Source organism: Bacillus sp. FSL R5-0397, assembly GCF_038593395.1.
In the GTDB taxonomy this organism is placed as follows: Bacteria; Bacillota; Bacilli; order Bacillales; family Bacillaceae; genus Bacillus; species Bacillus altitudinis.
Window position 1 is genome coordinate 3,212,518 of sequence record NZ_CP151992.1, and the last position, 461,373, is coordinate 3,673,890.

Annotated in this window: 453 protein-coding genes, 4 tRNA genes, 2 pseudogenes, 4 riboswitches and 1 other annotated feature (2 of these 464 cut by a window edge); of the genes and pseudogenes, 154 read left to right on the top strand and 305 right to left on the bottom strand. The window is 41.6% G+C overall.

The window, feature by feature from the left end; translation table 11 throughout:
• The 3 genes in view from NSQ70_RS16490 to NSQ70_RS16500 are tightly spaced (at most 3 nt apart) and all read left to right on the top strand, a layout consistent with a single transcriptional unit that may run on beyond the window.
• Positions 1-934 carry the 3' portion of a spore germination protein gene (locus NSQ70_RS16490; protein WP_024719277.1) on the top strand. The gene continues 533 nt to the left of window position 1, outside the view, so the window shows 934 of its 1,467 coding nt (coding positions 534-1,467); its start codon lies off the left edge, out of view; the stop codon is at positions 932-934.
• 3 nt (positions 935-937) lie between these two features.
• On the top strand, positions 938-2,038 hold the full coding sequence (locus NSQ70_RS16495) for a GerAB/ArcD/ProY family transporter (protein ID WP_024719278.1): 1,101 nt from the start codon (positions 938-940) through the stop codon (positions 2,036-2,038).
• Positions 2,035-3,180, top strand: coding sequence for a Ger(x)C family spore germination protein (locus NSQ70_RS16500; protein WP_024719279.1), 1,146 nt, complete (start codon positions 2,035-2,037; stop codon positions 3,178-3,180). Before NSQ70_RS16495 ends, NSQ70_RS16500 begins: the two co-directional genes overlap by 4 nt.
• A 204-nt stretch (positions 3,181-3,384) precedes the next feature.
• Here NSQ70_RS16500 and NSQ70_RS16505 read toward each other — a convergent pair whose 3' ends face one another.
• The gene (locus NSQ70_RS16505; RefSeq protein WP_138279082.1) at positions 3,385-4,782 is read right to left on the bottom strand and encodes a bifunctional glycosyltransferase family 2 protein/class I SAM-dependent methyltransferase; all 1,398 of its coding nucleotides are present in this window, start codon (positions 4,780-4,782) and stop codon (positions 3,385-3,387) included.
• Positions 4,783-5,077: 295 nt separating this feature from the next.
• Positions 5,078-6,442 (bottom strand): sugar porter family MFS transporter, encoded by a 1,365-nt coding sequence (locus tag NSQ70_RS16510; protein ID WP_281201195.1) that lies wholly within the window; start codon positions 6,440-6,442, stop codon positions 5,078-5,080.
• A 270-nt stretch (positions 6,443-6,712) separates the two neighbouring features.
• Between NSQ70_RS16510 and NSQ70_RS16515 the strand changes: the two genes are divergently transcribed.
• A complete protein-coding gene (locus tag NSQ70_RS16515; protein ID WP_017360001.1) occupies positions 6,713-7,678 on the top strand; it encodes an LCP family protein in 966 nt (321 codons plus the stop codon).
• Positions 7,679-8,026: 348 nt separating this feature from the next.
• Positions 8,027-8,908, top strand: coding sequence for a Cof-type HAD-IIB family hydrolase (locus NSQ70_RS16520; RefSeq protein WP_193751541.1), 882 nt, complete (start codon positions 8,027-8,029; stop codon positions 8,906-8,908).
• Between the two features lie 56 nt (positions 8,909-8,964).
• Here NSQ70_RS16520 and NSQ70_RS16525 read toward each other — a convergent pair whose 3' ends face one another.
• From NSQ70_RS16525 to pgsB, 5 genes are all read right to left on the bottom strand, one after another.
• The gene (locus NSQ70_RS16525) at positions 8,965-10,188 is read right to left on the bottom strand and encodes a C40 family peptidase (RefSeq protein ID WP_144679115.1); all 1,224 of its coding nucleotides are present in this window, start codon (positions 10,186-10,188) and stop codon (positions 8,965-8,967) included.
• A 106-nt stretch (positions 10,189-10,294) separates the two neighbouring features.
• Positions 10,295-10,465, bottom strand: coding sequence for a hypothetical protein (locus NSQ70_RS16530; protein WP_008343253.1), 171 nt, complete (start codon positions 10,463-10,465; stop codon positions 10,295-10,297).
• On the bottom strand, positions 10,462-11,628 hold the full coding sequence (locus tag NSQ70_RS16535) for a CapA family protein (protein ID WP_024718710.1): 1,167 nt from the start codon (positions 11,626-11,628) through the stop codon (positions 10,462-10,464). Before NSQ70_RS16535 ends, NSQ70_RS16530 begins: the two co-directional genes overlap by 4 nt.
• Before the next feature lie 18 nt (positions 11,629-11,646).
• Positions 11,647-12,096 (bottom strand): poly-gamma-glutamate biosynthesis protein PgsC, encoded by a 450-nt coding sequence (gene pgsC, locus NSQ70_RS16540; RefSeq protein ID WP_007497520.1) that lies wholly within the window; start codon positions 12,094-12,096, stop codon positions 11,647-11,649.
• 15 nt (positions 12,097-12,111) lie between these two features.
• Entirely contained in the window at positions 12,112-13,293 is a 1,182-nt protein-coding gene (gene pgsB, locus NSQ70_RS16545; protein ID WP_007497522.1) for a poly-gamma-glutamate synthase PgsB, read from the bottom strand.
• Positions 13,294-14,040: 747 nt separating this feature from the next.
• Here pgsB and NSQ70_RS16550 point away from each other — a divergent pair.
• The 9 genes from NSQ70_RS16550 to rbsB all read left to right on the top strand — a co-directional run bounded on the left by NSQ70_RS16550 (position 14,041) and on the right by rbsB (position 23,492).
• Positions 14,041-15,522 carry a spore germination protein gene (locus NSQ70_RS16550; RefSeq protein WP_138279083.1) on the top strand — a complete coding sequence of 494 codons (1,482 nt, stop codon included), beginning with the start codon at positions 14,041-14,043 and terminating at the stop codon, positions 15,520-15,522.
• Entirely contained in the window at positions 15,512-16,609 is a 1,098-nt protein-coding gene (locus NSQ70_RS16555; protein ID WP_041091439.1) for a GerAB/ArcD/ProY family transporter, read from the top strand. Before NSQ70_RS16550 ends, NSQ70_RS16555 begins: the two co-directional genes overlap by 11 nt.
• Positions 16,599-17,741 carry a Ger(x)C family spore germination protein gene (locus NSQ70_RS16560; RefSeq protein ID WP_268372875.1) on the top strand — a complete coding sequence of 381 codons (1,143 nt, stop codon included), beginning with the start codon at positions 16,599-16,601 and terminating at the stop codon, positions 17,739-17,741. The genes NSQ70_RS16555 and NSQ70_RS16560 overlap by 11 nt, the downstream gene beginning before the upstream one ends.
• A 117-nt stretch (positions 17,742-17,858) precedes the next feature.
• On the top strand, positions 17,859-18,845 hold the full coding sequence (locus NSQ70_RS16565) for a LacI family DNA-binding transcriptional regulator (protein WP_268372874.1): 987 nt from the start codon (positions 17,859-17,861) through the stop codon (positions 18,843-18,845).
• Complete coding sequence (gene rbsK / locus NSQ70_RS16570) at positions 18,842-19,720, top strand: ribokinase (protein ID WP_268372873.1); 879 nt, start codon at positions 18,842-18,844, stop codon at positions 19,718-19,720. Before NSQ70_RS16565 ends, rbsK begins: the two co-directional genes overlap by 4 nt.
• Complete coding sequence (rbsD, locus tag NSQ70_RS16575; RefSeq protein ID WP_017360008.1) at positions 19,717-20,109, top strand: D-ribose pyranase; 393 nt, start codon at positions 19,717-19,719, stop codon at positions 20,107-20,109. Before rbsK ends, rbsD begins: the two co-directional genes overlap by 4 nt.
• A 15-nt stretch (positions 20,110-20,124) precedes the next feature.
• Complete coding sequence (locus NSQ70_RS16580) at positions 20,125-21,606, top strand: sugar ABC transporter ATP-binding protein (RefSeq protein WP_079920193.1); 1,482 nt, start codon at positions 20,125-20,127, stop codon at positions 21,604-21,606.
• A gap of 1 nt (position 21,607) precedes the next feature.
• Positions 21,608-22,561: a ribose ABC transporter permease RbsC gene (rbsC, locus tag NSQ70_RS16585; RefSeq protein WP_007497532.1), complete on the top strand. Its 954-nt coding sequence runs from the start codon at positions 21,608-21,610 to the stop codon at positions 22,559-22,561.
• A gap of 13 nt (positions 22,562-22,574) precedes the next feature.
• The gene (gene rbsB, locus NSQ70_RS16590) at positions 22,575-23,492 is read left to right on the top strand and encodes a ribose ABC transporter substrate-binding protein RbsB (protein WP_017368181.1); all 918 of its coding nucleotides are present in this window, start codon (positions 22,575-22,577) and stop codon (positions 23,490-23,492) included.
• 233 nt (positions 23,493-23,725) lie between these two features.
• Here the strand turns inward: rbsB and NSQ70_RS16595 are convergent, their stop codons facing one another.
• On the bottom strand, positions 23,726-24,343 hold the full coding sequence (locus tag NSQ70_RS16595) for a flavin reductase family protein (protein WP_196760518.1): 618 nt from the start codon (positions 24,341-24,343) through the stop codon (positions 23,726-23,728).
• A gap of 59 nt (positions 24,344-24,402) precedes the next feature.
• Positions 24,403-25,290: an acetoin biosynthesis transcriptional regulator AlsR gene (gene alsR / locus NSQ70_RS16600; RefSeq protein ID WP_061420422.1), complete on the bottom strand. Its 888-nt coding sequence runs from the start codon at positions 25,288-25,290 to the stop codon at positions 24,403-24,405.
• 150 nt (positions 25,291-25,440) lie between these two features.
• Between alsR and alsS the strand changes: the two genes are divergently transcribed.
• From alsS to NSQ70_RS16625, 5 genes are all read left to right on the top strand, one after another.
• The gene (alsS, locus tag NSQ70_RS16605) at positions 25,441-27,141 is read left to right on the top strand and encodes an acetolactate synthase AlsS (protein ID WP_061420426.1); all 1,701 of its coding nucleotides are present in this window, start codon (positions 25,441-25,443) and stop codon (positions 27,139-27,141) included.
• A gap of 53 nt (positions 27,142-27,194) precedes the next feature.
• A complete protein-coding gene (gene budA, locus NSQ70_RS16610; RefSeq protein WP_024718720.1) occupies positions 27,195-27,947 on the top strand; it encodes an acetolactate decarboxylase in 753 nt (250 codons plus the stop codon).
• Between the two features lie 153 nt (positions 27,948-28,100).
• On the top strand, positions 28,101-28,577 hold the full coding sequence (locus tag NSQ70_RS16615; RefSeq protein ID WP_017360010.1) for an Lrp/AsnC family transcriptional regulator: 477 nt from the start codon (positions 28,101-28,103) through the stop codon (positions 28,575-28,577).
• Between the two features lie 37 nt (positions 28,578-28,614).
• Positions 28,615-29,175, top strand: a complete 561-nt coding sequence (locus tag NSQ70_RS16620) for a chromate transporter (protein ID WP_034647433.1) — start codon at positions 28,615-28,617, stop codon at positions 29,173-29,175.
• Entirely contained in the window at positions 29,175-29,708 is a 534-nt protein-coding gene (locus tag NSQ70_RS16625; protein ID WP_342502284.1) for a chromate transporter, read from the top strand. Before NSQ70_RS16620 ends, NSQ70_RS16625 begins: the two co-directional genes overlap by 1 nt.
• A 40-nt stretch (positions 29,709-29,748) precedes the next feature.
• On the opposite strand, the gene NSQ70_RS16630 is transcribed toward NSQ70_RS16625, so the two are convergent.
• Positions 29,749-31,068, bottom strand: a complete 1,320-nt coding sequence (locus NSQ70_RS16630) for a UDP-glucose/GDP-mannose dehydrogenase family protein (protein ID WP_024718724.1) — start codon at positions 31,066-31,068, stop codon at positions 29,749-29,751.
• Positions 31,069-31,182: 114 nt separating this feature from the next.
• A complete protein-coding gene (locus tag NSQ70_RS16635) occupies positions 31,183-31,326 on the bottom strand; it encodes a hypothetical protein (RefSeq protein ID WP_003214884.1) in 144 nt (47 codons plus the stop codon).
• A 186-nt stretch (positions 31,327-31,512) separates the two neighbouring features.
• On the opposite strand from NSQ70_RS16635, the gene NSQ70_RS16640 reads away from it, so the two are divergent.
• Positions 31,513-33,120: an SWIM zinc finger family protein gene (locus tag NSQ70_RS16640; RefSeq protein ID WP_281201190.1), complete on the top strand. Its 1,608-nt coding sequence runs from the start codon at positions 31,513-31,515 to the stop codon at positions 33,118-33,120.
• Entirely contained in the window at positions 33,107-35,884 is a 2,778-nt protein-coding gene (locus NSQ70_RS16645) for a DEAD/DEAH box helicase (RefSeq protein ID WP_342502285.1), read from the top strand. Before NSQ70_RS16640 ends, NSQ70_RS16645 begins: the two co-directional genes overlap by 14 nt.
• Before the next feature lie 72 nt (positions 35,885-35,956).
• Here NSQ70_RS16645 and NSQ70_RS16650 read toward each other — a convergent pair whose 3' ends face one another.
• The 3 genes from NSQ70_RS16650 to NSQ70_RS16660 all read right to left on the bottom strand — a co-directional run bounded on the left by NSQ70_RS16650 (position 35,957) and on the right by NSQ70_RS16660 (position 38,507).
• Positions 35,957-36,745 carry an STAS domain-containing protein gene (locus NSQ70_RS16650; protein WP_017360015.1) on the bottom strand — a complete coding sequence of 263 codons (789 nt, stop codon included), beginning with the start codon at positions 36,743-36,745 and terminating at the stop codon, positions 35,957-35,959.
• Between the two features lie 153 nt (positions 36,746-36,898).
• Complete coding sequence (locus NSQ70_RS16655) at positions 36,899-37,759, bottom strand: Cof-type HAD-IIB family hydrolase (protein ID WP_208970838.1); 861 nt, start codon at positions 37,757-37,759, stop codon at positions 36,899-36,901.
• A gap of 391 nt (positions 37,760-38,150) precedes the next feature.
• Positions 38,151-38,507: a hypothetical protein gene (locus NSQ70_RS16660; protein ID WP_008343305.1), complete on the bottom strand. Its 357-nt coding sequence runs from the start codon at positions 38,505-38,507 to the stop codon at positions 38,151-38,153.
• Positions 38,508-38,624: 117 nt separating this feature from the next.
• On the opposite strand from NSQ70_RS16660, the gene NSQ70_RS16665 reads away from it, so the two are divergent.
• Positions 38,625-39,035 carry a YwpF-like family protein gene (locus tag NSQ70_RS16665; RefSeq protein ID WP_003215215.1) on the top strand — a complete coding sequence of 137 codons (411 nt, stop codon included), beginning with the start codon at positions 38,625-38,627 and terminating at the stop codon, positions 39,033-39,035.
• Positions 39,036-39,062: 27 nt separating this feature from the next.
• On the opposite strand, the gene mscL is transcribed toward NSQ70_RS16665, so the two are convergent.
• Positions 39,063-39,458, bottom strand: coding sequence for a large conductance mechanosensitive channel protein MscL (gene mscL / locus NSQ70_RS16670; protein WP_007497563.1), 396 nt, complete (start codon positions 39,456-39,458; stop codon positions 39,063-39,065).
• A 126-nt stretch (positions 39,459-39,584) separates the two neighbouring features.
• A complete protein-coding gene (gene fabZ, locus NSQ70_RS16675) occupies positions 39,585-40,019 on the bottom strand; it encodes a 3-hydroxyacyl-ACP dehydratase FabZ (RefSeq protein WP_024718731.1) in 435 nt (144 codons plus the stop codon).
• A 219-nt stretch (positions 40,020-40,238) separates the two neighbouring features.
• On the opposite strand from fabZ, the gene NSQ70_RS16680 reads away from it, so the two are divergent.
• Positions 40,239-41,294, top strand: coding sequence for a tetratricopeptide repeat protein (locus NSQ70_RS16680; protein ID WP_045033942.1), 1,056 nt, complete (start codon positions 40,239-40,241; stop codon positions 41,292-41,294).
• 14 nt (positions 41,295-41,308) lie between these two features.
• Here the strand turns inward: NSQ70_RS16680 and NSQ70_RS16685 are convergent, their stop codons facing one another.
• The 4 genes from NSQ70_RS16685 to spoIIID all read right to left on the bottom strand — a co-directional run bounded on the left by NSQ70_RS16685 (position 41,309) and on the right by spoIIID (position 44,596).
• The gene (locus NSQ70_RS16685) at positions 41,309-42,127 is read right to left on the bottom strand and encodes a flagellar hook-basal body protein (RefSeq protein WP_007497568.1); all 819 of its coding nucleotides are present in this window, start codon (positions 42,125-42,127) and stop codon (positions 41,309-41,311) included.
• Positions 42,128-42,156: 29 nt separating this feature from the next.
• A complete protein-coding gene (locus NSQ70_RS16690; protein WP_017360018.1) occupies positions 42,157-42,996 on the bottom strand; it encodes a flagellar hook-basal body protein in 840 nt (279 codons plus the stop codon).
• Between the two features lie 134 nt (positions 42,997-43,130).
• A complete protein-coding gene (gene mbl / locus NSQ70_RS16695) occupies positions 43,131-44,132 on the bottom strand; it encodes a cell shape-determining protein Mbl (RefSeq protein ID WP_012011515.1) in 1,002 nt (333 codons plus the stop codon).
• 185 nt (positions 44,133-44,317) lie between these two features.
• Positions 44,318-44,596, bottom strand: coding sequence for a sporulation transcriptional regulator SpoIIID (spoIIID, locus tag NSQ70_RS16700; protein WP_008343327.1), 279 nt, complete (start codon positions 44,594-44,596; stop codon positions 44,318-44,320).
• Positions 44,597-44,943: 347 nt separating this feature from the next.
• On the opposite strand from spoIIID, the gene NSQ70_RS16705 reads away from it, so the two are divergent.
• From NSQ70_RS16705 to NSQ70_RS16715, 3 genes are all read left to right on the top strand, one after another.
• Entirely contained in the window at positions 44,944-45,357 is a 414-nt protein-coding gene (locus NSQ70_RS16705) for a MarR family transcriptional regulator (protein WP_216099246.1), read from the top strand.
• A 15-nt stretch (positions 45,358-45,372) separates the two neighbouring features.
• Positions 45,373-46,560: an MFS transporter gene (locus NSQ70_RS16710; RefSeq protein WP_024718734.1), complete on the top strand. Its 1,188-nt coding sequence runs from the start codon at positions 45,373-45,375 to the stop codon at positions 46,558-46,560.
• Positions 46,561-46,669: 109 nt separating this feature from the next.
• Positions 46,670-47,269, top strand: coding sequence for an undecaprenyl-diphosphatase (locus NSQ70_RS16715; RefSeq protein ID WP_047945727.1), 600 nt, complete (start codon positions 46,670-46,672; stop codon positions 47,267-47,269).
• 33 nt (positions 47,270-47,302) lie between these two features.
• Here NSQ70_RS16715 and NSQ70_RS16720 read toward each other — a convergent pair whose 3' ends face one another.
• Positions 47,303-48,694, bottom strand: a complete 1,392-nt coding sequence (locus NSQ70_RS16720) for an MFS transporter (protein WP_035389771.1) — start codon at positions 48,692-48,694, stop codon at positions 47,303-47,305.
• 218 nt (positions 48,695-48,912) lie between these two features.
• Here NSQ70_RS16720 and NSQ70_RS16725 point away from each other — a divergent pair.
• From NSQ70_RS16725 to NSQ70_RS16745, 5 genes and pseudogenes are all read left to right on the top strand, one after another.
• Positions 48,913-49,752, top strand: a pseudogene (locus NSQ70_RS16725) (transporter substrate-binding domain-containing protein); the annotation flags it as partial.
• A gap of 40 nt (positions 49,753-49,792) precedes the next feature.
• Complete coding sequence (locus tag NSQ70_RS16730) at positions 49,793-50,470, top strand: amino acid ABC transporter permease (RefSeq protein WP_268372866.1); 678 nt, start codon at positions 49,793-49,795, stop codon at positions 50,468-50,470.
• A 10-nt stretch (positions 50,471-50,480) separates the two neighbouring features.
• Complete coding sequence (locus NSQ70_RS16735; protein ID WP_045033939.1) at positions 50,481-51,221, top strand: amino acid ABC transporter ATP-binding protein; 741 nt, start codon at positions 50,481-50,483, stop codon at positions 51,219-51,221.
• 193 nt (positions 51,222-51,414) lie between these two features.
• Positions 51,415-52,623 (top strand): ammonium transporter, encoded by a 1,209-nt coding sequence (locus tag NSQ70_RS16740; RefSeq protein WP_041091425.1) that lies wholly within the window; start codon positions 51,415-51,417, stop codon positions 52,621-52,623.
• 18 nt (positions 52,624-52,641) lie between these two features.
• Positions 52,642-52,989 carry a P-II family nitrogen regulator gene (locus tag NSQ70_RS16745; protein WP_007497589.1) on the top strand — a complete coding sequence of 116 codons (348 nt, stop codon included), beginning with the start codon at positions 52,642-52,644 and terminating at the stop codon, positions 52,987-52,989.
• Positions 52,990-53,075: 86 nt separating this feature from the next.
• Here NSQ70_RS16745 and NSQ70_RS16750 read toward each other — a convergent pair whose 3' ends face one another.
• Positions 53,076-53,972 (bottom strand): peptidoglycan DD-metalloendopeptidase family protein, encoded by an 897-nt coding sequence (locus NSQ70_RS16750; protein ID WP_342502286.1) that lies wholly within the window; start codon positions 53,970-53,972, stop codon positions 53,076-53,078.
• A 127-nt stretch (positions 53,973-54,099) separates the two neighbouring features.
• On the opposite strand from NSQ70_RS16750, the gene NSQ70_RS16755 reads away from it, so the two are divergent.
• Positions 54,100-54,597 (top strand): GNAT family N-acetyltransferase, encoded by a 498-nt coding sequence (locus NSQ70_RS16755; protein ID WP_008343345.1) that lies wholly within the window; start codon positions 54,100-54,102, stop codon positions 54,595-54,597.
• A 234-nt stretch (positions 54,598-54,831) separates the two neighbouring features.
• On the opposite strand, the gene NSQ70_RS16760 is transcribed toward NSQ70_RS16755, so the two are convergent.
• The 3 genes from NSQ70_RS16760 to NSQ70_RS16770 are packed head-to-tail and all read right to left on the bottom strand — an operon-like array spanning position 54,832 to position 57,729.
• Positions 54,832-55,362 carry a thioredoxin fold domain-containing protein gene (locus NSQ70_RS16760; RefSeq protein ID WP_047945737.1) on the bottom strand — a complete coding sequence of 177 codons (531 nt, stop codon included), beginning with the start codon at positions 55,360-55,362 and terminating at the stop codon, positions 54,832-54,834.
• Complete coding sequence (locus NSQ70_RS16765; protein WP_335350553.1) at positions 55,359-55,928, bottom strand: MauE/DoxX family redox-associated membrane protein; 570 nt, start codon at positions 55,926-55,928, stop codon at positions 55,359-55,361. Before NSQ70_RS16765 ends, NSQ70_RS16760 begins: the two co-directional genes overlap by 4 nt.
• Before the next feature lies 1 nt (position 55,929).
• The gene (locus tag NSQ70_RS16770; protein WP_335350552.1) at positions 55,930-57,729 is read right to left on the bottom strand and encodes an ABC transporter ATP-binding protein; all 1,800 of its coding nucleotides are present in this window, start codon (positions 57,727-57,729) and stop codon (positions 55,930-55,932) included.
• 98 nt (positions 57,730-57,827) lie between these two features.
• Here NSQ70_RS16770 and NSQ70_RS16775 point away from each other — a divergent pair, with 98 nt between their 5' ends.
• Entirely contained in the window at positions 57,828-58,337 is a 510-nt protein-coding gene (locus NSQ70_RS16775) for a thiol:disulfide interchange protein (protein ID WP_335350551.1), read from the top strand.
• 48 nt (positions 58,338-58,385) lie between these two features.
• Here NSQ70_RS16775 and NSQ70_RS16780 read toward each other — a convergent pair whose 3' ends face one another.
• Both NSQ70_RS16780 and NSQ70_RS16785 read right to left on the bottom strand, forming a co-directional pair.
• Positions 58,386-58,784 (bottom strand): hypothetical protein, encoded by a 399-nt coding sequence (locus NSQ70_RS16780; RefSeq protein ID WP_039165303.1) that lies wholly within the window; start codon positions 58,782-58,784, stop codon positions 58,386-58,388.
• Positions 58,785-58,817: 33 nt separating this feature from the next.
• Positions 58,818-59,012, bottom strand: coding sequence for a hypothetical protein (locus NSQ70_RS16785; protein WP_072367358.1), 195 nt, complete (start codon positions 59,010-59,012; stop codon positions 58,818-58,820).
• A 288-nt stretch (positions 59,013-59,300) separates the two neighbouring features.
• Between NSQ70_RS16785 and NSQ70_RS16790 the strand changes: the two genes are divergently transcribed.
• The 4 genes from NSQ70_RS16790 (at position 59,301) to rpsN (ending at position 61,576) form a co-directional block, all read left to right on the top strand.
• Positions 59,301-59,723, top strand: a complete 423-nt coding sequence (locus NSQ70_RS16790; RefSeq protein ID WP_007497598.1) for a DUF5362 family protein — start codon at positions 59,301-59,303, stop codon at positions 59,721-59,723.
• Positions 59,724-59,863: 140 nt separating this feature from the next.
• Entirely contained in the window at positions 59,864-60,013 is a 150-nt protein-coding gene (gene rpmG / locus NSQ70_RS16795; protein WP_003214771.1) for a 50S ribosomal protein L33, read from the top strand.
• A gap of 80 nt (positions 60,014-60,093) precedes the next feature.
• Positions 60,094-61,290, top strand: coding sequence for a GTP-binding protein (locus NSQ70_RS16800; protein ID WP_041091417.1), 1,197 nt, complete (start codon positions 60,094-60,096; stop codon positions 61,288-61,290).
• Positions 61,291-61,306: 16 nt separating this feature from the next.
• Positions 61,307-61,576 (top strand): 30S ribosomal protein S14, encoded by a 270-nt coding sequence (gene rpsN, locus NSQ70_RS16805; RefSeq protein WP_268361061.1) that lies wholly within the window; start codon positions 61,307-61,309, stop codon positions 61,574-61,576.
• 254 nt (positions 61,577-61,830) lie between these two features.
• On the opposite strand, the gene moaA is transcribed toward rpsN, so the two are convergent.
• Both moaA and fdhD read right to left on the bottom strand, forming a co-directional pair.
• A complete protein-coding gene (moaA, locus tag NSQ70_RS16810; RefSeq protein ID WP_268381904.1) occupies positions 61,831-62,838 on the bottom strand; it encodes a GTP 3',8-cyclase MoaA in 1,008 nt (335 codons plus the stop codon).
• Between the two features lie 10 nt (positions 62,839-62,848).
• Positions 62,849-63,637, bottom strand: a complete 789-nt coding sequence (fdhD, locus tag NSQ70_RS16815) for a formate dehydrogenase accessory sulfurtransferase FdhD (protein ID WP_024718748.1) — start codon at positions 63,635-63,637, stop codon at positions 62,849-62,851.
• Between the two features lie 134 nt (positions 63,638-63,771).
• Here fdhD and NSQ70_RS16820 point away from each other — a divergent pair, with 134 nt between their 5' ends.
• On the top strand, positions 63,772-65,037 hold the full coding sequence (locus tag NSQ70_RS16820; protein WP_342502287.1) for an OFA family MFS transporter: 1,266 nt from the start codon (positions 63,772-63,774) through the stop codon (positions 65,035-65,037).
• An 82-nt stretch (positions 65,038-65,119) separates the two neighbouring features.
• Positions 65,120-67,468, top strand: coding sequence for an FdhF/YdeP family oxidoreductase (locus tag NSQ70_RS16825; RefSeq protein WP_342502288.1), 2,349 nt, complete (start codon positions 65,120-65,122; stop codon positions 67,466-67,468).
• Between the two features lie 51 nt (positions 67,469-67,519).
• On the opposite strand, the gene NSQ70_RS16830 is transcribed toward NSQ70_RS16825, so the two are convergent.
• The 6 genes from NSQ70_RS16830 to NSQ70_RS16855 form a co-directional block, all read right to left on the bottom strand.
• Positions 67,520-68,194: a VWA domain-containing protein gene (locus tag NSQ70_RS16830; RefSeq protein WP_024718751.1), complete on the bottom strand. Its 675-nt coding sequence runs from the start codon at positions 68,192-68,194 to the stop codon at positions 67,520-67,522.
• 81 nt (positions 68,195-68,275) lie between these two features.
• Positions 68,276-68,974 (bottom strand): VWA domain-containing protein, encoded by a 699-nt coding sequence (locus tag NSQ70_RS16835; RefSeq protein WP_008343379.1) that lies wholly within the window; start codon positions 68,972-68,974, stop codon positions 68,276-68,278.
• Between the two features lie 325 nt (positions 68,975-69,299).
• Positions 69,300-70,322 (bottom strand): stage II sporulation protein D, encoded by a 1,023-nt coding sequence (gene spoIID / locus NSQ70_RS16840; RefSeq protein ID WP_008343381.1) that lies wholly within the window; start codon positions 70,320-70,322, stop codon positions 69,300-69,302.
• Between the two features lie 257 nt (positions 70,323-70,579).
• Entirely contained in the window at positions 70,580-71,887 is a 1,308-nt protein-coding gene (murA, locus tag NSQ70_RS16845) for a UDP-N-acetylglucosamine 1-carboxyvinyltransferase (protein ID WP_007497616.1), read from the bottom strand.
• A 32-nt stretch (positions 71,888-71,919) separates the two neighbouring features.
• Complete coding sequence (locus NSQ70_RS16850; RefSeq protein WP_008343385.1) at positions 71,920-72,654, bottom strand: YwmB family TATA-box binding protein; 735 nt, start codon at positions 72,652-72,654, stop codon at positions 71,920-71,922.
• 128 nt (positions 72,655-72,782) lie between these two features.
• The gene (locus NSQ70_RS16855; protein ID WP_025208130.1) at positions 72,783-73,013 is read right to left on the bottom strand and encodes a DUF1146 family protein; all 231 of its coding nucleotides are present in this window, start codon (positions 73,011-73,013) and stop codon (positions 72,783-72,785) included.
• A gap of 170 nt (positions 73,014-73,183) precedes the next feature.
• On the opposite strand from NSQ70_RS16855, the gene NSQ70_RS16860 reads away from it, so the two are divergent.
• A complete protein-coding gene (locus NSQ70_RS16860; RefSeq protein WP_045033929.1) occupies positions 73,184-73,660 on the top strand; it encodes a hypothetical protein in 477 nt (158 codons plus the stop codon).
• 42 nt (positions 73,661-73,702) lie between these two features.
• Here the strand turns inward: NSQ70_RS16860 and NSQ70_RS16865 are convergent, their stop codons facing one another.
• From NSQ70_RS16865 to prfA, 21 genes are all read right to left on the bottom strand, one after another.
• Positions 73,703-74,098 (bottom strand): F0F1 ATP synthase subunit epsilon, encoded by a 396-nt coding sequence (locus NSQ70_RS16865; RefSeq protein ID WP_008343393.1) that lies wholly within the window; start codon positions 74,096-74,098, stop codon positions 73,703-73,705.
• Positions 74,099-74,122: 24 nt separating this feature from the next.
• Complete coding sequence (gene atpD, locus NSQ70_RS16870) at positions 74,123-75,544, bottom strand: F0F1 ATP synthase subunit beta (protein WP_008343395.1); 1,422 nt, start codon at positions 75,542-75,544, stop codon at positions 74,123-74,125.
• 24 nt (positions 75,545-75,568) lie between these two features.
• A complete protein-coding gene (locus tag NSQ70_RS16875; protein ID WP_007497628.1) occupies positions 75,569-76,435 on the bottom strand; it encodes a F0F1 ATP synthase subunit gamma in 867 nt (288 codons plus the stop codon).
• Between the two features lie 88 nt (positions 76,436-76,523).
• Entirely contained in the window at positions 76,524-78,032 is a 1,509-nt protein-coding gene (gene atpA, locus NSQ70_RS16880; RefSeq protein ID WP_008343398.1) for a F0F1 ATP synthase subunit alpha, read from the bottom strand.
• Between the two features lie 16 nt (positions 78,033-78,048).
• Positions 78,049-78,594, bottom strand: a complete 546-nt coding sequence (locus NSQ70_RS16885) for a F0F1 ATP synthase subunit delta (protein WP_007497632.1) — start codon at positions 78,592-78,594, stop codon at positions 78,049-78,051.
• Positions 78,591-79,103, bottom strand: a complete 513-nt coding sequence (gene atpF, locus NSQ70_RS16890) for a F0F1 ATP synthase subunit B (protein WP_007497634.1) — start codon at positions 79,101-79,103, stop codon at positions 78,591-78,593. Before atpF ends, NSQ70_RS16885 begins: the two co-directional genes overlap by 4 nt.
• A 120-nt stretch (positions 79,104-79,223) precedes the next feature.
• Positions 79,224-79,436, bottom strand: a complete 213-nt coding sequence (atpE, locus tag NSQ70_RS16895; RefSeq protein ID WP_003214968.1) for a F0F1 ATP synthase subunit C — start codon at positions 79,434-79,436, stop codon at positions 79,224-79,226.
• Positions 79,437-79,484: 48 nt separating this feature from the next.
• On the bottom strand, positions 79,485-80,219 hold the full coding sequence (atpB, locus tag NSQ70_RS16900; protein ID WP_007497637.1) for a F0F1 ATP synthase subunit A: 735 nt from the start codon (positions 80,217-80,219) through the stop codon (positions 79,485-79,487).
• A gap of 7 nt (positions 80,220-80,226) precedes the next feature.
• Positions 80,227-80,610, bottom strand: coding sequence for an ATP synthase subunit I (locus NSQ70_RS16905; protein ID WP_007497639.1), 384 nt, complete (start codon positions 80,608-80,610; stop codon positions 80,227-80,229).
• Between the two features lie 498 nt (positions 80,611-81,108).
• A complete protein-coding gene (upp, locus tag NSQ70_RS16910) occupies positions 81,109-81,738 on the bottom strand; it encodes a uracil phosphoribosyltransferase (RefSeq protein ID WP_003214553.1) in 630 nt (209 codons plus the stop codon).
• 147 nt (positions 81,739-81,885) lie between these two features.
• Positions 81,886-83,133: a serine hydroxymethyltransferase gene (gene glyA / locus NSQ70_RS16915; protein ID WP_024718755.1), complete on the bottom strand. Its 1,248-nt coding sequence runs from the start codon at positions 83,131-83,133 to the stop codon at positions 81,886-81,888.
• 177 nt (positions 83,134-83,310) lie between these two features.
• Complete coding sequence (locus tag NSQ70_RS16920) at positions 83,311-83,850, bottom strand: TIGR01440 family protein (protein WP_135009591.1); 540 nt, start codon at positions 83,848-83,850, stop codon at positions 83,311-83,313.
• A gap of 12 nt (positions 83,851-83,862) precedes the next feature.
• Positions 83,863-84,312 (bottom strand): ribose 5-phosphate isomerase B, encoded by a 450-nt coding sequence (rpiB, locus tag NSQ70_RS16925; RefSeq protein ID WP_025208132.1) that lies wholly within the window; start codon positions 84,310-84,312, stop codon positions 83,863-83,865.
• Positions 84,313-84,453: 141 nt separating this feature from the next.
• On the bottom strand, positions 84,454-84,912 hold the full coding sequence (locus NSQ70_RS16930; protein WP_017360042.1) for a low molecular weight protein arginine phosphatase: 459 nt from the start codon (positions 84,910-84,912) through the stop codon (positions 84,454-84,456).
• 63 nt (positions 84,913-84,975) lie between these two features.
• Positions 84,976-85,530, bottom strand: a complete 555-nt coding sequence (locus NSQ70_RS16935) for a manganese efflux pump MntP family protein (RefSeq protein WP_025208133.1) — start codon at positions 85,528-85,530, stop codon at positions 84,976-84,978.
• Positions 85,531-85,590: 60 nt separating this feature from the next.
• A complete protein-coding gene (locus NSQ70_RS16940) occupies positions 85,591-86,643 on the bottom strand; it encodes an L-threonylcarbamoyladenylate synthase (RefSeq protein ID WP_081105462.1) in 1,053 nt (350 codons plus the stop codon).
• Between the two features lie 161 nt (positions 86,644-86,804).
• The gene (locus NSQ70_RS16945; protein WP_136944606.1) at positions 86,805-87,248 is read right to left on the bottom strand and encodes a general stress acyl- n-acyltransferase; all 444 of its coding nucleotides are present in this window, start codon (positions 87,246-87,248) and stop codon (positions 86,805-86,807) included.
• Between the two features lie 63 nt (positions 87,249-87,311).
• Entirely contained in the window at positions 87,312-87,962 is a 651-nt protein-coding gene (gene spoIIR, locus NSQ70_RS16950; protein WP_017360045.1) for a stage II sporulation protein R, read from the bottom strand.
• A gap of 163 nt (positions 87,963-88,125) precedes the next feature.
• Positions 88,126-88,605, bottom strand: coding sequence for a hypothetical protein (locus tag NSQ70_RS16955; RefSeq protein WP_017360046.1), 480 nt, complete (start codon positions 88,603-88,605; stop codon positions 88,126-88,128).
• A gap of 137 nt (positions 88,606-88,742) precedes the next feature.
• Positions 88,743-89,630, bottom strand: a complete 888-nt coding sequence (gene prmC / locus NSQ70_RS16960; protein WP_342462059.1) for a peptide chain release factor N(5)-glutamine methyltransferase — start codon at positions 89,628-89,630, stop codon at positions 88,743-88,745.
• On the bottom strand, positions 89,620-90,687 hold the full coding sequence (prfA, locus tag NSQ70_RS16965) for a peptide chain release factor 1 (protein ID WP_008343422.1): 1,068 nt from the start codon (positions 90,685-90,687) through the stop codon (positions 89,620-89,622). Before prfA ends, prmC begins: the two co-directional genes overlap by 11 nt.
• A gap of 210 nt (positions 90,688-90,897) precedes the next feature.
• On the opposite strand from prfA, the gene racA reads away from it, so the two are divergent.
• Positions 90,898-91,449, top strand: a complete 552-nt coding sequence (gene racA, locus NSQ70_RS16970) for a chromosome-anchoring protein RacA (RefSeq protein ID WP_342502289.1) — start codon at positions 90,898-90,900, stop codon at positions 91,447-91,449.
• Positions 91,450-91,483: 34 nt separating this feature from the next.
• Here racA and NSQ70_RS16975 read toward each other — a convergent pair whose 3' ends face one another.
• The 10 genes from NSQ70_RS16975 to NSQ70_RS17020 all read right to left on the bottom strand — a co-directional run bounded on the left by NSQ70_RS16975 (position 91,484) and on the right by NSQ70_RS17020 (position 101,875).
• Positions 91,484-92,440, bottom strand: a complete 957-nt coding sequence (locus tag NSQ70_RS16975; protein WP_007497662.1) for an AEC family transporter — start codon at positions 92,438-92,440, stop codon at positions 91,484-91,486.
• A 91-nt stretch (positions 92,441-92,531) separates the two neighbouring features.
• Positions 92,532-94,232 carry an oxaloacetate-decarboxylating malate dehydrogenase gene (gene malS / locus NSQ70_RS16980; RefSeq protein ID WP_342502290.1) on the bottom strand — a complete coding sequence of 567 codons (1,701 nt, stop codon included), beginning with the start codon at positions 94,230-94,232 and terminating at the stop codon, positions 92,532-92,534.
• 279 nt (positions 94,233-94,511) lie between these two features.
• The gene (locus NSQ70_RS16985) at positions 94,512-95,114 is read right to left on the bottom strand and encodes a thymidine kinase (RefSeq protein ID WP_007497666.1); all 603 of its coding nucleotides are present in this window, start codon (positions 95,112-95,114) and stop codon (positions 94,512-94,514) included.
• 87 nt (positions 95,115-95,201) lie between these two features.
• A complete protein-coding gene (gene rpmE, locus NSQ70_RS16990) occupies positions 95,202-95,402 on the bottom strand; it encodes a 50S ribosomal protein L31 (RefSeq protein WP_003215407.1) in 201 nt (66 codons plus the stop codon).
• Between the two features lie 130 nt (positions 95,403-95,532).
• A complete protein-coding gene (rho, locus tag NSQ70_RS16995; RefSeq protein WP_007497667.1) occupies positions 95,533-96,816 on the bottom strand; it encodes a transcription termination factor Rho in 1,284 nt (427 codons plus the stop codon).
• 364 nt (positions 96,817-97,180) lie between these two features.
• The gene (gene glpX, locus NSQ70_RS17000) at positions 97,181-98,146 is read right to left on the bottom strand and encodes a class II fructose-bisphosphatase (RefSeq protein ID WP_212359682.1); all 966 of its coding nucleotides are present in this window, start codon (positions 98,144-98,146) and stop codon (positions 97,181-97,183) included.
• 32 nt (positions 98,147-98,178) lie between these two features.
• A complete protein-coding gene (locus NSQ70_RS17005; RefSeq protein WP_007497673.1) occupies positions 98,179-99,468 on the bottom strand; it encodes a UDP-N-acetylglucosamine 1-carboxyvinyltransferase in 1,290 nt (429 codons plus the stop codon).
• A gap of 246 nt (positions 99,469-99,714) precedes the next feature.
• Positions 99,715-100,353 (bottom strand): fructose-6-phosphate aldolase, encoded by a 639-nt coding sequence (gene fsa / locus NSQ70_RS17010; protein WP_003215343.1) that lies wholly within the window; start codon positions 100,351-100,353, stop codon positions 99,715-99,717.
• Between the two features lie 111 nt (positions 100,354-100,464).
• Complete coding sequence (locus tag NSQ70_RS17015) at positions 100,465-101,322, bottom strand: class II fructose-bisphosphate aldolase (protein WP_007497678.1); 858 nt, start codon at positions 101,320-101,322, stop codon at positions 100,465-100,467.
• A 178-nt stretch (positions 101,323-101,500) separates the two neighbouring features.
• On the bottom strand, positions 101,501-101,875 hold the full coding sequence (locus tag NSQ70_RS17020; RefSeq protein WP_003214681.1) for a response regulator: 375 nt from the start codon (positions 101,873-101,875) through the stop codon (positions 101,501-101,503).
• 180 nt (positions 101,876-102,055) lie between these two features.
• Between NSQ70_RS17020 and NSQ70_RS17025 the strand changes: the two genes are divergently transcribed.
• Positions 102,056-102,586, top strand: coding sequence for a DUF2529 domain-containing protein (locus tag NSQ70_RS17025; RefSeq protein WP_008343445.1), 531 nt, complete (start codon positions 102,056-102,058; stop codon positions 102,584-102,586).
• A 41-nt stretch (positions 102,587-102,627) separates the two neighbouring features.
• Here NSQ70_RS17025 and pyrG read toward each other — a convergent pair whose 3' ends face one another.
• A complete protein-coding gene (gene pyrG, locus NSQ70_RS17030; RefSeq protein WP_146270888.1) occupies positions 102,628-104,235 on the bottom strand; it encodes a CTP synthase (glutamine hydrolyzing) in 1,608 nt (535 codons plus the stop codon).
• Positions 104,236-104,473: 238 nt separating this feature from the next.
• Positions 104,474-105,010, bottom strand: coding sequence for a DNA-directed RNA polymerase subunit delta (rpoE, locus tag NSQ70_RS17035; RefSeq protein WP_017360054.1), 537 nt, complete (start codon positions 105,008-105,010; stop codon positions 104,474-104,476).
• A gap of 371 nt (positions 105,011-105,381) precedes the next feature.
• On the opposite strand from rpoE, the gene NSQ70_RS17040 reads away from it, so the two are divergent.
• A complete protein-coding gene (locus NSQ70_RS17040; RefSeq protein ID WP_024718764.1) occupies positions 105,382-105,861 on the top strand; it encodes a hypothetical protein in 480 nt (159 codons plus the stop codon).
• Positions 105,862-105,874: 13 nt separating this feature from the next.
• Here NSQ70_RS17040 and NSQ70_RS17045 read toward each other — a convergent pair whose 3' ends face one another.
• The 6 genes from NSQ70_RS17045 to NSQ70_RS17070 all read right to left on the bottom strand — a co-directional run bounded on the left by NSQ70_RS17045 (position 105,875) and on the right by NSQ70_RS17070 (position 112,760).
• Positions 105,875-106,072 carry a hypothetical protein gene (locus NSQ70_RS17045; RefSeq protein WP_034647437.1) on the bottom strand — a complete coding sequence of 66 codons (198 nt, stop codon included), beginning with the start codon at positions 106,070-106,072 and terminating at the stop codon, positions 105,875-105,877.
• A 131-nt stretch (positions 106,073-106,203) separates the two neighbouring features.
• A complete protein-coding gene (locus NSQ70_RS17050; RefSeq protein WP_050826686.1) occupies positions 106,204-107,346 on the bottom strand; it encodes an acyl-CoA dehydrogenase in 1,143 nt (380 codons plus the stop codon).
• A gap of 16 nt (positions 107,347-107,362) precedes the next feature.
• Positions 107,363-108,475, bottom strand: a complete 1,113-nt coding sequence (locus NSQ70_RS17055) for an acyl-CoA dehydrogenase family protein (protein ID WP_342502291.1) — start codon at positions 108,473-108,475, stop codon at positions 107,363-107,365.
• Between the two features lie 11 nt (positions 108,476-108,486).
• Positions 108,487-109,350, bottom strand: coding sequence for a 3-hydroxybutyryl-CoA dehydrogenase (locus tag NSQ70_RS17060; RefSeq protein WP_342502292.1), 864 nt, complete (start codon positions 109,348-109,350; stop codon positions 108,487-108,489).
• 19 nt (positions 109,351-109,369) lie between these two features.
• Entirely contained in the window at positions 109,370-110,545 is a 1,176-nt protein-coding gene (locus NSQ70_RS17065) for an acetyl-CoA C-acetyltransferase (protein ID WP_342502293.1), read from the bottom strand.
• Between the two features lie 103 nt (positions 110,546-110,648).
• The gene (locus tag NSQ70_RS17070; protein WP_024718768.1) at positions 110,649-112,760 is read right to left on the bottom strand and encodes a heterodisulfide reductase-related iron-sulfur binding cluster; all 2,112 of its coding nucleotides are present in this window, start codon (positions 112,758-112,760) and stop codon (positions 110,649-110,651) included.
• A gap of 143 nt (positions 112,761-112,903) precedes the next feature.
• Between NSQ70_RS17070 and cls (NSQ70_RS17075) the strand changes: the two genes are divergently transcribed.
• From cls (NSQ70_RS17075) to NSQ70_RS17085, 3 genes are all read left to right on the top strand, one after another.
• On the top strand, positions 112,904-114,100 hold the full coding sequence (cls, locus tag NSQ70_RS17075) for a cardiolipin synthase (RefSeq protein ID WP_342502294.1): 1,197 nt from the start codon (positions 112,904-112,906) through the stop codon (positions 114,098-114,100).
• A 12-nt stretch (positions 114,101-114,112) separates the two neighbouring features.
• A complete protein-coding gene (uvsE, locus tag NSQ70_RS17080; RefSeq protein WP_342502295.1) occupies positions 114,113-115,075 on the top strand; it encodes a UV DNA damage repair endonuclease UvsE in 963 nt (320 codons plus the stop codon).
• A 73-nt stretch (positions 115,076-115,148) separates the two neighbouring features.
• Positions 115,149-115,403, top strand: a complete 255-nt coding sequence (locus NSQ70_RS17085; RefSeq protein WP_008343494.1) for a hypothetical protein — start codon at positions 115,149-115,151, stop codon at positions 115,401-115,403.
• Positions 115,404-115,614: 211 nt separating this feature from the next.
• Here NSQ70_RS17085 and NSQ70_RS17090 read toward each other — a convergent pair whose 3' ends face one another.
• From NSQ70_RS17090 to cls (NSQ70_RS17100), 3 genes are all read right to left on the bottom strand, one after another.
• Positions 115,615-116,613, bottom strand: coding sequence for a S66 peptidase family protein (locus NSQ70_RS17090; RefSeq protein ID WP_268357034.1), 999 nt, complete (start codon positions 116,611-116,613; stop codon positions 115,615-115,617).
• Positions 116,614-116,822: 209 nt separating this feature from the next.
• Positions 116,823-118,538 (bottom strand): ABC transporter ATP-binding protein, encoded by a 1,716-nt coding sequence (locus tag NSQ70_RS17095; protein WP_041091393.1) that lies wholly within the window; start codon positions 118,536-118,538, stop codon positions 116,823-116,825.
• Between the two features lie 105 nt (positions 118,539-118,643).
• A complete protein-coding gene (cls, locus tag NSQ70_RS17100; protein WP_025208143.1) occupies positions 118,644-120,146 on the bottom strand; it encodes a cardiolipin synthase in 1,503 nt (500 codons plus the stop codon).
• A 151-nt stretch (positions 120,147-120,297) separates the two neighbouring features.
• Between cls (NSQ70_RS17100) and NSQ70_RS17105 the strand changes: the two genes are divergently transcribed.
• A complete protein-coding gene (locus NSQ70_RS17105; RefSeq protein WP_342502296.1) occupies positions 120,298-121,266 on the top strand; it encodes a S66 peptidase family protein in 969 nt (322 codons plus the stop codon).
• 639 nt (positions 121,267-121,905) lie between these two features.
• Here the strand turns inward: NSQ70_RS17105 and argS are convergent.
• From argS to speE, 5 genes are all read right to left on the bottom strand, one after another.
• Positions 121,906-123,579, bottom strand: a complete 1,674-nt coding sequence (argS, locus tag NSQ70_RS17110) for an arginine--tRNA ligase (RefSeq protein ID WP_008343507.1) — start codon at positions 123,577-123,579, stop codon at positions 121,906-121,908.
• Entirely contained in the window at positions 123,576-123,998 is a 423-nt protein-coding gene (locus tag NSQ70_RS17115) for a DUF1934 family protein (protein ID WP_008343509.1), read from the bottom strand. Before NSQ70_RS17115 ends, argS begins: the two co-directional genes overlap by 4 nt.
• A 124-nt stretch (positions 123,999-124,122) precedes the next feature.
• Complete coding sequence (locus tag NSQ70_RS17120) at positions 124,123-124,470, bottom strand: hypothetical protein (protein WP_342502297.1); 348 nt, start codon at positions 124,468-124,470, stop codon at positions 124,123-124,125.
• A 76-nt stretch (positions 124,471-124,546) separates the two neighbouring features.
• The gene (gene speB, locus NSQ70_RS17125) at positions 124,547-125,419 is read right to left on the bottom strand and encodes an agmatinase (RefSeq protein WP_342502298.1); all 873 of its coding nucleotides are present in this window, start codon (positions 125,417-125,419) and stop codon (positions 124,547-124,549) included.
• Between the two features lie 69 nt (positions 125,420-125,488).
• Positions 125,489-126,319 carry a spermidine synthase gene (speE, locus tag NSQ70_RS17130; protein ID WP_058337041.1) on the bottom strand — a complete coding sequence of 277 codons (831 nt, stop codon included), beginning with the start codon at positions 126,317-126,319 and terminating at the stop codon, positions 125,489-125,491.
• Between the two features lie 226 nt (positions 126,320-126,545).
• Here speE and NSQ70_RS17135 point away from each other — a divergent pair, with 226 nt between their 5' ends.
• Entirely contained in the window at positions 126,546-128,615 is a 2,070-nt protein-coding gene (locus NSQ70_RS17135; protein ID WP_342502299.1) for a transglycosylase domain-containing protein, read from the top strand.
• Between the two features lie 125 nt (positions 128,616-128,740).
• Here the strand turns inward: NSQ70_RS17135 and NSQ70_RS17140 are convergent, their stop codons facing one another.
• Positions 128,741-129,259, bottom strand: a complete 519-nt coding sequence (locus tag NSQ70_RS17140; protein WP_007497712.1) for a YwhD family protein — start codon at positions 129,257-129,259, stop codon at positions 128,741-128,743.
• A gap of 12 nt (positions 129,260-129,271) precedes the next feature.
• Complete coding sequence (locus NSQ70_RS17145; protein WP_034738184.1) at positions 129,272-129,934, bottom strand: site-2 protease family protein; 663 nt, start codon at positions 129,932-129,934, stop codon at positions 129,272-129,274.
• Positions 129,935-130,041: 107 nt separating this feature from the next.
• Here NSQ70_RS17145 and NSQ70_RS17150 point away from each other — a divergent pair, with 107 nt between their 5' ends.
• Entirely contained in the window at positions 130,042-130,227 is a 186-nt protein-coding gene (locus NSQ70_RS17150; protein WP_342502300.1) for a 2-hydroxymuconate tautomerase, read from the top strand.
• Positions 130,228-130,279: 52 nt separating this feature from the next.
• Here the strand turns inward: NSQ70_RS17150 and NSQ70_RS17155 are convergent, their stop codons facing one another.
• Positions 130,280-131,092, bottom strand: coding sequence for a zinc-dependent metalloprotease (locus NSQ70_RS17155; protein WP_039165240.1), 813 nt, complete (start codon positions 131,090-131,092; stop codon positions 130,280-130,282).
• Positions 131,093-131,466: 374 nt separating this feature from the next.
• Here NSQ70_RS17155 and NSQ70_RS17160 point away from each other — a divergent pair, with 374 nt between their 5' ends.
• Entirely contained in the window at positions 131,467-132,795 is a 1,329-nt protein-coding gene (locus NSQ70_RS17160) for an LLM class flavin-dependent oxidoreductase (protein WP_144679086.1), read from the top strand.
• Between the two features lie 39 nt (positions 132,796-132,834).
• Here NSQ70_RS17160 and NSQ70_RS17165 read toward each other — a convergent pair whose 3' ends face one another.
• Positions 132,835-133,719, bottom strand: coding sequence for a LysR family transcriptional regulator (locus NSQ70_RS17165; protein WP_008343536.1), 885 nt, complete (start codon positions 133,717-133,719; stop codon positions 132,835-132,837).
• Positions 133,720-133,869: 150 nt separating this feature from the next.
• Between NSQ70_RS17165 and ssuE the strand changes: the two genes are divergently transcribed.
• From ssuE to NSQ70_RS17205, 8 genes are read left to right on the top strand one after another with little or no spacing between them, the layout of a single operon-like run.
• The gene (gene ssuE, locus NSQ70_RS17170) at positions 133,870-134,421 is read left to right on the top strand and encodes an NADPH-dependent FMN reductase (protein WP_144667661.1); all 552 of its coding nucleotides are present in this window, start codon (positions 133,870-133,872) and stop codon (positions 134,419-134,421) included.
• Positions 134,405-135,430, top strand: a complete 1,026-nt coding sequence (locus NSQ70_RS17175; RefSeq protein ID WP_039165233.1) for an LLM class flavin-dependent oxidoreductase — start codon at positions 134,405-134,407, stop codon at positions 135,428-135,430. The genes ssuE and NSQ70_RS17175 overlap by 17 nt, the downstream gene beginning before the upstream one ends.
• A complete protein-coding gene (locus NSQ70_RS17180) occupies positions 135,430-135,684 on the top strand; it encodes a glutaredoxin family protein (protein ID WP_144667658.1) in 255 nt (84 codons plus the stop codon). Before NSQ70_RS17175 ends, NSQ70_RS17180 begins: the two co-directional genes overlap by 1 nt.
• 34 nt (positions 135,685-135,718) lie before the next feature.
• Positions 135,719-136,282: a GNAT family N-acetyltransferase gene (locus tag NSQ70_RS17185; protein WP_008343543.1), complete on the top strand. Its 564-nt coding sequence runs from the start codon at positions 135,719-135,721 to the stop codon at positions 136,280-136,282.
• 13 nt (positions 136,283-136,295) lie between these two features.
• Positions 136,296-137,057 carry an amino acid ABC transporter permease gene (locus tag NSQ70_RS17190; RefSeq protein ID WP_008343545.1) on the top strand — a complete coding sequence of 254 codons (762 nt, stop codon included), beginning with the start codon at positions 136,296-136,298 and terminating at the stop codon, positions 137,055-137,057.
• Between the two features lie 17 nt (positions 137,058-137,074).
• Complete coding sequence (locus NSQ70_RS17195; protein ID WP_058337045.1) at positions 137,075-137,917, top strand: transporter substrate-binding domain-containing protein; 843 nt, start codon at positions 137,075-137,077, stop codon at positions 137,915-137,917.
• Positions 137,918-137,933: 16 nt separating this feature from the next.
• Positions 137,934-138,644, top strand: coding sequence for an ABC transporter permease subunit (locus NSQ70_RS17200; RefSeq protein WP_135009577.1), 711 nt, complete (start codon positions 137,934-137,936; stop codon positions 138,642-138,644).
• Positions 138,641-139,384, top strand: coding sequence for an amino acid ABC transporter ATP-binding protein (locus NSQ70_RS17205; RefSeq protein WP_159160051.1), 744 nt, complete (start codon positions 138,641-138,643; stop codon positions 139,382-139,384). Before NSQ70_RS17200 ends, NSQ70_RS17205 begins: the two co-directional genes overlap by 4 nt.
• Before the next feature lie 104 nt (positions 139,385-139,488).
• Here the strand turns inward: NSQ70_RS17205 and NSQ70_RS17210 are convergent, their stop codons facing one another.
• The 3 genes from NSQ70_RS17210 to NSQ70_RS17220 form a co-directional block, all read right to left on the bottom strand.
• Positions 139,489-139,989 (bottom strand): YwgA family protein, encoded by a 501-nt coding sequence (locus NSQ70_RS17210; RefSeq protein ID WP_024719448.1) that lies wholly within the window; start codon positions 139,987-139,989, stop codon positions 139,489-139,491.
• 30 nt (positions 139,990-140,019) lie between these two features.
• Entirely contained in the window at positions 140,020-141,321 is a 1,302-nt protein-coding gene (locus NSQ70_RS17215) for an HD domain-containing protein (RefSeq protein WP_007497716.1), read from the bottom strand.
• A gap of 170 nt (positions 141,322-141,491) precedes the next feature.
• On the bottom strand, positions 141,492-141,713 hold the full coding sequence (locus tag NSQ70_RS17220) for a DUF1450 domain-containing protein (protein ID WP_003215259.1): 222 nt from the start codon (positions 141,711-141,713) through the stop codon (positions 141,492-141,494).
• Positions 141,714-141,955: 242 nt separating this feature from the next.
• On the opposite strand from NSQ70_RS17220, the gene NSQ70_RS17225 reads away from it, so the two are divergent.
• Positions 141,956-142,756 (top strand): RsfA family transcriptional regulator, encoded by an 801-nt coding sequence (locus NSQ70_RS17225; RefSeq protein ID WP_039165221.1) that lies wholly within the window; start codon positions 141,956-141,958, stop codon positions 142,754-142,756.
• Positions 142,757-142,791: 35 nt separating this feature from the next.
• Here the strand turns inward: NSQ70_RS17225 and NSQ70_RS17230 are convergent, their stop codons facing one another.
• The 15 genes from NSQ70_RS17230 to pta form a co-directional block, all read right to left on the bottom strand.
• On the bottom strand, positions 142,792-143,025 hold the full coding sequence (locus NSQ70_RS17230) for a DUF5970 family protein (RefSeq protein ID WP_035702387.1): 234 nt from the start codon (positions 143,023-143,025) through the stop codon (positions 142,792-142,794).
• Positions 143,022-145,205, bottom strand: a complete 2,184-nt coding sequence (locus NSQ70_RS17235; protein ID WP_342502301.1) for a glycosyltransferase — start codon at positions 145,203-145,205, stop codon at positions 143,022-143,024. Before NSQ70_RS17235 ends, NSQ70_RS17230 begins: the two co-directional genes overlap by 4 nt.
• Before the next feature lie 191 nt (positions 145,206-145,396).
• Entirely contained in the window at positions 145,397-145,882 is a 486-nt protein-coding gene (locus tag NSQ70_RS17240) for a tetratricopeptide repeat protein (protein ID WP_251185111.1), read from the bottom strand.
• Between the two features lie 35 nt (positions 145,883-145,917).
• On the bottom strand, positions 145,918-146,763 hold the full coding sequence (locus tag NSQ70_RS17245) for a lipoate--protein ligase family protein (protein WP_058337049.1): 846 nt from the start codon (positions 146,761-146,763) through the stop codon (positions 145,918-145,920).
• Between the two features lie 236 nt (positions 146,764-146,999).
• Positions 147,000-147,395 (bottom strand): SMI1/KNR4 family protein, encoded by a 396-nt coding sequence (locus NSQ70_RS17250; RefSeq protein WP_159160054.1) that lies wholly within the window; start codon positions 147,393-147,395, stop codon positions 147,000-147,002.
• A 168-nt stretch (positions 147,396-147,563) separates the two neighbouring features.
• The gene (locus NSQ70_RS17255) at positions 147,564-148,004 is read right to left on the bottom strand and encodes an SMI1/KNR4 family protein (protein ID WP_056704175.1); all 441 of its coding nucleotides are present in this window, start codon (positions 148,002-148,004) and stop codon (positions 147,564-147,566) included.
• Positions 148,004-149,791, bottom strand: coding sequence for a T7SS effector LXG polymorphic toxin (locus NSQ70_RS17260; RefSeq protein ID WP_342502302.1), 1,788 nt, complete (start codon positions 149,789-149,791; stop codon positions 148,004-148,006). Before NSQ70_RS17260 ends, NSQ70_RS17255 begins: the two co-directional genes overlap by 1 nt.
• Positions 149,792-149,802: 11 nt before the next feature.
• Positions 149,803-150,081 carry a YwqI/YxiC family protein gene (locus NSQ70_RS17265; RefSeq protein WP_008343583.1) on the bottom strand — a complete coding sequence of 93 codons (279 nt, stop codon included), beginning with the start codon at positions 150,079-150,081 and terminating at the stop codon, positions 149,803-149,805.
• A gap of 4 nt (positions 150,082-150,085) precedes the next feature.
• Positions 150,086-150,484 (bottom strand): DUF5082 family protein, encoded by a 399-nt coding sequence (locus NSQ70_RS17270; RefSeq protein ID WP_041507929.1) that lies wholly within the window; start codon positions 150,482-150,484, stop codon positions 150,086-150,088.
• Positions 150,485-150,654: 170 nt separating this feature from the next.
• Positions 150,655-150,921, bottom strand: coding sequence for a hypothetical protein (locus NSQ70_RS17275; protein WP_008343586.1), 267 nt, complete (start codon positions 150,919-150,921; stop codon positions 150,655-150,657).
• Between the two features lie 13 nt (positions 150,922-150,934).
• Positions 150,935-152,269, bottom strand: coding sequence for a TRAP transporter large permease subunit (locus tag NSQ70_RS17280; RefSeq protein WP_041507930.1), 1,335 nt, complete (start codon positions 152,267-152,269; stop codon positions 150,935-150,937).
• A 43-nt stretch (positions 152,270-152,312) separates the two neighbouring features.
• A complete protein-coding gene (locus NSQ70_RS17285; RefSeq protein WP_301232156.1) occupies positions 152,313-153,191 on the bottom strand; it encodes a prephenate dehydrogenase/arogenate dehydrogenase family protein in 879 nt (292 codons plus the stop codon).
• A gap of 11 nt (positions 153,192-153,202) precedes the next feature.
• On the bottom strand, positions 153,203-153,874 hold the full coding sequence (locus NSQ70_RS17290; protein ID WP_268430415.1) for an RraA family protein: 672 nt from the start codon (positions 153,872-153,874) through the stop codon (positions 153,203-153,205).
• 140 nt (positions 153,875-154,014) lie between these two features.
• Positions 154,015-154,866 (bottom strand): MurR/RpiR family transcriptional regulator, encoded by an 852-nt coding sequence (locus tag NSQ70_RS17295; protein ID WP_243172961.1) that lies wholly within the window; start codon positions 154,864-154,866, stop codon positions 154,015-154,017.
• Between the two features lie 136 nt (positions 154,867-155,002).
• Positions 155,003-155,974 (bottom strand): phosphate acetyltransferase, encoded by a 972-nt coding sequence (pta, locus tag NSQ70_RS17300; protein ID WP_008343597.1) that lies wholly within the window; start codon positions 155,972-155,974, stop codon positions 155,003-155,005.
• Positions 155,975-156,213: 239 nt separating this feature from the next.
• On the opposite strand from pta, the gene hemQ reads away from it, so the two are divergent.
• Both hemQ and NSQ70_RS17310 read left to right on the top strand, forming a co-directional pair.
• The gene (gene hemQ / locus NSQ70_RS17305; protein WP_047945784.1) at positions 156,214-156,984 is read left to right on the top strand and encodes a hydrogen peroxide-dependent heme synthase; all 771 of its coding nucleotides are present in this window, start codon (positions 156,214-156,216) and stop codon (positions 156,982-156,984) included.
• 67 nt (positions 156,985-157,051) lie between these two features.
• Positions 157,052-158,212 (top strand): MFS transporter, encoded by a 1,161-nt coding sequence (locus tag NSQ70_RS17310; RefSeq protein ID WP_116306411.1) that lies wholly within the window; start codon positions 157,052-157,054, stop codon positions 158,210-158,212.
• A 15-nt stretch (positions 158,213-158,227) separates the two neighbouring features.
• On the opposite strand, the gene NSQ70_RS17315 is transcribed toward NSQ70_RS17310, so the two are convergent.
• On the bottom strand, positions 158,228-158,707 hold the full coding sequence (locus NSQ70_RS17315) for an Lrp/AsnC family transcriptional regulator (protein WP_056408380.1): 480 nt from the start codon (positions 158,705-158,707) through the stop codon (positions 158,228-158,230).
• 145 nt (positions 158,708-158,852) lie between these two features.
• On the opposite strand from NSQ70_RS17315, the gene NSQ70_RS17320 reads away from it, so the two are divergent.
• The 6 genes from NSQ70_RS17320 to NSQ70_RS17345 all read left to right on the top strand — a co-directional run bounded on the left by NSQ70_RS17320 (position 158,853) and on the right by NSQ70_RS17345 (position 164,955).
• Positions 158,853-160,085, top strand: a complete 1,233-nt coding sequence (locus NSQ70_RS17320; RefSeq protein ID WP_342502303.1) for an MFS transporter — start codon at positions 158,853-158,855, stop codon at positions 160,083-160,085.
• Positions 160,086-160,234: 149 nt separating this feature from the next.
• Entirely contained in the window at positions 160,235-160,840 is a 606-nt protein-coding gene (locus NSQ70_RS17325) for a bacilysin biosynthesis protein BacA (RefSeq protein WP_024719463.1), read from the top strand.
• Between the two features lies 1 nt (position 160,841).
• Positions 160,842-161,549 carry a cupin domain-containing protein gene (locus tag NSQ70_RS17330; RefSeq protein ID WP_017368257.1) on the top strand — a complete coding sequence of 236 codons (708 nt, stop codon included), beginning with the start codon at positions 160,842-160,844 and terminating at the stop codon, positions 161,547-161,549.
• Positions 161,546-162,307 (top strand): SDR family NAD(P)-dependent oxidoreductase, encoded by a 762-nt coding sequence (locus NSQ70_RS17335; RefSeq protein WP_116306415.1) that lies wholly within the window; start codon positions 161,546-161,548, stop codon positions 162,305-162,307. Before NSQ70_RS17330 ends, NSQ70_RS17335 begins: the two co-directional genes overlap by 4 nt.
• 15 nt (positions 162,308-162,322) lie before the next feature.
• Positions 162,323-163,744 (top strand): ATP-grasp domain-containing protein, encoded by a 1,422-nt coding sequence (locus NSQ70_RS17340; RefSeq protein ID WP_342502304.1) that lies wholly within the window; start codon positions 162,323-162,325, stop codon positions 163,742-163,744.
• Positions 163,745-163,758: 14 nt separating this feature from the next.
• On the top strand, positions 163,759-164,955 hold the full coding sequence (locus tag NSQ70_RS17345) for an aminotransferase class I/II-fold pyridoxal phosphate-dependent enzyme (RefSeq protein ID WP_342502305.1): 1,197 nt from the start codon (positions 163,759-163,761) through the stop codon (positions 164,953-164,955).
• A 15-nt stretch (positions 164,956-164,970) separates the two neighbouring features.
• Here the strand turns inward: NSQ70_RS17345 and NSQ70_RS17350 are convergent, their stop codons facing one another.
• From NSQ70_RS17350 to NSQ70_RS17405, 12 genes are all read right to left on the bottom strand, one after another.
• Positions 164,971-165,762 carry an SDR family oxidoreductase gene (locus NSQ70_RS17350; RefSeq protein WP_342502306.1) on the bottom strand — a complete coding sequence of 264 codons (792 nt, stop codon included), beginning with the start codon at positions 165,760-165,762 and terminating at the stop codon, positions 164,971-164,973.
• A gap of 92 nt (positions 165,763-165,854) precedes the next feature.
• Positions 165,855-166,310, bottom strand: a complete 456-nt coding sequence (locus NSQ70_RS17355) for a dTDP-4-dehydrorhamnose 3,5-epimerase family protein (protein WP_024719468.1) — start codon at positions 166,308-166,310, stop codon at positions 165,855-165,857.
• Positions 166,303-167,157, bottom strand: coding sequence for a dTDP-4-dehydrorhamnose reductase (gene rfbD / locus NSQ70_RS17360; RefSeq protein WP_335364611.1), 855 nt, complete (start codon positions 167,155-167,157; stop codon positions 166,303-166,305). Before rfbD ends, NSQ70_RS17355 begins: the two co-directional genes overlap by 8 nt.
• 3 nt (positions 167,158-167,160) lie before the next feature.
• Positions 167,161-168,126 (bottom strand): dTDP-glucose 4,6-dehydratase, encoded by a 966-nt coding sequence (gene rfbB, locus NSQ70_RS17365; RefSeq protein WP_342502307.1) that lies wholly within the window; start codon positions 168,124-168,126, stop codon positions 167,161-167,163.
• Positions 168,123-168,863, bottom strand: coding sequence for a sugar phosphate nucleotidyltransferase (locus NSQ70_RS17370; RefSeq protein ID WP_079919333.1), 741 nt, complete (start codon positions 168,861-168,863; stop codon positions 168,123-168,125). Before NSQ70_RS17370 ends, rfbB begins: the two co-directional genes overlap by 4 nt.
• A gap of 2 nt (positions 168,864-168,865) precedes the next feature.
• Positions 168,866-169,894, bottom strand: coding sequence for a glycosyltransferase (locus NSQ70_RS17375; RefSeq protein ID WP_041507941.1), 1,029 nt, complete (start codon positions 169,892-169,894; stop codon positions 168,866-168,868).
• Positions 169,891-170,631, bottom strand: coding sequence for a glycosyltransferase family protein (locus NSQ70_RS17380; protein WP_039165189.1), 741 nt, complete (start codon positions 170,629-170,631; stop codon positions 169,891-169,893). The genes NSQ70_RS17375 and NSQ70_RS17380 overlap by 4 nt, the downstream gene beginning before the upstream one ends.
• Positions 170,621-171,745: an N-acetylneuraminate synthase family protein gene (locus NSQ70_RS17385; protein ID WP_178897427.1), complete on the bottom strand. Its 1,125-nt coding sequence runs from the start codon at positions 171,743-171,745 to the stop codon at positions 170,621-170,623. The genes NSQ70_RS17380 and NSQ70_RS17385 overlap by 11 nt, the downstream gene beginning before the upstream one ends.
• 1 nt (position 171,746) lies before the next feature.
• Positions 171,747-172,622, bottom strand: coding sequence for a GNAT family N-acetyltransferase (locus tag NSQ70_RS17390; RefSeq protein WP_135009559.1), 876 nt, complete (start codon positions 172,620-172,622; stop codon positions 171,747-171,749).
• Positions 172,619-173,797 (bottom strand): DegT/DnrJ/EryC1/StrS family aminotransferase, encoded by a 1,179-nt coding sequence (locus NSQ70_RS17395; RefSeq protein ID WP_135009558.1) that lies wholly within the window; start codon positions 173,795-173,797, stop codon positions 172,619-172,621. Before NSQ70_RS17395 ends, NSQ70_RS17390 begins: the two co-directional genes overlap by 4 nt.
• 21 nt (positions 173,798-173,818) lie before the next feature.
• Complete coding sequence (locus NSQ70_RS17400) at positions 173,819-175,228, bottom strand: CDP-glycerol glycerophosphotransferase family protein (RefSeq protein ID WP_251210555.1); 1,410 nt, start codon at positions 175,226-175,228, stop codon at positions 173,819-173,821.
• Between the two features lie 6 nt (positions 175,229-175,234).
• A complete protein-coding gene (locus NSQ70_RS17405) occupies positions 175,235-176,005 on the bottom strand; it encodes a glycosyltransferase family 2 protein (RefSeq protein WP_041508123.1) in 771 nt (256 codons plus the stop codon).
• 175 nt (positions 176,006-176,180) lie between these two features.
• Between NSQ70_RS17405 and NSQ70_RS17410 the strand changes: the two genes are divergently transcribed.
• From NSQ70_RS17410 to NSQ70_RS17420, 3 genes are all read left to right on the top strand, one after another.
• On the top strand, positions 176,181-176,855 hold the full coding sequence (locus NSQ70_RS17410) for a YIP1 family protein (protein WP_073413058.1): 675 nt from the start codon (positions 176,181-176,183) through the stop codon (positions 176,853-176,855).
• Positions 176,856-177,276: 421 nt separating this feature from the next.
• The gene (gerQ, locus tag NSQ70_RS17415) at positions 177,277-177,819 is read left to right on the top strand and encodes a spore coat protein GerQ (RefSeq protein WP_007497781.1); all 543 of its coding nucleotides are present in this window, start codon (positions 177,277-177,279) and stop codon (positions 177,817-177,819) included.
• A gap of 131 nt (positions 177,820-177,950) precedes the next feature.
• Positions 177,951-178,568, top strand: coding sequence for a cupin domain-containing protein (locus tag NSQ70_RS17420; protein WP_019743221.1), 618 nt, complete (start codon positions 177,951-177,953; stop codon positions 178,566-178,568).
• Between the two features lie 41 nt (positions 178,569-178,609).
• Here NSQ70_RS17420 and NSQ70_RS17425 read toward each other — a convergent pair whose 3' ends face one another.
• The 3 genes from NSQ70_RS17425 to NSQ70_RS17435 all read right to left on the bottom strand — a co-directional run bounded on the left by NSQ70_RS17425 (position 178,610) and on the right by NSQ70_RS17435 (position 180,725).
• The gene (locus tag NSQ70_RS17425; protein WP_003215282.1) at positions 178,610-178,981 is read right to left on the bottom strand and encodes a DUF423 domain-containing protein; all 372 of its coding nucleotides are present in this window, start codon (positions 178,979-178,981) and stop codon (positions 178,610-178,612) included.
• 67 nt (positions 178,982-179,048) lie between these two features.
• Positions 179,049-180,359: a purine/pyrimidine permease gene (locus NSQ70_RS17430; RefSeq protein WP_342502308.1), complete on the bottom strand. Its 1,311-nt coding sequence runs from the start codon at positions 180,357-180,359 to the stop codon at positions 179,049-179,051.
• Between the two features lie 33 nt (positions 180,360-180,392).
• Entirely contained in the window at positions 180,393-180,725 is a 333-nt protein-coding gene (locus NSQ70_RS17435; RefSeq protein ID WP_008343634.1) for a YwdI family protein, read from the bottom strand.
• 172 nt (positions 180,726-180,897) lie between these two features.
• Here NSQ70_RS17435 and NSQ70_RS17440 point away from each other — a divergent pair, with 172 nt between their 5' ends.
• A complete protein-coding gene (locus NSQ70_RS17440) occupies positions 180,898-182,256 on the top strand; it encodes an aldehyde dehydrogenase (protein ID WP_041507948.1) in 1,359 nt (452 codons plus the stop codon).
• A 26-nt stretch (positions 182,257-182,282) separates the two neighbouring features.
• Here the strand turns inward: NSQ70_RS17440 and NSQ70_RS17445 are convergent, their stop codons facing one another.
• Positions 182,283-182,969 carry a uracil-DNA glycosylase gene (locus NSQ70_RS17445; protein ID WP_017360124.1) on the bottom strand — a complete coding sequence of 229 codons (687 nt, stop codon included), beginning with the start codon at positions 182,967-182,969 and terminating at the stop codon, positions 182,283-182,285.
• Positions 182,966-183,793, bottom strand: coding sequence for a glycosyltransferase family 2 protein (locus tag NSQ70_RS17450; RefSeq protein ID WP_041507949.1), 828 nt, complete (start codon positions 183,791-183,793; stop codon positions 182,966-182,968). Before NSQ70_RS17450 ends, NSQ70_RS17445 begins: the two co-directional genes overlap by 4 nt.
• Before the next feature lie 127 nt (positions 183,794-183,920).
• Here NSQ70_RS17450 and NSQ70_RS17455 point away from each other — a divergent pair, with 127 nt between their 5' ends.
• From NSQ70_RS17455 to NSQ70_RS17465, 3 genes are all read left to right on the top strand, one after another.
• Complete coding sequence (locus NSQ70_RS17455; RefSeq protein WP_008343646.1) at positions 183,921-184,226, top strand: general stress protein; 306 nt, start codon at positions 183,921-183,923, stop codon at positions 184,224-184,226.
• A gap of 126 nt (positions 184,227-184,352) precedes the next feature.
• Positions 184,353-185,162, top strand: coding sequence for a bifunctional hydroxymethylpyrimidine kinase/phosphomethylpyrimidine kinase (locus NSQ70_RS17460; RefSeq protein WP_008343648.1), 810 nt, complete (start codon positions 184,353-184,355; stop codon positions 185,160-185,162).
• An 866-nt stretch (positions 185,163-186,028) separates the two neighbouring features.
• The gene (locus tag NSQ70_RS17465) at positions 186,029-186,883 is read left to right on the top strand and encodes an Rgg/GadR/MutR family transcriptional regulator (RefSeq protein WP_285528699.1); all 855 of its coding nucleotides are present in this window, start codon (positions 186,029-186,031) and stop codon (positions 186,881-186,883) included.
• A gap of 379 nt (positions 186,884-187,262) precedes the next feature.
• On the opposite strand, the gene NSQ70_RS17470 is transcribed toward NSQ70_RS17465, so the two are convergent.
• The 8 genes from NSQ70_RS17470 to NSQ70_RS17505 all read right to left on the bottom strand — a co-directional run bounded on the left by NSQ70_RS17470 (position 187,263) and on the right by NSQ70_RS17505 (position 194,706).
• Positions 187,263-187,517 carry a hypothetical protein gene (locus NSQ70_RS17470; RefSeq protein WP_008359596.1) on the bottom strand — a complete coding sequence of 85 codons (255 nt, stop codon included), beginning with the start codon at positions 187,515-187,517 and terminating at the stop codon, positions 187,263-187,265.
• 380 nt (positions 187,518-187,897) lie between these two features.
• Entirely contained in the window at positions 187,898-188,023 is a 126-nt protein-coding gene (locus NSQ70_RS17475) for a DUF2651 family protein (RefSeq protein ID WP_235701652.1), read from the bottom strand.
• Between the two features lie 45 nt (positions 188,024-188,068).
• On the bottom strand, positions 188,069-189,184 hold the full coding sequence (locus NSQ70_RS17480) for a hypothetical protein (RefSeq protein WP_268363142.1): 1,116 nt from the start codon (positions 189,182-189,184) through the stop codon (positions 188,069-188,071).
• Between the two features lie 65 nt (positions 189,185-189,249).
• Positions 189,250-190,065 (bottom strand): YiiX/YebB-like N1pC/P60 family cysteine hydrolase, encoded by an 816-nt coding sequence (locus NSQ70_RS17485; RefSeq protein ID WP_096882013.1) that lies wholly within the window; start codon positions 190,063-190,065, stop codon positions 189,250-189,252.
• A gap of 356 nt (positions 190,066-190,421) precedes the next feature.
• Entirely contained in the window at positions 190,422-191,879 is a 1,458-nt protein-coding gene (locus tag NSQ70_RS17490; RefSeq protein WP_342502309.1) for a sucrose-6-phosphate hydrolase, read from the bottom strand.
• Positions 191,880-191,898: 19 nt separating this feature from the next.
• The gene (locus tag NSQ70_RS17495; protein ID WP_007497804.1) at positions 191,899-193,287 is read right to left on the bottom strand and encodes a sucrose-specific PTS transporter subunit IIBC; all 1,389 of its coding nucleotides are present in this window, start codon (positions 193,285-193,287) and stop codon (positions 191,899-191,901) included.
• A 255-nt stretch (positions 193,288-193,542) separates the two neighbouring features.
• A complete protein-coding gene (locus NSQ70_RS17500; RefSeq protein ID WP_076821319.1) occupies positions 193,543-194,376 on the bottom strand; it encodes a PRD domain-containing protein in 834 nt (277 codons plus the stop codon).
• A 51-nt stretch (positions 194,377-194,427) separates the two neighbouring features.
• Complete coding sequence (locus NSQ70_RS17505; RefSeq protein ID WP_342502310.1) at positions 194,428-194,706, bottom strand: hypothetical protein; 279 nt, start codon at positions 194,704-194,706, stop codon at positions 194,428-194,430.
• 501 nt (positions 194,707-195,207) lie between these two features.
• Here NSQ70_RS17505 and NSQ70_RS17510 point away from each other — a divergent pair.
• Positions 195,208-197,631, top strand: coding sequence for a S8 family serine peptidase (locus NSQ70_RS17510; RefSeq protein WP_251210563.1), 2,424 nt, complete (start codon positions 195,208-195,210; stop codon positions 197,629-197,631).
• A gap of 81 nt (positions 197,632-197,712) precedes the next feature.
• Positions 197,713-197,940 (top strand): hypothetical protein, encoded by a 228-nt coding sequence (locus NSQ70_RS17515; protein ID WP_048002998.1) that lies wholly within the window; start codon positions 197,713-197,715, stop codon positions 197,938-197,940.
• Positions 197,941-197,951: 11 nt separating this feature from the next.
• Here the strand turns inward: NSQ70_RS17515 and NSQ70_RS17520 are convergent, their stop codons facing one another.
• The 3 genes from NSQ70_RS17520 to NSQ70_RS17530 form a co-directional block, all read right to left on the bottom strand.
• Positions 197,952-198,956 carry an LLM class flavin-dependent oxidoreductase gene (locus NSQ70_RS17520; RefSeq protein WP_342502598.1) on the bottom strand — a complete coding sequence of 335 codons (1,005 nt, stop codon included), beginning with the start codon at positions 198,954-198,956 and terminating at the stop codon, positions 197,952-197,954.
• 54 nt (positions 198,957-199,010) lie between these two features.
• Entirely contained in the window at positions 199,011-199,760 is a 750-nt protein-coding gene (nfsA, locus tag NSQ70_RS17525) for an oxygen-insensitive NADPH nitroreductase (protein ID WP_047945824.1), read from the bottom strand.
• A 110-nt stretch (positions 199,761-199,870) separates the two neighbouring features.
• Positions 199,871-201,082, bottom strand: a complete 1,212-nt coding sequence (locus NSQ70_RS17530; RefSeq protein WP_008345489.1) for an FtsW/RodA/SpoVE family cell cycle protein — start codon at positions 201,080-201,082, stop codon at positions 199,871-199,873.
• A 475-nt stretch (positions 201,083-201,557) separates the two neighbouring features.
• On the opposite strand from NSQ70_RS17530, the gene NSQ70_RS17535 reads away from it, so the two are divergent.
• Entirely contained in the window at positions 201,558-201,821 is a 264-nt protein-coding gene (locus tag NSQ70_RS17535) for a spore morphogenesis/germination protein YwcE (protein WP_008345491.1), read from the top strand.
• A gap of 77 nt (positions 201,822-201,898) precedes the next feature.
• On the opposite strand, the gene qoxD is transcribed toward NSQ70_RS17535, so the two are convergent.
• The 8 genes from qoxD to NSQ70_RS17575 form a co-directional block, all read right to left on the bottom strand.
• Positions 201,899-202,279, bottom strand: a complete 381-nt coding sequence (gene qoxD, locus NSQ70_RS17540) for a cytochrome aa3 quinol oxidase subunit IV (RefSeq protein WP_007497818.1) — start codon at positions 202,277-202,279, stop codon at positions 201,899-201,901.
• A gap of 1 nt (position 202,280) precedes the next feature.
• Entirely contained in the window at positions 202,281-202,898 is a 618-nt protein-coding gene (gene qoxC, locus NSQ70_RS17545; protein WP_007497820.1) for a cytochrome aa3 quinol oxidase subunit III, read from the bottom strand.
• Positions 202,898-204,856, bottom strand: a complete 1,959-nt coding sequence (qoxB, locus tag NSQ70_RS17550) for a cytochrome aa3 quinol oxidase subunit I (protein WP_007497822.1) — start codon at positions 204,854-204,856, stop codon at positions 202,898-202,900. The genes qoxC and qoxB overlap by 1 nt, the downstream gene beginning before the upstream one ends.
• Before the next feature lie 27 nt (positions 204,857-204,883).
• Positions 204,884-205,840 carry a cytochrome aa3 quinol oxidase subunit II gene (qoxA, locus tag NSQ70_RS17555; protein ID WP_089374137.1) on the bottom strand — a complete coding sequence of 319 codons (957 nt, stop codon included), beginning with the start codon at positions 205,838-205,840 and terminating at the stop codon, positions 204,884-204,886.
• Positions 205,841-206,353: 513 nt separating this feature from the next.
• Positions 206,354-207,436, bottom strand: coding sequence for a M24 family metallopeptidase (locus NSQ70_RS17560; protein ID WP_326112184.1), 1,083 nt, complete (start codon positions 207,434-207,436; stop codon positions 206,354-206,356).
• A 7-nt stretch (positions 207,437-207,443) separates the two neighbouring features.
• Positions 207,444-208,964, bottom strand: a complete 1,521-nt coding sequence (gene galT, locus NSQ70_RS17565; protein WP_342502311.1) for a UDP-glucose--hexose-1-phosphate uridylyltransferase — start codon at positions 208,962-208,964, stop codon at positions 207,444-207,446.
• Positions 208,965-208,995: 31 nt separating this feature from the next.
• The gene (galE, locus tag NSQ70_RS17570; protein ID WP_326241755.1) at positions 208,996-209,988 is read right to left on the bottom strand and encodes a UDP-glucose 4-epimerase GalE; all 993 of its coding nucleotides are present in this window, start codon (positions 209,986-209,988) and stop codon (positions 208,996-208,998) included.
• Positions 209,988-211,172, bottom strand: a complete 1,185-nt coding sequence (locus NSQ70_RS17575) for a galactokinase (RefSeq protein ID WP_342502312.1) — start codon at positions 211,170-211,172, stop codon at positions 209,988-209,990. The genes galE and NSQ70_RS17575 overlap by 1 nt, the downstream gene beginning before the upstream one ends.
• Positions 211,173-211,347: 175 nt before the next feature.
• Here NSQ70_RS17575 and NSQ70_RS17580 point away from each other — a divergent pair, with 175 nt between their 5' ends.
• Complete coding sequence (locus tag NSQ70_RS17580; RefSeq protein ID WP_041507958.1) at positions 211,348-212,193, top strand: AraC family transcriptional regulator; 846 nt, start codon at positions 211,348-211,350, stop codon at positions 212,191-212,193.
• A 34-nt stretch (positions 212,194-212,227) separates the two neighbouring features.
• Here NSQ70_RS17580 and NSQ70_RS17585 read toward each other — a convergent pair whose 3' ends face one another.
• Together NSQ70_RS17585 and NSQ70_RS17590 are read right to left on the bottom strand one after the other, a co-directional pair.
• Positions 212,228-212,485, bottom strand: a complete 258-nt coding sequence (locus NSQ70_RS17585) for a hypothetical protein (RefSeq protein WP_008345502.1) — start codon at positions 212,483-212,485, stop codon at positions 212,228-212,230.
• 26 nt (positions 212,486-212,511) lie between these two features.
• On the bottom strand, positions 212,512-212,895 hold the full coding sequence (locus NSQ70_RS17590; protein ID WP_024719496.1) for a GtrA family protein: 384 nt from the start codon (positions 212,893-212,895) through the stop codon (positions 212,512-212,514).
• A gap of 458 nt (positions 212,896-213,353) precedes the next feature.
• Here NSQ70_RS17590 and NSQ70_RS17595 point away from each other — a divergent pair, with 458 nt between their 5' ends.
• The 3 genes from NSQ70_RS17595 (at position 213,354) to NSQ70_RS17605 (ending at position 215,142) form a co-directional block, all read left to right on the top strand.
• Complete coding sequence (locus NSQ70_RS17595; RefSeq protein WP_008345506.1) at positions 213,354-213,494, top strand: anti-repressor SinI family protein; 141 nt, start codon at positions 213,354-213,356, stop codon at positions 213,492-213,494.
• A 297-nt stretch (positions 213,495-213,791) separates the two neighbouring features.
• On the top strand, positions 213,792-214,481 hold the full coding sequence (locus tag NSQ70_RS17600) for a class I SAM-dependent methyltransferase (RefSeq protein ID WP_024719497.1): 690 nt from the start codon (positions 213,792-213,794) through the stop codon (positions 214,479-214,481).
• Entirely contained in the window at positions 214,474-215,142 is a 669-nt protein-coding gene (locus NSQ70_RS17605; protein ID WP_045033819.1) for a glycosyltransferase family protein, read from the top strand. Before NSQ70_RS17600 ends, NSQ70_RS17605 begins: the two co-directional genes overlap by 8 nt.
• A 339-nt stretch (positions 215,143-215,481) precedes the next feature.
• On the opposite strand, the gene NSQ70_RS17610 is transcribed toward NSQ70_RS17605, so the two are convergent.
• Positions 215,482-215,766 (bottom strand): hypothetical protein, encoded by a 285-nt coding sequence (locus NSQ70_RS17610; RefSeq protein WP_041091528.1) that lies wholly within the window; start codon positions 215,764-215,766, stop codon positions 215,482-215,484.
• Positions 215,756-216,883: an aspartate phosphatase gene (locus tag NSQ70_RS17615; RefSeq protein WP_268381981.1), complete on the bottom strand. Its 1,128-nt coding sequence runs from the start codon at positions 216,881-216,883 to the stop codon at positions 215,756-215,758. Before NSQ70_RS17615 ends, NSQ70_RS17610 begins: the two co-directional genes overlap by 11 nt.
• A 727-nt stretch (positions 216,884-217,610) precedes the next feature.
• On the opposite strand from NSQ70_RS17615, the gene NSQ70_RS17620 reads away from it, so the two are divergent.
• The 4 genes from NSQ70_RS17620 (at position 217,611) to NSQ70_RS17635 (ending at position 221,101) form a co-directional block, all read left to right on the top strand.
• On the top strand, positions 217,611-218,282 hold the full coding sequence (locus NSQ70_RS17620; RefSeq protein ID WP_178929751.1) for a hypothetical protein: 672 nt from the start codon (positions 217,611-217,613) through the stop codon (positions 218,280-218,282).
• Positions 218,283-218,617: 335 nt separating this feature from the next.
• A complete protein-coding gene (locus NSQ70_RS17625) occupies positions 218,618-218,932 on the top strand; it encodes a DUF485 domain-containing protein (RefSeq protein ID WP_135009546.1) in 315 nt (104 codons plus the stop codon).
• Positions 218,929-220,467, top strand: a complete 1,539-nt coding sequence (locus NSQ70_RS17630) for a cation acetate symporter (protein ID WP_007497838.1) — start codon at positions 218,929-218,931, stop codon at positions 220,465-220,467. Before NSQ70_RS17625 ends, NSQ70_RS17630 begins: the two co-directional genes overlap by 4 nt.
• Before the next feature lie 295 nt (positions 220,468-220,762).
• Complete coding sequence (locus tag NSQ70_RS17635; protein WP_017360152.1) at positions 220,763-221,101, top strand: DUF4288 domain-containing protein; 339 nt, start codon at positions 220,763-220,765, stop codon at positions 221,099-221,101.
• A 744-nt stretch (positions 221,102-221,845) separates the two neighbouring features.
• Here NSQ70_RS17635 and NSQ70_RS17640 read toward each other — a convergent pair.
• The 4 genes from NSQ70_RS17640 to NSQ70_RS17655 form a co-directional block, all read right to left on the bottom strand.
• Positions 221,846-222,220, bottom strand: coding sequence for a nuclear transport factor 2 family protein (locus NSQ70_RS17640; RefSeq protein WP_008345523.1), 375 nt, complete (start codon positions 222,218-222,220; stop codon positions 221,846-221,848).
• Positions 222,221-222,328: 108 nt separating this feature from the next.
• The gene (gene thiE, locus NSQ70_RS17645; protein WP_342502313.1) at positions 222,329-223,018 is read right to left on the bottom strand and encodes a thiamine phosphate synthase; all 690 of its coding nucleotides are present in this window, start codon (positions 223,016-223,018) and stop codon (positions 222,329-222,331) included.
• Entirely contained in the window at positions 223,005-223,829 is an 825-nt protein-coding gene (gene thiM / locus NSQ70_RS17650; protein ID WP_342502314.1) for a hydroxyethylthiazole kinase, read from the bottom strand. Before thiM ends, thiE begins: the two co-directional genes overlap by 14 nt.
• A 17-nt stretch (positions 223,830-223,846) precedes the next feature.
• Positions 223,847-224,734: a LysR family transcriptional regulator gene (locus NSQ70_RS17655; protein WP_008345526.1), complete on the bottom strand. Its 888-nt coding sequence runs from the start codon at positions 224,732-224,734 to the stop codon at positions 223,847-223,849.
• A gap of 165 nt (positions 224,735-224,899) precedes the next feature.
• Here NSQ70_RS17655 and NSQ70_RS17660 point away from each other — a divergent pair, with 165 nt between their 5' ends.
• Both NSQ70_RS17660 and NSQ70_RS17665 read left to right on the top strand, forming a co-directional pair.
• The gene (locus NSQ70_RS17660) at positions 224,900-225,283 is read left to right on the top strand and encodes a CidA/LrgA family holin-like protein (RefSeq protein WP_008345527.1); all 384 of its coding nucleotides are present in this window, start codon (positions 224,900-224,902) and stop codon (positions 225,281-225,283) included.
• Positions 225,277-225,957: a CidB/LrgB family autolysis modulator gene (locus NSQ70_RS17665; RefSeq protein ID WP_007497850.1), complete on the top strand. Its 681-nt coding sequence runs from the start codon at positions 225,277-225,279 to the stop codon at positions 225,955-225,957. Before NSQ70_RS17660 ends, NSQ70_RS17665 begins: the two co-directional genes overlap by 7 nt.
• A 37-nt stretch (positions 225,958-225,994) precedes the next feature.
• On the opposite strand, the gene NSQ70_RS17670 is transcribed toward NSQ70_RS17665, so the two are convergent.
• A complete protein-coding gene (locus tag NSQ70_RS17670) occupies positions 225,995-227,176 on the bottom strand; it encodes a class I SAM-dependent rRNA methyltransferase (RefSeq protein ID WP_342502315.1) in 1,182 nt (393 codons plus the stop codon).
• Between the two features lie 117 nt (positions 227,177-227,293).
• On the opposite strand from NSQ70_RS17670, the gene NSQ70_RS17675 reads away from it, so the two are divergent.
• Positions 227,294-227,677 carry a VOC family protein gene (locus NSQ70_RS17675; RefSeq protein ID WP_008345541.1) on the top strand — a complete coding sequence of 128 codons (384 nt, stop codon included), beginning with the start codon at positions 227,294-227,296 and terminating at the stop codon, positions 227,675-227,677.
• Between the two features lie 86 nt (positions 227,678-227,763).
• Here NSQ70_RS17675 and NSQ70_RS17680 read toward each other — a convergent pair whose 3' ends face one another.
• The 3 genes from NSQ70_RS17680 to NSQ70_RS17690 form a co-directional block, all read right to left on the bottom strand.
• Positions 227,764-228,492, bottom strand: a complete 729-nt coding sequence (locus tag NSQ70_RS17680; RefSeq protein ID WP_007497858.1) for an amino acid ABC transporter ATP-binding protein — start codon at positions 228,490-228,492, stop codon at positions 227,764-227,766.
• The gene (locus NSQ70_RS17685) at positions 228,489-229,133 is read right to left on the bottom strand and encodes an amino acid ABC transporter permease (protein ID WP_024719504.1); all 645 of its coding nucleotides are present in this window, start codon (positions 229,131-229,133) and stop codon (positions 228,489-228,491) included. The genes NSQ70_RS17680 and NSQ70_RS17685 overlap by 4 nt, the downstream gene beginning before the upstream one ends.
• A 70-nt stretch (positions 229,134-229,203) precedes the next feature.
• A complete protein-coding gene (locus NSQ70_RS17690; protein ID WP_007497862.1) occupies positions 229,204-229,968 on the bottom strand; it encodes a transporter substrate-binding domain-containing protein in 765 nt (254 codons plus the stop codon).
• Positions 229,969-230,497: 529 nt separating this feature from the next.
• Between NSQ70_RS17690 and NSQ70_RS17695 the strand changes: the two genes are divergently transcribed.
• Both NSQ70_RS17695 and NSQ70_RS17700 read left to right on the top strand, forming a co-directional pair.
• Entirely contained in the window at positions 230,498-231,583 is a 1,086-nt protein-coding gene (locus NSQ70_RS17695) for a tetratricopeptide repeat protein (protein WP_039165127.1), read from the top strand.
• Between the two features lie 19 nt (positions 231,584-231,602).
• Complete coding sequence (locus NSQ70_RS17700) at positions 231,603-231,752, top strand: hypothetical protein (RefSeq protein ID WP_017368302.1); 150 nt, start codon at positions 231,603-231,605, stop codon at positions 231,750-231,752.
• A 50-nt stretch (positions 231,753-231,802) separates the two neighbouring features.
• Here NSQ70_RS17700 and NSQ70_RS17705 read toward each other — a convergent pair whose 3' ends face one another.
• The 5 genes from NSQ70_RS17705 to NSQ70_RS17725 all read right to left on the bottom strand — a co-directional run bounded on the left by NSQ70_RS17705 (position 231,803) and on the right by NSQ70_RS17725 (position 238,053).
• The gene (locus tag NSQ70_RS17705; RefSeq protein ID WP_007497867.1) at positions 231,803-232,435 is read right to left on the bottom strand and encodes a GTP pyrophosphokinase family protein; all 633 of its coding nucleotides are present in this window, start codon (positions 232,433-232,435) and stop codon (positions 231,803-231,805) included.
• A 93-nt stretch (positions 232,436-232,528) separates the two neighbouring features.
• Positions 232,529-233,542: an ABC transporter permease gene (locus NSQ70_RS17710; RefSeq protein ID WP_017368303.1), complete on the bottom strand. Its 1,014-nt coding sequence runs from the start codon at positions 233,540-233,542 to the stop codon at positions 232,529-232,531.
• Positions 233,539-235,035 carry a sugar ABC transporter ATP-binding protein gene (locus NSQ70_RS17715; RefSeq protein ID WP_342502316.1) on the bottom strand — a complete coding sequence of 499 codons (1,497 nt, stop codon included), beginning with the start codon at positions 235,033-235,035 and terminating at the stop codon, positions 233,539-233,541. The genes NSQ70_RS17710 and NSQ70_RS17715 overlap by 4 nt, the downstream gene beginning before the upstream one ends.
• A 72-nt stretch (positions 235,036-235,107) precedes the next feature.
• Positions 235,108-236,226, bottom strand: coding sequence for a sugar ABC transporter substrate-binding protein (locus NSQ70_RS17720; RefSeq protein ID WP_342502317.1), 1,119 nt, complete (start codon positions 236,224-236,226; stop codon positions 235,108-235,110).
• 172 nt (positions 236,227-236,398) lie between these two features.
• Positions 236,399-236,508, bottom strand: a riboswitch (SAM riboswitch).
• A 117-nt stretch (positions 236,509-236,625) separates the two neighbouring features.
• A complete protein-coding gene (locus NSQ70_RS17725; protein ID WP_342502318.1) occupies positions 236,626-238,053 on the bottom strand; it encodes a right-handed parallel beta-helix repeat-containing protein in 1,428 nt (475 codons plus the stop codon).
• Positions 238,054-238,412: 359 nt separating this feature from the next.
• On the opposite strand from NSQ70_RS17725, the gene NSQ70_RS17730 reads away from it, so the two are divergent.
• Positions 238,413-239,504: a branched-chain amino acid aminotransferase gene (locus tag NSQ70_RS17730; protein WP_008345553.1), complete on the top strand. Its 1,092-nt coding sequence runs from the start codon at positions 238,413-238,415 to the stop codon at positions 239,502-239,504.
• Positions 239,505-239,828: 324 nt separating this feature from the next.
• On the opposite strand, the gene NSQ70_RS17735 is transcribed toward NSQ70_RS17730, so the two are convergent.
• The 13 genes from NSQ70_RS17735 to sigY form a co-directional block, all read right to left on the bottom strand.
• Positions 239,829-240,227: a hypothetical protein gene (locus NSQ70_RS17735; RefSeq protein ID WP_024719510.1), complete on the bottom strand. Its 399-nt coding sequence runs from the start codon at positions 240,225-240,227 to the stop codon at positions 239,829-239,831.
• A gap of 117 nt (positions 240,228-240,344) precedes the next feature.
• Positions 240,345-241,673 (bottom strand): 6-phospho-beta-glucosidase, encoded by a 1,329-nt coding sequence (locus NSQ70_RS17740; protein WP_007497885.1) that lies wholly within the window; start codon positions 241,671-241,673, stop codon positions 240,345-240,347.
• Positions 241,670-241,996, bottom strand: a complete 327-nt coding sequence (locus tag NSQ70_RS17745; protein ID WP_008345561.1) for a PTS lactose/cellobiose transporter subunit IIA — start codon at positions 241,994-241,996, stop codon at positions 241,670-241,672. Before NSQ70_RS17745 ends, NSQ70_RS17740 begins: the two co-directional genes overlap by 4 nt.
• Positions 241,997-242,022: 26 nt before the next feature.
• Positions 242,023-243,372: a PTS cellobiose transporter subunit IIC gene (gene celB / locus NSQ70_RS17750; protein WP_007497888.1), complete on the bottom strand. Its 1,350-nt coding sequence runs from the start codon at positions 243,370-243,372 to the stop codon at positions 242,023-242,025.
• A gap of 14 nt (positions 243,373-243,386) precedes the next feature.
• Positions 243,387-243,692, bottom strand: coding sequence for a PTS sugar transporter subunit IIB (locus NSQ70_RS17755; protein WP_007497889.1), 306 nt, complete (start codon positions 243,690-243,692; stop codon positions 243,387-243,389).
• A gap of 121 nt (positions 243,693-243,813) precedes the next feature.
• The gene (locus NSQ70_RS17760) at positions 243,814-245,757 is read right to left on the bottom strand and encodes a BglG family transcription antiterminator (RefSeq protein WP_113766878.1); all 1,944 of its coding nucleotides are present in this window, start codon (positions 245,755-245,757) and stop codon (positions 243,814-243,816) included.
• A gap of 242 nt (positions 245,758-245,999) precedes the next feature.
• Positions 246,000-246,614, bottom strand: a complete 615-nt coding sequence (locus NSQ70_RS17765; protein ID WP_327855498.1) for a class F sortase — start codon at positions 246,612-246,614, stop codon at positions 246,000-246,002.
• A gap of 69 nt (positions 246,615-246,683) precedes the next feature.
• The gene (locus NSQ70_RS17770) at positions 246,684-248,066 is read right to left on the bottom strand and encodes a copper amine oxidase (protein ID WP_342502319.1); all 1,383 of its coding nucleotides are present in this window, start codon (positions 248,064-248,066) and stop codon (positions 246,684-246,686) included.
• A 111-nt stretch (positions 248,067-248,177) separates the two neighbouring features.
• Positions 248,178-248,291: a hypothetical protein gene (locus NSQ70_RS17775; RefSeq protein ID WP_008345567.1), complete on the bottom strand. Its 114-nt coding sequence runs from the start codon at positions 248,289-248,291 to the stop codon at positions 248,178-248,180.
• An 83-nt stretch (positions 248,292-248,374) separates the two neighbouring features.
• On the bottom strand, positions 248,375-249,745 hold the full coding sequence (gdhA, locus tag NSQ70_RS17780; protein ID WP_342502320.1) for an NADP-specific glutamate dehydrogenase: 1,371 nt from the start codon (positions 249,743-249,745) through the stop codon (positions 248,375-248,377).
• Positions 249,746-250,053: 308 nt separating this feature from the next.
• Entirely contained in the window at positions 250,054-250,266 is a 213-nt protein-coding gene (locus tag NSQ70_RS17785) for a hypothetical protein (protein ID WP_008345569.1), read from the bottom strand.
• Complete coding sequence (locus NSQ70_RS17790; RefSeq protein WP_035389913.1) at positions 250,263-250,574, bottom strand: YxlC family protein; 312 nt, start codon at positions 250,572-250,574, stop codon at positions 250,263-250,265. Before NSQ70_RS17790 ends, NSQ70_RS17785 begins: the two co-directional genes overlap by 4 nt.
• The gene (gene sigY, locus NSQ70_RS17795; protein ID WP_047946583.1) at positions 250,574-251,104 is read right to left on the bottom strand and encodes an RNA polymerase sigma factor SigY; all 531 of its coding nucleotides are present in this window, start codon (positions 251,102-251,104) and stop codon (positions 250,574-250,576) included. The genes NSQ70_RS17790 and sigY overlap by 1 nt, the downstream gene beginning before the upstream one ends.
• Before the next feature lie 489 nt (positions 251,105-251,593).
• Here sigY and NSQ70_RS17800 point away from each other — a divergent pair, with 489 nt between their 5' ends.
• A complete protein-coding gene (locus NSQ70_RS17800; RefSeq protein ID WP_034647690.1) occupies positions 251,594-252,625 on the top strand; it encodes a pectate lyase in 1,032 nt (343 codons plus the stop codon).
• Between the two features lie 57 nt (positions 252,626-252,682).
• Here NSQ70_RS17800 and cydC read toward each other — a convergent pair whose 3' ends face one another.
• From cydC to NSQ70_RS17875, 15 genes are all read right to left on the bottom strand, one after another.
• Positions 252,683-254,419, bottom strand: a complete 1,737-nt coding sequence (gene cydC / locus NSQ70_RS17805) for a thiol reductant ABC exporter subunit CydC (protein ID WP_342502321.1) — start codon at positions 254,417-254,419, stop codon at positions 252,683-252,685.
• Positions 254,409-256,145: a thiol reductant ABC exporter subunit CydD gene (cydD, locus tag NSQ70_RS17810; protein ID WP_342502322.1), complete on the bottom strand. Its 1,737-nt coding sequence runs from the start codon at positions 256,143-256,145 to the stop codon at positions 254,409-254,411. Before cydD ends, cydC begins: the two co-directional genes overlap by 11 nt.
• Positions 256,145-257,161 (bottom strand): cytochrome d ubiquinol oxidase subunit II, encoded by a 1,017-nt coding sequence (gene cydB, locus NSQ70_RS17815; RefSeq protein WP_024719518.1) that lies wholly within the window; start codon positions 257,159-257,161, stop codon positions 256,145-256,147. Before cydB ends, cydD begins: the two co-directional genes overlap by 1 nt.
• On the bottom strand, positions 257,148-258,563 hold the full coding sequence (locus tag NSQ70_RS17820) for a cytochrome ubiquinol oxidase subunit I (protein WP_342502323.1): 1,416 nt from the start codon (positions 258,561-258,563) through the stop codon (positions 257,148-257,150). Before NSQ70_RS17820 ends, cydB begins: the two co-directional genes overlap by 14 nt.
• 329 nt (positions 258,564-258,892) lie before the next feature.
• Positions 258,893-260,014, bottom strand: a complete 1,122-nt coding sequence (gene isdG / locus NSQ70_RS17825) for a heme oxygenase (protein ID WP_282900743.1) — start codon at positions 260,012-260,014, stop codon at positions 258,893-258,895.
• 1 nt (position 260,015) lies between these two features.
• A complete protein-coding gene (locus NSQ70_RS17830) occupies positions 260,016-261,029 on the bottom strand; it encodes an iron ABC transporter permease (protein WP_047946578.1) in 1,014 nt (337 codons plus the stop codon).
• Complete coding sequence (locus NSQ70_RS17835) at positions 261,026-261,964, bottom strand: ABC transporter substrate-binding protein (protein ID WP_057078875.1); 939 nt, start codon at positions 261,962-261,964, stop codon at positions 261,026-261,028. Before NSQ70_RS17835 ends, NSQ70_RS17830 begins: the two co-directional genes overlap by 4 nt.
• A gap of 18 nt (positions 261,965-261,982) precedes the next feature.
• Complete coding sequence (gene srtB / locus NSQ70_RS17840; protein ID WP_008345589.1) at positions 261,983-262,732, bottom strand: class B sortase; 750 nt, start codon at positions 262,730-262,732, stop codon at positions 261,983-261,985.
• A gap of 26 nt (positions 262,733-262,758) precedes the next feature.
• Positions 262,759-263,529 carry an ABC transporter ATP-binding protein gene (locus tag NSQ70_RS17845; RefSeq protein ID WP_285528774.1) on the bottom strand — a complete coding sequence of 257 codons (771 nt, stop codon included), beginning with the start codon at positions 263,527-263,529 and terminating at the stop codon, positions 262,759-262,761.
• Complete coding sequence (locus NSQ70_RS17850) at positions 263,516-264,502, bottom strand: iron ABC transporter permease (protein ID WP_007497915.1); 987 nt, start codon at positions 264,500-264,502, stop codon at positions 263,516-263,518. The genes NSQ70_RS17845 and NSQ70_RS17850 overlap by 14 nt, the downstream gene beginning before the upstream one ends.
• Positions 264,503-264,535: 33 nt before the next feature.
• A complete protein-coding gene (gene isdE, locus NSQ70_RS17855; protein ID WP_045033776.1) occupies positions 264,536-265,423 on the bottom strand; it encodes a heme ABC transporter substrate-binding protein IsdE in 888 nt (295 codons plus the stop codon).
• Positions 265,424-265,500: 77 nt separating this feature from the next.
• Positions 265,501-267,309 (bottom strand): NEAT domain-containing protein, encoded by a 1,809-nt coding sequence (locus NSQ70_RS17860; protein ID WP_342502324.1) that lies wholly within the window; start codon positions 267,307-267,309, stop codon positions 265,501-265,503.
• Between the two features lie 19 nt (positions 267,310-267,328).
• Complete coding sequence (gene isdC, locus NSQ70_RS17865; RefSeq protein WP_110487238.1) at positions 267,329-267,985, bottom strand: heme uptake protein IsdC; 657 nt, start codon at positions 267,983-267,985, stop codon at positions 267,329-267,331.
• A 20-nt stretch (positions 267,986-268,005) separates the two neighbouring features.
• Complete coding sequence (locus tag NSQ70_RS17870) at positions 268,006-268,464, bottom strand: NEAT domain-containing protein (RefSeq protein ID WP_007497924.1); 459 nt, start codon at positions 268,462-268,464, stop codon at positions 268,006-268,008.
• A 370-nt stretch (positions 268,465-268,834) separates the two neighbouring features.
• Positions 268,835-269,167, bottom strand: coding sequence for a helix-turn-helix domain-containing protein (locus tag NSQ70_RS17875; protein WP_007497926.1), 333 nt, complete (start codon positions 269,165-269,167; stop codon positions 268,835-268,837).
• 178 nt (positions 269,168-269,345) lie between these two features.
• Here NSQ70_RS17875 and NSQ70_RS17880 point away from each other — a divergent pair, with 178 nt between their 5' ends.
• Genes NSQ70_RS17880 through ribD form a run of 3 tightly spaced genes read left to right on the top strand, consistent with a single transcriptional unit; the run spans position 269,346 to position 272,056 of the window.
• A complete protein-coding gene (locus NSQ70_RS17880) occupies positions 269,346-270,239 on the top strand; it encodes a VOC family protein (protein WP_096882044.1) in 894 nt (297 codons plus the stop codon).
• Positions 270,217-270,978, top strand: a complete 762-nt coding sequence (locus tag NSQ70_RS17885) for a GTP cyclohydrolase II (RefSeq protein WP_008345606.1) — start codon at positions 270,217-270,219, stop codon at positions 270,976-270,978. The genes NSQ70_RS17880 and NSQ70_RS17885 overlap by 23 nt, the downstream gene beginning before the upstream one ends.
• Positions 270,965-272,056, top strand: coding sequence for a bifunctional diaminohydroxyphosphoribosylaminopyrimidine deaminase/5-amino-6-(5-phosphoribosylamino)uracil reductase RibD (ribD, locus tag NSQ70_RS17890; RefSeq protein ID WP_268361254.1), 1,092 nt, complete (start codon positions 270,965-270,967; stop codon positions 272,054-272,056). The genes NSQ70_RS17885 and ribD overlap by 14 nt, the downstream gene beginning before the upstream one ends.
• Positions 272,057-272,125: 69 nt before the next feature.
• Here ribD and NSQ70_RS17895 read toward each other — a convergent pair whose 3' ends face one another.
• The 8 genes from NSQ70_RS17895 to NSQ70_RS17930 all read right to left on the bottom strand — a co-directional run bounded on the left by NSQ70_RS17895 (position 272,126) and on the right by NSQ70_RS17930 (position 280,135).
• Positions 272,126-272,491, bottom strand: a complete 366-nt coding sequence (locus NSQ70_RS17895; protein ID WP_024719529.1) for a VOC family protein — start codon at positions 272,489-272,491, stop codon at positions 272,126-272,128.
• A gap of 170 nt (positions 272,492-272,661) precedes the next feature.
• Positions 272,662-273,516 (bottom strand): polysaccharide deacetylase family protein, encoded by an 855-nt coding sequence (locus NSQ70_RS17900; RefSeq protein ID WP_178897457.1) that lies wholly within the window; start codon positions 273,514-273,516, stop codon positions 272,662-272,664.
• 65 nt (positions 273,517-273,581) lie between these two features.
• Entirely contained in the window at positions 273,582-273,911 is a 330-nt protein-coding gene (locus NSQ70_RS17905; RefSeq protein WP_008345614.1) for a PTS lactose/cellobiose transporter subunit IIA, read from the bottom strand.
• Between the two features lie 19 nt (positions 273,912-273,930).
• Positions 273,931-274,254 (bottom strand): PTS sugar transporter subunit IIB, encoded by a 324-nt coding sequence (locus tag NSQ70_RS17910; protein WP_342502325.1) that lies wholly within the window; start codon positions 274,252-274,254, stop codon positions 273,931-273,933.
• A 12-nt stretch (positions 274,255-274,266) separates the two neighbouring features.
• Positions 274,267-275,700 (bottom strand): glycoside hydrolase family 1 protein, encoded by a 1,434-nt coding sequence (locus NSQ70_RS17915; protein WP_039165072.1) that lies wholly within the window; start codon positions 275,698-275,700, stop codon positions 274,267-274,269.
• Positions 275,697-276,761, bottom strand: a complete 1,065-nt coding sequence (gene uxuA, locus NSQ70_RS17920; RefSeq protein ID WP_039165070.1) for a mannonate dehydratase — start codon at positions 276,759-276,761, stop codon at positions 275,697-275,699. The genes NSQ70_RS17915 and uxuA overlap by 4 nt, the downstream gene beginning before the upstream one ends.
• Positions 276,762-276,776: 15 nt before the next feature.
• The gene (locus tag NSQ70_RS17925) at positions 276,777-278,087 is read right to left on the bottom strand and encodes a PTS transporter subunit EIIC (protein ID WP_024719533.1); all 1,311 of its coding nucleotides are present in this window, start codon (positions 278,085-278,087) and stop codon (positions 276,777-276,779) included.
• 89 nt (positions 278,088-278,176) lie between these two features.
• Complete coding sequence (locus NSQ70_RS17930; RefSeq protein ID WP_282746111.1) at positions 278,177-280,135, bottom strand: BglG family transcription antiterminator; 1,959 nt, start codon at positions 280,133-280,135, stop codon at positions 278,177-278,179.
• Between the two features lie 137 nt (positions 280,136-280,272).
• Between NSQ70_RS17930 and NSQ70_RS17935 the strand changes: the two genes are divergently transcribed.
• Entirely contained in the window at positions 280,273-280,470 is a 198-nt protein-coding gene (locus tag NSQ70_RS17935; RefSeq protein WP_039165063.1) for a hypothetical protein, read from the top strand.
• Positions 280,471-280,516: 46 nt separating this feature from the next.
• Here the strand turns inward: NSQ70_RS17935 and NSQ70_RS17940 are convergent, their stop codons facing one another.
• From NSQ70_RS17940 to NSQ70_RS17965, 6 genes are all read right to left on the bottom strand, one after another.
• Positions 280,517-280,942, bottom strand: a complete 426-nt coding sequence (locus NSQ70_RS17940) for a DUF5082 family protein (RefSeq protein ID WP_024719536.1) — start codon at positions 280,940-280,942, stop codon at positions 280,517-280,519.
• A gap of 284 nt (positions 280,943-281,226) precedes the next feature.
• The gene (locus NSQ70_RS17945; RefSeq protein ID WP_039165060.1) at positions 281,227-281,493 is read right to left on the bottom strand and encodes a YwqI/YxiC family protein; all 267 of its coding nucleotides are present in this window, start codon (positions 281,491-281,493) and stop codon (positions 281,227-281,229) included.
• Between the two features lie 37 nt (positions 281,494-281,530).
• Positions 281,531-281,956 carry a DUF5082 family protein gene (locus NSQ70_RS17950; RefSeq protein ID WP_008345637.1) on the bottom strand — a complete coding sequence of 142 codons (426 nt, stop codon included), beginning with the start codon at positions 281,954-281,956 and terminating at the stop codon, positions 281,531-281,533.
• Between the two features lie 295 nt (positions 281,957-282,251).
• The gene (nhaC, locus tag NSQ70_RS17955) at positions 282,252-283,658 is read right to left on the bottom strand and encodes a Na+/H+ antiporter NhaC (protein ID WP_041507995.1); all 1,407 of its coding nucleotides are present in this window, start codon (positions 283,656-283,658) and stop codon (positions 282,252-282,254) included.
• A gap of 143 nt (positions 283,659-283,801) precedes the next feature.
• Positions 283,802-285,223, bottom strand: coding sequence for an aspartate ammonia-lyase (gene aspA, locus NSQ70_RS17960; protein WP_045033751.1), 1,422 nt, complete (start codon positions 285,221-285,223; stop codon positions 283,802-283,804).
• Between the two features lie 28 nt (positions 285,224-285,251).
• The gene (locus tag NSQ70_RS17965) at positions 285,252-286,241 is read right to left on the bottom strand and encodes an asparaginase (protein WP_017358664.1); all 990 of its coding nucleotides are present in this window, start codon (positions 286,239-286,241) and stop codon (positions 285,252-285,254) included.
• A 206-nt stretch (positions 286,242-286,447) separates the two neighbouring features.
• Between NSQ70_RS17965 and NSQ70_RS17970 the strand changes: the two genes are divergently transcribed.
• A complete protein-coding gene (locus NSQ70_RS17970) occupies positions 286,448-286,795 on the top strand; it encodes a helix-turn-helix transcriptional regulator (RefSeq protein ID WP_017368336.1) in 348 nt (115 codons plus the stop codon).
• Between the two features lie 51 nt (positions 286,796-286,846).
• Here NSQ70_RS17970 and NSQ70_RS17975 read toward each other — a convergent pair whose 3' ends face one another.
• The 5 genes from NSQ70_RS17975 to NSQ70_RS17995 all read right to left on the bottom strand — a co-directional run bounded on the left by NSQ70_RS17975 (position 286,847) and on the right by NSQ70_RS17995 (position 290,243).
• Positions 286,847-287,302, bottom strand: a complete 456-nt coding sequence (locus tag NSQ70_RS17975) for a helix-turn-helix transcriptional regulator (protein ID WP_008345651.1) — start codon at positions 287,300-287,302, stop codon at positions 286,847-286,849.
• A gap of 96 nt (positions 287,303-287,398) precedes the next feature.
• The gene (locus NSQ70_RS17980) at positions 287,399-287,926 is read right to left on the bottom strand and encodes a YfjD family protein (protein ID WP_056704059.1); all 528 of its coding nucleotides are present in this window, start codon (positions 287,924-287,926) and stop codon (positions 287,399-287,401) included.
• Between the two features lie 21 nt (positions 287,927-287,947).
• A complete protein-coding gene (locus tag NSQ70_RS17985; protein WP_173408408.1) occupies positions 287,948-288,706 on the bottom strand; it encodes a hypothetical protein in 759 nt (252 codons plus the stop codon).
• A 12-nt stretch (positions 288,707-288,718) separates the two neighbouring features.
• Complete coding sequence (locus NSQ70_RS17990; RefSeq protein ID WP_342502326.1) at positions 288,719-289,915, bottom strand: glycine zipper domain-containing protein; 1,197 nt, start codon at positions 289,913-289,915, stop codon at positions 288,719-288,721.
• 4 nt (positions 289,916-289,919) lie between these two features.
• Entirely contained in the window at positions 289,920-290,243 is a 324-nt protein-coding gene (locus NSQ70_RS17995; protein WP_342502327.1) for a WXG100 family type VII secretion target, read from the bottom strand.
• 226 nt (positions 290,244-290,469) lie between these two features.
• On the opposite strand from NSQ70_RS17995, the gene pepT reads away from it, so the two are divergent.
• Entirely contained in the window at positions 290,470-291,702 is a 1,233-nt protein-coding gene (pepT, locus tag NSQ70_RS18000) for a peptidase T (RefSeq protein WP_008345662.1), read from the top strand.
• Between the two features lie 288 nt (positions 291,703-291,990).
• Positions 291,991-292,170 (top strand): hypothetical protein, encoded by a 180-nt coding sequence (locus NSQ70_RS18005; protein ID WP_008345664.1) that lies wholly within the window; start codon positions 291,991-291,993, stop codon positions 292,168-292,170.
• 79 nt (positions 292,171-292,249) lie between these two features.
• Here NSQ70_RS18005 and NSQ70_RS18010 read toward each other — a convergent pair whose 3' ends face one another.
• Complete coding sequence (locus NSQ70_RS18010) at positions 292,250-292,927, bottom strand: DUF3298 and DUF4163 domain-containing protein (protein WP_024719231.1); 678 nt, start codon at positions 292,925-292,927, stop codon at positions 292,250-292,252.
• Between the two features lie 161 nt (positions 292,928-293,088).
• On the opposite strand from NSQ70_RS18010, the gene NSQ70_RS18015 reads away from it, so the two are divergent.
• The 5 genes from NSQ70_RS18015 to NSQ70_RS18035 all read left to right on the top strand — a co-directional run bounded on the left by NSQ70_RS18015 (position 293,089) and on the right by NSQ70_RS18035 (position 299,241).
• A complete protein-coding gene (locus NSQ70_RS18015; protein WP_024719230.1) occupies positions 293,089-293,946 on the top strand; it encodes a MurR/RpiR family transcriptional regulator in 858 nt (285 codons plus the stop codon).
• 200 nt (positions 293,947-294,146) lie between these two features.
• Positions 294,147-295,040, top strand: a complete 894-nt coding sequence (gene garR / locus NSQ70_RS18020) for a 2-hydroxy-3-oxopropionate reductase (RefSeq protein ID WP_327872006.1) — start codon at positions 294,147-294,149, stop codon at positions 295,038-295,040.
• A 6-nt stretch (positions 295,041-295,046) separates the two neighbouring features.
• On the top strand, positions 295,047-296,468 hold the full coding sequence (locus NSQ70_RS18025; RefSeq protein WP_342502328.1) for a four-carbon acid sugar kinase family protein: 1,422 nt from the start codon (positions 295,047-295,049) through the stop codon (positions 296,466-296,468).
• Between the two features lie 50 nt (positions 296,469-296,518).
• A complete protein-coding gene (locus tag NSQ70_RS18030) occupies positions 296,519-297,838 on the top strand; it encodes a gluconate:H+ symporter (RefSeq protein WP_008345676.1) in 1,320 nt (439 codons plus the stop codon).
• Positions 297,839-297,919: 81 nt separating this feature from the next.
• Positions 297,920-298,032: riboswitch (SAM riboswitch) on the top strand.
• A gap of 87 nt (positions 298,033-298,119) precedes the next feature.
• On the top strand, positions 298,120-299,241 hold the full coding sequence (locus NSQ70_RS18035; protein WP_342502329.1) for a 5-methyltetrahydropteroyltriglutamate--homocysteine S-methyltransferase: 1,122 nt from the start codon (positions 298,120-298,122) through the stop codon (positions 299,239-299,241).
• A gap of 151 nt (positions 299,242-299,392) precedes the next feature.
• Here the strand turns inward: NSQ70_RS18035 and NSQ70_RS18040 are convergent, their stop codons facing one another.
• Together NSQ70_RS18040 and NSQ70_RS18045 are read right to left on the bottom strand one after the other, a co-directional pair.
• A complete protein-coding gene (locus tag NSQ70_RS18040; protein ID WP_342502330.1) occupies positions 299,393-299,758 on the bottom strand; it encodes a hypothetical protein in 366 nt (121 codons plus the stop codon).
• Between the two features lie 48 nt (positions 299,759-299,806).
• On the bottom strand, positions 299,807-300,004 hold the full coding sequence (locus NSQ70_RS18045; RefSeq protein ID WP_342502331.1) for a cupin domain-containing protein: 198 nt from the start codon (positions 300,002-300,004) through the stop codon (positions 299,807-299,809).
• Positions 300,005-300,685: 681 nt separating this feature from the next.
• On the opposite strand from NSQ70_RS18045, the gene NSQ70_RS18050 reads away from it, so the two are divergent.
• From NSQ70_RS18050 to NSQ70_RS18060, 3 genes are all read left to right on the top strand, one after another.
• Positions 300,686-300,862, top strand: a complete 177-nt coding sequence (locus NSQ70_RS18050) for a PqqD family protein (protein WP_017358652.1) — start codon at positions 300,686-300,688, stop codon at positions 300,860-300,862.
• Entirely contained in the window at positions 300,859-301,848 is a 990-nt protein-coding gene (locus NSQ70_RS18055; protein ID WP_017358651.1) for a GNAT family N-acetyltransferase, read from the top strand. Before NSQ70_RS18050 ends, NSQ70_RS18055 begins: the two co-directional genes overlap by 4 nt.
• A gap of 115 nt (positions 301,849-301,963) precedes the next feature.
• Positions 301,964-302,218 carry a hypothetical protein gene (locus tag NSQ70_RS18060; RefSeq protein WP_203143849.1) on the top strand — a complete coding sequence of 85 codons (255 nt, stop codon included), beginning with the start codon at positions 301,964-301,966 and terminating at the stop codon, positions 302,216-302,218.
• A 212-nt stretch (positions 302,219-302,430) separates the two neighbouring features.
• Here NSQ70_RS18060 and NSQ70_RS18065 read toward each other — a convergent pair whose 3' ends face one another.
• The 11 genes from NSQ70_RS18065 to NSQ70_RS18115 all read right to left on the bottom strand — a co-directional run bounded on the left by NSQ70_RS18065 (position 302,431) and on the right by NSQ70_RS18115 (position 314,841).
• On the bottom strand, positions 302,431-303,849 hold the full coding sequence (locus NSQ70_RS18065) for a glycoside hydrolase family 1 protein (RefSeq protein WP_272754552.1): 1,419 nt from the start codon (positions 303,847-303,849) through the stop codon (positions 302,431-302,433).
• Entirely contained in the window at positions 303,821-305,728 is a 1,908-nt protein-coding gene (locus NSQ70_RS18070; RefSeq protein ID WP_342502332.1) for a beta-glucoside-specific PTS transporter subunit IIABC, read from the bottom strand. Before NSQ70_RS18070 ends, NSQ70_RS18065 begins: the two co-directional genes overlap by 29 nt.
• Before the next feature lie 325 nt (positions 305,729-306,053).
• Positions 306,054-306,887: a PRD domain-containing protein gene (locus NSQ70_RS18075; RefSeq protein WP_017368351.1), complete on the bottom strand. Its 834-nt coding sequence runs from the start codon at positions 306,885-306,887 to the stop codon at positions 306,054-306,056.
• A 225-nt stretch (positions 306,888-307,112) separates the two neighbouring features.
• A complete protein-coding gene (locus NSQ70_RS18080) occupies positions 307,113-307,928 on the bottom strand; it encodes a YwqG family protein (protein WP_265154548.1) in 816 nt (271 codons plus the stop codon).
• Positions 307,929-308,101: 173 nt separating this feature from the next.
• Positions 308,102-308,941: a methyl-accepting chemotaxis protein gene (locus NSQ70_RS18085; protein WP_116306502.1), complete on the bottom strand. Its 840-nt coding sequence runs from the start codon at positions 308,939-308,941 to the stop codon at positions 308,102-308,104.
• Positions 308,942-309,090: 149 nt separating this feature from the next.
• Positions 309,091-309,825 (bottom strand): energy-coupling factor transporter transmembrane component T, encoded by a 735-nt coding sequence (locus tag NSQ70_RS18090; protein WP_024719222.1) that lies wholly within the window; start codon positions 309,823-309,825, stop codon positions 309,091-309,093.
• On the bottom strand, positions 309,815-311,413 hold the full coding sequence (locus tag NSQ70_RS18095; protein ID WP_342502333.1) for an energy-coupling factor transporter ATPase: 1,599 nt from the start codon (positions 311,411-311,413) through the stop codon (positions 309,815-309,817). Before NSQ70_RS18095 ends, NSQ70_RS18090 begins: the two co-directional genes overlap by 11 nt.
• Positions 311,388-311,987 carry an ECF transporter S component gene (locus tag NSQ70_RS18100; RefSeq protein ID WP_019743666.1) on the bottom strand — a complete coding sequence of 200 codons (600 nt, stop codon included), beginning with the start codon at positions 311,985-311,987 and terminating at the stop codon, positions 311,388-311,390. The genes NSQ70_RS18095 and NSQ70_RS18100 overlap by 26 nt, the downstream gene beginning before the upstream one ends.
• Complete coding sequence (tenA, locus tag NSQ70_RS18105) at positions 311,984-312,670, bottom strand: thiaminase II (RefSeq protein WP_017358641.1); 687 nt, start codon at positions 312,668-312,670, stop codon at positions 311,984-311,986. The genes NSQ70_RS18100 and tenA overlap by 4 nt, the downstream gene beginning before the upstream one ends.
• A gap of 86 nt (positions 312,671-312,756) precedes the next feature.
• Positions 312,757-312,860: riboswitch (TPP riboswitch) on the bottom strand.
• Positions 312,861-312,916: 56 nt separating this feature from the next.
• Complete coding sequence (locus tag NSQ70_RS18110) at positions 312,917-314,044, bottom strand: hypothetical protein (RefSeq protein ID WP_144667485.1); 1,128 nt, start codon at positions 314,042-314,044, stop codon at positions 312,917-312,919.
• Between the two features lie 140 nt (positions 314,045-314,184).
• The gene (locus tag NSQ70_RS18115; RefSeq protein WP_017358640.1) at positions 314,185-314,841 is read right to left on the bottom strand and encodes a type 1 glutamine amidotransferase domain-containing protein; all 657 of its coding nucleotides are present in this window, start codon (positions 314,839-314,841) and stop codon (positions 314,185-314,187) included.
• A gap of 224 nt (positions 314,842-315,065) precedes the next feature.
• Between NSQ70_RS18115 and NSQ70_RS18120 the strand changes: the two are divergent.
• Positions 315,066-315,260, top strand: a pseudogene (locus tag NSQ70_RS18120) (hypothetical protein); the annotation flags it as partial.
• Between the two features lie 143 nt (positions 315,261-315,403).
• On the opposite strand, the gene NSQ70_RS18125 reads toward NSQ70_RS18120, so the two are convergent.
• The 11 genes from NSQ70_RS18125 to NSQ70_RS18175 all read right to left on the bottom strand — a co-directional run bounded on the left by NSQ70_RS18125 (position 315,404) and on the right by NSQ70_RS18175 (position 325,891).
• Positions 315,404-315,775: a DUF1304 domain-containing protein gene (locus tag NSQ70_RS18125; RefSeq protein ID WP_007498006.1), complete on the bottom strand. Its 372-nt coding sequence runs from the start codon at positions 315,773-315,775 to the stop codon at positions 315,404-315,406.
• Positions 315,772-316,035 (bottom strand): ORF6C domain-containing protein, encoded by a 264-nt coding sequence (locus NSQ70_RS18130; protein ID WP_008345710.1) that lies wholly within the window; start codon positions 316,033-316,035, stop codon positions 315,772-315,774. Before NSQ70_RS18130 ends, NSQ70_RS18125 begins: the two co-directional genes overlap by 4 nt.
• A gap of 207 nt (positions 316,036-316,242) precedes the next feature.
• Positions 316,243-318,624, bottom strand: a complete 2,382-nt coding sequence (locus NSQ70_RS18135; RefSeq protein WP_335350492.1) for an immune inhibitor A domain-containing protein — start codon at positions 318,622-318,624, stop codon at positions 316,243-316,245.
• Between the two features lie 189 nt (positions 318,625-318,813).
• Positions 318,814-319,107 (bottom strand): putative quinol monooxygenase, encoded by a 294-nt coding sequence (locus NSQ70_RS18140; RefSeq protein WP_008345714.1) that lies wholly within the window; start codon positions 319,105-319,107, stop codon positions 318,814-318,816.
• Positions 319,108-319,132: 25 nt separating this feature from the next.
• On the bottom strand, positions 319,133-319,771 hold the full coding sequence (locus NSQ70_RS18145) for a nitroreductase family protein (protein ID WP_335350491.1): 639 nt from the start codon (positions 319,769-319,771) through the stop codon (positions 319,133-319,135).
• A gap of 13 nt (positions 319,772-319,784) precedes the next feature.
• Entirely contained in the window at positions 319,785-320,228 is a 444-nt protein-coding gene (locus NSQ70_RS18150) for a MarR family transcriptional regulator (protein ID WP_045033720.1), read from the bottom strand.
• 351 nt (positions 320,229-320,579) lie between these two features.
• Complete coding sequence (locus tag NSQ70_RS18155) at positions 320,580-321,881, bottom strand: pyrimidine-nucleoside phosphorylase (RefSeq protein ID WP_039164991.1); 1,302 nt, start codon at positions 321,879-321,881, stop codon at positions 320,580-320,582.
• Between the two features lie 24 nt (positions 321,882-321,905).
• Positions 321,906-323,087, bottom strand: coding sequence for a NupC/NupG family nucleoside CNT transporter (locus NSQ70_RS18160; protein WP_017358632.1), 1,182 nt, complete (start codon positions 323,085-323,087; stop codon positions 321,906-321,908).
• A gap of 167 nt (positions 323,088-323,254) precedes the next feature.
• Positions 323,255-323,926: a deoxyribose-phosphate aldolase gene (gene deoC / locus NSQ70_RS18165; RefSeq protein ID WP_007498018.1), complete on the bottom strand. Its 672-nt coding sequence runs from the start codon at positions 323,924-323,926 to the stop codon at positions 323,255-323,257.
• Positions 323,927-324,010: 84 nt separating this feature from the next.
• Positions 324,011-324,955, bottom strand: a complete 945-nt coding sequence (locus NSQ70_RS18170) for a sugar-binding transcriptional regulator (protein ID WP_047947036.1) — start codon at positions 324,953-324,955, stop codon at positions 324,011-324,013.
• A gap of 60 nt (positions 324,956-325,015) precedes the next feature.
• Positions 325,016-325,891: an aldose 1-epimerase family protein gene (locus NSQ70_RS18175; protein ID WP_342502334.1), complete on the bottom strand. Its 876-nt coding sequence runs from the start codon at positions 325,889-325,891 to the stop codon at positions 325,016-325,018.
• Between the two features lie 239 nt (positions 325,892-326,130).
• Here NSQ70_RS18175 and NSQ70_RS18180 point away from each other — a divergent pair, with 239 nt between their 5' ends.
• Positions 326,131-327,954, top strand: a complete 1,824-nt coding sequence (locus NSQ70_RS18180) for an acyltransferase family protein (RefSeq protein ID WP_342502335.1) — start codon at positions 326,131-326,133, stop codon at positions 327,952-327,954.
• A gap of 95 nt (positions 327,955-328,049) precedes the next feature.
• Here NSQ70_RS18180 and NSQ70_RS18185 read toward each other — a convergent pair whose 3' ends face one another.
• The 3 genes from NSQ70_RS18185 to NSQ70_RS18195 all read right to left on the bottom strand — a co-directional run bounded on the left by NSQ70_RS18185 (position 328,050) and on the right by NSQ70_RS18195 (position 331,342).
• On the bottom strand, positions 328,050-329,321 hold the full coding sequence (locus NSQ70_RS18185) for an MFS transporter (RefSeq protein WP_342502336.1): 1,272 nt from the start codon (positions 329,319-329,321) through the stop codon (positions 328,050-328,052).
• A gap of 219 nt (positions 329,322-329,540) precedes the next feature.
• The gene (locus NSQ70_RS18190) at positions 329,541-330,638 is read right to left on the bottom strand and encodes a saccharopine dehydrogenase NADP-binding domain-containing protein (protein WP_178929719.1); all 1,098 of its coding nucleotides are present in this window, start codon (positions 330,636-330,638) and stop codon (positions 329,541-329,543) included.
• Positions 330,635-331,342: a class I SAM-dependent methyltransferase gene (locus tag NSQ70_RS18195; protein ID WP_327862297.1), complete on the bottom strand. Its 708-nt coding sequence runs from the start codon at positions 331,340-331,342 to the stop codon at positions 330,635-330,637. Before NSQ70_RS18195 ends, NSQ70_RS18190 begins: the two co-directional genes overlap by 4 nt.
• A gap of 125 nt (positions 331,343-331,467) precedes the next feature.
• On the opposite strand from NSQ70_RS18195, the gene NSQ70_RS18200 reads away from it, so the two are divergent.
• Positions 331,468-332,475 carry a LuxR C-terminal-related transcriptional regulator gene (locus NSQ70_RS18200; protein ID WP_024719209.1) on the top strand — a complete coding sequence of 336 codons (1,008 nt, stop codon included), beginning with the start codon at positions 331,468-331,470 and terminating at the stop codon, positions 332,473-332,475.
• A 35-nt stretch (positions 332,476-332,510) separates the two neighbouring features.
• Here the strand turns inward: NSQ70_RS18200 and yidA are convergent, their stop codons facing one another.
• Positions 332,511-333,323 carry a sugar-phosphatase gene (gene yidA, locus NSQ70_RS18205; RefSeq protein WP_008345739.1) on the bottom strand — a complete coding sequence of 271 codons (813 nt, stop codon included), beginning with the start codon at positions 333,321-333,323 and terminating at the stop codon, positions 332,511-332,513.
• Positions 333,324-333,634: 311 nt separating this feature from the next.
• On the opposite strand from yidA, the gene NSQ70_RS18210 reads away from it, so the two are divergent.
• Both NSQ70_RS18210 and NSQ70_RS18215 read left to right on the top strand, forming a co-directional pair.
• Positions 333,635-333,994 carry a MerR family transcriptional regulator gene (locus NSQ70_RS18210; protein WP_007498034.1) on the top strand — a complete coding sequence of 120 codons (360 nt, stop codon included), beginning with the start codon at positions 333,635-333,637 and terminating at the stop codon, positions 333,992-333,994.
• A gap of 144 nt (positions 333,995-334,138) precedes the next feature.
• On the top strand, positions 334,139-335,122 hold the full coding sequence (locus tag NSQ70_RS18215) for a Gfo/Idh/MocA family oxidoreductase (RefSeq protein WP_046344808.1): 984 nt from the start codon (positions 334,139-334,141) through the stop codon (positions 335,120-335,122).
• Between the two features lie 41 nt (positions 335,123-335,163).
• Here NSQ70_RS18215 and NSQ70_RS18220 read toward each other — a convergent pair whose 3' ends face one another.
• Positions 335,164-336,678 carry a PAS domain-containing protein gene (locus tag NSQ70_RS18220; protein ID WP_342502337.1) on the bottom strand — a complete coding sequence of 505 codons (1,515 nt, stop codon included), beginning with the start codon at positions 336,676-336,678 and terminating at the stop codon, positions 335,164-335,166.
• A gap of 318 nt (positions 336,679-336,996) precedes the next feature.
• On the opposite strand from NSQ70_RS18220, the gene NSQ70_RS18225 reads away from it, so the two are divergent.
• Positions 336,997-338,334 (top strand): amino acid permease, encoded by a 1,338-nt coding sequence (locus NSQ70_RS18225; RefSeq protein WP_041092624.1) that lies wholly within the window; start codon positions 336,997-336,999, stop codon positions 338,332-338,334.
• 219 nt (positions 338,335-338,553) lie between these two features.
• Here the strand turns inward: NSQ70_RS18225 and NSQ70_RS18230 are convergent, their stop codons facing one another.
• The 9 genes from NSQ70_RS18230 to NSQ70_RS18270 all read right to left on the bottom strand — a co-directional run bounded on the left by NSQ70_RS18230 (position 338,554) and on the right by NSQ70_RS18270 (position 346,959).
• Positions 338,554-339,657 carry a DNA alkylation repair protein gene (locus NSQ70_RS18230; RefSeq protein WP_342502338.1) on the bottom strand — a complete coding sequence of 368 codons (1,104 nt, stop codon included), beginning with the start codon at positions 339,655-339,657 and terminating at the stop codon, positions 338,554-338,556.
• Between the two features lie 105 nt (positions 339,658-339,762).
• Complete coding sequence (locus tag NSQ70_RS18235) at positions 339,763-341,091, bottom strand: GntP family permease (protein WP_039164961.1); 1,329 nt, start codon at positions 341,089-341,091, stop codon at positions 339,763-339,765.
• Positions 341,092-341,115: 24 nt separating this feature from the next.
• On the bottom strand, positions 341,116-342,660 hold the full coding sequence (gene gntK, locus NSQ70_RS18240) for a gluconokinase (RefSeq protein ID WP_024720429.1): 1,545 nt from the start codon (positions 342,658-342,660) through the stop codon (positions 341,116-341,118).
• Positions 342,661-342,845: 185 nt separating this feature from the next.
• Entirely contained in the window at positions 342,846-343,679 is an 834-nt protein-coding gene (locus NSQ70_RS18245) for a MurR/RpiR family transcriptional regulator (RefSeq protein WP_178896488.1), read from the bottom strand.
• A 116-nt stretch (positions 343,680-343,795) separates the two neighbouring features.
• A complete protein-coding gene (locus tag NSQ70_RS18250) occupies positions 343,796-344,731 on the bottom strand; it encodes a nucleoside hydrolase (protein WP_050826769.1) in 936 nt (311 codons plus the stop codon).
• 93 nt (positions 344,732-344,824) lie between these two features.
• On the bottom strand, positions 344,825-345,307 hold the full coding sequence (locus NSQ70_RS18255; RefSeq protein WP_045033679.1) for a DUF1433 domain-containing protein: 483 nt from the start codon (positions 345,305-345,307) through the stop codon (positions 344,825-344,827).
• 44 nt (positions 345,308-345,351) lie between these two features.
• Complete coding sequence (locus NSQ70_RS18260) at positions 345,352-345,831, bottom strand: DUF1433 domain-containing protein (RefSeq protein WP_024720433.1); 480 nt, start codon at positions 345,829-345,831, stop codon at positions 345,352-345,354.
• An 81-nt stretch (positions 345,832-345,912) separates the two neighbouring features.
• Entirely contained in the window at positions 345,913-346,395 is a 483-nt protein-coding gene (locus NSQ70_RS18265) for a DUF1433 domain-containing protein (protein ID WP_025208257.1), read from the bottom strand.
• A gap of 63 nt (positions 346,396-346,458) precedes the next feature.
• Positions 346,459-346,959: a DUF1433 domain-containing protein gene (locus NSQ70_RS18270; RefSeq protein WP_041092634.1), complete on the bottom strand. Its 501-nt coding sequence runs from the start codon at positions 346,957-346,959 to the stop codon at positions 346,459-346,461.
• A 115-nt stretch (positions 346,960-347,074) separates the two neighbouring features.
• Here NSQ70_RS18270 and NSQ70_RS18275 point away from each other — a divergent pair, with 115 nt between their 5' ends.
• The 3 genes from NSQ70_RS18275 (at position 347,075) to NSQ70_RS18285 (ending at position 350,741) form a co-directional block, all read left to right on the top strand.
• Positions 347,075-348,559 (top strand): lipase, encoded by a 1,485-nt coding sequence (locus tag NSQ70_RS18275; protein WP_341043060.1) that lies wholly within the window; start codon positions 347,075-347,077, stop codon positions 348,557-348,559.
• A gap of 12 nt (positions 348,560-348,571) precedes the next feature.
• Positions 348,572-348,982 (top strand): hypothetical protein, encoded by a 411-nt coding sequence (locus tag NSQ70_RS18280; RefSeq protein ID WP_024720438.1) that lies wholly within the window; start codon positions 348,572-348,574, stop codon positions 348,980-348,982.
• Positions 348,983-349,064: 82 nt separating this feature from the next.
• A complete protein-coding gene (locus NSQ70_RS18285; protein WP_342502339.1) occupies positions 349,065-350,741 on the top strand; it encodes a hypothetical protein in 1,677 nt (558 codons plus the stop codon).
• Positions 350,742-350,756: 15 nt separating this feature from the next.
• On the opposite strand, the gene NSQ70_RS18290 is transcribed toward NSQ70_RS18285, so the two are convergent.
• Positions 350,757-351,656, bottom strand: coding sequence for a LysR family transcriptional regulator (locus NSQ70_RS18290; protein ID WP_024720440.1), 900 nt, complete (start codon positions 351,654-351,656; stop codon positions 350,757-350,759).
• Between the two features lie 171 nt (positions 351,657-351,827).
• On the opposite strand from NSQ70_RS18290, the gene NSQ70_RS18295 reads away from it, so the two are divergent.
• The 7 genes from NSQ70_RS18295 (at position 351,828) to NSQ70_RS18325 (ending at position 361,422) form a co-directional block, all read left to right on the top strand.
• Complete coding sequence (locus NSQ70_RS18295) at positions 351,828-352,823, top strand: LacI family DNA-binding transcriptional regulator (RefSeq protein WP_342502340.1); 996 nt, start codon at positions 351,828-351,830, stop codon at positions 352,821-352,823.
• A gap of 172 nt (positions 352,824-352,995) precedes the next feature.
• Positions 352,996-354,261 (top strand): extracellular solute-binding protein, encoded by a 1,266-nt coding sequence (locus tag NSQ70_RS18300; RefSeq protein ID WP_050826774.1) that lies wholly within the window; start codon positions 352,996-352,998, stop codon positions 354,259-354,261.
• A 145-nt stretch (positions 354,262-354,406) separates the two neighbouring features.
• Positions 354,407-355,645 carry a sugar ABC transporter permease gene (locus NSQ70_RS18305; RefSeq protein WP_045033662.1) on the top strand — a complete coding sequence of 413 codons (1,239 nt, stop codon included), beginning with the start codon at positions 354,407-354,409 and terminating at the stop codon, positions 355,643-355,645.
• 1 nt (position 355,646) lies between these two features.
• The gene (locus NSQ70_RS18310; RefSeq protein ID WP_007497274.1) at positions 355,647-356,489 is read left to right on the top strand and encodes a sugar ABC transporter permease; all 843 of its coding nucleotides are present in this window, start codon (positions 355,647-355,649) and stop codon (positions 356,487-356,489) included.
• An 11-nt stretch (positions 356,490-356,500) separates the two neighbouring features.
• Positions 356,501-357,709: a glycosyl hydrolase 53 family protein gene (locus NSQ70_RS18315; RefSeq protein WP_342502341.1), complete on the top strand. Its 1,209-nt coding sequence runs from the start codon at positions 356,501-356,503 to the stop codon at positions 357,707-357,709.
• A 23-nt stretch (positions 357,710-357,732) separates the two neighbouring features.
• Positions 357,733-359,799 (top strand): beta-galactosidase, encoded by a 2,067-nt coding sequence (locus NSQ70_RS18320; RefSeq protein WP_342502342.1) that lies wholly within the window; start codon positions 357,733-357,735, stop codon positions 359,797-359,799.
• A gap of 294 nt (positions 359,800-360,093) precedes the next feature.
• Positions 360,094-361,422: a citrate:proton symporter gene (locus tag NSQ70_RS18325; protein ID WP_024720446.1), complete on the top strand. Its 1,329-nt coding sequence runs from the start codon at positions 360,094-360,096 to the stop codon at positions 361,420-361,422.
• Between the two features lie 44 nt (positions 361,423-361,466).
• On the opposite strand, the gene NSQ70_RS18330 is transcribed toward NSQ70_RS18325, so the two are convergent.
• From NSQ70_RS18330 to NSQ70_RS18360, 7 genes are all read right to left on the bottom strand, one after another.
• Positions 361,467-361,895 (bottom strand): DUF4064 domain-containing protein, encoded by a 429-nt coding sequence (locus NSQ70_RS18330; protein ID WP_024720447.1) that lies wholly within the window; start codon positions 361,893-361,895, stop codon positions 361,467-361,469.
• 26 nt (positions 361,896-361,921) lie between these two features.
• Positions 361,922-362,872, bottom strand: coding sequence for an ABC transporter permease (locus NSQ70_RS18335; protein WP_047946708.1), 951 nt, complete (start codon positions 362,870-362,872; stop codon positions 361,922-361,924).
• A complete protein-coding gene (locus NSQ70_RS18340; RefSeq protein WP_008347360.1) occupies positions 362,869-363,798 on the bottom strand; it encodes an ABC transporter ATP-binding protein in 930 nt (309 codons plus the stop codon). Before NSQ70_RS18340 ends, NSQ70_RS18335 begins: the two co-directional genes overlap by 4 nt.
• A gap of 329 nt (positions 363,799-364,127) precedes the next feature.
• Positions 364,128-364,466, bottom strand: a complete 339-nt coding sequence (locus NSQ70_RS18345; RefSeq protein WP_039962846.1) for a zinc ribbon domain-containing protein YjdM — start codon at positions 364,464-364,466, stop codon at positions 364,128-364,130.
• A 93-nt stretch (positions 364,467-364,559) separates the two neighbouring features.
• Complete coding sequence (locus NSQ70_RS18350; protein ID WP_342502343.1) at positions 364,560-365,699, bottom strand: glycerate kinase; 1,140 nt, start codon at positions 365,697-365,699, stop codon at positions 364,560-364,562.
• A gap of 29 nt (positions 365,700-365,728) precedes the next feature.
• A complete protein-coding gene (locus NSQ70_RS18355) occupies positions 365,729-367,000 on the bottom strand; it encodes a GntP family permease (RefSeq protein WP_056703976.1) in 1,272 nt (423 codons plus the stop codon).
• 117 nt (positions 367,001-367,117) lie between these two features.
• The gene (locus NSQ70_RS18360) at positions 367,118-368,230 is read right to left on the bottom strand and encodes a sugar diacid recognition domain-containing protein (protein ID WP_058337137.1); all 1,113 of its coding nucleotides are present in this window, start codon (positions 368,228-368,230) and stop codon (positions 367,118-367,120) included.
• A gap of 160 nt (positions 368,231-368,390) precedes the next feature.
• Here NSQ70_RS18360 and NSQ70_RS18365 point away from each other — a divergent pair, with 160 nt between their 5' ends.
• The 5 genes from NSQ70_RS18365 (at position 368,391) to NSQ70_RS18385 (ending at position 375,300) form a co-directional block, all read left to right on the top strand.
• Entirely contained in the window at positions 368,391-369,041 is a 651-nt protein-coding gene (locus tag NSQ70_RS18365; RefSeq protein WP_008347371.1) for a TetR/AcrR family transcriptional regulator, read from the top strand.
• A 69-nt stretch (positions 369,042-369,110) separates the two neighbouring features.
• Positions 369,111-370,364, top strand: coding sequence for an MFS transporter (locus NSQ70_RS18370; protein ID WP_251210615.1), 1,254 nt, complete (start codon positions 369,111-369,113; stop codon positions 370,362-370,364).
• Positions 370,361-372,688 carry an ABC transporter permease gene (locus NSQ70_RS18375; RefSeq protein WP_342502344.1) on the top strand — a complete coding sequence of 776 codons (2,328 nt, stop codon included), beginning with the start codon at positions 370,361-370,363 and terminating at the stop codon, positions 372,686-372,688. The genes NSQ70_RS18370 and NSQ70_RS18375 overlap by 4 nt, the downstream gene beginning before the upstream one ends.
• Positions 372,689-372,701: 13 nt before the next feature.
• Positions 372,702-373,463: an ABC transporter ATP-binding protein gene (locus NSQ70_RS18380; protein WP_025208278.1), complete on the top strand. Its 762-nt coding sequence runs from the start codon at positions 372,702-372,704 to the stop codon at positions 373,461-373,463.
• A 658-nt stretch (positions 373,464-374,121) separates the two neighbouring features.
• Entirely contained in the window at positions 374,122-375,300 is a 1,179-nt protein-coding gene (locus NSQ70_RS18385) for an aspartate phosphatase (protein ID WP_024720457.1), read from the top strand.
• 93 nt (positions 375,301-375,393) lie between these two features.
• Here the strand turns inward: NSQ70_RS18385 and NSQ70_RS18390 are convergent, their stop codons facing one another.
• The 5 genes from NSQ70_RS18390 to NSQ70_RS18410 form a co-directional block, all read right to left on the bottom strand.
• The gene (locus tag NSQ70_RS18390) at positions 375,394-376,242 is read right to left on the bottom strand and encodes a PRD domain-containing protein (RefSeq protein ID WP_008347382.1); all 849 of its coding nucleotides are present in this window, start codon (positions 376,240-376,242) and stop codon (positions 375,394-375,396) included.
• Between the two features lie 31 nt (positions 376,243-376,273).
• Positions 376,274-377,740, bottom strand: a complete 1,467-nt coding sequence (locus NSQ70_RS18395) for a glycoside hydrolase family 1 protein (protein ID WP_342502345.1) — start codon at positions 377,738-377,740, stop codon at positions 376,274-376,276.
• Between the two features lie 4 nt (positions 377,741-377,744).
• A complete protein-coding gene (locus NSQ70_RS18400) occupies positions 377,745-379,604 on the bottom strand; it encodes a beta-glucoside-specific PTS transporter subunit IIABC (protein WP_039164904.1) in 1,860 nt (619 codons plus the stop codon).
• A 344-nt stretch (positions 379,605-379,948) separates the two neighbouring features.
• Positions 379,949-380,827 carry a hypothetical protein gene (locus NSQ70_RS18405; protein WP_056703957.1) on the bottom strand — a complete coding sequence of 293 codons (879 nt, stop codon included), beginning with the start codon at positions 380,825-380,827 and terminating at the stop codon, positions 379,949-379,951.
• 101 nt (positions 380,828-380,928) lie between these two features.
• A complete protein-coding gene (locus tag NSQ70_RS18410; RefSeq protein WP_047946699.1) occupies positions 380,929-381,822 on the bottom strand; it encodes a hypothetical protein in 894 nt (297 codons plus the stop codon).
• A gap of 182 nt (positions 381,823-382,004) precedes the next feature.
• Here NSQ70_RS18410 and NSQ70_RS18415 point away from each other — a divergent pair, with 182 nt between their 5' ends.
• On the top strand, positions 382,005-382,556 hold the full coding sequence (locus NSQ70_RS18415; protein WP_008347390.1) for a PadR family transcriptional regulator: 552 nt from the start codon (positions 382,005-382,007) through the stop codon (positions 382,554-382,556).
• 4 nt (positions 382,557-382,560) lie between these two features.
• Positions 382,561-383,049, top strand: coding sequence for a DUF4188 domain-containing protein (locus NSQ70_RS18420; protein ID WP_125589239.1), 489 nt, complete (start codon positions 382,561-382,563; stop codon positions 383,047-383,049).
• 10 nt (positions 383,050-383,059) lie between these two features.
• Here NSQ70_RS18420 and NSQ70_RS18425 read toward each other — a convergent pair whose 3' ends face one another.
• Entirely contained in the window at positions 383,060-383,683 is a 624-nt protein-coding gene (locus NSQ70_RS18425; RefSeq protein ID WP_342502346.1) for a CoA pyrophosphatase, read from the bottom strand.
• A 170-nt stretch (positions 383,684-383,853) separates the two neighbouring features.
• Here NSQ70_RS18425 and NSQ70_RS18430 point away from each other — a divergent pair, with 170 nt between their 5' ends.
• Entirely contained in the window at positions 383,854-384,060 is a 207-nt protein-coding gene (locus NSQ70_RS18430) for a helix-turn-helix transcriptional regulator (RefSeq protein ID WP_008347396.1), read from the top strand.
• Positions 384,057-384,737: a DUF3169 family protein gene (locus NSQ70_RS18435; RefSeq protein WP_327855462.1), complete on the top strand. Its 681-nt coding sequence runs from the start codon at positions 384,057-384,059 to the stop codon at positions 384,735-384,737. The genes NSQ70_RS18430 and NSQ70_RS18435 overlap by 4 nt, the downstream gene beginning before the upstream one ends.
• Before the next feature lie 47 nt (positions 384,738-384,784).
• Here the strand turns inward: NSQ70_RS18435 and NSQ70_RS18440 are convergent, their stop codons facing one another.
• A complete protein-coding gene (locus NSQ70_RS18440; protein ID WP_024720465.1) occupies positions 384,785-386,131 on the bottom strand; it encodes an amino acid permease in 1,347 nt (448 codons plus the stop codon).
• Positions 386,132-386,293: 162 nt separating this feature from the next.
• Positions 386,294-386,373: riboswitch (glycine riboswitch) on the bottom strand.
• A gap of 276 nt (positions 386,374-386,649) precedes the next feature.
• Between NSQ70_RS18440 and NSQ70_RS18445 the strand changes: the two genes are divergently transcribed.
• From NSQ70_RS18445 to NSQ70_RS18455, 3 genes are all read left to right on the top strand, one after another.
• Positions 386,650-387,666 (top strand): LacI family DNA-binding transcriptional regulator, encoded by a 1,017-nt coding sequence (locus tag NSQ70_RS18445; protein WP_007497313.1) that lies wholly within the window; start codon positions 386,650-386,652, stop codon positions 387,664-387,666.
• Positions 387,667-388,519: 853 nt separating this feature from the next.
• A complete protein-coding gene (locus tag NSQ70_RS18450) occupies positions 388,520-389,701 on the top strand; it encodes an MFS transporter (protein WP_024720467.1) in 1,182 nt (393 codons plus the stop codon).
• A gap of 18 nt (positions 389,702-389,719) precedes the next feature.
• On the top strand, positions 389,720-390,622 hold the full coding sequence (locus NSQ70_RS18455) for a shikimate 5-dehydrogenase (protein WP_008344408.1): 903 nt from the start codon (positions 389,720-389,722) through the stop codon (positions 390,620-390,622).
• Positions 390,623-390,669: 47 nt separating this feature from the next.
• Here NSQ70_RS18455 and NSQ70_RS18460 read toward each other — a convergent pair whose 3' ends face one another.
• The 6 genes from NSQ70_RS18460 to NSQ70_RS18485 all read right to left on the bottom strand — a co-directional run bounded on the left by NSQ70_RS18460 (position 390,670) and on the right by NSQ70_RS18485 (position 397,695).
• Positions 390,670-391,863, bottom strand: a complete 1,194-nt coding sequence (locus NSQ70_RS18460; RefSeq protein WP_024720468.1) for an MFS transporter — start codon at positions 391,861-391,863, stop codon at positions 390,670-390,672.
• Positions 391,864-392,642: 779 nt separating this feature from the next.
• Positions 392,643-393,308: a hypothetical protein gene (locus tag NSQ70_RS18465; RefSeq protein WP_045033623.1), complete on the bottom strand. Its 666-nt coding sequence runs from the start codon at positions 393,306-393,308 to the stop codon at positions 392,643-392,645.
• Between the two features lie 21 nt (positions 393,309-393,329).
• Positions 393,330-393,869: a DUF2247 family protein gene (locus tag NSQ70_RS18470; protein WP_045033621.1), complete on the bottom strand. Its 540-nt coding sequence runs from the start codon at positions 393,867-393,869 to the stop codon at positions 393,330-393,332.
• A gap of 330 nt (positions 393,870-394,199) precedes the next feature.
• Entirely contained in the window at positions 394,200-394,529 is a 330-nt protein-coding gene (locus tag NSQ70_RS18475) for a hypothetical protein (protein WP_045033619.1), read from the bottom strand.
• A gap of 10 nt (positions 394,530-394,539) precedes the next feature.
• Positions 394,540-396,258 carry a T7SS effector LXG polymorphic toxin gene (locus tag NSQ70_RS18480; RefSeq protein WP_272949430.1) on the bottom strand — a complete coding sequence of 573 codons (1,719 nt, stop codon included), beginning with the start codon at positions 396,256-396,258 and terminating at the stop codon, positions 394,540-394,542.
• Positions 396,259-396,459: 201 nt separating this feature from the next.
• A complete protein-coding gene (locus tag NSQ70_RS18485) occupies positions 396,460-397,695 on the bottom strand; it encodes a TerD family protein (RefSeq protein ID WP_138279203.1) in 1,236 nt (411 codons plus the stop codon).
• 160 nt (positions 397,696-397,855) lie between these two features.
• Here NSQ70_RS18485 and NSQ70_RS18490 point away from each other — a divergent pair, with 160 nt between their 5' ends.
• Positions 397,856-398,017 (top strand): hypothetical protein, encoded by a 162-nt coding sequence (locus tag NSQ70_RS18490; RefSeq protein ID WP_025208294.1) that lies wholly within the window; start codon positions 397,856-397,858, stop codon positions 398,015-398,017.
• Positions 398,018-398,068: 51 nt separating this feature from the next.
• Here NSQ70_RS18490 and bglA read toward each other — a convergent pair whose 3' ends face one another.
• Together bglA and NSQ70_RS18500 are read right to left on the bottom strand one after the other, a co-directional pair.
• Entirely contained in the window at positions 398,069-399,508 is a 1,440-nt protein-coding gene (gene bglA / locus NSQ70_RS18495) for a 6-phospho-beta-glucosidase BglA (protein ID WP_100218328.1), read from the bottom strand.
• 9 nt (positions 399,509-399,517) lie between these two features.
• A complete protein-coding gene (locus tag NSQ70_RS18500; RefSeq protein ID WP_268430231.1) occupies positions 399,518-401,416 on the bottom strand; it encodes a beta-glucoside-specific PTS transporter subunit IIABC in 1,899 nt (632 codons plus the stop codon).
• A 154-nt stretch (positions 401,417-401,570) separates the two neighbouring features.
• Between NSQ70_RS18500 and NSQ70_RS18505 the strand changes: the two genes are divergently transcribed.
• Positions 401,571-402,281 (top strand): GntR family transcriptional regulator, encoded by a 711-nt coding sequence (locus NSQ70_RS18505; RefSeq protein WP_017368418.1) that lies wholly within the window; start codon positions 401,571-401,573, stop codon positions 402,279-402,281.
• 38 nt (positions 402,282-402,319) lie between these two features.
• Here the strand turns inward: NSQ70_RS18505 and NSQ70_RS18510 are convergent, their stop codons facing one another.
• Positions 402,320-402,883 carry an Imm64 family immunity protein gene (locus tag NSQ70_RS18510; protein WP_056703902.1) on the bottom strand — a complete coding sequence of 188 codons (564 nt, stop codon included), beginning with the start codon at positions 402,881-402,883 and terminating at the stop codon, positions 402,320-402,322.
• A 320-nt stretch (positions 402,884-403,203) separates the two neighbouring features.
• Between NSQ70_RS18510 and NSQ70_RS18515 the strand changes: the two genes are divergently transcribed.
• Entirely contained in the window at positions 403,204-404,100 is an 897-nt protein-coding gene (locus NSQ70_RS18515; protein WP_268430232.1) for a PhzF family phenazine biosynthesis protein, read from the top strand.
• A gap of 39 nt (positions 404,101-404,139) precedes the next feature.
• Here the strand turns inward: NSQ70_RS18515 and NSQ70_RS18520 are convergent, their stop codons facing one another.
• The 6 genes from NSQ70_RS18520 to NSQ70_RS18545 all read right to left on the bottom strand — a co-directional run bounded on the left by NSQ70_RS18520 (position 404,140) and on the right by NSQ70_RS18545 (position 407,140).
• Positions 404,140-404,586: a LysR family transcriptional regulator substrate-binding protein gene (locus tag NSQ70_RS18520; RefSeq protein WP_342502347.1), complete on the bottom strand. Its 447-nt coding sequence runs from the start codon at positions 404,584-404,586 to the stop codon at positions 404,140-404,142.
• Positions 404,565-404,984 (bottom strand): LysR family transcriptional regulator, encoded by a 420-nt coding sequence (locus NSQ70_RS18525; protein ID WP_342502348.1) that lies wholly within the window; start codon positions 404,982-404,984, stop codon positions 404,565-404,567. Before NSQ70_RS18525 ends, NSQ70_RS18520 begins: the two co-directional genes overlap by 22 nt.
• 13 nt (positions 404,985-404,997) lie before the next feature.
• Entirely contained in the window at positions 404,998-405,504 is a 507-nt protein-coding gene (locus NSQ70_RS18530) for a hypothetical protein (RefSeq protein ID WP_142153380.1), read from the bottom strand.
• A 17-nt stretch (positions 405,505-405,521) separates the two neighbouring features.
• Complete coding sequence (locus NSQ70_RS18535; protein ID WP_159145274.1) at positions 405,522-406,031, bottom strand: LURP-one-related family protein; 510 nt, start codon at positions 406,029-406,031, stop codon at positions 405,522-405,524.
• A gap of 105 nt (positions 406,032-406,136) precedes the next feature.
• On the bottom strand, positions 406,137-406,478 hold the full coding sequence (locus NSQ70_RS18540; protein ID WP_342502349.1) for a darcynin family protein: 342 nt from the start codon (positions 406,476-406,478) through the stop codon (positions 406,137-406,139).
• 71 nt (positions 406,479-406,549) lie between these two features.
• On the bottom strand, positions 406,550-407,140 hold the full coding sequence (locus NSQ70_RS18545) for a Crp/Fnr family transcriptional regulator (protein ID WP_178929691.1): 591 nt from the start codon (positions 407,138-407,140) through the stop codon (positions 406,550-406,552).
• A 99-nt stretch (positions 407,141-407,239) separates the two neighbouring features.
• Between NSQ70_RS18545 and NSQ70_RS18550 the strand changes: the two genes are divergently transcribed.
• Both NSQ70_RS18550 and NSQ70_RS18555 read left to right on the top strand, forming a co-directional pair.
• Complete coding sequence (locus NSQ70_RS18550) at positions 407,240-407,488, top strand: hypothetical protein (protein WP_058336403.1); 249 nt, start codon at positions 407,240-407,242, stop codon at positions 407,486-407,488.
• 14 nt (positions 407,489-407,502) lie between these two features.
• Positions 407,503-407,745 carry a hypothetical protein gene (locus NSQ70_RS18555; protein ID WP_342502350.1) on the top strand — a complete coding sequence of 81 codons (243 nt, stop codon included), beginning with the start codon at positions 407,503-407,505 and terminating at the stop codon, positions 407,743-407,745.
• 54 nt (positions 407,746-407,799) lie between these two features.
• Here the strand turns inward: NSQ70_RS18555 and NSQ70_RS18560 are convergent, their stop codons facing one another.
• The 13 genes from NSQ70_RS18560 to NSQ70_RS18620 all read right to left on the bottom strand — a co-directional run bounded on the left by NSQ70_RS18560 (position 407,800) and on the right by NSQ70_RS18620 (position 424,754).
• Complete coding sequence (locus NSQ70_RS18560; protein WP_342502351.1) at positions 407,800-409,173, bottom strand: ATP-binding protein; 1,374 nt, start codon at positions 409,171-409,173, stop codon at positions 407,800-407,802.
• Positions 409,170-409,841: a response regulator transcription factor gene (locus NSQ70_RS18565; protein WP_039164830.1), complete on the bottom strand. Its 672-nt coding sequence runs from the start codon at positions 409,839-409,841 to the stop codon at positions 409,170-409,172. The genes NSQ70_RS18560 and NSQ70_RS18565 overlap by 4 nt, the downstream gene beginning before the upstream one ends.
• Positions 409,842-411,956 (bottom strand): MMPL family transporter, encoded by a 2,115-nt coding sequence (locus NSQ70_RS18570; protein ID WP_342502352.1) that lies wholly within the window; start codon positions 411,954-411,956, stop codon positions 409,842-409,844. It lies immediately after the preceding gene.
• Between the two features lie 106 nt (positions 411,957-412,062).
• Complete coding sequence (locus NSQ70_RS18575) at positions 412,063-412,929, bottom strand: MBL fold metallo-hydrolase (protein ID WP_047947092.1); 867 nt, start codon at positions 412,927-412,929, stop codon at positions 412,063-412,065.
• Between the two features lie 59 nt (positions 412,930-412,988).
• Complete coding sequence (locus NSQ70_RS18580; RefSeq protein WP_047947091.1) at positions 412,989-414,818, bottom strand: hypothetical protein; 1,830 nt, start codon at positions 414,816-414,818, stop codon at positions 412,989-412,991.
• Between the two features lie 138 nt (positions 414,819-414,956).
• Positions 414,957-416,840 carry a nuclease-related domain-containing DEAD/DEAH box helicase gene (locus NSQ70_RS18585; RefSeq protein WP_144668273.1) on the bottom strand — a complete coding sequence of 628 codons (1,884 nt, stop codon included), beginning with the start codon at positions 416,838-416,840 and terminating at the stop codon, positions 414,957-414,959.
• Between the two features lie 598 nt (positions 416,841-417,438).
• Positions 417,439-419,208, bottom strand: coding sequence for a DUF262 domain-containing HNH endonuclease family protein (locus tag NSQ70_RS18590; RefSeq protein ID WP_342502353.1), 1,770 nt, complete (start codon positions 419,206-419,208; stop codon positions 417,439-417,441).
• Between the two features lie 665 nt (positions 419,209-419,873).
• Positions 419,874-420,353 carry a 23S rRNA (pseudouridine(1915)-N(3))-methyltransferase RlmH gene (rlmH, locus tag NSQ70_RS18595; protein WP_017359968.1) on the bottom strand — a complete coding sequence of 160 codons (480 nt, stop codon included), beginning with the start codon at positions 420,351-420,353 and terminating at the stop codon, positions 419,874-419,876.
• A gap of 80 nt (positions 420,354-420,433) precedes the next feature.
• Positions 420,434-420,604, bottom strand: a complete 171-nt coding sequence (locus tag NSQ70_RS18600; RefSeq protein WP_008360116.1) for a CxxH/CxxC protein — start codon at positions 420,602-420,604, stop codon at positions 420,434-420,436.
• 164 nt (positions 420,605-420,768) lie between these two features.
• Positions 420,769-421,596: an energy-coupling factor transporter transmembrane component T gene (locus NSQ70_RS18605; protein WP_024718473.1), complete on the bottom strand. Its 828-nt coding sequence runs from the start codon at positions 421,594-421,596 to the stop codon at positions 420,769-420,771.
• Positions 421,587-423,302 (bottom strand): ABC transporter ATP-binding protein, encoded by a 1,716-nt coding sequence (locus tag NSQ70_RS18610; protein WP_342502354.1) that lies wholly within the window; start codon positions 423,300-423,302, stop codon positions 421,587-421,589. The genes NSQ70_RS18605 and NSQ70_RS18610 overlap by 10 nt, the downstream gene beginning before the upstream one ends.
• Before the next feature lie 19 nt (positions 423,303-423,321).
• On the bottom strand, positions 423,322-423,879 hold the full coding sequence (locus NSQ70_RS18615; RefSeq protein WP_024718471.1) for an ECF-type riboflavin transporter substrate-binding protein: 558 nt from the start codon (positions 423,877-423,879) through the stop codon (positions 423,322-423,324).
• Positions 423,880-423,893: 14 nt separating this feature from the next.
• Positions 423,894-424,754 carry an S-adenosyl-l-methionine hydroxide adenosyltransferase family protein gene (locus NSQ70_RS18620; protein WP_007497378.1) on the bottom strand — a complete coding sequence of 287 codons (861 nt, stop codon included), beginning with the start codon at positions 424,752-424,754 and terminating at the stop codon, positions 423,894-423,896.
• Positions 424,755-424,866: 112 nt separating this feature from the next.
• Positions 424,867-425,137 (bottom strand) — a binding site (T-box leader).
• Positions 425,138-425,329: 192 nt separating this feature from the next.
• Between NSQ70_RS18620 and NSQ70_RS18625 the strand changes: the two genes are divergently transcribed.
• Both NSQ70_RS18625 and NSQ70_RS18630 read left to right on the top strand, forming a co-directional pair.
• Positions 425,330-426,019 carry an ABC transporter permease subunit gene (locus tag NSQ70_RS18625; protein WP_008347476.1) on the top strand — a complete coding sequence of 230 codons (690 nt, stop codon included), beginning with the start codon at positions 425,330-425,332 and terminating at the stop codon, positions 426,017-426,019.
• Positions 426,020-426,901: an ABC transporter ATP-binding protein gene (locus NSQ70_RS18630; RefSeq protein ID WP_008347478.1), complete on the top strand. Its 882-nt coding sequence runs from the start codon at positions 426,020-426,022 to the stop codon at positions 426,899-426,901. It abuts the gene before it with no gap.
• Between the two features lie 39 nt (positions 426,902-426,940).
• Here NSQ70_RS18630 and NSQ70_RS18635 read toward each other — a convergent pair whose 3' ends face one another.
• The 11 genes from NSQ70_RS18635 to NSQ70_RS18685 form a co-directional block, all read right to left on the bottom strand.
• A complete protein-coding gene (locus NSQ70_RS18635; protein ID WP_017368440.1) occupies positions 426,941-427,405 on the bottom strand; it encodes a GNAT family N-acetyltransferase in 465 nt (154 codons plus the stop codon).
• A gap of 68 nt (positions 427,406-427,473) precedes the next feature.
• Positions 427,474-428,661, bottom strand: coding sequence for a S1C family serine protease (locus NSQ70_RS18640; protein ID WP_035704177.1), 1,188 nt, complete (start codon positions 428,659-428,661; stop codon positions 427,474-427,476).
• Between the two features lie 81 nt (positions 428,662-428,742).
• Complete coding sequence (locus tag NSQ70_RS18645; RefSeq protein ID WP_007497388.1) at positions 428,743-429,537, bottom strand: MBL fold metallo-hydrolase; 795 nt, start codon at positions 429,535-429,537, stop codon at positions 428,743-428,745.
• Between the two features lie 6 nt (positions 429,538-429,543).
• Positions 429,544-430,407: a two-component system regulatory protein YycI gene (gene yycI / locus NSQ70_RS18650; protein WP_024718467.1), complete on the bottom strand. Its 864-nt coding sequence runs from the start codon at positions 430,405-430,407 to the stop codon at positions 429,544-429,546.
• On the bottom strand, positions 430,394-431,773 hold the full coding sequence (gene yycH / locus NSQ70_RS18655) for a two-component system activity regulator YycH (RefSeq protein WP_024718466.1): 1,380 nt from the start codon (positions 431,771-431,773) through the stop codon (positions 430,394-430,396). Before yycH ends, yycI begins: the two co-directional genes overlap by 14 nt.
• The gene (walK, locus tag NSQ70_RS18660; protein WP_007497390.1) at positions 431,763-433,601 is read right to left on the bottom strand and encodes a cell wall metabolism sensor histidine kinase WalK; all 1,839 of its coding nucleotides are present in this window, start codon (positions 433,599-433,601) and stop codon (positions 431,763-431,765) included. The genes yycH and walK overlap by 11 nt, the downstream gene beginning before the upstream one ends.
• Before the next feature lie 7 nt (positions 433,602-433,608).
• Positions 433,609-434,316: a response regulator YycF gene (gene yycF / locus NSQ70_RS18665; RefSeq protein WP_017359978.1), complete on the bottom strand. Its 708-nt coding sequence runs from the start codon at positions 434,314-434,316 to the stop codon at positions 433,609-433,611.
• A gap of 347 nt (positions 434,317-434,663) precedes the next feature.
• Positions 434,664-434,736 (bottom strand) — tRNA-Phe (locus tag NSQ70_RS18670).
• A gap of 26 nt (positions 434,737-434,762) precedes the next feature.
• Positions 434,763-434,839 (bottom strand) — tRNA-Asp (locus NSQ70_RS18675).
• Between the two features lie 81 nt (positions 434,840-434,920).
• A tRNA-Glu gene (locus NSQ70_RS18680) sits at positions 434,921-434,992 on the bottom strand.
• A 6-nt stretch (positions 434,993-434,998) separates the two neighbouring features.
• Positions 434,999-435,074, bottom strand: a tRNA-Lys gene (locus NSQ70_RS18685).
• A 332-nt stretch (positions 435,075-435,406) separates the two neighbouring features.
• Between NSQ70_RS18685 and NSQ70_RS18690 the strand changes: the two genes are divergently transcribed.
• Positions 435,407-435,931, top strand: coding sequence for a peroxiredoxin family protein (locus NSQ70_RS18690; protein WP_007497396.1), 525 nt, complete (start codon positions 435,407-435,409; stop codon positions 435,929-435,931).
• A gap of 30 nt (positions 435,932-435,961) precedes the next feature.
• On the opposite strand, the gene NSQ70_RS18695 is transcribed toward NSQ70_RS18690, so the two are convergent.
• The 4 genes from NSQ70_RS18695 to NSQ70_RS18710 form a co-directional block, all read right to left on the bottom strand.
• On the bottom strand, positions 435,962-436,171 hold the full coding sequence (locus NSQ70_RS18695; protein WP_024718463.1) for a hypothetical protein: 210 nt from the start codon (positions 436,169-436,171) through the stop codon (positions 435,962-435,964).
• Between the two features lie 15 nt (positions 436,172-436,186).
• Complete coding sequence (locus tag NSQ70_RS18700) at positions 436,187-437,320, bottom strand: DUF418 domain-containing protein (protein WP_342502355.1); 1,134 nt, start codon at positions 437,318-437,320, stop codon at positions 436,187-436,189.
• 133 nt (positions 437,321-437,453) lie between these two features.
• Entirely contained in the window at positions 437,454-438,749 is a 1,296-nt protein-coding gene (locus NSQ70_RS18705; RefSeq protein ID WP_007497400.1) for an adenylosuccinate synthase, read from the bottom strand.
• A 216-nt stretch (positions 438,750-438,965) separates the two neighbouring features.
• Entirely contained in the window at positions 438,966-439,547 is a 582-nt protein-coding gene (locus NSQ70_RS18710; protein WP_282746253.1) for a TetR/AcrR family transcriptional regulator, read from the bottom strand.
• Positions 439,548-439,684: 137 nt separating this feature from the next.
• On the opposite strand from NSQ70_RS18710, the gene NSQ70_RS18715 reads away from it, so the two are divergent.
• On the top strand, positions 439,685-440,890 hold the full coding sequence (locus tag NSQ70_RS18715; protein ID WP_342502356.1) for a cytochrome P450: 1,206 nt from the start codon (positions 439,685-439,687) through the stop codon (positions 440,888-440,890).
• Between the two features lie 235 nt (positions 440,891-441,125).
• Here NSQ70_RS18715 and NSQ70_RS18720 read toward each other — a convergent pair whose 3' ends face one another.
• The 3 genes from NSQ70_RS18720 to NSQ70_RS18730 all read right to left on the bottom strand — a co-directional run bounded on the left by NSQ70_RS18720 (position 441,126) and on the right by NSQ70_RS18730 (position 444,277).
• Positions 441,126-441,539 carry a VOC family protein gene (locus NSQ70_RS18720; protein WP_024718459.1) on the bottom strand — a complete coding sequence of 138 codons (414 nt, stop codon included), beginning with the start codon at positions 441,537-441,539 and terminating at the stop codon, positions 441,126-441,128.
• A gap of 131 nt (positions 441,540-441,670) precedes the next feature.
• The gene (dnaB, locus tag NSQ70_RS18725; RefSeq protein WP_003214779.1) at positions 441,671-443,035 is read right to left on the bottom strand and encodes a replicative DNA helicase; all 1,365 of its coding nucleotides are present in this window, start codon (positions 443,033-443,035) and stop codon (positions 441,671-441,673) included.
• 285 nt (positions 443,036-443,320) lie between these two features.
• Positions 443,321-444,277, bottom strand: coding sequence for a DUF4885 family protein (locus tag NSQ70_RS18730; protein WP_135009470.1), 957 nt, complete (start codon positions 444,275-444,277; stop codon positions 443,321-443,323).
• A gap of 109 nt (positions 444,278-444,386) precedes the next feature.
• Between NSQ70_RS18730 and NSQ70_RS18735 the strand changes: the two genes are divergently transcribed.
• The 10 genes from NSQ70_RS18735 to NSQ70_RS18780 all read left to right on the top strand — a co-directional run.
• Complete coding sequence (locus NSQ70_RS18735) at positions 444,387-445,244, top strand: hypothetical protein (RefSeq protein ID WP_024718457.1); 858 nt, start codon at positions 444,387-444,389, stop codon at positions 445,242-445,244.
• Positions 445,245-445,980: 736 nt separating this feature from the next.
• Positions 445,981-446,862 (top strand): alpha/beta hydrolase-fold protein, encoded by an 882-nt coding sequence (locus NSQ70_RS18740; RefSeq protein WP_047946690.1) that lies wholly within the window; start codon positions 445,981-445,983, stop codon positions 446,860-446,862.
• Positions 446,863-446,869: 7 nt separating this feature from the next.
• A complete protein-coding gene (locus NSQ70_RS18745) occupies positions 446,870-447,655 on the top strand; it encodes a 2,3-dihydro-2,3-dihydroxybenzoate dehydrogenase (RefSeq protein WP_047946689.1) in 786 nt (261 codons plus the stop codon).
• A 26-nt stretch (positions 447,656-447,681) separates the two neighbouring features.
• Positions 447,682-448,863 carry an isochorismate synthase DhbC gene (gene dhbC, locus NSQ70_RS18750; RefSeq protein ID WP_135009468.1) on the top strand — a complete coding sequence of 394 codons (1,182 nt, stop codon included), beginning with the start codon at positions 447,682-447,684 and terminating at the stop codon, positions 448,861-448,863.
• Between the two features lie 25 nt (positions 448,864-448,888).
• Complete coding sequence (locus NSQ70_RS18755; RefSeq protein ID WP_113767269.1) at positions 448,889-450,508, top strand: (2,3-dihydroxybenzoyl)adenylate synthase; 1,620 nt, start codon at positions 448,889-448,891, stop codon at positions 450,506-450,508.
• Positions 450,509-450,526: 18 nt separating this feature from the next.
• On the top strand, positions 450,527-451,435 hold the full coding sequence (locus NSQ70_RS18760; RefSeq protein ID WP_039169005.1) for an isochorismatase family protein: 909 nt from the start codon (positions 450,527-450,529) through the stop codon (positions 451,433-451,435).
• 15 nt (positions 451,436-451,450) lie between these two features.
• Entirely contained in the window at positions 451,451-458,599 is a 7,149-nt protein-coding gene (locus tag NSQ70_RS18765) for a non-ribosomal peptide synthetase (RefSeq protein WP_327861878.1), read from the top strand.
• A gap of 20 nt (positions 458,600-458,619) precedes the next feature.
• On the top strand, positions 458,620-458,847 hold the full coding sequence (locus NSQ70_RS18770) for an MbtH family protein (RefSeq protein WP_024718451.1): 228 nt from the start codon (positions 458,620-458,622) through the stop codon (positions 458,845-458,847).
• A 123-nt stretch (positions 458,848-458,970) separates the two neighbouring features.
• Positions 458,971-460,596, top strand: coding sequence for a helix-turn-helix domain-containing protein (locus NSQ70_RS18775; RefSeq protein ID WP_047946685.1), 1,626 nt, complete (start codon positions 458,971-458,973; stop codon positions 460,594-460,596).
• Positions 460,597-460,694: 98 nt separating this feature from the next.
• Positions 460,695-461,373 carry the 5' portion of an iron-hydroxamate ABC transporter substrate-binding protein gene (locus NSQ70_RS18780; protein ID WP_035704087.1) on the top strand. The gene runs 287 nt beyond the window's last position, so the window shows 679 of its 966 coding nt (coding positions 1-679); it begins with the start codon at positions 460,695-460,697; its stop codon lies off the right edge, out of view.

Consider the following 461,373-nt stretch of genomic DNA (forward strand, 5'->3'; position numbering starts at 1 on the left):
ATCTGCTGCTCTTGTGTATGTTCGTGATATCGCAGACCCCAAACTAGTAGATGATGTCTTCTCTCGTATGAAGCAAATCAAAATGGATGATATTCCTGAGAGCGGCTACATAGAACAGCTGATTGAAGACAGTCATATCTCTATTTTCCCGCAGATTCAAAATACAGAACGTCCTGATCGGGTGATTGCCTCTGTGTTAGAAGGAAAGGTGTCTATTTTGCTCGATGGGACGCCGTTTGCCCTCATTATGCCGATGACTCTCACTGCCTTGATGCAATCACCGGAGGATTATTATCAAAGATGGACAAGTGCGACTCTTTTGCGTTTGCTCCGTTATATTGCCGTGCTTTTGACGATCTTTTTACCAGGACTCTATATCGCCCTTGTTTCCTATCATCCTGGTTTATTACCAACACGAATGGCACTTACCATCGCAGGCAGCCGGCAAAATGTGCCCTTTCCTCCTGTAGTGGAAGCCATTTTGATGTCGTTTACGATTGAACTGCTGCGGGAAGCTGGACTTCGTCTTCCTAGGGCGATCGGGCAGACGATTGGACTGATTGGCGGCGTCATTATTGGACAGGCGGCTGTCCAAGCCAATATCGTCAGTGCCTTAATGGTCATTATTGTGTCTCTGACGGCACTAGCCGATTTCACTGCTCCATCATATGATTTCAGCTTCCCCTTACGCATTCTGCGGTTTATGGCCATCTTCAGTTCAGCCATGTTTGGATTATACGGCCTCATCATGTGTTATTTATTTGTACTTTGTCACTTGATGCAGCTAAAGACCTTTGGTTTTGACTATTTCACACCTGTTTTGTCTTCACCGTTTTCAGATTTAAAAGATACGTACGTTCGTTTACCAATAGGGCTATTTAAATCGAGACCGAAAACAGCCAAGACAAAAAATCTCAAAAGACAAGGAGAGTAAACGATGTACAGAGCTGAGAAGCTATCATTGTTACAAGTCACCATTCTGTGCAGTTCTACAATGATAGGCGCTGGAATTTTAACCATTCCTCGCAGTTCTGCCAATTCAGGATTCCCTGATGGCTGGATCATTGTATTAATACAGGGAGTCATCTTTGCTTTCGTTGCTTTTTTGCTAGGTTGGATTGCGGAGAAGAATGCACCGGATACCATTTTTGAATCGAATACAAAAGGAGCCGGTGCATTCTTTGGCACGATCTTTAACCTAATGCTGATCGGTTATTTACTAGCCATTGTGGGCTTTGAGGCGCGTGTACTGGGGGAAGTGGTTCAGTTTTTCCTGCTGCAATCGACCCCTATGACGGTGATTGTGATGATTTTTTTACTTGTGGCCACCTATCATTTAAAAAGCGGAATTTTTCCGGTAGTGAAAATGGTGACATATATTTATCCGATGACCATGATCATTTACATTGGGCTCATGCTGTTTAGTTTGAAAATATTTGATTTTGATTACCTACGCCCAGTGATGGCGCACGGGTTTAAAGATTTTAGTAATTTGTTCTCTCAAACATTTATTCAATTTACAGGCTTTGAAGTCATTTTGTTTGTCGTACCGCTTATCTATAAAGACAAATGGTCAAAAGCGAAATGGGCCGCAGCGATCGGTGTAGGGATCACCACACTTATTTACTCCCTCACGCTCTTTATTGTGATTGGTTCCATGACGGTTGGAGAAACGAAATCACTCACCTGGCCCACTGTCTCACTCATTCAAGCGCTAGAACTAGAAGGGGTCTTCATTGAACGCTTTGATATTTTCTTACTGACGATCTGGACGTGCCAGCAGTTTATTTGTATGCTTGGCTTTTTCCAATTTGCTATTAAAGGCTGTCAAACGGTTTTTAAGACAACCAATTTAACGAGACTGCTATGGTTGCTGTTTTTGCTGACCTCAGCTCTCTCTCTTTTTCCGAGAAATATCAATGAAGTCTTTTACTACTCGACTTTACTCGGCTATGCATTATTCGCTGTGTTAGCGATTCCTTTTTTAACAGCTGTTCTGCTCATGATACGTAAAAAATGGGGAGGTCGATCTGCATGAAAGGACGGCGTTTATGGCTCACCTTTCTGTCTTGCTGTCTTTTGCTTTTATCGACAGGCTGCTGGGACTTAAAGGATATTGAGAAATTATCGTTTGTGCGCGGTGTTGGCATTGACGAGGAAGATGATAACGGAGTCAAACTCACCTATCAAAACCTTGTCCCTAAAATGGGCGGTACACAAGAAGCAGATTCCCCTGGCTATGTGAATGTCGTCTCAAAGGGGAAAAATGTACTGGAAGCAGTCAGCAATGTCGCTTTGAAGGACCCGCCGATTTACAGTGATCACCTCAAAATCTTTTTGTTTGGCAAAAACCAAGCCGAGCATCATGATATTCAAGGAACACTCAACCACTTTATACGAGATGATGAGGTTCGAAGAAGCAGCTACCTCTTAGTGTCACGCCATGAGGCATCAAAAATCATCAATCAAAAATTAAAATCACAACAAAAGGTGCCAGTCGAGCATATTTTTGAAACATCAAAAAACCGGAGCTTTAACGGAAAGATTTTACTGCCAACACGTATTGGCCGAGCGTCGGATTACTTTCAGATGGGTACAAGCTTTCTTGTCCAAAGTGTGGATGTCGTAAACGGAGAACTCACCTATGATGGTGCAGGCATTATCCATGGAAAAACACGAAAGCTGATAGGGTTCATTCCAGCAAAAGATGTCCAATCTTTAAACTGGGTCATGAATCGCATCTCAGGCGGAGTCGTACCCGCCACCTACAAAGGCTTTCCGATTACGTATGAAATCAAGAAAGCAAAATCCAAGATTGAACCCTATCTGAAGAACGGAAAGATTTCCTTTAACATTAGTGTACAAACAAACGGGAAACTATCAGAAGATCAATATCCCCCTGAAAACTCATACGATGAGCAATACATCAAACGATTTGAGCGCATTTTTGAACGCAAAATCAAAGAGCGCATTCAAAAAGCTGTCCACCACATGCAAAAAGAAGTTGGCGTTGACCCGATCCTTTTAAATCGGCAGGTGCGCATCAAGTATCCAGACTTTTGGGATCAGCACCGCAATGAATGGGATACACTATTTCAAGAAGTAGACATTGCATATGACGTCAAAGTGAGCATTTTGAACTTTGGTGCAGAAGGCGCAACGAAAAGCTTTAAATGGTAGCACAAAAGGCGGTCATCCGCCTTAGATGGTTGACAAAGGGCTAAAATGAACTTTGTTTTAGCCCTTTGTCTTCTTTTCAGCGTGATAGAAAACCTTTGCAGTCTAGGAAGGACGAGTACCGGAGCGGAGCGAATGAAGGATTCGCGAGCACCGGCGCGCAGGACTGACAAAGAATGCGAGGGTTTGCCTACACGCTGAGGCGGATTACCCGGAGGGGGAACCGCCTTTTTTACGTGCAACGATCAAAAGCTGATAGAGCGTCACTTGATCAGATAATGCTTTTGTTTGAAATCCAAGTGACTCTCCTACTCTCGCCACTTCGTCAAAAAACAATTGAACGTTTTGATCAATTGGCACATTGATTGGCTGTTCAATCACGCGATGAAATAAATGGTCTGGAAAGAGCGCCCGCATTGTGTTTGGTGTGAAAAATCTCATATGTGTTCGATCTAAAATCCCCACATCTTGATACGTAAAATCACCTGCCATTAAAGGCAGCAGTACTTCCGCATGCATCATATTAGGTAAGCAGCAAATGATCACGCCACTTGGTTTTAAAGACGCATGCGCATGAGCTATCAACTGCCATGGGTCTGACACATGCTCTAACACATCAGAAAAGATCACAGCATCAAAAAAAGCTTCTTTCTCTGACCAAGGATACGCCTCCGCTTTTGTCTCAATCACTTCTTTGTAATACGCCTTTGCCATCTCTGCTTTTAATGCATCCGCCTCTACTCCGTACATGTCAACGGACTGCCGGTTGATCAGTTCAAGTCCTGTCGCCCCAGCACCACAGCCAACATCCAGCACACATCCGGCATCCTCAGGGAGCAGTGTTGCAAAATATGGATGGGGCGTTATCAGATTTAAATCAATGCCCCATTTATCTAAAAAACGAAGCCTGTTCTCCGCAAACAATGTAGAGATGTTCGTTTCTTCATTGGCATTGAAGGTAGCATGACCGTGATGATGCACAAAAGAATCATGGACGATTTGCAGCTGGTATCCCTTCAGCAACGAACGCAGACAAAGGTCATCATCCTCAAATGATCCATATACAAATCGCTCATCAAATAACCCTACATCCTCGATCAGCTCTCTTTTGACCAGCAGACAAAAACCAACAAGTCTATGCACATATGTTCTTTGACCTTTTCTCGAAGCCGTATATGCCTTCGCAAAGGCAGGAAGCTCCTTCACATCTGTGTAAGATGGCTGAACGAGCTGAGGACCACTCACATAATTGGAGACAGGGCCTACCATGCCAATACGATCTGATGCAAAAAGGGCTTCTCTTAAAGGCAAAAGCCAGTTTTCGGTCACAATCGTGTCGTTATTTAAAAAAAGAAGACTATCTCCTGTTGCTTTTTTCGCCCCTTGGTTACAGCCCTTGGCAAAGCCTTGATTCTTCTCGTTGTCAATCAACACGACATCTTCCAGTTGTCTCACATATTCCTTTGTTCCGTCTGATGAAGCATTATCCACGATAATGAGTTCATATTCATCACGCCGAGTATGCTTCTTGATACTGTCGATACATTTTTTCGTTAGGTGCAATTCATTGTACGTCAGCATCACAATGCTCGTTTTTCCTTTCATCTCATTTCCACCTTTCGCCCGCCTGTTCCATATGTATGTCATAGGCAGCACGTTCAGAAGATGAGTGATTGTCCTTTCTTGATTAAACGTTTGTTTAACAAAGGGCTAAAATGAACTTGATTTTAGCCCTTTGTCTTCTTTTCAGCGTGATAGAAAACCTTTGCAGCCCTAGGAAGGACGAGTACTGGCGCGGAGCGAATTTGACATTCGTGAGCACCAGCACGCAGGACTGCGGGCGAATGCGAGGGTTTGTCTACACGCTGAGACCAGCTGCCTCATGCAGCTGGTCTTTTTTTCATACCGTTTCCCCTTCGTCATTCACGACGGCACGGTTTCTCTTTTTTAAATCTTCTTCAATCTCTTCAAGACTTTTCCCTTTCGTTTCTGTGACTAAATATTTCACAAATAAGAAGGCACCTATGCCAATGGCTGCATAAATAAGGAAAAGGTTACTGATGCCAATTGCACTTAACAAGGTTGGGAATGTGAGCGAGATGATCAAATTCCCTGTATGCAGTAGGAAGGTCGATACCCCCGTACCAATTCCCCGGACATGTACCGGGAACAGCTCCGGCAGCATCACCCATACGACCGGGCCCCAGCTGACAGCAAAAATGACGATGAAAAGTCCTAAACATATAATCGTTGTCCACCCTGCAGCTGTTGATCCCTCGAAAAAACGATTGACCACTGCTAGAACAATCAAACTAAGAACCATCCCTACATTTCCAAATAGGAGTAACGCTTTCCGCCCGACACGATCAATGATTTTAATCGCAACAAACGTCATGACAACATTGACTGCACCAATTCCTACAGTTCCTAAAATGGCTGCTGAATCGCCAAAGCCGACACTTGTGAATGTTTTTGGTGCATAATAAATGATTGTATTTGTCCCAATAAACTGCTGTAAAAAGGCTAAACCGACACCAGCAATTAAAGCGGGGCGCACCCATGGTTCGAGTAATTCCTTAAGACCGCCTTTTTCTTCACTTTCTGCTTTTTGAATATCCGCAATTTCGTCTTCAACTTCCTGCTTATTTTGTCTAAGTTTTGACAATATTTCTTTCGCCCGGTCCGCCTGTCCTTGGACAAACAGCCAGCGAGGACTTTCTGGCATAAACAAAATACCACATAACAAGAGAGCAGAAGGAACAACGGCAATTCCAAGCATCAGACGCCATGCCTCTGCATCTGCTAAAACGTAGTTCACAATATAGGCAAGAAGAATACCAAATGTGATCATGAGTTGGTTTAATGAGGAAAGTGCCCCTCTTGAATCCTTTGGCGCAAGTTCAGATAAATATAATGGAACAATCGTCGTCGAGCATCCGACAGCAAGTCCTAGCACGATTCGGAATAAGACCATGACCTCCGTATTCGGTGCAAGGGCTGTTCCAAATCCGCCGATAATAAATAAAATGGCTGCGGCGATTATCGCTTTTTTCCGTCCGAATTGATCTGTCAGTTTTCCAGAAAGAGAAGACCCGAGCATCGCCCCAATTAAAATCGAGCTGACCACAAGTCCCTCTGTAAATGCATTTAAACCTAAATCCTCTTTCATAAATAAGATAGCGCCAGAAATGACACCTGTATCGTAACCATATAAGGCGCCGCCAAGTGCGCCGAAGAAATAAAGCCACCCATTCCGATTTTTCATGATCATAACCCCTCTTTTATCTATGTAATGACTAGATGTTTCTCTATGAAAAATCATTTTCCTCACTTCCTGTCATTTCAAACATTTCGATGTTTTATGACAAATATATTTCATTTGCGTATCATTGAAACTTTTTTAGATAAGGAAACGTCAATTAAGCGTTAGTGAAAAAAATGTCGCACTATATCCCGTTTTAAGGTATATTTGTTTTAGTTTGTAAGCAGGAAGAAGGACATCTTTACTATAAAATCATAGCGAGGGTTTAAATATATGGATCAAACAAGAAGTAAACGCAAAGGCAAAAAGCGTTTAAAACCATGGGTGAAAGTCACTCTTTTTATTTTTGGTATTCTTTTACTGACAACCGCTTCTGTCACCGGCTATGCCTACTATAAAGTGACATCGGCTGCGAAAAAAGCACAAGTCTCTCTAGACCGCGGTGCACAATCTGTCAAACGGATTGAAGCATTTGATCCTGGGAAAGACAGCTTTTCTGTCTTGCTGCTTGGCATTGACAGCAGACCAGGCGAAACCGTCAAACAAGCACGAAGCGATGCAATGGTATTAGCGACAGTAAATCGTACGAATAAAACCGTGAAATTATTAAGTATTCCAAGGGACTCATATGTTAATATTCCAGGTCATGGTTATGACAAAATCACACATGCACACGCATTTGGTGATGCAGACCTCACGGTGAGTACAGTTGAGAATTTACTAGATATCCCTGTCGACTTTGTGATTGAAAGTAATTTCAAAGCATTTAAGGAAATTGTGAACGAATTGAATGGTGTTTCCGTTAACATTAAAGATGAATATGTTGTGAAACAGATTCTTAAAGATACAAAGGGCAAAGTTCAGCTGCAAACGGGTACTCACACACTAGATGGTAATCAAGCTCTCGCTTATGTGAGAACAAGAAAAGCAGACAGTGATCTCATGCGCGGACAGCGTCAAATGGAAGTTTTAAAAGCCATTTTCGATAAATCAAAATCAGTAACGTCTATTCCGTCTTATGACAATATCATAGATACTCTAGGTGATAACGTCTCAACTAACCTATCAATGAAAGAACTAGTCGGTCTTTTCCCACTACTCACTTCATTGAAATCTGTTGATACGATTCAACTAAAAGGATCTGATTACCAGCCTAATGGCGTTTATTATTACCAATTGGATCAAAACCAACTGAACGAAGTCAAAACGGAATTGAAGAAACAGCTTGAATTATCATAAAAACAGAAAGCGTCCTTTTGGGCGCTTTTTATGTGTTGAAAAAGGTGTTTGCCCTTTTTCTTCTTTTAAGCGTGATAGAAAACCTTTGCAGTCTAGGAAAGACGAGCACCGGAGCAGAGCGAATTTGACATTCGTGAGCTCCGGAGCGCAGGACTGACAAAGAATGCGAGGGTTTGTCTACACGCTAAAAGCGTCCTTTTGGGCGCTTTTTCTTATATCCTTGATCAATTGACCATTTTTGTTTAGCCTTAAAGAGAGGAATCCACGATCCGACTCTTTCATGAGAATGAAGGAAATCGTACATACTTTGAAGAGGCTATTGCATGAATGAAGGAGGATATAACAGCAATGAAAAAAATGATTGCGATTGATTTAGACGGTACACTCTTAAATACGAAAAGTGAAATATCCGCTCAAAACCGGCAAGCATTGATTCGTGCGAAGGAAGCTGGATATATTGTGACCATTTGTACAGGGCGCGCGACTTTTGATGTAAAAGAGCTTCTTGGGGATTTAGACATTCCCATTATTGCGGCAAATGGAGGAACTGTCCATACAGAAGGGTACAAGCTCTTCAGCAGAATCACCCTTGATCAAGAAGCTGGAAGACGTGCTGCAAAGGAATTAGTGGAACGGAACATTTATTTCGAGGTCTATACAGACGATGCCCTCCTTTCCCCATTTGATGGAAAAGAAAAGCTCAAAGCTGAATTTGATATGATCAAAAGCGCCAATCCTCATGAGGATGTAGCTGATTTATGGGAAGGGGCGATGACTCAATTTAAACAGTTTGGCATCAAACCTGTCGATGACATCCGTCAAATTTTCGAGTCGAATGAACCAACTTATAAATTACTATGCTTCTCCTTTGATATGAATAAGCTGCAAGAAGCACGAGATCTTCTTTCTAAGATGCCTGAGCTCTCCTTGACCTCATCTGGAGAACATATCATTGAGGTACTGCCAAAAGAGTCAGGTAAAGGACATGCCCTCAAAAAACTTGCAGCCCATTATGGCGTAGACTCATCCGATATTTATGCGATCGGTGATAGCCCCAATGATCTATCCATGTTCGATGAAGCAGGACACAGGATAGCGATGGGGAATGCGGTGGATGTCATTAAAGAAAAAAGCACCTATATCACAAAAGGCAATCATGAAGATGGCGTCGCCTATTTTATTGATCTGCTTTTGCAGAATCAATTTCAAGAAAAAAAGACGCTTGTCTGATCAGCGCCTAGTGAGAAGTCAAGAAGTCCGATCCGAGCATTGATCGGGCTTTTTCTTTATTTTTTGATTCTAACGGCCGTCTCATATTTATCCTTCCAATACGTACTTGTTTTCATATTGGTAATGACAACGCCATTTGAAACCGTCACATGAATGACTTGATTGGAACCAGCATAAATGGCTGGCATCAACGAAGTCCCTTTAAAAAAGACAAGATCTCCTGGCTTTAGTTCCGATCGTTTCACAGGTGTGCCTGCTTTAACTTGTCCCGGCGCATAGCGAGGCATCTCAATTCCAAGCACTTCTTGATAGATATACTGCGTGAATCCTGCTGTATCAAAGCCTTGCTTTGGGCTCGCACCACCTTTTACATAAGGTACTTCTCCAATATACGTAGCGGCTTTTGATACGACTGGGTCTTCTTTCGCTAGTTTCAACTCAGTTAATCGTTTCGCACCTGTCCATTTCTCACGCCAATACGATTCAGACAAATAAGAAATCGTCACACTTTCCGAACGGCTCGCATGAATAAAGCGGTCTCCTCCGATGTACATTCCTACATGTGAAATTCCTTTTTTATACGTGTTGCTAAAAAAAACAAAGTCTCCAGGCCGAATATCGTCTCGTGCTACTTTCTCTCCAACCATCCATTGCTGCTCAGCACTTCTTGGTAAATAAATCCCAAGTGATTTTTCAAACAAATATTGTAAAAAACCTGAACAATCGAATCCTACTTTTGGATCTGATGCCCCGAATACATAAGGGATTCCTAAATATTTCATCGCATCTTTCACCAGTTGATCATCCGACATCTCTTGGGAGACAGGCAGCCGTTTGACCGCATAGAACCGATCGGTCCAATATTTACTTTTGCTGACATCTGTTTTCACCACCCCTTGACTGAGTGTGATGTGGATCACTTGATCATTTCCAGCGTACAAAGCAACATGTGTCGGGATGTCTTTTGTTTCTTCAAGACTGCGAAAATAGACAAGGTCTCCGGGCTTCGCTTTTCCCCATGATACGTTTTCACCGATTTGGTATTGATCGATCACCTTTCGCGGCAAATCAAATGCACCTGTTGTTTTGTATACATATTGTATAAAGCCAGACGCATCAAAGCCCGTTTTCGGATCGATTCCTCCTTTATGATAAGGCGTACCTATCAGCGTTTCCGCTTGTTTTAAAGGAGTTGTTGTTTGAGCAGACACCTCTGTTTGAGACATAAACATGAGTCCTACAATGGCACATCCTCCAAGCAGTATTCCTTTCCATTTCATCCTCTCTTCCTCCTTTCTTTTATAGTTTCGACATGACCCCTTTCATTTTACACCTTTTTCCGTCAAAAAAGAGCACGCCTCGCGTGCTCTTTTCATCATCATTTCTTTATTTACTCGCTTCCGCTTTTGACTGCTTTTGCTGTTCAATTTTCTGCATTTCAACCGAGATCTTTTGTTTCTCATGATCTGTGAGGCTGTCACTAAATTTAAAAGCAGACATAAAGACAAAGACTAAAATTAACGCAACAAACGGCCAGCTTGCTTTAAGGAATTTCATTTTTTATCCTTCCCCTCGTTTTCTTTTAATGTTTGAACTTTATCAGAATGATCGACTTCAAAGAAAATATGTCCGTCTTTTTCTTTCCAATCCGCATTCGTGCCATTTGTCAGCATACGGATAATCGATTTTGATTCAAGAGATCCTGCTTTGACTGGAGCAGGTGTCGCTTCTTTGATGTACATTGGAACCACTTCAAATGTCGCTTTTCCATCTTCATTCAGATGATACTGAACAATGGCAGAATCACGTGTTCTTGACCAGCCTTGGTCAAAAATAAAGTTCCCCAAGCTATAGAAAATCGCTGTTCCGTTATAGACTTCCATCGGCTCAAGAACGTGCGGGTGTGCACCGATAATGATATCAGCACCAGCCTTTGACATCGCTCTTGCCAGCTCTCTTTGTCTGTCGTTTACTTCATTGTTATATTCCTGTCCCCAGTGCGCATGAACAACAACGATATCTGCCTTTTCAGCAGCTTGTGAAATCATCGGAATAAAGATAGATGGATCAGCTGGCAGAATACCTGCCTTGCGATTTGTTGCTTTAAAATCTTTTCCATATACATCTGTAAAACCAAGGGTAGCGATTTTAACGCCATTCACTTCTTTGTATGAAATGTTCTGCTTCGCATCTTTGACGTTGCGCCCTGCCCCTGTATAATCCATGTCAGCTTTTTCAAAGGCATCAATCGTGTTATTTAAGCCTTTTTCACCGTAGTCTGCTGCATGGTTATTCGCAAAGTTTAGTACAGAGAAATTCAAATCCTTTAACGCTTGTACAGAATCTTCATCTGTTTTCAAATGAATATTCTTTTGTGCTGCCTGTTCCTTATCTGAAGCCACTGGATGCTCAAAATTCCCAGTTACATAATCTGATACATCAAAATACGGCTTCGCATAGCGGAACAGGTGCTGCTTTCCATAGCGGTCTGTGACTTTCTCTACATTTCTTCCAAACATAATATCTCCGACAAACGAAGCGGTCAGGATGTTTTCTGGATTCTTTTCTACAGTTGGTACTTGTGCTTTCCCGATAAATGTAAATAGAAATGTACAAGCAATGACAATCGGTAAAGCAATCAGTACGTGTTTATTCGTCTTTTTCTTTTGGTTCTTTGTGATTTTCAGCAGCTTTTCCTGAAAGCTCAATTTTTTATTCATCATTGGACACACCTTATCTTAAAATAGATAGTAAACATACATGATGGCAAATGTTGCACCACTTAGAAGTAATGTGCTTCCAAGGGTAATCGTAAGACCTTGCTTTTGAATCGTATTCGCAATCAATCCAGGCACGATGATTCCGATTCCGCGGAATTCTGCTATTTCAAACGGAACCACTGGATAGAAGAAATCAAATATGAGCTTTAGGGCAATTCCTGTAATCAGCATCGCCGCAAACTTTCTGCGTCCGTACAAAATCATAAATTTCGATAGACCAAAACGAACGATCACATATGTCAGCAAGCTGACAGATAAAACAACTAAAATGAAGACTGGCTGGTTAAAGACGAGCGCCAGATAACCTGGAACAACCAACCCAGCTGGTACGATTCCTGTTTTTTCTGCAAAGATTAAACTGAGTAGAACACCTAAAATTAACGAGATATAAAGATCTGATCCGAACATTTTCTATATTTCCTCCTAGCTGACAAGCTGCTTAATTTTGTATTCTTGAATTTTTTCGATTAAAGGTTCAGCGGCGCCGTGAATATTGCCGACTCCATAAACCACTCGATTATGAAGCTTTTTCTCAAGCATGTTCATAATTTGTTCTGTAGATTGATATTCAAGGTTGTGTAAGTGGTCAGCCGGAATTTTTCCATCCTCAAATGCCTTCACAATTGGATCTGTCGTTTCACCAATTAAGACAAGATCACTTGCTTCAATATAAGGAAGTACATCCTCCGCAAACTGGATCGTTCTATCTACGCGATCCGCACGACAGTTCATGATAATAATCGGTTCATCTGTTGGATACCCAATTTCCTTCACACGCTTCCAAATGTTCAATGTAGATGCTGCGTCATTAGCCGCAAATCCATTTACAAAATGTCCAGGTGTTTTTGCGTCCATTAATGGAAGAATTCTCATCGCTCCTGGATCAGGCGGCGCATTTAACATGCCTCTGAATGCCGTATCTTCATCAATTCCCAATGCTTGTGCGACACCAAGTGCAAGTGAAGCATTATCCGGGAACACCATGTACTCGAATTTCCGTAAATACTCATCGGTAATCTTGGAATTATCTGCAACAATCACTTCAGTATTGCGTTTTTTCGCAATCTCTTTAAAGAAATCTGTATATTCACTATCCGTAATAACCAAGTGCCCATTGTAAGGAATTGTCGCTGTAAAGGCTTCAGCTATTTCATCAAGAGTTGGCCCCATCACATCCATATGATCTTCAAGAACGTTTACGATCACGCCAATATTCGCTTGAAGCAGCTCTTCCTGAAAGATAATTTGGTAATCTGGATTCACCGCCATACATTCACTGACGATGGCATTTGCTCCTCTTTCAACGGTTTCTCTCATAACTTCTTTCTGCTCTCCGATATTTGGTCCTTGCGGTTTCCTTTTAATCGGTTTTTCTTCTGGCGTATCCCAATAAATCATTCTTGCATCCGTTCCTGTTGTTTTGCCGACAGTTTTATAACCTGCCTCCATTAAGATACCGGTTGTCAATCTTGTAACGGTAGACTTTCCGCGTATACCATTAATATTGACGCGTACCGGCAGGGCATCGATATTTTTCTGATGACGCTTCTTTTCAATAAAGCCAATCCCTAACATGATGACACAGGCTATAACGATTAACCACATCGCTTATCTACATCTCCTTTTTTTATGAGTGTGATATGTAAATTCAATCAACAGTATATAGGTTCAGCATAAAATCACAATCGGTATTATGTAACATAATCTTTCACTTCCTCGTATGCCAAATTCCTCTAATCAGAAGGCGTATTTGCCTATCTCACGCTCAAATGAAAAGGCCAAAAGACGGACAAAATGACGACTGAATTTCTGCTTCAAACAAGAGAAAGCGTTACCATCAAACAGTGAAAAATCTTTTGTCCTTTTCTCCCTAAATTTTTCGACAATTATTAAGATGTATTTTGAATCAATGTTTTAAAGCCCTCTCATCTCTACGAAATCAGTCATATCAGCGCTTTAAATGAATAGTGCGTGTTTTAGAATATTTTATATTTTTAAATGAACAGGTTAGAAAGTCATCCTCATTGGTCAGAACGCTATGTGTTGACCTATGACAAAGGTCACCTCTCAAAAAATCAAGTCATCTGCTTATTTTCAGGTCACAAAAAATTGGGATAAGATGTCAAAGATTAATCATTTTGTTATAGCCTCTTTTTACGATATTCACTCCTTATGACCTAAACAATGAAACATTATTCATTTCTTTTTATCAAGATTCATCATTTCTTAACATTTTTAATGTGATTTTAGTTGAAAGTTGTCGGTGCGTGTCATGCTTTCCCCAAAGATGACGCATAAAATCATCTTCTCGGCTTACACTATGGTTAAAAAATCTGTGAGAGGAGGCTAAAGATGCCAAACACGAATGAGCAAACACGCTTACACTTTTTGTCAGGCGGTTTTGAGGAAAAGATTCGGATTCTGAAAAAAGCATTTCAGCAAAGCGCTGATTTTGAATACCGGGAATTAATGGTGAATGAAACGAAATCAGTGCTGTTTTATATTAAAACAAGAGTTGAAGAAAGCAAATTAAACGACTTCATTATCGGCAACTTGCTCGGTCCTCCTGGAGAGCAGAATTATACAAAATCACTTAGTACACTCGAAACAGGAGACTTGACGCTGATTGTCGACAGCATTATTGCAGGAAGCATTGCTTTCCTTGATGAAAAATCCTCACAGATCAAAATATTTGCCGTTGGACAGCCGCCGCTGCGTTCCATTTCTGAACCTTCTTCTGAAAGTATTATTGCAGGCGCACATGATGGGTTTGTTGAGAGTTTAGATACCAATTTATATTTGCTGCGTTCACACTTAAATGATCGAAAACTTGCAATCCAGTATCATAAGGTCGGTACAAAATCTGAAACAAAGGTTGCGACGGTTTATATTTCTGATATTGCCAATCAAGAAAAGATAGATGAGGTTAACAAACGAATTTCTTCTATTAAAGTAGACACGCTGCTTAGCCCCGGTTCTATTGTAGAGGCGATTGAGGATGATTCATATTCCATCTTCCCGCAGCTCATTGATACAGAACGACCTGACAAAGTGAGATCCGCCATTCTTGAGGGGAGAATTGTTGTACTGATGGATGGCAGTCCAATGGCTATCATTCTGCCTATTACATTCTTTAGCTTCTTTCAATCACCAGATGACTACAATAGTCGCTGGATTCCAGCTACGTTTATTCGTATTCTTCGTTATATTGCCTGTATCATCGCTGTGATTTTACCTTCTTTTTATATTGCAGTCATCGGCTTTCATTATGAGGTAGTCCCGGATGAATTAGCGATTACGATGAAAAATTCCATTATCGGCATTCCTTTTCCGCCTTTAATAGAAGCTATGCTGATGGAGATTACAATTGAGCTCATACGCGAAGCTGGGGTGCGTCTGCCAAAACCAATTGGACAGACCATTGGGATCGTAGGCGGTTTGGTCATTGGAGATGCGGTAGTAAAAGCTGGGCTCATTTCCAATGTTCTTATCGTTGTGGTCGCCGTGACCGCTGTTGCTTCCTTTGTTCTTCCTTCGTTTGAAATGACGTCTACCATCAGGATGCTGCGTTTTCCGCTCATGTTCATGGCATCGATGTTTGGGTTTATTGGCATTTCATTCGGCCTGTCGATCGCCCTGATGAATTTATGCCGCCTTGAATCACTAGGTGTCCCGTATTTATCTCCAGTAGCTCCATTTAACTGGCAGGACTTAAAAGACACTGTGATTCGGTTACCGATGTGGATGTATAAAAAGCGCCCTGTTTACTTAAATCCAAAAAAGAAAGAGCAAATTGAAAATTTGAGAGGATGGAAAAATCAAGATGAAAAATAAAATATCTCCATCTCAAGCTGTCTTTTTTATCATTCAATCTCAAATTGGTGTCGGTATTTTAGCTCTGCCTCATTTGCTTATGAAAGATATGGGGCATGATGGATGGATGGCTATCATTTTGGCCTGTTTTTTTATCCAAATCATCAATACCATTTTTATATATATCATTCACAAATATCCTGAGACATCATTTTTCGAAGCATTAATTCAGGTTTTTGGAAAATGGTTTGGGCGAATCTTAGTAGCTCTTTATACAGTTTATTTCGCCTCAGTCTGTATTGTCGTTCTATCTATTTTCACGAGAATTCTTGGCATTTGGGTGCTCCCACTCACACCAAATTGGGTCATAAATCTATTACTGATGATCTCCATCATTTACATTGCAAAGGAGCAGATTACAGCCATCGTCAGGTTTAACTTCATTCTAACGCCCTTTTTGCTTATGCTGTCTCTCTTAATGCTCTATTCATTAAAAGGAACCAATATCGACTATCTCATGCCTTTTTTTCAAGTGGACATTTCTCAAGTTTCACTCGGATTGAAGGATGTTGTACTATCTATGAATGGATTTGAGATGATTCTGATCATCTCTCCACTGATGAAAGGCACCATTAAAGCGCGATACAAGGTCATGACCATTGCCAATATATGCACGACACTTTACTACCTATTTATCACAGTGATTTGTTTTATGTTCTTCAGCCCGATTGAGCTCAATATCATTCCAAATCCTGTTCTTTATCTGTTAAAAACCATTTCGTTCGGTGTGATTGAGCGGACAGATTTAATTTTTCTTAGTTTCTGGGTATTTGTCATTTTAGCCACACTCAGTAACTATCTCTACTTCTGTGCAAATGGCGTAGCAAGTATTCTCAAGAAAAAAGACCACAAAAAATACGTCTTTTATTTTGCCATTTTGATTTATGCGGCTAGCTGTTACCTTGCAACCGATAATTTTAGAATTCAGCGTTTTAATGATTTTACCACCATCGCTCAATATTCATTTATTTACACACTCCCTATCTTTATGGCCATTATCATCTTTATCAAACATCGCAAAGGGAAGGTGAAATCACATGCGTCATAAGTACATACTGACGTTGCTCATGTGTGTTTCTCTCATATTCATGCCTGGCTGCTGGGATCAAAATTTATTAAAGAACATCTCTCTTGTGTTAACCTCCGCTGTTGATCAAGGAGAGGATGACAATGCCAAGTACTCGATTACTTATCGAAAGGTGCAGCAGTCTCAAAGTATGGAGCAAGGAAATACAGGCAGCTTTTTAACCACTCTTCTCACAACGGAAGCACCTACTTTAAGGAAAGCAAGAACCAACTTCAGCCGGATTGTGGATCAAAAAATAGACATGTCGAAAATGCGGGTGATGCTGATCGGTGATGAATTTGCCCAAAATCGTCTTCTGCCCTACTTAGATATGTTTTATCGTGATCCGAAAAGCCCCCTCCTCGCAAATCTCGCCGTTGTTCAAGGAGGGACCTGTGAAGAAGTGATTAACTCGCTGCTGAAGGAAAAGCTCATTGTGAGTGACTATTTAAATAACTTGATCACAACCGCATCACGCTCATCCCAAGTAGCACCTAAAAACATTCAAAGTATTCGATCTAAAATGCTCCAAACTGGAGAGGACTTCACATTGCCCTTAATCCATTTTGATCAATCGAAGAAATTAATCAGTGTAAAAGGGGTTGCTCTATTTGATAATGAGAAGAAGAAAGGCGAGTTGTACGGTCAAGATGCGATCTTACTCACCGTCATGGACGGAAAAATGGGCAAGTATGCCAACTTCACAAAAAAAGTGCGAAGCGACATGAAGTCAAAAGAAAACAATTACATTACGATTCAAGTCACTGATGTTAAGAGAGACATCGAGATTCTAAATCCTGATCATCGAAACTTAACATACTCACTCAAATATGAATTCGCAACCTCTGTCCTTGAGTACCCAAAAGATAATCTAGATACAGACAAAAAAATTGAAATGCTTAACAAAAGACTTTCAACCATCTTGACAAAAGAAGCAGAAAAAGTTGTGGCTGCCCTGCAAGATGCGAATTCCGATGTGCTAAGCCTCGGCAGAAAATACAGAGTCAGACATTATGATGAGTATATGAAAATGAATTGGGTCACCGATTATCCAAAAGTGAAGATCATCCCAAAAATCAAAGTGAACATTACCCAAACGGGCATTATTAGTTAAGAAAAGGAAGACGTCCTCTTTCTTTTCTTTTTTTATTTTTTTAAGATTGTTTTTTCAATGCTTTCATGATAATCTATCTGTGTAAACGGTTACATATCAAAGAAGGGAGGCACTCCATTGGCTACAATTAAAGATGTTGCAAAAGCTGCTAAAGTGTCTGTTGCAACTGTTTCACGCGTGCTCAATGATACTGGATACGTCCATATTGATACGAAAACCCGTGTGACACAAGCGATGCAGGAGCTAAACTACTTCCCCAATGAAGTGGCACGATCCCTTTTTAAAAGAGAATCTAGATTAGTTGGTCTCATCTTACCTGATATCACAAACCCCTTCTTCCCTCAGCTGGCTAGAGGCGTTGAGGATGAGATTCATGCACACGGTTTTCGCTTATTATTCGGAAACAGTGATGAAGATCGGGAGAAGGAAATGGCCTATTTACAAACCTTTAAGCAAAACCAGGTGGTCGGTGTCATCGCTGTCACAAACGAACCTGAATCGGATTTGTACAATGATGATGAACTGCCTGTTGTCTTCTTAGATCGTACCGTTCCAAATGCACCTTCTGTGTTTGCAGATGCTACGGCAGGTGGGAAAATGGCTGCAATGGAATTAATCAAACGCGGCAGTCAGCAGATCACATTGCTAAAAGGGCCCGCTCATCTTCAAACGGCGCGGCAAAGATTCAAAGGCGCACTTGATGTTCTGACTGAAGAAGGTGCTAACTTTCATGTGATGTCTAACGCTTCTTTTTCTTTTCAGGAAGCCCGAAAAAGCGCCAAGGCTCTTTTCAAGCTGTACCCTGAAACAGATGGCATCATTGCCAGCAATGACATCGTCGCAGCAGCCGTCGTACACGAAGCGCTTCGTATTGGAAAAGCCATTCCAGAAGACGTCCAAATCATTGGATTTGATGATATTCCGCAAAGCGAACTGCTCTTCCCTTCTTTATCAACGATCCGGCAGCCTGCCTATGATATGGGGAAAGAAGCCGCAAAGCTGATCATTAAAGCCATTCAAAAACAGCCAATAGATCAAGCAGTTATTCAAATGCCCGTCTCTTTTATTGAACGAGAGACCACAAGAAAGGTGGATTCACAATGAGTCAAATAGTTGTCGTAGGAAGTTGTTCCATGGATCTAGTTGTCACATCGAATAAGCGTCCCAATGCAGGAGAAACCGTCCTAGGCGAATCATTTAAAACGGTTCCTGGGGGAAAAGGAGCCAATCAAGCAGTAGCAAGCGCAAGGCTCGGTGCAGATGTATATATGATCGGCCGAGTTGGTGATGACGCGTATGGTCAGGACATTATGAGCAATTTGCAAGCACAAGGTGTTCGCACCACCTATATGAAACCGGTTACCGAAATGGAAAGCGGAACAGCTCATATCATTTTAGCTGAAGGGGATAACAGCATTGTTGTCGTCAAAGGAGCAAACAATGAGGTAACACCTCATTATGTAAAAGGTGCTCTTTCTTCTATTGAAAATATCGGAATCGTCCTCATTCAGCAGGAAATTCCTGAAGAAACAGTCGAAGCCGTCTGCGCCATTTGCAGCGAAAAAGGGATTCCAGTCATCTTAAATCCCGCACCAGCTCGCAAAGTCTCTCAGCAAATATTAGATCAAGCTGCCTATATCACGCCAAACGAACACGAAGCAGCTCTTATGTTTGATGGACTCACCATAGCAGAAGCTTTGCGCCAATATCCAAACAAATTACTCATTACAGAAGGAAAAAATGGGGTTCGTTACTTTGATGGATCAAAAGAAGTGTTGGTACCGGGCTATCCTGTGAAAGCTGTCGACACTACAGGGGCTGGCGATACCTTTAACGGCGCTCTGGCTGTAGCACTAACAGAAGGAAAGTCCCTATACGACGCACTTGCCTTTGCCAACTTAGCCGCATCTATCTCAGTCACAAAATTTGGTGCCCAAGGCGGCATGCCAGCAAGAGAAGAATTGGAGAATAAGAAATGAAGAAAAATGGTATTTTAAATAGTCATATCGCCAAGGTGCTTGCTGACCTTGGTCATACAGATACGATTGTCATTGCAGACTGCGGCCTGCCCATTCCAGAAGGCCCGGTCAAAATCGACCTTGCATTATCCATCGGCACACCATCCTTTCAGGAGGTTACTTCCCTTCTTCTTGAGGAAATGGCCGTTGAACACATCACGATCGCCAGTGAAATCAAAGAAGCCAATGAGAGAGATCATTTATTTCTAAAGAAAGCGTTCTCACATCCGTTAGATGAAGTCGATCACGAGACATTTAAAGACATGACCAAGCAGGCAAAAGCAGTGATTCGAACGGGTGAAGCCACCCCATACGCAAACTGCATTCTTCATGCCGGTGTCATCTTTTAAAAGGAGGAGCCACTTATGAACATTGAAATGCATAACATCCATAAGGCCTTTGGAAAAAACACCGTTCTCGCCGGGGTCTCCTTTGACCTCGTCACAGGTGAAGTCCATGCACTAATGGGTGAAAACGGGGCAGGAAAATCAACGTTAATGAATCTGCTGACTGGACTCTATTCCCTGGATCAAGGAACGATTCAAATCGACGGAAAAGAAACCGCTTTCAAAAATCCGAAAGAAGCCGAGCAGAACGGGATTGCCTTCATTCATCAGGAGCTGAATATATGGCCTGATATGACGGTACTCGAGAATTTATTTATCGGGAAAGAAATCTATACAACACTTGGTCTCCTAGACACCAAGAAAATGAAAACCCTCGCCCAAGCGCAGCTCGACCGATTGTCTGTCAACCTATCGCTCGATCAAGAGGCAGGAAGCTGTTCTGTCGGACAAAAGCAGATGATTGAGATTGCGAAAGCGTTAATGACCGATGCAAAGGTCATCATTATGGATGAACCAACAGCTGCTCTCACAGATCGTGAGATTGAAAAGCTATTTCAGGTCATTGAATCACTCAAAAAAGAAGGCGTTTCCATCGTTTACATTTCTCACCGTATGGAAGAAATCTTCGCCATTTGTGACCGGATTACGATCATGCGTGACGGAAAAACGGTCGATACGAAAGCGATACCGGACACGAATTTCCATGAAGTCGTCAAAAAAATGGTCGGCCGCGAATTAACCGATCGTTACCCTGAACGCACACCTTCTACTGGTGATATCGTCCTAGAAGTGAAGCAAGCAACGAGGAAAGGCCGCTTTCAAGATGTCAGTTTTTCCGTCAAAGCTGGAGAAATTGTCGGTGTTGCAGGCTTAATGGGTGCTGGCCGGACGGAAATGATGCGGTCGCTCTTTGGACTCGATCCCCTGGATCAAGGGGAAATTTGGGTTCATGGGAAAAAAGCTGTCATTAAAAAACCAAGTGATGCAGTCAAACTTGGCATCGGTTTTATCACGGAGGATCGTAAAGATGAAGGACTGATGCTTGATGCATCCATCCGGGAAAACATCGGCTTGCCTAACTTAGACAGCTTCTCTCCAAAGGGGCTGATCGATAAGAAAAACGAGCAGGACTTTGTTGACCTGCTTATCAAACGACTCACGATCAAAACCGCTTCATCTGAAATTTCTGCACGCAGCCTGTCCGGTGGAAATCAGCAAAAGGTCGTCATCGCCAAATGGATCGGCATTCAGCCGAAGGTGCTGATTTTAGATGAACCGACAAGAGGTGTCGACGTCGGGGCGAAACGAGAAATTTATCAGCTCATGAACGAGCTGACGGATCGAGGCGTTGCGATTTTGATGGTCTCCTCTGAGCTCCCAGAAGTTCTTGGGATGAGCGATCGAGTGCTTGTCATCCATGAAGGAACCATCAGCGGCGAATTAAGTAAAACAGAAGCTACACAAGAACGAATTATGACACTAGCTACAGGAGGGAAGTAACATGAAACCACTTACTTCAAATGGACGATTTGACAACATCATGCAAAAGCTTGGGCCATTCTTAGGACTCATCATCCTTGTTGCCATTGTTTCTATTTTAAATCCGGCCTTTTTAGAACCATTAAACATTTTAAACTTACTCAGACAAATCTCCATTAACGCCCTCATTGCCTTTGGCATGACGTTTGTTATTTTAACCGGAGGAATTGATTTGTCTGTCGGTGCCATTCTAGCGCTGTCTAGTGCTCTGACTGCCGGCTTTATTGTATCTGGTTTGGACCCGATTCTTGCCATCATTGTTGGATGTATCATCGGTGCCATCCTTGGAATGATCAACGGTCTTTTAATCACAAAAGGAAAAATGGCTCCTTTTATCGCAACACTTGCGACGATGACGATTTTCAGAGGATTGACGCTTGTTTATACAGACGGAAACCCAATTACAGGGCTTGGCTCTAACTATGCATTTCAGCTATTTGGCCGTGGATATTTCTTAGGCATTCCTGTTCCAGCGATCACCATGCTTCTCACCTTTATCGTTCTTTGGGTCTTGCTTCATAAAACACCTTTTGGCAGAAGAACGTATGCCATTGGCGGAAATGAAAAAGCAGCCCTCATCTCAGGTATTAAAGTACCACGCGTCAAAATCATGATTTACTCATTAGCCGGCTTTATGTCTGCTTTAGCAGGTGCGATCTTAACATCTCGTCTCAACTCAGCCCAGCCAACAGCTGGTACGTCGTATGAACTTGATGCAATTGCTGCCGTTGTACTTGGCGGGACAAGCCTATCCGGCGGAAGAGGGCGAATTGTCGGCACACTCATCGGGGTACTCATTATCGGGGTCTTGAACAATGGTATGAACTTACTTGGTGTTTCATCATTCTATCAGTCTGTTGTGAAAGGGATTGTCATCTTAATTGCAGTCCTACTCGACAGAAAGAAATCTGCTTAAGGAGGCAGCTGCTATGAAAAAATATGTAATCCTGATCGTGACTCTCTCATTATTCATGCTTTCTGCCTGCTCGCTTGAACCGCCAGAGTGGGCCAAATCAACAAAGGATGGCAAGAAAAAAGACATAAAAATCGGACTGTCGATCTCGACTTTAAATAACCCATTCTTCGTTTCTCTTAAAAACGGCGTGACAAAAGAAGCGAAAAAGCTTGGCATTGAAGTTGTCATTGCCGATGCACAAAATGATTCAGCCAAACAAACGAGTGATGTAGAAGATTTAATTCAACAAGGGGTCGATGCATTACTCATTAACCCAGCCGATTCCTCAGCTATATCAACGGCTGTCGAATCTGCAAATGCTTCAGACATACCGGTCATCACATTAGACCGCTCGGCAGAAAGCGGAAAGGTTGAAGCGCTTGTTGCTTCTGATAACATCAAAGGCGGCGAAATGGCAGCTAACTTTATTATCGACAAAGTCGGTAAAGGAGCAAAAGTGGCTGAACTGGAAGGTGTACCAGGTGCTTCTGCGACACGTGAACGAGGAAAAGGTTTCCATCAAATCGCAGACAAAAAGTTAGATGTCACAGCAAAACAAGCCGCTGACTTCGACCGGACAAAAGGGCTCAACGTGATGGAAAACCTTCTTCAAGGAAACCCAGACATCAAAGCCGTTTTTGCCCACAATGATGAAATGGCGCTTGGCGCACTAGAGGCCATCCAAAGCTCTGGAAAAGACATTCTTGTCGTCGGTTTCGACGGTAATGAAGATGCACTCAACTCGATCAAAGCAGGAAAACTATCTGCAACAGTCGCGCAGCAGCCAGAGCTGATCGGTCAACTGGCAGTCGGCGCTGCTGACGATGTATTAAAAGGGAAAAAGGTAGAGAAAAATATCGCCGCTCCATTGAAACTAGAACAAAAGAAATAAACACTAAACCCCCGATAGCCTCGGGGGTTTTAGATTGTAGACAAAGGCTGAAATGAACTTTATTTTAGCCCTTTGTCTTCTTTTCAGCGTGATAGAAAACCTTTGCAGTCTAGGAAGGACGAGCACCGGAGCAGAGCGAATTGATATTCGTGAGCACCGAAGCGCAGGACTGACAAAGAATGCGAGGGTTTGTCTACACGCTGGACCACCGATAGCCTCGGGGGTTTTAGATGTTATTCCGGCCTCTTCAGTACAAATGGCGTGCCTAAATGGGCATAATCATTCCCCGCTAAACGTGCAACTGGCTTTAATTCATTCGTAAAAATATATCCTTTTTCCGCATCATAGACGGATTCATCTAAATGCGCACACACCACCCGGCCAATGATATGATCGACTGTGATCTCCCCTTCATCATTTTGAAAGGTCAGATGTTTTTCCAGCTGACATTCAAAGCGAATGCGTGCTTCCTTGATTCCTGGCACTGACACCACGCTGCTCTTCACTTGATGAAGACCGGTACGAGTCAGCTCACTCTCTTCCTCTGGCAAAGTAGCAGCTGTTTCATTAATATCTTCAATCATCGCTTCATCACTCACATGGACAACAAATTCTTCCCTGTCGATGATATGTTTTGCTGTATCTTTCATCTCTCCTTGACGACGTCCAATAGAAACAGCGATCAGCGGAGGATGGCCGCTGATGACATTAAAGAAACTAAATGGTGCAGCATTGACGACATCTTCTTTAGAAAGGCTTGTAATAAATGCAATGGGTCTTGGAACGACGGAACCAGATAATACTTTATATGCTTCTTTTCGTGACAACTGATCCATTTGTAATGTAATCACTTCAGACATGCCTCCTCTTGTATGTAACGACATCATACCATACCCCGTTCTCTCTTCCCTTATTCCGGCTCAGTGCGATGGAGAATATGATGGACAAGATGAAACAATGCCGGATTATGATTTTCTCGTCTATAAGAAATGGTCCATTCCGCGAGTAGCTGCTCACCTTCAATTGACCGATACACCACATCTAAATTAAATAAACGCCGGGCCGATGTTGGAATGATAGCAATTCCGATTCCCGCTGTGACAAGCCCAATGACCATTTGATATTCTGCTGCTTCCTGCACGATATTGGGTGAAAATCCGTACTTTTCACAAAGTAGGACAAAATGCTGATAAAGGGACGGCCATGATTCCTTTGATAAAGAAATAATCGGCTCATCACGAATATCTTCAATCGTGACCGCTTCTTTTTCCGCCAGCGGATGGTTTTTCGGAATCGCAAAAATACATTCACTTTGCTTCATTAAACGACTGACCAATTCTTCTTGCGGTGATGTAGGATGCAAAAAACCAATATCAATCTCACCATTCAAAAGCGCCTCAAGCTGCTGCGGGACAGAGAGCTGTTGCAGCTCAATACTGACAGAAGGGTACCGCTCTCTGAATTCACGGACAACTGGCGGCAGAATATCATATGTCGCTGTACCAACGAAACCGATGATAATCTTCCCAAGCTCCCCTCTTGCCGTATGCCGAGCATGATCAACGGCTTTATCAAGCTGATGCAGCACCCCCCGGACCTCATGTAAAAAAACCTTTCCAGCAGCTGTTAACTCCACCACCCGTTTAGACCGGTGAAACAAAGGAAATCCCAATTCTTCCTCAAACTGCTTAATTTGCTGACTAAGTGGAGGCTGTGTCATGTTCAATCGTGCGGCCGCTCTGCCGAAATGCAGCTCCTCCGCGACTGTGACAAAATACTGCAAATGTCTCAGTTCCATCCTTTCACTCCTCAAACACTTATTCGTGAAACATATTAAAACTACGTTAAACATATATTGGAAAATTTATTTTGTGAAATGTATAGTAAATCATATCATGAAAATATATTTTCATAAAAAATTTTACTTGCCGAAAGGAGTGCGGGGTAAATGAATTCTCAAACACAACCCCTAACAAAACGAGGAGCAGAGTTGATTGTCGATACGCTCATTGCCCAAGGTGTGACCCATGTTTTTGCGATTCCAGGTGCAAAAATTGATGCAGTATTTGATGTATTAAAAGACAGAGGTCCAGAGCTTGTGCTATGCAGACACGAACAAAATGCGGCATTCATGGCAGCAGCTGTCGGTCGTTTAACTGGCAAACCAGGCGTTTGTCTCGTTACATCAGGTCCTGGCGCATCCAATTTAGCGACAGGTCTATTAACAGCCAATACAGAAGGTGACCCTGTTGTTGCAATCGCTGGAAACGTCATCCGTGCGGATCGGCTCAAACGAACACATCAATCACTCGACAATGCGGCATTATTCAAACCAGTGACAAAATATAGCGTTGAAGTACAAGACGTAAACAATATACCAGAAGCATTAACAAATGCTTTTCGCGCGGCACAAAGAGGTCAAGCTGGGGCAGCATTTATCAGCTTTCCACAAGATGTCGTGACCGAACACACCACACAAACACCAGTGTCTGCTCACCCTTCTCCAGAACTAGGTCCTGCACCGGATGCTCTCATCAGTTCGGCCATCGCCAAAATTCAAAATGCGCACTTACCTGTTGCAATTGTGGGAATGAAAGCTAGCCGTCCAGCTGCGGCAAATGCGACAAGAACATTATTAAAAACACTTGGTATCCCATTTGTCGAAACGTACCAAGGAGCAGGTGTTCTCTCAAGAGAGCTTGAGCCTCAATATGTGGGCAGAATCGGTTTATTCCGTAATCAGCCAGGCGACCTTCTCATTGAGAAAGCGGATGTGATTTTAACTATTGGCTTTGATCCAATCGAATACGATCCGAAGCATTGGAATTTGAAACCGCAGCAGCGTCAAATCATCCATGTGGATGACATGCAGGCAGATATTGACCATTTCTATGAACCGACGCTTGAGCTTGTGGGCAATATATCTGAAACGGTGCAACATCTAGCCCACGACAGCGTTCCACTTTCATTATGCAAAAAGAACGTAGATCTCGTCACAGAATTACAAGAGCTGTTAAGTGATATCGAAAAAACACCAGAAAGAGAAAGTCATTTATCACACCCGCTGGATGTCATTCATACGTTGAGACGTATCATCCCAGATGACATGAAAGTGACATGTGATATCGGATCGCACGCCATTTGGATGTCTCGCCACTTCCGTGTTTATGAACCGAACACGTTCCTAGTGAGTAACGGAATGCAAACACTTGGTGTGGCATTACCATGGGCGATTGCAGCCTCCATATTGAATCCAGATGAAAAGATCATTTCAGTCTCAGGTGATGGTGGTTTTCTCTTCTCCGCCATGGAATTAGAAACAGCCGTGCGTATGAAAACAAATCTCGTTCATCTCGTTTGGAACGACAGCACATACGATATGGTGGCATTCCAGCAGGAAATGAAGTATGACCGTACGTCTTGTGTTGAGTTCGGTCAGATCGACTTAGTGAAATATGCAGAAAGCTTTGGAGCAACTGGATTACGTGTCAACTCACCTGAAGAGCTTTCAACTGTCCTTCAAAAGGGTATAAACATAGAAGGACCCGTTATTATTGATATTCCGATAGACTATCAAGACAACCCAGACCTCGCCAGTCAAAAATGGCCAGAAGTCTTTCGTGAAAAACACACAACGAACGTCAGATAAGACTTCGATACATTACGTTAAAGGAGTGAGCGGATATGGGTATGATGCACCCAATGAATCAACAAAATAACACAATACCGCAGGACAAAAAGCAAGAGGTCTATCAAGTATCAACCATGACCTCCTTGCTGGAAGCCGTATACGATGGAGATTTCTCCCTATCACATATTCCCGAGCATGGTGATTTTGGCATTGGCACATTCAATCAATTAGATGGGGAACTAATCGGCTTTGATGGCGCTTTTTATCGACTGCGCTCTGATGGAACAGCCACACCAGTAACCGATCAAGATTATTCACCATTCTGCTCTCTAGCATTTTTTGAAACGGACATCGTTCATCGAATTGATGCACCGATGACGTCCAAAGAGCTAGAGGAAGAAATCGACCGAATCTTACCGAGCAAGAATGTCTTTTATGCGATCCGCATCGATGGGTCATTCAAAAAGGTTCAAACCCGTACGGTTGAAAAACAGGAAAAACCTTACGTTCCGATGGTGGAAGCAGTCAAGTCACAGCCTATTTTCGATTTTGAAAATATTCGCGGAACGATTGCAGGCTTCCGTACACCACAGTACGCACATGGCATTGCGGTAAGTGGATATCATCTCCACTTTATTGATGATGATCGAAGCGTAGGCGGGCATGTATTTGATTACACTGTGGATCAAGTGACCATCCGAATTTCCCAAAAACGTCACATGAATTTACACCTTCCAAATACGCAGGAGTTCTTCCAAGCAGACATTGATCGTGCTGACCTTGCACAGCAAATTGCTAGTGCGGAAAGCAGCCCAGAAAAATAAAATGAAAACACCCCGGTGATGTCGGGGTGTTTTTTTATGCAAAAAGATATGTTATTTTCTTTTATTATTTCATTTCGTTACTCAATTAAAAATCAAACATTCTATTCGTAATAAAATATGATAGAATATCAACAGAAGAAAGGTGGTTATACGATGGCACATGAATATCGCATTCCAAACTTAACATTAGATGAAAGAGATAAACAAATTCTTTCCTTATTACACGAGGACGGGCGTATGTCCTATACAGATTTAGGGAAACAAGTCGGCCTTTCCCGTGTTGCTGTACAAGCCCGTATTCAACAGCTCATTGAAGCAGGTGTCATTGAACGATTCACCGCTGTCATTAATCCAGCAAAGATCGGCATTCATGTCTCTGTCTTTTTTAACGTAGAGGTTGAGCCGAAATGTTTAGAAACAGTCGCCCTTCAGCTTGAGCAGGAAACAGCCGTCACAAGCCTTTATCATATGACAGGACCAAGCAAGCTGCATATGCATGGCATTTTTCAAAATGAACAGGAAATGGAGACGTTCCTGACAAAGAAGCTGTACCCGCTTGAAGGCGTCGTCAGTGTTGACTGTCAAATGCTCATTAAACGATACAAAAGCCGAATGGGCATGAAATTGTAGATAGGAGTTGAACCACTTGCAATCATATCTTGAACTCATGATCGCCATGGTGCGAACCGGTATTCTGGGATTTGGCGGAGGACCTTCTGTGATCCCGCTCATTCGCCATGAAGCGGTCGTCAAATACAAATGGATCAATGATGACGAATTTGGAGAAACACTCGCCATCGCCAACGCATTGCCAGGACCGATTGCTACGAAAATGTCGGCATACCTCGGCTATCGATTAAAAGGTGTATCTGGCGCCATTGTTGCAACAGCTGCACATATTTTACCGACATGTCTCGCTATGGTGGCACTTGTTACACTTGTCAGCGTCTTAAGCTCTTCAGTCATCATTCAAAATATGATCGGTGCTGTGACACCAGTAATTGCCGTTCTGTTAGGAATGATGGCATATGAATTTGGACAAAAAGCGTTGAAGGGCTTCGGCATGATCTTCGGAATCGTCCTATTCCTTTTGGCATTTGTCGGTCTTCAAGTACTCTCGATTCATCCAGGAATCATTGTCATCATCTTTTTATGTTATGGTGCCTTTCATTTCAAACTGAAAGATCGCTGGACTCGAACAAATAAAGAGAAAGGAGTGTCTTCGTGATGCTGATTCTCTTTTTATTCTGGGCATTCTTCTTATCCAATCTGTTAGGGTATGGCGGAGGACCTGCCTCCATTCCGCTCAATTATGAAGAAATCGTCAATCATTTTCATTGGATGACGAACGAAGGGTTCTCCAATATGCTCGCATTAGCCAACGCACTTCCAGGCCCAATCGCTACGAAAATTGCGGCTTATGTAGGCTATGATGTCATGGGATGGCCAGGCTTTATCATTGCACTGCTTGCGACGGTCCTGCCGTCTGCGATCGGATTGATCTTACTGCTAAAACTCATTGACCGTTTTCGCCAATCTTCTGTCGTCAAAGGCATGACCCTATCTGTGCAGCCTGTCATTGCGATGATGATGCTTTTATTAACATGGGAAATTGGCGGAGATGCCGCGAAAGCCATTGGCTGGACACAATCACTTGCCATTGCCGCCATTTCATTTTTCTTTATGACCAAATTCAAATTGCACCCTGCCTTTCTGATTGTGGCTGCATTTTTATATGGCGGATTCATTCTTCCGCATTAACGCAAAAACCGATAACACATGAAGTTATCGGTTTTTCTCATTACATATAAATAGGAGAGACAGGCCTGCGCCCAATAGAATGATACTCGACACCAGCTACTTCTGCCGCTTCAAGCGTATGACAATTCCGGCCATCAAAGATGATCGGCTGCCTCATGAAATCTTTATAAGCTGAAAGTGGAAAGGACTGAATATCCGCCCACTCAGTTAATATACAGACCGCATCAGCATCCTTGATCGCCTCTTCAATCGTTTGAGCAAAAAGGACTTGATCAGGCAGTTCTTGAGCTGCATTGCGAGCGGCAGCAGGATCATAGGCTACAATCTCCGCTCCTAATTGATGGAGCTGATGAGCGATCGGGATTGACGGCGCCTCTCTCATATCATCTGTATTCGGCTTAAAGGAAAGGCCAAGAAGAGCCATTCTCTTCCCTTCCAAGTTTTCTCCCATCCGTTCCTTCACACTTCGAATAAAACTTGCTCGCTGCTCATTGTTGACTTTGATGACAGCCTTCAATAGCTCAAAATCATGGGACACATGCCCTGCAATTTGGACAAGGGCATTTGTATCCTTCGGAAAACAGGAACCTCCGTAACCAATGCCTGCCCTAAGAAACGAAGCACCAATCCGCTGATCGAGTCCCATCCCCTCTGCAACTCTCTCAACATCAGCTCCCGTTTTTCCACAAATCGAAGCAATTTCATTCATGAAGCTGATTTTTGTGGCAAGAAATGCATTTGATGCGTATTTGATCATCTCTGCGCTTTTCCGATCTGTTCTCACGAATGGAATGTGGAAATCCGCATACATAGACTCTAGCTGATCTAATCCGTTCTTTGTTTCGGCTCCAATCACCAGCCGATCCGCCCGCAGCGTATCTGAGATGGCAGACCCTTCTCGTAAAAATTCTGGATTCGATGCGATAGATAATGGCTCCTTACGACCTAACACGTGATGAATCAAATGATCAATTTGATCGCCCGTTCCGACAGGCACTGTACTTTTCACGACAAGCACTGCGCCTGGCTTTGCTTGTAAGCCCATCTCCTTTGCCGCTTGAAAGACATACTGCAAATCAGCTTGACCGTCTGCCTGCTGCGGGGTACCGACAGCAATCATTAACACGTCAGCCTGCGAATAGGCTGACGCTCCATTAATATGAAAACGAATGCGTCCTTGCTCCATATTCCGTTTGAGCAGTTCTTTTAATCCCGGCTCGTACATCGGAGGATTCCCTTGCTTCAGCTGCATGACCTTCCGCCGGTCAATATCCATACATGTCACATCATGTCCCGCTTCTGCTAAACACACCCCTGTGACAAGCCCTACATACCCACAGCCTGCAATCGCAATCTTCATGACACATCAGCTCCCCATACTCCTTATGCTTGTAATGTCATCGTATGCCGGGAATTTTCGTTCCATTCATAAAAGCATACAAAAACCCCCTGCTGAGAGAGCAGGGGGCTACTTTTATGAAACAAGGCCATTTCGAATATGAGCAATCAGATTTTCAAGCATTTCTTTTGTTGTGACATCATTGGAATTTTCACCAATATCATGAGCGTACATCAAAATCTTTAAAAACTCTTCTTGATTTAAACCCTTATTATCCATGTCTGTATCCTTTCGATTCCACTAATTTCATTATTATATGCTGTATGGTTGGTTTATGCAATACTCTATTACATCATTCGACAGCTTTTGAAATTTATGACCATTTTCATGAAAAACTTTTTTATAAATCACCATTGAGCTATAATAAAAGAATTGGAATCTTTTACTTGGTTAGGAGCGGATCAAATGCTTCAGCACAACATCAACGAAGAAGAAATCAAACAAACAGCCGAACAGATCAAAGAACTTCTTCCTGCAACAGATGAAAACAAGCAACTCATCAAAAAAGCATTGATTACTTATAGACAGGACAGCGTATATCGGCTCAAGCAAGAGTCTGATACCGAATGGTCAGCTTATGTACATGATGTCGTGGCAGCAAGAGTCCACCTTCATGTGCTGTTTCCAGTGAGAAGCAGCTGCTCATGTCCAGCTGATGGACTATGTAAACACATCCTCGCTGTCTTCTTTTCGCTATACGCTCAAGTAGAGAGTGTGACCGGCTTTACAGAAAATTGGTCAGAGAAGGATGAATTACAGCGCAGCAAAGAACTCATTCGTCAGCACTTCCAAGTGAAGCGCCCAGATGAACAATCACTTCAGAGCTGGCTGAATTTTTTCCAGGAGGAATTTCACCTCTGGCTGAAACGGACACCGAAGCACCAGCAAACGCCACAGCATTTGTATTACGGCTATTTATCGATCCTAAAAAAACACGCGCCCACTTCACCTGAATTCAAGAGTTTGTATGCGATTCATACGTCCATCGATGTGTGGTTAAGGCTCCATGAGCTAATCGATCTCGGCCGTCTTGATGCCGAAAAAGACTTTTATTCGATGAATCCATATGTAGAACAGCTCATGAACACCATTTTTGATTCAGTGGATCATTTGAGGACATACGCCCTTTCCTTTTCCCTCGATCCGTTTCTTGAAAACACACCAACTGCCGTTCGGACACTTCTTCAAATCAGCGGACCTTTCCAACATGAACGAGTTGCGGTCTTTATGGAAATGTGGGGAACTATATTAAATAGAGGGAAATGGGTCAAAAAAGAAACAGAATTACTCAAGAGCGCCCAACAGCAGGAGCAAACGGTTGAGCGCACCATTGGGCTGATGCATATGGATTATTTGCTAAAAGAAGACGAAAGACTCTTCCAGCAATTAAAATTGCTCAATGCAAATATGCTGCCGAACGTGCTCAATTGGCTAAAGGATCTCACAAATCGCAAGGACTGGAAGCGTCTCAAACTTTGGTATCAAGAGATCACATATGTATTAGAAGAATATTGCCAGCTTGACCTATCTTATAGAGAACTGCGTGGAGCCGTCAGCGATTTCTTCTTTTATTTAGACGCGTACTTTAAACAGACGAAAGATCATTTCTTGTATGAACGCTATCTCCAAATCTGTATGCCTTATGCATTTACTGAATATAGTCAGCTCTTATATGCACAAGAACGCTATGCAGAATGGATTGAAATACACAGCCTCGTTGGTTTCTCCATCAGTGAATTGGAGAAAGAACTGATCAAACAGATTGCAAAGGAAGAGCCTGAAGCACTCATTCCATCATACCACCGGGAAATCTCACTGCTTCTCGATCAAAAGAATCGAAGTGCTTACCGGGAATCTGTGAAAATGCTCAAAAAACTGCGTACGCTTTATCATAAAACGAAAAAAAACGCGGTGTGGGAAAGATATGTACAGCAGCTGCAAGATTCAACAAAACGGCTGCGTGCGTTCCAAGAGGAAATGAAGAAAGGAAAATTAATTGATGACACGCCATAAACAAATTGTCATTCATGCAGAACAAACCGAAGATTTCTCTTTCACCATTTCAGCGCAAGCAGAGGACGGACAGCCTGTACCGCTAAATGAAATGAAGAGGCAGCTTTTCCAATGGCACGAATCATCTTTTTACGGAACATTCTTAGAAGATGTGAGCTTTATTGGCACACCTGCCTTCCTGTTAAGTCCTTGGATGACCGTTGAATTGCTAGGGAAAAATTCATTCAATACTTTCAGCCATGTGACGTTAACGGATGAAACAGAGCCGCTTATGAAAACAGCCTCAACCATTTACGAATTCATCGAGGATGAAGATTTTGTCCCAGATTTCGAGGCATGGACAAAAGGCATGCTTCGCTTTAAAGACAAAGAAGGCCTGTTAGATGGCTACACAGCTGATTGGTTCTCCTTTGCCGTACAGGATTACATTCAATATGATGATGCCTTGCAGCACAAATGGAACCGAATGACTGCTCAATCGCCTGCTCTTTCCTCCTTCCAGGGACATTTTTTAGATGAACAGGATTTCTTGGAAACGATCGGCTGGATCGATGATGAGACGCCTTTCACTGTCGGCTTGCGTTTAAATGAGCCTGATTTCGACGGGGATGATTGGAAAATTGAATTGTTTTTGCGTGATAAGAAAAACAGTGATCTGCATTTCTTTGAAGGCATCCGTTCTTTAAAAAAATCATGGCGTCCGTTTCAAGAAAAAATCACCAGAGAGCTGGAGCGGTTCGGTCAGATTGTCCCTTGGCTCTTATTTACATCTGGTACCACCCTCATGTCAGAAGAAGAAGCGTGGCTCTTCCTATCTGAAGCGAGTGAAACACTTGTGAACATGGGGATTGAGATCCTGCTCCCATCATGGTGGCAGATCGTCAAAGAAAGCACCATGATGCTAAAAGCACGGATTTCCTCCACACCACGAGGCGAATCGCACGTTGGAATGGATGCCCTTATGGACTTTAATTGGCGCTTTGCCACAAACGGTATTGAGCTGACAGAAGATGAGTTCAACGAGCTTGTTCAAAGTAAACGTCGTCTTGTCAACATTCGTGGACAATGGATTAAAATCGACCCGACCTTTATCCAGCAAATGAAGAAATGGATGGAGCGCGCTGAGAACGAAGGACTTCATATGTCGGATATTTTATCACGTGAACTCGCAGACCAAGAGGCCTCCTCTGAGTCGATTCCTGAGCTGCTAGACAGTTCGGCCTTTGCCCATATTCAATTTGAACTTTCGTCTCAACTACGAGGACTTGTTCATCAGTTAAATGATACACAAGAGCTGCCATCCTATGAGATGAGTGAGTCCTTTAAGGGCACACTGCGCCCGTATCAGCAGCACGGTGTCAACTGGCTTCTGTTCTTAAGGTCTCATGGATTCGGGGCTTGTTTAGCAGATGATATGGGGCTTGGAAAAACGATTCAAATGATCGCTTATTTCACCTATTTGAAGGAGCATCAACAAGACGCCGCTCCATCTCTCATCATTGCACCGACTTCCGTATTAGGGAACTGGCAAAGAGAGCTTGAAACATTCGCACCACATTTGAATGTCGCTCTGCATTATGGACCGTCACGTCCACAAGGTGAGAACTTTACAAAAGCGTACGAATCAACAGATATCGTCCTCACTTCGTATGGTCTCTCACATTCTGACCGTGATGAATTAACAGCAGCCAAATGGAATACCATTTGCTTAGACGAAGCCCAGAACATTAAAAATGCCCATACGAAACAATCGAGAGCCATTAGGCAATTAAAAGGACAACATCACATTGCCCTCAGCGGGACACCGATGGAGAACCGCTTGACAGAGCTTTGGTCTATTTTCGACTTCGTGAACAAAGGATATCTCGGCAGCCTGACCAGTTTTCATAAAAAGTTCGTCCTTCCGATTGAAAAAGACCGTGAAGAAAAAAGAATCCAACAGCTGCAGCAGCTGATCAAGCCATTCTTATTAAGACGAACAAAACAAGATGAAGAAGTCGCACTCAATCTGCCAGAGAAACTAGAAGAAAAAGAATTCATCCCGCTATCTGCAGAGCAGGCATCTTTATATGAACAGCTGGTCAAAGATACATTTGAACATATGGCCTCATTAACAGGGATGCAGCGGAAAGCCATCATTTTAAGTATGCTTGGCAGACTCAAACAAATTTGCGATCACCCTGCTCTTTATTTAAAAGAGAGCGGAACAGATGTGAAATTGTTGAAGCGTTCATTAAAAATGGATAAATTAGCAGAGCTGTTAAAAGCCATACACGAACAAGGAGAAAGCTGTCTCATTTTTACGCAGTATATTGAAATGGGCAACATGATCAAACAGCTCGCCGAAAAGATGTTTGGAGAACCAGTTCAATTTTTAAATGGGAGCTTATCAAAACATGATCGGGACAAAATGGTGGAACGTTTCCAGAAAAAAGAGTTCAACATCTTAATTCTTTCTTTAAAAGCAGGAGGAACCGGACTAAACTTAACCGCCGCCAATCATGTCATTCACTACGATAGATGGTGGAATCCTGCTGTAGAAAACCAAGCAACAGACCGTGCTTACCGCATCGGGCAAAAGCGGTTTGTTCACGTCCATAAGATGATCACAACCGGCACGATAGAGGAAAAAATTGATCAAATGCTCGAAACAAAACAAACGTTAAATGATCAAATTATCCAAAGTGAAAGCTGGATTACAGAGCTGTCAACGAATGAACTAGAAGATTTATTCACGTTAAGTGCAGCCGCTCAATCATCGTAATGACAGCAAAAAGAGGACTTTTCTCAAACTTGATGAAAAGTCCTCTTTTTTTAATCTCATATAAAGGAATGCTTAAATTTGCAGCTTTTTCAATGCAGATTTCACATTCATATACGTATTCAACTCACGGAAGTCCTCTCTCATTTCTCCCATTTTCATCGCAAGATTTGGTTTAATACCTGTCACGATCAGTTCTGTGCCAGTCATTAAAATCAAATCGTTCAGCTTAAAGATCGCATCCGCCACAAATGAATCCACCTCTAATAAACCAGACAGATCCACAATGAAGTAATCGTCTTTGGATTGAGAGATATAAGTGGAGACCGTTGAGATGATTTTATCAAATCTTGGCGCTGTTAACGTACCAATGATCGGCAGTACAGAAATACCATCCTTCACCGGAACAATCGGGACAGAAATATTCAATACTTCATCAATGGATTGCTCAAGAAGCTCTTGCTGTTCCTTCTCTTTCGTAACATCTTTTTGCAGACCAACGAAATAAAGGCGTTTCCCTTCATTTTCATCAATCCATAGAGGCGCCACACTTAATTCGTTCCAAAACATTTGTCCGGATTTTTTATAGTTTTTCAACTGTACAGTGACAGCCTCTTTGTTTTCAATGGCTGCCCTAATTTGTTTGAGAGCAATCTGTTCAGTTTCATCTCCTTGAAGGAAACGACAGTTCTTTCCTAATACTTCGGTTTCTTGATAGCCTGTCATATCTAAAAAGCCCTTGTTCACATATATTAAAGGATTATCAGGTAAAGACGGGTCCGTCACCGTCAGGCCAACCTGAGTATAGTCTAAGGCTTCCTTGATTAAATGCAGATTGTCGGACTTATAAGATTCCAGCGCCATTCGTTTACTCTCCTTAACTTCCTTACAAGCGGGTTATATTCATAATTAAATTATATGATGTTCCATAGCAGGTGTAAATAGAAGTAGTTCTGAATTCCTCTTTTGTAGAATGCGCTTCATCCTATGTCATTTATACAAATACATACGATTCAATTATTTCAAAAGATGTTGAATCATATGTGCCACACCATGTTCATCATTTGTTAACGTGACGTGATCAGCTAATTCTTTTATATCCTTTCTCGCATTCCCCATTGCAATTCCAACCCCAGCTGCCCGAATCATCGATTCATCATTTAAACTGTCTCCTACAGCCGCTGTTTGGCTTAATGGAATACCGAGCTTTTCTGCCAGCCTGGTTAACGCCTGCCCTTTCGACGCTTCCTTTGCACCAATTTCAAAGTTATGATCAGCCGAACTAACCAATGTTAATTCAGAATCATGTCCAAACGCATCCCATCCGGCTTTCAATCTGTCTTGAAAAAATGAGAAACCTAAGATGTTATAAAATGAAAGCTTCTGATCCTCACGAAACAATTCTTGATATGTATCAATATAAGCAAAACCTGACTGGCTGTATTGAACTTCAGCCGCTTGCTCAAGAACACGCTGATCCGTTTCTGGATTTGCACTCTTTAAGCGGTCCATTTCTATCGCCAGAAGCTCTCTGCCGCGGTTTGGTGTGTAAATGGCTTCATTCGTAAACACTTCATAATAATAATCACGCTCCTCTAGCCATGATAAGATGTGTTTTGCTTTTTCTTCTTCTAGAACAGCCGAATGATATACCTGACCTTCTGGATCATGAATCACAGCTCCATTTGCACTGATGACCCACGTATTCATCCCAAGCTGATCAAAAATAGATTTCACATCAAAATACGCTCTTCCTGTTGAAACGACAACCTCAATCCCGCTCGCTGCTGCTTCCTTTAACGCCTGCTCGTTTTCCTGACTCACTTTGTGCTCACTGTTCAATAAAGTTCCGTCTAAATCCGTTGCGATTAATTGAATGTTTGTCATCGGTCTCTCCTTTTTTGCCTTCATTTTCAGTTGACCTTCCGTTTATCAAATCCATCATCATTATGAAATGAGTATCCACTATTTGCAAGGGATGATCGGCTTATCAATGAATATAAGAGTACCCGGTCACGCTACATGACCGGATACGCATAAGGGGATTCACAGGGGACACATGACTGATACAAAGAAACCTTGGTTCTACTATTACGCAGTGAATATGTGTACAAGACAAAGTCTATCAGCTATAGCTAGAGGGGGGCCACGAGATGCTAGACCTTTGCCTTTTGCCTCCTTTCCTTTTAGCTAACCCTAGTCTACTGAGGAATAGCACAAGAGACAAAAAACGAAAATGACAAAATCGTTCTTCAAATTCTTTATTTCCTCAATCATTTTTACTTTTTACCGCTTGCGTATAAAACATCATCTTATTTTGTTTGACGAAATACTTATTTTTCATAAATTGATAAAAAACATCTGAATGAATCCAATTACTAGAAGGCATGTGAATATAGTCAGACCCGTCCCACGCAAACCAATAAAAACAAAGCCTTCCATCATGAATTGACAATTGAAATTCGAAACAGTCCATTTGATCGTCTGTCACATATTGAAAAGTGAGGGACTCCCCTTCTTCCATATACACGTCACAAAATGAGAGAATGTCTCCCCATGTATAGACCCTCACATTGCTTTCCTTTTCCTCACCAATATGTATGTTTCGAAGTTGATAGGACTCCATAAAACATCTCCTTTCACTTATATGCAGCTAGTTCTGAGTAGGCAGCGGTTTCATTTATACAGATGTTGTATGCTATAATGATACTTACGAATAATGAACGCTTGTGAGGTGATAAATATGAAAACCTTTAGGCTGATTGATTTAAAAATCGAACTTGATCCAAAGCAAGATAAAATGTCCAGCATTCCCCTTCGTGACGGCTTAATCATTAATAAAGAAGATGGCGAAAATCACTGGATGATCGAGGCACTGATTCCAAAGAAGCATAGACAAGTGTTTGAGGTGCTCTTCCAGCAGCATACAGAAGTAAAGATTCTCGTGACGATTACAAAAGAAAACAACCGCCCTGTTCATCTATCGGTCCAAGTCAAAAACATCGTTGCCTTAGAAGAAAACATATCTGTATTACTCGACGGTAAAATGATCACAAATCGTTACAGAACTGAAACCGAAGAAGTATTAAAAGACCTCGTCAAAGAGGGGCTATCAGGAGAAAAACTGCTGGATGCTTTTAAACAGAACACATAAAAAAGAGCGGGATGAGCCGCTCTTTTTCTATTGCACATCTTTCGATTGGCTTTGATTTTTCAATAAATCTCTAATTTCGGTTAACAACACTTCCGTTTGATCTGGCGTTTCAACCACTTCCTCTTCCTCTACCTTTTTCCGTTTTAATTTATTTAAATAACGAATAAAGATAAAAATGGAAAAGGAGATAATCAAGAAGTCGACCACTGTTTGAATGAAACTTCCATACAAAATTTGAGCAGAACCGATTTTAATAGACAATCCACTAAAATCATGCCCCCCAACAATAATACCAACAAGCGGCATAATTAAATCATTCACAAGAGAAGTGACAATTTTGCCAAATGCTCCCCCGATGATGACACCGACAGCAAGGTCAATCACATTCCCCTTGACGGCAAACTCTCTAAATTCTTTCAGCATTCTTTATCACCTTCATCTTTTTTTGTCTAATATGACGTTTTTTTGTCAAAAAAGCAAGTCCTCATCCGCTCTGGCTGAATGTTTCCATATAAAAAACGGTTCATACAAGATGAACCGTCAGACACATTACGATACTTTCGGACCGATAGAAAATGTCAGTTCTGCTTCACATGCCACTTCGCCATCTACTGTTGCAACTGCTTTTCCTTTGGCAACTGGACCACGAAGACGTGTGATTTCAACCTCTAAACGTAGCTGATCGCCTGGCTTGACCTGTCTTTTGAATCGGCAGCTGTCAATCCCTGCAAACAAACCAATTTTCCCTTTGTTCTCTTCTTTACCTAACATGATAACCCCAAAAACTTGAGCAAGCGCTTCTACAATAAGCACACCCGGCATGACGGGGTATCCTGGGAAATGGCCATTAAAAAATTCTTCATTTACTGTGACATTTTTGATTCCAACCGCTCTTTTCTCACCATCAACTTCTAAAATACGGTCAACCAATAAAAATGGATAACGGTGTGGAATAATGTCTTGAATTTGCTGAGCATCAAGCATGTCTTGATCTCTCCTTCTTTTCTATATCGCTAATCTTCATTTGATTCCTATTGAAGTATATTATGAATGCAGTCATTTTTCAATGTTCAGCCAACATTTATGGTAAAAAATAGAATCTATCATTACCTATTGTGATGAAATATAATCCACTCTACACTCATCGTTTTTTCACAAATATGGTAATATATATTACATCATTGATTGAATAAGAGGGTAAAAATGAATTTTATAAGCGATAAATCCATTAAAAAACTTCTCCATTCGTGGTATACAATGCTAAAACATCGACATTTTTCGAAGGCTGAAGAGATCAAAACGTCCTTAACCAAATATAAACGTAGATTGTCAAAGAAACAGGAGCTTCATTTACATTATCAGCTTATGCTTTTTCGGCACCAGCTCTGGATGAACCAAACAGAAGACTTAGAAAAACTGAAGCATGAACTCATGCTCCACAAAGATCAAATGAATGATCAACTGCAATATTATTTTTACTTTTTTCTCGGTTTATACGAATCTTTAAAGAGCGATCAAAACGATGCCATTCATTATCTTGAAAAAGCAGAAGAAAAACTGCCCCTGCTAGACGATGAGCTAGAGGAAGCGGAGTTTCATTTCCGTACAAGTGGTGTTTATTATAACAACCGCTATTCACTGTTATCCATTCGACATGTTGAAAAAGCCATGGATATCTTTGCAAAGCACGGGGATATCCACAGCATTTATCGGTGCAAAATTGTGCTCGCACTTAACTTTAGTGATCAAAAAAAATATGAAGAAGCAGAAGCTATTTTGATTGAAATTATCGAATACGTGAAAATGATTGATGACCAAGAACTGCTTGGTATCGTGTATTATGACGCTGGTTTTATCAAGTCGAGACAGAATCGTCATAAGGAAGCACTAGAATACTTTAAAAAAGCGCTTCGGCTCCCAGCATACCGGAAATCTGCCCACTCCTATGTATCGTGTCTCTATGAAACTGTGCGTTCCTGCTTTAAAGAGAATTTAACTGATGAAGGAATGAAGTATATTCAAAAAGGGCTAAAAGAAGCCGTTGATGCCCAATTTGATCTATTAAGAATCAAGTTCCAAATTTTATTCCTTCTCTACAGCCAAACGCCCAAGGCAGATGAACAGATTGCTACACTCGTCACATGTCTTGAACGAAAAGAAGCCTGGATTGATCTTGAAGATCTGCTTGCAGATGTCTCAGATTTTTATAAAAAAAAGGGCGACTTTGAGCGAGCCGCCTTTTTTATCATGAGAGGCTGACATCCGCCTGCTCATTATCGAATGGTATTAATGAGTCCTAGCATTTGATCGCCCATCGTAATGGTTCTTGAGTTCATCTGATACGAACGCTGTGTTGTCATGAGGTCTGTTAATTCTTTAGACATGTCTACATTCGACGTTTCAAGTGCACCTTGCTGAAGTTGAATGGCCTGACGGTTTGCGCCATTCAGTGCCGTTAAAGCGCCTTGATAGTTGCCGTCGACTGAGAACAAATTTTCTCCTTCAGAGATGAGTGCTGAAGAATTATTCACTTGAACAACCCCAAGGTTCACCTGCTGATTCGGTTGATTGCCTCGAGAGATAGCTGTAAGCCGGCCATTTTTATCGATAGAAATATCACGGAAATTTGCATTTAAGACAATCTCATTCCCGTTTTCGTCAAGAATCGGATGGCCTTCGCTTGTCACCAGCTGGACTTGATTCCGATTATTTCCTGGCTGTAAATAAAGAGAGCCATCTCTTGTATACCGGATGTTACCGCCAGCATTGACCTGCAAATACTGAGATGGCGCACCAAATGCAACATCAAGGTCACGGCCTGTTTCTTTAATAGACCCTTGCAATGAGTTAATGGATGCATTGACCATCGTTCCAGTTCCAAGCCTTAAACCAGCAGGTGTCAGACGACTGTTTGCCACCTGCTCATTTTTTTCATCTACCTGATTAAACTGTTGTCTGACCAGCTCTGAAAAACGGGTATTTTTCGCGCGATACCCTGTTGTTTCACTGTTTGCAATGTTATTACTAATGATATCAAGCTGCTTTTGCACCTCGTTCATTGACACAGCTGCATTGATCATCGTTCTAAGCATGAGAATCCTCCTCTCTCTTCATTTCTTCATTAATACACTCTTCCGATTTCGTTTACTGCTTTTTCTAAACTTTTATCATATGCCTGAACCACTTTTTGGTTTGTTTCAAATGCGCGGTAGGCTGTTGTCATTTCTGTATATGATTTCGTCACATCAACGTTCGACAGCTCTGATACACCTTGGCTTAATGTATAGGACATTTGACCATTATTGACCGCACTTGGAAGAGGCTGATTATCAGCTGTACGGTATAAATCATTTCCTTCACGCGCAAGGTTTCTTGTATCCATTGCAACACGTACATCAATTTGTCCAAGATTTTGTCCGTTTTCACTCACGGTTCCATCTGCGTTCACTTTGAAATTCTCACTTTGAACGGTAATCGGCTGACCCGTCACGGAAAGAAGGGCACGTCCATTGATCGTCAACTGATTTTGATCATTCAATGTAATGGAACTGCTTTTCGTATAACGAACGCCTTCTGGTGTATTCACAGCATAAAAAAGCGCTGACTTTTGATTTGTCTCCGGGTTGATGGGTACATTATTTTCTACTAATGCGATATCCGTTGTTTGATCCGTTGTTTTTAATGTTCCTTGTGTAAATTGAGGAATCAATTCCTGCATGTATGTTCCCGTATTAATTCCGCCAATCGCCGTTTGCTGAGGGATACTAAAGCCTTTGCCTGAAGATGTTTGGAAACGTCCTGATTCCATTCGGCTTAGCAGCATTTCTGGAAATGCGCGCATGGCCCCTTCATCTGCTTTATAGCCTGGAGTATTCGCATTTGCGATATTATTTGAAAGCATTTCTGTCCGCCGCTCTTGAGCGATCATGGCAGATGTTGCGGTGTATAGTCCTTTTAACACGTGCTCACCTCATTCAAATTCTTTCACATGACCTAAAATCATCAGTACACAATCTTCTATGAAATATATCGGCATATTGGCAGGCTTCTTTAATAAAAATCCCCCATTCTTTCTAAAAAGAATGAGGGAAATCATTAGCTGAGTTTACGCTTTGGCAGCTTGTCCATATTATCAAGCATCACGCCAGTACCAACTGCTACACAATCCATTGGATTTTCTGCAACGAAAACTGGTACTTTCAGCTCTTCTGCAAGCAATTGATCAAGCCCGTTTAGAAGCGCTCCGCCACCAGTAATGATGACGCCGCGGTCAATGATATCAGCTGATAATTCAGGTGGTGTTCTTTCGAGAACTTGTTTCGCAGCCTGAACAATGGCAGATACAGATTCACGTAATGCTTCTTCTACTTCTTTGCTTGTGACGGTAATCGTTCTTGGTAATCCTGTCACCATGTCTCGTCCACGAATCGATATCTCTTCGTGACGTGCGTCTGGGAATACCGTTGCAACTTGGATCTTAATGTCCTCTGCAGTTCGCTCACCGATCAACAGCTTGTACTCTTTTTTAATGTAGTTTAGAATTTCCAAGTCAAATTTGTCTCCAGCCATTTTAATAGAAGAGGCGGTTACAATGTCACCCATTGAGATGACAGCGATATCTGTCGTTCCGCCTCCAATATCTACGACCATGTTTCCACTTGGCTGAAAAATATCCATACCAGCACCAATAGCTGCTACTTTTGGCTCTTCTTCAAGAAATACATGCTTCCCGCCGCTTTTTTCAGCAGCTTCTTTGATCGCCTTCTGCTCAACAGATGTAATGTTTGTTGGGCAGCAGATGAGCATACGCGGCTTAGAGAATAGCCCTTTCACATTTAATGAGTTAATAAAATGCTTGAGCATCGCTTCAGTTACTTCAAAATCAGCAATTACGCCATCTTTTAATGGACGAATCGCAACAATATTCCCAGGCGTACGTCCAACCATACGTCTCGCTTCTTCTCCAACAGCTAATACTTTCCCGCTGTTTTTATCAAGAGCGACAACAGATGGTTCATTTAACACAATTCCTTTTCCTTTGACATGAATCAGTACATTTGCAGTACCAAGATCAATTCCAATATCCCTAGCAAACATCTATATATATCCTCCTTGAAAATCTGTTTCCATAGCAAATACCACATTCTGCCCTAATTATATATTCTATCATAATTTGCAGAAAAAAAGATATTTCTTTACAAAAGTCTTTACAAAATTTGTGGTTAGAAACTACCGATAAGAGGAAGATATATATATCATGTTTATGAACAAAGAACTAAAGCTTACTGTTTTACAGGCTCACCTTCTAAAATTTCTTCTTTTTTATACTTTAACTTTGTGGCTTCTCCCCCTCGCAGGTGGCGGATTGATTTATGATAATCCAGTATCTCCTTCACTTCGTTAGCCAGATCTGGATTAATTTCTGGCAGTCTTTCTGTTAGATCCTTGTGTACAGTACTTTTAGAGACTCCAAATTCTTTCGCAATTACACGAACGGTTTTCTTTGTCTCCACGATATACTTTCCTATCTTGATTGTTCGCTCTTTGATGTAATCGTGCACACCACTCGACCTCCCTAAAATGGATGTGAGAAGTGTGAAATGAGATCCGTATCAATATTATCCATTTTCAGCGGCGCTTGTTCGTCTTAATTTCTCATCCATTAGGTAGTAAATGCCAAACACGATCCCTCACCTCAAACACTCTCTTTGTCAGGTTTGTAACAGTGTATTAGCATTGCATAGGGAATATGCTAAAAATGAAGATGGGACAAGGGATTTATCAGAAAAGACAAAACAAAAAATCATTTCGAGTGGCGAAAATTTTCACTTTACAAGCATCGGTGTAACACGTAAAATAGGAAAGGTGATTTTATTTACCTAGATAAATAATGAATAAAGGTGAGCCTATGGATACGTTAAACAGAGAGTGTTTACATCAAATACATCAAAGCGCGCGGCTGCTGTCTAAAAAAGCGAACGAAGCGCTTGCTGCTTATGACTTGTACATGTCCCAGTGGACTGTACTTTTTTGTTTGGATACATTCGGTCCTAAAACGCAAAAAGACATTTGGACCTATTTGAACGTCGAAGCACCGACGATTACAAGAACCGTGACGCGTCTAGAAGCAAACGGCTGGGTGAAACGAGTCCAAGGAAAAGACAAACGTGAGAATCTCATCGTCATGACAGACGATGCAAAAGCAAAGTTTCAAAAAATCAAACAGACGATGGAACAATTTGAAGAAGAATGTCTTTCAAATTTTACCTACGAAGAAAAACAACTCCTCCATACACTTTTACACAAATTATCAACTGAATAGGAAGTGACTTACACCATGAACGAACGCATTTGGACAAAAGACTTTATCATGATTGTCCTGGTGAATTTATTTACATTCACCTCTTTTTATGCCCTTTTGACACTACTCCCCATTTACACAATGGATGAATTAAATGGAACAGAATCACAGGGTGGCCTCCTTGTGACGGTCTTCTTATTATCAGCAATTGTGACAAGACCATTTTCAGGGGCCATTATTGAGAAATTCGGCAAGAAACGCATGGCGATTTTTTCTTCAACAGCTTTTGCCCTGCTCACTTATTTATACATTCCAATTGATCAATTCCAAACACTTCTCATGCTGCGTTTCGTGCAAGGAATCTTCTTCAGCATTTTGACAACCGTAGCAAGTGCCATTGCAGCTGATATGATTCCGAAACATAAACGAGGAGAGGGTCTTGGATACTTTGTCATGTCAATGAACCTCGCTGTGGTTATCGGTCCGTTTATCGCACTGAATCAAGTCGGAAAAGTAGGATTCCATTCTTTATTTCTTCTCTTTTCGATCATCGTCTCTATCGGTGCAGCTTTCACGATGCTGATTAGACAGCCAGAGCCTGAAAACGGCGGAAGTGTCATCTTTCGATTCACTTTTTCTCATCTGTTTGAAAAAGGTGCTTTAAAAACGGCAGCAGTTGGAATCATCATCTCCTTCTGTTACTCGCCGATCATTTCATTTATTTCAGTGTATGCCAATTCACTTCACCTGATGGGTGCAAGCAGTTATTTCTTCATTGTTTTTGCAGCTGCAATGCTTGGATCACGTCCATTTACAGGCAGACTGTTTGACCGAGTCGGGCCTCATATTGTGATCTATCCATCGATTGCTCTCTTTGCGATTGGTTTATGGATGCTGACCGCTACACAAACAGCCACCATGCTTCTTTTATCCGGCGCTGTCATCGGTCTTGGCTACGGCTCTTTGGTGCCATGTTTACAAACACTTGCGATACAGCACTCACCAGCACACCGTACAGGCTACGCCACAGCAACTTTCTTTACCCTATATGATACGGGGATTGCCGCTGGATCATTTGTCTTCGGACTGCTTGTCAGCTTCACAGATTTTTCAAATGTATATCTCATTGCTGGCGTTGTCGTGTTACTTAGCATGGGCGTTTTTTATTGGAGCGAACGAAAACCGCAAGAAGCAAAAGCACAAAAGGTTTCCCTATCAGAATAGGATACTGTTTTAAACTTCACTGAAAACATGCTAAAATATAGGATATTTCAAATGAACAGATAGGTCTTTTGAAAAATAGTTGGCGTTAAGCGAAAGTATAGGTGATGTTTTGAATTACGAATTGTTTAAAGTCATACACGGGATGGCTCATCATTCTGAGTTTTTAGATCAGGCCATGATTTTCATTACGAAAAAGGCCATTCTCGTATATGCCCTCGTCTTATTGATTTGCTGGTTTTTAGGTAATCACAAATTTAAGAAGCATGTCTTCTTTTCTGGTGTAACAGGCATCGTGGCACTCATCGTCAATTTTGCCATTACGCTGTTTTATTATGAAGAGCGGCCGTTTGTGGCGCACAAAGTCGACACACTCATCCCGCACTCAGCAGACGCTTCCTTCCCAAGTGACCACACAACAGGTGCACTGGCTCTTTCACTAGCCATTCGATCCCGTAATAAAAAACTCGGCAATATTTTGCTTGTTTTTGGATTACTGACAGGGTTCTCCCGCATCTGGGTCGGTCATCATTATCCATTTGATGTATTAGGCAGCTTGATCGTATCGATTGTGGTTGTCTTTATCATGAATAAATTATGGAAGTTCTTTGACTCTCCAATTGACCGTATCGTGACATTTTACGAGAACATTGTGGGCAAAATTTTCAGAAGGAAGCAAAAGGACCAAGGAACAGACCTGTCCAACTCTTAAGCGGCTTGCGATAAAGTATGGAAGACCTCTCTTCTACTTTATCCCAGCCGCTTTTTTCATTGTTTGTTTTCCTCTGACCATACTCGAAAAATAAAGGCTGACGCTAATGCCGACAAGAGAAATCATGATCAATGTCCAGCCTAATTGTTCAAAATGAGAACCTGCAATTTCCTCACCAAACAGCATGCCAAGCACGGCAGATGATAGAATGGAACCAAGGTACCTGCATGTTTGAAAAAGCCCAGAGGTCGTGCCAATCATTTGTTGAGGGCTCGCTTTTAACATCGCAGCTTGAAGCGCAACATTTCCAATCCCGTAACTGAGTCCAAGCAAAGCAAGAACCAGTCCTTTCCCCCAGAATGGCGCAGGTATAAAAAAGAAAGTCATTGCGGAAGCACCGGCCAGCATCAGCACAGCACTTGCCAAAACAGGATGCCGTTCATCGCCGCGATCTACCCACTTGCCAGTCAGCGGCGATACCATTATGCTCACGCCAGACATGCAAAGCATAAAGAGACCTGTCATCTCCACACGCCAGCCCAATTCATCCTGAAAATAACTTGGCAAGCCAAAAAAGAGACAATAGAAGAAAATATTCAAAATGATAAATTGCACATACACAAGCGAAAGCCGTTTCTCCTGCCTGAACATCCGAATTTGGATAAATGGCTCATCCACCTGATATTCCCACCATATAAAAGCACCCGCACTCACAAGACAGAGAATGCCCTGTACATACTGAATACCATCAGATAGTGATAATAAAAAAGAAAGCAAAAGGACAATACAAACTGTAAATAGAAACATCCCTGGCAAATCAAGCTTTCGGACAGTGTCTCCGATACGCAATTTTTTCTTCTTCTCCTTAGGAAACAAGGAAAGGCCTAGAAAAAAACTGATCAATATGAATGGCAGATTCACTAAAAAGATCGCCGGCCAGCTGCCGATCGTCATCAAAAACCCGCCAAGTGTCGGCCCGAGTGCTGTCATCGCTGAAGCAAAGATGGACAATACCGCTAAAGCAGAAGCTTGTCGTTCCTTCACATGATCCCGAATCAGTCCAACACCTGAAGGATAGATCGCACTGCTTCCAATCGCCTGTAGAAGCCGGATCACAATCAGCACCGCAAAAGTCGGGGCAAACGGCGCACAAATGGCTGAGACTGCCACTAGAACTAGTCCAAATAAAAATAAGGTTCTCCGGCTCATCACATGATCTCCAATTCGTCCACTCACCGGCTGCGTGACCGCGCTGGCCAAATAAAACGTTGAAATGAGCCAAGATACCGTCGTAAACGACAAACCGAACTCATGCTGAATTTGATGCAAGGCTAAAGAAATCATTGAGGAATTCAATGGATTTAACATCGTTCCAAAAGCAATCGCCGTTAAAAAGACTTTTCGGTTGTTTTTCCATTTGATCATACACCCGCCCCCTTCTTTTGACATACACGTTCTTTGTCTATCTCCTCGTTATTATGAGATTCATTTCCCTTTTTTACCCTGATCAATTCAAGTTCTCTCTCCGAAAAGCAAGACATACATTTTAAAAAGGGCAAGTGTTGGAAAATCGCATATAAAATTGAGAATATGAGGAACAAATGGTAAGATGCTACACATATTGAAAAGCCTACTTTCTCCTTATACGGAGAACGGCTGAAAAGGAGGAGAAGCTTATTATTAAAAAAAGACGGTTTTGGGTCCCAGCCCTTTTCTCGGTTGCAGTATTACTTCTGTCTTCGTGTGGTTCAAATGAAACAAATGGGAACGGAGATAAACGTAATTCTACAGCGAAAGGGTCGCCGATTTTGGAGGATGGGAAATTTATTTTTGCAGCATCAGGTGAATTCCACCCATTCAGTTACATGGATGGAAACCAGATGTCCGGCTTTGATATTGATGTCGGCAATGCGATTAGTGACAAGATGGGCCTAGAGCCTGTACAGAAAAAATATAAATTCGCAGGCATCGTCGAAGGCGTCAAAGCAGGTAAATTTGATGCGGCCGTTGCAAGTCATACCATCAACGAGGAACGAAAAAAACACGTCCTTTTTTCTCAACCGTATTACTACTCCGGTCCGCAAATCTTCACAAGACCCGGCGCAGACATTCACAGTGCAGATGACTTAAAAAACAAAGAAATCGCTGTCTCTAAAGGTTCGTCTTATGCGGATATTGCCAAAGAACATAGCGGTCAGGAACCGAAATATTACGACAGTGATGTTGTCGCTTTAGAAGCACTAGCCAATGGCAAACACGATGCGGTCGTCACTGATTTTGCCACAGGGGCAGAAGCCATGAAGAAAAAACTAAAAATTGAAGCACAAGAAAGACTCGGGCAAAGTGAGCAAGCAATTGCTGTCTCTAAAGACAATAAAGAGCTCATAAAAGAAATCAACGATGCGATTGATGCACTCAAAAAAGACGGAACATTAAGACAAATTAGCGAAAAGTATTTTGACGAAGATATTACCGTCAAACAAACCACGATTGTGCGCCTTTCTCTAGGCGCACTTTCTTCAAATGGAGATGATTGTTTTGCCTACCTTTTCACATTTTTTTCAAACGCTGATTGATTCTAGAGGGGTTTTCTTAGAAGGAATGCTGCTCACCTTACAACTCACTGTCATCAGTATTTTCATCGGCATGTTCATCGGGCTTTTCTTTGCCTTACTAAAAATATCCCGCGTGGCCGTTTTCGGTTATATCGCAAATGCCTATATCTTCCTTGTACGCGGGACACCACTCATTGTGCAGATTTTCATCCTGTATTTTGGGCTTACAGAATTAAATATACCCGACTTTTGGGCAGCCTCTATTGCGCTTGCCTTCCATAACGGTGCCTATATAGCAGAAATATTCAGAGGGGCGATTCAATCAATCGATCAAGGTCAAAAAGAAGCAGGACGTTCTCTTGGCATGGGGCGATTTCTAACCATGAGACGTATCATTCTCCCGCAAGCGATGCGGCGCGCCCTCCCCCCTCTCGGCAATCAGTTTATTATCGGCTTAAAAGACTCTTCACTTGCCGCCTTCATCAGCGTCAATGAACTCTTTAACATAGCCACCACTCAAGGCTCCAACAGTTTTGACAACATGACGTACTTACTTGTCGTGGCTGTCTATTACTTAGTTCTTGTCCTGCTGTTAACATTCGCTGTGCAAACCGTTGAGAAGAAACTATCAGTCAGTGATCATTAGGAGGAGAAGCATGACAGAATCAAAAGAGATCATTCGTGTTGAAAAACTGAATAAACACTTTGGAGAGCTGCATGTCTTAAAAGATATCGACCTCACTGTATATGAAAATGATGTCGTCGTCTTAATTGGTGCAAGCGGCTCTGGGAAAAGCACCTTGCTCCGTTGTATGAATTTTTTAGAAATAAAAAATGACGGTCAGATCATCATTGATGGCAGTCCCGTTCATCCAAAACGAGATCAATTAAACGAAATGAGGCAGAAAATAGGCATGGTGTTTCAGCATTTTAATCTCTTCCCGCACAAAACCGTGCTTGAAAACATCATCGAAGCACCGGTTATGGTGAAAAAAACAAAGAAAGCACAAGCGATAACTGAAGCCAATGTCTTATTAGAGAAAGTCGGACTAGCGGATAAAGCAAAAGTGTACCCTTCAAAGCTATCAGGAGGTCAAAAACAGCGCGTTGCCATCGCACGAGCTCTCGCCATGAAGCCCGATGTCATGTTATTTGACGAGCCCACTTCTGCGCTGGACCCAGAGCTTGTAGGCGAAGTGCTGCAAACCATGAAAAGTCTTGCCAAAGAAGGCATGACAATGGTCATCGTCACTCATGAAATGGGCTTTGCAAAAGAAGTAGCTGACCGAGTTGTTTATATGCATGAAGGACGAATTGTCGAACAAGGTACCCCATCAGAATTATTTGATTCCCCTCAAGAGGAGCGAACCAAATTGTTTCTCAGTTCGATTTTATAGGTCAAACGTCCTTTATTTTTCGTCGTTCATACACGTTTATTCTCATTTTTTACGAACTTTTCATCCATTTATATTGATAATGACCAAAAAACCATGTTAGATAAACTTACATGAATATGTTATATATGACTTTTCTCTCTATAATGAAGAATTAAGAAATCTATTAATTCTGAATGATTCGGGGGAATGCAGCATGCAAATGGGTGATACAGTATTTATGTTCTTCTGCACACTACTCGTGTGGTTAATGACACCGGGTTTAGCCTTATTCTACGGAGGACTTGTGAGAAGTAAAAACGTGTTAAGTACGACGATGCACAGCTTAACCTCACTAGCCATTGTCTCTATCGTCTGGATCGTATTTGGCTATTCACTGGCCTTTGCGCCAGGCAATGCATGGATCGGAGGCTTTGACTGGGTTGGACTAAAAGGCGTTGGCTTTGAACCTGGTTCATATAGTGATACGATTCCACATTCATTGTTCATGATGTTCCAAATGACCTTTGCTGTCCTCACAACAGCCATTATCTCTGGTGCCTTCGCTGAACGTATTCGTTACTCAGCGGTGGTCGTGTTTACACTCCTTTGGGTCACATTTGTATACGCTCCAGTCGCACACTGGGTATGGGGTGGCGGCTGGATTGGCGAAATGGGTGCACTTGACTTCGCCGGTGGAAACGTCGTCCACATATCATCCGGTGTGGCTGGTCTAGTCGTAGCCATTGTTCTCGGGAAGCGAAAAGAAGCGGCAAGTTCTTCTCCGCATAACTTGATCTACACACTTCTTGGCGGAGCTGTGATTTGGTTTGGCTGGTTTGGGTTTAACGTAGGAAGTGCCCTCACATTAGACAGTGTCGCCATGTATGCCTTCATTAACACCAATACAGCAGCTGCTGCAGGAATCATCGGCTGGCTGTTAGTCGAATGGATGATCAACAAAAAACCAACGATGCTAGGTGCAATCTCTGGAGCCATTGCAGGCCTAGTAGCGATTACACCTGCCGCAGGTTTTGTCACACCATTTGCTTCGATTATCATCGGAATCATCGGCGGAATCGTTTGTTTCTGGGGCGTCTATTCACTTAAAGCCAAGTTCGGCTATGATGATGCACTGGATGCATTCGGTCTGCACGGAATCGGCGGTACGTGGGGAGGCATTGCTACAGGCCTTTTCGCCACTACATCTGTCAATGATGGCGGAGCCAACGGCTTATTTTACGGCGATCCAAGCTTACTTTGGAAACAAGTTGTCGCCATCGTGGCCACATACGTCTTTGTTGCAGTTGTCACATACGTGATCATCAAAGTCGTCAACATCTTCTTCAAGATTCGCGCAACTGAAGAAGAAGAATCAGTCGGTCTTGATTTAACGATGCACGGCGAAAAAGCATATCAAGATTAAAGAAAAAGGGGTGTCTCTATGAGCAAAATGTATAAAGTGGAGATTGTCACACGTCCAGCTAATTTTGAAACATTAAAGGTGGAGCTTGGAAAGATTGGTGTCACCTCGATTACCTTTTCCAATGTGCACGGCTGCGGACTACAAAAGGGACATACGGAACTATACCGTGGCGTCAAAAAGGAAAGCAATGTGTACGAACGTTTAAAGATTGAAATCGTCTTAAGCAAAGTACCTGTTGAACAGGTCGTGGAAACGGCTCAAAAGGTACTTCGTACAGGAGAACCAGGGGATGGGAAGATTTTTATATATGAGATAGAAAATACAATCAACATTCGGACAGGTGAAGAAGGACCTGCCGCCTTATAGCATCCCTCCGCCATATGGCGGAGGTTTTTTTTAAAAACAGAAAAAAACCTCTGTGCATTTATCTACACAGAGGATCTGACATGACATTAAGATTGTTTTGTTTCTTCTGACTGACTGCGGTTTTTAGAGGAATCAGAAGACTTTTCTTGATCAGAGGATTTCCCCTTCTCATCAGACTTATCTTCAGATTTTTCTTCAGCCGGCTCTTTTGCCTTATCGTCAGCAGCAGGTTCCTTCATTTTTTCATCAACCTTTGGCTGAGCAGGTTCTTTTGCTTCTTCCGTCACTTCTTGCGCTGCTTTTTCAATGGAAGAAACAGGCTTATCAATGAAGCTAAGTGGATTAAGCGCTAAACCTTCCATACGAATTTCAAAGTGAACATGGTTGCCGCTTTCAGCACCATATAGATTCTTACCAGAAGCACCGATGACATCATTCTGCTTTACTTCATCGCCTTCTTTTACACTCACTTGAGACAACGATTGATACACAGTAGACAATCCATCTTCATGTTCAATTTCAACAACGTGACCGAGAACTGGATCTTTTTTCGCCTGAACGACTGTTCCACTAAGAGCAGCTGTGACATCAAACACTTTGCCATCTTTATCTGCAAGATCAATACCTTTGCTTAAGGTATAGGTGTTATTATAGTTTACAAGTGCTGCTTCTTTTTCTTTTTGATCAGCATCTGCTTCATAGAACTTTTTCACGACAGAAACATTCTCAGAATTCTGGACCGGCATAGCGACATTTTCAATTGGCTTTCCAACTTCAACGGCATCATCACGTTGTTCTTGTCCTGTTTGATTTCCATCAGATAGTTGGTCTTTCACATCTTTCGATACAGCTTGATACCAAAGAACGGCTGTTAACACGACCGCTGCGCTGACCAAGTAAATAGCAGGGAATACCCAGCGCTTACGGAAAAATTGCTGAACTTTTGTGATTTTGGAAGTACGTTTCTTTTCTTCCTCTCTCATTTTTCATCACCTCAGCAACATTCTGAACACTTTTCAAAAAATATATACACACGAAATCATTTTTCTTTTTATTTTGCGCAATCGCATCAATAATATGTATGATGAATGAAAAAAGATGGGGGTACATATGGTGAAAACTTTCAACCGCATGGCAACAGAAGATGACCTCAAAGAGATCGTCGATATCTACAATTCTACGATTGCTTCAAGAGAAGTAACGGCCGATACAGAACCTGTTACAGTAGAAGACCGCCGTCAGTGGTTTTTGAATCATTCAGAGAAACGTCCTCTCTATGTGAAAACAGATGAGGAAGGAAATATCTACGGCTGGCTCAGTTTTGAAACGTTTTACGGCAGACCTGCATACAACGGTACTGTTGAAATGAGTATTTATTTGAACCAAAACTATCGAGGAAAAGGTTTAGGGTCATTGTTCTTACAAGAGGCGCTTGAATTGGCACCCTCATTAGGCATCCGAACGTTACTTGCCTTTATTTTCGGCCACAACGAAGCCAGCATCAAATTATTTAAGAAGCACGGCTTTGAGACTTGGGGACATTTGCCACGCATCGCAGAAATGGACGGAAATCGGTACGACTTAGATATTTTAGGAAAAGAATTATAAACTGAGCGTCTCTTGAAGAAAGAGACGCTTTAGATTGTTGACAAAGGGCTAAAATGAACTTGATTTTAGCCCTTTGTCTTCTTTTCAGCGTGATAGAAAACCTTTGCAGTCTAGGAAGGACGAGTACTGGCGCGGAGCGAATTTCACATTCGTGAGCATCAGCACGCAGGACTGACAAAGAATGCGAGGGTTTGTCTACACGCTGGAGCGTCTCTTGAAGAAAGAGACGCTTTTTTATGAAGCATGCACCAACTGCTCAAATTGTTTCGCATTTTGAAGCGATTTTCTTTTCAGAATGATACCATGTTCATCAATCAGAAGCGCTTGCGGAACAACTGTTACTCCATACAACTCCATAATTTGTGATGAGCGCATATAAACAGCTTGCTCCGGCAGCAATTGAAGAAGCGAGGCATCCTCGGCTTGTTCATCTCCATTAATAACAATCACATGAGCATCATCATGTGAAGTTTGAGGCTGTACATCAGACAAAATACTTTTACAAGTCATGCAAGTAGAATTCACAAATAACAGCATCACAGCTCGCCCATTTTGCAAATACTCCTTCAAGATCACCTTTTCACCTACATGTGAATAACTGCGAAATAACGGAGCCGGGTCACCAATATCCGCTTCCTTCAATTCAATTCCATCAAGGGACTTTATTTTATTCATAAATCTCCCGATAAAACGGGCAAGCAAAAACACGACAGCCAGCTGGGCAATGACAATTAATAACACAATGATTAATAAAATATCTGTCATTTCATTTTATCTCCTTCTATAATTGATCCATCTGCAATCTGGAATGAGTCGATCCACTTTCGCTTCAATAGCACAATTTCTTGGCTGACCGCTATGATCAAACAGACAGCCGCTGCAATGAGAAAACAAATCATTTTCAACCGCAATGAAATCATTTCAACACCAGGATGTACATAAAATAACCCAGCCACAAGAGTAAGCATCAGCAGATTGCGAATCACAATCCCCCAATGCAGGCGATCGTTTTCCAGTAATCCTCCACAACCGCACGAAATATCACGATGCCCCCTAATTAAATTGAACGTAACCGCTCCAGTATAAATACATAACAGGGCTGTAAGGCCAATTGCAGGCAGGATAGACATGTTCCATATAAACAAATGAATCGTACAAACCAACTCAATCGACAAAAACACATAAAACATGGGTGCCGCGAAAGAAGGCGGCAGCAGCCGATAAGCATTGATCTGCTGAACATGTGCCTTCTGTTTCCTTGCTTTATCCAGCCATGCACCTGCAAAAATGATTCCTAGTAAATAGACGCCTATGAAATAAAAGACACTCACCTTACACCATCTCCTTTTGTTGAAATAGTTGAGATTGTGCCTCGTAAAGCCTTCTGTACTCTCCGTGCAACGCCATCAGTTCATCATGGTTGCCCTCTTCAATAAAAGCACCATCTTTCATGACGATGATACGGTCTGCTAAGCGGGCCGCTCCCATACGATGTGTAATAAACAAAACCCCTTGATCCTGCGTATGATCGAATAACTTTCGAATGAGCGAGATCTCCGACAGCGGATCGAGAGCAGAGGTCGGTTCATCTAAAATAATAAAATCACTTTCTCTAAAGAAGGTTCTCGCCATCGCAAGCTTTTGCCATTGTCCGCCAGACAATTCATGTCCCTCTTCAAAAAAGCGCCCTAGCTGCGCATCATATGTGTCTTCCATTTGATTAATTCTTTTCTCTATACCTGCTTGGCGGGCGGCTGAAATCAACCGCTCTTCCTCTTCTATATCATCAATACGGCCAAACCCTATGTTTTCTCTCACAGTGAATTCGTACTTCATAAAATCTTGAAAAAGAACAGCCATTCTCGCATGATAGGTCTTTTTATGGATGGTGGAAATATCCTCTCCATTGACTTTGTGCATATTCTGTTGATCTGGATCATATAAGCCGGTTAAACATTTGATTAAAGTGGTTTTACCGGACCCATTATCTCCTACTAATGCAATTCGTTCACCTTTATTCATATGAAAATGAATATGCTCAATCGCTGGTTTTTTCATATTCGGATAAGTAAAAGAGAGATTGTCTAATGTAATGGACTGGATATGCTCAATTCCCTGAAGCGACGCTGCCTTTTCCGTCTGTTCATGCATTTCCTCTTCTCTCTTTTGAAAAGCTCTCATTTCATCAATATATAGGCTTGTTTCATATAAACTAGAACATTCCCTCGTTAAATCTTGAAACCCACTTTGAATGTTTTGTACAGCTTGCAGCACTGCAACAAACGTACCCGCTGCTAATTTTTTTTGAAAAATAAGAAAGACAATCAATAAACCACAGCACACATAGGCCAATGTCATAAGCAACCCGCCTGCCATCTCCCAGCGCACTTGGCGTTTCAGCAAATTATATTTTTCATCTGCACTTTTAATGTAGTGACCTCTCCACTTTTGAAGAAGATAATTCCCTATTCCATATAAACGAACTTCCTTTAGAGAATCTCGCTGCGCGACGAGATCAGATACATACATTTCTCTTCGATCATTAGCCGTTAACAAACGATTTAATCGATAACGTGCGCCTCCAAAGAAAAGTTCAATCCATAATACAGGCAAGGTAAACAAGAACAATATGACCGCTAAGCCCCAATGAATACCGATCATATAAATAAGAAGTGATACAACAGTAATCAACGCGCTCATCATTGTAAAAATACTTCTCACCATACTGAGAACATGCTGATGACTGTTCATCACACGTTGACTTTCATTGTAAAAGGACGGGTGCTCAAACGTAATAAACGGCAGTCTTATCGCTTTTTGAAGCAATTCACCTTTCAAATGCAGACCAATCAGATTTGTTGCTTTCTGTTGACTAAGCTGAAGAATGAATTGAAGCCCATATCCTAAAATCACAATGACCATTTGCAGTCCAAATAACCACAAAACCTTTTGGATGTCACCTGAAGACGTCATAAATAAAATAATTTCATTAATCAAAGTTTGAATAATCCAGACACTAGCCAAAGGCATAAAACCAACGATCACTTGAATGAACAAAGTTAAAAGAAGATAAGAACGACTTTTTTTCCAAGTATAGGAGATTGCATATAAACAATGGTTCACTGTACTCATGAGATGCTCCACCTTACACCATTTAGTATAATTGACATATTTTTGATATTTGTAATATGATAGCTTTGCGTAACTTCACTTTGAGAGGACGATATACGATGAATTCAATTTTTCTTATACAGCTCGCTCTTATGATTTGCAGTCTTCTATTAACGGCTGGAATTATCATCTATTTAAAACAACAGATGCAGCTTATCATCTTACCTATAGAACACGTGGGGCAGAAACTTGCGCATCCACTTCTCGATCAGCCATCACCCATTCACATGAATGATCTGCTGCAAACAAATCGTACACAACAATTACTGATCTTCACTGACTCAGCATGTCCGCACTGCATTCCATCACTCGAACAATTCCTAGAAACAAAAAAGCAGCGTAAACTAAACGTTTCATTGAGTATTTTGTTGAAAAACGGGCAAAAAAAAGACCAAGAATTATATCGTGATAACGAAACAAACTTGCGAATTATTCCGGTAAATGAACAATTGATAAACGCATTCCAAATTCAGGAGTTTCCGTTCTACATCATGGTAGAAGACAATGATACCATCTCATATGCAGCACCTTTTCCAGACGGTCTTTATTCAAGACTAGCTGCAAACTAAAGATAAATGAGGCATGTGAAGAGCATCAAACACATGCCTCATTTTTTATTATTGTGAATTTGGCTGAACATCCTTCCCTTTTTCCTCTGCAGCGATATCATTAGCTTCGCTTGAAGCGGATGTTTGTTCCTCAGCTTGTTCAAACTCACTGCGAGCTTCATTTGAAATGTCAACTTGATCACCGTGCTGATTCACAGTAACAGAAGAAGACCCCTCTTTTTGAACCTCTTTCTCTAGTTCCTTTAATTTAGAAACATGAAGCTCTAAATCTTTTCCTTGCTGAACTAAAGTCAGTTGTTGAAATAACGCCTTTCTCTCTTCTGGAGAATGGTCGCCTTGAACAATTTGCGCTGCTTGAGTCAAAAAAGAATTTGATGTATGGCCTGCTTGACGCTTATTTGACGTCTGCATAGCATTTGTTACTAATGAAATTGGAGTTATGCTCATGCGTTCACACCCTAATAAATAAGATACTTAGATTTAGCAGCCACATTTAACGCGTTCTTGGCTAGTACAAATCTCACCTGTGTCACGATCCACATAGTAACGGAAAGTTCCAACGCCTTGAAGGAAACAAGTTGGTGCTGATTGGCAAGAAGTGACCAATCTTTGCAAAATACATCTAGCAGCTGCAGGTTGAACATTGGTCATTTTGTTTAAAATTCGATCTAACATATGAATTCCACCTTCCAATTTTTATGGTAATACAATACAATAATAACCAATTGATAGACAACTAACAACATATTTTGATAATTTTTCTAATTATTTTAAACTATTTTTCTTATTTATTACAAAATTTGCATGTTTAAATCATAGTAATTGTTACTTTTTTCTTATTCAAAAATAATTTATTTATCCATAAAAAGTAAATAAAAGATAGAAAAAAGGTCAATTCACTCTTCCTAAAGTACTACTTGCTCAAGTATGATATAGAGTGAATACATAAAGGAGTGAACACAATTGCAACAAACTGAGAAAATCATTCAATCTCTTCATTCAATAACAAAGTGGGGAAAGGTTGGGAGCATCTTTCTCTATATTTCAGGTGGTCTATCCATCCTCAGTGGGTTTTGGCTTGTTCTTCCTGCTGCCATTGGCGTTTTTCTGATTATGATGGGAATACATGTCCAAAAATCCGTGAAAGCAGCTGAACAATTGATTCAAGCGCCTGATACTTCTTACGAAGAATTATTGGAACAATATGCTAAGATGATGAAAATGCAAACACTGTTTGCGATTTCAAGTATTGCCGCCGTTATTCTCTCATTCATCGCTATCGTTTTGATGTTTATACTAGGCGGGCTAGCCTTTCTCCAAGAACTCCCTACTGATGTCCAACAGTACGAAGATTATTACGAAGAAGAACTTGGTGACTTTTATTAATGAAAAGGGGTATCAATGAAATACGATACCCCTTTTTTATTTGAGTTGGCATAGACTTGATACTAAACTTGACAATCAGCCTTTATCATTTTAAAATACAAATCGTAATCATTACGAAATAAAGGAGGATTATATCAATTATGCGCGTGAAAATCACCTTAGCCTGTACTGAAACAGGTGACAGAAACTATATCACTACAAAAAATAAACGAACGAACCCAGACCGATTGGAGTTAAAAAAATATTCTCCACGATTAAAGAAATACACCCTTCATCGGGAAACAAAATAATTTTTAAGATTTAAATCGTAATCATTACTATATAAGTGAGGCGGCATACAAAATGAGCATGTTCAAAAGGACTAAATCAAATGGATAAAAGAATACCTGTCACAGTTCTAAGCGGCTTTTTAGGAGCTGGAAAAACCACGATATTAAATCATGTTCTTCAAAATCGTAAAGGCCTAAAAGTAGCTGTTATTGTCAATGACATGAGTGAAATAAACATTGATGCGGAATTAGTTAAGCAAGGCGGCGAACTCTCTCGATCAGATGAGAAACTGGTTGAACTATCTAATGGTTGTATTTGTTGCACATTGAGAGAAGATTTATTAATTGAAGTAGAACGCCTTTGTAAGGCTGGGAATATCGATTATATTGTCATTGAATCTACAGGTATTAGTGAACCAATTCCTGTCGCTCAAACTTTCTCTTACATTGATGAAGAAATGGGCATAGACTTGACACGTTTTTGCAGATTAGACACGATGGTAACGGTGGTAGATGCAAACCGTTTCTGGACAGATTTCCAGTCAGGAGAAAGTTTATTGGATCGTAAAGAAGCAGTTTCAGATGATGATGAACGAGAGATTTCCGATTTACTTATTGATCAAATTGAATTTTGTGATGTGCTCATTATCAACAAATGTGATCTTGTATCAGCATCAGAACTAGATCGGCTTGAGCACGTGTTAACCAAACTTCAACCAGAAGCAGCCATTATTAGAACCTCTAAAGGTAACGTACAACCTAGTGATATTTTGAATACTGGTTTATTCGATTTTGAAAAATCTAGTGCTTCTGCGGGCTGGATCAAAGAAATTAATGCTGGACACTCTCAGCATACGCCTGAAACAGAAGAATACCAAATCTCATCTTTTGTTTATGAAAGAAGGCTCCCTTTTCATACTGGCAGACTGAATGCATGGTTAGATCAAATGCCAGAGCAAATCGTTCGAGCGAAAGGATTTACATGGCTAGCGACACATCATGATTTAACCATTTTAATTTCACAAGCTGGAAAATCTGTGGCAATTGAACCAATCGCATACTGGATTGCTGCCTTGCCTGAGCAAGAACGATCACGGATCTTAAATCAGGAACCAGACATTCTAGATGAGTGGGATGCAGAGTTTGGTGATCGACATACAAAACTTGTCTTTATCGGTGTAGATTTACCTAAAGCAGATATTATTCGTACACTAGATCAATGCTTACTTACACCTGAAGAATTTGATCAAGATTGGACAACGTTTGAAGACCCCTTTCAATGGAACATACACACTTAAACCAGGAGGGTTTTAAATGGCAAAGAAATCAAAAATAGCAAAAGAAAAAAAGCGGCAGCAGCTCGTTTTGAAATATGCACAATTAAGGAAAGAGCTAAAAGAAAAAGGTGACTATGAAGCTTTGCAGAAACTACCTAGAGACTTTTCACCCACTCGCTTAAAAAACCGCTGTGAATTAACTGGCCGTCCTAGAGGTTACTTGAGAAAATTTAAAATGTCTCGAATTGCTTTTCGTGAGCTTGCCTATAAAGGACAGATTCCAGGAGTAAAAAAATCGAGTTGGTAAAGATTGATTTGATCTTAGCATAGTTCCTGTCAATGTAAAGCAGGACAAAATGAATAAAAATCTCTTTTTCATCCTTACTCTGTCAATTTTGAGGTACAAAATAACATTTTAAAAAACAGCAGAATCTCTGCTGTTTTTTTATGGGGCCGAGCCTTATAGGAAATATTATCCTGATGTTAAAAGAAGATTTTCAACAGTGATTATAGCATTTTCTCTTCTTTTCAAAAATCGATGATCATGATACTTTGTTGTCATTACCCGCCGATGTAGGACATCTCAACTTTTTTCTGATCTTTCTTTTGCTCTCTCTCAGCTGAATATTGATCCTGTCTGTTTGACCAAAGTTCCTTCAATATGTTCACTAGATATTCATCATTTTCTGAATTACGGATGAATTGTCTCAGATCAAAGCCCGATGATGCAAAAAGACAGGTGAATAATTCGCCACGTGCAGATAGTCTAGCTCTATTACACGATCCACAAAAAGCATCTGAAACGGAAGAAATAATGCCAATCTCTCCTGACCCATCCTCATAAAAATAACGATTGGCTACTTCCCCTTGATATCGAGGGGGTTCTGGTTTGATAGGGTATTTTGAATGAATTAGCTCCATAATCTCTTTTTTCGTCAATACATGTTTGAGATTCCATTTGTTCGTATTGCCAACATCCATGAATTCAATAAATCGTAGAATGTGTCCTTCTTTTTTAAAATAGGCTGCCATTGGTAAGATATCTTGATCATTCACACCTTTTTGGACAACCATATTGATCTTAATAGCAAGTCCAGCTTTTTTTGCAGCCTCTATCCCATCAAATACTTTTTGGATGGAAATGTGTCTTCCATTCATCTGCTTAAAACGATCTGGATTTAAAGAATCTAAACTAATGGTGACTCTATTCAGACCTGCTTTCTTTAGCTTATCTGCGTACAAAGGTAACAGCGTTCCATTGGTTGTCATCGCGATGTCTTCAATACCTGGAATTTTTGCGAGTTTTTCTATCAAAACGGGCAAATCTTTACGCATTAAAGGTTCACCGCCTGTAATACGTAATTTCACCACACCTAATTCCTTTGCAAAAAGCGCAGCAAGTCGTTCAATTTCCTCGAAGCTAAGCAGCTCTTCTTTATCTAAAAAAGGATAATCTGGTCCAAAGATTTCAGCAGGCATACAGTACGTACATCTAAAATTACAGCGATCTGTTACGGATATTCTTAAATCGCGCAATGGTCGATGTCTTTTATCCAAAATACTGACCATACTTAGCCTCCTATTCTGTAATACGCTGATGATGAGTATAGATATTAAAAGATTCTCCTCTTACGAATCCAACTGTTGTTATATTTAATTCTTCTGCCATTTTAAGTGCTAACTCAGTAGGAGCTGATTTTGATATGACGATTGATACTCCTAATTTTGCTGCCTTCAACAGAACTTCAGATGATATCCGGCCGCTAAATACAAGGATTTTATCTCTCAGTGGGATTTTATGAAGTAAACAATATCCATAGATTTTATCCAACGCATTATGCCGTCCTATATCCGTCCTAGTGATGAATAGCTTTTCTGTATCACACAGTCCAGCATTATGGACACCACCAGTATGTTGAAATAACTGACTTTCCTCCTGTAAACATTTCATTAAATGAATACAAGTTTCAGCAGAAATACTGATTCGGTCAATGGCTGTTTTTGCCGTCTTCACATCTTGGAGAAAATAAAAATGTCTTCCTTTCCCACAGCAAGATCCGATCACTCGTTTTGTAAAATCTGAGGATTGGAACTGAGTTGTGTGATGTAAGTCAACATATGCAAAACCCATACTTTCATCTATTGTAAACCTTTTAATCTCTTTTTCAAATCGAATGACTCCTTCTGAAGCTAAAAAACCGATCACCAATTCTTTCAAATGATCCGGTGAACAAACGAGTGTGACAAACTCTTCACCATTCACCAGCACGGTTAAAGGGAATTCTTCTACAACTTCATCTGTTTTACATGTCATTTGACCTTTGCGATATTGGTGTATGCGCCGTTTCGTTTTAACAGAAGGATTCATGATCTGATCTTCCTTTCAACACAAATTTAGTTATATGAACCAGACGAATTGTGATATTATTTTAAAAAGTCATAAAAATGTAACATATTTCTATCTTATCAAACTTTTTGTTTGCTTTATATGGAGGGAACACAATGAATAAAACAAAAAATCGTTGGCTGATCGCTACAAGTGCTGTGGGGATTCATTTATCTATCGGATCTGTTTATGCATGGAGTGTTTTTACGAATCCTTTACATCAAACCTTTCAATGGTCATTAACAGAAATAAGCCTGACATTTAGCATCGCTATTTTATTTTTAGGTTTATCAGCTGCCTTTATGGGGCATTTCGTTGAAAAGTATGGGCCGAGGGCATCAGGGCTCTTCTCAGCTATTTTCTTCGGCATTGGGATGACTGGATCAGGGTTTGCTGTCCACATGTCTTCATTACCTCTCCTCTATTTATTTTATGGTGTACTCGCTGGAATCGGATTAGGTGTAGGCTATATTGCTCCAGTATCAACATTAGTCAAATGGTTTCCAGATCGAAGAGGACTCGCAACGGGTTTAGCCATTATGGGTTTTGGATTTGCTTCTCTGATTTGCAGTCCCATTATTCAATTACTCATTGAAAAAGTTGATATTGCAAATACCTTCTATATTCTCGGAATCTCTTATTTTATTATCATGGTCGTTTCATCTCTTTATTTATCACCACCAACACCTGATGATGTCAAACAATTTAACGTGCTAAAAACAAGCCAAAGGAAAATTCCTCAAGATTTATCACAGCTCACCGCAAATGAAGCCATTAAAACACGGCGTTTTTATTATTTGTGGGTCATGCTCTTTATTAATATCACATGCGGAATTGCTATTATTTCTGTAGCATCACCGCTTGCTCAAGAAAGTGTTGGTTTCACGGCGGGTGCAGCAGCTACTCTTGTTGGAATTTTAGGTGCTTTTAATGGGCTAGGACGGATCGGATGGGCATCCTTCTCTGATTATATCGGAAGGCCAAATACGTATACGATTTTCTTTACTATACAGCTCATTGCTTTTCCCTTACTTCCCTACTTAAAAGAACCGCTCATCTTTTCAATCGTGATGGCGATCATTTATACGTGCTACGGAGGAGGGTTTGCTTCAATTCCAGCCTATATCGGAGATTTATTTGGTACCAAGCAGCTAGGTGCCATACACGGTTATATTCTCACCGCTTGGGCCGCTGCTGGTTTAGCAGGACCTTTATTTTCCTCCTTTATTCGTGACATTACAGGCAATTACACACAAAGTCTCATGGTCTTCTCTGGCCTATTTTTCATTGCGTTTATCATATCTCTTCTCATTCGGAAGGATATTAAACAACTTCGTGAATCAAATCTTACTGCTCCTTCTTCTGTCACGGTCCGCTCTTAAGATGAATTTGACAGAATGACAATCTACAGGTAATTTTTAGATATGAAAACGCTTTACAAAATGATAGGAGGGTGACGATATCATGGGAAAAACAAAACACAAGGGGCCTATTAAACTCAACAAAAAACCCTCACCAAAGCTATGGGCCTCTTTTGCTCCTATGGGGCTCGGAAAAGTAAAACCGAAACACATTCGAGACACGATGAAAGTGGCATGGGAGAACAAAGATAATCTCCCTTATGCGTACCGTATATTGACTCAGGGCGTTTGTGACGGCTGTGCTCTTGGTGTATCAGGTTTATACGATCAAACACTAGCAGGACCCCATATATGCACTACAAGACTGAATGTGCTACGGCTTAACACAATGCCAGCTATTGATCCAAAATGGTTCGAAGATATTGAGCGGCTCAAACAAATGGATAGCACGTCTCTTCGAAAACTTGGGCGTATTCCTTATCCCCTGATTCGAAAAAAAGGTGAGAATGCTTTTACACGCATTTCTTGGGATAGTGCATTAGATCAAATCGCCGCTAAAATCAAATCGATTGATAAACGTCAGCTTGCTTTCTATTTAACGGCTAGAGGGATTACAAATGAAGTGTACTATACTGCGGCGAAAGCTGCGCGATTTATTGGAACAAATCATATCGATAATGCTTCTCGTATTTGCCATTCACCAAGCAAAACCGCTCTTAAACGCTCCCTTGGTATAGGTGCATCCAGCTGTAATTACAGTGATTGGATTGGAACAGATGTATTGATATTTTGGGGCTCTGTTGCAGCAAACAACCAGCCGGTTTCGACTAAATATATGTACGCCGCTAAAAAGAAAGGAACCAAAATCATTGTCATCAATCCATATAAAGAGCCTGCAATGGAAAAATATTGGGTCCCTTCTATCCCAGAAAGTGCTTTATTCGGCACAAAAATAGCGGATGATTTTTATCAAGTCAATATAGGCGGCGATATTGCGTTTATGAATGGTGTCATCAAACATTGGTTTGATATGGAGGAGCAAGCGCCCCATTCCGCTCTTGACCATGAATTTATCCAAGCGCATACAACCGGCATAAAAGATGTAAAGCAGCATGTCAATCAGTTAAAATGGTCGGATCTCGAAGCATCGTCAGGCTTATCTAAAGAAAGAATGAAGGAATTCGCTGTACTGCTTGCCAATGCCAATTCAGGGGTGTTTATTTGGAGTATGGGTCTCACTCAGCATCGCTTTGCCACTGATAATATATCACAAGTCGCAAACCTTGCCATGTTACGCGGATTTATTGGCAGAAAACATTGTGGCGTTATGCCTATTCGTGGCCATAGCGGTGTCCAAGGTTCAGGCGAAATGGGTGCCGATCCATTCGTATTGCCCGGCAGTGATTTTGATGAAGAGAATATTAAAAGAATCGAGAAGATATGGGGATTTGATATTCCAAAATGGCATGGTGACACGATTGGGCAATCATTTGAAAAAATGGCTCTTCCAAAAGAACACCCGCAAAAGCTGAAGATGCTGTTTACTAGCGGTGGAAACTTTTTAGAAACGATGCCAAATCCAGAAGCGATTGAAAAAGCACTATCCGAACTTGAACTCCGTGTCCATCAAGATATTATTTTGAACACCTCTACACTGGTAGAAGCAGAAGAGACTGTGATTGTTCTGCCTGCAATGACAAGATATGAACAGCCAGGCGGCGGTACATCAACCAGTACGGAACGCATGGTGTATTTCAGTCCGGAAATTGAAGGACCTCGCATTGAAGAAGCTAGAGCTGAATGGGACATTTATATTGACCTAGCAAAAAGGGTTCGCCCAGAAGACGCGAAGCTGATTCATTTTGACCATGCTGAAGACATTCGCCGTGAGATTGCCATCGCAAATCGAAACTATGATGGGATCCAGCATTTGCGTCATAAAGGGGATGTCTTTCAATGGGGTGGCGCATGGCTTTGCGAAGATGGGGTGTGTCCAACACCGGATGGAAAAGGACACCTGCTCCCAGCACAGCTGCCTCAATACCGAAAAACTGAGGGGCATTTCAATATCACGACAAGACGAGGCAAGCAATTCAACTCTATGATTTACAGTGAAAAGGATGCCTTTAATGGTGGAAAGCGGCATTCTATCTTGATGAATGAAGAAGATGCGAAAGAGCTTTACGTCCAAGAAGGCGATCCCGTTGTCCTTTTTAATCAATATGGATCCTACCAAGGAGTTGCTCAATTCGGAGAGCTGAAACGTGGAAATATCGCAGTTTATTGGCCTGAAGGAAACGTGTTAATACCAAAAGGAGTTTACGAAAGCTATTCCCAGATTCCAGAATACAATACCACCGCGATATTAGAAAAAGCCGAAACCTTTCATGCAAGAAAAGATCAGCACTACGTGGAGAAACGGATTGATGAATTGGAAACGACTTTAAATTGATCCTTTATGAAAAAACAGCTGGGGGTTTCTCCCCAGCTGTCTAATCACATCCTATTGACCAAAAGAGTTCGCTTCTTTTTGAAGAATATGATTCAATTCTTCTGCATTTGCTGCTGGTTGATATTGTCCACCACCAGCTTTGGCAACAGATTTTAGACTTTTTGCTTCTTTTTCATTTACATCGAAGCCAATGATATTGACGATTGTGTCAATACCTTCTTCATGTAATTGCTTCGCTGCTTGTGATGGGCTTCCGCCACATGTTTCCTCACCATCGCTGACAACATAGACAATATTTTTCCCTTTAGCTTGGTGATCTTCAAAATCTCGTTTCGTATCAGTTAATGCTTTGGCAAGTGGTGTCCAGCCTGTTGGACCATACACATTTAGCGCTTGTTGAAAGGTTGCTTGCTCATATGTTCCAAATCCATAAACTGCTTCGGAACTTGCACAAGAAACGGCTTTTCCTGCATTTTTATTCGTTCCTTCATGACCAAAAACACGAAGCAAGACTTGTGTATCTTCTGATAAAATACTTGCGAAACTTTGGATCGAGCGTTTTGCGATATCGATTTTCTTTTCGCCTTCAACCGATTGTGCCATGCTTCCGCTTAAATCAAGTAAAATCACCACATGAGCAGGCTCCTTTTTCGTTACAGCATGAGCTGGTGAAGAAAGAAGCAGAACAAGACTCGCTAAAATGGTTAATATAATATTTCTTTTCATTAAAAAATCTCCCTTTTTTTCATTTGTACAGAAAAAGAGAAACGAAAGCATCAATCAATCGTTTCCCTTTTCTTCAGCAAGTTATTCGTGTAGTTTTAATGATTCTGCTGTAAGGATAGAACCCATTTCTTTCCCAGTGCTTGCTTGGTAGTAATGACCTTTACCAGCTTTAGCTACTTGCTTCAATTGACCTTCATAGCCATCGTTAAAGTCTAATCCAATCACATTGACTACAGTAGATCCCTTTGAGTTATGAAGCTCTTTCGCTACTTTCACTGGATCTCCACCACAAGTTTCTTCACCATCAGTAATTAAGTACACAATGTGTTTTGTTCCCTTATGAAGCTGCTTATCCGCTTGCTTTGCACTTTCAAGAGCACGTGCAATCGGTGTCCAGCCATTTGGTCCAAGACCGTTTAGAGAGTTTTCGAAACTATCCTTTTCATAAGGCTGAACGCCATAAACGCCTCTAATGACTTCACATGATTGGGCTTTACCTGAGTTTTTGTTGTTTCCTTCAGACCCAAACAAGCTCATACGGATTTTAGCATCTTTCGGAAGAGACTGAGCAAATTTAAATACCTCTTGTTTTGCTAAATCGAATTTGCGCTCTCCATCCACTTTTCTTGCCATACTTCCACTTGCATCAAGTAAGATCGTCACTCTTACATCTTTCTTATGTTTTTTGGCTGATGCTGCTTCTGCAAATACTGGTGAAGAGATTGACATTGATAATGTCAATACAGCTAAGGTTACGAGTGTAAATACTTTTTTCAACATGCTTTTCCTTCCTCCTTATGTATTTGATTGAAACATCTTAATCGTAAAATATTCTGTCTTGGAATGGTATAGGACTCGATCCCTTTTTCTCTTTCATCAAAATCACTAAAATTCTGTCAGATGTCTAGATATATTCACCTAACGACTCTTTTGTCACCCACGTTTTCTCATTCTTTCGAGGGGCTTTGTATCGGCCATCGGTTCTTGTCGGGATGTAAATGTTTAAGATTTCCTGAGGTGCGTCTTAAGTCGCAATTTGTCACATTCTGTTCAAACCTCTTTACACATAAAAAAAAGATGCCCCCATTTTGAGGCACCTTTGCTTTTATTTCTTAGCCATATATGTGTTCAGAAAGCGATCAGCTGATTCAATTTTTATCCCTTGATAATAATGTTTCACGATCGCCTCTACTTTTTTGCCTGACTGTGCCATATAATGTGCACCATACTGACTCATGCCCACACCATGGCCATACCCTTTTGTCGTAATCACGATTTGCTGACCCTTTCGTTCCCATGTAAAGTCTGCCGAGTGCAATCCTAGTGATTCGCGAATGTCTCTGCCCGACAATGTTTTTCCGTTAATGACGGCTTTGGCTACTTGATTGCCTGGTGTTCGTTCTACAATTTCTCCCACCTGCTGCTGGCCAAGGGTCACACCCAGTTTTTGCTGAAATTCGCTCACTGTGATGGTTTTCTTGTTTTGGAATTTGGGTGATTTTTCGTCCCATTTGCTTGAGACGCTTTTCAAATAAGGGATTTCATTTTTCCAATAAGCTTCTGCATTTTCGGTTTTCCCATTACTTGTTGAAAAGAAGGAAGCATCAATTGGTTTTTCGTCATACGTCAGTACTTTCCCTTGTGTACTGGCAACCGCTTCTGTGACCTTTTTTAATTTCCAATTGTACGCTTTTCCCCAAATTTTCTTCAGTTCCTGTTTATTTTTGTACACTTGGAACATTTGGGTGTCATCTACAAGAGAACCCTGTGGAGATTTGACGGTTTTATCAATGATCATTTGTCTGACGATATACGTTCTAGCGGCGAGTGCCTGTGCCTTGAGCGCCTCTATTTCAAAATCGGCTGGCATTTCAGAAGCGACGACACCGATCACATACTCTTCTAAGGGGATGTTTTCTACCTGCTGATGCGCTGAACGGTAGACGGGAATGGAGACGGGTGATTGTTTCAATTTGACTGAACCTTTCACTTCTTTTTTAACTGATGGTTCTGCTGCTACGTGTTGGCTGGCTGCTGGTTTTCCTTGGAACGTCGGCAACACGAGTAAGGTTGGAATCATTAAAATGATGATGCAAATTCCTGCGATTGTCCATATCATTGGTTTCATATTGGCTGCCCCCATTTGTCATTGAATCTCTTTTATCCTATGGGCAAGGACAAGCTAATATGACAGCTTCTTTCATTCATTGGACAAGTCTTTTGCTGATATGTTTGTGCTCTTCATCATTTGATTTACTGTTCGTCTTTATGAATAAAATTTAAAACGATTGGATACACTAATGATAAGCTTTTGAAAATGCAACCAGTCTATGATTCTAAAAAAAAATCAGCATGCCCAAATGGACACACTGATTTCTTTTATGATTATGCGTTTAGATCTGATACAACTTGTTCTTGTGTCACATCTGCTGATTCATCATTTACTCTTTCAATGTCTGCACCGATTGCTGCTAGTTTTTGGTGGAAGTTCACATATCCACGGTCAATATGCTTCAATTCAGTGACACGTGTATGACCTTCTGCCACTAATCCAGCAAGTACAAGTGCTGCTCCTGCTCTTAAATCAGTCGCTGCCACTTCAGCACCTTGAAGTTGAACAGGTCCATTGATTATCACAGAGCGACCCTCAATTTTAATATCGCCATTCATGCGGCGGAATTCTTCAGCATGCATAAAACGATTTTCAAACACAGTTTCTGTGATCATGCTTGTTCCGTTTGCACGAAGCAATAGCGCCATCATCTGAGATTGCATATCCGTTGGGAAACCAGGATGCGGCATTGTTTTTAGATCGATTGGCTTGAGCTCAGATGGTCCAATGACTCTTAAACCTTCTTCTTCTTCAATGATCTGAATACCCATTTCTTCCATTTTCGCCACAAGTGAAGTCATGTGCTCAGGCACAGCGCCTTTTACAAGAACATTTCCTTCAGTAATGGCTGCTGCCACCATAAATGTACCAGCTTCAATTCGGTCAGGGATGATGTTGTGTTTTGCACCGTGAAGTGTTTCTACACCTTCGATTTTGATTGTACCAGTTCCAGCACCGCGAACCTTACCGCCCATGGCATTGATGTAGTTTGCCAAATCAACAATTTCAGGTTCTTTTGCTACGTTTTCTAAAATCGTCGTTCCTTCAGCCAATGCTGCTGCCATGATGATGTTTTCAGTTGCCCCTACACTTGGGAAATCCAAATAGATTTTTGCACCTTTTAAACGGCCATTTACTTCAGCCTCGATGAAACCATTACCTACTTGAATTTTAGCTCCCATTGCTTCAAAGCCTTTTAAATGCTGATCAATTGGTCTTGAACCAATCGCACAACCACCAGGTAATGCAACTCTTGCATGACCTGTTCTAGCTAAAAGTGGTCCCATGACGAGCACAGATGCTCTCATTTTACGGACGTACTCAAACGGAGCCTCAGTTTCTAGTGCATGAGATGCATCTACTGATACTTCGTTATTTTCAAAATGTACTTCTGCTCCTAAATGACGTAACACTTCATTGATTGTATATACATCGGAGAGCGTAGGTACATCACAAATTACGCTTTTTTCTGTACTTGCTAACAAAGATGCAGCGATAACTGGTAAAACGGCATTTTTTGCGCCTTCTACTTTAACTGTGCCGTTTAACTTTTGACCGCCGCGGACGATGATTTTTTCCAAGGTCTTCCCCTCCGCGTCCCAAATTCTCTATATTAATATTCAGTCGTTACGATTGGTGTGCCAACCGTAATCGTATGATTTTCGTTCATTTCCGAACTTCTGATGGCAATTTGAACATTCATTTTATCATTTGAAGTCATAATGAACTGTTCCCACTTCTCTGTGTAAGCGGAAAGCGACACAAAATTAGACTCAACGAGATACTCAACAGGTTTTGCTTGAAATTCATTTGCTATCATTTCAGCTTTTTTTTGCAAAACAACATCCATCATACCATTTACATGACCATCGAGACAAGTAAAAATCACAAATTTTTCTTGTAATATGCTTTTTGCATGACGTACGAACTGATCATATGTATGCTCCCAGGTATTCAGTGGGCGAGCACCTTTTTGCTCATATAATAAATACGACTTTTGGTTTGATTTTGTGTCGGTCTTCACGAGTAAAATTTTCGATAATGTATCATTTTTTTCATCTTTGTAAATTCCTGTGACTTTGGTGACATGTTTCTCTTTTTTTTCGGTCCACTCATACTGTCGTAGTTCGTCTTTCAAACGTTTCACTTTTTTTGAAAATTGTTCGGATGAAATGTCTATATTTGTTTTGGCATGAAGCGTCCATCCACTTACTTCGATTTGCTGGTTTTTCATACCTTCTGCTATTTGGGCGAGCGTGGATGTTTCTTCCGCCCGAACACCTTGAATCATCAGAACAAAAAAAAGAATAAATGCAAATAATGGCCAACCTTTTAAATACTTTCTCACTTGTCATTCCCCCTTGCTACAAGTGTTGCCGCAAGGAGATCAATGCATACGTGGAAAAGTCATCAAAGGCCATATTTTTGACACTTCTTTTTACGTTCCCGCAGAAGGCAGTGACCAAACCTTTTATGTTAAAACATATAAGGGATTTGTCTGGAGAAATTTAAATAATCAAGGAAGAAATTGCTGACTGCCGATGCAATAGCAATCGTGATCAGCATCATGAGCAATCTAGCTTGAATAATTTTTCCTTTTTTAATCAGTGGATCGATATTCACCGCAAGCAATGCCCACCACGTAATGGCAATAAAAAATAGGTGGATCACAATACTAACAATTGCTTGTTGTCCTACGTCTTCCATACACTTGAATCCTCCTTTTATTGATTTCTGTAAAGGAAAACTCCCTTTCATTATATCCTCCAAAATCGGAAAGATGAATCATTTGGAAAAAAGAGCTACATTTAGAGTGAATCCCCTCTTATTCTGATGCGAAGGAGATGATATACTGCGGTGGAAGGAGCTGATCATATTTGAAAGATTCTTTTCCTGACTTTGTTGATTTGTACGGAGAACTGGTTCCCTCATTTGAACATGAATGGGAAGCCATTGCTTTCTACTTTGATTATAGACAGACACAGCTAGAAGAATTAGCACAATTGTGTCATTTTCATAACATTTCTTTGGATTACTCAGAGGAAAGCCTTTATCAGTTAGAGTCATTATACTTCGATGCCTTCCGTCAGCAGCTTTTTGCTGAGTGGAAAATGCCAATAGATGCATTAGAAGCGATGATGAGTGTGTATTTAGGAGAAGTTGTCATCCGTCATCATTCAGATGCTGACTGGGTCGTGCGGCCTTATATGGACTCTTCGCACCAATATACGCTTGGCTTACGCAGAAATAATAAAACATGGCATTGCAGTACGCAATTTTGCGAGCAGTTATATCTAGAAAAGCAAGCATCTCATCCTTATGTGTCGATGTATCAATCTCTCATGTCATCCTAAAAAAAATCCTTCTTATCACTGTGATAAGAAGGATTTTCTGTTTTATTTCCCTGCTACATTTAAACGGTTTAATGCCCGTTTTAATGCGAGTTCCGCCCTGCGTACATCACTTTCATTCGGGTGGTTCAAATGCTCTTCAGCACGCTGTTTCGCTGATTTTGCACGATCGACATCAACTTTGTCTGATGTTTCAGCAGCCTGAGCAAGAATGGTTACTTTTTCGGGGCGAACTTCAACAAATCCACCGCTTACTGCAACCAATTCAGTTGATCCACTATGTTTTAAGCGAACTGCACCGATTTTTAGCGGAGCAACCATTGGAACGTGGCCAGCTAAAATCCCAAGCTCACCGCTTTCTGCTCTTACACTGACCATTTCCACATCCGCTTCATACACTGGGCCGTCGGGAGTAACGATATTGACTTGAACGGTCTTCATGCTTTTACCCTCCTAAGGACCAGATTAGGCCTCTACACCCATCTCTTTGGCTTTTTCAACCACTTCTTCAATGCGGCCGACTAAGCGGAATGCATCTTCTGGAAGGTGATCGTATTTACCAGATAAGATTTCCTTGAAGCCTTTAACAGTTTCTTGCAATGGCACATAAGAACCTTTTTGGCCAGTGAACTGTTCTGCTACGTGGAAGTTTTGAGATAGGAAGAATTGAACACGACGTGCTCTGTGAACCACAAGCTTATCGTCCTCAGATAATTCATCCATACCTAAAATGGCAATGATATCTTGCAATTCTTTATAACGCTGCAATGTTTGCTGAACTTCACGCGCGATCGCATAATGCTCTTCGCCAACAATCTCAGGTGCAAGGGCACGAGATGTTGAAGCAAGTGGATCTACCGCTGGGTAAATCCCCATCTCTGTCAACTTACGCTCAAGGTTTGTCGTTGCATCAAGGTGAGCGAACGTTGTAGCTGGAGCCGGATCTGTATAGTCATCCGCAGGTACATAGATCGCTTGAATCGATGTAACCGATCCTACGTTTGTAGACGTGATACGCTCTTGAAGCTGACCCATTTCTGTTGCAAGAGTTGGCTGATAACCTACCGCTGAAGGCATACGTCCAAGAAGGGCTGATACTTCAGAACCTGCTTGTGTAAAACGATAGATGTTATCGATGAAGAACAATACGTCTTGACCTTGTTCATCACGGAAATGCTCTGCCATTGTCAAACCAGTTAGAGCTACACGCATACGTGCACCTGGTGGCTCGTTCATTTGGCCGAAGACCATCGCTGTTTTTTCGATAACGCCAGAATCTTTCATTTCGTAGTAAAGGTCATTTCCTTCACGTGTACGCTCTCCAACACCAGCGAATACAGAAATACCGCCGTGTTCTTGTGCGATGTTGTTGATCAATTCTTGAATCAGAACGGTTTTACCAACACCGGCTCCACCGAATAGACCGATCTTTCCACCTTTGATGTAAGGAGCAAGAAGGTCAACAACTTTGATACCTGTTTCAAGAATTTCAACTTCTGTAGAAAGTTGATCAAAAGAAGGCGCTTGTCTGTGGATTGGGTCTCTTTGCGCTTCCACACCAAGTGGCTCATCTAAGTCAATGTTATCTCCCAGTACGTTGAATACACGTCCAAGTGTTACGTTACCAACTGGTACTGAAATTGGTTTTCCAAGGTCTACAGCTTCCATACCGCGCTTCACACCGTCTGTTGATGCCATTGCGATGGTTCTCACTGTATCATCACCTAAATGTAGTGCTACTTCTAAAGTTAAGTCGATATCAACTTCACTTTCGCTTTCCGCTTTATGCGAAACTTTGATCGCATTATAAATCTCAGGCAAGTGACCGTCTTCAAAACGAACGTCTACGACTGGTCCCATGATCTGACTGATGCGTCCTGTTTTCATTGCATTCCCTCCTGACAATTATTTCTATTCTAAGGCAGCTGCTCCGCCGACAATTTCTGTAATCTCTTGTGTAATCGCTGCTTGACGAGCACGGTTGTAAGAGAGTGTCAGGCTGTCGATCAATTCTTTTGCGTTGTCTGTTGCACTCTTCATTGCTGTCATCCTTGCAGCATGTTCACTTGCTTTGCTGTCAAGAAGCGCACCGAAAATCAAACTCTCTGCATATTGAGGAAGGAGAACTTCAAGAATTTCTTCTTCAGAAGGCTCAAACTCATAAGATGCGGAACGTTTATTTGGTGTTGCTGCGGCCGAAAGGTCCGTTAGCGGCAATAATTTTTTCTCTGTTACTTCTTGTGAAATGGCACTGACGAAATGGTTATAGAACATGTAAAGCTCATCAAACGCTTCATCAGAGAACATTTGCACTGTACTGCTTGCTAATTCTTTAATATCAGCAAACGCTACTTCGTCTCCAAGCCCTGTGACTTCAGAAATAACTGGAATACCACGCTTTTTGAAGAAGTCGCGTCCGATTTTACCAATCACAATCACCGCATATTCATCAGCAGATTGATGTCGAGATTGAATGGCTTGGTAAGCGGCACGTAAAATCGAGCTGTTAAAAGGTCCTGCAAGTCCTCGATCAGATGTAATGACGAGATACCCTGTTTTCTTAACAGGTCTTGAAAGAAGCATTGGGTGCTTAGCACTTGTTCCAGTTGCGATTGCCGCAACGACTTCTTGGATTTTCTCCATGTAAGGAACAAAGGACTTCGCATTATTTTCAGCACGATTCAGTTTCGCAGCTGATACCATTTGCATCGCTTTTGTGATCTGACTCGATTTTTTTGTTGACGTGATCCTTGACTTAATATCGCGTAATGAGGCCAAAGATTTCACCACCTTTTTTCAGGAATCCGTGTTCATTTACGTGAAAAGAGAGAAAAAGAGAATCTTTTTCTCTCGGAAAGATTACTAATTAGTTGCTTGGTGCAAACGTACGTTTAAAGCCTTCGATCGCTGCTTTCCACTCTTCATCAGCAGGCATGTTTCCTGTTTGAGAGATTGTGTCAAACAAGTCTTTATGGTTTTCTTCAATGTACATGAATAACTCAGCTTCAAAGCGTTTGACATCAGCAATCGCTACATCATCTAAGTATCCTCTTGTCAGTGCATAAAGAATCGCTACTTGTTTTTCAACTTTCAGCGGCTTGTTCAAGTCTTGTTTTAAGACTTCAACTGTTCTAGCACCACGGTTTAATTTAGCTTGAGTCGCTTGGTCTAGATCAGATCCAAACTGAGCGAATGCTTCAAGCTCACGATAAGAAGCAAGATCCAGACGAAGTGTACCTGCTACCTTTTTCATCGCTTTGATTTGTGCAGAACCACCTACACGAGATACAGACAATCCTGCGTTTACCGCTGGACGTACGCCTGAGAAGAAGAGATCAGATTGTAAGAAGATCTGTCCATCTGTGATTGAGATAACGTTTGTTGGGATATATGCAGAGATATCACCAGCTTGCGTTTCTACGAAAGGCAATGCTGTGATAGAACCGCCACCCTTTTCATCACTTAGCTTCGCTGCACGCTCTAATAAACGAGAGTGAAGGTAGAAAACATCACCAGGGAATGCTTCACGGCCTGGAGGACGACGAAGCAATAATGAAAGCTCACGGTAAGCTGCCGCTTGTTTAGAAAGGTCATCATACACAACAAGCACATGCTTGCCGTTATACATGAATTCCTCACCCATCGTTACACCTGCATAAGGAGCAAGGTAAAGAAGTGGAGCTGGCTGTGATGCAGAAGCTGTGACAACGATTGTGTAGTCAAGCGCACCATGCTTACGAAGTGTTTCAACAACACCACGAACAGTTGATTCTTTTTGTCCGATCGCTACATAGATACAGATCATGTCTTGATCTTTTTGATTCAGGATCGTATCGATTGCAACAGATGTTTTACCTGTTTGACGGTCCCCAATGATCAATTCACGCTGTCCGCGTCCGATTGGAATCAAGGCATCAATTGCTTTAATTCCCGTTTGAAGCGGCTCATGTACCGATTTACGATCCATAACGCCTGGTGCTTCACTTTCGATTGGACGTGTTTTGCTTGTTAAAATTGGACCTAGTCCATCAACAGGCTGACCAAGTGGGTTCACAATACGTCCGATTAACTCTTCTCCTACTGGAACCTCCATGATACGACCTGTACGTTTTACGTCGTCACCTTCACGGATATCTTTGTAAGGTCCTAAGATTACGATACCTACGTTAGACTCCTCAAGGTTTTGAGCCATACCCATTACACCGTTAGAGAACTCAACAAGCTCTCCTGCCATAATGTTGTCAAGGCCATGTACACGCGCGATACCGTCCCCTACTTGAATGACTGTACCGACATCTTTTACTTCAATTTCAGATTGATAGTTTTGGATTTGCTGCTTTATCAGCGCGCTAATCTCTTCAGCTTTGATACTCACTAAGGTTTCACCCCTTCTAACGATTTTCGCCTGCAAGCTGACGTTCAATGCGGGAAAGCTTTCCGCTGACACTGCCGTCATAAATGCGGTTTCCGATACGGATTTTCACTCCGCCTATTAGATCCTTGTCAATCACGTTTTCTACACGCAGTGATGTGACTCCGGCTTTTTTGGCAAATACTTCAGATAAAGATTGAATTTCAGCTCCGCTGAGCGGTTTCACTGAATACACGATCGCATCGTCTATTTGTTTCGTACGGTTTGCAAGTTTCACAAACTCAGACGCCATTTCAGGAAAAATATTCGTGCGTCCACGGTCAATCAGTAAATACATTGTGTGCAAAACATATGTCGAAACACCTTTGAAAGCTTCTGCAATCAGATGTTTCTTTTTGTCTGCCGTAATCTTCGGATGAACAAGAAAGTCATTTAATTCTTGGTCAGCCTTGAGAACTTTTTTGATCTCATTCAGCTCTTTTTCAGTTTCGTCTACTGCCGAAGAAGCAAGAACGATGTCAAAAAGAGCAGAAGCGTAACGCTTAGAGACAATAGTCACGCTCATCGGCTTTCGCCTGCCTCTTTAAGATACTCTTGGATCAATTTCTCTTGTGCTTGCTCATCAAGTTCTTTTTCAATCACTTTAGAAGCAATTAATACAGAAAGTGATGCAACTTGCTCGCGCAGTGCAGCCACAGCTTGTTCTTTTTCTTTCACGATTTCAGTTCTAGCAGACTCTTTCAAGCGCTCTGATTCTTGACGCGCTGCTTGAATGATGTCTTCTTTTTGTTTCTCACCAATCTTTTTCGCATTTTCGATGAGTGTATGTGATTCTTCGCGTGCTTCTTTCAATAAGACACGTTGTTCTTCAAGAAGCTTTTCAGCTTGAACGTGCTTTTCTTCAGCACTTGAAATTTCATTTCCTATATAATCTTCACGCTGTTTCATAATCCCTAATAAAGGCTTAAGCGCAAATTTCTTTAAAAGTGCAAGCAGGATGAGCATAGCGATCAGCTGGAATATGATATCTCCGGTGTTTAGACCTGCTCCTAAAACTACTGGTAACTGAGACATTTAGTACGGCAACTCCCTTCTTTAAATAATATGTTAAGAAACAAAACATAAAGGAATGGCGAAGTTTCGAACTAATCTGATCTTCGCCATTAAAATTCATATTAGAACGCTTCTCACATATTAACCAAAGAATGCCAAGAATGCGATAACGACAGCGATAATTGGAAGTGCCTCAACTAAAGCTACCCCGATGAACATAAGAGTTCTTAGTTCTCTACCAGCTTCTGGCTGACGAGCGATTCCTTCAACTGTTTTAGATACGATTAGACCGTTACCAATACCTGCTCCTAGTGCTCCTAAACCGATTGCAATTGCTGCTGCTATTAAATTCATTAAAAAGCTCCTCCTTTAAAATAACGTCCTTTTTGGACTCTCAATTTTTTAGTGTTCGTCGCTGACTTTATGGGAGATATACACCATTGTCAGCATGGTGAAGATAAATGCCTGGATGGTTCCGACAAACAAACTGAATGCCTGCCATACAATCATCGGCACGATGGCACCTAATGTACCAATGATACCTAATGCAAGGTTTTGCGAATAGAAATTAGTCGCAAGTCCTGCAAGTAAACCAAGAAGAATCTCTCCAGCGAAAATATTTCCATAAAGACGCAAACCAAGTGTTAATGTGTTTGCAAATTCTTCAATAATTTTCAGCGGTACTAAAAGTGGGATTGGTCTAAAGTAGTCTTTTGTATATTCCTTGACTCCTTTTGCTTTAACACCATAGTAGTGTGTCAATCCCATGACCATAACCGCTAGTGTCATTGTGATTGCAGGATCAGCAGTTGGTGATTTCCACCATAAGTTGTGATCGACCGTAATCGAGAATGGCAGTCCAAGCATGTTTGAAACAAATATGTACATGAGTAATGTAACGCCAAGCGCTAGAAATGGGGCTCCTGTTTTCATGTCCATCGAACTACCTATGATATTTCGAACAAAATCAACAATCCATTCCATGAAGTTCTGCGCCTTTGTCGGACGAATAGCCAGAACACGAGTAGTCAGCACCGCTATGAGAAGAACGATGATACTAGCAATCGTAATCATGAGAACATTGGATAAGTTGAACGTTAACCCTAAAAATTCTGTAGTTTTTGAACTGTGACCCAAAGAGTATTCACCTCTCTTCCATAGTAGAACGTTTAAGTTGAATGAAGGAATCTATCATAATGACAGGATATATTGTCATTAATCCTATAACAACACCTGCCAGATGAACTTCGTTAGGGTAACGCCAAGCAATCGCTACTGCGAGAATTGCGTTGGCCCACCTGGCTGTACTTCCCATTGAACGAATAGATTTTCCTTTTTTAACTGCTCGATCAAAAGCATGCATTCTCCGAATAAGCAGGAATAAATTAAAGAAAGCAAAAATTGTGCCGATAATGAAACCAAGAAACAGTGGTTTAAAACCAGGCATGGCATAGCCAAACACAAAAATTGCCAATAAATAGAACATATATTTACTCTGTCTGCGGAAAATGACGTTTGGATCGTTCATTCATCTGACTCCCGATGAAAAATATTGTAAAAAAGGTGATAAATGGTGATGAAAACTGCGTAGAAGACGCTTATGATAAGCCGTCCTATTTGAAAAAAATCAATCACCCATCGGTCTAATTGTGCAATCAGACTTGAAATCTTTAGATCTATGGGATTCTGCTTCATTCGCTGATACAAACCCTGATTATTAAAGGGTTCACAATGAGGATTAGTAGAGTGCTATAGGCTATGAAAACCTTACCATAATACCCTCGTTTAGCATACAATAGCGTCTATGATGTGTCAATCCGTTGAAAGTTAAAAAACTTTTCTATAATGAGAGAGCACACAAAATGTTCACAATTTCATCAAACTTTAGGAGAGTTGTGACATTCATGCAAAAAAACTGCTAATGTTCAGTATACATTGATTTTTCTAAGAACGATATCAACCGTTTGTCATATTTTTCAAAAAAGCCCACATGCACGTTTGCATGTGGGCTTTTCATGAATCATTCTTATTTTGTTCCATACATACGGTCACCAGCATCACCAAGACCTGGGATGATGTAACCTTTTTCGTTTAACTTCTCATCTAATGCCGCAATGTAGATATCAACATCTGGATGATGTTTTTGCATTTCTTCTACACCTTCTGGCGCAGCAATCAGACACATGAAGCGGATGTTTTTCGCACCGCGTTTTTTCAAGCTGTTTAATGCTTCTACAGCTGATCCGCCGGTTGCAAGCATTGGGTCTACTACGATAAATTCACGCTCTTCCACATCAGATGGAAGCTTCACATAATATTCAACAGGCTTTAATGTCTTCGGATCACGGTATAAACCGACATGTCCCACTTTGGCAGCTGGAATGAGTTTCAAAATCCCGTCTACCATTCCAAGACCTGCTCTTAAAATCGGCACAACTCCGAGTTTTTTACCTGAGATCACGTTTGATTTAGCGACTTGTACAGGTGTTTCTACATCTACCTCTTCAAGCGGTAAGTCTCTTGTGATTTCAAATGCCATTAATGTTGCGACTTCATCCACTAGCTCTCTAAATTCTTTTGTTCCTGTATGAACGTCACGAATATATGTAAGTTTGTGCTGAATAAGCGGGTGATCAAATACATAAACCTTTGCCATTGCTTGCTACAACTCCTTTTCTGTCATCTTCCGGTGAACTTTGCACACTTCCTACAATTCTACATAAAAAGACATCATCTTTCAATATGATTCGCAAATCCTACAAAAAAAACCCACATGCCAAAAATAGGCAAATGGGTCTGCATCTTAATAATCTAATTCTTGATATAGAGGGAAACGAGCTGTCAGATCAGATACACGCTTTTTCGCCTCTTCTAATTTCGCTTCATCTTCATGATGTTTCAGAGCAAGCGCAATAATGGAACCGACTTCTTTCATCGCTTCTTGATCGAAGCCACGGCTTGTCACTGCTGCTGTACCTACACGTACACCACTTGTAACAAATGGTTTCTCTGGATCATATGGAATTGCATTTTTGTTCACCGTGATACCAATTTCATCAAGAACGTTTTCTGCAATTTTTCCTGTAATGCCAAGAGAGCGCAAGTCGATGAGAACAAGATGGTTATCTGTTCCACCAGATACAAGCTGAATATCCTCAGATAAAAGTGTTTCAGCTAGTTGTTTTGCGTTATCAATCACGTTTTGTGCATATGTTTTGAAATCTCCGTTCAATACTTCACCGAAAGAAACAGCTTTTGCAGAGATCACATGCATGAGTGGTCCACCTTGAATACCAGGGAAGATCGATTTGTCGATCTTTTTACCAAACTCTTCACGGCATAGAATCATTCCGCCGCGAGGTCCGCGCAATGTTTTGTGAGTTGTCGTTGTCACAAAATCAGCGTAAGGAACTGGATTTGGATGAAGACCTGCTGCAACAAGACCCGCGATGTGAGCCATGTCCACCATAAAGTAAGCACCGACTTCATCGGCAATTTCACGGAACTTTTTGAAATCAATTTGACGTGGGTAAGCACTTGCCCCCGCTACGATTAGTTTCGGCTTATGCTCACGTGCTTTTTCAAGTACATCTTGGTAGTCGATATGTTGTGTTTCTTTATCTACACCGTATTCTACAAAGTTGTACTGTACGCCGCTAAAGTTTACAGGGCTTCCATGTGTTAAATGCCCGCCATGTGATAAGTTCATGCCTAGCACTGTATCGCCATGCTCAAGGATTGTAAAGTATACGGCCATATTCGCTTGAGCTCCTGAGTGAGGCTGTACGTTCACATACTCAGCGCCAAAAATTTCTTTTGCGCGGTCACGTGCGATATCTTCTACAACGTCTACATGTTCACAGCCGCCATAGTAGCGTTTACCAGGGTAACCTTCTGCATATTTGTTTGTTAAGACAGAGCCCTGTGCTTCCATGACTGCTTCGCTTACGAAGTTTTCTGATGCAATTAATTCGATTTTGTCCTGCTGGCGTTTCCGCTCTAGTTGAATTGCTTTGAATACTTGTGCGTCTTGCTCAGGTAAATGTTTCATCAGCGAAATCCTCTCCAATCTATTTCCATTCGATGTTTTCACCATCTCATTGTACACGGTTTTTGAGTAAAATGTAAAAGTTTTTTTTGGAAAATCGACTTCTTTTTTATGAAAACCCGAATATTCAAGGGGTGGAGCGTCTTCATCATTCAACATTATATTAGAAATATATCCGAACTATGATCTTGTATAAACGGCTCGTTCTCCGCCAATCAGCTTTGGACGAGTTTTTGCAAACGTCACATGTGCTTGTCCTAATTGATGACGACTGAGACGGACCGGTACGGCTACCCGCTTTAAGTGCATGCCGATTAATGTATCACCGATATCAATCCCTGCATGCGCTGAAATGGATTCAACCAGCACAGGGTGTTCCATTTGCTGATACGCATGCGCCGCCATAGAACCACCCGCCTTACGGACAGGTACTGCCGCTACAATTTCTAAGTTAAGCCGGTACGCCACCTCTTCTTCCACAACGAGGGCACGATTCAAATGCTCGCAGCATTGGAAGGCCAATTCAATTCCTGTCTCGCGTCTCAGTTGATCGAGCTCTTGATAAATAGCTTCAGCAATTTGCTCACTTCCCGCTGTCCCAATGTGCTCGCCAGCCACTTCTGATGTACTGCAGCCAATCACTAAAATGTGGCCGGCTCGCAGTTCAACTGTTTGATGAAACTCTTTTAACATTTCAAGCCAATCTTGACCAATGTTCATGTTAAGCGCTCCTTACAGGTGCTTTTCTTCGTAATCAGCGATTTTACCAATCCGCACAGCATGACGTCCTGCAGTAAAATCTGTTGTCAGCCAAATGTGAGCAATCTCTCTTGCCAATCCTGGTCCAATGACTCGTTCTCCCATCGCAAGAACATTTGTATCGTTATGTTCTCTCGTCGCCTTTGCACTGAATGTATCATGCGCCAGTGCACAGCGGATGCCTTTCACTTTGTTTGCTGAAATGCTCATACCGATACCTGTCCCGCAAATCAAAATGCCTCGATCGACTTCCCCGTTTGCCACCATATTGGCTACAGGAAAAGCATAGTCAGGGTAGTCTACAGAACCTGATCCACATTCACAACCCATATCAATGTATTCAATCTTTAATTCATCCATTAGTTGTTTGATTTCTTCACGAATATTCGTTCCGCCGTGATCGGATGCAATGGCTACTTTCATCGGGCAATTCCTCCTAAGGGTGAGTTAATCTGTCATGTCTTACATTCATTCTTTATTTACAGTTATATTTTAACCTCTGCCTAGTCATTTGCAAACAAAAGCAGAAAAACCGTTTACGCAACGGTTTTACAGGTTGTCCATTTATGAGGATTTGTGATCCTGTTTAAGCTTTTTAGCAAGTTGATACAATAGCGTTTCTAGTTCATCTCGTGTCTCCTGATAAATGGAGAGACTCCCTCCAAATGGATCCGACACGTCACCTTCTGATCCTGTCGCAAATTCTTTTAGAGTGAAGACCTTGTCTTTCACATGAGCATATTGCTCCACAATCAACTGCTTATGCTGAATGGTCATGGTGAAGACATAATCTGCTTCATGAAGAAGTTCTTCTGTTAGTTTAGACGATGAGTGATTCAGTGGAATGCTTTTCTCAAATAATGCTTCGACTGCTTGAGGAGAAGCCTTCCCTGCATCAGAGGCGAAGATGCCCGCTGATTTTACAGTGACCTGTAAGCCTTTTTCATCTGCAATGGAGGAAAAAAGGGCTTGAGCCATCGGACTTCTGCAAGTATTTCCCGTACAAACAAATAAGATATTCATCTTTCGACCTCCTTTTCTTCTATTATATAGCATTTCATTCTACATGTTATGTAAGGAGACTGGCTAGAGCGGAAATAATAATTTGATTCCAAAGGCTAGTAAAATCAATCCGCCAAGCGCCCCGCTGTATGAACCTACCCATGACCGCACCTGTTTACCGAGTAATAACCCAAGCCATGTGAGCATCATACTAAAAAAGCCAAACAATAAAATGGTCATCAACACCCGAGAACCGTAAATCCCCAAGCTTAAGCCAACGGAAAAACTATCTAAACTCACACTTGTTGCAAAAAGAACGAGACCGGCCCCAACAGGTGCGATAAATGGCTTATCTTCTTTTCGGATAGAAGCGATGATCATTTGCAGACCCAGCACCAAAAGCAGCGCCCCGCCTATATAGGTTGCTAGGAGCCCAAGCCAGCCAGATAAAAGCTGACCTGTTAGCATGCCAAAAAGAGGCATAAACATATGAAATATCCCAATGACAAGTCCAATATAAAGGATCTGGCGGAATCTCAGCTGAATCATCCCCATGCCGAGTCCAACCGAAAAGGCATCCATTCCAAGTGCAAAAGCCATGATACTGAGTGTCAGCAATTCGCCAGCTAGTTCATTCATGTAAATCCCCCTTGGACACGCATTCTCCTTTAACCTATGTTTGTCCAAGAGAGGTTAGAACTATTTGAATGAAGAGAGAGTGCGCCCTCCTGCCGCTTTTTGCAGACGGTTCATGATCGCAGAACCAACTCCCTGCTCTGAGAAGGCTTCTGAAATGATCAAGTCTACATCCGTTTCATCAAATTGTCTCAGCACACGATATAAGTTTGCCGCAACCGTTTCAGGCTTTTCTCTCCATCCACAGCTAAAGATAACATCTGCCGCAAACCATTCCTTCTTTTCTTCTGTTGTCAGCACACCTACTTTTAACCCTTCAGCTCGGTACTTCTGAATGTGCAGCTGCATGTCTTCATCACTTCCATGAAATATATACATTTGTGCTTCAGGTGCATAATGTGTGTATTTCATTCCCGGCGATACTGGCGCCTCATCCTTTTTCGTCAGCCCTGGATCCATGTTGACCGTTCCTACGACCTCTTCTAACGCTTCTTTTGTAATACCCCCCGGCCTTAAGATCACTGGAATCTCGTCTATACAGGATACAACCGTTGACTCCACGCCAATACCTGTTGAACCACCATCGACAATGCCAGCAATTTTCCCATCAAGATCACTCGCGACATGATCCGCAAGTGTCGGCGACGGTTTTCCCGAACGGTTGGCACTAGGCGCGGCAATTGGCAAACCAGCTGCTCGGATGAGTTCAAGCGCAACAGGATGATCAGGCATTCTTACGCCTACTGTTGTTAAACCTGCCGTCACCTGCTTTGATAATGTGCCCGGCTTACAAGGTAGAACAATGGTGAGAGCGCCTGGCCAAAAGGCATCCATCAGCGCTGTTACTTTTTCATTTTCTATTTGCGCAAATTCATGAAGCTGTTGAACATCCGCAATGTGAACAATCAACGGATTATCACTTGGGCGTCCTTTCGCTTCATAAATTTTCTTCACAGCCTCTGTCTCTTTTGCATTTGCCCCTAGTCCATAAACCGTTTCTGTCGGAAAAGCGACCACTTCATTCTGCCGCAACAACAGAGCTGCTTGTTCAATTTGTGGATAGTATGTGGATAAATCCTTTTTTAAATCCACAGACCACCTTTTTGTATTTAACATCATACAAACTCCTTTTAAAAAAGATAAAACTGTTGATATATCTCAATTATCCTTTTGAAAGTATAAAAGATGATGCTAAATAAAACAAGCGTTGTCCACAATTTGTGGATAACGCTTGTTTTACAGTGGATAAGTATGTGAATAAGTCCGGTGTTATGTGATTAACTCGCTGTTTTTTGCAGCACAACCGCCTGCTCTTTTCCCAACGACTCTTTTGCATGCTCAGATACCCACACACTTTCTGGGATTTCCTCTATAGGCGTAAAGCCCATCAGCGCTAAAAAATCATGCGAAGAGGAGTGATTGGCTACAACATAAAAGGTGTCCACACCTTGCTTTCCCCCTAGCGTTTGAACACTTTGGAACAGAGAAACGATATGCCCCTGACCAAGTTTATCTGATATCACAAGTGATCTTAGCAATCCTTCTTGTTCATTTAGTCGTTCAAGACCTAAACAGCCTGCAAGCTCACCGTCTGCATCTTCCATGACCACAAATGACGTACGCTCTGCAATCGTCACCCCGCCTTTTGCTTGGCCTTTTTCAAGAAAAGCATTAATGGCCGGGGCATCTTCTTCTGTCGCTATTCTTAATTGATAATACATGCTTTCACCTCTTTTTGTTCTCTTACTTCAACTCTATGAGGCAAAAACAGATTTAGACCTTTTTTAAGAGAAAAGACTAGAGACCCATTCGAACAGAAAGAATTTCACTTCACCCGTCTCTTCTTCTTTTACCACTTCATTGACAGATTCATTTGATGGCTCTGCGGCTACCTGCTCTTTATCATCTCCTTCTGGTGAGGCGATCGCTTCTCCGTTTGAAAAATCGATAAAGCAGAGCGGTGGGAATAACACACACCACCAATTGGCTCCGTCTCCTTCCCCTAACGTAATCAAAATGGCTTCATATTTCCCAGCAGGATAAACAAAGTTGCCATATAGCTTTGTTGGAAATGAGGCTTTTTGAAAGCTGACCGATACGGATTGATCAATGTGTTGTTCCTTTAATTTTGCTTTGGCAATACGATTGATGTCTGGAAGCTTTGAACGAATCACACGTCTAGCTTCTTCAATGGATGTGAGGTCTTTCACCCACTCCGTTATATTGGCATTGACCTCATCTCGAATACTTCGTTTCACATCTTGATCTGCCGACTGGTCACTGTTGGCTAAAATGCGTAAACGAATGGCTTCATCTGGAATCACAACAGGCTGATTAGCAGAAGCAGCAGCCGTCTCCTCTTTTCCAAGGTTTGCAAAAGCACCACATAATAATAGAAACATATAAAGACAAATCATCATTTTACTTTTGAACATAATGTGTTCCCCCCACTTTTTCTCTTCGCTACAAACATTGTGTCCAGGAAACGCATCTCGTAAACAGCAAAAATGATTTTTTTAATAGATTATGAGTAAAAAACAACTACATGAGGTGAGCGAATCAATGTTTTTTCTGCATGCAAAAAAGCCATTCAACAACTTATGAACGGCTTTTTAGTGAGGATTGGTAATCGGAAGGGTACAGTCTTCCATCCCAATCTCGGCTGATTTTTAATCCCGAATCTGTTTTGATAACTGTCATTGCACCTTTTTTCTCAATTTCCTTTTTGACCTTTCCTTTATGGTCAATAAATTGAATGATCATTTCATAGTCAAATTCAATCCTGTCATCGCTTTCATCTGAAGGTGTAAACGTAATTTTTTTCAGTTTAATTTGACAATCTTGATCTTTTGCTGCTTCTAATACACTTGGAAACATGCTGTCTTGTGTATATTCTTGATATTCATGCTCGGTTAAATAATCCTTCAACTTCTCCTTCATGTCAGATAGGTCATCCGTCCGATTCACTGTGTATTGTGCTTTTTTATAGTTTTCCCCAAATGCTGCTGCTTCTTTTTTAAAGCTCGGTTTACCACAAGCACTCACAATCAATAGTACACTGACGATGACCAACACCATCGCATACCTTCTGTTCACACCATTCGCTCCTTCAAAACAAATTTATGTAAAAAATCATGATCAGAATGTTCATTCTTCTATATATACGTTTCCCTTTTACCATAAGTTTCATCTTTACATAATAAAATAGTCCGACTTTATTCAGCCGGACTTCCGTTTTGAATGTGTGCGCAAACCGCTCGATCCTTTCCATTGATGTCCTTGATGATATGAACATCAGCTGAAGGGAACGCCTGCAAAAGAAGCGCTTTTACATCTTGTGCTTGTGTATGTCCTATTTCAAAGACAACCACTGCTTGCTGATGAAGTACTTTGTGGAGATCACAGGCGATACGCTCATAAAACCACAGGCCATCACGCCCATCTGTCAGCGCATTGACAGGTTCATGCTTTGTGACAACCTCTGATAAACCATCCATTTCTTCTGCCGCAATATAAGGCGGATTGGAAATAAACACATCAACTTTGATGCCTTGAGCCATAATCGGTTCAAGTAAATCCCCTTGGACAAAATGAACGTCTGCACCAAGCGCTTCTTGATTTCGCTTTGCTACTTCAAGTGCTTCATGTGAAATATCCGTCGCTGTCACAGTGAGAGATTCTTTTTCAAGAGCTAACGTAATCGCAATTGCACCGCTACCTGTTCCTACATCAACAGCTTTGAGCGGCTGATCATGAGGAAAAACACGATTCATCATATTCAATGCCGCCAGCACCACTTCCTCCGTTTCAGGACGAGGAATCAGAACGTGTTTGTTTACCTCAAAAGGACGCCCATAAAAAAATTCAACACCCGTTAAATGCTGCACAGGCACTCCACGCTTGTGCTGTGCGACGAACTCGCTGAATTGTGAATCTTGCTCCTCTGGCAGTGGATCATGAAAACGGGCAAGAAGTTCACTTCTGCTCCATCCAAGCACATGCATCAACATTAACTCTGCTGCGTTTTGGTCTCTGCCCGCTTCCGTTAACAAAGAAGAAGCCCATTTAAGGGCTTCAAAGATCGTTCGCTCTTTATTTTGCATTTTGAAGTTTTCTTGCTTGGTCTTCCATAATTAATGCATCAATGACCTCGTCAAGTTTTCCTTCTAAAATTTGATCAAGCTTTTGAATCGTCAATCCGATACGGTGGTCCGTCACGCGGTTTTGCGGGAAATTGTACGTACGGATACGCTCTGAACGATCCCCTGTTCCAACAGCAGATTTACGGGTTTGATCATATTCAGCTTGTGCTTCACGCTGGAATTTATCATAAATTCTCGCACGCAAAACTTTCATCGCTTTTTCTTTGTTTTTGATTTGTGATTTCTCATCCTGACAGGAAACCACTACACCTGTTGGAAGGTGAGTCAAACGAACAGCAGACATTGTGGTATTAACACTTTGTCCCCCTGGTCCGCTTGATGCGAATGTATCCACACGAATATCTTTTTCGTGGATATCAATTTCAACTTCCTCAGCTTCTGGTAATACAGCAACTGTCGCTGTTGATGTATGAATACGGCCGCCTGACTCAGTTTCAGGAACACGCTGCACGCGGTGTGCACCGTTTTCAAACTTTAGTTTAGAATATGCACCTTTACCGCTAATCATAAAGATGATCTCCTTATAACCGCCAGTTCCAGTGACACTCGCTTCCATGACTTCCGTTTTCCAGCCTTGCATTTCAGCATAACGGCTGTACATACGGTACAGGTTTCCTGCAAACAGCGCAGCCTCTTCTCCGCCCGCTGCACCACGAACCTCCACAATAACGTTTTTATCGTCATTCGGATCTTTCGGGATGAGCAAGATTTTCAGCTCGTCTTCTAAACGTTCTGTTTCCTCTGTGAGCTCTGAAATTTCTTCTTTGACCATGTCGCGCATATCGGCATCGAGCTTATCTTCCAGCATGGCTTTCGCATCACTTAGCTGATCATATGCCGCACGATATTGTCTATATACCTCAACAGTTTCTTGAATATCAGATTGTTCCTTCGAATATTCACGAAGCTTCTTAGGGTCGTTCACCACTTCAGGGTCACTTAAATATTCATTTAGCTTTTCATAGCGTTCTTCAATTGATTTTAAACGGTCTAACATGGTCTTCACCTCTGTTTTGTGCGTAACAGTCTAATTATAGTATAGCGGGGTATGACAGTCAAAAAAATTTCCAAAACAATTGATTTTCTGCAATTTTTCACTAGAAAACACGATCTTTGGCGATTGGTTACTTGTTTTGTCTAACGTGAAGGAACGGATGCTCACGAAAGAGAATGGTACTTGTAATTGAAAAAAGGGAGGGCATTTGGTTTGAATACAAATGAGGTTGCAAAGGAAATTGGTGTATCTTCAAAAACCATTCAGCGCTGGGTCAAACAGCTCAACATCCCTGTCGCCCGGAATGAACTTGGACATTACGAATTTCATGATGACATTGTCCAGCTGCTCAAAGAGGTCCAACACCAAATGAACGAAGGTGTGATTCTCCATGACATTAGACTGCCGATCCATGAAGAAACCGCCCAGCAATTATCACCTGCTGTAGAAACTTCTGACTCATCAAAACGGATAGAAGCCTTAGAAGAACAAGTGAAACAGCTCCTTCAAGAGCAATCACATGTCAGTCATATTGAAGCCCGTTTCCAAGAATTAGAACGGAAACTCGCTAAGAAAGCAGATGAAGGCGTTTCCTACCAGCTCCTCCAGCACAGAAGAGAAATTGAAGAATTAACTGCAAAATTAGAACGCCTCACAGCCGCATTGACAAAACCAAAACCATTAAAAGAAGAAGAAAAGGAAAAGGCACACCCCGAAATGAAAAAAAAGCGTGTGCTCTTCCCTCTGTTTCATTCATTTCGCTAAGAAAGGCTGCCTATAAGGCAGCCTTTCTACTATATTATACGGTAAGTGCAATAATGATCGGTAGTGTAATGAGTGACATGATCGCACTGATCACAAATGCGGATGCTGTTTCTGCTTCCTGTTTCTCAAATCGAGTGGCGATCATAGCCGCAACAGCTGAACCTGGGAAGGCAACAAGCAATACAGCTTTTGTAATTTCATCAGCCGAAAGTCCCATAAGAATGGCGATAAAATACATAAGTAACGGTTGTACAGCTACTTTGAGCAATGCGATACTGAAAGCTGGTAAGCTCAGTTTAATTTTGCGGATACCGACTGTGACACCGACTGCAAAGAGCGCAACCCCTGATGTCACACTTCCAATTTCCTCTAGCATTTCATGTCCGATTTCAGGAAGTTTAAATCCTAAAAGAACAAGAATGATACTTGCTAACGGTGCAAGCGCAAGCGGCTCAGATAAACCGTGCAAAATCGCTTTCGTCGTCATTTTTAGGAAACTTTCGCCGTCTTTGGCTTTTCCTTTTGTTTTTTCACCGACAGTTGACACAATAATAGCAATTGGATCAAGCAATGCATTTACAACTATTCCGGTAATAGCAATCGGAATTGCAACTTCTTGAGCCCCAAATAAACTGCCCAAGACCGGAATCCCCATAAATGCAAAGGTCGGTTGTGCTGAGTTTAATGAGAAAACAGATGAATCTGTTAAATCATATTTAAAAGCAAATTTCGTAACTAAAAGGATAATGATATAAAAGCCTACGATTCCGAGAATCAATGCAACGAAAAATGGAATTTGACTATAGAATTTATCTTTTGGTGTTGACAGAATGCTGGCGATAAAGTGCGCTGGCAAAGCATACTTTGTAACAAGTGTACTTACACCTTTTGCAGATTTAGCGTCATAGCTGCCGAAGTTCCCTGCGAACCAACCCAGCGCGATAACGAAAAAAATCGGTGCTAGGAGGATCAAAATATTTAAAAAGTCCATCTTACTATTCCTCCTTGAATCCTTTACATGTTTCTTATTTTATAGCGGCATTGCTTACATTACCCGAAACAATGCCGCGTTACACATTTTATTATGCTCTTACAATTTTTTTATATTCAGGAATCCACATAGCATCTTTCACAGCTTGTTCGATGTTGTCAGGTGTTCTTCTTGCGACACCATCTTCAATTGCTGCTTTTGCTACTTCAACAGCTACCTTGATTGATACTTCTTGCAATTTATCAATGCTTGGAAGCAGTCCAGCTCCTGGTTTTTCATGATCAACCATTTCAGCGATCGCATTTGCAGAAGCAACGAACATGCCTTTTGTGATAATTTTTGATTCCGTTACGATTGAACCAAGACCAAGTCCAGGGAAAACGAACGCATTGTTTGATTGTCCGATTTCATGTTCAATTCCGTTATACTCGACATTTTCGAATGGGCTTCCAGTTGCAACAAGCGCACGACCGTCTGTCCATTTGAATAGATCTTCCGGTACTGCTTCAGCAAGTGGTGTTGGGTTAGACATCGGCATGATCACTGGACGCTCTGTGTGAGCTGCGATTTCTTTAATAATTTCTTCAGTGAATGCGCCGCCTTGACCTGATGTACCAATAAGAATGGTTGGCTTCACCTTGCGAACAGCTTCAGCAAATGAGATTTGTCCTTTTTCATCACGAGCCCAGCCTTCTACTTCATCAGAAGAACGAAGGTATGGTTTTTGGAAATCAAGCACTTCATCTTCAAACTGATCTGTTAGCAATCCTCTGTAGTCTAACGTCCAGAATGCATTGTTTGCTTCTTCTTCACTTAGACCTTCAAGAACCATTGTGTCACGCATTTGATCGGCGATTCCGATTCCAGCTGATCCAGCTCCGAAAATCATCACACGGTGATCTTTCAATTGAGTACCAGTTTTCTTGACAGCTGCAAGAACACCCGCTAAAGTAATGGCACCAGTACCTTGGATATCATCATTAAATGTTAAGATGTTGTCGTTGTACTTTTTCATGATGTTACGCGCATTTTTATTTCCAAGGTCTTCCCAGTGAAGCAATGCTTTCGGGAAGAATTTAAGTGCTGCTTTGACATACGCATCAATGAACTCTTCGTATTTTTCACCTTGTACACGTTTGTGGTGGTTCCCGATGTACAATGGATCATTTAATAGTTTTTCATTGTTAGTTCCAACATCTAATACAACTGGAATCACGCGGCTTGGATCAATCCCAGCTGCAGCCGTGTAAACAGCTAATTTACCAATTGCGATGTTGATACCACCAACACCCCAGTCACCAATTCCAAGAATACTCTCAGAGTCAGTTGCTACGATGAGGTCGATGTCGCCTGCTGTTGCATGTAAGTTTTCAAATGCTTTCTCAATACCGTCAATGTTGTCGATTGAAAGGTAGACACCATGAGGTCTTCTGTATTCATGGCTGTATTCTTGAATCGCTTCACCAACAGTTGGTGTGTAAACAACAGGAAGCATTTCACGAAGCTTGTCCGTTAGAAGCTTATAGAATAATACTTCGTTACGGTTTTGCAAATCACTTAAGTATACGTTTTGACGAAGACGATCTGGCTGAGCTAGAAATTGCTTGTATGCTCTCTCTGCTTGCTGTTCTAAAGTCAGAACAGTTGGAGGAAGTAATCCTTCTAGTCCAAGCTCTTGTCTTTCTTCTTCAGAGAAAGCAACGCCTTTGTTCAACGTTGGAATCGATAATACATCTTTACCTGTCAAAGTGGTTTCGAGGTACCCTTCTTTTGTTTTCTTCACGTTGTTCATCAAAAACTACCCTCTTTCTAAAATATAAATAAAGTGAACTATTAATACAAAGAACGATCAAGGAGAAAAATCCTTAATCAAAAAAATTATGACAAGAAATCGAACTTTTCGTTTAAATGCTTTACACTACAGTTAGTCATTTTATGCCTGCTTATACCAAAACGCAAGCGTTGAAAATTAGATAATTTTTTCGTAGCGTTATTTAATTTATTTAAGTACAAATGATGGGTGTTCAGCCAAAAACTCGAAAAACGAAACACAGCGGCATTTGCTATTTTTTTAATTGTCAAGTGTTGTACCAACATCTAGTTTTGGTACTTCATGGTGATGTCTGCATCGTGCTTCGTATGATTCCTGCGCACCTACTAAAATAATGGGATCATCATAGGATGCGGGTTTACCGTCGATCAAGCGTTGTGTTCTACTCGCTGGGGAGCCGCATACCGAACAAACTGCTTGAAGTTTTGTTACAAGCTCTGCACATGCCATTAAATGCGGAACAACACCAAATGGCTCTCCTCTGAAGTCTTGATCAAGGCCTGCAACAATGACTCGGTAGCCTTTATCAGCCAACTGAGTGACAATATCAATGATTGTCTCATCAAAAAATTGCACCTCATCAATGCCAATGACATCGGTTCGTTCTGATATGTGCGTTATTATGTCTTTTGGTGAGGTTACTGCAATCCCATCGACGGATGAACCGTTATGTGACACAACTGAGCTTGTGCTATACCGGTTATCAATCGCTGGTTTGAATATTTTTACTTCTTGTTTGGCAAAGGTGGCTCTTTTGGCTCTCCGAATCAATTCTTCCGACTTTCCAGAAAACATACTTCCGCAGATGACTTCAAGCCAACCGCTTTGTTTCATCACATACATAAGGTCTTCTCCCCCGTTTTAAAGTTCCATCAATCCACGTAAAAAAACAGGCAAGAACGGATTCCTGCCTGTTTATTGTATCTATTATTACTTAAGACCGTATTTTTTGTTAAAGCGGTCAACACGTCCATCAGCAGAAGCGAATTTTTGACGGCCTGTATAGAAAGGATGGCACTCAGAGCAAATCTCGATGCGTACCTCTTCTTTTACTGATCCAGTTTCAAACTCATTTCCACAAGCGCATTTGACTGTAGCTTTTTTGTAGTTAGGATGAATTCCTGTTTTCATCTACTGTCATCTCCTTCCGCCCTGAATCCAATTCGGAAACAGAGTTAATATCTCAGAATAAATTCTGAAACGCACATGATAAAATTATAACAGTGTGAGTCTATGATTGCAAATGTATTTTTTCAGGAAGCTATCTTCTTGATGCAGACATATTTGCTTGTTTCCACTCTTGCGTTAAAATATCGAAAAATTCTTGGTTTGTCTTTGTTTTTCTCATTTTGCGCATGAATTTCTCAGCGAAATCAGGTGTATCTGACATTGATTTTCTCATCGCCCATAGACGATCAAGATGTTCTTTAGGCACAAGCAGTTCTTCTTTTCTTGTACCGGAACGACGAATGTCGATGGCTGGGAAAATTCTTCTTTCTGCAAGAGAACGATCTAAATGGAGCTCCATGTTTCCTGTTCCTTTAAACTCTTCATAAATCACATCATCCATACGTGATCCCGTATCAACAAGTGCAGTAGCTAAAATGGTCAAGCTCCCACCTTCTTCGATGTTACGCGCAGCACCAAAGAAGCGTTTTGGACGGTGGAAAGCCGCTGGATCAATACCGCCGGAAAGCGTTCGGCCGCTTGGCGGGATGACAAGGTTGTATGCACGAGCAAGCCTTGTGATGCTGTCCATTAAGATGATGACATCTTTTTTATGTTCAACTAGACGCATCGCACGCTCTAATACAAGCTCTGCTACTTTAATGTGGTTTTCCGGTACTTCGTCAAAGGTTGAACTAACAACATCCCCTGCAACAGAACGTTCGATATCTGTTACTTCCTCTGGACGTTCGTCAATAAGAAGAACAATCAGTTCTGCCTCTGGATGATTTTCAGAGATGCTGTTGGCAATTTCTTTGAGCAAAATGGTTTTCCCAGCCTTAGGCGGTGCAACAATTAAACCACGTTGCCCAAACCCAACTGGCGCCATCATATCCATAATTCTAGTAGACAGGTGATTAGGCTGTGTTTCAAGAATCATTTGACGATCAGGGAATAGCGGCGTGAGTGCAGGAAAGTGAACACGTTCCTTAGCTGATTCTGGGTCGTCCCCATTTACCGCTTCGACATGAAGGAGGCCATAGTAGCGTTCATTCTCTTTTGGAGGTCGTACCTTTCCAGACACCTTATCACCATTTCTTAAATCAAAGCGTCTGATTTGTGAAGCTGAAATATAAATGTCTTCAGAACTTGGGGAGTAGTTAATTGGTCTTAAGAAACCAAATCCCTCTGACTGAATAATTTCTAGAACCCCTTCCATAAATAAGAGATCCTCTTGCTCAGCATTCGCCTTTAAGATGGCAAAAATTAATTCTTTTTTTGTTAGTTTGCTGTAATAAGAGATTTTGTACTTTTTTGCTAACTCATACAGCTCTTTTAATTTCATATTTTCCAAAGATGAAATCGAAACATCTTTCAATATGGACACCACACTTTTCTAGTCAATGTATTTCATTACAAATGCATGACCATTGTATTTGATTAGCTTTTAATTCCGTTTTTGTTGGAATGACCTCGCTCTCATGGTAACGCTCCCACTCGTTTTATCGTAAAGATAGGAACAATGTGAAATTGAGCTTTGTCAACATAGAGAAGGATAATGAGTATATCGTCATGATGCGGCAGTATTTAAACTTGTTGAAGCTTAAAAGAAGTAAATTCGCAGAAAATTTCGCAGCACTCTTTAGTTTTACCTCATTTGCAGGGAATATTCAACTTTAAAAAGAAAATGATATATATTTGACACCTATATGAAAAGCGGGTAAAGAATACCCGCTTTCAGATTACGGACGAATGACAAGATTCGGTTTTTTCTTTAAACTGTGTCTGCCATCGACGAATCGAACAGTACCTGATTTCGCACGCATGACAACACTATGTGTTGTTCCAACAGAGCCTTTAAATTGAACACCTTTTAATAACTCGCCATCAGTTACACCTGTCGCTGCAAAAATGGCGTCATCGCCTTTCACGAGGTCTTCCATTCTGAGGACTTTTCCAACATCCAGTCCCATTTTCTCACAGCGTCTCAGCTCTTCTTCACTTTGTGGAAGAAGCTTACCGTGGATTTCTCCACCAAGTGCTTTTAACGCAACAGCAGAAAGGACACCTTCAGGCGCTCCACCTGAACCAAATAGAATATCAACACCTGTGTGATCAAATGCTGTATTAATGGCTCCTGCAACGTCACCATCATCGATCAGCTTGATTCTTGCTCCAGCTTCTCTCAGCTCAGCAATGATCTTTCCATGTCGCTCTCTGTTTAAAATTGTCGCAACAACATCTTCAATATCTTTGTTTTTCGCTTTTGCAACAGCACGAAGATTGTCAATGACAGGCGCTTCAATGTCGATGCAGCCTACCGCTTCTGGACCTACTGCGATCTTATCCATGTACATATCAGGTGCATTCAGCAAATTGCCATGATCTGCAACAGCGATAACAGCTAAAGCATTCCAGCCGCCGCTTGCCACAATATTTGTTCCTTCCAATGGATCAACAGCGACATCCACGCGAGGTCCATATCCGTTTCCAAGCTTTTCCCCAATATAAAGCATTGGCGCTTCGTCCATTTCTCCCTCGCCGATGACCACAGTTCCCTTCATCGGAATCGTATCAAATACATCACGCATGGCACTTGTTGCAGCATCATCCGCTTCGTCTTTTAAACCTCTACCCATCCAACGAGCAGATTTTAATGCAGCTGCTTCTGTCACCCGTACTAGTTCCATCGATAAACTTCTTTCCATTTTTGTCCAAATCTCCTCTCACAGTCAAAGCCTTATGAATTTTGAAGTTCTTCTATTTCTTGGTCATTCAGCTTTTCACGCCAGATGGTTGCACCCAAGCCTTCAAGCTTCTCCTCAAGCATACTATATCCTCTGTCTATATGTTCAAGCCCTGTGATTTCAGTCACACCGTCTGCCATTAACCCTGCAACAACGAGACAAGCACCTGCTCGCAGATCACTTGCTTTGACCTTTGCACCTTGAAGCTGCGTTTGACCTGTAATAATAGCAGATCTTCCTTCCACCTTCATGTTAGCACCCATTCGACGCAATTCGTCAATGTGTTTAAAGCGGGCAGAGTAAATGGTATCTGTCACGACACTCGTGCCTTTCGCCTTTGTTAACAAAGCCGTCATCGGCTGTTGAAGATCGGTCGGAAAGCCCGGATACACAAGGGTTTTGATATCGACAGGCTTGAGTCCTTCATTTCTGCCAACGATCAGCATTTGATCGTTGCTTGTTTCAATTGTGAATCCCATCTCTCTAAGTTTCGCCGTAATTGATTCTAAATGAGTTGGGATCACATTATCAAGCACAACTTCATCCCCCATCGCTGCACCTGCAATTAAAAATGTACCTGCTTCTATGCGGTCAGGGATGATGGAATGCCTGCAACCATGAAGAGATTCCACACCTTCGATCCGAATCACATCCGTCCCCGCACCTTTGATTTTAGCTCCCATGCTTGCAAGCAGTGTCGCTACATCAATAATTTCGGGTTCTTTTGCGGCATTTTCAATCACTGTTTTCCCTTCAGCCAGCACGGCTGCCAGCATGATGTTGATGGTCGCACCTACACTGACAACATCAAGATAAATACGGGCTCCGACTAATTTTTCAGCGCGCAAATAAATCGCACCCTGTTCGTTTGTCACCTCGGCTCCAAGTGCTTCAAAGCCTTTGATATGCTGATCGATCGGTCTAGGTCCTAAGTGACATCCCCCTGGCAATCCAATGACAGCCTGCTTGAATCTACCGAGCATAGCACCCATTAAATAATAGGATGCCCGTAGTTTCTTCACTTTCCCATTAGGAAGCGGCATACTGATCATGGAGGCAGGATTGACAACCATCTCACCTTTTTCAAACGTGACCTTTCCGCCAATCTCTTCTAACAGATCTCGTAATGTGTCAATATCTGAAATATGCGGAAGGCCTTCAATGGTTACTGGAGAATCAGCGAGAATCGTGGCAGGAATCAGTGCCACAGCACTATTTTTCGCACCACTAATATGTACGGTCCCGCGCAAGGGGTCACCGCCGGCAATGTTTAACTTTTCCATATTTGTCTCCCTTCTTAAAGAAGATCACTGTTGGAGTTATACTGTTTGTGGATGTCGCGCTTTAAAAGGTCTTGTCCAAAATTTAGCCAATATCAAGAGAAAGAATACAGGTTAAACGAAATTTGTCGGAAGAAAAATAATCGAAGCTTTGCGAGGCTGTGATGTTCTCTTCTTTGCACAAAACATTTCTTAGCGTATTTAAGGAAAACTGCGGCAAACGGATGCGTATCCGTCTGCCACAATCACTTATTTATTCCAGTCTGCTAAAAATTGCTCAATGCCTGCATCCGTTAATGGGTGTTTTGTCAGCTGCTTGATGACTTTCAGCGGCATTGTGCCGATATGAGCACCTCTAAGCGCAGCTTCTGTCACATGCTGCGGGTGACGAATGGATGCAGCAATGATTTGTGTATCTAATCCATGAACATCAAAAATGGTTTTCACTTCACTAATGAGATCAAGACCATTTTGGCCAATGTCATCTAAGCGGCCGAGGAATGGAGAGACATACGTCGCACCAGCTCTAGCTGCAAGAAGTGCCTGGTTTGCACTAAAAATCAACGTGACGTTTGTTTTAATCCCAAGGTCTGTTAACGCTTTGACCGCTTTAAGACCGTCTGTTGTCATTGGGATTTTCACTGTAATATTTGGTGCAATAGCAGCAAGCTCTTTTCCTTCTTCGATCATTTCTTCTGCTTTGAGGGAAATGACTTCCGCACTAACTGAACCTGATACCACGTCAGTGATTTCACGAAGGCGATCGTGGAACGATACGTCCTTTTCTTTCGCTACTAAACTAGGGTTTGTTGTCACGCCTGCTAAAATGCCAAGCTCGTGTGCCTCTTTGATGTCTGCGATATTCGCTGTGTCTACGAAAAATAACATAACTGTGCCACTCTCCTATCAATAAATTGTCTGAAATGTAAATTTGATTGCGCTTTCTCAAGATATGGAGAAAACCGCCTGTGACTCAGGCGGCTTTCGGTTCTCATCAAATTATGCTTGGTTAGAAGAACCAAATTCACGCATTTTGCCGATAACAGTCGCTTTAATTGCGTCACGAGCTGGTCCAAGATATTTACGTGGATCATACTCTTCTGTTTTTGCAGCAAGTGTTTCGCGAACTGCTTTCGCAGAAGCAATTTGGTTTTCAGTGTTTACATTGATTTTTGCTGTACCAAGTGAAATCGCACGCTTGATGTCAGCAGTTGGGATACCTGTTCCGCCGTGAAGAACAAGTGGAAGTCCAGTTGTTTTACCGATTTCTTCCATTTCAGCGAAACCAAGGTTTGGTTCACCTTTGTATGGACCATGAACTGAACCTAGTGCAGGCGCAAGGCAGTCAATACCAGTACGTTCTACAAGCTCTTGGCACTCTTTTGGATCAGCATAAATAACGCCCTCAGCGATGACGTCGTCTTCTTGTCCACCAACAGTTCCAAGCTCAGCTTCTACAGATACACCGTGGAAATGTGCAAGCTCAACTACTTTTGCAGTTGTCGCTACGTTCTCATCAAATGGATGGTGAGAAGCATCAATCATCACAGAAGTAAATCCTGCATGAATGGCTTTTGCACAAGATTCAAAGCTTGAACCGTGATCTAAATGAATCGCAACAGGAACTGTTACATTATATTCTTCGATTAACGCTTTTACCATTGCGACAACTGTTTTAAAGCCGCCCATGTAGCGTCCTGCTCCTTCAGATACTCCTAAGATAACTGGAGATTTCTCTTCTTCAGCAGCTTGTAAAATCGCTTGCGTGAATTCTAAGTTATTTAAGTTAAACTGTCCAACAGCGTAACCTTTTTCCTTTGCGTCTTTCAACATTTCTGTCATTGAAACTAAAGGCATGATGAAAAATCCTCCCTATGTAGCTAATTTGCTTACTAAAAAAAGCTCTCCACCCTAGCATGACCAGAATTTCTCGCCATATGTAAACTTTCAAAGTCAGATCGCTTTCTTCTTCTTATCTAGAATACCAATTATTCGACAAATCGGCAACAGAATGACTTGATTCAATCATTTCCATCTAGCCATTTGTTTCGAGCGGCAAGTATTCTTTGACTGCATCACGGATTTCATCAATATCAAATGGTTTAGCAAAATGCGTTAATGCACCGAGCTCTTTAGACTCTTGAATCATATCTAGTTCGCCATAAGCTGTCATAATGATCACGCGGATGTCTTCATCAATTAATTTCATGCGTTTTAAAATCTCAATGCCATCCATTCCGGGAATCTTCATATCAAGCAGGACGAGATTTGGTCTATGGTTTTTCACAATATCTAATGCCTGTAGTCCATTAGCGGCTTGAAAGGTTTGATAGCCTTCTTTATGAAACACTTCATTCAGCAATATTCTAATACCGTACTGATCATCGACAATTAAAATTTTCTCATTCATCTGTTACACCCCATTGCTTTCATTTTTCGCCATAAAAAGAGCTGTTGTTAAATAATTCTGTTTGATTTTCACATTTCCTTTAATTATAATAGTTTACTTTACGACATTTTCTGAGCATTTTTCCTAATATTCTCTTTATATTCTATTATAAAATGATCTGACAGAAGGAGGAAATGAGTCTTGTTAAAAATTTTCACTACCCAATTATCAGGTATTTTTTCACGTATTGGAGATAAGCAGGCCGAAGCGATCGAAGACGGTGCACGCCTTCTTGCTCAGGCCGTTGTCAGTGGACATGCCGTGTATTTTCATGGCAAGAATGAACTGGCGGCTGTAGCCTTAGAGGCATCTGAGAGCAAGGAGCCGTTTCCGGGTGCGAAGGTTCTGCCGCTGGATCAAAAGGAGCGCAGCTTACTTCATCCAAGTGACAGGGTGCTTTTATTTTATTCAGATCCAGAAGATCAAGAGATTCAATCCCTTGTCAAAGAGCTTCACGAACAAGGTACACCTATTGTTGGGGTCGGTCCTGCACAAAAGGAGACATCATTCATTGAAGAGCATTGTGATGTCCACATTGATTTTCAGCTCAAAAAACCACTTGTGCCTGCTGAAGATGGAACAAGGTTCGGCTATCCTGCATTGATGACCTGCTTATATGTCTACCATGCTCTATCGTTTACTGTGAAAGAAATCGTTGAGGAATATGAATAAAAAAACTGCCGAGAAGATGATATTCTCGGCAGTTTTTTGTTTTATTTTGATTCAGATGCCTGTAGTGAAGCACCAACGAAATCTCTAAATAACGGCTGTGGTCTTGTCGGTCTTGAAATGAATTCTGGGTGGAACTGAGAAGCAAGGAACCATGGGTGATCCTTCAGTTCAATGATTTCAACAAGGCGTCCGTCTGGGCTTGTACCAGAGAAGACAAAACCTGCTGCTTCCATTTGCTGTCTGAATTCGTTATTAAACTCATAGCGATGACGGTGGCGTTCGTACACGACTTCGTCATTGTATGCAGCAAATGCTTTTGAGTCTTCGTTTAGTTTACAAGGGTATAGGCCGAGACGAAGTGTTCCACCTAAGTCATCAACATCCTTCTGTTCTGGAAGAAGGTCGATGATTGGGAATGCTGTTTCTGGATCAATTTCAGCGGAATGTGCTCCCTCTAAACCTAGTACGTTTCTCGCATATTCGATAGATGCGACTTGCATACCTAAACAAATTCCGAAGAATGGCACTTTGTTTTCGCGCGCATATTGTGTTGCAATGATTTTCCCTTCTACTCCGCGGTCTCCGAAGCCTCCAGGAACAATAATGCCGTCTACATCTTGAGCGAAATCAGCCATATTTTCTGATGTGACTTCTTCTGCGTTGATCCATTTGATTTGAACATCCGCATCAAATGCATAGCCCGCATGACGAAGTGATTCAACGACAGAAATGTATGCATCTTGCAGCTCAACATATTTCCCTACAAGACCAATTGTGACTTGTTTTGAAAGGTTTTGCACTTTATCAACAAGCGCCGTCCACTCCGTCATGTCCGCATCTTGACAGTCAAGCTTCATGTGCTCACATACAAGCTTGTCTAATCCTTGTTTTTGTAAATCAAGCGGAATCGAATAAAGGGTATCCGCATCCTGACATTCGATGACTGCTTTCGTATCAATATCACAGAATAGCGCAATTTTGTCCTTCATGTCTTGTGCCAATGGCATTTCAGTTCTGACCACAATGACGTTTGGCTGAATACCTAGACTACGAAGTTCTTTTACACTATGCTGTGTTGGTTTTGTTTTCAGTTCGCCTGCAGCACGGATGTAAGGAACAAGGGTACAATGAATGTACATCACGTTTTCACGGCCGATGTCACTCTTCATTTGACGAATCGCTTCTAGGAATGGAAGGGATTCAATATCTCCAACTGTTCCACCGATTTCTGTAATGACCACATCTGCACCCGTTTCTTTCCCTGCACGGTACACACGGTCTTTGATTTCATTTGTAATATGGGGAATGACCTGTACGGTTCCACCTAAATAGTCGCCGCGGCGCTCTTTTTTCAGGACTGTAGAATAGATTTTACCGGTTGTGACGTTGCTGTATTTATTCAAGTTAATATCAATGAAGCGCTCGTAGTGACCTAAGTCAAGATCTGTTTCAGCACCGTCGTCTGTGACAAATACCTCACCGTGCTGGTATGGACTCATTGTCCCTGGGTCTACGTTGATATATGGATCAAACTTTTGAATGGTGACATCCATCCCTCTATTTTTCAGAAGGCGGCCTAACGATGCAGCCGTGATCCCTTTTCCAAGTGAGGAAACAACTCCTCCTGTTACAAAAATATACTTTGTCATTTCGTATGCTCCTCTCTTTTTTACCCTTGCATGACTAGACATGCACAGCTTCATCCTTTTAGAGTGTATCCCTAAATCTCTTGAAAAATAAGAAAGCTCCCTTTCAAATAAATGAAAGGGAGCGTAAATGAACGTATCTTTACGTACTCTTTTTTAGAGAGCCCAAAATACATACTACATAGTTCGCTCTGGAAAGTCAAGACGGTTTTGTCCTGTTTTCAGGACCGGTTTGTGAGGGTTATTTGTCTTCCTCATCATCGTCTAAATCGTCTTCATCAATTTCCGTTAAGCCGTCATCATCTTCATCATCATCTTCGTCGAACTCTTCTATCTCTTCATCGATTTCTTCATCGTCTAGGTCAAGGTCCTCGTCGTCTTCAACAAGATCAAGATCTTCTTCAAGCTCGTCGATTTCTTCTTCCTCTTCAATATCATCGAAGTCTTCTTCAACGACAGCAGCTTTTGTTTTTTTCTTTTTCGCTTTTGTTTTCACAGCTGGCTGAACTTCTTCTTCGATTTGATCAACTGGATACCAGCTGCGAAGTCCCCATCTCTGATCACCTAACGAAATAAAGCGGCCATCTATATTTAAGTCTGTATAAAATTGAGCAAGTCGATCATCAAGATCAGATTTTTGTATCCCTTGCAAACGGACCATTTCATCTATTAACTCGGAAAACGTAATCGGCGTTTTGCTGTCTCTGAAAATTTCATAAGCAAGTTCAACTAAAGACATTTGTTTGAGCTGTTCCTGTGAGTATTCTTTCAAACTCAAGGTCAGACACTCCCTTTCTATTACATGTATGTATCCATTTATCAGTGAAATAATAAGTATTTATACCTTATTCTTACGACAAACCATACCTCTCATTATAAACAAATTAGGGGAGTTTATGCCACCTTTATTGATGTTAATTTTTGATTTTTTCACAAGAGGAGCCTCTAGCGGTCAATCATTTGTGCCGAATTGGCACAATTCATGTGTGAAGCACACGTTTTGCATGCTTTTTTGTCTTCTCTTTTGATGAATACAAAGTCATTTACTCTTCTTAAAAAAGGGGAATTATTCCTTCACAAAATGTTCACTTACGACGAATTGAAACAGAAATCTATAATAAATAGACTAATTTTGAGAGGTTGATCGAATTGCCAATGACAAAAAAAGAAGATATACAATTTGGTGTCTTGATGTGTTTTTGTATGTTTTCAGTGATGTTCTTTTATAACCTATTTCTAAATGGACGGCTTGGACATATGACATGGTTAGAAGGTGTACTCACCTATGTGATCGGTTTTGCTATCACGTTGTTGATTGAGATGTGTATTGTTGGGCCTTCAGCAAAAAAAGCAGCCAACCGTTTTGCCCCAAAAGGCAAGAAAATCTATTTTATTCTCACTCTTTCTATCTTTATCGTGTTTGGGATGGTGTGTCTCATGTCTTTATGCGGATATGTCGTTCAAAGCATCAGCACAGGATTTCAAACACAATCGATTCTATCTGATTACTTAACGATTTTCGGTCATAATGTCATGTTGGCGTTCCCTTTGCAAATGTTGATTATGGGACCGCTTGTCCGTTTTGTTTTTTTCAAATGGGTGAAATTAAAACAGACAGCAGCGGTTTAGTCGAATGGATATGTTACAGCTGGATATTCTGAATGAGTGAAAAAACCAAAGGTACGGTGAATAAAGTGCCCGCAGACACGAGTACAATGAGTTTTCTGCGGCTGTTTTCTTTTTCTTCCTTCCTTTTTGGAGACTTTGAAAGCTCTGTGGAGACCATAATCCATATGATCATCGTGACGATTCCTAAAATGCCAATAAATGTTGTGTTCATCATGATAACCTCCATTTTGGTTCTTTTCCCAATTTTACCATAGTGATCAGGTGATATGAGATCATATTGGAGAGATTTCACATTTGATACAAAAACAGACCACCTCATATCAGGTGGTCTTTACTTGGTTTCTACATATCTAGCAGTTTCCGTGAGATGACCAGCCGCTGGATTTCTTGTGTACCTTCATAGATTTGAGTGATTTTCGCATCACGCATGTATCGTTCAACTGGGTAATCCTTTGTATAGCCGTATCCGCCGAAGATTTGTACGGCTTCTGTCGTCACCTTCATGGCTGTATCACCGGCAAAGAGCTTGGACATAGCTGATTCTTTCCCATACGGAAGCCCTTTCGTTTCAAGCCATGCTGCCTGATAGGTGAGCAGTCTTGAGGCCTCAATTGCCGTTGCCATATCCGCTAACTTAAATGCAATGCCTTGCTGCTGAATGATTGGTTTACCAAATTGTTTGCGCTCCTTTGCGTAATTGACTGCTGCATCCAGAGCACCTTGAGCAATGCCAACAGCTTGTGCGGCAATACCGTTTCTGCCGCCGTCAAGTGTCATCATCGCTATCTTAAAACCTTCGCCTTCTTGACCAAGCCGGTTCCTTTCGGGTATACGACAGTCTTCAAAGATGATTTCTGTCGTTGGCGATGAGCGGATGCCCAGTTTGCTTTCTTTTTTGCCGATTGAGAAGCCTTGCGTCTCTTTTTCTACAATAAAAGCGGTTGTATTGCGCGATGAAGCATCCCGGTCAGTAACAGCAAACACAATATAATAATCCGCAATGCCTCCATTGGTAATAAAGATCTTTGCCCCGTTCAAGACGTATTCATTCCCTGCTTTTACTGCTGTTGTTTTCATTCCGCCGGCATCTGAGCCCGAGCCGCTCTCGGTCAGTGCGTATGCGCCGATCTTCTGTCCTTCTGCAAGCGGCTTTAAATACGTCTCCTTTTGCTCATCAGTTCCGAATGTATAGATTGGCCATGAGGCGAGTGATGTGTGAGCAGATAGGGTGACGCCTGTTGAGGCGCACACTCGTGAGAGCTCTTCAACCGCTATGACATAGGCCAAATAATCACTACCAATCCCCCCATTTTCTTCTGGCCAAGGGATTCCCGTTAAACCAAGCTCCGCCATTTGACGAAAAATAGCGGGATCATACGATTCTGTTTCATCTCGCTCTGCTGCTGTTGGCTCCACTTCATTTTTCGCAAAGTCTCTCACCATTTTTTGTATCATTTCGTGTTCGTCACTTAATTGGAACTGCATCATGAGCCACCTCACTTCATATTAGCTGTTTACAAATAACCAGCCTTTGTATTTCACTTGTTCCTTCATAAATCTCACAAATTTTCGCATCACGAAAGTACCGCTCTGCTCGGTATTGCTTCGTGTAACCGGCTAGACCAAGCAAATGGATGACTTCAGTACTAATATCAACCGCTGTTTTAGATGCAAATAACTTCGCCATCGACGCTTCCTTCGTGACAGGGCGATTGGCCTCTTTATAAGAAGCCGCTTGATAGACAAGAAGTTTTGCCGCTTCCAGCTCGGTGCCCAGATCGCCCAACCGAATGGTCGTTTCAAGGCCAGCTGGATGCTGCTTTAAATACGTGACCGCCTCAGCTAATGCGGCTTCTGCAATACCAAGGCTTTGAGCCGCAATGCCAATTCTCCCCGCATTTAAGCTAGACATGGCAATCCGAAAGCCTTCTCCTTCTGCGCCGAGCAGCTGTTTTTTTGGAATTCGAACACCGTCAAAATGAAGTGTGACTGTTTTTGATCCATGCAGGCCCATTTTCTTCTCATCTTTTCCGATCGTAAATCCTGGTGTCCCCTTCTCCACAATGAACGCTGATATATTTTTCTTAGCAGAAGCAGGGTCCGTCACGGCAAATACAAGATAGACTTCCGCTTCACCGCCGCTTGTGATAAAAATTTTCGTTCCATTTAACACATAGTGATCGTCTGCCCGCTCTGCTTTCAACTGAATACTAGAGGCATCTGATCCTGCCTTCGGTTCAGTTAGACAAAAGGCGCCCAGCTTCTGCCCGGACGCAAGCTTGGGAACGTAGGATTCTTTTTGTTCAGTCGTTCCAAACGCCAAAATCGGCATCGTCACAACGGATGTATGAACGGATACAATGACACCGATGGTTGCACTTACTTTGGAAAATTCATGAATCGCCATGATATAGGTTGTGAAATCTGCCCCTAATCCATGATACTTATCTGGGATCGGAATGCCTAAAAAGCCTTGCCGACCCATTTCAGCTAAAAGCGTTTTCGGGAACACGCCCTGTTCCATCGCTTCTATTTCAGGGAATACATGCTGGCGTGCAAATTCTGCTACTCGTTTTCTCCAAAGACGTTGTTTTTCTGTCAGCAACACATCCATCTTGACTCCCCCTATGAGTGGTCGTGGTAAGTGTAAAAACCTCTCTTTGTCTTTTTGCCCAGCCAGCCTGCGTTCACGTATTTTTTCAAAAGAGGACAAGGTCGATATTTGCTATCTCCAAGACCCTCGTGAAGGGTATTCATAATAAATAAACAAGTATCGAGCCCGATGAGGTCGGCGAGACGAAGCGGGCCCATTGGATGGTTCATTCCAAGCGTCATGATGCCGTCAATACTTTCTACATCTGCCACGCCTTCATAAAGGGTGTAAATGGCTTCATTGATCATTGGCATCAAAATACGGTTTGACACAAACCCAGGGAAGTCTTCCACTTCAATTGGCGTTTTGTCTAATGTCTTCGCGGTGTCAAAAACAAATTGGTACGTGGCATCATCCGTTTGTAGCGCACGGATTACTTCCACAAGTTTCATCACGGGAACTGGATTCATAAAATGCATGCCGATCACTTTCTCAGGCCGCTTCGTCACGGCTGCTAATTCTGTGATCGACAAGGAAGACGTATTTGTCGCCAATATCGTGTCATCAGGTGCAAATTGATCGAGGGTTTCAAAGATTTGTTTTTTGATCTTCATTTGTTCAGATGCGGCTTCAATCACTAAATGCGTCTGCTGTACATCCTTTAAATCTGTTGAAACAGCCAGTCGCTGTGTAATATCACGGACTGCCTGATGTGCCAGCTTTCCTTTTTCTGCTCGTTTCGTCAGTTGTTTGGTCATAGAGGAAATGGCTCGATGAATCTGCTCCTCTTCCGTATCATGGAGCAGGACAGTATAACCTGACTGTGCAAATACTTGGGCAATACCCGAGCCCATTTGACCAGCCCCAACGACCATGATGGTTTCTTCTATACTCATGACAATGAACGCCTCCCTTTTAATCCACCTTGATCATGATCGCATCACCTTGACCCCCGCCGCTGCAAATCGCCGCAATGCCGATCCCGCCGCCTCTTTGTCTGAGTGCATGGATCAAGGTCAATATAATACGTGTTCCGCTTGCTCCAATCGGGTGACCAATCGCGACTGCCCCTCCGTTCACATTCATTTTCCGCCGATCCAGTCCAAGAATTTTTTCGCATGCCAATGCAACCGCTGAAAAAGCCTCATTGATTTCAAACAAATCAATATCCTCTACTCGCTTCCCTGTTTTCTTTAACACTTTTTCGATGGCATAAGCTGGTGTTTTCGGAAAATCCTTTGCCTCTACTGCTACTTGCGCATGCCCAAGCACAACTGCCAGAGGTTTTTCACCTTGCTGCATGGCATATGTGTCTTTCATTAATAGAAGCGCACTTGCACCATCATTGACACCAGGTGCATTGCCAGCGGTGATCGTACCTGCCTGATCGAAAACGGGCATCAGTTTTGACAAACGTTCATATGACGTATCACGCCGCGGGGCTTCATCTTCTGAAATCAGCTGATCTCCTTTTTTATTCTTGACGGTAACGGGGATGATCTCATTTTTAAAAAAGCCATTTTTTTGCGCCTCAATGGCTCGTTCATGACTTCTTAACGCCCAAAGGTCTTGTTCTTCTCGTGTAATGCCAAGCTCTTTCGCCGCCATGCTTCCATACTCACCCATATGAACACCTGTAAACGAACAGGTTAATCCATCTAAAATCATGGCATCTTGTACAGCACCATCTCCCATTTTGTAACCCCATCGTGCTTTTTTCAGAAGATAAGGAGCATGAGACATGGATTCCATGCCGCCTGCCACGATCACATTGGCATCTCCCGCTCGAATGATTTGATCGGCTGTCGTGACACTGCGCATTCCTGAAGCACAGACTTTGTTGATGGTTTGCGTCGGAACCGACCAAGGGAGATCTGCATGTCTAGCTGCCTGTCTTGAAGGAATTTGACCTTGTCCTCCTTGAAGGACACTGCCCATGATGACTTCATCCACTTCATGAACATTTGAGGCTCTTTCCAGCGCAGCTTTTATCGTCATCCCGCCTAATTCTGCAGCAGTCAAACGACTTAAAGCTCCACCTAGTTTTCCAAATGGTGTTCTCGCCCCAGATACAATGACCGTCGTGCTCATTTCTTTCCCCTCCTATTTGTTACCGCTTACATAAATGCTAGACAGTTCATAAAATATCGGTGTCCACTGGCCGATTAACAGTCGATCCATCGGCCTGACACCTTTATGAAGCCTGCGTTCTCGTTTCGCCAAACACTGATTTTTCAAGAAGTTCTGCGACATCAAATGTGCCGACCTGCTCTTCTACTTCCTTCGCTTTCGTCCCATCCCCAAGCATGGTTAAACAATATGGGCACCCTGAGCTGATGATGGACGGCTGTACCTGTAAGGCCTGCTCCGTCCTCGCTGTGTTAATTCGAGTACCTGTCTCTTCTTCCATCCACATTAAGCCACCGCCGGCACCACAGCACATCCCCGATTCACGATTCCGTTCCATTTCTTTCAGTGTCACACCAGGAATGGCTTTTAAAATATCTCTTGGCGGATCATAGACCTCGTTATATCTGCCTAGGTAGCAAGAATCGTGGAAAGTAATGACTTCGTTCACTTCATGAATAGGCGTTAATTTCCCCTCTTTTACTAGCTCTGCCAGCAATTCTGTATGATGATACACCTCTGCCTCAAGTCCAAAGTCTGGGTATTCATTTTTAAATAAATTGTAAGCATGCGGATCGATCGTGACGATTTTGGTTACGTCATTTTTTTGAAATTCTTCGATGTTTTTTGCAGCAAGCTCTTGGAACAAAAATTCATTCCCAAGTCTTCTCGGTGTATCACCTGAGTTTTTCTCTTTATTGCCTAGGATGGCAAAAGAAACCCCTGCTTCATTGAGCAGTTTTGCAAAGGCAAGAGCAATCTTTTGGCTTCTATTGTCATATGCACCCATCGATCCAACCCAGAATAAATAGTCGAAGGTCTGATCTGCTTTTTTCAGTTCTTTCACTGTCGGTACGTGCACATCTTCTCTTAGATCACGCCAGTTTTCTCTTTCTTTTCGATTCAATCCCCATGGGTTCCCTTGGCGCTCGATGCTTGTCATCGCACGCTGTGCATCTGCATCCATTTTTCCTTCTGTCAGCACTAAGTATCTGCGCATATCAATGATTTTGTCGACGTGTTCGTTCATGACAGGACACTGATCTTCACAGTTTCGGCAGGTCGTGCATGCCCAGATTTCTTCTTCTGTAATGACCTCACCAATAAGAGAAGGATGATACATTGCGCTCGCCGCAGATTCTTCCGCTCCAGCTCCCCTTGCCTGTAATGCCAGTTGATTTCCTGTCGTCTGTTTGAAAGCAAGCTGCGGAACCCACGGTGTCTTTGAAGTAATGGCAGCCCCTTTATTTGTTAAATGATCTCTTAATCGTAAAATCAAATCCATTGGAGACAGCATTTTCCCCGTCCCTGTCGCCGGACACATATTCGTACAGCGCCCACATTCCACACAAGCGTAAAGATCAATCAGCTGAGATTGACGAAAATCTTCAATTTTCCCAACGCCGAACGTTTCTTGTGTCTCATCTTCAAAATCAATTTTTTGCAGTTTGCCTGGCGGGTCCAATCTGCTGACAAATACGTTGACCGGGCCAGCGATGAGATGGGCGTGCTTAGACTGCGGGACGTACACTAAGAACGTCAGTAAAATAAGAAGATGCACCCACCATGCGACATAGAACACAATTGTTGCCGCAAGTGGTGACAGCCAGCCCAGCAAGAAAGCAATGCCGGAAGCAATTGGCTCAGTTGCTGATAGTGAGTGCCCATGCCAAATGATGTTCATTCCGTTTCCCAGTAATACGGTCAGCATCAATCCGCCAATAAACAAAAGGACAAGCCCTGACTTAAAGCCCCTTTTTAAACGGACTAACTTCTCGACATATCTTCTATGGAATGCCCAAACCACCGCCACTAAAATGAGAAGTGTGACTACCTCTTGGAAGAACGTAAAGACACCGTAAAGCGGACCTAATGGTAGCCCGCTGTCTGGAACAAGTCCCTTCATAATAAAATCAAGGGCTCCGAACTGCACTAAAATAAATCCATAGAAAAACAGCACATGAATGATGCCGCTCTTCTTGTCCTTCAGCAGTTTCTTTTGCCCAAATACATTCACCCAAACACGTTCTAAGCGTTTTTTCATGTCTTTCTGAAATTCTTCTTTTTTGCCAAGACGAATATACGCGGCTCGTGTTCGAATGAGATAAATAAACAAATACACAGCGTAAGCGGTCACTGCCGCAAATGCAATCAAGTTAACAATTAAAAGGCTATTCATCTTGCTCCCCCTTTCATTCCCCAAGACCCACTTTGTTCCGTTTCCATGTTGTACCTCTATCATAAATAATGAATGAGTATTCAGTCAATATTTTTTGCCCATTTGGGTACACTATCGTCATATGTAAAAAAGGAGGAACCTTCATGATCGCATGGATCATTCTACTCGTCGTCTTCGTCATTGTTCTACTCGTCAGGCTAGATCTTTATATAGGGAGAAAATATTTTTCTACCCATGCTTTTGAACGGTCTTTTGACCAAACAAGCGGCGATGCAGTTTTTTATCATGATGGCGAACCACTGTTTGATCAGCTGCTTACGGATATACAGCAAGCCTCTTCTTCTATTCATATGATGTTCTTTATTGTAAAGAACGACAAGATTGGGCAAAGGATTCTGCAAGCACTTAAAGCGAAAGCAGAGCAAGGTGTTTCGGTTTTTTTGCTTACTGATCGGTTAGGCTCCTATCCATTTGATCAAACATCCATTCAGATGCTCGAGAAAAGCGATATTCAATTTTACTTTTTAAACAAACCACGTTTTCCTTTTTTCATTTATCGCTTGAACATGAGAAATCACCGGAAGATCACGGTGATCGATGGGAAGATCGGCTACATTGGCGGGTTTAATATCGGCGATGAATATGTAGGGAAAAACGGCAGGTTTGGCATTTGGAAAGACTATCACCTGCGCATGACAGGACAGGTTGTCGCAGACCTCCAGCATGTGTTTCTGAATGATTTGTACCGGTCATCTGGTATTCACCAGCTGCAATACGAGGTTTTTCCTACACTGGAACCGGGAACATTACAGTGCACTACACGTGCGACGGCAGGTTTTTCTTTAGAAGCCTTATTTCTTCACGATATTCAACAGGCGAAAAAGCAAATCACCATCTGCACGCCCTATTTTATTCCATCAGCTCCTCTTCTAAGCGCCCTTCTTGACGCACGGAAGCGAGGCGTGACTGTCGACATCATCATCCCAATGAAGGCAGATCACCCGCTTGTGAAAGAAGCTGGATTTCATTATTTGAAAGATCTGATTGCTGCTGGATGTCTTGTGTATCGTTTTTATAAAGGGTTTTATCATGCGAAAGCCATTCTCATCGATCATAGCCGTTGTATGATCAGTACAGCGAACTTTGATAAACGAAGTTTGTTTTTCAACGAAGAAGTGGATGTGGCCATTGATGATCCCGCCTTCACCGCACATGTAGAGGAAAAGATTCGTGAACACATGGAAGTGTCAGAACTGATGACTGAAGAAAAATACAAACAACGCCCACTTCTCACGCGACCAATTGAGTGGATAGGCGCCCTGTTCTCGTATTTTTTATAAAGGAGTTGACCTATGCGTTATCGATTTGGTTATGTATCCAACGCCGTCACTTTATGGGAAGCTTCACCTGCCAAGTCGCTGACCTTTGCAAGATACAGTAAGCTCTCAAAGGAAGTGAGGACAGAGGCTCTATTGCGAACGACGAAAGCCAACCTCGTCAATACATTAAGAACGCTTTATTTTGCGATTGCCCATGATATTCCGCTTTACCGTTTTTCAAGTTCGATTGTCCCGCTCGCCACCCATCCTGAGGTGCGGTGGGACTTTGTGACACCCTTTCGCAAAGAATTTCTAGAGATTGGTCAACTCGTAAAGCGGCACGGATTACGAGTGAGCTTTCACCCCAATCAATTTACTTTGTTCACAAGTCCAAAGCCATCCATTACAGAAAACGCCGTCATTGATATGACCTATCATTATGAAATGCTTGAGGCCATGAAGCTTGAAAAGGAAGGCTATATGAACATTCATGTCGGAGGTGCATATGGCGACAAGGCATCTGCTTTACAGCGTTTTGATGAAAATATAAAGCAGCTTCCTGCACATATCAAGGCGAGAATGACGCTTGAAAATGATGACAAAACCTATACGTCATTAGAAACGCTTGATGTTTGTGAAAAGCATGTCATCCCGTTTGTATTTGATTACCACCATCACATTGCAAACAAAGATGATGGTGCGGCAATTGATGACATTCTGCCAAGAGTGTTTGACACGTGGGCAAACACTGGCATACCGCCTAAAATCCACTTATCCTCACCAAAATCAGAAAAGGCGATACGAAGCCATGCGGATGGAGTGGAGATGTCCTTTGTATTGCCACTTTTTCAAGCTTTAAAGTCGTATGGTCGTGATGTGGATTTTATGATTGAGGCAAAGAAAAAGGATCAGGCCTTGCTCCGCCTTGTTGAAGAACTGTCAGCGATCAGAGGCAATCGGCGGACGGGCGGAGGCACCATTGAGTGGAAATCGTAGAGAAAGGTTTACCTCTATCACAACGGGGGTAACAAAGCTATTGTGAGAAAGTATTTAACAGGAGGATATGAAGATGTCACAAATCTATTCAATCCGAATTGCTGCGAAAGCATTGAATTTACATAAGCTTATTTCTCTATACGAAAAGTGTCAGCACGCTCAGCATCGTTTATATGTATATTCTAAAAAAACAATGTGCAACATTAAGAACATCGTAGAGCTAGAAACCTTTAGGCTTACTCATTTAGAATCAGACTATTTAATCGTGGTAGAAGGAAAAGAGGCACAAGACCTTCTTCAACCATTTGAAAAAGAGAATGCTTCATAAAGAAAGGCAGCCTTAGGCTGACAAAGGGATAAAATGAACCTTATTTTATCCCTTTGTCTTCTTTTCAGCGTAGTTGAAAACCTTTGCAGTCTAGGAAGGACGAGTACCGGCGCGGAGCGAATGTCACATTCGTGAGCACCGGCACGCAGGACTGACACCGAATGCGAGGGTTTGTCTACACGCTGGGGCAGTCTTAGGGCTGCTCTTTTTCTTATATCCATGCTTCTGTCAGCCAAACCTCGCGTGACGTTGCATTCATTTTTACTTGTGTACCGATTGGCATCGTGAGCATCGGATGCGTATGGGCACTGTCAAATTCCGCGATGAGCGGCCTCTTTGTATCTCCCAGTACTTCAAGTAAAAGATCGTGCGGCCTTTTGCCCGTTCCTTCATCATCAAACAGCTCATGTTTCCCTAAGAGGATACCAGATACCCGTTCAAACACACCATTTATCTTTAACAGAGAGAAGTTCTTTTCGACGGTGGAGGCGGTTTTCATACAATCTTCAATGAGAAGGATATCGCCTTTTTGGATTTGAGGCATGAATTCACTTCCCCATATGCCATACATGGCATTTAGGTTCCCGCCGATCAGTCTGCCTTCTGCCTGCCCTTCAATGACGCACATCCAATCGTTTGGACGTTTTTCTTTTTCTCGTATTTTCTCTTCCCAGTTGATCCGTTCGTCCGTCCAGAAGGGCGGCTTTTTCACCTGATATGGGATGGGCTGCGGATGAATGAGAATGTCCTCGAAAGATTGATATGTATGATTAACAAATGGTTCAAACTCTCCAAAAGACGGCACAAGTGCAGGCCCGTAAAAAACAGGCAGACCCGTTTTTTCATAAGCCGCTAAAAGAATCGCCGTCGCATCTGAATAACCAATCATGATTTTCGGATGCTTCTTCAGCAGCTCAAAATCAAGATAAGGCAGCAAACTATTCGAGTTCGTCCCCCCAATCATCGACATGATACAGGACAAATCTTCTCTCGCCATCAGCTCATTCAACTCAGCTGCTCGTTCTTGAATCGTTCCCGAACGATAGTGATCCTCTTTCCCTGTTAATGATCCTGGTACTACAATGAATCCTTTTTGTTCAAGCCATTCCTTCGCCCGCTCATACCTAAGAGGCGAGGTGGCAGATGCCGGACTTGAGGGAGAATAAATACCTATTTTATCGCCCTTCTGTAAATGCCGAAGCCCCTTCATTCCATCAGATCCTTCCTACACGAGTTTTTACTATCCTAGCAAAAAAAGCCCTTTTTCAAAAGGGCCTCGATTTAAAAATAAAGTACACTTCAATTTAACAGCTTAAACAGGCCAAATATGATGACAGTAAAACTGATGACCAGCGTCGCAAATATCTCAATACGAAAAAGAGCCCAGCTTAATAACTGGACTCATTCAATCACTTCTCGTCAATGACCAAACTGCGCTTCATGCAGTCTACTATAGACGCCGCCCATTTGGATTAAGTCTTGATGGCGGCCTTGTTCTTCAATGCCTTCCTCTGTCACGACGATAATTCGGTCTGCATGTTTAATTGTCGCAAGGCGGTGAGCAATGACGAGTGTCGTCCGGCCGACTGCCAGTTCGCTTAGTGCGTCTTGGATCGCTTTTTCTGTTTCTGTATCAAGTGCTGACGTCGCTTCATCCAAAATAAGAATAGACGGGTTTTTCAAAAACATCCGTGCAATTGACAGGCGTTGCTTTTGACCGCCGGATAGCTTAACGCCGCGTTCACCAATGACCGTATTCAACCCTTCTGGGAAACGCTGAACGAGCTCCTCTAAATGGGCACGTCGCACCGCCTCCCAAATGTCTGCATCACTCGCTTCTAGGTTGCCGTACGCAATATTCTCACGAATGGTGCCTGAGAATAAAAAGACATCCTGCTGCACAATGCCAATCTGCTGTCTTAAAGAGGACAAAGTCATCGATTTTGTGCTCACACCATCAATGGTGATGTCTCCTTCGTCCACATCATAAAAACGAGGCAGCAGACTGCAAATGGTCGATTTCCCCGCTCCTGATGGCCCGACAAACGCAACAGTTTCCCCTTGTTTGATCTTTAAGTTGATATCCTTCAATACATGACTATGCTCATCGTAGCCAAATGTCACGTTTCGATACTCAATTTCACCTTTCAAGCCGTAAATATCACGTGCTCCTTCTGTATCCTTCACATCTGGCTCTGTTTCAAGCAAATCGACATAGCTTTTAAAACCGGCAATGCCTTTTGGATACATTTCAATCACCGTGTTGATCTTATCAATGGGTCTGAATAACACATTTGTGATCAAGACAAAGGCGATAAATCCGCCTGCCGTTAATTGACCTTGAAGAACAAACCATGTACCTGCCAGAAGGACAAACAGCGTCACAAGCCTTGTGAGAATATAGCTGATTGATCCGTTAACCGACATAATTTTATAGGAAAGAAGTTTCGCTTTTCGAAAGCGGTTGTTATTTTCAGCAAAGCGCTTTTTCTCGAAATGTTCGTTTGCAAAGGCTTGAACAAGACGAATACCGCCAATATTGTTTTCAACCCTTGCATGAAAATCTCCAATGTCATTGTTGAGTTGTGTAATCGCCTGCGTCATTTTTTTATTAAAATGAAGGGCTAACCAGATGATGACTGGCATAATCAAGAAGGTTAAAATGGCAAGCTGCCAGTTAATCATGAGCATGACGGCAAAGGCGCCAAGAATGGTCATAATCGCAATAAACAAATCTTCCGGTCCATGATGCGCCACCTCTCCAATGTACATAAGGTCATTTGTCATCCGTGACATGAGTTTGCCTGTTTTGTTGTTATCGAAAAATTTGAAGGACAGACGCTGAAAATGATCAAACAGCTTCTTCCTCATATCTGTTTCAATATTGATGCCAAGCATGTGCCCCCAGTACGACACAATAAATTGCATCACTGAGCTGAGTGCGTAAATGACAAACAGCGCAAGTGCGGTCCAGGCAATGACCGTCCAGTTCCCTGTTGGTAATAATGTATCAATGAAGTAGTTCACGATGAGCGGGAAACCTAGTTCCATGAGTCCGACGGCCACAGCACAAAAGAAATCTAAAAAGAACAGACCGCGATAGGGCCTGTAATAGGCAAAAAAGCGTTTTAGCATATGTAAAAGAACCTCACTTCCTCTATAATTGATAATCATTTTCAATTATAGAGGAATCATTATCGAAATACTAGATCAGGAAATGATTTCTTTCCCTGGAAACCCTCACAATACACCTGAAAACAATCGCGCAAACGATTCCTTTAAACGTTCCTTTAAGCCCCTTTTATAAAAATGAACTGGCCCCATTTGCTCACATTCTTTCATATCTTCCTCATAATGAGCCATCAATTGCTCGATCGGTTTCTTTGCCGCTGTAAAGACATTGACCTCAAAATTGAGTTGGAAGCTTCTCATATCAACATTGGCCGTTCCGACAGAGGCAAGTTCTCCATCTGCAATCATGACCTTTTGATGCATGAACCCTTTTTGATAGTGATACACCTTGATGCCCTCTTTCAAAAGCTCAGAAAAATAAGATCGTGTGGCGTATTGCGTGAGAAATCCATCATTAATCTCAGGCACCATCACACGCACATCCACCCCTCTTGTCGCCGCAATTTTTAACGCTGTGCGAATGGATTCATTTGGGACAAAATAAGGCGTCGCAATCCAGACAAATTGCTGTGCATTCGAAATGAGTGCGTCATATAAATCACTCATACTTTCCTTCATATCAGGTCCAGTCGGCACGACCTGAATGACATCTTCTCCTGTCACAGGATGCGGGGTGTGATACTTCGGATCATCAATTAACACTTCATCTGATACATACTCCCAGTCCAGCATAAATATGGAGTGAAGTGTCTGAACGGCTTCACCCTTTAACATCGTATGCGTATCACGCCAAAAGCCGATGTTTTCATCGCGTCCTACATATTCCTTCCCGACATTGAGCCCGCCAACAAATCCTGTTTCTCCATCAATAATCACGATTTTTCGGTGATTTCGGAAATTGAATTTTTGATTAAAGAATCCGTATTTTAATGGCAGAAAAGGAGCGACCTTTATCCCCGCCTGCTTCAATCGTTTAATATCTTTTCGTGAGAAGCGAATGCTGCCAGCCGCATCATAGATGAATCGAACCTCTACTCCTTCTTTCACTTTTTCAATCAGGATCTCCATCATCCGGTGACCGAGGAAATCAGATTTGAACATGTAATATTCTATATGGATGAACGTTTTTGCCTTTTTTAATTCTTCAAAAATACGAGGAAAGGTTTCCTCTCCATTCTTTAAAATCTCCATATCACTATTTGTATTTACATGCATCCCTGTCGCTTTTTCTGTGTAATGAAAAAAAGCACGCTGATTATCGGTTAAACGCGTCTCATCCGGCTTACTCTCAAGCTCTGATATTCTGCGTAATTTTTCTCGGTTATACATTCTCTTTGATTTAAACAAATGTCCTTTGACATAAAGCTGCCCCGAGAACAAATAAAACATATAGCCGATGATCGGGAAAAAGATCAGTACATACATCCATAACAGCGTGTGCTGTGATGTCCGGTTCTCTAGCATGAGCGAAATAATACTAAATAAAATGATGGCGATGTAACTAGCTGCGTAAAGCTGAAAACCCCACGCCGGCACTGGCCACCAAAACACCACATATGCCCCAAATATCATGAAATATAAAAATAGAAATTCCAGTCTCCTCTTTTTCACATTCTCCGCCCTCATTCTGTCTTTTTCTTTTCCATACCCTTTGCACAGCTCGTCTGAAACGCACGGTTTGCTGCTTTCTTTTAGCTTTTACAGACTGGAGCGTTTTGATCCGATATAATGGAAAATATGTGAAGGAAAGGACGAATGACTTATGCGTACACCATCTGCTTTAAAAAAGGGAAGCCACATTCGGGTAATTGCTCCAAGCCGAAGTGCCAGCATTTTATCAGAAGAAGGAATAGCTCAGGCGAAAAAACGTTTAGAGGCATTAGGGTTCACTGTTTCTTTTGGACAACACGTGTTTGAATGTGATCTGCATTCCTCTTCTTCTATTGAACACCGTTTATCTGATCTACATGAGGCATTCTCAAATGATGAAGTCGACGGCATTTTGACAGCAATCGGCGGCTTTAACTGCAATGAGCTTTTGCCTTATATAGATTATGATTTGATTCGTCAGCACCCAAAAGTTCTTTGCGGCTACAGTGATATTACCGCACTTGCAAACGCCATTACCGCCAAATGTGACATGGTGACGTACTCAGGTCCACATTTCTCCAGTTTCCAAATGGAACAAGGACAAGAGGAACAGACAGCCATGTTTCAAGCGTGCGTGATGAGCAGCGAGCCATTTGATGTCACCCCTTCTACAAAGTGGAGTGATGATGCGTGGTATCTTGATCAAGCAAATAGGCAGTTTCATCCGACAACATGGGGGATTTATCAGGAAGGAACAGCTGAAGGCACCTTGTATGGCGGAAATCTTTGTACACTGAACTTACTGCAAGGGACACCCTTTATGCCTCGCATCAAGGATGCCATCTTATTTGTAGAAGATGATGACTTGGTCTTTCCTGAAATGTTCGCCAGAGACCTTGCCTCGCTCTTGCAGCATGCCGAATCCATTAAAGGGTTAATCATCGGACGTTTTCAAAAGAAATCCAAGATGACAGAGGAACATTTGAGGTTCATTCTAGATAAGCACCCAATGCTTCAACACATTCCAGTGATTTACGATGTCGATATCGGACATACACAGCCGGTCTTCACCTTGCCGATTGGCGGGAGTGCCGAGCTCTCCTGCGACGGCGGACAAATACAATGGCGTGTTCATGCATAAATAAAACCTAAAAAGCACCAACATATGGGGGTGCTTTTTCTATGCCTTTATTTCTTTTTAAAATTTTTTTAGAAAAAGTGATCCAACCCTTCATCCCCTTCGTTAAGTAGATGTAAAAAGAAAAGAGAGGAGGCAAAAACATGTTCTCTGATGTACTTAGCCAATTATTCGATTCTATCTCTAACATTATTAATACACTTGGATAATCCCATTAACGCACACATACTACATGCTTGCCGAAGGGAGGATACAAACTATGTTTTCTGATGTACTTAGCCAATTATTCGATTCTATCTCTAACATTATTAATACACTTGGATAATTCCATTAACGCACACATACTACATGCTTGCCGAAGGGAGGATACAAACTATGTTTTCTGATGTACTTAGCCAATTATTTGATTCTATTTCTAACATTATTAACACACTTGGGTAATTCCTATGACACGCACATACTACATGCTTTCTGAAAGGAGGATATGCTCTATGTTCTCTGATGTACTTAGCCAATTATTTGATTCTATTTCTAACATCATTAATACGCTTGGTTAATTTTTCAAAACCCGCTATCTCTCGAGAATAGCGGGTTTTTTATATAAAGAAGCCCCGCTCATAAAATAGAGCGGGGCTTTTTGCATTACATTTTTTCCGGTGCAGATACGCCAATGAGTTTTAATGCATTCGCAAGCGTGATTTGTGTTGCTTTCATGAGCGATAGACGTGCTGTTGTTTTTGTTTCATTTTCAACATCAATGACCTTTTCGGCATTGTAGAAGCTGTGAAGGGCTGATGCTAGATCATAGATATAGTTTGTGACGCGGTGCGGAATACGTTTTTCTGCTGCTTCAGCTACAACCTCTGGGAAGCTACCGATGATTTTCAGAAGATCGTATTCTTTATCGGACTGAATGTGAGAGAAATCTGCTTTTTCAAGGTTTGGCTCGTAGCCTTTTTCTTCCCCTTGACGGAGCATGCTGCAAATTCTCGCATGTGCATATTGTGCATAGTACACAGGGTTTTCGTTAGACGTAGAAATCGCTAAGTCTAGGTCAAAGTCCATATGTGTCGCCGCACTTCTCATCGCAAAGAAATAACGAGTAGCGTCTAAGCCTACTTCTTCAATCAAGTCACGCATTGTGACGGCTTTACCTGTACGTTTACTCATCTTCATCTTTTCACCGTTTTTGTAAAGGTGAACGAGCTGAATGATTTCGACTTCCAGTTTGTCCGCTGGATATCCGAGTGCTTGGATTGCCGCTTTCATTCGAGGAATGTAGCCGTGATGATCCGCTCCCCAAATGTTGATGAGCTGGTCAAAACCTCTATCCAATTTGTCCTTGTGATATGCGATATCTGGAAGCAAGTACGTAAAGCTGCCATCTTTTTTAATCAGGACACGGTCCTTGTCATCACCAAAATCAGTTGAACGTAACCATGTTGCGCCGTCTTCTTCAAAGACATAGCCTTTAGCGCGAAGTGTTTCTAGCGCTGGTTCGATTTTTCCGTTTTCATATAAAGACGTTTCAGAATACCACACATCAAATGGGACACGGAAATTCTCTAGGTCGACACGTAGTTTTTCTAGTTCATATTTTAAACCGTACTCACGGAAGAATTTCATACGCTCTTCTTCTGATTCATGCACGAAACGGTCACCAAATTCATCCGCAAGTTTCTGCCCGATGCCTTTGATGTCTTCTCCTCGGTAACCGTCCTCTGGCATTTCTTTTTCAAGACCGAGCGCCTCAAAGTAGCGTACTTCTACAGATAGAGCAAGGTTATTGATCTGATTGCCTGCATCGTTGATATAGTATTCACGACTCACGTCGAAGCCTGCTTTATCAAGGATGTTGCAAAGAGAATCTCCTACAGCTGCGCCGCGGGCATGTCCAAGGTGTAGATCCCCTGTTGGGTTTGCCGATACGAACTCAACCTGAACTTTTTGACCGCCGCCTGTATTCGTTTCGCCATAAGCCTCTTTTGCCTCAAGAACAGCTGGAATAAGCTTTGTTAAATATTGATTGTTCATATAAAAGTTGATGAATCCTGGACCTGCGATGTCCAGTTTTTCAATTGACGCTTTGCCTTTGTCAAATGCATTCACAATGTCCTCGGCGATTTGACGAGGTGCTTTTTTCGCAATGCGGGCAAGCTGCATCGCCATATTGGTGGAATAATCACCGTGAGTTTTGTCTTTTGGCACTTCCAAAAGAACATCCGGCACCTGGCTTTCATCAGCAAGTCCTGCTTTGACGACTGCCGCAATGATTTCTTCTTTTAACGCATCTTTGACCTGTTCTGCGATATTCATGAACGTAAATCCTCCTTATATGAAATCGATAATGTATGTAAATGCTTTTGATCTTCACCTGTCAGCATATCGTACGTAATGTGTAGAAGCCCATTGTCTACATCAAGATCAATACCATGTGTGTGCACATCGAGTTGAAGTGTGCCAAATGGCATCGTGTAATGTGTCACGGTCGTTTCTCCAGTGAGAAAGCGCTGCTTCATTTGAATCGCACCTGATCTCATGACAAAAATTTCTTTTTCACTTATTTTGACAACAGTTTTTACTTGACCCATTTCATGTTCTTCATGGTAAGTGAGATACGTTTTGTCATTCTTCTCTTGATACGTTCCAGTTGTTCGGAATTCGATCGTTTCAGCCGGTTCCGTCTCTGGTTTCATCACTGACTTTACATGAATTGAAATTTGGTTTTGTGTCATTTTGCACTTCCTTTGCTAAGACCCGTTTAACTAAAATAGTATACCATAATCCCGATTGCCTATCATCCCATCATTTCTCATCTTCGTGTGGATGAAACCCCATTTTTGATCTTCACATGTCTCTTTAGAATAAAAGAAAAATGAAGCTCACCCCTATCACGAGTCCAGTCTTGAGCCCTGCGCTTTTTCGATTGATGAGATAAAACAGTGCTTGGATGCCTGAACTTGCCAAAAATGCCTGAAAGAAATCAAATGGGAGAAGATGCCCTTGCTTATAAACAAACTGCATCAACAGCGCTATGCCAGTAAGATAGAAAAAGCCTCGATCCTGAAACAGATGAACCATCTCATCCTTTGTCTCTTTTTTCGAGGTGAACGTGGGCGGACTCGCTGCAAGCTCTCTTTTCAGCGTAAGAAAGCCTGCCGCTAACACACATAAAGCGAGTAATACCATCAATACAGAACAAAACACGACCTGCCTCCTTTATCATGTCACCAATGTAAAAAAAGAGCTTGTCCATATGAGATGACAAGCTCCTCTATCAATGTTATTTCACAAAACCAAGCAGCATTTCACGTAAAAGTTTGCTTGCTGTATTCGCCGTTTGATCGGAATGATCATATACAGGCGCTACCTCTACAAGGTCTGCACCGACGACATGCACATCAGAACCAGCAATGGCATGAATAGATGCCAGCAGTTCTTTCGACGTAATACCACCAGCATCTACCGTTCCTGTACCAGGTGCATGAGCTGGGTCGAGTACATCGATGTCAATTGTCACATAAACTGGACGGCCTTTCATCTTTGGCAATACTTGCTTCAATGGCTCGAGCACTTCAAATTTAGAAATGTGCATGCCTGCTTCTTTTGCCCATTCAAATTCTTCTTTCATCCCTGAACGGATGCCGAAAGAGTATACATTTTCAGGTCCAATAAGTCCTGCAACTTTACGAATCGGTGTCGAATGTGAAAGCGGCTCACCCTCATATTCCTCACGAAGATCGGTATGTGCGTCCATATGGATGATTGCCAAATCAGGGTATTTCTTATACATCGCACGGAAAACCGGCCAAGACACAAGATGCTCGCCGCCCATTCCTAACGGAAACTTCCCTTTTTCTAAAATGCTATCGACATACTCTTCAATTAAATCTAAGCTTTTCTGTGCATTGCCAAATGGAAGCGGGATGTCGCCAGCATCAAAGAATGGCACCTCGTGCAGTTCACGATCTAAATAAGGACTGTATTCCTCTAATCCAATGGATACTTCACGAATACGGTTCGGGCCAAAACGAGAACCTGGACGGTAACTGACGGTCCAATCCATCGGCATCCCGTATAAAATGACTTTCGCATCTTCCCATGTCGGATGACTTCCAATAAACACTTTTCCTGAGTAAGCCTCGTCGAATCTCATACAAGATTCCTCCTTTTACGCTTCAAAAAATGCGCAAACGGTCATTTGCGCATTTCCACTTCGCTTGATTTATTTGATTAAGTCGCTCACAAATTTCGGCAGAACGAATGCCGCTTTGTGCAATTCTTTTGTGTAATATTTCGTATCGATATCAAAGAAGCGGCTGTCTTCTACAGCAAGTGGATCATACTTCTTAGAACCGATAGTAAATGTCCAAAGACCGCTTGGATATGTTGGGATATTCGCTGTATATAACTTGGTAATCGGGAAAATTTCTTTTACATCACGCTGTACGTTTGTAATTAACTCAGGTGTGAACCAAGGGTTGTCCGTTTGTGCAACGAAAATACCGTCTTCTTTGAGTGCTTTTGAGATTCCTGCATAGAAACCTTTAGAGAACAGGTTTACAGCTGGTCCAACTGGCTCAGTTGAGTCAACCATGATCACGTCATATTCGTTTTCGGCTTCCGCAATGTGCATAAAGCCGTCTCCGACTTTCACCTCTACACGAGGATCGTCTAGTTTCCCAGCAATTGAAGGAAGGAACTTTTTCGAGTATTCAATGACCTTGCCATCAATATCAACAAGTGTCGCTTTTTTCACACTTGGATGCTTCAGGATTTCACGAATGACACCACCGTCTCCTCCGCCTACGACAAGAACATTTTCCGGGTTTGGATGAGTGAAAAGAGGAACATGTGCCACCATTTCGTGGTATACAAACTCATCTTTCTCTGATGTCATCACCATACCGTCTAAAAACAGCATATTACCAAACTCTTCTGTTTCCACCATTTCTAAATGCTGAAAATCTGTTTGTTCTGTGTGAAGGGTTTTGTTCACCTTCAATGTAATGCCAAAATTCTTCGTTTGCTTCTCTGTATACCAAAGTTCGCTCATCGTTCATCTTCCTCTCATCCAATAATAAACAAACATCTATTGTTAGCGCCTTTTATCGGCTATGACTATATCGATTGTCCAAGAAAAAAGTATAGTGGATTCATATCAAATTGTAAAGAACCGCATGAGATAACTTCATTTTTAAAGCACACCCTTGCAGTCGCCTGTTTAAAACGGTTTTCTTTGTCCCATACTGATAAAAAACCGTCAAAATTGGGGGCTTTGCATGGACACAATCATGAGTAATAAAAAAATCCGCATGACCGTGAAAACGATTCGGGCCTGTTTTTTTATCGGCTTGCTCGCTTTTCTATTTGCTGGCACAGTCTTTTTGACGATTCTTTTACTAGCTAAGTGGCAAGGCGCTCCCTCTGTTCAAGTTCCCCAATCCACGACCATTTATGCAGCCGATGGGTCTAAACTTGGCGAATCGAGCTTTGGAGAAAAGAGATACTGGGTTCCGTTAAAGGACATGTCCCCTCATATACAGCAAGCAGTGGTCGCGATTGAGGATAAAACCTTTTATCAGCATCACGGCTTTGATGTGAAACGAATGGCAGGTGCTGCGGTGGCAGATATTCGTGCAATGGCAAAAGTACAAGGCGCCAGCACGATCACCCAGCAATACGCACGAAATTTATATTTAGATCATGATAAAACATGGAAGCGGAAGTGGAATGAAGCCTTTTACACCATCCGCTTAGAACAAAACTATACAAAAGATGAGATATTGGAAGGATACTTGAACACCATTTATTATGGCCACGGCGCATACGGTGTGGAAGCGGCATCCCGCCTTTACTTTGGGAAAAAAGCGAAGAACTTAACTTTAGCTGAGTCTGCCTTGCTTGCCGGTATTCCAAAGGGTCCTTCTCTCTACTCCCCTTATGTGAATGAGGAGAAAGCCAGCGCAAGAAAGAATATGATTCTGAGGCAAATGCAAGAGGATGGCATGATTACGAAAAAAGCGGCTGCTGATGCCAGCAAGGAAAAGCTGTCCTATCGCCCGCTCAAACAAAAGCAGCTGCAAGCAAAGCAGGCCCCGTATTTTTATGATGATGTGATTCGCGAACTGAAACAAACACTGGGCTTAACCGAGGAACAAATTGAAACGTATGGTCTTCATATCGAAACGACATTACAACCTGAATTACAAAAAATCGCTGAAAAGACTTTAACCAACATCATGGATTCTGAATCAGGTATCCAAATTGGCTTTACCGCCATTCATCCCCAGACAGGTCATGTGCTTGCCCTCATAGGCGGGAGAGATTACGAGAAAAGCCCATTCAATCGTGTCACACAAGCGAAAAGACAGCCCGGTTCAACAATGAAACCGCTTCTCTATTACATGGCCTTACAAAATGGGTTTACACCAGCAACCGTGATGCGCAGTGAAGAAACTGTTTTTGAACTGGATGATCAAGGAAGCGGCGCCGCTTATTCACCAAGCAACTATCACGGCTATTATGCCAATGACAGCATTACGATGCTTCAGGCTTTGGCTCTATCTGATAACATTTATGCGGTCAAAACCCATCTATTTTTAGGAATGGAACAGCTTGTACGTGCAGGTAAAACGTTCGGGATTCACGAAAAACTAGATCAAGTGCCTTCACTTGCGCTAGGTACTTCACCTGTCAAACCAATCGAAATGACCAATGCTTACGCGATGCTGGTCAATGGAGGAAAACGCGTCAAGCCAACCTTTATTACGAAAGTAACGGACGCAAAGGGCAACGTGCTCTTTGAGGAGAAACAAAAACGAGAGCAAGTACTAGATGAAAAAGCAGCATTTGTCACCACTGACATGATGTCAGGGATGTTCAATCATCAATTAAATGGCTATACAAGTGTCACAGGTCGTACCATTTCAAAAGATCTTACCAGAACGTATGGAGGGAAATCGGGGACGACAGGTGCTGACAGCTGGATGATCGGCTTCTCTCCCCAGCTCGTCACAGGTGTGTGGACCGGCTACGATAAAGGACGCACCATTGACTCGGTCAAAGAAACCGCCTATGCGAAAAAGATATGGGCTTCCTTTATGGAATCAGCCCTCTCAAACCAGCCAGCCTCCTCCTTCATGCCGCCAGACGGTGTAAAAGGCGTATATATCAATCCAAAAACCGGTGATCTCGCAGGCCCAGGATGCGAATCAAAGGTATTTACCTATTTTATAGAAGGAACGGAGCCGACCGGTGTCTGCTATGGTGCCGAGAACAAAGCTTCTGATCAAGACAAAGCTCAAGATCAACAGCCTAAGAAATGGTGGGAAAAGTGGCTGAAACGTTAAAAATGGACATGAAAAACCCCGAGATCTGCATCTCGGGATTCTCCATGTCCTAGCTTTAACACCAGTTTACTGAAAAAACGCTTGGAATTGGTATCCATTCATCATTCTTCACAAAAATTTCACAATTACTCAGGAACAGCCAATCCTTCTTTTAATTCATCTGTGGATGCTTCCCATAACGCTTCATTGTGACTCTTCAAGAAATCAGCGAGCACCTTTTTCGAACCATCATCCATATGACTGACAACGATTTTACGCTTCATGGATTTATCCATTAAATTCACATGCTCAGGAAGTGACTTATATCCTCTGCGGATCGAGCGGTCAACTGTCATTTCACAAGCTGTGACTCCTGCATAATATGGCCCCTCTTCTCTTCGGTCAATCGTCACCCATACGAGCCAATACGGTTTTCCGTTAGGTACCTCTTCTTTGGTTTTTAAAAATTTAATTCCTTTTTCGACGGCACTTCTTGCATGCATCGCACCAATATCAATGACGGCTTCCTTTTCCTCCACATCAATGATCACCGGCGAGATATTATCAAGGCTGAGGGCACCTGCACCAAAGCCTCCATGCCCATCCGTTGCATCTGTTTTTTTAATGATATTAAAACCAATTGGTTTCTTCTTTTTACCTTCCATTCATTAGACCTCCTAAAGCAGCGGCTTCAAAATAAGATTAAACCAGTATATGATTTGATCCCGCATTCCGATCAATGGAACAAAAACAAACTGACCTAGCGGTGTGATGACGAAGATGAGGAAAATGATGATCCCATACTGTTCAAATTGCGTCATCTTTGCACGGATGCCGGGACTGACAACATCCTCAATAATACGATATCCGTCCAGTGGCGGAATCGGTAATAAGTTAAATAGGAACAAAATCACGTTCAAGTTAATAAAGATTTGGAAGAAATAATCGACCCCCGGCTCAAAGCGCATGAGCGACTCCCCGCCAAATTTCTGAAGAAGCGCATACACACAAAAGCCCAAAAATGCCAAAACCAAATTGCTTAAAGGTCCTGCGATCGACACACATATCCCTGCGAGACGTGGGTTTTTGAAATGGTACCGATTCACAGGTACAGGCCTCGCCCAGCCAAACCCAGCCACAAAGATCAAGATCGTCCCGAAAATATCAAGGTGCTTCAATGGATTGAGCGTCAGTCTGCCTTGATTTTTAGCTGTCGGATCTCCAAAACGATACGCAACATATGCATGCGCCAGCTCGTGCATCGTAAAAGCCACAACAAGCGTAATGGCGACATATGGAATCAGTTCTAATGGGTAAACAAGAAATTGGTCCAAAGGCATGAATCCCTCTTTCTTTCTATACAATGATTTACTTCATTCAGTATACTATAAGAAGTCCCTTAAACTAAAGGGAAGCGTAGCACTACAGGAAAAAGGAGGTTGCCATCATGCCGATTATCACCGTTCAAATGCTTGAAGGAAGAACAGATGAGCAGAAAAGAGCTCTTGTGGAGAAAGTCACAGATGCCGTTGTTGAAACAACAGGCGCAGGTGCAGAGAAAGTCTCTGTCATTATTGAAGAGATGAAAAAAGAACATTATGCTGTAGCAGGAAAGCGACTGAGCGACCTGTAAGCATATAAAAAGGACAAACACTTTTTCGGTGTTTGTCCTTTTGTCTCTTACCTTATCTGTACCAAGCTTTATTACGGTTCACTTGATTTTTATGAGCCGCATCGAAGAAATCGACAGTGTAAGAATAATCATAATTCATTAAGCAGACAATTCCGCTGCCTTGAGGGTCATGCGGCAAACCAAAGTTATGGCCGTATTCATGTGTAGCCGCTTTTGCTGTATTCGCTGTTCCTTGATCAAGGTTGACACTGAATGCACTTCCGCTCGGTGCACTATTGTATACATAAGCGATTCCGCCAGCATCAAAGTTTGGATTTGCTGTAAATCCTGTGACAAAATCGTATCCTCTGCCATCAAAGCTGCGCTGAAGGTTGGAAAGAATTTGTGATGCGTTTGATCCTGAAGACGTCCAAGACCCTACGGCTTGTACGACAAAGTCCACATCATGATCACGGTTAAATGTCACATCCGCTTGCTCAATGATGCTGACAATGCGCGTCTGCCAATCACTATATTTCGCACGATACTGCGCATCAGCTACTGCATAGACGGTCACTTTCTGACTGCCTGTACTAGCTTTTGTTGAAATCGAATCTCCTGTATTTGCTTTAAAGGTTCTAGACCCTACCTGTTTACCAGACTCATCTAAAATCTTTGTTGTCACATCTCTTTCAATAGGAGGTGCCTTCGTCAAATCTTTAAAATCGTTTGCCTTTGGCAACCCTTCACTAATATGTGTTTCAAACGGCGCATGACCATGATCATGCCCATGACCTGCACTTGCAACTGGTGCAGAAGCTGAACTTACCCCCGGTAACAAACTACCTACCAATAAAAATGACAAAAAGACTGAACGCTTTTTCATTCCTATCCCTCCTTTGTTTTTCACAAGGTTATATATTCACTGAAAATTCACCATTTTCCTTCTATTCAGTCAAAAACAGGGAATTGGATATACAGGAAGAAAGTCGAAACATGTCATTTTCACTAATTTTTCGGATATTTTGACACACATTTTATCAAAAAGCAGAACTTTTGATCCGGGACATTCGCTTAGTAAACATCCATCTTTTTCTAAAGTGCTGTTATAGACCTAGCCACACCATATAAAGAAGCAAAAATTGATATTAGAAAAGATAAATTCAGACTTTACTGATACGAATTATACTTCTTTGCGATTCTCCCTTATGATGAAGAACATAAAAACAATGCTATTTCAAAACAGAAGGGACGATCCACATGTCTGAAAAAAAGCACATACAATTTGGATTGATGTTACATGGTCCAGGAGGTCATATGAATGCATGGAAGGATGAATCCGTTCCAGCAGATGCAAGTGTGAACATTGATTATTATCAAGCAATGACAAAAAAGGCAGAAGCAGCGGGTTTCCGTTTTGTCTTTGTCGCAGATGGCTTATATATTCATGAACATTCAATTCCTCATTTCTTGAACCGATTTGAACCATTAACCATCTTATCCGCTCTTGCTGCGGTCACCAAAAAGATTGGACTTGTGGGCACTGTATCCACTTCCTACAGTGAGCCCTTTACCATTGCCCGGCAATTTGCATCCCTAGATAAATTAAGTAAGGGGCGGGCCGGATGGAATGTTGTGACTTCTCCACTTGAAGGCTCTGCTGAAAACCACATCATTCGTCCGCATCCTAGCCATTCACTTCGGTATGAAATTGCAGAAGAATACCTAAAAGTAGTGAACGGCCTTTGGAGCTCATGGGAAGAAGATGCTTTTTTAAGGGATCGATCAACAGGGGTTTTCTTCGATCGGGATAAACTGCACACATTAAACCATCATGGCAAACACTTTTCTGTCAAAGGTCCTTTGAATATCGAACGATCTGAACAAGGGCAACCGGTGATTTTCCAGGCAGGTGCGTCAGAGGCAGGAAAGGATCTAGCCGCAAAAGAAGCGGACGCAGTATTTACGAATGCAGACTCACTTGAGAAAGCGAAAGCATATTACCGCGACGTGAAAAATAGAGCCGCAGCGCTGGGCAGAAATCCATCTGACATCAAAATTTTCCCCGGTATCCACCCGATTACAGGGCGAACAGTCGAAGAAGCAGAAGAAAAATATGAAGCCATTCAACATCTGGTCTCTATTGAAGAAGCCCTTCACTACCTGGGCAGGTTCTTTGATCACTTGGACTTCAGTCAATTTCCACTTGATGAGCCATTTCCTGATATCGGTGATGCCGGTTCAAACAGCTTTCAATCCACAACTGAATCGATTAAAAAAATGGCGAAAGAACAAAGCTTGACCTTAAGAGAAGTCGCTCTACGAGTAACCACTCCCAAAAGTGCTTTTTTCGGTACTTATGAACAAGTGGCAGACCAGCTGATCCAATGGATCGAAGAAGATGCCGCAGATGGATTTATTTTTGGCGCGCCTATTTTAGCAAGCGGTTTATCTGAATGGACGGAGCATGTCATCCCGATATTAGTAGAAAGAGGATATTACGACCCGAATTATCCAGCTCATACCCTTCGTGAAAATTTGGGTCTGCCTATCAAGAAGAATCAGTTTCTCAAACAAACAGTGAAATAAACATGAAAAGAGGGGTTAGCTCAAAGGCTACCCCTCTTTTCATGTTGGTTGATGCAATCGATTTTCGATGAGATCAATGAATTGAAGTACGGCTCTTCCTGGCGAATCATTTGTTTTCCTCAATAGACCAACTGGCGGGGAAACATGAATGCCCTTTATTTCTAATACCTTGGTGCCTGGAAGGGTAAAGGAATGAGCAGTTCGTGTAAAAAGAGAGACACCTAATCCAGCCTGAACATAATGTTTATGGGACATGCTGCTCGTAATCTCTAATTTATTGTAATTGGTCCCAATGACATCAACAATTTGTTGTTCAATTTGAATACGGATGGGGCAATTGTGTGGCGTGAATAAAATGGTCTCATCCTTTAAATCGGTCACCTCCACTACCCCTTTTTCCGCTAATCGATGGGAAGACGGGACGAGCAGCACGATATCATCTTGAAAAAGAGGCTTATAGCTATTCTCCATCGAAGCTTCTGGTGCTCCGCAAATCGCAAAATCAATCTCATCATGCGAAAGTAAGGAACTCAACGTATTCGCATCCGCTACTTGCACAGAAAATTCTACATTCGGAAACCTTTCCTTGAATTCTGCAATAAGGGCAGGAAATTCTAAGCTGGCAGTGGGCTCAGAAACACCGATGCGAATGAACCCCGCAATGCCCACTTCTAAATCTTGGAGTGTTTTCGTCAATTTCTCATATTCATTGAGTAAAGAATTGGCTCTTTCATAAAAAAGCTGTCCTGATGCTGTTAACTTTAAGGTCTTCCCTCTTTCTAGAAGCTTCTCTCCAATTTCCTCTTCTAAATGTTTGATGTGCAAAGTGATGGTTGGCTGAGAATAATTCAGCGCTTCTGCTGCTTTTAAAAAATTTCCGTATTTCACGATCGTGGCAAAGGTGCGTATCGCTCGAATCTCCATGAAAACCCCTCTTCTCCCTGTATTTTAAATATCTGAATCGTGTATTTATGATTACTAATTATACTTTTCTATTGGTTTGCCTTATTATAATTTATATTATCAACTATTCCAAGTTGTTTAGAAGGAATTATCAGAAATGGAGGAGACGAATTGGCAAAAGTAACGATTATAGCAGGCGGGCATTCTGTCCAATCTCGGTTAACCGGTGTCCTGCAGCATATCCATCATCGTTTGGCGTTACATGGGGTTGATGTTCATGTCATTCAAGTCCACCAGCTTCCTAGCGGCGCCTTAATAGGAGCAGATTTTTCAAACGAGGACATTGTGAAAGCCATTGAGCTTGTGAATGAGAGCGACGGTGTCATTGTGTTAACACCTGTCTACAAAGCGTCTTTTTCCGGTATTTTAAAAACTTTTTTAGATCTACTTCCCCAGAAAGCATTACAAGATAAACCCGTCCTTCCTTGTGTTTTAGGAGGAACATACGGGCATTTGCTCGTCATTGAATATGCACTTAAACCGATCATTCATCAACTCGGTGCAACCGTCGTTCAATCTGGCGTGTATGTTGTGGATCAACAGGTCATAAAGCAGGATTCAAATAGCTATGTGCTTGATCCAGATGCCACAGACAGATTAAACCTCGCACTATCTCAATATCAAAGTCTAATAGGAGGAACAGCCAATGTCGCTCACCCTTAGTATTCTTGATCAAAGCCTCGTCAGTGAAAACGAGAAAGCAGAGACGGGTATTCAGCATACTGTCAGATTGGCTGAAGCAGCAGATCAGCTTGGTTATCACAGGTTTTGGGTGTCTGAACATCACAATAATTCTCAAGTGGCAGGTTCATCCCCTGAAGCCCTCGCTGGTTATCTTTTAGCAAAAACGAACCATTTGCGAATTGGGTCTGGAGGTGTCATGCTTCAGCATTACAGCCCGTTTAAGGTGGCTGAAACATTTCATGTACTGGCATCTCTAGCGCCTGGCAGAGTCGATTTAGGCGTTGGGAAAGCACCGGGAGGGTTGAACCTCTCAACACAAGCGCTTCAGGAAGATTATCAAGCGTCACGGAAAGACTTTTCTCAAAAATTAGTGGATCTCAAAACGTATCTAACTGAACAAGCAAATGAATTAAATGCTCAGCCAATTCCTAGCGTATCACCCGACATGTTCCTTCTAGGCGGCAGTATTGAGAGCGCGGAATTTGCAGCAAAACTTGGGATATCCTTTGTGTTTGCCTATTTTATTAACGGGGATGACGCATTATTAAAAGAAGCAAGAGAGACTTTTCAAAAATTCAAGACACAGAACACGCACCAGCAATTTCTTCTCGCCATCACCGTATCTGTAGCGGAAGACCACAAACAAGCCCTCTCGTACATCAAGCAAAAGGAAACAGTAAAGGTCTCCTTTTCCGATGGAAGAAAGCTTAATGTGACGTCACTAGAAGATGCAGAAAAGCTGGTGAAAGGAACAAAAAAAGAACACTACAACATTCACGTTCAAAAAACCGGTTATACCGCTGGCACAAAAGAAACCGTTCATCGCCGGCTGACTGAACTAGCCGAGACATATGATATCAACGAGTTCATTGTGCTATCTCCGATTGTAGACATTGAGGCAAGAATAGCGTCTATCACATTATTAAAAGAAGCATTTGATCATGAACTAACAGCCAAAAACCAAATAAACCAAGAGGTGAGCGTCTAATGTCAAATAAACAAAAAATCATTTTATGGAGCAAAAATGGATGCAGCTATTGTCAGGACATTCAGTCCTATTTCAACGAACAGCACATTACTTATTCAACCATTGATGTAACAGAGCATGATCATTACAGAAATATTTTAGAAGAAAAGTACGGCGTCCGTTATGTGCCAGTAGTAGAAATCAGCCGTGATCCCCACGTGTATCAAGCATTGCTGAATCCAGATATCGATACTTTACGAAAAGCGTTGAGCTGACATTACACACTACCCTTTTGATTGGAGGTTTGTCATGAGTCGAGATATTTTTCGCATCGCTACCGAAGAAGATGCACCGGCTTTTCTAGAATTGCTGTCCAGTGCATTTAAACCGCTTGGAGAAATGGGCATTGATTGGCCATCCACGAACGCCACACTTGAAATGGTCACAGAAAACATCAAACAATCCGTTGCTGTTGTGTTAGAACGAGACGGGCGGCTCATATCAACCATCACCATACGTTTTCCGTGGGAGAGTACTCAACCGGTCTCAGGCTATCCATTTGTTTGGTGGTTTGCCACAGCTCCTGATTTAGCCGGTCAAGGGATCGGAAATAAGCTGCTCGATTATGTAGAAAACACCTTGCTCCGGCAGACATTTAAAGCACCAGCATACACACTGGGCACTTCTGGCCGAAAGCACCCCTGGCTTCTAGAGATGTACGAACGAAAAGGCTATACAGCATATATTGAACGTGAAGCCGATAATGGCGACTTAGGTGTATTAATGTATAAAGTCCTCATCCCTGAACGGTTTGATGCCGCCATATTAGGCGCACCGCCCTCAGAAGAAAAAGTCCAAACGACTTCAACATAGGAGGTGATTCAACATGGGGGAGTTTTTCAAATGGGAGTATGTCGTCACACTCTTCCCTAAAGTATTGTCAGCCCTTCCAACAACCTTACTGATCGTTTTATTTGCCACTTTGATTGGCAGTTTTCTTGGATTCATTCTTGCTTATTTCCGAATTGAGCGTATTCCCATCCTGCATCAGCTCAGTGCAATTTATGTCTCATTTATTCGTGGAACACCTATCCTTGTGCAAATGTTTATTGTGTTTTATGGCCTGCCTGGTGTGCTTGCAACAATTGGGCTTGATATCTCCATGTGGAACAAATTGATCTTTCTGTATATTACATATGGACTCAATACAGCTGGGTATTTTTCAGAAATATTCCGATCTGCCCTATCGAGTGTCCCAGCATCTCAATATGAAGCGGCCGCCTCGATTGGACTGACGAAATGGCAGATTTATAGAAGAACGCTTATTCCTCAAGCAGGGAGAATCGCCCTTCCTAATATCGGCGTGGCCATTGTCAACTTATTACAAAATACCTCCCTCGCCTTTACATTAGGTGTGATGGACATGATCGGAAAGGTTCAAACATTAGGGGCTTTATACTATCGCGTATTAGAAGGATACTTTATTGCTGCCGTTATATTTATCATTTTAAGTATGGTGTTAGAAAAATCATTTGACCTATTGGAAAAACGGATCAATACACCGAAAACAAAAAAACAGCGACAGACGGCATTGCTTCCCTTAAAAAGAGCCGAAGCGGCCTTCACTGTAGAAAAACGTGCAAAATAAACTGGGGAGGAATTTACATGAAAAATAATAGAATATTCAGTAATAATTACATCATCGGTCTGCTTCTACTTGGTTCATTGCTCCTTGCCGCCTGCGGAAATAATGAGCAATCGGATGAAGTCAAAGCAGAAGCAAACAATAATGACCCAGATGCAAAAGAAATCGTCATTGGGACAGGGAACGCCTATCAGCCCTTCGTTTACTTAGATGAAAACGGCAAATTAACAGGCTACGAGAAGGCTGTATTAGATGAAGTGGATCAGCTGCTTCCACAATATAAGTTTAAATATGAATCCTTTGAGTTTAAAAATATTCTGCCTGCTTTAGATGCAGGTAAAGTTGATCTCGCTGCCCACCAATATGAAATCAATGACGAGCGTCAGAAGAAATATCTATTTGGAAAAGTTGGCTACACAGATTATACAAGCTATGTTGTGGTGAATAAAGCATCCGGTCATGACTTTCAAAGCCTGGACGATTTAGCTGGACACAAAGTGCACACCTCTACAGGAAGTAATTTCGCTTATCTTCTAGAGCAATATAACGCAAAGCATGATCGGAAAATTGACATTGTCTACGGGGATGGCGGGAACGAAATTTTAGTCAAAAACCTGCAGAATGGCACGGTCGATGCTGCCTTACTCACAAAGTATGACGTCAATAAGCTAAACAAACAGTTCAATGCCAATCTTGTGACATCCGGAAAGCCTGTAAACGTATCTAAAACGTATTATCTATATCAAAAAAACAATACAAAACTTCAAAAAGACATTGATCAAGCCCTGCAAAAACTGATCGATAACGGCAAGCTCGCTGAATTGTCTAAAAAAATATTGGGCGGAGACTTTACTACATCATAAGAAAGGAGCGATCTGAGTGGATTTTGACGTTGCTTTTATGTTTCAGGCCTTTCTAGCCGCACTTCATTATTTGCCAACGACGCTGCTATTAGGTTTTCTCCCGCTATTATTCGGCTCCATCTTTGGCTTTGGCATTGCCCTTATTCGTTTTTATCAAGTGCCTATATTGTCTCCATTGTTCAAATGGTTTGTGGCGATTTTTAAAGCCATTCCTGTTGTATTAATCTTGCTCGTATCTTATCTTATTTTTTCCGATTCGCTCGATCAATTGGCTGCATCTCTTTCGCTGCCCATCCGTTTTAGCGATTTAGATAGACGATGGATTGCCATTTTCGCCCTTTCTTTATATGCCGTCAGCGGGTTATCAGAGATATTTCGAAGCTCTCTTGCGTCCATCCCAAAGGGCCAATTTGATGCCGCTCTATCCGTTGGTTTCACAGGCAGACAGGTGTTGCGAAGAGTGATCATTCCACAAGTCTTTCCCATCTCTCTTCCTTTACTGAACAACATGCTCATCAGTTTAATCAAAGCCTCTTCTCTCGTCTCTATGGTATCTGTGGTCGATATTTTAAACGGCGCTTTAATCAAAGCCAATGTGAACTATCGTTATCTTGAAGCCTACATTGCTGTTGCCCTTATTTACTGGGCGCTGTGTGCCTCTATTGAAGCCATTACAGCCGGATATGAGAAATATGGACACAAAAACAAAAGGAGGCGATTGGCATGATTCACATCAAACAAGTGCATAAAGCATTCGGTCAAAACCAGATTCTAAAGGGAATTGATTTAACGGTAGAAAAAGGCGAAGTCGTTGTCATTTTAGGTCCGAGCGGCTCTGGGAAATCAACATTTCTCAGATGCTTAAATTTTCTTGAGCGTGCGGATCAAGGCGAGATCAGCATTGATCACACCACTGTCACATTCAATCAAGCAAAACCGAAAGACATTCTAGCAATTCGCCGAAAAACAGCCATGGTCTTTCAGCAATACGACCTGTTTATTCATAAGACAGCACTTGAGAATGTCATGGAAGGCTTAGTCATTGCCCGTAAACAACCGAAAGACCATGCCTATGACACAGCCCTCCAATTGCTCAAAAAAGTAGGGTTACTAGAGAAAAAAGATGCCTATCCGCATCAATTATCTGGCGGACAGCAGCAGCGAGTAGGCATTGCAAGAGCACTTGCATTGAATCCGGAAGTCATTTTGTTTGATGAGCCGACCTCCGCTTTAGATCCCGAGCTTGTAGGTGAAACACTTGACGTCATTAAACAAGTGGCACAAACCGGGGTCACCATGATCATCGTCACCCACGAGATGAGCTTTGCCTATGATATTGCCGACAGGGTGATTTTCATGGAGGATGGGGTCATTGTTGAATCAGGCACCCCAGTAGAAGTCTTTGAACAGACGAAGGAAGAACGGACAAAACAATTTTTAGCGAGATTTTCTTATCATCATTCCTAAAAAACAAGTCGATCCATGAGGTCGACTTGTTTCTGTTTCTATATGCGTGCAAAATAAAAACCAGTCTGTTCTAGCCATTGGCTATTACATACTGGTTCTTATCGTTAGTTCAATTCCTTCAACTGATCAATATACGCAAGGGCTGCCTCAAATTCTTCGTCCGTATAGCGCTGCTTGCTTTTAATGGTGAAGACCTTTTCCTTTACCTCATCTTTTGGCAGATCGTCAAAGTATAAAATCGTTGAGACAAGCTCTAGAAAACGAGACGATTGCTCATTCATCTGCTGCGTCAGCACTTTGAGGTCAGGCATGTCCACTTCACACTGATCGAGAAACTCTTTCCCATTGTCCGTCAGCGAATAGCGATATTGAAAGTATCCGCCCTTTTTTTCCTTCATTTCGTCCAAGAATCCAAGGTTACACAGCTCTTCAATTCTGAGCGTCAACTCCTCTGAATAAGGGCCATAAAAATGAAAATCGTATTTCTCGTAAAAAGGCAAATCTAGCTTTTTTGCTATGTAAATCATTTTTTGCAGCTTCTTCCGTCCAACGATTTCCCCAGATTCAGAGAACACCTTCATCAACTTTGCATGCTCTTTCAACAAATTCCCGACATCTCCTTTTTCAGTACTTCCTTATCCCAATCCAAGCAGCTTCATGATCGCCTTCTTTTCTTCAGCTTTTTCCGACATATCTACAATTAAGTCCATCGGGAAATAAAGTTTATGATCGGTTCTTCGTTTACCGGAAATGGCGTCAACAATATCTGACTGTCTCGACAGTTCTTTAATATGACCACTTTGCGTCAAGAGATGGATCGGCAGCCGTTCTTCTTCTTCGCCCGGTCTATAGAAGTCATAAGGCAAATCAGAGGAAGAGTCGACCACTAAATAATAGTCAGGATCAATTCCTGCTTCTTTGAACAAAGCCGTCAGCTTGAAATATTTCGTCATTTCTTCATTTGGATTAAACTCTGTATATTGGAATAAACGGCGGTTCATAAAACGGCGGCACAAATCAGCCAGCACGTGATCTTCTTCATCTTCCCACGCCTGAAAATAAAATAAGACAATGGATTCATCCAGCTTAATATAGTCCTCTGTGGTGACATTTCCTTCAAAAATCGAATAAAAATGCACAGGGGCATGTGTGAAAATATATCCCGTTTCATGCAGCTCTTTTGCACGATGGAGAATTTTTGTTAAAATGACTTCCGCACTGCGTGTCACTGGATGGAAATAGACTTGCCAGTACATTTGATAGCGGCTCATAATATAATCCTCTACGGCATGCATCCCGCTCTGTTTCATCACAATCTGATCTTCTCTTGGACGCATCACGCGTAAAATACGTTCCATATCAAAGTGACCATAGCTGACGCCTGTATAGTAAGCATCACGCTGCAAGTAATCCATTCGGTCGGCATCAATTTGACTTGAAATCAAACTGACCACCTGTTTGTTTTGATACGTTTTGGCAATGACTTCTGCTACATGCTTTGGAAAATCGTCACTAACCCGGCGCAGCACTTCATTTACTTCCGTCTGCCCTAAAATGATATCTCTTGTAAACGATTCATGATCTAAATGAAAGACCTTTTCAAAGGAATGAGAAAACGGACCATGTCCAAGGTCATGAAGCAGGGCGGCACTCAGTACAAGCTCACGCTCCCCTTCATCCCATTCGGGTCTTCCTTTAAACACATCATCCACAATTCGTCTGACAATCTCGTATACACCGAGTGAATGATTAAATCGGCTGTGTTCTGCCCCATGAAACGTTAAATAAGTGGTGCCTAGCTGTTTAATTCGTCTAAGGCGCTGGAACTCTCTCGTTCCGATTAAATCCCATATCAATGCATCCCGTACGTGAACATAGCGGTGCACAGGATCTTTAAATACCTTTTCTTCGGATAATTTCCCTTTTGGATACGCCATCGTTTCGTCCCTCTTTTTTTAAGACGTGTTTCTATTATATCGGGTAACTTTTCCCGAAAACATCCTTGAATTTGCTGGCGAATGTGTTCTCATAGATTGAACGGACGTAAAAAGCCCGACCTGACAGGGACGGACCTCTTTTTAGGTCGACTGAACACATTCAGTGACATTTATTTGACTTTTTTTTGAACCTTTTCGAGTAACTCATCTTCTGTTGGTGCGGATAATGGGCGATTGTTCACAAACGCAAAAGCCTTTTTTCGTCCTGGACCGCAATACGATTGACAGCCAATCTCAATTTTTGCATCAGGGTCAACCGATTTAAGTCGAGGCAATAACGTTTTTAGGTTCGTCGCATCACAATCGTCACATACGCGAAACTCATTAGCCATGTTCTTACGCTTCCTTTCAATGATGAAACTTCATTCTATATGAAACAGTTGGACAACTAAGAGTGAATAATATACCACCCAACATTGTACATCGAAGCGACTGGAGTTGCAAGATGCATTGTCAGCACAGAGACGTATTCACATAAAAGCTAGTATTTTCCACTATCCTTTTAGCAAACTTGTATAAACCTTCTTCAACTTGGCTAATCTAATACCATCAAATCTTATGGGGGTTTAAACACATGTCAAAACAAAGACAAGATGCTTGGTCAGAGGAAAATGATCTCCTTCTGGCAGAAACCGTCTTACGTCACGTCAGAGAGGGCAGTACACAGCTGAACGCATTTGAAGAAGTGGGAGACAAGCTAAACCGTACCTCAGCGGCATGCGGATTTAGATGGAATGCTGTCGTGAGGCATCAATATGAAAAAGCATTGGCACTTGCCAAAAAACAGCGTAAACAACGCATGCGTGCACTCGGCAATGGGCAGCCTGCGAAAAAACGTTTGCTCTATCAGCCGCAAGTTGAAGAAACGATCACACAGGAAGAGTTCTCTCAAGAACTGGAACCTGCGCAAGAAGAAACGTTTGCACCTGCAGCCGAAACAGCCGAACAGCTTCAGTTTGTGGATCAAAGCTACAATGAAGAGTTAGCTAGTTTATCACATTTATTGTCACAGGCTTCTCAAGTGACAGAGAAAAAGCCAGAAACCAATCCATTTGGGCAGCGCCAAGAGCTAACCATTGAAGATATCATTGATTTCTTACGCCGCTATGAAGGCGATGGACAGCAATCTTCTGCCTTACGCATGGAAAACAGCCGGTTAAAACAAGAAAACAATGAACTTTCACATAAAGTGTCGCAGCTAGAAGCTGAAGTGAAAAAGCTTGAAAAGGATCAGCTCACGATTCAAGAAGATTATGAAACACTCGTCAAAATCATGAACCGTGCAAGAAAACTAGTTTTGTTTGAAGAGGACGACAGTGCCGCACCAACCTTTAAAATGGATCGTAACGGCAACCTTGAAAAAATGGCTGAATAACCAAAAAGTGCTCCCCACCTGCGGGAAGCACTTTTTTAAATATCCAAAAATAGCATCACGCTAAAAAGGACATTGATCAAGAAGACGAACATAAAAATGTACCTGACTTGCCTCACCTGAAAATCACCAAACATAAAAATATAAAGCCCTGCGATACCAAGCGTCAGTACAGGCTGAAGAAACGGCACGAAAAGCGAAATGCCGTAGCCGGCTCCTATGATGACAGGAAGCCATAGTAAATAGAGGTAACCGCCATTTTTAGATTTCAAGAAACCACTCCCTCTCTTTCTTCTATCTGCTTGATTTCAGGCTGAACAAATTTGAGTCCGGCCATTGTACGTCTGCGTTTTTGTGATGTCCAAACTGCAATCGCCGGCTGATCCGTTAGAGACTCTGTGTCAATGGTAATCAGCACTTTCCCATTTAATTCAATTGAATCTTCAAACTCAATTTTGCACCCAGATAAACTGATATCATGTATGATCACCGGCACCTTCTCTTCTAGTCGGTCCTCATAGGCGATCGTGCCTGTCACACCTTGCAATGGCCTTCTCATCCATTTGCGACGCAGAGCCTTTGGTACCTTCTCCGTTTCTCTTAAAAAGCGGAGAAACGTCCGAACAGCATGAGATTTTTTCTCACGATCCGTCACCGCTACATGCTCTCGTGTGAATAAGAAACGGATCAGTGATAAATACTCTGATTTTTGTGTGTCAGTAAAAGCAACACCAATCATCAGCTTGTCTCCCTCTGGATAGCTCCAAACCACATCACACGCCACACTTTCATTCTCTGAAAAAAATAATTGCGTTTGTCCTTGATATAGAGAAGACGCTTGGTCCAATGGAATGGATAGACGCGCACCTGAATCACTCATATCTAGTAGAAAACAAGCAATCGACTGATCTTGATGATCAGAACGAAGATGCCCCTCTTTTTCAATGACAAATCGTTCTGATTTCCGATAACGCGGTCGATCAAACGCCACAAGCAGTGCCATGAATAAACCTGCACCGTTATAAAGCACCCAAAAAATATTAATCAACATGAGATCAGCGTTCATCGTCCCATTTGCCTTCACATCGTAACCTATTTTCACAAGGGCAAGCAATGAGAGCAGCAAGAAGATCAGATGGGGAATCATCGTTTTCAAATGAAAATGTCTTTTGTCCGTTTGAATTCCCTTCGGTGTCACCAGAAATTCAACCCGTTTCTTCAGGAACAGTTCACTGAGTGCCACACCAGCTAGGTGGAACGCCATAGAGCTTTCATAAATGTGACTCCAGAACATGCTTCTCTTTTGATTCGACACAAGTTTAAATGCTAAATAGGAACTAAAGAATGCCGGCAGCCAAAACATGAAAACGGACTGGAAATCTGCCCAGAAACTTTGAATACCAAACAATAAAAACAAAATCGGTGTGAGAATATAAATCATTTTAAACAAACCGTTAAACCAATATACAATGCCATCTAAATAAAGAACACGCTGCATAAGCGTTAAGCCGCGCACCTTCAAAGGATTAAACTTACGGGCACACTGAATGTTCCCTCTCGACCAGCGATCTCTTTGCTTTAACAGATCAAGCCAGCTTTCAGGTGCCAGACCGACGGCTAATACTTCTCCGACAGACACAGATTTGAATTTCCCTTGGAGAAGCATTCCTGTTGCCATGTCTTCTGTAATCACTCCAGTAGCAAATCCGCCAATTTCATCTAATGCCGTTCTTCTAAATACCGTATTACTCCCAACATACATGACGGCATTAAACCGATCCTTACCAGCTTGGAGAGTTTGCATGAAAAAGTCCTGCTCATTTGGAATTCGATCTTTCGAGAACATATTATATTGGAAAGGATCTTCGTTATAAAACGCCTGTGGAACTTGAACAAACGCAGTTGCTCCATCATGAAAATAGGGCACTGTTTTTTCTAAAAAGGAAGGAAGAGGGACCATATCTGCATCAAGTGTCAGAATCAGCTCTCCATCCGTTTGAGACATCGCATGATTTAAATTAGCTGCCTTAGCAAATCTGTTATCTGTTCTTGTCAGATAATGAACACCAAACTCAGAAGCAAGCTGCTCTACTGCTTCCCTATTGCCATCATCACATAAATAAATTTGAACGCTTTCCTTCGGATAAGAGAGATTCAAACAACCTGCAACAGTGCGTTTCAGCACCTCAATTGGTTCATTATATGTAGCTATGAAAATATCAACTGTTGGCAGCCTTTCAAGATCACTGATCATGACTTGTTTCCGATTTGAAGGCTTCCAAACAAGTGTATAAAACACAAGCAACTGGATAAACCCAATGCATTCACAGACAACAAGCAAAATGCCCATGACAATATTAAAAGTACCTTCATGCGGCAATGTAAAGAAGAGACGCCAGCAAATATAGGCAGCATTTGTTAACACACATAGCACAATGATGATTTTTTTCACAGTAGAAGTCATTGGCTGGATACGATATATCAAACAGAGACAAAATACAAAGCATAAACAGCGGGTAATACGTGGTGATGAATGACAATACATTTTCCTTCTTTCTTATGTCATAAAGAACTATCACATATAAAATGTCACAACAAAGGAGGGGATTCTTCCATTACATTGCCCCTCCATTTCTATATAAATCATTTCCACAATCGATCTAACTGATTTGAATAAAAATCAATGGCCTTTCGATAACTCAAAATAGCAGGATCGTTTGTCGTTTCAGTTAAACAGTTCAGTAATATTTCCATGGCTTTGCTATGTTCATTTAAATTATACAAAGTCATGGCATAAAACGTTTGAATGGCTTTATTATGCGGATAAGCTTCCATCGCATGGAGGAATATTTGTTTTGACTTTTCATATTCCCCTAAGGTTCTGTATGTACTTCCTAATCCTAAGAAAGCATCTTCTCTTTCTTCTGAAGACAAACCTAGTTCAAGTGCCCTCTCATAAAAAAAGACAGCTTGTTTTTCCTCCCCTAACACATCATAACTCCAAGCACATTGATAGTGAATGGAGGCATGATCTGGATACTCTTCTACAAGACGGATGAGCATGTCATTGGATTCTTGAAGTTGTCCACTTTCTCGAAGTTCAATAGCTTTCAGAAGTTTCGTTTCCATTACATCACCCCTATTTTTAAGATGGGACGATATGTTTACGAGAACACTTTCTCATTCCGCTCAATCATCCGTGTCATGTTCTTCTCAAACTCCAGTTGTTCCTCGGTGGTCAACCCTGAAGCAGTCAGTTGCTCGCTCAGCTTTTGAAGTTCTTCTAGTAAAAGACGCATGAGAAGCGCACAATCAATGGGTTCTCCAGTTAATTCTGATAGGGATGCCATCGTATCAGGCTGTATATCAGGGAATACCGCTTTCACCTCATGCCTTCTATCCTTTAAGGCCGCCTCATAAAAACGGCGAATCAAATCAGCACGTTCCCGACCGCTTCCATCTGCACACAAATAGATTTGCACAGCGACCCCTCCGCGTAATCTACGCTGAGAAATGCCGGCAAATTTCTTTCCATTGATGCTCAAATCGTAGCTACCTGGACAGTAAGAGCCGACAATTTCATAGGCTTCAATGTCCACCTCATACATCGACAGCATCCGGCGGATCAATTCCACCATCGCATCATATCCTCGGTCAATATCAATGCCCTTCTTTTGTTCCGCAAAGATTAAAGACACATTTAGTACGCCTTCATCCAGCACAACAGCAAGACCACCTGAATTCCGCACAATGACGCGATATCCCTCTTCCTCAAGAAGCTTTACACCCTCTTGGAGAAATGGAAGTCTTGTATCCTGAATCCCAAGAACGATCGTATTGTGGTGCACCCAAGAACGCGCTGTCGCTGGTGAGAGTCCTTTCCCGACCGACGCACAAAGCGTATCATCCATCGCAAAAGATTGCTTCGGGTCCACATAAAGACCAAGGCTCGATTGATCTATGATTCGCCATGTCGGCTGTGTCAATAACTCAATAGGTTCATTTTTCATGTCCTGCATATCCTCTCGTTCATAAACTGTGTTTATTATAACATGGAGGGAGAATGAGAGAGAAAAAAGCTCTATGACAAGGAACGTCACAGAGCTTTTCAACTGGATGCTTTGGTTTTCTTGTTCTTCCTTTTCGAGATGAAATAAACAGCTGCAATCAAAACGACAGGAACCCCAACCACGAGGCCCGCAGCGATCAATGTGTTCCACGGCAAATCGATCATCTCCTTAATAGACTAAACTTCTATGAAACAGCCGTGACTTACCCAGCTTAACAAGTCTTCAGCCACTAATTCCGCATGCTGAGGGTCCATCACACCAGCATCGACAATCCACACTTTTTTCTCCTCTTCTGCCTGCCGCATGAGAAGTACTCGCCCACCGCCATCGTCACCAATGGCTACATAGCCGCTGGCATAATGATGGACTTCCCATGTTTTATTGCGTTCCACTATGTCCTCAGTTCCGTATAGTAGAACATCGCCTCCGACGGAACATCCATTTGTCTGTTTTAGCAAGGTCTTATAAGCATGGGGCAGCACCATGTTTAGCTGGGATTCTACCTCTTTGATGTTTATATCAGTTTCTGGTTTGTTGATGATTAAACCTGGAATTTGGGTTACATCGATCATGTGAATCCTCCTCGATGAGTGCTATGTTTATAAACTTTTGATTTATCTTTAAATTTTACTTAACAGGTCACTCAACCCATACTACTTATATTCAAAATTATGAATTTCGACTTTTGCAATTCTCATCTATTAGTTAATCAATGCAAAGTAACTTTTGAAAGGCTTTTATTAGTCTGCTAGTAAATCTAGATAATATTTATCATCTTCTTGTATTTTGGTTAAAAATTCTTCCAAAGAATTTGCGATTTTTATATCATAATAATATATTGCGCTTTTATCCTTTTCATTCAATTCAATTGACATTAATGCTGTCTCATTTGCTTCAAAAAAGATTAATTTGTTATTCTCAAATTCATCATAGATTTCAATGTCAGGATAAAACTCAAAATCATTAGCCCTTAATCGAAAGTCTCTTACAGAATAAGGGTCCATGATGCGATTAGTGTTAAACTCAGACCCATTAATAAAACCGTAACCTACCTCTATATAAAAACGAATTAACTCCTTAGGAAACTTTAAATCAAGTTCCTTTTCAACATCTAAGATTTCTTTTTCAGTTACTAAAAAAAAACTATTTTCTTCGTTTTTCTTAATAATTTCATATCCCATTATTTTTTAACTCCTTTAAATAATGTATTTGCGGGTGAACCTGCTCCATGTATACCTGCTTGATGCTCATTTGGAAATTTTGCAGGATGCATATTCCACCACTCATGCTCTCCTCCAAAAGTATTTTCAATTATATGGTGAGCATCATACTTATCTCCTTTTTTTCTAATTACTTTACCAGTTTTCTCTGAAATAATATTCTCATTATACACTGGCCACTTTTGTCCAGTATTTCTTTCCCACTCTTTGATTACTTTATTTTTCACACTATCAAATTTCGCCCGATGCTTAGCCGTTTCTATAGGTGACATTTTGCTATACTCTTTATTTCTTAATGCTGCTTTCAAATTATCTATTTGGTTTTTAGGTAACTCTCTTCCTGTTCGTCCTTCTATATCTCTAACATATTTTTTTATTGTATCAGAATCTATCTTACTCCCTGTACTAGTAGTAATCCTCTTTACCGCACTCTTCCCTTGATCTATCTTAAAAACATATTTCCCTACCTTCACTATTTTCGCGATTGGGATAATAGAAGCTGCGGACAGAGCTTGTTCTGTGCTACTAATATTTTTGCTGGTTTCTGGGTCTTTGCCGGTGACGGCTCGATAACCGTCATAGATTCCGCTGTATTCTAGGATGATGTTTTCGGTTGTTGAGACAACTTCACCGTCTAATATGCGTTTCGCATTGCCTCGGCTCCGGCTTTCTGGGATTTTGTCTACTTCTTCTATTCTAACTTCACCGTTTGCGATATACGTTCGGATGATTTGTTTATTGGCGTAAACGGTGTATCGGCCGCCAATAAAATCAATATCGGATGAGTCGGTGACGACTTCATCTGCTATATCGAATTCTTTTAATTTTTTAATGCCTTTGACGTTGTATAGTTTACCATTTATGACCCTGATGTCTCTATGAATCTTGTTTTTCCCGTTCACAGCTTCCCTTTGCAATGTCGTAAGTGATGGATCGTTTGCTGTGACTTGTTGATTAATGTTTTTATGAGATTCGTCCCGAACAACCGTCTCCACATTCGCCTGTTGTTTCTCTCTCAGCTTCTTCAGCATGATCATCATCGGGTTTTCTTTCGTGTTGTCTATTTTGTCATTCAATCCGCTGATCGTGCTGCTTATTTTTTCTTCTTTTCCATTTTTGAAAATAGATCCCTTTTGATAGCTCGTGATGTCGATTTTTGGACCAGTGAACATGGTGCTTAAAGTATTGATGTATTGCTTCATTGTTTGCAATGCACTTGTTGTTTCGTTCATAGCACTTGTTTGTTCTCTGTCAAAGGCATGGAGCAGTCCAATGGTTCTGGATGCCTCAAGCCACGCTTTTTGATAGCTCTGTTGAAAAGCAGACTCGTCTACATGAGGCAAGTGAACGATATGACTGACCCTGCCGATCGCCTGGCTCACATCTGAAACGATGTCAGAAATCGCTCGCTCCGCTTTTTTTAAACCTGAATCAAGTTCGTGTTCAATAAATGCTTGTGATATAAAGCCTTGCTGATTTGATTCAAGGGTATGAAGTGCCTGCTTTGTTTGTTTGAGCGCAGAGCTGTATTCCTCAATGACAACCTGAAAAAATTGCAGGAAGGGAATATGGCATTCTGTATAAAAGGAGCGGATGGCTTGTCCCGCCTCTCCCTTTAGTGCGCCATCAAGTGAGATGATCTGTTGGATTTGTTTTTCTATGGAGCTAATCTGTTGTGATTGCTGCTTTAATGTATTCAGCGTTTGGTCAATTCCGTTTATTAGCGCAAAAGCATCAAGGGTTTTCATTGCGTTCTCCTTTATTTTCTTTTACTGCTGGAAGCAAGCGCCTTGTCCGTTTCGATCATGGTGTTCACCGCTTGTTCTGTTTGTACAAGTTGTTTCTGAAGAATGTCTATATAGGATGTACTTAATTCGTTCAGCTGCTGATTGATTTTTTCTAATGTGTCTGCCGTCAGGAGCTGATTTCTTCCTTTGATGGTTGTTGGAAGTGTTGCATTCATTTGAGCGCCTGATTGTTTTGCATGCTGTAATACTCGTTTGACCTGACTGGCATCTATTTTAATTTCTCTGCTCATGTGACTACCCTCTTTTTTCTTCCAGTTGTTTTTGCTTTTCTTTCTCTATTTTTCTTTCAACCGAATGAATTTCATGTTCTAATGAATGGATCTCTGATTTTAAGTCGCTGATTTTCTCATCAATTCGATTCAATAGATTGGTTAGCTGTACACTTTTTATCTCTTGACTGGCGGATGCCATCTCGTCTCGAATGTCATCAAACGTATCTGCGAGATGGCCAAACCATGTATGTGATGTCAGATCTGGATGAGTCATTTTCTTGTTAGCATCTGCCAGAGCAGACTTTGCTTCTTTGATTTCTTTTCGACACATGTTCAGTTCTATGATTTGTTCTTTTTTTATGGATATGTCTGCCTTTAACGAATACAAGGCTGTTGTATAACCGATGATAGCTCCAGACATCGTCAAACACCTCTATTCCTCAAATAGTCCTCCGTTATGTTACCATTTACTAGCACAAGAGGCATATGATTGAAAACGAATTCAATAAAAAATGAATCGTATGTATTGGGTTTTTATACCTAATTCACATAAAAAAGCTGAATCCTTCGATAGGATCCAGCTTTTGATGCTTATTTTAAAGTTTCAGTGACTGATGCTGAGTCATGATCGTTACATGCAGCGTCTTTCTTCTCAGGGATATAATGGAGTGAAAACCCGACAAGGCTAAAAAAGGCACTTAACACCAGTGTTGGGTTTTTAAATAGGTTCGTACTAGCAATGATCATATCTCCCTTTTGCAAGAGAATTCCTAGTATTTGACCGAATACCAACAACGTTCCTGACGTTAGGAATAGGACAAGCAGCACTTTAAATAAGAATTCCATCAATACTCTCATCTGTTTCTCCTTTCTATACGGGAAGTATCTCCATTCCAATGAGCCAGCCAATGCCAACGATCGGAAGCATATAATAGAGGATCAGTGGGATAAAGGTTTTTTCTGGTCTGGCCCCTGCTAGACCAGAAGCGATAAATATGGACCCTGATGCAGGCGGGGAAGCGCCTTCAGTTGATGAAAAAGCAAGAATGGCAACTACAGCCACAACTGGGTCCACTCCAACTGAGATTAAAGCTGAAAATGAGACAAGCCCAACCGCTGTTAATGTCGCTGTTGAAGATAGAGGGCCTGCCACCAGTGTGACAAGAACACCCACAATGAGCACCATGAGCCATTTCGGAATGGCAAGTACTGATGTGATTTGCGTCAAATCTTCTGCGAGTCCTAATTCAGCAAGCACTTGACTAGCAGCCACTGCAAACAGCATCAAGGCGCCAATCGTTGTGAATTTAGGAATGGCTGATTTGAAAAATTGAGACCAATCTAAAGCAGACGCCTTGCTTCTTCCAATTGTTAAACTAATCAGCATCATGAGAATCGGAATCCATGTAATTAAAGATATTTGATCCATTGCCTCTGGTCCGATGTTTGGATTACTTTTTAAATAGTTTGCCAGAGGACCAATCGTGACAATGATAGGAATCAAGGCACCGAAAAAAATAAAGATCGACTTCCACCCTTGTTTCACAGCTTCCCAGAAAGGAAGAATATCATCTGGCGGCATGGCCTGGATTTTATTCTTTTTCACCAGAAGATACACCAAAATAAATCGGTATACGACTTGATACAGTCCTCCTATTAGAAGGGCAATATATAAATCTCCCTCAGATACAAGGGCGGCAACTGGTGCAAACCCAAGCATGATAAACATGGAAGAGTTCGGAGGCAGTGCCGCTCCAAGTCCGCCATTCCCTGCTAGAATCGTGGCCGTATGGGTCCGGCTCCACCCGGATTTAATCATCCAAGAGGCCGTGATAGAGCCAGTCGCAGCTGTGTTTGCAGAATTTGAACCTGAAAGAGCGCCTAACACTGCTGAACCTAACGTACTCATATAAGCCGCTCCACCAGGAAGTTTGCCTACAACCGAATTTAGGATTCGTAAGAGTGCATGAATTAATTCCAACTTTTCGATTAAATAGGCCATGAATACAAATGCGACAGCTGCATAAAGCACCTCATATGTGGATGCAAATATTAAACCATCCCAGAAAAGTCTAAACGCATCCAATCCGCCAAATAATGTGGTTGCAATAAAGCCTAATAGCATGGCTTCTCCCATATTCCGCTTCACGACGACATTCCATATAATGATGACAGCTATGAATACAATCAACGCAATAAAACCCATATCGTTTCTTCGCCTCCCCTTCATTAAATAAAACGCTTACAAATCATTCCCCTTGCTGCATCACGTCAATGACTTCTTCCCAGCTAGCAGGTTTTACCCCGTCAAATCGTTCAGCAAAGTGAAAGTCTGCTAATTTCTCAAGCTTCTTTTGTGCTGCCCGAGACATACTGGCATCAATCTCTGCTTCATCTAGCATTTCAATAGAGCCAAGAAGCTCTACTGCCCGTCTTTTTGCATGCAATGCACTCCCTGTCACAAGACGATTCATGGTCTCTTCAAAACTTTTGCTATCGATTGTATCGCTTAGTGAAGAAATCACTTGATGTTCCACATTATATTTTTTGGAAATTTCCAAAAATTCAATCAAGAGACCGACAATCCCCTTCATATAAATGCTTCTGATTAGCTTTAGTGCCGAAGCATCTCCTGGCTGGTCACTAATTTTTGTGATATTCATGCCATAAGCATTCATGACTTTCATGAATTGGTCAATTCCACTGCCGCTTGCCGTGATCGGAACCTTGTGTTTGTTGACTGGAAGAGACCCTAGCATGGCGGCATCTACAAATAGCGCTTCTTTCTTTTCAATTTCGTTTGCTACTTGTTTTTTGATGTCTGGTGTTGATGCCGATACATCTACATATAATTGATTCTTTTTCAAACTTCCCGATACAGATTGTGCCACTTCTAAGGTTTTATTCGCTGGTACAGCTGCAATCACAAGATCAGATTTCTCAATGAGTTCGCTAATACTGCTCGTTAATTGAACGCCTGTTTGCGATGCTTTTTCTTTCAACGAGCCAGCTAATTTCTCATTTTGTAATAGGACATCATACGCATAAAATTGATTTAATCCTTCTGTTTTCAATCCCGTTGACAGCTCATATGCCGCTTCACCATATCCGATAAAGCCTATTTTCATCACCGATTCCCCTATTCCTGAAATTTTTTCATTCTGCCTTCCAGCCATGCCGGTGCTAAGAGACTGATGTCTTGCTTTCCTTCGTCCACATACTGTTGAATCGTTTTTAGTCTCTGATGTTCATACGTTTGTTTCTCTTCCGCTAGCGTCAGCAGGTGTTCCGCCTTTTCCTTTGGAACGATGACGACTCCATCATCGTCAGCAATGACTAAATCACCTGGGGCTACTTTAACACCGCCGCACGAGATGGTTTGATTCAATTCCCCAGGACCATCTTTATAAGGTCCGTTTGGCATAAATCCCTTACTGTAGATTGGCAAAGCCAGCTCCTCTAAAGCGAGTTTGTCGCGAACGAGCCCGTCAATCACGATTCCTTCTATTCCTACAGCCTTTGCTGAATGTGCCATCAATTCCCCTAAATAGGCATGACCCTTATGGTCTTTCCCGTCAACAATCAGTACATCTCCTTCTTTAGCAGAGTAGATCGCTTGATGAAGAAATAAATTATCCCCTGGCCGTAAGCTAACAGTAAAAGCTGGGCCGACTACATTCATGCCTTTCGCAACTGGTTTGATTTGATGATCCATCGCGCCAGTGCACCCCATTACGTCTGACAGCAAGGTCGAGTTAAGCTTTTTTGCCCTAGCGATAAGATCCTTCGACACGAAATGAACAGTACTCATTGTTTCCATCATCCCCTTTGAGTTATATTCATTACACTTATTTTTATTAAAGTAATATTTATTACTTTTGTGATATGATCATACCACCTCATTTTTATTTAGTAAAGCGCTTTCAAAAATAAAAAATGAGTTCCACACGACTAATGTGTTGTGTGGTAACTCATTTTCGTTAACATATGATTGATTTGATCTAAACGTGGTTTTGTTCTTTCAGGATCATTCATCGCTAAGGCACTTAAAATGTAATCGACGATAAAGATAGCAGATACGACAGAGTTATGAGAGCCTACACTTGCTGAGGAACATGGTAATACATATTGTGCATATTTGGTTAATGGAGAGCTGTAACTGTCTGTAATTAAAAGGACTTCCACCCCATAAGACTTCGCTGCTTCCATCAAATCTTTCATACGCTTTGCATAGCGCGGATAGCTGACAGCTATAATGAAATCACCCGAGTTGAAATGAACCAAATCATCCACCCAGTCACTTTGATCTGCATCAATATACTGGCAATTCCCCAATAGCCGATTGATTCCTAACGACATGTATTCGCCAACAGGTCTTCCACTTCGAACACTTGTACACAAAACGTGGCGTGCGCTGGCTATTTTCCCAACAATCTGCTGAAAGGTTTCTTCCGTGATATTGTCTAGTGCGTACTGGATATTTTGAAATTGAAGTTCTACATGGTCATGCAAGAGCTTATTCTTATTTGAATGCTTGAGATTCGCTTCAAGTCTCGTTTGAGGGTCGGCTTTATGCTTCATAGCTGATTGAAGCTCTTTTTGGAACTCAGAAAAACCGGAATACCCCACAGCAGCAGAGAATCGCATGATCGTTGCTGTACTCGTCCCGACTTTTGACGCCAATTTATCGACAGTTAAAAAAGCGACTTCCATTGGATTTTGTACGATATAATCTGCAATTCTCCTCTGCGCATCGGTTAAAAATGCGACCTTATGCTGAAGTTTATATATTAAATCCTCCATTATAGCACCTGCCTATCCTATCGGCTTTATCTACGATTCGTGTTTTCTCTTCACTCTTTATTGTACACATTTGGACAAAATAAAAAAACAGCCAGCACGAATCTATCGTACTGACTGCTCTAGTCGAGATGCTATTTTATAGTGCTTGAGCTGCTGTGATAAGCGCAAGATTGTAAACGTCTTCGGCATTACAGCCTCTTGAAAGATCGTTTACTGGCTGATTTAGACCTTGTAGGATTGGACCTACAGCTTCAAAGTTACCTAAGCGCTGGGCAATTTTGTAGCCAATGTTTCCAGCTTCAAGGCTAGGGAAAACAAATACGCTAGCATCGCCTTTGATGACGGAATCTGGTGCTTTTTTCGCTGCCACTGAAGGAACGAAAGCTGCATCGAATTGGAACTCTCCATCAAGAACAAGCTCAGGTGCTTTTTCTTTTGCAATGCGAACCGCTTCAGATACTTTGTCTGTTTCGTCTGATTTTGCTGAACCTTTTGTAGAGAAGCTAAGCATTGCTACACGTGGTTCGATGTCAAACATTTTTGCTGTGTTTGCACTTTCGATCGCAATTTCAGCAAGATCTTGGCTGTCTGGTGCAATGTTGATCGCACAATCAGCAAACACATATTGCTCTTCGCCGCGAGCCATAATGAAGACGCCAGAAGTTTTCTTTACGCCTTCTTTTGTTTTAATGATTTGAAGTGCTGGGCGCACTGTGTCAGCAGTTGAGTGTGCTGCTCCGCTTACAAGGCCGTCTGCAAGACCTTTATACACAAGCATTGTACCGAAGTAGTTTTCATCCAGTAATGCTTTTCTCGCTTGCTCTTCTGTCGCTTTGCCTTTACGTCTTTCGACGAAAGCTTGTACAAGATCTTCAAAACCTTCATATGTATGAGGATCATACACGTCAACACCATCAAGTGTAAGACCTAATTCTTTTGCTTTTGCTTCTACTTCTTCCTTCTTACCTACAACAATTGGCTGCAATACTTTGCCATCTGCTAGTTTTTGAACGGCTGTTAGAATGCGTTCGTCCATTCCCTCAGGAAAAACGATCTTAACTCCTTTACCTGCAACCTTTTCCTGAACTGTTGAAAAAATATCTGCCACTTCAATACCCTCCTTGATTTTACAAAAAAAGCGTTCTCTTTTAAGCATACTCTTCTTCTACATAAATTCAAACTACCAACTTACATTATAGCGCTTACAATTTAAATTCTTATTTTTCAAACTAATTAAATCAATTTCTAGAAAAGCGTTTTCGTCGTTCAAGTTTTGATCACATCTTCATTTGGACAAACTATGTTATAGTTGGAACAGATGGAAAACTGTAAATAGGAGTGAAAGAAATGAGCGAACAACATACAACAAATGAAGCAGCTCAAACACTAGATGGCTGGTATGCACTGCATGATTTTAGAACGATCGACTGGACAGCTTGGAAGCTGCTGACAAGCGATGAGCGTCAAGCCATCATTCATGAGTTCACAGGTCTATTAGAAAAATGGAAAACAGCCGAGCACAATCAGGCTGGAAGCCAAGCAATCTATAGTATTGTCGGCCAAAAAGCAGATATTATGCTCATGATTTTACGTCCGACCATGGAAGAGCTGGGTGAAATTGAACTTGAATTTAACAAGACACGACTAGCAGAGTTTACGATTCCAGCTTATTCTTACGTGTCAGTTGTTGAACTCAGCAACTACTTAGCAGGAGGCGGAGATGGCGGAGACCCTTACGAGAACCCGCATGTACGTGCGCGCCTCTATCCAGAGCTTCCTTCTTCTCAATATGTCTGTTTCTATCCAATGGATAAAAGACGTTCTGGCAATGACAACTGGTACATGCTTTCAATGGATGAACGTAAATCCCTTATGAGAAGCCATGGTTTAATTGGCAGAAGCTATGCTGGGAAAGTAAAACAGATCATTACAGGTTCTGTTGGCTTTGATGATTATGAGTGGGGCGTCACTCTTTTCTCTGATGATGTGCTTCAATTTAAAAAATTGGTTTACGAAATGCGATTTGATGAAGTGAGTGCACGTTACGGCGAATTTGGTTCCTTCTTTGTTGGAAACCGATTAGCAAACGAGCAGCTAGCGTCTTATTTCCATGTATGATAAACTCTTAAGGCTTCGGATCTCTCCGGAGCCTTTTTATGTATTTGTTTAGAAAGGTGATCTCATCATGAAAAACTTCCCCATCGCTATTTTTGCGTTAACGCTCGGTGCGTTTTCGATTGGCATGACTGAATTTGTGATCATGGGACTTTTGCCAAATGTCGCAAATGATCTTCATGTATCTATTTCGGCTTCAGGTCAGCTGATTACCGGATATGCACTCGGTGTCGCAGTTGGCGGCCCTATTTTAACGTTATCAACTGGAAAAATGTCGAGAAAACGTCTCCTCATTCTATTAATGATTCTTTTCGTAGCAGGAAATGCTGTCGCAGCTGTATCGTCTTCTTATGGTCTCTTGATGGCTGCACGTATTTTAACGTCATTTGCTCATGGTACCTTCTTTGGTGTCGGCGCCATTATGGCTGCACGGCTTGTTCCTAAGGAGCGAAGCGCAAGTGCGATCAGCTTCATGTTTACAGGACTGACAGTAGCCAATGTACTGGGTGTGCCATTTGGCACCTTTATCGGAAATCAATTCGGCTGGCGCATGTCATTTCTCGTCATTGCCGTCATTGGTCTCATTTCCTTAATCGGTATTATCAGTTTAGTACCCAATCAATCGAAAGAAGAAGTATTAGATATTCGAAATGAAATATCGGTGTTGAAAAAGCCGCAGGTTCTCGTCTCCTTTGCGATGACGATATTCGGTTTTGCGGGTGTGTTTACCGCCTTTACGTATATCAGCCCGATCCTGCTGCAAGTGACTGGCTTTCAGGAAAACGGGGTCACCCTCATTCTTGTCCTCTTTGGGCTTGGGGTCACCATTGGGAATTTAGTCGGTGGAAAACTTGCGGACTGGAAGCTGATGCCGAGTATTATCGTCACATTGATCTTGCTGATGGTTGTCCTGTTGTTATTCACATATACATCTGCCTTTAAAGTGCCTGCCGTGCTGACGATTTTTGTTTGGGGAATTATTTCATTTATTCTCGTTCCTACCTTGCAATACCGCACGATGAACATGGCACATGAAGCCCCGACACTCGCATCAACGCTCAGTCATTCTGCCTTTAATATTGGAAATGCCGGCGGTGCAGCGCTTGGCGGTCTTGCTATCGAAATCACACATTTACAGCTTGTCCCGCTCTTTGCGGCAGGTGTAACATTCATTGGATTGATCATTACGATCATGAGCTATCAGTCAGATAAACGAATCAAAAGGACCTGAGGGCAGGTCCTTTTTCTATTTCACCACGGTCATTTCTGGCTCTTCTATTTGTTTCACACGTTCCTGAATGGGGTGAGAAAAAGAGTGCTCTGACAAGACAATATGGGAGACCGTTTTTGTAAAGCCAGACACATCTTGAATAAACGCTTCAATTTCTTCAAGAGAAGAAACAGACAGCTTAATGAAAAAACAGGACTGCCCTGCCACCCGATAAGCAAAGAACGCACGTGGATGCTGGTTCATAAATGTCACAAAACGCTGATACTCCCCATTTAATACGGTGACTTCCAGTAAACAGTCTATCATCAGACCGAGCTTTTTATAATTGACTTGAACAGAATACCCTTCGATAATCCCTGCATCCTCTAGTTTTCGTACTCTTTCTGCTACCGCAGGTGCTGATAAATTCACTCGTTTGGACAATTCCCTCATTGATAAGCGGGCATCTTCTCTCAATTCGTTTAAAATATGCACATCCACATCGGTGATTTTCATTCGTTACGCTCCTATCCCAAAATCGTTCCATTTGAAAAGTATTTTATGATGATACTTATGATACGAAATGTAAAATAAAACTAAATAATGGTAGAATTTATTTTAACGGAATTGAATGAAAAAGCAAGTATGGAGGGATCACTTGATGAAAGAATCTTTAGACAGCCAGGCTTCTAAAACATTTCCCATCACACTTGCCATTGCACTCACACTTGGCGTTTTTGCGGCGGGATCGGAGGAACTGGTGATTTCACCACTGCTGCCTGATTTATCAAACTCCTTTCAGCACTCTCTTGATGTTCTCGCTCTTTCCATCAGCATTTATGGGTTAGCTGTGTTGGTTGGAGCTCCGCTGCTCGTTCCTTTAGGGGACCGATATTCAAGAGAGCTGTGTTTGATGATTGGGCTGTCTTTCTTTTTGATTGGAACAGTGATGTGTGCTGCTGCCCCAAATTTGGCCGTGTTTTTTGCAGGTCGTGCTATTTCTGGGCTGGCAACTGGTGTATTTGTGCCAACAGCCTATGCTCTTGTGGGCGACCGGGTTCCATACGAATATCGCGGCAAAGTGATGGGACTTATTGTTTCGAGCTGGTCTCTTTCTCTTGTCCTTGGTGTGCCCATTGGCGCCTTTATCGGCCAGAGTTTAAACTGGCGCTGGACGTTTTGGATCTTCGCTATGATGAGTCTCATTGTCCTGCTGCTCGTCATCCTTGAATCAAGAAAACAAGTCAGAGCAGCTGATCCGAAGGCACCTCAAGCTAGAGAGAAAACAGGCTCTTTATGGGGAGCTTTGAAAATTGATCGTGTGCCTGCCTATTTGACTGTGACGTTTTGCAATATGCTTGGATTTTACGGCATGTACTCGTTTTTAGGTGCTTATTTGCAAAGTCTGTTTGATGGCGGACAATCAACAGCTGGACTTCTTATTATGGCTTATGGCGTCGGCTTTTCTATGAGTATGTTTACTGGAAAATTAGCAGACTGGTTCGGTAAAACCCGTTCCCTTGTCCTCGTGCTGGGTGGAATTGCGCTTGTTCTAGCCTTGCTTCCTTATGCGCCATTCTCGTGGATGTTGCTGATTTTCGCCCTATTTATTTGGGGTGCTATGCAAAGCTTATCTGTCACGCTTCTAAGCACCGTTCTAAGCGACTGCTCTCAAACCCATCGCGGGAAAGTGATGGCTTTTTACAGCCTGGCCTCCAACTTTGCTGTTATGCTCGGTTCCGCACTGATGGGACCCGTTTATGTCCATTTCGGATATCATACGGTAGGTCTTGTCTGTGCATTGATCACACTTGTTGGTTTTATCATCAGCTTCGTCAGCTATAAACGAGAACGCACCTTACAGAAAAAACAGCCAACTACACTTGAAACGTAAGCACATTTCACTGCACATCTCGATATGTGCAGTTTTTTAGATCAATTTTTGATATCATCATATATTACATTTTTTATGAAATTTGTTGACAATTACCAATTTTAAATTTTATAATCTAGTAAAATTTTGAAAAAGATTGGATGGTAAACATGATTCTAAAGAATGATGATGTGTTTCATTTCAAAGAAGAGCCAAGCCCTTCACCTAAGATGTTTACAGTCAACACTCTAGGCCCTAAGGGGACAAGCAGTGAATACGCAGCAAAACATTTCATCTCTCAATCCACCACTACACTCGGTACTCATACGAAACTATCCCTTTATGACACATTCGAAACTTGCATTGAACATACTCTCTCTCAACCACTTCAATTTACTCTCGTCCCACACGCATATGAAGGCATCAAACACTTCTACATGAGACCAGATCTACAGCTTTTACAAATTTTCAGATGTGACACGCCCATGTATGGTTTGGCTGTCAGACCTGATTTCCCATTCAATGAACAAATGCTCCACCATTTAAAAATTGTCTCACATCCTGCACCTGTCAATTTAATTCAATATTTCATTCACCAAAATGCTGAATTTGAACTTGTTAATTCTACAAGTACTGCCGCGCAGAAAGTAAGAGACGGCGAATTTGATTTTGCTTTAACGAATGAGGTGGCAAGAGCCACATATGGCCTCATCTTCATTCGAACGTTTAAAAGTATACCCATGAGCTGGTCCATATTCGGAAAAGGAGAGATATAAGATGCAAACTGAACAAAAGACGCAAGAACGGTATTTTCCTCAAGCGAAAAAATTAGAATGGGATAATGGCGTTATCCAATATTCCACTGTAAGAGGCGGTACGGAAGTGTTAATTTCATACGTCCCTCCCCGCACGATTATTGAACCTCACGAACATCCCGAAGCACAAATCGGTATTGTGTTAAAGGGCGAGCTTCAAATGACTGTCGGCCAATCGACTCAACTGCTCACCCCATTAGAATCAGCCTATATCGCACCACCGTTTGTCCCTCACGGCGCTTCAAATCTGACAGATGAAGAAGTGATCGCCATTGATATTAAGAGATTAAAGGATGACGAAGAATATACAGCTCCCCCCACTTATTTCTTAGACATTTTCAAAACACGGGATTTACTCCCTGGCATGGAAGTGACTTTTTTTGTGGAGGATTGGATGGAGCTGATGATTGCCAATATCCCTGGAAACGGTGGAGAAATGCCTTTTCATAAACATAGAAATGAACAAATCGGCATTTGCATCAGTGGAGGGTATGATATGACAATCGAAGGCTTTACAGAAAAGATGGAATTTGGCACCACCTATTTCTGTGATCCACGGGAAGATCATGGGGCCATCAACCCAAAGCCAGAAGCATCAAAGTCTATTAATCTCTTCTTCCCTCCTCGCTATAATCGCTTAAAACCAAAGGCATCTAAGGTGAAGAAATGAAGCTGGATGGAAAAGTTGTCCTCATTACAGGGGGTGCGTCGGGGATTGGGCTTGCTGCTGTCAAGCTCTTCCTCGAGCATGGAGCAAAAGTAGCTGTCGCTGACATCAATGAAAGCAGCGGCAACCAACTAATTGAATCATTGCCGCATGAGCACCTTTCATTTTTTAAAACAGATATTACGAAGGAGTCTGACTGTCACCAAACCGTTCAGAGCGTGCTGAGCCGATTCGGTGCCATTGATGTCCTCATTAACAATGCAGGCATCGAAATTGTCTCACCTATTCATGAGATGGCACTGGAGGATTGGCATCGTATTCTTCAGGTCAACCTGACCGGCGTCTTTCTCATGAGTAAGCATACTTTGCCGCATATGCTTGAAAAGAAGAGTGGAAGTATTATCAATACCGGATCTGTCGGAGGTCTTGTGGGCTGGCCTGACATTCCGGCATACAATGCAACAAAAGGCGGTGTCATTCAGCTCACCAAATCAATGGCCATTGACTATGCCGCTCATCAAATCAGGGTGAATTGTATTGCCCCTGGCATCATTGATACACCATTAAACGAGAAGTCCTTTTTAGACAACCACACAGAAAGTCTCGAGATCGTCAAAAAGGAAAAGGCAAAGGTGAACCCTATGCTGCGGCTTGGAAAACCTGAAGAAATTGCTGGCGTGATGCTCTTTCTCGCCTCTGATCTATCCAGCTATATGACTGGAAGTGTCGTCACAGCAGACGGAGGTTACACCGCTAGATAAAAAGGAGTGCTTTCATTGAGTAAAAAAACTGTACTTGTCATTGCTGATCTAGGTGGGTGCCCGCCCCATATGTTTTATGAAAGCGTGGCGGCATCGTATCATATCGTTTCTTATATCCCGAGACCCTTTGCAATTACAAAGGGACATGCCGAGCTAATCGAAAAATACTCCATTGCGGTCATCAAAGACCGTGATTATTTTGATACACACCCTTCTTTTGAACACCCTGATTCTATTTACTGGGCACATGATGATTATCCAAAATCAGAAGAAGAAGTTGTGGAAGACTTCATTCGAGTGGCTTCCTTTTTCAAAGCAGATGCAATCACGACCAATAATGAATTATTCATTGCACCGATGGCAAAGGCCGCTGAACGTCTTGGGCTGCGAGGTGCCGGTGTCAAGGCAGCCGAAATGGCGCGTGATAAAAGCCAAATGAGGGCTGCATTCAACGCCTCTGGCGTCAAAGCGGTGAAAACTCAGCCTGTCACGACTTTATCTGATTTCCAAAAAGCCATTGAGTCTATCGGAACACCGCTCATTTTAAAGCCTACATATTTAGCCAGTTCTATTGGCGTCACCTTGTTTCATGACAAGGCTGGAAGTGATGATCTGTTTTTACAAGTACAATCGTATTTGGAAACCATACCAGTCCCAGACGCTGTCACGTATGAAGCACCGTTTGTCGCTGAAACGTATTTAGAGGGTGCTTACGAAGATTGGTATGAAGATGAAGGATATGCTGATTATGTCAGTGTAGAAGGGCTGGTCGTAGAGGGCGAATATCTCCCTTTTGTCATACATGATAAAACCCCTCAAATCGGCTTTACAGAAACGGCTCATATCACTCCGACGATCTTAGACAATGAAGCAAAGCAAATCATCATTGAAGCAGCAAGAAAGGCAAATGAAGGACTAGGTCTTGAACATTGTGCAACCCATACAGAAATCAAACTCATGAAAAATCGAGAAACTGGATTGATCGAATCAGCGGCTCGATTCGCTGGCTGGAATATGATCCCGAATATTAAAAAAGTCTTTGGCGTCGATATGGCCAAGCTATTGATTGATGTATTAGTTGATGGTAAAAAGGCTGTACTGCCAAAACAGCTGCTTTCTGGACATACATTTTATGTAGCGGACTGCCACCTGTACCCCCAGCATTTTAAAGAGAGTGGGCATATCCCACCTGAAGCCACACATATCACCATTGATCATGTGTCTATTCCAGAGGAGGCATTCGTTGGAGATACTGCGATTGTCAGTCAATCATTCCCTGCCAAAGGGACTATGGTGGATCTTGCTTTATTTGAAGCTTTTAATGGAATCGTATCTCTTGAATTAAAAGGATCATCCTCACAAGACGTTGCGGCGTCCATCCGCAACATTCAGAAACAGGCAACGATTCAGTTAATGGATGAATTAGTGAAGGGATAGAAAGAGAGGCTGCTGTGGTGAAAATGTTAGCATCTAAAATGATTGAACGGCTGCCTGAACAGAAATTCGGCACCGTCTTTGACAAAATTGCTCAAAAGACAAAAAACGGAGCAAACATCATGAATCTAGGTCAGGGAAACCCTGATCTACCAACTCCTGCCCATATCGTGAGTGCCCTACAGGAGTCAGCAGGTGTTTTGCCATTTCAACAATATGCCCCTTTTAGAGGCTTTGACTTTTTCAAACAAGCCATTGCAGATTTTTATAGATCGGAATTCGGTGCTGAGATTGATCCGCAGAAGGAAATTGCTCTTTTCACTGGCGGAAAAACGGGACTGTATGTCATGAGTCAGTGTCTGCTTGATCCAGGAGATATCGCACTCGTTCCCGATCCAGGATACCCTGAATATCATTCAGGCATTTTGATGGCGGACGCCCAGCCATACAGTATCAAACTTGAAGAGAAAAATGGCTATTTACCAGATCTCTCCTCAATTGATCGTGATGTAGTCAAAAAAGCAAAAGTACTGTTCTTGAATTACCCGAATAACCCCACGGGTGCTGTCGCAAATGAGGCATTCTTTGAAGAGGCTGCTACCTTTGCGGCCGCTCACGAGCTGTATGTTATTCATGATTTCGCCTATGGTTCGTTTCATTATGAACAAACACCCGTGAGCTTCATGAATACTCCTCTCGGGAAAAGTGTAGGCGTCGAATTATATTCTCTATCAAAGACTTTTAATATGGCAGGATGGAGAGTCGCCTTTGCTGTTGGAAATGAGGAGATCATCCAAGCCATCAACACCTTCCAAGACCACGTGTTTGTCAGTATGTATGGCGGATTTCAACATGCAGCGACTGCTGCCTTGCAAAGTGATGACCGTCATATTCAATCATTAAGGGCAGTATACCTTGAACGAATCAATTTCTTCATCCGGCAAGCGGCGAGAAAGCTTGGCTGGACAATCAAACGTCCACCCGGCGCCTTTTATTTATGGGCTCCGATTCCTGATGACTTTGAACATTCTCATGCCTTTGCTGACTATTTACTCGAACATGCCGATGTTGTCGTCACGCCTGGAGGAGTATTTGGAGCCAATGGGAGCCGTCATGTACGCATTTCAATGGTTGCCCCGATTGAAGAGCTTGCTCTCTTTATCGACCGTCTGTCCATCCTCCCCATTCGATTTCATCAAAAAACCCGCCTATAGCGGGTTTTTTTCAGTTTATATACTTTTCATCGTTCCACCGTCTACGGAGATTTGTTGGCCTGTGATATAAGAAGCTTCCTCTGATGCCATAAAAGCTGCCAATGACGCCATCTCACTCGCTGAGCCTACTCTTTGCATTGGGATACCTGATGCGACAGCTTGTACAGCCTGCTCTCGTGACACTCCCTGCTTCGTCATCATATTGCCGATAAATTGTTCATACCGATCGGTTGCAATAAAACCAGGATTTAAACAATTCACCGTAATACTAGACGACGCAAGCTGTGTGGCTGCATTTTTACTGGCATTAATAATCGCTGCATTCATCATACTATTCGTAAACATTTGTTCACCAGGTTCCTTCCACAGGTTCCCGACAATTTGAATGATCCGTCCATATTTATGTCTTTTCATCAATGCTACTGCACGCTTCATTGTATCTACGTAGGCGATGGCTTTTTGGGAGAAAGCAGCCAGCATCTGGTCAGGTTCACATGAATCAAATGTATCTGGTTTTCCTCCTGGAATGTTATTGATCAGCACATCGAGTCTGCCAAACTCCTTTTCTATTTCTTCAAAGGCTTCCGACCTCACCGCTTCAACCGACATATCTCCACAGAATAGAGACAGCGGTTCCTTTGTTTCTATCATATCTTGAATGTGCTGTTTCGTCTGTTCAAGTGAGGCCATATTTCTAGAGTTGATGATCACCTTCATATCGCTCTGGGCGGCAAGTTTTATTGCGATTGCCTTTCCAATGCCTGTACTTGCCCCTGTGACAAATGCAATTCTTTTAGACAAACTCATCCACATCCCTTTTCATCAATATACATAAAATGACACATACAGAATGTATTTCAACAAAAAAAGACCTTTCTCCTGCGAAAGGCCTCTCTTCTCTATTTAAATGTCGTTTCCCAATTAAATCCGATTCCCTCATCATTCCACGCAATTCTCTTCTCATCTGGATTTTTTGGGTCGTACGATTCTGTTGTAAAATACACAATCTGCAGCGGCGTCTCCCCTAATACGCGGTAGCCATGGGCAACTCCCTTTGGGATGAGGAGCAGCATCGGATTATCTTCTCCCATATAATACACATCGGTTTGACCCTTTGTCGGGGAATCTTCTCTCAAATCGTATAAAACGACCTGTGCATGACCTGCTGGGAAAAACCAAACATCGTCTTGTTTTTCATGATAATGAAAGGCTTTGATCACGCCCGGAAAGCTTTTCGACCATGATGCCTGACCAAATCGCTTCAGCATCGGTTCGTCATCTCGAATAAGCTCTGCGAAAAAGCCGCGATCATCACAATGTTTCATGAGTTTTTTCGTTTGAACACCATCAATCATGCTGCTCGAATCTCCCTTCTTTCTGCAAGTATTCGTGAAGTGCATCCTTCCAATGTCTTGGCTTCCAGCCTGTCGCTTCAATCGCTTGCAGGTCTAAAACAGAGTAGGCGGGCCGAGGTGTTTGGAAACCGTACTCTTCAGTGGAAATGGGCTCAATTGTCGTAGACAGACCGCTTGCTGCCACAATTTCTGCCGCAAAGTCAAACCATGAACAGCTTGCTCGGTTACTGACATGATAAATACCTGCTTTCTGGTCAAACAAGTGAATCAAAGCTGCTGCGGCATCCTTTGTATAAGTAGGAGACCCTAACTGATCATTGACGATGCGCAAATGATCCTTCGTTTCAGCCAGCCGAAGAATGGTATTCACAAAGTTATGTCCCTCATGTCCATAAAGCCACGATGTCCGAATGATCTTCACTTCATCTGACACAAGATGAATCAATTCTTCTCCAAGTTTTTTACTCTTTCCATAAATGGTTTGCGGATCTGCTTGTGCATCAACTTGGTAAGGGGTATCCGCTTGCCCATCAAACACATAATCTGTGCTGACATGTAATACATCAGCCCCTACGTTCTTAGCCTCAAGCGCTGTATAGTAGGCGCCAATCCCATTCACAAGATAGGCTTTTTCCGTTTCTGTTTCGCATTGATCCACAGACGTATAAGCAGCCGCACTGACAACAATATCCGGACAGAAATGTCTCATTGCATGTCTGACTGCCTGTTGATCTGTGATATTCAGCATACTCCTTGTTAAAGCAATGACTGTGATGTCTTTTTCTTTCAGCTGTTTCGTCAATTCTTTCCCTAATTGGCCGCCTGCACCGGTGATTAAAACTTTCATCGGTCACCCTTCTTCACTTTGATCATATTTGGCACGATACCAATCGATCGTTTTTTCGATACCTTTTTCGAATGAAGTTGCCTGCACCCAGCCAAGCTCTTCTTTTAGCTTACTGGCATCAATGGCATACCGCCTGTCATGCCCTTTCCGGTCTTGAATAAACGCGATTTGGTCATGAGAGATGCCTAGATGTGTGAGAATGGTTTTGGTTAAATCAAGATTTGTTTTCTCGTTGCCGCCGCCAATATTGTACACCTGACCGGCTGTTCCGTTTTCTACTACTTGCTTTACGGCTCTCGCATGATCCTCTACATACAGCCAATCGCGGATCTGCTGGCCGTCTCCGTAAATCGGAATCTTTTCACCATTGACCGCTTTTCTAATAATGGTTGGGATTAATTTTTCTTCATGCTGATAAGGTCCGTAGTTGTTGCTGCATCTTGTGATCATGGCGGGTAGTTGGTGGGTGTGGATATAGGATTTCACAAGCAGGTCTGAACTTGCCTTGCTTGCTGAATAAGGATTATTCGGTGAGAGTGGTGTTTGTTCTGTGAAAGCAGGATCATCCGGCTCCAAATCTCCATATATTTCATCTGTCGAAATATGAATAAGTTTTTTCGCCTTTCCCTTTAAGACAGCTTCAAGCATACGATAGGTACCAAGGACATTTGTTTGAATAAAGGGTTCTGCTGACTCAATACTGCGATCGACATGTGATTCTGCTGCGAAATGAATGATGGCATCATAGGCTTCATCAAATACTTGATCCAGTTCGTCTTGCAGCGTGATATCTCCTTGGACAAAACGGAAATGAGGCAGCTTTGATAGATATTCCATTTCCTCTGGATGACTGGCATATGTTAATTTATCAAATACGGTAAGCCGGACATCGGACTCTTGAAGCAGCAGCTTCACAAAATTCAGTCCAATAAACCCTGCTCCACCTGTAATTAAATAAGACTTCGTCATTCGTATCCCTCTTTTTCCTTCATCGTTTCAAACATTTTTGTAGATGCTTCGTGGAGAGATTCATGTGTTCCTGCATCAATCCACCACCCTTTTAACATATCATAGGTCAGCTGGCTATTTGAGATGTAGAGATTATTCACATCAGTAATCTCTAGTTCACCTCGATCTGACGGCGAGATTTCCTCGATATATTGAAAGACGTCTTGATCATAAAAATAGATGCCCGTGACGCAGTAAGATGACCTCGGGTGCTCTGGCTTTTCTTCTATTGATAAAATTCGGTGATGAGCAGGATCAATTTCTGCAATGCCAAACCGTTTTGGATCTGCCACCTCTTTCAATAAAACCTTGGCTCCGCTTTCTTGTTGCCTAAAGGCGTCGACAAAAGGGCGTAATGAATCTTCAAATACATTATCACCAAGCATCAGCACAAATTTTTCCCCTTGAGCAAAGGGCTTTGCATAGGATAAACCATCGGAAATACCAGACGCTTCTGGCTGTACTTGATACACAATGTTCATCCCAAGTTCACGATCATCTTCCAGTAACTTTTGAAACAACGGAATTTGTTCTTCCTGTGAAATCAGCATCACATCTACAATTCCTGCTTCTTTCAGTTTGAATAATGACCAATAAATCATCGGGTATGGACCAACCGGCAGCAAGTGTTTGTTGAAAATCTTCGTTAATGGTGCCAGCCGTGATCCTTTTCCTCCTGCTAAAATAACTCCCTTCACATCTACACATCCTTATGTTCTTTTTGGTGTGAATTCATGAGGTGTATAAGAATGTTTTTCACTCGTTCGATTCCTTTTCCATCAATGAGTGAACGTCCATTAAGATGAATGCTTCTGCGGAGAAAATAGCTGTCAGACAGTTTTTGAACAGCTTGCAACAGGTCTTTTTCTTCCACAAGGTCTCCTAATCCAAGGTGAAAACAAGCGCCCTTTTGCGCAAACATGCTCGCTGTCACTGCTTGGTGGTCTACTTGCGATAGGACAATGCTGGGCACCCCGATACAAATTACCTCATATAACGTCATACCGCCTGCTACGATAGCCACATCAGCTTCTGATAAAAGAACCGGTAGTTGATCTGTATGTTGAATGAATTGGATATGTTCCGCCTCTACTTGCTCTTTGATGTGAGAGGCTTTTCCTGCGACCGCTAAAATGTCTAGGTGATTTGTTTGAAGAAGCGCCGATACAGCCTTTGATAACAGGCCGCACGGATCACTTCCGCCAAGGCTGATGACCACCTTTTTACATTCTTTCCGAACCTCATATGTGTCTTTGAATCGATTAATCTCGTGATCTAACAATAAATAGGGCGTTCCATGATAATAAGCCGTGCCATTAACCTGCTCGTGCTTCCCGTCCAGACCGCCATAAATGCCGTTTATGACCGTGTCTGCAAGCTGACAGGCTTCCTCTCTTTTTTCCTCAAATAAGACCAGCCTCGCACTATCGCAGGAATCTTTGATCGTTTGAAGAAACTGAAGATCACAATCAAGGACATCTATGACTAAAAGGTCAGGCTTTAGCTTTTTGATGTCTTGTTGGATTTGTAGAAGCGCATTCGACTCATGCACCCTCTGAACGTGCCACTCTGGGTGCGAAAGCATTTCTACACAAATCTGATCATTTGTATAGAAATATAAGTCGTTCCCTTCCTGAAGCAGTTCTTTTGCCAAACGTTTCATTCTGGCGACATGACCCATTCCTCTTAAAAAACCCCCATAAACAACAATCATGATTTTTTTGTTCATTCAGCATCCTTCTGTCTCACAGATTGATTCAAACGAACAATGTCTGGATGTTGTTCACAGATGGAAATGAGCTCAGCTGTCGGCACAGCAATAGAACCACCAGCTTTCTCTAATAAACAGGTAGCAAACACATAATCTTCTTCTGTATCAATCGTGAATCGATAAGCAGGATATGCAAGTTCTTTGGGCGGTGTGAATAATTGAAGGTGAAATTGCTCGGGATGCTTTCTGATATACAGCGTGACATGCTCACGTTCTGAATAAGTGAGGGGGAATTTGTCGATTTCACATAAAATAGATGCCTCAATCATTTCCCCGGAAATACCGAGTGGTGTTCCGTTCGTATATGTGTAATCAGCCTTTTCCTGTCTATGTTTTTCAAGCATTTTCGACAAAAGCGAAGGATCTATAAATGGATTGTCTCCCGTTAAACGTACAACGGTTTTAGGTTCAAATTGGCGAACAATCTGCGCAAACCGCTCAAGCACATCTGCCTCACTGCCTCGAAACACCTTATAACCCTTTGACATACAGTATTGAGCCAAATAGTCATCCTCTGGCTCGACCGTTGTGGCAATCATAAGGTTTTGCATTTTGTGATGGTAATCATCTGATTGCTTCACCCGCTCCACAATCAAATCAATCAGCGCCATTCCGCCGATCGGTTTCATCACTTTTTTGGGCAGTCTTGTTGATCCCATCCTAGCCTGAATGACAAAAAGCACATCATGCATCATCTCGAGACTCCTGCATGAGTACGTCTTTCCACGAAACACCTGTATGGGCTGGGATGTCTCTCACAGCCTTTGTGCCAAGTAAAATCGGCATATATCGCGGATGCAACCCCTGATTTTTTTGTCCAGGGCGCAGCACAGCTACATTTTCTGACGTGAGGGTCTCTCCCTTTGCAATGCCTTTGGTCGTAAAAATTCCTCGATACGCAAATTCTCGAATCTGCCCTTCAATGGCTGTTGTCGTTTTATAAGAACTGCCAAGAAGCTCCTCTGGTAATGAATCAACGTCTATTTCCGCTTGATTCCGCTGCTTTTCTGCTGCTCGAATGTGCTGAACCATTTCCTTTAATTCTTCAGGATTAAGAGCAAATGAATGATCCGCTCCGGGTAATGTTTTATCTATTGTAAAATGTTTTTCAATCATTGCTGCCCCGAGCTTCACAGCGGCTACTGGCGCTTCCGTCGGGTGTTCACTATGATCTGAAAAGCCAATGACTGCTTCAGGGAAAGCGGACCTTAAGGTTTGAATTACCCGCAGGTTCGTATATGCTCTAGGTGCTGGATACTTTGCCACACAATGCATGATGGCGACTTGCTTATTTTGCTGGCTCGTAATCGTTTCGTATGCTTCATGAACATCTGCAATGGTGGCCCCAGCTGTTGAAAAAATGATCGGCTTGTGAAAAGAAGCCGTATGACGCAAAAGAGGCAAATGGTTGATTTCATAGGATGCCAGTTTAAAAGCAGGCGGATTCGTTTGATTCAATAAATCAGCCGATTCTTCATCACACACGGTGCTTAAAAACATCAGTCCTTTTTCCTTACAACGTCTCAATAAGACAGGCAGCCATTCTGGCGGAAGCTCCATTTGTTCCACTAAAGAAAAAATAGACACTTCTTCTCCTTTGGCCGTTTCGTATAACCCCGGTTCCTTTTGATACATCCGATCCGCTTGAAACATTTGAAACTTCACCGCATCAGCCCCTGCTTCTTTTGCCACATCAATTAAAGCAAGTGCCTGATCCAGCTTTCCATCATGGTTAATGCCTGCCTCTGCAATGATAAAGACAGGCGCATCATCTCCCACTTTGCGATCTCCGATATAGAAATGCGCCATCTTACCTCTCTCCTTTTTTTGGCCACACATGGTAATACAAAAAGGCATTTGTTGTTCTAAACCCCATCTTTTCGTACAGCTGGATGGCTGTCGTATTATGAAGCTGTGTCCCCGCAGAAATGAAGTGATGCCCCCTGTGATGAGACACTTTCATCATCTCAATAAACAGCTTTTTTCCGATCCCTTTTCCTTGAACATCCGGTCTAATCGCAAAAAGCTCAAGCCCCATCTCATGCCCCTTTGTCATACCTTGAATCAAGCCAACCACTTCATCATTTACCTTGGCAACGAGGTTGATATCTGCGCGTCCGAATAGGTTGTTTCTCATCCACTCCTGATAAAAATGCTGAACAACACGCTGGTCTAAATATGGATCAAGGGCATAACGGCTTTTCACAAAAGCCTGATTACCTAGTAAGACCGCCTCATCGTAATCCTTTTCATCTGGCACACCCATCACCACATCTTGATCTGATGATGGCATCTCCATCAGGGCAGGCGGTGCCTCAAGCCTAGTGAGACCACCGACATAATACACATGGGATAGTTTTTGAACAATGCGGTTTTTTTCAAGATCAGCCGCCTCAAGACGTAAAAAGAAAAAATCACATTTTTCTGTTCTCATCCAATTGATGAATCTCTCCATCAATTCTTTAAAGAGCAGCGCTGATTCAGCTTCCACAAACTTCACATGAAAAATATGCTTGTCAAAAATGCCGCTCTCCCATTTGGACCATTCGTATAACAGCACTGCTTTGAGCTTAGCGCCGCTGACAAGAGCAAACTGCTTGAATCCTGTCATGCGTCCTGCTTCATGACCATATGTTTTCAGCCAAGCTGCCAGCACCTGATCGTCTATTGCATGAACGACTTTCATGAAGAGGCCTTCTTGTCTTTTAAAATTGACACGACTGCGGTGATGACATCCTGCACATCTTCATCTGTCATACTTGGATAAAGCGGGAGCGAAAGCGTTCGTTTGTAATAAGTGAGTGCCTCAGGGAAATCCTCTGGTGAATGGTTATAGGTCTCTTGATAATATGGATGCAAGTGAACGGGAATAAAATGAACACTCGTGCCGATTTTATATTCCTTTTGCAGCTGATCAATCATGTCATCGCGTGTGATCATTGCTTCTTTTGGATCAACTTGCAGCACATATAAATGCCACGCATGTCTTCCCTCATCATGTACAGGCGGCAAGATGAGACCAGCTTCATGTTGAAATGCCTGATTGTATATCTTCGCAATCTGTTCTCTGCGTGTCTGCATCTCCTTCAACCGGCTTAGCTGAACGAGCCCTAACGATGCTTGCACGTCAAACATGTTCATTTTATAGCCCGGTTCCTCGACCTCGTAATACCATGTTCCCTTTTCTCCATAACGATTCCACGCTCCCTTGCTCATCCCGTGAAGCGCCAGCCTTCTGATTCTAGCCGCAAGTGCATCATCATTTGTCGTCAGCATGCCGCCTTCACCAGTCGCTATGTTTTTCGTTGCATAGAAGCTAAAAGCGGTCGCATCACCAATTGATCCAATCGGTTGATCATGATAGGTCGTATAGAGGGCATGAGCGGCATCCTCCAACACGAACAAATCATATTTTTTGGCAATCGCTAAAATTTGGTCCATATCACACGATTGACCAGCAAAATGTACAGGGACAACCGCTTTCGTATGTGGTGTAATGGCCGCTTCTAATTTTTTCGCATCTAGATTGAGTGTCGCCGGATCAATATCCACGAAAATAGGGGCTGCCCCCGTATGGATGATCGTATTGGCTGTTGCGCAGAACGTCAGAGGCGTTGTGATGACCTCATCACCAGCTCCAATGCCTCTCGCCTTTAACGCTAAAAATAGAGCAGCTGTACATGAATTGACTGCTATTGCGTGCTTCGCTCCAGTCAGCTGCCTAAACTCTTCTTCAAACTGTCTAACTTTTGGTCCGGTGGACAACCAGCCGGACTTTAAAGTTCCAATGACTTCATCAATTTCTTCCTGTTCAATAAAAGGCAGTGCATAAGGAAGAAATTGTGCTCTCTTTTGTCCCATATCGCTTGCACACCCCTATCTTCATCTCTGAAAATCCACGCCTGTTTTTGTTTTGAGCAGAGAAAGCAGAACATCGGTCGATTGTGCATGCGGATAATGTTCTTGAATGAAACGAGCTCCTTGCTGTTTCGCCAGCTTCATTTCTTGTTCATCCGATAAAATACGGATCGCTTTCTCGGCCAGCTCAATAGGGTTTTCCATGTGGCAGCTGCCAAGCGACTCGTAATAAGGGTATCTGCCTTCTGTCATTTTTCCAATCAGTACACTCTTTTTAAAGAGCATTGCTTCCAGACCAACTGTTGATGTGAGCGTTATGACCATATCCATATACGGCAGGAGGTCATACAAGTCGATCTCTTTTTTAATTAATCTCACATGGTTCCCCGCACGTTCAATCGCAGTGTAGTCATTTAATCGATTTCGAGCGATTTCCCACGGATGCGGCTTCATAATCAGCTGAATATCTTTCCGTTTTGCAATCGTTTTAAGAACATCACCGTAAAAGGCTTCTGAAAACGGCTGTGTCGCCACGAGCACAGTCTTTTTGGCAGGATTGAAGTTCAATTTACGAAAGACCATTTCCTGTTGAAGCGGTGTTCGCTCCTGCACCAAATCAAATCTCGGGTGACCTGTGATCTCCACCTGCTCAGGCTGACAGCCTTTGTCTACATACCAGTCCTTTTCATATTTTCCAAACACTCCGTGACAGGTGGTGAAAATCGGCAAAAAGGCTTCATCTCCCATGAGCGCACCGTGCTGAAGACAAATACTTGTGAGATGGCGCTTCACGGTTTGCAAGGCGAGCACACGGCTATATGCATCCTCCGTCGTACCAACTACGACAGCTGTGATCGGCTGCATCTCAAATAGCGTTTCTATTTGGTCAATCACATCAATAAATTGCACAAGGTCCTTCCGAAGCTTTTCTCTAAAAAAGACATTGCCAAAAACAGGATGCTGGGCGTAAGGTTTCAATAGAGCATTTGCTTTTTCAATATATTCAACATGGGCTTCTTTATTAACCTCTCCGGCTAATTCCGGCTTGCTGATCACCGGTAATCCGAAATAATCAGCCTTCTTCCAGCGTGCGAGCACCACTGTTTGGTTCGGATGGAACCGCATGTAATTTTGTTCAGTAAAACGCAGGTGTTCAAAGTGAAGCAGCACCTTTCCATGACTCGGACGATAAGGGATATGCTTGATCTGCTGTTTATGCTGATCAAAAAAGGGCTGAATGTCTTGCGGCTTTGGACAAGTCGTTGTCAGCTCTTCACCAAACGCCTCATCTTCCATACGTTCCCTCACTTCAGGGCTGATGTATTGATAAAAATTACTGATTAATCCAAGGGGGATGTGGCGATAGGTTAAGTCTTTCATCAGATTCACATACTCAAAGTACACCTGCCAATAATGATGAATATAATGCGACACTTAAGGTCACCTCCCATGTCTTTGTTTTAATATATGACGGAGCTCCCTGCAGGTAGACTGCGGAGGAAGTGCTTGAATAAAATCGCTTTTCTCATCTTCTGCCAACTGATAATGAATAGACTGTTCTGTGATGTAGTTTGTATCCAATACCTCATCAAAAGGGTAGAACGGATAAAAGTGATTTAATCTAAAAAAGAACCGCGCATCCCCTATTCGATAAAAATGCGGACTCTCGTCCCAGTAGGATCCAAACTCAGCTCGAATCTTTGTTAAAATGGATGCACGATGTACAACTGAACAGTGATCAATAGCACAAGGTGCATTCCACTGCACCGTTTGCGCAGGTCGAATCGTTTCCTTTACTGGCTCTTTTTCGCTATTTAAATAGATAACTTTTGAACTAGAATAGACAATATGTTCATTCGGACGAGCATCTAAATAATTCGTGAGCTTCTCTAAACGGTCTGGTGCATAGACATTGTCATCTGTGGCATAGGAAATATACTCGCCCTTTGCCTGTTCTAATGCTTGATTAATGAGGACGGCATAGCGTGTTTTCGCCGTTCTTTCCTCCAGCGTTTTCACCCCGCTTTGGATAAAATGGATGCGTGGATCTTTACGGAAAGGCTCAATAGCAGCAAGGGTTTGTTCGTTTGATCCATCATCCATGATAAAAAGTTCAAAGTCTGACAAGGTCTGCTGCAGCACCGCTTCAATTGATCTGCCAACGTAGGCCGCTTTGTTGTAGCTCGTCATAATGACCGTTACTTTCGTCAATGTTTTCACCTCGGTCTCTTTTAAACTATGGTTATCATATGTGTCTCCTCTTAAAGAGACTGTAGAGTGACCTATTTTTTATAAAATTGGATTTTTTTCATGATCTATCTTTGAAAAACGTAAAAATTTTGGTAATATAAGTAATCATTTATGTGTATTAAAGGAGTAAAGAACATTGGAGTATATGAAGAGTGATCTCTCCCAAGAAGAGGAAGCAAAAGGTTTTTTTCGATTCTTTAAAATTTTTGTCGCGACAAAAACGATTATTCGCTCATATGAACATACCTCTATTCCCATGTGGCTGATGATACTCCTTGCAAGTATCGCTGGTACTAGCTGGATGTACGAAGGGTATTTTAGTGAGTATATGGGCAATCATATTCCATATCCTTTTATTCTGTTACACGGAGCAGGTTTTGGTATTTTAGTAGGCAATTTCCTTCTATTTTTCGGTTCATTCATTTTACAGTGGTTAGGGCGACTGTTTTTTGGCAGTAAAGCGCCGTATCGAGATGTGCTCAAAGCTTGCACACTGACGGTCATTTTTCCTTCCACCTTATTTGCTCTTACTTGGATTTTTACTGTGGGGTTGCTTGGTCCGTATACATTTGTGAAAATCTCACCCTATTTAGACCAGCACTATGAAGTATGGTATTATCTCAGTGTTTTACCACTGGTTGATGCGTATACCAAGACATGGATATTTGGGATGGCTGTTTTAGGCCTTGTCGCTGTGATGAAGCTGAGAATATGGCAGGCCTTTATCATTGCCATCACACCGATCGCCTTATTTTTTCTCATCATGACCCTTCTCTATGACGTCCAGCGGGCTATGAATTGGTTGATGTAAACAGGCATTCCTTAGGTTGTTGGAAACCTTTGCAGTCTAGGCAGTACGAATATGGGGTTTGTATGAATACTGAGGAACTGCACAAAGCAGTTCCTCAGATTGTTGACAAAGGGCTAAAATGAACTTTATTTTAGCCCTTTGTCTTCTTTTCAGCGTGATAGAAAACCTTTGCAGTCTAGGAAGGACGAGCATCGGCGCGGAGCGAATTTGACATTCGTGAGCACCGAAGCGCAGGACTGACACCGAATGCGAGGGTTTGTCTACACGCTGAGGAACTGCACAAAGCAGTTCCTTTTTTTCGTTCAATGTACATATTCTCTCTTCCTGTCTCATAGTGTGAAAGAGAAAAAGAATGCTATGGAAACAACAGGCGCTTTTCTGCCTTCTGTTTAGAACACCATGAGGAAAGAGGAGGAACGTTATGAAATTGAAAAATCAATTTGGGCAAGGTTCGGGTTTCGAAGGTCAAGATTTTCGCCAGCAACAATATGGAGCAAATCCGTATCCTGCGCAGCAGATGGGTTATTCAGTCCCTCCCCAAACGCAGGGTCAAATGCAAGGTCAAATGCAGCAGGGGTATTCGCCAATGCCGTCTACTGGTACTTCACAAGGAGGCCAAGGTGGGCAAAGTGGCGGGCAGCCCTATCAAATTCCTTCTGGACCGATTTATCAGCAGAACGTCACCGGTCAGCTGCCGCTTGAGCAGTCCTATATTGAAAATATTTTACGATTAAACCGCGGCAAAGTAGCCACGATCTATATGACGTTTGAGGCAAGTAAAGAATGGAACTCTAAGATTTTTAGAGGGGTCATTGAGGCCGCAGGACGTGATCACATTATCATTAGTGATAACAAAACTGGGACACGATACTTATTGTTAACAATCTACCTTGATTACATTACGTTTGATGGGGAAATTCAATATGACTATCCATACTCGATGTCTACGTATTCTCCGAGATAACCTCAAGGTCCTATCAGCAGCAAGGTGCAGACGCCCTTGCTTTTTTCTTTTGTCTAGGTTTTTGACACACCTTCGGGGGAAGGCTCATAAGATGCCTAGTAGTTTTTATTAAACGCCTAGAGGTGACATCAATGACTGTTGAGCTGGATTATACATCGCCGAATGTCAAATATTCATTTGACCTGAACCAAAGCCCCCTTGTGAAATATGACCAACACAACCTGATTAATGTTTTAGGAAAAAAACAATTAAATTCGCTCGATCAAGTATCTCTGCTGGATATATATTTGAGTAAAAGCAAAGTAGTAGAGCCTCATTATCATCAAAATGCTGCCGAGCTTGTTTATTGTATCGCCGGCTCTGCTGCTGTATCCATGTTGAACCCTTTTACAAAAAAGCTGTCCACCTACACCATTACCCCTGGGCAGGTAGCCAATGTGCCACAAGGCTGGTGGCATTACGAAGTCGCCTTGCAGGACAAAACCCATTTGTTAGCCATTTTTAACGCATCGACGCCAGAAGTCATCTTAGGTTCAGACCTTCTAACCCTCACGCCTTCTCACATCATGGCACATACTTATTGCATGAACGAAACGCAGTGGAAGCAGGCGACGCAGCCTGTGAAACCTGGTGTGTTTATCGGACCTTTCTGCCACCGGGAGGAAGAGACACAAACGCACCCTGTCCCCCCTTCCCACTATGTACCTTATTATCAAGCACCTCCGAACTATTCTCCTTATTGGAGTTAAGAAAAAAACCGATGCCCCTATGAGAGCATCGGTTTTTTATCTTATAAATTTTTTGCTGCTGCAATCACTAGCATGATCCAAGAAGCGATAAATGCCACTCCGCCAATTGGTGTAATGGCACCTAGAATCTTCACCTGAGTCAAGGCAAGCACATAAAGGCTTCCTGAGAAGAAAAGAATGCCTGCCAGCATCACCCAGCCAGCAGTCGGCACTAGGGAAACACCTGACAGTTTATCTGCCAGAAAGGCGACAATAAATAGGCCAATGGCATGGAACATCTGATATTGAACCCCTTTATTCCATATCTCAATATACTTTTCAGGAATTTTCCCTTCCAATCCATGTGCACCGAAGGCTCCAAGACCAACCGCAAGCATGGCGTTAATGGCACCTAATATGAAAAATAGTTTCATTCGTCATTCTCCTTATCTCATCAATTATGTTTATCATAGCGTGGGTCTTATCCAACATTCAACTTTCCTATGATGCTGACACGAGATTGTCGGATTTCTTCTTCTTTCGCAGTAGCACTTGATCGACCACAATCGCAATCAGTGTGCCAAGCACAAGACCATTGCTCAATAAAGAAATCAGCACAGGATGCATGCCTTTCAATGCCCCCTGCGGCACAAACATTGCGCCCACACCCGCTAAAACAGCGATGCCAAGCACAAATCGAATGCGCGGGATGTCTTCTTTTTCATACTGATCGAATTCAGACATAGCAATCCCAATCATAGAAGAGAACACCACAAAGTTCACAGCCAGCCCCACAGGAGAAGGCAATGCAGAGAAAAAGCTCATCAATAATGGAAATAAACTAATGAGGACAATGAGCAGACTGCCAATAAAAAATGGCTTTCTCGATGGAATTTTGGTTGTTTGTATAAAACCCGCTGCCCCTGAAATAGGGACAGGCGCAATCGCACCAATCAGTCCGCTTAGCAAATGACCAAATGCGGCGACAAAACCAGCCGGTCTGGCTCGTTTCCGCTCACGCAGTTCACCAAATGCCTTCACGGAACTTTCCACAATTCGAATACTTGCCAGCATATTCACAATGAGTAAGATCGTAATAAAAAAGGACGTGACAAGCAGTCCACTGTCAAAGACCGGCATGCCAAACGGAAACAGTTTTGGAAACTCAATGATCTGCTCAGGAATGCGAACTGGCTTCGCTAGTCCGAGTAAAGCAAATAACAGCCAGCCGCCTGCAAGTGCGAATAACACAGAAAACTGTCTTAAATAATGCCATTTTGAGCGGCTGATCATGAAGGTGATGACAATAATCAAGATCGATAGACAAAAGACAAGCCCATCTACCTGATTTCCCCGATAGCCGATCCCCATTAGCCCTTTCATGATTGGCTGACTTAACTGCACAACAAGTAGCAGCAAATAAATACCTGTGACAACCGGCGTAAATAAAGACGCAAGCCAATTAATGATTTTAAAGAGACTAAAAATAAAAAAGAACGCAGCACTAAAAATTAACGCCCCTTGTAATGCTTGCAAGGTTTCAGGATATGTGGCAAAAATCGTCCCTGTCATGCCTGCATAAAGGGTATATACCCCCCACCACAGCCCTGCTGGACTTTCATTGATTGGCAACATATGACCGCATAAACACTGCACCATCGCCACAAGTCCAAGTGAAAAGAATGTACTCTTAATCAGTTCCGCCGACTGCACTTGATTTAATTCAAATGCTTGTGCAATCGCAATCGGCACAGCAATAGAAGCTGCGATAAAAAATGCCATCCACTGAATGGCGCCCAAAAATAGTTTCAACCCGATCACCTTCCCTTTGTCGTGACAAGACCATTAAAAATCAAAAATAGAGTCACCGTTGCCATCTTTCTCTTGTTGACCCTCTTCTTTATGCTGAAATTTCTTTGCACCGCTAGTGCCCATCAATTTCTCTAGCATGGCTTGATCCGTAGACACAGCCGGTGCAGATGGTGTCTGTATAGATGGAGGTGGTGAAATGACCGAAGACTGCGGCATTTGCACCTGTGATGATGTGTCGAGAATGACATCACATAGTGAAGAGATGACCGCCGCTTGACGTTTCACCTCTTCATCATTTCCACTTTGTTTTGCTTTTTGAATGGCTTCCTCCATTTTTTGAAGCAGACTTGATATATGAATATTCAAGGGTAGACCCTCCAATCTAAAAAATTCGTTTTCCAACATTATTTTACCAAATGAACAAACCGAATGGGTTCCTTTTTTCAAAGCTGTGTGCTTCTGATCCTCTTATTTGACCCTTACCCAAGATTCACACATAATAAAAAAGAAACAATATCGTCTTTGAAAGGACTGAAAGATGAGCAAACTCACTGAACTCATTCACAAACAAAAAAACGTGCAAACACCAGCGGTTCAAGATCGAATCCGCCTTCTTAACGATTTGAAAAAAGCCATTAAACATCATGAAAAGGACATATTACAAGCCTTGGCCCATGATTTACATAAATCCGAGCAGGAAGCCTATACAACAGAAATTGGCATGGTATATGAAGAGATCAATCATACCGTCAAACATCTTCACAAATGGGCCAAACCATCTCGCGCGAAAACACCTCTGACCCATATCGGATCGAAAAGTATGATCATTAAGGAACCGTACGGAAGTGTTCTGATTATTGCCCCTTGGAACTATCCTTTCCAATTGGCCCTTTCGCCATTAGTTGGAGCCATTTCTGCCGGAAATGCCGTTACTTTAAAACCGTCAGAATTAACGCCGCACGTCTCAAACGTGATTGGCACGATTGTGGAAAGCGTGTTTCAAGAAGATCTTGCAGCGGTCGTTGAAGGCGGTGTGGATGTCAGCACAGAGCTTCTGAAACTGCCTTTTGATTATATTTTCTTTACTGGAAGTGTAGCCGTCGGCAAAGTCGTCATGGAAGCGGCCGCAAAGCATCTCACACCTGTCACACTTGAGCTCGGCGGAAAAAGTCCATGCATTGTCATGCCTGATGCAGACATCAAGCTCGCTGCGAAGCGAATCACCTTTGGTAAATTCACGAATGCTGGTCAAACATGCATTGCACCAGACTATTTACTTGTTCATGAATCGATCAAAGAGAACCTATTGCGTGAAATGACGACCTGTATCCGTGACTTTTACGGGGACCAGCCTGAAACAAATCCGCATTTCGGAAAAAATGTCAGCCAGCGTCATTTTGATCGACTTTCACAATTTCTCTCAAATGGCACGATTGTGACAGGTGGACAGCGTAATGAACAAGAGCTCAAAATCGCACCGACCATTCTAGATCACATTACATGGGAAGATCCTGTGATGCAGGAGGAAATTTTCGGACCTATTTTGCCTGTCATCACATTTGACTCTCTTCAAGAGGCAGCTGACATGATTCAGGCAAGACCGAAGCCGCTCGCTCTTTACTTATTTACAACCAATAAAGAAACAGAAGCCTATATTCTAGACAACCTCTCATTTGGCGGAGGCTGCATCAATGATACGCTGATGCATGTCGCCACTCCATATTTACCATTTGGAGGCGTTGGTGAAAGCGGTATCGGACGATATCATGGAAAAGAAAGCTTTTTCACCTTTACACATGAAAAAAGTGTCCTGCGCCAGACCAATCGCTTTGATTTTTCTTTCCGATATCCAAATGCGAAAAACGGACTCGACATTGTCCGCAAATTTTTAAAATAAACAGGACGAAGGGATTTTCCCTCGTCCTATTTTGATTCGATGTCCTTGATACACCAGTTGATTTCATCGATCCCCATTTGCTTTAAATAGGCGTTTACTTTTGAGAACGGACGGCTGCCAAAAAAGCCGTTTCTTGCAGAAAAAGGACTTGGATGAGGTGACTCAATGATGTAATGCTTGCTTTGATCAATTCGTTCTTTTTTATTTTGCGCATGTCTGCCCCAAAGCACAAAAACGACTGGCTGATCTCGGTCATTCAGGACGTCGATGACGCGGTCTGTCACACGTTCCCAGCCTTTGCCTTTATGCGAGTTCGCTTCTCCTTTTCTTACAGTGAGCACGGTGTTTAACAGCAAGACACCCTGCTCTGCCCAACTGACAAGCGAGCCATGGTTAGGGACCGGACAGCCCAGGTCATCCTTTAGCTCCTGAAAAATATTTCTCAAAGATGGCGGATGTTTGACACCAGGCTGAACAGAAAAGCTTAATCCGTGTGCCTGTCCTGGACCATGATAAGGGTCTTGTCCCAAAATCACGACCTTCACATCTTCATACGACGTCAAATGGAGGGCACGATAAATGTCATCTGGCTTTGGAAACACGATCTGCGTACGATATTCTTCCTTTACCCACTCACGTAATTCCTGATAATATGGCTGTTCAAATTCACTTTTCATCACAGCCCACCAGCTATCATTTAAAAATGGCTTCATTGCGGTTGTCCTCCTTCTGTCTGCTGTGCCAATCTTGAGATCATCGGTTTTCCATCCCATACAATCTCACTCTCTGATTCTCGTTTTTTCATCGCTGGTTCTTCTAATAGGACAGCAAAGTTCGCTGTCGGCAAATCACCCAGCCCATGCTTTTCACTCAGGTCATCTAAGTAGGTCTTCCTTGTTTCACCAAGATCACTCGACTGATTGCCCCCACCATCAAAGAACGCATAGATCACACTGGCAGTCGGCACTCGTTTGGCTCGTGCATGCTGCGTAACACGCAGGAAAAAGTCCCAGTCCCAGTAGTGATGCATCGCTGGATCAAAATAGCCGATCTCATCATGTATGCGGCGTTTGTACATACTACCAGAAGGAACATATGTAGAAAAAACACGCATGTCCTCAATGTCCGCTGTATAAGCAAACAAACGTCTTGATACTGGAATTCGAGTCGCACCTCGTTCTTCAAACGAAACAATTTCCGCATCCGAAAAGACAAAATCAGCGTCTTCTAGCGCCTTGCTCATACGTTCAATATGACAAGGCGTAAAATAATCATCGTCATCACTCAGCATAATGACGTCACCTGTCAGCTCCCGCACCCCAACATTTCTTGCGTTCACATGCTGGACATTCTCATCTAAATGAATCAAGCGGATTGGCAGCTCTGGATAGAGTTCCTGAATCACGTCCACTCGCTCTCCTGCATCATTTACGACCACAATTTCAAAAGGCTGTACGCTTTGTCTCGAGATGGATTCAAGCAGTTCACACAATGCGCTCAACCGGTTATGTGTCACAATTAATAAAGAAATCTTCATATCGGCCTAACTCCTTTAATAGATTCGTCTTTTTCATTAAAACATAAATCGGCTTTCTTCTCATGATATAAAAGACGGTTTGATTGATCGAGAAAATGGGAATTTTTGATGAAAAGGAGTGATGATGATGGAATTTTTCACAGTTGAGAATAGTAAAGAAGCCAAACAGACGATCGAACAGATACAGTCAGCAAAGGACGATGTGTTTGTTTTTGCGTATGACCCCGAACGCTCTGATACCGTTACTGAGTATACGGAAGCAAAGAGCATGACAGCTGTCGATCAAGGGATTTTAGATCAGATCGCCAATGTCATTCGCACCAGGGATGATGAACTGATGGCCAAAATGATGTCGACCGGCGCCGATCAAGAATTAGCCTTAACGCTTTTAGAGGAGCTGAAAAAAGGAAAATTGGTGATTTGTAAAAGATAAAGAATGAGGCGTTCCATGAAGAGTGGAACGCTTTTTTATGCCGTTTCATTGTGATAAATGGAAAAGCTGATTATAATAAGGGGTAGAACAGTAACTGTTACACATCACATTGGAGGTTCAGCAACTATGTCTATGAATAAAGCACTCACCATCGCAGGTTCGGATTCAAGCGGCGGTGCAGGTATCCAAGCAGATTTAAAAACGTTTCAAGAAAAAAACGTCTACGGGATGACAGCTTTAACCGTTGTCGTTGCAATGGATCCTCATAACAACTGGGATCATCAAGTGTTTCCAATCGATACATCAACAATCCGCGCGCAGCTCTCGACGATCGTGGAAGGCATCGGTGTAGATGCGTTAAAAACAGGTATGCTGCCAACAGTTGACGTCATTGAACTCGCAGCTGAAACGATCAAAACATATGAGCTGAAAAATGTCGTCATTGATCCTGTTATGGTATGTAAAGGTGCGAACGAAGTCCTTTATCCAGAGCATGCTGAAGCATTGCGCGAAAAGCTCACACCACTGGCAACAGTTATCACACCTAACCTTTTCGAAGCAGGTCAATTAAGCGGCATTGGCGAGATCAAAACGATGGAACAAATGGAAGAAGCCGCAAAACGTATCCATGAACTTGGTGCAAAATATGTGGTCATCACTGGCGGCGGTAAGCTAAGCCCAGATAAAGCGATTGACTTGCTTTATGATGGACAAACCTTCGAACGCCTTGAAACAGATAAGATCGACACAGAATACACACACGGCGCAGGCTGCACATTCTCAGCCGCAGTCACAGCTGAACTAGCCAACGGCTCAGACGTGAAAGAAGCCATTTATGCAGCAAAAGAATTCATCACAGCTGCCATTAAAGGCTCTTTCCAACTAAACGAATACATCGGACCAACGAAACATTCCGCACATCGTTTGGACAAATAAGGGGGAAATTATCGCAATAAACCATATGTATAAATAAATTTCAAAGTAATTTATAAAACTTACAGAGCGTATTGATGTGTAAACTAGTCATTCCTTTAATATTGCACAATTCATAAACAGTTGAACTCCCTTTTTATATTTGTTGCATTCTATATGTAATAAGTAAATTTTGGGGGTTCAACTTATATCAGTATTACAAGCCTTCCGCTAAGTCATTATAAGAGTTCTTCCACTTAGATATTTCCTGGATTCTCCTATTTTTATAAACTCCGAATGTTCCATTCATTTGATTTAATCAATCTTAATTCGTTTTGATACTATCTTTTCCAAAGATACCTTTCCATATCTTCCGTGGAACATAGAGTTCACATAAAGCGACAATTTTTGGTACTCTTTAAGTCGAACTTCTCCTGATTTGATATCAAAAGAAATTTTTTATTTCGGTACAACAACATCGACGATTACTTCTCTATTACCTAAGTATTCTTTAAAGTTTATAGAAGCAGTTATTAATATTAGGCGAGAAATCATCATCACGACAAATATTCATATTTCAACCCGCAAAATAAACACAATTTTAATACTCAAATAAATATTAAACCAAGGTCAAGGAAAATAAGAAAAATTGTCGCCATTATGAATACATATGATGTTTTTCTATCTTCATTCCAAAAATTAAAAATTAAAATAAAAGATACTATTGTAGTGATTAAAGCCCAAATTATCATTTAGTCAACCCTCCTCTATATTTGTAATGCTGTTTATAAATGGTTCTCTACGCTTTTTCAATTTCCAGGATTTATTATATTATGGTGTGAACCATTCATAACATTTTAGTCAAATAAGACTGAAAGGGGACATTAAAATTGCTTAACAATATAGGACGGACTATGCGATCAATTAGAAAGAACAAAGGATATACTCAGCATTATGTTTCTAGTGGTTTACTATCACAAAGTGCTTATTCAAAGTTTGAACTACATCGAATCGACATACTTGCGTCATCTTTTATGGCTTTACTGGAAAAAGTAGACGTTTCTTTAGATGAGTTTCACTATATTATGAACGATTTTCAATATACTCGAAGGCAAAAGTTTATTAACGATTTTTTTCGTACGACTTTCAATCATCCAAACAAATTAAGACAATTGATAACAGAATCTGAAAGGTTGCTATCAGATTCGGAGGACCAATTGGTCAGTGATATTCAATGTATTTGTACAGCTTTAATAGTGCTCCATGAAACGGGTAGTATTGAACAAGCACGCAATCACGTAGATACTGTTTGGGAACGTCTTTCTAAGCATGAAAATTGGTACCTGATTGATATTAGACTGATAAACTCTATACTTTTTATATTTCCTATAGAAACGGCTATACATATAGCAAAGAATGCATTGAAAAGACTTAATAAATATAAGAATTTTCAAGATGCTTATAAAATTGAAATTAATATTCGAGTTAATTTTTCGCTTCTTTTAATAAAATACAATAAATTCAAGTCGGCATTAGTTGTATTAGAAGAAGCAATCCCTCTCTGTAAAAGACATGGTGCATACAGGGAGATGGCCATCTGCTATGGTCGTAAAGGGATATGTCTAAAAAACTTAAACATGGCTTCACCTGAAGAGTATACTGAAAAAGCTGTAACAGTCCTTAGTATACTAGAGGAAAAAAAACTAGAAGAGATGTTATATACGGAGATCAAAAACTATTATTAAAGCCATAAAAATAAATTCCACAATTCAATAAGATACAAAATACAATAATTGATCTCACTTTACTGGATTGAAAGTGGGTTCAAGAAATACATAAAAGAATCTCAAAAAATAGTCCTAAGACAGACCTTAGGATTATTTTTACTATCTACTCATATATTAAATAAAATATGGATATCAGTTCTCTGTTTTGAGAAGAATGGTTATCCTTCCGCATTGTAATGTTTCTTGCACTTTTATAACTCATATACATTAAATATTCTATCTACAAATTTCTATTTATCTTCATACATTAAGATTTAGAATAAAACTGACATAGATAATCTTTAAATAAAAAAAGCATACCCGCACCCAGGTACACTCTTTCACCATACTTTTTTACCTACTTTTGCTGATCAGATTCTTTCGCCATTTTTCGAATAAAGGCTTCAATGGATTCAACAAATAAGGCATATTCTTTCATTTGTTTATACGTATCTGACAGCTTCTCTTTTAATTCTTCCTGCTCTAGAGAAGGTTCACCGAGAATAGATTGGACTTGAATCAGCAATTCTTTATATTCTTCACGTTTATCTTCAACATGATCTGCCATTGTCTCCAAGCGTTTTCTAGTCGTCGGCTGCTGTTTTGAATTCAAGTAAACAACCCCTTTTTGTCCTACCGCATTTGGATAAACGTCAGCCTCAGCTGTATATATTTTAAAATGATACCACAATTGAACCTGTTATCATATATGTAAAACGTCATCAAACCGCTTTAGGCCAACCTTGTATATACATGATATAGGCTTTAAGATACAGGCTGATCTCACTAGAAAAAAGCAGATCATTGATCTGCTCAGATTGTAGAGAAAGCCATGTTTTTCTACAATTTTTTGCGTAAGTATGATGAAGTGCTTTAATGAAAAAAAGTCTCCCATAAACCGAACATTTTTTCACAAGCAACATTTATTTTTTGCAAAAATGAACGACCGTTCGGATTGAGTTTATCCTCTTTCAACTGTAAGACTAAGTATAATCATATGAAAATGGTTGATGTGATAAATGTGATCATTAGATCCACATAAACCTTCTTAAAAATTAAATAGCCAATAACTCCCCAAGCTAAATACAACAACGGCAATGTGAATAACACAAGACCCATGGGTTGAAGATAACGTAAGTAAATATACTCCACTCTCCTATACAGCTATCTTATAACTTCCATGCTTGTCATTTCCCAATCTTTATCAGATTTTAGTGATATCTCTTTAGATTCCTTGCTTTCAATATTATATTCAATAATTCTGCCAATAACTCCATTCTTATCTCTCTCAAACATTCTTACCAATGCATAAATCTTGTCGTCTAAAATCTTAGCCTCTTCTAAACGTTCGTCATCTGATTTAAAATTAAGTGGAATCTTTTCAGAAGATATCTCTTTGAGGTCTCTGTTGAATGTCTTAATTTCTCCTTCATAGGAGACTATCGTGACTTTATCATCGTCTACGTTTGTCTTGTAGATAGTGAATCCTTTATCCATTACTATTTCTCTTTTCTTATCGAGAGTTTTTTTGTCGAGTACAACCAACATAGACTCCTGTTTACTGTCAACGCCATCGTTTAAGGCAAGTATTAACTCTTCGTTGTTTAATGACTTCAAAGACTCATTATTGTCAGGGAAGAATACTGAGTCTACGTCTAACTTTTTTCGTTTTTCTTTATGGGTTTTAGGATTTATTGAAGACATTGTTACACTTTCATCATTACTGAGAATGGCATAGATTTTTTTGTCTTCAAATATAGCTGTTGTTAATTCTCCTTCTAATTCAACTTGATTTTTATCGTTGTCATCTTCATTCCAGTATACCAATTCTCCTACTAAGCCATTCTCTGTAAAGCCAACGTTAATGTCGTGTAGAACATACCCATTAGAGTAGTTAATAAAGAATGCACCCTCGTCATCTGTAGATTTTGAAAGTGATTTTGTATTCAAAGGCTCTACCTTGCCAGTCTTCTTATTTAAAGACACATGGTAATTAGACCTATTAGATGAAAAGTAGATATTATTATTGCTTTGAGTAGAAGAAGTAAATCCTACGCAGTCTTTCATTGTCATACTCGACAATTTCTTTCCTTTATCGTTGTAGTTGACCATCTCGCATCCTCTGTCCATTGCCTGTGAATATATGATAGCAAATTTACTATCTTTCATATGGCTCAATTCTCCCTTAGAAGAGTCACCCACAGCCTCCTCTTTCTTTGAACATGCTGAACAAACAAGTACTATGGCGCAAGATAATAAAAGTAACTTAAAGTATTTCATTCAATCATCTCCCTTCAATTTTAAACAAGCAAAGCAATCGGGGAAATCCCCGACTGCTTATTAACTTACTTTTTATGATAAAAGACCTTCGTGTTGTTAGAGTTGACTAATTCCATTGGCGATACAACCGAATCAATTTTTATATTGTCAATGTCGTGTCCTTGATTCTTCCATGCTCTCCAAGCCAATTGAGAACAATAGAATTTTTTTGTAGTTTTCTTGTCAAAGAAGTTCAAATTGTATGGCTTCTTTTGATCGGCTTGCTTTTCAGCATATTTAGCCGCATTTACATATTTGGTATTATTAGACTTCTTCACCCATAGCCCATAAACCTTCTTTCTAGAACCCCAATTATTATTATATCTTCTGACTCCATGTTGTTTAATGGGACTCCAATTTTTATGCCAAGCCTCTACAGTCTTAGCTTTTTTCCTCGAAACAATTGCAGCGTGTCCGAATCCAATTGCAGAACTGCCTGAATTCAAATCATAGCTAACCAACACATCGCCTTTAGTTCCTAGGCTCTTGCTCTTGGCATTTACGCCCATCTTTTCTTTTTCTTCATTGTACTTAGGTAGATACTCATCAATCACACCATCTTTGATATATTGTTCGATATCTTTCTGCGACTCTTCGAATATCGCTTCTGCTTTTGCTTCCGTAGATACAGAATCATATTCCTTTTTGCTCATCTCTTGAAGTTCTTTAATCTGTTCAGAGGTCATTCCCTCTGCCTTCATTTCTTCTATTTCTTCTTTGACGCTTTCATCGTTCATAGAAGGAAATACATCTTTCGCTTGCGCATTTCCCTCCAATCCAAATCCAGTGAATAATACAGATGCCGACAACAAGGATGTGACAATAACATTATGTTTTTTCATATTACTACCTCCAATTACTTTTTTAGCGTGGTCCACATTTACCATATTAATAGTTAATATGGATCATGTAAACATAAATAGAATTTTAAGGATATTTTAATATGTAAAGAATTGACATGTTAATTTTGAGTGAATTTTTAAATTAAAAAAGAGACTATTCGTAATAGTCTCTTTTTCACACAGGTACATTTTCTTATTGTCTACTCGATCCAACATCTTGATGACTCTCTTGTAATGACAACCTGTTTCCTCTAATTCTTCTCTTGAAACATCAATGTCTAGCAGTGGCTTCTTTTTGTCTTTAGAATTAACCAAGGCGTAGCAGACGTAGACATTTTCTCTACTTGTTTAGTAGATCAAAAACCTGCTTCTTTTTGCAAATGCCACGTCTTCAATTTAAGCTTCGTTTCATTTCTACCACTGATGGAGATTGATTTATTTCCCGGGGAAGGAAAGTAACGTGCAGTAAATACTTCCCGGCCTCCGTTGACAAAAATCTCAATCGATGATGCATCAATAAAGATATGCAAATCCTGTAATTCATCAATTTCTACTTCACGAACTTCCTTTGTTCGATCTTCAAATCGATCTCGCTCTAACGTTAGTTTGCCTTCATCTTTATCATAAATGATACGAGCAGCAGCACGGATACAGCATTCAAATCCTTTTTGTGTTTCAATTTGATCAATGAATACCTCTGCGCTCGTCAAATCTTCAACAGGAATGGAGTGAACAGATCGTTTAACGTGAAAAACATGCTCCTGCTCATTTGTCCGCATAGATCGAAGTTCACTTACCGGCTGTTGAATAAGACGCCCTTCATCATCTAAACGAAGCTCTCTCGGAATCGTCAAACAATGGATCCATTGATAAGAGACAGTTGGGTGATGCTCTTCCACTTGATCTGGTACACCCATCCATCCCATTAAAATGCGTCTGCCCGATTCATCTTGGAAAGTCTGCTGTGCATAAAAGTCAAAGCCACGATCCAGCTCCTCAAACGCTCCATGCGTATATTGGTAGGTACGATCATCCAATGTACCAACAAAATAACCAGATTGATGTGTATTGTTGTATTTGAATCCATCAGGCTTCAGCCCCTGTGGTGACACGATCAATATATCCTGACCGTCTAATTCAAACAGATCTGGACATTCCCACATGTATCCGAAATGATCTAATCCATTCTTTCCACTGCCTGCAATAATGCCTTGAAACGTCCAATTGTCTAATGTATCAGATGTAAATAAGACAAGATGTCCTTTGAGATCTTCACTTTGTGCTCCAAGGACCATGTACCACTTTCCATTCCGCTTCCACACCTTCGGGTCACGAAAATGTGCAGTGAATCCCGCTGGCAAAGTCGCCACGACACCTTTTTTCTCAAAATGAACCCCATCCTCTGACACAGCTAAACATTGATATGTCTCACGGTTCCCTTGCTCGTCACGGACATTTCCGGTATACATCACGTACATACGACCATCGTCAATGACTGCACTGCCAGAATAACAGCCATTTTGATCAAACCAATCACTTGGCGTGAGGGCAGCCTCTTCATGCTGCCAATTCACTAGATCGGTTGATGTGTAGTGACCCCAAAATTTTGCCCCATGACCTGTTTTAAATGGCTGCCACTGATAAAACACATGGTAGACTCCCTTCCACTGAATCAATCCATTCGGGTCATTTAAAAGACCGACTGGCGGCATTAAATGGAAGTTCTGACGGTACACATCTTTTTTCACCAAATGCTCATAGTTTCGAATACGATCTGTTACCTTTTGACGAAGTGCTGCGTCCGTTGTTGTCATCACTGTGACCACTCCTTGATTATTTTTCGACTTCTTTGACTTTAAAGATGATGGTAAGAATAAATGAAACAGCAACAGCTATTAACATACCAATAACATAATTTACCACATTTTGTAAACCAAATGGGGCTGCAATTGCAATCATCGGAATCCCTGTTAAACCATAAGCGTTGGCGGCTACCTTCGTGAAGACGACAAACGCCCCGCCTAATGCACCTCCGATCATTGCAGCAATAAATGGCTTACGATAACGAAGATTCACACCGAATATGACCGGCTCAGTAATACCTAAGAAAGCAGAAAATGCTGCTGGTAATGCAATTTCTTTCGTTTTTGCACGCTTTGCTAAGAAAAAGACCGCTAGCCCAGCTCCGCCTTGAGCGACGTTTGACATGGCCCAGATCGGCAGCAAATAATTCCGTCCAATATCATTTAGAAGTCCTGCCTCAATCGCATGGAAGCTGTGATGAACACCTGTCAGTACAATTAAAGAATAAGCGCCTCCAAAAATAAGTCCAGCTAAGAATCCTGCATGGTCATAAACATAAGTGAGTGCATTTGAGATTCCTGTACCAAGCATTCTCCCTAGAGGTCCTACAGCAATAAACGTCACAAATCCAGTCACAATCACCGTCACAAACGGCGTCACAAGTAAATCAATACTGTTCGGCACAACTTTTCTTAAATTCTTTTCAATCACGCACATGATATACACAGTTAATAACACGGGAATGACCGTTCCTTGGTAACCAAGAAGAGCAATATCAAAATTGAATAGATGCATATATTCTGGTTTTGCGTCTGTCAGTCCCCATGGATTCAGCAAGCTCGGGTGAATCATAATGCCCCCAATGACAGCTCCTAAATATGGATTTCCACCAAACTCTTTGGCTGCACTAACACCAATTAAAATCGGTAAAATGATAAAGGCAGCACTTGAGAACATATCTAGCATTTGGAAGATGGCAGAGCTTGGATCAGCCCATTTGAAGGCTTTCATCATACCTAATAGGCCCATTAATAAACCGCTTGCTACAATCGCTGGAATGATTGGTACAAAAATATTCGATAGCGTCTTGGCAAAACGTGCAAGTGGATTCATTTTTTGCTTCACGGCTTCATCATGGCTGGCTGGTTTCTGATTCTCGTCGTCTGCCTCAAGACCCGTCTCACGAGCAAAAGGCTCATATACTTTGTTGACAGAACCTGTTCCAAATATGATCTGGAATTGACCCGAGCTTGAGAAGGCACCCTTCACACCCTCAAGTTCTTCAATGGCATCTTTGTCAATCAACGCCTCATCTTTCATCACCAATCGGAGTCGTGTGGCACAATGTGTTGCGCTAATGACATTTTCTTTGCCGCCTAATAATGTTGTTAATTCTTTGGCTGTTTTTTGATAATCCATGTTGTCTCCCCCTTTTTTTAAAACAAAAAAGACCTAAAATTCACTAACGATTAAAGGACATACACGTCCCCTCGTTACGCAAATTTTAGGTCTTGCCTGCCTGACAGTCACAATCCCACGATATTGGTTTTTGATTACGCTTTCATCATAGTATAAGAGCGCGACCTGCGTCAACCTATTTTTTCGAATCAAATGACCCATATACACTAATTAGAGTAGTGTGCATAAAAAAAAGCCTGCGGACAGGCACAACCTTTACACCAATTCGGCATCCTGCAGACGCTGGACATGCAGCGTGATGTAGCCGATCTCCGATTCAGGGAGATGAAGTCCATATTCTTTTTTCAGCAAATCAGCCAGTCCAAGTGCACACCGGTAAGCCGAATCATACTTTGTTTGGATAAAAGTCAGCATGTCATCGTCCATGATTTGAAATGCTTCATTCGATTCCAACCTGCCTAATGCATACCTCAAATGTGTCACAAGCCGCTGATATGAAATACTATCCTCATCAATCGAGCGCTCAAAAACGCTTTCGATATGCTCGATCATTTCTTTGATCATCGTTGTGTATTTGACCGTCTTCTTCATGGACTCCGTATTCATTTTGGCCGTATGAATATGAAGTGCCACATACCCTGCCTCATCGTCCGGCAGGTCAACCCCAAGCCGCTCCTTTACATAACGAATGGCATACTTTCCAATATCATATTCCTGCTTATATAAGACTTTGATCTCACCAAGCAATTTATTATATAGCACAATGCCTTTTTGAACGCGTTCAATGGCAAAGGATAAATGATCTGTCAGTGAAATGTGGATATGATCACTGAGCGGCATCATGAGTTCACCCTCTGCATAACTAATAATATGCTCTGCCACCTCAATATGCGTTTCTGGCAATGTCGCAAGAATTTGTTTAAACTTCTCATTTTCTTCACGCACAACAAAAATCTTCTCTATTTTTTGAACGGGAACGACGTCATTTTTCCCCTTCTGAAAAGCAATTCCGGGCCCCATCACAATTTTCTCCTGATCACCCTCCTTTACAACCACTGCATTGTTATTCAATATTTTATATATCTTCAAGGGGCATCCTCTCCCACAGATAACGTGTCTTATGTGGGATTTTACCCTGTTTCAACTTTTCTGTAAAGATAAGAACGGACCGGCACGCGCCTCTCTCGTTGTCTTTTCATAAAGCATCATCAGACTTTCTTGAAACGGCTTATCTGTCCTGCGCTTCTTCTTCTTTTCATCTGCCAGTTTCTCTAGCTTTCTCTCATTCACCGCAAGAAAGAATCCTCCATCCACTGCTGCCACTTTCACCCCTTGCTTCTTCAGCAGCTCACCAGGATTCACAAGCACATTCATCACAAAACCAAACCATACACTCAACCAGTTCTTCCATTTCTTCACTGAACATCCCTCCGCTTTCCTTAGAATCTAGCAGTTCTAGCAAATTAACTGTTCCTATCATATCCCGAGAAAAAAGAGAGGTTTGTCACAATCTGGGTGAAAAAACGAACTAGTTTTCAGAAGTTTTGTTGAAAAGTGCAGAAGATGATCATGTTCCACAATGTTTCTATGAAAATTTTATACACACACTATCCCAAAGATAAGCACATCTTATCAACAGGGTTTATCCACATATCAACACCCTCTTACTAGATTTTGTGTATGAGATTTTTTTATTTTCCATATATATATCTGAATAATTGAGTTATCAACAGATTATTGTGCATAAGTGTGACTTTATAAACAAAATAGTTCTTTGTGACTATGTAAAATAAGACCATTTCAGTAAAGGAATTGGTTTCATCGTATGGAATACTTAATAACGGGCAGTGAATCTTTCCTATTTATCCACAAAAAGAAAGGCTATCTCCCTAAATACACAGCTAGAAAGGGGAAAATTAATTGAAAAAAGTAATCTCTCGTTCTTCTGTTCTATTGTTCTCCACTATTTTTACCTTATCCACATTCTTTTCAGGTCAGGCTGCTGCCGCTCCATCGAACAAACAGGTGGAACTGGAAAAAGCAGAAATCTTCGGCGAAATCAATGTTAAGTCTAGAAAACACACCACTGTCATTGTTGAATTAAAGGAAAAATCCTTAGTTGAAGCCAAGCAAGAAGGCGAAGCACAAACAAAAGCCTCCCTCAAAAAATCTCGAACTAAAGTAAAGAATGCAGCACTCAAAAAGTTAGATAAAGCGAGTGTTCGTCAAGAATATGAAAAAGTCTTCTCTGGTTTCTCTATGAAACTTCCTGCAAACGAAATCCCGAAACTGCTCGCAGTTGACGGAGTAAAAGCCGTTTATCCGGATGTTACATATCAAACAGATGAAGTGAAAAAGAAAAGCGTCCAGCTTCCTCATGAGGATGTCTCTCCACTCATGGATAAAAGTGCTCCATTTATCGGTGCCCCAAAAGCTTGGGATGCCGGCTACTCTGGAAAAGGAGTAAAAGTCGCTGTCATTGATACTGGCGTAGACTATACCCACCCTGATTTAAAAGGAAACTTCGGATTATACAAAGGCTATGACTTTGTTGATAATGACTATTCTCCACAAGAAACACCAAAAGGAGATCCTAGAGGCGAATCGACAGATCATGGTACACATGTCGCAGGAACAATTGCGGCAAATGGACAAATTAAAGGTGTCGCAAAAGATGCTACCCTTCTCGCCTACCGTGTCCTTGGACCAGGCGGATCAGGAACAACTGAAAATGTTCTTGCAGGCATCGATCGGGCTGTCACTGACGGAGCCGATGTCATGAACCTTTCTCTTGGAAACAGTGTGAATAACCCTGATTATGCAACAAGCATCGCACTGGATTGGGCCATGTCTGAAGGGGTTGTCGCTGTGACATCAAATGGAAACAGCGGGCCAAACAGCTGGACCGTTGGATCTCCTGGGACATCAAGAGATGCTATTTCTGTCGGAGCCACTCAGCTTCCGTACAGTTTATACAACGTGAAATTCCCGAACTATTCAACAGCAAAAGTGATGGGCTACTATCTAGAAAATGATTTAAAAGCACTTGACCAAAAACAAGTCACACTCGTCCAAGCAGGCATCGGTGACGAAAAAGCTTTTGAAAACATCGATGTCAAAGGAAAGGTGGCAGTGATTGAACGTGGAGCCATTGCCTTTGTTGATAAAGTGGACAATGCGAAAGCTGCTGGTGCGATCGGCGTTGTCATGTACAACAATACCGATGGAGAAATCCCTGTGGATGTACCAGGTCTAGCCCTTCCGACGATTAAGCTGTCAAAAGCGGAAGGAACAGCACTTGTTAAAGCCATTGAGGCTGGTAACAATACAACGACTTTCTCGATTCAATTTGTGAAAGAGTTAAGTGAACAAGTCGCTGACTTCTCATCTCGCGGACCTGTTGTCGATACGTGGATGATCAAACCAGATCTTTCAGCACCTGGCGTGAGTATTGTCAGCACCATTCCGACACACGATCCTTCTCAGCCATACGGCTATGGATCGAAGCAAGGAACAAGCATGGCATCTCCTCATGTAGCTGGAGTAGCAGCGATTATTAAACAAGCAAAACCATCCTATTCTACAGAACAAATTAAAGCGTTGATGATGAATACAGCAGAAACATTGTATGACCCAAATGGTAACCCGTTCCTTCACAATACGCAGGGCACAGGCAGCGTTCGAATCATCGAATCACTTCAAGCGTCTTCTATTGTGTCTGATGCAAGCTATTCGTACGGCACTTTCTTAAAAGAAAAGGGCGTTCAAATCAAAACGAAGAAGTTCAAGGTAGAAAACCTGTCAAAAGCACCGAAAACCTATACCATTGATTACAAGTTCGATGGCAACGGCATTAGCACCAACGGCACGAAAAAAATCACAGTGAAAGGGAATTCCACAGGGTCCTTTACTTCCGCAGTACAAGTGAATTATGGGAAAACGAAAAAAGGAACGTACCAAGGCAGTATCACCATTCGCGAAAATGGCAGAAAGGTCACTGAAATCCCTACTTTATTGATTGTAAAAGAGCCTGATTACCCGCGCGTCACTTCGGTTTCTGTAGAGCCGGATAACCGTGCTGGAAGCTATGTTATTAGCAGCTATCTCCCAGGCGGTGCTGAAAATCTTGCATTCCTCGTCTACTCGACAGATGGAGAGTATTTAGGTGAAGCAGGAGTTTATCAACATGTTGATAAAGGAGAGCATCGTGTGAAATGGAATGGCACGATCAATAAAGGACAGAAGTTAGAAGCAGGTGAGTATACAATGCTTGCGTATGCGAGCCTGAAAGGTAAATCAGATACGGTTCAAACGAAAGAACCATTCGATATTTATCCTGAATAAACAAGAATCACATAAAAAGCCTTGTATGAGCCCATCAGCTCAACAAGGCTTTTCTATCATGTATGGAGGAAAGAGAAATTCATGTTGATATGGCTATGGATCGTTTCTTTTATGACGGCTTTTTTTCTCACGATCACCTTGGTTTATTTTTTTACCTTTTTACATGCAAAACAGCCTCGTCCTTTTCATCAAGCATGTGAACTGACTGTCTATACCACCTGCATTTATCCGCTTAGCTTGGCGGTGACAGCTGCCTTTATTCTCACCATGATGCTCCTCTATCCCTTTTATTGGCTGCGCAAATTGTAAAATGACATACGTTATGCATCAAAAGCTTCTTTTAATAAACGATACGATGTGAGACGGTCTTGTATGTGATGTGTGATGGTCACAGCGATCACTTCATCTGTACGATACGCCTTTGCGAGTGCTGTCAGCTGCTGCTTCACAGAGGATGGCGTGCCAACAACCATCCTCTGTCGATTGGCTGCTACTCGTTTTTGTTCATATGGACTGTAGGAATAGGCCTTTGCCTGTTCAAATGTAGGAAAGCCGCCAAGGTTCTGTCCTTGTTCGTTAGCTAATAATGATAAATCTAAGCTGACAGCCAATTTTTCTGCCTGTTCCTCTGTTTCTGCACATAAAACGAAGACCGCAAGACTGACACGCGGCTCATCACCAAATTCTGAAGGTGCAAATCGGCTGATATACTGCGACACAGAGTCTTCTCCGCCTTCTCCATTAATGAAAAGAGCAAACGTATAGCCTGCACCTACTTTTGCGGCAAGCCGTGCACTTCCTCCAGAAGAACCTAACATCCATACCTCTGGGGCAGTATCTACTTTCGGAGAAGCGGTCAGGTGAGGCAGCGGATAAAATTCATCGGCTAAATCATGTAAATACACCCTTAATTCTTCTATCTGCTCAGGGTATTGATCACCAAGTCGCTTCCGTTCTCCATGATGAAGGGCAATGGAGGAGATCGGCATACCTCCAGGAGCACGTCCAATGCCAAGATCAATTCTGCCCGGAGCCAAGGCTTCGAGCACTCTGAAGTTCTCTGCTACTTTATAGGCACTGTAGTGGGGCAGCATGACGCCGCCTGAACCAATACGGATATGTGACGTCACAGCTGATAAATGACCGAGAAGCACCTCTGGACTCGATCCTGCGAGCCGGTTTGAAAAGTGATGCTCTGATACCCAAAAACGATGATAGCCCCATTTCTCTGCCTGCTTCGCCAGCTCGACTGTTTGCTTCAGTGCCTCAGCAGGCGTCGCATCTCCAATCAAAGGAGATTGATCCAGTATACTTAATTTCATGATGTCGCACCTCTTACACAAATCCCCCTCTCTCACTCGAAAGGGGGATTTCCTGATTTATTTTCGATTAAAGCCCTTCTCTTTCACAAAATCTCCGAGGAAAGCACGTTTTGGCTGACTAAAGCCTCGAAGCATTTGCTCAGACCATGTATCTTTTCTCTCACCGTTTGTTCGTTCTTCATAATATGATGAAATACGATCATCGTATTCTTTTAAATAACGATCCACATGAGCTTCGTCTTGCTGATATGTGTTTTCATGATAGATCAGCTCAACGGGCAGCCGTTCCTTTTGAGATGATGGATTGGCAGGATGTCCTACAGCCAATCCGAATAGCGGCAGCACATAGGAAGGTGTTTCAAGTAGTTCGGATACTTCCTTCAGCTGATTACGCAGTCCGCCGATATAGCAGATGCCAAGTCCCATAGATTCTGCGGCGACACTGACATTTTGCGCAGCGAGCGCCGCATCAATCACACTGATAAGAAAGGCTTCTGTATTTTCAAGCGCCTCTTGATGGTTCTTTCCTGCTTTTTTTGCGATATAGTCGTGGCGTTTCAAGTCTGCACAGAAAACAAAAAAATGCCCATTCTTCTCAACGTATGGCTGATTTCCAGCCAGTTCAGCAAGCTTCGCCTTCTTCTCCTGATCTGTTACACCAATGATACTATACGCCTGTACATAGCTTGATGTCGAAGCAGCCTGTGCACTTTTGATAAGTGTCAGCACTTCTTCCTCTGTCAGACGCTCATCTGTAAACGAACGGATGGACCGATGATTTAAAATGGTTTCTATCGTTTTATTCAATTCGAAGACCTCCTTCACTCCTACTATCATAAATCAATTGAATATTACTTTTCAAAAGTTAGAACTCACGCCAAAAAGGCAGCCTACGCTTAGACTGCCCTTTACCCGTTTTATTTAAATAAATAACTTTGATATTTCGTTAATTGAACACTTGCATTATAGGCGATACCAAATCCAATAAGAACAGATAAAACAGAACTTCCCCCGAAGCTGATGAATAAGAGCGGTATCCCCGTTACAGGCATGACGCCTATGTTCATACCAATGTTCTGGAATGTATGGATGACAATCAATGCTGTATATCCTACACAGAAAAATGACGCAAACCGGCTATAAGGATGGATACGGTCGATCAGTACAACAAGCCGATAAATCAGGAAGAAGAACATGATGACCACAAATGCGCAGCCGACAAAACCAAAGGCTTCCCCTATGATAGAGAAAATCATATCTGTCTGAGCTTCTGGAACATATACTTTTAAGTTCTTAACACCGTTCCCGAAAATTTGTCCTGCCCCAATTGCCATAATGGCTTGCTCGACTTGATATTTATCCGATCCAGATGCATCCTGTGTCTGGGCTTGGTTAGCTGTCGAAGAACTATCAGGCAGCCAAGCGGTAATCCGGTTGATTTGATACTGCTGAATCCCGATTTTTTGTGCGAAATCAGGGAATAGAATAATCACGGCTAACACAGCGGCAACTAAGAGCACAACCACTGAACCGATGAGAGAGATCAATTTCCAGTTGACCCCTGATAAAAAGACCATGACAACGACAATAAACATACATACCGCAGCCGTACCTGCATCTTGCAAAAAGATGAGTCCGACTGGTACAGCAGCCACGCCGGCAATTTTTAATAGTAGGAAAATATCATCTTCTAATGTTCGTTTTCCTCTTGGGGTTGCCTTCCCAATGACAGAGGCGAGCATCATAATCAAACCAATTTTCATGAACTCTGAAGGCTGAAATGTTCCAATTCCCGGTAACACAAACCAACTTTTTGCACCATTTTTAATTGGAGCAAAATCATGACCTGCAATTTGTGCAGGGGCAATTTTCAAAAGAATTAAGAGCATAATGCCGCCTATAAAAATATATAAGCTTAACTTTTCTAATTGTTCCAGATCGAAGTAATTAATAGCCACAATACAGATGACCCCGACCATGTAGTAAATGATCTGTCTGGTCCATGCATTAGATCCATATTGCCCAAACTGTCCCGCAGCATAAATAGCGATGACACTGATGGCAAAGAAGGCTAAAAATATAAAAATCAAATCTCCTTGATAGTAAGGAGATGTATTCTGCTTGTTCATGAACTAACCACCCTTATTACAAAACATAAAAGCCCTTATTTATATTAGATTGAAATTTTCACAAAAGCAACTCACCTTAAATATGACGGAAGTGACACCTGAAAGGTTCCATTCTAATTTCAAAAAATGAAATACTTTTCATCCTAATAATAGGAAAAAATCCCTTTCTACTCTATCATGACAACCGATCATAAGTCCTTTAAAAAGATTATTTTACAGATTTTAAGGGGAAAATTCAATGACTTATGTGGCGATATGAAAGGTTAACATCTTGCCAGCATAAGCTTAACTGAGGTATAAGAAAAAAACAATTTCTGCGGAATAAGGCCCATTTTCCAATTATTGAGTTTACTTCAAAGTCAATTGTGGTATAATATTTGTAACAAAATGTTCACAATATCTCCTAAAAACAGACACAATTGCATCCTGACCTCTCATTTGAATTGAACATCAACTTACAAAGGAGTTGGATACGATGGATATGTTCTTTGCGTACCTATGTATTGCAACAGCTACACCCCTGTTTTTATGGTTGGAAAACAGAAAGATTGCATTAGCATCTATTCCACCCATCATGATTATGTGGATTTTCTTCGGTCTTTACATGACAAGCAGTTTATCTCCAGCAGGACATACCTTCATGATCGCATTCTTTGCCATTAACGTGATTCTGGCTCACATTGCAGCATTCCTCATCTATGGACTTCCATTCATTCGCAAAAGATTCAGCAGCAGATAGATATTGCATCATCAATTGGAAGCGTTATCACAATCAGCATAAAAACCACTCACCTATGAAAGATGAGTGGTTTTTTATTATTTCTCTGAATGCTCAGACTGCTTTGGCGCAGATGGTGAATAACCGTCTTTGCTGTTCTCTCCGTGGCTGTAGTGAGCCGCGAAGATCCAAACAGACCCGATGACGAAAATGATCGCACAGAACAGACCAAACAAAGTATTTCCGACTTGAACAGTCCCGTTCTCACTCTCTGTCATATGCATGAACATGAACAGCTGCAAGAATGCTTGAATGAAGGCAAAACCAAAGATAATCCATAGTTTTGCGGAACTGCCAATTTCAGCTCCGATGGCAATCCAGAATGCTAAGATGGTTAGCACAATGGAGAGAATGAAGCCGACTACATGTTTCCAAGGGAAGTGTTCGTGCTCTGCTGAGGAATGTGTTTTTCCAGCCATATCACAAAAGCCCCCCTAATCCGATCAAGTACACAGCTGTGAAGATGAAAATCCATACAACATCAAGGAAATGCCAATATAGACTTGAGATAAAGATCTTCGCTGCTGTTTGTGGTGTTAATCCACGTTTTTTAATTTGGAACAAGACGCCCGTAATCCAGAAGATACCGATGGATACGTGTAATCCGTGAGTTCCTAAAAGAACAAAGAATGCAGACCAGTATGCACTTGTATGGATGCTCGCACCCTCATGTACATAATGGAAGAATTCGAAAATCTCAAAACCAACGAAACCTGCACCTAGAAGCAGTGTCAGAATCGTCCAAATGACAACCCCTTTTGTACTTCCACGGCGCATTTCATGAACGGCAATCCCACATGTAAATGAACTCACTAATAGCAGGAATGTCATGATCAATACAAGCTTCATATCAAATAGCTCAGCTGGCAAAACGCCGCCAGCTGTTCTGCCATGAAGAACAAAGTAGGTCGCAAAAAGTGTTGAGAATAACACGATTTCCGCGCCAAGGAATATCCAGAAACCAAGGATGTTTAAACGTCCTGTTTCAGACTGATATTCAAGCGGTGCATTTGCATAGCTGCTATCATTATGTCCCATTACTTCTGCGCCTCCTTATTCTTTTTCTCTGTTTCAATCACTTCTTCAACAGGAATATAGTAGCCATCGTCATATTCAAATGAACGTAAAATCATTGTTGCGAATACTCCGATTAAGCCGATAACGCCAATCCAGTACCATTCAAATACAAGACCGAATGCACCAAGTCCGAAGAATGCAGACATGATTAGCGGTCTGCCTGAATTGTGCGGCATGTGAATTTTCTTGAATTCTTTTTCAGGATGAACGTCTACATTGTTTTGCTTCCAATGATGGAATGCATCTGGTGTCGTCACTTCTGGAAGTGCTGCAAAGTTGTAATGCGGCGGAATTGCAGAAGATGTCGCCCAGTCAAGTGTACGTCCTTCTCCCCAGCTGTCTCCAGACACTTCACGTTTCGCGTGTCTCCAGCTGTAGTAAATGTTATAGCAAAGGATGATGAATCCGATACCCATCATGAATGCACCAATTGTTGAAATAAAGTTTAGTGCAGTCCAGCCATCTTCTGGTCCATACGTATAAATACGTCTTGGCATTCCTTGCAGTCCTAAGAAGTACTGAGGGAAGAAACAGATGTTAAATCCGATCATGAATACCCAGAAGAACCATTTGCCGATTCTTTCGTTTAACTTGTAACCAAACATTTTCGGATACCAGAAAACAAGACCAGCAAAACATGCAAAGACAGTACCTGCGATTAATACATAGTGGAAGTGGGATACAAGGAAGTACGTATTATGGTACTGGTAATCCGCAGCTGCCATCGCAAGCATAACCCCAGTCACACCACCGATTACGAAGTTCGGGATGAAACCAAGTGCCCAAAGCATTGGTGAAGTAAAGCTGATACGGCCTCGATACATTGTAAAGAGCCAGTTAAAGATTTTCACACCTGTTGGTACAGAAATCGCCATTGTTGTGATCGAGAAGAATGAGTTAACCGCTGCACTGTTCCCCATTGTAAAGAAGTGGTGAACCCACACAAGGAAACTAAGAACAGAGATTGCCACAATCGATACAACCATCGCTTTGTAACCAAACAACTGCTTTCTTGAGAACGTCGCAAAGATTTCTGAGAAAATACCGAAAGCCGGCAGGATAACGATATATACCTCAGGATGTCCCCAAATCCAGAAAAGGTTCGCCCAAAGCATTGGCATACCGCCCGCTTCGAGTGTAAAGAATGCTGAACCGAATAAACGATCGAATGTCATAAGTGCTAAAGCAACTGTTAAAACAGGGAATGCGAAAACGATAATGACAGACGTGATCAATGTTGTCCATGTAAACATTGGCATACGCATAAGCGTCATACCTTTTGTACGCATTTTTAAGATGGTCACCATGAAGTTAATACCTGTCATTAGTGTACCAATACCTGCAATTTGGAGCCCGAGCAAGTAGTAGTTCTGTCCAGGTCCTGGTGAGAAATCATTTCCGGCGAGCGGCATGTAACTCGTCCAGCCTGCACTTGGTGATCCTCCAATAACGAAGGAAATGTTGAACAGCATTGCTCCGACCATAAATGTCCAGAAGCTCAAGTTGTTCAAATACGGGAATGCAACGTCACGTGCACCAATTTGAAGAGGAACCACGACGTTAATTAAACCAATTAAGAATGGCATCGCCATGAATAAAATCATGATCGTACCATGCGTTGTGAAAATTTCATTATAGTGGTTTGAATCTAAAAACGTATTATTAGGAAGCGCCAGCTGCGCGCGCATCATCAGTCCGTCTACCCCACCGCGGAAGAACATAATCACAGCAGCAAGGATATACATGATTCCAAGCTTTTTATGATCAACTGATGTCAGCCATTCTTTCCAGAGCCATTTCCACTTTTTGAAGTAGGTTAAAACAAACACAATAGCAATGGAAGTAAGAGCGATAGAAATTTGCGCACCAAGAATTAATGGGTCTCCAGTTACAAAAAACTCATCCCATTTTAAATGCATAACGGCCTCCTCCTTTCCTTAGTCAGTTTATTCGTTTTCTAGTTTTCTTTTATAGTTCTTCACATTCTCGAAAGGATCTGTCTTGGAATGCGGAGAAACTGATTGGTAACCTAAACGTTTGCGTGCTTGGAGTGCATATTCAGAATCCTCTCCGTGCTTCGCAAAAGATAAATGTGTTGATGAGAATGTCTGCACATCTGCAGCATCAGGAAGCATCAAGTAGTCATACGTTTTCTTCGTTAACTTTGGTGCTTCTTTTTTCGTTTTATTTACCCATTTATCATAGTCAGACTGCGTCATCGCATTGACTTTGAATTTTTGCTGAGCAAAGCCTTCGCCTGTGAAGTTGGCGTTTCTTCCTTCATATGTGCCTACTTCATCAGCTTGAAGATATTGTTCCATTTCCATTCCAGCCATCGCATACTTCTCCCCGCCTAGCTGAGGAATCCATAGTGATGCCATTGTATCAGCGGAAGTGATTTTGAATAAAACCGGCTGATCTTTTGGAATGTTTAAGTAGTTCACTGTTTCAATATTTTCCTCTGGATAGCTGAAGATCCATTTCCAATCAACTGCTGTAGCATAAACGACAAGTGGATCTTTATGACTTGTTGCTTGAGGCGCCTCTTCCAAAGAGTAAATGGTTTTTACAGTTGGAACTGAAAGGGCAGCAACGATTAATATTGGGATCACTGTCCAGACAACTTCTAGAAGCGTATTCCCGTGTAGTTCTGGGTTATAAGAGGCGTTTCCAACGTCCTTACGCTCACGGTATTTAACCAAAATGATGGTAAACAGTACAAATACCGCACCAACGATAAAGAGCATGAATCCAATAGATAATAGGATTAAGTCTTTTTGTTGTGCTGCGACTGGTCCTTTAGGATCTAAAACAGCGATATTGCTGCAACCTCCTAATACAAAAACACTCACGAGCATCGCTAATAAAAGCATAGGTTTAATGGCTCTGAACAAGAAGATCACCATCCTTCCTTAAATAATGTATAAATTGCTGAATAATTGTGAAAAGCCATCTGCCTTCGAAAACTTTTCTTCCCTTTGTAATGCTATCAAAATCTGTTGGAGTTAGCTCCCCTTTTTTCAAAAGTTCATTTATTTTTCAACAGATTTCTATTGAAATGTCATAAATTCGCCATAAATTTATATTATTGCACACACAATATATTTCTAGGATTTTGAAAAGTTGAGAGTTGAAGGCAAAGGACATACAATCAAGAACTTTGTCAAATTTAGGTTTACCACAATAAAAAAGTTTGGTCAAATTTCAATTTAACTTTATGAAATTTTATCTAGGTAAACAATTCTGAAATAGGTATCCCCATATTTAACAAAAACCTTACTCATTTTAACGCAAGTCGACAAGAAAAGAAAGTATCGATCCTCCGCCTATGCGCTGTAATGATTGGTAATGGTGATAAATGAGTGGAAACTCACTAAAGACTTCCAGCAAAAAACCGGCTCATCGCCGGCTTCTCATTATTCGTCTCTCACCAAAATGTCTGGTCGTCTATAGATGCTTCCTTCATGTTCTATGTCTATATACGTCCACTTGCCTGTATAGGTTAAAAAGCGATTTCCTTTTTTCTCGACGACCATCGTATCTTCTGATTTCAATCCTGGTAAGGAAGGATTCCAAGTGAATACTTGATGAAGCTGGATCTCTTCCACCGATGTAGGAACTGCAATGATCTCTCTAGACACAAATCCAGTCTTGCCACCTTGGTGAAGCTTTTTCCAGCTATCAGGAAATCCTTCTTTTTCATATTGAGCAATGCCGGCCTTCAATACATCTCCAATGGTGTTCCCTGGACGAGTAGCCGCATTCATGACCGTGTCAATTCGCGCAAGCCTTTCCTTGTTTTCTTCAAGCTCCTTTGGTAGCTGTCCAAAGTAAACGGATCTTGTGACATTTGCCACGAGTCCATGCCGTTCAGCACAAAGGACAACCAGTGCATGCTTTTGAAGTGCTTTTTCTGTTGGGATCGGGTGGCGATATTGATGAATCCGGTCATCTGTCGCCACAAGCAGCACTTCTATCGTCATTCCCTGCCCGATCGCTCTTTGAGCAACAAGCGAAGCAATTTCATGCTCCGTCTGTCCTGGAACGATTTCTTGACAGACACTTTCTACAATAACCGCTGTGTCATGACAAAGGGTTTCGTATTGGCTGAGCTGTGGCGCTGAAAGGATCGATCGAACACGAGACAAATCGGGTTCGATCCATTCCACTCCTTCCATTTGAATGTCCGCACCAATTCGTTTGTCTTTTATGAGTGTTTGAATGTAAGGAGTCTCATCCTCAAACCAATCCATTGTGACGACTTGAAAGGGATGGTCAAAATACGCCATTTCTTCTTCAATGATTCGTTTTTCTTCCATTTGATTCACAACTAGGACAATATCGTCTTTCAACACAAGTAGCTGACAAACGCCCTCTGGCGTATTTAACACAATGTGGTTTCTTCTTCCTCCTGTAAGCCAAGAAAAGTTATTCCGCTTTTGAATCAGAACACCGTCGAGTTGCTTTTCTTCCATTAAAGTTCTTACCTGTTCAATCATCAACTCATCACCTGCCTGTATGGAGTGTTTGAATGAAACGTTTAAATGCTGTTTTCCCTTGCTCTGTTCTTTTAAACACACCCGCCTGCGCGAGTATACGAGAAAAAATGAGGCCGATTTCTTTTTGTAAAATGGCTTCTACGTTGTCCTTCGTAAAGGTATTCTTTTCGATCAGACGCTCTGCCCATGACTCGTGCTTCATGATAGACGGGCAGGCTTTGATTTCTTCAAGAGGGTGTTTGGATAGCAGCGCCGCTTTTAGCTGGCTTAATTCCTCTGCTAATCTTCCAGGAAGGACGGCGAGACCCATGACCTCAATTAAACCGATATTCTCTTTTTTAATATGATGAACTTCTTTGTGCGGGTGGAAGATTCCGTCGGGGTGCTGCTTGTCTGTACGGTTATTTCGTAGCACGAGATCTAATTCGTACTCATCCCCATGACGACGTGCAATTGGTGTAATGGTATTGTGCGGGGTCTCTCCTGTATGAGAGAACAGCCCCGCTTCTGGATCTGAATACATTTTCCACTCATGTAATATAAAATCCGCTGCCTCCGCAAGCGTCTGCTGGTCGCTACTTTGAAGCCTGATCACTGACATCGGCCATTTCACAATACCCGCCTTCACCCTCGGAAACTTTTCGAGAGAAAACACTTCTTCCATCTTTGCTTTCGCCATCGGAAATTGATGAGCACCACCTTGAAAGTGGTCATGACTTAATATACTGCCTCCAACAATGGGAAGATCAGCATTTGATCCTATGAAATAGTGCGGATATATAGATATGAAGGAAAGCAGACGCTCGAAGGTCTTTTTAGATATCTGCATTGGTTCATGCTCGCCCTTGAACACAATACAATGTTCGTTGTAATACACATACGGCGAGAATTGCATAAACCACGACTCATTTGTAAGTGTCACCGGAATAATCCGGTGATTCTGTCTTGCTGGGTGATTGATGCGTCCCCCAAACCCAACGTTTTCTTTACAAAGGAGACAAAGAGGATATTGCTTTTGACTAAGCTTTTTGGCTTCAGCGATCGCTTTTGGGTCCTTTTCCGGTTTCGATAGATTAATTGTGATCTCAAGCTCACCATCTTCTGTCGGTGTAAACCACTGCACATTTTTGGCGATTCTGCCTGTATGAATATAGTGGGCATGCTGCTGCATTTCATAAAACCAGCTTGTCGCTGCCTTTGGTCCGCAATGCTTGCGTTTCTCTTCAAACTTTGCATAGATGACACTCGGAGGCGCCACCAAGCAGCCCATGATTTTGGCATCTAATAAATCACGATACGTATCTGTCCCGTCAGGAATAAGACCTGTTTCAACTGCCCAATCGAGCATTGGCATTAAGATGTCTTCAAGGTCGCTGTCTCCTGAGACTGTTCTTGCCTCAGCATCATCGAGACCAAGCACCTCTAACAGCCGGTTCCTTGTATAATCCATATCTAGTGGTGATATTAGCTCTTTATTGATCCCGTATTGAATCAGCTGTTCTAGCTTTTCAAAAATATCAATCGCCATTCCCTTTGTCTCCTCCCTTGCCTGCTACACGTTACTCACTTTGATAGCCATCTGGATGTTTCTGAAACCAATCCCATGCACTTTGAATGATGGTGTGGAGATCTGCATATTGCGGCTTCCATCCTAGTTCTTTCAGCGCTTTTTCTGATGAAGCAATCAGCTTAGCTGGATCACCCGCACGTCTTTCTACCACCTGTGCTGGAATGGCATGACCCGTCACTTCTCTTGCGGCTTCTACGACCTGCTTCACAGAGAAGCCTGTGCCGTTCCCTAAGTTGTACGTCGCGCTTCCTTTTCCTTCACGCAGACGCTCAACCGCTAGAATGTGCGCCTCTACTAAATCCATGACATGAATGTAGTCTCTAATGCATGTGCCATCCTCTGTTTCATAATCCTCACCGTAAATCATGATTTGATCACGTTTTCCTAAGGCCACTTGCAGAATAATCGGGATTAAATGCGTTTCTGGCTGATGATCTTCACCGACAATCCCTTCTGTATGAGCACCGGCTACATTAAAATAGCGAAGCACAACGTATTCGATCCCATATGCCTGCTCAGACCACTTCAGCATTTTTTCAATCGCGAGCTTTGTTTCCCCATAAGGATTTGTTGGGTTCGTCTCATCCGTTTCAACGATCGGTACACGCTTTGGTTCACCATATGTCGCAGCAGTTGAAGAGAATACAATGCGTTTCACATCAAATTCATTCATCACCTGAAGTAAAGCCGTTGCCCCTCCAACGTTGTTGTCATAGTACTTCAGCGGGTCTGTTACACTTTCTCCAACAAGTGAATCTGCCGCAAAGTGCATGACCGCTTCAATGTCATGCGTTTGAAAAACACGTCTTAAAAAAACGTGATCCCTTAAATCTCCCTCTTCTAATACGGCACCCTTTACGACTGCCTCTTTATGACCTGTCTGCAAATTATCCACAATCACCACTTGTTCTCCTTTAGCCAAAAGAGCCGCTACCGCATGACTGCCAATAAAACCTGCTCCTCCACATACTAAAATTGCCATCAAATGTCCTCCTTCGTTAATTCTCTAGCGCCGCCTCCAATTCCAGCTGTGTAAAAAGAGGCTTGAATGCCTGTTTTTTCTTGATAAATCGCACCTGTTTCTTCTATAAATGAGTCCAGCAGCTCTTCTTTCACAATGCTGACGGTACAGCCCCCAAAGCCAGCACCTGTCATACGAGAACCAATCGCCCCTGGATGTTGCCATGCGGCTTCAGCCAGTGCATCTAGCTCAAGCCCAGTGACTTCATAATCATTCTTTAAAGAAAGGTGAGATGCCTTCATGAGTGCACCTAGTTCTTCCATTTTATCATCTTTCAGAAAATTTACTGCTTTCATGGTCCTCTCGTTTTCCGTGATGGCATGTCTTGCACGTCTTCTACACGTTTCATCTTGTATCAAATGTTCATGCTTAGCGAATTCATCCACCATGAGCTCACATAAATGCGCAATATCTCGTTTTTTTCTAAGATCGTTTAAAGCAGATTGACATTCTGAACGGCGTTCATTGTATTTGGAATCTGCAAGTGTTCGTTTTTTATTTGTATTGGCAATGACAAGTGCCAGACCCTCTTGCCGAAATGGGCTGTATTCAAAGGAAAGCGTGTCACAATTGAGCAAAATAGCGTGACCTTCTTTTCCAAGACTAATTGAAAATTGATCCATAATGCCGCAGTTCACGCCAATAAACTCATTTTCAGCACGCTGCGCAAGAAGGGCTAGGTCGATTTGCGTTACGCCGAATGACGACCATTCATTGATCAAGACAGCCGTGACGAGCTCAATAGAGGCAGAGGATGACAGGCCTGCGCCATTTGGGATATTGCCGGCATACACAATATCAAAGCCTTCTTTCACATCCATGCCTGCTTCGATAAACTGTTGGAATACTCCCTTCGGATAGTTCGCCCAGCCGTCCGATTCTGAGAAAGCGATTTCAAAAAGGTCGAACTCTTTCACACCTTCTTCTTCAAAATTCAAGGAATACATTCTGACGCGTCCATCTGATCGTCTTGCTCCCGCAGCATATGTACCAAGGGTAAGTGCACATGGAAAGACATGGCCCCCATTATAATCTGTGTGTTCACCAATCAGATTGACTCTGCCTGGGGCGAAAAAATAGCGGAGTTCTTCCTGATCTCCAAATTGCTGGTGAAATGCTGCTCGTAATGTGTCGATCATATCCATTCCCCTTTTCTCTTCTGATAATCTTATTTTAGTTGCCCCGTCAGCTGAAGTTCAATGGTAAAAAAATCGTTAAAAAATACCCTTTTTTTGCTGTGAATGGTACGATGTGATATGAGGTGTAACATGATTCAAAATAGAAAAAGGTTGTTTTTTGCTGTGAAGGAGGGTTTCCAATTTGAAGAAAGAAGCATTTGCATTTCGTTTTCACCATTCTGATGTGACATTGCCAGCCCAAATCTGGTCTGTTGGCTGGGAAGTTCAATCATCTTCGTTATACTGCTGGAATGGCGTAGAGCGGAAGGATCAGGGCAAGTGCATCTTTCAGCTCACACTGTCTGGACACGGCATGATTGAAATCGGACAGAAACGATTCAAAGTATTGCCTGGACAGGCCTTTCTGGTGAAAAGCCCCAGTGCTTATCAATACTATTTTCCAGAAGACAGTGAACATTGGGAATTTCTCTATTTAACACTTTATGGGGAAGCCTGTGACCTTTGCTTTGATCAATTTATCGATCAAGGAAAGCAGGTCATGCGTTTTCATCCGAATTCCAAACCGATCCGCCTGCTAAAGAAGATTTATGATGAAGCCAGTGAAAGACGGATTACCAATCCATTTGAGGGGTCTAGCCTTGCTTATCAATTTGTCATGGAACTGTATTCATATTTGCCAAAGCTTGAGGGACAAATGGAGAAATGGCCTGAGCCCATCGTCCAAGCGGCCTTATTTGCAAGCCACCATTTTCACGAGGAGATTGGGCCTGACGATATGGCAGCTGCGGCACGTTTATCCAAAAGTCATTTTACGAGGGAATTCAAAAAGGCAACTGGCTTCACACCGATTCATTATTTAACCAATATTCGTTTAGAAAAGGCGGAAACGTTACTGAAAACAACGAAATACTCGATTGAAGAAATCGCCACACAGTGCGGCTACCGAAATGCGAATTACTTGAATAAAGTCTTTCGAAAGAAAATCGGCATGTCTCCAAAGCAACTCCGGGAAACAAGCGATGCATAATAAAAAGCAGCCGCTTTTCAATTGGCTGCTTCTTTTACGCTTTCGTTAGGTCAACACGAATTCTCCCTTGTCTTAAAACAATGGTCATTTGCGTATCAGGGGTCATTAAATTTTCTAAAATGTCCGTTGCTGTTTGAAGCGCAATGTCCATCCGGTTGATCTTTTCCTTTTCTTGTTCAGAAAATGCTTCTGGATGTGCGGTCATTTCTTTGACTAGCCTCAACACTTGTTCATGCTGCTTTTCTGTTTGTTGATATATGGCATCATATAATTCGTCTGGCCTGCTGCTCATTTCACATCACCTATCTTTTTCATGTGTTAAATCGCATCTTCTTTTGTTTTCTTGAAGACGAACCATTTACTGGCGACATAATTGACCACGACAATCACAAAGTTAACAAGAATTTTTGCGACGGTTTCGTTGAGCGCCATTTGGCTCACAAATAAAATCATCAGCCCCAGATCTACACCTAGAGACATGAGACGGACACTAAAAAATGAAGAAAGCTCACGCATCAGGCTTTTTGTGTCACGAGCCTTTTGCTTGAAGACATACTTCTTATTGGTGATATAAGCAAAGAGCACAGCAAATACCCATGAAACAACCGTTGCTGTTTTGTAATCCATAGAAAACATCTCAACGAATAAATAGAAGCTGACTATGTTGACAATGGTTGTACACACACCCATGATCAGATACATGACAACTTCTTGATACTTTTGAAAAAGGCTATACATGTCTTTCTTCATTCCTTCTTGGTGAATTCTGTTTCTTTTAGAATACCATCTTAAGAAGAACTTCCCAAACGAACAATATGTGCGTCCTGTAAAGATGAAATTTGTTCACACTGATGGCATATGTCAACCTTATCGGTTTATATGAGTCAAATGATTTAGGTCTTTATCATTATTTTAATTTATAATCTTTTAACTGACTTTACAATTGTTTATTATGAGAAGTAAGAATTCAATATTTATGGGTTTTTTAGTCATTTTTTTAGGGACGTGGTAGGTGATAGATTTTACAAAATAGGTTAAATGTCATCATTTTTCGACAAAAATCTATTTTTGTACTCCATTCACATACACGTACAGTTACTAGACGGTTTGTTCAAGTCATTGGTTGCAGATGAATATGTCTTATTGAACTGGAGGATATTATGGATACGCAAGTGAAAAGAAGAGTTGACGAAGAGTGGGTTTATTTGATTCAAGAAGCGAAAAAAATTGGACTAGGCATCGAGGAAATACAAGCTTTTTTAACATCCAACGGTGATCAGAAGATGATAAACAAACCGTAATCAACGCCGTTATCCTTTGTCTTTCAGATTGCTTTGGCTAAAGTTCTAACCTGTCAATTGACCTTTTAAACATCCTTTCATGACGATACGCTACAATAATTGAACACCTCATCATACCAATCCCTTCCACTCAATGGGGTTCTGTCTTTCTATTTTTAGGAGGACAGTCCGTTCCCTGTTCTTTATATGACCCCTTTTTAGCTGTCATTCATGAAAATTGCCCATTTTCGTTATAAAACCAAGCTCCCCACCCATATATTAAGCATAAGACACAAAAAGAAGAAAGGTGGGTGGCGCGTGAGTTCAGATTCCCTATCTTATTATCATCAAAAGAAGGATCAATATTATCACGGTGTGAACCCTGTGATTGTCCATCGTATTCGCAAGGAATGGACGTCTATCTTGGATATCGGATGCGGCACAGGCCAGCTTGGCAAAGTCCTAAAACAGCAAGACCGTACCATATATGGAATTGAATCTTTTGAAGATGCGGCAAAGCAGGCTGAGAAAGCGCTGGATCATGTTTTATGCGGCAATATTGAACAGATGGCGCTGCCTTATCAGCATGAACAATTTGACTGCATCATTTTCGGAGATGTTCTTGAACATTTATTGGACCCTTGGGCCGTTTTAAAAAAGGTCAAACCCTTTCTAAAAAGGGAAGGGGCCATCTTGTCTTCCATTCCGAATATTGGTCATATTTCAACGGTTTTAGAATTACTAGCCGGGAGATTTACTTATACAGATGCAGGGTTAATGGATCAAACACATTTACGCTTCTTTACCCTTCACGAAATTCATGCCCTCTTTCAGTCAGCCGGGTTTCATGTTCGTGAGCTTGAAACCATTCGTGTACAACACCCTTCCTATACGGGCGTCATGAATGATCTACATGAATTACTCGTAAAACATGGCATCCGTTTTGATTTTAACGAGGCTGCGACAGCCTATCAATACGTGGTTGAGGCGGTTCAACTCAATGAGTAGCCCCACCATCTTATTTGTTTTATGTGTAAATGATGAGTCGATGTTCCAAGCTTGCTTCCGGCAGCTCGCTTCACTTCCTGCTCCGCACGGGTATCATGTAGAGGTTTTGCCCATTAGACATGCATCAAGTATGACCTCTGCATACAATGAAGCTCTCACTCATCCTGCACAGTTTAAAATTTATCTTCATCAAGATACACTCATCGTCAAACAGCATATGCTTCTCGAGCTGATTCCACTTTTCTTGCAAAATCCGTCACTTGGCATGCTTGGGGTAATAGGTGCAGAAAGTGTGCCAGACAATGGAATCTGGTGGGAGAGCCATGATTGCAGAGGGAAAGTCATTGAATATCGGCACGACACCTATCAGCTGCTAACGTTTGAATCTGGTCATCCACAGACAGAGCCCCAAGGTTATATCAAAGCTTCTGCTATTGACGGTCTTTTTATGGCAACACAATATGATATCAAGTGGCGTGAGGACCTCTTAGACGGCTTTCATTTTTATGATGTGTCACAATCTTTTGAGTTTGCACAGCAGGGATATGAGGTTGGGATTGCAAGGCAAGTGGAGCCCTGGTGTATTCACAAATGCGGAGATCATTTTGATGCAGAAGCATATGAAAAAGCAAGACAAACATTTCTTGCGCATTATCGGTAGAAAGCACCTTTTCGGGTGCCCAGAATGTAGAGAAACTCATGTTTTTCTACATTCTTTTTTATTTTCCACGTCATGATGTTAGGTGAGCATGAATGAAAAGGCCTCCCACACATGTTTTGAAATGGCCTTTTGGTGCTTTTGAGATCTTGTGCAGCTTTCAAGAAAAGGAAACGGAGCTCATGCTTTCGGATCTGATTTGTAGAACCAATAACCTTTCCGATCCGTTATTGTATATGCTTTTCTCTATTATAAAATGGGGAGATGTAAGTTTTAATGGGGACAATAAAGCTGTCGAGATTTTCTCGACAGCCTGACAGCCCTAAAGGTCTGTTTGATTCATTAAGTAGATAATCTAGAATCACGGGTTCCAAAACGAACATCAGGATTTTCACTAGAACGGGTTCCATTCCTCACAGTAAAATCGTTATCTTGTTGAGATAAAGTTATAAGAGGAAAATCCTCAGTAGTAACGCTACTGCCTGTAGCATTTCTTACAGTCAGATCAGTGGATTCTGGAGAAGTAGCATTTCTTGAATTCACATCAAAATCGACAGATGATAATGAGATCACACCTAGCAATGTTGAAGCACTCAAAAAACCAGTAAGAACCGTTTTAAAATTCATATGAACAGTCGCCCCTTTGGATTTGTTTTCGGGCGTACATCACTTTTTCATACATTTTTACAGATTCATCCATACGCCCATTCTCATTATAGTACCGAGCCGCTTCGAGCGCTAGGTCTTCCATGTATGGATAACCCCTCTCATTCTCTAATTTTTCCAATGAGCTCATGACTTCACTTAAATTTGCTGTTTTTAAAAATAAATTTTCCAATACCATCAGTAACGATAAAAATAGATCATTTTTTCTATTCTTCGCTTCTTCCCAGCCTCTTTTGAAAAATCTTTCACCCTTAATAAATTCCTTTTGACTCAAATGAAATAACGATAATTCATAATAAACCAAAAGCAACTCTGTAGCATTAATAGGCTCTCCTTCTAGAATAACCTGATTAAAATAAGCTAGTGCCCTATTAAAATCACCTAATCCTTTAAAACAACACCCAATATTAAATAATGACTTCACAATCATTGGCTTATTAGACATTGCCTTAGATTTTTCTAAAGCTGACAATAAATGAGGAAGCGCCTTTTCTCTGCATTCAAAATCAATGAAATTACCTGCCATAACAGTTAGACAATTAATTTCTCGAATCATATAAAGGGAATTGCTCTTATGTGCCTTATAAGTATCATAAGAAAGACCAACGTAATACATAGATACGTGTGTCTGTTTCATGTGATAAAACACTTCTGATAATTTGTAATAAAATTCCGCTCTTTCTAACTCATCCCCTACTTGCTCCAGGCGCTTTTCCGCGCGCTTATAGAACACAATAGCTCTAATAAACTCACCTTTTTTAAATTCATACATTCCTTGAAAAAAATTAAAATAGTATTCAAGAATGGCTGACATCTTCTTGCCTTGTCCTTCTACAGCTTTCAAGTAATCCGATTTTTCAAGTGGTTCTTTAGAAGGTTGCACATAGTCTGTCATCAATTGATGACGGAACTCCATCAACTGAAAATAAAGAACCGCCTGTTCATCTTCTTCCATGACATCGATTTCTTTTCTAACCTCTTCTCTTAGCTTCTGAGCCTCTTTAACATTGAATCTTTTTATTTGCTTATACCATTCATTTATCTTGATCGCTACAACTGGAGACGGTATAGACGCCATCTACAATCCCCCCTAGAAAACCAATTTTTAATAAATGTTAGCACAACAACTCCTAATAAAACCCTATTTACCCATTTATATGTAAAATTTTCGGCATAGCGCAAGCACTTTTTAAGCAAGTAGGGCACAAGACATATCGGTTTTTATACGCAATCGCATTGGTGTTTTTGAAATAGGCGCCATGTATTTTAAATAACAAAAAAACAGGCTCTTCAGCCTGTTCTTTATTATGATGAATGGGAAACTCATTAAAAAGAAAACAACAGCAAAATAACAAGCACCATTTAACATCATCAATACTGATATTACCGTCATCATAAATTCGCCTCCCAAATAAAAGAACCTAAATTGCGGTCACCGCAACCCAAAAAGAAATTTTCCAACGAATTCCCAAATGTGAATCAATCAATGATAGGATGAAAACATGTCAAAAAAGGAGGGAGCACTATGAATTATTATGCTGTTGTATTTTTTTACGCCGCCACTTAATAAAAGCCACTGAAAACACAAGAAGTAAAATCGCAATAAGCTTGAAAATAAAGCGAGTGAAGAAAGTAGCATCTTCGAACTCCGTTGCAAAGATACAAGCCCCTATGATTATCCCGATCATGCCTACTACCCAATTCCAAAACACATCAATCACTCCTCAATTAACTTTTTTTAAAAGAAAAGCATTTTTTATCCATATGTTTATTATTGCACAAAAAACAAGGGGGAAATATCCAAAATGAAAAAGTTCATAATCGGACTTTTAGGCCTGACGCTATTTTTAACAATTCCATTACAAACCGTAGCCGCAGTAACCCTAGAACCTCAAGAAATTAAAGAATCTTATCAAACTGAAATTGAAGGCAAACTACATACTTTCAATTCTGTAGTGAAAGGCAGCACTCAAACAATAACGATTGATAATGGTGAACAAATAGATAGCGTCTCTTATGACCGGGCAAAAGAAGAACTCCGTATTAACAATGAACTAGTAGACATTAAAGAATTTAAAGAAGCTGGATCAGAATTATTAAGTGAAGACGGCGAATTTAACACAAAATCAAACAAAGATTATCAGTGGAGACTTGTAAAAACCTATAAAAACAAATTCAACGTTACTCTTGCTATTGTCGTTCTTGTGACAACAACAATTTTGGCATTACCGACAGGGACCGGTGCTGTTGCTGGCGCAGTCTTGACACTAAAAGCAATAGCCATACTCGCTACAACAGTAACTACAGCTTCAGGATCAACAGGTCAAAAAGTCTTTCATTACACATTCAAAACATACTACAGCCCGAAAAATGGTTACTGGAACAACAAATTTGTCCTATCTGTCTACAAAGATTCAAAGCGTAAAAAGCATGTTAAAACAGTTTCACATACGACACGTCTTGGGAAAAAATATTAAAAGAGAAGCAGGCTCCATCAGCCTGCTTCTCTACATGTTTATGTAATGTAATTCTTGATGTTAATATGCCAACGCATTATGACCTCAAATGTTTCATTTGCTAAATCGAATCTACAGACTATGTGACAATGGATATCACAGAGTTTTTTTCTTTGATCTTATATTTGATTTCCAGCTTCTTGTGTTTATTTTCATTTTCCCAATATTTATATCCACAATTGATCAGGCTAATCACCCTTTTCGGGTGCCTTTTTTATGATATACTGTCATAAACAGCCAGATCGTCTCATATGCATTGGAGTACCTTGTCCCTAATTCGTACAAAGGAGGAAACAATGGCAAACAAAAACGTTCATTATAAGAAGGTTGCCGCTTCAAAGGATTTTCGAAAACTTCTTGAGGAAAAACGCAGATTTATCGTACCGATGACGATTTTCTTTTTTCTCTTTTACTTTTCACTTCCGGTTGCTACATCCTACTTCACCTTTTTGAACACGCCAGCAATTGGAGCGATCACGTGGGCTTGGTTATTTGCCCTCACGCAATTTGTGATGACATGGGTTTTATGTGGGCTTTATGCAAAAAAAGCAGCTCAGTTCGACAAATATGTAAGCGCTTTAAAAGTTGAATCAAGAGGTGATGACGAATGAGTATGACCGCTTTTATTTTATTCATAGCGATCGTAGGGCTCACATTGGTCATCACGTATTTTGCTGCGAAAAAAACAAGCAATGCGAGTGATTTTTACACAGCAGGCGGCGGTCTGACTGGGTTTCAGAACGGCCTTGCCATTGCCGGGGACTATATGTCTGCTGCTTCATTTTTAGGGATCGCCGGCATGATCGCCTTAAATGGATTTGACGGCTTTTTCTATAGTATTGGTTTTCTTGTAGCGTATCTTGTCGTCCTTTATGTCGTGGCTGAACCGCTTCGAAATCTAGGAAAATATACGATGGCTGATATGATTGCTGCACGATTCAAACGCCCTGCTATTCGAGGCGTGGCTGCTTTTAACACCATCACGGTTTCCACTTTTTATATGATTGCGCAGCTTGTTGGGGCAGGTGCATTAATCAAGCTGCTTCTTGGCATTGATTACTGGATTGCGGTGCTGATCGTAGGTGTCTTGATGACCATTTATGTCGTGTTTGGCGGCATGATCGCAACAAGCTGGGTACAGATCACGAAAGCTGTGCTTCTCATGCTGGGCACGCTGATTATTTCGCTGCTTGTGTTTGCCAAGTTTGATTTTAGTCTGCTGAAGATGTTTGAACAGATGAAAACAGCGACCCCGCTTGGTGAAGCTTTTCTTCACCCGGGAAATAAATATGATGTGCCTTTAGAGACCCTGTCTCTGAACCTTGCACTTGTGCTTGGAACAGCAGGTTTGCCGCATATTTTGATCCGTTTTTATACGGTAAAGGATGCCATTTCTGCGCGTAAATCTGTTCTATCCGCTACGTGGATCATCGGGATTTTTTATTTAATGACGGTTTTCCTCGGCTTCGGTGCCGCTGCTTTTGTCGGAACAGATGCAATTACGGCAGCCGATGCAGCAGGAAACATGGCAGCACCACTGCTTGCACAGGCCCTAGGGGGAGATTTATTATTTGCCTTTGTTTCCGCTATTGCCTTTGCGACTATACTGGCAGTGGTCACCGGTCTCGTTTTATCCGCCGCGTCTGCCTTTGCTCATGACTTTTATAGCCAGATTATTCGCAAAGGAAAAGCAAGTGAACGTGAACAGGTGAAGGCGGCACGCTTTGCTTCTATCGGCGTGGCCATCCTTTCCATCATTCTTGCATTATTTGCGCAATCTTTAAACGTCGCTTTTCTTGTGTCACTTGCCTTCGCAGTGGCAGCAAGTGCGAATTTACCGTTGATTATCTTCACTGTCTTTTGGAAACGATTTAACTCAACAGGGGCTATCGCAGGAAGCTTAACAGGTCTTCTGAGCGCACTCCTGATCGTGTCACTCAGCCCAAGCGTCTGGGACCCATCAGGGGCAGCCATTTTCACAGGAGAGCCGCTTATCCCACTATCGAACCCTGGGATTATCTCGATCCCGCTCGGATTCCTTGCGGCTTACTTAGGCACCATTTTCTCCTCTGAAAAAGCAGATGAAGACACCTTTACAGAAATTCAAGTAAAAGCACACACAGGTATGCATATGGATACAGATTGATGAGAAAAAGCCGGCTGCTCTGCCGGCTTTTTCAGTGCAATTTCAAAACTGTATTCAATATGGGATAAATTGGCCTTTTAATCTCTCTTTATATCTTTCTAACTTGTCACATTTCCTCAACGTGATCAACGAACAGCATGTGATGATGATCAGCAGAATTTCATGAACTTCTCCTCTGTTATCAATGATTCTTTTCAACCCTATTCCCTCCATAGACTTCAATTCTCTTGTTATTCTTATGTTATCATTTTAAACACATACTGGAAATTCACCCTACAAGGAAGAAGTGAAACATATGCATAAATTGTACTCAGCAAAATTATTATTTGAATCTAGCTCCTCACCAAAGGTGAGACCGGATAAAATCTTTGAGGAACGAATCATTTTAGTGAGAGCAAAAAACAATCGAAAAGTGAAACAAATCGTCAAAGACCATTTTCCAGATGAGACATTTGAAAATGGAGATCATGGACAAACAACCACAAAACTAGTAGCCGTACTAGATATCTTTGAGCTAGTTGAAAACTTAGACGAAGGTCCCCTGCATTTAAGCGAAGTGTACAGCCGATACCTTCTTTTTGATCAAGAAACATCTGCTAAAGAAGCGATTGATGCTTATTCGTTAGACAAATAAAAGAAGTCTAAGCTACCAGTGTGTGACGGTATTCTACGGAGCACACTGGTTTAATTTTTTCTGGAATCGATCGTGATTATAGAATTGAATGGAATGATTAATTGACAGCAGCACAAAAAGAGATAGTGGAGGGAATAAATGATGCCAACACTAGAAGAGAATGACGATTTTGTATTTGCTAAAGATGTATTTGTTTCTTCTTTTGAAGTGAAAGAAATTCAAGCTGCTATCATTAGAGATAAAGGTCGGTGTGCCTGTTAAGTTTGCAGGTGCAGTTTTCAATGCAGTGATTGGTTTTGCTGTAGGGGTGGTGTAGGTGTTATACAATCATTTATTATTAAAAAAGTAAAGCGGAAGCTAAAAAATTATCGATCTCTATTGGTGTTGCTGTCGCAATTTCATTAAATGATTTGGATATCGGAACTCAAATTGCTAAACAGTTAGATAAGAGGGATAAGCGCGCTAATAATGGTTGGTAGATATATATTAGGAGGAATGTTGTGAAGAGTATGATCAAGTATGCAGTGATGATTTTATTTATGAGTGTATTTTTCTATTATTACAATATGTTTGTACCTAAAAATGTTCTGTACATTTTCATTGCATTTCCATTTTGTTTTGTTGCTATAAGTTTGATTGATAAGCTATTTACGGATAAATAAATCTAATAATAAGCAAGCCTCATGCTTGCTTATTATCTCATACTGTCTAATTAGAGGGGATAATATCTGCTCTGCCGGCTTCTTAATATCGCTGGAATAACTCTGGGTTTTTCGGGACGTTTTCTAAATAAACGATCTTTCCTTGATCATCCAGCTCCGCAATATCAATGCCTTCTGCTGTATATACACGACCGTCTGTTAACTTTCCGCAAACAGCCCAGTTTGTTTCATACTTCCCATCTTCACGTTTCACCCAGCCATCCCACATATGCTTAATGTCTTCATGTACGTGGAAAAATGTGTTCAAAAACTGTGTGAACGCTTGGATGCCAGGCTTTTCAGCACCATTTAAGACAATCATGACATCATCTGAAAACAATGCCAGCAATTCGTTCATTTGCTCTTGCCCTTTTCCCGCTTCATCATATCGGCGAAAATACGTATCGAGCACTTCCATCATTCATTCTCCTTTATTTACCTGTCATTTCGAAAACGATCGAACAATTCGATTGTACACAATTGTATCTCTACTGTCTATTTTTCGATAAGAAAAGACATGGATGAGTCAATCCATGTCTTTTACAGATGAAAGAGCTGCTTTCTCTGACTCGATAAGAGATGTTAGTTCTTCCGCAGCTTTTTTCGGATCAGCGCTTTGGCTAATGGCGCTGATGATGCTAATGCCATCGGCTCCCGCTTGGATGACTGGTGCCGCATTTTCATACGTGATCCCGCCGATGCCCACAATAGGAATGTGAAGACCGTATTGACGTACTTCGTTGATTAAAGAAACACCTTGGACACTGCGTGTATCCTTTTTTGTTTCTGTAGGATAGACTGGACCCATCCCAACGTAGTCTGCCCCGTCCTTCATCGCTTGCCTCACTTCATCTAGATTGTGCGTGGACACGCCTAATATTTTATTCCTGATTCTTTGCCGTACATCTTGTGCAAGTGTATCTTCCTGCCCAACATGGACACCATCTGCATCAAGATCTATTGCAAGCTGTACATCATCATTTACGATAAAGGGGATATTCGCTGCTTGGCAAAGTGCTTGAATCTGCTGAGCGATTTTTTTCTTTTCTTCACCTTGCAGAGCACCTTCACCCTTTTCACGAAACTGAAACATCGTGATCCCGCCTTGAATGGCCTCTTTCACCACATCAAGCGGATGCCGGCTTGTATTCGCTGTTCCCATAATAAAATAAACCGATAATTGCTGTTTGATTAGCTGCTGATCAACCTTCGTCATGCAAAACTCCCCCTATTTTCCCTAACATGATCACATCTTGACCATTTGTATTGGATAGCGCGTTTAACAATTCGATTTGAAAGGTGCCTGGCCCTTTCTCTTCTGTCTGCTGAGCTGCCTTTTCTGCAGCGACACCATAAAACAGCAGAGCTGATGCCGACGCATGAATTGGCCGTTCCCCTGTTGCACAAAATGCCCCTATGACAGAGGTGAGTAAACAGCCAGTCCCTGTCACCTTGGTTAACCATTCGTGTCCATTATGAATAGATAGAACCTCTTCTCCATCTGACACGACATCCACTTTTCCCGTAATCGCCACAACGGTTTGAAGGGCTTTTGCCGCCTGCTTTGCTAAAGACGATACATCTCCATTTGCCCCTTTTGCATCAACCCCTTTTGACTGCCAGCCATTCACTCCAATTAAATGAGCTATTTCAGCAGCATTCCCTCTGACAACAGTGATGTCCACTTGCTGTAACAGCTGTTTCGCCGCACTCGTCCGAAACGTTGTCGCACCAACACCAACAGGATCTAATAGAACCGGTACACCTTTTTCATTGGCCGCTTGTCCAGCAATGACCATCGCCTCCACCGTATCCTTTGTTAGTGTGCCGATATTCAGCACAAGTGCATCCGCTAATTGCGCCATTTCTGCCACTTCTTCTTTGGCATTTGCCATGACTGGAGAAGCACCTAAAGCAAGCAGTCCATTCGCTGTAAAGTTCGTCACAACTTGGTTGGTGATATTATGGACAAGCGGATTTTCCGCTCGAACCTTTTCCAAAAGATGAGACACGCAGCTTAATTTCATCTGTATCGTCCTCCCTTTTACTCTGCATCCCACACATAGGATTTTGTATGCTTTAACCATTCTCTTGCAGCAAAGGACAAGTAGCGGTCCTTTCGCCAAATGACACCCAAATGCCACGGAATAGACGGATTTAAGGAAATGATCCTCACTTTATCAGGATCTAGATCACGGCAAATCCGTTCAGGCAGAAGCCCGATTCCAAGGTTCTCAGCAACCATTTCACTGATGAAATCCCATTGTGACGTTTCATAAATAACGTTCGGCCTGAATCCCGCATTCATACATTCATTTAAGATTCGGCTGTGCAGAACGAAATCTTCTCGAAAGAAAATAAAAGACTCTTCCTTTAAATCAGCCAAATGAACCTCATCACGTCCTGCCATCGGATGTGATGGATGGGTGACAAGCTTCATATTCTCTTTAATGATGGTGTATGTATGAAAAATTTTATCATTTGCAGGCAGAACAATGACACCAATATCTAATGATCCATCCTCTACCCCTTCCTCTACTTTAATGGAGCCGTGCTCCACCAATTGAAAGGTGACATCTGGATACTGCTGGCGGAATTCCCCCATCACATTTGGGAAAAAGCTTGATCCAATCATGGGCGGCAGTCCTATTCGGATATGTCCTTTTTTCACATTCATTAAATCATTTAATTCACTCGTTAAATTCTGAAAGGATTGTGTGATTTCACTCGCCTGTGTATACATGGTTTGTCCAGCATCTGTCATTTCAACCTGTCTGCCATTACGGTAAAACAACTGCACACCTAGCTCATCCTCTAGGTTTTTGACCATCTTGGAAATGGTCGGCTGCGACACATAGAGCGATTGCGATGCTTTCGTAAAACTCTTTAACCGTGCCACTTCTAAGAAATATGTTAAATGTCTGATGTCCACATGGTTCACCCTTTCTATAGACAAAAGGAATACTAACTATTCTATATATGTATTTTACCTATAATAGAACGTGCTGTACACTTTAAAGTAAGCTCACCGATTAGAACGTTGTGTTGTTTTTGTGAAACAGTGAACAATTTATATAGAAAAAGGAGTGAACAGAAAGTGCAATTGCTCAAAACGTCGCTGATTGCTACCCTTCAGATTATGGCTTTATTTGCTTTTGCGAAATTGATGAATGTGCTGGCGGCCTTTTTGCATTTAAGAATTCCGGGCACGATCTTAGGCATTCTTGTCATTTTCTTATTACTTCATTTTAACATCATTAAATTAAAATGGATTGAACTTGGCGCCGTATGGCTGCTCGGAGAACTGCTGCTCTTCTTTATCCCTTCAGCAGTAGGTGTGATTGATTACGGAACATTACTTTCTCAATCTGGCACAAGTATTGTCCTTGTGGTTTTACTTAGTACCTTTGTGGTCATGCTCTCGACTGGCATGATGACGCAGATGATTGCGAAAAGAAAGGAGCGAAAAAAGCTATGTTAGTTGGCGGACTATTCTTGATCCTAACCATTCTGATCTATCTCGGATCAAAAGCGGTTTATAAACGTCATCCGAAAGTCTATGTCTCCCCTTTACTTGTGACACCGGTTGTTCTTGTGGTCTTGCTGTTAATCGTGAACATTCCTTACGATGCTTACAATCAAGGCGGAAAATGGCTGACAAATATGCTTCAACCTGCGACTGTGGCATTTGCCATTCCTTTATATAAGTATTTTCACATTCTGAAGAAGCATGCAGTAGAAATTATTTTGAATGTGGCTTGCGGTTCTATCGTTGCAATTTTATCAACAGCGTTTATCGCCAAATTGTTTCATTTGGATACGAGTCTGATCGAGAGCCTCGTCCCAAGATCCGTCACAACACCCGTTGCGATGAGTGTGTCTGAAATGATTGGCGGGATGCCGTCCGTTACGGCTGTCTTCGTCATTTTAACAGCATTATTTGGCTCAATCATTGGGCCATTGGTTATCCGTTATTTCCGTATTGATAATGACATTGCAATGGGCGTTCTGCTTGGTACAGGAGCACATGGTGCAGGCACATCGAAGGCCTTTGAACTGAGCTCCGTCTCAGGCACGATCTCAAGTGTGTCCATGATCATTTCGGCCATTATTACATTATGTGCAGCGCCTATCCTGATGTCGTTTGCCTTATAGAAAAAGCCATTTCCCCTTATCGGAAAATGGCTTTTTCTTATGCTTGGATGAAGACAACCTTTAAATAGTTCCCCTCAGGATAATTTTTCGTTGTACGGAAGTCCTCAGGAAGTGTATATTCCTCAAGAATACGATACGTTTTCCCAGATTCTTTAAAGGCCTGTGCAATAAATCCTTTAAACTTTTTCATCCCAAATGCACTGCTATTGGTTGACGCCACAATGACGCCGTTCTCAGCTGTGATCTGGATGGCTTCTTTTAATAGTTTCTTATAATCCTTCGCTGCACTGAATGTGTGTTTCTTCGTTCGTGCAAAGGAAGGCGGGTCCAAGATCACGACATCATAGCTCCAGCCTTTTTTCGCCGCAAACGGGAAATATTTAAAGACATCCATGACTTTGATATCCTGCCCGTCTACATCAATGCCATTCACTTCAAACTGCTCAGATGTTTTTTTCAAACTGCGGTTTGCAACATCTACACTTGTCGTACGGCTTGCCCCGCCAAGCGCTGCTGCTACAGAGAAAATGCCGGTATAAGAGAACGTATTAAGGACGGTCTTTCCTTTTGCATAGCGATCTCGAATTGCTTTTCGCACATGACGCTGATCAAGGAAAATACCTGTCATCGCACCATCATTTAGATAAACCGCCACGTTCATCCCATTTTCTTTGACGATAAGAGGAAATTCACCTTTCTCCCCTTTTACAAAATCGTCATCTTCGATATATTGTCCAGACGTATCAAATCGCTTCTTTTCATAAATGCCTTTATAGTCAGGGTACACCTGCTCAATCGCAGCCAATACATCTTCTTTTAATGTATAAACACCTTCGCTATACCATTGGATGAGATAGAATCCATCATAATAATCAATCGTGATTCCACCAATTCCATCTCCTTCTCCATTGAACACACGGAAAGCCGTCGTCTGTGCATCACGAAATAGATGCGTTCTGCTTTTGGATGCCTGTTCAAGTTTAGAAACAAAAAAGGCCTGATCTATTTTTTCGTTAGCGTCAAAGGAAAGCACCCAACCGATGCCTTTATTTTGCACACCATAATATCCTTTCCCTAAAAAAGAGCCTCTTTCATCTACCCATTCAATGAGTTCGCCTTCCTGTACACCGTTCACACGCGACACAGCATCTTTTGAAATAAGCGGATATCCCTTTTTCACTTGTTCTGCAAATGTTTGTTTTAATGAGATTTTTTTCATTTGTGTCATCCTTATCCTAAATTGACTCTCTCTATCCTACCATATGAATGTATACGTTACTTCTATTATGATAAGATGAGGAGAAAAATATCAACTCGACATAGAGGAGGCTCTTTTTTGACAACATTACGCTTAGATCATACAGGGATTATGGTGACAAATATTGATCAGTCCATTGATTTTTATGAAAAAGTGGTGGGCATGAAATTAAAGGATCGCATCACTCATACAAACGGAGTCATTGAACTTGCCTTTCTTGGCTTTAAAGACGAAGCGGAAACGGAAATTGAACTCATTCAAGGGTATAGCAGCGACCTTCCATCTGAAGGAAAGGTCCACCACCTCGCCTTCACAACAGATAATATTCACGCTGAATTCAACCGTATTCAAAAGCTGCAAATTGAGCTAATAGATGAAGAAATCACAACATTACCTAATGGCTATTGCTACTTCTTTTTCCGAGGGCCAGACCAAGAGTGGATTGAGTTCTTCCAACGATAATATTTCCTAGGAAATGCATGCGAATCGGTATATTCATTCTCGTCACAAAGAAAAAGAGTAAGAGCATACCTGCTCTTACTCTTTTTTTATAGCACCTTACTAAGAAACAATTTGGTACGCTCGTGCTGTGGGTTTCCAAAGAGTGCTTCTGGTTTGTCTTCTTCGACGATATATCCACCATCCATAAAGATCACGCGGTCTCCCACTTCTCTTGCAAAGCCCATTTCATGTGTGACGACAATCATCGTCATTCCTTCGACTGCTAATTGTTTCATAACAGCTAAAACATCCCCAACGACCTCAGGGTCAAGAGCAGATGTCGGCTCATCGAATAAGAGCACTTTCGGGTCCATCGCCAAGGCTCTTGCAATGGCAACACGCTGTTTTTGTCCACCAGATAATTGGTTAGGGTAACTTTTGGCCTTGTCTTTCAAGCCGACCTTTTCAAGCAAGTCTAATGCTTTATCGACTGCGGCTTTCTTCTCCATCCCTTTTACTTTCACCGGTGCGATCGTGATATTTTCTAACACGGTTTTATGAGGAAATAAATTAAAGTGCTGAAACACCATACCAACTTCTTGTCGTACTTTATTGATATTCACTTTTGGGTCTGTAATCGTATGTCCGTGGACAACAACTTCCCCAGCCGTAATATCCTCTAATTTATTGAGACATCTTAGAAATGTGCTTTTCCCTGATCCTGAAGGACCAATGACACATACAACCTCTTTTTCCTCGATGACTGCATTAATATCCTTTAAAACTTCGTTGTCACCAAAGGATTTCTTTAAGTTTTTCACCGTAATCATACTCATTTCACATCAAATCTCCTTTCTGCGTAGCTAGCCAGTAGAGAAAGTAAATAAATGATCACGAAATAAATGACACCGACAATGAGCCAGACATTCAAAGGATCAAAGGTAGCCGATGCTTGAACTTGTCCCCGCTGCATGATATCAGCAATGCCGATAATCGATAAGAGAGAGGTGTCCTTCAAACTGATGATGGCTTGGTTAGTAATGGCTGGAAGCATACGGCGAAATGCCTGTGGAAGGACGATAAAGCGCATGTTTTGTCCACCTGTGAATCCTAAAGAGCGCGCGGCTTCAGTTTGTCCTTTATCGATGGACTGAATCCCTGCACGAATAATTTCTGAGAAATAAGCTCCTGCGTTAATCGCTACTGTAATAATCCCTGCCGGTACTCGGTCAAGTGAAATGAATTCAAGTGTATTTAGCCCAAAATAAATGAAGAATAGCTGTACGATAAATGGCGTACCTCGAATGGCATTGACAAAAACGAGTGAAATAAAGTTCAAGATTTTAAATGGTGACAGGCGGAATAGCGCCACAATTAACCCGATGATAAAACCTAAAATGATAGCAACAACAAAGATATATAAAGTGGTTTGCAAACCCTCCATTAAATACGGAAATGCATTAACAATCGTATCCATGTTTTTCCCTCCCTAATTCACATACGGTTGACACATAAAGAAAGCGCGCTCTGAGCGCGCCTCGCTTGTGTTATGACTTCAAATATTTCTCAATAATTTTGTCATATTCACCGTTTTTCTTTAGGTTTTCCAGCCCTTTATTGATTTTCTTCAATAAGTCCTGGTTTTTCCCCTTCATCACTGAGATCCCGTATTGGTCTCCATTCAAGCGATCTCCAACTGTTTTCAATTTCAAGTCTTGCTGTGCGATCGCATACGTAATGACAGGGTAATCCTCAATTAAAGCATCTGCATTTCCGTTAGATACTTCTTGGAACATAGATGGACTGTCATTGAATTGAACTACTTCATACCCATATTTGTCTGCGTTATCTGTTGCAAATTTTGCACCTGTTGTCCCATTTTTAACAGCTAGCTTTTTCCCCTTTAAATCATCAATCGATTTGATGCTGCTGTCCTTTTTCACAACAACTGTCAGACCAGCGTCGAAGTATGGATCTGAGAAATCCACTTTCTTTTTACGCTCATCTGTAATACTCATACCACCCATTCCAACATCAAGCTGACCTGCTTGCATCGCTGGAATAATCCCTGAGAAATCCATTGCTTCAAGCTTCACTTTGAAGTCTTGGTCTTTCGCAATGGCGTTAATTAAATCAACGTCTATTCCCACAGTTTTACCGCCCTTTTCAAATTCAAATGGCGGATATGTTACATCTATCCCGATTTTATATGTGCCTTTGCCTTCTCCCGAACCGCTGTCTGATTTTGAACCACAGGCTGCCATGACGAGCACAACAATTAGTCCCATGATCAGTAACATCGATTTCTTCATAAAACACGACCCCCAATTGTCAGTTTTGTCTAAATATTCGCAACAACAATCTTACTATACCACGCTAAAGCTATACTGTGTGATATTTTTTATCAATACCAAAGATCCATACAATTCTAGATCGATAGTCTCTTTAAATTTTACTTTTTTGCGAATAACTCATTTTATTCTGAAAGAAGCATGTTTCACAATATTCATGTGATATAATCTCACAAAAAACCGAGAACACTCCTTTATAAATACCACTTCTTTCTCACTTATGAAAAAACCCTCTTTCACTGTCTCTCTTCCTCTATTGATATCCTGATATATTTTTTTCAATATCCTCTTTTTACCTAAAAAAATGTAAGCGTATACAATCAAATCGTTACTCCCTTTTTTTTTCACTACTGGTTGAATTTACATCAAAAAACATGTTTTACAAATTGAGATAGACCGCTTAAAATATAAGAAGATACTTAATATGGAAAGATGATTCAGACAAATAAGAATCAGCAGAAATGAATAGGTGAAGAAAGGAGGATACCAATTGGCAGAAACAGGTGTTTTGTCATCCGTTGATGTAGCAAATATGCTAAATGACTGGTATGTCTTGATGAAAAAAAGAGACATACAAGAAGCAATACAGCTAAAAGAAGAGATTCTTCAAGCATTTGATCGAATGGAAGAGAATCAAGACGTCTTACTCTACTATCAACTTTTAGAATACCGTTTCAAAGATTTAGTCGAAGATACAGCTTCGTTAGATCACAGTCTTTTTGTAGATGAAAATGCGATTCGTACAGATGATATGCTCAGCTACTATTTCTATTTCTTTAAAGGCATGTATGAAATGCGCAGAGGGAATCAAGATACAGCATTTCACCATTTGAAATTGGCCGAGGATAAATTAGATCTCGTACATGATGACATTGAAAAGGCAGAATTCCATTATAAAACAGGATGTCTATACTATAATATAAGATCCACACTTCTCTCCATCCACCACTTAAAAAAGGCTTCGTCTATTTACGACGCAGATCCATGTTATGTGAAAAAATCAATCAGCTGTCAAATGATGCTTGCTCTGAATTATGCGGATCAATCGAAATATGAAGAGGCAGAAGCTTTGTTCGGACAGGTGATTCACTCACTCGAACAGATGGAGGATCCAGATTTACTTGGTCACGCGTATTGCAATGCAGCCTTTATTAAAAGTCTAAGAAATGAATACAGTGAAGCTGTACCGCTCCTAGAAAAGGCTTTATTGATTGAGGCATTCGAAACTTCTTCTCCAGGCGGCTATTTACTGGCCTTGTATGCCTACACGAAAGCGCTGTTTAAGCTGAAAAAGCCTGGTTTGTTCCACTATTATGTACAGCTTTCACTTCAAAAAGCAGAAAATTTAAAACAACGAAACATTTCACTTAAATTATCCATTTTAGAAACATTGATGCTCCAGCCAAACAACATGATTGAGCAGATCATTTCTTATTGTGATCAATTAGAATCTATGAATTTCCTTGTTGATCTTGAGGCTATCTGTCAGGATGTAGCCGCCTACTTAACTGAAAATGGTCTTCCGAAAGAAGCGATTTATTTTCAGAACAAGGCATTGTCATTCAAAACTTGTTAAGAAGATGGAGTGATGTATGATGAAAAAATGGCTGATCTCAAGTGCGATTTTTGCGCTCTTGTTCACAGGTGTTTGGATTGGCACTTCTACACAAAAAGGCAGCCCGTCTGCACAATCGCAAGATGACGGTACGATCATTCAAAAGAGAGATCGAGGCACCAACCCTTAATAAGACTGAAAAGAGTAGCTGTCCTTCAAAACAGCTACTCTTTCTATTGGTTAATCAATTTCTCGTTTGATATTTTGCATTTTTTCATCTAAGTAGTGAGCGATATCTGCCGCTTCCTTTAGTTCATCGGTGAGCTGATGAGGAACATCGTTTTGCAGTTTATAATAGATTTTATGTTCGAGACTCGCCCAGAAATCCATCGCAATGGTCCGCACCTGAATTTCAACCTTCACATGCTCCACACGATTCGTTAAGTAAACAGGAATCTCAACAATTAAATGAAGACTTCGATAGCCATTTGGTTTCGGATGCTGAATGTAATCCTTCACTTCAAGGATCTTTAAATCCTCTCTTTGCCTCAGAACATCAATAATGTTATAGATATCTTGAATAAACGAACAGATGATGCGGACACCAGCGATATCATGTATGTACTCCTTGGCACATTGTGTGGTGATGTCACATCCTTTTCTCGCTAGTTTATTCACGATGCTTTCAAAGGATTTGATCCGTGATTTTGTATGCTCTATTGGGTTGTGTCCATGGATTAAATTATATTCCTGACTAATAATCGAAAACTTTGTATCCATTTCATCTAATGCAAATTTATATACTAATAATTCATTTTTCCAATCTTCCATGACACTTTTCAAATCTTCTACATGAGTTGCTGACATATTCATTCTTTTTGTCATCTCCTTTTGGCAAACAGCTGTTACACTGCTTTCCGATTACTAGACGGAGAGAGGACGCAAATGGTTTTAAAAAAATACATCTTAGCCCCGCTGTTTGTAATAAGTCAGCGCGAGTGCCAGTGCAAGCACAGATCCTTTCACGATATCCATTGCATAATACGGGACAGACATCATCACAAGTCCATTTTGCAAAATACCGATGAGTACCGCACCAATAAACGTACCGAATGCGTTTGGTTTACCTGCTCCCATGACTGAAAAACCGATAAAAGCAGCAGCTACTCCATCCATTAAATATGGCGTTCCTGCGTTAATTTCTGCTGTCATCACCCTTGATGCCAGCACGATACCACCGATCGCCGCAAATAAGGCAGACAACAGATATGCTGCGATTTTGTATTTGTTCACATGAATACCAGATAATCGAGCGGCTTCTTTATTTCCACCGATGATATACATCAATCGCCCATGCTTTGTGTAAGTCATAAAAACATGGGCAAAAAGCACAATGGCCGCCATAATCAAAATGATATAGGGGACCTGCCCAATCTTGCTGAAAAAGGCAGGGATGGTGCCAGTTGAAAAAGTGCCATCAGGCAGCACCATATTTTCAGAAATGGTCGCACCTTTCGTATAGGTTTGTGCCAGCCCTTGAATGATAAACATCATGGCTAGTGTCATGAGCATATCTGGGATCTTCATTTTGACAATCATCCAAGCATTCAGCAAACCGACAATAAGAGAAGCCGCCAGCGCAGAAAGGATCGCAATGAGTGGGTTTTGCGAGAACCATACAAACATGGAGATCACAATTGCATTTGATAACGTAGCAACTGAGCCTACAGATAAATCAAAGCCATTCACTGCTAGGGAGATCGTCAGCCCTACCGCAATGATGGTTACAATCGAGATCGATCGTAAAATATTGATGATATTTCCTGACTGTAAAAATGCCGGATTGGCTGCTGCAAAGACAACAATCAATACGACAATCGTTAAGATGGTGCCATATTGATAAAAGAAATCAAACAGATGAAAGGATGGCCGCTGTTTCTTGATTTGTTGAACTGGGGCTGAAACTTGTCGTTCACTCATGATTGTCCTCCTGTTGAATGATATAAAAGCTCTTCTTCAGTCATTGGTGCCGTCATTTCCCGGGCAATGCTGCCATCATATAAGACGTATACTCGGTCGGCAATTCCTGCAATTTCTGAAAGCTCACTTGAAGCATAAATAACCGCTTTTCCTCTTGCAGCTAGTTCTGCAATAAGGGAGAAAATGTCCTTTTTTGCTCCAACGTCTACACCTTTGGTTGGTTCATCAAAGAGATAGACATCCGCCTCAGCCAACAGCCATTTTCCAATCGCAATCTTTTGCTGATTTCCACCAGAGAGATGCTTCACCTTCGCTTCAAGAGAAGGTGTCTTGACGCCAAGCCGCTTGACGATTCCATCTGCTGCCTTCCGTTCCTTAGAACGATGTAAGAAGCTGAACGGCCGTGTAAACGAACGTAGACTTGCAGCTGTTACGTTCCATCCAACAGTTTCTTCTGTTAGAATCCCTTCTTTTCTCCGTTCCTCAGGCACAAGGGCAATACCCGCTCTCACAGCGTGATGAGGTGACTTGATATGAATGGTTTGACCATGCAGCTGCACAGTGCCTGACTTTTTTTCTGAGGCGCCGAATAGGGCTTTGCACAATTCTGTTTTACCAGCACCGACTAGTCCTGCAATCCCGAGAATTTCTCCTTTTTTCACATGAAGATGAATGTTGTTTAATTTATGCTGGTCATGCAACTCTTTCACGTCAAGCACAATCGGTGCATCCTCAAGCGGTGTACGGAATGGGAATTGATCCTCTAATGGCGCGCCAAGCATTTCCTCAATGACCTGCTTTGGATCGGTTTCTTTAATGAGATACGCCGCCACATCGGTTCCATTCTTCATCACAGTCAGTTCATCACAGATGTTGAAGATCTCCGGCATGCGATGCGAGATAAAAATGATGCCTGTGCCGTTCTTTTTCAATTGATGAATCATTGAGAATAGCTTGCTTGTTTCTGCATGACTAAGTGGAGCGGTTGGTTCATCTAAAATTAAAATGCTGCATTTGATCGACACAGCCTTGGCAATGAGCACCATTTGTTTTTCTGCCAGTGTCAAATCACTCACAAGACGCTTCGTTGAGATGTCAATGTCCATCTCTTGTAACAGCTGTGCTGCCTTGCGGTGAATCTCTTTCCAACGGACGAATGGTTTTTTCTCCATTTCATGGATCATCATATTTTCGCCAACACTTAAATATGGCACGAGAGCTGTATCCACTTCTTGATGGACGGTCTGCACACCGTATGAGGCCGCATCCTTCGGTGTATGAATGGTCGCCGCCTCGCCATTGATGTGGATGGTTCCTTCAAAATGTGAATGAGCACCAGAGAGAACTTTCATTAACGTTGACTTCCCAGCGCCGTTCGCCCCAATCAGGGCATGGACTGTGCCTTTTTTTAATGTGAAATTTGCTTGATCTAACGCTTTGACTCCTGGGAATTCAATCGAAATGTTTTTCATATGAACAAGCGGCGTTGTCATAGGTGTCCTCCTTCTCTCCTGATCGTCAATTGAAAAACGAAACACCCTCTATGAAAAGAGAGTGCACGTTGTTTATTTTGCATAATGCTTCTTCAAGGTCTTCATCCAGTCTTCTTCAAAAGCAGTCGATGATCCGAATCCTTTTACTTCATCTGCAAGATTGACCATATTGATGGCCTTTCCTGCATCCTGAAGCTGCTTTTGTGAAATGAGAGAGGCCTCAAGGTCATAGGAAGATGGCGTTTTCTCGCCAGCTAGTTTCTTCGCAAGAATCCTTACGTCGATTGCGCCAATGAGCTTCGGATCGACAGCGGCAGTGTACTTCCAAGGACTGTCTTTCGCAGTCATTTCTTGCAGATCGGCATTAGACACATCAATACCGTATATTTTCACTTCGGTTCTTCCTGCTTCTTTTAAAGCTCTTGCGGCACCAATCGCAAATGCATCCCACGTGGCAAAAATCGCATCCAGTTTACCCTTTGGATATTTATTTAGCATAGCCGCAACCGCATTTTGTGTTTGAACTGATGTATCAGAGGCCGCAACGCCAAATCGGTCAAGTTCCTTGATTCCTGTATGCTGTTTGAGCGTTTCTTGGTACACCTTGTTTCGTCTCACCATTGGAGGGAATCCGTCTACCCAAAGATACGCAATATTTGCTTTCCCTTTAAAATCAGCCACGAGTGCATCTAATGATTTTTTCGCTAATTGCTCGTCATCTTGAGACGTCACTGTGACCCCTTTGATGTCCTTCAGCTTCGGATTTGAATCAAACGCCACAACTGGAATGCCTTTCGCTGTGATCTTCTTCACATCAGCGACTGTCGCCTCATCATCCCCATGAGAGATGATAAAGCCATCATAGTTTTCTTCTAGTGCTTGAGAAATAGCATCATGAAACTTCGCCGTATCACCATTTGCCGTGTAGACATCTACTGTAAAGCCTAGCGCTTCACCTTCTGCCTTCGTTCCTGCTAAAAACTGAGCAGTATGATCGTCCCCACCAATTTTACGGATCACTTTAATTTTTGCTCCCTGTCCTTTTGCAAATCGCTTCGGGACATTGTCAAAGGAGGCCTTTTCGTTTGCATTAGCCTTTGAGCCTGCGCTTGATCCCGTACCGCAACCAGATAATAGCACGGTCAGGACCGTCAATAATACAAGAGATGATGTCCAATATTTACGTTTCATTGCTGTTCCTCCTCAAGTTGTTTTATTTTTCACATCGGAAAACTAGGTAAAGAAGTGGAAATATGCCTGTGAACCCAGTCTTTTGATTCTAAAAAAAGAGATCAAAAAAGCCTCTCTTTATAAAGAGAGGCTTGATCACCGTTGCATGAAACATGTATCGGGAAGTCTTCCTCTCTTATCTGTCAAAGCTGTAACAGCTTTGCAGGAATTAGCACCAATTTCTTAAATAGAAACGGTTGCTGGGCGTCATAGGGCCAGTCCCTCTGCCTCTCTTGATAAGAGATCCGTTATGAAATTTGTTTTAGTTGAAATGTCTTCTTTACTTTAATGTGATGTCTCATCAATGTCAATGATTTTTTTGAAAATTTCTAAAATGATCATTTGCACCGAATGCCTTGTTTAACTGCCGATGATTTTCTTAGCAGGTGATGATGCCTTAAGACGGAAATCATATTTTTTCTCATTCACAAATTGGGGATTAAGGTGTGCTGATCCTTTATCTTGACCGCTTTTCGAGCGATACGTTTTGTAGCCTTCCAGCCATTTGCCGCGCCATACCCATTGTGAGGCTTTTGCACCTTTGCGGTCATCGTAGACATTCTTTTGGAATGTATTCTTCTTGTTCACTTCGTAGAGATTCACGACTAAGTAATGCGAAGCACTGGCTGTCATGATATTATTCGTGATTCGATTGTTCACCGATTGATATTGCATGAGCAATTGACCGCCTTCTAAGCCGGCTGTGTCATTTTTGTACAAAATGTTATGGGAGATGGTCGTGTTTGTGGTTCCGCCCCGCTTCTTGTCATAGCCGCCAATGGAGATGCCTGTATAACGATTTAAATATACTTGATTGTGCTCAATGCGAATGCGTTCGGCCATCTTCCCTTTATGTTCACTTGTGACCTCAATCCCAAGGTCATTATGATGGCTGATGTTATGATCAATCACGATGTCTTTTCCGCCATCCACATAGATTCCTCCTGCGGAGATGTCCTTGCCGTACGCTGGATTCCCAACACTCGTAATCTTATAAACTTTGTTTCTAGATACGACACCATTTCGCACTTGATCATACTTTTTAGAAGGTGCGACATTCTCAAAACCAATTAAATCAATCCCGATATTGTCCGTATACCGGACTGTATTATGTGTCACGCGGAATTTTTTCACGTTTCCGTTTAGCACAAGGGCTTCACTAAAACCTAGCTTTAACTTTTCCACAGTGTTTCCTTTGATTTCGATGTCTTCAATGGCTGCAGGTGCTTTCGTTCCATAGACCGCAATGCCATGAGCATTCCCATTTTGATGTGTCGTCTGAATGTCGTACACACGGTTGTTAAGCAGTTTGACGCCTTTGCCGCTGCCTGTGATGAATATACCGATGGGTGTCACATCTTCTTGATTCGTTTTAATATGACCGACTGTCAAACCTTTCAGGGTGATATAGCTTTTTTGATCAATCTGCACAAGACCACCGTCTGCTTGATTTCCTTTAAGAGATGCTCCGCTTATGATAGGCTTCTCTTTTCCATACGCTTGAAAAACAACTGGTGCTTTCTTTGTTCCAGAATGGCGGACAATCAATCTCTCTTTGTATGTACCGCCTCTCATATAAACTGTTGTCCCAGCTTTCGCGATACTTGCCGCTTTTTTCAGCGTACGGAAAGGCTTTTGCTTTGTCCCTGGATGTTTGTCGTTCCCATTTGCTGCGACGTAATAGGCAGTACCTTGCTTCGCACCAGCCTCCTCCGTCATCGCTTGACAGCCAAAACTAATGGCGGTCATCAATAAAATCAATAAGGCGCCTGATATCATTCGTTTCATCTCGTTGTTTGCTCCCTTCCACTCTCTTCTACCTTTATCGGTTAAAAAAAAGAGGATTAAAATATGGCAATGCCCCTTGCAATGTACTAGTCAAAAGGTGTATGGTTGAAAGAATATCTTACAGGAAAACAAATCGCTTTTAAATTGTCAGATTAATCAGTTAATAACGAAATTGGATTTTATTTCTAAGGGGAAACTTCAGTAAAACCACGACAGAGAGGAGGAAAGCGCTTTAACAGATTTTTCTTGTTTGAATTCCAGAAAACCTATTGCTAATATTTTGTGAAGGTATAGAATAGAATCATAATTATTTCATATTATTAGAATTTTCAAATAATCAAACAGCAAGGAGATTTACAATGCCAAAACAACCCATCCGCGTTGAACTTAGTTCAACAAAAAAACCAAAACCTCAATCTGATCAACTTGAATTCGGAAAAATCTTCACAGACCACATGTTTGTGATGGATTATTCAATTGATAAAGGCTGGTATGATCCGAGAATTATCCCTTATCAGGCGATTCCAATGGATCCAGCTTCTATGGTTTATCATTATGGCCAATCTGTTTTTGAAGGCTTGAAGGCGTATGTGTCTGAGGATCAAAAGATTCTTTTATTCCGTCCCGAAAAAAATATGGAACGCTTAAACAGATCAAACGACCGCCTATGTATCCCGCAAATTGATACAGAAACGGTTTTAGAAGGCTTAAATGAACTCATTCGCATTGATAAGGATTGGGTACCTGATGCAGAGGGCACTTCTTTGTATATTCGTCCATTCATTATTTCTACTGAGCCCTATTTAGGTGTTGCACCGTCAAGCACCTATAAGCTGATCATCATTTTATCTCCAGTAGGTTCTTATTATAAAGAAGGCATTCATCCGGTCAAAATTGCGGTGGAAAACGAATTTGTCCGCGCTGTTAAAGGCGGAACAGGAAATGCCAAAACAGCTGGAAACTATGCATCAAGCCTGAAAGCACAGCAAGTTGCTGAAACGAAAGGATTTTCACAAGTCCTGTGGCTTGATGGCATCGAGAAAAAGTATATTGAAGAAGTCGGTAGTATGAATATCTTCTTTAAAATCAACGGAGAAATCGTGACGCCTGAACTGAACGGCAGCATTTTAGAAGGGATCACACGGAATTCTGTGCTTGAGCTGTTAAAGCATTGGGAAATCCCTGTGACAGAACGTAAAATTTCAATTGATGAGTTAATCGAAGCACATCAGTCAGGTGAACTTGAAGAAATCTTCGGGACAGGAACGGCAGCCGTCATTTCTCCTGTCGGTGAATTAATTTATCACGATCAGCCATACGTCATTCAAAATGGTCAAACAGGCGAAGTATCGAAGAAATTGTACGAAGCGATTACCGGAATCCAAAAAGGAACTCAGCCAGACATCTTCGGCTGGACAGTAGAAGTCGATTCGGTCGTCAAGCAGGCATAAGCAAGCGAAAGAACCTTTCATTTGATGAAGGGTTCTTTTTTTGTTTCTTTATCTCCTTCTCTACCTCATAATGGAAAATATGGATCTATTCCACGCTTAAGGAGTGATGATATGTTTTTTACTTATTTACTAGCGTTCTTTGGGATTTGCATCGGATCGATCATCATCGCTACAGGTTTCGATGATTCACCGTTCTTCACCCGTTTTCTATTTAAGTTTCTCGGAATTTCTATCTTTGTTCTTTCCATTACTTTTGTAAAAGTGAGGCGAAAGAGGTTACGCAACAAAAAGGCGAAAAAGACTTAGATGTCAGTCAGCCTCTCATCAAATCGTGCACCAAAACAAGACCGATATCCCCACAATGGCCCCTGCATATATCCACTGTTTCCCTTTGATACTCCGATTTCTCTCGATCAGTAAAAAGATCTCTGGTAAAAAGACGATGATGATTTCTAGGATAAAAACAAGATGATAAACTGGCGGCATCGGCTGAAAATCAAAGTCTCTTTCATCTCCACCAATGGTTGCGAAATACATTAACAGATTGGTTACTGGAATGGTAAAACAAACGAGCAAGCGGAGAACATACATCCACACATCCTGTCTATGCCGAATCAGGCCAATAAATGAAGCGATGATTCCATACAAAAACAAAACCACTGTGCCGTAACTAAGTAGAGGTTGAACGATAAAGCCGTAAAGCATTAAACCAATTGCCACCATATTCTAACCGTCCTTTCTTTGAAGCAGTACATGTTGTTTTTTCTATCATACACTGCTTTCTCCGGTTTCCATATGAAAAAATCATAAAAAACGACCCCATAAAGGGGCCATTTTATTTTACGCATTCACTGATTTGAAGAACTGCGGTAAATATTCACGGTGCGCTTCAAGCATTTCATCTAAGATTTGCTTTGCAATTTCGTCAGAAGGAACGAGTGGATTGATGGTCATGGCGACAAGAGCCGTCTCGTAATCTCCTGTCACAGCTGCTTCAGCTGCCACACGCTCGAAGGACTTGATTTGTTGAACGAGTCCTCTCACAGCCACAGGCAGATCACCTGTCGCGATTGGTTTCGGTCCGTCCTTTGTAATGATACAGTTCACTTCAACCGCTGATTCGGCCGGAATGCTGGCAATCGCTCCTCTGTTCACTGTATTTACCGGTTGAATGTCATGTTTATCATTATAGATGGAGCTGATCAAATTACATGCTGCATCGCTGTAATAAGCCCCGCCTCTTTTTTCGAGCTGCGGCGGTTTAATCGATAAATCTGGGTCTTTATATAACTCAAATAGTTCATGCTCGACTTGCTGCACAACCTCTGCTCTTGTTCCTTTTTCTTGAGCCGCTTTTTGTTCTTCCTCCAGCATATCTTTCGTTTTATAGTAATAACGATGATACGGACATGGAATGACCCCTAAGCCTTTGACGAAAGAAGGCTCCCAGTTTTTCGCTTCAATATTCCTCATGGACCACTGGCTATTTGGATTTCCTAATTCATCGAGCACTTGATCCATAATGCTGACCCCGTCTAAATACACATCTAAGCCATAGACCATGTGATTGAGGCCTGCAAATTGTACTTCAATGCGTTCGACATCGACATCCAGCGCTTTTGCAATGCCCATTTTGATTCCAATCGGCACATTGCATAGACCGACCACTTTTTTCAGATTCGTGTAGCGTAACACCGCCTCTGTGACCATGCCTGCTGGATTTGTAAAGTTCACCAGCCAGGCATCTGGGCAAAGCTCTTCCATATCCTTCACGATGTCTAGAATGACTGGAATGGTGCGTAGACCTTTAAATAATCCGCCTGGACCATTCGTTTCCTGTCCAATGACGCCATATTTAAGCGGGATTCTTTCATCCTTGGCTCTGGCTTCGAGCAGTCCTACACGAAATTGTGTCGTGACAAAGTCCGCATCTTTCAGAGCTGCCCGGCGGTCAAGAGTGAGGTGCACTTCAATCGGCAAACCTGCTTTTTCGACCATACGTTTTGCAAGGGCACCTACGATGTTCAACTTTTCCTGACCCGCTTCAATATCCACAAGCCATAATTCCTTTACAGGCAATTCTTGATATCGTTTAATAAACCCTTCGACGAGCTCAGGCGTATAGCTTGATCCACCGCCTATTGTGACAATTTTGATTCCGTCTTTCATGAATTGACACCTCCGAATTGCTTCATTTTTTCATGGAGCTCAATGATTTCAGCTGCAAGCTCCTTGACGGTCATTGCGTTCATCAGATGATCCTGTGCATGAATCATCAAGAGACTGACGTCGGTTTTTTCTCCTCTGATTTCTCCTTGGATCAGCTCTGTCTGTGCGTGATGCGCCTCATTTAACGCGTCTTGTGCTTCCTGCAATTTTTGCTTCGCCTCATCAAAATTGCCTTGCTTTGCACATGTAATGGCCTCCATGGCCGAGCTTCTGCCATTACCACCGTGCAAGATGAGTTGAAACACAATTTGTTCCATTTCCATCGGCCGCATCCCCCTTGTTCCCTCTATTACATGCTGACGACATTTTCATCTGTTGATGCTTTTGCTTCAAGCTCATTTTCTTCTTTCAATTTCTGCTTATCCCACATTCTAAAGAATGGATAGTATAGCGCAAATGACAAGGCAAGGTTAATCAGCTGCATGACCGCGCCAGAGATTTTCCCACCTGTTGCGAGATAGCCTGAAATGATTGGCGGCATTGTCCACGGGACAGCGATCCCTGCCGGTTTTGCTACAAGTCCTGTACTCATTCCGATATATGTGGTGATGATCATCATAATTGGGGTAAGGATAAACGGAATGAGAAGCATTGGGTTCATCACAATCGGCATTCCAAAAATGATCGGTTCGTTGATGTTAAAGATGGCTGGCCCAATCGCAAGACGGCCAAGCTGTTTCATTTGTTTACTTCTCGCACGCAAGATCATGGTCAGTACCAAAGCAAGCGTCGCGCCGCTTCCGCCGACATTGATAAAGATTTCAAAGAACTGCGCTGTGAAAATATTCGGCAGCACTTCTCCTGCTTGGAAGGCAAGACGGTTTTCATCCATCGCACCGAGCCAAATCGGACCCATGACTCCACCGACAATGGTGGCTCCGTGAATACCACATGCCCAGAGGAGCATTTGCACACCAATGGCAACGATACTTCCGCCTAAGCTTCCACCAAGAATGGATAGTGGTGTGCCGATTAAGACCGTGATGATATTATGAATACTCTCAAAAGGTGTCATCTCAATCAGAAGCCTAGCGACCCAGATCAGCGTGATGACCACAAAACCTGGAATAAGTGCGATAAACGATTTACTAACTGCTGGCGGTACACCATCAGGCATTTTGATGACGATATTCCGCTGTACAATAAAGCGGTAAATTTCGGTGGAAAGCATGGCAATAATCATGGCAACGAATAGCCCTTTACTGCCCATCAGTGTGACGGGAATACCGCCATTCACTAGGATAGCTTCTGTTGATCCTTCAGGTGTGAACGGTACTTGATAAGGTGTGGCTAGGAGGAAAGCTGCGACAGCAATTGCACCAGATGACAGTGCATCGACTGCATACTTTTCAGCTAACCTGTACGCGATCCCAAAGGTCGCAACAAGTGCCATAATGTCAAAGGTGGCATTCACAGGATAGGATAGTTTCGTGGCCCATTCGGCTCCGAAGACACTTGCCATAAAATCGCTGTATCCTGGAATCGGAAGGTTGGCTAAAATAAGAAACAGTGAACCGACGATAATGAGAGGCATGGTTAAAACAATTCCGTCACGCAATGCTTGTAAATGTCTTTGAGCGGCAATCTTCCCTGCAAACGGCATAACCTTCTCTTCTAGAAATCGGTTGAATCCATTCATCCCTTCCGCCCCCTTTATCCGTTCACTAACTGTTCAGCAGATTTTAAAACCTCAGCACCATTACATACGCCATAATGCACGGTATTAATCACGTCTACTGGAATTCCTTTGTCTTCTCCGAGTTTTTTCATTTGCGGTAATAAATAACGAACTTGAGGTCCTAATAAAAGCACATCGGCTTGATCAATATGATTTTTTGCAGCATCTCCAGATACTGCCCAAATACGATAGTCTTTTCCTTGTTCTTGTGCACTTTTCTCCATTTTTGTGACAAGTAAGCTTGTTGACATACCTGCTGCACAAACTAATAAAATGTTCATTGTAAACGCCCCCTTTTTGAAGTATGAAGCTTTTCTTTACACATTCATCATATTATGAAACCGCTTTCATAAACACCCATACTTTTTCCTTTAGGAAGCGGAAAAAGTTAATATCACACCATTAGTTCTTGTACGAAGGCGCTTTTTTATCCATGACATCCAGCATGTCTTCAAAGGTGTCACAGGTGATGAGGTGCTGAATAAATTTCACATGATGGACAAGCTCTCCAAGCAGACGGTACATGCCTTTTAAGTCTTTGGCATTCTCTTTTTCGACACAAAGCAAGCACACAAATTGAACTTTTTTCTCTCCCCAAATAATCGGTTTTTCTAATGTACAGATCGCCCAAAACGTCTCTTCTGTTAGCGGGGTCATCGGATGCGGAATCGCTGTATAATGCCCAAATGAAGTCGGTGCAGACTCTTCTCTTTCCATCACAGATTGTGTAAGTTCTGCTGGCGCTAAGCCCATGTCAATGACCTTTTGCGTGAGAAAGTGTATGACCTCTTCCTTTGTTTGAAAGCCACGTTTTGTAAAGACCAATTCCTTTTTCATATATTGCGTAGCTAATGTCACTCTTGTTTCACTTGTCAAAGCATCTTCTATTTTTAAAAAATCACTGCCTCCTAAAATCGTGTTCACTTGAATGACCGGAATCGGTAAATCCATATGAATGGGAATGGTCGAAATAATTAAATCCAATGCATGTAAAGAGACATGCGGAAGGGAATAAAGCTCTGCTGTTCCTAAAATGGTCAGCTTCGACCCAAATTGTGACCGCAAACGATCTTGAAGTAGCCTTGCACTCCCAGCACCAGACGCACAGACAATCAGGCATCGCTTCGGTGGTATCTCCATTTTCCTGCGCTCTAAGGCCGCACCAAAATGAAGTGCCATATAGCCGATCTCATTTTCATGAATGGACAAACCTGTCTCTTCTTCAATGACTCTGCTCGCCACAATCCCTGCTTCAAAGGCAATTGGATAGCCCGCTTTGATCTCATCAAGCATTGGATTTCTTAAATTCATTCCATACTTACACCGATTGATCGCTGGCTTTAAGTGCAAACTGAGGCCAATCAGCAATTCCGCATCTCCCGCTAAATCCAGCTGCAATTTTTGATCAATGGCTTTCAGCATCAGCTGAACAAGACGGCTCGTGTCATCATCCACAATTTGTTTTTGACCGCCCGTTGAAAAAGACTGTACCATTTTGGCTGTTCCTAGCAAATGAATGGCGATATAAACGATTTCCTCTTGTGGAAATGAGACATCCAGCAGCCCTTCAAGACGCTCAACCATTTTTTTGGCTACCTTGTATTCTTTTGCCCTTGGGATTTCGTTGATTTCTTCAGGCAGCACAGATACATAGTTTCCGTGTCTAATCCGTTTACAGGCAATAGCAATATGAACAATTAAATTATTCATGCAAATGTCTGATAGATTCATTTTTTCCTCGTTGATATAATCAATCATGGTTCTCTGAATCAATTCCAGCTCATGTTTTGGCAAAATCGTAACCGCCGTGTTCAGCATGGTTTGATAGGAACGCCGTTCATTGAATAAATATTCTGACATGCAATAACGGATTTTCATCTCAGATCCTTTGATCCGGCAGCCTTTATTCGGCTTTGCTTCCAGCTTCAGATCAAAGGGTTCGAGCTTACGTTTGACCCATTTCATGTCATTACTCATCGTCGATTTACTAATAAACAGCTGCTCCTGTAAGTCTTCCAGCTTCACATATGATTCCGCTAGAAGCAGCTTTTTCAAAATAAATCGAACTCGTTCTTCTGGAAGAATAGCAAGCGGTTCTTCCTGTTCGACTTCTTCCTTCATAAAACGGCGAAAGGCATTCTCATCGTTGATCAACAGCTCATAGCCAGCGCCTCTAACAGCTGATACAGCTGCTTGATAAGGGGCTAGACGCTCATTCAGTTCCTTGATGTCTGTTCGGATGGTGCGGCTTGTCACTTGTAAACTGACAGAAAGCGCAGCGCTCGTGAGAGGAGTCTCAGCTGCCATCAGCTGACTTAAAATGTGCGCCAGTCTTTTACTCAGCATTAGGTCGGCCTCCTTCATTTAGGGTGGAGAATCTGCCTTGTTCGGACAGGTTGTATACGCTTACAGTTCTCTTCATTACTCATATTCTACTGAAAAGAAATAAAAATTGCCAACTCATTTATATGACAAACGCCCCTATTTATACAACCAACCATATCTAATGACCTATGAATCTTCTTCTAAGATGCTGTTATGGAAATCATGAAAAAAAGGCGTTACACCTCCGTGTATCCGCCTTTTTCTTATGAGGAAATCAGTTGTGTAAAGACAACCAATCTTTTTTCATGTGTACCGGCTGCATGATCAAAAATTCCCGTACATGTGATGAAATTGAGATTCCGTGTAAAGGCGTACCCGAAAAAAGCATTTGGTTTCTCTTCGCGCGGATAGCTTTTCACCTTGAAAACCTCAAAGGTTCGCTTTTCCCCTGACGAGGATGTCACAATGACTTTGTCTCCCTTTTTTAGCTCCTTTAGTCGATAAAAAACAGCTGGACCCCATTTATTATCAACATGACCATTTATGACAGCATTCCCTTTATCACCGGGCTTCGGACCATCTTCAAACCAAGCTGTGTGATCTGAATTTTGCGGAACACCCATACTGCCATCCTTTGATAAAGTCGTTTTTTCCACTTTTGCTTGGACATCAATCGCTGGAATGGAGATGTCAGCTGGCACAATACCCGATGGCTCATCTTTTAACGTGTCGTGTGAATGAGATTGATTCTTGGCTTGTTTTGCTGTCATTGGCTCAGAAGATGATGCAGTTTCAGAGGATGACTTTTCATCTATTGATTGGGATGCGCAGCCCGTGATGATGAAAAGCGTCAGAATACCAAACAGCCATCTTTTCACGCAAGTCGACCTCCTTTTGAAGAAAGGAACGGCACGATTGTGCACGTTCCCTCTTGTCTTGATGCCTGCTTAATTTGATGGTTTACGGCGAATGAGAAAGAACGCCCCCACTGCACCTCCGGCTAAGATGAGACTTGCCATCATCCCAGCAAATGCTTCATATGACATACCTAATGGACCGGCTGTGCCTCCCATACCTGTTTTCGGCATCTCATTTGGCATGTTGGATTTGAACATGTCAGGATGCTGATCGACAATAGCTGATGCGACATCTTGACCAACCATGAACATATGGCCGTATGCTTCTCTGACAGTCGGGTACAGCTGATCATATTCACCATGATGATAAGACGTGTACGTTTTGATGAGCTCATCAATATGGGTTTTCAACCCAGCTTCTAAGTCAGCCGCCTTCAATCGTCCATCTGTCGCTTGATCTAAAAATTTTGCTTGTTTCATACGGTAAGCATCTAAATCTTTGACAGCCTTTTCTTTTGCTTGCTCGTCTCCTGATGCATCCGCTTTAACATAATCAACTAAATATCCGATATGACTTGACCAGATCGTTTTAAATTGTTTTCCTGCATCTTTTCCATAAACAGAAGCGATCGCATCTGATAAATCATTTGTATTTTCATTTAAGGCTGCTGCCGCTTGGTCAAAGTCCTTGCTGCCATCATTCCCTTTTTGCATAGCCACTACCGCGAGTGCCAAATGCTCTGAGAACAAGTAGTTTAAATCCTCACGAAGATCTGCCGCTGGAGTATCGACTGATTTTTGATCAAATTTCCCAGGAAATTGATCTGTAATCGCCCATGATACACCTTTACCTACTTCAAACATATGATGAATGGATTTTCTGACCGTTTCATAGGTTGTATCAAAATCCTTTTCTGTGTAACTGTCAAAAGCTTTTAGCAGTTCATTGACGTGCATCTTTAACCCTTCTTCAAGTTCACTTGCTTTCAATCTTCCACCTGTTGCTTTATCAAGCATATCAGCTTGTTTCATGCGGTATTGATCAAGCGCTTTGATCGCTTTCTTTTTACCTGCTTCATCTTTTTTCGCTGTCGCTTGTACATAATCAACGAAGTAGCCGATATGGCTTGACCAAATCTCTTTGAATTGTTTCTCTGCTTTTTTTCCATACACAGAGGCGATCGCATCTGATAGATCATTCGTGTTTTCATTTAACGCTGCGGCTGCTTGATCAAAATCTTTACTGCCGTCAATTCCCTTTTGCATCGTGATCACTGCTAAATAAGCATGCTCTGAGAAGAGCTGATCAAGCGCTGCGCGAAGATCCGTTGCTTTATTTGACACCTCTTGTGATGATGACGACTTTTTTGCATCCCCATGCATATGTCCTTCGTGTGCACTTACCATTTGAGCAGTTGGTAATAATAATGCTGCACTAAGCGGGATCGTTAAAAATGCTTTTTTCATTTTCATCTGTTTTGCCTCCTCTTTCCGTTTGTTATGTACTTAACGGAGAGAGAAGTGATATGGATCATTCACACAGCATATTTTTTTGTTTCATGCATTTCATAAAAAAAAGCCGGATTACCCGGCTGATACGTTACGACTTTTGGATGCTTTTCGTTCTTTGTATATTTTCCTCACCACTGGATAAATCACTGGTGCCCATTTGACAATTTGTTTCAGCCACTTTTTCATTTTCTCCCGCGCCTCCTTATTGTCATTCTTACAAGACGATTCCCGATCTTGTCATGAAATAAACAGGTGCGGGAGAGCAGGAGTTAAATGACGCCTTGTGCGATCATGGCATCTGCCACTTTGCGAAATCCTGCAATATTTGCGCCTACCATTAAGTTTCCAGCGTATCCGTATTCTTCAGCTGTCTCAGTACACTGACGATAAATCGACTGCATCATTTGTTTCAACTGACCATCTACTTCTTCAAAAGTCCAAGACATTCTCGCACTGTTTTGCGCCATTTCTAACGCCGAAACACCCACTCCCCCTGCATTTGCTGCTTTTGCTGGTGCAAACAAAATATCATGTTGTTCAAATACTTTGACGGCCTCAAGTGTGGACGGCATATTGGCCCCTTCTCCTACAGCGATGACACCGTTTGCCACTAGTTGCTGTGCTTGCGACTCTGAAATTTCATTTTGGGTCGCACATGGCAGCGCAATGTCACAAGGGAGAGACCAAATTTGTTCGCAATCTTCAATCAATTCAGCATGCGGGTGAATGTCTATGTAGGCACTAATTCGCTGGTTATCGACTTCCTTCAGCTGCTTCACTGTCTCAAGTGAAATGCCTTGAGGGTCGTAAATGGCTCCGCTTGAATCACTACAAGCCACAACCTTTCCGCCTAATTCCAATACTTTTTCCATCGCATAAATCGATACATTTCCTGACCCAGACACAACAACAGATCGTCCTTCAAATTGCATTCCGTGGGCTTTTAACATTTCTTCCATAAAGTACACCAGTCCATAGCCGGTCGCTTCTTTTCTTGCTAAACTGCCTCCGAAGCCAGGGCTCTTTCCTGTCAGGACACCTGCTTCATACGCACCACGCATTTTTTTGTACTGGCCGAACATATAGCCGATTTCGCGTGCGCCTACCCCAATATCTCCTGCCGGTACATCTTGATCAGGTCCAATATAACGACTGAGTTCACTCATAAAGCTTTGAACAAAACGCATGATTTCTCCATCAGATTTCCCTTTAGGATCAAAATCTGATCCACCTTTTCCTCCGCCGATCGGCAAACCTGTCAGTGCATTTTTAAAGATTTGTTCAAATCCTAAAAACTTGATGATGCTTGCATTGACCGATGGGTGGAAACGAATGCCCCCCTTATAAGGACCGATGGCACTATTAAATTGAACCCTGAATCCTCTGTTCACCTGTACTTTGCCTTCATCGTCTACCCACGGTACACGAAACGTCACAAGCCGCTCAGGCTCAATTAAGCGTTCTAAGACCCCCTGTTTTTCGTACTCTGGGTGTTTTGCAAAAACTGGGACGAGGGATTCCAGAATTTCTTTCACGGCTTGCTGGAATTCCGTCTCGCCTGGATTCCGTTTTTCTACATCCTCTAGCACACGGTGGATGTAGCTTTGTGCTGTTTGTGCTGCTCGATCTAAGGTCAACATGTCTCATCTGCCTCCTTGTCAATATCTCACTCTTTGGTTGTTAGATTTTCTAACGCATATTGAGATTAATTTAACACCATTTGTAAAAACTGATCAATATTGATAACAGATGAAAACGATGCCGAAATGAGATAGATCAAACAGAATCACCTTCCGTCATGAAAATGACCCGCTCAAAGAATGACTATCGTGCTAGAAATGACGAACTGGACGTTCAACATCCCGCTTTCTTTGACACATTCATGAAACTTTCATTTTTTCTAGATGATGATCATTCAAAAAAAAGGTCAAAAGTTTTACAACGTCTTTCAATCTTTCCTGAGCTTTTCTCCTCTTTTACGATCAGGTAAGACAACACACAGCCAATATAAAATAGAAGAAGATGGGAAGTTGATTAACCCAATGATGCCCCAGAACCATTTATAACGCCCTCTTTTCTTGGCATCCATAAATAAGAGAAATCCCTGTGCAAACAGTAACGGTAATGCGCACAATAAGATGATCATTTCCGTCTGACTCATAAGGAGGACCCTCCTTTAATATGTTGGTATTCCTTGATGCCGACAACCACACAGAGTGGCACGCTCACCACTTGGAGAAGAATGAAGATGATGGGCAAATGAGTAATGGCAGCTGCAAAAAGTGTCATGATGGTCAGACTGACGATGATGTACGCCAGCACTTCTTGTTTAAAACGTTTTTTCTCTTTTTCCTTTGCCTGCTTTAGCATCAACATCAAAGCTTGTTCACTCGGCTTTTCTACTTCGATTTGTTCATCGAGCTCCTGCAACTCCTCTTTTAAACGATCGGCGAAACGATCTTCTTTCATCAGTCCCACTCCTTTCGAATTTTCTTGATCCCATGATGAACCCTCGATTTCACCGTACCTTCTCTCACCCCGAGCATCGAAGCGATTTCAGGGTAAGTAAAGCCATAGTAGTAATGGAGAAGGATCGGTGCTCTCTCCTGAGCCTTTAACTCATTTAGAGCATCCCACATGTCATGCCAAGTATGGCCTTTTTGCTGAACATCCCATTTGAACCGGCGGATGGCTTCTTGATTCGCCTTTCCTTCTCTCGTTTGTTCACGTTTTCTTTTCTTTTGATGATCTAAAAATTGTCTAGATGCAATGGACATGAGCCATGTTGAAAATAATGAATCTCCTCTAAAAGAAGAAAGTTTCATGTACGCTTTGAGCATCGTTTCTTGCATGATCTCCTCGGTCTGCTCTTGTTGAAGGGTCAATTTCATCAAATAACGGTAAAGAAACGAATAATGATGCCGATAAAGGGCGGTAAATGCGGCATCATCCCCCTGTTTTGCCCGCTTGATCCATAAAGTCTCCTCGGTCTGCTCCAAACACGTCCCTCCTTCCTTTCTATCTCTTATTGATTAGACGACACCGGTGATCGCATCGTTTAAAATAGACCTTCTTTTTTTAAATTGGAGCCTTTTCTACCTACTGTTTAGCGCATGGATCTATTTGATATCCATTTTTTTCTTATGTAATGATTATGACATGTCTTTGTCTCTAACAAAATGACGCTTTCGTAATCATCTTGATTTTCCTTGAAAAGAAGAACGTCCTTTTCATAATCACTAGGTTACCCCAATACCTATCGTCAATGATCCTTGTCTCATGTAGATAAATTGAAATAATCATTGCCTTAGTTTCCTTGAAAATCGTGGAATACTTCGTTCCAATTCTTAGCCGATGATACCTTTTTGCGTGCTATGCTCTTCCTACATTCCGAAAGAGGCGATGCTGGCGAAGGAAGGAGGAGCGGTTGAATCGCAGCTTATTTTGGAAACGTTTACATTAAAACAAAATATAGAATGGAGATGTTCATGTTGAAGAAAAAAGTTCCAATGTTAGCTGGTGTGTTAGCGGTTGGTCTCGTGACTTCATTATTTGCGCCAAATGGGGAGGCAAAAGCAGCAACGAAATATCCAGAAAGCCCTTCGATTATGGCCAATTTTAATCAGCAAGGATTCTCCACATTAAATGGCGGTACAACAGGCGGTGAAGGCGGTAAAACGGTGACGGTGAAAACCGGAAATGAACTATTAGCTGCCCTCAAAAGCAAAGGAACAAATGAAAAATTGAAAATCGTGGTAGACGGAACGATTACTCCTTCTAATACTTCGGCCAATAAAATTGATGTGAAAGATACAAACAATGTCTCCATCGTCGGTAAAGGGAAAAACGGCGAATTTAATGGGATTGGTATTAAAGTATGGCGTGCTAATAACGTCATCATCCGCAACCTCAAAATCCATCACAGCAAAATCGGTGATAAAGATGCCATCGGAATCGAAGGTGGCTCTAAAAACGTATGGGTCGACCATAATGAACTCTACAACACTTTGAACTCTGGGAAAGATGACTATGATGGGTTATTCGATGTGAAAAATGACTCCGATTACATTACGTTCTCATGGAACTATGTCCATGACAGCTGGAAAACAATGCTGATGGGCAGCTCCGATAACGATAACTACAACAGAAAAATCACATTCCACAACAACCGCTTTGAAAACTTGAACTCTCGTGTACCGTCTATGCGCTACGGAGAAGGTCATGTGTATAACAACTACTACAAAGGCATCCATACAACTGCGATTAACTCTCGTATGGGCGCAAAAATGAGAATTGAGCACAACGTATTTGAAAATACAAACAATGCCATTGGCAGCTGGGACAGCCGTCAAGTCGGTACATGGCATGTCATCAACAACTCATATATTAATAGCACAGGCAGTCTGCCAACGTCTTCAACAGGTACGTACAACCCTCCTTATAACTACTCTTTGCTTAACGTGAACAATGTGAAATCAGAAGTTGTATCAAATGCGGGTGTAGGAAAAGTAAACCCTTAAGCTCAAAAAAACGTTCGGGCAGAAATCTTCTGTCCGAACGTTCTTGTCATACATTTTTTACACGTTCGAAAATGGACGATCCATTTCATACAGCTTTTGATAACGCACATTTTCTTTCAGCAAATCATGATGGTGCCCTTCCATCTCAATACGTCCACCTTCAATAAACATCATACGGTCACATGCCTCACAGCCAGTGAGATGATGGGTGATCCAAATGACTGTTTTTCCTTTTAACACACGGAAGATTGTTTCAAGCAATTCACGCTCTGTGCGTGGATCAAGCCCGACGGTTGGCTCATCTAATACAACAATCGGTGTGTTTTGCAGCAAAATCCGTGCTAGAGCCATACGCTGTCTTTCTCCACCTGAGAAACGAACCCCTGTCTCTTGTACACCTGTGTGATAACCTTCTGGCAAAGACTCAATGTAATCGTGCAGCTGCACTTGCCGCGCGGCTTCTTTTACTTGCTCTTCTGTCGCTTCTGGAGAACCTAAGCGAATGTTGTTTAAAACAGACGTATCGAATAAGTAGGGCTGTTGATTGAGCACAGACACATAAGAGGATATCTCCTCTTGAATGCTTTGTACCGGTTTCCCCTGAATGCTGACAACCCCTTGATTTGGCACGACTGCCCCTTCTAACAATTTTAAAATGGTCGATTTGCCTGCACCGCTTTTTCCTAAAAGAGCGAGCGATTCACCTTGCTTCATGGAAAACGAAAAATGCTTTAGTACATGTTGATCTACTTCATATCCGAAGGTGACTTGATCAAAACAGACCGCTTCAACGCCATCAGAGACGGGTGTATCGTCTGCTGCCTCCCTCTCCACTAATCCTTCATACGACTGCTCTTCATAATGATTTAATCTGCTGACGGCATGCTGATAAACAGGAATATCGCCTGCTGCATCTGACAGCGGAAGAAAAGCTTCTGTTAATGGAAACAGCACAAGCACAAAGGCTGCGATGAGCGTGTGCGGCATAGAACCAGCCTGAACGACTGAGCCGCTCCAATACACGACAAGGACGACTGCTCCTCCAATCACTAGCTGTGCTAAAAATTGGCGCAGACGGATAAACCGGTGCTTTGCCGCTTCGAGTGCTAATAGCTTTGCTTCTTTTCGTTCATAGCCCTCAACAAAATCGTTCTGTCTGCCGCTAAACAACCAATCACTCACGCCCATGACAGCATCTGTTAAATGGCTGTACAGTTCATTTCTGCCTTTCTTCATTTGAATTTGTCGCGCCCGGTTCACAAGTACAGTGATGTATGGGAATACAAATACGAGCAGCGCCATATAAAGCAGCATCAACCCGGCAAAAGGCCATGAAAAAAGCCCAAGTGCTCCAATCGATGCGGCATATAAAAGCAGCGCACCGATGGATGGAAAGATTGTTTTTAAATACGCATCCTGTAATCTCTCCACATCTTCTGATAACAGCCCAAGCATTTCACCTGTTCCAAGCTTAGTCTGTTTGGCACTGCGTTCTGCCATATCATAAAGACGTACCCGCATTTTTTCAATCATCGTCAAAATGAGCTGATGACTCGCCAGTCTCTCTGCATAACGAGCAGCTGAGCGTGAAATACCAAAGGTACGTACTGCCACGATTGGGACATAGACCATCAAGATATTCTCAGGTCTTGTGGCAGCTTTTGAAATGAGGAACCCTGACGTATACATGAGCATAGAAGCAGAAAACACCGCAATCGCCCCTAAAAAAAGCACCAAGGCAAACAGCTTTTGATTCTCCTTGATATAAGGTATAAACCAGCCTTTACTGACCATGTGTGACCGCCCCCATTTGTTCCTGTACCAATTGATAGTACACACCTTTTCTTTCCATTAATGATTCATGAGTCCCCATCTCTGCAATCGTCCCATGATCCATCACAATGATTTCATCCATATCCGTCATCCAATGAAGTCTGTGTGTGGCTAAGAACACAAGTTTATTTTCAAACAATGGAAGCATTGTTTTCTTCAATTCATACTCTGTCTCAATATCCAGATGAGCCGTTGGTTCATCTAACAGCATAATGGATCGCTGGCCGAGCACTGTACGAGCGAGGGCAATCCGCTGCGCTTGTCCACCGCTCAGTCCTCTGCCCTGTTCGCCAATGACCTCATCCAGTCCATTGGGGAGTTCAGCTACGAGCTGAGACAAACCTGCCTCTTGCACCGCTCTTTCGACGTCTTCATCTGTTGCATTCGGTTCATAAAAACGAATGTTTTCTCTCAGTGTCATGTGAAATAAATAAGGATGCTGCGGCATATAAACGACTTCTTTTTGCCATGCCGCCAGCTGTAAATGAGCAAGCGGCTTTCCGTTTAGGATGATTTCACCTGCAGACGGTTCAACAAAACCCCCGAGAACATCCGTTAACGTCGATTTCCCCGAACCACTGGCACCGATGATCCCAATCTTTTTCTTTCCTTTCACAGTGAGGTCCACATCCTGAATCGAATAAGGAGCATGTTCATCATGCAAGACACTGACATCTTGCAGTATGAGCTCAGATTGCTCATTCCACTCGTTCAGCTGCACGGATTGTGTCTCCTGCTCTCGGAAGCCCTTTTCCTCTAAAATCACTTGAATCGCCTCATTCGCTTCTTTACCGTTTAACGTCGCATGATAATCATTTCCCACTTCACGGACTGGCAAGAAATATTCTGGCGCAAGCATCAGTGCGGTCAAAGCGGGCAATAACAAAAGATCTCCCTCAATTAAGCGCAAGCCGAGAAATACAGCGACAGTCGCAATGGACAGCATTGAAAAGAAATCGAGAGCAAAAGATGAAAGAAAGGCGACTTTCAGTGTGCTCATCGTCGCCTTTCGATAACGCTTTGAGACCTCTCCAATATTGCGAGAATGCTTTTTGCTAATCCCTAAGTAGCGAAGCGTTTCAAGGCCACGGAGAGAATCAGTAAAATGATTGGATAATTTCTCATACGATCTCCATTGTTTGGCCGCTTTACGCTGAGCGACAAGTCCTAGCAAAATCATAAAAACAATTAAAATCGGCAGCGTGACAATGAGAATGACAGCAGATGTTTCATCTAATGTCCAAACATAGACAAGCACCATCACCGGAATAACTGCCATGTTCACCATTTTCGGCAAAAACAGCTGTAAATACTGACGATATTGGACAATGCCCTCCATCGCCAATGTCACAAGCTTTCCTGTTCCTTTTTTCTTCGCGAAAGCTGGCCCTAAACGGAACAGCTGGTCCAACAGCTGCTTTCTCACGTCTGCTCCAATTCGGGAAGAATAGGTGAACATGACCTTCTCCCGCATCAAGGTGAGACCGTGCCGCACCAGAAAGGCAGCAAGAAACAGCAAGACATAAGGTGTTGCCTGCATGAGGCTCTTCCCGTCAAACAGCGTTGTTATGGCATGTGCCAGCCACTGTGCTTGAAAAATAATACTTGCTCCTTGGATGATTGACACAATACCTAAGAGGGCAAGAAGCCCCCTCATTCCTTTTAGTTGAAGCAAACGTTTATCCATTAGTAGGTCATTGGCTCCTTACCGCTTACACGTTTACGGAAGACATAGTAGCTCCAGATTTGATACCCAAGCACAAAAGGTAGCAAAGAAATGGCAACAATCGTCATGACCGTCAGTGAATAAGATCCTGATGCAGCGTTTTGAATGGTGAGGTCGAATGCATGGTTGATCGAACTAATCATGACACGCGGGAATAATGCTGTGAAAAGCATGGTCACCGTCACCATAATACCTGCACCTGTGAATAAAAATGTCCATCCATCACGCTCTTTTCTCATAAAGAATAGAGCTGCTACATAACAAACCACAATGAGTACAGTTAAAGGGATTGTGATGATCGGACGCACGGTATAAATGTCTGTTTCAAGAATAGACACACCAACAAATAGAACAAGAACTGGTAGTGCAATCAATAAAACACGCTGACCGAGCTTTCTTGCACGATTTCTTAAATCACCCTCAGTGCGGAGTGTGACGAAAATCAATCCATGCAGGAGGCAAAGCACCGTCACAGCTACCCCGCCGATCACTGAATAAAGATTGACGAAGTCTGTAAATCCAGCGTACATATTCATATCTTGATCAATGGGCATTCCTCGTAACATACTTGTGAATAGCACTCCGAGTAAAAATGGCGGAAGCAGACTGCCAAAGAAGATGATCCAGTCCCACGTTTTGATCCATGAAGCCTTCTCGACCTTCCCTCTAAATTCAAAGGCGACCCCCCGCCCAATGAGCGCTAATAGGAGAATCGTAAATGGAATATAGTATCCGCTGAACATCGTAGCGTACCAGTGAGGAAAAGCGGCGAAAATAGCCCCGCCAGCTGTAATCAGCCAGACCTCATTCGCATCCCAGAAAGGGCCAATCGTATTGATTAAAATGCGGCGCTCATGTGCATCTTTTCCAAGCAGTTGCATGGACATCCCGACACCAAAATCAAATCCTTCTAAGAAGAAAAATCCAACAAACAATACTGCGACAAGAATAAACCAAATCTCGTTAAGATATGCCATGATATGCGCCTCCATCAAATGGATCTGTAGACAGGTCCGTTTCATCCTTTTGATCTGTATTCTCTTCAGAATGTGCACCTTTTTTAATTTCTCGAATGAATAAGTAGGCAAGCGCGATGGCAAGAATCAGATAAATGGTCGTAAAGCTAATGACTGAGAATAGCAACATGCCGTACGATACGTTTGGTGAAATGGATTGTGCGGTTGTCATCATACCAAAGACTGTCCACGGCTGACGCCCAATTTCCGTCATGATCCAGCCCGCTGAGTTTGCAATAAATGGGAATGCAATCATCCATACCATGAAGCGTAAATACCATTTGTTTGATTCTAGTTTTTTTCTAAAGCTCAAATACAAACCAATCATACTAGCAAAAATCATCAACATGCCGGCACCCACCATGATTCTAAAGCTCCAGAAGGTTGTTTTGACTGGAGGAATGTAATCCCCAGGACCAAACTTTGCTTCATATTCTTTTTGAAGGGTCAGCATGCCTGGCACATCTCCACTAAACTTCGAGTAAGCCAAGTAACTTAAAGCAAACGGAATATTGATCTCCGCAGAGTTTTCTTTTTTATCTGTGTCAATGTTGGCAAATAGTGTCCAAGCCGCTGGATCTCCACTATCCTTCCAAAGGGCTTCACTTGCTGCCATCTTCATCGGCTGTGATTCCATTAAGTGCTTCGCTTGATCATGTCCAGAGAACGCCACACCTAAGCCAGAAATGAAAGCAAGCACCATGGCAATCTGGAAAGATTTTTTGAAAAAGGTCACTTCTTGTTTTTTGATCATTTTATAGGCACTAACACCTGCGATAAAGAAAGCACCGGTTGCCAATGCACCAAACAGAACGTGTGGGAACTCTACCCAAAGTTGCGGATTTGTCACGAGCGCCCCAAAGTCATTCATTTCTGCACGGCCATTTTTAATCACAAATCCAACTGGCTCCTGCATAAATGAGTTGGCGAGTAAAATCCAAAACGCCGAAAAGATCGTACCAAGAGAAACGAGCCAAATACATAACAAATGAATTTTTTTCGGTAGACGGTCCCAGCCGAATATCCAAAGACCAATAAAGGTCGATTCAAGGAAAAAGGCCAATAGCGCTTCAATGGCAAGCGGTGCACCAAAGACATCACCGACAAACCTTGAATAATCTGACCAGTTCATCCCAAACTGGAATTCTTGCAGAATCCCTGTCACCACACCTACTGCAAAGTTAATTAAGAAAAGGTGACCCCAAAATTTTGCCATCTTTTTATAGATGTCTTTTTTCTTCACCACATAAAGGGTTTGCATCAATGCAACGATAAATACCAAACCTATAGACATAGGAACAAAAATAAAATGAAATAATGTCGTTGAGGCAAATTGAAATCTTGCTAAAAACAGCTCACTCACAGCCTTACATCCTCCCTTACTTTCGCATGCCGAATGATTCGAGATATTTATGCTCACCATTTCACAAAAAGTTCACTATTTGTTCAATGATTCACAAGTGAAAGTCCATTTGATATAGTTCACTCGATGAAATTTTACTCTTGATTTTCATTCGGTTAGTTATTTATACCTGTACTTTACACCCATGTGCTTCAAAAATAAAGTAAATTTTACCTAAAATTTGGATAGGATTGTGTCAGTTGTTTGAATACTTTGTCAAAAATATGTGACGGAAAGAGACAATCACAAAAAAAATAGCGCTGCTTCTTCGCTGCAGCGCTTTTGAATATTTAGGCTTTTTTCTGTAAAGCGGGTCTTGTGACTTGCACTTCATAGTACGTAATTTTGTTTTTTAACAGGCCTTCAGGTTTCGCCTTTCCATGAGCATGCGCATCACCAAATGCCTGAGATTTTGTCCAATTCACAAAGTCTTCTTTTCGATTCCAGCGGGTGTGAATGGTCACTTCATCGTAATCAGTTGTCTGCTGAGTGACCCATACTTCCATTCCTAAAAAGCCTTCCATAAATTCTACTTGCCCCTGCTTGTTAAACCGTTTAACAAGGTGGTCGGCACTGCCTTTTTCTACTCTTACTTGGTTGTTTACAATAATCATGTTTGGTTCATCTCCCTTTTGTTGTTGAATGGAGGCGATTGGGATAATGAGCGGATGCTCACCGTCTAAGTGAACCTCTGCCTGAATCCCAAAAACCTCCTTGAAAAAGTCTTCTGTTAACACTTCTTTTGGTGAACCAATTTGATGCACTTGACCTCGCTTCATAGCAATGAGACGGTCACAATATTTTGCGGCCTGCTGCAAGTCATGGAGAACCATTAAAATGGTGATGCCATGTGTTTGATTCAGCTGTTTGAGTAGCTCCAGTAATTCAAGCTGATGCGCAATGTCTAAATAAGTGGTTGGCTCATCGAGAATGATGGTTTCTGTCTTCTGAGCCAGTGCCATTGCAATATATGCCTTTTGTCTTTCTCCGCCTGACAATGTATGAAGCATTCTGTTTTCATTGGTGCGGCTATTCGTCACATCAAGCGCCCACTCAATCGCTTCATGATCTGACGTACTGCTTTTTTTCCAGATGGAACGGTGCGGACTGCGTCCAAGTGCGACAAGCTCACGTACTGTCATCGATGGAATGGCGGTTCTTGTTTGCATGAGAACCGCCACCTCCTGGGCGATCTCCTGTGCCGTCATCTCTTTTTGCGGGATGTCGTGAATGTAAATCATGCCGCTTTCGATTGAGGTCAGTCGTGCGGCCGCTTTGATAAAAGTCGACTTACCTGACCCATTCGGGCCAATGATTCCGGTTACACTCCCTTTAGGAACAGCTGCTGAAATGGAAGACAGCCGAAAGCCGCCTTGACTGAGACTCACGTCATCCATTGCAATGACATCCATCTTAACCCCTCCCTTTCTTTTTTAATAAATAGAGGAAGAAAGGTGCACCGATGCAGGCAAGCAAAATCCCTACAGGCAATTCAACCGGTGTAAACCAGACCCGTGCTGCTGTATCGGCAAAGACCACAAGCACGCCCCCTCCAAGCATTGAAATCGGCAGCAAATACCGGTAATCATCTCCGATTAAAAGACGGATAAAATGAGGTACAACAAGCCCGACAAATCCGATTAAACCACTGACACTGACAGCCGCTCCAGCTAAAAGAGCGGCCAGCGCAATGAGAAAAAATCGAGTTCGCTCTACTCGAAGGCCCAATAGCTGAGCCGATTCATCGCCAAGTAAAAGGAGATTGGACGGTTTAATGGCGAAAAAACAAAGACATAATCCAGCCAGCGCATATGGCGACACAAAGCTAAGATGATGCCAGCTCCGCCCGTTTAATCCCCCTGATAGAAAAGGCAAAACAGCCTGCACACGCTCACTATATAGCACCATAAACCCATTCATCACCGCACCAAGCAGGGCATTGACGGCAACACCTGCCAAGATCAATTTAAGCGGTGAAACCCCTTGATCAAATGACAGCATATACACGACAAGAGCTGCTAATAAGGCGCCCAGAAAAGCGGCTGCCGGAAGCAAATACGTGAATTGCGGGAGAACAATCATGCTGAGTACAGCAGCTAACCCGCCGCCCGCAGTCACACCAATGATCCCAGGGTCAGCAAGTGGATTTCGGACAACTCCTTGTAAAATCGCCCCTGATGCTGCGAGACAGGCCCCAACGAGAAAACCAATGAGCACACGGGGAAGCCGTAAATCCATGACAATTTTTTCATGAACAGGCAGACCTGATCCCGTGAACACAGCCATTAAATCCGTCAGCGATAATTGGACAGAACCTACCGCAAGTCCTAGACAGACGCCCACACATAAAGAGAGAAACATTCCTGGTAACAGCCATTTTCGTCTTGACTGCCTTTTTTGAAAATCTAGTTCTGCATTCATCTTCATGATGACAATCGCTTCAATTTCTTCTCTAATTCATCGATCGCTCTGATGACTTCTGCGCCTGGATTTGTCCCAAATAGGTCACTTGGCAGAATCTCAACGTATCCATTTTTGACAGCTGATACATCGTGCCACGCCGCATTTTGCTTCATTTCACTCATAAAGCCTGCTTTGACATCTTCAGGATTGCTGTGTGTCATCAGCAAAATGAGATCCGGATCGGCCTCGATTACCTTTTCTGCATTGATTTGTGCATATTGCGGAAACTTTTCGAGTGCTGGTTCATTTTCAGCAATATTCGCCCCACCAGCGATCCGCAGCAGATCACCGCTTAAAGATTGTGGAAGTGCCGCCATATATGTGCCGGGCGCACCATATACAACGAGTGTCTTTACTTTTTTCTCAGGCTGCTTCACTTGCTTGATCCGCTGATCGATTTGAGCATTGAGTGCTTTGGCCTTTTGCTGTTTTCCAAGTAAATCACCAAATAAAGTAACTTGACGCTGGATGTCCTTCACTGAGTTGGCACTTGTCAAAAGAAGCTGTGAACCAATTCCTTCTATAGTAGAGATATCCTTGCTGTTTAATGATTCATTCCCAAGCACCACATCGGGCTTTAAACTCGTGATCAGCTCGACATCAAATTGATGGGTTGTGCCAATTGATTGTACGGACTTTGCCTTTTGTAGATTGTCTGGCAATTCGGCAGTTGGCCGGCCGACAACCTGACCACCTAGAGCATAAATGATGCTCATGTCGCCAGTTGACAACGAGACGATCCGTTCAGGTGATTCATGAAACGATAATGTTCTGCCGGCAAAATCCTGAATGTTGAGCGCACCTTGCTTGCTCCCATTCTCGACAGGCGCCGCCTGGCTGCATCCGCCGAGGAGAAGCACGACGACGAGTCCTGCCCAAATCACATGTAAACATTTCAACCGTCTGTCTCTCCTTTTCTAGTAAACTTTCTTTAGCTTCGCCTGTACCACGAGACGCTTGTTTTTAGGTGCCAGCACGTGATCACAGGTCGATAATGTGAGAATCAAGTCATCTGTGGATACGTCTGTTTTCGTTTGATAGATGGACTTCTTACGCACAGCTTGCAAGTAGTGCGCATATTCACCAAGATCCTGAAAATCAGTCTGAATATAATCGAAATCGACTGTCGTCTCATACACAGCAAAAATCTCTGCTTCATAGCTTTGGTACAGCGTATCGTACTGAAATGTGCGATGATCTTGGAAGAAATCTTTTTTCAAATAGTTTGTGAGACCAGCAAACATAGACCCATCCCTCATCCGATGACCGTACACCACTGTATTGGGACTTTCATGCAAGACGTCATTACGATAATCCATAAAGATACTGCCTGCCCGTGTGTCATCCTTTACATAATTACGAGTTAAATAGAATGCATTATCGTTTGACTGAACAATTGGATACTGAATCATCGTGTCCTTCATATCAATCCAACCGACAATGTCTTGATTCACCTTTCGCAAATCATCAAATGACTGACGGATTTCTCCAGGTTTTCGCTGTTTCATTCCATCCTCGTGTGTGTAAAGTGTCTGAGCCTTTGCAAGCACCTGACGATTTTGATAATTGCCAAAGAGCTCCAAGCCAATGGCAGTACCGCTATATAGAAAAACACCTAAACAGACGATCGTCAGCATTCGCTGCCCGATTCTTTTCCCTCGTTTCACACTGTCTCACCTGCTTTTTGCACAACTTATATGCCTACAGGCATGATATACATCCCTGTTTCTGCATCCTGCTTAATTGTGACGGACACATGATAAATGTGCCGCACCAACTCTTCTGTTAACACATCATTTGGCCGTCCTTCGCGGATAATTTGTCCATCTTTCATGGCGATGATGACATCACTATAGCGAATCGCCTGATTCATATCGTGCAGGACCATCACGATGGTTAATCCATGCTCGACATTGAGCTCTCGAATGAGCTCCAGAATGTCAAATTGATAATACATATCCAAATAAGTCGTCGGTTCATCTAAGAAAAGGATCGGTGTTTTTTGCGCTAAAGCCATCGCAATCCATACACGCTGCCGTTCTCCGCCTGACAATGAGGCGAGTGGCACCTTTCGCTTATCCGTCAGCTTTGTACAGGACAGCGCCCACTCGATTGCTTTCTCATCTTCTTCCTTATCACTGCCGCGCATCGTTTGGTACGGCGTTCTCCCAAATGCCACGACTCGTTCGATCGTTAAATCGAGCGGCGCTTCATTTTGCTGATGTACGACTGCCAGCTTTCTCGCGAGTTCCCTTGGCTTGAACGCATTCAGTTCTTGCCCATCTAAATGAATCTGTCCTTTATGTGGACAATGGTTATGTGCCATCAAGGAAAGCAGTGTGGATTTGCCCGAGCCATTTGGACCGATAATGGTCGTAATTTTCCCTTTTTCGATGTGCGTGGTGACCGATTGAACAATATCCCTCTGCCGATCATAGGAAAACGACACCTCACGAATGTCCATGAAGACGATCCCCCCTTCTTAATAAAAAGATCAGAAACGGCCCGCCAATAACAGCCATGATTGTAGAAGCAGGGATTTCATTTGGTGCCACAAGCGTTCTGCCGAGCGTATCAGCCGTCAAAATGAGCAATGCCCCGCTTAACGCAGAAAATGGAATCAGTACCCGATGGTCCGAGCCGACGAGCCTTCTAGAGATATGGGGAATGAGCAAACCGACAAAGGCAATCACGCCCGCTACCGCAGCAGTCACCGCTGCTAATAACACCGCCGTGATTGAAATCAAAAGGCGCATTCTGGTCACACGCAATCCTAAGTTTTTCGCCGTCTTATCTTGAAGGGCAAGCAAGTTACACCATCTGCTAAAGAAAAGCGCAACCACAAGCCCAATGACGCCATAGACACCGATTAAACGGACATCTCCCCACGTTTTCATTGTCAGATTCGACTGTCCCGACTGATTAATGGTGATATTGAAATAGCTGCAAATGGTCACAAACGCTTCTGCCATCCCTGTAAACATGGCATTGATGGCGATCCCCACCAAAATCATTCGAATCGGGCTTAAGCCGCCTTTCCAAGACAACACGTATACGAGGAAGCAGGCAATTGCCCCGCCTAAAACTGAAAATAAAGGAGAGTAGAAATAAAATTGAGGAAGCGCTGTAATTGCCATTAAAGAAAAGAAGCTAGCTCCCGATGAAATACCAATAACACCGGCATCTGCTAATGGATTCCTCATCACAGACTGCAAGAGGACACCGGAGACAGATAAAGCCGCCCCTGTAAACATCGCAATGAGCATGCGGGGGATTCTTAAATCTTTAATGATTTCTACCTGTGCATGTTGACCGGTCATAAGCCCTTCCAATAATTCAATCGGTGTAACATGAATGCTCCCCGTAATGGCGGAATAAATAAATACGCCGGCTAGTAAGAGACTGACTATCAGAAATAAAATCCCTGTTTTTTTCATCTTGAACGTCCTTTTATCATTAAGATTCGCCGCTTATGACGGATACAACATACGAGTCAATTCATCTAATGCCTCTGCTGCCTTTAAGTTGCCTGTTGTCCCGAATAAGCTTTCTTCGAGGTCGTACACCCGGTCTTGTTTGACCGCATGGAAATGTTTCCAGATGTCATTTGTTTTAAATTCTTGATCAAACATTTTGACGACTTCATCCGGCATCCCATGTGCGGCACGGAGAATGATATCTGGATTGGCTTTTTGTAAATACTCCGTATTGGATGCCAAATACTCCATTTTCTCACCTTTTACGATGTTCTTTCCTCCTGCAATACGTACAAGATCACCGATATACGAATTCTCTGTTGCCACTAAATAACTGCCTGGTACACCAAGCAAAATGAGAACGGATGGCTTCGTCTTTCCCTTCGTTCTCTCTTGTATGTCTTTCTTTTTTTGTTCAAAATCATCCACAATGCGTTTCGCTTGTGTCTTTCTATCATATTTTTCTCCAAGCTTTGTGATGGCGTTCTCCATCTTGTCCAGGCTCTCAAGGTTGAGGTATGTCGCAGGGACAGAAGCTTGTTGAAAAGGCGTTTCTAAATCATATTGAAGGGTCGTGACAGACAGGACATCTGTCGGTTGAAGTGATTGGATGATTTCCATGTCTGGGCTCATTGGGTTACCGACTGCTGGGAGTCCTTTGTATCGAGCCGGCAAGGATTTTTGACTTGTTGGCACCCCGACAAGATCTACCTCTAGCGCATCCATGATCTCAGCAGCAGCTACAGTCGTTGCCACAATGCGGGCATTTGATGCTGCGCTTTTTTTGCCTTTCGCTGAGCTTTCAGCTGATTGTGAGCAGCCTGCTAAGAAGACGCACACACATAGAGCCGTGATCAGGGTACATAACATTCGATGCTTCAAAAAACAGAAGCCTCCTTTCGAAAAAAAGGAAGTGGATGCGCCGAGATGAATGGCGCACCTCACTTAAAATAGATTCTTTATCTTGTACGAGTTTGATACTTTCTGACGAGCACGAATAGTGATCCGCCGAATAAAAGAATGTACACCCAAAGAAGTGAAGTATCTCCTGTTTTTGGGTTCAGCTGACCTGTCTCAGACTTGGTTTGGTCATCTGATGGCGTAAAGGTCATCTGCTCTGCACCCGTTTCCTCAGGGGCGAGATTCGCAAGCTGGCTTGGTTGAGAATCGTGATCATTTGGATTTTTCACAAAGCCGATGCTCTCATCGTCTCCGATTACCGTCGCAATTCCGCTTCCTTCACCAAGTGAAATGCCTTTCGTATCATAGACAAGTTTGACATCGTACTGCTCATGATAATTGGCAGCTGGAATGTCAATTTTCACCCGTGCTGCCTGATCACTGCTTACACTTTTTGCTTCATATTGAATCACTCGTGTATCTGCTTTTTGATCAGTCTTTGCAACTAGCGTCTCTTCAAATTTACCGCCGGTTCCTACTTGGAACGACGTGATAGCTGAGCTGTTCTTCACAGTGTATGAAACGAAATGGCGGCCATTTTTCACCACCAATGTCGCAGGGCTCACGACGTAATCGTTCATGCGAGAAAGCTCATCCTTGTCTGCTTTCTTCATTGAGAAAGGAAGCTTGTACACCCCGTCTTTTAGCTGAACTGTCTCTTGATTCGTTCCGCCGTTCGTTGTGTCTGGTGCTGGTTTATTTGGTTTTGGTGTTTCTGGTGTAGCCGGTGTTTCTTCCTCTATTTGGCCGTCCTTCAGTGGAATGATACTTTTTGAATCAAATTGAAAACGAATATCGTACGTTTGATCATAGTGAGCGGCTGCTACCACAATGTGTACTTTTCCGTTAACTGCTTTTTTCAGATCAGACACTTCAAATGAAACCACTCTTGTGTTCTTTGCTTGATCTGTGCTCACGTTTTTCACTTCTTGATAAGAACCGTTTTTCTCTATTTTCAAAGAATCAACTGACGTATGATCCTTCACCGTAAAGGAAACGGTTTGCGTTCCATTTTTAACGGTTAACGATGCTGGATGTGAGAAGTATTGGCTCATTCGAGATGCCACATCCTCATCGCCCTTCAGCACACTGTAGTTGATACGATACACACCATCTTTTAATTGGTTCTGCGTCGAATCAACTGGTGTTGTGCCGTTTTGATCATCTGGCTTTGTTTCGCTGTCGCCTGGCGTCGTGCCGCTTTGATCATCCGGCTTTGTTTCGCTGTCACCTGGTGTCGTACCACTTTGATCATCTGGTGTTGTTTCACTGTCGCCTGGCGTCGTACCGTTTTGATCATCTGGTGTTGTTTCACTATCGTCTGGCTTCGCAGGCGTGACAAGTGTGAGACTGCTCTCGTCGAAAGCGATCTGTACGTCATACGCCTCATCATAAATAAAGCCGCCTAAGTCCCAGTAAATTTTGACCCAGCCATTTAATTTGGCTGATACATCGGCTACATCAAATTTGATCACACGCGTATTCGCTGTCTCATCTTCACTGACCGTTTCAGTGGTGACGAGAGAGCCATTTTGTTCGACCTTGAAATCTGTGATTTCTTTGCTTTGCTTCAGCGTCAAATAGGCAGTCGTCTTGCCATTTTCGATGACGAGCTTAGCTGGCTTTTCTGTATACGTATCCATCATGGATGCTTCAGTGCTGCCATTTTTTAAAATGGTGAATCCGGCCGTATATTCACCATCAACCAATGATGCCGCCTGAGCCGTTCCTTGAGGCAGCTGAAACGCAGTCAACAAACTGAATAAAACGAGCAGAATAGCTGTCTGTAGATGAAAAAGACGTTTCAAAAGATGACACTTCCTTCCGTTAATGCTTGATGATCCACTTTCTCGCTAAAAACCCACCTGAACATAAGACAAGCACAAGGAGCCATCCCATCTGGCTTGTATCACCAGTTTGAGGATTTTCTTCTTGTTTTGTTTTGGTGGATGAATCAGTTGTTTTGGTTGTTTCTTTTGATGATTCTTGATGTTTTGCTGCACCTGCTGTTTCTTTTGAACTGTCAGAAGAAAGTGACTTGATGCTGCTTTCATCGAATTTCAGTTGGATGGTATAGTCATGATCATAATCAGCCGATTTGACTGTGACATGGATTTTTGACTTGATTGGTTTAGACAAACTCTGTGCTTGGAATTGAACAAGCCTTGTATTGGCTTTCTTATTCGTTGATAGAACCGTCGTATCGACATAGCCGCCATTTCCCGGCACTTTAAATTCCGTTACCCAGCTGCTGTTTTTAATGGTCATTTGAACCGTTAGCTTGCCATTTTTCACGATCACTTTTGCCGGCTTCAGCCAGTAATCATTTGCCATCGAAACTGCAGTTCCTTCGGCCTTCATCACAGTGTAATTGACGGAGTATGTACCATCATTTAATGAGGCAGCCTGTGCATTTGAAAAAGGCAGTATAAGTGCCAGCAGCAATGCAGCCATGAAGGCTGGCATCCTGATCCATTTTTTCATCAAATGAATTTCCTCCCTTTTTATTGAACAGTTGCTGCATCAAACTTGACGCGAATATCGTAATTGCCTGTATATCCAATGACCGGTACAGTCACACTCACTTTTGCTGGTACAACATCTGTCAGGCTGTTGACATTGAACTCTACCGTTCTCTTATTAGCAGCTGTGTTTGTACTGATCACCTTCGCATCTTTGTAGACACCTTGATCCAATGTTTTAAAGCTTGTAATCCAAGAGCTGTTCGTTAACGTGACTTGCGCTTTGATTTTTCCGTCCTTCACAACAAGCTTAGCTGGTTTTTCAAAATACGTATTTGCTGTTGACGTTGAATCACTGTCTGCTTTCCATACCACATATTGTGCTGAATATTGACCATCTGCTAAACCTGCTGCTGAGGCAGAGCTAACCGGGGCTAGAGCAAACAATAGAACAAAGCTAAAGAATAATAAGACGTGTGATGCTGAACGAAGTGATTTCATATATATCCTCCTAATTGATATTGATAATTATTCTCAATAGACAATAAAAAAAATAACCTTTATCAGCGTATGAATCACACTCATAAATGATTATGATAATCATTATCAATTGAGTTAAAAAAATAAATCTTTGCTTTCGACAAGTCAAAGATGTCTGTTGCTACATGATGTAGTGATACACGGTTTAGGTAATCTGTCCCATTCATGATACCATGGCATAACCTCCCCATTCCATTACAGGGAAAAGAACCCTCTTCTCCTTGATATTATATGATGAATGAAATTATTGTCAACATCATTTTTCATACTATTGACTTAGATTTCTGGAAAATCACAAAAAAAATCGATCAGGGACACTGATCGAAATCGATTAAGAAGGGACATGTTCACCCTTTTCACTATTTTTGCGCTCTAAAGACCAAGCATACATTTCCCGTATGACTGGTTCAATTTTCTTTCCTTGTTCTGTTAGTTCATATTCAATCCGCACGGGAATGTCGGGATATACTTTTTTCTCAACAAGGCCTTCAGCTTCTAAATCTTTCAGCCTTTCTGATAATAACCGTCCGCTGATGTTCATTTCATTTTCTAGCTGACAAAAACGTTTTGGCCCTGTCAAAAGCTGATTGATGATCAGAATCACCCACTTCTTCCCTAAAATCTCCATGGCATCTGTAATTGGGCAGCCATCTACTTGAGCCATACTTTACTCCCTCCTGCTTTTCTCTACTTTTTTTCATTATAACATAATTAATTACTTGAAATAAGTCACTAACTATTATATAGTTTAGTTACTAAAAGTAACAAGGTAATCATTTTATCAATTTTCAATAAACCATTGAACATGCAGATGCATATAACATGAAGGAGATGACCGAGCTTTGAATACAATAGAGCAGGTAAGATTAGGTGTAACAGAATTACATGTGTCCAGCTTTGAGCGTTCTTTGCCTTTTTATACAGACATTTTAGGTTTTACTTTATTAGAACAGACGGATTCTACTGTCACGCTTGGCAGCAACGCAAAGGAACCAATCCTTGTGCTGAAAGAAGATGTGCAGCTGAAAGAGAAGCCGGATCATGAGCCAGGACTTTATCATTTTGCGGTTTTATTACCTACCAGAAAAAACCTGGGCACATGGCTGGCGCATGTGCTCAAAAAAGGCTATCCTTTAATTGGAGCAAGCGATCACTTTTTCAGTGAAGCCATTTATTTAAGTGATCCAGATGGCATCGGCGTTGAGATTTATGCTGATCGTCCTCAGGACATATGGGTAGGTGAGCATGGAGAGCTGAAAGGTGGCGGAAATGCTCCGCTTGATGGAGATGGTCTCCTGCAAGAAGCCGCTGATTCCACCTGGGAAGGACTCCCGGCTGGTACAGTCATGGGACACTTGCATTTCCATCTCAACCCAGAAGAAGCCGATTCCTTTTATGTGAACACGCTCGGTTTTCATATCCGAATGGCTCCCCCAGCCAGCTTATTCGTTGCTGGTGGCGTCTATCATCACCACCTTGCCTTTAATGCATGGGGACGCGGGAGAAAAGGAGCCATTGATCCACGTTTTTCAGGAATTAGAAGCTATACACTGGTTTTCCCAAAAGAAGACGATAGAACATCCGTCGTCGAACGTCTGACAAAAGCAGGCGTTCACATGAACACGACAGGAAAAAGTAACGAATTTATTGATCCATTTGGCGTTCTCGTTCGTTTACAGATTGAAGAAACAGACAAAAAAGAAGGTGCAGAATATGGACAAACACACAGAGGTTAAAACAGCCATTTTAAAAGATAAAATCAAACGAGTACAGCAAGAAGACGGATTTATATATATCACTGGACCTATTAAACTGCCAGTGAATTTAGACGGTAGAACGGTCATGTTTAACTGGTATTCATGGTTAAAAGATGACGGGAAAGAACCATTATCAGATGAAGCTTTAATCGAAAGCCTTTCCTCCCGTGAGCTTGCAGATCACCAGCAATCAAGTGTCCTTGTTTACGGAGATTTCGAACATGCTGATGAAGCGCTGATCCGCATGCATTCCATCTGCCACACCGGCGATATTTTCGGAAGCAAACGCTGCGATTGCGGGTTCCAATTGAAACAGTCTATGCGGATGATTGAGGACAATGGAGCAGGCGCACTGTTTTATTTAGCCAACCATGAAGGACGCGGGATCGGTCTTTTCAGTAAAGCCATGGCCTACATCTTGCAAGAAAACGGCTACGATACAGTAGAAGCAAACGAAGCACTAGGCTTTGAAGATGATACACGTCAATATGAAGAAGCGATTGCTGTTCTTCAAACGTTGCGTACAAAGCCAGTCAGACTTATTACCAATAATCCGAAAAAGACCGATGCTATCAGTCATGCAGGCCTTTCTCTTTCTGGACGGATTCCTCTTTGGGGTGATGTCTCTGAGTTCAATGAAAAATACTTGCAGACAAAAATTAACCGCTCAGGCCATATGAAGGCGGATCAAGAGGTGCGTACGATTGCCACATCATGAGCGATATATGAAACTAGCCCTTAAAAATGCCGAAGCAATGAAAGGTCAGACATCTCCCAATCCGCTCGTCGGGGCTGTGATTGTGCGAGAAAATGAAATTGTTGGGGTCGGGGCGCATATGAAGGCCGGCGAACCACATGCAGAAATCCATGCGCTCAAAATGGCTGGAGATAAGGCAAAAGGTGCCACGATCTATGTGACACTAGAGCCTTGTTCCCACCATGGCCGCACAGGCCCATGCGCTGAAGCACTTGTGAAAGCTGGCGTCGAAACTGTTGTCGTGGCGGCACTTGATCCGAATCCGCTGGTCGCTGGCCGCGGGATTGCCATTTTACAAGACGCTGGCATACAAGTTATCACGGGCGTACTTGAACAGGAATCCATTCTGATGAATGAAGTATTTAATCACTTTATTACGAAAAAAACACCTTTCGTGACGCTCAAAGCGGGCATTACGTTAGACGGAAAAATTGCATCTGCTACGTCTGACAGCAAGTGGATTACATCAGAGACGTCCCGTTATGATGCACATCACATTCGCAGTATCAACGATGCCATCTTGGTCGGTGCGCAAACCGTCATTCACGACGATCCTTCATTAACAGCACGGATTCCAAACGGTCATCATCCAATTCGAATTGTCTTAGACTCTAAGCTGTCTATCCCGCTGACAGCAAAGGTGGTCACAGATCAAATGGCGCCAACATGGATCTTTACAACAAAACAAGCCAATGAAGAAAAACGAGCCGCTTTAGAAGCAGCTGGCGTCAGCGTCATCATGACGGATAGCGATATCCGAGTGCCCTTACAAGAAGTACTTCAAGTGCTTGGAGAAAGAAATATCTCCTCCCTGATGATTGAAGGCGGCGGACAAATCAATGCCTCATTTTTAGAACAGCAGCTTGTCGATAAACTCGTCATCTACATGGCGCCCAAGCTCATTGGCGGTCGACTCTCTCCTTCTTTTTTCGGAGGCGAAGGCATACGCCTCATGAGTGATGCAATTGAACTGGATCAACTCTCTCTTGAACCACTCGGAAAAGATATAAAGATAACGGGTTATCCTGTTTATCAATAACCTACTTTCATAAAATAAGGATGTCGAGATTTTCTCGACATCCTTATTGTTTCTCACAAGATTTATTTTCTACAGTCTCTCTAAAAATTCAATTCGATTTCCAAATGGATCATCTACATAAAACCTGATGGCTCCATCTAACGGCTGATCTTCCTTTATAAGAATATGATGTTTCATTAATGTCTCTTTTAAATTTGATAATTTTTTTACTTGAAAAGCTGGATGAGCTTTTTTCGCTGCTTGAAACTGATCTTCAATGCCAATGTGAAGCTGTTGATTGCCACACTGAAACCAAACACCACCACGTTTTGCTAGGTGAACAGGCTTAGGTATTTCCTTCATTCCTAGAATCTCCCCAAAAAACAAACGTGCCTTCTCTTCACTCCCCTTTGGGGCAGCTAACTGGACATGATCAATTCCAAGAAAATTTGACATCTTTGCTCTCTCCCTTTTCACATCATTTAAAAAACATTATGTGTGACGTTCACGTCTGAAGAATATACCTAGATGTGTACTCAAGCCCGATGATGTTGTCGATCCACAAATCATCTCCACGAAACGTGTCGTAAAATGTTTCATGTGAAACATCTGTGATCTAATATTGATCAATTTCCCTCTATCAGCCTGCCGAAGCTTTCGGGTGAAAGTCCTGGTGAAATGCGAAGGCGGTGTAAGGACATCATGCCTTGTTCCTTTTTCGCATGTCCTGGTTCAGTGGTCACAGCCATTTCATATCCTGCTTCCTTCGCCAGCTTCAGTGTGTCTTCGTTATAGCGACCGACCGGATAGCTGACCATGATCGTTTGTTGAGAAAACCGCTGGTCAAAGAATACCTTCGATCCTTTTAATTCTTCTTCCTGCTGCTTCTGTGTTAAACGATTGAGTTCTAAATGATGAATGGTGTGACTCTCTATTGAAATACCATGCGCCATCATATCATCCATTTGAGCATCGGTTAAATGATGCGGACGGCCAATGGACTGCTCGATCATAAAAATCGTGGCTTTCATTCCATATTCCTTTAAAATCGGAAATGCCTTTGTGTAGTTATCCGTATATCCATCGTCAAATGTGATAAGAACATACTTTTCACTTGGTGTCGAATTGGTCGCGAGAACTTGATATGCCTCTTTCGGCGACAGCGTGACATAGCCGTTGTCTTTCAGCCATTTCATATGAGCCGCAAATTCGCTTTTTGGCACACGTAACGAATTACCACTGGAAATACTGTGATACATCAAGATTGGAAGCGCAACGGGTTCCTTTTGCTGAATCCAGTTTTGTTTGTCTATCTCTGCCGCTTCAATTTGCTGCGTTTCTGTTGTTTCTTTCGTTTGTACTTGACCCTTTACCTCTTTGATGGCTTGCTGGTTTCCTTCTGTTTGCTGTTTCGCACCCATACAGCCCGAAATGAGCAGCATGACTAAACCAACTGCAAGCCACATACATGTTTTTTTCATTCACCAATCCTGCTTTCTCTTTATCTACCGAATGATTATAACAGAAATTGGTTAATAACTGATATCTATTTTGACAGGGTATTCATTTTTTTACACATTTCGATCATTTCAATGGCAAGCAGATGGATGGTCTCTGTTGTGAGCATTTGGTCTTCTGCATGTATGAGCAGTAAAGAAAAGGGAAGCTGTTCCCCTGCCGCCTCTTTTTGTATCAGCGACAAGTGCAGGTCATGGATGCTTCGAAACGCTTCCTCCCCTTTTTCAATCAACTGCTGTGCTGCTTCAAAGTCATCCGCTCTTGCTAGACGAATGGCTTCTACATAATGGCTTCGTGCCTCACCTGCATGGGCAATGATTTGAAAGGCTGCTCCCTGCATTTCCTCTAATACCGTCATCTGCTTCTCCTCCGATTGCTCAATATTCATTTGCTAGTTTCAGTGCATGTTCTAGAATTTTTTCTCCATTCGCTGTTCCATATAATCTGACATTTACCACATCGACAGGTATATGATAAGGTGCCGCTTTTTTTTCTGCTGCCTTTCTCATAAAGCTAACTTGCGGTCCTAGCAAAATGACCTTTACATCGTTCCCATGCTCTTCTAATTCATCCGCAATGGCCCCTTCAGGTATCGCATAAATTTCATAATCCAGCCCTTTTCCTTCTGCGGCTGCCTTCATTTTAGATACCACAATCGACGTCGACATTCCTGCTGCACAAGCGAGAATGATTCGCTTCATATCCCATCACTCCTATTGATAAATGACATCTGGTTCATCCCTTAATTTCCTCGTTTGGATTAATGTTTTGAACCAGTATCCTGACGCTTTCATCTGACGATTCCGTTCATTCTCCAGTTGGATCTCTACTAATCCGTAGCGATTCTTGAATGCATTCATCGGCGAGACATTATCCGTAAAAGCCCAGAGCATATATCCCTTGCAGTTTGAACCTTCTTTTTTCGCTTGAAGGGCTTTTTTCAAATGCTGGCTGATAAATGAAATTCGGTACTGATCATCAATGATGCCGTCTTCGTTTTTAAACCGCTCTTCCTGCTCGACCCCCATACCGTTTTCAGCCACAAACCACTCGATATTGCCGTATTCTTCTTTTATTCTCATGCCCATATCATAGACGATATTCGGATAGATTTCCCAGCCTCTGAATGGATTCATTTTTCTCCCTGGGAGCTCAAATAGATCGTAATAATAAGATGGATGAAACGGTGTATTTTCGTTCCAAGCCTTGCTAGGTGCCTTAACGCGATGCGGATAGTATAAATTAAGACCGACCACATCGACTGTATGATCTTTAATGATCTGAAGCTCTTCTTCCGTTGCATCGAAAAGAATGTCATGCTTTTTCAATACATCAAGCAGTTCTTCTGGATACTCGCCTTTAATGGAGGGATCTAAGAACACTCGATTAAAAAACAAATCATACATGCGGGCCGCTTCTTGATCATGCGGAGCAGTAGATCTCGCATACGTCACTTCTGGATTGAGAATGACCCCGATTTTTGCACCGGCTGATTCCTTCAAGCCCATTTCCTGAAAAAGCTTCACCACTTTTGCTGTCGCCAAGGCTTTATGATAGTTCCACTGCATCCATTTCTTCGTATTTTGCTCGAAAGGATAACGAATAGCATCTAGATACACACGAGTCTGAACAACAATTGGTTCATTAAAGGTAAACCAATGTTTGACCCGGTCTCCATAGCGTTCAAACACCTTTTCTGCATAGAGAACAAACAGCTCGACAACATGTTTAGATGACCAGCCGCCGTACTTTTCAAGCAAAACGGCCGGAAGCTCATAATGCTCTAAGCAAAACATCGGCTCTACACCTGCTTCAAGTAATTCATTGATGAAATCATCAATATAACGAGCATAGGCCTCATCTACAATTCCATTCTCGTAATCTATGAGAAATCTCGACCAATTGATCGATGTCCGGTAATGAGATAACCCAATTTCCTTCATAAGGGCTACATCTTCAGGATAGCGCTCGTAAAAATTCGTTGCTCCTGCTGGTCCGTATCCTTCGTGCCATACGTGATACCCCTCCTTATACCAAAGGTCTATATACGAATCCTGATGCGGTTTCTTCCCTTTCCAACCCTCCGTCTGCCAAGCAGAAGCCGCAGCACCTAGAATAAAGTCATTGGGTATGTCGATTTTGTTCATGTTGCCACCTGACCTTTCTTCGTGTGAATTTGAAGTCCTTCCCACATCCCTTGTAAATACATAGCTCCAAGTGCTCGATCGTATAATCCATAGCCAGGTCTGCCCGTCTCACCAAAGATCATTCGTCCATGATCTGGCCGGACATAGCCAGCAAATCCTTCCTTAAACAATGCGTTCACAATCGCTCCCATATCGAGGCTGCCTGCTGACGACAGGTGTGCCGACTCTTCAAAATCACCGTTTTCATACAAATTGACATTGCGTAAATGAGCAAAGTGTATACGCCCTTTTTTGGCATACTTTCTCGCAAGTGAAGGAACATCATTTTTCGCATTACAGCCTAGGGAACCGGAACAAAAGGTCAGTCCATGCTGTGAGCGTTCATCGAGCTGAAGGATACGATCTATTTGTTCTTCACAACTGACAATGCGGGGCAGACCAAATATGTTCCAAGGAGGGTCATCTGGATGCAGTGCCATGTTCATGTTCTCTTCCGCTGCAACTGGAAGGATATTTCCCAAGAAATAGTCTAGGTTCTCAAACAACCCTTCCGCCCCCAATGCCCTGTATGCAGCCATCAACTTTCTCATTTCTTCCTGCGTATAAGACGTATCCCACCCTGGTAAGGACAGTTGATCTTTTTCTATATCCATTTGTTCAAGCTGATGCTGAAAATAAACAAGGGTCGTCGATTGATCAGCTAGTGGGAAATCGAGCTGTGTTCGTGTCCAATCAAGGACTGGCATGAAGTTATAACAAATGACCTTCACACCATGCCTTGCTAATCTGCGGATATTTTCTTGATAATGCTCGATATAAACATCCCGGCTAGGCTTTCCCAGCTTAATATCTTCATGGACCGGGAGACTTTCTACGACTTCAAAAGCAAGATCGTGACGTTCGATTTCCGCTTTTAAATGAGCAATACTTTCCTCCGGCCACAGATCACCAGCCGGCACATCATAGACTGCACTGACAATCCCTTTCATGCCGGGAATTTGCCGAATATATGAAAGGGAGACAGGATCTTCTTTGCCATACCATCTAAATTGCATGTTCATTCATGAGCCCTCCTTCTATTCTGAATCAGGTGCTGCTTCTGGCTTCCGGTTGGATAAGAGGACAAAAGGTAAATAGATGAAAACAGCGACAACAATACAGATGAGCTGTGTGATGACAGCCCCCATACTGCCAGCGGTAGACAGCCAAGCATTCACAATCGGAGGTGTCGTCCATGGCACCATCACCACCGCTTTCCCGGCAAAACCTGTAGCGGTTGCGATATAACCAATCGTACCTGTCACGAGTGGTGTAACGATAAACGGAATCGCCATCACAGGGTTCAACATGACAGGTAATCCGAAAATAACTGGTTCATTGATGTTAAACAGTCCAGGTCCTGATGAAAGCTTGGCAATGCTACGCATCTCTTCCCTTCTACCCGCTATAAAAATGGCGATCAACAGACCAATCGTCACACCCGAGCCACCAATGCTCATATACACATCCCAAAATGGCATCGTGATAATATTTGGAATCTCTTTTCCCTCTTGAAATGCTGTCATATTCACTGCTATTGATCCTAATAACAGCGGCTCGCGGATCGGTTTAATCATTTGGTTGCCATGAATACCGATCACCCAGAAAAATTGAGCCACAAACATTAACGTTAAAATACCAGGCAGTCCCTGCACAACGCTTTCAAGCGGACGCTGCACGACGTTATACACCGCTTCATGCAAATAAATGCCTGTCACACGGTGAAACGCAAACCCGAATGAACTAATGATCGTAATCGTAATAATTGATGGGAAAAGTGAAGAAAAAGACGTCGCCACATTTGATGGAACAGAATCTGGCATCTTAATTTGCAGCCACTTCACCTCGGTAAGTTTACAAAAGATCTCTACAGAGACGATGGCAATGATCATACCCAAAAATAAGCTTTTTGGATCGGAGAATTGCCTCGCCAGCACATCGACAACCTCACGCATCGATCCATCGACTTCAAGAAGAAGTGTCGTCGGAATAACGGATATAAATGAAATCAATGCCATTAATCCTGGGAATAATGATTTATGTCCATTGATTTTCCCAAGCTCAATCCCGATGAGGAACACAGCCCCGATCGTTAAAAAGTTCAGCGTGGCATAATTGATTGCCTTCATAATTGGCTGAAGCTCTGCTAAAAACCTGAATATCTCAAAATGGGCAAGCCCCGTTTCCGGGCTCATGATCATATTTGCGACCAGTACAGCAAAAGCCCCCGTAATGATGATTGGCATTAATGTGACAAATGCTTGCTTAATCGCCATAATATATTTCTGATTTGTAATACGATAAGCGACATGTCCCATGACGTCGGCCGCTCTCTCTTTAAAGCTCATGATCCGTCTCCCCCTTTACAAAAACTCGTGATCATCCTCCTTTTTGATGTTATTTTAAAAGCGCTTTCATTAACATCTAATCTTTTTCCTCACAGATGCGGAAATGGGTGTCCTTTTTTTTCATCTGGCTGTTCCAACACGTGCAGCGCCGCCGTCAGTTCTTCAAATGAAGCCGCTTTGATGATTTGCTCCACCACTTCCTTCTGCTCTGTCAAACGCACAAGAAATTGATAAAGTGACTGCAATTCTTTCTGATACGTCTTCTGTATACTTAATAAACAGACGACCTGTACCCGCTCTTCGCCCCACAGCACTGGTTTTCTCAACGTACAGATCGCACAAAACGTATCATCTGTTGCCGGTTTGATTGGGTGAGGAATTGCGACCAAATGACCGAACGACGTAGGTGACACTTCCTCTCTTTCCAGCAATAGCTGTTCAAAATCATTTGGGATTCGGTTTTGTTCCTGCAATACATTCACGAAAAATTGAAGAACCTCTTCCCTTGTTTGTAGATCTTGCTGAAAAAAAGTCATATTCGGACTGATATATCGCAAGACCCCCATTTCTTGTGACCCCTGTACAAATCGTTTCAGCCTTGACATATCGTCTTCACTGAGGATCGTATGTACATCAATCACTGGCACAGGTAGTGTGTTCTGAAGCGGGATGGTACTAATGATCAAATCGATACTTCTCAAGTCATACGACAAAAGGTCACTGACACTTGCAGTTCCAGCAATCTCTAGCCTTTCGCTAAAGGCGGCCTTCAGCTTATGGAGAAGAAGCTGACTGCTCGCGACACCCGTTGCGCACACAATCAAGCATTTTTTCCTCACAGTCTGAGTTTTTGTCCGCTCTATGGCAGCACCAATATGCAGCGCCAAATATCCGATTTCATCTTCATGAATCTCTACATTCTCTTTTTCCTTCAGCCATCTTCCCATATAGACACCCGCTTCAAAGGCAATCGGATAATGCCTTTTTATGTCTGATAAATAGGGGTTACGGATGTTCATATCATATCGGAACCGATGAATCGCTGATCTCAGGTGAAGACTTAGTCCCACAATCAATTCCTTGTCTGTCTGAATATCAAGTGACATGTGCTCTTCGACATAACCAAGTAATTGGTGAGTTAAACGGAAATGCTCTTCATCAAGCATGTGAAATAGCGTGTGGCCCGTTTCTCCATACGCCATCATTTTTGCCCCCATTAAATGAATCGCAATATAGGCCATTTCAGATAATGGAAAATCTATACCGAGTACGTGACGCATATCTTCTGCCATTTGCCTCGCCACTTGAAAAGCGGGCTGTGTTTGAATGTCTTTGAGTTCTCCTTCCGGCATCATGACCAATTTTTTCTCTTCAATTCGTTTGCACGCAATGGCGATATGTGTCACTAAGTTGCTTAAACCGATCTCTGACACATGAAGGCCGCTTGCCTTTGTACGTGAACGCACCATATCTTGAATCAATTGATATGTTTCTTCAGGTAAAAGGGCAGGATTCGGATGCTCCTGCTGAAACACATGCTCAGCTAGACAATACCTTAATTTCATTTCATCTCCAGTCAGCCTCAGTCCATATTTAGGACGGTGTGCAACAGAGAGGCCATGTAAAGAGAAAATATGCTTGACTGCTTTCAGGTCATTTTTCACAGTAGATTCACTCACAAATAATTCCTCGGCCAATTCATCTAATTTCATATAGTCTTCGGACAATAAAAGCCTTCTCAATAAATAAGAGATACGATCCTCCGGCTGATTTGGAATGACTTGATTCTTTTTTTCATTTCTTTCTCTCATTGAGTTTTTCAAAAAAGTACGAAATGCTCCATAATCTTCGACAGTCAATGTATACCCTGCTCCACGTTTCATATGAAGTGTTGCCCCATGTGCTTCTAATATTGATTTAAGCGCTTTCATATCTGTTCGAACTGTTCGTGATGTGACGCCTATCAGGCGTGCAATTTCTTCACCTGTCAGCTCCTGCTCTGCCTGCATTAACCGCCTCAACAGCTCCTCCTGACGTAGAGATAACATAGACTCCCCTCCCTTGGTCAATTACTTTTGCCTATCATCATAAACGAAAATAGAACTCTTTGCCCAGTTTTTCTTTCCGACCGGGAACTTTGTTATGGCTCATACGTATGAATATGAAACAAGAGGAGGGATACATCATGTTTGTTATCATCATCATACTAGCTACTTTAGGCGCCATTACCGCCCACATGTTTACACCAAAAGATAAGCGTTCATCTTCTAAGCATTCTGCACATCACAGTTCAACAACCAGTAACTATACTGATTCGTATACACATCACGCTTCTGATGCCTCCTGCGGTGGTGATTCTGGTGGTAGCAGCGGATGTGACTAAACCAAAAAAACAGCCGCTTGTTCAGCCGGCTGTTTCGTTTATTTTATTAAAGAGCTTTCCAGCCCCGTTCAATTAAATGTTTGACATCCTTTGCAAAATCCTCGCCCTTTTCCATTACATCTTGGGCTCTTCCTGCAAAATTACTGGCGACAGCGAGTTCCATTTTTTTTAACTCAAAGTGCATAATTTTTTGGTCTATCTCCGTCATATAGGTTTCATACTCATTGTTCACAATGTCGTGCAGCACGTGATAGGCTTCTTTCCGATGACGGTGAAAGTCCGTTCCTCTCTCACCTTTCCATGACGAATCTAGAGCAGGCTTCTTGATTTCCTTTATGTCAGACTGCGCAAGATCTTGTTCTGTTCGAATATTACTTTTGGCTGTCTTTAACCGAGAGATCATTTCGTCAAATTCTGCACGTTTGTTTTCAATCCCCATATGCAGATGGTGCAGCATCTCGGATAAACTCATGTCATCCACCTCTATTAGACCTCATAAGAAAGCACGGCGTCAGCATTTTTGAAACCGAGCAGATCATCTGCTTTTTCCAGTCCTGACATTTCTATCGTTCGCTTTCATTAAGTATAGTATAAGGCTAAAAGCCTTAGGCTTAAATAGGGAAAAGGTGTCCTTTTAACATGGTGTTTGGAAGAAAAACGGAATAATCTAAGGTCATAAATCCCGAATTATATATGAGTCTTTACGACTATATTTTACATCGTACTCAGCTACGCTATCAATAAAACGATTGGGGCTTATGATTTTGCCGCAATCGCTTCATCCTGTTCTTTTAGTGTCTTCACATTTGAGCGTGTATCCTGAACGTTTTTGATCAAGGCTTCTTTAAAGCTTGAGACCATTTCGCCCACCTCTGCTTCACGTGACGTCCATTTGGTTACAAATTCAAGGCTGTTTTCACCAGCTTTATCTGCTGCTTTTTTCATTGTTAAAGCTTCAACTGCTTGGGAGACTTCATCTAGTTTATCCATCACTGTTTGGTAGTTTAACTTAATTTGTCCCATTATGATATCCTCCAGGTTTGTTCAGCATGAAGCTCGCTTACAAGCTGCTCCATGCTTTTGAGATCAAGCGTTTTGCGTCTTCTACTGCGTCTTCTCCTTTTTCAGCCAAACGTGCGGCATCTCCAGCTAAAGAGCTGGCAAAGGATAAGGCAGCCTGCTCTGCTTCTAGTGTACTGATTTTGAATTCGATTCGGCTCACGTAGCGTGGGTATTTATCGCTTACGATCGTTTGCAGCGCATCATGCGCTTCATTTCGCTCTGATTTGAAATCTTGGCTCCGCTCACCTTTCCAAGAGGCCCCAAGCTTTGGCTGCTTGATTTGTTTTAGGTCTGTTTCTGCGGCATCTTGTTCACGTTCAACCTTACTTTTTGCTTTTTTGAGTCGAGCAATTTTCTCTTCGATCTCTGCCTTTTTATTTGAAATGCCACCGTTAAGGGCAGACAGCATATCCGATAAGCTCATATGGGTTCCTCCTCCTGTCAAAAATAAAAACGCTGCTTAGAGTCCCTCTAAACGAGCGTAATGGTGAATCGCACTTTTTCCAATATTGTTATTATAAGGTTCAAAGACTCATGTTTGAATAGGGATTTGTGCCCTTTTTATGGTATAAATATGCTTTCAATCTGCTTCACACCACACCTTAAGCCCTCTTTTATAGGGGGTCAAAATACACAACCACCCTTCTGGAAACACACATAGTCTTACGGTCCTAGGACAAACAAAAGCCGCCCGGGGGAGGGGCGGCTTTTGCAGCGGCTTATGATGCCGATTCTTCTGAGTCTTGTTGATTTTTGACGTACCAAATGAATTTCCCTGTATATCCGTAGATAATGGCAAGACCAATGGCAACAAAGCTCAACCACATAAATGGTAAATAAGAGAATGTCGAGACGCCTAGAATCCCTGCCATGTAAATTCCGTTATCTGACCACGGAACCATACCAGACGTCATTGTTCCACCGACTTCAGCGTTTCTAGATAGAACGCGTCTGTCTATTTTCAATTTATCATAGCTTTTTTCCATAATTTTCGGTGTAAGAATTAATGAAACGTACATCGCACAGCCGAAGATATTTGCGAAGAATGCAACAACAAGTGTAGATAGGGTTACATTTCCTGCATTATATAATTTCTTCTCGAAAGTAGCGACAATTACTTTTAAGACGCCGAGATATTCAAGTACGCCACCAAAACCAAGTCCGAGAATAATGACCACTAGCGATCCAAGCATATTCACAATACCGCCACGATTTAACAGCGTATTTAAGAAATCTACATCTGAATTAATAGAAAAGCCATTATAAGCTGTTCCAAGCGCATCTGCCGGGTTCATTCCTTGGAATGCCATTGCCCAGACTGCACCAAGAAGGGCACCAATAGCGATAACAGGCATTGAAGGTTTCTTAAATACGAGCAGTAATACAACCACTACTGCTGGGATGATCATCCAAATGTTGATTGTGAATGTATCTTGAAGGGCATTTTTCAAAAATTCTACTTTACCTTGATCAATGTTGCGTCCGCCATACATAAAACCTGTAACCGTAAACATAATCGCTGTAATCACAAAGGCTGGTATGGATAAGACCATCATGGCTCTTACATGCGCCAGCACGTCCACTTTTGAAAGAGAGGAAGCGAGCACAGTACTATCAGATAAAGGAGATAATTTATCACCAAAATAAGCACCAGATAAAACAGCCCCAGCTACGATCGGTAATGGGATACCCAATCCTTCACCAATTGCGATCATCGCAATCCCTGCTGTTCCAACTGTACCCCAAGAGGTTCCTGTTGCAACGGACATAATCGCACAGATGACAAGTGTAGCTAATAAGAAGATATTAGGATGAATAAATTCCAGTCCGTAATAAATTAACGTGGGTACAACACCGCCGGCAATCCATGTACCAACAAGTGCACCTACTGCAATTAAGATTAAAACAGCCTCTAAACCATTCGATATCCCTTTTGTAATCGCATTTTGAAGATCTTTGTATGAATGCCCTAAACGAATCCCTAAAGCAATAACCATAAACCATGAGATGAACAATGCGAGCTGAATATCTAGTTTGAAGTAAAGAGTAAATGATAAAACAATTGCTAAAAATAAGCCAAGTACAGACACGACTTCTAAAATAGACGGTAGACGTGGTGTTTTCATTTTGTTTCCTCCCTTTGTGCGTGCGTTAAGCGTTTTCAAAATATTGTGAAAAAAGTGTGTCAATTCGAAAGAAAGTGAATTGCCTGTTTTTCTCTATTTCACAGGCAATTCCACATATTAATAAAATAAAATTTTTGATATTATTATCGCTCTAGGAGCTCTGCACCGGCAATGCCAGGCTTTGTCATCTCGAATGGATTCAAGATAATATCAAGTTCTTCTTCTGTTAACACATCATTTTGCAGGCAAAGATCTCTGATCGATTGTCCTGTTAAAATGGCTTCCCTTGCGATTCTAGCCGCGGCTTCATAGCCTAAGTGAGGGTTTACCGCAGTAATGACACCTGCACTTTTTTCGACATATTCTTTCAAACGTTTTTCATTTGCTTCGATGTCCGCTAAACAGTGATCTGTGAATGAGCGGAATCCGTTATTCATTATACTAATAGATTGAAGCAAGTTAAAGACCAGAACAGGCTCCATCACATTTAACTCAAGCTGGCCTGCTTCAGAAGCAAGACAAATGGTGTGGTCGTTCCCAATGACCTGGAATGCGATTTGGTTAATGAGCTCTGCCATGACTGGATTGACTTTTCCAGGCATAATGGATGATCCCGGCTGACGGGCTGGCAATGCAATCTCAGCAAGACCTGCACGTGGGCCAGATGCCATTAAGCGAAGGTCATTCGCAATTTTAGACATGTTCATCATGCATACTTTTAAGGCAGCAGATACTTCTGTGTATGCATCTGTATTTTGCGTCGCATCTACGAGGTGCTCTGCTCCTACTAATGGCAGTCCAGAAATATCAGCAAGCTTCTTCACGACGATTTCGATGTAGCGAGGATCTGCATTGAGGCCTGTCCCAACAGCGGTCGCACCCATATTTACTTCATATAAATGCTGTTTTGATTGGTTGATTCGTTTAATATCACGGCTCAGCACACGGCTGTATGCTTCAAACTCTTGTCCTAAACGGATCGGAACAGCGTCTTGTAAATGAGTACGCCCCATTTTGATGACATGATCGAATTCTTTTGCTTTCTTTTGAAATACGTCATGCATGGCCTGCATCGTCTCAAGTAAAATGTCTAACTGCTTGAGCACTGCAATATGGATCGCCGTTGGGAACGAATCATTTGTCGATTGTGACATGTTCACATGTGTGTTTGGACTTAAATGAATGTATTCGCCCTTTTGATGTCCCATGATCTCGAGGGCTCTGTTTCCAATGACCTCATTGGCATTCATATTCATAGACGTTCCTGCGCCGCCTTGAATCGGGTCTACGATGAAATATTCATGGAATTTGCCTTCAATGACTTCATCTGAAGCTTGAACGATCGCATTTCCAATTCCTTCATATAAACGTCCGACTTCCATGTTGGCTTGAGCTGCTGCTTTTTTGACAATGGCAAATGCTCGAATGAGTTCTTCATGCATGCGATATCCTGTAATGGGGAAATTCTCTTTTGCACGAAGCGTTTGAACACCATAATACACGTCTGCGGGAATTTCTTTTTCACCTAGAAAATCCTTCTCGTAACGATAAGTTGCTTGAACCATCTCGTATGACCTGCTTTCTATAGAATAGTTAAATCACTAAATCTTCTGCGATTGGCGTTTCCATAATCTTTTTCACTTCTCGTGGATCTGTTGTTTTACCTAATGCCCACATGAGCTTTGGCACGATAGCTTCTGTGTTCATGTTTCTTGAACGAGCAACCAGTTCTTGATTGATTTTACGTCCTACTTCATACACACTCATGTCTTCTCCTTCTTCGAGACACTGAGTGGTGATCACAACAGAAATGCCTTCTTCCAGCAATTCGTTGATTTTTTCTAAAAGGTTTCTTCCTTCGAAAGGAATTCCGCCGCTGCCGTAGCTTTCAATGACGACTCCTTTGTACAACCCTTTGATTGAATCTAAAAACTCAGGCTTCAGTCCTGGATGCAGTTTTAATAAACAAACGTCTGTGTTCAAGGATGCATCTAATTTAAGCGGTTTCATTGATGATCTTTTTACTTTGCTATTGTATTCAATTTGATGATTTTCAATCGATGCAATATATGGGTAGTTAATACTTTCAAATGCATCGTAGCTTTTCGTTCTTAGTTTGATTGCGCGAGTTCCTTGAATGACTCTGCCATCAAACACGACGTATACGCCGCCAACACCGTCACATGCAAAACGAATCGCATCTGTAATGTTTTTCTTCGCATCTGTTTTCTTAAACGTAATTGGAATTTGAGACCCTGTAATGACAATTGGCTTATCAGGATTTTGCAGCATATACGATAGTGCTGCTGATGTATAGGCCATTGTGTCCGTACCATGCGTGACGACAAATCCGTCATATTGATCATAATTTTCATAAATGGCTGTTGCGATATCAACCCAGTATTCAGGCTGCATATTGGTACTATCTATACTCATTAGGGACTTTGTGTCCATTGTGTAGTCTGCATTAATTTCGTTTAAATAGCTTAAAAGGTCCTCAGCTTTAACACCTGGAGCTAAACCATTTTCACTTTCTACAGATGCAATCGTCCCACCAGTGGTTAAAAGCAATAATTTCTTCAACAGGTCCACCTCTTTCAGTAAAATTACTTCGTTTGTCACACATATTATAAGCCAGCTTGTGCTATTCTATAATATACGCTTTACGCGTACCTTCATTGCCATTATAGTCACATAACGCGAATTAATCAAGAAATTATTACGCATAACGCGTACACTCTTTGTCAAAATATGATATACTGTTGTTGTATATAAAGGAGCGTTCATGTATGATACTCGATCGTTTAACCACCCTTAGAAAAAAGAAAAAATGGTCTCTCCAGCATACGGCAGATCGCCTAGGTATCGCCAAAAGCACCTATGCCGGTTACGAATCTGGGTACCGACGACCTTCGCTTGAAGCAGTGAAACTGCTGGCTGATTTGTATGATACGTCCATTGATTTTTTACTTGGTAGAACGGACGAGCCAGAGATACAACGCAAAATCTCTGATATCAAAATTGAGCTGACGGAAGCAAAAGAAGGAACCATCCATGTAGACGGCGTTCCACTAACAGATGAAGAAATCAAACAGCTTGTTGCCTTTATTCGGGCGAAAAACACTCTGAAAGTATAAACAACACAAAAAAGAGAGGTCCCTGTCATAGAGGGACCTCTCTTTTTCTGCTTACGACAGCTCACTTAATTCCTCTAACCGCCGCTTCGCTTCTTCTTTATTAAAGGAACTATAATAGCGATAATTCTCATCATCTAAGATGCGGTAATGCTGACTTAGCACATTCTGCTGAAGACGAAACGTACCTTTTCTCACAGACGTCCGCCACCAAACCTTTCCGCCAATCGTACGTTCAACAGATAAATGCAATTCATCGTGGGCGACGACTTCCAAAATCTCAAGCGGATCATCCCCAAGTGTCCCTTTTAAAATGTCACTATCCCTGAATAATGCACATACGGCCGCAGATTGCGTCCAGTTGAGGCGAAGACGATTCTTTTCTACCTGCTGCAAATGCCGTTTGGATAGCCCAAGCACCTCAGCCATGCGGTCCTGTGTATAGTCTTTTTCTTTTCGAATTCGTGCCATTTGTTCTGTGACGAGGTCAATTACCATTTCTTTGTCCATCTCTCATCACCTCTTGATTGTTCAGTCTTTACTGACATCTTACACGATTTCTTAAAAAAAGTGGCGTCTCACCTCATGGAATGATGGCGAAAACATCTATTGATTCTGCTTTTCACCATGACCATGCTGCTGTTTCCAATTCTCTTGGGCGGTCTCATGTAAATATGGATAAATGTCTTGTTTCACCGTTTGCTCAAATACTTCTTCATCTAAAATACTGTACGCCGGAATCTTGATCAATTTCCCATCAATTTTCCGAATGAGCACATCCATGAACAGAAATCCCCTGATACTGTAACGATGCCTGCGCATATCAATAGATTGTATGTCTTGAAAAGGGATTGTTTGTTGCCGGTATAAAACAGCGCCATTCTCTCCTCGCTGAATGCGAAAAATCACATTTCCCCTCTTCGTAAAAGCCGGAAGAATCATCAAAAAAGAGATCCACCCATAGACAATGCCTAATAATCCGCCTAAAAATAAAAACAACGTATAATTCGATTCAAATGTAAGAGCTTCTGAAAATAACCAAATACCGATGATGCCAAATCCGCCCGTTGCTAAGAATGCCCATACTCTTAGAAAGGGTCTGCTCCTCACTTCTATTACTTCACTTGGATTCAAGCGCCATTCTCCTTTTCTCCATTAGAATATAGAACGTAATCCGTCCCTATGAGCCGTCTCTATCCGAAATTCATTTTCCTTCATGCCCGACACTAGCCAAGAATGCTTCTGCCCCGGAATAACAAATATCATAGACTCTACATCCGGCGTATTATTTTTATCATAAGTGACCTTCATCAAAGAATCCATTTTTCCTTTTCTGACCCTTACATCAGAAACAAATGCCCGCACAAGCTCTTGGTTCTCTGCTTTATTTAGAAAAGAAGGCCAATCATCATTCCCTTGACTGGATTGTTCTAACAGCAGTTCAAATTCTTCCGCCTTCAAATTGATGACTGGTGTAAGGTGTTCGCTCATGTGTATGTTCAAAAAGGTTGTCACTTGCTCCACAGTCTGCTGGTCGTCTTTTAGTTTGTGAATCTGATGCACTTGTTGATCATAAAGCGTATGGTGTGAATACACACCTGCCTGAGTCGTATGAAAGGACGTACTGACCTCTTCATCTAATGCACCAAACCTTGAAGCTTTCACGGTATGTGATGCATCGTTCATGGCTTGAATGAAATGCCGGTATTTTTCTTTATAACGGTATTGTCTATTTCGAAATTCCAGCACGTCTTTTGCCAGCAAAGAGCGACATGCAATTTCAAATAAAAATCCAAGACGTTCATCCTCTACATCTGGATAATAGGCTTCCTTTAAAGACATCCCTTGCTCAAAATAGCCTTCACTGTAAAAACTAAAGATGAGTTCCTCGATACTTAGACTTAGCTGATCCAACTTGATCTCTCCTTATCCAAAAGAAAATGCGCCCTTCAAGAAATCACCTGCACCTTTCAACAGCGAATCTGCGGTTTCTTTTGTTTTTTCTATTCCTTTATGTATCACCTGATTTGCTTGATCAATGGTGTCATTGACTGCTTTAACACCTTGACCTGCCAGTTCAAATGCTTTTTTGCCCTGATCGACGACCGCATGAATTGGGTCTTTTAATTTCACTGCGACCTGTTCTGCAAAACCAGAAGTAAGCTTGGCGACTTTTTCACCAATAAAGCCACCTACTGCTGATCCTATCGCACCGCCAACGACTGTTCCAATCGGTCCTGCAAAACTTCCAAGAGCGCCGCCCACAACGGCACCTGCAACAGATCCGCCTGCAATAAAGACCGTATTATTCACTGCATTTCCAACAGCCTTTGCATTTTCACGCTTGAGAACTTCTGGCTGATCCCCAAATTCCGCATAGTTCTCCGCAATTTTCAGACCGCAGCCAACCGTTTCTGTTGCACCCGTGACGACCGTTGCAATGATGGCATTTCCTTTCGCAAACCTTGCACCATTTTTCAGAACAGACTTGATGCCAGCTGTGTCCTTCCAATTGATACTTCCTTTTGTGAAATCACGTACACTGTTCGTGAACGCAACTGTATCGCTAGGATAAAATTTCGTAAATTTCTTATGGACCAGGTCAGCCATCGACCAATTGGACCGTTTTAATAATTCTTTTTTACTCAGCCAAATCCTTGCCAACCGGTCAAATCTCGTTCCTTCTACCCGTCCGGTCACATCAAGAAGGAGCTTTGAATGCTGCGCAGCATAGCGGCCATTTTCTTTAATAAAGGTCGTCATGCCAAGTCCATAGTATTTTGCCTGCATCATCACAATACCAGCTAGGCTCGTGAGTGTACCATATTGATCATACAGACTGTACATTTTCCTTAAAATATCATCAGCTTCGACCATTTTATCCGTTGCATGACGAATGGCAATGTCGTCACTGCTCAATTTGCTCATTAAGGCTTGTCCAGAACCCCATGCATCTCCTACTCCAGAAAAACAGCTTCGATAACGGGGATCACAGCCTAGGATGAGGCCATCCAGTTCACTATGTAAATCGTGGTGCTTTGTTTGGATGGCCGAAAGCTCTCCTACAAAATCATTCGCCAGCCCTGTCAGCTGATCTGGATCTACTACAATGTCACGCGCCATCACATCATCTCCCTTCTCGGTTTCTTTCTCTCCATTCTTCTCGCCTTTTTCGCTCAAGCTCTTCCATTCTGGCGATTTCAGCTTTACGTTCCTCGATTTTGACAGCAGCATCCCGCAGTTCCTGACTTGTTTCAAGCAAGTCCTTTTCAAATTGATCATAGCGTGCCACTGTTTCCTCAAAGCTTTGATCAAATTTATCTCTTGCTTCCCCTTGCCAGCCTGATCCAACTGCCTTCAGCCGATTCTCAAGCAGCTGCTTCGACTGCCGAATGCCATCAGCAGCTTCCTGGAACTTTTGAGCGAGTGCAAGTGTTTGACTAGAATCCAACTTTCGCACCCCTTTCTCCCAAATTAACGTACAAATGGATGATTTTATATGTCCTCATTATAAATAAAAAGACACCCAAAAAAATCACCCTAAAGAACCATTCAGCACATCGCAAAATAAAAGTAGGTCTTTTTCCTCTCTAATTGTCAGAGAAAGCCTTTCTTGTTATGAAGCGCATTCAAGACATGATAAAATGAACATATTCTACAAAAGGAGTGACGTATTGATGAAAGAGGAAATGATCCAGCGATTCACAAGTTATGTAAAAGTGGATACACAGTCTGATGCAGACATAGAGAGCTGTCCATCCACTGAAGGACAGCTGAACTTAGCAAGGCAGCTTGTTGAAGAGATGAAATCCATCGGTATTCAAGAAGTGACAATGGATGAAAACGGTTATGTCATGGGCACGATCCCATCTAACACAGACAAAGAAGTGCCAACCATTGGCTTCCTAGCTCATATCGACACAGCCACTGACTTCACTGGCAAGAACGTGAAACCGCAGATTCATGAGAACTATCAAGGCGGGGACATCACGTTAAACGAAGATCTACATATCGTATTATCTCCAGCACAGTTTCCAAATTTACAAAAATACCAAGGACATACGCTCATCACGACTGATGGCACGACCCTGCTTGGTGCAGATAACAAAGCAGGTATCGCAGAAATTATGACCGCCATGCATTACCTGATTGAGCATCCAGAAATCAAGCATGGAAAAATTCGTGTCGCCTTCACACCAGATGAAGAGATCGGCAGAGGACCTCACAAATTCGATGTTGATGCCTTTGGCGCTTCTTATGCTTATACGATTGACGGCGGCCCGCTAGGAGAGCTTCAATATGAAAGCTTCAACGCCGCAGGTGCAAAAGTATCAATTAAAGGAAACAACGTCCATCCAGGGACAGCAAAAGACAAAATGGTGAGTGCTGCAAAGATCGGCATGCTCTTTCACAACAAACTTCCTTCAGATGAATCTCCAGAATACACAGAAGGATACGAAGGCTTTTTCCACCTCACGAGGTTTGTAGGAGAAGTAGAAGAAGCAGAGCTGCAATATATTATTCGTGATTTTGATAAAGAGAAATTCAACAAGCGCAAAGCACTGTTTGAAAAAATCGCAAACGACTTAAAAGCAGTCTACGGCGAAAACAGCATCACCCTTAGCATTCAGGATCAATATTACAATATGAGAGAAAAAATTGAGCCAGTCAAACATATCGTAGACATCGCTCATGAAGCCATGGAAAACCGCTCAGTGACACCTGTCATTGAACCAATCCGCGGCGGTACAGATGGCTCACAACTTTCATATAAAGGACTTCCAACGCCAAACATCTTTACTGGCGGGGAAAACTTCCACGGTAAATATGAATTCATCTCTGTAGAGAACATGCTGAAAGCGTCAGAAGTGATCGTGGAAATTGCACGTTTATTTGAAGAAAAAGCATAAACATGTTTACAACCGTTCCTGTTCGGGAACGGTTTTTTAATAAAAGTTTACAATTTTCTGAAACTTTTATGACACTTAATCGTACTAATAGAGACAACCCCAGAAAAATTCTTCTTGACGAGTGCAATAACTGGAAATATAATAGTTAAAAACAACCAGTATTTTAGACCTAAAAAAGCAGCAAGAATAAACCTTTAGAACTAAACGCTATTTGCTAACTATTTTCAGTTATAAACATCACTCACCCTGTCTACACTTAAAGAATAGGATGAATTGGAGGAATGTCATATGATGATTTTATTGATTATCGCTTCACTTTGCTGCTACTTACTATTCTCTTTCAAAAAAGATAACCGCACCCAAAAACGAAAAAGCGCAGAGCTTTCGGAGTTTGAAATCTTTCGTATGCGCCGCCACTACAACGGCAAACGCCGTCACCCACTAAACGATGCACCCAAACAAGTATAAATGTAAAAAGAAGAGCCTCGTCACCAGGGGCTCTTTTTAAGTATAAAAAAACGACCAAATTCATGGCCGTTTCTCTTGTTTATTTATACACCTTCGCAGGTACTTGAATCATAGGAATTCCTACATAGTACGGTGAAATTTCATATGGCTGGAAGACAACAGCGATTCCCTTTTTCGTGAAGTAGTACTGCGTGTCGTAGCCGATTTGAATATCGCTTTTTTTCAGATTCGCATAGAATTTACTTTTATGCTTCTTTGTGTAGTTATAGATATAATCTCTTACTTTTGTACGCTTTTTCTTTGTTTTTACCACATCTGTAAAGTACAGTTGCTTTGTTTTTTTCTTTGTTAACACATAGTTCATGCTCGTAACCATCGTATCCCCGTGCATGCTACCGTCATTCATGTAATCATAGTTTAGGATACTTAGTTTCTTCCCATTGTTAAATTTCGTTTTAAACGATCTCTCGTATGTGATCTTCCCAATGCCTTCTTTTTTCGCTTCGTCCTTTAAGAACAAGTACGTAGAATAAGAGAATGCAATATCATCTTTTAAATCACGATTGATGGTTTTCATATGCGCTTTACTAAGGTTTTTCACCTGTGCATATTTAAACGTTTTTTTCTTTTTATAATAGTGTGTACTTACTTTTGCTTTTTTCACTTGTTTGGCATCCGCAGATCCAACTGGCGCAAACAATGAAACAATCAGCGAAAAAATGAGCAGGCTGATCGTTAGGCCTTTTTTCATTGTCATAGTAAAAACCCCCATTTTTGTCTATTACCAATTGAGTATACCATGACAAAAGAACCAAAAGAAGTGTTTTCTTCCATATTATTCTTTATTTTTCATGTGAGGTTTGTTTACCGTTTTCATAAGTTCCTGTATGCTTAAGATAGAATGTTAGATGAAGTGTGGTGTTTATCATAGAAGAGAATATTTTTAGTCATATCCGGACAACATTTCATAGTTTGTCCCCTACCCAGAAAAAGATTGCCAATTACATTTTACAAAACCCTCAGAAAGTTGTGCTTCATTCGATTAGTGCACTCGCTGCTGAATGCAACACAAGTGAAACGACGATCTTTCGTTTTCTGCGAAAAATTGGCTATGAGTCCTATCAAGTGTTTCGTGTCCATGTCGCGCAGGATATTGCGACCAATACACCTCAATCCATATACGGTGAGATCGAAGCATCTGATAGTGTCGCAGATATTAAACATAAGGTCATAGAGTTAACAACCAACTCTATTCAGGATATGAAACATATTTTAGAAGACCAAGCTGTGACACAATTTATTGAGCAAATGAAACAGGCTCATAAAACCGTCTTCTTTGGAGCAGGTGCCTCCAGTTTTATTGCCGGAGATGCCTATCATAAGTTTCTCCAGCTTGGCTTTGAAGTGAGTCTATGCAGTGATCCTCATATGATGAATATGATTGCAACACATGCAACGGAACATGATTTTATCGTCGCGATCTCACATTCAGGGGAAAGTAGAGAAATCCTTGATGCCGTGCAATTTGCAAAGGAAAAAGGTGCAACGGTCGCCTCGATTACGAGCTATCCGAAATCAGAGCTCGCCAAGAAATCCGACTTTCATCTGCTCAGTTCATCGAGAGAAACAACCTATCGTTCTGACTCAATGATTTCTCGTATTAATCAGCTTGTGATTATTGATGTTTTGTACGTCACAGCTGTTTTAGAATTAGGATCAAATGCAATCGACAACGTCAAACGTTCTCGATTAGCTGTAGCTAAAAATAAAACATAATCGACCATAGACCGGAGCTGTTTCCGGTCTTTTTTTTGTGACTTTTCTCATATTTTCCGTTGACACATTCCTATTTCGTCATGTACATTAAATGAAAAATAGTTTATTTCCTACTATTAATTTAAATCGATAGTATATATACTAACAAAAAGAAAAGAAAGCGCTTTTTGTAAGGGGTTTCTAAATAGGAGGCGGACAAAATGGCAAAGCAAATTGGATTCATTGGATTAGGCATTATGGGGAAACCTATGGCACTCAATCTATTAAAAGCCGGTCATACTGTGACTGTTTTCGATATTCATACAGAAGCTGTTCTAGCATTAAAAGAAGTGGGCGCAAATGCCGCTGCATCAGCTGCTGAGACAACATCTGAAAGCGATATCATAATCACGATGCTTCCAAAAGGTGAGCATGTAGAAGCAGTTGTAGCAGGTGAACAAGGCATATTGGCTACAGCAAAACCTGGCACGATTATTATAGATATGAGCTCTATTTCACCTGTTACTTCTAGAGCATTAGCGGCACTGGCAAAACAGCATCAGGTCGAATTTATCGATGCTCCTGTCAGTGGCGGAGAGCCAAAGGCGATAGACGGGACACTTGCGATTATGGCGGGCGGAGAAAAAGAGATTTTTGAACAAGTAAAGGATGTCCTCTATGCCATGGGCACAGATGTCGTATTAGTTGGATCAAATGGAAGCGGGACAACCGCAAAGCTTGCGAATCAAATCATCGTCAACTTAAATATCGCTGCCATGTCCGAGGCACTCGTCCTTGCCGCTAAGTCTGGCATTGCGATTGATAAAATGTATGAAGCCATCCGAGGTGGACTGGCAGGAAGTGCTGTACTCGATGCGAAGGTTCCTCTCATTTTAGAACGAAACTTTGAGCCTGGCGGACGTATTGACATCAACTTAAAGGATTTAACCAATGTCATGGAAACTGCCCACGATATCGGCGTTCCTCTCCCGCTTTCTAGTCAGCTGCTGGAAATCTTCCACGCCCTCAAAGCGGACGGAAAGTCTGGACTTGATCACGGTGGGATCGTTCAATATTACGAAAAAATGGCTCATGTTGAAGTGAAGAAAGGATGAGGTTCTATGAAACAAAGCATTGAGTTACTAAATGCCATTCCGAAAGCGGATTCAGACCGCATTCAATCAGCATACGAACAAGCACTAAACCATTTTCACCATAAAGTGATTGTATTAGACGATGACCCAACAGGCATTCAAACCGTACACGGCGTCTCTGTTTTCACCGATTGGTCAGAGAAAAGCATTGAAGCTGGTTTTCTTGAAGACAGCCGTATGTTCTTTATCTTAACCAACTCTCGCAGTATGACAGAGAAAGAAACGACGGTTCTTCATGAAACGATCGCATCAACGATTGTGAAAACGGCTGAACGGCTTGATCAAGATTTCATCATTGTCAGCCGGGGGGACTCCACCCTGCGTGGACACTTCCCGCTAGAGACTGACATTCTCAGAACGACCATTGAACAGCAAAGCTCCCACCAATTTGACGGGGAAATCCTTCTTCCCTTTTTTAAAGAAGGCGGCCGCTTTACGATTGGCAATATTCACTACGTACAGGAAGGTCACGAATTAATTCCTGCTGGTGACACAGAATTTGCATTGGATCGTACATTCGGATTTCAATCTTCTCACCTCGGAGAATGGATCGAAGAGAAATCAAACGGATCGTTCACTAAGGAAAACACTACTTATATTTCTTTAGAAGATATCCGGGCTTTACGTATTGAACAAATCAAGGATCAGCTGATGACCGTGAAGGATTTTCAAAAAGTGGTTGTAAATGCAGTAGACTATGACGATGTCAAAGTCTTTGTCATTGCCCTCATAGATGCCATCAAAGCAGGTCAGCACTTTCTATTTAGAAGTGCGGCAGCTCTCACAAAAGTGCTTGGCGGTGTTGAGGATCAAGCACTATTAACTAGACAAGACTTAATACAGGAAGAAAGCACGCACGGTGGCCTCATCATGGTCGGTTCCCATGTCAAAAAAACAACCGAACAATTGCGAGCGCTACAGCAAAATAAAGACATTGCATTTATTGAATTTGATACACACCTCGTGTTAGAACCTGAAGCATTTCAAGAGGAAATTGACCGCGTGATTCAACAAACTGAACGGCTTTTAACAACCGGGCAATCGGTTGCTGTTTATACAAGGAGAGAACGGCTTGATCTTGGGGACGATCGTCAAGAGGAAGAATTGAAACTGTCTGTTCAGATTAGTGATGCTGTGACGAGCATTGTTCAGCGCCTCTCCATTCGCCCTAAGTACCTCATTGCCAAAGGTGGAATCACCTCAAGCGATATTGGAACAAGAGGACTCAGCGTCAAACGTGCGACCGTCGCAGGTCAAATCAGACCAGGTATTCCCGTTTGGCAAACAGGAGAAGAAAGCAAATTCCCATTTATGTCTTATGTGATTTTCCCGGGAAATGTTGGCTCAAAGGATACGTTAAAAGCAGCAGTAGACATACTTGAAGGATAAAGCAGAGGGGGCGTTCACGCTCCCTTATGCAGCACAAAGGAGGAAAGATCATGTCGTTAGTTTTTATCGGACTTGGCGTTTTGTTATTACTTTTACTCATGGTTGTCTTTAAGTTAAACGCTTTCATTTCGTTGATTATTGTCTCTTTAATCGTTGCCGTTTTAGAAGGCATGTCACCACTTGAAGCGATTGCTTCAGTCGAAAAAGGGCTTGGAAGTACACTCGGCCATCTGGCGTTGGTTCTTGGCTTTGGAGCGATGCTTGGTAAATTGATGGCTGATTCTGGCGGTGCTCAGCGTATTGCCATGACACTCATCGACCGCTTTGGTATCGGGAAAATCCAATGGGCGACGATGCTGACTGGATTTGTTATCGGAATTGCTCTTTTTTATGAAACCGGATTCATTATTCTTATTCCATTAGTCTTTACCATTGCTCAAGCCGCAAGACTTCCTGTGTTGTATGTGGGAATGCCGCTCGTCGCTGCACTCATTACAACACATGGCTTCCTCCCTCCTCACCCAGGGCCGACAGCCATTGCCAATGTATTTCAAGCCAACATGGGACAAACCTTATTGGTTGGAATTATTTTAGCCATTCCTGCTGTTTTAGTAGGCGGACTTTTGTTTACGAAACTATTTAAGAAAGATCAACTGCATGCACACATTCCAAAGGACTTGTTTAATCCAAAGGAATTTACAGAAGAGGAAATGCCAAGCTTCGGCATTAGTATTTTCACCGCTATTTTACCTGTATTGCTCATGACATTCAGAGCATGTTTAGAAATTTTCTTCCCGTCCTCCCCGCTGCTACCGGCGGCTGAGTTTTTAGGTGAGCCGGCGATTGCCCTATTAATCTCTGTGCTGCTTGCCATCTACACATTTGGTCTTGGCAGAGGAAAGAGCATGCAGGACGTCATGAAGTCGATTACGGATTCAATTGGCTCCATTGCGATGATTCTATTGATCATTGCAGGCGGCGGCGCCTTTAAACAGGTGCTCATTGACAGCGGCGTTGATCAATACATTGCAGGAATTATGCAAGGAAGCACACTGTCTCCTCTGCTCCTCACTTGGCTGATTGCAGCTGTCCTTCGTGTCTCTTTAGGGTCAGCGACTGTCGCGGGTCTCACAGCAGCTGGCATTTCTGCACCGCTAATTGGTTTGACGGGAGTCAGCCCAGAATTAATGGTGATTGCAACAGGCGCCGGCAGTATAACATTCTCTCATGTGAATGATGCAGGTTTCTGGATTTACAAAGAATACTTTAATTTGTCGATGGCTCAAACTTTTAAAACTTGGACATTAATGGTGACTGTTCTATCACTTGTTGGATTAGCTGGTGTTCTCGTCGCTGATTTGTTTATGTAGGAAAATAAATAGGAAAAACCATTGACTTTTTCTCGAAAAGATTGAATAATTGTGTTTATTAAGAAAATTGAATCAAAGGTAACCTTATTAAGAGTGGTGGAGGGACTGGCCCTGTGAAACCCGGCAACCGCTGTTCCTAGGAACAGAATGGTGCTAATTCCTTAAACAAGCTGATGCTTGTTTGAAGATAAGGCAGAGATCTCACAGTATATGATGCTCTTCCTTATCCAAGGAAGAGCTTTTTTATTTGATTTATAACCTGAAGAAAGAAGGGATTCAGCATGACACACGTACAAACCATTGGTAAGAAAACAACAAAGCCGCCATTTCGCGCAGATCAAGTAGGGAGTTTACTTCGTTCAGAACGTATCAAGGAAGCACGCAAGCAAAAAGCAGACGGTACACTCACAGCAGAACAGCTCAGAAAAATTGAAAACGAAGAAATCACTCGTATTGTAGAGAAGCAAAAAGAAATTGGATTAGAGGTTGTCACAGATGGAGAATTCAGACGTGCATGGTGGCATTTTGACTTTCTAGAAGGGCTAGATGGGGTCGAAGGATTTGAAGCAGACCAAGGCATTCAATTCCACAATACGACGACAAAAGCGAGAGGCATCAAAGTAACAGGTAAGATTGATTTTACTGATCATCCAATGCTGGAGGATTATCGCTTCCTTCACAGCATCGCGGGTGATCATACGGCTAAAATGACGATTCCAAGTCCGAATATGCTCTTTTTCCGGGGAAAGCTTGAAGAAGGTGTGTACGACAGCTTAGATGATTTTCACCATGACGTGGCACAAGCTTATAAAAAAGCCATCCGTGCTTTTTATGATGCAGGCTGCCGTTACTTACAGCTAGATGATACAGCTTGGGCTGTGTTCTTTTCTGAAAAAGGACATGAACAAATCAAAGCTTTTGGCCGCGAGGAAGATGAACTGCGTGAATCGTTTGCGAAGACAATCAATGAAGCGGTTGCCGATCGTCCAGATGATTTGGTGATCACTATGCACATTTGCCGTGGGAACTTTAAATCGACGTGGGCAGCCGAAGGTGGTTACGAGGCAGCGGCAGAAACGATTTTTGCGGGTCTCGATTTGGATGGTCTCTTCTTAGAATTCGACGATGACCGTTCTGGCGGATTCGAACCACTTCGTTATGTAAAAAATCCAAACCTTCAAATCGTACTAGGTCTTGTCACTTCAAAGTATGGGGAACTTGAGCCCGTTGATCAGATCAAAAGACGAATCGAAGAAGCGGCACAATATGTGGACATCAACCAAATCTGTTTAAGCCCACAATGTGGATTCGCCTCAACAGAGGAAGGCAATTTGTTAACAGAAGAACAGCAATGGGAAAAGCTGCGTCATGTGATTGAGATTGCGGATCAAGTGTGGAAATAGGCGGAAATCTGCAGAAAAAGCTTACCGTCATAATAAAGAACCGCTTTTTTGGCGGTTCTTTATTTTTTGTCATCTCTATCAACATTATATTAAGTTTAATCGTCATACTTCTATAGTAGAGTTAAGAAGATAATGAATATAAGTTATCTTCTTAAAAACCATCTTTTATACTCATAAGTTGTCTTACAACAAGTTGTGTAGATTGATATACATCTAAGTCATCTTTCTTTCTTGCCAGTATATCCCCTACTGAAATTCCCTTGAAATCGTTTGGCAAATTATTTATCATTGATTTTAATTTTTCTTCTACCTTTTTTCGTTCATTTTCATCCAAAAGATCAATATTAACGAGTTCTCTCCATTCGTCTTTTTGAATTAATCGATTCCTTAATTCTATTAAAATTAGATCTAGCCAAGCTGGCTGACCGAAGGTAAAGTTTAATGCAATGGTTTCTTCAGAAGAACTAGTTGAATGCCAACAACCTCTTGGAAGAAATAAAAATGATCCCGTATCCAAAATCAATTCCCTTCCATTAGATAAATTTTCATCAGGAAAATCACCATTCTAATACGACTTTAATGGATCTGGCAAATGAGGAGCCTCAATTAATTCATAATGTTGAAGTGGATTCACTGTATTAAAATTTTCAGCCAACTTCCATTTCTTTTTCCCTTTAAGTTGAAAAATGAAATTGCAATACGCATCAAAATGTGCTGAAAATCCAGCTGATTCTTTAGCAGCGTACAATACTGCTTTTGCCATTGTTCCCTCAGGCAAGCCTAAAAGATTATCCTATACCATTTAGAATTCAATTTAGTGGATATACAGCTCTCTAAAACCATAAACGCCTTCCTAGATTAAAATAACCGATGATTCTAGCCATCTTTTGTATTTTCTCCAATTTCTTTTTTACAAACTATCACTCTATTTGCAACATCAATCTACTCATCACTATTACTTTATAAACATAAAATTTGTTAAAAAATCATTATTTAAATATTGAAAAAAATATAAACGGCATGCTATTATCACTTTTGTTAGGATATAAAATAGGAATTTAATACATATACAGGAGGAATGTTACATCAAAAAAATAAAACTGCATGTCTTGTTGAGATTCGTAATGTAGTTGTTGCTGGAGGACATTAATAACTAGTTTTTCATACCCTAACACTTTATGAAAGGAGTGTATAATCTTTGCTGACTCATGACGAATGTTATTTATATAATGATTTTGTCAAAGAAAATCAACTATACATATATCCTTTGAAGATAATAAAATCTTAAATCATCCCCTGACACAAACGAGCCAAAGCTACAATCTTGGTACCTTGTTATAGAAAAAAGAATGAAGGGAATCACAATGAAGAATAATACAATTTTCGTAAAAAATCCTGATAATGAACAAGAAAGTACTTAAAAGGTATCATTATCGAACCGGGCATGTCCCTAAATCAAGTCGCAGCTGATTTTTATGAACGAATTGACGGACAAAGAGAGTTTATTTCAATAGTAACGGAAATTGCTGAAGAATATGATACTGATGTTCAAACTTGTATCAAAGACCTCCAAGCATTGAGTAAACAATTAATTGAAAAGGAAGTTGTATATGTAAAATGAATAAACTGAATGATGATATTCTAGAAAACATCTATAAAAACATTTCAACTAAGAGAAGCAAAACAATCGTTAATTACATTGCAATGCTAATGGCACTAGCAAGAGATCATGAACTAAACGAGGATGATTTAATTAATTGGATTCACAGTAAATTAAGTGCAATAGGATATTTTCAAGAAAAAAACCGTTTATTTACTCAAAACAAATTAGATGAATTTGTCGTAGAGTTTATTGAAGGAAGAGCACTATTATATGATGATATCAACATAACTGAAACAAAACAAAACGAATATGTCATCAGTAGCAAATTGTGGTACAAAAAGAATCCACCTGAAAGTTTTTTTTATTTTGGTATTGACCCTGAAGATTTTTCGAACTACGCACAAAAACTTGCTCAAATAAACGCCGAAAAACTAGGTATCTCAATCAATTTTTCTAAGGATCAAGCGAATGACAACGAAATAGCTCATATCCAGCTTTCAAAAAAATGGTCTCTTTCAGAAGAATTGACAGTAACTCAGCCAAGTTCAAAAGACTTTTCATGGTTAACATGTTTTTTCAATGAACATTGGGGTGGAACGACTATGGTGTCTAAAGGGACAACTTATAATGTTTTAAATGAAAACATTATGTTGGCTAAACGTGGAGATACTATAGTAGGAATATTAGTTTACAAAATATTCAAAGAAGAGGCAGAAATCCTGACTTTAGAGGCTCTAGAAAAGTACCATGGGGTTGGCAGTAAATTGCTTTTTGAGTTAGAACAACATCTAAAAACACAAAATATACAATCTATTAATTTAATCACTAGTAATGATAACTTAAATGCCATTAGGTTTTATCAAAGAAAGGGATATTCTTTCAAAAACATCTATATCGGTGCAATTGATAAAGCAAGAATGCTTAAGCCGACAATTCCCTCTATAGGAAATTACGGAATAAATGTCAAAGATGAATTAGAATTTGAAAAAAGGTTGATACGATGACTATAAAAAGCAGATTGATTGTTATTGCGATTTCACTTTTAACTTAAACCAAGACGCAGCTCTCACGATTAATACATTACACATTCCAATACTAAAAGAAAACATAGATATTTTAATGCCTTTACAAGAGGATAACTTATTATATATCACTATTAATAATAGCATTGAATACCTTGTTGATTCACGCGATGATTATGAATGGTTTACTTTTTTAAGTAAAATCAATGGTATCAAATCCATAAAAGATATTTTATCTCAAAATAATCAAGACTTTAGAGATATAAAAGAAAGACTTGAAGAATCAGTATTACTTGATATTATCGAATTGAAACCACTTTTTGAAGATCAAAGCTCTTCTCCAAAAGCATAAATAAATATATTCGAAAGATCATATGATTTATTTGAACCACGCAAAAATTTAAAGTGTGGTTTATTTTTTGTACAATTTTGTCTTTTTCATAAAACAAAAAGCATTATCATTCCAAAGTGACACCTAAAGAATGATAATGCCTCGATTCAAATTGTTTTCATCGTTTTATGAAACCGTGTGTTCTCAAAGAAACCAAACAATATTTTCTCTATTTAGTCGTCTAAATGCTTTCCATTTGTCGCGATCACTTGTTTATACCAATCAAAGCTTTTCTTTTTCTTTCGATCTAATGTACCGTTGCCTTCATTGTCACGGTCGACATAAATGAAGCCGTAGCGTTTTTTCATTTCAGCTGTTGATGCACTGACAAGATCAATTGGGCCCCAGCTTGTATAGCCGATCAGATCAACGCCGTCTGCGATCGCTTCTCTTGCCTCAAGCAAATGACTTCTGAGGTAATCAATTCGGTAATCGTCTTGGATGGAGCCGTCTTCTTCTACTTGATCCACAGCACCCAATCCATTTTCTACGATAAACAATGGTTTTTGGTAGCGGTCATATAGCTGGTTTAGTGTTGTACGAAGTCCTTTTGGATCAATTTGCCAGCCCCAATCACTTGCTTCTAGATAAGGGTTTTTCACGCCTTCAAATAGGTTACCACCAGTCACTTGTCCAAGAACCTCTGGATCTGTACTTGTCACAAAACTCATATAATAGCTGAAGCCAATATAGTCGACTGTATGGTTTCTTAGAATGTCTTCGTCACCGTCTTGGAATTCAATGTTGATGTTATTTTCCAGGAAATAACGTTTCATATATCCAGGGTAATAGCCTCTTGCCTGTACATCTGAGAAGAACAATGTTTTACGATCTTGATCAATCGCAGCAAACATATCTTCAGGTCTTGAGCTGTACGGATATGTGGTCATCGCTGCAATCATACAACCGATTTTCGCATCTGGAATGATTTCGTGTCCTGCTTTAACAGCTAGAGCACTTGCAACAAATTGGTGATGCGCTGCTTGATATTGAATGCTCTTCTCGTCTTCGCCTTCTTCAAATACAAGGCCGCCCCCTGTGAAAGGAGCATGTAAGACGACGTTAATTTCATTGAAGGTCATCCAATATTTCACTTTATCTTTAAAGCGAGTGAACAATGTTTTAGCGTATGTTTCATAAAGACCCACAAGCTTACGGTTTCTCCATCCGCCGTAGTTTTTCACAAGTGCAAGTGGCATTTCATAGTGAGAGATCGTGACAACTGGCTCAATTCCATGCTTATGCAGTTCATCAAATACTTTTTCATAGAAAGCGAGGCCCGCTTCATTCGGTTCCGCATCGTCACCATTTGGGAAAATACGTGGCCAAGAAATGGATAGTCTGAAGCACTTGAATCCCATTTCTGCAAACAGGGCAATATCTTCTTTGTAACGATGATAGAAGTCGATCGCATCATGATATAAGTTAAGGTCCTTCATTGATTCATCGAATGGGTGCATAATACCGTGTGGTGATACATCCGCTGTGGATAAGCCTTTTCCATCTTTGTTATAAGCGCCTTCAATTTGGTTGGCGGCTACTGCGCCGCCCCATAAGAAACCTTTAGGAAATGTTTTTTCTAAATTGGTCATGTTGAATGCCCTCCTCATTTTCTTCTACACTGACTGTAAGCAATGTCTCTTTTACTGTAATCGCCCCATCTGTTTTCGCATTAACTTGTGCATAATCATTTGTGTTGGTGACGATAATTGGCGTTGTTACATCATAGCCTTCTTGCTGAATGCCCTCGATATCAAATTCAACGAGCACATCTCCTGCTTGAACAAGATCACCTGACTCTACATGACTTGTGAAATGTTTACCGCCAAGTTTTACTGTATCAATCCCCACATGGATGAGAAGCTCTGTGCCTTGATCACTCTTTAAACCAATGGCATGTTTCGTTTGGAAAATGGTTTCAACCTTGCCGTTGAACGGTGCTACTACACGTCCAACTGTTGGGACAATGGCTGTTCCTTTACCCATGATTTCATTAGAGAATGTTGCATCATTTACTTGATTGAGCGGCTTTAGTTGACCTTCAAGCGGGCTTTGTACCACTTCATTTTGAAGCGCTACTGTGTCTTTCTTTTCTTCTGGTTTGTCTGCTTTTGTATCATCTTTCACTGGTACATCTTTGAAGCCTAGAACAAGTGTCATGATGGTTGCTACAACAAAGCCGATCACTAATCCAATGATTGAGTAAACAAATGTCGGTCCAATGAACGTTGGGAGACCTGGAAGACCTGCTGATCCTGATATCACATATGACTTTACTTTGAAGATAGACATGAACACGCCGCCTGCTGCTGCACCAATGAGGGCTGCAAGGAACGGTTTTTTCAATCGCATGTTCACACCATACATAGCAGGTTCAGTAATACCCATTAACGCAGTGATACTTGTAGACATCGCCAATGATTTGAATGTTTTGTTTTTTGATCTTAAGAAGACACCGAATGCTGCGCCTGCTTGTGCCATATTCGCTACAAACATCATTGGAAGAATGAAGTCAAAACCGTTTAATGTAATGTTGTTGATCATGATTGGAAGTAGTGCATAGTGCATGCCCGTAATGATCAATGGTGACATAAAGCCACCGATTAAGAGTCCGGCCAAAATACCTGCATGTTTGAACAATAAATCAATTCCACCTGAAAGGCCATTTCCGATAATACCACCAAGCGGTCCAACCGCGATGAGCATAACTGGTACCACGACAAGAAGTGTAACTGTTGGAACAAGAATGATTTTTAGTGATTTCGGACTATATTTTTCCGCGAATCTTTCAACATATGAGCCGAGCCAGATCGTGAGTAGAATTGGAATCACCGATGAAGAGTACACAACGGCAACCACTGGCAAGCCTAGAAATTCTGTATTTCCTGCGCCTAGTAAAGCCGTTAACTGCGGGTGCAGTGCGGCTGCTGCAATGGCAGCGGCGATATACTGATTTGTGCCAATTTTTTTGGCTACGCTTACAGCAAGCAGAATCGGTAAGAAGTAAAAGGCTCCGTCTCCGATAGCTGTTAAAATCGCATATGTGCTGCTTTTATCTGAGATCCATTGGAACGTCAGCATTAATGCCAAGATCCCTTTGATCATACCAGCTCCAGCGATGGCTGGAAGAATCGGTGTGAAGACACCAGAGATAAAATCGAAAAGCTTTGAAATCACATTTTGTTTTGATGCTTCTTCTGAATCGCCTGACTTTACATCTGTTGATAACCCAGAATCAGCAATCATTGCTTGATAGACGTTTGATACGTCGTTGCCAATAATGACATGGTATTGACCGCCGCTTTGATTCACGCCCATGACGCCGTCTGTTGATTGCAGCTTCTCTTTATCCGCTTTGCTTTCATCGTATAGGTTGAAGCGGAGCCTTGTCATACAGTGCGTGACTTGCTTTACATTCTTTTCACCGCCGACAAGCTTTAGAACTTCTTTTGCTGTTTGTTTGTGGTTCATTGTGTTACCCTCCAATCGTTGATTTCATCTTGATATAGAAAAAACCTAAACATCCATTAATGCCCGAAAAATAGCGATTCAGACATTAATCGATATTTAGGTTTTGCCTGCTTAACCAGTAACAATCCTTCATAGCGATTGATCGTTATTCAATTTTATAAGCCTTTAGATACAAAAAAACCTAAATCACGCCTTATCAAAGATAGGGACAATGATTTAGGTTTTGCCTGCTTGACCAGTAACAATCCTAAAAGATTGTGGGTTATTGAGTTTATAGTTATAAATTAGCATGTTAATTTTGATATGTCAACGCTTTCTTTTTGATTTATTTTCTTTTTATGACTCGATCGATGTGCAAAGTTAAGTATAACATCTCATCTTCTATGAGACTTCGGTTGTATTCTTTTTGAACATAGTCATTAATTTTCTCCGCACATTGAAAAGCGGCTGTATTTTTTTCTTTTACGACTTCATACAGAAACTCATTTTGATTTTCCATTTGTGTTTCGTTAAACAGACGCTGTCCAAAAAACTTCAAATGCGTGACAAAACGGAAATAGTTTAATGATTCTTCGTCCAAATCAATTTGGAAATGATACTTTACGATGTTCAAAATATCTTGAATCAGTTTTGTAATTTGAATGACATTCGGCATTTCCTCATTCAGTTCTGCATTGACAATATGCATCGCAATAAAGCCTGCTTCATCCTCGGGAAGATGGATGTTGAGCTTGTCCTGTATGATCCGAATCGCTTCTACACCACACATGAATTCCTCTTTGTACAGCCGTTTGATTTCCCAAAGCAAGGCATTTTTAATGTCCATTCCTTTTTGATGACGTTCAATAGCAAAGGTAATATGATCCGTTAACGTGACATAGATGCTGTCATTTAAATTTTTGTTAAGGGTCGTTCTCGCGTGATCGATAATTGCCTCACACACTTGCATATACTCGATCGGAATATCATAAAGCAGGGTTTTGAATTTTTCTGATATATCTTTATTTTGAATGGAAAATACTTTTTCGATACGTTCTTCGTCAATCGGGTCTCCGCTTTTCTTTTGAAACGCAATCCCTCTGCCCATAATGACCAGCTCATGCTGCTCGTCATCATACGCACTGACCACATTATTGTTGATTACTTTCGAAATGATCAATTGATCCCCCCCCAGTACATTCCGCTTTTTCGAGCATTTCATTGTTGATTGATATGTCATGTTATTATTATTTTCAAAAAAGAGGACTTTAAGATGATTTTACATTTTTTTTTGATACGGTCAACTAGAAAGAATGACATATTACCTCTCAGAAATGACGATTTAGGGGCAAAAAGGCTAAAAATAGACAAAAAACACTCTTCAAAAAGAGTGTTTTTTACAAAATTAGGAGCAATCCCAGTTATAGACGACATTTTCGAAATGTTTTCGTTTGAGGTCTTCTGGTTTGATAAAAAAGTTAGCAATGCCGCAATCTCCCCACAACATGTCCACTTCATCATCTGAGTCAATTTGCAATAATAGCACAGTATGTTCTTGGTCTACATAGGTACGCGGGTCTTCTTGTGTAAAACCTGGGTATCCGCCAACTTTATGGCCAAAACCACTTGCTGTCTCATAAAATTCATCTAGCAATTGATCTGCTTCATCACCATCAATACCAACAGCATCTTCGAATAGATCCCAACTTTGCTTTCCTGTGACTTTTTCAAAGCGGAAATCTCCTACACTGATCGTTTCGCTTGATAATTCACCTGTAATCGCACCTTCCTTCGTAACTGGAAAATAAAAATCGTCAGGAATTTTCACGAATGAAAAATCAGTCAATAAGTCTTCTTCAGCTAAGAAAGGTTCCTCAATAAATTTGATCCGAAAATCTTTTTGCTCTGTTTTTTGGTCAATATTCATCCCATAAAGATCATCATGTACAGAAATAAACACTTGCAAAAGTCCTGTTTCTGGGTAATCTTTCAGCTTTGGCAGCTGGCCGAAATTGATTTGTGCCAGCAGCTTCATAGGATGGCCTTCTCCATCAACGGGATATTCGTCGTTTTTGGGGAAATAAGGATCACCTGCTATTTTACTGTCATATGGCCCTGTTTTTCCTTGTTTTATCTGTAATTGAATCAGTGGTTTGTCAGTTTGATCTAACGATGGACGGTAAGGCGCAAGTACTTCTTGCAGCTTTGCTGATTGTGTCAAGATGGTCTTCCTCCTTATGAATAGGTCTAATGATCAAAACAGGTCTATCTTTTTCTATCATACAGAAGTGTAACTTCCCTGTCAGTGAAAAACCCGTCAATATCATGACAAAAAACTCACTTCAACACGTTAAAAAACCTCCGATACAGCTGGAGGTTTTGTGATTCGTTTATTTATTTCACTTGATAATTCACTAAGTCTGTTGCCAATGTTTTCATCGTTTCGTTCGTTTCGTGCAGCCCCTCAATAATTTTTGTGAAAGTGCCAACGAGTTCTGCTTGATGTTCAGAAGAAGCCACGATTTGTGCTATTTCTTCTTCCATTCCTTTGATAGAGCCTTGCACATCTTTTAGCGCTGTTTCAATATCAGTCGTTGCTTGCTTCGCGTGAGTAGACAGCTTTCTCACTTCCGTAGCAACCACCCCAAAGCCTGCTCCTGCTTCACCTACTCTTGCAGCCTCAATGGATGCATTGAGTCCAAGTAAGTTCGTTTGATCAGAGATACCTTTGATGAGATTAGACACTTGGTTGATTTTAGAGGAATTTTCGACAGTGGTTTTTGTATTTTGTAGAATTTGTTCACTTGTCGCTTGTAGTTCCTCTGAATGTGCAGCCACTTGCTGTACCATCGCGACTAGTTTTTCGGAAGCATCGTTACTTTCCGTCATAATGTGTTCTAATCGTTGTTGATTCGTTTGGTCATATGCTACACAGAAGGCAGCGACCACTTGACCATTGTCATCTTTAATCGGGACGGCGACGATGTCCATAGGAATTCCGTACACCTCTTTAGGAATCTGGATAAACGATGGCTCTCTCCCATTTTTCAACATTGAAAAGTTTTGGAACCCGGGAGCTACAACATCCCCAGCTTTAAACCCTAAGTCAATGTTCCCGTGCTGCTGATAATAAAGAACCTTCTCTTTCCCTAATACAGAAAAGGTTAGCTGCTCTCTCATAGCTAGTCCAACGATTGGTAAAGCGTCTATTATGTTATCAATTCTCTGTGACATTCGCTCACGTTCATCCTCTCTTTTTCTCAGTACACTCTCTTTATCGGTTCTTTATATGATCTATTACAGCCTGCAATGTGTACTAATATCAACCAAATGACCTAAGACATATAAAACAGCCACATTCTATCAAGAGAATGTGGCTGTTTTTAAAAGAAGAAGATGCATATCAACACACTAATGACGATGAAAAAAAGATACATGCAGTCGATCCATGAAGTGCTGATGACATGATAATACGTTCTCTCCCTCGTCCCTGTGAAGCCTCTTGCTTCCATCGCAATGGCTAGTCGTTCAGATTTCCGTACGCCTTGCGTGAAAAGAGGGAGTGCATAACGTATAAAGGCTTTCCAACTGTTTTTTTGCTTGTAACCTCTAATTTTATGTGCAGCCTTCATTTGCTTCAATTCACTTTGAAACAACGGGATAAACCGGAAGCCTGCCAGCATCCCATATGCCCATTTGGGTGACATTCGGCATTGATGGATTAAGCTCATCATAAAGGCCGTCAAATCAGTTGTTGATGTAAAAAGGAGACCAAATGTCACAAACCCGAGCATTCTAAAAGAAATGGTCAGCCCATTTCTTAAACTCTCCTCTGTGATATGAAACCATGCCCACTTCCAAACTGTATGATCTCCCTTGCCAAAGGCCGCGATCATCCAAAACACGAGAATGAAAAAGAGCAGATAAGGTACAAGTCTGGTGATGAGGTATTTCAAATTCCAGCCGCCTAGGACAAGTCCAATTCCAAGTGCAAACAGCCAGATGATGAACGTCGTTTTAGGATCAGAAATCGCCATCAGACAGCACATCGCAAGGAGATGGGCGAGTAATTTCATGACTGGATTTACAGTGGATAGAAAGGAGTGATTACTTTGCAATCGTCATCACTTCCTTTCTTTCAGCCATATAGCGATAATGTAACGGCACTCTCAGCTCACAGGAAGTGACAAGTTCCTGATGAGAAAATAAATCAAAAGGCGTACCATCATAAACTTGCTCCCCTTGATGAAAAACAAGCACCTGATCAGCGCACTCATCAACGAGTTCCATATCATGTGTGACCATAATAATAGTGGTGCCTTGTCGTTGACGTTCTTTTAAACGCCGGATTAACTCCCTCGCCGTTTTCTCATCCTGCCCGAAGGTCGGCTCATCTAAAATGAGTACATCCTGATCAAAAAGAAGCATCGTGGCAACACTTAATCTTCTTTTTTGTCCTAAGCTTAAGGTGAAAGGATGCGCGTCTCTATGCTTCTCTAGGCCGAACTCTACCAATAGCTGATTCGTTTTTTCTTGCACAACAGGCTCTGGCCAATTTCGCTGTCTCCCACCAAATGCGATTTCATCAAACACTGTGTCCTGTATAAATTGAAGTTCTGGATTTTGAAATACAAAGCCTGCTTTTTCATATAATGTTCGGTCAGACCACTTTTTCAGGTGTTTTCCTTTTAAGAAAATGTGACCTTTCTTTATTGGTTCTAAACGGATGACATGTTTAAGAAACGTACTTTTTCCGCTTCCATTTTCACCGATGATCGCAACCCAATCTCCTGCTTTTATATTAAGGTGCAGGTCATCTATAATGCTTTTTTTCCCGTAGCTTAATTGTAGATGATCTGTGCGAATAATGACCCCTCGATCTGTTGATGACAATTTCTCATGACGTTCTTTTCTCGCCTCAAAGGTTTGCAAGAGTGTTTGACTCAGTGGATGAAACGGATCTTGTACGATAGTGGACCATTTCTCGGGAAATATTTTCGGACGCCAAATGCCGGCTTCTTTCATTTCTCCCTCAAATGTATTCATCACGTCTTTTGGCGTTCCATCTGATATGATACGGCCTTGATGATCTAATAAGATCACCCGATCCATCCACTCGATGACACCGTCTAACACATGCTCCACAAAAATCATCGTCTGATTCTGTTCAGCCGAAAGCTGCTGAAGTAATTGAAATATCTCCATTCTTCCTGCTGGGTCAAGCTGTGCTGTCGGTTCATCAAAGAACAGGACATCTGGCTCTAATGCTAGTAAACATGCAAGCGCCAACCGCTGCTTCATTCCGCCAGATAAGGTATGAATATCTGTATTTGGGTCGACATCCAGCTGTACCTTTTTCATGAGATGCTGAATCATGTCATCCATTTGTTCACGAGGGACAGATCGATTCTCTAAGCTAAACGCAATTTCTTCATTGACTCGGTGCATACAAAACTGCGAATCTGGGTCTTGAAACATGACACCAGTATGCCTTTGCCGCATCACTTCTCCCTGTACTTCAGCTTCCATATGCTCTGGAATAATGCCAGCAAGCACAGAAATCAGCGTAGATTTCCCGCTTCCACTTGGTCCTAATATCAGCACCTTTTCCCCCTTTTGAATAGAAAGAGATACTTGATGAAGAACGGGATTCGGCTGTTCATAAAAGCGGACAGTGAGATTACTGCACGCGAGAAATGAATCCATGCTGGTCACCCTTACTTCGTTTTTCTTTCATGATGGCATATTGATTCAGCACACCCGTTTTAGATAAAGCATCCACCACAACCTTTGCCAAGCAACCGCCGAGTAACATACCGCTGATGACTTGAGTGACAAGTGTCATGAGTAACACTTGAGGCGTGTAATAGCCGAATCCATTGGCAATGAGGCTATATGCCATTGCCCCTACTGCTGCAAAGGCACCAGACAACATGAGTGTCCACATGCGATATCGCTTATAGCCAAAAAGAGCGAAGGCGATTTCTGCTCCAAGTCCTTGGCATACACCAATCAAAAGCGCAGAAAGACCGAAGTGGCTGCCTGTCAGTAATTCCACGGCAGCGGCAGCTGTTTCTGCGATGAGGGCAGCTCCTGGCTTTTGGATAATGTAAGCAACGATTGGACTGGCAATGACCCAAATTCCGAACATGATGTTGCCTCCTGCTGGACCGACAAGGGCTGTAATCGGTAAATAAAGAGTCGACCACCCTAAATAGATGACTCCGCATGCCACTGATAAAATGACAGCAAGAACGACTTCTTTCATCTTCCATGTCATGAAGAATGCACCTCCATTTGGACAGGCCACTCTTCGACAGTAAAGGCCATGTCCCAGAATTTATACTCAAGCTGACAGCTTAAGATGAAGTGCTGTTTCATTTTCTCCTTTTCCTTCTCACTTGCTCCTTCCGCCCACTGATCAAGCCGTTTGCAAAGCTCCACTGTAACAGAGTCCGTTAACCCGCCATAAAACGTGATCCACTCATAGAATGGATGGGCAGGGTCGGGCTCAACATCTTTAAGCATTCGTTTGCCTATTTCCCAATAGGTCCAAGGGCAAGGGAGCAAAACCGCAATGATTTCTCCTAGCGTCCCTTCCTTTGCGACTTGCAGCATGTGATGAATATAGTGATGGGCACTTGGCGCCAAAGACGCCCCTTGCAGTTCATCATAAGCGACACCTGCCACTCGGCAAAGGTTTTGATGAGGATGTGTCTCACTATCAAGGACAAAAGCCATTTGTTGATGGAAAAAGGTAATGTCCTCTCTGTCTGTACATCTGCTGATGGCTGCCGCATAAATTTTAATAAAGGCATTTAAATATTCCGCATCCTGTTTGACATAATGAATGATCTGTTCCTTTTCGAGTTCTCCTGCTGCGAGTCCTCTCACAAACGGATGCTGATAAATCGCTTCAAATAATGGTTCTGCTTCTTGCCTTAATTGGGTTGAAAATGTCATAAAAAAGCCTCCTCTTTTTCAGTTGAATAAATGAAAAAGCCACCCCGAATGGAGCGGCCTTCTTATCGATTCAATCATGAATAAGACAAGGTCCAGCTCCACTTCCCTCCGCTAGTACAAACTAGATCAGGTTCAAAGGGTCCAAGATTTCCTCTTGTCTCAGTCATACATGACTCCCCTAGTGGACTTTTGTCATTTAATTATCTTTACTCTACACATGTGGCGATTTGATGTCAACCGCCGATCTTAATTCAATGTATTGATCGTTGGCAGCTTCTCGATCCCTGCCGCATAGTAGAAATTAAGGACACTGAAGAAATCAATTGGCTTTCCTGTCTTTAAATCAACAGCCAAAATATGATCGCCGTAATTTGTCAGGTCATCAATGTCTAAACGCCTTGGCGTTGTCTTTCCGAGAGTATCAACAAAGCTGCTATGGTAGTACTGCCCACTAGCAAACGATGATTCATGATACATAAATAATGTCTCCACATCTAAGTAGACAAGAATGGCCTCAGAGGAACTCGCATATGGAGCAGAGTACGATACTGGTGCCGAAATACTCTTCACTTTTACACTGTCAACAGAATGCGTTCTCTGTTGATATTTTCCATCATATGAGAAATAAAATACACGCTCCCATTTATAATCAGCGGTCTTAGATTGTTTGTTATATACTTTTGTACCATTTGCGAAAACATCCCCATTGGCATACGAAGCAACAAAGTATTGCAATGTTGATGACAGGGATTCAGCACCTGTGAAATTTGGTGGGTTTTTTGCATTCACCTGTAATGTATATGAGTCTCCAAAGTCTCCACCGCTAGTAATACCAAACGCATAATCACCCGCTGGTAAATTGCTTAACGCAAGCAGACTGCCTGCCGGTTGAATCAGATCCGTTGGATAAGCTTGTCCTTCTTCATAATCAATAACAAATAATTGAACGAAATAATCAGCATTTGGAGAGGTAATCCGGCTGATGAGCGCCTGAGAGGACGATGTACTTAAGAACCATAAATCAACTGGATCTTCCTCGTTTAAAACTGCCGATTGATTAATGGCTAGTCCATCAATAGAGCGAACGGCAGACGTGCGCATCTTTCCATCTGTAGCCGCTTTTCGTTTAATACTTATTCCCTTTTTCTTATCTACTTTAAATGATTTTTTTACTTCCTTCTGTTGAACCGCAGTCCCTTTATCCTGCTTTTCAAACGACTCTTGCACTTGCTGAATGGCTTTTTCAGTCAGTGGCGATACTTTTTCACTTGATTTTGGTGCATCTTCTGCTTTGATTGCTGGTGAAAATAAACCTGTTGTGACCAATAAAATAGACAGTAAGGCGGCGGTGATTTTGACATAAAATGCTCTCACAGGAACATCCCCTTTTCCCTAATTTGGGTTTTTTACCCTGTGATTATTTTACCATTTTTCTAATACTTGTTTTGGGCTTTTTTAGGAAATTTTTATAACAAAAAACCAGCCGTATGCGTCACGACTGGTTTTTTGATGATTTATGCAATGGTTTTGACAAATAAACGTGCTGTTTCTGCACTTGATCCTGGATTTTGTCCAGTAATGATTTGTCCGTCTACAACGGCGAATGGCGCAAATGCATCGCCTTTTTCAAATGCTGCCCCTTGCTCGCGAAGTTTTGTTTCCAATAAAAATGGAACTTTAGATGTCAATTGAACAGCATCCTCTTCCTCATTTGTGAATCCTGTTATTTTCTTGCCGTCGATAAATGATTTTCCATCACGATCCTTCACATCAACAAAGGCAGAAACGCCATGGCAAACTGCCCCAACGGCTCCATTTTTGTCTGAAATCGCTAAGATCGCATCGGCAACCAATTGATTGGACGCAAAGTCGATCATTGGGCCATGTCCTCCAGCAAAGAAAATGCCATCATACTCAGCTGGGTTTACATCGGTCAGTGCCTTTGTGTCTTGAAGTAATTCATACACATCTTGATATTGTGCTGGAACTCCTTCAGGAATTGAATTTTTATCGATCGGTACTGTTCCACCTTTTATTGAAACAATTTGCACGTTGAGTCCATTTTCTTTAAAAATATGAAATGGCTCGGCCAATTCTTCTAGCCATAAGCCTGTTGGGTGTCCGTTCATTTCTGAGCTGCTTGTGGATACTAATAAAACGTTCTTGCTCAACTTTATCATCCTTTCTATTTATCATGTGACTATTTTATATTTTGCACAATTAAATATCAAGCAATCAGACTTGGATACAACTCTTTATGTTATACCCGATTTTTTAAAAAATATAGCCTCACTTCAAATCTAATCATTCTGTCACATTCTATTGACAGGGAATTTCATGTAAAATTGTGATGAAATGATATAATATGAGAAACAATTGACAGACCTCTTGCGCTAGAGGGAATTTAAAAGGAGTGGAAAAAGAGATGAAAACCTATTCGATTGTGATGATTATCATCACGCTCTGTATCATATTGGCTGTCTTTTTAATGAATCTTACGGGCGTCATGTATGGAAAAATCATATTGGCTGTCGCTGTTGCCCTTTGTCTTACGTCCATTATTCGTTTGATGGGAATGCGTAAAAGATAAAAGCCGCCCTCTAGGGCGGCTTTACCGTGTAGACAAACCCTCGCATTCAGTGTCAGTCCTGCGCTTCGGTGCTCACCAATGTCAAATTCACTCCGATGCTCGTCCTTCCTAAACTGCAAAGGTTTTCTATCACGCTGATAGGATTATATAGCCAGGATAAGTGCAATTAATGCAAGAAAAGCTGGTAACCCTTGTTTGATGATAATCGATTTATTAGACGTCACACCGCCAAATACTGCTGCGATGAATACACAAAGAACGAAAAATAGCTGAATCATATATCCTACGGTATTCGAACCAAGAATGAGCCCCCAAATGAGTCCAGCAGCTAGAAAGCCATTGTATAGCCCTTGATTAGCAAACATCACTTTCACATTTGGATCCTTTTGTAAGTGTTCAGGCAGATTGAAAGATCTTTTCGCCATTTTTGATTCCATAAAAAACATTTCTAGTAACATGATGACAATGTGCTCTAAAGCGACAATTCCTACTAAAATCATTGCTAAAATATTCAATTTAGTGAATTCCTTTCTGATAGACGGTCTCGTATTTGTATTTTGTCCGTGTATAAATCAAAGTCTTGGATTAGCTCTAACGCCTCATGAAAACGACTTTGTGGAATGTCTTTCATTTTTCTTACACCAAATTCCTTTTTAATAAAAGCCATGATGGTATTAATATGAAGCTTACCGTGGCCATCATACTCTAAATGGCTGCAAAAAGTCTGCATCGTCCCTCGAATCACCTTTAATTGCTTGGCAGTGACACAACTCATTGGTAACGCTCATCCTTTCTTGGTTTTTTAACAACTAAAAAGAACATTGAATGAAAGAAAAACCTTCCAATCTCTATTATATAATGGTTTCATTCGGATATCAAAATAAAAAAGAACAAACATTCGATCGAAGACGAGTCATACGCTAAAAATCCATGTCTTAACGTATCAAAAAGCCGGATTCATGGATAGAATCCGGCTTTTTGTTTAGTTGCTTTTAGAAATTAATACCTTTCCAACAGAACGGTCCTTACTTTGTCCGACGACTTTAAAGGATAGGCCGTATGTTGGCACATCACGTCCTGCATCCGGGTTATTTGGATTCACATAGTTCTTTTTATCACTAAATGTACGCGTTGGGCGGATATAGCGATCCTCTAAGGTTAAGCCTGTTGTCGCTGTATAATCAATATTCAGCTTGGTGCTTGGATTCAAAGAGAATGCTGCATCATGTACTTGGAAACCTGTCGCTGCAATAGAGCCGTCACTCCATTTCAACACTTGTTGATCTGCATCTACGACTCCAAGGAAGCCGTTCCCTGGATGTTTTCCAACCCAGTTATCACTGTACGATTGATCGACGTACCACACGACCAAACCGTTATTATAGCTCATCAGACTTGCTCCTCGTTTGATATGCTTTAAGCCTTTATCGACATCAGCATAAGAGCGCCATTCTAGTAAATAATACTGAGCGGCATATTGTTTTCCATTAGATTGAGAGAATCCGTTAAAAGTGAACGTGGACGTTCCCTCGGCATCATCTGACCACACTTTTGATCCATCTGCTGTAATCTTTAGATCATCTACAAATAAACCTGGCAGTGAATATCCTGCATCGGTTGTATAGCGGAATTGCAGATCGATCTTCTTCCCTGCATAAGCAGAAAGGTCAAAGGATGCATCTACCCATCCATCTGATTTCCCATCGATGCCATTGCCTTCATTCGCTCCTGCCTCATTTCGATCATTCGTAATATTACCAGCAATGGTTGTCCATTTGTCTGTCCCAGTTTCACGAACTTCTACATACGCATAGTCATAATCTTCTTCGATATCGTACCATGCTTTAAACGTAAGCTCGGCTTTGCTTCCCTTCGACAAATCAATCCCTGATGTCGTCATGGTAGCATTCAAATTGTCACCTGTTCCGCTGAAGTATGAATATTGCCCTTGTGCAGGCTGAGTGACCACAATCTCTTTATCTGGCAAATCGACTCGAACCGCATCATGGTTGGTTCCTTTTGTTGCTGCTTCATCGATTAAAACTGTTTTGCTTTTTGTTAATGTCTTACCATCAATGGTTTTTCCAGAAAGCCAGTTGCCGCCATGCAGGTTTTGAAGCATTTCTTTTGCATATGGACTAAAACCTGTTGGTTCCGTACCAGGTACTTTACCTGCCCAGCTTCCGCTTGACATGATAGACCAATAAGAAACGGGCTCTCCTCTGCCTGTGTATTGTGTATCGTATTCATCAGGCAGACCAAGATCATGTCCAAATTCATGTGTGAACACGCCTGCTGCGCCATCTTCAGGCTCAATCGTATAATCTAGAGCGCCTAACTTTCCGCCTTGACCCACTTCTGATTCAGTGTTTGGAATCTCAAATACATCACCAAGTGACCAGCGATGCGACCAAATCGCGTCAGAGCCAAGCTGTCCGCCGCCAGCTTCTTCACCTACGCCAGCGTGTACAACCATGAGGTGGTCAATGATACCGTCCGGCTCATTATAAACACCGTCTCCATCCATATCATAGCGGTCCCATTGATCATATTCACCAAGGTCAATGTTTGGATCCTTTGCCGCTGCTTCGAGGGCTTCTTTCACCAATTCGCGCGGTCTGCCGTCACTGCCTGATTCGTCTGGTACGTTCCCGCCATAATATGCTGCTTCATGCTTGGCTGTATACCATCCAGCTACTGTTCCACTAATCGTGTAGCTTCCACCGGACTGCTTTTCATAATACTGCTTCATAGATACTTTTCTTTTACCATCTGGACCGATGTAGCCATTTTTTCCGAAAAGCATATCTTGGTAATGCTGCTGATCGTACTTGTCATAGTACATATCAGTCTCTTCTTTTTTAATACTATTATGCTTATAATCTTTAAAATCTACTAATAAGACCAAAACTTTATCATTACGGACGTCGCCTTTATATTTTTCCTTTTGCACCGGCTTTACTTGATTGCCTTCTTTTCCTTTATGCTTCTTTAACTTTTTCTTTTTGGCTAGTTTATTATGTACATTTTGTTTGTATTCTTTTAGGAATTCAGGTTCTTCTGTTAAGGTACTTGCGCTTTGTTTCATCGCTGCTTCTTCTTTTTTCTTTAGGTAGTTCTTTAATGCTTTTTGGGTTTCTGCCTCATTGGCATTCTTTTTGATCTTTCCTTGTTTTTTCAAGGCTTTGATGAGGCGGTCTTCATTGACAACACTTGCGTCGAATGGAATACCTGAATAATGACCACCATCTGAGGATGTTGACTTTTCTGAGGTGTGGGCAGATAGAGGGGTGCTGAAAGCTGTCAATGTGCCTAAACTGAGGACAGCTGTTAGTGCGATGCTCGTCCATTTCCCTTTTTTCATATTGGTTCCTCCCTAATTTGGTAATAAATAATATCTAATTCTAGCATATTCCAATATACTTAAGTCGAAAAACATTTTATTTTCAGAAACTTTGTGGAAAAAGCACAATACGAGATTGAAATAGGTGGAACGAATTGTCGAAAATAAAAGAACCCTAGGCTATAAATGCCTAGGGTGTTTGTTGTTTTTCTATGAAAGCTGCTCTCCTTGATATGCAACAACATCAAGTGGAGCGGCTAAAAATTCTTTTGCCTTTGCGACGAAAGCTTGGAAATGTGCACTTGCATTATGGCTTTGAACCGCTGCTTCATCTTTCCACACTTCGACCATTAAAAAGGTGTTTTCTTTCTCTGTATCCTTGAAAAGCTTGTAGGACACATTGCCTGCTTCTTCCTGTGAAGCTTTCATTAAACCGTTGATTTCTTCTAGAAATACGTTTTCTTTCTCTGGATGAATGGTCATCCCTGCATGAATAATAATCATATGATCGTCTCCCTTTTTTTAAAAATTATTTCCACTCTGTGATGCGATCGATCGGTAAACGGTAAGAAGCATAACCTTCGTCAGCCGCTTTCCCAATGGATAGAAGCATAACTGGTACATAGCGCTCTTTATCCCAGCCGAATGTTTCAGCGATGACTTCTTTGTCATATCCGCCAATTGGGTTTGTATCATAGCCATGCGCACGAGCAGCAAGCATCAGCTGCATTGACACAAGTCCACCGTCAATTAAGATCGTTTCACGATTCACTTGCTCTGGAAGAACTTCAAAATGTGCAGTTAATGCAGCAATTTGTCTTTCTTTTACTTCCTGCGGCATGTAGCCATTTTCTACTGCTTTTGAATAAATTTCTTCTAAGTATTCATTGTTTTTCATATCTGCAAACACAGCGATGACAGCTGATGATGTAGCTACTTGTGTTTGGTTGAATTTTGCGAGTGGTGCAAGCTTTTCTTTTCCTTCTGGGCTGTCAATGACCATGAAGCGCCAAGGCTGTGCATTCACTGATGATGGTGCTGTTGTTGCCTCTTCTAAAATCTCCGTCATTTCTTCTTTGCTAATTTTCACTGCTGGATCATAGTTACGAATGGAGCGGCGCCCTTTCATAATATCCATAAAATCGTTTGTTTTTAATGTTGTAGCCATGTGTAACACTCCTTTAGGTTGTTTGAATCTTCTCGATGTTTTGTTGTATACGGATGAGCACATCAGTGAGAAGCTTTCGTTCTTCATCACTTACGTTTTCAAGCATTTCTGAGATAAATCGTTCTTTTTCTTTTTTAGAAGCTTCGATTCTTGTTCTGCCTTCATCTGTCAGACGAACAAGCGTGACGCGATTATCTTCCGGCTTTCTTCTGCGCGTGACCATTCCTTTTGTTTCTAACTGTTTTAAGTGACGCGTCACAGCCGCACTATCAATATTTACTTTTTTCTGCAAATCGGATTGGCTGATTTCGTCGGCTTGGAATAACAGTGATAGCAACTCCAGTCTTGATTGGCTAATGCCCGTGCATGCTTCGAACTTCACACCCATCATACGGTTCACGCACTGCAAACGATATAATACCTCTGCTTCTTCAGAGCAAAATGCAGTCAATGCCATCCCCTCTTTTCTATTCAGATCAATTAGTTGATATATCAATCATTGACTCGTCAACTAATATACACCCATTGTTTCATGATTGCAAGAGGTTTGTTTCATAAAGTGAAATTTTTTATTTCAATAAAAAAACGAGCTGTACGCTCGTCTTAAGAACTTGGTGTCGATGTTGGTCCCACATAGTAGCTGATAAATCCAATGATCATCAAGACTACAAAAATAAAGAGAATGAGTTTGAGCATTCTCATGGTTTATCCCCTCCCACTCATCTAACTTATCATATCTAGAAGAAGCGCTACCTAAAATTTACATAAAAAAAGACAAAAGCGATTCATCACTTTTGTCTTTTTCTCTTTATTCTGTAATCACTGTATGAATCAAAGTCGGAGCATCAGCATGGTCAGCGATGCGGATGTTGTCATAAATTTTCTCCATGACATTCGCAACATCTTCACGATTTGCATGCAGCGTCACGAGAGATTCACCTTTTTCTACACGATCGCCTACTTTTTTGTTGAGCATGATGCCAACAGATAGATCGATATCGTCTTCTTTTGTTGCACGTCCTGCTCCAAGAATCATCGCTGCAACACCGATTTCGTCTGCGACGATTTCAGCGATCACACCTGATTCTTTTGCCGGCACTTCGATTTGATAAGGTGCTTGTGGCAATTTTTCCGGTTGATCTACAATCGAGCCGTCTCCACCTTGGTTTTCTAAAAATTCCTTGAATTTCTCAAGTGCTTTGCCGTTTTTCATGACTTCAATTAGCTTTTCTCTTGCTTCATCAAGTGTCTCTGCTTTTTTCGCAAGAACGACCATTTGACTTCCTAATGTGAGCACAAGCTCGTTTAAGTCTTCAGGGCCTTCGCCTTTAAGCGTGTCAATCGCCTCTTTCACTTCAAGGGAATTTCCAATCGCTAATCCTAGCGGCTGAGACATGTCTGAGATGACAGCCATCGTTTGTCTGCCAACATTATTTCCGATACGAACCATTGCTTTTGCAAGCTTCTCAGAGTCTTCAGGTGTTTTCATGAAAGCACCTGCACCTGTTTTCACATCTAATACGATTGCATCTGCGCCAGCAGCGATTTTCTTACTCATAATCGAGCTTGCAATGAGCGGGATTGAGTTAACAGTTCCTGTTACATCACGAAGGGCATACAGTTTTTTATCAGCAGGTGTCAGATTGCCTGATTGTCCAATGACCGCTACTTTATGACGGTTCACCAGCTCGATGAACTCGTCTTTTGTAATTTCAACGTGGAAGCCTTTGACTGCCTCTAACTTGTCGACTGTTCCACCCGTATGTCCAAGACCACGCCCAGACATTTTTGCAACAGGTACATCAAGTGCTGCAACAAGAGGAGCGAGTACAAGCGTTGTTGTATCGCCTACACCGCCTGTTGAATGCTTGTCTACTTTAATGCCGTCGATAGCAGACAAGTCAATTGTGTCCCCTGAGTTTGCCATAGCGAGTGTTAAATCTGCACGTTCTTGATCCGTCATATCTTGGAAGAAAATCGCCATCGCCAAGGCACTTGCTTGGTAGTCAGGAATTGTTCCGTCCGTATAACCTTTGACAAAGAAAGAAATTTCCTCTGAAGATAGTTCTTTTCCGTCACGTTTTTTCGCAATGATATCTACCATTCTCATTGTTTTCACCATTCCTTTTTTAGTTTAGTAAATCAAACCGACAACGCCTGCTGTTAAGAAGCTGACGAGTGTTGCACCGAATAACAGCTTTAATCCAAAGCGTGCGACAACGTTTCCTTGTTTTTCATTTAAGCCTTTCACTGCTCCAGCAATGATACCGATAGACGAGAAGTTCGCAAATGACACAAGGAATACAGAAATGATCGCTTCTGTACGAGCAGTGAAATGAAGACCGTCGCCAGATAGAGCAAGCATCGCTACAAATTCGTTAGATACCATTTTGGTCGCCATAATACTTCCTGCTTGTACCGCTTCACTCCAAGGTACACCAACAAGGAAAGCAAATGGTGCAAACACATATCCAAGTACATCTTGGAAAGAAACACCGATGGCAGCTGTGAAAATGCCATTAATCATCGCAATTAATGCAACGAATCCAATCAACATCGCAGCCACAACAATGGCTACTTTGAAACCATCCATAATGTATTCGCCGAGCATTTCGAAGAAAGATTGTCTTTCTTCTTCTACGACTTCAAGCATGTCTTCGTCTTTAGACACTTCATATGGATTGATGATAGACGCAATAATAAATCCACCAAATAGGTTCAGCACAAGTGCTGTAACAACGTACTCCGGTTTAATCATTTGCATATACGCACCGACAATGGACATTGATACAGTCGACATCGCAGATGCACACAATGTATAAAGACGCTGTTGAGGTAATAATCCAAGCTGCTTCTTAATGGAAATGAACACTTCGGATTGACCTAAAATCGCTGACGCTACGGCGTTGTAAGATTCTAGTTTCCCCATTCCATTGACTTTACTAAGCAAATACCCAATTCCGCGTACGATCAGCGGAAGGATACGCCAATGCTGCAGGATACCAATCAAGGCAGAAATGAAGACGATCGGCAGCAAGACATTGATAAAGAAAGTTGACGCATTATCATTCATTAAACCGCCAAATACGAAGTTGATCCCTTCACCAGCATAGCCTAGAAGCATTTGGAATCCTTTTGCAAAGCCCCCGACTAGGAAGTTCCCAACACCTGTATTGAGCAGAATATAACCTAAAATAAATTGCAGTACAATCATGACAATGACTGGACGGAATTTCACTCGCTTTTTCCCGTTACTTGCCAGCCATGCAATGGCGAGAATCACCAGCAAACCGATAATACCAATGACGTATTTCATGTTTTTCCTCCTTGAATGAATTCGTTTACATTAATGTGCTTGTATGGAACAAACCCTATTTCGCAAACAAATTGCGGAAGAAAATCCCAGAAATGAGACCCTTCCGCATATGACTTTTTCATCATCTAATGAGTCATGATTGTTATCCTACCATAGGATCGTATGAATTAATAGTCTTTAGAAGGAGCTGATTGATCCCCTTTAATAATGGAAACGCCTGCACTGGCACCAATACGGGTTGCGCCTGCAGCTGTCATCGCTTCTACGTCTTCTTTTGTTCTTACGCCGCCTGAGGCTTTGACACCGATGTCAGGTCCAACTGTTTTACGCATTAATGCGATGTCCTCAGCTGTTGCACCGCCTGTACTAAATCCAGTCGATGTTTTGACGAAATCAGCGCCAGCTTTTACAGAAAGTTCACAAGCTCGTACTTTCTCTTCATCCGTGAGTAAACAAGTTTCAATGATGACTTTCACTAAGGCTTTGCCTTTTGCTGCGTCTACAACGGCACGAATATCTTGTTCAACTGCATCATATTCGCCATCTTTCAATGCCGCAATATTGATGACCATGTCCACTTCAGTTGCACCGTTTTCAATGGCATCCTTTGTTTCAAATGCTTTCACTGCTGTTGTGTTTGCACCTAACGGGAAACCGATGACTGTACATACATCAACGCCTGTTCCTTCTAGTTCTTTCGCCGCAAGAGATACCCAAGTTGGGTTCACACAAACGGAAGCAAATTGATATGTCTTTGCTTCTTCTAGTAACTGCATGATCGCAGCTTTAGATGTATCTGGTTTTAGTGCTGTATGATCAATGAGCTTTGCTATTGTCATGATTCACACTTCCTTTTAAATATGATACTTTCATCTTAAATGACTATTGAACAATTGTAAATATAGTTATGAAATTTTGTTCATCTATTTTGTGACATTTAAAAGAGCTCTTGCTGTGTGCTGATCGATCACCAATACGTTCGCATATTTTCCTCTCAGCGCCCCATGGATAGAGGCAATCTTTCGATGTCCACCAGCCACAAGAATGGAGCGCTCTTTTGTTCTCAAATCATCCAGCTCCACACCGATTGTGCGATTGTTAATCGCTTCACTGCAAATGCGTCCTTCTTGATCATAAAAACGCGAACAGATATCTCCGACACTGGATGTCTTGAGCAGCGCCTTTTCTTCTTCACGGAAATAACCAAGCCTAAACAAAAGCGCCTCATCTCTTACCGTCCCAACAGTAAACACAGCGATATTTGCCTGTTTGCCCATTTCAATAATGCGCTGAATATGTCTGTCCTGTTCGACCATCTCTTTAACGGCGGCACTATCGAACACAACAGGCAGTGGCAAATAGCGTGGTGCCGTTTGAAAAGCTGATGCAAACAGCTGAATCGTTTCCGCAGAATATGTATTCACATGTGAATGGCTGATTCCACCTTTCAGCTGAACCACTTCTACCCCTTTTACCTGTTTAGGTTGCATCTTTTGAGCAATTTGATACATCGTGGTGCCCCAGCTCACTCCAACGATATCACCGTCTTTCACCGTATTCTGAAGATAATCTGCACCAAACCGGCTCAAGTAATCCGTAATCGTTGGATAATCGTCCTTTGGCGAAAATACCACATGAGCCTCGAGCAGATCATATTTTTCTTTCAGCAATAAGGACAGCTCATTTAAATCCTCAAATGGGTCCATCACTGTAATTTGGACGTACCCTTTTTCCTTCGCATACTGAAGCAGACGAGACACCGTTGGCCTCGACAGGTCAAGCTGCTTGGCGATTTCTTGCTGACTGTAATCAGATAAGTAATAGAGCCTTGCTGCTTCAATACTTAATTGCTGTTTCTCCCGATCCATTCGTACGCCTCCTTTTTTCCTCTATCATAACAAATTGTTCACTTCACCATGCACAAATGTTCATTTAAAGAAAATGGTGTAAGCTGCGTGAAAGGTCTCTTGCTTCTCTAAGGTTTGAATGCCGAATTTCTCCTTATACTGCCCGTTTGTCCCTTCCATATCAGCGATCCCATACCAAGGCTCAATACAAACAAAAGGAGCCATTGTTCCCTTTTCTTGATCATATGGAGACCAAATACCAACGAACGGAAAACCACTGAGATCGACCTCAACGCCGTGACCTGCTTGAGAAGTCAATGATACTTGATCAATATGACTAAAGATCATTGCATCGTTCTGAAAAAGTTCTGGGCGAAGTTGAATCGGCTCAAACTCAACACCTTTCTCCTTCTCTCTCACAAGTGAATCATGAAGTTCATATTGAACTGGATCATGTTCGGTGGAAGGTATCAATGTGAGCGAATAATCATCTGTCTGCTCGCCTTCAACAAGCGGGACATGAAATGCCGGATGTCCACCAATCGAGAAATACATCGTGCCATCTCCTTCATGAACAATTTCCCAGGAAATCGTTAGTCCATTTTCCGACAGTGCATAACTGATGCGCGCTGTAAATTCATACGGATATTGTGACGTGTGACGGCCATTTGATTGATATTGAAAAACCACCTGATCTTTTGCTTCTTCAAATAGTTCAAAATCAACATCACGCAAAAATCCATGCTGCGAGAGTTGATACGTTTGATCGTCTATCTTGTATTGATCATCCTTCAACCGTCCGACAATCGGAAATAAGACGGGCGACACCCTGCCCCAATAAGCAGGGTCACCAGACCACATATATTGACGTCCACTTTCTTTATGAAGCACCTCTCTCACCTCGGCACCTCTCTCATTGATTTGAACCAATAACAGATCATTTTCAATCGTTTTCATTCAACACATCCCCTTTCCTTCTTCTTTTATTATGACAGGGATTTTCGGTTTGAGTATAAAAATAAGAATCCCTCAAGCCTTAGAATGTTTCTTCATATAAAAAAATTTAAAAAAAGACAGAAATTCGCCAACAAAATGTAATGCTGATTCGTCTAATCTTATATAAAATAAAAGAATCGTTGTTCTTTTGGAGTGACAACAAAAAAGACGCGTTTGACATTGATGGGGGATTCTTTTTCATGAACAGCAAGGAAAACCGTTTACGTTACATATTAGGATTAGATGGGCTGAGAGCTGTTGCCGTATTGGCGGTCATTGCTTATCACTTACATATTGGACCTGCGAGCGGCGGGTTTCTTGGCGTTGATTTGTTTTTTGTGATTTCTGGTTACTTGATTACAACCATCTTGCTGCATAAGCAGGATTTGGGCTATCAAGAGCTTCTGCCTTTTTGGATGGGCCGCATCAGAAGGCTGCTTCCAGCTGCCTACGTCATGATTTTTTTAATCGTCAGCTGGTGCGCCATTGCTGGTTCAAATGCATTAATGTCCATTCGTGGCGATGCCTTATCGTCCTTTTTTTATGTGAGTAACTGGTGGTACATTTTTCATCAGCTCTCTTACTTTGACAGCTTCAATGCTGTATCTCCACTAAAAAATTTATGGTCTTTGGCGATTGAAGAGCAATTTTATCTCATTTGGCCGGTACTGTTGATTGCTGGACTGAAATGGGTGAAAAATAGATCCCATCTTCCTATGATCACCTTTGGTCTGGCACTTGTATCTGCTTTATGGATGGCCATTCTCTATTCACCGGATACTGACCCGAGCAGGATCTATTATGGAACAGACACACGTGCGTTTGCACTCCTCATCGGGTGCAGTCTTGCATTTGTCTGGCCCATGCACAGACTTTCCAGCAGAAAATTACTTCCTATCGGCAGACGTATGTTACAAATAGCCGGATTCGGTTCGATGGTCATTTTCCTCTTATGTGTTTATGCAGTCGACGAATTTGACGGCTTTCTCTACCAAGGCGGTATGCTTTTATTCTGTTTGAATGCAGCGATCTTAATTGCGTGTGTCTGCCATCCTGCCAGTCTTATTGGGAAATGGCTGTCTTTTCAACCACTCGTTTGGCTCGGAAAGCGGTCTTATGGCATCTACTTATGGCATTATCCAATTATCGTGCTGACCACACCGGTCATTGAGATTGGACAGCCTTCCATGGGACGTGTCACATTGCAGCTCATCGCAATTCTACTCATATCAGAGGCTTCCTATCGTTTGATCGAACAGCCGATTCGTAAACTCGGGTTTAGACACTATTTTGCCTCTTGGTCGATTTGGAAAACAGGAATCAAGCAATGGTCTATGTCCAATAAAGTGTTTCTTGGGATTGCCGCAGTCCTTTTGATTTTATTTACCATTGGCATGTCTAGCTCGTCTCATACATCCCCGCATGCGCAAGAAGTCACACAAATTAAGACAGCGCCCCAAAAGGCAGGCGGTCAGACAGAATCAAAAGTGAAGAAAAAGAAAGACAAACATGAGAAAAAAGCAGCGGATCCTAAACAATTTCACCAAGTTCTTGCCATTGGTGATTCCGTCATGTTAGACATTGCTTCAAATTTAGAAAAGGCCTATGAACCCATCACCATTGACGCAAGGGTCGGAAGGCAAATGAACGAAGCCATCCGCATCGCCCCTCAATATGCTTCTTTTAACAAGGCTGATGCCGCTGTTATTATTGAGCTTGGCACAAATGGTTATTTTACAGAGGGGACTTTGACCTCATTCATTCAACATTTCTCGAAGGCACATATTTTTCTTGTGAACACTCGCGTTCCAAGATCTTGGGAAAATGATGTGAATGCAGTCATTGAGCGTGTGGCCAATCAACACCACAATGTGAGCTTAGTCGATTGGCATTCAGCCGCTAACGGACAGCCATCCTATTTTCAGCCAGATGGTGTTCATCTTTCCACAAAAGGCTCTGACACATTGACTGAGCTCATTAAAGCCAGTATCAAGAAAAAAGGAGATGTGTCCTCGGCATCATAAGAAGACTAGCATCCTGTGAAGAGAGATTCAAAAAAGACATACTTTCCTATGATTGGAGGCATGTCTTTTTTGTGATGGATGAGCACGGAGCTGCATTATGTTTTACTTTTAAAAGACCAAACGATGACAGGGATGAGAATTAACGATAAAATTCCTCCGCTTAAAGATAATATAGCATAACTCGTATTCGCCATGACCATTCCTGAAAGGGCACCGCCAGAAGCACCTGCTAACGCAACAAAAACATCGAGTGTTCCTTGGGTTTTTGCCCGGTTTGATGGTTCTGTAGAATCCACTATTTGAGCAGTACCACTAATTAAACCAAAGTTCCATCCCAATCCAAGTAAAGACAAAGCAATGATTAATAGAACCATTGAATCACTTGGTGCGAATGCTGCTAATAAACCAGCAAGTAACAATGTGATGCCCGACGCTATGCTCATAGCTGTTCGTCCTAGTTTATCTACAAGTACACCCGTGATAGGTGAAGGAAGATACATGGCTCCTATATGAAAACCAATCACAATGCCCACTTCGGCTAATCCATGACCATGATGCTGCATATGCACCGGTGTCATGGTCATGAGTGCCACCATGACAATTTGAGTTAAGATCATCACTGTGGCACCTACTGTAAGCCCTTTTTTATCTGTTTTTTTATCAGCAGCATCTGGTTTATTTCCATGCCCATGTTCTGCTTTGTAAGTTGCTATTCTTCGGGCAATGTCTAATGGATCAGGACGCAGCAGAATAAAAAGAACAAGACCAGCTACAATAAATGCTGCTGATGATAAAATAAAAGGACCGGCAAGTGCTGGAACACCAATGGACACTGCAAATTTACCCATCACTTCAACTAAGTTCGGACCTGCTACTGCTCCAAATGTTGTCATGACCATTGTTGTACTAATTGCAGTTGCACGCTGTTTAGAATTTGCTAAGTCCGTCCCAGCATAACGCGCTTGTAAGTTCGTGGATGTTCCTGCTCCGTAAATGAAGAGCGATGCAAATAATAAAATGACACTATTCATCATAGCTGCCAGCACAACGCCAATTGCTCCGAGCCCTCCAACAACAAAACCTGTCGATAAACCGATGCGTCGTCCATAACGTTGTGAAAGCTTTCCTACAATGAAAGCTGACCCAGCTGACCCCAAAGTAAATAAAGCGATTGGGACTCCTGCATAGGCTTCAGTTCCAAGCATTTGTTGTGCTAAAATGGCACCTACCGTAATTCCTGCAGCTATTCCAGCCCCTCCAAATATTTGCGATAGACTGACAACAAACAATACTCGTTTATATAAATTTTTCAATTTTTGGGGTGAATCTATATAATTCTTCACTACATCTTTTTCTGTATCTAACACTTGTAAACACCCACTTGAGATTTATTTGCCCAATGTAACCATTATATCAGTTCCGACTACAATCCTTGATTTAAATCTCTTCCACCTCTCGGCCATTTCATGGAGAGCAAGCGGTTGTTTTCGGATCATAGACACCTTGTTTTGAAATGGATCATGAATAAAGCGCCCACATGACTGACCTGTACTTTTGAGCTGATGCGTATCTTTTGTCGTTTTCTTTTATGCCGTTAAAAGGCTGGCTCTCAATGCTAGTGCGTGCTTTTCCTTCGTTTTTTGATCCACCAACGCAAAATCACCATTCTCATACGCTAATGAAAATAATTCTTCGATATGAAAAACACCTGCCTGAAACTGCTTGCTCAATACATGCAGTGCCACAGCACTGGCGACTTGAGCCGTTGCTTGAGACTCATCGCGACCTTTTATTCCAAGCGCTGCTCGATGAATTTCGTTACCCTTCATTCCTACCGCTTCCACTTTCACTGCATATTGATCTGTACCCATTTGAGCAGATTGAATCAGTGAAATGGCACGTTCCTTGATTTTCGGCATCGTGAGAAGGGACGTCATTCCGAGTTTCCTTGTGAGAGCAAATGCACGTGTCGCTACGCCAGAATCAAAACAGAGCCTTGTTGTCACAGAAGGCACATGGAGCGTCGAAGGCAATGTTTGCTGGTCAGAGAAAGGGAACTGATAGGCTTGCCGCTTTCCAAGCGTTTTGCCAAAATCAATGCGTTTCCCTCCAGTAAAACTTTTGACTTTCTTTCGCTGATGATTCTTCGTCAGCTCATAATCCGTATGCACATGATCAAGCGTCCATTCAATAGCTGCTTTTCCATGCTGGTCACCTAGCCCAAGCATGATACTAATATCAATTTGCTCCACAGAGGTCAGAATAGATGCCGCCTTCGCTGCAAGCAAATTGGTGAGACCAGGTGCAAGGCCTACGCTCAGCACAGCCGTTGCGTTCAATTGCTGTTGATGGACCTTTGCTAGCTTCTCAATATAGGCTCCTTTTGCCGAAATATCGAGATAATCAATACCTGATCGTAAGCATGTTTCAGCAAATGACGTGTCATCTTGATCCAGACACATGATCACGAGTTTCGTTTCATCCATCCAGTCCGTATCCATTGGTTGTCTTACGTCTATCTGAAATGGACGTACACGCCCATTCGTTTGGCGTGCAAATTGTTCAGCCTTCTCATAACTTCGGCCAGCCGCAAAGACTTGCCCAGGATACACGTCACTTAATTGAAGACATATTTGCTGCCCCACATGTCCATAACCGCCTATCACCATCACTTTTGACCTCATTTTCCAACCGCCTTTCTATCGCCTCTTTTACAAACAATCCCTTTGATCATGCCCGCTTGAAAATAAGGTCTGATGTCTTGAAATCCTGCTTCGGTTAATTGTGCTGTCATCTTTTCTTCAGACACGGGATATGTTGTGACACCCAGCCTTTCTCGGAAGGACGTAAACACTTCCTTTCCCAAACCTTGACGCTTCATGAATAGAGAAAGCATATGAAGCTCCAGCTGAAATGTCGGCGTTTCTGGGTCTCCTTGAATAAATGCCAACACGAGAGGAGCACCTGGTTGAAGCCGGCGGGCGATCTCCTGTAAAAAGGTCAGCTGATCTTTTACAAAATGAATGACAAGCAAACTTACTGCTGCATCGTACAACTTTTCAACCGGCACTTTGTCTAAGGCCATCTCATACCATGTGACGCGATCTTGCATATGAAGCTGTGCCACTCTGCGCTTGGCCATCTCAAGCATGGTTGGAGATGGATCAACCCCTGTGATATGCCAGTCTTTATTTCTTTGAAGCATGTTGATGATCTCTTCGCCCCCACCTGCTCCGACTGTTAACATGCGAGAAGCCGCTCCCATTAATTCGATTTCTACTCTATCCACTGTCAGCTCATGCAAAAGATGATAGCCCGGTACTTTATGTGCAATTGTCGCTGCATAGGATTCAGCAACAGGATCATGCCAATGTTGATTTACACTCATATGTCTTCTCCTCCAGTTTCCGCTTTGCTTCGTTTCCTTTACACTAACGGTATGTTATCTTCATTGTAAGAAGATAGATGAGAAAAAACGATCCCTAAAAGTGGGGATATTGAGGAGGAGATCAAATGAACAATCCAGCCGCTCATTTTCAGCAGCTGAGAAAAAGCATTCGAGATGAACTTGCTGCTATCTGTGATTTTGATGCTGCCTGTATCACAACCATTGATCCAGCTACTCTCCTCTCGACGGGTTCTTTTACAGATGAACCGATTGAAGCCATACATAACGAGCTGTTTCAAAATGAATATTTAAAAAAAGATGTGCACCAGCATGAAGATCTTGCGAAAGGTCCTGTCCACGCTGCCAGTCTCGTCCAAAGCGGAGAATACCTCAATAGTGGTCGATACCAGCACATTTTGTTACCTAACGGATGGGCAGATGAATTGCGGGCAGCCCTTGTGATTCAAGGTGAATGCTGGGGAATTGCCAGCCTTTATCGAAAAAAGGAGAAGGAACCTTTTCATGAACAAGATATACAAGCGGTTAGTCGCCAAACACCAGCACTCGCAGCCAAGCTGAGAGATGAACTTTTTAAAAGAAGAGAAACGGAAGAAGATGAAACGGCGGAACACCAAGGCTTCCTCATTCTTTCACACGATTACCATCTTCTTTATGGAAATGAAACTGGACTTCATTGGCTCCACACCTTCCAAACCTTTGAGCAAATTCATGACGGTGCCATCATGCCCCGTCCGTTTAGAGCATTAGGTGCTAAGCTTTTATATGGCGGCGGTGACCAAACAGCGGTCAGCATCACCAGAATGCCGACAGGGCGTTTTCTCTCTCTTCAAGCATTTCGTTTAGCACAGGCAGCCGGGGAGGAAGAGGCTGTCATGATTCATATTAAGCGAGCTCAAACAAGTGAAATCCTTCCTTATATAGCGAAAACATATCGGCTAACAGAAAGAGAAATGAACGTCCTTGACTGTTTAATAAAAGGACAATCCACAAAAGAAATTGCCAGTACGTTATTTATCTCGCCTCATACGGTGCATGATCATGTAAAGGCGATGCTCGAAAAAACAAATTTGAACAGCAGACGTATGCTTGTTTACTTTTTCTCACACATATAAAAAAGCGGCTACCTCATTGGTAGACCGCTCTTTCTTTATTTTCCGATGACTCGCTCATGCAGGACATGTGCGACTCCTGCTTCGTTATTGGATTTTGTCACAACATCCGCAACTGCTTTGACATCTTCAATGGCATTTCCCATCGCAACGCCACAGCCCGCAAATTCTAGCATCGACACGTCGTTCCCATTGTCACCAATCGCCATCACTTCTTCACGAGAAATCCCCAGTTCATGCGCTAGAAGCTTCACGGCATTCCCTTTGCTCACATCAGGATGAAGAATTTCTAGGAAGAAATCTGTGCTTTTTACCATCATGTACTGATCCTTCACTTCAGATGGAATGGCTTGTATCGTCTTTTCCAAACGTTCCGGCTGATCTATATACATCATCTTCGGAAGTCTCATGGATGGGTCTGCCTCTTCGACAGGTAAATACTTAAGCGGTAATTTCGTTAAGTACGATTCAAGTACCGTGTATTCACTAATATCCCGATTTGGCGTGTATAGATGAGCTGAATCGAAATAATGCATAGGTGTATCCAGCTGACGGCTCAGTTCATATAAAGAAGTCAAATCATCATAGGATAAAGTTAATTCTGATACGACTTCATTTGTATGGCTGTTTTGTACAAGCGCTCCATTATAGGCGATGACATAATCCCCCTCTTGATCAAGCTGCAGCTCTTTTAAATAGCGGTGCACCCCGCCAATCGGCCGGCCTGTACATAAAACAATTTTAACGCCTTCTGCCTTCGCCTGTTGAATGGCTTCAAACACCTCATCCGGCACCATATGCTGATCATTTAATAACGTACCATCCATATCAATTGCGACTAATTTATACATTCACTGCTCCCCTTTTCTCAGCAAAACGTGCTGTCACTATTTTGAGTGATCATCTACATAATCACATGCTATTCATCATACTATATACCTATTTTAGCCTATCGTTTTTTTCTCACGCTGTCTACTTGTTCCTATCTGTAACAAAAAATCACTTCATCCTCATCTATTATAACCTATTCTATAGAATCCGCTGTGAATAGAACAGACCTGTCATTTTAACAGTATGAAAAGGAACAAATGTTCATCGGAGAATATTTTGAAACTAGCAAATCTAATTGTATGATGGATAGCAAAGAAAGGAGGTGCAGGGAATGATTACATTTACGAGAGGAAAATTGTCAAAAATGTCTGGTGTACATATTGAAACCATTCGTTTTTATGAAAATGAGGGTGTGCTCCCCGAGCCTAAGAGAGCACATAACGGCTATCGTTTATATGATAAAAAATATGTACTCATGCTATCCTTTATCACTGAAGCAAGAAAGCTAGATTTCTCACTCAAAGAAATACGAGAAATTATCACGTCACTATTCGAGAAACAGTCGAAAACAGAAGCGGAACAGCTGCTCGAACAAAAAGTAGAAGATATTCAAAAATCCATTCAAGAGTTAAAAAAGAGGAAGGCGGCCATTCAACTGTTAACGAAACAAACATTAGCTAACATTAGTTAATTGTAGAGACTGCCAAAGATGTGCCGGTATTTTTTACTGGCACCCCTCTGGGCCTAGCTGTTAAGTACACGTTGTATGAAAACATCAGGTATACTAGAGACAGCTTGACGTGACATCAATCGTATGAAAGGGGTTATGAATAGAATGAGAATAGCAACCATTGGAACAGGTGTGATTGTGGAAGGTTTCCTCCAGGCAATTGAACAGCTTGAAGGTGCTTCTTGCCACGCTGTCTATTCAAGAAAGGAAGCGACGGCAAAGAAACTCGCAGATCAATTTGGGGTGCAAACGACTTATACGGATTTAACCGCTATGTTAGAAGATCCCCACATAGAAGCGGTATATATCGCATCACCCAATCGTTTACATAGCGAGCATGCCACGGCTGCATTGAAACACGGAAAACATGTGATTTGCGAAAAGCCTTTTACCTCTAATGTGAAAGAGCTAGAAGCCTTAATCGCTCTCGCAAAGGAAAAGCAGCTCTTCCTATTTGAAGCCATTACGACCGTTCATATGCCCAACTATCATTTAATCAAAAAACACCTTCATCAATTAGGCAGAATCAAACTCGTTCAATGCAACTACAGTCAATATTCAAGTAAATATAATCAGCTGCTCGCCGGGGAAACGCCGAATGTCTTTAACCCAGAGTTTTCTGGCGGTGCCCTCATGGATATTAACATTTACAATGTTCATTTCATTATGAATCTATTTGGTTCACCGAAAGACGTTCGTTACCAGGCCAACCGCCATCCAAACGGCATCGACACATCTGGTGTTTTAACTTTTACTTACAATGATTTCATCGCCACAAGTGTTGGCAGCAAAGATACAAGCAGTATGAATTTCGCTTTGATTCAAGGGGAAAAAGGGTTCCTGCATGTGAAAAATGGTGCGAATGGCTGTGAGGAAGTGTTGCTGCATATAGGAGACCAAGTCACTTCACTCAATGCACAAACCAATTCAAACCGCCTGTTTTATGAAGCAGAAGCATTTCAGCATATCATTGAAACAGGAAATGTCGAAAAGTGTTATGAATGGCTTGATGACAGTCTTTCTGTCATGAAGGTTCTTGAAGCCGCTAGGAAAGACGCCGGTATTGTTTTCCCAGCGGATCATGCTTAAATAAAAAAACCGCCTTCTGATGAAAAGGCGGTTTTTTGACATTAGATACTCTTTGAATATGCCACCAGACGCTGAGACATATGATTCACTTCATCAACTGAAGCGTTCACTTGCTCTGTTAAAGCAGCCTGTGTTTGCGTAAGAGCTGTCATATTGGAGATATTTTCAAGAATTTGATCGATTTGTGTTTTCATTTCAGTTAAACTAGATTCGATATTTTCTGTCGCATTGGCACTATGAAGCGCTAGCTTACGTACTTCATCGGCAACGACTGAGAAACCGCGTCCCTGCTCGCCTGCTCTTGCTGCTTCAATTGCGGCATTCAAACCAAGCAGATTCGTTTGGTTTGCCACTTCTTTGATCAAGTCTGAAATGTTCTTCGTCTCATCTGCACTGTTTTTCGCCAGATTAGCAGCAGACGTTGACTGCTCTTGGGCGACAGCAAGCTCCTGTGCTTGGTTTGTCACAGAACTGATGCCAGATACCATCTCACTAATAGAACTTGAAAGCTGCTCTACTTGGGAAGCCATTTCATGGGCTGTTTTTTCTTTATTTTTTTCTAACGTAATATCACGAATCGTTCCTGCGACACGTAAAGGGACACCCTTCTCATCACGAATGGTTTCACCGCCCGCATGATACCAGCGATACTCGCCATTTTTACTCTGCAATCTATAGTCAATGTCAAATGGTGTACGGCCAGAATGGTCATTTAAGTGATCCGCAAAGGCTTGGAGAGCCGATTCTTTATCTTCAGGATGCAAACGATCACTCCAGCTGCTCAATACGTTCGGGAAATCCTTTTCATCTGTAAAACCAAGCGTTTTTCTAAACTGCGGAGACCACCAGAATTCATTGTTTGGATTGACAGGATCGCCAGCCTCTACAACCATATCCCAAGGAGCTTCCACAAGCGCACGGTTGATCAAGTCATATCTTGTCACGAATGCTTGCAGCTCTTCTTCTTTCAATTTCTGATCATGAATATCAAAAAGAGCCCCTGCCACACGAAGAGGTACCCCATTTCGATCTCGAATCGTCGTTCCAGTTGCTTTGAACCAGCGATACTCGCCATTTTTCAACTTCAGACGATACTCGATATCATACGGTGTACGGCCAGAATGATCCAATAAATGCGCAGAGAATGCATTCAAGGTGTATTCCTGCTCATCTGGATGAATTCGAGATGCCCAGCTGTCTAAGACATTCGGAAAATCGTTTTCATTTTGAAAACCTAGCATTTTGCGGAAATCGTCTGTCCATGTGAATTCGTTTTTTGGATTCACAGGATCTCCTGCTACAACCGTCATATCCCATAGACCCACTTGAATCGCTTTTGTCACTAAATTCATACGCATATGAATATCTTCTTGCACTTCTTGCATCTTTTGCAACGCTTCATTTATTTGAGCCACTGCTTCTATTGTTTGACTAGAAGAGAATGCAGCAGTATCAATTCTGGCTGAAAAATCTCCCTTCTCAATTCGTTCAACTAATTGACTGCTTTCACTAAGAAGGGCTTCCGACGATGAATCACTTGCTTTTCTCATAAACATCTTCAATAACTCCTTTCATTCTTTCGTACGTTTTTGAAATATTTTACAGTTATAAACAATTCTTTATTAGGACTTTAGTAACACAAAAGATATATCGACAAAAACTGAAAATTGTTTATGTCAGAATGAAGGCAAATGTTCATTTTTTCACGAAGTTTTAGATTTTGGGGATGGGTCATGGAAAAGATTTATGGAAGAAAACGGCTCAATTGATAGAATCAACCGCCTATTTTGTCTGAAAAATCTCTTTTTTTATATTGACACTGACCGCTCGAAAAAAGAAAATGGAACATAAGCATTTTAAAAAAGGAGAACGTCATGAGCGCGAATCAGGAACAACACGAATTAAAAAAGCTTTTATCGCCGCGTCATATTCGCATGATTGCGATGGGCGGGGTCATTGGTACAGGAATCTTTAAAGGAAGTGCCGATACAATCGGCTTAGCAGGTCCTGGAGTCATCTTTTCCTATGTATTTGCTGGATTGCTTCTTCTCATTGTCATGGCGGCTTTAGCTGAAATGGCCATCGTCTACCCGGGGAATAACCTTCGCGACCTCATACAGATTGCGCTTGGTCAACGTTTTTCATTTGTTGTCGGATGGGTTTACTGTTTTATGTGGCTCACTGTATGTGTCATTGAAATCATTGCAGCGGGGAGTTTACTTCAATATTGGATGCCAAACGTACCTTTATGGTCTTTATGTTTACTTTGCTCGCTCTTAGTCATCGGAATTAATTTAAATAATGTAAAATACTTTGGTGAAATTGAGTTTTGGTTCGCTGGAATGAAGATTTTCGTTATTATTGTGTTTATTCTTCTCGGTGCTGCATTATTATTTGGAATCATTCCGAGCGAACAAAGCACGCCTGTTCTCACCAATTACCAAAACTTTGTCCCGAACGGATGGGGTGCTGTCTTTGCCTCATTATTAGTGGTGATCTTCTCGTATGGAGGCTCTGAATTGATCGGGCTGACCATTACAGAAACAAAGGATGCAGAAAAGGTATTACCTGGTGTTGTCAAAAGTATGATGTGGCGCATCATCTTGTTTTACACACTGCCGATTTTGATTATTTGTGGACTCATTCCTTGGAATCAAATTGATCCGAATAACAGTCCTTTTGTCCAAGTCTTTTCAGCAGCTGGCATGCAAGGTGCCTCTCACTTCATTAATTTCGTCTTAATTACAGCCGTTCTATCTGCCGCCAACTCTGGTATTTACGGCACGACGAGAATGATTCATTCTCTATCTAAATCAGACGGCGGTCCAAAAAAGCTGGCACAGGTCAACAAAAGAGGTGTACCTATTTTAAGTTTATGGGTGACCGTTCTGTTTCTTTTAATCGGAACATTCTTTGCTTACTTGTACCCAGATCAAATTTTCAGCTATATGCTGGCTATCCCTGGTTTTGCGGTCTCTCTTATTTGGATTAGCATCTGTCTGGCACATTTGAAACTGCGTCCAAGATATCCGCAAGAGCCGTATTTCAAAGTTTGGTTATTCCCGTATTTCACTTTATTTGCTGGTCTTGTACTCAGTGTCAGTTTTGTTCTGTTCCTATTCAGACCAGAGAACTTACCTAGCTCGATTATCAGTATCGGTTTCTTAGCAGCCGCCATCATTGCTTCATTCTTAATGAAAAAGAAAGCTTAGAAACGCAAGCAAAAACCCGCCTCAGTGGCGGGTATCAGATTGTTGACAAAGGGCTAAAATGAACTTGATTTTAGCCCTTTGTCTTCTTTTCAGCGTGATAGAAAACCTTTGCAGTCTAGGAAGGACGAGTACTGGCGCGGAGCGAATTTCACATTCGTGAGCACCAGCACGCAGGACTGACAACGAATGCGAGGGTTTGGCTACACGCTGAAGCCCGCCTCAATGGCGGGTTTTTTCATGAGCAGCTGCTGTGACTTCGAAATCGACAGACGCTTTTGGGATGCCGTTGATGATGATGGTTAATGTATGAATGCCCTCATAGTGCTTTCTCGTTGTCATATTTTGAAACGACTGTGATCGGACAAATTCTCTATGCAGGGCCGATCCTGTATCAAATTCTGTGATTTTAAATACCTTTTGATTGCGTGTACCACGAGCTTTCACGTAATCAATGGCATACTCTACGCGCAGCTTTAATGGCTTATCTGGCTGAAGAATAAAATGAAACGTCAGCTTCTCTCCAATACGAACGGGGTCTTGCGTCACCTTCAAATCCGTTACTTGGATAGACGGATCATCTCCATAGCCAAATAAAGCCATGATATCTGGATCGCCTTTTTTCAATAACGTACGGGATGCATGTTTGACAATCCAGTTTGTATGTTCATTGGTTCCATACCAGCTTTTGACCATTTGCTTCATGAGGTCTGGCTGAATTGCAGAAATATCATTTAAATGATTCGCTACACTTTTTTGCACATACTTGGCCGAATCTGACTTCAAATTTTCTAGAATGGGCAGCGTGACAGAAGGGTCCTTTTTCAGCGCAGGGACGGATAATCCCCACGGCAAACGAGGCCTGCACCCTTCACTAGCGAGACGGCGAATATGTTCATTTTGATCCTGTGACCACACAAGCATCTGCGCCAGCATTTTCTCTTGATCTTGAATGAGAAAAGGTCGAACGGCAAATTCAGCAGTGGAAAACGGTGTAAAGAATTCAAGTGCTTTGATCGAGATATCCCAATGGTCAACACCATATGTCTCCACGTAGTCTGGAAATACGAGCGCACTGAGCCCTGTAAAATGCGGTGCTGTCTGACGCAGTACATCGATTGCCTTCTCATAATCCTCAGGCAGACAGGCGTGCATCGATTCAGTCACTCTTCTCATTCGTCCTTTTAACTCCAGCTGCTCCCAATCCTCTTGAAACACGAGCTGCTGAAAGTGATCAGCATCAAATACAGTTGACGCTTGCGCAAGTTTTTCTGCTAAATGTTGAATAAATGGTTCATTATATACATGTTTTAAAGGTTCGATCATGTCCGCCTCCCATAGCTCAATATCATTATTTTATCCTAAATTGTCAAAAGCGGCATAACAACAAGCTAAAACAGCCCAATTCTGAAGAATTGAGCTGTTGTCCCGTTATATAAACATATTAATAATCATAATAAATGCAATGGCGCTAACGGAAATGATGGTCTCCATAGCCGTCCATGTCAAGAACGTCTCTTTAATGGTCATACCAAAATACTCTTTGATCAGCCAAAAACCAGAGTCATTGACATGAGACAAAATCAGTGAACCCGCTCCTGTTGCTAAAACAAGCAGCTCTCTGCTCACATCCGGCATGGATGCAGCGATTGGGGCTACAATTCCGGCCGCTGTCATCATGGATACTGTAGCTGATCCTGTTGCCACACGAATAACCGCAGCAATCAGCCAGCTAAGTAAAATCGGTGAGATTGGGGAGTGTTTGGCTAAATCAGCAATATAATCCCCAACGCCTGAATCGATCAGTACATTATTGAACGCTCCGCCTGCACCAATCACAAGCAGAATGGAAGCGATCGGTCCCAAACAATCGTTACTGAATGACAGCACTCGGTCACGGCTCATCCCTTGTATAAAGCCAAGACTAAAGAAAGAATACACTGTCGCAATCAATAAAGCTGTTATGGGATCTCCAATGTACTTGAACATCTGATACCACATACTATCCTCTGGCAAAATAATATCCGCCAACGTGGCAAGCAGCATGAGAATGACCGGCACCAAAATGGTAAACATCGTATTTGCAAAACCAGGAAGCTTTCGATCAGCATTTCGTTCCGTGAATTGCTTTCTGAGCAGCTCTGGAACTGGTTTATGTATCCGCTTTCCAATCCACTTACCGTACAGCGGTCCAGCAATAATAGCTGTTGGCAAACCGACGATGATTGAAAAGAAAATCGTTTTTCCCACGTTGGCATGATAGATGCCTACTGCTGCCATGGCAGCTGGGTGAGGCGGAACTAGCCCATGCACAACAGACAATCCTGCGATTAATGAAATCCCAATCGTCACGAGCGAAATGCCCGTTTCAATTGCAATGGTAAAGAGTAAGGGAATGAGAAGAACGAATCCGACCTGGAAAAAGACAGGTATCCCCACGATAAAGGCTACAAACATCATCGCCCAATGCACATTCTTCGTCCCAAAACGACTGATGAGTGTTTGAGCTATCCGCTCAGCGCCCCCTGACTCAGCCATCATTTTCCCAAGCATGGTCCCAAGCGCTAGTACAATCGCCAGTAACGATAACGTGTTCCCTAATCCCGTTTTAATCGATTGAATGATTTCCTGTAAATCCATTCCTGTAGCAAAGCCTACTAGCATAGAGGTAATGATCAAACTCACAAACGGATTCAACTTAGCGACTGTAATGAGAATGAGTAAAAGGACAATCGCCGCAATCACAATGAATAAAAGCATGTTCTCCCACCTTTTCCCCGATGTTTAACGATTTTGTTTTAATTGCAACGCACTAATGACATCAAATTCATCCTTCAGTTTGTCATAGAGACGCTCATATAAATAAAATAGCTCTATGTATGTTTCGTTGTTCTTCATATTTGGTTCATGGCGTGCAGAAATACGAATCCATTCCTGCACCTCTTCTATCTCTTCCATATGACCTAAACTATGAAGTGCGAGGACAGCCGCCCCAAGTGCGGAAGCCTCGTAGCTCTCTGGAACAAGCACTTCTCTGCCCATTGTATCCGCCAAAATCTGCCGCCATAGCGGGGATCTCGCAAATCCACCAGAAGCCCTGACATCCTTCGCTGGACCTGTTAAATCTCTTAGTGCCACACCGATCGAGAAAACACTCATAATGACGCCTTCTAACACGGCTCTAATAAAGTGCTCGCGCTTATGCTGAAGACCGATCCCGAAGAACGTGCCTCTTGCGTTTGGATTCCAATAAGGTGCTCGCTCACCTGTTAAAAATGGTAGAAACAGCAGTCCTTCTGAGCCAGCTGGAACCTTTTCTGCAATATCAATCATTAGATCGTAAGGGTCTACACCTAGACGCTTTGCTACCTCCACCTCGGAAGACCCAAATTCATCCTTGAGCCATCTCAGCATAATTCCGCCGTTATTGGTCGGTCCTCCGACGACCCAATGCTTGTCCGTCAATGCATAGCAAAATGTTCTTGATTGCTCATCTGTAATTGGCTGATCTACGACTGTACGTACTGCACCACTTGTCCCAATCGTGACTGCTACCTCACCTTTGCCAATCGCACCAACACCAAGATTCGCTAATACACCGTCATTTGCACCCACAACAAATGGTGTATCTTCTTCAATGCCCATTCGCAGCGCAATTTCTGGCTGAAGCCCACGCAGCTGATGCGTCGTTGGAACAAGTTCAGACAGCTGATTCACCTGAATTCCTGCAATACGTAGTGCCTCCTCGTCCCATTGAAGCGTTTCCAATCGGAACAGTCCTGTTGCTGATGCGATTGAATAATCGACCACATACTGACCGAAGAAATGATAAAGAACATACTCTTTGATGGAAATGAATTTTGCTGCCTGATTGAAGACGTCAGGTGTCATTTCCTTGATCCATCGTATTTTTGAAAGCGGTGACATTGGATGGATCGGTGTTCCGGTTCTTTTATAAATTTGAAAGCCATCTAAGTCCGTTATGATTCGTTTCGCTTGTTCTGCACTTCTGTTATCAGCCCAAATGATACTGTTTGTTAATGCTTTTCCATTCTCATCCATGACGATTAAGGAATGCATCGCCGTACTAATTCCCACACCTATGAGGTTTTTTGCATCAAATGCTGCTTTCGTCAATGCGCCTCTTACACTCGCAATTACAGCATCTAAAATATGTTCAGGGTTCTGCTCAACCCATGCTGGCTGGGGGTGAATGAGGTCATAAGGAACAGAATGCTTTGATATGACTTTCCCCTGTGGTCCAAATAGAACCGCCTTTGTACTTGTTGTTCCAATATCCAAACCAATTACCGCCTGGTTTCCCTTCATCTGTATCACGCCCAATCACTGATTTGAAATAAAGTGTCGTGGTGCCGGTGTACCTGATAAATCCCATTATAGGAATATTTTTTTCGACATTCAACGATCAAAAAGAAAATAATTTTCACTAAAAACCTCAGAATCGTTACCACAACAGCATTTTTCACTAATAGAAAAATTTATTTTTGAAACCATTACACTCTTTTTTGAGAAATGGTTTCTCTCATTTGCTTTAAGTTTGTTAATGTTTCCTGCTGCCTTAAATGTGCAAGCGCAAAATATAGCACATCAATCACAGTAAGCTGGGCAAGCCTAGCAGACATCGCTTCTGTTCGGAAAGCCGTTTCTTGCGTTGATGTATACAGCGTGACATCTGCAAGCTGACTCAATGGAGAACGCTGATAGCTTGTAATGCCAATGGTTTTCGCTCCTTTTTCCTTGGCTGTTTTCATCGCATCCAGTAAATCCTTATTTCGACCAGAATGAGATATACCAAGCACTGTGCTCTTTTGATCAAGCAGACCTGCCGACATCGCTTGAAAGTGAGAATCTGTATGAACAATACAGTTGATGCCTGTCCTCATAAATTTGTGAAAAGCATCTGTGGCGATGAGGCCAGACCCACCGCTGCCATAAAACTCTAAGCGCTCTGCTTCATGGATTAATTGTACGGCTCTTTCTACATCTTCTGGATTCAACAATTGAAAACTATCCTTTAATGCAGTGATGTTTGCCTGAAATACCTTTTGCATAAAAACGGCAGTATCATCGTCAAGACTCATCTCTTCATCTACATAATCAGGCTTCGTTTGTTCTATTTCCTGGGCAATAGCAATCTTCAAATCTTGATACCCCTCAAATCCAAGCCTTTTACAAAGACGAAAAATCGTTGCCTCTGAGCTCGCTGTCTTTTTGGCAAGCTCGACAATCGACAAATGGATGATGTCGCGGGGCTCACTCGTAATGTGCTCAGCAATTGCTTTCAGTTTTGGCGGCAATCCTCTGCTTGCTGCCCTTATCTTATCCATACTACTTAAACTGACAGAAGCCAATTGACTTCACTCCTTCCTCATTCATGTGAGCGCATACATTTACTCATGTTCCCATCTTATAAAAAAGAAGCCTGTTTGCACAGACTTCTTTTTTAAGAATTCAAGACTTTGATCATTAAATCAAAAAACCCTTCAGCATCTACATCCATACACACTTGAAGATTGCGATCTTTTCCCCATTGATGCTGAAAATCACATATCATTTGACCATCGCAGAACTCACTCTTCGTCTCCACTTCTACATGAAAAGCCTGTGTATTCACAAGTTGTTTATCAATTGCAAGACTTACAGCAAGCGGATCATGCATGGCACATGCCCACACCCCATTCCGCTCAAAATAGCGCTGGCGGTAAATGCTTGTGCTCTCTCTGATATAACTAGCTAACGTTTCATTTTGAATGGCATCAATTCTCTCATCCGTTAACAAGACCTGTCTCGTGACATCCAGCCCTACTTGAGTCAATGAAGGGAAACCAGCCTCCAGCACCAATTTCGCCGCTTCTGGATCTGCATATGTATTAAATTCCGCAACCGGTGTGACATTCCCCTGTCCCTGCACGACACCCCCCATAAAAATGACTTCTTTTACGTGATGAATCAGCTCAGGGCATTTTTTTACCGCAAGGGCTAAATTCGTTAACGGTCCTGTCAACACAAGCGTAACCTGCTTCGAATACTTCAGCACTTGGTCAATGATAAAATCAGGCGCAAAACCTTCATCTGCGGTCTTCTTAGGCCGGGCGTCCTTTAAAGCGCCGCCAATTCCATCCTCCCCATGCACCCGATGTTCATAATGAGGGGCTCTCAAAAGAGGCGTTACTGCACCTTTGATGACAGGGATTTCCTCTGCCTCAACCAACTCAAGCACTTTACACGTATTCAACGTCGCCGCTTCAACAGACACATTCCCGCACACCGTTGTGATCCCCAACATATCAAACCGCTTACTTTTCACTGCAAGCAAAATACCAATCGCATCATCAATTCCAGTGTCTACATCCAAGATCAATTTCTTTTTATTTGCCATGTTTGAAAGCTCTCCCTTGTTTGTAAGTGTTGTTAGGGGAATGATAGCATATTTTGAAATTGATTTAGGGAATCAATCGGCTTTGTCGACTTGTTATTTCACTTTTTCTCCAATGTCTTTCAAATATTGTTCGCGTTCTTTTTTAGATAAACTATTTAGATAGTCTTCTTTCACTTGAGGATCAAAATCTTCCCAGTTCTCAAAACGATCTCCTAGTTCTGCTGAATAACTCATTGAACCGATTTCTTTTGTTCTATACTTTAATGAAGCGGAGAACTCGTACTTTTCTGGCTCATCATTTATATATCCTCTAATTACGATGTAGCCCATAGGATTAATAGTTACCCTCTCCTTAAACGTTATGGTCTTAATAAAGTGATGGATGTCTTCTTTGCGTAAACATTCTTCTATTTTAGGCTTCATTTTTTCTGCGAGCTCTTCTGCTTTTTCTTGATCGCTCTTTTCTTTTACCACATCATTTGTTTTACTTTGCTTATTGTGCTGAGTGATTAACGAAGTCACTGAGACAATGATGATAACGACCAAAACAGATACAAGTTTTATTGTGTTTTTCATGTCTACCGTTGCCACCTTCTTAATAATGAAAAATTAACTTTTTGTTATTTATCCCCAATATCCTTGAGGTACTGTTCACGTTCTTTTTCAGAGAGTCGTTTAAGATAGTTTTCCTTTATTTCAGGCTCATCTTTATATTTATCCCAGTCTTTAAAGCGATATGATAAATCAGGAGAATGACTCATCGAACCTATTTCATTAGATTTGTATATTAATGATGCAGAAAAATGATATTTTTCTGCATCGTTATTTATATATCCATCAACTGTGACATAACCCATAGGGCTTATAGATACATTTTTTTTAAATGTGATGCTTTTAATAAAATTGTGAATATCTTTTTCATGTAAATATTCTTCAATTTTTGGTTTCATCTTTTCTGCGAATTCTTCGGCCTTTTCTTGATCGCTTTTCTCTTGCACTACTTCATCTGAAAAACTCTGATGAATGTACTCTACAACAAACACAGTTACGGAGATGACGGCGACCACAATTATGATAGAAAATTTCATGATATTTTTCATAAAAAGCAAAACTCCTTGATGAACTTTAATCAGCTGACTATTGAATTTGACAAAATAAAAACAGGTAGGCTAGTACCTGTTTTACTCTTTTTCTCCAATGTCCTTGAGATATTGCTCTCGTTCTTTTTCAGAGAGTCGTTTAAGATAGTTTTCCTTTAATTCTGGTTCATCTTTAAATTTATCCCAATCTTTAAAACGATATGACAACTCAGGATCATAACTCATTGAACCGATTTTTTTAGCTCTATATTGTAAAGAAGCTGAAAATCCGTACTTCTCCGGTTCATTATTTATATAGCCATCGATTATAATATCCCCCATAGGATTGATGGTCACATCTTTTTCAAACGTTATGGTTTTAATAAATTTATGAATATCTCTTTTGTGCAAGTGCTCTTCAACCTTGGGTTTCATCTTCTCTGCAAGTTCTTCTGCTTTTGCTTGATCACTCTTTTCCTTGACCGCATTATTAGATTGAATATGCTTAACCTGAACGATTAACGAAGTCACTGCGACAAGGATGACTACAAACAATACAGATAAAAGCTTTATTGTGTTTTTCATGTCTACCGTTGCCACCTTCTTAATAATGAAAAATAAAAAACAGGTAGGTGATTACCTGTTTTATTATTTTTCTCCAATATCTTTAAGATACTGTTCACGTTCTTTTTCGGAGAGTCTTTTAAGATAGTTTTCCTTTAGTTCAGGTTCATCTTTGAATTTATCCCAGTCTTTAAATCGATAAGATAATTCAGGAGAAAAAGTCATGGTACCTACTTCCTTAGATCGGTATTCTAATGATGCAGAGAAGTCATACTTTTCTGGGTTACCATTAATATACCCTCTAATTATTATATAACCCATTGGATTAACATTTACTCCCTTATCGAACGTAATGGTTTTAATAAAGTTGTGAATATCTATTTTATGTAAACGTTCTTCTACTTTCGGTTTCATTTCTTCTGCGAATTCTTTTGCTTGTTCTAAATCGTTCTTCTCTTTCACGATTGTTTCACCTTCTGATTCATTCAATTTTTTTTCTTTATCTTTTTGAAAAACAAGTGATAATACTAGAATAAAAACGATAGTAATCAAAACAATCAGTACAACCTTAAATGTCTTTTTCACAAAAAATATCCCACCTTTTAAATATTCAACCGATAGGTTTTTATACCTTTTTTTATAGATATTTACCATACAATATCTTATAATATACATGATAATTATTACAGGAGTGTAAATGTTGGCCAAAAAATATGCAATTAATCAACTTAGCGATAAAGAATATAATGAAATATCATCAGCCTCTTATGATATCTTCAACTATGAAAATTCTAAAGATATACACTTGAAAAATGGTAAAATAATGTATGTTGTTGACCACCAAGAAACAAAAAAAGGGCTTAACTCACTAACCCTTGTATCAGAAGAAGATTTCGAGCGCTCCGATGGCGGAAAAGACCTCACCAAAATCAAAAACGCCGTCATCGCCTACCGCGGCTCAGAACCGATTGGGGCAGGCCAATATAAAGATACCATTAAAAAACATGGAAAAAAAGAGTCAGATGATCTTCTTTCTACCATTTTGACAAAGCTGCCTCCTTTTAGCCAGTCACAGACGTCAAAGGAAGTCACGACGAAGATGACGACAGGGACAACGACCTATACAAATGAGATTGTACAAGATTGGTTGATTTCAGATACGAAGTATTTGATTAAAAATATCCCCTTTGAACACGGTGCAGAGAATCAAATGGTGCAGGCGGACCGGTATGCGAAAGAGATCCATAAGAAAATGCCGAATGCGAAGATGTATGTGACAGGGCATTCACTTGGCGGATCAAATGCTTCCTATGTTCTTGTCAAAAATGATTTTATTCAAGGCGGGGTCACCTTTGAGAATCCGAATATTTATCCAAATCTATCGGATGGTCTGCAAGCCAAAGCATTAAAAGGTGATTACCGTAGTAGATTAACAGAATATATCAATCTCAATGACGGACTTTCTCTCTTAAATCGTCATACGACAGAAATCGGTCGTGTGAAAGTGATGTATGATGCCGCTTTACCTGAAGGCGTCGATTACACTGAGGACTCCTCAAAGGCCGTCCAATTTATGAAAAATCTCCTCAATCGGGCAATGAGTGTGAATCCATCACTTGATGCGAATTTATTTCTTGAAGCCCTCGCCGGCAGCCATGGCTTAGACCGGTATTCCTTTTCGTCAGATGGCTCCGTTCAAACCATTGATGATATGTTGAGAAAAAACCCTTCTCTCACTGCCGCCATGTTACATCAATTGAGCCAATCAAATGTTCACCCGCAAAGTGTGGTAGCGATTTTAATCAAGTCGCATGTTCTCATGAACACAGGTCGTAAATTCTCCACATATGCCGAGCACCATATGCAGCAAATCATTCGTAAAATTGAGAAACTCGATGACAAAGTGGATCAATCGGTGGAACGCGTCCGTTCAAGATACAAACAAATTGTCGGTTTTGGTTCGTATGACCAGCTGACGGCTTCAGATGTGGATGCTGTGATTCGCCACTTAAAAACAGAGGGTCTTGAAAATGAGTTCTATTCGGTCAAAAAATATGATGCAGCGATTGATCATGCGATGGATATGAAGAGGTGGATGGACTCAATATCAGATGATATGAGCCAGCTAGGAAAACAATACCACGATGCAGATACAACCCTTGCCAAGAATATGGGGATTTCTTAAGGAGTACGACAAATGGAATTTTCAAAGAAACAACCAACAGACGCAGATCGTTTTTTGCAGAGAGTCACAGATACGCATACATCTAGCTCCATCTTCTCTCAAGCAAACTTTAACACGGAAGATATGACACCAGCAGAGCTGGCTGCTTTGAAGGCAAAGATCAAAGAAGAACAGAAAACAGCGCTGATCAGAGCCATCCGACATCAACTTCAAAATGAATTTGCAGAGGATCGCCAAGAAGCCAAAAAAATAGTAGATCTGATTGATGACCTTCTGATTAACGTGTACAAACATCAAAGGAACATCCAAACCCATATGTCAGGTGAAGCCATTGACGCCTTAATCGAAAAAATTGAAAAAAGACTCACATTTTTTGAGCTGAAAGAAGATGTTCAATCAGCCATTGATTCGATCGGCATTTAAATGAACCTTCCATCCGGTGAATCTTTTCCCCGTCTCACTCGTATATACTAAAAGAGTGATTGATTTGAAAGGAGTTCTGTTTGTGGGATATATGTTGTTATTTTCGGTTGTGATCGGTTTTGTCCTGACCCTTTTGCTCACACCACTCAGGTTAATCGTTAGAAAGAAAGGGACTGAACAACAGGTGCCGCTTATGTGGATTGCGGGACTGGCACTGCTGTTTATCATCGGGATTTTCGGCTTCTACTACATCACCAATTTAGACCGCAACCCATCATCACTGTGGCTCATTGGACTTGTTGTGACAGCAGCAGGTGCCTTTTTATCAGTGGGATTGGAGCGGAAGATCAAAGGCGTATTATTTCTCATTTTATTGCTGCTCGGTGTTTATATGGCAACCGCTTTTCTATTCAATGCAAATGAGAAATTCGACGTGTCTAAAATGGAGCAAAAAGTCGAAATCAAAGCGTTCGATGAGACAGAGACACCTGCGAGTGTACCACCGCAATTTGCTCGCAATAAGATGAAGAAATCGTTCGGACAGGTGCCAAACACGAGTTACTACGAGCTTGGCAGCTTGCAAATTCAGAAGGTCAATGGTGAGTATGTGTATATCGCACCCGTCGAGTTCTCCGATTTCTTTAAATGGATTCGTTCTGGTAGCACACCGGGTTACTTTACACTAAGTGCGACCGACTCATCTGCCAATCCAAAGTTTGTGAAAACCGAGATGGTCTATACGCCTTCTTCCTATTTCAATAAGGAAATTGAGCGGCATATCCGTCTTCAGTACCCAGATTTGATTTTCTATGGAGACACGCAGCTCGAGATCAATGATGATGGCAAGCCTTATTACATCCAAACATTTGGAGATTTCATCTCTGCACGAAACGGGTTTAAAGCTTCAGGTGTGGTTGTTGTGGATGCCAAAACAGGTGAAACGAAGAAATACGCCTTAGACAAAGTACCAGCCTTTATTGATGGCGCTGTGTCACCAGAGGCCGTCAGTCTGCAAAATAGTTACTTCGGCAACTATGTACATGGTTTCTGGAACAGTATGTTTGGAAAATCAGATGTGAAGCTGCCTTCAGACGAGGGAACGGAAGCCAATGTAAGTCCGGTGTTTGATTCAAAAGGGGATATGTATTACTTCACAGATTTCACCAGTCCAAAAGAGGGCGTTGATTCCATGCTCGGGTATGCACTAACAAATGCCCGAACAGGAAAAGCCACGTATTATACGGGTAATCTTGAAGAATCCTACATGGATTCACAGGGAGCTTTGCAAATTATTGAGAAACGATTTATCGAGAAGAAATGGAAGGGCCGCATGCCGATTCTTTATAATTTCTACGGGGAAGCCAGCTGGCTTACACCTGTTCTCGATTCAAACGGATTCCTGCAAAACTACTTTATTGTTTCGGCAGCCAATCCTGAAATCGCCGCATACGCTTCTACACCAAACGAAGCACTAAGAGCCTATAAAACTGCTCTTCAAAAAGGCGGCGGTACCGTCAATAGTTCATCAAAGCAAGAAAAGAAAGAGTCAACAGGCAAAGTGAAGAGGGTGTATAAAGAAAAGACCGGTGATTATACAACCGTCACCTTCTTACTAGACGATGGGAAAAACTACACCATGTCATCTGAAAAAGAGCCTCTTATTATTTATTTAAAAGAAGGCGATCAAGTCAACATGAAGTACACAGATACAGGTGAGATTTTCCTACCAGTCGATGAAATCAACATCAAAGGGTTATAAAAAAAGACGTTTCTCCTACTGCGGAGAAGCGTCTTTTTTCTCTTTTCTCAACAACTCAACAAGCAATTCCTTATTTTTATTCCCACCTGTCATCGGGGATTCGATATAGGAAAATGTCCGTTTAAAGTCCATTCCCCTCACAGAAATGACAGCCAATTCCCCGCCAATGCTGCCCCGCTGGAGGACATATTTAGATAAAACAGACAGCCCCATTCCATGAATGACAGCTTCTTTAATCGCTTGATTGCTGCTAAATGTCACAAAGGTCCGCGCTTTCAGTCCATTTGATTTCAGGACGTGCTGTAAGTATTCTCCTGTCCCAGATCCTTCTTCTCTTGTGATCCATGTTTCATTTTGCAATTGATCAATGGTGACATCCTTTTTCTTTGCAAACGGATGGTCTAATGGGGCAACGATATACAGTTCATCCTCTAGGAACGTTTCTACAGAGAGTTCTTTGTCATTGGTTTGTCCTTCAATCAGTCCGATGTCGACATGGAACAACCGAACATGTCTAGCGATCGCCTCTGTATTATCAATGACTACCTCAATATCAACATGCGGATAGAGCTGATGAAATTGTGCCAAAATTTGCGGCAGCACATACTCCCCAATGGTAAAACTCGCTCCAATCGTGAGCTTCCCTCGTGCCAGATGATGATGCTCATAAATATCCTGCTTCGCCTGTTCATATAAACGAATGATTTGTTTTGATCGATGGTACAGCATATCCCCAGTTGGCGTCACCGTTAATTGCTTTGGCGAACGATTGAGCAGAACCGTCTGAAATTCCTGCTCCAAGTTCTTAATGTGAAGACTGACACTCGGTTGAGAAATCCGTAGCTTCTGAGCTGCTTTTGTAAAGTTTTTCTCTTCTACCACTGTCACAAATGTCTTCAGTGCATCATAATACATCTGTCCCTCTCCTATCAGAAATCTTAATCCTACATCTTCAATACATATATCTTACTAATTCCTTTCCAACTCGTAAAGAACAGCCTAAACCAATCAATTTAATAAAAATATTTACTAATTTTTTTAAAGACTCTATACTGAAAGGAGATATTTTCTATAGGAGGTGCTGACTTGGCAGCTAAAATAAAGGACATTGCGGAAAAAGCCGGATTATCCATCGCCACCGTGTCTCGCGTACTGAACCAAGATCCCAACCTATCGGTTACGGATCAAACACGTGAGAGAGTATACGCGGCAGCAGAAGCTTTGTCCTATCAAAAAAAGACATTCAAACATTCACTAAAAAAAATTGCCTTTCTCTATTGGATGACCGAAAAAGAAGAGCTTGAAGATATTTATTTCAAATCCATTCGTCTAGGCATTGAGGAACTCACCAATACCAGAAGCTTAAATGTTACCGCTTACAAACCATCTGATGGTCTTCAATCGATTGATTCTTCTACAGAAGGCATCATCGCCATCGGTCGATTTAAAAAAACTGAGCTTGATCAATTATATGCGATCACAAAACATATCGTCTTTATTGATACATCACCAGATGAAGACCGCTTTGATTCTGTGAAACCAAACCTGAAACGAATTGTAGAAAAGATTATCGATTCTTTTATCGAAAAACAGCACACATCCATCGGATTTATTGGCGGGACAGATCTTGATCTCAATACAAATAGGCGGATTCCAGATATTCGTGAAACGACCTTCCGCCAGTACATGACAGCACACAACAAACTGGATGAACAATTGGTCTATATCGGTCACCACTTCTCTGTAGATGAAGGCTATTCATTGATGATGAAGGCGATCGACGAGCTTGGCGATCACCTACCAACCGCTTTTTGTGTCGCAAGTGATCCTCTTGCGATAGGCTGTTTACAAGCATTAAATGAACGCGGTTTTTCTTTACCAAATCGAGTGAGTGTCTTTAGTATCAACGATATTCACGTCTCTCAATATGTGTCACCACCGCTCACAACTTATCACATCCATACCTCTTTACTTTGCGAAACAGCTGTCGATTTACTTTTAGAAAGACTGGTTGATGGCAGAACATTACCAAAAACCGTGCTGATTGCCTCAGAACCTGTCTTTCGGAAAAGCACGATATAAACAGCTGGAAGGCCTGCCATATATGGTGGGCTTCTTTTGTCTTTATTTCAGTAAAAAATTTTACTTAATAAATTTAATAAAATGTGTTTACTTTTTTTACTCAAGTTGATATTCTCACATTAAGAAAGCGTTTTCTTATCATCTGTGAAAAAAGAACGAGAGGGGATTACGAATGAAAAAGGGAAAATGGGCGACATTATCGGCAGTCGTTGGTACTGCTGTGCTGCTGCTGTCAGCATGCGGACCAGGAGATGACAATTCAAGCGGTACACAGCCGGCATCTACAGGTACAAAGACCTTGCTAGTGTGGGAGGATGTCAAAAAGTCTGATGGGATTCAAGACGCCGTCAAAGAATTTGAAAAACAAAACGACGTGAAAGTCAAAGTAGTCGAAAAAGCATATGCCGACCAAATTGAAGCGCTTCGTCTTGATGGCGCAGCCGGCACTGGTCCAGATGTCATCACCATGCCTCACGACCAAATTGGATCAGCTGTCACAGAGGGATTGTTACAAGAAATCAAACCAGATCAAAAAGTAATCAATTCCTTCACAGACGAATCGATTCAATCACAAACGGTAGATGGTAAGCTATATGGCCTGCCAAAATCCGTTGAAACCACTGTGCTTTTCTATAACAAAGACCTTGTCAAAAAGGCACCAACGACACTCGATGGCTGGTATGACCTTTCGAAAAAGCTGACAAAGGACGGGAAATACGGTTTTGTTGCGAAGTGGGATGAAATTTATTACGCAGAAAGTGTATTAGGCGGTTCAGGTGGCTATATTTTCAAACAGAAAAACGATGGTTCTTATGACGTCAATGATATTGGTCTTAATAACGATGGTGCCATCGAAGGCGGAAAATACATTCAGACATTCTTTAGCGAAGGACTTTTCCCGAAAGGCATCATTGGTGAGCAAGGAATCAATGTCCTCAATTCCTTATTCACTGAGAAAAAGGCAGCGGCTGTCATTTCTGGTCCATGGTCATTTGGTCCTTATAAAGAAGCGGGTATCGACTATGGCGTGACGGAACTGCCAACACTCCCTAACGGAAAACATATGAGCTCGTTCTTAGGTGTAAAGAGCTACAACGTCTCCTCTTATTCTAAAAATAAAGAACTTGCCGAGAAATTTGTTGAGTTTATCACGAACGAAAAAAATTCGAAAAAGCGCTTTGAAGTCACAGAGGAAATTCCACCAGTGAAAAAGCTGATGAAAGACCCAGTCATTACTGAAAACGCTAATGCGGATGCTGTTTCAAAGCAAACGAAATATGCCACACTGACACCGAACAATCCAGAAATGGCAGAGGTGTGGAAGCCGATTGACAGCGCATTAGGGCTGATTGCGACTGGCCGTACCGATGTGAAAAAAGCATTTGATGATGCGGTCAAACAAATCGACTCGCAAATTAAAGCGAATCACTCCAAATAAACACCAAGCGCAGGTAGCTGTTCATCTGTCATGCTGCCTGCACTTGATCTAATTTCATATGAAGTAGGTGTTAGACGTGACGGGTAACCTTGAACTAGACCGCACACACATAGTGGAATCAAAGACACACCGGAGACGGGCGCTAATGTTCTCTCTTATACCCGGGATGGGGCAAATATACAACAAACAGTATGGCAAAGGGGCACTCTTTTTCCTGTTTGGCGTTTCTTTTCTACTTGTGTTTTATGATTTATTCAATATTGGCTTCTGGGGGCTGTTCACACTTGGTACGATGCTGCCTCGTGACAACTCTGTTTTCCTTTTAGCAAAAGGAATTATTGCACTTTTAACAGCTGGATTTGGCATCGGTTTTTATGTACTCATGATACGAGATGCATTTATGAACGGAAAGAAACGTGATCAAGGGGTTCCGCTTCATTCCATCCGTGCTCAATACCATCAGCTCATCGACCAAGGCTTTCCTTACTTAATGAGCACTCCTGCTTTCTTTTTACTTCTATTCTCTGTTGTCTTTCCTATTATGTTCAGCTTTGCGCTGGCCTTTACAAACTATGATTTATACCACTCGCCTCCTGCCAATCTCATTGATTGGGTAGGCATCAAAAACTTTCAAAATATCTTTTCAATCGATATTTGGAGAGACACATTCATTGATGTACTAGGCTGGACGGTCGTATGGACGTTGGCTGCATCGACCCTTCAATGTGCTGTCGGCATTTTCCTAGCGGTTCTGCTCAATCAAAAAGATTTAAAAGGAAAACGGTTTTTCAGAACGATTTTGATTCTGCCGTGGGCTGTTCCAGGATTTGTGACCATTTTGGTGTTTGCTGGATTGTTTAACGACACGTTTGGTGCGATCAACAATACCCTTTTTGCATCGATTGGAATTGATCCAAAACCATGGCTGACAGATCCATTTTGGAGCAAAATCGCTCTTATTGCGATGCAGACTTGGCTTGGTTTTCCTTTTGTGTTCATTATGACAACTGGCGTTTTGCAGGCCATTCCTGAAGATTTATACGAGGCTGCAACCATTGATGGGGCAAATTTCTTTCAGAAATTCCGTTCCATCACATTACCGCTTGTCCTCTATTCAATTGCACCTATATTAATCACGCAATATACGTTTAACTTTAACAACTTTAATATCATCTATTTATTTAATGGCGGAGGACCGCCTGTGGCTGGCTCAACTGCTGGGGGCACAGACATCTTGGTGTCTTGGATTTACAAACTGACGATGCAATCTTCTCAATATGCACTCGCTGCCGCTGTTACGATCTTACTGTCAATCTTCGTCATTGCCATTGCACTTTGGCAGTTTAAGAGAACGAATTCATTCAAAGAGGAGGACATGATGTGATATGGGATCAAAACAAAATAAGCTCATTCGCCTGAGTATCACTTATTTCATCCTTTTCATTGCCTCCGTTTGTATTCTATATCCACTCCTTTGGACGATCGGCGCTTCCTTTAATCCTGGGAACAGCCTGATGAGCACAAGCATGTTTCCGAAGAATCCAACGTTCAGCCACTTTACAGAACTCTTCTTCGGTCAGGGAGCACTTTATGCAAAATGGTATTGGAACTCAATGAAAATCAGTATTGCGACTATGCTCTTAACGTTGATACTTGTCAGCTTTACAGGTTATGCCTTTTCTAGGTTCCGATTCAAAGGACGCAAAAATGGACTGATGCTCTTTTTGCTGCTGCAAATGATTCCTCAATTTTCAGCGCTGATTGCCATATTTGTATTGGCTCAAATGCTTGGACTCATTAACAGCCACCTCGCATTGATTTTGATTTATGCAGGCGGACAAATTCCGATGAATACGTATTTAATGAAAGGCTATCTTGATGCGATTCCAAAGGATCTCGATGAATCAGCCAGAATGGATGGCGCAGGGCATTTCCGGATTTTCATCCAAATTATTATGCCGCTTGCCAAGCCGATTTTAGCCGTTGTTGCCATCAACTCATTTACAGGACCGCTCGGTGATTTCATTATCTCCAGTGTCATTGTCCGCTCACCCGAAATGTATACGCTCCCAATCGGTCTATACAATCTTGTATCAGACAAAATGGGTGCTAGCTACACGACCTTTGCAGCAGGGGCTTTACTCATTGCGATTCCAGTTGCTTTATTGTTTCTTGTTTTACAAAAACAATTTGTATCCGGCCTCACACAAGGCGGGACAAAAGGATAAGGGGAGATTTGATGAAGAAATGGTTGCTTGTCACTGTTGTCGTTTTCTTTCTGATGGGGTTAGGTATTCTGCCTGAAGCAAAGGCTGATTCGATTTCGGTGAAACCGATCAATGGATTGCAAGGTGATTTCATCAAAGGAGCCGATATCTCCATGCTCGCAGAAGTGGAGCGAAGCGGCGGCAAATACTACAACCAAAACTGGCAGCAGGTTGATCCGCTCAAGCTATTAAAAGAGAAAGGTGTCAACTATGTGCGCATCAGACTCTGGAACCATCCATACGACAACCAAGGCCGTGCCTATAACGGGGGGACAAACGATTTAAATACCGCCATTTCTCTCTCGAAACGTGCAAAAGCACAAAATATGAAAGTGCTGCTTGATTTTCACTACAGTGATTTCTGGACCGATCCCGGTAAACAGTTCAAACCGAAAGCTTGGACCAATCTCTCCCAAAGCGATTTAGAAAAAGCTGTTGGCACTTACACAAGCGATGTACTTAAAGCGATGAAAGCACAAAATGCCCTACCAAATATGGTACAGGTCGGGAATGAATTAAATTCAGGTATGCTTTGGCCGAACGGAAAGAGCTGGGGTGAAGGCGGCGGTGAATTTGACCGACTCGCTGCTTTGCTAAAAGCGGGGACAAATGCTGTCCGCTCTGTCGATTCAAACATCAAAGTCATGCTTCATCTTGCACATGGAGGGGACAATGGCGCATCTCGCTGGTGGTTTGATGAAATCACCAAACGAGGCGTTTCGTTCGATACGATCGGTTTATCTTACTACCCGTATTGGGACGGGGGATTTAGCGGTCTTACTAACAACATGAATGATATTAGCGCCCGCTATAACAAGGATGTCATCGTGGTAGAAACCGCCTACGGCTTTACAACAGCAAATGGTGACAACCTCGATAACTCATTTAACCAAGATTCAGTCAATACGGCCGGTTATCCAGCATCACCACAAGGGCAGGCATATTTTATAAGAGATCTATCAGAAAAAATTTCACAAGTAAAAAACAATCGCGGGAAAGGGTTCTTTTATTGGGAGCCGCTTTGGATTCCAGCAAAAGGTGCGCCATGGTCTAGTCAATACGGGCTCGCTTATATTCAAACAACCGGCACAGTCGGGAATGCTTGGGAAAATCAGGCCATGTTTGATTTCAACGGAAAAGCCCTGCCTTCTCTTGATGTATTTAAACAAATGACACCGTAATTAAACAGATAGGACGTGACAAAATGGGAAAGCGTTACCCACTCGTTCACCCAAATGTGAAAGGCTTTTTGCATGGTGGCGACTATAATCCTGATCAATGGCTTCATATGCCGGAGATCATTGACGAAGATTTTCGATTAATGAAGCTTGCACACTGTCAAACATTCTCTATCAACATTTTCGCTTGGAGCAAGCTCGAGCCAAAAGAAGGGGAATATGATTTTGCCTGGCTGGATGATATCATGGACCGCTTGGCAGCGCAGGGAGCTCACGCCATTCTCGCCACGCCAAGCGGAGCAAGACCTGCTTGGCTCTCGCAAACATATCCAGAAGTCTTACGCGTTGAAGCAAACCGCCAGCGCAACTTACACGGACTTCGCCATAATCATTGCTTCACCTCACCGGTTTATCGAGAAAAAACGAATACACTCAATCGTTTGCTTGCTGAACGCTACAAGGACCATCCAGCGCTGATCATGTGGCACATTTCAAATGAATACGGCGGCGAATGTCATTGTGATCTTTGCCAAGAAGCATTTAGAGACTATTTGAAAGACAAATACAACCATGACCTTGAAGCTTTGAATCAAGCATGGTGGACGGGATTTTGGAGCCACACCTTTACCGATTGGTCACAAATCGAGTCACCAGCACCTCACGGGGAGCACATGATTCACGGCATGAACCTCGATTGGAAGCGTTTTGTCACAGCGCAAACGATCAATTTTTATCAAAATGAAATTGAACCGCTACGAGAATTAACACCTCATGTGCCAGTAACCACCAATTTTATGGGCGACTATCCACATATGCGTCCATTCCTTGGACTGGACTATCATCAATTTGCAAAAGAAGTCGACGTGATCTCATGGGATAGCTATCCAGCATGGCATAGCGGCAGAGAATCCACTGCAGAATTAGCGTCAAACGTCGCCTTCGTTCACGATTTGTATCGTTCATTAAAGGGCGGTCAGCCGTTTCTTGTGATGGAAAGCACACCAAGCCTCGTGAACTGGCATGAAGTGAATAAGGTGAAGCATAAAGGAATGGCACACCTCTCTGCCATGCAGGCGATTGCCCACGGGTCCGACTCCGTCCTTTATTTCCAGTGGAGACAAGGCCGGGGCGCCTCTGAAAAATTCCACGGCGCTGTTGTGGATCATTCAGGACATGAACACACGCGTGTGTTTCAAGAAGTCGCTGATTTAGGAAAACAGCTGGAGCAGCTTCAGCCGATTGCGGGTACATCCGTTCAACCAGAGGTCGCCATCATATATGATTGGGAAAACCATTGGGCAATTGATGATGCGCAAGGCTTAAATAATACCAACAAACGCTATGTAGAGGCTTGCCAAACTCACTATCGCAGTTTCTGGAAAAAGGGTATCCCTGTTGATATTGTCGGGATGGAAAAGGATTTCTCATCTTATCGAGTGCTTGTTGGACCAATGCTCTACATGATCAAACCAGGCGTGGCAGAAAAGATCGAAGCATTTGTCAAAGAGGGTGGCATTTTTGTGGCAACGTACTGGAGCGGCATGGTTGATGAAAACGACCTCTGTTTCCTCGGTGGTTTCCCTGGCCCTCTCCGCCATGTACTTGGTGTTTGGGCAGAGGAAATCAACACATTGATGCCAGATGAACACGTTTTAATGACCACAGGAAATGGACGCACCTACCATGTCGGGCAATATTGCGAATCCATTCACCCAGAATCAGCCTCTGTGTTAGGGCATTTTGAGAATGGCTGCTATGAAGGACAGCCTGCCCTTACTGTCCGTCCATTTGGCAAAGGGAAAGCATACTATATGGCTTCTGAAAATGAGCAAGCGTTTTATGATGATTTTTACGAAGATCTCATCACAGGAATAGGGATAAAGCCGATCCTCTCTTCTTCAATTCCAGAGGGAGTCAGCGTCCAAAAACGAACAGATGGATCGCAGGACTTTGTGTTCATGATGAATTTTACAGAACAGCAACAGAACATTTCACTAGATTCATCGGAAAGCTATGAAAATATGCTGACTGGACAGCATACATCTCAACGGTTACAACTGAATCCTTACGAATACGTTATTTTGAAAAAATAGTGTGAAAGAAGCGTCCATCCAAAGGGCGCTTTTTACTTTTTGTTGAATCTAAATACCTATATATTTTTTCCCGGTAGTAGATTGTCAATAGAAGTATTATTTTTTATCTAAATTTTTTGACATATTGAACACCGCACCATGATTGGCCTCGCCATCCTTTTTTACCATTGTATAGGTATGAAAGCGGTTGCCTAATACTCATATTTTTGATACTCTTTTTTTCAATGCAAATGTGGGATTGCATTGGTAAAAAAACAAACAAATGTAAACGGTTTATTGTAGGGGGAGGGGCTTATGTTAACGTTTGTTGGATTGTTGATTATTTTAACGATTGTTGTTTTGCTGATTTGGGGGAAAGCAAGTCCAATTGTCGCCATGGTCATGGTGCCTTTAATAGGGGCGCTCATCGCAGGATTTGGTATCAATGACATTCAAACTTTCTTTGAACAAGGGATTATCAAAGTTTTGCCAGTGGCGACCATGTTTATCTTCGCCATTTTATTTTTTGGCATTTTACAAGATACAGGGTTCTTTGAACCTGTAATTAAAGCGTTAATCAAGCTGACAAAAGGGAATGTTGTCACAGTTGCGATGGGAACTGCCTTGATTGGAGTCATCGCACACTTAGACGGAGCAGGCGCTACAACCTTTTTATTAACTGTACCTGCACTGCTTCCACTTTATAAAAAATTACATATGAGTCCTTATTTATTGCTATTGTTAATCGGGACGAGTGCTGGATTAACCAATATGATTCCATGGGCTGGCCCCACAGGACGGGCAGCTAGTGTCCTAAATATGGACCCATCTGAACTGTGGGTACCGCTTATTCCCATTCAGCTGATCGGGGTCGTGCTCGTATTAGGAATGGCATTCATTTTAGGAAAAAGAGAAGAAAAACGAATTCGGGTGAAAATCGCAGCAAATGAAATAGCTGCTGTCCAATTAGAAGGCGCCGATTGGGATCGTGCTATTCAATCGATCAGCGAAACAGGCGATGCGTCTTTAAAGCGTTATCACTTAATGTGGGTCAACCTCATTCTATTTTTAGCTGTTGTTGTCCTTCTCGTGCTGAACGTGATTCCTGCTAGTTATATGTTTATGATTGGTCTTTCACTAGCACTTCTGATTAACTTTCCAAATGTAAATGTACAAATGGAGCGAATTAAGGCGCATGCCCCGAGTGCACTAATGATGGCAGCTGTAATTTTCTCCGCAGGTTCTTTTTTAGGAATTCTTGAAGGAACGGGCATGCTGAAGGCGATTGCAGTGGACAGTATTCACATTTTGCCAGCTTTCTTACTGCCATTTTTACATATCATTGTGGGGATATTTGGGGTTCCGCTTGATATGCTGACAAGTACGGATGCCTATTATTATGCACTTCTGCCGATTGTCGAATCGATTACATCAGAGGTTGGCGTGTCAGGGACATCTGCGGCATACGCCATGATGATTGGAAATATCATCGGCACCTTTGTGAGCCCCCTTGCACCTGCTGTATGGCTTGCCATCGGTCTTGCAGGGGTCGATATGGGGAAACATATCCGCTACTCCTTCTTTTGGATGTGGGGGTTCAGTATCGTTTTACTCATCATCGCCAAACTGATTGGCATCATATAAAAAGAAAGACATGCGCAAACCAGCGCATGTCTTTTTCTTTTGAATTATGAAGGATATTCACTCGTGTGAATGTCTGTTTTCGGTTTTCTAATGAGTGACATCAATCCAACGATTAGCAACAAGATCATCGGAACGAAAGCAAGACCAACAGTTCCAATTAAAAGAGTCACAGCGGAAACCAAGAAAAGAATACCAGAAAGCACGGCACGGCGGTCTGTTTTCAAAACAATCACACCAACAAGGGCTAAAACAGCCGCAATTGCGGAAACAACCATAAACTGAACGCCAAAGGCATGAACCGATGCCTCGAGTGTTTCAACTGGCAAGGCGCTGCCTTCCTCTTTTAACACTTCATTCAATTCTTCATAAACTGCTGGGTCCACAGAAAGCATCAACGCCCCAAAACCAACACCAATTACGTTGAGGACAATACTGATAATCCCCATAATTTTTTCACCTTTACGCTTAATCATTGATAGAAACCTCCTAAAAAGTTAAATTAACCTGTTTTTACTTCTCGCTTTTGGAAGACGATTAAAGCAACCGCCAAGAAGATGGCCCAATAAATGACTAGGACCGTTAGTGAGAATCCTAGGGACATGCCTTCGATATAAGTAGGTGTTTCTGCGAAATACTGTACAGGATCGTTGGCAAACAATAAGTATTTCGCCCAATCAAAGAAGAACATCAAAATGCTTGTGATAGATGCTCCGACAACATAGGCTAAGACACTAATCGCTATGGAAATGGCCTCACTTCTAAACACCGTTGAGATGGCAAAAGAAAGTGTCCCTAATACAACAAACATAGCACAATGCGCCAAATAATAAGAGACCATATTTGCAAACTGAGACCGTTCAATGACTTCACCATTTTGATAAGCCAAATACACATAATCATGGTTTAGTCCAAAGAATATCGCACCTAAGATAAAGGATAAGATAAATAGGACAGCGATCAAGAAAAGTGAATATAGTTGAACGGTAAAGTATTTAGACAAAAGAACCTTCAACCTGGATGGCGGACGAATCAGTAATAATTTAATTGTACCATGCTTATATTCAGCCGAGACAATTGTGGCTGCAATAATAATCACAAATACACCGACCAGCTGAAGCAAATTAGCATTTGTTTTCACATAAGTCCATGCATTTTTACCGAATTGATCGGCTGGAGGTAAATCATGTTTGATTCGATACTCATTGATCGCTATATCGGTTTCAAGGGATCTCTTGTAAAATCCTATATTATCCTCTTTCAATTCTTTCTTATTTGCTTTATTGATTTCTTGCAACTCAGTTTTCCAATCACCGGATGCTTGATCTCCGTCATTTGTCTTAACAGCAAAAATCAACGTCGCAATCATACCTAAAACAAGAAGCCCAACCATAATCCAAGTACCCACACGATAACTGATTTTCATCCACTCGTTTTGAATGAGGCGAATCATACGTCTGCCTCCTTTTTACCTGTTAAGCTTAAGAACTTATCTTCTAAGGTTTGTTTTTCTATTTTGATTTCGTACAAATGAATAGAAGCTTCACTCAAATGACGAATCAATTGTGGCATTTTCTCTTCTAGGATGGAGAAGAATAAGTACTGCTCCTCTTCTCTAACTGTGATGCCTTCCTCAAATGCTTCAATGAGCTTTTGAGCTTCTTCAAGCTCACTTGATGCTACTTTCATTCGATAATTGACCAAATCATCCTGCTTCGTCTCCGCACGCTGATCCTCAATCGCAATCAGCTTTCCTTTTTGGATAATGGCGAAACGATCACACATCAATTCCATTTCTGACATGAGATGACTTGAAACAATGACAGCAAGTCCTTCTTCCTTTGCCAGCCTTCTCAAGTAATCTCGTATCATACGAATTCCCTCTGGATCTAGTCCATTGGTCGGCTCATCTAAGATTAGCAGTTTCGGTTTATGTATCAATGCCTGAGCAATCCCCAAACGCTGCTTCATTCCTAATGAAAACGTACGGACACGCTTATGTTTCACATGCTGCAAACTAACTAGTTCTAGTAGTTCATCAATTCGACCTTCATCCACTTTTCCATTCATTCTGGCAAAATGAACAAGGTTTTGTCTTGCCGTTAAATGATTATACATTTCTGGATTTTCAATAATTGCACCGACATCTTGGATGGCATGCTGATATGAGGTTTGAATACTATGGCCATTAATCAGAATGTCACCGGATGTAATGGGAGAAAGACCGACCATCATGCGAATGGTTGTCGTTTTTCCTGCGCCATTCGGCCCTAAGAAGCCAAAGACTTCGCCCGCTTGGACAGAGAAACTCAAGTCTTGAACAATCTTTTTCCCCCGAATATGCCTAGATACATTTTGCAGTTCTAAAACGTTCGTCACGTTACCTCTCCTTCTTTGTCTAAGTATCATCTATCATCTATTTCCTGATAAACACCATGATCCGTCAAAAATAGAAGAACACTTCCATATGGTACAGCAATGCCCAAAAGTTGTGAAGGGGATTAGGCAAAATTTAGAGAATCATCTGCCTTTTTTAAGGTAGAGTTAAGAAAAGCGTGAATTTTTATAAGAAAAGAGGTTTGATTTTTTTAAAAAAAGAATGATTTTCAATAGGTACATATGTATGAAATGATGTTTAAGATTATACCTTTCACCTATAAATATCGAAATAAAAAAGAGGCTGATGATCGACAGCCTCTTTTCATATATTATACTTTCTTCACAAACTCCGATTTTAACTTCATCGCGCCAAAGCTAGGAATTTTACAATCAATGTTATGATCGCCTTCGACTAAACGAATCCCTTTGACCTTCGTTCCTATTTTTAAAACCGAAGAAGAACCTTTGACTTTTAAATCTTTAATCACAGTGACCGTGTCACCATCACTTAATAGATTTCCATTCGCATCTTTGACAACAAGCTGCTCCTCTGCCACTTGTTCTTGTTCTAGCGACCACTCATGCGCACATTCAGGACAAATAAGCATGCTGCCATCCTCGTATGTATAGGTTGAACTGCACGATGGACAATTCGGTAGATTAGACATTTGTGTTTCCTCCAACTTTCTTTTTCATTTAGAACCATTTTACCACATTTCTATAGAAAGGAATGTGATAGAAAAGGAAACATTTTTCATCATTTACTTATCTCTTCCAAATGTCATGACAGCCGCAATATTCCTTGCTGTTCTCTCTACATACACACTAGCATCATGCATGGCTTCAGCCAGAGTCGTGACGCCAGGGACAATACTAAAAAGTGCATCAATGCCATGATCATGTACGACTGCACTGTCTTTTGAGAGGGACCCAGCGATACCAATGACAGGGAGTCCATATTGTTTCGCAGCTTTGGCTACACCGATTGGCGTTTTGCCGTAAATGGTCTGTTGATCAATCCGCCCTTCCCCTGTAATGACTAGGTCAGCGTCCTTTAGTACGTCAGCAAAATGTACGGCTTTCAGTACAATATCAATTCCCTTTTGCAGATCAGCCTGTAAAAAGCCTAATAAACTCGCACCAAGTCCTCCTGCCGCTCCTGCACCTGCCGCATCACCAAAGGAGACATGAAGATGCTGCTTAGCCACTTGTGCTAAATGAGATAAATTCTTGTCCAACAGTTGAACCATTTCTGTATCTGCTCCCTTTTGAGGACCGAACACAGCAGACGCTCCTCTTTCACCCGTTAAAGGATTATCCACATCACACGCCACTTCCAGACGGACAGATTGCAATCTTGGATCCAGTCGAGATAGATCAATAGAAGCTAATTGATTCAGTGATCCACCGCCCGGCGTGAGGTCTTGGCCTGCTTTATCGAGAAAAAAAGCCCCTAAACCTTGCATCATGCCAACGCCACCATCATTTGTTGCGCTTCCACCAAGCCCAATGATTAAATGCTTCGCTCCTTTATCCAGCGCTGCAAGCATTAATTCTCCTGTCCCTCTAGACGTCGTGAATAAGGGGTTCCGTTTTTCTGGCGGGACAAGATGTAATCCTGATGCTGCTGCCATCTCTATGACAGCTGTCTGACCATCTCCCAACATACCAAAAAAGGCATCCACAGGTTTGCCAAGCGGGCCTGTGACCACTTGCTTGACAATGGTTCCGCCTGTCGCATCCACTAACGATTGAACTGTGCCTTCTCCTCCATCTGCCATTGGGATTTTCATATATTCTGCATCTGGCAAAATAGAGCGAAATCCTCGTTCAATGGCACATGCTGTCTCATAAGCAGATAAACTTTCTTTAAATGAATCTGGTGCGATCACAATTTTCATCCAAAAACCCCTCGTTTCTCATTAAGTCCTCAGCCGAACAGCTGGAAAATACCAAAGATAATGGTCGATACAACGGTTAATGTCAAACCAATTAACGATTCAAAGGGCATTAATTTCAACCGTTCTTTTATATCCATTTGAACACTTCCAGCCGTTGCATGGAAAAAGCTTCCGTGTGGCATATGGTCTAGCACAGTTGCGCCAGCGTGAATCATAGCTGCGCCTGAAAGGGCAGATACACCAAGACCAATAAGAGTTCCGCTAAATACACCACTTGCAACTGCCGTCCCTGCAGTTGTCGAAGCTGTGGCTGCCGACATAAAAATTCCAGACGTTGGTGCAAGCAAGTAAGGAGGTAATCCCGAAGCGTCAAGCACCTGAATAAATACCTCTTTCATGGAAGAATTCGATACAATTCCAGCTAATGTGCCTGTACCTAGTAACATGATCGCTACACCTGACATTTTATGCAGCCCTGACATCGCATAATCATTGAGAAACTTCCCTTTTTTCATGAAAAGAGCGCCTACAATTCCTCCTATTGGTAAGGCAATCATCGGATCAATATTTATTTGAAACAACGGTCTTAAGGCTAACAAGAGAATGGTCACAAGCGGGCCAACAAGCGCTTGTAGAAAACCAGGTACTTGAACCTCGCCTTGGTCTGTTCCCTCTTCCAAAACAGGTGTCCCTTTATTCGCAAGCTTTTTGGCTAATACATACGTGACGGCTATCCCGAAAATAGCCGGTATGACACCTGCCGCCATCAGAGAAGTAAGCGGGACACCAAAAGCATCAGAGGCTGCAATGGCATTCGGATTCGGTGACATGATATTCCCTGCCTTCCCTCCTCCAATCATCGCAAGTAAAATCCCCGTTTTAGAAAGTTTTGCACGCTTGGCAATGGCAAGTGCGATTGGTGCTACTGTAATGACTGCTACATCTACAAAAACACCCACCGTTGTTAAAATCATTGTTGCAAGTGCGAGTGCTAAAAGTGCCCTCGCCTCTCCAAGCTTTTTCACGATGGCCTCCGCAATAGATAACGCAGCACCCGACTCAATTAAAACCCCTGCCAGTACACCTGCCGCCATGATTCGAAGAACAGCCGGAATCATGTCCTTTGCGCCTTCCATCATGACGTTCACGGTCTGCACAACATCTACACCGCCAACCAAACCGCCAATAAATGCGCCTGCCAGCATGCCATAAGCAGGTGATACTTTTTTTAGAATGAGAACAATAGCGATCACAAGCGCAGTCAATGCGCCCAATGTACTCACTGTCACATCTCCACCCATACTCCATCCCTCCTGATTGTCTTTTCTTAATTGTAAGCGTTTACCCATCGGGATCGAGTTGTGAATCTAGATGAACTTCTTTTATTTATTTCTTCATCCAGTTGTGCAAATGCACAATTAAGACAGTTGATTGTCCAATTGTGCTATGTACAGCTCCATCAACTGTTTCACATGACGAGGATCTTTTCCGGTCAATGCCTGGATTTTATCTAAACGATATCGCAGTGTATTACGGTGAATAAATAGACGATCAACGATTCTTTGTAAATCCCCGCCCTCTTCAATGTAAACCTTTAACGTTTGAACGAGTTCCGTTTCTTGTATCAGCGGATGATAAAAATCACTCCACCGTTTGCCCTCTTTGGCGGCTCTCGCTTTTATAAACAAGCTTTCAAGCTGATAAGATTCAAAAACATATATGCTTTCCTCTGGATGGAGCACCTTTCCTAACCGCAGGGCTTCTCTCGCATGCTGAAAGGACAACGGTAATTGACTCATGTCCTCAGCGACAGTTCCTACACCCACTAGCACTTGTCCATCAACTGCACCTGCCATTGTTTGCTGTAGCTGTTCGATCACATGCTTGAGTTGATGGTCACATATCGGCTGTCTTAACAGGATCAATTCATGACGGAAGGTCATGCCTAGTAAATCATCCGCATTCTTATCGTATTGAATGGCATGCATCATTTTGTGTACAGTGTCCTCAGACGATGGAATTGGCTGAAAAACAATAGCCATTCGCCGCTTGTCTAAATCCATTCCAAGCCAGTCAGCACGGTGCTTCAGCTGATGATCACCCATGTCAGACTCGGAGATGAGCTGATTCACAATTTCACTCTCTATTCGCTGCCGCCACTGGAAGCGTTCAAGTAGAAAAGACTGCTCTAATACGAGCTCAGCTGCCATTTTCACCATCTCGGCATGATGACGAATGCCCTCTGGTTCACCCGTAATCCCAATGACACCAACAACTTGTTCCCGAAAGCAAATAGGCAGATTGATTCCAGGTCTCACGCCTTTTAAGCGGCGGGATGTCTCCTGATCAATCTCCACACTATCTCCGCTTGACAGCACTAGACGTGCTCCATCATGTTTTTGTCCAATCCTTTTTCGTTCACCAGACCCAATAATGACACCATCTGCATTCATGACATTGATGTTTTGATGTAAAATATGCATCGTACGTTCAACCATCTCTTGCGCCAATTCACTGGTTAAAAATTGCATTCAGCATCTCTCCTGAAGGGGTTTTCATTCAATGTATCATAGTGTCATTGCACAATAAATGCAAAGCTTCAAAAAACAGCCGTTGACAAAGATACGCCAAAAAGTGTTTAATCAAATCAAGGGACCGACCGACAGTCTAATCAAAAGAAAGGATGGCTTTATGAGAACCGTTAAACATCCTGAGGAACGCAAAAATGACATCTTAAATGCAGCAGAGAAGCTTTTTTCAACCAAAGGCTATCAGCAAACCACGATTATTGACATCCTCAAAGCCGTTGGCATTGCAAAAGGCACATTCTATTATTACTTTACTTCCAAAGAAGAAGTGATGGATGCAATCATTGATCGGATCATAAAGGCAGATATCATCGAGGCAAAGCGTATTGCCGCTGATCCAGATATCTCAGTGGTTGATAAATTATTTCGCATCATCATGGCACAATCTCCTAAACAGGGCAGCCATAAAGAAGGCATGATTGAACAATTTCATCAGCCTGCTAATGCAGAGATGCATCAAAAAAGCTTGATCAAAGCCATTACAGAGCTATCACCCGTTTTAGCAGAAGTCATTCAGCAAGGGGTAGAAGAAGGGATATTTCAAACAGATTACCCGCAAGAAACTGTCGAATTTCTCCTCGCTTCTGCACAGGTTATCTTTGATGAGGGACTTTTCCAATGGACCACAGCGGAAAGCATACAACGAGCTCTAGCATTTATCGCAATCCTTGAAGCCTCATTACATGCAGAAAAGGGAAGTTTCTCCTTCCTTCTCCAACGTTTAACTGGAGAACCGGAAGACAATAATCAGTGATTGGTCACTTCAATACCAATCCTGCATACATTATAGACTGACGGTCGGTCTAAAAGGAGAGTGATTTTCATGTCGTTATCAGCCAAAAATGGCTCCACCCATTTTATCTATCTCGTTCTCGGGCAAATTATTTCCGTTTTCGGGTCTTCCTTGATTCGTTTTGTTCTATCTTTACACGTCTTGGATATGACACATCGTGTTGATTTATATGCTCTGCTTTTCGCTTTATCCAATATCCCGCTCCTCCTTTCGCCATTAGCAGGAGCAATTGCTGACCGGTTTAACAGAAGAAATTTGATGATTTTATTTGATGTTCTTACTGGCATTATGATTCTGTCTTTTTATTTCTGGTTATTTTCAGGTCATGATTCACTTTATATGATTGGAGCCGTCATGATTCTCCTTGGTGTCATGAGTACGTTTTATGCTCCTGCTGTGATGTCCAGTATTCCTCAGCTAGTGAAAGAAGAAAAATTAGAACAAGCGAATGGCATCGTGAATGGCGTACAGGCCCTTTCAGGTGTTGTCGCTCCTATCATTGGCGGCGTTTTATACGGACTCATTGGGAGCCAGGTCATCATAGGCGTTAGCAGCATTGTATTTTTTCTATCAGCATGCATGCTTTTACGGTTAAATATCTCTTTCTCACCTAGCCCACTCGCAGAACCGATGACCAAAGTACTCTTGAAAGATATGAAACAAGGCTTTTCCTATATCGGAAGCCAGTCATTTTTAAAAAGAGCCATGCTGCTTGCAGCGCTACTAAATTTCATCCTCACACCATTTTTTATCGTTGGAGGTCCCATTATTTTAAGGGTCACAATGAAAAGCAGTGACATCATGTATGGAATAGGAATGGGCATCATTGAGTTTGCCGTCATCGCAGGCGCCCTGCTAGTTGGTCTTGTAGCGAAACATTGGCGGATTCCTACTTTGTATCGCTGGCTGCTCGTCATCGCAGTCATTTTGCTGCCTGTTGCTTTTTCAACATCCAAGATGGCTCTTCAATTTGGTACATTTCCAGCCTATTTTCTCTTTTTAGCAGGGTGTCTCCCAATTGCCATGCTGCTCACCATGATTTCGATCGTTGTCATCTCACATGTGCAAAAGAAAACACCCAATGCTCAATTAGGAAAAGTCATGGCCAATCTAACAATGGTCTCTCAATGTGCTGCACCGCTCGGTCAAATGATGTACGGGTTCTTGTTCAACACTTTTGCCGCTAGCATGTATGTGACCGTGTTAATCGTCAGTGCCTTGATGTTTGCACTTGCCTTCCTTACAAAAAATATGCTTCGACACGAAGGAGAATCAGCCTCATGAGATTGACGTTTATCAAGAAAGACCTAACCCGCCACCGTCTCATTTCAATCGGCTTAACCCTTTGCATCATGATGACATCATTTTTAGCAACAAGCGCTGCGCAAATGACGGCCCAGCTGAATGGTTCCATTTCTGATCTACTCCAATCAGCCAAAGCACCAGACTTTGTCCAAATGCACGATGGCAGCTTAGATGAAAAAGCGGTCGATATATTTTCAAGTAAACAGTCGATGGTGAAGGCACATCAAATTGTTCCAATGATTCCGATCGAACACGTCAGCATCAAGTTCGGGCAGGAGCCTGCTCAAGCGGGTGTGATGGATCATTTATTTGTAAAGCAAAATCGCTATTTTGATTTCCTTTTAAACGAACGAAATGAAAAGCTCACTGTAAATAAAGGAGAAGTAGCAGTCCCTATTTATTTTCAACAAAAATACCATTTAAAGATTGGCGAAAGGTTACTCATTTCAAAAGGCTCTCATCAATTCTCTTTTCAAATCAAAACGTTCTTACGAGATGCCCAAATGAATCCAAGTCTTGTCAGTTCAAAGAGGTTTCTTCTGCATGATGCGGACTGGGTAGCACTGAATCAAGTGTTTCAAAAAAAGGAGTACTTAATTGAATTTTTATTGCATGATGCTAGTCAAGCAGATGCTTTTCAATCACTCTATCAATCATCTGAGCTGCCACAACAGGGGCCTGCTGTCACATTACCCCTGCTTCGCATGCTGAATGCCCTAACAGATGGTATGGTGATCGCCATTCTCCTTCTTGTTTGCTTTCTGCTCATTAGCATTTCCCTCCTCTCTCTTCGTCTCGCTATGACCGCCGCTATAGAAGAGGATGAACGTGAAATTGGAATCTTAAAAGTACTAGGAATCCCTTTATCAAAAATCAAACAATTATACGTTGGGAAGTATGCTGTGCTTGCCTGTATAGGGTGTATAGCAGGATATTTGATGACACTCATGTTTGGTGATTTGTTTACAGCCAATATTCAGCAATATATGGGGAATCGCTTCTCTTTTATTCATCAGGTGATTCCGCTTTTGGTGTCAATTTTGACGGCAATGATCGTCATCTCATTCAGCTATACTGTCCTAAGGAGATTTGGTCAAATATCAGCCGCTCAAGCTATTCAAGGCGGCATAAGCTCACCAAGCCGTAAAAAACAAATTCCTATGCACCTCCAGAAAAACAGATTCCTCCCAGTCAATTTTTGGTTTGGCTTGAAAGATCTGTTCTCGCGAATAAAGATGTATTCAACAATTACCTGTATTATTGCGCTTTGTACATTTTTAATGTTAATGCCGATTCAGTTATGGTACACATTACAATCACCAGATTTCATCACATATCTTGGCTCTGGAAAAAGTGACCTTCGAATTGATATTCGGCAGGGAAATGATTTAGAGAAAAGTACAAATAAAATAGAGTCTATGATTAGCGAAGACCAAGACATTCAAACATCTGCCGTCTATGAAACCACTTCTCTACAAGCCAAAACAATGGAGAATACATTAGAAACGCTCTATTTAGAAACAGGTGATCTATCAGCATTCCCTCTCACCTATTTACAAGGACGGGAACCGTTGAAGGAGGAAGAGATTGCTTTATCGGTGTTGAGTGCTGACTCACTTCAGAAAAAGATAGGCGAAAAAGTCACTCTCGCCACAAATGGACAGCAAGTTCAAAAAATGGTTACCGGCATTTATCAAGACGTCACCAACGGAGGGAAAACAGCTAAAGCATTATCTCAGCCTTTTCCTCATTCATCCCTTTGGAAAACCATTCAAATACAATTAAAACAAGGAATAGATATGGCAGAGAAAAAAGCAGCACTTGAAACAAATATGTCTCCTGCAAAAGTGACAGATATGAAAGAATATGTGCATCAAACAATAGGAAGCACCGCATCTCTAGTAAAAGTGATTGCATTATTTTCAACCATCGCAGCTTTTGGAACAGCCAGCCTAATGTTAATGATGTTTCTGCACATGTTAAGGGCGAAAGATTTAAATCGTACTCACTTGTTAAGGACGATTGGTTTTTCTCAAAAAGATTTAACCTATCAATACTTAACAAGTTTTATCGTCGTTCTCTCTATTGGTGCCTTCATTGGAGCAATCGCTGTTCATACTATTGGTCCGGCATTGATGAGTGCAGGCGGAGCATCATTAGGAGCATCCAGCCTTCAGTGGTTAGCCCCGAAATGGGTTTGGATCGTGTATCCTCTCCTGCTGTTTATAGTGAATTTAACTGTCATCTCGTGGTTATTGAAGTCCTTTTTTTCTAGTAAAATCAGTCGTCATACTCTTTCATAAGGAGATGTTTCACATGGAACAATTAATTGAAGCGAAGCAATTGTCTTTACAAATTGATTCATTAAAAGGACAAAAACAGACCATTCTTAGAAATATTCACTTAACCATTAAACGTGGAGAATTTGTCACCATTATGGGACCTTCAGGGTGTGGAAAAACCTCTTTGCTTTATCAACTTAGCGGTATAGAGACATCCTCCAGAGGGGAAATCAAATATAAAGGTCAACTGCTATCAGAAATGACAGACAAACAGTTAACAGCTTTACGCTTATCAGAGATGGGATTCGTCTTTCAACACAGCCACTTACTAAAAAACCTCACTCTATTTGATAACATCATTGCTGCAGCTTACTTAGCGAAGAAAATGCCGAGAAAAGAAATCAATGAACGAGCGAAATATTTAATGGAGAAACTTGATATTGATCATTTAGCTGATAGATATTTATCAGAAGTATCAGGAGGACAGCTCCAAAGAGCCTCTATCTGTCGAGCTCTTATGAATGAACCAAACATTCTTTTTGCCGATGAGCCCACAGGTGCTCTTAATTCAAGCACCACAAAGGAAGTCATGGATATTTTTTCACAAATCAATTCTGAAGGAACAACTCTGCTTCTCGTCACCCATGATCCAAAAGTGGCCCTTTGCTCTGAAAGAATTTTGTTTATGAATGACGGTGAAATTTCAGCCCATTTAAATTTAGGAAAATACGATCGCTTTACCGCTGAGAAACGAGAGGCCTTGTTAAACAAGTGGTTACAAAACTTAGGGTTTTAATTGGTGTCAAACAGGCAGAAAGCTGCCTGTTTTATTTTTTCTTACACTCAAAGGAGTAATCCATAGTCAAACTATTTGTTTCCAGTATGATTTTGCCATCTTCTTGTTGACAAGATTCTGTCAGCAACTCAATTTCTTTGCTATAAAAGTATCTCTTTGAGATATAAAGAGTGACTAAAACAAGTAAAAGCGTCGTCATCACAATTGTCATTTGCCAGTTTAACATTTGAAATCTTTTTTTCATTTCAACATCCTTTCTGAAAGGTTAACACTTGTCTCGGATATTCACCTTTCTCTGTAACTTCCAGTTTCTTTTCCAAAATCATCTAGCAACATCATAACTGATTTTCCCTTCTAGATCGACCTTTCATTGTTCTTCTCTCATAGCTAAAAAAGCTTTATTTCATATATTCGGATGGTATTTTCGACCATAAACTTAAAACTAATAGTATCTATCACGTTTTTAGACTTCCAAAAAAAGATTTTACTCATTTGAATAAACAATAAATCATCAATACAATAACGTACATCTCATGACATAAGGTCCTTTTTATTACCTCCTGTCAATCACCTCCCAGAAACGATTATATTTTACCAAAAATTGTGATATCGTTTTTTATTGAAACAGGCGAAAGGATGTTAAAGAGGTGAAATTTCCATGAAAATCATTTCAGCTGAACAGGTGGGGAACCGTTTAAATGATTGGCGAATTGCCATTCGTAAGCATGATGTGCACAATGCAAAGACAATCTACACAGAATTAAAGGAATTACTTCAAGAGATGGAAGAGAATCAGGAGGTCTTGACTTACTATTCATTGCTAGAAGGCAAGTTTAAGCTCATGTTATATGAACGAAGAGGTAAAAAACTGAATGAACCGACAGTGCTAGAATACCCTTCTAAAACAAACGACTTAATTGAATATTATTTTTACCTATATAAAGCCCTTTACGCTTCATATAACAGAGACTATGCATCAGCCATCGGACTGTTTAAAATTGCTGAGAAAAAACTACAAAACATTCCTGATGAAATAGAAGTAGCAGAATTCCATACGAAGGTCGCAAACCTATATATGATGCTTCGCCAAAGCCTGATTTCACTTCATTATATTCAGAATGCTATCGATATTTTCAAAGGTCATGATGGCTATGAAAGAAGACTGGCAGCAGCTTTTGTGATCGCAGCCACCAACTTCATGGATATTGGCGATTTCAAAAGAGCTGAGAATTACTACACAAAAGCATTACACATCTCAAATCAATTAAACGATCATTTTTTAGCATCACAGCTTTATCACAATATCAGTATTCTATATGCCGAAGTTGGAGAATCAAAAAAATGTATTGATGCCCTAGAAAAGGCTCTTAGTGATGATGACTACCTTTCATCTTGTTATTTCGAACACTCCATGTTTATGTTACTAAAAGAGCTACTCTCCATTGATGAAAAGTCGCAAGCTCTCTATTATTTTGAATTAGTCAAACAAAAACAAGAAATAGACAGAAACCCCATCTATACAGCAAAAATGAATTTTCTCTATCACCTATATTTCACTGAAGACATATCCAAAAAAGCTCAAACCTGTTTCGATGACATCAGTATTCTGAAAGAATTAAAAGATGTTGAAGGTGCCCGTGAATTAAGTGCACTAGCTGCCAAACACTTTGAAGAGCTAGGTTCAATTCACCAAGCATACCTCTTTTTGAAGGATGCCTATCAATTAGAACACACTACACTTAATTGGAGGAATTATGATGAAAAAAGTGAGTTTACTCATTTTCGCTTTAGCCATCGTTGTTTTCGGACAAACGGTGTCTTACAATTCGTTAAATGATACAAATCTTGGCCCAACAGAACGACCTATCGGAACATAAACCGATACAATACAAATAACCACTTGCCTCGTTACAAGGCAAGTGGTCCACATTTATTTTAGTTCTTGATAAGAAATGAGGCGGTGAATATGTACCGCCAGATACGTAAGTTCGTCATTAGGAATAACAATACTATGCACCTGTTTAATATAATCTTTGATTTTGAAAGCTACATCCATCGCTTGAGGATACAAGTGTGCAATTTGTTCAAACAACTCATTTTCTTGATCTGATAATAATTTATTTGCGTAAAATCTTTCAACAAAGAATTTCACATGTGTAATAAATCGGCTGTAATGAATATTCTCTTGATCCATTTTCATATTCAACGTATAGCGGACAAGATTCACAATACTTCCGATCATCTTGGCATACTTCATGCCATCTTTGGAATCGGACTCTTCACCTAACGCATTAATTAAATGGAAGGCGATATTGGCCGCTTCTTCCTTTGGTAATTGTATGCCCAATGTATTGTTGACTAACTCAAGCGCATAATTACCTACTTCAAATTCTTCGGTATAGTAGTTTTTGATTTCCCAGTATACTCGATTTGTAATATTAATATTCTTCTTGTGCCGTTCTACTGCAAAATTCAAGTGGTCCATCAAGGTAAAATAGACACCAGAATTCAGACTTGAGTTTAAGCGTTTTTCAGCATATTGAACAATATGCTGAGTTAAATCGATAAACTCTTGTGGCATTGAATCTAATAGTTGGAGAAATTCCTTCGCTCTCATGTTATCGACAGACATAAACACTTGATCTGCCTTCTTTTCTTCAATCATTTGACCTGGTTTTTGTCCATAACCAATCCCACGGCCGAATAGAACCATCTCCTGTTGGTTCTGATCTTCAGCCAGAACCACACTCGAGTTTAAAACTTTTTTGATTTTAAACATCGTCATCACCTGTTTTCATGATTGTGGTTTTTCAATCAAGCGATTCACCATTTGTTTCAATGACCTTTTTGTACCAATAAAATGAGTCTTTACGAGAACGTTTTAATGTACCGTTTCCATCGTCATCTTGATCTACATGAATGAACCCGTATCGTTTTGACATCTGTGATGTACCTGCACTAATAATATCAATTGAGCCCCAGCTCGTATATCCGAAGAGGTCAACGCCTTCTTCCACCGCTTCTCTCATTTGGCGGAAATGCTCTTTGAAATAGTTAATACGATAATCATCGTGAATTGATCCATCACTTTCAACAACATCTTTTGCACCCATGCCGTTTTCTACAATGATCAGTGGCTTTTGATAACGATCATATAATTCTATTAAAGAAATTTTCAGACCAACCGGATCAATTTGCCATCCCCAATCAGTAGATGGAAGGTAAGGATTTTTGACCCCACGGATGGTATTTCCATCCGTTTTTTCTAATCCTTCATCAGCTGATTCAGTTAAAGACATATAATAGCTGAACGAGATAAAATCTACTGTATTTTCTTTTAAAATAGAAAGATCATCTGATTCCATTTGGATATGAATGTTTTTTCTCTCAAGCATGCGCTTGATAAGCGGCGGGTATTCACCAAATACCTGAACATCTGCATAGAAATAGTTTTCTAAGTTTTGTTTCAATGCCCGCTCCACATCATTCGGATGACAAGTGTGCGGATACGTTGTTAATTTTGTCAGCATACACCCTATTTGACTGCCTGGTATGATGCGATGACAATCTGCTGTTACAAGTGCAGAGGCAATGAATTGATGATGGAGTGCTTGATAAACCGTCTCTTCCTCTTTCCCTTCTGGGCAGCGATCAGGAATAATTCCTGCTGTAATAAAAGAGTGGCGGTGAATACTATCTATTTCATTAAAGGTAAGCCAATATTTCACATCATGTTTATAGCGTTCAAAACATACATTGGCGAACTTAACAAAGAGATCAACGACTTTTCTTTCAACCCAGCCATTATATTTCACGCTCAGTGCTAACGGCATTTCATAATGTGACAGCGTCACAATCGGTTCTATGTTGTGTTTTTTCATTTCTGCAAATAAACGATCGTAAAATTGGAGTCCTTTTTCATTTGGTTCTTTCTCTTCTCCAGTTGGAAAGATACGGCTCCATGCAATAGAAATGCGAAGAGTTTTAAAACCCATTTCAGCAAATAGAGCCAAATCCTCTTTATAGTGATGATAGAAATCAACACCTCTGCGCTTTGGATACTTTTTATCATCTGGGTCTTTCATCGCTCGATCTATATTTTCAGAAGTAACAGCTAGATGCCCTTCATAATCTTCTACACTCAAATTAGACCTGTACATCGCAATATCAGCAACAGATGGGCCCTTTCCATCTACATTCCAAGCGCCTTCTGCTTGGTTGGCGGCAATGGCGCCGCCCCATAAAAATCCTTTTGGAAAACCTTTTATTGTCGTCATATGTTTAGCCTCCTAATTGGGTGATAACCATCAATGTATCTTGGCGATTGACCTCTTGTAATGGCTGTACCTTAATATCATATTGATCTGTATTCGTGATGACAGCAAGCGTAACTGGATCGTATCCTGCTTCCATGATTTTTTCTACATCAAATTCAATGAGTAAATCCCCTGCTTGTACACGATCTCCTGCCTGCACTTTTGGATAAAAATACTGTCCTTCCAACTGTACAGTATCAATGCCAATGTGGAATAATACTTCCACCCCTTTGTCCGTTTTCATACCAAGTGCATGGTTTGTTTCGAACAGCAAAGTGACCTCACCATCTACTGGTGCATATAACGCTCCTTCTGAAGGAACAATGGCAATTCCGTCTCCCATGACCTTTGAAGAGAAAATATCATCTTTTACTTCAGATAGAGAGATCATTTGACCAATCACAGGGCTTTTGAAAGTTTCCCCTGCTCCAATTTGTTCAGCAAATGCTTCTTGATCATTTGTCTTTTCTTCTACTTTTTTATCCTTACCTAATACAAAAGCAGCGATAAAAGCAACAACGAAGGAAATGACAGCTCCAATGACAGCAAACATTAGATTTCGTGGAAGCTCATCTGATATAAACATCGACATACTTGCTAATCCAGGACCAACAAGTACAAAAGCTTGTATACCAACTAATCCAATGAAGATCCCGCCAACAAACGAACCAATCATGACACTTCCAAGTACGCGTTTATTTTGAAGTGTCACACCATACAAAGCAGGCTCTGTGATGCCAAAAAATGCTGAAATTCCTGCCGAAATGGCTGTTGATCTGAGTACCTTGTCTTTCGTGCGTAGTGCCACTGCGAAACATGCTCCACTTTCCGCAATATTATGCGCAAGTGATGCTGGTAAATAAAGCGCTTCTTTCCCGAGGTTCCCCATCGTTGTCACTGCATAAGGGACCATTGCTTTGTGCATGCCTGATGCAACCATAAACGGGAGTACCGCTGCTAAAATTGCGACAGCTACCCAGCCTACTGTATTAAACATCGCAAGAATAACGGATGAAAACCCTTGTCCTGCTGTAAAACCAAGTGGTCCTAATAACAGTAACGTAACTGGTACAGTAATGACTAATGACATCATTGGGACAAAGAAAATCCGAATTGGTTTTGGTGAAAATCGTGTGAAGAATTTTTCCATTTGAGCGTAAAGCAATACAGAAAGGATTGCTGGAAACACTTGATACGCATAAGCTATATTTTTTACGTCGAATGACATTAATTGCGCACCTTCAGTAAGCATGGCTGTCATGTTCGGAAGAAGGAGTGCACCGACTGCTGATAATGCGACCAGTGGGTTTACCTTTAGTTTATTTGCCGTTGTGACAGCGACTAGTAATGGCAGGAAGTATAGTGGTGCGTCACCCACCATATTCAGTATTTGATAGGTTTGGCCTTTTGCATCCACCCAGCCTAATAAAGAGAAAAGGAGAAGAAATGATTTTAAAATTCCTCCGCCTGCGATAGCCGGAACAAGCGGCTGGAAGACACCCACAATGAAATCTAATAGAACTGTGCCTGCTTTTCTTTTTTCTTTTGGCTGATTGGATGGCACGCCTTGCCCGGATGAGCTGCCGCCCATTAAATTTGTTACCTGTTGATACACTTCAATCACGTCATTCCCAATGACCACTTGGCATTGTCCTGACATTCTGACAGCTATGACACCTGGTGTTTTTTCTAATGCTGGTACATCTGCTTTTTTCTGATCAATTAGTGTGAAGCGAAGTCTTGTTGAGCAGTGTTCAAGGTGTGCAATGTTTTCTTTACCACCTACATGCTGTAAAACATCTTTGGCGACTTGTGTGTAATCCATTTTTTCTTCTCCTTTTCTCATACATGAGACCTATATTTTGGCAATAAAAAAAGGATCTAAAACGACAAATTAAAGAAATTCATCGTTTTTAGATCCTGCCTGCATGACCAGTCACATGTCTAATTTATTTATATTGGATTTGTTTTTAGTATATATTGATTATATGAAAGCGTCAACATTTATTTTTCTAAAAATTATTAAGGTCTATATACCTAAATTAATTTTCTTTAATTTAGTTGAAGCAACCTTTCTCACTTTTTTTATACACCAATATTTTTTATCATCAATAAGAACTCTTTATTAATAAAAAACCAGATAAGTTCACTCATCTGGTTTCATATCATCTATTTTTTTCTTTCTTCCGCCTGCTTTTTGAATGCTTTCGCTTGTTTTTGGTATTCCTGTTTCGTAACCGCTTTTAACTCTACAGTACCGCCTGTCATTTTAAATGGAAGTTTGATTGATTTTACATCTCGATCAGTGGAACCTTTAATGATCCCATCTTCAATTGAAGGCTCATGGCCCATTACAAAATTTCTTCCATCCGTATCACCCATGACTTCTAATCTCATTTCTTTATAAGGCTTACACTCTTCTCCGGGAACAGTTGTGATTAGAAGGAAGCCGGACCATCCAAGCTCAATATGCATGGTTTTCACCTGTAAAAATAGTTGTTTGTCCTTTGCCGTATAGAGAAAACCATATACTTTCGCCACTTTCTCCTTGAAGTTTCTCATACTATCATAAAACCTATCTTCAGCGGTATCGAATAGATAATCATATCGTTTTTGAATCTCTTTATGATATTTATCTAGCTTTTTTTGATTGATTGCCTTATATATCATGCCTTTCTTTTCACCTTGTTTTTTTACTGAAAGGTCTTTTCCTGAAAAGTGAACTTCGTATACGATCGTTTCTTTACCTTGTGTGACTTTGAATTCATACCCATTTTCTTTTGAACTGCCAGATACGACAAATTGTTTTTTATAGATTTGCGGATCCCACCTCACTTCTTCTATATACTTTTCATTCAAATGCCCCGTTACTTTGCCTTTATTCTCAGATATCTCAAACCAGCTCATTCTATCCTTCGTTTTATACGCAAATGCATAGGCATGATTTAATGAATTCTTTTGTGCGATTGCTTGATATGCTGTCCAGCCGCCTCCACCTAAGATGAGTACTGCCAGGATAGACACGACCCACATTTTCAGTTTACTCATACGTACCTCCACTCAAATATGTTTTGAAAAACCTTCATGATCCCTATTTATTCTGATCGCCCTGAAATCCCATTCACAACATTCATCTGTTCCAACACGATCTACTTTTGCCATTCTTTCGCCTTCTTTTTGAATGCTTCTGTTTGTTCTTGATATTCCTCTTTCGTGACCGCTTTAAATTCTATTGTCCCGCCTGCCATTTTAAAAGGAAATTTAATGTATGTGGCGTCTCGGTCAGTTTCACCTAAAATAAAACCCTTTTCAATTGCAGGATAAGTACTCAAATCAAACATCATCCCATCTGAAACTCCACCGGCTGTATGTTTCGTTTCTTTATAAGGTTCACCACCATCTCCTGGGGCCTTTCTCATTAGAAAAGAACCTGCCCATTCAGACTGCATATACATTCGTTTTACTTTTAGAAATAGTTGGTACGAACCATCCTCTGCCGTATACAGATAACCATAAGCGCCTGTTACTTTCTTAATGAAGTTTCGTACATAATCATGAAATCTATTTTCCGTGTCATCCATCAGTTTCTCATATCGAGTATGAATGTCCTGTTGAACAGCACGTAGGTTTTTTTGATCAACTGCTTTGTATGTGATGCTGTGCTTTTCACCTTGTTTTTTCACAGAAAGATCCTTTTCGGCAAGGTGAACTTCATATGTGACCGTTTCTTTCCCTTGCTTCACATAAAATTCGTAACCGTTTTCAATTGATTTCCCAGTTAATTGATATTTGTTGATAAATAGATTGGGATCATAATGCCTTTTCGGATTTTCCTCTAAAATGGTTTCATTCAGATGACCTGTTACTTTTCCGTTTCTTTCCGTTACCTTGAACCAGTTCACACGATCATGAGTCTTATATGCAAAGGCGTAGGGATGATTCAAACCACTCTTTTTTGCGATTGCTTGATAGGCTATCCAGCCGCCTCCACCAATCAGTAGTACCGCCAGAATAGTCATGATCCAGATTTTCGATTTACTCATATGTCCCCTCCAAACTATGATCGTTCACTCTATATGAAGGATTCATCTCATTGATTAACAAATCAGTGATCTCTTCACCTCCTTTCTAGCATTTATTTTTTTCTCATACCTCTTGTATCTGCAGTTAAACATCGTTTATTATATATCTAAATGATATATCTTTTAGATAGGTGTGTTAATCAATGAAAAAATACAATGATACGACGTATGCGATTTTGGGGATTTTGACGACAGATTGTAAGTCTGGGTATGAAGTGAAGCAATTAATTGATAGGAGCTTGCATCACTTTTGGAAAATTAGTTATGGACAAATTTATCCAGCTTTAAAGTTAATAGTCGAGGAAGGGCTGGCGAAGGTTTCACCCGCTTCTACAACTGGCCGCTCAGACAAGCGTGAGTATCATCTGACTGAAAAAGGGCTGGACACGTTGAGGCAATGGCTGGCGCAGCCGCTCGATCAAGTACCATCAGAACGAAATGAAGTGTTATTAAAGTTATTCTTTGGTCAATATCTTTCGTTTGAGAAAAAATTGGTGCTTTTACAGGATTATGAGAGGCAGCTCCGTATCCGTTATGAGACATATGTTGCGATTGAACAAAACATTCAAGAGCTGTATCCAGATGAAGCTGATGCGAAGTATTGGCTGTATACGTTAGATTACGGAAAGAAAGTGGCGCAGGCTGGAATTGATTGGTGCGTGGAGACCTGTGAATCGATGAAGAAAGAAGGATGAACAAGTGAAAAAAAATATACGAGCTGGCAGGTATACAACAGACAATTCTGAACCGATTGTTGTGTTCATTATCGGAATGAGAATCAATAAACGCTGGGCTGTCCATCAATGGCTGCCAGTATTTAAGGCGATGCCGGGGATGATCAAAGAACTTTATACACATCAAGAAGAACTTGGTTTTCTCGGGACAGAAAATTACTTCGGTTTACGCACCACCACCATGATCCAATATTGGAAATCAACAGAGGACCTCCTTGCCTACGCCAAGATGGAGAAGCATTTGGCTGCTTGGAAAGGATTTAACCAAAGAGCACGAAATAATGACGCGGTCGGAATTTATCATGAAACGTATCAAATTCAAGCCGGCTCATATGAATCTATCTACGTGAACATGCCTTCATATGGATTGAGCCAAGCTAAAGCGCCCATCCTAATTGGAAAAGGGAATGGAAAAGAAACCGCAAAAGAACGCCTTTCCACAACAAATTCCTAGAGCTGATTCTCTAGGAATTTCTTTTTGCAACCATCACAAAATGTTTTAATATGCGGGCAGTTAATCCCCAAATGGTGTAACGATCGTAATCATAAAACCACTCCTCAATCGAACGACTCCCCCAGCTGTATTTTTCACCATTCATGATTTTTTCATAAGGAAAGTCCTCTCCTGGTGTTGGCTGCACCGATACATGGTGTAAGTACGGTTCGTATTGGCTGAGCCATGATAGAGGCACAGTAAAGGTCTCCTCTACTTCTTCTTGATTAAAGAAATGTTTGACCTGCTGTTCATCAATGATTCCGACAAATGGATATACCACAAAGGATGGAGAGGCAATATAAGGACTGAGCTGCCCTAACACCTTGACGGATTCGGGCGGAATCCCTAGTTCTTCATATGTTTCCCGCAGTGCAGCTTCTTGTGCGGTTTCGTCGCCGTCGAGTTTGCCGCCAGGGAAGCTAATATCGCCAGGCTGTTTTCTCATCGTCAGTGATCGCACTTCAAATAAAACATGCCATTCCCCGTTTACTTGCACCAAAGGGACAAGGACTGCCGCTTTGAACGCTGTCTCTTCTCCGATAAATAGCGGCTGTGATTGATGTAAGTCACTTTTTAATTGATCAATGAACATGGGCATCACCTATTTTCCGTTTCTCTTTTCTTTAGCGTATCATTGATTTCCTTTTGAATAAAGGCGATCTTTCTGACAATTATTTTTATCATTTTGACAACTATACTTGTCAAAATGAATATAATACTTTACAATCAAGATAACATTTTGATCAGAGTTGAGGTGACAGAATGAAAAATCGGCTAAAAGAGCTGCGGGCACGTGATGGTTTAAACCAAACGGAGCTTGCGAAACGGGCAAAGGTTTCCCGCCAGACGATCAGCTTAATGGAACGAGATGAATTAATGCCGTCTCTCTTACTTGCTATGAGGCTTTCACGTATTTTTCAAGAACCCATTGAACATATTTTTCTATTCGAGGAGGATGAACTCACATGAAAACTGTATATAAAATGCTCTTAGGTGCTCTCCTTGGTTTTCTCGGTGCTTACTGTTTGCTGGCAGCCGAATTTGAGCTGACACTTCTGCAAGCTGCATTTGAAGCGACTCTTGTCATCACTGGCTTGACAGTTCTATTCATCATTTATTGTTTTTCAGGCATTTCGCGCATGAAGAAAAGAGTCTCTCTTTCGGTATTTGGTGATGAGGAGGATGAACTGGAGGTAAAACAGTACCGAACCTTTACTGATGTAACGTTAGCTAATACGGTGAGTACCATTTTATCGATTATTGCAATTGGTATTTCCATCGTAACCGAGCAACCACTCTGGCTGATTCTCGCAAATGCTGCCTTATTTTTGATCACCGTCATTCTTTCTTATGCATCGATCTCTGTCCTAAAGCTCGTCTATCCTAATCGTCATCTACCTAGTCCATCCGATAAAGATTATGGCAAAAAACTGCTCGCCATTTCTGATGAAGGCGAAAAGCATGTGATGCTCGATGGGCTTTTTCACACTTTCCAAATGATGAATATTTTATTGACCGGTGCCATGTTTATTTTGATTGTCTATTCTCTTGGCGCCAATCACTCTCAGCTCTTCTCCATCATCGTCGTTGGACTTGTTCTGATCATTCTTAATGCATACTATATGTTGAAGATTCGAAATCGTTAAATAAGCAAAAGCACAGCCATTTAAAAAGGCTGTGCTTTTTTCGTTCATTATGCTGACCGACGTTTCTGTCGTGCATAAATCAAAAATAAGAACCCAAACCATACGGGTGTCAATAACAGGGCTGGACGTGTTGCATCAGCGAAAAGCATGATGACAAGAATGGCAGCAAAGAGCACAAGAACCGCTATATTCACAAAAGGTGTAAATGGCGCTTTAAAGGTAGACGCCTTATGCAGTTCAGGACGTGTCTTCTTATATTTCAAATGACATATTAAAATAATACTCCATACCCAAATGAAACAAATGGCACTAATCGTAGTCACAATACCAAAGGCTTGTTCAGGAATCAGCTTGCTTAAAAGAGCCCCTACTGACACCACAATTGTCGACACAAACAGGGCATTACTTGGAACAGCATGTTTATTTAGACGGCCAAAGGATGCCGGTCCTTGTTTTTGATGACTGAGATTATACAAAATTCGGCTCGTTGAGAACATACCGCTATTACAAGCAGACGCCGCAGATGTCAGGACGACAAAGTTGATGAGTCCCGCCGCTACTGGTATTCCAATGAGCCCAAAGGTTTTCACAAAAGGACTTTCTGATGCACTGAGTTCTGTCCATGGGTTGATGCATAGTAATACAAAAATCGCACCTACATAGAAAAATAGAATTCTTAATGGAATTTTATTAATCGCAGACGGGATGTTTTTTTGCGGATTCGCTGTTTCTGCTGCTGACACACCGACAAGTTCCACGCCCACATACGCAAAAATCACCATCTGGAATGACAATAAGAAGCCTGTCACACCATTTGGAAAGAATCCTCCGTGTGACCACAGATTCGTTACCGTCACTGGACCTGCATCTGTTTGGAAACCAATGATTAACAGGACAATTCCAACGCCAATCAACAGTAATATCGTAATCACTTTAATCAGTGCAAACCAAAATTCCATTTCTCCAAAAAGCTTCACCGTTAATAAATTAAATCCTAGCAAAATCAATAAACAAATAATAGCAGGAATCCACTGCGGAATATCAAACCAGTACTGCACATACACCCCGACCGCAATGACATCCGCCATCGCTGTCATAATCCAGCAAAACCAATACGTCCATCCTGTCACAAAGGAAGCCCATGGTCCAAGATAATCCTCTGCTATATCCGTTAAAGACTGATAGCCCGCCTTAGATAAGAGCAATTCTCCAAGTGCCCTCATGACAAAAAAGATGGCCATTCCGACAATTAAGTACGCAAAAATGATCGATGGTCCAGCCAATTGAATGGCCTTTCCAGACCCTAAAAACAGCCCAGTTCCAATCGTTCCGCCAATGGCAATTAATTGAACATGACGGTTTGATAAATCTCGCTTTAACTCTTGTTGTGCCAATTTCAACACCCTCCTACGACACGATCCTATACTGAAATAATGAACTCTCAAAAAGTCCATAAAAAAAGAGATTGGATGCGCTCCAATCTCACGGTCATAAAAGAATAGCAAAATAGAGAAAAGCAATACACAGTATGATCCATGCATCACAAATACAATATTTCGTACTCTTCTGTCCTTTTGCCTGAGATTGTGAACCCTTCGGCGCCGCACATACATGCGGTCTCTCCAGAAGCTGCTCCTGCCATAGTGTGACCCACAGCAATCATAGCCTTCGATATTTACTTTAAATGTTGCTATTTCTGAATAATTTTATATTTTACGCCTCTAAAAGAAAGCTGTCAATGGTAATCTTTTAAGATGTTGTTTCCTCCTTATCTGAAGCTGATATGACATCACTTCATCAACACCCCTTGATTAAGGTATAATGAAACAAAGAATGTTCGGCTCGTTTGGTGGAGACATCCATCTTGATGATGAACCATAGTTAGGCAATCCAATGAAGTTGGTGAAGACAAATGAAAAAAATGAACAAACAGCGTGTGACATTACAAGAAGTCGCTCGGCATGCCGGTGTATCGACTTCAACGGCCTCACTCGTTGTTCGCAACAACCCTAGGATCTCTGAAGCCACCCGAAAAAAAGTGCTGCAATCCATGGAGGATTTGGGATACGTGTACGATCGCGTCGCTGCCAACATGCGGTCGAAAAGTTCAAATATTGTAGGTGTGATCGTCACGGATATTTCAAACACCTTCATTTCTGAATTTTTAATCGGTGTGCAAACTACCCTTGAGTCACTTGGCTATACCGTTTTACTTGGGACAACCTTTGATAGTGTGGATAAGCAGGAGCGGCTCATCTCCACAATGGTAGAGCACCGAGTGGGTGGAATCATCTTAAATCCAGCATCGAAAAGTTCGACACGAACGGTGAAACAATTAAACAACATTCGCACACCAAAAGTATTGGCAAACCGTGAATTAGCAGATGTCCATTGTGATTATGTCGGCGTTGATTATGAACAAGGCACTTGGATGGCGGTCCGTCATCTTCTTCAAAAAGGGCATCGCCGCATCGCCTTCTTAGGCGGAGTCAAATCCTCCTCCACTTGGATTGAACGGATGAAAGGGTTCAAAAGAGCCCATGATGATGAGGACCTGACGATGGATGAATCTCTTATTATCGATATGGTGCCTACCCGTGAAGGCGGGAAAGAAGCCCTTGCCCAAGTGATTGACCTTCCCGAACCACCTACTGCTATTTTTTGCTTCAGTGATTTAGTGGCGTTTGGGGTGATTCAAGAATTGGCAGCGCGTGACATCAAGCCTGGTGAAGACATTGATGTAGTTGGGTTCGATAACATCCCTGAAGCGGAGATGTATCACCCGCCGCTCACCACAGTCTCATCATTTCCACGATCCATTGGAGTCAAAGCAGCCAACCTCTTATATCATAAAATGAACGAGCAGGATGAAGAACTGCAGCGATTGATATTAAAGCCTCAACTTCATATTCGAGAAACCTCGACATGATCATGAAAAGGAGAATTGCAAAGCGATTCTCCTTTCAGATTGTTGACAAAGGGCTAAAATGAACTTTATTTTAGCCCTTTGTCTTCTTTTCAGCGTGATAGAAAACCTTTGCAGTCTAGGAAGGACGAGCACTGGCACGGAGCGAATTTGACATTCGTGAGTACCAGCGCACAGGACTGACAAAGAATGCGAGGGTTTGTCTACACGCTGAAAGGAGAATTGCAAAGCGATTCTCCTTTCAGATTGTTGACAAAGGGCTAAAATGAACTTGATTTTAGCCCTTTGTCTTCTTTTCAGCGTGATAGAAAACCTTTGCAGTCTAGGAAGGACGAGCACTGGCATGGAGCGAATTTGACATTCGTGAGTACCAGCGCACAGGACTGACAAAGAATGCGAGGGTTTGTCTACACGCTGAAAGGAGAATTGCAAAGCGATTCTCCTTTTTTTATTGATCAAGTCAACTATTTCTTTATTACATTTTTCTTTTTTTAAATCACAAAGTCATAAACTTGACACATTTTATACACAGGAGTATATTTATCTCGTTGCTTCTTTTAGTATATCGTTATACCTTTTGTAAACATATCGTTATTTATCATATCAACTACAGTTAAAGATGGATCTTTTGATTCTGATCAAATCAAGGAAGTCCATCAACTTATGATAACTGTTATTATTTTTAATTATTTAGTAGAACGATGTACTTATTTGAAGAACAGATGAATATTCATTATTTTTTTCATCAATCACACAAGGGGTGTTGTGATGGACTTAATATTATTTACGTTTAAGGAAATAACAAAGGGTAACAAGAATTTGGCCCGAACAGGGTTTCAAATATAGGAGTGGGAACATGAAAAATCCATACATTAAATCATCACTTGGCATGTACTTAAACTATTTCATGCTAGGCATGATCAATATTATTGTGGCATCAAACATGGAAAGCTTATCTGAACGCTACCATGTAGATATTCCAAAAATCAGCTTGCTTGTATCAGCAATCGGTATCGGTAAATTAATTGCTCTCTTTTTCTCTGGCCGGCTGGCAGACAGCTGGGGGCGAAAACCTGTCATTATTACAGGTAACTTTCTCTACTTATTATTCTTAATTGGGATTCCAATAACGACCAATTATACATTGGCTTTCATTTTTGCCATTTCCGCAGGGATTGCGAACTCATTACTTGATTCAGGAACATATCCTGCTTTGACAGAATCATTTCCTAAAAAAGCAAGTTCAGCTTCTGTTTTAGTAAAGGCGTCTGTATCAATTGGTGCGACTGTTCTTCCATTTATCTTGGCATTCCTTATTGCACATGACATCTTCTGGGGCTGGGCATTCTTTGGTCTAGGACTTCTCTATTTACTTGTAGGCATTTACTTGATCTTTATGCCGTTCCCAAATCATAAGCAAACGGCTTCTCAAAACGATCTTCCCGTTCAAGAGCAAATGAAGGAAGAACCGAAAATGTTTGGTGAAGGTTTAGCTGTTGTACTTATGGGATTCACGTCTACTGCATTATTTGTCGTATGGCAAACTTGGCTTCCACAGCTCGGGTTGAAATTGATTGGGCTTGGCTCAGGACAAGCGACACAGCTTCTTTCTTATTTTAGTATTGGTGCACTCGTATCTGTTCTATTGCTTTCAATCGTATTAGATAAATTCATTTCACCGATTATGGTCGCCATTATTTACCCAATCGGGGCATTCCTTGCCATGCTTTCACTATTTCAAATCGAAACGTACGGCATTGTCATTGTTAGTACCTTTTTCTTAGGATTATTTACAGCCGGCATTTTCCAGTTGGCGATGAGTATTATGATGAAATTATTCCCTACAAACAAAGCAACGGCTTCATCATATGTCAACATTGCGGCAAGCTCAGCGTTTATCCTTGTTCCGCTGATTACAAGCGGACTCGTCAGCACGTACGATATTAAAATGACTTTATTCTTCGATATGATCATTGCGGTCATCAGCGTATTGTTAGCAGTCTTTGTTTTACGACGCATGAAAAAATTGTTTAGATAATTAAAGGAGATGTCAATCATGACAAACATACACGAACGTAATATTGATGGAAAAACAAAATTAGTCGGTCTTCTTGCAACACCAATCGGACACAGCCTGTCACCACGGATGCACAACCTTGGCTATACACTAACAGGAATCAACTATGCTTACCTTGCTTTTGAGGTAGGAAATGATGAACTAGAAGCAGCAGTAAACGGGATGAAAGCAATGGGTGCAGCTGGATTTAACGTATCCATGCCGAACAAAATGAAAGTACTCGATTACTTAGATGAACTAGATGATTCTGCAAAATATACTCGCGCAAGCAACACAGTTGTGAACAAAGATGGCAAGCTGGTTGGTTACAACACAGATGGTCTTGGTTATGTAAGAAACTTAATTGAACACGGCGTTGAATTAGCTGGACAAAAGGTTACACTCGTTGGATCTGGCGGCGCTGCAACACCGATCGCCATTCAGCTTGCACAATCAGGTATTCGTGAAATTAGTATTTTTGCTCGTAATGATCAATACTTTGTTCAAGCAGAAGAAAATGTAAATTACATCAACAACGAAATGAAATCATTCGGTGTCAAAGCGAATATCTTCCCACTTGAAGACAAAGACGCTTTCCGTCGTGAAGTAGCTGAAAGTGCGATCTTAGCAAACGGGACAAGCCTTGGCATGAAACCATTAGATGAGCTCAGCATTATTGACGATACCCTTGATGTATTACGCAAAGACTTAATCGTGACAGATGTCGTCTACAACCCGCAAAAAACAAAACTTCTTGCTCAAGCACAAGAAGCTGGTGCCAAAACGATTAACGGTCTTGGCATGATGCTATGGCAAGGTGCCCTTGCGTACAAACTCTTTACTGGCGAGGATATGCCTGTTGAACAAGTGAAACAAATTCTATTTGAAAATGACCGTTTCTAAACGAAACACAGAAAAAAGACGACCTCCGCTTTGGAAGTCGTCTTTTTTTATTCGTGTATCATCACACGGCGATATCGATAAAGGATATACACTGCGCCGATGATCGCCACAACAGCCACACCCGCATCAAATATAAAGATTTGCAAAATGGTCGAGTGGGTTTCGATCAAACCAGTGACGACTGGAATCACAATGGCGGACACTCCGCCTGCTGTTGAGATAATTCCTGTCATCGTCCCTTTGTTTTTCCAGAAGAACTCAGCCATTACGGTTAACGTCAGCTGAAAGACACCCGCTGTTGAAAAGCCCAATACAAATGCATTGACGGTCCCGATGACTGGAGACTTCACGACCAATAGCACACAGATAGAGGCTAATGTAATAATCGGATAGAGTAGCAGCACGGTGACCGGACGAACAATACGGCGCAAAAGAAATGCGAGTAATAAGACAGACAGCAAACCGCCCATGCTATAGTAACTAAGCAGCTTCACAGCACTGCCAGAAGCCATTCCCAATATTTCCTCACCGTACGTAGGCAGCCAAATTTGCGGCAAGGCGTACAGACCATTTGATGTAAAACTGATCACAATCAGTGCGACCCCTTCTCTCCAAAATGTAGGCTCTGATGAGAAGCGTGGAAGTCCATCATGCTCCGTCACCTGAACTTGCTCCACCTTGCGATGATTCGGAAATGGCAATGTCCACAACATCATCACATTCACTAAATAGATAAAAGCAGGTACAAAAAACGCAAATCCATAAAACAGATCATGCTCTGCTAAAAAGAAAATAGCGAGCGGCAGAATGGTCGCCCCAATCGAAATAAACGCCTTCACCATCACATTTGCAGATCCCGAGTTTTGAGGAAAAGCTTCCATTAAAGCCGGATACGTCCCTGCATCCATCGCCGAATTCGCCACCCCTGCCAAAATCGCAAACGCAAACGCGATTTGATAATTCGGAGACAACGGGATTCCAATGAGGAACACCGCCATCAGCACCCCGGAAACCAAAATGACCGGCTTTCGTCCAAAACGATCTGACAGTACGCCCGATAAACCATACGTGAGCACCCTGCCAATACCGAGTGCAGATATCATATAACTTATCCCCGCACTATTTGTATCTAATTGTTTGATCAAAAATGGCATATTAGAAGCCAAAATAATATTGACCATACCTAATAAAAAATAATTGATATAAAGACTAGAAGCCGTTCTCAAATACGGATTCCTCATGCTGACACACCCCTCAACACATTGCAATGAAGTGACAAATAATGGTTACGCTTACAAGATTCATGCGTGAGGAGAAACAGCTTTGCAACCTTCACGTACTTGAAACATCTCATCATTTCATACAGCTTACATGCCCTTCATTTATCAAGCATCTCTTCAAATTTTCACTAGCTCTTATTTTATATGAATGTGAAAGGTAATGATAGTGAATTGCTTAAATTTGAGGGAAATGGTGATAGAAAAAATCCCTCTAAACTCACATCCCCCAAAGACTAAACTCATAAAAATATTCTTTACGCTCTATGCATCATCCAAAATGAAAATCCTCGGCTATTAATATGAAATCACCGTATCAACTTGAGCATTTGGTGTACTCAAGAAGTTTCGTTAAATGATGAAACACTTCATCTACATTCATCTAGAGCAATTCAATTTCATGATCTCAGAAAAACAGCAATCTCCCTTGTTTAGGAGTCGCTATCACCCTTAAGGCCATTTCCGTTAACAGTTGTGTAGGCTTTTCTATATGCTCTAGTTAGTTGTCTCCATGTATTTGACTTTTATGTTCTCTTGATTGCAGGAAAGTAAATACCTTCTGACAAAACAAATGATTTTTTTTGATCTCTAAAAAAGGGGAAATGAAACAACCAGTCACCGAAAGAGTTTCGACAACTGGCTGTTTCATACGGTTTTTTGCTCCCAGTCTCACAAAAAAGGGAGGGCAAGTCCCAAATGTGGGGATTGTTTAAAATATTACGGATTATTCTCTTTTAGAGATACTATGAATGGCTTTGTATTCGCTCCTGTATTTTCTGGGTATGATCTTGATTTAAAATCATTGCCAATTCGGCCTCATCTAGAACAGATCCCCATCTAAAGATAATTTCACCATTCAAACCATACTTCAAAAAAAGCGCTTGATAATCTACTTCATGACTATTCTGATCCAATCCTGTGAAAAACAAATCTTTTATAGGTTCCTCTGTGAGCATAGAATCTCTTCTACTGGCAATCATGAAACTAGATTGATACTGATCCACTATTCGCAATGCCTTATCTAAATCAGATTGAGGTACTTTGGCCATACTGACATAAAATTGATTTTCTTGTTCATCTAAAAGTAATTCTGGCCCCTTTTCAAAACCTGAAGTATTTATTTCCGAATCAATTGATTTCCATACTTTTCGGAATCTCTCTATTCGCGAATGTACATCATTTACTTTCTTACTTAGAAAGATATAAACATGGTAATTAGTTAATTGCCCGCTAAAAATTTCGATTAATTCATTTTGACAATAACTTTGAAAAGCCTCTATTCCACCATCATTTAAAAAGTGATATCCGTTTATACTATATACACTTAACTGTTTACATTCATTTATTTTCTGATCTAACCACTTATAGTAGTTTGTCACACCTTGTTCGAATTCAAGTTTTATTTTCATTAGTCACCTTTTAATCAGTAATTAAAATTGCTCGAATTGGACAACTGCTTTTTCTTTTTGTAAAAACTCATCAAAAAGAGATACTAATCTATTTATATTCTCTTCTTTTGAATACAGTAACGGATTATAACCATCTGAAGGAGGCATATAATGAATAAATGGTTCCATATCCTCAGGGTAACCAAAATCAGCGTATACTTCACACAATTCATCCAATAACTCTTCAGGTGACTTCTTATTTTTTTCTTTTAAGTGAGACGTTATACCATATCTCCATTTCCTTTTTTCAATGTCCCATTGGCTAGATTCTTCTTCTACCAAATCATTGTATAATTCTACTAATATCATTTGGAGTTTTCTATAATCCTCATCTGGATCGCCAGCACCCCAAGCTAATTCTAGGATTAAAGAATTTTCACATTCAGTATGATTAGATAAGTATTCCACTGCATACTTGCTTATTTCTTTGTATGAGATCAAATCTAGCCTAATTCCTACATATATAGTTTTCCAATCAACTTTTATTTTGTGATGTTTTAAATGCTCTAATGAAAAATACATAATTTAATACATTCCTTTTGTGATTAGACAAACTAATAAATTAGATATTTTTAAAGATTTTTATCTCTGCCCTACACTTCGAAATAGTAAACATCAAATACCCTTTCTGCTAGTGAATGTTAAACCCCCTAACTTCCTGTGTTTCTGGTAAATGTCAAAGGTTTCATATACTTTATCTTATATACTGATCTACTTCTTCTACTGTTGAAATATCTTGTATAAAGAATAATTATTTATTTTGGTAGTATTATTGCTCCTTAAATACATTTGAATACCTCATATAAGTTAATCAACCTTCGTATTAAAGGTTTACTCAGTTAGGTTTAATTTTCACAAATTTAAAGTAGTCTTTACTTTGTCCAAAAGTAAATAAACTTGTGCCTTCTGTTCTGGAGTTTCAGCAACATACTCCATACAAATTTCTTCCAAGCAACTATAGAAATCTAGATTATCCATCACAATTTCATGATAAGATGCTGTATCCATAAATATCATTACTCCATTATTAAATTCAACGTCCTCTGAATGCTCAGGAAGTTCGTATCCCATCATATGATCTTGCCAAGGTTCTCTATGGGACAAACACTCTAACACCTCAACTAAATCATTCTTCAAAAAAGAAAAAAAGTCTTGAACTATTGGCTGCATATTATTTAACATCAAGATCCTCCTAATCACTATATTTTTTCCATTCTAATACTGGATACAAACTTTCAATTTCTCCTGTTTTTGGATTTTTCCATCCTTCAAATTTTAAACCATTTGATGTACCTTGTATTACATGTTGACCGCCTCTAGTTACATACTCAGTACCATTTTCCATTGCCTCTTGGCCATATTTGTAAATTTGTTCATCAGTAAATACATTATCATCATAAACAGTCTTCTTATGAGTAGAGGCTTTAAATTCTTTTGTATACATACCACGCTCTTGTTTTGCTATTTTATAGTACACATCATTTATTCCATGTACCGAAGGATGGCGTTCCTTTCTCTCCAATTTATAGGGAATTTCTTTTTCATTTAAATAATTGAAAAATTCCTTTTCATTATGACCACCACTTACACCTGTTTTACTAACACCTTCTGGTCGTATTAGATGATTTTTGCTATTGTCAGAATACTTATGTTTAAATCCACCTCTACCAGTAATATCCTTCATCCCTATCTTCCCATGAAACCCTTTTGCCCCAAACGGCAAAAGCATCCCCAGCGCCGCATTCATACTCGCTTCCTGCTGTTCTTTCGAGATTTTATTTCCAAACATATCTCGACCCGTAATCGCTTCACTGAAGCCGTTTGTTGCGGTGAGGCCATATAAGCCTTTTTGAGATGTTTTCAGGGCGTCAAAAGACTTCTGTGATGTCTTGTAAATGTCGACCGCTCTTACTGCGGCTGAGGTGGCTTGAGTCGTTTTATAAACGGCTTTACCGCCTTTGAAAATGCGTCCTGCCCATCCTACGATTGGGATATATCCTGCTGCTGCCATGCCGCCTGCGGCGACTCGCTGGCCTGCGGTGAGTTCTTCGCCTGTGATTGGATCAACGCCCGTAGCTGCACGTTTTGCATCATTCACACCGGTTAGCTCATTGACAATGTTCCCCCCATAATCAAGGGCTTTTTCATACCAAGGACGGTTGGCGAGCGCTTCTTGTTCCTTTGCGATCTTGCGGGCTTCTTCTTGATCTTTTTTGATTTTTAGATATTCAGAAGTTTGCTTCTCAATATCGCTTTTTGCCTTGTAGATTTCGCTATTTTGATACGCTTTCTTGTCAAAATTCATAGGCGAAATGGATTTTCCGTCATTTGTGGCATTCATCATTTCTGCGTACAATGCCATTGTAGCCTTCTCCTCAGTCTCTGACAAAGCATATTCATCTTTTAGATTTTGATCAAGTTCTATTAAATCTTTACCCGTTTTCTTCCGTTCATCTTCCGCATCTGCAATCTTTTCGTCAAAGGTTTTACTATCAAATACCTCCAGAGAAATGAGGTCATCAATATCTTGAAAAATCGTTTTGAGTGCCTTTTTTTGATCCTTCACGATGCTTTTGGCATTCTTGATTCCCATATGTACAGCGTTGTCTAAAAAGTGTTCTTCTACAAAGGTGTCGCCGCCAAAATTTGTATCATCAAGCGTCCCAGAAACACCTTCATGAAAGGCCTTTTGCTTATCGATGAAGCTGATAAACATGTCCACATTTCCGGCGAGTTCTTTGTAGAAGCTTTTAATGTTATCGGCACCTTTTCCAGTGAAGTCGTCACCGAGGTTGGCAACACCTTGAAGTGCCTTTTTTAAATCTATCATTTGTTCGCGGAGTTCCTGATAGTGTTTTGCCCTTGTATCCATGGCACTGGTTAGTGCTTTTGCATCAAGTATCTTGCCCAGATTAAGCCACTCCCTCCATTATTGATCATAAAGTCTATTTTACCGTGACCTCCAAAACGGAAAAATAGGCTAAATGACATAAAAAATGGAATGGACTCTCTATTCAATTTACCCTCTACAATGGATAAACGAGTTTATCCATTGTAGAGATATAGAAAAGGCCAGACAGTTCATTATACTCTGTCTGGCCACATGTTCACGTTACTTATAATCATTGATTGGTCCTTTATCCATCAAAACATCGATCTCATTTGAATATTTCATTTTTAACTTCGGTCTACGCTCAGAGTTTGGTTTACTGTAAAGCTCTAGTGGACGGATGATCACGCCATCATTTGTGTTTTGAAGAATACCTGGAACACAAGAATAAATTCGATCATTGTCATTTGCATGTTTCGCGTGAATCGTGACAGACGTTCCTTGATGATTATCGATACTCATAGTCACTCTATATCTATAGAAAGAACCTGTTCCATTTGATTGAGCAGAGTAAACAACGGGTACCACCGCAAGGATATCATCATTTAACCTTAGTTTAATGACTTCTGTTTTCATTGATTCACGATCTCTACCGACATCTCCCATATGCTCTACAGCCCCGTTACCGTAACTTTTGAGAGCGGGAACACCTTTTGCGCCAAACATGGCCACATCTATTTGTTTTCCTGACTTCGTATAGACCAATGCGTAAATATCATAATCGGTGCCAGACTCCCAAGATACTGTAGCCGTAATCTCTGGTGTTTTTTCAATGATGATCGGTTTATGACCTTTGTCTAAACTAATTTTACCTTGAACTTTCTCTAAGCTAATAGGTGCAGCGGCTTTCTCTTTAGCGGCTGTGTTCATTGGAGCAGGCTCATTAATTTGTTTTTCAGAAACCATTGGAGGAGGTGTAGAAACATCCTGTTCATCAGGTTCAACCTCCACCCCATAAAGCTTGCATAGCCCTTCCAATCCAGAATCGAAGCCACGCCAGATGGATCGTGCTTTCGTTTCACTATTTCTTATGTATAGCTCTACTACGACAATGCCCTTTTCATTTGTAAAGCTTACTGGTGTTAGGTATAGGACCTCATCACCTGTTCGAATTTCTGCTTGCAGATTCTTCACATGAGAAAAGCCGATTCCTCGATCCTCTGTTAGTGTAATAGCCATCTTTGTGATTCCGACAGGCACTTTGCTCATATCAAAATTCAATTGATGTCTTTTCAACTGATCTGATATCTCTGCTGGTAAAAGTGTCGCGACACCCGTAGTACTCTCCGGCTGATTGTAAAAAATAATGCCATTATCTCCTTGAACTAGATTTGAATCTGTTAAGAGAAACGCCGTTAAAGAAATATCAATTGCAGATGAGACTTCATAACTGATGGATAATTGCCCCTTTGGAGAGTTTAGTACGGTATTGGCACCCATTTGCAGAGTTTGATTCATTTCAACAACTCCTATTCTTTATCTACCATTTATCGTTTTTATAGACCAATTATACCAAATAGTGCAATAGAACCTATTAATATCTTTCTCTCTTTTCATCTCTGCAATGATATGAGACAATGCCACCTAAAAACAAACTACTCTCGAAAGGAGAATCAATGTGTATAAAAAAATCATCCCAGCTGTTACAGTGATATTCGGTTTTTGGATTCTTCTTCAATTAGCATTTAGCATCAATATCTTTCACAATCCAATGAATTATTTTATTGTGATCACTCTCTTTTTTCTTTGTATTCAGGCTACATTGAAGCATAGGAAATAAAAAAACCCGAACAAGCGAATCCCACGCTCATCCGGGCCAGTCATTTCTTTATTACACTTCTTCACCATTCGTTGCGATGACGTTTTGATACCAAGTAAACGAATCTTTTTTAAGACGCTTCATTGAACCATTACCTTCGTTATCGCGGTCAACATAAATCATGCCGTAGCGTTTTTTCATTTCACCGGTTGTGAATGACACGATATCAATGATGCCCCAAGGTGTGTAGCCGATGAGGTCCACACCGTCATATTCAACCGCTTTTTTCAGTGCTTGAATATGAGAAGCGAGATATTGAATTCGCTCTGGGTCATGAATAGAGCCGTCTTCTTCCACTTGATCAATGGCACCAAAGCCATTTTCCACAATGAATAGCGGGATTTGATAGCGATCGTAAAAACGATTCAATGTATATCTTAAGCCTGTCGGATCAATGGACCAGCCCCAGTCGCTTGATTTGATATACGGATTTTCTACACCATGTGGCAGTGCTCCATTGACAATGTCTCCGTTGTGATCAGATACTGCATCGCTTTTGACCGTTGTTGACATGTAGTAGCTAAAGCCAAGGTAATCTACTTTTCCTTTTCTTAAACTTTCTTCATCGCCTTCTTCAAATGGAATGTGATAGCCTTCGCGCTCAAATTCTTTTAACGCGTAGCTTGGATAGTAGCCACGCACTTGGACATCTGGGAAGAAATAGCGCTGTCTCATATATTCTTCTGCCAGCATGACATCCTCTGGGTTTGAGGAATATGGATAAATTGGCACGTGGGACACCATCGCTCCAATTTGAAAGGACGGATTGATCTCTTTTCCTTTTGCCACTGCCCATGCACTTGCAAGCAATTCATGATGGCCCGCTTGATACATGACTTCTTTGGCATTTTCGCCTTCTTTGACAGATACACCTGAATTTGTCCAAAGGAACAACGGGTTGTTAACGTCCATTTTGTTATTGATTTCATTAAATGTCATCCAGTACGTGACCTTGTTCTTGTAACGATTGAAGCATACTTCCGCGAATTTCGCGAAATATTCAGCGACTTTTCTGCTTCGGAATCCGCCGTATTCTCTTGCCAAATGAAGGGGCATTTCAAAGTGAGACAACGTAATGACAGGCTCGATTCCATGTTTAATCAGTTCATCAAACACATCATCATAAAACTGTAAGCCTGCTTCATTCGGCTCTTCTTCATCCCCTTTAGGGAAAATTCGGCTCCAGCCGATCGATGTTCGCAAGCATTTTAATCCCATTTCAGCAAACATGGCGATATCTTCTTTGTAACGATGGTAGAAATCAATGGCTTCATGGTTTGGATAAAAAGTTCCTTCTTCTATCGTTTCCGTGATCTGTCTTGGTACACCATGAGCACCTGCTGTCATCACATCTACAACACTCGGCCCTTTGCCAGCTGCATTCCATCCACCTTCGAATTGATGAGCGGCTAATGCCCCGCCCCATAAGAAATCTTTTGGTAAAGTCATTATCTATTCCTCCTATTTCACAATTGTCATCATGACGTCAGTTGGCTGACATGTCGAACGTTTCTCTACAATCACATCTTCGTATGCTTGGGTATTGGTAATGATAACAGGTGTGATTGTTTGTAATCCTTTGCTCTCAATTGTTTCCTGATCAAATGTCATCAACAAGTCACCCTTTTTCACCTTGTCGCCTTCTTTGATATTGAGTGTAAATGCCGATCCATCTAGAGAAACCGTATCAATTCCTACATGAACAAGTAACTCTACACCAAATTCAGAACGCAGACCAATCGCATGTTTTGTTGGTGCAAGCATGACGATACTGCCGTCAAACGGTGCAAACAGTTTGTTATCGGTCGGATGAATGGCAAAACCTTTCCCCATCGCCCCAGAGCTAAATACGGCATCTGGCACTTCAGATAACGAAAGGACCTTTCCTGTAAGTGGAGCCGTGATCATTTCTTCATTGTTCATAGAAGTATTTGCCGTTTCTCCGTCTTGATCTTTAAGAGGTGTTTCACCAGCTGACTGTTCTACTGTATCTTCTCCATATCCGAACATTTGAATAAGCACAACTGGTAAAATCAGCGCAATGGCCACACCAATCAAAATACCAATGATAGACGTTGGATAATCTGCACTGATTCCGTTCACAATGGTCAGCGGGCCAGGTAGTCCTGCATATGCAAAGTAATAAGGCGTAAAGAAGCTGGCCACAACGGCACCGACCGCTCCAGAAATACACCCGAAAATAAACGGCTTTTTAAAACGTAAGGTGACACCGTAAATCGCAGGCTCCGTAATACCGAAGAGTCCTGTGATTCCAGCTGAAACCCCAACTTTCCGTGTTTCCCGATTTCTTGCTTTTAAAATAACTCCCAGCACCGCACCGACTTGAGCGATAACAGCGATGGTTTGATATGCCTGAAAGGAGTCACGTCCATATTGTTCAAAGTTCGCAAGTACCATTGGCGTGATGCCCCAGTGAACACCGAAAATCACGAGTACTTGCCAGAAACCGCCGATAATGGCCCCTGCCAGAGCTGGTACATTTTCAGCTAAAACATTGTATCCGTTTGCAATCCCATTTGCACCTGCTGTCGAAAGAGGACCGATTAATAGTATGGTTAACGGAACCATGACGACCATACATAGAAATGGGACAAATAGCGGTTTGACAACCTCATGAATTCGTTTGTTTAAGAATTTTTCTACATAAGAAAGAATCCATACTAAGAAAAGCGGTGGCAAGACGGATGATGTATAAACCGTTTCAGATAACGCAATCCCTAAAAAGGTCACACCTTCCCCTGATGCTACACGTCCGGCAATCTCTGTCCAAGAAGGACTGACAAGCGCTGCTGTACAAGCAACCGCAATATACATATTCGTTTTGAAATGCTTGGCTGCAGTTATCGCAATAAAAATGGGCAAGAACGTAAACGGTGCCCAAGAAATAAAGCTAAACACTTCATAAGTGCCTGTTTTCGAGAAGCTTGGAAATATCAAATTTATTAAGATAAGTGCACCTTGCAAAATACCAGCTGCGGCTAAAATATACACAAATGGCGCAAACACAGCGGACATGGTCGCAATGACCCGATTCAGTATCGTTCCTTTGTTTTCATTCGGCTGATCATCATCCGACGTTTGGAGCTGAACCAGGTTGGAAAAATGCTCATATACCTCACCCACATGCTGACCGATCACAACCTGAAACTGACCACCGTTTTCCACCACTGTAATGACGCCAGGCATGGCGTTGACTGCTTCTTTTGCCTTTGGATTAGAACGCTTCAGCACCAAACGCAGCCTCGTGGCGCATCTTGCGGCACTCACCACATTTTCTTCTCCGCCAACTGCTTCTAAGATGTCTTCTGCAAGCTTTTGATAATCCCTCACTTTTGACATATAACCCCCCCTTTATCGCTACTAGTATATGTACATTATAATTATACCGGTACAATTTATCAATACATATATAATTTGAGTTTGCATATCAAAGAGAAATCGGGATGTGCTATAATACAAAGACAATAAATCGTGAAAACAAAGAGGAATGGCTATGTTAAAGTATCAACAAATTGCGAGCGATATTGAAAAATATATTGTCACACATGAGCTGCAGCAAGGAGACAAACTCCCTGTGCTTGAGACGCTCATGAATCAATTTGCTGTGAGCAAAAGTACAATTATCAAATCATTAGATTTACTCGAAAGAAAAGGGATTGTCTATCAGGTGAGGGGCAGCGGCATCTTTGTGAGAAGGCATAGACGCAAAGGCTATATTAGCCTATTATCCAACCAAGGTTTTAAAAAAGATTTAGAGGAATTTCAACTGACATCAGAAGTTCTCACGTTAGATACCGTCAAACCGCCAGAAGAAGCTGCGCTGAATTTAAACATTGAACTAGATGAGGATGTTTTCTACCTTAAACGCATTCGTTACATCAATGGACAAACTTTATGTTTAGAAGAGTCCTATTACCGGAAAACCATTATTCCTTACCTCAACACAGAAATTGCAGCCGATTCTGTATTTAAATTCATTAGTGAAGGCCTTGGTCTTAAAGTGGGCTTTTCTGACATGTACCTGCAAGTTGGCAAACTAAACGAAACTGAAGCGAAGCACCTCGGACTTAAGCAAAATGATCCTGCTCTTCGTGTCGAAACCGTCTTTCATCTCACAAACGGCCAGCCCTTCGACTTCTCGAAAATCACATATAACTACATGCAATCCCAATTTTTTATTCAGGCGAATAATTATTATGGGTGATGAAAGGAAAAAGCCCCTGATACATTCAGGAGGCTTTTCTACTGTTCTCTTTTAACCTTTAAATATTTCTTCCCTCTCTCTTGAGTAGTTAGCCCGTCAATGAGAGTATCACCATAAAAAATGACTAAATAATCCCCTTTACCTATAAGAACAACTGGAAAAGCATGATGCTTTTGCAGACTCATTTCAACATCATCTGGATGAAGCTCGACTTCCATTTCATGTCCAATGAATGCATACTCGAACGTAAGAGTATGATAAAGTTCTACAAGACACTGTACGATCTCCTGTTGAATACGAACGACATCATGTGAAACAACCTCTGTCCACTTTAAATATAGAACGAATCCCACAAAACCAGCTTCTTTTTGTATGTTGATAGTCGTATATTTTAGGCATGTTCCCGTCAATTCAAATTCTGTATAATAGCCTTCCAAGTAATTGTTTTTGATTTTATTCTCTTTTACATCATGTTCGATCCATGCTTCGCCATTAGCGTCTTGACTAAACTTTACTTTCGTTATTGACATTCCTTTTTTTGTTAAATAGTCAGTCAGTTTGTGAAAAGTGGTTATTAAATGAATGTCATCATAGAATACCAATCCAATATTGATATATCCTCCTAAAGCTATGCTGAATCCCTCGCCTTCTTTTTGTTTTGTTCAAGCATACTACAAAAAAGCAGGTTCCTTCGTACCTCCCTTTTGATCCATCATTATTTTTTCCCTTAAATGTCTTTACCGTCTTACCACTCTCTGACAATCTTTTTCCTGTAATGGTACGTAGACTTTCCCGCCCTTAGCGCCTAGTTGTTTGATATTACATGAACAATTCCAATAAATCACATCAAAAAGATTCATTTTACGAATGCATCCTACACACTTATGATGAACATAACAACATGGTTAGGAGGATTCGTCAGATGAAAGATATTAGGGTGTATCATGTCGATGCGTTTACAACTGAGAAATTTGGAGGTAATGCCGCTGGGGTGGTGTTGGATGGGGAATGGTTAACGGAGGATGAGATGCAGAATATCGCCAAGGAGTTGAACTTACCCGAGTCCGTTTTCTTGCTGCCGGCACATGATGAGAAAGCCGATTATCGAGTGAAATATTTCACTCCAACGGAAGAGGTCAATTTCTGCGGGCATGCGACGGTTGGGTTGACTTGGCTTTTAGCGACGGAGCTAGGGATGGCTAAAGAAAAATCAGGGGTGGTGTTAGAAACAAAGATCGGCCATGTCCCCGTTGTATGGCACGAAGAGAATGGTAAAGTTGTGGATGTGGAGATGACACAGGTCACGCCAAAGACGCGAGATTTTATCATCGATGTAGAAGAGCTTAGTGATATTCTCGGTATAAGCAGTGACAGGATTGATCCATCCTATCCTATAAAATTAGCAAACACCGGAAACTGGCATCTTCTGGTTCCGCTGAAACACCAGCATGACATTGATCAAGCAGCACCAAACTTAGCAGCTTTAGGAAAAATGAATAAAGAGCAGGATATCACAACGACTCATCTTTATACGTTTCAATCCACAAAGGACTGTGATCTTTATACAAGGGATTTTGCACCTGGCATTGGTATACCCGAAGATCCTGTAACGGGAGCAGCAAACGGGGCATTGGCCGGATATCTGTATTTGGAAGGGATCATTCCTCAGCAAGAAACCACTCATCTGAGCATTGCCCAAGGTGATGCAATCGGCAGACCAGGATTGCTTCGTATCACGGTCATTCCGAATGAAGCAAAGCCGGTCATTAAAGTAGCAGGTGCAGCGGTTATTACCATTCGTGGGGTGATCACGCTATAAATTGATCAGCTTGAATAGAGACTCTCGTTCAAGCTGAATCTATTTAAAATGATCTTTGACTGCTTCAATCCATCTTTTAGTAGAGGGAGAGGCTGCGTTAAAAGATTTAAACGCCATATTGATTTCGCGATAAACACGGGTCTCAAGTGGAATTACGTTCGCATGAGGCACCTGTGGCGGCAAAATCAACTTCGGAATGATCGTGAGCCCAAGGCCTTCCTGAACCATAGAGATGAGCGTATTGTTGTCCCCAATCTCAAATAAAACATGGGGTTTTACGCCTCTTTCTTTTAATATTTTCTTAATGAGTTGATCACAGCCCGCTTTTGGCATAATAAATGGTTCATCTTGGAACGAAGCCACTTCCATCACCTTCTTTGTATGGAAACGATGACTCTCTTGCATGAGCACAACCAATTCATCTTGAAACAGTGGAACAGTTTCCAAATCTCTAGATGGCTGTGTTAAGTGCCAGATGCGATCCACTCTTCAATTTCTTCATAGCCGCCTTCGTATAATTCCAATTGGATATTGGGATAACTTTTCGTAAAACGATGAATGAGCTGCGGAAGCATTTTTGAAGAAAAACTAGAAAACGTGCCGATTTTAATACTCCCCACTTCCATCCCTTGAATCAACGCCGCCTCCTGCTCAAGCAATGACGCATGATGAATGATTTGGCGAATATGGGGCATCAATCGCTCACCTGCATCTGTCAGTGACAGCCCGTTTCGATTCCGATGAAGCAGCACAATCCCAAGCTCTGACTCAAGCTTCGCCATATTATGACTCACCCCAGACTGCGTCAGCCCAAGCTTCTCACCAGCTTTTGTAAAGCTACCGCATTCGACGACTGTTTGAAATACTTTGTATGGGAATGTCATTCGTTTGCTCACCTCACTTTAGATCTTGGCAAAACCTACTGTTAGACATGTCTGTGATTTTTCGATTTAATTGTTGTTCGACCAATTGAAAACATGCCTGCTGAATCCATAAACGTTTAAATGTATAGAGTTGTTCTTTTTCATCGCCATGCATCTCTTCATCTTTTTCTAACTGAAAATCTGTCAATTCGATTTTGTCATGAACATGCATATGAATAAAAACATGCGCATTGTGAAAATCATGCATATGCTCTACTAAAGCTGAGATATTGGTGATAAAGTCATCAAATATATCTTCTTCTAGCGTTTTCTTGAGATCTAGATGGCTGTGCACATCCATTGATATGTAATTATCTCTTTCATCCAGTTCTTCTTGAGTAGCCAGAGGGTTATCATGAATCGTTGCTTTTCTATTTAAATCTGTAATCGAGAAATAGACGATGATGTCTTTATTATCGAGAAATTCATACGCCCATATCTCTGCATCTCTTAATCTTAAAATGCGGGTGAGGTTGTCCAACTTTTTAAAACCTCCAATTAATTATTGATTGTCGTCGTCGACGAAGACCTAGACGCCGCTTCATCCGCTTTCACACAATCAATCGCAACAACCAATGCAATCATCACAGGCTCCATCTCTTCTTTCAAAATATCCACCTTGTAGCTATCCCCCCAAGTAAACCATTCCTTCTTTACCTGACCGATCACTTCGCCGCTTTGCAGCACTTGGAAATTCATATCCCACCAGTTTCCTTGTACTTCGATACCAGCAGCATCAATTGAATATTTTGCTTTGAAGAACGTAAACTCTTTTTTGATCGTCAATACCTCTTGCCCACCGACTTCTACTAAAAACTTTGGTAAAAAGCTAAACATTTTCTTCGTGATTACAGCAATGACTTCTCGTTCTGTATTCAAAATGGTAAACGTCTTTGGCACCTTCATAAAGCTGCCTTCGACCACATATACATCATTCTCCTGTTGATCCTTTACCGTAAACCTACCGCTCAGACTAAATACCTTTTGCTTCATATACAGCTGCTTCATAAGTACCTCCGATTCAATTCAAAAATTTATCCGTTCTTCCCTTACCCCTGATTATACCAAATAATAGAATGTGCAAAAAACCACCTGATAGCAGGTGGTTTTCGATTACTGATCCATTTTCAGAGATTCTTTTTCATATGTTTGAAAAGCATCTTCCATTCCCATGATGACCTCTTTCATTTTGACATAACCACTTGTATAAGGAATAGAATCTCTAATCTCTTCCCACATAAAATGATAGAACTTCAGGTCATCTGTTTCACACATCACAAAATCTGTGTAATCCTTACATGGAAGAGCTTCAGCATCAAAAAAACGCACCGTCACATGTTCCTCATATTTCTGCATCAACTCTTGCAGCGAAGCCGCATGGGTTCTGCGCTCCTCTCGTGGTAAAGCAAGCCAAGATGGATAGAACTCTAATAAAACAACCATCATATATTTCATCATCAAGCCCCTCGATTCTTCTATGATGTGATGATTGTACGCCAGATCTAGAGAATGCGCATTAACATAGGTTAATGTTCAGCAGGATGCAGCAGCCTGCTCAGCGAAACTGGAGAAATACCGATATATGAGGCAATATGATATTGAGCGATACGCTGATGTAACCCGGGATATTTCAATAAAAACGCCTGATATCGCTCAATGGCTGGCAAATATAGCAGTTCCCTCTCACGCTCTTCCTTTCTCGTATACAGCCTTTCAACACTCACCCGAACAAACCGCTCCCACATATGACTTCTGTCCGTCAACATTTGAAGCAGATCATACGGAATTTCAATCACAATAGAATCCTCCATCGCTTCAATCGAATAAGGAGAAGGCTGCCCGTTGATCATGCTTGCATAAGAAGTAGCAAAATCATCTTCCAACGTAAAAGCCACGTTGTACTCCCTTCCATCCGGTAACAAATAGAAGAGACGGAAGAGACCTGTTATGCAGAAATAGGCATGCTTCACTGGATCGCCAGCCTTGATTATGCATGTACCCGCTTTTAATTGTTTAATCGTTGTTCCATCTTTAAAGGCTTGCCAATGCTTATGTTCAATAAGATATTTCGATATTTTGGTTTTGAACGTGTCGTATGGGTTAGTTATTTTATCCATCTGTAAGTTACCTCTCTAGTAATGGAAGACTTGATAAAAATTGTATCAGGAAACACTCAAGTTATAATGGAAATATACGCGATGATGAGGGGAGAAACAATGAAAAAAATCACTTTTTTTGACTGGACCGTCCATTTACAAGCGGACTTAACAGCGATTACCGATCATTATGAAAAGAAAATGGTCATTTTAGAGCCATCCATTGAACTAAATAGCATCATCTGGATGGATGACAACAACGAGCTACAAATCAAACCTACTTGGGATTGTGTCATTTCAATTGATCCAACCAATAAATCACTGACAATCCGGCAAACAAAAGAAGTATTCGGAGATGTGTACGAATGAAAATAGGAGGAACTATGAAGAAAACCGCTTTTTATGATTGGACGATTCACTATCCTGACCATTTAACAGCAGTCAAAGATGATACAGAAAAGAAAATGGTTTTTCTAGAACAAACGGTTGAATTTAAAGGAATGCTCCGTATTGATGAAAATGATGAACTGCAAATAAAGCCGACATGGGATTGTGTCATTATTGTAAATGCAAAACAGATGTCTATGACAGTTCGTGATGCAGAAGACTTTGTAGGTTTACCATAAACATTAAAAAGAAAAGTCTCATTTGACACACGCAAACGAGACTTTTCTCAAATACTATTTCTTTGGAAAAACCGTCGTAAAGGTCGTTCCTTCTTTTTCATTGCTTTCTACTTCAATAGAAGCATTGTGATATGACAGTACTTCTTGCACAATGGATAATCCAAGACCCATTCCCTCTTTATTTCGTGCCTGATCTACCCGGTAAAAGCGTTCAAATATTTTTTCTAATGTGTGTTGTTCTATGCCAATCCCCGTATCTCTAATCGTCACAACCGCTTCCGATTCATTTTCATTACAATGAATACTGATTTCCCCAAACTCTTTGTTGTACTTAATGGCATTGCCAATTAAATTCTCCCATACATTGATCAGCAAAGTTCGATCCGCATATACCGAAACAGGCTGTAGATCCAACTTAATTTCTAGACCTTTCTCTTCTATCCGCCATAGCATCGAATGGACCACTTGATGAAGCTGCTCATCTACTCTGACGATTTGTTTATTCGTTGGATATGTCCCTTGATCAATAGAGGTTAAAATGAGAAGTTGTTTCGTTAAGTTAGATAATCGCTTTGCTTCTGTTTGAATAATGTGGTTGTATTTTTTCCCTTCGCTTGATGAAATCTCCTCATTTAGTAATTCAGAATACCCTCGTATATTTAATAGTGGTGACTGAAAATCGTGCGAGACGTTATTCACAAATTTCTTCCTTGCTTGATCGGTATTCTCTAATTTCCGCTGCATCATCCGAAAACGATCAGCAAGCTGACCAATTTCATCTTTTCGATTGATCATTAATGGATACTGAAAATTATGGTTTGCCATCTCTTGCGTCGCACTAGTCAATTCTGAAAGAGATTGGGTTACCTTTCGAGACATGAATAAAATGCCAATGATACTGCTCACAAAAACGGCGAAGATAAATCCAAAAATAATCAAATCAAACTCTGTAAAGAAACTGATATTATTCGGGCGTAAAAATAAGCCCCATTCTTCCCCGTCAATTTCTATTTTTGTCCCCACCGTATTTTTTATATCATTTGCGAAATGACTCATGATTAAGTATGAATTTTTAAAGGATTTGATCCCGTTGTACGCTTTACCGCCTTCAAATAAGGCGTGCATTTGGTCATTCCATTTTTTCGTTTTAAATGGTTCGCCAAACATCTTCATCTCCCCATCTTCTTTAACCAAAGCGATTTGGTACCCTAGATCGCTCATGGTTTGCAAGAAATCAGAAGATGCCCGCAAGGTAATTTCATGTTCTTTGATTTGTTTAGATAACTGCTCGGCAATGGCTAAATATCGATCATTCATTTGCTCTTTGACAACATGATTGTAAATCAAGTTAGCACAAATAAATCCAATGAAGATACTAATCAAAACAATCAAACACGTATATAGCATAAAACGTTGTTGTAGTTTCATTCTTTTACCTCAAGTTGATAGCCGAAACCACGTATTGTGACAATTTCAATCGTCGCTTCCGCCCTTTTTAAACGTTCTCGTATGCGGTTAATATGCGTGTTTAATGTGAATTCGGGTTGATCTAACGTATCCCCCCAAATGTCATCAATTAAATCCCAGCGGCTTACATTACGGTTTGCCCGCTGCAGCAGATAATACAGAATTTCTAATTCCCGCATGGGCCAGATATATTGCTGATTCGCAATCGTTAATTCCCAACGGTTCGTATCAATTTGAACATTTCCCGCAGTCGTTATAGCTTCTATAGATTTACGATATCGTCGTAAAATCGCATTTACACGAAATAGCAGTTCTTTCGTTTCAAATGGTTTGACGATATAATCATCAATCCCTTGTTCAAATCCTTGTTGCTTATCTTCAATCTGCCCTTTCGCTGTCAGCATAATGACAGGCAGTTCATATTGTTTCGTCACAATGTTCGCCAGCTGAAAGCCATCCATCCCAGGCATCATCACATCAATAATCATGAGATCAAATGACTGTTGTTGCAAAAAAGCAAGCGCTGCCTCAGCATTGCTTGCTTTTGTCACTTGGTACCCCGCCTGCTCTAAATGGATGGACACTAATTGCAAAATGGCTTCATCATCATCCACAACCAATACATGCAATTATCCTTCCTCCTTTATTTCCTTAGCTTTGTCTTTTTCAAAGAATAATATGAGTGACGGCAGCAACATTCCTCGCACGAAAAATGTATCGATGATAATCCCAATAGCGACAATAAATCCAAAGATAAATAAATCCGTAATCGGCATGGTCATTAATGCGGCAAATGTTGCAGCAAGAATGATCCCCGCTGAAGAAATCACCCCGCCTGTATTTCGTATCGCTACTTCTAATGCAGCTTTGACGTGTAACGTTTGGCGTTCTTCTAAGAAACGGCTCACAAGGATGATGTTATAATCAATTCCTAATGCCACGAGAAAGATAAAGGCATACACAGGGGCGCGAGTTGAAATCGCATCATATCCAAATAACACATCGACTAAGAAAATACCTAAGCCTAATGCAGACACAAATGAGATTAAAATCGTCGCCATCATATAAATCGACATTTTCATGGAGCGTGTCAAAACGAGTAACAAGATCAGAATGAGTAATGTTTCCAGTAATACGATCTTTTTAATATCGGATTGATTCACTTGTTGCTCATCCACTAATTTAGCTGTTGTGCCAGCAAAAGATAACTGAACCTTTTGACCATCTGATAATCGATAGGTGGCTTGATCTGTACGGAAATCTCCTAAAAATTCAATGGCCTCTATACTGTATGGATTCACTTTTAATGATATCGTCATTTTGCCGTGCTCTCCATCTTTGGTTACCCCCGAAGGACGAGCCGATCCTATCTCTTCATTTTCTGAGAATTGGGCGGAGATTTCTTGTAAATGTTCCTGAGTTAGCTTTTGACCAGTCACAAGTACTGTTGTTTGGGCTAGATCACCTTTATTAAATTTTTCCTCGACGATTTCAAATGCGACACGAGAAGGTAAATCCTTCGGGAAATTTTTCACCGAGTTAAATTCATAATGTAAATTGAAAATATTCGCACCTGTCACAAGTAAAAATAGTAAGACCGCACCACCAATTAATCCTGGTTTTCGAACCACGAATTTGGCAAGAGGTCCCCAAATGCCATGTTTTGCTTCTTTTGCTTCACCATATGTCGGCACTTTCGGCCAAAATGCTTTGCGGCCAAATAATGCAAACAAGGCTGGAATCAGTGTGACAGAAGCCATCATAATGACCACCATCGCAGCACCAAAGATTGGCGCAAAGTTTTGATAATCACGGAAATCCGCCACAAATAAAATGATCATCGCCGCAAATACTGTACCGCCAGCAAATAAGACCGGTTTGGCTGTTGAACGCATCGCTACTTTCATCGCTTCAAATTGATTTTCATGATGTTGTAACTCCTCACGATAACGTGAGAAAACAAACAATGAATAATCAATCACAGCAGCAAATAACAAAATGCTCATAATCGAGGTGGTTGAGTTATTGATTTCAAGTCCACCCACACCAAGTAAAGCCACAACTTGATTCACCACTTGATAGACAATGACCGTTGCGAACAATGGAATGATCGCTAATAACGGCGAACGGTAAATGACGATCAATAAAACCAAAATGATTGCAACAGTAGCTAATAGCAGTTTCAAGTCGGCAGATTCAAACAGCTTCACCGTATCCCCCGCTATACCTGCTGGACCCGTAATATAAAAATCAGCATCTAGCCCTTTCGCTATGTTTGTACCGACATCCGTTGTCTCATCATTAATCTTTGCATAATCAGCATTGCCTAATCCCGCTTTCAAATTCATTGGCACAATCATGGTCGTTTCATCTTCTGATAAAAAAGCGGATAACGCTTGAGGAGGCAATGCGGACACATCGACAATATCTTCAATCCCCTCAATCTTTGCCTCTTTGATTCCTTGAATGATCGTTTTTACATCTTGAATAGCCAGCTTTCCATTAGGGTTATGGAACACATATAATCCCGGAGTCCCTTTATCATTTGGGAAATACTGATCTAACTTCTTTTGTGTCACGATGGACTGAGCATCACTAGGTAAAGATTGAAAATTACTCACTTTATAATCGCCCAGTTTAGGCCCAGCACTCAACCCGATCATGAAAACAAGCCAAATGATAACAGTCAGCCAAGCTCCTTTTTTTGTAGACATTTTATCAATAAATGATCTGAATACTTTCATTAATCGTTCTCCTCCTTTTCTCACCGGTTCGAGTATATCGCCTGTATATAAACTTGATATAAACTCAGGGAAAAGGACGAGCCATGAAAATAAAAAAAGCAGAGGTTTATCCCTCTGCTAATCCTTCATAACCATTTACAAAATATGCGATCGTCTCTAACTCATTTTCTTTTAGTTCTCTGTTCACATGTGTTTGATATTCACTCTTGATTTTCTCCTGATCTCCCCCATAAAGATCAGTGTATTTCGCCATCATTCGAAGCTTGTCTGTTTCCTGACGAAACTCCTCTTTTGTCCACGGTCTTTGGTGCGATGGAATATATGTCTCCGCATCAAAAGCATCTAACTCATCTAGAAGACGCAAAATTTCTTTTACCGTATAATGTACTTTTTCTGCATACATTTTCGGATAAATGCAATCACCAAGAAACAGGATTTTCTCTTCTTTCACATACACGATCACTGAATCAGCAGCATGATCGCCCCCAACATGCTGCACAACACAAGTGACCCCGCCAAGATCAATCTCCATCCGACGGTCAAATGTGACATCCGGTAAAACCACCTGAATCTCTCGATGATTCTTATATTCTTCTTTGATGGCCTTCGCGCAAAAATCAATCTCCGTTCCTTCCCTCACCCGCTCATCAATCGCCTCATCTGACCAAGAAAACGGAAGAAGCTTCTCCATTTCCTTTCTGGTTTTTGCAGAAGCAATTGAAATCGCACGAGACAACGCCGGCAGACCAAAAATATGATCCCAATGCCAATGCGTGAGGACTACCAGATCAGGTGTAGCGTTCTCTTGTTTTAAGGTCTTTTGGATAAAATAGTTCGCATGATCTTCCGAGTTACCAGCATCGATCATTAATGTTTTGTTATTGCCTACGACCATGCCTAGGATAGGGCGGTCGGTGAGTGATACTGGTGTGATGTAGGAGAAGGTGTTGCCTATTTTTTTGATTGTGTGCATGGTGTGCCTGCTTTCTAATATTCAGATTTTATTTTCGTAGTGCGAAGGTAAACCGAATCCTATTTCTTTAATAAGTATTTGGCTAACTTTCGATCTTCTTTATCCTTTGTCTTCACGGCAATATGTTCAATCAATTCTCTTGTGGCCGCTTGCTGCGAATACGAAGGAGACCATTCTTTTAATACACTTAAAGCATGATACTGTAAATTTCCATCATTTGATCTAAGTGCAGCTTGAATCAATGGTAATCCTACACCGTCGTGTTCATATAAATCTTGCACAATATATTGTAGACAAGCCACTTCATCATCTGAGAGGTTTGATAACGATAAATGTGTTTCTGCAAATGTACAAAGCTCTCTAATATGCTGGTGATGATTTGTGTCCATCACAGCAAAGTATATTTCACTATTTGTCGGATCTTTCTCAAGTAAAGCAAATAGATGCTCAATCACATCTAAACGATAAAAGAGAGCGATTTCAAGTGCTTGGGAGCTAAAACCCTGTTGTAACGAATCGGTTGCAAGCTTTGGCCATCTACTGTCATTGATAAACGGTTGAACAGCTTCCTGGATAGCCTTATAATCGTCCTGTTTCCATGAAGCATTCAATCGGTCTTCCCAAATCTCTTGTTCATCATTTAAAAACTCATTTATTTTCAATATTGGATAAAAGTCCTCAATTGTTTGGCAGTGCTTATGAGCATGGTGAATAAATCGGCAGAGAACTGAGCTTGCATATGAATACTCATCGATTCCGTAGATAGAAACCTCATCTTCTAATAATGCTTGAATGATGAGACTCGCTCCATCGTATAATTCTTTGGAAATTTCATCTTCTGATAAAGCGGTTTCTAAATCACCATTAAGAGCGCAAGTATAAGCTGAGTATTCATTCATGATTGTATTTTCGCAGCCCTTTGTTAGTAGCCATCGTTTTATTTCTGGCGTCGATGCTTCCAATTGCTCAACAGCCGAAATCTTCCCCCATCCATCGACGGACTTTGCAAGACGCCAAACATGTTCGTTTCCTTGAATTGTGCCATTCTTCAATGCAATCACGACATAAGAAGTAAATTCTTCATGCATACCTATTGTGAATAAGAGCTCTTTGTATTTTTCACAGTTCGTACATCCCAGTATCATAACTGCAAATTTGACGACCTCCCGATGTGCCGCATGTTCAAGAAGCCATAACGCTTCTTGCTGTACACCGGATTCATCCCATTGTGTTTGCTGAAATCGTTCGATTAACTCACTGTTGCGACTCGCCATATTGTTAGAAATGATTTTTTCATATGTTTTTTTTCTAGTTTCGTTTGTAGGATGATTCAGTTGTATTTCAAAAAGCTTCAATAGTTTCTTCACATAAAAAGGGGCAGGTCGTTCATCTACATAATAATCAGATAAACCGGGAGCCAATCGTGGTTCATTTTCGTCAAATAAATAATCTTCATCGGGTAAACGGTCGTCTACTATTTTATGATGTGATTGAATTTGTTGTTGAATAAAGGGAACAATTCTCTCTTTATGATCCCATGGTAGAAGGTCTATCTTCATTGATTCATCTAAAACCGTTTCATGATCTACTTTCACAATACAACGAAATCGTACATACCCACCAAGTTTAACGGACACTTTGTGTTTTGTACCATCTTGAAGCTCCAATATCCCTGACAATTTTGAATAAGGGATCATATGAGTCAATAAACTTTTTCGTTGTTTTTTATCAACTGTCACACCATCAATGATTAGTTGCTCTTCTTTTATTTGGTTTGTAATTTCTATAGAATGCCCTTTATATTCAATTTTCCATGTTTTATTTATTTCTTTTTCTACATCTTTTATTACGTTACGTATTTCATGTTTAAAGTCAGCTTTGAAACCCATGAAAGTCTCCTTTGAGTAATTGTAGATTGGATATGTCATTATATATAATACGATATTTATTAAGAAGAGTCTTCTTTTCTTCTTACATGAAAAAAGGTATGAGAAATGAATAATTCCCGTACCTTTTACTATTTAAAATTATTGATTAAATGTCGGCTCTTTTTGCTTTGCATCCTCAAAATACTGAGTAAACGAAGAAACACCTGAATAAGATATTGATAGGTACTCTTTAGCACGAGTCATTCCTATATACATTAAAGACACTTCTTTTTCTTGATCCTCTTCATACTTTAATGGCATCAGATCAGCTTTCACAATAAAAACTGAGTGGAAGTCAAGACCTTTACTACTATCGAGAGAACAAATTTTGACTGTCTCTTCCTCTGGATTGAACTTATGTTTGGTTGCACCATTTTCAGTTATCCAATTGTAAGGAATATTCTTTGTTTGAAATTCAGATTGAATCGCTGATATATAATGGTTATTATATCCCTTTATACGATATAAAATAGCCATTTCAGAGTAAGGTATGTTCTTTTCATTATGTTGATCCACTATTTGTTTAGTAATCTCTTCTATTTCTTCTTTAAAGGTATTACATCTTAAAAGTTCTACTTCTGGCCCTTTACGTTTCGTCTTTTTTGGAGGGATGATTTCGATTGTCTCTGTCTGTTCTTGTTTTAATTTAAGATCTAAAGCTCTATGGCTATCGTAAAATTTCCATCCAAAATCCACAATTTGTGACGTATTACGATAATTTATATTTAAGATTCTAGATCTACCTCTAAAATCAAGCCCCGTATCTTTCACATAGCTTCTACTTTTCCGATAGATATCTTGCGCTCTATCTTCTACTAAAAGTAAAGATTGCGTCTCTTGATCTAAGCATAAGCTGATGAGATGCAGCCAGCTCCCTTCAAAGTCCTGCCCTTCATCAATTAAAATGGCATCATACTTTACAGGAGTTAAAGCATCATTTTCTATTTTTTCAATGTAATCATCTATTTCAAGTTCTGAAATACCATGATCTTTTTTAATCCAGTGATGAAAATTTAATATTTGTATATTATTTAAATTTGGTGTTTTTCTATGATCGGATGTCAGAAAATCATCTGGTTCTGTAAATTTAGAATGAATCATTTGTTTAATATTTTGTTTCAAAGCTACATTGTAACAGAGTATTAATATCTTCCAATTCGGATGTTGTTCAGCTAACATTTTTGCTCGAGTCGCTAAGATTAAGGTTTTACCACTTCCTGCTACTCCTCTAATTAGCCGATGTTTATCACCAATCTGTTTAGCCAAGTTTTCTTGATGCAGATCCATCGTTTTGATGTTTCGAAAAGATAATAACAGTTTTTCTTGGTATGGGACTGGTTCAACATCTGCTCCAACGCGTATTTCTTTGTATAGATGATAACGAATCCTTTCTAATTCGTCAGATGATAGTGGCGTATTTAACTTGAAAGGCACATGAAACATATCAAACAATTTTTCTATTAAGATCTCAGGATCAAAATGGTCATTATCCGGATCAATCTGATCACGCGATAAAATAAAATGTGGATCAATAACCTCATATACTTTATTTTTTAAAAGTTGTTCTTCATGAAGCCGAGTGAAGACGACACCATAACCATAAGGAAACTTTAATTTAAACTGATATTTCCCTTCTGTATTGATTAAATCAATGTCTTTCTCAAGCATATCTTTTATTTTAAAAGCATACTCTCTTGATTGAACTAGGGGACTCTTCACTCTATGTAAATCACCAGAAGAATTTAAAATGCCCCAGGTATTATCGTTTAGCTCTCTTATTGTATTTTTGGTGTAATCTTTTACTTCCAAAACTAATACTCCTAGATCTGGACCGATTATCACAAAGTCTGGTCTAAACCCATTGATATTAGGCTCATAATGAACAATATAATCCTCGGGTAGATATTCCTTTAATGTTCGAAATAAAATTCGCTCTCCTGCAGTAGCAGTACTTTTAATAGTTTCTGGTAATGTAATTGCCATTTATACTAACACCCCTCTATTATCCTTATAACCCATATATCGGAATAATCTGGATTGTTTGAATGTAAATTATTACATTATATAGGATTATTTAAAGAATGGTGATCGTGATGTTCGTTAGAAAGATAGCTAAAAACTCAAAAAAGCTCTTAAATTAATAATTTAAGAGCTTTTTTGTTAAAATTTCGCTTTGTATCTGTATATATTTTTAGTGACTTTTATTTTTATTGAATTTGTGAATGATCGCTTTATATACAATATACACCAGATACATTACATAGCCTAAAACAAATGTAATTACTAAATCTTTAAATGCCAAGCTTGTCCCTTTTTGTGTAATGATACTCCATATTAGGGGTAGTATTTCTACAGTGAATGCCAATGCAGCTCCTAATATTGAAGGTAATATAATAAAAGTAATAATAAATGATTTAATTATCTTGTTCTCCTTTAAGAGTTTTTAAAATTATTTTCTATTAACTGTTCATTTAATTTGATTTTTTTAAATCCGTGACGTATCTAAGTGCGGTTTTAAGTATATTTAAAGCTATGAAATTAACACAAGTCACTCAAATTCATAGCTTCTAAAAAATAAATTTTAAATTAGACCTTTTCTTTTTAATTCCCTTATTGCTCTTAAATCTTCAGGGGTTGGGGTTGGTTGTTCTTCACTTTTACTTAGAAAATCGGGTTGATTTAATCCCCAATCATTAAATACATTTAATAGCTCGTCAGAAATTCGTATGTCTCTTTCTCGAATTTCATTCATTCCCCAGCCTTTATGTTCGCTAGATAAATTTAATAAGATTTGAACTTTAGACTTATTGTAGCTGTCTTGTTTCTTTTTAAAATATCCATTACTTGCAATGATATTAAGCTTTTTTTCAAAAGGTATTTTATTTCCCAAATGCTCCACAAGTTCTTTTATCTCTTCCTCAGAATTATTTGGAAAATAACTGGATTGCCATTTTCTAGGTAGTATATGCTCGATTTCCCATTTATCAGGAAGGAGTTCCTCCTGCTTTTGATAAGCTAGTATCTTTAAAATCATTCGAACAGTATTACGATGCGCAGTTTTAATCTTAATTTTTAGCTCTTGTTCATCCAACTTATTAAAATTAAATATAGGTGTAGGCGAATTAATAATTTCAGAGTTTAGATTTAAAATCCCTCGCTTGACTACATTAATAGTTGGCGTAACTATGTAACGCGCTGCCAAAACAGCAAGTAAATTTTTAAGAAACCGTAAAAAAAGGTTTTCGAAATTTGGTAAATTATAATAATTAAGATAATAAATAACTACTGGATACTTCCAAAATTCATTTGGATACGAAGATAACCCATCAAGTATTTGTTTAATCTCGATATTTTTAGACCAATTCTCATCTTCTATTTCCACACGATTGTTAACCACCCTCCATAAATTCAGCATTGAATTTAAGTTTGTAATAATATCAGTTTTATATAACTGTTCAAAATTATTTCTTGAATAATACTTTCTTAGACCTGGAGTTGTAGTATTTCGATCATTTTCTAAGGCTCTTAAATAGAACATATAATAATAGAATAGTTTTTGAATGCTTTCACCAGCATCTTTCGCTTCATCATCAAGTTGTTGCCATTGCTCAATGAAAACAGCTCTAATATCAACACTTAAATTATTATAGATTTTCGCTTTAAAAATATCAGCATCGGATAAAGCTAGTCCTCTATCGTTAAGAGTTGAAAAGATCGTTAAAGCTGTATCTTGGGAATCAGCTGTGATTGGTAATAAGATTGCCTTGTTTAAAACATTCCTAATAAACCAAAAAAATAACTCCGGTTCATTTGAAGCATAATTCTCAATTAACTCTGTAAATAATTTATAGTTAAGTGAATAGTTATCTTTTGCAGTTTCTTTAGTAGTCCCGTTAACAAGAATCTGACCAAAAATTTTGTTTCCCTCATCACTTATAACTCTAGATTCAATTAGAGCTTTTTCAAAGTTAACCTCAGCTGTTAATTCATCTTGTTCCCACAATGCTGATTCTATTTGTGCTTTAAAGTTTGCTACTTCCTTTGTTTCTTTCATTGAATTAAGTTTGAAGTAAAGCGCTCGTAACAATAAGAATAAAGACGTGATTCGCTGCTGACCGTCTATAATTTCTTGTTCACCACTATCATTTTCATAAGAAACAATCGTTCCTAGAAAATAAGTGCTTCCATTATCATTTTCTGTATACTCTGTTAAGTCTTCAAAAAGCGTTTGAATCTGTTCGTCAGTCCATGCATACGGACGTTGATATTCAGGAATAATAAATTTATTTACTTTTCCTGTTTCTAATAGTTGCTTTACACTCTGTTTATTTACTTCTATAGATGTAGCCATTATTTATTCTCCTTTCTTTTAATACATTTACTTTATACTACCGATTAATAATTAGAATTATTAATTTTTTACTAGTATGCTATCTTGTAAATCAATATGGATAATGTGCTGGAGATACAAGTTCTGAAAAGGTATTGGTCAGAAAGCTTTCTCTTTCTATCTTTACACCAGATATTTTTAATGCTTGTTCAAGTGCGATATCCATATCTATTTAATATTTTATTTTTTCAAGTTGTGTCTCCTATTATTTAATTTTCCATTACCTAATTTCAATAAAACTTCATTCAATCGAATAATATTTTAACAGAAATTGTTAGTCTCTACGCGATTTCACAAAATAGGTTCATTATCATTCATATTCTTCTACTCACTATTGTTTAAATAAGTTATGGAATTAGACATAAAAAATTAACAGTAAGAATAAACCTAGCGATTTTAAAAAGAAAAAATATTGGTTATTGAAAAATTCAATGATTTTCCTATGATGCATCAACAAAAGATAAAACAGAGAAGACAGCGAATGGAAAGTTTAATGTATCATTATCAGATACTCATAAGATTTAAGTTTACAATGTCTAGCAAAGACATCTTTTATAGAACATTAAGCTGAACCTTTTACATCAAGATACTATTAATTATGGTAGGAATGATTAAAAAAACCTCATCTACTTATGATAAGGCTCCCCCCGCACAATCCGAAACGCCCGATAAATCTGCTCCACCAACACCAGCCTCATCAACTGATGCGGGAACGTCATCCTCGAAAACGACAGCTTCTCATTCGCCCGCTGCATCACAGCATCGCTTAATCCAAGTGATCCCCCTATAACAAAACACACCTTACTTTTTCCGTATGTTGCCAGCTTATCTATTGTATCGGCTAATTCTTCGGAAGTTTTCATTTTTCCTTCGATGGCGAGGGCGATGACGTGGGCGTCTGGGTTGATTTTGCTTAGGATGCGTTCGCCTTCTTTGTCTTTGATGATTTTCATGTCTTGCTCGCTGAGATTCTCGGGTGCTTTTTCGTCTGCGAGCTCAATGATCTCGATTTTTGCGTATGCCTGTAATCGTTTTGTGTATTCGGCTATGCCTTGCTTTAAATATTTCTCTTTTAGTTTTCCTACTGTGATAATTGATATATTCACAGGTCATCCCCACCTTAAGAACAAGTTATTCATATAAGTTATCAACAATTGTGGATAAAATTTGTGTATTTTGTGTCCGATCATTCGTTCCCCACTATATATATTGCAGGTTCATCGCACAATTCACAGGTTGTGGATAAGCTGTGTGTATGTTCGATTTTTCTGAATTCTGGCGGTGTTTCGTGATCATCTATGTACATGTCTAGTACGGTTTCTATATGTTCTGCACAAGCATAAAGTGATTTGTTCATAAGTTTCTAATTCCTCCAATATGTTGTTTGGTTATTCACATGTGTTTCGCTCATTGTTCAATATAACCGATTTATTCACATGTTAATAGTCTTTTACCATTTTCCACACCTTTTATCCACAAACCAAATAAAAAAGCCTCCACTCCTGTGAAGGCTTCCTTCTATCAAAACGGATTGTAAAATCTCGTTCCTCTAACAAATGTAATTACTAGCGACACAATCAGTACCGCTCCAACAAAGATTAACGCCGCATAATCTGCTTTTTGAAAGTCTTTCGCCGTAAACCATGTGCGCTTTTTATGCTTTCCAAACCCGCGCAATTCCATCGCATTGCTGATCGTTTCAATCCGCTCTAGGCTGGAGAAAATCAACGGCATCACAATCGACAGCGCATTTTTAATCCGTTTTCCCAGTTTTTCATTCTTCGATAAATCAATGCCTCTTGCTTGCTGAGAAATGGCAATCGTTCGAAAATCACGCTGAATATCTGGGATGTAGCGCAGAGCAATCGCTACCGCATACGAAATCCGGTAGCTGACCCCGATTCTGCTGAGCGATGAGGCGAATTCACTTGGATTTGTTGTCACGATAAATAAAAGCGCCGCTGGCATCACGGTCACGTATTTCAGTGTAATGTTCAATTGATAGAAAAGCTGTTCAAGTGTGACATTGTACCAGCCTGCAATGTGAAAGAGCTCATGCTTCGCTCCATAGATGGCGACACCTTGCTGAGGTGCAAAGACGTAAATGGCGATGTTATTGATGACAAGAAAAATCGCCAAGACAATCACTACGAAAGAGATATCACGAAATCGTACGTTTGATAGCTGAAAGAACACGATACTGGCAACTAGCATAAACACTAATACGCCTGTATCATATGTGAGCATCGCTGCGGATGACCAGAGGATAAAGCAAATGAGTTTGGTTGCCCCTGTCAGCCGGTGAATTGGCGATGGGCGATCGATATAAGACAGCATGTCTACAGCCATGTCATTCGTTCCTTTCTGTCAACCTCAATGAAGCGATCCACGAGTTCATTTGGATTTGGCCAGTCTGCTTTTAGCGCCAGTTCATAGAGCGACGTTTCTTTTAAGCTCGCCTTTTGGACTAGCAGCTGATCTGTCAGCACTTTGGCTGGTGTATCATCTGCGATTTTTTCTCCATCTGAAATGACAATGGTTCTTGTCGTGTATTCGAGCATGAGATGCATATCATGGGTGATCATCAAAATCGTGACGCCCTGCTGATTTAATTGCTCTAAAAACGTCATCATCTCTGTGTAATGTCTAAAATCTTGACCGGCCGTTGGCTCATCTAAAATGATGATTTCTGGCTCTAACACAAGAATGGATGCAATGGTGACGCGTTTTTTCTGTCCAAAACTGAGTGCTGAGATCGGCCAATTTCGAAATGGATACAGCCCGCACACTTTCAGGACTCGCTCTACACGATCCTTGATGTCGTCTTCCTGTACGCCTCTTAAAACGAGACCGAGTGCGACTTCATCAAAAATCATTTGTTTCGAAATCATTTGATTTGGGTTTTGCATGACGACACCGATTCGTTCGGAGCGCTGTTTGATGGTGTCTCCTGTGATGTCATCGCCATTTAAAAGGATTGTCCCTTTTGTTGGCTTTTCAAATGCGCAGAGCACCTTGGATAGTGTCGTCTTGCCTGCGCCATTGGCACCGGCGATGCTGATCATTTCTCCTTTTTTGACGGTAAAAGAGATGTTGCTCAGCGTGTTTGGTCTTGTCGGATAATCAAAGCTCAGCTCACGCACTTCTAGTAAATCCGGTGCTTCATTCTGCTCGACTGATGGCTCAGATGCTTCCATCCATTGCTCGATTTTCTCTTTTGCCTCGTCATTTAAGGTGAGATGCTGTAAATTAGCGATCTGATCTCCTGCTGCAATCGGAATGCCTGCATATTTCATCGCTCTCACATATAAAGGCTCACGTAAATATGCCGCTTCTAATACATTTGAGGCGAGCAATTCATCTGGTGTCATATCCGCTGCAATCGTGCCGTCATTGACAACGATGATGCGGTGGACATGGCGGAAGAGGACGTCTTCCAATCGATGTTCCACCATCACGACCGTTTTTTTCGTTTCTTTTTGCAGACGGTCAATGAGATCGATCACTTCTTTACCTGTTGCGGGATCAAGGCTTGCCAGTGGTTCATCAAACAGCAAAATGTCGACATCGTTGACAAGTACGCCTGCGATGGCGACACGTTGTTTTTGACCGCCTGACAGCTCATGCACGGATGATGCCAGTTTGCCGTCTACCTCTGTTAATTTTGCCGCTTTCTCGACACGTGTTTTCATTTCTTCGCGTGTGACTTGATCATTTTCTAGTGTGAACGCGATATCTTCTCCAACGGTCAGCCCGATAAATTGTCCATCAGGATCTTGCAGCACCGTTCCGACGAGCTGTGAAAGAGAGAAAATGTTCTCTTTCTCTGCATTTTTCCCGCCGATGTGAAGACTTCCTTCCATAGAACCTTTATAAGACGCAGGAACTAGCCCATTGATACAATGGGCTAGTGTGCTTTTTCCCGATCCAGACGGGCCTGCGATGAGGACTTTTTCTCCTTCATAGATGGTCAGGTTGATATCTTTCAATGTTGGTTCTGCCTGACTGCGATACTTGAATCCGAAATGTTCGAATTGAATCATCGGTTTCTTCATTTATGTGTTCCACCTTGCTTCATGATGTTTCTTTCGATAGACTGCCGCTTTTGCTTCTTGTTTTCGCATAAGCCGCAATGATGATGGTGCCTAGTACACCGACTGTGATGATGTTTGAGATTCCTGCTACGATGCCTTGAACAAACACTTTATTTGCAGGTTCTGCATAGATCACAATGTCGAGTACCGGCGCAATGACAAACCAGCCTAATGCTTGTGCGCCGGCTTGGACGGCGTTGAAGAGCGTGATTTTTTTCCAGCCAAAGTCGCCCTCTTCTACTTTTAAACGGTTCGAAATGAGGCCGATCAATAAACCAACAACACCCGAAACGATAATCCAGCTCCACCAAGGTCCAAATGTGGTGGCATCTTTAATGAGATGACCAATAAATCCAATCAATGCGCCTGCAATAGGACCAAATAGCACGGCCATTAACGCAAGGAACGCGTACGATGTTTCAATTTGTGTATTCGGAATCCCAGTTGGAATGGAGACGAAGCGTCCTAAAATGACAAAGACGGCTGCGCCAATTCCGATGGCAACGACAGTTTTCGTTGAAAGTTGTTTACCTGCCATGATGTTTCCTCCTCTTATTCATATATAATGCGCGGAGCTTTGCGAATCGAAAGGCGCCAGCCTGTGCCTGTACCGATGTTATAAGCCTTTGCAAATGACCCTTGATTGATCGCCACGCCTAAATGATCGAGTGAATTGACATATACGAGTGGTTCGCCTACCTTTAAATCGGCAAAAGATCGTCCATAGGTCATGATATTTTTATACACATTTTTTGGCCCGTTGGCAATGGTAACTTCTATTGCATCCCCATAATTGATTGAAAGCTGTTCAAATAACGTATGATGAATGTTTGTCCATAGGTTTCCGAACCGCACATCTAAAATATCAATCGTCCCTGTGATCACTTCTTCTTCCGCATAAGCTTGTACGACTGGAAGGTGAATAATGTCCTCTATATTCGCCTTTGGCCCGACCTCTTCAAAAGAAATCACACCTGAAGCAATTCTCGCGCCTGTATAGGCGTAAATGTCTCTACCATGGAATGTATGTGATTTTCCTGACTTCGGCAGACGGTTGATGGTTTCATCTAAATACCGAGCCTCCACGATGCCAATATCCTGTGCGACATGCGTAAGTGTCCCATTATCAGGTGTGATGATGTAGTGTGAGCTTGTTGTTTTGACGACAAGGCTCTTTCGCTCTGATCCAACGCCTGGATCAACAACGGAGACAAATACCGTTTCTTCCGGCCAATATGTAACCGTCTGAAGCAAGCGATAAGAAGCTTCCCAAATGTCATATTGGGGAATGTTGTGAGTTAAATCAAAAATGCGGATGCCGCTGCTCACTGTATTGGCTACGCCGTACATTGCGCTGACCGCTCCATCATCAATACCGAAATCTGATTGTAAAACCAATGCATGTTCACTCATGTTAATCTCCCTTTCATTTGAAAAAATGGTTGTGGTGTTTCACGTGGAACATTTGAACATTTGTATGAAAAAAAAGTGGACAATAAAAAATACCCCATCCTTATCTATGAATCATAAGGACGAGGTATTTGTCTCGTGGTACCACCTTTATTTACTGTTTGCTCGCGCTAAACAGCCTCTACAAGTACAAAGCTCCAATTTGGCTCATATACTGTGGTTTTGATAACGAGTACCAACTCTCGTCGTCACCTACTAATATCATGGATATGTTCAGCACGAGGCTCAGAGACCATTTTTCGAATCATTATTTTTGCTTCTTTTCAGCTGCCGAAGCTCTCTGTGGAAAAATTGATGATTGTACTTTCTCTCGTCATTGCCTGTTTAACTATCTTGAATTAAAGCTATCATACATGATGTTTTTTGATAAATCAAGATATTTTTCTGAACATTTTTAAAAATGAGTTAACTGTTCTGGAAGAGTCTTCTTTTTTATAAAATTTAAGCAAATGTTAAAGAGCGAGATATGGTGTCTTTCTTTTCTAGCGGTATAATAAAGATGAAGGGAGGTACAGTGTGTGTGGACCATCTGTATGAATGAATTTAAGCAGCTCTTCAAAAGCACAAAATCCATCTTAACTATTGTTATTATTTTCATTTTATCTACTTTTGTATCAAGTCTTCCATTTATAGCTGCTTATCAAGGAAAGTGGGAACAGGCAAAGGACCCCTATTCCATTGGGAATGAACTAGTGATTTCTTTATTTGGTTTCTTCCTTATTTTTTTATTATCTCATGATATTTTGAGCCGTGAAATTCATTTGAAAACCATTCGTTTTCTCGTCAGCAAAACGACCCGTTTAAACATTGTCATCGGGAAATATCTTGGGCTGATGCTGTTTTGGCTCAGTTGCATTATGACCACATATATATTAAATATGGTGATTTCACATCGTTTTCTGTTCTCTGATGCCTTAAAAATATTAACGTTTATCAGTGTCGGCATATCCTGTGCTTTGTTTTTGTCCATGCTCTTTCCAACACCACAGAAATCGATGTTTGTTGGCATGTTGTTTTCCTTTCTATTTCCAATCATGAGCATGATGTCTGTTCTTTCTTCAGAACGGTTGATTCACTGGTTCCAATACGTGACGCCTTATTATTATGCGCGCTGGAGTGAACCGCTGACCTATGTGCTGATGAATGCCGCATTGACTGTTGTCTTACTCGTTGGAACTGCACTACTGTTTCAGAGGAGGGATGTCTAAGTGCTTCACACAAAAGGGCTGACAAAAAAATATCGGACAAAAGTCGCAATTGATCATATTGATCTTGATATCCATCAAGGGGATATCTTCGGCCTCATTGGACCAAAGGGTGCTGGTAAGACAACCTTCTTTAATATCATTACAGGGATCTCCCGCCCCACCTCTGGCACATTTATCATGATGAACATGACGTCGTTAAAAAAAGTACGGCATCATATCGGTGTGCTGCCTGAATATACAGATTTATATGAAGGGCTGACTGCTATTGAGCATATTGCCTATTTATCGAAAATTACGGGTACTCGCCAGAAAACGAGCTATTATGAAGAATTACTCGAATTTGTTGGCTTACATCGTTATCATCAAGAGAAAGTCGGTGCCTTTACACCTGGGATGAAGAAGCGGCTCGGAATGGCTCAGGCCATCGCTCATCAGCCTGACTTTATTTTACTTGATGAGCCTTTTGCGGATATTGATGCAGATTCTATCTTACATATCCAGCGGGTGATTGAATCGTTAAAATTTGAAGGGAAAACTGTCTTTTTAACAGCAGACGAGCCAAGGTTCACCCAGCCTATTTGTACCAAAACAGCTTTCATATCTGAAGGAAAAATCGTGTCCTCAAGTACTCATCCTCAAGAGAAAACCATCACGTCCTCAACCATTCGTGCCACCTTCAAGCATGCATGGATTGATGATGAGGTGAAGCCTGTTCTCACGCAGTACTTACAAAGTGTGGGAACAGACCTTGTGATCAGAGATGACGAGACCTCATTGTTGATTCGTTCAGAAGCTCAAGTCCCAGCCATCATCCGTGCGTTTGTGAAATGCAAAGTCGACCTATACCGAGTCACGGCGCAAGATGCCATGATGTCCACATAAAAAAGTACCGTACGCTCACTGCACGGTACTTCTCTTTTTTTATAAAGGCTTGCTCATGTAAATCCCAGTCTCAGCAAATCCCGTTTTCTCATAAAGTGAGCGGGCGATTTGATTATGGGCAAAGACATGCAGCGATAGTTTCTTCACACCTAATGACTTTGCCTGCTCTTCTAATGCCGTCATGGCCTGTTTTGCCAATCCTTTTCCTCGATACGCTTCAAACAAAATAAAATTATAAATAAATCCTTCATGCTGGGGATGATCTGGATCATAGCAAAGCCATACCCATCCAATGGCTTCTTCTCCATGTAAGATGTTCCACAACTCATGATCTTCTGTCTGAAGTCCTTCAGGAAGCAGCCGGTCAAATTGTTCCTCTGCGTTCTTTTGCGCTTCTTCCTGATTCCATGTCCCTGCGTGTACCTTTTCTTCTGCGTACCGCTTAATGGCCTTCTCTATCAAGACGTCATAATCTGTTTGCGACATTGGTAGTAATGTGACCAATCGTATCTCCCCCTTTTCTTTATCATATGCCGGGCATGTAAAAAAAGCCAGTCCCTTATAGGAACTGGCTAGCCACCGAACTGATCGGTTTGGGAGAGTTTGATCTCGACTGATTTTTTCTTTCCGCTTCGGTAAAATTGCACCTTTACCTTGTCGCCTACTTTCTTTTGATAAAGATATTTACGCAGATCGACGATGTTTTGTACTTCCTTGCCGTCAAACGACGTCACGACATCCAGCTCTTTTAACCCTGCTTTCCCTGCTGGAGACAAAGGCTCGACACTCATCACGACGACTCCGGTTGTGACCTTTGATGGCAGTTTTAACGTTTCCTGCCAATGATAGCTCGCAATATCTGCTAGTGATTTCATCCCAACACCAAGGTACGGACGCTTCACCTCTCCATAGCGCTCTAAATCCTCTATGACAGGGATCACCAGGTTCGCAGGAATAGACAGCCCAATCCCTTCCACCTCTGACTCAGCAATCTTCATTGAATTGATGCCGATCACTTTCCCGTCCATATTAATCAAGGCTCCGCCGCTGTTCCCAGGATTAATGGCGGCATCCGTTTGCAAAACTTCCGCATTCCAATCCGTCTGTCCATCACCATTAGAATCAACAGGGATCGCACGCTCCGTTCCAGAAATCACACCTTGTGTGACGGAGCCAGCAAATTCAAGGCCTAATGGATTTCCAATGGCGATGACAGGCTCACCTGGTTTGACATGGTCTGAATTGCCGAAGGCGGCGGTTTTCTTGATCTTATCACTTTTGACCGTGAGTACCGCTAAATCCATAAGCTGATCACTGCCGACAAGATTTGCCCCGATCCTTGTCCCGTCCTGAAGGCTCACTTCAAGCTGGTTTGCGCCTTTGATGACATGATGGTTGGTCACAATATAAAAGGTGTCACCCTTTTTTTTATAAATCACACCTGACCCGCTGCCTGCTTCACCGCCTTCTTCCCAAAAGCTCGACTTTTGAATGTTAATGACGCCGACAACCGTATCCGACATACTCGATACCACTTTTGTGACCGCATCATTCACGTTCACATTGACGGTCTTTAAAGGGCCATCTGATGCCTGCTGATCTCCAGCTGATTGCCAGCCAAAGGGGCTGCCGCTTTGTCCAGACACATAGGGGAAAAAGAATCCCATTAAAAAAGCTCCTACCAATACACCGATCAGACCAGATAGGAAATATCCTTTTCTGCTTCGTCTCGGCTTCCACTCTACATCGCGATAATCCACTATGTTTCCTTCCTTTCAGTGAATAGATGATGTATATAGTGTTGGTAAGAAGCTCTTATCTTAATCATACGATTGTAAAAATCATACGGCGCAAAGCGGGGTTGCTTTTTTCGGGTCCGTATCATATAAATCAAAGCCGTCCCCTACAACAAAGCCCTTCATTTCAAGCGTCTGCTGGACCGCCATACGGGCTAAGTCCTTCATGTTGTTGTCTTGACTCAAGTGGGCCAAATAAATGCGTGAGGTGGCGTCTCCAATCACGTCTGTCATAGCAAGAGCTGCATCTTCATTGGATACGTGTCCGACATCGCTCAAAATTCTGCGTTTAATACTCCATGGGTAGCGCCCCATTTGCAGCATGCCGACATCATGGTTGCTCTCAAATACGAACGTATTGGCTGATTTAATAATCCCTTTCATCCGGTCACTCACATAGCCTGTATCCGTCATAAGGGCAAGTTTACGCCCGCCATAATGGAATACGTAAAACATGGGCTCTGCCGCATCATGTGATACGCCAAATGATTCAACATCGAGACCGCCGAATGATTGAACCGTCTCCATATCAAAGTGGAATTTCTGCTCCGTATCCACTTTCCCAATATGTGACTCCATCGCCTTCCATGTTTTTGCATTTGCATAGACAGGAAGCTTGTACTTTCTTGCCATCACACCGAGTCCTTTAATATGATCTGAGTGCTCGTGTGTGACAAAAATTCCGTCCAAGTCTTCCGGCTTGCGATCGATTTGACCAAGCAGCTCCACCATCTGTTTGCCGCTTAAGCCTGCATCTACTAAAAAAGCATGCTCATCGGTTTCTAAATAAAAAGCGTTCCCCGTACTTCCGCTCGCTAGTACACTGAACTGCAAGCTCATGTTCTCTCACTCCAATGAAGATTTGTCTTCTTTCTCTATATGATCAAGTGTTGAGCCATCAATGGCATTGATCAAATATTCTTCTTCTGTCTTTTTCTTTGAACCAGTTGCCACGCCTTCAATCTCTACTCGCCATACAGGAACCATTACTTGAGTGCTTGCACCTGGGTATTGCGTGTAGTAGCCTAGCTCCACTTTTTTCACTGTCGTGTTTTGGCTCAGCATATTTTGTGTATATAAGTCCTTCACCGTTTCAAGCGCCGGGACAAGGGTTTCTTTTCTCACTTCATTAATCGATGTCACCATCGACTGCCGATACGAGACGACCTCGTTTTGATCGTTCACATCCAATGTGATCTTCCCAATGGTTTCGGTGTCATCAAGACCTTCTTGGAAGATGTATTTTCCTTTATACGTTTGGAAAAAGACGATTTCACCTGTTTCTTCATCGATGCTCCAGAGCTTATAATTCTTGCCATCCAGTAAACGCTGGCTCACAAGATTGGTCGCTGCTGTTTTCATATCTTTTTTCGGCAATGCGACTGGTTTATTGAAGGTCATTTCAAGCAGGGTGACAGGATCATCTTTCTCGGTTTTCGGGAATGTGCTTTTCGTCTTTTGATCAGCTAATCCGTCGACATCCTTTTTCGTATATTGCTTTTTCTCAGCTGTAATGCGGTATCCAATCTTCGCTTCATCTGATAGATTGCCATATTTGATTCCGTCTGCCTTCATTTCTTCCAGCGTATCTGTTTTTTCGATAATCGCAAAATGATCGGTCGATCGCTTTTCAAAGTATTGAAAACCTAGAAAGATATCGAGAACGAGAAAGGCTAGGATAAAGATCGTTTTGGTCTTATTCCACTCCATGATTCTCGCTCCCCTCTGTCAGCAAATCATTCGATAAGATGACGGTTTTTCCGTTATATTTCATACACCATACCGGCTCTAGCCAGACAAACATCGCTTGATCCTGATCTGATGCCGTGGATGTCGCTTGATAGGCAGGGAAAATCTGTTCAATTTTCTCTAAATCATCATACTTCGTCTGCTTGATGATCAAGTTTTTCAGCTCTGTCCCATTCATCAGTTTGACCTGTTCACTCTGACTCGCTTTGTTGCCGAGAATGTAGTTTGGACGCTTATAACTTAAGATGTCATCATTCGCCCATTGTACTTCAAGTGATGTCATACCAAATGGATGTTTTGTGCTGTTGACGATCGGCAGTCCATCCATAAACATATTAAAGGACAGCTGCTGGTTGCTGTTAATGCCGAAGTATTGATAATTATCGGTAAAACTTCCAGTATCATTGAAATACTTCACGCTTCGCTTGATCAAATCCCCCGTTTGGAATACGGTACTAGAATTGATATTACGATGCTGATATTGGATGCGGTGGTCTTTTTGATTTGCTTCAAGACGACTCGTTCCATCTGTATATACCGTCCGGTTTAAATTAGACTCCTCCCCAACTAGACTTGGGTCTGTAAACAAAGCGTCCTTGAATTTGCTTGTCTTAATCGTTTCGATAAAGAACATTTTCGCTTCAAGCTGCTTTTGCTTCTGCGGCAGCAGGAAATCTCGTTTTGAATTTGTAGAGAAAGTATATAGATCATAGCGCGGCATCTCGTTTTGAGCGGCTGCAATACTATCCATCAGATTACGATAGTTGGCAGATTCAATCGTTAGCTCAAGCACCGATTCCTTGCTGTATGAAACCAAATAGACTTTCTTATTGGCCTTATCCGGTTGAGCGAACGGCACAATCATCCGGTCAAACGAGTTGTATTCAATGGATTTATTCGGCCATTTAAACAGCGCTTGAAAAATATCAATCGGAATCGGATCATTGAACACAAGATCCAATGTTTTGCCTTGCCCCTCGCGTCCATAGAAGAAATTCTTAAATTTCTGCTCGGAATATTGGTCCGACACATCAGCAATCTCTTTGACATCCCACAGGCTTACATCATTCCAAAAGTTTTGGAAGAGTTCCTTTTGATCCACTTTGAAATGCTCTCCATTGGAATGGATGAACATCTCACGCGGCTTCACGACATCAATGAGACTCCGAGGCTCGTCGCTTGAAATCTTCTTCGTTTCCACGACCTGTGTGCCGGCATCCGCCTGATCCTGCATGACGGGCTGGAACATCCAAATATTCCACGTAAACACAAGACTGATCGCAATTAGGATTGTCAATATAATGGTTTTAAAGGTCTCACGCTTCATCCCAATCATCCTCTTGTTCTTCATTGTACGGAAGGGTAAAGGTTACCGTTGTTCCTTTTCCTTCAATGCTGTCAGCCCAAATATCTCCGCCATGAGCCTGAACCATTTCTTTTGCAATCGCAAGGCCTAGGCCGGTTCCGCCAAGCTTTCTTGTTCTCGCCTTATCCACTCGATAAAAACGTTCAAAGATTTTATCCATATCCTTCTTCGGAATACCGATTCCTTCATCTTTGACACTGAATAACACAAGACCTTGCTCCTCATCCAAATCGACAGTGAACGTAATGTGTCCACCCTCTGGCGAGTATTTCATAGCATTGGAAATGATATTATCGAGCACCTGAGTGATTTTATCTTGATCAATTTCCACATATATTTCACGCTGCGGCAAGTTGCGGATGAAATCGACATGCTGCTCCTTCGTCATTTCAAAACGATCAATGACGAGCGAGATAAACCTGATAAAATTCGTCCACTCACGATTGAATTGATAATCCTTGCTGTCGAACTTAGACAGCTGGAGCAGGTCATTCACAAGTCTAATCATGCGCTCTGTTTCATTTTGCGTGACACTGAGGAACCTTGGCGCAAGCTCTTTATCACCAATCGCACCTTCAGCGAGTGCCTCCAGATAGCTTCGCATCGTCGTAAGCGGTGTGCGCAGCTCATGCGATACGTTCGCCACGAATTCACGACGTTCCGCATCAATTTTTTCCTGCTCGGTTACGTCATAAATGACTGCAATTAAACCATCAATTTTCCCATGCTCTTTCTGAATCACTGAGAAATTGACACGCAAAACAGACAGCTGATCTTCGCGTTCAATTTCTAGCAGCATGGAGTCTTGATTTTCGACTAAATCTTCAAATGTATGAGTTTCTTCTAAGCCAAGCAAGGATGTGATCGGCATCTCTAGAGCTGTTTCACGTGAAACATTCAAAAGCTCTAGTGCCGGGCTGTTTAATAGAATAATGGCCCCGTTTTGATTCGTGGCAATGACGCCATCGGTCATATAGGCGATAACAGAAGAAAGTTTTTTCCTCTCACCCTCTGTCATCAGCTGCGCTTCCTCCAGCTCTCTCGTCAGATGGTTAAATGTCGTCGCTAGCTGACCAATCTCATCATGTCCATACTTTCGGACCTTTCTGGAAAAGTTCCCTTTGGCGAGCTCGATCGCTTGCTTTCTCATATCCGAAATTGGGTGTGTAATGGTTCTGAATATGAATATACCAAGTAGAGCGGTCGTCCCAAGTGCGATGAGTGTACCCGTCGCCAAAATGGTGTTGATCGTTCGCATTTGGTTAAAAACACTTTCCATGGATGAGACCACATAAATGACACCAACGGTTTCTTGGTTCTCATTTTTCACGGCTGTCGCTGATATGCGGACTCGTTTATTCGATTCTGGGTCATAGAATTTTTTCTCGTAGTCTTTGCCAACCGCGAAAATACGGCTAATGATTTGATCTGTGATTTTCTTCCCGGCAATCTCTTGACTGCCGTTATTTACAGAGGCAATGACCTCTCTGCTTTCGTCAATATAGCTGACTTCAGAAATTTCATTAGACTCATCTTTGTTGTTAAAATCGTTTAATATCTTTTGAGCATCCTCTTTTAATTCTGCCTTGCTTTTCGATGAATCTTGTTCTAGGTAATACGATAACGAGTAGATTCGCTGATTCAAGGAATTATCATAGGAATTAATTAAGGACTGCTCTAGCTGCTTCACAAAGTACACGCCAATAATCTGCATGGCGACAATGATCAGCAGCACATAAATCAAGGTCAATTTAAAGTGAATCGAGCGAAAAAAACCTACTTTACTCATAAGAATCTTAGTCCTGCTCTGGGTTTCTTAAATAGTAGCCGACGCCTCGTCTTGTCACGATCCAGCTCGGGTGGCTAGGGTTGTCTTCAATTTTTTCACGAAGACGGCGGACTGTCACGTCTACTGTACGGACATCTCCGAAGTAATCGTAGCCCCAAACCGTTTGCAGTAAGTGCTCACGTGTCATGACTTGTCCAATATGTTTCGCTAAGTAATGAAGCAATTCGAACTCACGATGCGTTAACTCAATCGTTTCGTCACGCTTAGACACGACATACGCATCTGGGTAGATCACAAGTGAACCAATCTCGATATCATTTGATTCAGATTCTTCCTCTGATTGCGGAGCAGCCGTCTGTCTTCTTAAATTTGCTTTTACACGTGCAAGCAGCTCGCGTGTACTGAATGGCTTTGTGACATAATCGTCCGCGCCAAGCTCAAGACCAATGACTTTATCGATTTCAGAGTCTTTTGCTGTCAGCATGATAATCGGCATATCATATTTCTTTCTCACTTCACGGCATACTTCAACGCCATCTTTGTTCGGCAGCATAATGTCGAGCAAAATAATGTCTGGCTTAATTTCTTCTACCATTTCAAGGGCTTCATTTCCATCATACGCACAATGAACCTCGTAGCCCTCTTTTCTTAAGTTAAATTCCAATATATCCGCAATCGGCTTTTCATCATCTACGACAAGAATCTTTTTTTCCATTGTGATTTCCTCCTGCATTTTTAGCATCTATGTCATTCCATTTTGCATGTCTCATTACGCCTTCTTCATTTACGAAAAAAAGGCTCACTGTCTATTATAACGTTTTACGAGGCAAAGATAAAAATAATAACGGCTTTCTTTGCTAGTAAACGTTGGATAGAAGAACTTCACCCAAAAGATTTGATGACTTTTTCCTTTTTTATTGAAACTTTTCCAGTCACCAAACGTCTATATACATGTAACGTCTTCTTCTTATGGAGCCGGGCCCTACCTAGGTCCGGCTTCTCCCTTTTTATGCCTTCTTTTCATAATAAAAACGCACCTGCGATTGCAGATGCGTTTGGAAGTGGCTCGGGACGGAATCGAACCGCCGACACACGGATTTTCAGTCCGTTGCTCTACCAACTGAGCTACCGAGCCATCATCAAAAGATGAATATGTATAAATGGCGGTCCGGACGGGACTCGAACCCGCGACCTCCTGCGTGACAGGCAGGCATTCTAACCAACTGAACTACCGGACCTCAGTAACTTGCCCGAAAAAGCAATCGTGGTGCTCCTTCAAGCAAGTGAGGAAAAATTAGCTTAACGCTAAAGTAAATCAATGACCCGTACGGGATTCGAACCCGTGTTACCGCCGTGAAAGGGCGGTGTCTTAACCGCTTGACCAACGGGCCAAAACATGGTGAGCCATGAAGGACTCGAACCTTCGACCCTCTGATTAAAAGTCAGATGCTCTACCAACTGAGCTAATGGCTCTCGGTTTGTGAAAAGTGAATCTGAAGAAGCTGTATTGCGTCAAACCAATCGCTTTAAAAGCTGGAAAATCGCATCTTAACAAGTTTCAGAGACCTTTGCAACAACGAGATTTATAATATCATAGAGTAATTACATATGGCAATACGTTTTTCGACATTTTTTTAAAAAAAGTGTCGGATTTGATATCTTCTGTTACATCACCTAAATCCGAAAACGCCTTCATTCAATTAATGGCTACTGCCCAATCCAGCACACAGAAACGTTTGATTCCGATCATTATTGGTTATACAAGAAACAAACAGCATGGTGATTGAAAAAGGAGGAAGCATAGGATGAGTTCATTTAAATTAGGAGATAAAATGCCCGATTTTTCACTGCCAACAGTGCAGGGCGATCACATTGAGTTTTACAAACATTTAGAGGAGCATCAAAGCTGGCACCTTATCGTTTTCTTTAGAGGATCATGGTGCCCAGTATGTGTCGAGGAATTAAAAGAGCTGGAAAAACAGCAATCCTATTTTCAAGACAAGGATATTCACTTAATGACGATCTCAACGGATAATCCTGAAGACTTGAAAGAATTTGCAGACAAAGAGGGACTTTCTTTCCCCATCATGTCTGACCAAGACCTCACATCATTGAAAGCCTATGAAGTCTTCTATCACGGGGAAGATGCCCCATACGAAGACCACGGGGTGCACGGAGAACCTGCCTATTTCTTATTAAATGAAAAAGGCCAAGTCCTCTATCAGCAAAGACAAACAAGTCCATTTGGCAGACCGCATGCCAACGAACTGCGCAAAATCATTCAATACATTCGTAAAAATTTAAAAGGCCAATATAAAAGCCTAAAATAAAAAAGAAGCTCTCATCAGAGGGCTTCTTTTTTATGAATGTTTTTTGTTGTATAGCCAATCTGCGGTGAAAAACACAAGAAGACCTGTCATTAAAATCACAAAAGTCACAGGTGTACTCTCACCTTGAAAAAAAGCGTAAGACGCATGTCCTCCTAATGCTAGAAGATAAAAAACAAACGCCGATCCTGCTGCTTTTTGTGCATTGGCTTGTTCTCTTTTCGTCGTTTTTTTGAAAAACATTGTATCTATTCCCCTTTAAGATGCTTTCTTCATTGTCACACGGCGAAGTGCCCGTGATCGGATATACTCCATTGGCCCAATTCGCCAGACGTGTAAGCAAAGGGCTGAAATAGCGATTTGCAAAAGTGAAATGAACAACCATGACAAGACGATAAGGGGGGCGTTGATTTGACCGCCAAGACCCAATCCCCAGCTGTAAAAAAGGATCGAGCAGATGACATTTTGCAGGATATAGCAGCTAAGCGCCATTTTCCCTACATATTCAAACCAAGACCACATGAACCATGACTCCGTGCGTGCTAGAAGCTTCGCCACGACAGCAATATAGAAAATAGAGAGGAATGGTGAAAACACATAGCGCACCACGAATTCTACTATGTCATTTGGTACGAAGACGAGCGCATTCAGCGGCAGTCCAATCCACAAACCCATTCGGAACAATGTTTTCCGCAGAGATTGCCCACGCTCATTTGCATAAAATACACCGGCTCTCATCATCCGCACACCTAATAAAAACAAAAAGGTATTCATTGGGATAATAAAGATCGCTTCTTCTCGATACATCAAAAAGTGCTGTAATCGGTCTTGAACTTGAGATATCCATGTCTCCGGCAGTTGTTCTTCGTACGTTGGTTCACTGCTCCCGTCATAGGATTCAGTTTCCAATTCAGAGAAAGAAAATACAACGAGAAAAGCCGTCACCAACAAATGAATGACACCCGAGACAATCATGCCTTTTTTGATGCGCCGACTTCCTCCACGGACAATAAACGCCACAAGCAAACCCGTGATGGCGTAACTCATGAGCACATCATATTCCATCACTAGCGCAAAATGGACAAAGCCTTCAATCAATAAGAATAAAAGAATCCATAAATATGGACCCGGCCAAGTCATATTTTTTCTTTTCGCTTGCTGGTATTTCAGCTCTAGCCCTACACCAAACATGATCGTAAGCAACGATAGCATTTTGCCATAAACGAACATAGAGACAAGACTTTCAAGAAAACTGCCATTTTCATATTCATCCGCAATCTGATCTGTCGCAAAGGTATCCCCTGCGTATGCAAAAAACCAGACGTTTGTACCCAATGTACCTAATATCGCAAAACCTCGTAAAATATCTAATAATCGTATTCTTTCTTTCACTAGGACGCTCCTTCCCTTTTATACAGTTATCATATTTTGGTAATGACAGGAAGAGCGTTCCGTAGAAATTAAGGAATATTTAAACAAAAAAAGACACCAGTAAAATGTGTGATTTTACTGGTGTCTGATCAGTCTATAATGATGGACGGTACACGCTGCGGACAACGTTCGTTTGGGAACGGTCTGGTCCGACTGAGAAAATAGAAAGTGGAATACCTGTTAATTGTGAAATGCGCTCTAAGTAATGACGGGCATTTGCAGGCAGTTCACTTAAATTCTTCACGCCTGTAATATCCTCTGTCCAACCTGGCATTTCTTCGTAGACAGGTTCACATTTCGCTAATTCATTAAGGCTTGCTGGGAATTCTTCAGTGATTTCTCCGTTCAATTTATAAGCAACACAGATTTTCAATTTCTCAATCCCTGTCAGTACATCGATGGAGTTAAGAGATAAATCTGTAATTCCGCTCACACGGCGCGCATGACGGACAACAACACTGTCAAACCAGCCAACACGACGCGGGCGGCCAGTTGTCGTACCGTATTCACGGCCAACTTCACGGATTTGATCACCAATTTCATCATGAAGTTCTGTCGGGAATGGGCCATCACCTACACGAGTTGTGTAAGCTTTTGATACGCCGACCACATGTTGAATTTTCGTAGGACCTACACCAGAACCAATCGTCACGCCTCCAGCCACTGGGTTAGATGACGTCACGAACGGATATGTCCCTTGATCGATATCAAGCATAACGCCTTGTGCCCCTTCAAAAAGAACACGGCGGCCTTCATCTAGAGCATCGTTCAATACAACAGATGTGTCCACGACATATTTTTTCACTTGCTGACCATATTCATAATACTCATCTAAAATATCTTCAATTTTGAAGCCTTCTGTGTCGTACATTTTCTCTAAAAGACGATTTTTCTCTTCTAGATTACGAGCAAGCTTCTCTTCAAATACTTCACGATCTAATAAATCTGCGATACGGATTCCGACGCGGGCAGCTTTGTCCATATAAGCTGGTCCGATTCCTTTTTTCGTCGTACCGATCTTGTTAGCCCCTTTCCGCTCTTCTTCTACCTCGTCCAATTTTAAGTGATAAGGCAGAATGACATGGGCTCTATTGCTGATTCTGAGGTTATCTGTACTCACATTCCGTTCGTGAAGATACGCAAGCTCAGTGACCAACGCTTTAGGATCAACCACCATTCCATTACCGATGACACAAGTTTTCTCTTTGTAAAAAATACCGGACGGAATGAGGTGTAGCTTGTATGTCACTCCATCAAATTTGATTGTGTGACCTGCATTGTTTCCCCCTTGATAACGGGCAATCACCTCTGCATTTTCTGAAAGGAAATCGGTAATTTTCCCTTTCCCTTCGTCACCCCACTGCGTACCTACTACGACTACTGAAGACATATCGTGCACCTCCGTTAACCTTTCAAAACGTTATCTCTTTCAAACACATTTATTTTATCAATGGACAATGAAAAAGTCAACGTGAAATCCGAACATTAATATCTCGAAATCAAATTTTGTTCGTTTTACATGTGAGGAAAAGCGCTTTAATTGCTCATTCTACGCTTAAACAAGAAGATTTCGATCAAAATGACTGTTTTTCTCATTTCCGTTTGTTCAGTGATTTTCAATCAATTGAATCATCGAACTTGCCATAAAGTCGGGTGAGTATGGTCTACCTTTTCTGAGCCACCACTCAGCTGTTCCAACATAAGCAGAAATGACAAATTGCTTCTGCATCTCGAGAGGAACGTGTTGTGGATCAGGTGGTGAACCTGTGACTTCTTCTAGCCCCAAAGTAAAGCTTTCTTCAAAAAAAGCACTGGCTGTCTGATGAATATTAAGCTCTCTTCCCCTTTTCAAGAGAATCTGATACTCCTCTTCATGTTCCTGCAAATGCTGATAAAAGCGGTAAATATACACATATGCTGCATGATCGCTCTTCCACTCACTTTCATGTACAGGAGCAAAAATAGCGGTTTTCATGACATCAAACATCTCATCCATGACCTGCTGAGCTAAGTCAAACTTATCCTCATAATGCTGATAGAAGGTGGTGCGATGGATTCCTGCCTTGTTCGTCAAATCTTGTACAGAAATCTTCCCCCATTCCTTCTCCTTTAATAACTGAAATAACGCTTTTCTTAATTGTTGCTTTGATTCAGTTGCGCGCTTATCCCCTCTGTAGCAGTCCGCCACAAGCCGCTCTCCCCTTCCCATTTTCTTCAACAGATTTCGCTTTTCTGTTGGTTGAATCCTTTCTCCTGATGAATTACCTTTAAATCTAACACAGTGAAAAAAAGGAATCATCTGACAACCCATAAGGAGTGATGATCATGGAAACAACAACACCTAGTGCCGTTCAGAAAGCGTTATTAAGGGGGAAAAATAAGCAGGACCCGTATCACCCATTTGATTGGTACGCCAAAATGCGTCAAGAATCTCCTGTTCATTTTGATGAACACAGCCAAACATGGAGTGTCTTCACCTATGAAGAAGCAAAGCGCGTCACCATCGATAAAGATACCTTTTCTAGTCAACCTCCTCAAGACCACCGGAAACATTCACTGATGAAAACAATGGTCATGATGGACCCGCCAAAACATACACGAATCCGCTCCATTGTAAGCAAAGCCTTTACACCCCGGGTGATGAAATTGTGGGAACCACGCATTCAAGAGTTAATGGATGATCTCATTGCACAAATAGAAGGTAAGGACGAGATTGATCTTGTTCAAGACATCTCCTATCCGCTTCCTGTGATTGTCATTGCAGAGCTTTTAGGTGTGCCAACAGAACATAAACAATCCTTTAAAGAATGGTCCGATATTCTCGTCAGCATGCCTAAAAGTGAAGAAGAAAGAGATGTCGTTGAATGGCAGAAAACACGGGATCAAGGCGAAGCGGACATGATGGCGTTTTTTGCTGACATCATTGAAAAGAAGCGGCAGAACCTTAGTGATGATTTGATTTCGCTTTTAATTCAAGCGGAGGAAGATGGAGACAAGCTGTCCGCAGACGAATTAATTCCTTTCTGCAATCTGCTCCTGTTAGCAGGCAACGAAACGACCACCAACCTGATCTCCAATATGATCTTTAGTTTGTTAGAAAATCCGGGGTCGTATGAAGCGCTCGCTCAATCACCTGACCTCATTCCTCGTGCTGTGGAGGAGGCTGTCCGCTTTCGTGCCCCTGCGCCTACCATCGTCCGGTATGTCACAGAAGACACCGAACTTGGAGGGAAAGTCTTGAAAAAGGGAGACAGTGTGATTGTCTTTCTTGCTTCTGCGAACCGGGATGAGCATCAATTTCCAAACGCACATGAGTACGATATACACCGGCACCCTAATCCTCATATTGGCTTCGGCCACGGCATTCATTTCTGCCTAGGCGCACCACTTGCTCGCCTGGAAGCATGCACTGCCATCAAAGCCATACAGTCACGATATGAATCACTAGAGCTTCTCTCTTACGTCCCAATGACAAGCAGCGGTATGTATGGACTAAAATCACTGAAGCTCCGTGTCACGCCTCGTTGCTAACAATCTGAGACTCTCACAAGATGGGAGTCTCAGATTGTTGACAAAGGGCTAAAATGAACTTTATTTTAGCCCTTTGTCTTCTTTTTCAGCGTGATAGAAAACCTTTGCAGTCTAGGAAGAAGGACGAGTACTGGCGCGGAGCGAATTTATCATTCGTGAGCACCAGCACGCAGGACTGACACCAAATGCGAGGGTTTGTCTACAGGCTGGGACTCCCACGAGATGGGAGTCTTTCTTAATCAGGTGTAATTCCTTCTGTATTCATGAGCACCACTCGATATCCATCTGGATCTTCAATCGTCACGCCTCCTCGATCCCAGTACGGGTTTGTAGAGGTGACATGCCGTCCGCCAGATGCGATCAGTCTCTTTTTCATCTGCTGAAATTCTTCTTCATCCGGAATATAGAATACAAGCAGCTGCTCTGGGTGGGGAACAGGCAAGCTTTCGTCTTCTTCATGTTTGGTGATTTCCAGATGAACATGCTGGTGAGGAAGCCCAAGCATGACCCCATCATACCCTTCATGCTGATCAAATGAGCCTATTCGTTTCAGCCCTAAACCTTCTTCATAAAAAGAAACAACCTCTTTCATGTTGACGGTCGGACGTGCGATGCGTAATTGAGCGGCTTCAAATTGTTGAAACTTCATCAGTCATCACTCCTTTTCTCTCCCTTTAGTATACGCTCTCTTTTTCTCCCACTCCTCCTCATTTCGACTGTTTTTCAGTCATTCTTTCGATGTAGATGGATCAAAAAAAGCCCAGCTTCTTGAGCTGGGCTTTAAGCACCGGGCGGAACACCCGCATCGTCAAATCTTCTTTCTAAGTTGACGAATTTGTTATATTCTTTCACGAACGCCAGTGATACCGTTCCAACTGGACCGTTACGCTGTTTCGCAATAATAATTTCAATAATGTTCTTATTCTCTGATTCTTTGTCATAGTAATCATCACGATAAAGGAACGCCACAATATCGGCATCCTGCTCAATACTTCCTGATTCACGAATATCAGACATCATCGGACGTTTGTCCTGACGCTGCTCTACCCCACGAGAAAGCTGTGATAAGGCAATGACCGGCACTTCAAGTTCTCTTGCTAGTGACTTTAAAGCCCTAGAAATTTCAGATACCTCTTGCTGACGGTTATCGCTTGATCGTCCACTCCCTTGGATGAGCTGTAAGTAATCAATCAGGATCATGCCAAGCCCGTTTTCTTGCTTCAAACGGCGGCATTTCGAGCGAATTTCACTGACTCTAATGCCAGGTGTATCATCAATAAAAATCCCACTGTTTGATAGCGAACCCATCGCCATTGTAAGCTTACCCCAGTCCTCTTCTGTGAGGTTACCGGTTCTTAGGTTTTGTGCATTGATATTTCCCTCGGCACAAAGCATACGCATGACCAGCTGCTCAGCGCCCATCTCTAAACTAAAGATGGCGACACTTTCATCTGTCTTGGTCGCAACGTTTTGTGCAATATTTAACGCGAAGGCTGTTTTCCCTACGGACGGACGAGCCGCTACAATAATCAGGTCATTTCGCTGGAAGCCAGCTGTCATCCGGTCAAGCTCTGAGAAACCCGTTGGAATCCCAGTGATATCACCTTTTCGATTATGAAGCTGTTCAATATTATCATATGTCTGAACAAGAACGTCTTTAATGTTTTGGAAAGCTCCTGAGTTTTTACGCTGAGCCACTTCCATAATGGTTTTTTCAGCATCACTCAATAGATCTTCTACTTCATCCTCACGCGTATATCCATCCTGTGCAATGGTTGTCGCTGTACGGATCAGACGTCTTAAAATGGATTTTTCTTCCACGATTTTCGCATAATATTCAATGTTTGCGGCAGTTGGGACAGAGTTCGCAATATCTGTTAAATACGAAATCCCGCCTACCTCTTCTAGTAAGTCTGTATTGGCAAGTTCTGATGTCACCGTGACAAGGTCAACCGGTTCCCCTCTATCACCAAGTACAAGCATCGCATTGTAAATCTTTTGATGCGACATTCTATAGAAATCCTCTGGAATTAATACTTCAGAAGCGAGCGTTAGCGCAGATGGTTCTAAAAAAACAGCACCTAATACGGCCTGCTCGGCTTCTATATTTTGCGGCGGCAGCCGGTCATCGAGAAGTTCCGTCATGCCAAGCACCGTCCTTTCATAAAAAAATACGCTACTCATCATTTTAACATTTTCATCAATAAAAAAGTGAAAAACATCAACTATAGTCAAAATTACCATGTCGATGTTTCGTTGAACAGCGAAACAACACACTTCAAATAGAAAAGACTCTGTAACATAAATTGTTATAGAGTCCTTTGTATCGCTAATGGGATTTGTAGCTGTTGTTGTTCACACATGTGATCGATACTCCAACATGGCATGTACACGCACATGATCAAATATTGAAAATATCAGGTGCGTTTTTTAATCTATCGTTTTCTTAACTCCGTAATTCACCTTTTGTCCAATATCATATAAAGACCCGTTTTCATACCCAATAGATAACACCAAATCGGGAATAGAATCATAGCCGTTCTTCGCTAGATCAAAGAGTTGTGCACCATAATGTGATGCAGCAATGCGGGCATTTTCAGCTGTGTATGGGTTTTTCAGAAGTTCTTCTTTGTAGATATCGAAAATATTCGCTCCGGTATCCGTTACAAATTGACCGTTTACAATACTTAAATCTTTTAAATTGTAGCCTGTTACCGTTTTGATTTGATTGACGAGGTGAAACTTTGCAAGTGAATCCGGCGTGAATTGAGTCGAATCATCATTTCTACTTTTCATAATATGAAAAAATAGTTCTCTTGTATTGTTGCTTGTATTCAATATGTCTTCTATTTGTTTGACCAGCGACTCGTCAGTTGATCCACTCACCACTAATTTAAAATGATTCGGATCAATGGTAAAAGTTAAATTGGCGTTTTTAGGAATGTTCAAACCATTGGTAGAAAACAAAGCTTGCAGTTGTTCGTTCACCTTCTGACGATTTAATAGTTTCTTTTCTACACTTTCTTGGGTAGGATCGTACCGTTTTTCATTACGGAAGGCGGCATCATTAAAATTATAATACCCTCCTCTCCCATGGTTAGCCCAACCAATTTCCATAGAGTAAGCAGCATCTCTTTCTGGTTTGGTTAGGTCACTTCTGAAATAAGGAGAGTATGGATTTCGATACTTATCAAATATATGACCATGAGGATCTTTGAATCGTTTATTTTGTTCATTTATTTTTTCATATTTTTCATCTAATATTTTCATCCGTCTATCAGATTCGGTCATCACTTCATTTGTACTTTTAATAGCTGATTGGCCTTTAGAATCTATTTGATTCAGATTGTTCGAAGAACTGGCTGTATATGACGTATTAATATTCATTTTGATTCTCCTTTTTTAAGAAAATAGTGATTATTAAATATATCGGCAATTCAGTTAAAATTTGTTAGTTTAATGTCGATATAGTAATTATTACAAGGAGGGTTAATATATGACAAATACTATCTTTAAACGTTTATTATTACCAGCATTATTATTGGCGCTTGTTACTAGTTTTTTTGCACCTACTTCAGCAGAAGCAGCAATTACGGGGAATAACAGTCCTAACACTGCAAGTTCAATGGGATATTGGAAAAATAGTCGTTCAGACACGACAATCTTACCTGAAGGTGAAAATGAAGCATATTATCAGTTTACGATCAATAAAGGTGAAAGAGTTTATGTCAGAAGTTCGTATAATAAGCAATATACTGGGATGAAAATCGAGGTTTATAATTCAAAATATTCTGATGCGAAAACAGAAGTAATTAATCCTGATTCAGTCACACCCTTTATTTTTGCAAATACTGGTGACGTGACTTCAACTTCAGAAACTTATTTTGTGAAAGTAACCCGTGGTACATATAGCGGAAACATGTATTTTACTGTTTCCATTCAAGATCGTATTAAATCTGGAAATGGGACATTCAATTTTACGGGGACTGCTACAAACTTGGGGAATTCTTCTTTAAATTTTTTAGGGGTTGATTCTTCTGTCATTACAATGGATTTAACGAACAATTCTTCTATTCCTAAAAGTGCAATTGTCAAATCGATTACGACAACTAGCACTCAAACACCCAACCAAGGGAATGTCACACACAAACTGATGGCTAGTGATAGTAACATTTGGTATCAATCACTTTTCTCCTCTGCAACAAGTGGTTCTTATCGTATATCTCTGGATGATCAATTAAGAGTCGCTCAAAAATGGAGCTTTAAGTACAACGCAAAAGCTACAGCGAGATCTACTATGAGCAATGTCAAAGCCGATATCCGTTACGAATATGATGTCACAGATGGATTTTAATTGAATGGTGTTTACACCGATATGATCAAAAAGTAAGGGAGCATCCCTTACTTTTTTTATTGCCTCATTTTTGATGTTATATGTTATTTCGCCACTCTACAGTGCTTGTCATGATTGCTTCACTTCATGATATTCCTCCACTGTAAACGTATTTTTCAGCTTGAGCTGATTTTCAAGCAGATTTAGCCTCAGTTTTCCTAATGGGGGTTTCATTCTGCCTACATCCCCTGCGATCTTGTCTTCCATAGAAAATTGTCTATGAATTTAAGCATGATATTGAATAAGTTGTGAATTAAGAACACTAACTTTCCCCAAAATCCACCTCTTTTTTTCTAAAAATACAAGAAGGTCTATAGACTTATTTTACTCAAAATTTTTTCAAGAAGAAAAGCCTATATTTAATCATGATTCAAACAGAAGAAAATGGTAAATAATTTGAGATTGCCAAGGTTTTTTGGCATTTCTACTCTGTTTTAATGTCACAATCCGGCACTCTCTATTTCCAATCATTTGGTAGTTAGTTAGTCCTTTATTTTCTGAATATTTAGATCAAATTATCGAATATACCACTTTATGAACATTTGACTTCCTAATTGATAAACATTATCATTTGATTTGCTTGCGTGATAATTGAGAATCATTTTCATTTAAATTTTTATTAATACACTCATCCACTATCCGCAAGCCTGCTTTTATCATCATATGAGGTCAATTTGAGAAAGGGGATTTTTCACATATGGCCAAACGCACTGAAGGAATGGGTACTGATGATTCACTTTTTGGAGAAAGCCGTCCTTTTTTTATACCTGGGACGGAGCAACTAGATATCACAACACACCCATACAGACTTTTTATATTTAAACCGAATACCACTCCTCCCGAAACTGGTTTTCCAGTCATGTACGTGCTTGATGGGAATTCACTTTTTGGCACAATGGTCGAAGCTATACGTTTACAGTCAAGAAGACCTGAAAAAACAGGTGTCGTACCTGCTATTATTGTTGGAATTGGCTATCAGACAGAAGCGCCCTATCATCCGCTTAGGCATTATGATCTCACTCTTACCGGCCCTGACGTTTCCATTGGGGGTAAAAGAAAGGACTTCTCCATCCATACATATGGCGGCGCCTCTGCTTTCTTTTCTTTTTTAGAAAAGACGGTTAAGCCATACATTGAGCAGCGCTTTCCGATTAATCAGAGTCGTCAAACACTATTTGGCCATTCTCTTGGCGGGCTTTTTGTATTACACACACTATTTGAGCACCCTGACGCTTATCAGACATATATTGCGGGCAGTCCTTCTATCCACTGGAACAAAGAATTATTTCTAGAAAAAGAACACCAATTTACCAACCGCATCCGTCAAGTGCCTATGGATGTAAGGCTACTTGTAGGTGTAGGTGAGTTAGAAAAACATCATCCATGTCAAATGAATGCTCATGCAAAGTCTCTAGCCAATCGTATGCTGCCTTTATCCTCGTATGGCTTGCATACGACCTATCACGAATTTCCTGAAGAAGGACATACGTCTGTTTTACCGGTGCTGATGAATGACGCTTTTCGTTTTGCATTTTATCATCAAGACCCTTTAACAACTACAGACTTGAAAGAAAGGTAGTGAACGCATGAAACAGAGTGGTCTGTCTCATAAAATTGCCCTTATTACAGGCGCAGGGCAAGGTATCGGACAAGCAGTCGCCAAAAGACTAGCAGATGAAGGTGCGATCATTGCAGCAGTTGACACAAATGAAGATCAGCTGCAAAGCAACGTGCAGAAGTTGAATGATAAAGGCATACGTGCCTTTGCCTATCCAGGTGACATTACCGATCAAGCATCTGTTCAGCACATTGTCGATCAAATTGAAAAGCAGCTTGGCCCCATTTATTTACTGGTCAATGTAGCAGGCATTCTTCGGATTAGTTCGATTGATCAGATTAGTACAGATGATTGGCACCAAACCTTCGCAGTCAATACACATGGTCTCTTTTACATATCCCAAGCTGTCTCCAAATACATGATGAAAAGATCAGAAGGGGTCATTGTGACTGTCAGTTCTAACGCAGGTGCCATTCCTAGAATGAATATGGCTGCCTATGCTGCTTCAAAAGCAGCAGCTACTTCTTTTACAAAAACGCTTGGATTAGAGCTGGCTACCTATGGCATTAGATGCAACGTCGTCTCGCCCGGCTCTACCGCAACACCTATGCAATGGGCTTTATGGTCTGATGAGCAAGGAGCAGATCAGGTGATTAAAGGTTCGTTAGAGACGTATAAAACCGGTATTCCTTTACAAAAAATCGCTGACCCTCAACAGATTGCTGATGCAGTCATCTTCTTTGCATCTGAGCAATCCAGTCATATTACGATGCAGAATCTCACAATTGATGGTGGTGCAACACTCGGAATTTAACATTTTATCAAAAAGGAGGCCTTTTCATGAAACATTCATTATTGTCGACAGAAGAAAAAGTACAGCTGATCCAAGACTATCAGCCAGGCGCATTTTTCCTTGCTTCTCCTAAACGAGCGTTACTTGCAGAGGGGATATTCCAGCATATTAAAACCAATCAACTCGATGAACTATCCACAAAGGTAGCCCATGTTTTTGAGACTGCCAAACAAGCTGGTATTCAAGCACCGATTGTTGCTGGTGCTGTTCCGTTTGATCCGGCGCAACCCGTTCGTTTAAATGTGCCAGTCCATGTACAGTTTAGTGATCCACTCGAATTTCATCAAGGTGATGAGGATTCAGAAGTGACATCACAATCCTATGAGGTGACACCTGTCCCTTCTCCTGAAGTCTACATGAATGGTGTGAACGAAGGGTTAGCTAAAATTGAAAAAGGAGAGCTTAGCAAAATCGTCATTTCTCGATCTCTCCATCTCAAATCAAATCAAGACATTCATACGAAAACAATACTCGAACGACTGGCTCGTCATAATACAACTGGTTATACGTTTGCTGCAAACGTAGCTGATCCGAAATCTTCCCAAAAGCGCACACTTCTTGGGGCAAGCCCTGAGCTGCTTCTTTCAAAAACTGGTTCATCTGTGATTTCCAATCCACTCGCTGGTTCTCGGCCACGCAGTTCAGACCCCGTAGAAGACCAGCGTCGTCACGATGAACTTCTTACTTCTGCAAAGGATTTACATGAGCATGCAGTGGTTGTCGATGCTGTCACTAAAGCGCTTGCTCCTTACTGTCATACGTTAGATGTACCCGCATCACCATCCGTCATACAGACAGAAACGATGTGGCATTTATCTACTGTGGTCAAAGGTGAATTAACAGATTCCAATGTGTCCTCCATTGATTTAGCGCTTAGCCTCCATCCAACACCCGCAGTATGCGGAACACCTACAGCAGATGCACGTGAAGCCATTCAAGCGATTGAACCCTTCGATCGAGGATTTTTCACAGGAATGGTCGGTTGGGCAGATGCAAATGGTGATGGAGATTGGATTGTCACCATTCGCTGTGCAGAAGCTGAAGGTCACTCCCTTCGCCTCTTTGCTGGTGCAGGAGTGGTCAAAGGATCAAAGGCAGAAGAAGAGCTAGCCGAAACATCTGCAAAATTCAACACGATGCTTCATGCGATGGGCATCCATCAGCTATAAAAATACATAGGAGATGACAAAAGACATGTTTGTTCAACCACCTACATGGCCAGAAGAATTTGCAAAACGCTACCGTGAAAACGGCTGTTGGCGTGGAGAAACCTTTAGCGGGATGCTTCGTGAACGCGCCGTATCGTTAGGGAATAAAACAGCGATTACATACGCTGATACACACATGAGCTATCAAGAACTTGATGAGCGCGTCAGCAGTCTTGCCGCCGGTTTTCATCAGCTTGGAATCCAAAAGGGAAGTCGAGTTGTCGTACAGCTTCCTAACATTCCTGCTTTTTTTGAAGTCGTTTTCGCTTTATTTCGTATCGGTGCTTTACCCGTCTTCTCACTGCCATCTCATAGAAGCAGTGAAATCACTTATTTTATTGAATTTGCCGAAGCAGACGCATATGTCATACCAGATGTCGATAGCGGCTTTGATTATCGATCACTCGCACGTCAAGTGAAAGAAAAACTTCCCTCATTACCTCATGTCATTGTTGCAGGAGAAGCTGAGGAATTCCTAGACTTGGATGATTTGCGCAAGGACCCAGCGCTCGATCCACAAATACATGTAGAGGCAAGCGACATTGCGTTTCTTCAGTTATCTGGAGGAAGCACAGGCCTTTCTAAGCTCATACCTCGTACACATGATGACTATATTTATAGTCTTTGGAAAAGCAATGAGGTGTGCGAGCTCACACAACATAGTGTGTATCTAGCTACACTTCCAGTTGCACACAACTATCCATTAAGCTCGCCTGGTGTTCTTGGGACATTATACGCTGGTGGAAGAGTCGTTCTTGCACCTGGATCAAGCCCTGATGTCGTCTTTCCACTCATTGAAAAAGAACGGGCGACTATTACCGCTGTCGTTCCACCAATTGCATTGATTTGGCTCGAAGCCGCTCCTCATCGATCAGATGACTTATCGAGTCTTGAGGTCTTACAAGTCGGTGGTGCTAAATTAAGTGCTGAGGCAGCAAAACGAGTGATGCCTGCCCTTGGGTGTAAGTTACAGCAAGTTTTTGGCATGGCAGAAGGTCTGGTCAACTATACCAGATTGGATGATCCTGAACATGTCATTATCCATACACAAGGACGCCCGATGTCTGAATATGATGAGGTACTAGTGGTAGACGATGAGGACAAGCCCGTCCCGAATGAAGTGGCTGGACACCTTTTAACAAGAGGACCTTATACGATTCGCGGCTACTATAAAGCCGATGAACAAAACAAAAAAGCATTTACACCAGATGGCTTCTACAGAACAGGTGACATCGTGCGATTAACCAAAGAAGGAAATGTTGTTGTAGAAGGCAGAGACAAGGATCAAATCAATCGTGGTGGCGAAAAGGTTGCTGCTGAAGAAGTTGAAAACCATTTACTTGCGCATCCTGACATTCATGATGCCGCCATGGTGTCCATGCCAGATCCATTTCTTGGCGAACGCTCATGTGCCTTTGTTATTGCGAAAGGAAACAACAAACCAGCACCGCATGTCTTAAAGTTATTTCTAAGAGAACGTGGGCTCGCTGCCTATAAAATTCCTGACCGCATTGAATGGATTGATGCGTTCCCACAAACAGGTGTAGGAAAAATCAGTAAAAAAGCATTAAGAGAATTAGCTGCAATCCATACTGCCAACGTATAAAAAAGAGGAGTGAAAACCATGGCAATCCCTACTATTCCTGCGTATCCAATGCCAAGCATACATGATTTACCCGAAAATAAAGTGAACTGGATCCCTGATCCGAAACGTGCTGTCTTGCTGATACATGACATGCAGCAATATTTTTTAAATGCATTTCAACAAGATACTTCACCGATTACAGAGTTAGTGCAGCATATTGAACAATTACGTGATACATGCAAAGAACTCGGCATTCCAGTCGTCTATACAGCTCAACCTGGTGATCAAGACCCGAAGGATCGTGCCTTATTAACAGATTTTTGGGGACCTGGTCTTGGTGATGATGAAGCATTGACAAAAATCATTGATCAGCTTGCTCCATCTGAATCAGATACAATGCTGACAAAATGGCGTTATAGCGCATTCAAAAAATCCAACTTTTTAGATCTTCTTCACGAAGGCGGACGTGATCAACTGATCATTACTGGCGTATATGCACATATTGGATGTATGCTGACAGCCGCAGAAGCATTCATGTTCGATATTGAAACCTTTTTTGTCGCCGATGCCGTCGCTGACTTTTCACTTAAGCATCACAAAATGGCAATGACCTATGCAGCTGAACGCTGTGCAGTCACCACAACGACAAACCAAATCATCAGTCGTTTAACAGGACAAGAAGCAAACAGTGATGACCTATCCTTTGATGCCATCGTTCACCAAGTAGCTGAGTATCTTCAAATCAATCCAAATGAAATACCGCTTGACGAGAATCTCGTCTACCTTGGCCTTGATTCAATTAGAATGATGAGCCTAGCGGAAAAGTGGAGACAGCAAGGAGCAACAGTCAATTTCGTTGAGCTTGCAGCAAATCCAACGCTCATGTCTTGGCGGACTCTTCTTTTCCCAGAAAAACAGCCATCTATCCCAAATATCGATTACTTGTAAAGGAGGTTTAGGCCCTTGTCGATCCAGTCCGTCGATTCATTCCCACTAACCGGTGCCCAATCAGGCATTTGGTATGCGCAGCAGCTTGATCCATCTAACCCTATTTTCAATACAGCTGAGTATATAGAGATTAAAGGTCCTATTGATCCCATACACTTTGAAGCAGCCATTCGAAAGACTGTCTTAGAAGCAGATTCCTTGTATATGCAATTCGTTGAGGATACTGACGGTCCAAAGCAATGGATGACATCTAAGAAAGAAATCCCATTTCAATATGTCAATTTACAAAATGAAAAACAGCCGTTTGATGCGGCTAAAGCATGGATGAAAGCCGATCTTTCCACACCAGTCTCTTTAGAGAAAGATGTATTATTCCGTGAAGTGCTTTTTCAACTTGCTGACGATCGATTCATTTGGTATCAGCGCATTCATCATATTGCCATTGATGGATTCGCCTTTTCGCTCATTGCACGTCGTGTTGCTGAGGTCTATTCAGCCCTATCGCAAGGGACACCTGTGCCTCCTCAAACATTTGAAGCTTTACATGATGTAGTCCAAGAAGAGGTCACTTATCAACAGTCCAATCGATTTGAAGATGATCGAGCATTTTGGAAAAATCGTTTTGCTGATCAACCGGAAATTGTCAGCCTTGCTGAGCTTGCCCCAAGAACGTCGGATCATTTTATCCGGAAAACGGCTAGATACGATGCCGAAAAGGTAAGCAAAATGAAAAAAAACGCCCAAGCCTTCGGTAGTACGTGGCATGAAATGATTCTTGCCGCATCCGCACTCTATATGCATCGTATGACGGGTGCACATGATATTGTTTTAGGATTACCTGTGATGATGCGCCTTGGATCGTGCGCCTTGCAAACACCTGGAATGGTCATGAACCTGGTACCGCTTCGTTTAACATGCAAACCAGAAATGACGCTCTCAGCACTTGTTCGTCAAGTATCTGATGAACTGAAAGCCATTCGTCCTCATCAACGATATCGTCATGAAGACATGCGGAGAGACTTTAAGCTCATCGGAAGAAATCAACGATTATTCGGTCCACAGATCAATATCATGCCATTTGATTATGATCTCAAGTTCGATCAGAGCATTGGTCGAGCACACAATCTCTCAGCAGGACCGGTAGATGATTTATCGATCAACATATACGACCGTGCAGATGGAAACGGATTTCAAATCGACTTTGATGCAAACCCTGCTGTTTACAAAGAGACAGCCGTTGACGCTCATCAACATCGTTTTCTTCAATTGCTCGAGGAAATAACCGGACTAGAGCAAGATCAGACAATCAGTCAATTCAACCTTCTTTTGTCTGAAGAAAAAGAGAACATTCTCAAGCACTGGAATGATACAAAACGAGAATTACCAAAAGAATCATTACGGGAACTATTTGAAAAACAAGTGAGCAAAACGCCGCAAGCAAAAGCATTACAGTTTGAAGGAATCATTTTGACCTATGAAGAGTTGAATCAGCGGGCAAATCAATTAGCTCATTATTTGAAAAATCGTGGCATTGGACCAGAACAATTCGTCGCAATCGCTCTGCCTCGATCCATCGATATGGTCGTAAGTCTATTAGCCGTCGTCAAAACGGGAGCCGCATATCTGCCACTAGACCCTGATTATCCTAACGATCGTGTCGCCTATATGCTAGAGGATGCCAAACCGGCGTGCTTGCTCACAATCAATGAGACAGCAGGTGGTTTGGACTATCCTCACATCGTTCAACTGGATGATGCAACTGTTCATCAGGAGATAGCAGGCAGTCCGCATCTCAATCCTACCTGGAGCGAGGGCTCTCCACATCACCCCGCCTATATCCTCTACACGTCAGGATCGACAGGCAAACCAAAGGGTGTTGTTGTAACAAAGCGAAATGTAGTCAACTTTATATTGTCCATGCAAGATGCATTTTTATTAGATCAAGGAGACCAGCTTTTAGCGGTAACGACCATAGCCTTTGATATTTCCGGGCTAGAAATGTTCCTCCCACTTTTACATGGGGCTGCTATTTTATTGGCAAAAAAAGAAACGATACAAGAACCAGCAAAGCTTTCAAACATGATTCGTTCTCATCATGTCACAATCATGCAGGCAACACCAACGTTGTGGCATGCATTGGCAGATGAATACCCTGACGTGATCACAGGTATGCGTGTTCTTGTTGGAGGAGAAGCACTTCCTGCCTCCCTTTTGCACACACTGCAATCTCTTCAATGCGACATTACCAATTTGTACGGACCTACAGAAACGACGATCTGGTCTACGATGGAAAATGTCACAGCACATCAAGAGAATAGCGGGCCGGCAATTGGTAAACCCATTTGGAATACGAGCATTTACATTTTAGATGAAGGACTAAACCCAGTCCCAGCAGGATCAATCGGTGAACTTTATATTGCAGGTGAAGGAGTATCAAGAGGATATCTTGGACGATACGACTTAACGGCAGAACGATTTGTCGCTGATCCGTTCGGCACAAAAGGCACGAGAATGTATCGTACTGGAGATTTAGCCAGATGGCGTGAAGATGGTTCGATTGATTATATAAGCCGTGCCGATCATCAAATTAAAATCCGCGGCTTCCGTATTGAATTGGGTGAAATTGAAACCGTGATTATGCAGCATCAAGCTATAAAGCATACATCTGTGATCGTTCGTGAAGATCAACCTGGACAACAGTTGCTTTGTGCGTATGTTGTGCTGACAGACGACTCAGCTCTTCACCCTTCAGAGCTCAGGCAATTTGTGGCTGCATTACTTCCAGACTACATGGTGCCTTCTGCTGTTGTCTTTTTGCCGGAACTGCCACTTACACCAAACGGCAAAATCGATCGCAAAGCATTGCCGGTGCCAAATATGTCTTTAGTTAGTTCTGAGCGTACACCTAGAACACCCCAAGAAGACATGTTATGTAGTTTATTTGCAGAAACCCTTGGCGTATCTCAAATTGGCATAGATGATAGTTTCTTTGACTTAGGTGGACATTCTTTACTTGCCGCTCGTCTGCTTCGACGTATACGAGATACATTCGGTGCAGACCTAAGCATGAGCACCATTTTTGAATCACCTCGAGTCGCTGAGCTTGCACAGCACTTAGACAAAGCGAAGGACATTCGGCCGCCACTTCAGGTAGAAAACAAGCCAGATGAGATTCCGTTATCCTTTGCTCAGAAACGGCTCTGGTTCCTTCATTGCCTTGAAGGGCCAAGTCCAACTTACAATATTCCACTTGTCATTCAGCTGACAGGTACACTAGATCAACAAGCTCTAACTGGTGCTTTGGCAGATATCACTGAAAAACATGAAACCCTTAGAACCATTTTTCCAAATAAGAACGGCATGCCAAGACAGGTTATTTTACACCCAAAAAGTGTTCAGCCTGAGCTCCATGTCACAGCTTCAAGCGATCAACAAATTGAGAATCAATTAAATGAATCCATTCGCTATAGCTTTCAGCTTGAAGAAGAACCTGCACTGCGAGCTGAATTATTCATGCTTGATGGCAATCGATATGTGCTGCTTCTATTGCTGCATCATATCGCTGGTGATGGCTGGTCACTTGCACCGTTGACACGAGACTTAGCTGCTGCTTATGAAGCTCGTATTCAAGGGAAATCCACCTCATTGCCAGCGGAACCTGTTCAATATGCTGACTATGCTATTTGGCAGCAGAAACTGTTGGGCAGTGAAAAAGAGACGGATAGTCTATTTGCCAAGCAGCTCAGCTATTGGAAAGGTGCCTTACATGACCTGCCAGAAGAACTTGAGCTTCCCTATGACTTCCCACGTCCACAGGAAGGAAGCTTCAACGGTGCGACGATAGACTTTACGATCGAACCGGCTTTACATCAAAACCTTCTTGAGCTTGCGAAACAGCATCAAGTGAGTTTGTTCATGGTGCTTCAAGCATCACTTGCAGCATTACTGACACGCCTTGGGGCGGGGACAGATATCCCAATCGGCAGTCCAATTGCTGGACGGAATGACGATGCACTTGACGATATTGTCGGATTGTTTGTGAACACACTAGTATTACGTACAAATACAGCTGGTAATCCAACCTTCAGTGGGCTATTGAAGCGAGTGCGAAACGTTGACTTAGCAGCCTATGAGCATCAGGATCTGCCATTTGAACGGCTAGTGGAAATCCTAAATCCAACCCGCTCCAGATCACGGAATCCATTGTTCCAAGTCATGCTTGCCTTCCAAAATACACCGAAGGCAGAAATGAAGCTGACACAACTTGATTCGGATCTCTACGTAAAACCAGTGGGATCAGCTAAATTTGATCTGACCATCGAATTGACAGAACAAAGAACTGAAACTGGATCAGCAGCAGGATTAACAGGATTGTTTGAATTCAGCACAGATGTATTTAAACAAAGTACCGTTCGAGCAATCGCTGACAGAATGAAGCGCTTTTTAACAGAGATAGCTGAGCGCCCACATCTGCCGATTGGTCAAGTGAACATTTTATCAGATCAAGAACGACAAACATTTCTCCCTGACAAACAGACATTCGCTCAGTCAGACCAAGCACATAGTCTCCCGGCCTTATTTGAAAAAACGGCGCAGCAATACCCTGATCGAGTGGCTGTAACGGATGGCAATAGGCAGCTGACCTATGGTGAGTTAAACAACAAAGCCAATCGTCTTGCTCATTTATTAATACAAAGAGGCGTTGGACCAGAACAGTTCGTTGCACTTGCCCTGCCTAGATCAATTGATATGCTCGTCAGTTTATTAGCTGTTCATAAAGCAGGCGCAGCCTATGTTCCTCTTGATCCTGACTATCCAGCAGACAGGCTGGCATACATGATACAAGATGCCAAACCAGTTTGCAGCATCACAACAAAAGCAGCTGCATTGCATCTCCCTGCTGACTGCGATTTGATTTTGTTAGACGAAAAAGAAACAATTGATCAATTGCTGACTACGCCAAATCACAATCCGGCTGATATAGACAGAATTGAGCCGCTATCTTCTCTGCATCCGGCCTATATTATTTATACGTCCGGCTCTACAGGGAAACCAAAAGGAGTGGTCATTCCACACCAAAATGTCATCCGTCTTCTGACATCTACTGAACATTGGTTCCATTTCGATGAAGAGGATGTTTGGACAATGTTCCATTCATATGCCTTTGACTTTTCAGTTTGGGAAATATGGGGACCCCTTTTATATGGCGGGCGACTTGTCATTGTTCCTCATACCATCTCTCGTTCTCCAGAAGAGATGATGCAGCTTCTAGTCGATGAAGGTGTGACTGTGCTTAATCAAACACCTTCCGCCTTCTATCAGCTCATGCAGATAGACAAGGAACAACAAACACTTGGTCAAGCATTATCACTCCGCTATGTCATCTTTGGCGGTGAAGCATTAGAGCTTAGCAGATTAGAAGATTGGTACAGCCGTCACTCAGACTGCAAGCCAAAATTAATTAACATGTATGGCATTACAGAAACCACCGTTCACGTCACGTACAATGTACTCAATCGAGACATGATCGCAAAGAAATCCAGCAGTTTAATAGGCGAACCAATTCCTGATTTACACGTGTACGTACTAGATGAATACCTACAACCTGTTCCACCTGGGACAACAGGTGAAATGTATGTAGCTGGAGCTGGTTTGGCAAGAGGTTATCTAGGCAGGCCTGACCTGACCTCAGATCGATTCCCTGCTGATCCTTATGGAGCACCTGGCACAAGGATGTATCGTACAGGCGACCTCGCTCGCTGGACAGAAGAAGGGGCACTTGATTACATTGGTAGAGCTGATCATCAAATTAAAATACGCGGGTTTAGGATTGAACTTGGAGAAATCGAAGCCGTTCTATCACGCCACGACGCAGTTGCACAAGTTGCCGTCATTTTGCGAGAGGATCAGCCTGGCGACAAACGCTTAGTTGCATACATCGTCACAACTGAAGAAGACCATTTCGATACAGAGACTCTTCGCCATTTTGCGGCAGCCAGTCTTCCTGATTACATGGTGCCTGCGGCTTATGTACAGATTGATACGATGCCACTTACAGCAAACGGGAAGCTTGATCAAAAATCACTGCCGGCACCTCAATTGCATATACAGCAAACGGATGGCCGCGGCCCAAGAAACCCGAAAGAGGAAGTCCTGTGTCATCTTTTTGAAGAGGTGCTTGATTTGCCAAAAATCAGCATTGACGATCGCTTTTTTGACATTGGCGGGCATTCCTTACTTGCGGTTCGTTTAATCAGCCGCATTCGTGATGCACTTGGTGTGAAACTGAGCATCGGAACGTTGTTTGAAGCACCGAACGTTGCCAGCTTGGCAGAGAAACTAGAAACAGGAAGCGATGAAAACGCACTAGAAATCTTACTGCCGCTACGAACAAATGGAGAAAGACATCCTCTCTTCTGTGTTCACCCAGCAGGTGGTCTTAGCTGGTGCTATGCAGGTCTCTTGAATACATTAGAGAAAGACATCCCTATTTATGGATTACAGGCACGAGGAATCGCAAGAAAAGATGACTATCCGCATACACTCGATGATATGGCTGCCGATTATATTAAGCACATCCAAACGATTCAGCCAAAAGGCCCTTATCATCTACTTGGCTGGTCACTTGGCGGAAACGTTGTACAAGCAATGGCTACTCAACTCCAGCAGCAAGGTGAAGAAATCGCTCTCGTTGCGATGCTGGATGCCTATCCGAACCATTTCTTACCGATTAAAGAAGCACCTGATGAAGAAGAAGCACTAATCGCTCTTCTTGCACTCGGCGGTTATGATCCAGATACCTTAACAGGTGAACCGCTCACGATGAAGAGTGCTGTCGACATCTTGAAGAAAGACGGCAGTGCACTAGCAAGCTTAAGTGAGGATGCCATTAGAAATCTAAAAGAAACCTATGTCAACTCAGTGCGATTGCTCGGGGAATATCAGCCAAAAACTTATCAAGGGGACATATTATTCTTTAGATCTACCATTATCCCAGACTGGTTTACACCGATTGATCCCGAAGCATGGGCACCTTATATCAACGGAACCATTGAACAGCACGACATTCATTGCCGGCACAAAGACATGTGCCAGCCTAAACCCCTAGCAGAAATTGGTGTCATCTTAGACAACGCTCTGCACCGGGTCAAACAAAAGCACTAAGAATAAAGGAGAGATGACAAATGACAAATCCCTTTGATCGTGAAGACGGTGTATTTCTTGTGCTTGTCAATGAACAAGGACAACATTCACTTTGGCCATCATTTGCACCAATACCAGATGGATGGGAAAAGGTCTTTGGTGAAGACACTAGAAATGCCTGCATTGATTATATCCAGACACACTGGCAGGACTTACGGCCATTAAGCTTAACAAAAGAACCTGCGTTAGCACATGGAAAAACGGAATAAATCATCGCACCCTGATCTCCATCAGGGTGCTTTTTTTAACAGAATAAACACACCATTTTCCAGCTCTTTCTGATACAATTCAATTGAGAATGTTTATCAATTAATAAGAGATCAGGTGGTTTTATGGGAAACAATCATCAATTATGTACAAAGGTAAATGCTGAACAATGCATTTATCGATTAACATATACTGAAAAAATAAATAATGCAGATCTTCCACATACGGAGCAGCAATTGTCAGATACTTTCTGCCTCCTCTTTAGCATAAGCGGCAGCGGTTTACTTACATTGAATGATCAAAGATGGCGATTGAAAAATCTGACACTCTATACGATGATGCCTGGGGAAACATTTATGTTGAAAACAGAGCCTTATCAAAAACACGAGCTCTATCTGTTTCGATTTCAGATGTACACGCTACAAGGTCAAAACATAGAAGAAGTATCAACTGAACATGCCCGATCTTTACTGAATGTATGGCAATTTATCGATATTAGCTCGATTGAACAAATTCATTCTTTACTATCCGACATGACAACAGAATGGCAAAAACCTGAATCCATTAGCTTTTTTAGAAGCCAAACCCTTTTTCAACAGCTCATCCTGCAGCTTTTCACACTGCATAAAGAAGACATTTGTGACACAACACATGCCCTTTTCAAAACAAAACAATATATCGATCAACATTCCGAAGAACCTCTCAGCCTTACAAGTCTATCTCATATGGCTGGTATCAGCGCCAATCATTACAGCGAGCTATTTAAAAAGCATTTTGATGTGAGTGTCACTGATTATATCACCAAGAAAAGACTGGCTAGAGCCAAACAGTTAATGGCGAAAGGTCATGCAAAGCTCAAAGACATTGCACAGGATATTGGCTATCAAGACCCCTATTACTTTAGCCGCATCTTTAAGAAAAAAACGGGTATCACTCCTTCTGCTTATATGAAAAGCCGTCAACGGAAAATGGCTGCCTATGGCCATTCCATACTCGGGCAGCTCACACCTATTCATATCATCCCATATGCTGCCCCTCTTCACCCTAAATGGACAGCACATGACTTTGAGCATTATGCAGAAGAAATTCCGATCCATTTGAGTGCACATCGTATCAACGAGCACGCTGAAGCCAATATACAGCAATTGATGGAAGCACAACCTGAGCTGATCATTGCCAATGATCATGTGACAGAGGCAGAAAAACAAGCGTTGAAAACCATCTGTCCTGTGCACTTTGTTCCATTCACACAATTGGATTGGCGCACTCAATTCAGACAAACAGCTCTGTTCTTAAACGAAACGAGGGAAGCAGAAGAATGGCTGTTTCATTACGAAGAACTCGTCATTCAAGCGAAAAAGGCATGCCTTGTTGATCATCCACCAAGAACCGTCCTGCCTCTTCGTATCTTTCAAGATCAGCTCTACTTATCTGTCAATCGCACCTTGTCAGAAGTAATTTTTCATGACATTGGCCTTCTGCCGGCTTTTCAGAATGATGGCCAGCTCATCGAAAAAAAAATCAGCATTCACTCTATACAGCAGTTAGACCCAGATGCAATCTTCCTCTTGTTGCATAAAGAACCAAAAACCCTTGCTTTTTATCAAAAATTAAAGCAACAGGAGGCTTGGCAAAATCTCAAGGCTGTGACGCAACAAGCCGTCTATCCACTCGCTTCTGACCCTTGGCGTGAATACACAGCAGCCAGTCATCAACGAGTCATTCAGGACCTTTTATCTTTTTTTCCGTAAAAAGTCCATCACTAGACAGATCATTGTCTATGGATAAAAGGACGAATGACTACTACAATCTTTAATTGAGAACAATTATCAGTTAAAGGAGAAAACAAATGAAAAAATGGTTCGCATTGCTTATCCTTTGTATCATGACGATCATCGCAGCAGCCTGTGGTGCTGCAGAAAATAAACCGGCTTCAAACACAACCAAAAGCAAGTCAGCTGAAGCAGCAGAAACAAATATCAAATACTTAGATCAAACGTACAAACTGAAAACACCAGTGAAACGAATCGTCATTGCTGGAAGCCTAGAATCGATGGAAGATGCAAAACTACTTGGTATCGACCCTATTGGTGCTTCTACTGTAGGCGGCACTTTCCCTGAATTATTTAAAGACATTACAGCAAAAACAGAAGGCATTGGGGAAAAAACAGAACCGAACCTAGAAAAAATCTTAAAACTAAAACCAGACGTGATACTCGGATCAACCAAGTTCCCGCCTGCAACAATTAAAAAACTAGATAAAGTCCAAACGACGATCCCAGTATCACATGTCTCTTCCGACTGGGAAAGCAACCTTTTATTACTCGGTGAACTGACTGGAAAAAGTGAAGAAGCGAAAAGCATCATTTCTGATTATCAGAAAGATCTCAAACAAGCGAAAGAAACCCTGAAAGACAAAAGCAACAACAAAACAGCTGTCATTTTACGCATTAGACAGGGCGACCTGTACGTGTACCCTGAAGACGTATACTTCAACTCTACTTTATATGGGGACTTAGGGTTTACAG

Bases quoted from the DNA above. Each gene is read 5' to 3' on its own strand.
- NSQ70_RS18345 (WP_039962846.1), bottom strand. From the start codon at position 364,466: ATGTCTAATCTACCGAATTGTCCATCGTGCAGTTCAACCTATACATAC.
- pgsC (WP_007497520.1), bottom strand. From the start codon at position 12,096: ATGTTCGGATCAGATCTTTATATCTCGTTAATTTTAGGTGTTCTACTC.
- NSQ70_RS18300 (WP_050826774.1), top strand. From the start codon at position 352,996: ATGAAAAAGGGAAAATGGGCGACATTATCGGCAGTCGTTGGTACTGCT.
- NSQ70_RS17330 (WP_017368257.1), top strand. From the start codon at position 160,842: ATGCAAACTGAACAAAAGACGCAAGAACGGTATTTTCCTCAAGCGAAA.
- NSQ70_RS18055 (WP_017358651.1), top strand. From the start codon at position 300,859: ATGAATAAACTGAATGATGATATTCTAGAAAACATCTATAAAAACATT.
- NSQ70_RS16740 (WP_041091425.1), top strand. From the start codon at position 51,415: ATGCAAATGGGTGATACAGTATTTATGTTCTTCTGCACACTACTCGTG.
- NSQ70_RS18035 (WP_342502329.1), top strand. From the start codon at position 298,120: ATGACACACGTACAAACCATTGGTAAGAAAACAACAAAGCCGCCATTT.
- NSQ70_RS18390 (WP_008347382.1), bottom strand. From the start codon at position 376,242: ATGTTTAAAATCAAAAAAGTTTTAAACTCGAGTGTGGTTCTGGCTGAA.
- NSQ70_RS17150 (WP_342502300.1), top strand. From the start codon at position 130,042: ATGCCGATTATCACCGTTCAAATGCTTGAAGGAAGAACAGATGAGCAG.
- speB (WP_342502298.1), bottom strand. From the start codon at position 125,419: ATGAGATTCGACGAGGCTTACTCAGGAAAAGTGTTTATTGGAAGTCAT.
- garR (WP_327872006.1), top strand. From the start codon at position 294,147: ATGGCAAAGCAAATTGGATTCATTGGATTAGGCATTATGGGGAAACCT.
- NSQ70_RS18180 (WP_342502335.1), top strand. From the start codon at position 326,131: ATGAACAGCAAGGAAAACCGTTTACGTTACATATTAGGATTAGATGGG.
- NSQ70_RS17990 (WP_342502326.1), bottom strand. From the start codon at position 289,915: ATGGCGCGTGACATTGTAGTAGATCCAGATCAGCTGACAGGGCTGGCG.
- NSQ70_RS17020 (WP_003214681.1), bottom strand. From the start codon at position 101,875: ATGAATGAGAAAATTTTAATTGTCGATGATCAGTACGGTATTAGAATA.
- NSQ70_RS17420 (WP_019743221.1), top strand. From the start codon at position 177,951: ATGACTGTTGAGCTGGATTATACATCGCCGAATGTCAAATATTCATTT.
- prmC (WP_342462059.1), bottom strand. From the start codon at position 89,630: ATGCAAAATAAAGAGCGAACGATCTTTGAAGCCCTTAAATGGGCTTCT.
- NSQ70_RS18535 (WP_159145274.1), bottom strand. From the start codon at position 406,031: ATGAAGCAGCTGTATATGAAGCAAAAGGTATTTAGTCTGAGCGGTAGG.
- NSQ70_RS18215 (WP_046344808.1), top strand. From the start codon at position 334,139: ATGAGAATAGCAACCATTGGAACAGGTGTGATTGTGGAAGGTTTCCTC.
- NSQ70_RS17050 (WP_050826686.1), bottom strand. From the start codon at position 107,346: ATGCAGTTCCAATTAAGTGACGAACACGAAATGATACAAAAAATGGTG.
- NSQ70_RS18715 (WP_342502356.1), top strand. From the start codon at position 439,685: ATGGAAACAACAACACCTAGTGCCGTTCAGAAAGCGTTATTAAGGGGG.
- NSQ70_RS18600 (WP_008360116.1), bottom strand. From the start codon at position 420,604: ATGAACAAATCACTTTATGCTTGTGCAGAACATATAGAAACCGTACTA.
- qoxB (WP_007497822.1), bottom strand. From the start codon at position 204,856: ATGCATTTAAAATGGGATGAGTTTTTTGTAACTGGAGACCCATTAATT.
- NSQ70_RS16830 (WP_024718751.1), bottom strand. From the start codon at position 68,194: ATGAAAAGAAATATTATATTAACCATTTTAGCGAGTCTTGTTCTGCTT.
- NSQ70_RS18335 (WP_047946708.1), bottom strand. From the start codon at position 362,872: ATGATTCGCCTCATTCAAAACGAGTGGATGAAAATCAGTTATCGTGTG.
- NSQ70_RS18005 (WP_008345664.1), top strand. From the start codon at position 291,991: ATGATGATTTTATTGATTATCGCTTCACTTTGCTGCTACTTACTATTC.
- nhaC (WP_041507995.1), bottom strand. From the start codon at position 283,658: ATGAAAACACCACGTCTACCGTCTATTTTAGAAGTCGTGTCTGTACTT.
- NSQ70_RS17205 (WP_159160051.1), top strand. From the start codon at position 138,641: ATGATTCACATCAAACAAGTGCATAAAGCATTCGGTCAAAACCAGATT.
- NSQ70_RS17905 (WP_008345614.1), bottom strand. From the start codon at position 273,911: ATGACGGTATTAGAGGAAATGCAGGGAGCAGCCTTTCAAATCATTGCC.
- NSQ70_RS18050 (WP_017358652.1), top strand. From the start codon at position 300,686: ATGTCCCTAAATCAAGTCGCAGCTGATTTTTATGAACGAATTGACGGA.
- NSQ70_RS18065 (WP_272754552.1), bottom strand. From the start codon at position 303,849: ATGACCAATTTAGAAAAAACATTTCCTAAAGGTTTCTTATGGGGCGGC.
- NSQ70_RS18375 (WP_342502344.1), top strand. From the start codon at position 370,361: ATGAGATTGACGTTTATCAAGAAAGACCTAACCCGCCACCGTCTCATT.
- NSQ70_RS17595 (WP_008345506.1), top strand. From the start codon at position 213,354: ATGGATACGCAAGTGAAAAGAAGAGTTGACGAAGAGTGGGTTTATTTG.
- NSQ70_RS17630 (WP_007497838.1), top strand. From the start codon at position 218,929: ATGAGTATGACCGCTTTTATTTTATTCATAGCGATCGTAGGGCTCACA.
- NSQ70_RS16625 (WP_342502284.1), top strand. From the start codon at position 29,175: ATGCTGATTCTCTTTTTATTCTGGGCATTCTTCTTATCCAATCTGTTA.
- rbsC (WP_007497532.1), top strand. From the start codon at position 21,608: ATGAAACCACTTACTTCAAATGGACGATTTGACAACATCATGCAAAAG.
- NSQ70_RS17575 (WP_342502312.1), bottom strand. From the start codon at position 211,172: ATGGATATGATCGACACATTACGAGCAGCATTTCACCAGCAATTTGGA.
- glpX (WP_212359682.1), bottom strand. From the start codon at position 98,146: ATGGAAAGAAGTTTATCGATGGAACTAGTACGGGTGACAGAAGCAGCT.
- NSQ70_RS17155 (WP_039165240.1), bottom strand. From the start codon at position 131,092: ATGAAAAAGCGTTCAGTCTTTTTGTCATTTTTATTGGTAGGTAGTTTG.
- NSQ70_RS17380 (WP_039165189.1), bottom strand. From the start codon at position 170,631: ATGATGCATGATGTGCTTTTTGTCATTCAGGCTAGGATGGGATCAACA.
- NSQ70_RS17790 (WP_035389913.1), bottom strand. From the start codon at position 250,574: ATGAAAGAAGATCGTTTCGCCGATCGTTTAAAAGAGGAGTTGCAGGAG.
- NSQ70_RS18445 (WP_007497313.1), top strand. From the start codon at position 386,650: ATGAAAAAAATGAACAAACAGCGTGTGACATTACAAGAAGTCGCTCGG.
- NSQ70_RS17495 (WP_007497804.1), bottom strand. From the start codon at position 193,287: ATGGATTATCAAAAAACAGCCAAAGAATTAACAACATTATTAGGCGGC.
- NSQ70_RS18330 (WP_024720447.1), bottom strand. From the start codon at position 361,895: ATGATTAAGCGTAAAGGTGAAAAAATTATGGGGATTATCAGTATTGTC.
- yidA (WP_008345739.1), bottom strand. From the start codon at position 333,323: ATGTATAAATTAGTCGCAATTGATATGGATGGTACGTTATTAAATGAT.
- NSQ70_RS17690 (WP_007497862.1), bottom strand. From the start codon at position 229,968: ATGAAGAAATCGATGTTACTGATCATGGGACTAATTGTTGTGCTCGTC.
- NSQ70_RS17015 (WP_007497678.1), bottom strand. From the start codon at position 101,322: ATGCCTTTAGTTTCAATGACAGAAATGTTGAAAGACGCAAAGGAAAAA.
- NSQ70_RS17055 (WP_342502291.1), bottom strand. From the start codon at position 108,475: ATGGATGTGTTGCTGACAGAAAAACAACGTCTTTGGAGAAAACGAGTA.
- NSQ70_RS18310 (WP_007497274.1), top strand. From the start codon at position 355,647: ATGGGATCAAAACAAAATAAGCTCATTCGCCTGAGTATCACTTATTTC.
- NSQ70_RS17720 (WP_342502317.1), bottom strand. From the start codon at position 236,226: ATGAAACGTAAATATTGGACATCATCTCTTGTATTATTGACGGTCCTG.
- NSQ70_RS18690 (WP_007497396.1), top strand. From the start codon at position 435,407: ATGAGTTCATTTAAATTAGGAGATAAAATGCCCGATTTTTCACTGCCA.
- NSQ70_RS18570 (WP_342502352.1), bottom strand. From the start codon at position 411,956: ATGAAAGTATTCAGATCATTTATTGATAAAATGTCTACAAAAAAAGGA.
- NSQ70_RS16750 (WP_342502286.1), bottom strand. From the start codon at position 53,972: ATGAGAGAGGAAGAAAAGAAACGTACTTCCAAAATCACAAAAGTTCAG.
- NSQ70_RS18060 (WP_203143849.1), top strand. From the start codon at position 301,964: ATGCCTTTACAAGAGGATAACTTATTATATATCACTATTAATAATAGC.
- NSQ70_RS18760 (WP_039169005.1), top strand. From the start codon at position 450,527: ATGGCAATCCCTACTATTCCTGCGTATCCAATGCCAAGCATACATGAT.
- NSQ70_RS18155 (WP_039164991.1), bottom strand. From the start codon at position 321,881: ATGAGAATGGTAGATATCATTGCGAAAAAACGTGACGGAAAAGAACTA.
- pyrG (WP_146270888.1), bottom strand. From the start codon at position 104,235: ATGACAAAGTATATTTTTGTAACAGGAGGAGTTGTTTCCTCACTTGGA.
- NSQ70_RS18590 (WP_342502353.1), bottom strand. From the start codon at position 419,208: ATGGCTACATCTATAGAAGTAAATAAACAGAGTGTAAAGCAACTATTA.
- NSQ70_RS17045 (WP_034647437.1), bottom strand. From the start codon at position 106,072: ATGAACACAACATTTATTGGCATTTTAGGAATCGTCACGATGATCATA.
- NSQ70_RS18695 (WP_024718463.1), bottom strand. From the start codon at position 436,171: ATGTTTTTCAAAAAAACGACGAAAAGAGAACAAGCCAATGCACAAAAA.
- fabZ (WP_024718731.1), bottom strand. From the start codon at position 40,019: ATGCTTGATGCTCAGCAAATTCAAGACATTATTCCACACCGTTATCCA.
- yycI (WP_024718467.1), bottom strand. From the start codon at position 430,407: ATGGAGTGGAATAAGACCAAAACGATCTTTATCCTAGCCTTTCTCGTT.
- NSQ70_RS18260 (WP_024720433.1), bottom strand. From the start codon at position 345,831: ATGAAAAATATCATGAAATTTTCTATCATAATTGTGGTCGCCGTCATC.
- rbsD (WP_017360008.1), top strand. From the start codon at position 19,717: ATGAAGAAAAATGGTATTTTAAATAGTCATATCGCCAAGGTGCTTGCT.
- NSQ70_RS17590 (WP_024719496.1), bottom strand. From the start codon at position 212,895: ATGTATCTGATCATGGGTGTGTGTACAACCATTGTCAACATAGTCAGC.
- NSQ70_RS18025 (WP_342502328.1), top strand. From the start codon at position 295,047: ATGAAACAAAGCATTGAGTTACTAAATGCCATTCCGAAAGCGGATTCA.
- NSQ70_RS17700 (WP_017368302.1), top strand. From the start codon at position 231,603: ATGAAAAAATGGCTGATCTCAAGTGCGATTTTTGCGCTCTTGTTCACA.
- NSQ70_RS17635 (WP_017360152.1), top strand. From the start codon at position 220,763: ATGCATAAATTGTACTCAGCAAAATTATTATTTGAATCTAGCTCCTCA.
- NSQ70_RS18505 (WP_017368418.1), top strand. From the start codon at position 401,571: ATGTTAAAGTATCAACAAATTGCGAGCGATATTGAAAAATATATTGTC.
- NSQ70_RS17480 (WP_268363142.1), bottom strand. From the start codon at position 189,184: ATGAAATACTTTAAGTTACTTTTATTATCTTGCGCCATAGTACTTGTT.
- NSQ70_RS17395 (WP_135009558.1), bottom strand. From the start codon at position 173,797: ATGGGACAAAAGAGAGCACAATTTCTTCCTTATGCACTGCCTTTTATT.
- NSQ70_RS18135 (WP_335350492.1), bottom strand. From the start codon at position 318,624: ATGAAAAAAGGGAAATGGACGAGCATCGCACTAACAGCTGTCCTCAGT.
- NSQ70_RS18365 (WP_008347371.1), top strand. From the start codon at position 368,391: ATGAGAACCGTTAAACATCCTGAGGAACGCAAAAATGACATCTTAAAT.
- qoxD (WP_007497818.1), bottom strand. From the start codon at position 202,279: ATGGCTGGAAAAACACATTCCTCAGCAGAGCACGAACACTTCCCTTGG.
- atpE (WP_003214968.1), bottom strand. From the start codon at position 79,436: ATGAATTTAATAGCAGCAGCAATTGCAATCGGTTTAGGAGCACTAGGA.
- NSQ70_RS16945 (WP_136944606.1), bottom strand. From the start codon at position 87,248: ATGTATTATCAATTAAGAATAGCGACAGAAGAAGATGCCCCGGCCATT.
- NSQ70_RS17740 (WP_007497885.1), bottom strand. From the start codon at position 241,673: ATGAAAGACGGAATCAAAATTGTCACAATAGGCGGTGGATCAAGCTAT.
- NSQ70_RS18010 (WP_024719231.1), bottom strand. From the start codon at position 292,927: ATGACAATGAAAAAAGGCCTAACGATCAGCCTGCTCATTTTTTCGCTG.
- NSQ70_RS17490 (WP_342502309.1), bottom strand. From the start codon at position 191,879: ATGACAACAACGGACGCAGCACTTCGTCAAAAGGTAACAGATCGTATT.
- NSQ70_RS17625 (WP_135009546.1), top strand. From the start codon at position 218,618: ATGGCAAACAAAAACGTTCATTATAAGAAGGTTGCCGCTTCAAAGGAT.
- NSQ70_RS18525 (WP_342502348.1), bottom strand. From the start codon at position 404,984: ATGACATTCCCATACAAAGTATTTCAAACAGTCGTCGAATGCGGTAGC.
- NSQ70_RS18770 (WP_024718451.1), top strand. From the start codon at position 458,620: ATGACAAATCCCTTTGATCGTGAAGACGGTGTATTTCTTGTGCTTGTC.
- NSQ70_RS16645 (WP_342502285.1), top strand. From the start codon at position 33,107: ATGACACGCCATAAACAAATTGTCATTCATGCAGAACAAACCGAAGAT.
- NSQ70_RS18645 (WP_007497388.1), bottom strand. From the start codon at position 429,537: ATGAGCTTGCAGTTCAGTGTACTAGCGAGCGGAAGTACGGGGAACGCT.
- NSQ70_RS18195 (WP_327862297.1), bottom strand. From the start codon at position 331,342: ATGAGTGTAAATCAACATTGGCATGATCCTGTTGCTGAATCCTATGCA.
- NSQ70_RS18425 (WP_342502346.1), bottom strand. From the start codon at position 383,683: ATGTTCATTGATCAATTAAAAAGTGACTTACATCAATCACAGCCGCTA.
- NSQ70_RS18145 (WP_335350491.1), bottom strand. From the start codon at position 319,771: ATGGCTACAACATTAAAAACAAACGATTTTATGGATATTATGAAAGGG.
- NSQ70_RS18130 (WP_008345710.1), bottom strand. From the start codon at position 316,035: ATGAGTTGTGTCACTGCCAAGCAATTAAAGGTGATTCGAGGGACGATG.
- NSQ70_RS17850 (WP_007497915.1), bottom strand. From the start codon at position 264,502: ATGAAAAAAACAGGGATTTTATTTCTGATAGTCAGTCTCTTACTAGCC.
- NSQ70_RS17445 (WP_017360124.1), bottom strand. From the start codon at position 182,969: ATGAAGCCATTTTTAAATGATAGCTGGTGGGCTGTGATGAAAAGTGAA.
- NSQ70_RS16820 (WP_342502287.1), top strand. From the start codon at position 63,772: ATGAATAAAACAAAAAATCGTTGGCTGATCGCTACAAGTGCTGTGGGG.
- NSQ70_RS18555 (WP_342502350.1), top strand. From the start codon at position 407,503: ATGAAGAAAACCGCTTTTTATGATTGGACGATTCACTATCCTGACCAT.
- NSQ70_RS16705 (WP_216099246.1), top strand. From the start codon at position 44,944: ATGGATACGTTAAACAGAGAGTGTTTACATCAAATACATCAAAGCGCG.
- NSQ70_RS16660 (WP_008343305.1), bottom strand. From the start codon at position 38,507: ATGGAGTCCTATCAACTTCGAAACATACATATTGGTGAGGAAAAGGAA.
- NSQ70_RS17085 (WP_008343494.1), top strand. From the start codon at position 115,149: ATGTCACAAATCTATTCAATCCGAATTGCTGCGAAAGCATTGAATTTA.
- NSQ70_RS16730 (WP_268372866.1), top strand. From the start codon at position 49,793: ATGGAGATGATTGTTTTGCCTACCTTTTCACATTTTTTTCAAACGCTG.
- spoIID (WP_008343381.1), bottom strand. From the start codon at position 70,322: ATGAAACCAATGATATGGACAATCGCAGGAATTTGCATCATCATTTTA.
- NSQ70_RS17745 (WP_008345561.1), bottom strand. From the start codon at position 241,996: ATGGAAATGGAACAAATTGTGTTTCAACTCATCTTGCACGGTGGTAAT.
- NSQ70_RS17455 (WP_008343646.1), top strand. From the start codon at position 183,921: ATGGAATTTTTCACAGTTGAGAATAGTAAAGAAGCCAAACAGACGATC.
- NSQ70_RS16500 (WP_024719279.1), top strand. From the start codon at position 2,035: ATGAAAGGACGGCGTTTATGGCTCACCTTTCTGTCTTGCTGTCTTTTG.
- NSQ70_RS16770 (WP_335350552.1), bottom strand. From the start codon at position 57,729: ATGAGTACAGTGAACCATTGTTTATATGCAATCTCCTATACTTGGAAA.
- NSQ70_RS18620 (WP_007497378.1), bottom strand. From the start codon at position 424,754: ATGAGTGAACATGCATTGGTTTTACAATCAGATTTCGGTATTGATGAT.
- NSQ70_RS17095 (WP_041091393.1), bottom strand. From the start codon at position 118,538: ATGCTAAAACGCTTTTTTGCCTATTACAGGCCCTATCGCGGTCTGTTC.
- deoC (WP_007498018.1), bottom strand. From the start codon at position 323,926: ATGACAATAGCAAAGCTCATTGATCATACAGCACTAAAACCAGATACA.
- NSQ70_RS17610 (WP_041091528.1), bottom strand. From the start codon at position 215,766: ATGAATTTTAAAACGGTTCTTACTGGTTTTTTGAGTGCTTCAACATTG.
- NSQ70_RS17830 (WP_047946578.1), bottom strand. From the start codon at position 261,029: ATGAAGATGAATGCAGAACTAGATTTTCAAAAAAGGCAGTCAAGACGA.
- spoIIR (WP_017360045.1), bottom strand. From the start codon at position 87,962: ATGTTCAAAAGTAAAATGATGATTTGTCTTTATATGTTTCTATTATTA.
- fdhD (WP_024718748.1), bottom strand. From the start codon at position 63,637: ATGAATCCTTCTGTTAAAACGAAACGGCGCATACACCAATATCGCAAA.
- thiE (WP_342502313.1), bottom strand. From the start codon at position 223,018: ATGACGAAGGTTGATCAGCAGCTAATCAAACAGCAATTATCGGTTTAT.
- NSQ70_RS17485 (WP_096882013.1), bottom strand. From the start codon at position 190,065: ATGAAAAAACATAATGTTATTGTCACATCCTTGTTGTCGGCATCTGTA.
- NSQ70_RS18755 (WP_113767269.1), top strand. From the start codon at position 448,889: ATGTTTGTTCAACCACCTACATGGCCAGAAGAATTTGCAAAACGCTAC.
- NSQ70_RS17870 (WP_007497924.1), bottom strand. From the start codon at position 268,464: ATGAAATCACTTCGTTCAGCATCACACGTCTTATTATTCTTTAGCTTT.
- dnaB (WP_003214779.1), bottom strand. From the start codon at position 443,035: ATGACGGAACTTCTCGATGACCGGCTGCCGCCGCAAAATATAGAAGCC.
- NSQ70_RS17900 (WP_178897457.1), bottom strand. From the start codon at position 273,516: ATGAAAAAAACATGTATGTGGCTTGCAGTTGGTTTAGTCATGCTGCTC.
- NSQ70_RS17450 (WP_041507949.1), bottom strand. From the start codon at position 183,793: ATGAAGATTTCTTTATTAATTGTGACACATAACCGGTTGAGCGCATTG.
- glyA (WP_024718755.1), bottom strand. From the start codon at position 83,133: ATGAAACATTTACCTGAGCAAGACGCACAAGTATTCAAAGCAATTCAA.
- NSQ70_RS17220 (WP_003215259.1), bottom strand. From the start codon at position 141,713: ATGGCTAATGAGTTTCGCGTATGTGACGATTGTGATGCGACGAACCTA.
- yycH (WP_024718466.1), bottom strand. From the start codon at position 431,773: ATGAAGCGTGAGACCTTTAAAACCATTATATTGACAATCCTAATTGCG.
- NSQ70_RS18245 (WP_178896488.1), bottom strand. From the start codon at position 343,679: ATGGATAAGATAAGGGCAGCAAGCAGAGGATTGCCGCCAAAACTGAAA.
- NSQ70_RS17895 (WP_024719529.1), bottom strand. From the start codon at position 272,491: ATGTCAAATTTTCTTGGAATTGATCATGTCCAGTTAGCTGCCCCAAAG.
- NSQ70_RS17115 (WP_008343509.1), bottom strand. From the start codon at position 123,998: ATGACACAAAACCAAATTTCAATTCATGTAAAGTCAGTGATGAAACCA.
- NSQ70_RS18400 (WP_039164904.1), bottom strand. From the start codon at position 379,604: ATGGATTACACACAAGTCGCCAAAGATGTTTTACAGCATGTAGGTGGT.
- galT (WP_342502311.1), bottom strand. From the start codon at position 208,964: ATGGCGATTGATATTTTTGAAAAGCTAGAACAGCTGATTCAATACGGG.
- NSQ70_RS16680 (WP_045033942.1), top strand. From the start codon at position 40,239: ATGAATTTTATAAGCGATAAATCCATTAAAAAACTTCTCCATTCGTGG.
- NSQ70_RS18210 (WP_007498034.1), top strand. From the start codon at position 333,635: ATGATTACATTTACGAGAGGAAAATTGTCAAAAATGTCTGGTGTACAT.
- NSQ70_RS18255 (WP_045033679.1), bottom strand. From the start codon at position 345,307: ATGAAAAACACAATAAAACTTGTATCTGTTTTGGTCGTTATCATCATT.
- NSQ70_RS17735 (WP_024719510.1), bottom strand. From the start codon at position 240,227: ATGGTGGCAATTGGTTTAATGCTTTACGGCTTTATCGTTCAACCTCTA.
- NSQ70_RS18045 (WP_342502331.1), bottom strand. From the start codon at position 300,004: ATGGCAAAAGCAGTATTGTACGCTGCTAAAGAATCAGCTGGATTTTCA.
- NSQ70_RS17715 (WP_342502316.1), bottom strand. From the start codon at position 235,035: ATGACAACGCCGCTTGTTCATATGAAAAACATTTCGATTGAATTCCCA.
- argS (WP_008343507.1), bottom strand. From the start codon at position 123,579: ATGAATATCGCAGAACAGGTCAAAGATGCGTTAAAAGAAGAAATCATT.
- NSQ70_RS16905 (WP_007497639.1), bottom strand. From the start codon at position 80,610: ATGAACGATCCAAACGTCATTTTCCGCAGACAGAGTAAATATATGTTC.
- NSQ70_RS16975 (WP_007497662.1), bottom strand. From the start codon at position 92,440: ATGGACTTTTTAAATATTTTGATCCTCCTAGCACCGATTTTTTTCGTT.
- uvsE (WP_342502295.1), top strand. From the start codon at position 114,113: ATGCGTTATCGATTTGGTTATGTATCCAACGCCGTCACTTTATGGGAA.
- NSQ70_RS17310 (WP_116306411.1), top strand. From the start codon at position 157,052: ATGAAAAACTTCCCCATCGCTATTTTTGCGTTAACGCTCGGTGCGTTT.
- NSQ70_RS17250 (WP_159160054.1), bottom strand. From the start codon at position 147,395: ATGATCGATGTAACCCAAATTCCAGGTTTAATCATCAACAAACCAGAA.
- NSQ70_RS17925 (WP_024719533.1), bottom strand. From the start codon at position 278,087: ATGAGCTTTAAAGAGAGAGCGGCCGACGTCATGGGACATGTCGCTTAT.
- prfA (WP_008343422.1), bottom strand. From the start codon at position 90,687: ATGTTAGACCGTTTAAAATCAATTGAAGAACGCTATGAAAAGCTAAAT.
- NSQ70_RS17190 (WP_008343545.1), top strand. From the start codon at position 136,296: ATGGGGGAGTTTTTCAAATGGGAGTATGTCGTCACACTCTTCCCTAAA.
- alsR (WP_061420422.1), bottom strand. From the start codon at position 25,290: ATGGAACTGAGACATTTGCAGTATTTTGTCACAGTCGCGGAGGAGCTG.
- NSQ70_RS17290 (WP_268430415.1), bottom strand. From the start codon at position 153,874: ATGAGTACTGTTCATTTCGTGTCGAAGGATCTTATCGCTAGGGCAAAA.
- pgsB (WP_007497522.1), bottom strand. From the start codon at position 13,293: ATGTGGTTAATCGTTATAGCCTGTGTCATCATGTTAGGGATTGGCTTT.
- gntK (WP_024720429.1), bottom strand. From the start codon at position 342,660: ATGAAGGGAAACCAGGCGGTAATTGGTTTGGATATTGGAACAACAAGT.
- thiM (WP_342502314.1), bottom strand. From the start codon at position 223,829: ATGAAATTAAGCTGCGTGTCTCATCTTTTGGAAAAGGTTCGAGCGGAA.
- rpmG (WP_003214771.1), top strand. From the start codon at position 59,864: ATGCGCGTGAAAATCACCTTAGCCTGTACTGAAACAGGTGACAGAAAC.
- NSQ70_RS17730 (WP_008345553.1), top strand. From the start codon at position 238,413: ATGCCAAAACAACCCATCCGCGTTGAACTTAGTTCAACAAAAAAACCA.
- NSQ70_RS18170 (WP_047947036.1), bottom strand. From the start codon at position 324,955: ATGGATCGGGAGAAACAGCAATTAAGTATTGAAGCAGCAAGGCTCTAT.
- mbl (WP_012011515.1), bottom strand. From the start codon at position 44,132: ATGTTTGCTAGGGATATTGGAATTGATCTTGGTACTGCAAATGTACTG.
- NSQ70_RS18560 (WP_342502351.1), bottom strand. From the start codon at position 409,173: ATGAAACTACAACAACGTTTTATGCTATATACGTGTTTGATTGTTTTG.
- NSQ70_RS16775 (WP_335350551.1), top strand. From the start codon at position 57,828: ATGAATTCAATTTTTCTTATACAGCTCGCTCTTATGATTTGCAGTCTT.
- cydD (WP_342502322.1), bottom strand. From the start codon at position 256,145: ATGGATAAACGTTTGCTTCAACTAAAAGGAATGAGGGGGCTTCTTGCC.
- NSQ70_RS18235 (WP_039164961.1), bottom strand. From the start codon at position 341,091: ATGCTTTTATTCATTGTGATTGCGGCGATTGTCCTTTTACTCATTCTC.
- NSQ70_RS17105 (WP_342502296.1), top strand. From the start codon at position 120,298: ATGCGTACACCATCTGCTTTAAAAAAGGGAAGCCACATTCGGGTAATT.
- NSQ70_RS18030 (WP_008345676.1), top strand. From the start codon at position 296,519: ATGTCGTTAGTTTTTATCGGACTTGGCGTTTTGTTATTACTTTTACTC.
- NSQ70_RS18380 (WP_025208278.1), top strand. From the start codon at position 372,702: ATGGAACAATTAATTGAAGCGAAGCAATTGTCTTTACAAATTGATTCA.
- NSQ70_RS18585 (WP_144668273.1), bottom strand. From the start codon at position 416,840: ATGGCAATTACATTACCAGAAACTATTAAAAGTACTGCTACTGCAGGA.
- NSQ70_RS17265 (WP_008343583.1), bottom strand. From the start codon at position 150,081: ATGAGCAGAGAAATTAAAATAGATGCCAGTCAGGTCAAACGAGTATTA.
- NSQ70_RS18775 (WP_047946685.1), top strand. From the start codon at position 458,971: ATGGGAAACAATCATCAATTATGTACAAAGGTAAATGCTGAACAATGC.
- NSQ70_RS18435 (WP_327855462.1), top strand. From the start codon at position 384,057: ATGAAAACTGTATATAAAATGCTCTTAGGTGCTCTCCTTGGTTTTCTC.
- NSQ70_RS16800 (WP_041091417.1), top strand. From the start codon at position 60,094: ATGGATAAAAGAATACCTGTCACAGTTCTAAGCGGCTTTTTAGGAGCT.
- NSQ70_RS18410 (WP_047946699.1), bottom strand. From the start codon at position 381,822: ATGAGTAAATCGAAAATCTGGATCATGACTATTCTGGCGGTACTACTG.
- NSQ70_RS18430 (WP_008347396.1), top strand. From the start codon at position 383,854: ATGAAAAATCGGCTAAAAGAGCTGCGGGCACGTGATGGTTTAAACCAA.
- NSQ70_RS18610 (WP_342502354.1), bottom strand. From the start codon at position 423,302: ATGAAGAAACCGATGATTCAATTCGAACATTTCGGATTCAAGTATCGC.
- cydC (WP_342502321.1), bottom strand. From the start codon at position 254,419: ATGGTCAGTAAAGGCTGGTTTATACCTTATATCAAGGAGAATCAAAAG.
- pepT (WP_008345662.1), top strand. From the start codon at position 290,470: ATGAAAGAGGAAATGATCCAGCGATTCACAAGTTATGTAAAAGTGGAT.
- NSQ70_RS17665 (WP_007497850.1), top strand. From the start codon at position 225,277: ATGTTAGTTGGCGGACTATTCTTGATCCTAACCATTCTGATCTATCTC.
- NSQ70_RS18290 (WP_024720440.1), bottom strand. From the start codon at position 351,656: ATGTATTATGATGCACTGAAGACATTTGTGACAGTGGTAGAAGAGAAA.
- NSQ70_RS17240 (WP_251185111.1), bottom strand. From the start codon at position 145,882: ATGGAAACGAAACTTCTGAAAGCTATTGAACTTCGAGAAAGTGGACAA.
- NSQ70_RS16885 (WP_007497632.1), bottom strand. From the start codon at position 78,594: ATGAGCGTGACTATTGTCTCTAAGCGTTACGCTTCTGCTCTTTTTGAC.
- NSQ70_RS16535 (WP_024718710.1), bottom strand. From the start codon at position 11,628: ATGAATAAAAAATTGAGCTTTCAGGAAAAGCTGCTGAAAATCACAAAG.
- NSQ70_RS17375 (WP_041507941.1), bottom strand. From the start codon at position 169,894: ATGAACAAAAAAATCATGATTGTTGTTTATGGGGGTTTTTTAAGAGGA.
- NSQ70_RS16510 (WP_281201195.1), bottom strand. From the start codon at position 6,442: ATGAAAAATCGGAATGGGTGGCTTTATTTCTTCGGCGCACTTGGCGGC.
- NSQ70_RS16515 (WP_017360001.1), top strand. From the start codon at position 6,713: ATGGATCAAACAAGAAGTAAACGCAAAGGCAAAAAGCGTTTAAAACCA.
- speE (WP_058337041.1), bottom strand. From the start codon at position 126,319: ATGAGCGAACTTTGGTATACAGAGAAGCAAACGAAGAATTTTGGCATT.
- NSQ70_RS18085 (WP_116306502.1), bottom strand. From the start codon at position 308,941: ATGTCACAGAGAATTGATAACATAATAGACGCTTTACCAATCGTTGGA.
- NSQ70_RS16755 (WP_008343345.1), top strand. From the start codon at position 54,100: ATGGTGAAAACTTTCAACCGCATGGCAACAGAAGATGACCTCAAAGAG.
- NSQ70_RS16495 (WP_024719278.1), top strand. From the start codon at position 938: ATGTACAGAGCTGAGAAGCTATCATTGTTACAAGTCACCATTCTGTGC.
- rbsB (WP_017368181.1), top strand. From the start codon at position 22,575: ATGAAAAAATATGTAATCCTGATCGTGACTCTCTCATTATTCATGCTT.
- NSQ70_RS18230 (WP_342502338.1), bottom strand. From the start codon at position 339,657: ATGATCGAACCTTTAAAACATGTATATAATGAACCATTTATTCAACAT.
- yycF (WP_017359978.1), bottom strand. From the start codon at position 434,316: ATGGAAAAAAAGATTCTTGTCGTAGATGATGAAAAGCCGATTGCGGAT.
- NSQ70_RS17760 (WP_113766878.1), bottom strand. From the start codon at position 245,757: ATGCTGAGTAAAAGACTGGCGCACATTTTAAGTCAGCTGATGGCAGCT.
- NSQ70_RS18220 (WP_342502337.1), bottom strand. From the start codon at position 336,678: ATGTTTATGAGAAAAGCAAGTGATTCATCGTCGGAAGCCCTTCTTAGT.
- NSQ70_RS18190 (WP_178929719.1), bottom strand. From the start codon at position 330,638: ATGAGGTCAAAAGTGATGGTGATAGGCGGTTATGGACATGTGGGGCAG.
- NSQ70_RS16555 (WP_041091439.1), top strand. From the start codon at position 15,512: ATGAAAAATAAAATATCTCCATCTCAAGCTGTCTTTTTTATCATTCAA.
- NSQ70_RS17935 (WP_039165063.1), top strand. From the start codon at position 280,273: ATGTTTGTTATCATCATCATACTAGCTACTTTAGGCGCCATTACCGCC.
- NSQ70_RS18385 (WP_024720457.1), top strand. From the start codon at position 374,122: ATGAAAATCATTTCAGCTGAACAGGTGGGGAACCGTTTAAATGATTGG.
- NSQ70_RS17175 (WP_039165233.1), top strand. From the start codon at position 134,405: ATGTCGCTCACCCTTAGTATTCTTGATCAAAGCCTCGTCAGTGAAAAC.
- isdC (WP_110487238.1), bottom strand. From the start codon at position 267,985: ATGAAAAAATGGATCAGGATGCCAGCCTTCATGGCTGCATTGCTGCTG.
- NSQ70_RS18465 (WP_045033623.1), bottom strand. From the start codon at position 393,308: ATGAAAATAAAACTTGAATTCGAACAAGGTGTGACAAACTACTATAAG.
- hemQ (WP_047945784.1), top strand. From the start codon at position 156,214: ATGAGCGAACAACATACAACAAATGAAGCAGCTCAAACACTAGATGGC.
- NSQ70_RS16635 (WP_003214884.1), bottom strand. From the start codon at position 31,326: ATGGATAATAAGGGTTTAAATCAAGAAGAGTTTTTAAAGATTTTGATG.
- upp (WP_003214553.1), bottom strand. From the start codon at position 81,738: ATGGCAAAGGTTTATGTATTTGATCACCCGCTTATTCAGCACAAACTT.
- NSQ70_RS17775 (WP_008345567.1), bottom strand. From the start codon at position 248,291: ATGAAAAAGTGGCTGAAACAAATTGTCAAATGGGCACCAGTGATTTAT.
- NSQ70_RS17005 (WP_007497673.1), bottom strand. From the start codon at position 99,468: ATGGAAAAGTTAAACATTGCCGGCGGTGACCCCTTGCGCGGGACCGTA.
- NSQ70_RS18455 (WP_008344408.1), top strand. From the start codon at position 389,720: ATGACAAACATACACGAACGTAATATTGATGGAAAAACAAAATTAGTC.
- NSQ70_RS17705 (WP_007497867.1), bottom strand. From the start codon at position 232,435: ATGAATATGTCAGCAACTCATGTAGAAGATTTGAAAAGTGTCATGGAA.
- NSQ70_RS18580 (WP_047947091.1), bottom strand. From the start codon at position 414,818: ATGGGTTTCAAAGCTGACTTTAAACATGAAATACGTAACGTAATAAAA.
- NSQ70_RS17475 (WP_235701652.1), bottom strand. From the start codon at position 188,023: ATGGGTCTTGTGTTATTCACATTGCCGTTGTTGTATTTAGCTTGGGGA.
- NSQ70_RS16640 (WP_281201190.1), top strand. From the start codon at position 31,513: ATGCTTCAGCACAACATCAACGAAGAAGAAATCAAACAAACAGCCGAA.
- NSQ70_RS17355 (WP_024719468.1), bottom strand. From the start codon at position 166,310: ATGATTGATGGTGTTCAAACGAAAAAACTCATGAAACATTGTGATGAT.
- NSQ70_RS18545 (WP_178929691.1), bottom strand. From the start codon at position 407,140: ATGGATAAAATAACTAACCCATACGACACGTTCAAAACCAAAATATCG.
- NSQ70_RS18280 (WP_024720438.1), top strand. From the start codon at position 348,572: ATGGAATTTTCAAAGAAACAACCAACAGACGCAGATCGTTTTTTGCAG.
- NSQ70_RS17560 (WP_326112184.1), bottom strand. From the start codon at position 207,436: ATGATTGAACAGGTAAGAACTTTAATGGAAGAAAAGCAACTCGACGGT.
- NSQ70_RS16665 (WP_003215215.1), top strand. From the start codon at position 38,625: ATGAAAACCTTTAGGCTGATTGATTTAAAAATCGAACTTGATCCAAAG.
- NSQ70_RS17770 (WP_342502319.1), bottom strand. From the start codon at position 248,066: ATGAAAATGAAAAAAGCATTTTTAACGATCCCGCTTAGTGCAGCATTA.
- rbsK (WP_268372873.1), top strand. From the start codon at position 18,842: ATGAGTCAAATAGTTGTCGTAGGAAGTTGTTCCATGGATCTAGTTGTC.
- NSQ70_RS16530 (WP_008343253.1), bottom strand. From the start codon at position 10,465: ATGAAATTCCTTAAAGCAAGCTGGCCGTTTGTTGCGTTAATTTTAGTC.
- NSQ70_RS16985 (WP_007497666.1), bottom strand. From the start codon at position 95,114: ATGTATGTGATGAAACAAAGCGGTTGGCTTGAAGTCATCTGCGGAAGT.
- moaA (WP_268381904.1), bottom strand. From the start codon at position 62,838: ATGGTCAGTATTTTGGATAAAAGACATCGACCATTGCGCGATTTAAGA.
- NSQ70_RS16745 (WP_007497589.1), top strand. From the start codon at position 52,642: ATGAGCAAAATGTATAAAGTGGAGATTGTCACACGTCCAGCTAATTTT.
- NSQ70_RS17165 (WP_008343536.1), bottom strand. From the start codon at position 133,719: ATGGAGATTCGAGCGATACGCACCTTTGCCACGATCGTGAAATACGGA.
- isdG (WP_282900743.1), bottom strand. From the start codon at position 260,014: ATGGATGTCATTGCAATGGATGACGTGAGTCTCAGTCAAGGCGGCTTT.
- NSQ70_RS16580 (WP_079920193.1), top strand. From the start codon at position 20,125: ATGAACATTGAAATGCATAACATCCATAAGGCCTTTGGAAAAAACACC.
- NSQ70_RS17970 (WP_017368336.1), top strand. From the start codon at position 286,448: ATGATACTCGATCGTTTAACCACCCTTAGAAAAAAGAAAAAATGGTCT.
- NSQ70_RS18515 (WP_268430232.1), top strand. From the start codon at position 403,204: ATGAAAGATATTAGGGTGTATCATGTCGATGCGTTTACAACTGAGAAA.
- rfbD (WP_335364611.1), bottom strand. From the start codon at position 167,157: ATGAAAGTTTTAATCACCGGTGCAGGCGGCCAATTAGGGAAAGAATTG.
- uxuA (WP_039165070.1), bottom strand. From the start codon at position 276,761: ATGAACATGCAATTTAGATGGTATGGCAAAGAAGATCCTGTCTCCCTT.
- NSQ70_RS16935 (WP_025208133.1), bottom strand. From the start codon at position 85,530: ATGAATGAACTAGCTGGCGAATTGCTGACACTCAGTATCATGGCTTTT.
- NSQ70_RS18605 (WP_024718473.1), bottom strand. From the start codon at position 421,596: ATGGCTGTAGACATGCTGTCTTATATCGATCGCCCATCGCCAATTCAC.
- NSQ70_RS16825 (WP_342502288.1), top strand. From the start codon at position 65,120: ATGGGAAAAACAAAACACAAGGGGCCTATTAAACTCAACAAAAAACCC.
- cydB (WP_024719518.1), bottom strand. From the start codon at position 257,161: ATGGCATATCTTAACGAGATTTGGTTTATTCTTGTCGCAGTATTGTTT.
- NSQ70_RS16930 (WP_017360042.1), bottom strand. From the start codon at position 84,912: ATGAATATCTTATTTGTTTGTACGGGAAATACTTGCAGAAGTCCGATG.
- NSQ70_RS18575 (WP_047947092.1), bottom strand. From the start codon at position 412,929: ATGCACACAATCAAAAAAATAGGCAACACCTTCTCCTACATCACACCA.
- NSQ70_RS17325 (WP_024719463.1), top strand. From the start codon at position 160,235: ATGATTCTAAAGAATGATGATGTGTTTCATTTCAAAGAAGAGCCAAGC.
- NSQ70_RS18450 (WP_024720467.1), top strand. From the start codon at position 388,520: ATGAAAAATCCATACATTAAATCATCACTTGGCATGTACTTAAACTAT.
- NSQ70_RS17160 (WP_144679086.1), top strand. From the start codon at position 131,467: ATGTCTGAAAAAAAGCACATACAATTTGGATTGATGTTACATGGTCCA.
- NSQ70_RS18250 (WP_050826769.1), bottom strand. From the start codon at position 344,731: ATGGCAAATAAAAAGAAATTGATCTTGGATGTAGACACTGGAATTGAT.
- NSQ70_RS17060 (WP_342502292.1), bottom strand. From the start codon at position 109,350: ATGAGTATAGAAGAAACCATCATGGTCGTTGGGGCTGGTCAAATGGGC.
- NSQ70_RS18470 (WP_045033621.1), bottom strand. From the start codon at position 393,869: ATGTATTTTTCATTAGAGCATTTAAAACATCACAAAATAAAAGTTGAT.
- NSQ70_RS16685 (WP_007497568.1), bottom strand. From the start codon at position 42,127: ATGCTTAGAACGATGATCAATGCAGCTGTGTCAATGAACGAGGTGCAA.
- NSQ70_RS17845 (WP_285528774.1), bottom strand. From the start codon at position 263,529: ATGGACATTCGTGAGGTGTCGTTTTCCTATGATCGGCAGAGGGATATT.
- NSQ70_RS17800 (WP_034647690.1), top strand. From the start codon at position 251,594: ATGTTGAAGAAAAAAGTTCCAATGTTAGCTGGTGTGTTAGCGGTTGGT.
- NSQ70_RS18325 (WP_024720446.1), top strand. From the start codon at position 360,094: ATGTTAACGTTTGTTGGATTGTTGATTATTTTAACGATTGTTGTTTTG.
- NSQ70_RS17440 (WP_041507948.1), top strand. From the start codon at position 180,898: ATGAGCAAACTCACTGAACTCATTCACAAACAAAAAAACGTGCAAACA.
- NSQ70_RS18540 (WP_342502349.1), bottom strand. From the start codon at position 406,478: ATGAAATATATGATGGTTGTTTTATTAGAGTTCTATCCATCTTGGCTT.
- NSQ70_RS18615 (WP_024718471.1), bottom strand. From the start codon at position 423,879: ATGGCAGGTAAACAACTTTCAACGAAAACTGTCGTTGCCATCGGAATT.
- NSQ70_RS17910 (WP_342502325.1), bottom strand. From the start codon at position 274,254: ATGAAGCGAATCATTCTCGCTTGTGCAGCAGGAATGTCGACGTCGATT.
- NSQ70_RS16560 (WP_268372875.1), top strand. From the start codon at position 16,599: ATGCGTCATAAGTACATACTGACGTTGCTCATGTGTGTTTCTCTCATA.
- NSQ70_RS17185 (WP_008343543.1), top strand. From the start codon at position 135,719: ATGAGTCGAGATATTTTTCGCATCGCTACCGAAGAAGATGCACCGGCT.
- NSQ70_RS17605 (WP_045033819.1), top strand. From the start codon at position 214,474: ATGAGTAGCCCCACCATCTTATTTGTTTTATGTGTAAATGATGAGTCG.
- NSQ70_RS18100 (WP_019743666.1), bottom strand. From the start codon at position 311,987: ATGACATGGAAGATGAAAGAAGTCGTTCTTGCTGTCATTTTATCAGTG.
- NSQ70_RS18740 (WP_047946690.1), top strand. From the start codon at position 445,981: ATGGCCAAACGCACTGAAGGAATGGGTACTGATGATTCACTTTTTGGA.
- gdhA (WP_342502320.1), bottom strand. From the start codon at position 249,745: ATGTTGACCTTAGATCGAGCAGCACAAACAGCACAAAGCTACATCCAC.
- NSQ70_RS16550 (WP_138279083.1), top strand. From the start codon at position 14,041: ATGCCAAACACGAATGAGCAAACACGCTTACACTTTTTGTCAGGCGGT.
- NSQ70_RS17710 (WP_017368303.1), bottom strand. From the start codon at position 233,542: ATGAGTGAACGACAAGTTTCAGCCCCAGTTCAACAAATCAAGAAACAG.
- NSQ70_RS16735 (WP_045033939.1), top strand. From the start codon at position 50,481: ATGACAGAATCAAAAGAGATCATTCGTGTTGAAAAACTGAATAAACAC.
- NSQ70_RS18745 (WP_047946689.1), top strand. From the start codon at position 446,870: ATGAAACAGAGTGGTCTGTCTCATAAAATTGCCCTTATTACAGGCGCA.
- NSQ70_RS17135 (WP_342502299.1), top strand. From the start codon at position 126,546: ATGGACACAATCATGAGTAATAAAAAAATCCGCATGACCGTGAAAACG.
- NSQ70_RS17785 (WP_008345569.1), bottom strand. From the start codon at position 250,266: ATGAGTCAGACGGAAATGATCATCTTATTGTGCGCATTACCGTTACTG.
- NSQ70_RS17620 (WP_178929751.1), top strand. From the start codon at position 217,611: ATGAAAAAGTTCATAATCGGACTTTTAGGCCTGACGCTATTTTTAACA.
- NSQ70_RS18225 (WP_041092624.1), top strand. From the start codon at position 336,997: ATGAGCGCGAATCAGGAACAACACGAATTAAAAAAGCTTTTATCGCCG.
- celB (WP_007497888.1), bottom strand. From the start codon at position 243,372: ATGAATGGATTCAACCGATTTCTAGAAGAGAAGGTTATGCCGTTTGCA.
- NSQ70_RS17245 (WP_058337049.1), bottom strand. From the start codon at position 146,763: ATGAAAAATGAACCTATTGAGTTATTGACACAGCCGACATGGCGAATC.
- NSQ70_RS18460 (WP_024720468.1), bottom strand. From the start codon at position 391,863: ATGAGGAATCCGTATTTGAGAACGGCTTCTAGTCTTTATATCAATTAT.
- NSQ70_RS17885 (WP_008345606.1), top strand. From the start codon at position 270,217: ATGGACAAACACACAGAGGTTAAAACAGCCATTTTAAAAGATAAAATC.
- atpF (WP_007497634.1), bottom strand. From the start codon at position 79,103: ATGTCTCAGTTACCAGTAGTTTTAGGAGCAGGTCTAAACACCGGAGAT.
- NSQ70_RS18720 (WP_024718459.1), bottom strand. From the start codon at position 441,539: ATGAAGTTTCAACAATTTGAAGCCGCTCAATTACGCATCGCACGTCCG.
- NSQ70_RS17585 (WP_008345502.1), bottom strand. From the start codon at position 212,485: ATGAGCAGCAGGCCAGACGAATTATATGATGCCATATATCAACAAACA.
- NSQ70_RS18265 (WP_025208257.1), bottom strand. From the start codon at position 346,395: ATGAAAAACACAATAAAGCTTTTATCTGTATTGTTTGTAGTCATCCTT.
- NSQ70_RS17425 (WP_003215282.1), bottom strand. From the start codon at position 178,981: ATGAAACTATTTTTCATATTAGGTGCCATTAACGCCATGCTTGCGGTT.
- NSQ70_RS18395 (WP_342502345.1), bottom strand. From the start codon at position 377,740: ATGACGACAATAAAAGGTTTTCCAAAAGGATTTTTATGGGGCGGCGCC.
- NSQ70_RS18360 (WP_058337137.1), bottom strand. From the start codon at position 368,230: ATGCAATTTTTAACCAGTGAATTGGCGCAAGAGATGGTTGAACGTACG.
- NSQ70_RS18500 (WP_268430231.1), bottom strand. From the start codon at position 401,416: ATGTCAAAAGTGAGGGATTATCAAAAGCTTGCAGAAGACATCTTAGAA.
- NSQ70_RS17280 (WP_041507930.1), bottom strand. From the start codon at position 152,269: ATGGGTTTTATTGCGTTGATTGTATTCATAGCTGTCATCATTATATGG.
- NSQ70_RS17140 (WP_007497712.1), bottom strand. From the start codon at position 129,259: ATGGAAGGTAAAAAGAAGAAACCAATTGGTTTTAATATCATTAAAAAA.
- NSQ70_RS18175 (WP_342502334.1), bottom strand. From the start codon at position 325,891: ATGAAAACGATTGAAAATGATCTGTTATTGGTTCAAATCAATGAGAGA.
- NSQ70_RS17285 (WP_301232156.1), bottom strand. From the start codon at position 153,191: ATGAAAATAGGCTTTATCGGATATGGTGAAGCGGCATATGAGCTGTCA.
- NSQ70_RS18320 (WP_342502342.1), top strand. From the start codon at position 357,733: ATGGGAAAGCGTTACCCACTCGTTCACCCAAATGTGAAAGGCTTTTTG.
- NSQ70_RS16650 (WP_017360015.1), bottom strand. From the start codon at position 36,745: ATGGCGCTGGAATCTTATAAGTCCGACAATCTGCATTTAATCAAGGAA.
- NSQ70_RS17685 (WP_024719504.1), bottom strand. From the start codon at position 229,133: ATGGATACGATTGTTAATGCATTTCCGTATTTAATGGAGGGTTTGCAA.
- NSQ70_RS17335 (WP_116306415.1), top strand. From the start codon at position 161,546: ATGAAGCTGGATGGAAAAGTTGTCCTCATTACAGGGGGTGCGTCGGGG.
- NSQ70_RS17215 (WP_007497716.1), bottom strand. From the start codon at position 141,321: ATGGCGTATCCAAAAGGGAAATTATCCGAAGAAAAGGTATTTAAAGAT.
- NSQ70_RS18485 (WP_138279203.1), bottom strand. From the start codon at position 397,695: ATGAATCAAACTCTGCAAATGGGTGCCAATACCGTACTAAACTCTCCA.
- NSQ70_RS17615 (WP_268381981.1), bottom strand. From the start codon at position 216,883: ATGGCGTCTATACCGTCTCCAGTTGTAGCGATCAAGATAAATGAATGG.
- NSQ70_RS18350 (WP_342502343.1), bottom strand. From the start codon at position 365,699: ATGAAAATTGTGATCGCACCAGATTCATTTAAAGAAAGTTTATCTGCT.
- NSQ70_RS18140 (WP_008345714.1), bottom strand. From the start codon at position 319,107: ATGATTATTATTCATGCAGGGATGACCATTCATCCAGAGAAAGAAAAC.
- NSQ70_RS17670 (WP_342502315.1), bottom strand. From the start codon at position 227,176: ATGAAAAAAATCTCATTAAAACAAACATTTGCAGAACAAGTGAAAAAG.
- NSQ70_RS16710 (WP_024718734.1), top strand. From the start codon at position 45,373: ATGAACGAACGCATTTGGACAAAAGACTTTATCATGATTGTCCTGGTG.
- NSQ70_RS17945 (WP_039165060.1), bottom strand. From the start codon at position 281,493: ATGGGACAAATTAAGTTAAACTACCAAACAGTGATGGATAAACTAGAT.
- NSQ70_RS16785 (WP_072367358.1), bottom strand. From the start codon at position 59,012: ATGTTAGATCGAATTTTAAACAAAATGACCAATGTTCAACCTGCAGCT.
- NSQ70_RS16760 (WP_047945737.1), bottom strand. From the start codon at position 55,362: ATGACAGATATTTTATTAATCATTGTGTTATTAATTGTCATTGCCCAG.
- rpiB (WP_025208132.1), bottom strand. From the start codon at position 84,312: ATGAAAGTAGCCATTGCATCCGATCACGGCGGAACGAATATTCGTGAA.
- NSQ70_RS18200 (WP_024719209.1), top strand. From the start codon at position 331,468: ATGAACAATCCAGCCGCTCATTTTCAGCAGCTGAGAAAAAGCATTCGA.
- qoxC (WP_007497820.1), bottom strand. From the start codon at position 202,898: ATGGGACATAATGATAGCAGCTATGCAAATGCACCGCTTGAATATCAG.
- NSQ70_RS16835 (WP_008343379.1), bottom strand. From the start codon at position 68,974: ATGTTGAAAAAAGTATTTACACTCGTAACCTTAGCTGTATTGACATTA.
- walK (WP_007497390.1), bottom strand. From the start codon at position 433,601: ATGAGTAAAGTAGGTTTTTTTCGCTCGATTCACTTTAAATTGACCTTG.
- NSQ70_RS16615 (WP_017360010.1), top strand. From the start codon at position 28,101: ATGGCACATGAATATCGCATTCCAAACTTAACATTAGATGAAAGAGAT.
- NSQ70_RS17725 (WP_342502318.1), bottom strand. From the start codon at position 238,053: ATGAAACGAATGATATCAGGCGCCTTATTGATTTTATTGATGACCGCC.
- NSQ70_RS16855 (WP_025208130.1), bottom strand. From the start codon at position 73,013: ATGGAAGACGTAGGACAACAAGCAATTGTTAGTATTGTGATCCACCTA.
- NSQ70_RS17385 (WP_178897427.1), bottom strand. From the start codon at position 171,745: ATGGCGCATTTCTATATCGGAGATCGCAAAGTGGGAGATGATGCGCCT.
- NSQ70_RS17530 (WP_008345489.1), bottom strand. From the start codon at position 201,082: ATGAACAAGCAGAATACATCTCCTTACTATCAAGGAGATTTGATTTTT.
- NSQ70_RS18095 (WP_342502333.1), bottom strand. From the start codon at position 311,413: ATGGATTCATTTCTCGCGTGCAGTAATCTCACTGTCCGCTTTTATGAA.
- NSQ70_RS17315 (WP_056408380.1), bottom strand. From the start codon at position 158,707: ATGAAAATCACCGATGTGGATGTGCATATTTTAAACGAATTGAGAGAA.
- NSQ70_RS17320 (WP_342502303.1), top strand. From the start codon at position 158,853: ATGAAAGAATCTTTAGACAGCCAGGCTTCTAAAACATTTCCCATCACA.
- rpsN (WP_268361061.1), top strand. From the start codon at position 61,307: ATGGCAAAGAAATCAAAAATAGCAAAAGAAAAAAAGCGGCAGCAGCTC.
- rfbB (WP_342502307.1), bottom strand. From the start codon at position 168,126: ATGACGAAGTCTTATTTAATTACAGGTGGAGCAGGGTTTATTGGACTG.
- cls (WP_342502294.1), top strand. From the start codon at position 112,904: ATGATCGCATGGATCATTCTACTCGTCGTCTTCGTCATTGTTCTACTC.
- NSQ70_RS17930 (WP_282746111.1), bottom strand. From the start codon at position 280,135: ATGTTATCTCTACGTCAGGAGGAGCTGTTGAGGCGGTTAATGCAGGCA.
- alsS (WP_061420426.1), top strand. From the start codon at position 25,441: ATGAATTCTCAAACACAACCCCTAACAAAACGAGGAGCAGAGTTGATT.
- galE (WP_326241755.1), bottom strand. From the start codon at position 209,988: ATGGCAATTTTAGTATGTGGAGGAGCAGGTTTTATTGGCAGTCATGCG.
- NSQ70_RS17875 (WP_007497926.1), bottom strand. From the start codon at position 269,167: ATGGCTCAAGTAGATGGCTGCCCAATTACAGATGCCATGGAGATTTTA.
- NSQ70_RS17065 (WP_342502293.1), bottom strand. From the start codon at position 110,545: ATGAGCACGACGGTCATTGTATCTGGGGCGAGAACACCATTTGGAAAA.
- NSQ70_RS17755 (WP_007497889.1), bottom strand. From the start codon at position 243,692: ATGAACATTTTATTAGTTTGTGCAGCAGGTATGTCAACAAGCTTACTT.
- NSQ70_RS18415 (WP_008347390.1), top strand. From the start codon at position 382,005: ATGAAAAAATACAATGATACGACGTATGCGATTTTGGGGATTTTGACG.
- tenA (WP_017358641.1), bottom strand. From the start codon at position 312,670: ATGACATTTTCAACCCAATTAAGGCAAGAAGCAGAACCATTATTTGAA.
- NSQ70_RS16520 (WP_193751541.1), top strand. From the start codon at position 8,027: ATGAAAAAAATGATTGCGATTGATTTAGACGGTACACTCTTAAATACG.
- NSQ70_RS17350 (WP_342502306.1), bottom strand. From the start codon at position 165,762: ATGAGTTTGTCTAAAAGAATTGCATTTGTCACAGGGGCAAGTACAGGC.
- NSQ70_RS17270 (WP_041507929.1), bottom strand. From the start codon at position 150,484: ATGTCTGGAGCTATCATCGGTTATACAACAGCCTTGTATTCGTTAAAG.
- atpD (WP_008343395.1), bottom strand. From the start codon at position 75,544: ATGAAAACAGGACGCATCAGTCAGATCATGGGACCAGTCGTAGACGTT.
- NSQ70_RS17255 (WP_056704175.1), bottom strand. From the start codon at position 148,004: ATGGGATATGAAATTATTAAGAAAAACGAAGAAAATAGTTTTTTTTTA.
- NSQ70_RS17090 (WP_268357034.1), bottom strand. From the start codon at position 116,613: ATGAAGGGGCTTCGGCATTTACAGAAGGGCGATAAAATAGGTATTTAT.
- NSQ70_RS17225 (WP_039165221.1), top strand. From the start codon at position 141,956: ATGTCAAAACAAAGACAAGATGCTTGGTCAGAGGAAAATGATCTCCTT.
- NSQ70_RS17515 (WP_048002998.1), top strand. From the start codon at position 197,713: ATGTTGATATGGCTATGGATCGTTTCTTTTATGACGGCTTTTTTTCTC.
- NSQ70_RS18070 (WP_342502332.1), bottom strand. From the start codon at position 305,728: ATGAACCACAAACAAACAGCAAAAGAAGTTCTAAAGCTTGTCGGCGGT.
- NSQ70_RS18735 (WP_024718457.1), top strand. From the start codon at position 444,387: ATGACAAATACTATCTTTAAACGTTTATTATTACCAGCATTATTATTG.
- dhbC (WP_135009468.1), top strand. From the start codon at position 447,682: ATGAAACATTCATTATTGTCGACAGAAGAAAAAGTACAGCTGATCCAA.
- NSQ70_RS17940 (WP_024719536.1), bottom strand. From the start codon at position 280,942: ATGAGTTTATCCGAGATGCTGCACCATCTGCATATGGGGATTGAAAAC.
- aspA (WP_045033751.1), bottom strand. From the start codon at position 285,223: ATGGTTCAAGCAACTTATCGTTACGAGAAGGATTTTCTAGGTGAAAAA.
- mscL (WP_007497563.1), bottom strand. From the start codon at position 39,458: ATGCTGAAAGAATTTAGAGAGTTTGCCGTCAAGGGGAATGTGATTGAC.
- NSQ70_RS17975 (WP_008345651.1), bottom strand. From the start codon at position 287,302: ATGGACAAAGAAATGGTAATTGACCTCGTCACAGAACAAATGGCACGA.
- gerQ (WP_007497781.1), top strand. From the start codon at position 177,277: ATGAAATTGAAAAATCAATTTGGGCAAGGTTCGGGTTTCGAAGGTCAA.
- NSQ70_RS16920 (WP_135009591.1), bottom strand. From the start codon at position 83,850: ATGAACATTGGTCAAGATTGGCTTGAAATGTTAAAAGAGTTTCATCAA.
- NSQ70_RS16940 (WP_081105462.1), bottom strand. From the start codon at position 86,643: ATGTTAAATACAAAAAGGTGGTCTGTGGATTTAAAAAAGGATTTATCC.
- NSQ70_RS17640 (WP_008345523.1), bottom strand. From the start codon at position 222,220: ATGGAAGTGCTCGATACGTATTTTCGCCGATATGATGAAGCGGGAAAA.
- NSQ70_RS18305 (WP_045033662.1), top strand. From the start codon at position 354,407: ATGTTCTCTCTTATACCCGGGATGGGGCAAATATACAACAAACAGTAT.
- NSQ70_RS17070 (WP_024718768.1), bottom strand. From the start codon at position 112,760: ATGAATAGCCTTTTAATTGTTAACTTGATTGCATTTGCGGCAGTGACC.
- NSQ70_RS16620 (WP_034647433.1), top strand. From the start codon at position 28,615: ATGATCGCCATGGTGCGAACCGGTATTCTGGGATTTGGCGGAGGACCT.
- NSQ70_RS17535 (WP_008345491.1), top strand. From the start codon at position 201,558: ATGGATATGTTCTTTGCGTACCTATGTATTGCAACAGCTACACCCCTG.
- NSQ70_RS16525 (WP_144679115.1), bottom strand. From the start codon at position 10,188: ATGAAATGGAAAGGAATACTGCTTGGAGGATGTGCCATTGTAGGACTC.
- NSQ70_RS16720 (WP_035389771.1), bottom strand. From the start codon at position 48,694: ATGATCAAATGGAAAAACAACCGAAAAGTCTTTTTAACGGCGATTGCT.
- NSQ70_RS18355 (WP_056703976.1), bottom strand. From the start codon at position 367,000: ATGGGTGGAGATGTGACAGTGAGTACATTGGGCGCATTGACTGCGCTT.
- NSQ70_RS16630 (WP_024718724.1), bottom strand. From the start codon at position 31,068: ATGAAGATTGCGATTGCAGGCTGTGGGTATGTAGGGCTTGTCACAGGG.
- malS (WP_342502290.1), bottom strand. From the start codon at position 94,232: ATGAACAACGTGAAGAAAACAAAAGAAGGGTACCTCGAAACCACTTTG.
- NSQ70_RS17145 (WP_034738184.1), bottom strand. From the start codon at position 129,934: ATGCCTTTGGACCAATTTCTTGTTTACCCATTAGAACTGATTCCATAT.
- NSQ70_RS18730 (WP_135009470.1), bottom strand. From the start codon at position 444,277: ATGAATATTAATACGTCATATACAGCCAGTTCTTCGAACAATCTGAAT.
- NSQ70_RS17460 (WP_008343648.1), top strand. From the start codon at position 184,353: ATGTCTATGAATAAAGCACTCACCATCGCAGGTTCGGATTCAAGCGGC.
- NSQ70_RS17390 (WP_135009559.1), bottom strand. From the start codon at position 172,622: ATGAAAGTCGTTCATGCAATAGACGATCAGGTGCTGGCAGCTTGGCTG.
- NSQ70_RS17195 (WP_058337045.1), top strand. From the start codon at position 137,075: ATGAAAAATAATAGAATATTCAGTAATAATTACATCATCGGTCTGCTT.
- NSQ70_RS17295 (WP_243172961.1), bottom strand. From the start codon at position 154,866: ATGGAGGATTTAATATATAAACTTCAGCATAAGGTCGCATTTTTAACC.
- budA (WP_024718720.1), top strand. From the start codon at position 27,195: ATGAATCAACAAAATAACACAATACCGCAGGACAAAAAGCAAGAGGTC.
- NSQ70_RS16865 (WP_008343393.1), bottom strand. From the start codon at position 74,098: ATGAAGACCGTTCAAGTCAATATCGTTACTCCCGACGGCCCAGTGTAT.
- NSQ70_RS18405 (WP_056703957.1), bottom strand. From the start codon at position 380,827: ATGAGTAAACTGAAAATGTGGGTCGTGTCTATCCTGGCAGTACTCATC.
- NSQ70_RS17260 (WP_342502302.1), bottom strand. From the start codon at position 149,791: ATGAAAACCCTTGATGCTTTTGCGCTAATAAACGGAATTGACCAAACG.
- NSQ70_RS17915 (WP_039165072.1), bottom strand. From the start codon at position 275,700: ATGAACAAAATCGACATACCCAATGACTTTATTCTAGGTGCTGCGGCT.
- NSQ70_RS16955 (WP_017360046.1), bottom strand. From the start codon at position 88,605: ATGGTGTTGGTCATCGTCAGTGTACTATTGATTGTGAGTGCTTGTGGT.
- NSQ70_RS17180 (WP_144667658.1), top strand. From the start codon at position 135,430: ATGTCAAATAAACAAAAAATCATTTTATGGAGCAAAAATGGATGCAGC.
- NSQ70_RS18475 (WP_045033619.1), bottom strand. From the start codon at position 394,529: ATGTTAAATAATATGCAGCCAATAGTTCAAGACTTTTTTTCTTTTTTG.
- NSQ70_RS18705 (WP_007497400.1), bottom strand. From the start codon at position 438,749: ATGTCTTCAGTAGTCGTAGTAGGTACGCAGTGGGGTGACGAAGGGAAA.
- NSQ70_RS16780 (WP_039165303.1), bottom strand. From the start codon at position 58,784: ATGAGCATAACTCCAATTTCATTAGTAACAAATGCTATGCAGACGTCA.
- NSQ70_RS16505 (WP_138279082.1), bottom strand. From the start codon at position 4,782: ATGAAAGGAAAAACGAGCATTGTGATGCTGACGTACAATGAATTGCAC.
- NSQ70_RS18550 (WP_058336403.1), top strand. From the start codon at position 407,240: ATGAAAAAAATCACTTTTTTTGACTGGACCGTCCATTTACAAGCGGAC.
- NSQ70_RS17680 (WP_007497858.1), bottom strand. From the start codon at position 228,492: ATGAGTATGATTACGGTGAAAAACTTAAAGAAATCCTTTGGTGACAAC.
- NSQ70_RS17275 (WP_008343586.1), bottom strand. From the start codon at position 150,921: ATGAGAGTATTGATGGAATTCTTATTTAAAGTGCTGCTTGTCCTATTC.
- NSQ70_RS18150 (WP_045033720.1), bottom strand. From the start codon at position 320,228: ATGGCATTGACTGCATTTTGCTCTGAAGAAGCAGAGGTATTATATCGT.
- NSQ70_RS18370 (WP_251210615.1), top strand. From the start codon at position 369,111: ATGTCGTTATCAGCCAAAAATGGCTCCACCCATTTTATCTATCTCGTT.
- NSQ70_RS17950 (WP_008345637.1), bottom strand. From the start codon at position 281,956: ATGAGCTTATCGGATATGCTGTCTGCCCTTAACGGTGGCATTTCAAAT.
- NSQ70_RS18315 (WP_342502341.1), top strand. From the start codon at position 356,501: ATGAAGAAATGGTTGCTTGTCACTGTTGTCGTTTTCTTTCTGATGGGG.
- rpmE (WP_003215407.1), bottom strand. From the start codon at position 95,402: ATGAAAACAGGAATTCATCCTAACTACAAAAAAGCTACAGTCAAATGC.
- NSQ70_RS18160 (WP_017358632.1), bottom strand. From the start codon at position 323,087: ATGAAATACGTCATTGGTATTATCGGTTTGCTGGTGATTCTCGCCATT.
- fsa (WP_003215343.1), bottom strand. From the start codon at position 100,353: ATGTTATTTTTCGTAGACACAGCGAATATCGCAGACATCAAAGAGGCA.